381 protein-coding genes, 5 tRNA genes, 1 other RNA gene, 1 pseudogene and 1 riboswitch (1 of these 389 cut by a window edge) are annotated in these 399,626 nt (G+C 66.4%); of the genes and pseudogenes, 192 read left to right on the top strand and 196 right to left on the bottom strand.

The window, feature by feature from the left end; all coding sequences use genetic code 11:
- The 9 genes from ACI1V7_RS14695 to ACI1V7_RS14655 form a co-directional block, all read right to left on the bottom strand.
- Positions 1-578, bottom strand: a 578-nt coding sequence (locus tag ACI1V7_RS14695; RefSeq protein WP_404532502.1) for a hypothetical protein, incomplete at its 3' end; no start/stop codon positions are given.
- A 10-nt stretch (positions 579-588) separates the two neighbouring features.
- A complete protein-coding gene (locus tag ACI1V7_RS14690; RefSeq protein ID WP_404532501.1) occupies positions 589-984 on the bottom strand; it encodes a recombination protein NinB in 396 nt (131 codons plus the stop codon).
- 1 nt (position 985) lies between these two features.
- A complete protein-coding gene (locus ACI1V7_RS14685; protein WP_404532500.1) occupies positions 986-1,291 on the bottom strand; it encodes a hypothetical protein in 306 nt (101 codons plus the stop codon).
- Positions 1,288-2,166 (bottom strand): ATP-binding protein, encoded by an 879-nt coding sequence (locus ACI1V7_RS14680; protein WP_404532499.1) that lies wholly within the window; start codon positions 2,164-2,166, stop codon positions 1,288-1,290. The genes ACI1V7_RS14685 and ACI1V7_RS14680 overlap by 4 nt, the downstream gene beginning before the upstream one ends.
- 264 nt (positions 2,167-2,430) lie before the next feature.
- On the bottom strand, positions 2,431-2,886 hold the full coding sequence (locus tag ACI1V7_RS14675; protein ID WP_404532498.1) for an HNH endonuclease: 456 nt from the start codon (positions 2,884-2,886) through the stop codon (positions 2,431-2,433).
- Between the two features lie 112 nt (positions 2,887-2,998).
- Complete coding sequence (locus ACI1V7_RS14670) at positions 2,999-3,286, bottom strand: hypothetical protein (protein ID WP_404532497.1); 288 nt, start codon at positions 3,284-3,286, stop codon at positions 2,999-3,001.
- On the bottom strand, positions 3,283-3,486 hold the full coding sequence (locus tag ACI1V7_RS14665; RefSeq protein ID WP_404532496.1) for a hypothetical protein: 204 nt from the start codon (positions 3,484-3,486) through the stop codon (positions 3,283-3,285). Before ACI1V7_RS14665 ends, ACI1V7_RS14670 begins: the two co-directional genes overlap by 4 nt.
- Entirely contained in the window at positions 3,483-3,821 is a 339-nt protein-coding gene (locus tag ACI1V7_RS14660; RefSeq protein WP_404532495.1) for a hypothetical protein, read from the bottom strand. Before ACI1V7_RS14660 ends, ACI1V7_RS14665 begins: the two co-directional genes overlap by 4 nt.
- 42 nt (positions 3,822-3,863) lie before the next feature.
- On the bottom strand, positions 3,864-4,094 hold the full coding sequence (locus ACI1V7_RS14655; RefSeq protein WP_404532494.1) for a hypothetical protein: 231 nt from the start codon (positions 4,092-4,094) through the stop codon (positions 3,864-3,866).
- A 211-nt stretch (positions 4,095-4,305) separates the two neighbouring features.
- Between ACI1V7_RS14655 and ACI1V7_RS14650 the strand changes: the two genes are divergently transcribed.
- Positions 4,306-4,683 carry a hypothetical protein gene (locus tag ACI1V7_RS14650; protein WP_404532493.1) on the top strand — a complete coding sequence of 126 codons (378 nt, stop codon included), beginning with the start codon at positions 4,306-4,308 and terminating at the stop codon, positions 4,681-4,683.
- Between the two features lie 113 nt (positions 4,684-4,796).
- Here ACI1V7_RS14650 and ACI1V7_RS14645 read toward each other — a convergent pair whose 3' ends face one another.
- Both ACI1V7_RS14645 and ACI1V7_RS14640 read right to left on the bottom strand, forming a co-directional pair.
- A complete protein-coding gene (locus tag ACI1V7_RS14645) occupies positions 4,797-5,354 on the bottom strand; it encodes a hypothetical protein (RefSeq protein WP_404532492.1) in 558 nt (185 codons plus the stop codon).
- Positions 5,355-5,388: 34 nt separating this feature from the next.
- Positions 5,389-6,183 (bottom strand): XRE family transcriptional regulator, encoded by a 795-nt coding sequence (locus ACI1V7_RS14640; RefSeq protein WP_404532491.1) that lies wholly within the window; start codon positions 6,181-6,183, stop codon positions 5,389-5,391.
- On the opposite strand from ACI1V7_RS14640, the gene ACI1V7_RS14635 reads away from it, so the two are divergent.
- The 39 genes from ACI1V7_RS14635 (at position 6,176) to ACI1V7_RS14445 (ending at position 33,765) form a co-directional block, all read left to right on the top strand.
- On the top strand, positions 6,176-6,385 hold the full coding sequence (locus ACI1V7_RS14635) for a helix-turn-helix domain-containing protein (RefSeq protein WP_404532490.1): 210 nt from the start codon (positions 6,176-6,178) through the stop codon (positions 6,383-6,385). The genes ACI1V7_RS14640 and ACI1V7_RS14635 overlap by 8 nt on opposite strands.
- Positions 6,386-6,514: 129 nt before the next feature.
- The gene (locus ACI1V7_RS14630) at positions 6,515-6,766 is read left to right on the top strand and encodes a hypothetical protein (protein ID WP_404532489.1); all 252 of its coding nucleotides are present in this window, start codon (positions 6,515-6,517) and stop codon (positions 6,764-6,766) included.
- Between the two features lie 41 nt (positions 6,767-6,807).
- Positions 6,808-7,020, top strand: coding sequence for a hypothetical protein (locus ACI1V7_RS14625; protein ID WP_404532488.1), 213 nt, complete (start codon positions 6,808-6,810; stop codon positions 7,018-7,020).
- Complete coding sequence (locus tag ACI1V7_RS14620; RefSeq protein WP_404532487.1) at positions 7,017-7,406, top strand: hypothetical protein; 390 nt, start codon at positions 7,017-7,019, stop codon at positions 7,404-7,406. The genes ACI1V7_RS14625 and ACI1V7_RS14620 overlap by 4 nt, the downstream gene beginning before the upstream one ends.
- Positions 7,403-7,621, top strand: coding sequence for a hypothetical protein (locus tag ACI1V7_RS14615; RefSeq protein ID WP_404532485.1), 219 nt, complete (start codon positions 7,403-7,405; stop codon positions 7,619-7,621). Before ACI1V7_RS14620 ends, ACI1V7_RS14615 begins: the two co-directional genes overlap by 4 nt.
- Positions 7,622-7,623: 2 nt before the next feature.
- Positions 7,624-8,466 carry a DUF3824 domain-containing protein gene (locus ACI1V7_RS14610; protein WP_404532484.1) on the top strand — a complete coding sequence of 281 codons (843 nt, stop codon included), beginning with the start codon at positions 7,624-7,626 and terminating at the stop codon, positions 8,464-8,466.
- The gene (locus ACI1V7_RS14605) at positions 8,463-9,812 is read left to right on the top strand and encodes a replicative DNA helicase (RefSeq protein ID WP_404532483.1); all 1,350 of its coding nucleotides are present in this window, start codon (positions 8,463-8,465) and stop codon (positions 9,810-9,812) included. The genes ACI1V7_RS14610 and ACI1V7_RS14605 overlap by 4 nt, the downstream gene beginning before the upstream one ends.
- A 135-nt stretch (positions 9,813-9,947) precedes the next feature.
- Positions 9,948-10,526 (top strand): YdaE family protein, encoded by a 579-nt coding sequence (locus tag ACI1V7_RS14600; protein WP_404532482.1) that lies wholly within the window; start codon positions 9,948-9,950, stop codon positions 10,524-10,526.
- Between the two features lie 2 nt (positions 10,527-10,528).
- On the top strand, positions 10,529-11,128 hold the full coding sequence (locus ACI1V7_RS14595; protein WP_404532481.1) for a recombination protein NinG: 600 nt from the start codon (positions 10,529-10,531) through the stop codon (positions 11,126-11,128).
- Positions 11,125-11,340, top strand: a complete 216-nt coding sequence (locus ACI1V7_RS14590; RefSeq protein ID WP_404532479.1) for a DUF3310 domain-containing protein — start codon at positions 11,125-11,127, stop codon at positions 11,338-11,340. The genes ACI1V7_RS14595 and ACI1V7_RS14590 overlap by 4 nt, the downstream gene beginning before the upstream one ends.
- Entirely contained in the window at positions 11,337-11,768 is a 432-nt protein-coding gene (locus ACI1V7_RS14585; RefSeq protein ID WP_404532478.1) for a hypothetical protein, read from the top strand. The genes ACI1V7_RS14590 and ACI1V7_RS14585 overlap by 4 nt, the downstream gene beginning before the upstream one ends.
- Positions 11,765-12,007, top strand: a complete 243-nt coding sequence (locus tag ACI1V7_RS14580) for a hypothetical protein (protein ID WP_404532477.1) — start codon at positions 11,765-11,767, stop codon at positions 12,005-12,007. The genes ACI1V7_RS14585 and ACI1V7_RS14580 overlap by 4 nt, the downstream gene beginning before the upstream one ends.
- The gene (locus ACI1V7_RS14575) at positions 12,004-12,279 is read left to right on the top strand and encodes a hypothetical protein (RefSeq protein ID WP_404532476.1); all 276 of its coding nucleotides are present in this window, start codon (positions 12,004-12,006) and stop codon (positions 12,277-12,279) included. The genes ACI1V7_RS14580 and ACI1V7_RS14575 overlap by 4 nt, the downstream gene beginning before the upstream one ends.
- Positions 12,276-12,788: a hypothetical protein gene (locus ACI1V7_RS14570; protein ID WP_404532475.1), complete on the top strand. Its 513-nt coding sequence runs from the start codon at positions 12,276-12,278 to the stop codon at positions 12,786-12,788. Before ACI1V7_RS14575 ends, ACI1V7_RS14570 begins: the two co-directional genes overlap by 4 nt.
- Positions 12,785-13,291 (top strand): hypothetical protein, encoded by a 507-nt coding sequence (locus tag ACI1V7_RS14565; RefSeq protein ID WP_404532474.1) that lies wholly within the window; start codon positions 12,785-12,787, stop codon positions 13,289-13,291. Before ACI1V7_RS14570 ends, ACI1V7_RS14565 begins: the two co-directional genes overlap by 4 nt.
- Positions 13,288-13,689, top strand: coding sequence for a hypothetical protein (locus tag ACI1V7_RS14560; protein WP_404532473.1), 402 nt, complete (start codon positions 13,288-13,290; stop codon positions 13,687-13,689). Before ACI1V7_RS14565 ends, ACI1V7_RS14560 begins: the two co-directional genes overlap by 4 nt.
- Positions 13,686-13,901, top strand: coding sequence for a hypothetical protein (locus ACI1V7_RS14555; RefSeq protein WP_404532472.1), 216 nt, complete (start codon positions 13,686-13,688; stop codon positions 13,899-13,901). Before ACI1V7_RS14560 ends, ACI1V7_RS14555 begins: the two co-directional genes overlap by 4 nt.
- A gap of 153 nt (positions 13,902-14,054) precedes the next feature.
- Complete coding sequence (locus ACI1V7_RS14550; RefSeq protein WP_404532471.1) at positions 14,055-14,252, top strand: hypothetical protein; 198 nt, start codon at positions 14,055-14,057, stop codon at positions 14,250-14,252.
- A gap of 372 nt (positions 14,253-14,624) precedes the next feature.
- Positions 14,625-15,146 carry a terminase small subunit-like protein gene (locus tag ACI1V7_RS14545; RefSeq protein ID WP_404532470.1) on the top strand — a complete coding sequence of 174 codons (522 nt, stop codon included), beginning with the start codon at positions 14,625-14,627 and terminating at the stop codon, positions 15,144-15,146.
- On the top strand, positions 15,137-16,642 hold the full coding sequence (locus ACI1V7_RS14540; RefSeq protein ID WP_404532469.1) for a terminase large subunit domain-containing protein: 1,506 nt from the start codon (positions 15,137-15,139) through the stop codon (positions 16,640-16,642). Before ACI1V7_RS14545 ends, ACI1V7_RS14540 begins: the two co-directional genes overlap by 10 nt.
- 3 nt (positions 16,643-16,645) lie before the next feature.
- Positions 16,646-18,760, top strand: a complete 2,115-nt coding sequence (locus tag ACI1V7_RS14535; RefSeq protein ID WP_404532468.1) for a portal protein — start codon at positions 16,646-16,648, stop codon at positions 18,758-18,760.
- On the top strand, positions 18,757-19,689 hold the full coding sequence (locus ACI1V7_RS14530; protein ID WP_404532467.1) for a hypothetical protein: 933 nt from the start codon (positions 18,757-18,759) through the stop codon (positions 19,687-19,689). Before ACI1V7_RS14535 ends, ACI1V7_RS14530 begins: the two co-directional genes overlap by 4 nt.
- A gap of 26 nt (positions 19,690-19,715) precedes the next feature.
- Positions 19,716-20,597: a hypothetical protein gene (locus tag ACI1V7_RS14525; RefSeq protein WP_404532465.1), complete on the top strand. Its 882-nt coding sequence runs from the start codon at positions 19,716-19,718 to the stop codon at positions 20,595-20,597.
- Positions 20,598-20,662: 65 nt separating this feature from the next.
- Positions 20,663-21,847: a P22 phage major capsid protein family protein gene (locus ACI1V7_RS14520; protein WP_404532464.1), complete on the top strand. Its 1,185-nt coding sequence runs from the start codon at positions 20,663-20,665 to the stop codon at positions 21,845-21,847.
- A 61-nt stretch (positions 21,848-21,908) separates the two neighbouring features.
- Positions 21,909-22,091 (top strand): hypothetical protein, encoded by a 183-nt coding sequence (locus ACI1V7_RS14515; RefSeq protein WP_404532463.1) that lies wholly within the window; start codon positions 21,909-21,911, stop codon positions 22,089-22,091.
- 3 nt (positions 22,092-22,094) lie between these two features.
- Positions 22,095-22,733: a phage adaptor protein gene (locus ACI1V7_RS14510; RefSeq protein WP_404532462.1), complete on the top strand. Its 639-nt coding sequence runs from the start codon at positions 22,095-22,097 to the stop codon at positions 22,731-22,733.
- Positions 22,733-23,080 (top strand): hypothetical protein, encoded by a 348-nt coding sequence (locus ACI1V7_RS14505; RefSeq protein WP_404532461.1) that lies wholly within the window; start codon positions 22,733-22,735, stop codon positions 23,078-23,080. Before ACI1V7_RS14510 ends, ACI1V7_RS14505 begins: the two co-directional genes overlap by 1 nt.
- A gap of 2 nt (positions 23,081-23,082) precedes the next feature.
- A complete protein-coding gene (locus tag ACI1V7_RS14500) occupies positions 23,083-23,508 on the top strand; it encodes a hypothetical protein (RefSeq protein WP_404532460.1) in 426 nt (141 codons plus the stop codon).
- Between the two features lie 798 nt (positions 23,509-24,306).
- Entirely contained in the window at positions 24,307-24,894 is a 588-nt protein-coding gene (locus ACI1V7_RS14495) for a hypothetical protein (RefSeq protein ID WP_404532459.1), read from the top strand.
- Positions 24,895-26,460: a hypothetical protein gene (locus tag ACI1V7_RS14490; RefSeq protein ID WP_404532458.1), complete on the top strand. Its 1,566-nt coding sequence runs from the start codon at positions 24,895-24,897 to the stop codon at positions 26,458-26,460.
- Positions 26,457-26,750: a hypothetical protein gene (locus ACI1V7_RS14485; protein ID WP_404532457.1), complete on the top strand. Its 294-nt coding sequence runs from the start codon at positions 26,457-26,459 to the stop codon at positions 26,748-26,750. Before ACI1V7_RS14490 ends, ACI1V7_RS14485 begins: the two co-directional genes overlap by 4 nt.
- Positions 26,751-26,765: 15 nt before the next feature.
- On the top strand, positions 26,766-27,908 hold the full coding sequence (locus ACI1V7_RS14480) for a hypothetical protein (protein WP_404532456.1): 1,143 nt from the start codon (positions 26,766-26,768) through the stop codon (positions 27,906-27,908).
- Positions 27,909-27,920: 12 nt separating this feature from the next.
- Positions 27,921-29,549 carry a hypothetical protein gene (locus tag ACI1V7_RS14475; RefSeq protein WP_404532455.1) on the top strand — a complete coding sequence of 543 codons (1,629 nt, stop codon included), beginning with the start codon at positions 27,921-27,923 and terminating at the stop codon, positions 29,547-29,549.
- Between the two features lie 3 nt (positions 29,550-29,552).
- Positions 29,553-31,721, top strand: coding sequence for a hypothetical protein (locus tag ACI1V7_RS14470; RefSeq protein ID WP_404532454.1), 2,169 nt, complete (start codon positions 29,553-29,555; stop codon positions 31,719-31,721).
- 138 nt (positions 31,722-31,859) lie between these two features.
- Entirely contained in the window at positions 31,860-32,240 is a 381-nt protein-coding gene (locus ACI1V7_RS14465; protein WP_404532453.1) for a hypothetical protein, read from the top strand.
- Positions 32,240-32,698: a lysozyme gene (locus tag ACI1V7_RS14460; protein ID WP_404532452.1), complete on the top strand. Its 459-nt coding sequence runs from the start codon at positions 32,240-32,242 to the stop codon at positions 32,696-32,698. The genes ACI1V7_RS14465 and ACI1V7_RS14460 overlap by 1 nt, the downstream gene beginning before the upstream one ends.
- A complete protein-coding gene (locus ACI1V7_RS14455; protein WP_404532451.1) occupies positions 32,695-33,186 on the top strand; it encodes a hypothetical protein in 492 nt (163 codons plus the stop codon). Before ACI1V7_RS14460 ends, ACI1V7_RS14455 begins: the two co-directional genes overlap by 4 nt.
- Positions 33,186-33,326, top strand: coding sequence for a hypothetical protein (locus ACI1V7_RS14450; protein ID WP_404532450.1), 141 nt, complete (start codon positions 33,186-33,188; stop codon positions 33,324-33,326). Before ACI1V7_RS14455 ends, ACI1V7_RS14450 begins: the two co-directional genes overlap by 1 nt.
- A 202-nt stretch (positions 33,327-33,528) precedes the next feature.
- Positions 33,529-33,765 carry a hypothetical protein gene (locus ACI1V7_RS14445; protein ID WP_404532449.1) on the top strand — a complete coding sequence of 79 codons (237 nt, stop codon included), beginning with the start codon at positions 33,529-33,531 and terminating at the stop codon, positions 33,763-33,765.
- A 239-nt stretch (positions 33,766-34,004) separates the two neighbouring features.
- On the opposite strand, the gene ACI1V7_RS14440 is transcribed toward ACI1V7_RS14445, so the two are convergent.
- From ACI1V7_RS14440 to ACI1V7_RS14420, 5 genes are all read right to left on the bottom strand, one after another.
- Positions 34,005-34,081, bottom strand: a tRNA-Pro gene (locus ACI1V7_RS14440).
- A 79-nt stretch (positions 34,082-34,160) separates the two neighbouring features.
- Entirely contained in the window at positions 34,161-35,495 is a 1,335-nt protein-coding gene (gene glmM, locus ACI1V7_RS14435; protein ID WP_404532448.1) for a phosphoglucosamine mutase, read from the bottom strand.
- A gap of 11 nt (positions 35,496-35,506) precedes the next feature.
- Entirely contained in the window at positions 35,507-36,349 is an 843-nt protein-coding gene (gene folP, locus ACI1V7_RS14430) for a dihydropteroate synthase (RefSeq protein WP_404532447.1), read from the bottom strand.
- A gap of 91 nt (positions 36,350-36,440) precedes the next feature.
- A complete protein-coding gene (gene ftsH, locus ACI1V7_RS14425; protein ID WP_290415467.1) occupies positions 36,441-38,324 on the bottom strand; it encodes an ATP-dependent zinc metalloprotease FtsH in 1,884 nt (627 codons plus the stop codon).
- Between the two features lie 254 nt (positions 38,325-38,578).
- Positions 38,579-39,226, bottom strand: coding sequence for an RlmE family RNA methyltransferase (locus ACI1V7_RS14420; RefSeq protein WP_404532446.1), 648 nt, complete (start codon positions 39,224-39,226; stop codon positions 38,579-38,581).
- 46 nt (positions 39,227-39,272) lie between these two features.
- Here ACI1V7_RS14420 and yhbY point away from each other — a divergent pair, with 46 nt between their 5' ends.
- Positions 39,273-39,740: a ribosome assembly RNA-binding protein YhbY gene (gene yhbY / locus ACI1V7_RS14415; RefSeq protein WP_404532445.1), complete on the top strand. Its 468-nt coding sequence runs from the start codon at positions 39,273-39,275 to the stop codon at positions 39,738-39,740.
- Between the two features lie 167 nt (positions 39,741-39,907).
- Here yhbY and ACI1V7_RS14410 read toward each other — a convergent pair whose 3' ends face one another.
- The 16 genes from ACI1V7_RS14410 to alr form a co-directional block, all read right to left on the bottom strand.
- On the bottom strand, positions 39,908-40,348 hold the full coding sequence (locus ACI1V7_RS14410) for a DUF4149 domain-containing protein (protein ID WP_404532444.1): 441 nt from the start codon (positions 40,346-40,348) through the stop codon (positions 39,908-39,910).
- Between the two features lie 6 nt (positions 40,349-40,354).
- Positions 40,355-40,831: a transcription elongation factor GreA gene (greA, locus tag ACI1V7_RS14405; RefSeq protein ID WP_404532535.1), complete on the bottom strand. Its 477-nt coding sequence runs from the start codon at positions 40,829-40,831 to the stop codon at positions 40,355-40,357.
- Positions 40,832-40,946: 115 nt separating this feature from the next.
- Positions 40,947-44,177 (bottom strand): carbamoyl-phosphate synthase large subunit, encoded by a 3,231-nt coding sequence (gene carB / locus ACI1V7_RS14400; protein ID WP_404532443.1) that lies wholly within the window; start codon positions 44,175-44,177, stop codon positions 40,947-40,949.
- A 12-nt stretch (positions 44,178-44,189) separates the two neighbouring features.
- Positions 44,190-45,353 carry a glutamine-hydrolyzing carbamoyl-phosphate synthase small subunit gene (gene carA / locus ACI1V7_RS14395; RefSeq protein WP_404532442.1) on the bottom strand — a complete coding sequence of 388 codons (1,164 nt, stop codon included), beginning with the start codon at positions 45,351-45,353 and terminating at the stop codon, positions 44,190-44,192.
- Positions 45,354-45,627: 274 nt separating this feature from the next.
- On the bottom strand, positions 45,628-46,035 hold the full coding sequence (locus ACI1V7_RS14390; RefSeq protein WP_404532441.1) for a GlcG/HbpS family heme-binding protein: 408 nt from the start codon (positions 46,033-46,035) through the stop codon (positions 45,628-45,630).
- A 144-nt stretch (positions 46,036-46,179) separates the two neighbouring features.
- Entirely contained in the window at positions 46,180-47,109 is a 930-nt protein-coding gene (locus ACI1V7_RS14385) for a patatin-like phospholipase family protein (protein WP_404532440.1), read from the bottom strand.
- A gap of 170 nt (positions 47,110-47,279) precedes the next feature.
- Positions 47,280-48,572 carry a phosphate regulon sensor histidine kinase PhoR gene (gene phoR / locus ACI1V7_RS14380; protein ID WP_404532534.1) on the bottom strand — a complete coding sequence of 431 codons (1,293 nt, stop codon included), beginning with the start codon at positions 48,570-48,572 and terminating at the stop codon, positions 47,280-47,282.
- Positions 48,573-48,591: 19 nt separating this feature from the next.
- Positions 48,592-49,284, bottom strand: a complete 693-nt coding sequence (locus ACI1V7_RS14375; RefSeq protein WP_290415475.1) for a response regulator — start codon at positions 49,282-49,284, stop codon at positions 48,592-48,594.
- 3 nt (positions 49,285-49,287) lie between these two features.
- On the bottom strand, positions 49,288-49,989 hold the full coding sequence (phoU, locus tag ACI1V7_RS14370) for a phosphate signaling complex protein PhoU (protein ID WP_404532439.1): 702 nt from the start codon (positions 49,987-49,989) through the stop codon (positions 49,288-49,290).
- 37 nt (positions 49,990-50,026) lie between these two features.
- Positions 50,027-50,821, bottom strand: coding sequence for a phosphate ABC transporter ATP-binding protein PstB (gene pstB / locus ACI1V7_RS14365; RefSeq protein ID WP_404532533.1), 795 nt, complete (start codon positions 50,819-50,821; stop codon positions 50,027-50,029).
- 60 nt (positions 50,822-50,881) lie between these two features.
- On the bottom strand, positions 50,882-51,736 hold the full coding sequence (gene pstA / locus ACI1V7_RS14360) for a phosphate ABC transporter permease PstA (protein WP_404532438.1): 855 nt from the start codon (positions 51,734-51,736) through the stop codon (positions 50,882-50,884).
- Positions 51,736-52,668 carry a phosphate ABC transporter permease subunit PstC gene (gene pstC / locus ACI1V7_RS14355; protein WP_404532532.1) on the bottom strand — a complete coding sequence of 311 codons (933 nt, stop codon included), beginning with the start codon at positions 52,666-52,668 and terminating at the stop codon, positions 51,736-51,738. The genes pstA and pstC overlap by 1 nt, the downstream gene beginning before the upstream one ends.
- A 197-nt stretch (positions 52,669-52,865) precedes the next feature.
- Positions 52,866-53,909 (bottom strand): phosphate ABC transporter substrate-binding protein PstS, encoded by a 1,044-nt coding sequence (pstS, locus tag ACI1V7_RS14350; RefSeq protein WP_404532437.1) that lies wholly within the window; start codon positions 53,907-53,909, stop codon positions 52,866-52,868.
- A 509-nt stretch (positions 53,910-54,418) separates the two neighbouring features.
- Positions 54,419-54,736, bottom strand: coding sequence for a PilZ domain-containing protein (locus tag ACI1V7_RS14345; protein WP_404532436.1), 318 nt, complete (start codon positions 54,734-54,736; stop codon positions 54,419-54,421).
- 60 nt (positions 54,737-54,796) lie between these two features.
- A complete protein-coding gene (gene radA / locus ACI1V7_RS14340; protein WP_404532435.1) occupies positions 54,797-56,173 on the bottom strand; it encodes a DNA repair protein RadA in 1,377 nt (458 codons plus the stop codon).
- 112 nt (positions 56,174-56,285) lie between these two features.
- Positions 56,286-57,401 carry an alanine racemase gene (gene alr / locus ACI1V7_RS14335; RefSeq protein WP_404532434.1) on the bottom strand — a complete coding sequence of 372 codons (1,116 nt, stop codon included), beginning with the start codon at positions 57,399-57,401 and terminating at the stop codon, positions 56,286-56,288.
- A 141-nt stretch (positions 57,402-57,542) separates the two neighbouring features.
- Between alr and lplT the strand changes: the two genes are divergently transcribed.
- The gene (gene lplT, locus ACI1V7_RS14330; protein ID WP_404532433.1) at positions 57,543-58,802 is read left to right on the top strand and encodes a lysophospholipid transporter LplT; all 1,260 of its coding nucleotides are present in this window, start codon (positions 57,543-57,545) and stop codon (positions 58,800-58,802) included.
- A 251-nt stretch (positions 58,803-59,053) separates the two neighbouring features.
- Here the strand turns inward: lplT and ACI1V7_RS14325 are convergent, their stop codons facing one another.
- The 4 genes from ACI1V7_RS14325 to tsaB are packed head-to-tail and all read right to left on the bottom strand — an operon-like array spanning position 59,054 to position 62,208.
- Positions 59,054-60,010, bottom strand: a complete 957-nt coding sequence (locus ACI1V7_RS14325; protein ID WP_404532432.1) for a DUF1853 family protein — start codon at positions 60,008-60,010, stop codon at positions 59,054-59,056.
- Positions 59,991-61,001 carry a uracil-DNA glycosylase gene (locus ACI1V7_RS14320; RefSeq protein WP_404532431.1) on the bottom strand — a complete coding sequence of 337 codons (1,011 nt, stop codon included), beginning with the start codon at positions 60,999-61,001 and terminating at the stop codon, positions 59,991-59,993. The genes ACI1V7_RS14325 and ACI1V7_RS14320 overlap by 20 nt, the downstream gene beginning before the upstream one ends.
- Entirely contained in the window at positions 60,998-61,477 is a 480-nt protein-coding gene (gene rimI / locus ACI1V7_RS14315; RefSeq protein WP_404532430.1) for a ribosomal protein S18-alanine N-acetyltransferase, read from the bottom strand. Before rimI ends, ACI1V7_RS14320 begins: the two co-directional genes overlap by 4 nt.
- Positions 61,474-62,208: a tRNA (adenosine(37)-N6)-threonylcarbamoyltransferase complex dimerization subunit type 1 TsaB gene (gene tsaB / locus ACI1V7_RS14310; protein ID WP_404532429.1), complete on the bottom strand. Its 735-nt coding sequence runs from the start codon at positions 62,206-62,208 to the stop codon at positions 61,474-61,476. The genes rimI and tsaB overlap by 4 nt, the downstream gene beginning before the upstream one ends.
- A gap of 81 nt (positions 62,209-62,289) precedes the next feature.
- Between tsaB and ACI1V7_RS14305 the strand changes: the two genes are divergently transcribed.
- Positions 62,290-62,706 (top strand): thioredoxin family protein, encoded by a 417-nt coding sequence (locus ACI1V7_RS14305; RefSeq protein ID WP_404532428.1) that lies wholly within the window; start codon positions 62,290-62,292, stop codon positions 62,704-62,706.
- 48 nt (positions 62,707-62,754) lie between these two features.
- On the opposite strand, the gene ACI1V7_RS14300 is transcribed toward ACI1V7_RS14305, so the two are convergent.
- The gene (locus tag ACI1V7_RS14300; protein ID WP_404532427.1) at positions 62,755-65,943 is read right to left on the bottom strand and encodes an EAL domain-containing protein; all 3,189 of its coding nucleotides are present in this window, start codon (positions 65,941-65,943) and stop codon (positions 62,755-62,757) included.
- Positions 65,944-66,172: 229 nt separating this feature from the next.
- Between ACI1V7_RS14300 and ACI1V7_RS14295 the strand changes: the two genes are divergently transcribed.
- Positions 66,173-66,679: a DUF1993 domain-containing protein gene (locus ACI1V7_RS14295; protein ID WP_404532426.1), complete on the top strand. Its 507-nt coding sequence runs from the start codon at positions 66,173-66,175 to the stop codon at positions 66,677-66,679.
- A 17-nt stretch (positions 66,680-66,696) separates the two neighbouring features.
- Here the strand turns inward: ACI1V7_RS14295 and ACI1V7_RS14290 are convergent, their stop codons facing one another.
- Together ACI1V7_RS14290 and ACI1V7_RS14285 are read right to left on the bottom strand one after the other, a co-directional pair.
- Positions 66,697-67,980 (bottom strand): MFS transporter, encoded by a 1,284-nt coding sequence (locus ACI1V7_RS14290; protein WP_404532425.1) that lies wholly within the window; start codon positions 67,978-67,980, stop codon positions 66,697-66,699.
- A 147-nt stretch (positions 67,981-68,127) separates the two neighbouring features.
- Positions 68,128-69,345 (bottom strand): pyridoxal-phosphate-dependent aminotransferase family protein, encoded by a 1,218-nt coding sequence (locus ACI1V7_RS14285; RefSeq protein WP_404532424.1) that lies wholly within the window; start codon positions 69,343-69,345, stop codon positions 68,128-68,130.
- Between the two features lie 207 nt (positions 69,346-69,552).
- Here ACI1V7_RS14285 and ACI1V7_RS14280 point away from each other — a divergent pair, with 207 nt between their 5' ends.
- The gene (locus tag ACI1V7_RS14280) at positions 69,553-70,257 is read left to right on the top strand and encodes a GntR family transcriptional regulator (protein ID WP_404532423.1); all 705 of its coding nucleotides are present in this window, start codon (positions 69,553-69,555) and stop codon (positions 70,255-70,257) included.
- 88 nt (positions 70,258-70,345) lie between these two features.
- Here ACI1V7_RS14280 and ACI1V7_RS14275 read toward each other — a convergent pair whose 3' ends face one another.
- Both ACI1V7_RS14275 and ACI1V7_RS14270 read right to left on the bottom strand, forming a co-directional pair.
- Positions 70,346-70,561, bottom strand: a complete 216-nt coding sequence (locus ACI1V7_RS14275; protein WP_404532422.1) for a DUF1289 domain-containing protein — start codon at positions 70,559-70,561, stop codon at positions 70,346-70,348.
- A complete protein-coding gene (locus tag ACI1V7_RS14270) occupies positions 70,542-71,111 on the bottom strand; it encodes a DUF1415 domain-containing protein (protein ID WP_404532421.1) in 570 nt (189 codons plus the stop codon). Before ACI1V7_RS14270 ends, ACI1V7_RS14275 begins: the two co-directional genes overlap by 20 nt.
- Positions 71,112-71,549: 438 nt before the next feature.
- Between ACI1V7_RS14270 and ACI1V7_RS14265 the strand changes: the two genes are divergently transcribed.
- Both ACI1V7_RS14265 and ACI1V7_RS14260 read left to right on the top strand, forming a co-directional pair.
- On the top strand, positions 71,550-72,905 hold the full coding sequence (locus ACI1V7_RS14265; protein ID WP_404532420.1) for a transglycosylase SLT domain-containing protein: 1,356 nt from the start codon (positions 71,550-71,552) through the stop codon (positions 72,903-72,905).
- Positions 72,906-73,314: 409 nt separating this feature from the next.
- Positions 73,315-74,811, top strand: coding sequence for a DEAD/DEAH box helicase (locus ACI1V7_RS14260; protein ID WP_404532419.1), 1,497 nt, complete (start codon positions 73,315-73,317; stop codon positions 74,809-74,811).
- 121 nt (positions 74,812-74,932) lie between these two features.
- Here the strand turns inward: ACI1V7_RS14260 and senA are convergent, their stop codons facing one another.
- Positions 74,933-76,147, bottom strand: coding sequence for a selenoneine synthase SenA (gene senA, locus ACI1V7_RS14255; protein WP_404532418.1), 1,215 nt, complete (start codon positions 76,145-76,147; stop codon positions 74,933-74,935).
- Between the two features lie 41 nt (positions 76,148-76,188).
- On the opposite strand from senA, the gene senB reads away from it, so the two are divergent.
- Together senB and selD are read left to right on the top strand one after the other, a co-directional pair.
- Positions 76,189-77,205 carry a selenoneine biosynthesis selenosugar synthase SenB gene (gene senB, locus ACI1V7_RS14250; protein ID WP_404532417.1) on the top strand — a complete coding sequence of 339 codons (1,017 nt, stop codon included), beginning with the start codon at positions 76,189-76,191 and terminating at the stop codon, positions 77,203-77,205.
- On the top strand, positions 77,198-78,244 hold the full coding sequence (gene selD / locus ACI1V7_RS14245) for a selenide, water dikinase SelD (RefSeq protein ID WP_404532416.1): 1,047 nt from the start codon (positions 77,198-77,200) through the stop codon (positions 78,242-78,244). The genes senB and selD overlap by 8 nt, the downstream gene beginning before the upstream one ends.
- Positions 78,245-78,359: 115 nt before the next feature.
- Here the strand turns inward: selD and ACI1V7_RS14240 are convergent, their stop codons facing one another.
- Together ACI1V7_RS14240 and ACI1V7_RS14235 are read right to left on the bottom strand one after the other, a co-directional pair.
- The gene (locus ACI1V7_RS14240; RefSeq protein WP_404532415.1) at positions 78,360-78,803 is read right to left on the bottom strand and encodes a GNAT family N-acetyltransferase; all 444 of its coding nucleotides are present in this window, start codon (positions 78,801-78,803) and stop codon (positions 78,360-78,362) included.
- A 27-nt stretch (positions 78,804-78,830) separates the two neighbouring features.
- Positions 78,831-79,475: a DUF1906 domain-containing protein gene (locus tag ACI1V7_RS14235; RefSeq protein ID WP_404532414.1), complete on the bottom strand. Its 645-nt coding sequence runs from the start codon at positions 79,473-79,475 to the stop codon at positions 78,831-78,833.
- Positions 79,476-80,001: 526 nt separating this feature from the next.
- Here ACI1V7_RS14235 and leuA point away from each other — a divergent pair.
- A complete protein-coding gene (gene leuA / locus ACI1V7_RS14230; protein WP_404532413.1) occupies positions 80,002-81,693 on the top strand; it encodes a 2-isopropylmalate synthase in 1,692 nt (563 codons plus the stop codon).
- A 138-nt stretch (positions 81,694-81,831) separates the two neighbouring features.
- Here leuA and ACI1V7_RS14225 read toward each other — a convergent pair whose 3' ends face one another.
- The 13 genes from ACI1V7_RS14225 to ACI1V7_RS14165 form a co-directional block, all read right to left on the bottom strand.
- On the bottom strand, positions 81,832-82,779 hold the full coding sequence (locus tag ACI1V7_RS14225) for a type II secretion system F family protein (RefSeq protein WP_404532412.1): 948 nt from the start codon (positions 82,777-82,779) through the stop codon (positions 81,832-81,834).
- A gap of 9 nt (positions 82,780-82,788) precedes the next feature.
- A complete protein-coding gene (locus ACI1V7_RS14220) occupies positions 82,789-83,763 on the bottom strand; it encodes a type II secretion system F family protein (RefSeq protein WP_404532411.1) in 975 nt (324 codons plus the stop codon).
- 12 nt (positions 83,764-83,775) lie between these two features.
- On the bottom strand, positions 83,776-85,119 hold the full coding sequence (locus ACI1V7_RS14215) for a TadA family conjugal transfer-associated ATPase (protein ID WP_404532409.1): 1,344 nt from the start codon (positions 85,117-85,119) through the stop codon (positions 83,776-83,778).
- Positions 85,116-86,297 (bottom strand): CpaE/TadZ family protein, encoded by a 1,182-nt coding sequence (locus ACI1V7_RS14210; protein WP_404532408.1) that lies wholly within the window; start codon positions 86,295-86,297, stop codon positions 85,116-85,118. Before ACI1V7_RS14210 ends, ACI1V7_RS14215 begins: the two co-directional genes overlap by 4 nt.
- 9 nt (positions 86,298-86,306) lie before the next feature.
- Complete coding sequence (locus ACI1V7_RS14205) at positions 86,307-86,561, bottom strand: hypothetical protein (RefSeq protein ID WP_404532407.1); 255 nt, start codon at positions 86,559-86,561, stop codon at positions 86,307-86,309.
- A complete protein-coding gene (locus ACI1V7_RS14200) occupies positions 86,558-88,054 on the bottom strand; it encodes a type II and III secretion system protein family protein (RefSeq protein ID WP_404532406.1) in 1,497 nt (498 codons plus the stop codon). Before ACI1V7_RS14200 ends, ACI1V7_RS14205 begins: the two co-directional genes overlap by 4 nt.
- A complete protein-coding gene (gene cpaB / locus ACI1V7_RS14195) occupies positions 88,051-88,914 on the bottom strand; it encodes a Flp pilus assembly protein CpaB (protein ID WP_404532405.1) in 864 nt (287 codons plus the stop codon). Before cpaB ends, ACI1V7_RS14200 begins: the two co-directional genes overlap by 4 nt.
- Positions 88,890-90,275, bottom strand: a complete 1,386-nt coding sequence (locus ACI1V7_RS14190) for a DUF8689 domain-containing protein (RefSeq protein ID WP_404532404.1) — start codon at positions 90,273-90,275, stop codon at positions 88,890-88,892. The genes cpaB and ACI1V7_RS14190 overlap by 25 nt, the downstream gene beginning before the upstream one ends.
- The gene (locus ACI1V7_RS14185) at positions 90,263-90,817 is read right to left on the bottom strand and encodes an A24 family peptidase (protein WP_404532403.1); all 555 of its coding nucleotides are present in this window, start codon (positions 90,815-90,817) and stop codon (positions 90,263-90,265) included. Before ACI1V7_RS14185 ends, ACI1V7_RS14190 begins: the two co-directional genes overlap by 13 nt.
- 79 nt (positions 90,818-90,896) lie before the next feature.
- Entirely contained in the window at positions 90,897-91,070 is a 174-nt protein-coding gene (locus tag ACI1V7_RS14180; protein ID WP_404532402.1) for a Flp family type IVb pilin, read from the bottom strand.
- Positions 91,071-91,110: 40 nt separating this feature from the next.
- Entirely contained in the window at positions 91,111-91,245 is a 135-nt protein-coding gene (locus ACI1V7_RS14175) for a hypothetical protein (RefSeq protein WP_404532400.1), read from the bottom strand.
- A 281-nt stretch (positions 91,246-91,526) separates the two neighbouring features.
- Complete coding sequence (locus tag ACI1V7_RS14170) at positions 91,527-92,183, bottom strand: response regulator (RefSeq protein WP_404532399.1); 657 nt, start codon at positions 92,181-92,183, stop codon at positions 91,527-91,529.
- Positions 92,184-92,236: 53 nt separating this feature from the next.
- Complete coding sequence (locus ACI1V7_RS14165) at positions 92,237-93,949, bottom strand: sensor histidine kinase (RefSeq protein ID WP_404532398.1); 1,713 nt, start codon at positions 93,947-93,949, stop codon at positions 92,237-92,239.
- 114 nt (positions 93,950-94,063) lie between these two features.
- Between ACI1V7_RS14165 and ACI1V7_RS14160 the strand changes: the two genes are divergently transcribed.
- From ACI1V7_RS14160 to ACI1V7_RS14140, 5 genes are all read left to right on the top strand, one after another.
- Positions 94,064-94,534 carry a TadE/TadG family type IV pilus assembly protein gene (locus ACI1V7_RS14160; RefSeq protein WP_404532397.1) on the top strand — a complete coding sequence of 157 codons (471 nt, stop codon included), beginning with the start codon at positions 94,064-94,066 and terminating at the stop codon, positions 94,532-94,534.
- A gap of 2 nt (positions 94,535-94,536) precedes the next feature.
- Positions 94,537-95,142 (top strand): TadE/TadG family type IV pilus assembly protein, encoded by a 606-nt coding sequence (locus ACI1V7_RS14155; protein ID WP_404532396.1) that lies wholly within the window; start codon positions 94,537-94,539, stop codon positions 95,140-95,142.
- 1 nt (position 95,143) lies between these two features.
- Positions 95,144-96,529 carry a VWA domain-containing protein gene (locus ACI1V7_RS14150; RefSeq protein WP_404532395.1) on the top strand — a complete coding sequence of 462 codons (1,386 nt, stop codon included), beginning with the start codon at positions 95,144-95,146 and terminating at the stop codon, positions 96,527-96,529.
- Positions 96,530-96,643: 114 nt separating this feature from the next.
- Positions 96,644-97,219, top strand: a complete 576-nt coding sequence (locus ACI1V7_RS14145; RefSeq protein WP_404532394.1) for a PEP-CTERM sorting domain-containing protein — start codon at positions 96,644-96,646, stop codon at positions 97,217-97,219.
- A 71-nt stretch (positions 97,220-97,290) separates the two neighbouring features.
- On the top strand, positions 97,291-98,208 hold the full coding sequence (locus tag ACI1V7_RS14140) for a cupin-like domain-containing protein (RefSeq protein ID WP_404532393.1): 918 nt from the start codon (positions 97,291-97,293) through the stop codon (positions 98,206-98,208).
- Here the strand turns inward: ACI1V7_RS14140 and ACI1V7_RS14135 are convergent.
- From ACI1V7_RS14135 to egtD, 3 genes are read right to left on the bottom strand one after another with little or no spacing between them, the layout of a single operon-like run.
- The gene (locus ACI1V7_RS14135; protein ID WP_404532392.1) at positions 98,205-99,125 is read right to left on the bottom strand and encodes a YihY/virulence factor BrkB family protein; all 921 of its coding nucleotides are present in this window, start codon (positions 99,123-99,125) and stop codon (positions 98,205-98,207) included. The two genes, ACI1V7_RS14140 and ACI1V7_RS14135, sit on opposite strands and share 4 nt — an antisense overlap.
- Complete coding sequence (gene egtB / locus ACI1V7_RS14130; RefSeq protein ID WP_404532391.1) at positions 99,122-100,348, bottom strand: ergothioneine biosynthesis protein EgtB; 1,227 nt, start codon at positions 100,346-100,348, stop codon at positions 99,122-99,124. Before egtB ends, ACI1V7_RS14135 begins: the two co-directional genes overlap by 4 nt.
- A 17-nt stretch (positions 100,349-100,365) precedes the next feature.
- Complete coding sequence (gene egtD, locus ACI1V7_RS14125) at positions 100,366-101,331, bottom strand: L-histidine N(alpha)-methyltransferase (protein ID WP_404532389.1); 966 nt, start codon at positions 101,329-101,331, stop codon at positions 100,366-100,368.
- Positions 101,332-101,538: 207 nt separating this feature from the next.
- On the opposite strand from egtD, the gene ACI1V7_RS14120 reads away from it, so the two are divergent.
- Both ACI1V7_RS14120 and ACI1V7_RS14115 read left to right on the top strand, forming a co-directional pair.
- Positions 101,539-102,186, top strand: a complete 648-nt coding sequence (locus ACI1V7_RS14120) for an ABC transporter ATP-binding protein (RefSeq protein ID WP_404532388.1) — start codon at positions 101,539-101,541, stop codon at positions 102,184-102,186.
- A gap of 227 nt (positions 102,187-102,413) precedes the next feature.
- Positions 102,414-102,725 carry a hypothetical protein gene (locus tag ACI1V7_RS14115; protein WP_404532386.1) on the top strand — a complete coding sequence of 104 codons (312 nt, stop codon included), beginning with the start codon at positions 102,414-102,416 and terminating at the stop codon, positions 102,723-102,725.
- A 4-nt stretch (positions 102,726-102,729) separates the two neighbouring features.
- Here the strand turns inward: ACI1V7_RS14115 and ACI1V7_RS14110 are convergent, their stop codons facing one another.
- Complete coding sequence (locus tag ACI1V7_RS14110) at positions 102,730-103,332, bottom strand: hypothetical protein (RefSeq protein WP_404532384.1); 603 nt, start codon at positions 103,330-103,332, stop codon at positions 102,730-102,732.
- A gap of 157 nt (positions 103,333-103,489) precedes the next feature.
- On the opposite strand from ACI1V7_RS14110, the gene ACI1V7_RS14105 reads away from it, so the two are divergent.
- Positions 103,490-103,801: a PAAR domain-containing protein gene (locus tag ACI1V7_RS14105; RefSeq protein WP_404532383.1), complete on the top strand. Its 312-nt coding sequence runs from the start codon at positions 103,490-103,492 to the stop codon at positions 103,799-103,801.
- Positions 103,802-103,846: 45 nt separating this feature from the next.
- On the opposite strand, the gene ACI1V7_RS14100 is transcribed toward ACI1V7_RS14105, so the two are convergent.
- Positions 103,847-105,016: a GGDEF domain-containing protein gene (locus tag ACI1V7_RS14100; protein ID WP_404532381.1), complete on the bottom strand. Its 1,170-nt coding sequence runs from the start codon at positions 105,014-105,016 to the stop codon at positions 103,847-103,849.
- Positions 105,017-105,141: 125 nt separating this feature from the next.
- Here ACI1V7_RS14100 and ACI1V7_RS14095 point away from each other — a divergent pair, with 125 nt between their 5' ends.
- The 3 genes from ACI1V7_RS14095 (at position 105,142) to ACI1V7_RS14085 (ending at position 108,763) form a co-directional block, all read left to right on the top strand.
- On the top strand, positions 105,142-105,945 hold the full coding sequence (locus tag ACI1V7_RS14095) for a spermine/spermidine synthase domain-containing protein (protein ID WP_404532379.1): 804 nt from the start codon (positions 105,142-105,144) through the stop codon (positions 105,943-105,945).
- 122 nt (positions 105,946-106,067) lie between these two features.
- Complete coding sequence (locus ACI1V7_RS14090; protein WP_404532378.1) at positions 106,068-108,449, top strand: putative bifunctional diguanylate cyclase/phosphodiesterase; 2,382 nt, start codon at positions 106,068-106,070, stop codon at positions 108,447-108,449.
- 98 nt (positions 108,450-108,547) lie between these two features.
- Positions 108,548-108,763 (top strand): hypothetical protein, encoded by a 216-nt coding sequence (locus tag ACI1V7_RS14085; RefSeq protein ID WP_404532377.1) that lies wholly within the window; start codon positions 108,548-108,550, stop codon positions 108,761-108,763.
- A gap of 11 nt (positions 108,764-108,774) precedes the next feature.
- On the opposite strand, the gene ACI1V7_RS14080 is transcribed toward ACI1V7_RS14085, so the two are convergent.
- Together ACI1V7_RS14080 and ACI1V7_RS14075 are read right to left on the bottom strand one after the other, a co-directional pair.
- Positions 108,775-109,149, bottom strand: a complete 375-nt coding sequence (locus ACI1V7_RS14080) for a hypothetical protein (RefSeq protein ID WP_404532375.1) — start codon at positions 109,147-109,149, stop codon at positions 108,775-108,777.
- Positions 109,150-109,239: 90 nt separating this feature from the next.
- The gene (locus tag ACI1V7_RS14075) at positions 109,240-109,377 is read right to left on the bottom strand and encodes a hypothetical protein (RefSeq protein WP_290415105.1); all 138 of its coding nucleotides are present in this window, start codon (positions 109,375-109,377) and stop codon (positions 109,240-109,242) included.
- A gap of 203 nt (positions 109,378-109,580) precedes the next feature.
- On the opposite strand from ACI1V7_RS14075, the gene ACI1V7_RS14070 reads away from it, so the two are divergent.
- Positions 109,581-109,784: a hypothetical protein gene (locus ACI1V7_RS14070; RefSeq protein WP_404532374.1), complete on the top strand. Its 204-nt coding sequence runs from the start codon at positions 109,581-109,583 to the stop codon at positions 109,782-109,784.
- A 164-nt stretch (positions 109,785-109,948) separates the two neighbouring features.
- On the opposite strand, the gene ACI1V7_RS14065 is transcribed toward ACI1V7_RS14070, so the two are convergent.
- On the bottom strand, positions 109,949-110,116 hold the full coding sequence (locus tag ACI1V7_RS14065) for a hypothetical protein (RefSeq protein WP_404532373.1): 168 nt from the start codon (positions 110,114-110,116) through the stop codon (positions 109,949-109,951).
- Positions 110,117-110,158: 42 nt separating this feature from the next.
- Entirely contained in the window at positions 110,159-110,338 is a 180-nt protein-coding gene (locus ACI1V7_RS14060) for a hypothetical protein (protein WP_404532372.1), read from the bottom strand.
- A gap of 119 nt (positions 110,339-110,457) precedes the next feature.
- Between ACI1V7_RS14060 and ACI1V7_RS14055 the strand changes: the two genes are divergently transcribed.
- The gene (locus ACI1V7_RS14055) at positions 110,458-111,351 is read left to right on the top strand and encodes an alpha/beta hydrolase (protein WP_404532370.1); all 894 of its coding nucleotides are present in this window, start codon (positions 110,458-110,460) and stop codon (positions 111,349-111,351) included.
- Between the two features lie 24 nt (positions 111,352-111,375).
- Here the strand turns inward: ACI1V7_RS14055 and ACI1V7_RS14050 are convergent, their stop codons facing one another.
- Entirely contained in the window at positions 111,376-112,344 is a 969-nt protein-coding gene (locus ACI1V7_RS14050; RefSeq protein WP_404532369.1) for an IS1595 family transposase, read from the bottom strand.
- 159 nt (positions 112,345-112,503) lie between these two features.
- Positions 112,504-112,803 (bottom strand): 2Fe-2S iron-sulfur cluster-binding protein, encoded by a 300-nt coding sequence (locus tag ACI1V7_RS14045; protein WP_404532368.1) that lies wholly within the window; start codon positions 112,801-112,803, stop codon positions 112,504-112,506.
- Between the two features lie 142 nt (positions 112,804-112,945).
- Between ACI1V7_RS14045 and ACI1V7_RS14040 the strand changes: the two genes are divergently transcribed.
- The 4 genes from ACI1V7_RS14040 (at position 112,946) to ACI1V7_RS14025 (ending at position 115,981) form a co-directional block, all read left to right on the top strand.
- Entirely contained in the window at positions 112,946-113,977 is a 1,032-nt protein-coding gene (locus ACI1V7_RS14040) for a L,D-transpeptidase family protein (RefSeq protein ID WP_404532367.1), read from the top strand.
- 63 nt (positions 113,978-114,040) lie between these two features.
- A complete protein-coding gene (locus ACI1V7_RS14035) occupies positions 114,041-114,733 on the top strand; it encodes a M23 family metallopeptidase (RefSeq protein ID WP_404532366.1) in 693 nt (230 codons plus the stop codon).
- A 222-nt stretch (positions 114,734-114,955) separates the two neighbouring features.
- The gene (locus ACI1V7_RS14030; protein ID WP_404532365.1) at positions 114,956-115,459 is read left to right on the top strand and encodes a hypothetical protein; all 504 of its coding nucleotides are present in this window, start codon (positions 114,956-114,958) and stop codon (positions 115,457-115,459) included.
- Positions 115,460-115,618: 159 nt separating this feature from the next.
- Complete coding sequence (locus ACI1V7_RS14025; RefSeq protein WP_404532364.1) at positions 115,619-115,981, top strand: hypothetical protein; 363 nt, start codon at positions 115,619-115,621, stop codon at positions 115,979-115,981.
- A gap of 38 nt (positions 115,982-116,019) precedes the next feature.
- On the opposite strand, the gene ACI1V7_RS14020 is transcribed toward ACI1V7_RS14025, so the two are convergent.
- From ACI1V7_RS14020 to ACI1V7_RS14000, 5 genes are all read right to left on the bottom strand, one after another.
- Complete coding sequence (locus ACI1V7_RS14020) at positions 116,020-117,819, bottom strand: M4 family metallopeptidase (RefSeq protein WP_404532363.1); 1,800 nt, start codon at positions 117,817-117,819, stop codon at positions 116,020-116,022.
- Positions 117,820-117,953: 134 nt separating this feature from the next.
- Complete coding sequence (locus ACI1V7_RS14015) at positions 117,954-118,562, bottom strand: hypothetical protein (RefSeq protein ID WP_404532362.1); 609 nt, start codon at positions 118,560-118,562, stop codon at positions 117,954-117,956.
- A gap of 9 nt (positions 118,563-118,571) precedes the next feature.
- Positions 118,572-119,756 (bottom strand): zinc-dependent alcohol dehydrogenase, encoded by a 1,185-nt coding sequence (locus ACI1V7_RS14010; protein WP_404532361.1) that lies wholly within the window; start codon positions 119,754-119,756, stop codon positions 118,572-118,574.
- 255 nt (positions 119,757-120,011) lie between these two features.
- Complete coding sequence (gene ypfJ / locus ACI1V7_RS14005) at positions 120,012-120,890, bottom strand: KPN_02809 family neutral zinc metallopeptidase (RefSeq protein ID WP_404532360.1); 879 nt, start codon at positions 120,888-120,890, stop codon at positions 120,012-120,014.
- Positions 120,891-120,965: 75 nt separating this feature from the next.
- A complete protein-coding gene (locus ACI1V7_RS14000) occupies positions 120,966-121,145 on the bottom strand; it encodes a hypothetical protein (RefSeq protein WP_404532359.1) in 180 nt (59 codons plus the stop codon).
- A gap of 187 nt (positions 121,146-121,332) precedes the next feature.
- On the opposite strand from ACI1V7_RS14000, the gene ACI1V7_RS13995 reads away from it, so the two are divergent.
- The 3 genes from ACI1V7_RS13995 (at position 121,333) to poxB (ending at position 125,340) form a co-directional block, all read left to right on the top strand.
- Positions 121,333-122,289, top strand: a complete 957-nt coding sequence (locus ACI1V7_RS13995) for a methyltransferase (protein ID WP_404532358.1) — start codon at positions 121,333-121,335, stop codon at positions 122,287-122,289.
- Positions 122,290-122,444: 155 nt separating this feature from the next.
- On the top strand, positions 122,445-123,461 hold the full coding sequence (locus ACI1V7_RS13990) for an SLAC1 anion channel family protein (protein ID WP_404532357.1): 1,017 nt from the start codon (positions 122,445-122,447) through the stop codon (positions 123,459-123,461).
- A 157-nt stretch (positions 123,462-123,618) separates the two neighbouring features.
- Complete coding sequence (gene poxB, locus ACI1V7_RS13985) at positions 123,619-125,340, top strand: ubiquinone-dependent pyruvate dehydrogenase (protein WP_404532356.1); 1,722 nt, start codon at positions 123,619-123,621, stop codon at positions 125,338-125,340.
- Positions 125,341-125,890: 550 nt separating this feature from the next.
- Here the strand turns inward: poxB and ACI1V7_RS13980 are convergent.
- The 8 genes from ACI1V7_RS13980 to ACI1V7_RS13945 all read right to left on the bottom strand — a co-directional run bounded on the left by ACI1V7_RS13980 (position 125,891) and on the right by ACI1V7_RS13945 (position 133,792).
- Positions 125,891-125,980, bottom strand: a tRNA-Ser gene (locus ACI1V7_RS13980).
- A 131-nt stretch (positions 125,981-126,111) separates the two neighbouring features.
- Positions 126,112-126,690, bottom strand: coding sequence for a VOC family protein (locus ACI1V7_RS13975; protein WP_404532355.1), 579 nt, complete (start codon positions 126,688-126,690; stop codon positions 126,112-126,114).
- 18 nt (positions 126,691-126,708) lie between these two features.
- The gene (locus ACI1V7_RS13970) at positions 126,709-127,149 is read right to left on the bottom strand and encodes a nuclear transport factor 2-like protein (protein WP_404532354.1); all 441 of its coding nucleotides are present in this window, start codon (positions 127,147-127,149) and stop codon (positions 126,709-126,711) included.
- 337 nt (positions 127,150-127,486) lie between these two features.
- Positions 127,487-127,576, bottom strand: a tRNA-Ser gene (locus ACI1V7_RS13965).
- 68 nt (positions 127,577-127,644) lie between these two features.
- Positions 127,645-128,940, bottom strand: coding sequence for a serine--tRNA ligase (gene serS, locus ACI1V7_RS13960; RefSeq protein WP_404532353.1), 1,296 nt, complete (start codon positions 128,938-128,940; stop codon positions 127,645-127,647).
- Positions 128,941-129,027: 87 nt separating this feature from the next.
- The gene (locus ACI1V7_RS13955) at positions 129,028-130,344 is read right to left on the bottom strand and encodes a replication-associated recombination protein A (protein ID WP_404532351.1); all 1,317 of its coding nucleotides are present in this window, start codon (positions 130,342-130,344) and stop codon (positions 129,028-129,030) included.
- Between the two features lie 82 nt (positions 130,345-130,426).
- Positions 130,427-131,050 carry an outer membrane lipoprotein chaperone LolA gene (lolA, locus tag ACI1V7_RS13950; protein ID WP_404532349.1) on the bottom strand — a complete coding sequence of 208 codons (624 nt, stop codon included), beginning with the start codon at positions 131,048-131,050 and terminating at the stop codon, positions 130,427-130,429.
- 108 nt (positions 131,051-131,158) lie between these two features.
- A complete protein-coding gene (locus tag ACI1V7_RS13945; protein WP_404532348.1) occupies positions 131,159-133,792 on the bottom strand; it encodes a DNA translocase FtsK in 2,634 nt (877 codons plus the stop codon).
- A gap of 188 nt (positions 133,793-133,980) precedes the next feature.
- Between ACI1V7_RS13945 and trxB the strand changes: the two genes are divergently transcribed.
- From trxB to ACI1V7_RS13925, 4 genes are all read left to right on the top strand, one after another.
- Positions 133,981-134,934 carry a thioredoxin-disulfide reductase gene (trxB, locus tag ACI1V7_RS13940; protein ID WP_404532347.1) on the top strand — a complete coding sequence of 318 codons (954 nt, stop codon included), beginning with the start codon at positions 133,981-133,983 and terminating at the stop codon, positions 134,932-134,934.
- A 22-nt stretch (positions 134,935-134,956) separates the two neighbouring features.
- Positions 134,957-135,628, top strand: coding sequence for a Smr/MutS family protein (locus ACI1V7_RS13935; protein WP_404532346.1), 672 nt, complete (start codon positions 134,957-134,959; stop codon positions 135,626-135,628).
- Between the two features lie 154 nt (positions 135,629-135,782).
- Positions 135,783-137,999, top strand: a complete 2,217-nt coding sequence (locus tag ACI1V7_RS13930) for an ATP-binding protein (protein WP_404532345.1) — start codon at positions 135,783-135,785, stop codon at positions 137,997-137,999.
- Positions 138,000-138,088: 89 nt separating this feature from the next.
- Positions 138,089-138,694, top strand: coding sequence for a trimeric intracellular cation channel family protein (locus tag ACI1V7_RS13925; RefSeq protein WP_404532344.1), 606 nt, complete (start codon positions 138,089-138,091; stop codon positions 138,692-138,694).
- Positions 138,695-138,812: 118 nt separating this feature from the next.
- Here ACI1V7_RS13925 and ACI1V7_RS13920 read toward each other — a convergent pair whose 3' ends face one another.
- On the bottom strand, positions 138,813-139,151 hold the full coding sequence (locus tag ACI1V7_RS13920) for a P-II family nitrogen regulator (RefSeq protein ID WP_290411405.1): 339 nt from the start codon (positions 139,149-139,151) through the stop codon (positions 138,813-138,815).
- A 12-nt stretch (positions 139,152-139,163) separates the two neighbouring features.
- On the bottom strand, positions 139,164-141,248 hold the full coding sequence (locus ACI1V7_RS13915; protein WP_404532343.1) for an NAD(+) synthase: 2,085 nt from the start codon (positions 141,246-141,248) through the stop codon (positions 139,164-139,166).
- A gap of 32 nt (positions 141,249-141,280) precedes the next feature.
- Between ACI1V7_RS13915 and ACI1V7_RS13910 the strand changes: the two genes are divergently transcribed.
- On the top strand, positions 141,281-142,435 hold the full coding sequence (locus ACI1V7_RS13910; protein WP_404532342.1) for a GNAT family N-acetyltransferase: 1,155 nt from the start codon (positions 141,281-141,283) through the stop codon (positions 142,433-142,435).
- Positions 142,436-142,501: 66 nt separating this feature from the next.
- Here ACI1V7_RS13910 and ACI1V7_RS13905 read toward each other — a convergent pair whose 3' ends face one another.
- Entirely contained in the window at positions 142,502-143,422 is a 921-nt protein-coding gene (locus ACI1V7_RS13905; protein WP_404532341.1) for a LysR family transcriptional regulator, read from the bottom strand.
- 291 nt (positions 143,423-143,713) lie between these two features.
- On the opposite strand from ACI1V7_RS13905, the gene ACI1V7_RS13900 reads away from it, so the two are divergent.
- The 10 genes from ACI1V7_RS13900 (at position 143,714) to ACI1V7_RS13855 (ending at position 154,782) form a co-directional block, all read left to right on the top strand.
- Positions 143,714-146,029 (top strand): TonB-dependent receptor, encoded by a 2,316-nt coding sequence (locus ACI1V7_RS13900; protein WP_404532340.1) that lies wholly within the window; start codon positions 143,714-143,716, stop codon positions 146,027-146,029.
- 35 nt (positions 146,030-146,064) lie between these two features.
- A complete protein-coding gene (locus ACI1V7_RS13895; RefSeq protein ID WP_404532339.1) occupies positions 146,065-146,955 on the top strand; it encodes an alpha/beta fold hydrolase in 891 nt (296 codons plus the stop codon).
- A 39-nt stretch (positions 146,956-146,994) separates the two neighbouring features.
- Entirely contained in the window at positions 146,995-148,185 is a 1,191-nt protein-coding gene (locus ACI1V7_RS13890; protein WP_404532338.1) for a substrate-binding domain-containing protein, read from the top strand.
- Between the two features lies 1 nt (position 148,186).
- Positions 148,187-148,960, top strand: a complete 774-nt coding sequence (locus ACI1V7_RS13885; protein WP_404532337.1) for an ABC transporter ATP-binding protein — start codon at positions 148,187-148,189, stop codon at positions 148,958-148,960.
- Positions 148,961-148,991: 31 nt separating this feature from the next.
- Entirely contained in the window at positions 148,992-149,717 is a 726-nt protein-coding gene (locus ACI1V7_RS13880) for an ABC transporter ATP-binding protein (protein ID WP_404532336.1), read from the top strand.
- Positions 149,718-149,834: 117 nt separating this feature from the next.
- A complete protein-coding gene (locus ACI1V7_RS13875) occupies positions 149,835-150,863 on the top strand; it encodes a branched-chain amino acid ABC transporter permease (RefSeq protein ID WP_404532335.1) in 1,029 nt (342 codons plus the stop codon).
- 1 nt (position 150,864) lies between these two features.
- Positions 150,865-151,938 carry a branched-chain amino acid ABC transporter permease gene (locus ACI1V7_RS13870; protein WP_404532334.1) on the top strand — a complete coding sequence of 358 codons (1,074 nt, stop codon included), beginning with the start codon at positions 150,865-150,867 and terminating at the stop codon, positions 151,936-151,938.
- 288 nt (positions 151,939-152,226) lie between these two features.
- Positions 152,227-152,901, top strand: coding sequence for a choice-of-anchor J domain-containing protein (locus ACI1V7_RS13865; protein WP_404532333.1), 675 nt, complete (start codon positions 152,227-152,229; stop codon positions 152,899-152,901).
- Between the two features lie 14 nt (positions 152,902-152,915).
- Positions 152,916-153,338: a post-PEP-CTERM-1 domain-containing protein gene (locus ACI1V7_RS13860; protein ID WP_404532332.1), complete on the top strand. Its 423-nt coding sequence runs from the start codon at positions 152,916-152,918 to the stop codon at positions 153,336-153,338.
- Positions 153,325-154,782: a PA domain-containing protein gene (locus tag ACI1V7_RS13855; protein WP_404532331.1), complete on the top strand. Its 1,458-nt coding sequence runs from the start codon at positions 153,325-153,327 to the stop codon at positions 154,780-154,782. Before ACI1V7_RS13860 ends, ACI1V7_RS13855 begins: the two co-directional genes overlap by 14 nt.
- A gap of 180 nt (positions 154,783-154,962) precedes the next feature.
- Here the strand turns inward: ACI1V7_RS13855 and ppa are convergent, their stop codons facing one another.
- The 5 genes from ppa to hemC form a co-directional block, all read right to left on the bottom strand.
- Entirely contained in the window at positions 154,963-155,499 is a 537-nt protein-coding gene (gene ppa / locus ACI1V7_RS13850; RefSeq protein WP_404532330.1) for an inorganic diphosphatase, read from the bottom strand.
- A 240-nt stretch (positions 155,500-155,739) separates the two neighbouring features.
- Positions 155,740-156,936: a heme biosynthesis protein HemY gene (locus ACI1V7_RS13845; protein ID WP_404532329.1), complete on the bottom strand. Its 1,197-nt coding sequence runs from the start codon at positions 156,934-156,936 to the stop codon at positions 155,740-155,742.
- A gap of 3 nt (positions 156,937-156,939) precedes the next feature.
- Positions 156,940-158,127: a uroporphyrinogen-III C-methyltransferase gene (locus ACI1V7_RS13840; protein WP_404532328.1), complete on the bottom strand. Its 1,188-nt coding sequence runs from the start codon at positions 158,125-158,127 to the stop codon at positions 156,940-156,942.
- A gap of 2 nt (positions 158,128-158,129) precedes the next feature.
- Positions 158,130-158,894, bottom strand: coding sequence for a uroporphyrinogen-III synthase (locus ACI1V7_RS13835; RefSeq protein WP_404532327.1), 765 nt, complete (start codon positions 158,892-158,894; stop codon positions 158,130-158,132).
- Positions 158,887-159,954 carry a hydroxymethylbilane synthase gene (gene hemC, locus ACI1V7_RS13830; protein WP_404532326.1) on the bottom strand — a complete coding sequence of 356 codons (1,068 nt, stop codon included), beginning with the start codon at positions 159,952-159,954 and terminating at the stop codon, positions 158,887-158,889. Before hemC ends, ACI1V7_RS13835 begins: the two co-directional genes overlap by 8 nt.
- Before the next feature lie 105 nt (positions 159,955-160,059).
- Here hemC and ppc point away from each other — a divergent pair, with 105 nt between their 5' ends.
- Entirely contained in the window at positions 160,060-162,912 is a 2,853-nt protein-coding gene (gene ppc, locus ACI1V7_RS13825) for a phosphoenolpyruvate carboxylase (protein WP_404532325.1), read from the top strand.
- Positions 162,913-163,049: 137 nt separating this feature from the next.
- Here the strand turns inward: ppc and ACI1V7_RS13820 are convergent, their stop codons facing one another.
- The 5 genes from ACI1V7_RS13820 to rpoD all read right to left on the bottom strand — a co-directional run bounded on the left by ACI1V7_RS13820 (position 163,050) and on the right by rpoD (position 170,944).
- Positions 163,050-163,847 (bottom strand): transporter, encoded by a 798-nt coding sequence (locus tag ACI1V7_RS13820; protein ID WP_404532324.1) that lies wholly within the window; start codon positions 163,845-163,847, stop codon positions 163,050-163,052.
- Positions 163,848-163,957: 110 nt separating this feature from the next.
- Complete coding sequence (locus tag ACI1V7_RS13815; protein ID WP_404532323.1) at positions 163,958-165,328, bottom strand: c-type cytochrome; 1,371 nt, start codon at positions 165,326-165,328, stop codon at positions 163,958-163,960.
- An 18-nt stretch (positions 165,329-165,346) separates the two neighbouring features.
- Entirely contained in the window at positions 165,347-167,122 is a 1,776-nt protein-coding gene (locus tag ACI1V7_RS13810) for a GMC family oxidoreductase (RefSeq protein ID WP_404532321.1), read from the bottom strand.
- Between the two features lie 19 nt (positions 167,123-167,141).
- On the bottom strand, positions 167,142-167,870 hold the full coding sequence (locus ACI1V7_RS13805) for a gluconate 2-dehydrogenase subunit 3 family protein (protein ID WP_404532320.1): 729 nt from the start codon (positions 167,868-167,870) through the stop codon (positions 167,142-167,144).
- A gap of 344 nt (positions 167,871-168,214) precedes the next feature.
- Positions 168,215-170,944, bottom strand: coding sequence for an RNA polymerase sigma factor RpoD (gene rpoD, locus ACI1V7_RS13800; protein WP_404532319.1), 2,730 nt, complete (start codon positions 170,942-170,944; stop codon positions 168,215-168,217).
- Between the two features lie 626 nt (positions 170,945-171,570).
- Here rpoD and ACI1V7_RS13795 point away from each other — a divergent pair.
- The 5 genes from ACI1V7_RS13795 to ACI1V7_RS13775 all read left to right on the top strand — a co-directional run bounded on the left by ACI1V7_RS13795 (position 171,571) and on the right by ACI1V7_RS13775 (position 175,351).
- Complete coding sequence (locus ACI1V7_RS13795; RefSeq protein WP_404532318.1) at positions 171,571-172,131, top strand: ProQ/FINO family protein; 561 nt, start codon at positions 171,571-171,573, stop codon at positions 172,129-172,131.
- Positions 172,131-172,823: a 3'-5' exonuclease gene (locus ACI1V7_RS13790; protein WP_404532317.1), complete on the top strand. Its 693-nt coding sequence runs from the start codon at positions 172,131-172,133 to the stop codon at positions 172,821-172,823. Before ACI1V7_RS13795 ends, ACI1V7_RS13790 begins: the two co-directional genes overlap by 1 nt.
- A 31-nt stretch (positions 172,824-172,854) precedes the next feature.
- Positions 172,855-173,232, top strand: a complete 378-nt coding sequence (locus ACI1V7_RS13785; RefSeq protein WP_404532316.1) for a c-type cytochrome — start codon at positions 172,855-172,857, stop codon at positions 173,230-173,232.
- 152 nt (positions 173,233-173,384) lie between these two features.
- The gene (locus tag ACI1V7_RS13780) at positions 173,385-174,086 is read left to right on the top strand and encodes a c-type cytochrome (protein WP_404532315.1); all 702 of its coding nucleotides are present in this window, start codon (positions 173,385-173,387) and stop codon (positions 174,084-174,086) included.
- On the top strand, positions 174,083-175,351 hold the full coding sequence (locus ACI1V7_RS13775; RefSeq protein ID WP_404532314.1) for a c-type cytochrome: 1,269 nt from the start codon (positions 174,083-174,085) through the stop codon (positions 175,349-175,351). Before ACI1V7_RS13780 ends, ACI1V7_RS13775 begins: the two co-directional genes overlap by 4 nt.
- A 24-nt stretch (positions 175,352-175,375) precedes the next feature.
- On the opposite strand, the gene ACI1V7_RS13770 is transcribed toward ACI1V7_RS13775, so the two are convergent.
- The 7 genes from ACI1V7_RS13770 to ACI1V7_RS13740 form a co-directional block, all read right to left on the bottom strand.
- Positions 175,376-176,497 (bottom strand): type IV pilus twitching motility protein PilT, encoded by a 1,122-nt coding sequence (locus tag ACI1V7_RS13770; protein ID WP_404532313.1) that lies wholly within the window; start codon positions 176,495-176,497, stop codon positions 175,376-175,378.
- A gap of 82 nt (positions 176,498-176,579) precedes the next feature.
- Positions 176,580-177,053 (bottom strand): DMT family transporter, encoded by a 474-nt coding sequence (locus tag ACI1V7_RS13765; RefSeq protein WP_404532312.1) that lies wholly within the window; start codon positions 177,051-177,053, stop codon positions 176,580-176,582.
- Positions 177,054-177,155: 102 nt separating this feature from the next.
- The gene (locus tag ACI1V7_RS13760) at positions 177,156-177,647 is read right to left on the bottom strand and encodes a DUF302 domain-containing protein (RefSeq protein ID WP_404532311.1); all 492 of its coding nucleotides are present in this window, start codon (positions 177,645-177,647) and stop codon (positions 177,156-177,158) included.
- A gap of 97 nt (positions 177,648-177,744) precedes the next feature.
- A complete protein-coding gene (locus ACI1V7_RS13755) occupies positions 177,745-178,251 on the bottom strand; it encodes a YbaK/prolyl-tRNA synthetase associated domain-containing protein (RefSeq protein WP_404532310.1) in 507 nt (168 codons plus the stop codon).
- Positions 178,252-178,266: 15 nt separating this feature from the next.
- Entirely contained in the window at positions 178,267-178,911 is a 645-nt protein-coding gene (locus tag ACI1V7_RS13750; RefSeq protein ID WP_404532309.1) for an HAD family hydrolase, read from the bottom strand.
- A 19-nt stretch (positions 178,912-178,930) separates the two neighbouring features.
- Positions 178,931-179,899 carry a threo-3-hydroxy-L-aspartate ammonia-lyase gene (locus ACI1V7_RS13745; RefSeq protein WP_404532308.1) on the bottom strand — a complete coding sequence of 323 codons (969 nt, stop codon included), beginning with the start codon at positions 179,897-179,899 and terminating at the stop codon, positions 178,931-178,933.
- A 76-nt stretch (positions 179,900-179,975) separates the two neighbouring features.
- A complete protein-coding gene (locus ACI1V7_RS13740; RefSeq protein ID WP_404532307.1) occupies positions 179,976-180,302 on the bottom strand; it encodes a YciI family protein in 327 nt (108 codons plus the stop codon).
- A gap of 212 nt (positions 180,303-180,514) precedes the next feature.
- Here ACI1V7_RS13740 and ACI1V7_RS13735 point away from each other — a divergent pair, with 212 nt between their 5' ends.
- Positions 180,515-181,282, top strand: coding sequence for a head GIN domain-containing protein (locus ACI1V7_RS13735; RefSeq protein WP_404532306.1), 768 nt, complete (start codon positions 180,515-180,517; stop codon positions 181,280-181,282).
- Between the two features lie 57 nt (positions 181,283-181,339).
- Here the strand turns inward: ACI1V7_RS13735 and ACI1V7_RS13730 are convergent, their stop codons facing one another.
- The 3 genes from ACI1V7_RS13730 to purU form a co-directional block, all read right to left on the bottom strand.
- Positions 181,340-181,804 carry a copper chaperone PCu(A)C gene (locus ACI1V7_RS13730; protein ID WP_404532305.1) on the bottom strand — a complete coding sequence of 155 codons (465 nt, stop codon included), beginning with the start codon at positions 181,802-181,804 and terminating at the stop codon, positions 181,340-181,342.
- A gap of 133 nt (positions 181,805-181,937) precedes the next feature.
- Complete coding sequence (locus tag ACI1V7_RS13725) at positions 181,938-182,480, bottom strand: YaeQ family protein (RefSeq protein WP_404532304.1); 543 nt, start codon at positions 182,478-182,480, stop codon at positions 181,938-181,940.
- 28 nt (positions 182,481-182,508) lie between these two features.
- A complete protein-coding gene (gene purU / locus ACI1V7_RS13720; protein ID WP_404532303.1) occupies positions 182,509-183,378 on the bottom strand; it encodes a formyltetrahydrofolate deformylase in 870 nt (289 codons plus the stop codon).
- A 224-nt stretch (positions 183,379-183,602) separates the two neighbouring features.
- Between purU and ACI1V7_RS13715 the strand changes: the two genes are divergently transcribed.
- The 6 genes from ACI1V7_RS13715 to ACI1V7_RS13690 all read left to right on the top strand — a co-directional run bounded on the left by ACI1V7_RS13715 (position 183,603) and on the right by ACI1V7_RS13690 (position 190,275).
- The gene (locus tag ACI1V7_RS13715; protein WP_404532302.1) at positions 183,603-183,938 is read left to right on the top strand and encodes a KGG domain-containing protein; all 336 of its coding nucleotides are present in this window, start codon (positions 183,603-183,605) and stop codon (positions 183,936-183,938) included.
- Between the two features lie 72 nt (positions 183,939-184,010).
- Complete coding sequence (locus ACI1V7_RS13710; protein WP_404532301.1) at positions 184,011-184,529, top strand: M48 metallopeptidase family protein; 519 nt, start codon at positions 184,011-184,013, stop codon at positions 184,527-184,529.
- Positions 184,530-184,747: 218 nt separating this feature from the next.
- Positions 184,748-185,986 carry a hypothetical protein gene (locus tag ACI1V7_RS13705; RefSeq protein WP_404532300.1) on the top strand — a complete coding sequence of 413 codons (1,239 nt, stop codon included), beginning with the start codon at positions 184,748-184,750 and terminating at the stop codon, positions 185,984-185,986.
- A gap of 1 nt (position 185,987) precedes the next feature.
- Positions 185,988-186,437: a type 2 periplasmic-binding domain-containing protein gene (locus tag ACI1V7_RS13700; protein WP_404532299.1), complete on the top strand. Its 450-nt coding sequence runs from the start codon at positions 185,988-185,990 to the stop codon at positions 186,435-186,437.
- Positions 186,437-189,178 (top strand): bifunctional diguanylate cyclase/phosphodiesterase, encoded by a 2,742-nt coding sequence (locus ACI1V7_RS13695; RefSeq protein ID WP_404532298.1) that lies wholly within the window; start codon positions 186,437-186,439, stop codon positions 189,176-189,178. Before ACI1V7_RS13700 ends, ACI1V7_RS13695 begins: the two co-directional genes overlap by 1 nt.
- Positions 189,179-189,186: 8 nt before the next feature.
- Positions 189,187-190,275, top strand: coding sequence for a diguanylate cyclase (locus ACI1V7_RS13690; RefSeq protein ID WP_404532297.1), 1,089 nt, complete (start codon positions 189,187-189,189; stop codon positions 190,273-190,275).
- A gap of 1 nt (position 190,276) precedes the next feature.
- On the opposite strand, the gene ACI1V7_RS13685 is transcribed toward ACI1V7_RS13690, so the two are convergent.
- The 5 genes from ACI1V7_RS13685 to ACI1V7_RS13665 form a co-directional block, all read right to left on the bottom strand.
- Complete coding sequence (locus ACI1V7_RS13685; protein WP_404532296.1) at positions 190,277-190,831, bottom strand: LOG family protein; 555 nt, start codon at positions 190,829-190,831, stop codon at positions 190,277-190,279.
- 12 nt (positions 190,832-190,843) lie between these two features.
- A complete protein-coding gene (locus ACI1V7_RS13680) occupies positions 190,844-191,527 on the bottom strand; it encodes a TetR/AcrR family transcriptional regulator (protein ID WP_404532295.1) in 684 nt (227 codons plus the stop codon).
- 154 nt (positions 191,528-191,681) lie between these two features.
- Positions 191,682-192,443, bottom strand: a complete 762-nt coding sequence (locus ACI1V7_RS13675) for a response regulator (RefSeq protein WP_404532294.1) — start codon at positions 192,441-192,443, stop codon at positions 191,682-191,684.
- A 67-nt stretch (positions 192,444-192,510) separates the two neighbouring features.
- A complete protein-coding gene (locus ACI1V7_RS13670) occupies positions 192,511-193,473 on the bottom strand; it encodes an alpha/beta hydrolase (RefSeq protein ID WP_404532293.1) in 963 nt (320 codons plus the stop codon).
- Complete coding sequence (locus tag ACI1V7_RS13665) at positions 193,470-194,225, bottom strand: RNA methyltransferase (RefSeq protein ID WP_404532292.1); 756 nt, start codon at positions 194,223-194,225, stop codon at positions 193,470-193,472. The genes ACI1V7_RS13670 and ACI1V7_RS13665 overlap by 4 nt, the downstream gene beginning before the upstream one ends.
- Positions 194,226-194,407: 182 nt before the next feature.
- Between ACI1V7_RS13665 and ACI1V7_RS13660 the strand changes: the two genes are divergently transcribed.
- The 6 genes from ACI1V7_RS13660 to ACI1V7_RS13635 all read left to right on the top strand — a co-directional run bounded on the left by ACI1V7_RS13660 (position 194,408) and on the right by ACI1V7_RS13635 (position 200,097).
- The gene (locus ACI1V7_RS13660) at positions 194,408-195,187 is read left to right on the top strand and encodes an inositol monophosphatase family protein (protein WP_404532531.1); all 780 of its coding nucleotides are present in this window, start codon (positions 194,408-194,410) and stop codon (positions 195,185-195,187) included.
- 387 nt (positions 195,188-195,574) lie between these two features.
- Positions 195,575-197,056 (top strand): DEAD/DEAH box helicase, encoded by a 1,482-nt coding sequence (locus ACI1V7_RS13655; RefSeq protein WP_404532291.1) that lies wholly within the window; start codon positions 195,575-195,577, stop codon positions 197,054-197,056.
- 219 nt (positions 197,057-197,275) lie between these two features.
- Positions 197,276-197,752, top strand: a complete 477-nt coding sequence (locus ACI1V7_RS13650; RefSeq protein ID WP_404532290.1) for a MarR family winged helix-turn-helix transcriptional regulator — start codon at positions 197,276-197,278, stop codon at positions 197,750-197,752.
- Between the two features lie 99 nt (positions 197,753-197,851).
- Positions 197,852-198,640, top strand: a complete 789-nt coding sequence (otnI, locus tag ACI1V7_RS13645; protein WP_404532289.1) for a 2-oxo-tetronate isomerase — start codon at positions 197,852-197,854, stop codon at positions 198,638-198,640.
- Positions 198,641-198,720: 80 nt separating this feature from the next.
- Positions 198,721-199,572 carry a hypothetical protein gene (locus tag ACI1V7_RS13640; protein ID WP_404532288.1) on the top strand — a complete coding sequence of 284 codons (852 nt, stop codon included), beginning with the start codon at positions 198,721-198,723 and terminating at the stop codon, positions 199,570-199,572.
- A 15-nt stretch (positions 199,573-199,587) separates the two neighbouring features.
- Positions 199,588-200,097 (top strand): hypothetical protein, encoded by a 510-nt coding sequence (locus tag ACI1V7_RS13635; RefSeq protein ID WP_404532287.1) that lies wholly within the window; start codon positions 199,588-199,590, stop codon positions 200,095-200,097.
- Positions 200,098-200,224: 127 nt separating this feature from the next.
- Here the strand turns inward: ACI1V7_RS13635 and phbB are convergent, their stop codons facing one another.
- The 5 genes from phbB to ACI1V7_RS13610 form a co-directional block, all read right to left on the bottom strand.
- Positions 200,225-200,971 (bottom strand): acetoacetyl-CoA reductase, encoded by a 747-nt coding sequence (phbB, locus tag ACI1V7_RS13630; RefSeq protein ID WP_404532286.1) that lies wholly within the window; start codon positions 200,969-200,971, stop codon positions 200,225-200,227.
- A 152-nt stretch (positions 200,972-201,123) separates the two neighbouring features.
- On the bottom strand, positions 201,124-201,678 hold the full coding sequence (locus tag ACI1V7_RS13625; RefSeq protein ID WP_404532285.1) for a hypothetical protein: 555 nt from the start codon (positions 201,676-201,678) through the stop codon (positions 201,124-201,126).
- Between the two features lie 102 nt (positions 201,679-201,780).
- Complete coding sequence (locus ACI1V7_RS13620) at positions 201,781-202,647, bottom strand: M90 family metallopeptidase (protein ID WP_404532284.1); 867 nt, start codon at positions 202,645-202,647, stop codon at positions 201,781-201,783.
- Positions 202,648-202,675: 28 nt separating this feature from the next.
- The gene (locus tag ACI1V7_RS13615; RefSeq protein ID WP_404532283.1) at positions 202,676-203,425 is read right to left on the bottom strand and encodes a glutathione peroxidase; all 750 of its coding nucleotides are present in this window, start codon (positions 203,423-203,425) and stop codon (positions 202,676-202,678) included.
- Positions 203,426-203,601: 176 nt separating this feature from the next.
- Complete coding sequence (locus ACI1V7_RS13610; protein WP_404532282.1) at positions 203,602-204,207, bottom strand: winged helix-turn-helix domain-containing protein; 606 nt, start codon at positions 204,205-204,207, stop codon at positions 203,602-203,604.
- Positions 204,208-204,914: 707 nt separating this feature from the next.
- Between ACI1V7_RS13610 and ACI1V7_RS13605 the strand changes: the two genes are divergently transcribed.
- Positions 204,915-205,964, top strand: coding sequence for an OmpA family protein (locus ACI1V7_RS13605; protein WP_404532281.1), 1,050 nt, complete (start codon positions 204,915-204,917; stop codon positions 205,962-205,964).
- A 152-nt stretch (positions 205,965-206,116) separates the two neighbouring features.
- Positions 206,117-207,040, top strand: a complete 924-nt coding sequence (locus ACI1V7_RS13600) for a YihY/virulence factor BrkB family protein (protein WP_404532280.1) — start codon at positions 206,117-206,119, stop codon at positions 207,038-207,040.
- A gap of 84 nt (positions 207,041-207,124) precedes the next feature.
- Here ACI1V7_RS13600 and ACI1V7_RS13595 read toward each other — a convergent pair whose 3' ends face one another.
- The 3 genes from ACI1V7_RS13595 to ACI1V7_RS13585 form a co-directional block, all read right to left on the bottom strand.
- The gene (locus ACI1V7_RS13595; RefSeq protein ID WP_404532279.1) at positions 207,125-208,432 is read right to left on the bottom strand and encodes an AI-2E family transporter; all 1,308 of its coding nucleotides are present in this window, start codon (positions 208,430-208,432) and stop codon (positions 207,125-207,127) included.
- A gap of 141 nt (positions 208,433-208,573) precedes the next feature.
- Positions 208,574-208,888, bottom strand: a complete 315-nt coding sequence (locus tag ACI1V7_RS13590; protein ID WP_404532278.1) for a BON domain-containing protein — start codon at positions 208,886-208,888, stop codon at positions 208,574-208,576.
- 174 nt (positions 208,889-209,062) lie between these two features.
- Positions 209,063-209,611: a hypothetical protein gene (locus ACI1V7_RS13585; RefSeq protein WP_404532277.1), complete on the bottom strand. Its 549-nt coding sequence runs from the start codon at positions 209,609-209,611 to the stop codon at positions 209,063-209,065.
- Positions 209,612-209,800: 189 nt separating this feature from the next.
- Between ACI1V7_RS13585 and ACI1V7_RS13580 the strand changes: the two genes are divergently transcribed.
- Positions 209,801-210,265, top strand: a complete 465-nt coding sequence (locus ACI1V7_RS13580; protein ID WP_404532276.1) for an outer membrane lipoprotein — start codon at positions 209,801-209,803, stop codon at positions 210,263-210,265.
- Between the two features lie 333 nt (positions 210,266-210,598).
- Here the strand turns inward: ACI1V7_RS13580 and ACI1V7_RS13575 are convergent, their stop codons facing one another.
- The 6 genes from ACI1V7_RS13575 to ACI1V7_RS13550 all read right to left on the bottom strand — a co-directional run bounded on the left by ACI1V7_RS13575 (position 210,599) and on the right by ACI1V7_RS13550 (position 213,756).
- Positions 210,599-210,967 (bottom strand): hypothetical protein, encoded by a 369-nt coding sequence (locus tag ACI1V7_RS13575; protein WP_404532275.1) that lies wholly within the window; start codon positions 210,965-210,967, stop codon positions 210,599-210,601.
- Between the two features lie 19 nt (positions 210,968-210,986).
- Positions 210,987-211,373, bottom strand: a complete 387-nt coding sequence (locus ACI1V7_RS13570) for a phage holin family protein (RefSeq protein ID WP_404532273.1) — start codon at positions 211,371-211,373, stop codon at positions 210,987-210,989.
- Positions 211,374-211,393: 20 nt separating this feature from the next.
- Positions 211,394-211,753: an ElaB/YgaM/YqjD family protein gene (locus tag ACI1V7_RS13565; RefSeq protein WP_314546948.1), complete on the bottom strand. Its 360-nt coding sequence runs from the start codon at positions 211,751-211,753 to the stop codon at positions 211,394-211,396.
- 49 nt (positions 211,754-211,802) lie between these two features.
- Entirely contained in the window at positions 211,803-212,339 is a 537-nt protein-coding gene (locus ACI1V7_RS13560) for a ferritin-like domain-containing protein (protein ID WP_290411469.1), read from the bottom strand.
- Between the two features lie 37 nt (positions 212,340-212,376).
- Positions 212,377-213,291 carry an OmpA family protein gene (locus tag ACI1V7_RS13555; protein WP_404532272.1) on the bottom strand — a complete coding sequence of 305 codons (915 nt, stop codon included), beginning with the start codon at positions 213,289-213,291 and terminating at the stop codon, positions 212,377-212,379.
- A 75-nt stretch (positions 213,292-213,366) separates the two neighbouring features.
- Positions 213,367-213,756: a DUF4398 domain-containing protein gene (locus ACI1V7_RS13550; protein WP_404532271.1), complete on the bottom strand. Its 390-nt coding sequence runs from the start codon at positions 213,754-213,756 to the stop codon at positions 213,367-213,369.
- A gap of 207 nt (positions 213,757-213,963) precedes the next feature.
- Between ACI1V7_RS13550 and ACI1V7_RS13545 the strand changes: the two genes are divergently transcribed.
- From ACI1V7_RS13545 to ACI1V7_RS13535, 3 genes are all read left to right on the top strand, one after another.
- Complete coding sequence (locus ACI1V7_RS13545; RefSeq protein WP_404532270.1) at positions 213,964-216,021, top strand: AsmA family protein; 2,058 nt, start codon at positions 213,964-213,966, stop codon at positions 216,019-216,021.
- Positions 216,022-216,128: 107 nt separating this feature from the next.
- Positions 216,129-216,434, top strand: coding sequence for a BON domain-containing protein (locus ACI1V7_RS13540; protein ID WP_404532269.1), 306 nt, complete (start codon positions 216,129-216,131; stop codon positions 216,432-216,434).
- A gap of 33 nt (positions 216,435-216,467) precedes the next feature.
- Positions 216,468-216,689 carry a YMGG-like glycine zipper-containing protein gene (locus ACI1V7_RS13535; RefSeq protein ID WP_404532268.1) on the top strand — a complete coding sequence of 74 codons (222 nt, stop codon included), beginning with the start codon at positions 216,468-216,470 and terminating at the stop codon, positions 216,687-216,689.
- Positions 216,690-216,854: 165 nt separating this feature from the next.
- Here ACI1V7_RS13535 and ACI1V7_RS13530 read toward each other — a convergent pair whose 3' ends face one another.
- Positions 216,855-217,586, bottom strand: a complete 732-nt coding sequence (locus tag ACI1V7_RS13530; RefSeq protein WP_404532530.1) for a Crp/Fnr family transcriptional regulator — start codon at positions 217,584-217,586, stop codon at positions 216,855-216,857.
- 245 nt (positions 217,587-217,831) lie between these two features.
- Here ACI1V7_RS13530 and ACI1V7_RS13525 point away from each other — a divergent pair, with 245 nt between their 5' ends.
- From ACI1V7_RS13525 to cls, 9 genes are all read left to right on the top strand, one after another.
- Positions 217,832-218,635, top strand: a complete 804-nt coding sequence (locus ACI1V7_RS13525) for a glycine zipper 2TM domain-containing protein (protein WP_404532267.1) — start codon at positions 217,832-217,834, stop codon at positions 218,633-218,635.
- Positions 218,636-218,808: 173 nt separating this feature from the next.
- Positions 218,809-219,054, top strand: a complete 246-nt coding sequence (locus ACI1V7_RS13520) for a hypothetical protein (protein WP_404532266.1) — start codon at positions 218,809-218,811, stop codon at positions 219,052-219,054.
- A 107-nt stretch (positions 219,055-219,161) separates the two neighbouring features.
- Entirely contained in the window at positions 219,162-219,308 is a 147-nt protein-coding gene (locus ACI1V7_RS13515) for a lmo0937 family membrane protein (RefSeq protein ID WP_170205093.1), read from the top strand.
- Between the two features lie 108 nt (positions 219,309-219,416).
- On the top strand, positions 219,417-220,088 hold the full coding sequence (locus tag ACI1V7_RS13510; RefSeq protein WP_404532265.1) for a YiaD family glycine zipper/OmpA-like lipoprotein: 672 nt from the start codon (positions 219,417-219,419) through the stop codon (positions 220,086-220,088).
- A gap of 393 nt (positions 220,089-220,481) precedes the next feature.
- Positions 220,482-223,331, top strand: a complete 2,850-nt coding sequence (locus ACI1V7_RS13505) for a TonB-dependent receptor plug domain-containing protein (RefSeq protein WP_404532264.1) — start codon at positions 220,482-220,484, stop codon at positions 223,329-223,331.
- A 98-nt stretch (positions 223,332-223,429) separates the two neighbouring features.
- The gene (locus tag ACI1V7_RS13500) at positions 223,430-224,029 is read left to right on the top strand and encodes an NUDIX domain-containing protein (RefSeq protein ID WP_404532263.1); all 600 of its coding nucleotides are present in this window, start codon (positions 223,430-223,432) and stop codon (positions 224,027-224,029) included.
- Between the two features lie 16 nt (positions 224,030-224,045).
- Positions 224,046-224,615: a DUF3617 domain-containing protein gene (locus ACI1V7_RS13495; RefSeq protein ID WP_404532262.1), complete on the top strand. Its 570-nt coding sequence runs from the start codon at positions 224,046-224,048 to the stop codon at positions 224,613-224,615.
- A gap of 271 nt (positions 224,616-224,886) precedes the next feature.
- Positions 224,887-227,001 carry a site-specific recombinase gene (locus tag ACI1V7_RS13490; RefSeq protein WP_404532261.1) on the top strand — a complete coding sequence of 705 codons (2,115 nt, stop codon included), beginning with the start codon at positions 224,887-224,889 and terminating at the stop codon, positions 226,999-227,001.
- On the top strand, positions 226,998-228,428 hold the full coding sequence (gene cls, locus ACI1V7_RS13485; RefSeq protein WP_404532260.1) for a cardiolipin synthase: 1,431 nt from the start codon (positions 226,998-227,000) through the stop codon (positions 228,426-228,428). Before ACI1V7_RS13490 ends, cls begins: the two co-directional genes overlap by 4 nt.
- 191 nt (positions 228,429-228,619) lie before the next feature.
- Here cls and ACI1V7_RS13480 read toward each other — a convergent pair whose 3' ends face one another.
- From ACI1V7_RS13480 to ACI1V7_RS13470, 3 genes are read right to left on the bottom strand one after another with little or no spacing between them, the layout of a single operon-like run.
- The gene (locus ACI1V7_RS13480; protein WP_404532259.1) at positions 228,620-229,456 is read right to left on the bottom strand and encodes a metallophosphoesterase family protein; all 837 of its coding nucleotides are present in this window, start codon (positions 229,454-229,456) and stop codon (positions 228,620-228,622) included.
- A 37-nt stretch (positions 229,457-229,493) separates the two neighbouring features.
- Complete coding sequence (locus tag ACI1V7_RS13475; RefSeq protein ID WP_404532258.1) at positions 229,494-230,405, bottom strand: diacylglycerol/lipid kinase family protein; 912 nt, start codon at positions 230,403-230,405, stop codon at positions 229,494-229,496.
- Positions 230,402-231,169, bottom strand: a complete 768-nt coding sequence (locus ACI1V7_RS13470) for a phosphatase PAP2 family protein (protein ID WP_404532257.1) — start codon at positions 231,167-231,169, stop codon at positions 230,402-230,404. The genes ACI1V7_RS13475 and ACI1V7_RS13470 overlap by 4 nt, the downstream gene beginning before the upstream one ends.
- Before the next feature lie 152 nt (positions 231,170-231,321).
- On the opposite strand from ACI1V7_RS13470, the gene ACI1V7_RS13465 reads away from it, so the two are divergent.
- The 4 genes from ACI1V7_RS13465 to ACI1V7_RS13450 all read left to right on the top strand — a co-directional run bounded on the left by ACI1V7_RS13465 (position 231,322) and on the right by ACI1V7_RS13450 (position 235,050).
- Positions 231,322-231,534, top strand: a complete 213-nt coding sequence (locus tag ACI1V7_RS13465; protein WP_404532256.1) for a hypothetical protein — start codon at positions 231,322-231,324, stop codon at positions 231,532-231,534.
- A gap of 120 nt (positions 231,535-231,654) precedes the next feature.
- Positions 231,655-232,665, top strand: a complete 1,011-nt coding sequence (locus tag ACI1V7_RS13460; protein WP_404532255.1) for a sulfate ABC transporter substrate-binding protein — start codon at positions 231,655-231,657, stop codon at positions 232,663-232,665.
- A gap of 266 nt (positions 232,666-232,931) precedes the next feature.
- A complete protein-coding gene (locus ACI1V7_RS13455; protein WP_404532254.1) occupies positions 232,932-233,969 on the top strand; it encodes an SDR family oxidoreductase in 1,038 nt (345 codons plus the stop codon).
- Between the two features lie 43 nt (positions 233,970-234,012).
- On the top strand, positions 234,013-235,050 hold the full coding sequence (locus ACI1V7_RS13450) for an SDR family oxidoreductase (protein WP_404532253.1): 1,038 nt from the start codon (positions 234,013-234,015) through the stop codon (positions 235,048-235,050).
- A gap of 182 nt (positions 235,051-235,232) precedes the next feature.
- Here ACI1V7_RS13450 and ACI1V7_RS13445 read toward each other — a convergent pair whose 3' ends face one another.
- A complete protein-coding gene (locus ACI1V7_RS13445) occupies positions 235,233-235,670 on the bottom strand; it encodes a hypothetical protein (protein WP_404532252.1) in 438 nt (145 codons plus the stop codon).
- A 137-nt stretch (positions 235,671-235,807) separates the two neighbouring features.
- Entirely contained in the window at positions 235,808-236,827 is a 1,020-nt protein-coding gene (locus tag ACI1V7_RS13440) for a porin (RefSeq protein WP_404532251.1), read from the bottom strand.
- A gap of 274 nt (positions 236,828-237,101) precedes the next feature.
- Here ACI1V7_RS13440 and ACI1V7_RS13435 point away from each other — a divergent pair, with 274 nt between their 5' ends.
- From ACI1V7_RS13435 to ACI1V7_RS13425, 3 genes are all read left to right on the top strand, one after another.
- Positions 237,102-238,436 carry an alpha-amylase family glycosyl hydrolase gene (locus ACI1V7_RS13435; RefSeq protein ID WP_404532250.1) on the top strand — a complete coding sequence of 445 codons (1,335 nt, stop codon included), beginning with the start codon at positions 237,102-237,104 and terminating at the stop codon, positions 238,434-238,436.
- Between the two features lie 112 nt (positions 238,437-238,548).
- On the top strand, positions 238,549-240,675 hold the full coding sequence (locus ACI1V7_RS13430; RefSeq protein ID WP_404532249.1) for a TonB-dependent receptor plug domain-containing protein: 2,127 nt from the start codon (positions 238,549-238,551) through the stop codon (positions 240,673-240,675).
- Positions 240,676-240,721: 46 nt separating this feature from the next.
- On the top strand, positions 240,722-241,666 hold the full coding sequence (locus tag ACI1V7_RS13425; RefSeq protein WP_404532248.1) for an alpha/beta hydrolase: 945 nt from the start codon (positions 240,722-240,724) through the stop codon (positions 241,664-241,666).
- A 179-nt stretch (positions 241,667-241,845) separates the two neighbouring features.
- On the opposite strand, the gene ACI1V7_RS13420 is transcribed toward ACI1V7_RS13425, so the two are convergent.
- Entirely contained in the window at positions 241,846-242,577 is a 732-nt protein-coding gene (locus ACI1V7_RS13420; protein WP_404532247.1) for a transcriptional regulator, read from the bottom strand.
- Positions 242,578-242,696: 119 nt separating this feature from the next.
- Between ACI1V7_RS13420 and ACI1V7_RS13415 the strand changes: the two genes are divergently transcribed.
- Complete coding sequence (locus ACI1V7_RS13415; protein ID WP_404532246.1) at positions 242,697-244,202, top strand: amidase; 1,506 nt, start codon at positions 242,697-242,699, stop codon at positions 244,200-244,202.
- A gap of 79 nt (positions 244,203-244,281) precedes the next feature.
- Here the strand turns inward: ACI1V7_RS13415 and ACI1V7_RS13410 are convergent, their stop codons facing one another.
- Positions 244,282-244,932, bottom strand: coding sequence for a zinc ribbon domain-containing protein (locus ACI1V7_RS13410; RefSeq protein ID WP_404532245.1), 651 nt, complete (start codon positions 244,930-244,932; stop codon positions 244,282-244,284).
- A gap of 327 nt (positions 244,933-245,259) precedes the next feature.
- Here ACI1V7_RS13410 and ACI1V7_RS13405 point away from each other — a divergent pair, with 327 nt between their 5' ends.
- Positions 245,260-245,496 (top strand): hypothetical protein, encoded by a 237-nt coding sequence (locus ACI1V7_RS13405; RefSeq protein WP_404532244.1) that lies wholly within the window; start codon positions 245,260-245,262, stop codon positions 245,494-245,496.
- 360 nt (positions 245,497-245,856) lie between these two features.
- Here the strand turns inward: ACI1V7_RS13405 and ACI1V7_RS13400 are convergent, their stop codons facing one another.
- The 10 genes from ACI1V7_RS13400 to ACI1V7_RS13355 all read right to left on the bottom strand — a co-directional run bounded on the left by ACI1V7_RS13400 (position 245,857) and on the right by ACI1V7_RS13355 (position 257,848).
- Positions 245,857-246,699: a hypothetical protein gene (locus ACI1V7_RS13400; RefSeq protein WP_404532243.1), complete on the bottom strand. Its 843-nt coding sequence runs from the start codon at positions 246,697-246,699 to the stop codon at positions 245,857-245,859.
- A 512-nt stretch (positions 246,700-247,211) separates the two neighbouring features.
- Positions 247,212-247,685 carry a restriction endonuclease subunit S gene (locus ACI1V7_RS13395; RefSeq protein WP_404532242.1) on the bottom strand — a complete coding sequence of 158 codons (474 nt, stop codon included), beginning with the start codon at positions 247,683-247,685 and terminating at the stop codon, positions 247,212-247,214.
- Entirely contained in the window at positions 247,682-249,643 is a 1,962-nt protein-coding gene (locus ACI1V7_RS13390) for an HsdM family class I SAM-dependent methyltransferase (protein ID WP_404532241.1), read from the bottom strand. Before ACI1V7_RS13390 ends, ACI1V7_RS13395 begins: the two co-directional genes overlap by 4 nt.
- A gap of 342 nt (positions 249,644-249,985) precedes the next feature.
- Positions 249,986-250,501, bottom strand: a complete 516-nt coding sequence (locus tag ACI1V7_RS13385) for a helix-turn-helix domain-containing protein (RefSeq protein ID WP_404532240.1) — start codon at positions 250,499-250,501, stop codon at positions 249,986-249,988.
- 54 nt (positions 250,502-250,555) lie between these two features.
- Positions 250,556-252,280, bottom strand: a complete 1,725-nt coding sequence (locus ACI1V7_RS13380; RefSeq protein WP_404532238.1) for a DUF6538 domain-containing protein — start codon at positions 252,278-252,280, stop codon at positions 250,556-250,558.
- 101 nt (positions 252,281-252,381) lie between these two features.
- Positions 252,382-252,471 (bottom strand) — tRNA-Ser (locus ACI1V7_RS13375).
- Between the two features lie 67 nt (positions 252,472-252,538).
- Positions 252,539-254,575, bottom strand: coding sequence for a putative bifunctional diguanylate cyclase/phosphodiesterase (locus ACI1V7_RS13370; RefSeq protein ID WP_404532237.1), 2,037 nt, complete (start codon positions 254,573-254,575; stop codon positions 252,539-252,541).
- Positions 254,568-255,725, bottom strand: a complete 1,158-nt coding sequence (locus ACI1V7_RS13365) for an EAL and HDOD domain-containing protein (RefSeq protein WP_404532236.1) — start codon at positions 255,723-255,725, stop codon at positions 254,568-254,570. Before ACI1V7_RS13365 ends, ACI1V7_RS13370 begins: the two co-directional genes overlap by 8 nt.
- 101 nt (positions 255,726-255,826) lie before the next feature.
- Complete coding sequence (locus ACI1V7_RS13360; protein ID WP_404532235.1) at positions 255,827-256,480, bottom strand: response regulator; 654 nt, start codon at positions 256,478-256,480, stop codon at positions 255,827-255,829.
- A gap of 9 nt (positions 256,481-256,489) precedes the next feature.
- The gene (locus tag ACI1V7_RS13355) at positions 256,490-257,848 is read right to left on the bottom strand and encodes a cache domain-containing protein (RefSeq protein WP_404532234.1); all 1,359 of its coding nucleotides are present in this window, start codon (positions 257,846-257,848) and stop codon (positions 256,490-256,492) included.
- Positions 257,849-258,065: 217 nt separating this feature from the next.
- On the opposite strand from ACI1V7_RS13355, the gene ACI1V7_RS13350 reads away from it, so the two are divergent.
- The 4 genes from ACI1V7_RS13350 (at position 258,066) to ACI1V7_RS13335 (ending at position 265,685) form a co-directional block, all read left to right on the top strand.
- Complete coding sequence (locus ACI1V7_RS13350; RefSeq protein WP_404532233.1) at positions 258,066-260,138, top strand: carbon starvation CstA family protein; 2,073 nt, start codon at positions 258,066-258,068, stop codon at positions 260,136-260,138.
- A complete protein-coding gene (locus tag ACI1V7_RS13345; RefSeq protein ID WP_314545702.1) occupies positions 260,138-260,356 on the top strand; it encodes a YbdD/YjiX family protein in 219 nt (72 codons plus the stop codon). The genes ACI1V7_RS13350 and ACI1V7_RS13345 overlap by 1 nt, the downstream gene beginning before the upstream one ends.
- Before the next feature lie 306 nt (positions 260,357-260,662).
- Entirely contained in the window at positions 260,663-263,488 is a 2,826-nt protein-coding gene (locus ACI1V7_RS13340) for a hybrid sensor histidine kinase/response regulator (protein ID WP_404532529.1), read from the top strand.
- 1 nt (position 263,489) lies between these two features.
- Positions 263,490-265,685: a putative bifunctional diguanylate cyclase/phosphodiesterase gene (locus ACI1V7_RS13335; RefSeq protein ID WP_404532231.1), complete on the top strand. Its 2,196-nt coding sequence runs from the start codon at positions 263,490-263,492 to the stop codon at positions 265,683-265,685.
- Between the two features lie 129 nt (positions 265,686-265,814).
- On the opposite strand, the gene ACI1V7_RS13330 is transcribed toward ACI1V7_RS13335, so the two are convergent.
- A complete protein-coding gene (locus ACI1V7_RS13330; RefSeq protein WP_404532230.1) occupies positions 265,815-268,223 on the bottom strand; it encodes a penicillin acylase family protein in 2,409 nt (802 codons plus the stop codon).
- 196 nt (positions 268,224-268,419) lie between these two features.
- On the opposite strand from ACI1V7_RS13330, the gene ACI1V7_RS13325 reads away from it, so the two are divergent.
- Entirely contained in the window at positions 268,420-268,710 is a 291-nt protein-coding gene (locus ACI1V7_RS13325) for a hypothetical protein (protein ID WP_404532229.1), read from the top strand.
- Here ACI1V7_RS13325 and ACI1V7_RS13320 read toward each other — a convergent pair.
- The 7 genes from ACI1V7_RS13320 to ubiD all read right to left on the bottom strand — a co-directional run bounded on the left by ACI1V7_RS13320 (position 268,607) and on the right by ubiD (position 277,147).
- Positions 268,607-270,682, bottom strand: a complete 2,076-nt coding sequence (locus tag ACI1V7_RS13320) for a DUF2334 domain-containing protein (RefSeq protein ID WP_404532228.1) — start codon at positions 270,680-270,682, stop codon at positions 268,607-268,609. The genes ACI1V7_RS13325 and ACI1V7_RS13320 overlap by 104 nt on opposite strands.
- Positions 270,663-271,829, bottom strand: a complete 1,167-nt coding sequence (locus tag ACI1V7_RS13315; protein ID WP_404532227.1) for a glycosyltransferase — start codon at positions 271,827-271,829, stop codon at positions 270,663-270,665. Before ACI1V7_RS13315 ends, ACI1V7_RS13320 begins: the two co-directional genes overlap by 20 nt.
- Before the next feature lie 100 nt (positions 271,830-271,929).
- The gene (gene recR, locus ACI1V7_RS13310) at positions 271,930-272,520 is read right to left on the bottom strand and encodes a recombination mediator RecR (protein ID WP_404532226.1); all 591 of its coding nucleotides are present in this window, start codon (positions 272,518-272,520) and stop codon (positions 271,930-271,932) included.
- Between the two features lie 61 nt (positions 272,521-272,581).
- Positions 272,582-272,908 carry a YbaB/EbfC family nucleoid-associated protein gene (locus ACI1V7_RS13305; RefSeq protein ID WP_290411535.1) on the bottom strand — a complete coding sequence of 109 codons (327 nt, stop codon included), beginning with the start codon at positions 272,906-272,908 and terminating at the stop codon, positions 272,582-272,584.
- A 66-nt stretch (positions 272,909-272,974) separates the two neighbouring features.
- Entirely contained in the window at positions 272,975-275,251 is a 2,277-nt protein-coding gene (locus ACI1V7_RS13300; protein WP_404532225.1) for a DNA polymerase III subunit gamma/tau, read from the bottom strand.
- 139 nt (positions 275,252-275,390) lie between these two features.
- Positions 275,391-275,489: signal recognition particle sRNA small type (ffs, locus tag ACI1V7_RS13295), an RNA gene on the bottom strand.
- Positions 275,490-275,662: 173 nt separating this feature from the next.
- Positions 275,663-277,147, bottom strand: a complete 1,485-nt coding sequence (ubiD, locus tag ACI1V7_RS13290; protein ID WP_404532224.1) for a 4-hydroxy-3-polyprenylbenzoate decarboxylase — start codon at positions 277,145-277,147, stop codon at positions 275,663-275,665.
- A 590-nt stretch (positions 277,148-277,737) separates the two neighbouring features.
- Here ubiD and ACI1V7_RS13285 point away from each other — a divergent pair.
- A complete protein-coding gene (locus tag ACI1V7_RS13285) occupies positions 277,738-278,520 on the top strand; it encodes a transglycosylase SLT domain-containing protein (protein ID WP_404532223.1) in 783 nt (260 codons plus the stop codon).
- Positions 278,521-278,813: 293 nt separating this feature from the next.
- On the opposite strand, the gene nusB is transcribed toward ACI1V7_RS13285, so the two are convergent.
- From nusB to ribBA, 3 genes are all read right to left on the bottom strand, one after another.
- Positions 278,814-279,284: a transcription antitermination factor NusB gene (gene nusB / locus ACI1V7_RS13280; RefSeq protein ID WP_404532222.1), complete on the bottom strand. Its 471-nt coding sequence runs from the start codon at positions 279,282-279,284 to the stop codon at positions 278,814-278,816.
- Between the two features lie 17 nt (positions 279,285-279,301).
- On the bottom strand, positions 279,302-279,781 hold the full coding sequence (gene ribH, locus ACI1V7_RS13275; RefSeq protein WP_290411540.1) for a 6,7-dimethyl-8-ribityllumazine synthase: 480 nt from the start codon (positions 279,779-279,781) through the stop codon (positions 279,302-279,304).
- A gap of 91 nt (positions 279,782-279,872) precedes the next feature.
- Entirely contained in the window at positions 279,873-280,985 is a 1,113-nt protein-coding gene (ribBA, locus tag ACI1V7_RS13270; RefSeq protein WP_404532221.1) for a bifunctional 3,4-dihydroxy-2-butanone-4-phosphate synthase/GTP cyclohydrolase II, read from the bottom strand.
- A gap of 246 nt (positions 280,986-281,231) precedes the next feature.
- Between ribBA and ACI1V7_RS13265 the strand changes: the two genes are divergently transcribed.
- The gene (locus ACI1V7_RS13265; protein WP_404532220.1) at positions 281,232-284,117 is read left to right on the top strand and encodes a M16 family metallopeptidase; all 2,886 of its coding nucleotides are present in this window, start codon (positions 281,232-281,234) and stop codon (positions 284,115-284,117) included.
- Positions 284,118-284,182: 65 nt separating this feature from the next.
- Here ACI1V7_RS13265 and ACI1V7_RS13260 read toward each other — a convergent pair whose 3' ends face one another.
- Entirely contained in the window at positions 284,183-286,141 is a 1,959-nt protein-coding gene (locus ACI1V7_RS13260; protein WP_404532219.1) for a S9 family peptidase, read from the bottom strand.
- 156 nt (positions 286,142-286,297) lie between these two features.
- Complete coding sequence (locus ACI1V7_RS13255) at positions 286,298-287,221, bottom strand: LysR family transcriptional regulator (RefSeq protein ID WP_404532218.1); 924 nt, start codon at positions 287,219-287,221, stop codon at positions 286,298-286,300.
- 104 nt (positions 287,222-287,325) lie between these two features.
- Here ACI1V7_RS13255 and ACI1V7_RS13250 point away from each other — a divergent pair, with 104 nt between their 5' ends.
- Both ACI1V7_RS13250 and ACI1V7_RS13245 read left to right on the top strand, forming a co-directional pair.
- Positions 287,326-287,652 (top strand): nuclear transport factor 2 family protein, encoded by a 327-nt coding sequence (locus ACI1V7_RS13250; protein WP_404532217.1) that lies wholly within the window; start codon positions 287,326-287,328, stop codon positions 287,650-287,652.
- Positions 287,649-288,428 carry an SDR family oxidoreductase gene (locus tag ACI1V7_RS13245; protein ID WP_404532216.1) on the top strand — a complete coding sequence of 260 codons (780 nt, stop codon included), beginning with the start codon at positions 287,649-287,651 and terminating at the stop codon, positions 288,426-288,428. The genes ACI1V7_RS13250 and ACI1V7_RS13245 overlap by 4 nt, the downstream gene beginning before the upstream one ends.
- Positions 288,429-288,438: 10 nt before the next feature.
- Here ACI1V7_RS13245 and ACI1V7_RS13240 read toward each other — a convergent pair whose 3' ends face one another.
- The 9 genes from ACI1V7_RS13240 to glyA form a co-directional block, all read right to left on the bottom strand.
- Entirely contained in the window at positions 288,439-289,074 is a 636-nt protein-coding gene (locus tag ACI1V7_RS13240) for a riboflavin synthase (protein WP_404532215.1), read from the bottom strand.
- 23 nt (positions 289,075-289,097) lie between these two features.
- Positions 289,098-290,204, bottom strand: a complete 1,107-nt coding sequence (gene ribD / locus ACI1V7_RS13235) for a bifunctional diaminohydroxyphosphoribosylaminopyrimidine deaminase/5-amino-6-(5-phosphoribosylamino)uracil reductase RibD (protein ID WP_404532528.1) — start codon at positions 290,202-290,204, stop codon at positions 289,098-289,100.
- Positions 290,205-290,321: 117 nt separating this feature from the next.
- Complete coding sequence (locus tag ACI1V7_RS13230) at positions 290,322-290,894, bottom strand: GspH/FimT family pseudopilin (RefSeq protein WP_404532213.1); 573 nt, start codon at positions 290,892-290,894, stop codon at positions 290,322-290,324.
- The gene (locus ACI1V7_RS13225; RefSeq protein WP_404532212.1) at positions 290,891-291,382 is read right to left on the bottom strand and encodes a type IV pilin protein; all 492 of its coding nucleotides are present in this window, start codon (positions 291,380-291,382) and stop codon (positions 290,891-290,893) included. The genes ACI1V7_RS13230 and ACI1V7_RS13225 overlap by 4 nt, the downstream gene beginning before the upstream one ends.
- Positions 291,383-291,404: 22 nt before the next feature.
- Entirely contained in the window at positions 291,405-292,286 is an 882-nt protein-coding gene (locus ACI1V7_RS13220; protein WP_404532211.1) for a pilus assembly protein, read from the bottom strand.
- Positions 292,283-293,221 carry a PilW family protein gene (locus ACI1V7_RS13215; protein WP_404532210.1) on the bottom strand — a complete coding sequence of 313 codons (939 nt, stop codon included), beginning with the start codon at positions 293,219-293,221 and terminating at the stop codon, positions 292,283-292,285. Before ACI1V7_RS13215 ends, ACI1V7_RS13220 begins: the two co-directional genes overlap by 4 nt.
- Complete coding sequence (pilV, locus tag ACI1V7_RS13210; RefSeq protein WP_404532209.1) at positions 293,218-293,754, bottom strand: type IV pilus modification protein PilV; 537 nt, start codon at positions 293,752-293,754, stop codon at positions 293,218-293,220. The genes ACI1V7_RS13215 and pilV overlap by 4 nt, the downstream gene beginning before the upstream one ends.
- A gap of 144 nt (positions 293,755-293,898) precedes the next feature.
- Entirely contained in the window at positions 293,899-294,357 is a 459-nt protein-coding gene (gene nrdR / locus ACI1V7_RS13205; protein WP_314543649.1) for a transcriptional regulator NrdR, read from the bottom strand.
- A 131-nt stretch (positions 294,358-294,488) separates the two neighbouring features.
- Positions 294,489-295,736 carry a serine hydroxymethyltransferase gene (glyA, locus tag ACI1V7_RS13200; RefSeq protein ID WP_404532208.1) on the bottom strand — a complete coding sequence of 416 codons (1,248 nt, stop codon included), beginning with the start codon at positions 295,734-295,736 and terminating at the stop codon, positions 294,489-294,491.
- Positions 295,737-295,843: 107 nt separating this feature from the next.
- Positions 295,844-295,971: riboswitch (ZMP/ZTP riboswitch) on the bottom strand.
- A gap of 192 nt (positions 295,972-296,163) precedes the next feature.
- On the opposite strand from glyA, the gene ACI1V7_RS13195 reads away from it, so the two are divergent.
- From ACI1V7_RS13195 to ACI1V7_RS13155, 9 genes are all read left to right on the top strand, one after another.
- Positions 296,164-296,910 carry an SDR family oxidoreductase gene (locus tag ACI1V7_RS13195; RefSeq protein WP_404532207.1) on the top strand — a complete coding sequence of 249 codons (747 nt, stop codon included), beginning with the start codon at positions 296,164-296,166 and terminating at the stop codon, positions 296,908-296,910.
- A 240-nt stretch (positions 296,911-297,150) separates the two neighbouring features.
- A complete protein-coding gene (gene ybgC, locus ACI1V7_RS13190; protein WP_404532206.1) occupies positions 297,151-297,555 on the top strand; it encodes a tol-pal system-associated acyl-CoA thioesterase in 405 nt (134 codons plus the stop codon).
- 22 nt (positions 297,556-297,577) lie between these two features.
- A complete protein-coding gene (gene tolQ / locus ACI1V7_RS13185; protein WP_314543655.1) occupies positions 297,578-298,261 on the top strand; it encodes a protein TolQ in 684 nt (227 codons plus the stop codon).
- 21 nt (positions 298,262-298,282) lie between these two features.
- Positions 298,283-298,711: an ExbD/TolR family protein gene (locus ACI1V7_RS13180; protein WP_404532205.1), complete on the top strand. Its 429-nt coding sequence runs from the start codon at positions 298,283-298,285 to the stop codon at positions 298,709-298,711.
- 7 nt (positions 298,712-298,718) lie between these two features.
- The gene (gene tolA, locus ACI1V7_RS13175) at positions 298,719-299,780 is read left to right on the top strand and encodes a cell envelope integrity protein TolA (RefSeq protein WP_404532204.1); all 1,062 of its coding nucleotides are present in this window, start codon (positions 298,719-298,721) and stop codon (positions 299,778-299,780) included.
- A 51-nt stretch (positions 299,781-299,831) separates the two neighbouring features.
- On the top strand, positions 299,832-301,094 hold the full coding sequence (tolB, locus tag ACI1V7_RS13170; protein ID WP_404532202.1) for a Tol-Pal system beta propeller repeat protein TolB: 1,263 nt from the start codon (positions 299,832-299,834) through the stop codon (positions 301,092-301,094).
- A gap of 25 nt (positions 301,095-301,119) precedes the next feature.
- Positions 301,120-301,647: a peptidoglycan-associated lipoprotein Pal gene (gene pal, locus ACI1V7_RS13165; RefSeq protein WP_404532201.1), complete on the top strand. Its 528-nt coding sequence runs from the start codon at positions 301,120-301,122 to the stop codon at positions 301,645-301,647.
- A 104-nt stretch (positions 301,648-301,751) separates the two neighbouring features.
- On the top strand, positions 301,752-302,513 hold the full coding sequence (ybgF, locus tag ACI1V7_RS13160; protein WP_404532200.1) for a tol-pal system protein YbgF: 762 nt from the start codon (positions 301,752-301,754) through the stop codon (positions 302,511-302,513).
- Positions 302,514-302,574: 61 nt separating this feature from the next.
- Positions 302,575-302,650 (top strand) — tRNA-Lys (locus tag ACI1V7_RS13155).
- Between the two features lie 78 nt (positions 302,651-302,728).
- Here the strand turns inward: ACI1V7_RS13155 and ACI1V7_RS13150 are convergent.
- On the bottom strand, positions 302,729-303,931 hold the full coding sequence (locus ACI1V7_RS13150) for a DUF2325 domain-containing protein (RefSeq protein WP_404532199.1): 1,203 nt from the start codon (positions 303,929-303,931) through the stop codon (positions 302,729-302,731).
- A gap of 353 nt (positions 303,932-304,284) precedes the next feature.
- On the opposite strand from ACI1V7_RS13150, the gene ACI1V7_RS13145 reads away from it, so the two are divergent.
- The 5 genes from ACI1V7_RS13145 (at position 304,285) to ACI1V7_RS13125 (ending at position 309,471) form a co-directional block, all read left to right on the top strand.
- Positions 304,285-305,289 carry a 5'-nucleotidase gene (locus tag ACI1V7_RS13145; protein WP_404532198.1) on the top strand — a complete coding sequence of 335 codons (1,005 nt, stop codon included), beginning with the start codon at positions 304,285-304,287 and terminating at the stop codon, positions 305,287-305,289.
- Between the two features lie 153 nt (positions 305,290-305,442).
- Positions 305,443-306,843 carry an L-cystine transporter gene (locus ACI1V7_RS13140; protein WP_404532197.1) on the top strand — a complete coding sequence of 467 codons (1,401 nt, stop codon included), beginning with the start codon at positions 305,443-305,445 and terminating at the stop codon, positions 306,841-306,843.
- A 134-nt stretch (positions 306,844-306,977) separates the two neighbouring features.
- Positions 306,978-307,709, top strand: a complete 732-nt coding sequence (locus ACI1V7_RS13135; protein ID WP_404532196.1) for a histidine phosphatase family protein — start codon at positions 306,978-306,980, stop codon at positions 307,707-307,709.
- Positions 307,710-307,729: 20 nt separating this feature from the next.
- Entirely contained in the window at positions 307,730-308,710 is a 981-nt protein-coding gene (locus ACI1V7_RS13130; protein WP_404532195.1) for an NAD(P)H-hydrate dehydratase, read from the top strand.
- A 347-nt stretch (positions 308,711-309,057) separates the two neighbouring features.
- Positions 309,058-309,471, top strand: coding sequence for a hypothetical protein (locus ACI1V7_RS13125; RefSeq protein WP_404532194.1), 414 nt, complete (start codon positions 309,058-309,060; stop codon positions 309,469-309,471).
- A 290-nt stretch (positions 309,472-309,761) separates the two neighbouring features.
- On the opposite strand, the gene ACI1V7_RS13120 is transcribed toward ACI1V7_RS13125, so the two are convergent.
- The 3 genes from ACI1V7_RS13120 to ACI1V7_RS13110 all read right to left on the bottom strand — a co-directional run bounded on the left by ACI1V7_RS13120 (position 309,762) and on the right by ACI1V7_RS13110 (position 314,877).
- Entirely contained in the window at positions 309,762-312,968 is a 3,207-nt protein-coding gene (locus tag ACI1V7_RS13120; protein WP_404532193.1) for an efflux RND transporter permease subunit, read from the bottom strand.
- 12 nt (positions 312,969-312,980) lie between these two features.
- Entirely contained in the window at positions 312,981-314,141 is a 1,161-nt protein-coding gene (locus ACI1V7_RS13115; protein ID WP_404532192.1) for an efflux RND transporter periplasmic adaptor subunit, read from the bottom strand.
- Between the two features lie 316 nt (positions 314,142-314,457).
- Positions 314,458-314,877, bottom strand: a complete 420-nt coding sequence (locus tag ACI1V7_RS13110; protein WP_404532191.1) for a divergent PAP2 family protein — start codon at positions 314,875-314,877, stop codon at positions 314,458-314,460.
- Positions 314,878-315,031: 154 nt separating this feature from the next.
- Between ACI1V7_RS13110 and ACI1V7_RS13105 the strand changes: the two genes are divergently transcribed.
- From ACI1V7_RS13105 to ACI1V7_RS13090, 4 genes are all read left to right on the top strand, one after another.
- Positions 315,032-316,072: a DUF475 domain-containing protein gene (locus ACI1V7_RS13105; protein WP_404532190.1), complete on the top strand. Its 1,041-nt coding sequence runs from the start codon at positions 315,032-315,034 to the stop codon at positions 316,070-316,072.
- Positions 316,073-316,112: 40 nt separating this feature from the next.
- A complete protein-coding gene (locus ACI1V7_RS13100) occupies positions 316,113-316,688 on the top strand; it encodes a TerD family protein (RefSeq protein WP_290411579.1) in 576 nt (191 codons plus the stop codon).
- Between the two features lie 94 nt (positions 316,689-316,782).
- On the top strand, positions 316,783-317,190 hold the full coding sequence (locus ACI1V7_RS13095; protein WP_404532189.1) for a DUF8785 domain-containing protein: 408 nt from the start codon (positions 316,783-316,785) through the stop codon (positions 317,188-317,190).
- Positions 317,191-317,402: 212 nt separating this feature from the next.
- Positions 317,403-318,911: a tryptophan halogenase family protein gene (locus ACI1V7_RS13090; protein ID WP_404532188.1), complete on the top strand. Its 1,509-nt coding sequence runs from the start codon at positions 317,403-317,405 to the stop codon at positions 318,909-318,911.
- A 67-nt stretch (positions 318,912-318,978) separates the two neighbouring features.
- Here the strand turns inward: ACI1V7_RS13090 and ACI1V7_RS13085 are convergent, their stop codons facing one another.
- From ACI1V7_RS13085 to ACI1V7_RS13075, 3 genes are all read right to left on the bottom strand, one after another.
- Positions 318,979-320,601, bottom strand: coding sequence for a methyl-accepting chemotaxis protein (locus ACI1V7_RS13085; protein ID WP_404532187.1), 1,623 nt, complete (start codon positions 320,599-320,601; stop codon positions 318,979-318,981).
- Between the two features lie 181 nt (positions 320,602-320,782).
- Entirely contained in the window at positions 320,783-323,203 is a 2,421-nt protein-coding gene (locus tag ACI1V7_RS13080) for a hypothetical protein (protein WP_404532186.1), read from the bottom strand.
- Between the two features lie 140 nt (positions 323,204-323,343).
- Entirely contained in the window at positions 323,344-324,351 is a 1,008-nt protein-coding gene (locus ACI1V7_RS13075; RefSeq protein ID WP_404532184.1) for a serine/threonine protein kinase, read from the bottom strand.
- Between the two features lie 226 nt (positions 324,352-324,577).
- Here ACI1V7_RS13075 and ACI1V7_RS13070 point away from each other — a divergent pair, with 226 nt between their 5' ends.
- A complete protein-coding gene (locus ACI1V7_RS13070; protein WP_404532183.1) occupies positions 324,578-325,609 on the top strand; it encodes an alpha/beta hydrolase in 1,032 nt (343 codons plus the stop codon).
- 130 nt (positions 325,610-325,739) lie between these two features.
- The gene (locus ACI1V7_RS13065) at positions 325,740-326,429 is read left to right on the top strand and encodes a UPF0149 family protein (protein WP_404532182.1); all 690 of its coding nucleotides are present in this window, start codon (positions 325,740-325,742) and stop codon (positions 326,427-326,429) included.
- Between the two features lie 221 nt (positions 326,430-326,650).
- Here ACI1V7_RS13065 and ACI1V7_RS13060 read toward each other — a convergent pair whose 3' ends face one another.
- Positions 326,651-327,805 carry an HPP family protein gene (locus ACI1V7_RS13060; RefSeq protein WP_404532181.1) on the bottom strand — a complete coding sequence of 385 codons (1,155 nt, stop codon included), beginning with the start codon at positions 327,803-327,805 and terminating at the stop codon, positions 326,651-326,653.
- Positions 327,806-327,893: 88 nt separating this feature from the next.
- On the opposite strand from ACI1V7_RS13060, the gene ACI1V7_RS13055 reads away from it, so the two are divergent.
- The gene (locus ACI1V7_RS13055; RefSeq protein ID WP_404532180.1) at positions 327,894-328,328 is read left to right on the top strand and encodes a MarR family winged helix-turn-helix transcriptional regulator; all 435 of its coding nucleotides are present in this window, start codon (positions 327,894-327,896) and stop codon (positions 328,326-328,328) included.
- 96 nt (positions 328,329-328,424) lie between these two features.
- Entirely contained in the window at positions 328,425-329,381 is a 957-nt protein-coding gene (locus ACI1V7_RS13050) for an MBL fold metallo-hydrolase (protein ID WP_404532179.1), read from the top strand.
- 48 nt (positions 329,382-329,429) lie between these two features.
- Here the strand turns inward: ACI1V7_RS13050 and orn are convergent, their stop codons facing one another.
- The gene (orn, locus tag ACI1V7_RS13045) at positions 329,430-329,990 is read right to left on the bottom strand and encodes an oligoribonuclease (RefSeq protein WP_404532178.1); all 561 of its coding nucleotides are present in this window, start codon (positions 329,988-329,990) and stop codon (positions 329,430-329,432) included.
- Positions 329,991-330,118: 128 nt separating this feature from the next.
- On the opposite strand from orn, the gene ACI1V7_RS13040 reads away from it, so the two are divergent.
- From ACI1V7_RS13040 to ACI1V7_RS13020, 5 genes are all read left to right on the top strand, one after another.
- Positions 330,119-331,384, top strand: a complete 1,266-nt coding sequence (locus tag ACI1V7_RS13040) for a M48 family metallopeptidase (protein ID WP_404532177.1) — start codon at positions 330,119-330,121, stop codon at positions 331,382-331,384.
- Positions 331,381-331,725, top strand: coding sequence for a 4a-hydroxytetrahydrobiopterin dehydratase (locus ACI1V7_RS13035; protein WP_404532176.1), 345 nt, complete (start codon positions 331,381-331,383; stop codon positions 331,723-331,725). The genes ACI1V7_RS13040 and ACI1V7_RS13035 overlap by 4 nt, the downstream gene beginning before the upstream one ends.
- A complete protein-coding gene (gene rsgA / locus ACI1V7_RS13030; RefSeq protein ID WP_404532175.1) occupies positions 331,722-332,651 on the top strand; it encodes a ribosome small subunit-dependent GTPase A in 930 nt (309 codons plus the stop codon). The genes ACI1V7_RS13035 and rsgA overlap by 4 nt, the downstream gene beginning before the upstream one ends.
- A gap of 113 nt (positions 332,652-332,764) precedes the next feature.
- Complete coding sequence (gene argF / locus ACI1V7_RS13025; protein WP_404532174.1) at positions 332,765-333,688, top strand: ornithine carbamoyltransferase; 924 nt, start codon at positions 332,765-332,767, stop codon at positions 333,686-333,688.
- 121 nt (positions 333,689-333,809) lie between these two features.
- A complete protein-coding gene (locus ACI1V7_RS13020; protein WP_404532173.1) occupies positions 333,810-335,042 on the top strand; it encodes an argininosuccinate synthase in 1,233 nt (410 codons plus the stop codon).
- A gap of 67 nt (positions 335,043-335,109) precedes the next feature.
- Here the strand turns inward: ACI1V7_RS13020 and ACI1V7_RS13015 are convergent, their stop codons facing one another.
- Complete coding sequence (locus ACI1V7_RS13015; RefSeq protein WP_404532172.1) at positions 335,110-336,087, bottom strand: IS1595 family transposase; 978 nt, start codon at positions 336,085-336,087, stop codon at positions 335,110-335,112.
- 416 nt (positions 336,088-336,503) lie between these two features.
- Complete coding sequence (locus ACI1V7_RS13010; RefSeq protein ID WP_404532171.1) at positions 336,504-338,855, bottom strand: catecholate siderophore receptor Fiu; 2,352 nt, start codon at positions 338,853-338,855, stop codon at positions 336,504-336,506.
- Between the two features lie 196 nt (positions 338,856-339,051).
- On the opposite strand from ACI1V7_RS13010, the gene ACI1V7_RS13005 reads away from it, so the two are divergent.
- From ACI1V7_RS13005 to ACI1V7_RS12970, 8 genes are all read left to right on the top strand, one after another.
- On the top strand, positions 339,052-339,372 hold the full coding sequence (locus tag ACI1V7_RS13005; protein ID WP_404532170.1) for a YkgJ family cysteine cluster protein: 321 nt from the start codon (positions 339,052-339,054) through the stop codon (positions 339,370-339,372).
- 87 nt (positions 339,373-339,459) lie between these two features.
- A complete protein-coding gene (locus tag ACI1V7_RS13000; RefSeq protein ID WP_404532169.1) occupies positions 339,460-341,283 on the top strand; it encodes a methyl-accepting chemotaxis protein in 1,824 nt (607 codons plus the stop codon).
- A gap of 40 nt (positions 341,284-341,323) precedes the next feature.
- Positions 341,324-341,776 (top strand): chemotaxis protein CheW, encoded by a 453-nt coding sequence (locus ACI1V7_RS12995; protein ID WP_404532168.1) that lies wholly within the window; start codon positions 341,324-341,326, stop codon positions 341,774-341,776.
- Positions 341,773-342,981, top strand: coding sequence for a CheR family methyltransferase (locus ACI1V7_RS12990; RefSeq protein WP_404532167.1), 1,209 nt, complete (start codon positions 341,773-341,775; stop codon positions 342,979-342,981). The genes ACI1V7_RS12995 and ACI1V7_RS12990 overlap by 4 nt, the downstream gene beginning before the upstream one ends.
- Complete coding sequence (locus ACI1V7_RS12985) at positions 342,978-343,655, top strand: chemotaxis protein CheW (RefSeq protein ID WP_404532166.1); 678 nt, start codon at positions 342,978-342,980, stop codon at positions 343,653-343,655. The genes ACI1V7_RS12990 and ACI1V7_RS12985 overlap by 4 nt, the downstream gene beginning before the upstream one ends.
- Positions 343,652-345,967 (top strand): hybrid sensor histidine kinase/response regulator, encoded by a 2,316-nt coding sequence (locus ACI1V7_RS12980; protein ID WP_404532165.1) that lies wholly within the window; start codon positions 343,652-343,654, stop codon positions 345,965-345,967. The genes ACI1V7_RS12985 and ACI1V7_RS12980 overlap by 4 nt, the downstream gene beginning before the upstream one ends.
- Positions 345,964-346,953, top strand: coding sequence for a chemotaxis-specific protein-glutamate methyltransferase CheB (gene cheB / locus ACI1V7_RS12975; RefSeq protein ID WP_404532164.1), 990 nt, complete (start codon positions 345,964-345,966; stop codon positions 346,951-346,953). The genes ACI1V7_RS12980 and cheB overlap by 4 nt, the downstream gene beginning before the upstream one ends.
- A 36-nt stretch (positions 346,954-346,989) precedes the next feature.
- The gene (locus ACI1V7_RS12970; RefSeq protein ID WP_404532163.1) at positions 346,990-348,018 is read left to right on the top strand and encodes a diguanylate cyclase; all 1,029 of its coding nucleotides are present in this window, start codon (positions 346,990-346,992) and stop codon (positions 348,016-348,018) included.
- Positions 348,019-348,120: 102 nt separating this feature from the next.
- Here ACI1V7_RS12970 and murB read toward each other — a convergent pair whose 3' ends face one another.
- Positions 348,121-349,149: a UDP-N-acetylmuramate dehydrogenase gene (murB, locus tag ACI1V7_RS12965; protein WP_404532162.1), complete on the bottom strand. Its 1,029-nt coding sequence runs from the start codon at positions 349,147-349,149 to the stop codon at positions 348,121-348,123.
- 121 nt (positions 349,150-349,270) lie between these two features.
- Between murB and ACI1V7_RS12960 the strand changes: the two genes are divergently transcribed.
- From ACI1V7_RS12960 to ACI1V7_RS12950, 3 genes are all read left to right on the top strand, one after another.
- Positions 349,271-349,756: a YajQ family cyclic di-GMP-binding protein gene (locus tag ACI1V7_RS12960; protein WP_404532161.1), complete on the top strand. Its 486-nt coding sequence runs from the start codon at positions 349,271-349,273 to the stop codon at positions 349,754-349,756.
- Between the two features lie 185 nt (positions 349,757-349,941).
- Complete coding sequence (locus ACI1V7_RS12955; RefSeq protein ID WP_404532160.1) at positions 349,942-351,210, top strand: nitronate monooxygenase; 1,269 nt, start codon at positions 349,942-349,944, stop codon at positions 351,208-351,210.
- A 113-nt stretch (positions 351,211-351,323) separates the two neighbouring features.
- A complete protein-coding gene (locus ACI1V7_RS12950) occupies positions 351,324-353,723 on the top strand; it encodes a sensor domain-containing protein (protein ID WP_404532159.1) in 2,400 nt (799 codons plus the stop codon).
- Between the two features lie 9 nt (positions 353,724-353,732).
- On the opposite strand, the gene ACI1V7_RS12945 is transcribed toward ACI1V7_RS12950, so the two are convergent.
- Complete coding sequence (locus ACI1V7_RS12945) at positions 353,733-354,677, bottom strand: exopolyphosphatase (protein ID WP_404532527.1); 945 nt, start codon at positions 354,675-354,677, stop codon at positions 353,733-353,735.
- 289 nt (positions 354,678-354,966) lie between these two features.
- Between ACI1V7_RS12945 and ACI1V7_RS12940 the strand changes: the two genes are divergently transcribed.
- The 4 genes from ACI1V7_RS12940 (at position 354,967) to ACI1V7_RS12925 (ending at position 359,749) form a co-directional block, all read left to right on the top strand.
- Positions 354,967-356,403, top strand: a complete 1,437-nt coding sequence (locus tag ACI1V7_RS12940) for a sensor histidine kinase (RefSeq protein ID WP_404532158.1) — start codon at positions 354,967-354,969, stop codon at positions 356,401-356,403.
- Between the two features lie 70 nt (positions 356,404-356,473).
- Positions 356,474-357,253: a LytR/AlgR family response regulator transcription factor gene (locus ACI1V7_RS12935; RefSeq protein WP_404532157.1), complete on the top strand. Its 780-nt coding sequence runs from the start codon at positions 356,474-356,476 to the stop codon at positions 357,251-357,253.
- 178 nt (positions 357,254-357,431) lie between these two features.
- Positions 357,432-358,550, top strand: coding sequence for a PAS domain-containing sensor histidine kinase (locus ACI1V7_RS12930; protein WP_404532156.1), 1,119 nt, complete (start codon positions 357,432-357,434; stop codon positions 358,548-358,550).
- Positions 358,551-358,717: 167 nt separating this feature from the next.
- A complete protein-coding gene (locus ACI1V7_RS12925; RefSeq protein ID WP_404532155.1) occupies positions 358,718-359,749 on the top strand; it encodes a porin in 1,032 nt (343 codons plus the stop codon).
- Between the two features lie 159 nt (positions 359,750-359,908).
- On the opposite strand, the gene ACI1V7_RS12920 is transcribed toward ACI1V7_RS12925, so the two are convergent.
- Together ACI1V7_RS12920 and ACI1V7_RS12915 are read right to left on the bottom strand one after the other, a co-directional pair.
- Complete coding sequence (locus ACI1V7_RS12920; protein ID WP_404532154.1) at positions 359,909-360,592, bottom strand: class I SAM-dependent methyltransferase; 684 nt, start codon at positions 360,590-360,592, stop codon at positions 359,909-359,911.
- Between the two features lie 11 nt (positions 360,593-360,603).
- Positions 360,604-361,545: a CysB family HTH-type transcriptional regulator gene (locus tag ACI1V7_RS12915; protein WP_404532153.1), complete on the bottom strand. Its 942-nt coding sequence runs from the start codon at positions 361,543-361,545 to the stop codon at positions 360,604-360,606.
- Positions 361,546-361,716: 171 nt separating this feature from the next.
- Here ACI1V7_RS12915 and ACI1V7_RS12910 point away from each other — a divergent pair, with 171 nt between their 5' ends.
- From ACI1V7_RS12910 to cobA, 6 genes are read left to right on the top strand one after another with little or no spacing between them, the layout of a single operon-like run.
- A complete protein-coding gene (locus ACI1V7_RS12910; protein ID WP_404532152.1) occupies positions 361,717-363,405 on the top strand; it encodes a nitrite/sulfite reductase in 1,689 nt (562 codons plus the stop codon).
- Positions 363,398-363,949: a DUF934 domain-containing protein gene (locus tag ACI1V7_RS12905; protein ID WP_404532151.1), complete on the top strand. Its 552-nt coding sequence runs from the start codon at positions 363,398-363,400 to the stop codon at positions 363,947-363,949. Before ACI1V7_RS12910 ends, ACI1V7_RS12905 begins: the two co-directional genes overlap by 8 nt.
- Positions 363,946-364,662, top strand: a complete 717-nt coding sequence (locus tag ACI1V7_RS12900; protein WP_404532150.1) for a phosphoadenylyl-sulfate reductase — start codon at positions 363,946-363,948, stop codon at positions 364,660-364,662. Before ACI1V7_RS12905 ends, ACI1V7_RS12900 begins: the two co-directional genes overlap by 4 nt.
- A 28-nt stretch (positions 364,663-364,690) precedes the next feature.
- Positions 364,691-365,644 (top strand): sulfate adenylyltransferase subunit CysD, encoded by a 954-nt coding sequence (gene cysD, locus ACI1V7_RS12895; RefSeq protein WP_404532149.1) that lies wholly within the window; start codon positions 364,691-364,693, stop codon positions 365,642-365,644.
- Positions 365,644-366,972 (top strand): sulfate adenylyltransferase subunit 1, encoded by a 1,329-nt coding sequence (locus tag ACI1V7_RS12890; protein WP_404532148.1) that lies wholly within the window; start codon positions 365,644-365,646, stop codon positions 366,970-366,972. Before cysD ends, ACI1V7_RS12890 begins: the two co-directional genes overlap by 1 nt.
- 22 nt (positions 366,973-366,994) lie before the next feature.
- Entirely contained in the window at positions 366,995-367,717 is a 723-nt protein-coding gene (gene cobA, locus ACI1V7_RS12885) for a uroporphyrinogen-III C-methyltransferase (protein ID WP_404532147.1), read from the top strand.
- An 87-nt stretch (positions 367,718-367,804) separates the two neighbouring features.
- On the opposite strand, the gene ACI1V7_RS12880 is transcribed toward cobA, so the two are convergent.
- The 4 genes from ACI1V7_RS12880 to lptF form a co-directional block, all read right to left on the bottom strand.
- Positions 367,805-370,375 (bottom strand): DUF4214 domain-containing protein, encoded by a 2,571-nt coding sequence (locus tag ACI1V7_RS12880; RefSeq protein ID WP_404532526.1) that lies wholly within the window; start codon positions 370,373-370,375, stop codon positions 367,805-367,807.
- Positions 370,376-370,724: 349 nt separating this feature from the next.
- Positions 370,725-371,126 (bottom strand): sirohydrochlorin chelatase, encoded by a 402-nt coding sequence (locus ACI1V7_RS12875; protein ID WP_404532146.1) that lies wholly within the window; start codon positions 371,124-371,126, stop codon positions 370,725-370,727.
- Positions 371,127-371,137: 11 nt separating this feature from the next.
- Complete coding sequence (lptG, locus tag ACI1V7_RS12870) at positions 371,138-372,322, bottom strand: LPS export ABC transporter permease LptG (protein WP_404532145.1); 1,185 nt, start codon at positions 372,320-372,322, stop codon at positions 371,138-371,140.
- Positions 372,319-373,470 carry an LPS export ABC transporter permease LptF gene (gene lptF, locus ACI1V7_RS12865; RefSeq protein ID WP_404532144.1) on the bottom strand — a complete coding sequence of 384 codons (1,152 nt, stop codon included), beginning with the start codon at positions 373,468-373,470 and terminating at the stop codon, positions 372,319-372,321. Before lptF ends, lptG begins: the two co-directional genes overlap by 4 nt.
- Before the next feature lie 59 nt (positions 373,471-373,529).
- On the opposite strand from lptF, the gene ACI1V7_RS12860 reads away from it, so the two are divergent.
- Complete coding sequence (locus ACI1V7_RS12860) at positions 373,530-375,026, top strand: leucyl aminopeptidase (RefSeq protein ID WP_404532143.1); 1,497 nt, start codon at positions 373,530-373,532, stop codon at positions 375,024-375,026.
- A 95-nt stretch (positions 375,027-375,121) separates the two neighbouring features.
- Here ACI1V7_RS12860 and ACI1V7_RS12855 read toward each other — a convergent pair whose 3' ends face one another.
- The 3 genes from ACI1V7_RS12855 to ACI1V7_RS12845 form a co-directional block, all read right to left on the bottom strand.
- The gene (locus ACI1V7_RS12855; protein ID WP_404532142.1) at positions 375,122-375,577 is read right to left on the bottom strand and encodes a hypothetical protein; all 456 of its coding nucleotides are present in this window, start codon (positions 375,575-375,577) and stop codon (positions 375,122-375,124) included.
- 229 nt (positions 375,578-375,806) lie between these two features.
- Positions 375,807-376,007, bottom strand: a complete 201-nt coding sequence (locus tag ACI1V7_RS12850; protein WP_404532141.1) for a DUF1653 domain-containing protein — start codon at positions 376,005-376,007, stop codon at positions 375,807-375,809.
- Complete coding sequence (locus ACI1V7_RS12845; RefSeq protein ID WP_404532140.1) at positions 376,007-376,357, bottom strand: phiTE_015 family protein; 351 nt, start codon at positions 376,355-376,357, stop codon at positions 376,007-376,009. The genes ACI1V7_RS12850 and ACI1V7_RS12845 overlap by 1 nt, the downstream gene beginning before the upstream one ends.
- Before the next feature lie 466 nt (positions 376,358-376,823).
- On the opposite strand from ACI1V7_RS12845, the gene xth reads away from it, so the two are divergent.
- Positions 376,824-377,588, top strand: coding sequence for an exodeoxyribonuclease III (gene xth, locus ACI1V7_RS12840; protein ID WP_404532139.1), 765 nt, complete (start codon positions 376,824-376,826; stop codon positions 377,586-377,588).
- A 42-nt stretch (positions 377,589-377,630) separates the two neighbouring features.
- Here xth and ACI1V7_RS12835 read toward each other — a convergent pair whose 3' ends face one another.
- The 7 genes from ACI1V7_RS12835 to ACI1V7_RS12805 all read right to left on the bottom strand — a co-directional run bounded on the left by ACI1V7_RS12835 (position 377,631) and on the right by ACI1V7_RS12805 (position 388,632).
- Positions 377,631-380,168: a sensor domain-containing protein gene (locus tag ACI1V7_RS12835; RefSeq protein ID WP_404532138.1), complete on the bottom strand. Its 2,538-nt coding sequence runs from the start codon at positions 380,166-380,168 to the stop codon at positions 377,631-377,633.
- A gap of 128 nt (positions 380,169-380,296) precedes the next feature.
- The gene (gene prpF / locus ACI1V7_RS12830; RefSeq protein WP_404532137.1) at positions 380,297-381,484 is read right to left on the bottom strand and encodes a 2-methylaconitate cis-trans isomerase PrpF; all 1,188 of its coding nucleotides are present in this window, start codon (positions 381,482-381,484) and stop codon (positions 380,297-380,299) included.
- A 136-nt stretch (positions 381,485-381,620) separates the two neighbouring features.
- On the bottom strand, positions 381,621-384,221 hold the full coding sequence (gene acnD, locus ACI1V7_RS12825) for a Fe/S-dependent 2-methylisocitrate dehydratase AcnD (protein ID WP_404532136.1): 2,601 nt from the start codon (positions 384,219-384,221) through the stop codon (positions 381,621-381,623).
- 63 nt (positions 384,222-384,284) lie between these two features.
- On the bottom strand, positions 384,285-385,430 hold the full coding sequence (gene prpC / locus ACI1V7_RS12820; protein ID WP_404532135.1) for a bifunctional 2-methylcitrate synthase/citrate synthase: 1,146 nt from the start codon (positions 385,428-385,430) through the stop codon (positions 384,285-384,287).
- Between the two features lie 12 nt (positions 385,431-385,442).
- Complete coding sequence (prpB, locus tag ACI1V7_RS12815; protein WP_404532134.1) at positions 385,443-386,333, bottom strand: methylisocitrate lyase; 891 nt, start codon at positions 386,331-386,333, stop codon at positions 385,443-385,445.
- 293 nt (positions 386,334-386,626) lie between these two features.
- A complete protein-coding gene (locus ACI1V7_RS12810) occupies positions 386,627-388,288 on the bottom strand; it encodes a cation acetate symporter (RefSeq protein ID WP_404532133.1) in 1,662 nt (553 codons plus the stop codon).
- Positions 388,285-388,632 carry a DUF485 domain-containing protein gene (locus ACI1V7_RS12805; protein WP_404532132.1) on the bottom strand — a complete coding sequence of 116 codons (348 nt, stop codon included), beginning with the start codon at positions 388,630-388,632 and terminating at the stop codon, positions 388,285-388,287. The genes ACI1V7_RS12810 and ACI1V7_RS12805 overlap by 4 nt, the downstream gene beginning before the upstream one ends.
- 174 nt (positions 388,633-388,806) lie before the next feature.
- On the opposite strand from ACI1V7_RS12805, the gene prpR reads away from it, so the two are divergent.
- From prpR to ACI1V7_RS12785, 4 genes and pseudogenes are all read left to right on the top strand, one after another.
- Positions 388,807-390,450 (top strand): propionate catabolism operon regulatory protein PrpR, encoded by a 1,644-nt coding sequence (gene prpR, locus ACI1V7_RS12800; RefSeq protein WP_404532131.1) that lies wholly within the window; start codon positions 388,807-388,809, stop codon positions 390,448-390,450.
- Positions 390,451-390,614: 164 nt separating this feature from the next.
- A complete protein-coding gene (locus ACI1V7_RS12795; protein ID WP_404532130.1) occupies positions 390,615-391,655 on the top strand; it encodes a porin in 1,041 nt (346 codons plus the stop codon).
- A gap of 144 nt (positions 391,656-391,799) precedes the next feature.
- A pseudogene (locus ACI1V7_RS12790) lies at positions 391,800-393,176 on the top strand (pyridoxal-phosphate dependent enzyme).
- Complete coding sequence (locus tag ACI1V7_RS12785; protein ID WP_404532129.1) at positions 393,173-394,357, top strand: trans-sulfuration enzyme family protein; 1,185 nt, start codon at positions 393,173-393,175, stop codon at positions 394,355-394,357. Before ACI1V7_RS12790 ends, ACI1V7_RS12785 begins: the two are co-directional and overlap by 4 nt.
- A gap of 95 nt (positions 394,358-394,452) precedes the next feature.
- Here the strand turns inward: ACI1V7_RS12785 and ACI1V7_RS12780 are convergent, their stop codons facing one another.
- The 3 genes from ACI1V7_RS12780 to clpS form a co-directional block, all read right to left on the bottom strand.
- Positions 394,453-396,066, bottom strand: coding sequence for a methyl-accepting chemotaxis protein (locus ACI1V7_RS12780; protein ID WP_404532128.1), 1,614 nt, complete (start codon positions 396,064-396,066; stop codon positions 394,453-394,455).
- Between the two features lie 215 nt (positions 396,067-396,281).
- A complete protein-coding gene (gene clpA, locus ACI1V7_RS12775) occupies positions 396,282-398,582 on the bottom strand; it encodes an ATP-dependent Clp protease ATP-binding subunit ClpA (RefSeq protein WP_404532127.1) in 2,301 nt (766 codons plus the stop codon).
- Positions 398,579-398,881, bottom strand: a complete 303-nt coding sequence (gene clpS, locus ACI1V7_RS12770; protein ID WP_027864722.1) for an ATP-dependent Clp protease adapter ClpS — start codon at positions 398,879-398,881, stop codon at positions 398,579-398,581. Before clpS ends, clpA begins: the two co-directional genes overlap by 4 nt.
- 336 nt (positions 398,882-399,217) lie before the next feature.
- On the opposite strand from clpS, the gene ACI1V7_RS12765 reads away from it, so the two are divergent.
- Positions 399,218-399,421, top strand: a complete 204-nt coding sequence (locus ACI1V7_RS12765; RefSeq protein WP_290411651.1) for a cold-shock protein — start codon at positions 399,218-399,220, stop codon at positions 399,419-399,421.
- A 151-nt stretch (positions 399,422-399,572) separates the two neighbouring features.
- Here the strand turns inward: ACI1V7_RS12765 and icd are convergent, their stop codons facing one another.
- On the bottom strand, positions 399,573-399,626 hold the final stretch of the coding sequence (gene icd / locus ACI1V7_RS12760; RefSeq protein ID WP_404532126.1) for an NADP-dependent isocitrate dehydrogenase. The gene runs 1,209 nt beyond the window's last position; only the last 54 of its 1,263 coding nucleotides appear in the window; the start codon falls outside the window, past its right edge — the gene reads right to left on this strand; it ends in the stop codon at positions 399,573-399,575.

The following is a 399,626-nucleotide window of genomic DNA, read 5'->3' as shown; positions in this document are numbered from 1 at the left end:
TATACGTACCCAGTGCCGAACTTTCCTTGAATCAGGCTGGTGACGCGACCTTGCGCCCAGCTTTCGAAGAGTGCGCGCTCGTTACCGGCACCCGCCGTGCTCGGGTTATCTGCAGGTGCAGGAGCGGCGCGAGATGCTTCGCAGTCGCAGGTGCCGCGCCATTCGCCATCGATGCTTACGACGTCGCCAGTGCCGCCGCACGCTGAGCAAAGGGCTCGCATTTGCGCGCAGACGTCTGCCTTACTGGCATGGTAGAGAACAGCGGCTTCGATGGCCCTTGCAAAGCTGACGGGCCACGTCCCAGTCAAGAACGGGTTGTACGAGTGCTGTTCGTTGAGTAATTCGTTGATCTGCTCATCCGTCAGCACTGCTTTATTGGTGTTGCCGGCCGCTTCGCCGAGACTCCGCTGCGCCGTATGAGCGATGCCTGCGAGCGTGCCAACAGCCACATACAGCTTCGGCTCGCCAGTTACCGGCAGCAGCACGGTATCGGTGCCGGTCAGTTCGCGCAGCTCGGCGCCGGCGCGGGCGGTGCGGTCTGCCAGGTACTGCTTCATTGCTTCGGGATTCTTGTGCATACGATCTCTCTCAGTAGTCTTGTTTGAATTTCACTTTGTTCAGTGCTGCCCACGCATGGACGTATTCGATCAAGCTGGTCATGCGCGCTACGCTCATCTGTGCTGACGACTCCCGCACATTCACGAACTCGCCCTCGATGCCTGGTATCAGATCCGCCCCAATGCCTACTGCCACCGCATGGCCGCTGATCATCAGCGTCTTCCATTGGTTCAGCGTGAGCCGACGCCCCAGGTAGGTCGCCTTCTTTTCAAGCTCACCGAACATGGCATGGAGCTTCGCGTTCTGGTCAAGGCTTCGGGCGCGGGGCCCGGCCTTGATGTCGTAGCCTTCTGGCAGTCCAGCGACCTTTTCGGCCAAGTGCTGTCGATTCGCTGCGGTGATCGTCCCGATGCGCGTGTAGGCCATGTCAACGCCCCCAGGCCACCTGTTTCAGCCCGGATCGCTGCAAATCCAGCGCCTCGATATCCGCGACGCACGCCTCGATCTTGTCGAGCGTCTCGCGCCCCAGGGACAAAAGCCCGAGCACCGCGCCGATTTCTGGCGTGTCACCTTCGGGCGGCTGCATGTAGCGGAGGATCTGCGGGGCGATCGATAGAAATTGGCCGCACAGCATCTGAAGGCGCTTCTTCTCATCCTCGTGCGCCGCGCGGATCGTGGCGTACTGGCCGCGGGCGATGATGGTGTCTTGGTCGATGGTGGTCAGGTCGATCATGCTTGCTCCGCGAGTTGTTGGTTGCGTGCTGCCATTCGTGCCGACTTGACGGCCTCGTGGTGTTCGATGATCTGCTGGTCGCCTGTGGCCTCCCAGGCTTCGGTGGCGATTGCGGCCAGCTCCTTCGACGATTTGGCCTCATCCATCTTGGCGCACCAGTCGCTGACGGACAGCGCTTTCGGGGCTTCGGCGCCGGTTTCGAGCCATTCCTTCAGGCGGGCGCCGGTATCAACACTGATCGGGGTCGGGGTCAGGCCCGAGAACAGGCCGGTGCGGTCCTTCGTCGCGGTGGCGAAGTTCCCGTCATGGATCAGGTCCAGGACGACGGTCATTTCGTACTCGAAGCCATCTCGCTGCTCGGCCTTCATGCCCAGCTTGACGACCTTCTTGCGGCCGCCCTCTTCCGTCTGCGCCGTTTCGGTCTTGCTGCGCAGGGTGACGATGATGTGCATCGGGCTGTGCAGGATCGCGTCAAGCAGCGCACGGTGACGCGGCGTGACGTCGCTCCAGGCGCTCCACGAGTTGCCCTTGTACTTCGAACGGGCGATGAGATCAACCTCTTCCAGGCAGCCGCCGACGCCGCTCCACTCGTGCGTGATGCTGTCGATGATCAACGTATCGTAGCCAGCCGCTTCGGCCACTTTGATCGCCTCGATGTAGCGTTCCGGCGTGAACGGCGCCTCCAGGTTCAGCGCGTCGAAGTCGGCCAGGTGCGAGTACAGCGATGCGCTGTCACGCTCCGTGTCGATGACTGCGATCTTGCCGCCCAGGCCAACGCCCAGAAGCAGTGCGCCCCAAGTCTTGCCCGAACCGCTGGGCCCGGTCAGTGCGAGCCGTAGCCGTGCCTTCTGACGCGTAGCTTTCGTGAACTTCATGTCGATCTCCGTTAAAAAGGTAGGTTGTTCTCTCGTATGTACTGCTCGTGTTCCCTGCGCTGCTGCTCGGTCATCACCGGCCGCCAGGGCTCATGCTTCGCTGGCTTGCTCGGCATCGGCGGCCACTTTGGCGGCGGAGGCATCTGATTCGTCATTGCTGGCTCCATTCCTGTGCTGGTTCGTTCGCCTCTTCCGCCCTCTGCACTTCCGCTACGATTATCAGGAAGGCCATTACGAGGACTAAGGCGCGGGCTGTGTTGCGGATCATGCTGCTCGTACCTCCGGCATACTGTTTCCTCGCTTGTTGTTGCAGGGCTCGCAGGACAACTTGCGGTTGTTGTCGTTATCGAGGCCACCGCGGGACAGCGGGATAACGTGGTCGACGGTGGCTGTTTCTTCACTGAGGTTGCAGCCGCACCAGTGGCATGACTGGCTCTTTCGGAGCATCTTCAATTTGATGGCCTTGTAGCTCTTGCGCTTCACCTTCGTAATCGGCGGTGGCTCGCATGCCATCTTGATTGCAGCCTTCATGTCGACTTGCTGAAAGCTCTTCACCGTATTCGCGACGTAAGCGGTTCGCTTCGATGCGAACGGGTAGTAATTGACCAGCAGTGCTCCCTGAAGATGGAAGTGCCCTTCCGACTTCAAAGAGACCGTGACGCCCTTATCGGCTGCCAGGTTCTGCAATCGGGTCAGCATCTGTTTGTCGCGCGGGCTCACGGCATCACTCCTTCCAGCACGCCGGCCAGCACGACCATGGCGCCGAGGCAGGCCAGCATCAAAACGGGATGGTCGTCTGTGACCTCGATGCGGTACAGCAGGAGGAGGCGGATCATTTGGCATCCTCCGGCGGCTTCATGCCCTTGATGTTGCCGAGGCGGCCATTGGCAAGTTCCAATTCGCGACGAGCAGCCTTGACATGCGATTCAGCCAGTTTCATCAGGTATGCATGGGCTTCTTCCCAAGAGTCGTGGTAGTAATCCCAACTTGATTGCTTTGCCTCCCGGCGTTCACCTCCGCCGAAACGGGGCAAGTAGACGAATGAAGCGGTTTCGCGGATGACATCCACCTCTTGGATTGAGCTACTGTTTTCTGTTGTCTTGTACTTCGTGATGCTCATGCCGCCTCTCCTTGCAGTTCGTTGGTCAGTTTCTGGTGCAGACGCCACAGGGCGCCGTAGATGCCGTCTTTCTTGGTCTGGGCGATGTACCAGCGCTCAAGCTCGGTGCGCTTGGCAGCGATATCGCAGTGGCCGCAGTCCAGGTATCCGTCGAGCGACTTGGACAGGCTGCCGGTGTCGTTGCAGCGTTCGCAGTTCATTGCAGGACTCCGCGAGCCCACAGCCAGCGCTCGGCGCGCGCAGCGATCGATTCCTCTTCGCGGCGCTTCTCCATCTGCTCGACCGCCTTGATCGCTTCGCACTCGGCATCGGCAGCAATCACCTTGTCGCGCACCTGCTCGAACGTCACGGCGCCCATCACCAGCTTGTGCAGGTCGTCGTAGGCAAACGCCAGGTAATCCGTGACGCAGTTGCCGACCTCGCGGATGGTTGTCATCTCGCCCGAGGCGATCAGCGCTTTCGTGTAGTCGGTGTTCTTGGCGGTCAGCTCGGCGATCTTGGCTTCGCGGGCTTCTTCGGGTGACATGCGGTCCATGACTGCTCTCCAGGCTTGCCCGCAGCGGCGGGCGCGGGGTTATTAACGTGGCGCGATTGAGAAAAGACCGGTTTTGATGTGCTTACGCGCGATTGCGTTGATGTCGTACGGCTGGGTTGGAAGCTGCTTGCCGATGTGTCGCAGGTTGAAGAAGGTATCGGCATCGAAACCTTGCTTTTCCCAGTCCGAACGTACGCAGGAGACTTGGACCTTGCCAGTGCTGACTACAACCCAAGGTTTGCCGTTCAACTCAATTTGCTGACCAACTTTCATCTTTCAGTTCTCCAGTTCTCGCCGCGCCCAGTGCGCTTGCCGCTGCCCTGCTGGGCTCGGTTGCGATGGAGTGATTATCGGAGTTCCTATCTGCCGTGTCAATAGGTTTACCGATATTTTTGTGCGATAATTTATCGGCCAGATCAATTCAGGCGTGCCTGCCCGGCGTCAGGGCGTAAAAAAGCCCGCGAGTGCGGGCGTGGAGGATGGGATGTCGAAGAAGAACCGCGTGACCAAGACGGTCATCGTTCACCTAACGGAGAACGGCAGTTATAAGGTTGGCGTTATCCAAGGGGAGAAACGGAGGCAAATGCATGACTTGAACTGGAGCCAGGTCAGAGCTGCATTAGATGAGGTACGCCGCCCAGCAAGTGCGGCAGACGCAAAGTCTGAGGGTGATAAACACTTGGCTCTGATCAAGGCTGCGCTTTCAGCAACTCCAGCAGGGCTGTGGCAGTTTCATCAAACGCCCCAATCGAGTAATCCGACGCCAACGATGCAAGCAACGAAGAACGAATTTGTTCCAGCCCGTCTTGCAGCGCTGGTGTGGCTTCTTGATTCCCTCGGTACTGTGCCATCAAAAAGCTAAGCGCGCATGTCAATGCATGCTGAGCGCCTGCGATAGCATCAACTTTGTATTGAAGGCTAGCAAAATCGTTTTGATCCATCTATAGCTCCCTCCCCGCTTCGGCGGGGATTGTTTTATTGGGTGTTGAGCGGGCAGAGCTGAACGACGTTGATCGTGTTGACCACGCCATTGCTATATTTGCAGTAGCGAAGCGTGCCGTTCGTCGACTGATCCTGGAGGTACCCAACTATTCCTATACCGGGAGAGGCCACGCCCGCAGTCACGGGTGCCGGAGTTGCTGCGGCTACTGACCGCTGAGCATTGGCCTGTGCCGCCTGGGAGAACGCGAGCCAGCGGGCAGAGCGCTCGGCACTTGCCTGCGCTTCTTGCTGCTGTTCGACCTGGATCCCATCCGCCAGCAATCCGCGCTGCTGGTAGGCGAACGTATCTCGGTCAATCGCGCCACCCTCGTACTGCTTTGACAGGTAAATCAGCTTGTTGAGAACTGACAGACTTGAGCCAGGAGCGTTTGCTGCTACCGCTCGCGAATAGGCGCCCTCGTAATAGTCTGACCACCTCATGGAGACACCTGCTAGCGGCTTATTCGTCGCGATATACTGGCTCAGTTCGCGTTGAGCTGGTGACGCGCATCCGGCGAGCACCAATGCGCCGATCAAAATCAACTTTTTCATGACACCCCCGTCGGCATAGCGTGCCGCCTTGTTTTTATAATCTGCCAGTCAAAACCCGCGTCGGCTGAATGACCACGCGGCCCACGATGGTGCATTGCCCACTACGCACGTTCACGTCATGGTGATCCGGGTTCACCGAGTGCAGATACCATTGGCCGCCCCTGTAAAGAAGCTGCTTGATGCAGGCTTCGCCGTCGAAATTAACAGCATAGACTTCGCGGCTGATCGGCTTGTTGTCCGATTTGTCGATGATGACCACATCGTCTTCGAACATCATCGGCTCCATGCTAGTCCCGGTCACGCGCATGCCAATCAGATTAGCTGCGCTCAGGCCTAAGGTTGCCAAGATGTGGGCCGGGATCAGCTCGTCTCCATCGCCGTCCATATCCGGCTCAGTATCGAACTGCGCCACACCAGCCCGCAGTCGAAGCTTGACACGCGGGATGGCCACAGTTTCGACGTCCCCCACACGCACGCTTCGCGCACCAGGTATGTCACCAGGACCATCCACGAACGGCGATGCCAATTCGCCCGGCGTTGGCTGATCCGGCGCCATCGCGCCCTTCCCTGTCTCAAGCCATAGGGCGCTCACGCCCAAGGCCGCTGCCATCGATGGCAACAATGTTGAACTTTGCGACTCGCCTGTCTCCAGCTCCGACAGTGCTCCTTGAGTCATCCCTACTTTCGAGGCAAGCGCCTTCTGCGTGAGCTTGGCAGCCTTACGCGCCTCTCTGATGCGTGAACCTATAGACATACCGATATTGTCCGCGCACAACGGATTGGAATACCGATTGACAGATAAAATTGGAGTTCCTATACTGTTGGACATGAATATCCCTTTCCTCATTTCTGAGCTGCAGCGCGCCGGGCTCACACAGTCCCAGATCGCAACCGCGATTGGCCTCAAGCAGCCGACCGTGAGCGAAATGGCCGCCGGTAAGGCTGGTGTCAAACGCCCATCGTTTCAGGTCATCAACGGCCTGCAACGCTTGGCGAAGAAACACAAAGTCTGCACCGAACCCCCGAATTGATATTGACCTGGCCCTACACGGCCAGTTCGCGTGCCCAGAAAGTTGCACGCAGGCAGAAGCCCTAGAGCAACTGCAAGTAGTACCCGCCAGCGAAAGCTGTCCATCCAGGAACACTCATTGGAGCAATACATGAAAGACCGTACCCGCAACATCGTCATGAAGATTCGCTTGAACGAAGAAGAGGCGCCAGTCATCCGCAAGGCTTGCGCAAAGGTCGGCAAGACCTTCAGCGCATTCACCCGCGAGCTTCTCCTTCAGTCGGCAGCAGCGCCCGCGCATCGTATGCCGCGTGGACCGCAACGAGAAGGTGCCAAACGTGGCCCGGTTTCGATGCGCTTCCCGATGCACCGCGCAGGCGCCTGCCGTCCCATGCGTCTTTGAGGCTTTTGGCGGATTCACCATCCTCTCTAAAGGAGATCACCTTGATCAGCAAGGAACGCATTATTGACACAGCCAGGGAACTGCGGCGCGCACAGAAAGAGCGCATTGCCGCAGAAACCGGCGAGCCGAAGAAGCGCGCCAAGACGCACGAATACCAGGTCGCAAAGCGGCTTGGTTATGCCGTCGACACCTACGAGCAAGAGCTGGACGAAGCTGTCCGCAGCCGCTTCCCGGCAAGGAGCGCGCAGCCATGACGAAGCCTCGCAAATCCAACCAACCCCACCTGATCCCGCTGGCACAACTGCCGGCGGCGCTCCTCCGCACCATCCAGATCGCGCCGCGCACGGTCAAGGAACTGTCAGCCCTTGTCGGCTACTCCGAAGCCGAGCTGCGTCGCCAGCTGATCCTGCTGGAAGAAAGCGGCGACGCCCACCGCATCCTGACCGCGCATCGCACGCCCGGCGTCCGTTGCTGGATGTGGTACTTCGGTGCCGGCGAATCAACCCTGCCACGGAAGTACGCTCCCCGCACCATCAAGGCCGAGGCACCGCGCCGCAGGATCCGTAGCAACTACCCCGCAGTCGACCGCCGCGATCCGCTCGTGTCGGCTCTGTTCGGGTTCGCTGGGAGTGTCGCATGATCGCCTACGAAGCTATCGGCCCGACCTCCAACGGCGACTTCCTGATCGCTTACCCGACGCCTGGCGCACCGCACATCATGACTGCGGCCGGCAGCGCATCGAGCAAGCAGGCAGCCATCGACGAGTGCGCGCGCCGTAACGAAGCCCAGGTCATCGACCGTCGCGTCGCCATGGTCCGCAAGGCCAACATGATCGTTCTGGACCGGGAGCGCTGACTATGGCAAACGGTATCGACTGGTTCCGCTGGCATCACGGCAGCGTGAACGATCCCAAGTTCGGCTTGGTCGCCAAGAAGGCCGGCGCACGCGTTGGTGACGTCATCACTGTGTGGGCTCTCGTTCTCGAGACCGCCAGCGCAAACACTGAGCGCGGCCAGTTCGACGAGATCGACTGCGAAGCGACCGACTTCCTGCTCGGCGCCGACGATGGCACCACGGCCCGCATCCTGGCTGCGATGCAGGGCCGCGGCCTGATCAATGAAGGCAAAGTCACCCGCTGGGAAGATCGCCAGCCCAAGCGTGAGCGTGTCGACACGACTGCTGCTGAGCGCAAACGTGCGCAGCGTGAACGCGAACGTGACAGCGAACGTGACAATGGAGACGATGGTTCTGTGGATGATGTCACGCCAAGTCACGCCACGTCACACCAAGTCACGCCTAGAGAAGAGAAGAGTAGAGAAGAACCTAAAACCCCCCATACCCCCCAAGGGGGGCAAGACGGCGAGCAAGACGAGGAGCCAAAGCGTCGCACTGCAATCTCGCTTCGGACCTACCTCGACGACTGCAAGCGGACTGGAGCCAAGGCAATCCCTGAAGGCCACGCCGTGTTCGCTTACGCCGCCAAGGTTGGCTTGCCTGACGACTTCCTGCGCCTGCACTGGTTCGCGTTCAAGGACCGCTACACCATGCCGAACTCGAAGCGGTACAAGTCCTGGCCGACCGTATTCCACAAGTCCGTGCAAGGCAACTGGCTCAAGCTGTGGTACGCGGCGAATGACGGCTCCTATGCCCTGACGACTGCCGGCCTGCAGGCCCAGCGCAACCACCAGGAGGCCGCATGATCGAGCTCTTCAACCTGGAAGCCGAGCAAGCCGTCCTAGGCGCCATCCTGCGCGACAACGACGCTATGGACCGCATCCCCGAGCTGGGCGCCGAGCACTTCTACCGCGGCGACCACCGCGCAGTGTTTGCCGAAATCGTCGCTCAGATCGGCGCTGGCAAGCGCGTCGACGCCGTCACCCTGGCCGAGCGCCTGAACGACCAGGCTGGCGAGATGTTCGCTTACCTGGCCCGCCTGCACAGCACGGCGCCGAGCGGCGCGAAGGTCGAGTACCACGCCCGCATCGTCATCGAGAAGGCTGCCAAGCGTTCGCTGCTCGAGCTGTCGGCCGATCTGGCTGCCGATGCCGAGTCGGGCAAGGAAAGTGGCGAGTGCATCGCAGCTGCTGCCGCCAAGCTGGACGACATGGCCCAGCGCAAGACCGCCAAGGATCCGCGCCGCTTGGACGCCACGCTGGAGGAGTACATCACCCTTCTGCAAGACCGCCTCGACGGCAAGGTCCGCCCGATCCCGACCGGCTACAAGCACCTGGACGAGATGCTGGACGGCGGCTTCGAGCGCGGCACCCTGACGGTCATCGCTGGCCGCCCGGGTACTGGCAAGACCGCTGCGGGCCTGGGGATTTGCCGCAACGCGTCACGGAATTACTCGGCGCTGTTCCTGTCGATGGAGATGTCGGTCAACCAGGTCAACGACCGCAATATCGCTGCCCTGGCCGAAGTCGACATGAGCTGGCTGCGCAAGCCAGGCGAGTCGGCCGCGGACAAGGAGCGCTGGGACGACATCGTAGGCGCCTCGATCAGCGCCCGCCGTCTGAACCTGTTCATCGACGACCAGACCGGCCTGTCGATACCGGAAATCCGCGCCAAGGCCCGCAAGATCAAGCGACTGCACGGCCTGGACGTCCTTTGCATCGACCAGCTCTCGTTCATCACCGGCGCCAAGTCGGACAAGCTGCACGAGGCGATGGGTGAGTACACGCGCGGCCTGATCGCCTTGGGCAAGGAGTTGGACTGCGTCGTGATCCTGCTGGCCCAGCTGAACCGGGAGTGCGAGAAGCGCGGCGACAAGCGGCCGATCATGTCCGACCTGGGCGTGTCCGGCTACATCGAGCAGGACGCCGCCAACATCATCTTCCTGTACCGGGACGAGCTCTGGAACCCGGAGACGGAGGACAAGGGCATCTGCGAGTGGATCAGCGTCAAGCAGCGTCAAGGCTCGCCAGGCGTCGTAGGCATCCGCTACGTGGGCACGCAAACCCGGTTCGAGGACCTGCCCTATCGCTGGCACCGCAGGGCGCCGACACCTGGGCCCCGCCTGGCAGCCAGCCGCGGCGGATTCACCTGAGGGCCGACCGATGACCAAACAGCAAATCCACATCCAGCGCGCCGCATCGCTGCTGGCAACCCTGGCCCTGATGAGGGCTGGGTTGAAGGTGATCAATCAGCGCGCGAGCGCATAACTAGAACGAAGGCCTAAGCCATGAAAACCAATCGCGAAAAGTACGACCATATCTGCGGCCAAATCGCCGCCAAGGACCAAGCGGCCATCGCCGCACTGTTGCCAGACGGGGTGCCGATCCAGTTCCACACCATCGAGCAATACGAGGCGAGGCCCATTGATGTCACCAGTGTCCAGCGGCACCGTCGCGGCTTCTATATCAAGGCCGGCGATGCACGAGTCACGAGGCAGGATTTGCAAGAAGCAAACGCAGTCCTGGACAACTGGACTATGCCGGCGCTCGACGATCTTTTCGTCTTCTACAGCTACAAGCAAACCTACGGTATCGTCAGCGGCGCATACCCGTATCAGAAGATCGGCGGCGATGTGACGCTGGCGTGGGACGCCGATGCGCTGGCGCCCGAGATCGAGCGCCGCCGCGAGCTGTACGCGCCCCGCGAAGGTCACGAGCCCTGCGCCTACTGCCGCAAACAGACCCCTTCGGCCTCGACTGTCAGCGGCACGATCTACTACCGCGATCGCGGCGGCCTCGCACAAAAGACCTGCCGCTACTGCAGCCCGACCTGCCATGGTCACGACCAGATGGGCCACGAGGGCTGACCATGCTGCGCACCCCCCTCACCCGCCGCAAGCCGATCGGCCAGCGCGGCACCATCCTGAAGTCGACCGCACCGCGCGAACGCAAGTGCGCGACATGCGCCCAGCGCTTCAAGCCTGCACGCCAGATGCAGAAGGTGTGTTCACCAGCCTGCGCCGCCGTTCATGGACGCCGTGAGACCGAACGGCAGGAACGTGCCGAAACCCGTGAGCGCAAACAGGCCATGAAAACGCGCACCGACTGGCTCAGGGACGCGCAGACGGCATTCAACGCCTACGTGCGAGAGCGCGACAAGGATCTGCCGTGCATCTCTTGCGGCCGATTCCACCAGGGCGCCTACGACGCCGGCCATTACCGCTCTGTCGGCGCCCAGCCCGCCCTGCGCTTCCACGAGGACAACGTGCACCGCCAGTGTGTGCCCTGCAACCAGCACAAGAGCGGCAACGCCGTCGAGTACCGCCTGGGCTTGATCGCGCGCATCGGCGTCGAGCGCGTCGAGTTTCTGGAGCAAGAGCACACCCCGGCCAAGTTCACGATCGAGCAGGCCAAGATCATCCGCGACACCTACCGCGCCAAGCTGCGCGCACTGAAGGAGCAAGCATGACCGACGTCGTCAACCACCCGCCGCATTACACCAGCCATCCGTCCGGCGTCGAGTGCATCCAGATCACCGAACACATGTCCTTCAACCTGGGCAACGCGATCAAGTACCTGTGGCGCGCCGATGAGAAGGGAGCGCCGCTGCAGGATCTGAAAAAGGCTGTCTGGTACATCCAGCGAGAAATCGCGCGCCGCGAGAAGAAGGAGCAAGCATGACCAAGTGCAAAAAGGAGCAGGTATTCAAGGTACTGGCCACCGTCGAACAGGAAACCGCGAACCTGGCTGCCGGGGCTACGACCGGCACGCCGGAGCGGATCTTCCTCCAGACCGGCATGGGTCAAAGCGGCATCCGCAACAACCTCAAGAAGCTGAAGAAGGAAGGCCGCGCGCACATCATCGGCTGGACGAAGATCACGCCACGTGCTCCAGTGTGGGCCCAAGGCCCGGGCGAGGATGCCCCGAAGCCGCCGGCGCTGACGCCTCACGAGACCTACGCCCGCAAGCTGGCCCGTCGCAACGCGAACGCGAAGGCGCCCCGCGAGATCGAGCAGGAAGCCGGCCGCGCGTGGCGGATCACGGCCGAGACGATCGAGCGGGCCCGCCAGCAGCCGCAGACGTGGTTCTCGCAGCTGGAGGTGGCATGAACCGCCGCGACCGTGACGAGAAATGCGCCCTGTGCGACGAGTTCAGCGTCAAGCACGCCGAGCCTGAGTTCGCAGACCTGGGCATGGGCCGCTGCCAGAAGAACTACGAGCACGGCCACGGCCTGAACATCCACGTCGGCTGGAACTCGGTGCCCTGCGTGAGCTACCGGGTAGACCGAAAGAACCTCGCCGCGCGCCGGCAGTACGTAGCAATTCAACTGCAGAAGGAGAAAGCATGAGTACGACTGAGCGTGTCTATTGGCTGCTGGCTGCAGGCGTAGCAGTTTCGATGCTCTATTTGTTGTTGGTTCCGAGAGGGAAAGAGGCACATGAACCGGCCGTGACGTCATCTACCGAGTCTAACCCATACGACCAAGGTGTGGCGGCAGCGCAGGCTGGAGAGCCTTTATGGATGAACCCTTACTGCGCCCCGTCTGGCAGCACTCGAGCTCATGACCGCTGGTTCGCTGGATGGTCGTTTGGAATGCAAAAACAAGGAGATAAGGCATGACCGACCGTTACGTGATCGTCATCGAAGTCGACAACAAGCGTGCTCTGGCCGCTTACGACAAGGGCTTAGAAGATCTAAACGCGATATGGCCGGAGCTCATGGAATTCGCGCAAGCGAAGGATCGAAAGCGCACGGAAGAGCGTAAGGCCAAGGAAGCAGCGCGTGAGCTCGAGATGCAGCGCTATCAAAATGCCATTGACGAATATTGTCTGGCGAAGGCGGAGTTTCAACAATGGGAATCAACATCTCCGCTATGGCGAGGGGCTCGCCCGAAGGTGCCTCGTTACCCAGATTATCCGAGGCTCCATGCTTATGAGGGCATGTTTGCTTGTTACAGTGATGAGGGTTCCTATGATCAGATGCGCCGCAGTCTCCAGCGAAAGCGCGACTTGGCCGCTGCCGCGCTCGCGCCATTCAAAATGACAGAGAACGATGTTGCGTCGATGATCGATTGGGAAACTGGCCATACGGTGTCGCTGATCAAAGAGCGCATGGAGGGCAACCCTTGACCGACCGCCGCTCGACCATCACTCTGAACTGGCGCCCGGCAGGCCAGCCCGCCCGCCGCGTCGACGACTTCGCCGAGGTGCCGTACACGCCCAGGAACGCAACACGGCGCCAGGAGCGGCAGGACCACGCGTCCAGCCCGATCCACGAGCGCTTGCAGAACTGGGCACGCTGGGCCAACGCCAAGGAGCGCTTCATCGCCCGCAGCGCTACGGCCGCATTCTGCGACCGGCTGAAGAAGGAAGCAGGCTTGCTAGAGTCGTTCAGCGACGAGCGCCGCCGGATGGATGACGAGGATGCCTACCTGATCGAGCTGAGCTTATTCCACCTGCGCGGCACACAGAAAGCGATCCTGCGCATGCACTACGTCGAGGGCCGCGCATGGCAGCCGATCATGCGAGTGCTGCAGTTCCCGGTGCGCCGCGAACTGTTCGAAAGCCTGCTGCGGACCGCCCAGGCCGCGGTAGAATTGATGGTCGAAAAGAACACGGAGAGGCAGCGATGAATCTGGATGGGATTGACGAGGTCGACGAGTTCCCCGCCGCACCGCGCAAGGTCATCCCGCCCGCCGACCTGGAGCTACTGACCCTGGCCGCCCGCGCACTCGGCGCCAGGTTCGAAGAGGTCGAGGGCGAGGGATACGGCAACCTGCACTTCGAGGATAAGCCGGTCCAGCATGCGTGGAATCCGCTGCTGTTCAGCGGGGATGCGTTGGAGTTGGCAGTTAAGCTCGACCTATGGCTTGGCCCTGCTTTCGCGAACATCGAACGCACGAAGCTTATGTGCGCTCGCCACAGGAAACTAGACGTCGAAGTCTATGAGCCTGCTGAAGATGATGACATGTCCGCGGCCCGCCGCGCTGTCACCCGTGCTGCTGCCGAGATAGGGATGGCGAAGACATGACCACTCCCGCGCCTGATGGACAGAAAGGTCGCTACAAGCGCGATGTCGTTTTAGTGCTTATCGTGTCTGCCATCGTCATCTACTTCGGCATTATCGTTTTGGGAGGCGGAGACAGAGACGGGTATTTCATCCTCGCAGCTGGCTGCGTCGGCTTGTATTACGCCCTCTACCGAGTTGTGAAATACATAAAGGTCTACAAGGGGTGGCTGTAACGTCACACGCGAACAGTTCCCAGCTGAAATGTATTGACTCAAGGATATTGCTGAGTTAAATTCCATACTACAACTTAATTCCGTTCAGAAATTCTGACCGAGAGACGATACCCAGGTAGGGTGTTTTCGCTCGACTACAGCAAAGGCCGCTAGATGAGCGACGAGACACCCGGAATGACGAGCCGGTTCGACGGCATGTTAGGAAAGGTCATTCTGCTCGCGTACTGCTGCATGTTGGCAGGAATGGTGTCTGTTCCTCTCGTCTTGCTCGCTGGTCTTTCCCCTGCTCTGGTTGCTATTCTCGCCGCGACGGGCGTGACGATTGCCTTCACCAGCTTGACCCGCACCTAGACCGGAATTGCAGCCAAATTAAGCCCGCCCCGAAAGGTCAGCGGGCTTTTTGCGTTTACCCCGAAGCACAGCGGCTTGGCCCCGCTGTATTGTCCAACTGACAGACTGCTGGGAGCGGTAATCGCTGCCTTATGCGAACTTCGGCGCCTCACCCTCGTAAGGGGTGACCACATGCAGATCGGTTGCGGATGACAACCAAACGCCTAAGCCTAGTCAGCCCGGGCGGCAGCCGGTCTCCATGTGGTGAACGCCCGACCGCCCTTCCGCCGCCGAGTGCGGCCAACACGGTGCGTCTCACCACACCCTCTTTCTCCCCCTCCGCCTCTCCACGGAGTTTGCCAGCCTCGCGCTGGCTTTTTTACACCTACGCCCATGAGCGACACCAAACCCACCAAGGGCCAGAAGCCCAAGGCTGCGGCGCGTCCTCAGGGGCGCCCCAGCGACTTCACAGTAGATATGGCAGACCGCATCTGCGAGCGACTTGCAGAAGGTGAAAGCCTGCGATCCATCTGCCGTGACGACAGCATGCCGAACCGGGCAACCGTGTTCCGCTGGCTTGCCGCGAACAAGGAGTTCAGCGACCAGTACGCACACGCGTGCGAGGCTCGTGCCGAAGGCATGTTCGAAGACATGCTCGACATTGCGGATGAGACAACGTTCGACACGGTCATCGGCGAGAACGGTGATCGTGCGAATACGGAATGGATCAGCCGCTCGAAGCTGCGCGTAGACACGCGTAAGTGGATGCTGGCACGCATGCAGCCGAAAAAGTACGGCGACAAGATCACTCAAGAGCTGACCGGCGCCGACGGCGGTGCCATCCAAGTCCAATCCGCTGCCGCCCTGACCGACGACCAGCTCGCGGCCATCGCAGCAGGCAAACCATGCACCTGACACCGCAACAAGCTGCTGCCATCCTTCTGGAACGTCGCACGGCGCGCAATGACCTGGTCACCTTCGCCTCGCGTGTGCCGGTTCCTGGCTCTCCTTCCGAGGATGCCGATGAGGCGGCGCCGATCCCGCTGATCGAGAGCCAGCAGGCCGAGCACCACAAACTGATACTTCGCGAGCTACAGGCGTGCATGACGAAGCGGCACGGACGGTTGATGATCATGGCCCCGCCCGGCTCCGCCAAGAGCACCTACGCGACTGTCGTGGGACCGAGCTGGTTCTTGGGTCGAGAGGCAAACCGCCGCGTCATCCTGGCGAGCTATGGCTCGGACCTGGCTGGGCGTCATGGTCGACGCACTCGGCAACTGCTGCGCGCACCTGAAACGACCGGGATCCTGCAGTGTGAACTGAGCGCCGAATCCCGCTCGGCTACCGAATTCGCCCTGACAAACGGCAGCGAGTACATCGCCGGCGGCATGATGTCCGGCATGACCGGTAACCGCGCGCACGGCATCGTCATCGACGACCCGATCAAGGGCCGCGAGCAGGCGGACTCGCAGACGGTGCGGGACAAGACGTTCGCTGCCTACGAGGACGACCTGCTGACGCGTCTGATCCCTGGCGGCTGGGTCGTCATCATCAACACGCGATGGCACGAAGACGACCTGTGCGGCCGCATCCTGCCCGAGAACTGGTCAGGCGAGTCCGGCGACATCGAATGCCGAGACGGCAACGTTTGGCGCGTGCTGTGCCTGCAGGCTGAATGCCAGACGAACACCGACCCGCTCGGCCGCAAGCCTGGCGAAATGCTGTGGACGGAATGGTTCGACGCCAAGCACTGGGCGCAGTTCCGCCTGAACCGTCGCACTTGGTCGAGCCTTTACCAGCAGATCCCGGCGCCGGCCGAGGGCATCCTGTTCCGCAAGGACGACATGGGCACCTACGACAAGGTGCCGGACGGCCTGCGCATCATCGGGGGCAGCGACTATGCAGTAACGCCTGACGGCGGCGACTGGACTGAGCACGGAATCATGGGCATCGCACCTGATGGCACGTGGTACTTGCTGGATTGGTGGCGCGGCCAGGTCGGCCCCGAGGAATGGATCGAGCGGAAGATCGACATGATGGTCCGCTGGTCGCCTCTCGCATGGTTTGGCGAGGCAGGCCCGATCCGGCGCTCCACCGAGGGCCGCCTGCGCGCCAGGATGATCGATCGAGCCGCGAAATGCCGCATCGAGTGGCTGCCGTCGATCCAAGACAAGGCCACGCGTGCGCAGTCTGCCATCGCTCAGGCCGGCATGGGTCGCCTACTGTGGCCTCGCGCCGCCTGGGTGGCTGAATTGCAGCGACAGTGCCTCGTTTTCCCGGCTGGCTCACCCGACGACGGCGTCGACACGATATCGATCCTCGCCCGCGGCGCTGACACGCTGGGCAAAGCGACGAAACCAACCCCTCAACGACCGAGGCCGCACGCAGCCCCGGGCGGCTGGATGGGATAACCAATGGCTGACACGAAAGACAAAGACCTGCACGCCGAAGGCCTGCGCATCTACGACATCGCCATCGAGCGCGACAACGAGAACCGCGAGCGCTACTCGGATGACGTGCGTTTCGCGCGCCTGAGCGAGCAATGGCCGGAGAAGGTGCGGCAGCAGCGCGAGAAGGACGGGCGCCCTTGCCTGACCATCAACAAGCTGCCCGCCTTCATCCGCCAGGTCGTGAACGACGCGCGCCAGAACACGCCGCAGATCAAGTTTCACGCGGTTGGCGAAGGCTCGGACCAGTGGACCGCCAAGGTGCTGGACGGCCTGGTGCGCAACATCGAGGTGACGTCGAACGCTGACGTGGCTTACGACACGGCCATCGAGAACGCGGTGACCGGCGGCGTTGGCTACTGGCGCATCACCACCGACTACACCAGTGACGACGCGTTCGACCAGGACATTCGCATCGAGCCGATTCCGAACTCGCTGTCGGTCGTGCCGGACGCATATGACATGGGCGCCGACTCGGCCAACTGGAACGACGCGTTCGTCACCGAAACGTACTCGCTGGACGCGTTCAAGGCGAAATGGCCCAAGGCTGACACAGCAAGCTTTGAAGGCGACCGCCGCGGCGAATGCCATCCGGACTGGCTCGAAGGCGACGACATCATGGTCGCTGAGTGGTGGAAGCGCCGCGAGGTCGAGAAGACGCTGATCAAGCTGTCTGACGGCACGGTGATGTTCGAAGAGCAGCTCGCAGATCCGGTGCTGCAGGACGTGCTGAAGGTGCAAGGCATAACCGAAGTCGCCCGCCGGCCGGTGCGCTCGATGCAGGTCACGCAGCACATCATGAACGGCGTCGAGATCATCGAGACGAACGAATGGGCAGGTAAGTACATCCCGATCGTGCCCGTCTACGGCGACCAGGTCATCATCGACGGCAAGCGTCACCTGAAGTCGATGATCCATGACGCGAAGGATGCGCAGCGCAGCTTCAACTTCTGGCGAACCACTACGACTGAGGTGGCTTCACGCGCACCGCAATCGCCATGGGTCGGTCCGGTCGGCGCGTTCGCATCCGATACGAATTGGGCGACCTCGAACACGGTTGCGCATCCATACCTGGAGTACGACGGTGATGTCCCGCCCCAGCGAATTTTCGCCGGTGGCCCGGATGCGGCCTCGATGCAGGAGGCGATGAACGCGTCCGACGACATGAAGTCCGTCATGGGCCTGTATGACGCCTCGCTGGGCGCTCAGTCGAACGAGACGAGCGGCCGCGCGATCCTGGCACGCCAGCGTGAAGGCGACGTCTCGACGTTCAACTTCACCGACAACCAGAACCGCGGCATTCGCCACACCGGCCGCATCCTGGCCGATCTGATCCCGAAGACGTACACGGTCGAACGCATCATCAGGGTGATCCATGAAGACGGTACGAACGAGAACGTCAAGATCAACGCGCCGACGCAACCGATCCAAGCGCAGCAGCAGGCCGCCCAAGGCCAGCAGCAGCCAGCAACGCACGAGCAGATCGGCATCGAGCACGTCTATGACCTGACGAGCGGCAAGTACGACGTCACCTGCGAGAGCGGCCCGAGCTACACCACGCAGCGCGAGGAAGCAGCCCAACAGATGATGAACTTCATGCAGGCCTACCCTGCCGCCGCTCCGGTGATCGGCGACCTGTTCGCCAAGAACCTGGACTGGCCGGGTGCTGAAGAGATTGCCGAGCGTCTGAAAGCCATGCTGCCGCCGCAGATTCAGGGCCAGAACCCGCAATTGATGCAGGCACAGCAGGTCATCCAGCAACTTCAGCAGGCCATGGGGCAATTGCAGCAGCAGTTACAGGAAGCCGAGCGGGACAAGTCGCAAGACAACCGCAAGCTCGACATTGATGCGTTCAAGGCAGTCACCGAACGAATCGACAAGCTTGGCCTGACGATCACGCCTGAAGCTGCCGCCGCGCTGGGATTCCAGCTTTTGCAGCCGACCATGCAAGCGATCGATGGCCCGGACATCACGCCCGGCGGCCAGCAGCAGATTCCGGCGCCGGCGCCGCAAGAGCAACCGCAACCAGCGATGCCGCAGCCCATGCCAGGGCCTGCGCAACCACCTGAAGGAATAGCATGAAGAAACTGACTCTCGCGGCCGTCCTGTGGCTGCTCGCGCTGTGCAGCGGCACGGCTTACGCTGAAGGCAACTCGTTAATCATCACGCAGCGTAATAGCGCCGACACGGGAAACATCCTGCGCACGTTGCCGAACCCGCCGACCGATGGCCTGCTGATCTGGAACAAGTCCACGAATCTGCCGTCGTACCTGACGGTGGGCTCTGGCCTCGTCTCGAGCAACGGCGTGCTGTCCGCGCTGCCGACCACGCAGATCAATGCCGACTGGAACGCCACCAGCGGCGCCGCCCAGATCCTCAACAAGCCCGCACTCAAGACGGTGGCGATCACCGGCCAGGCTGCGGATCTGACCGGACTCGCGCCGGTGGCCACGTCGGGATCGTATTCTGACCTGTCGAACAAACCTGTTCTGTTCAGCGGCTCGTATGCTGACCTCAGTGGCAAGCCGACGCTGTTCAGTGGTGCCTACGCTGACCTGACGGGCAAGCCGGCATTCGCCGCGGTGGCGACAACTGGCAGCTACAACGACCTGACCGATAAGCCGACCATCCCGGCGCCGTACTCGTTCGACTTCGGCGAACCGGTGGCGCGCACTTTGGCCCTGTCGACCGCCTACCAGGCGTCGAACACTGCGAAGCCATCGATCATCACGATCAGCACGAGCTGCACCGCCTCGCTGACGCTGACCGCTGGCGGTACATGCACGCTGCAGGTTCGCACGTCGCCTACGTCCGGCCTGAACTGTTCGAATGGCACGCTGTACGCGGTCAACACGAACGCCAACACCGGCACGCTGGCTGTCGGCCTGGGCCTGAACCAGCGCATCGGCAGCACCGTCGACATCAAGCTGCGCGCCGGCGCCTTCTTCATCCTGTGCCCGGTGTCGGGCACGTTCACCGTCGACGCAGCCGTCGACCAAACCGCCGGCTGATCCGGCAAATTTAGGAGCATTTACGCATGGACGAACTGGAACAATCGGCAGAAATGTCGAATTCCGACGCCGCAGCCCAATCTGCCGCCGAGGAACATGAACAGGCGGCAGACCAACACGATGCCCAAGTCGACGCGGCCTCGCAAGAGCAACCCGAAGAGGACGAGGAAATCGAGATAGGCGGCAAGAAGGTCGCCATGCCCAAGAGCATCGCAGCCGAGATCAAGGCCGGCACGATGCGCAACGCCGACTACACGCAGAAGACTCAAGCAGTAGCGGCCGAACGCAAGGTTGTCGAGGCCGAGCGTGAGCAGGTCCGCCAGCAGGCGGCCCAGCATCAGCAGTACCTCGATGACGTCGCCGACGTGCGCGCCATCGATAAGCAGCTCAAGCAATTCGCCGAGTTCGACTGGTCCCGCATCATTCGCGAAGACCCGGTCCAGGCGATGGAGCTGCAGCAAGCCCAGCGTCAGCTCGAAGCAGAGCGCGGCGCGAAAGTGCAAAGCATCACGCAGAAACAGAACGAACAGGCACTGGCTGAGCAGCAGGCAACTGCCAAGCAAATCCAGGACGCGGAAGCGTATGTGCGGCGTGAAATCCCGAGCTGGTCGCCCGAACGGACGGCGCAGATCAACACTTTCGCCGAGTCTCAGGGCGTGAAGATGGATCCGGAAACGGCCCGCTTCCTGCTCAAGAACCCGGCGTTCTTCAAGATCATGCACAACGCCGAACTGTTCGACCAGCTCTCGAAGAAACAGGCGGCAGCAAAGCCCGCCACCCCGGCCGCGCCCCCTGCTCCGGTCACCCGCGTTGGCGCTGCCCGCGCAACCGCGGCAAAGGACCCGAGCAAGATGAGCACTTCCGAGTGGATGGAACATCGCAACAAGCAGTTGCGCAGCAAACGCTGACGCTACCCACGCAAACGTTACCCGACCCGCCTTGAGCGGGTTTTTTCATTTCTGGAGCCTTAAAAATGCCGAATACCCTGCTGACCCCGCAACAAATCACCCGTGAAGCACTGCGCGTGCTGCACCAGAAGGCCAACTTCATCGGTTCGATCAACCGCCAATACGACGACCGCTTCGCCAAGTCCGGCGCGAAGATCGGCTCGACCATCCAGGTCCGTCTGCCGAACGAATACGTCGTCCGTACCGGCGCCACGATGGTCCCGCAAGATACCGTCGAGAGCCAAGTGCCCCTGACGGTCAACACCCAGAAGGGTGTGGACCTGCAGTTCACCTCCGTCGACCTGACCATGTCGCTGGACGACTTCAGCTCACGCATCATCGAGCCGGCAATGTCGGTCCTGGCCGCAAACATCGAAGCCGACGCGCTGTCGATGGCCAACGACATCCACCAGGTCGTCAACAACATCGGTTCGACCCTGAACATGCGCCAGATGCTGCTGGCCAAGAAGGTGCTGACCGACGCGCTGGCCCCGAGCGGCAACCGCAACCTGCTGATGAACACCCAGGACACCGTCGACGCGATCGACAACCTGAAAGGTCTGTTCCAGGACTCGACCGCCATCGCCAAGCAGTACCGCGAGGGCGTGATGGGCACCACCGCCGGCTTCGGCGACATCATGGAAAACACCATCCTGGGCGGCACGACCACCGGCACCGCTCTCTCGGCGACCGGCTACACCGTCAGCGGCGCCGGTCAGACCGGTTCGTCCATCACCGTCGCAACCGGCTCGACCACGTTCAAGAAAGGCGACGTGATCACCCTGGGCATCAACCGCGTGCACCCGGAAACCAAGGTCGACACGGGCAACCTGCACATGTTCGTCGTGACCGCGGACTACGCGGGTGGCGCCGGCACGCTGCAGATCGCCCCGGCCATCGTCACCTCGGGTCCGCGCCAGAACGTGACCGCATCGCCGGCCAACGGCGCAGCAGTCACCAAGATCGGCGGCGCATCGCAGGTGTACCGCCCGTCGCTGGCCTACCACCAGGACGCGTTCACGTTCGCGACCGCCGACCTGGTCATGCCGGATGGCGTGGACTGGAAAGCCCGCGAAACCTTCGACGGCATCTCGATGCGCATGGTCCGTCAGTACAACATCAACAACGACACCTTCCCGTGCCGTCTGGATGTGCTGTACGGCTACGCGACCCTGCGCCGCCAACTGGCGGTCCGCATCCTGTCGAACTGATCGACGCCACCCATGAAGCCCTGCCCGCGAAAGCCGGCGGGGCTTTTTCATTGGAGTTCACATGGAATACCCGAAAGCCCTGTACCTGTCCGGCCAGCAGTTGGTCGTTGACGACGCGGAGCAGGAAGGCGCCGCGCGCGCTGATGGCTACGACGACTGGCACGCGGACCACGAGCGTACGAATGCGCCGGCCGAAGCTATCGAAGCGTCCGCACCGCGCAAGACCCGCACCACCAAAGGCTAAGCCATGCCATTCACCAACTACGCCGAGCTGCAAGCCGCGGTGAAGGGATGGCTGCACCGCTCCGACCTGACCGCGCAGATCCCCGACTTCATCGCCTTGGCTGAAGCGAGCATCAACCGCATCGCCCAGGTGCGCTCGATGGAAAACGAGGTGCCGCTCGCTGTAGCTGTGGGTGCGCGCGTCGTTGGCCTGCCGGCTGGCTTCATGTCGCCGCTCGCGGTGTGGATGGGACCGAATCGCCGCGAACTGGCGCCGGCCACGCCGGAAGAACTGCCGATCACCACGACGCCCGGACGCCCGACTTACTGGGCCATCGACGGCACGAACCTGGCGTTCGATTGCCCGAGCGACATCGCGCGCACGGCGACCCTGCGCTACCGCGGTGGCTTCAAGTTGTCCGTCGCCGCGCCCACCAACGCGCTGCTGACCAAGTACCCGGACATCTACCTGTACGGGGCGCTGCTCCAGGCTGCGCCCTGGCTGCGTGACAACGACTCGATACCGCTCTGGCAGGCCATGTACGGCCGGGCCGTCAACGAGATCAACGCGACTGAAAGCCGCTCGCGTGCTGTCGCTCCCCTGCGTACCGAGATCGCGCAGGTGCTCGGCTGCGGTGACTTCGACATCTATAGGGGGCACTAATGGCGCTCGAAACTGGCACCTACATCAGCGACTTCGTCATCACGAACCCGACTCCGGGCGACCCGAAGTCGCAAGGCGACGATCACCTCCGCCTCATCAAAACGGTTCTCAAGGCCTCGTTCCCAAACTTCAGCGGGCCGATGACAGTCGCGCACGACCGCGTGGCATCGATCGACTACGTGAACCAAACCGCGTTCTCGAGTGCTCTGCCAGGCCAGCCCGGTGGCGCGCTGACCTACGAGATCGTCTCGCAGAACGGAGCGGCTAACTGGCGCCGCAACGACATCAACAGCAGCAGTGAGCGCCTGGCCCAAGTGCAGGCCGCTGCCCTTTCCTTCGGAATCTGACCATGGCAAAAACTAACACCGCTGCCTTCGCGCAGACCCCGAAAACTGCGACTGCGGTAGCTACTGGTGCCGCAGCCAATATTGGCACGGATGCTCCGACCAACGTGGTGCAGCTGATGCAGGCAGGACCGGACGGTTGCATTGTCACGCGACTGACGGCAGAGCCCCGAGCAACGCTAACAGGACCTACGAGCCTAATCCTGCTGCTTGCCAAATCGGCAGACAGTTACGCCACGATGCGTCTAATCGACTCGGTGACAATGCCGACACAGACGCTGAGCACTGCGGCCGGTATCACCAAGACCTATTTCGGTGATTTTACGGAAACGACGCCTTTGCGACTCGAAGCCGGAGACCGTCTCTACTTCGGTTCGCAAGTTGCATTGGCGGGCGGCATCGTGTGCCGTGCTGAGTACACGGACTTCTAATCATGCCATATCCGTACGGTACAAACTCCGGCCCGACAGGGCGCTTAGCGGCTCCAGGTCTACCGCGCCGCGTCAATGGCGGAGCCGTAGCTGATCCACTTGGATTTCCGGCCAAATTTATCCTTGCCAGAACCGATCAGGCCATTCGAATTCCGGACTGGGTTCAGTATGTTCGGATGGGAGCGACAGGTAAAGGCGGGGACTCGGTCAATCGAAGTGCAACGCCTTACTACGGCGGGGCAGGAGGAGCCGGATTCGCTGGCACCGCGGTGGTCAGAGCCGTTCCTGGCGCTCTCATATACGTGCGCCTTGACCCGACAGGAATGATCGTCGAGGGGCTTGGCTACCGGTTGATCGGAGGGCGCGGCGCAGACGGGACAACGTCATCAGGCGGTACGGGCGGCCTCGGGTCAGGTGGCGATGTCAACTTTTCAGGCGGGAACGGTGCTGCGCCCACTGGCTCTACCAGCGGATCCGGAGGCTCGGCAGCTGGTCGTGGTGGAGCCGGAATCTCGGCGAGCACTGGTAGCACCCAAGGCCCTTCCGGCTCGCCAGGGAGTGGCTACTTATCCGGCGCCGCGCCAGGTGGCTCCTCAAACACTAGCCTTCCCGGTTTGGTTGGGTCCTCAGGAGCGCAAAGCGTGGGCTCCGCGCTAATCACTGTGGCAACACCCCAGCCCGCTGGAGTTTCTGACGGTGGAGATGGCGGCGGCGGCGCTGGAAGCAACATGAATACAAACGGCGCAAGCCTTGGTGGAGCGGCGTTCGCCCTGATCGAATTTTGGTGAAGGACAAATCATGATCGACTATCGCAACTGCGTGAAAGTAAAAGATGGCGTTGTTACCCGCGAGCCGGTTCCTGAGTTTCTAACTAATTCGCAGATTCCGATCGACCAGATTGCGGATTTGACGTGGCTGAACATTCCAGAATTCGCCGGCTACGGATGGTGGCCTGTAGTTAACCAATGGCCGGAACTGGGAAAGTACCAAAGCTACGACGGCGAAGAAGTGCTGACAATTGATGCTGCCAACACGGTCGTCATTTCAACGATTGCCGTGCGCGATTGGACTGCCGCTGAGATTAAGTCCTACAAGATGGCTCAGAACCGCCGCATCACTCCGACCGCGCTTCGCTACCGTTTTACCGACGACGAGAAGGTCGGCTTCGAACTAGCAATGCTGGACGATCCGACGTCGCCTGCAGGCCGACAAGCCGCGGCCACGATGCGCGCACTGCAAAAAGACCTGTTCGTCGGCGGCCAGGCAGACCTGAACAGCCCCGCCCTGCAAGCGCGCGTCCAGCAGCTAGAAACGCTGGGCGCGATCGCTGCAGGTCGCGCTGAAGAAATCATCTGGGGCGAGATCGAGCCCCGAGAGGTTCCATAAATGACGAAAGTGACCATCCCGAACTGCGGGTCGGTCGGGGTGGTCATGGACCTCTCCGCGCACGAACTGCCGCCGAACGCGTGGACGGACGCGCGCAACATGCGGTTCCTCGATGGATCTGCACGCCCGTTCTTCGGCCACGGTCCTGTGTACGGCTCGCCGGCCGTGATTCCGCTGCACGTTCTTCCGCTTAGAATCGGCCAGGCGCTGTATTGGCTGTACGCTGGCGACAAGAAGATCTACGCCACGACCGTAACGAACGGCACCGCGGTGCACACGAACCTGACGCGCCAGAGCGCAGGCGCCGACGTCGACTACAGCGGCGCGCCGAACACATGGACGAGCGCGACGCTTTCCGGTATCCCGATCCTGAACAACGGCATCGATCCCCCGCAGCGCTGGGATTTGTCCACGGCTACCCGCTTCCAGACGCTGGACAACTGGCCGGCGAATACGACGTGCAAGGCGATGCGCGCCTACCGCAACTTCCTGATCGCGCTCGACGTGACCAAGGCCGGCACTCGCTACCCGTTCATGGTCAAGTGGTCGTCGCCGGCTGACCCGGGCGGCGTGCCGATTACCTGGGATCCGAACGACGCGACGCAGGATGCCGGCGAGTTCGATCTGGCCGAAGGTGGCGACTACGTCATCGACGGCCTGCAGCTGCGCGATAGCTTCATGATCTACAAGCAGCAGAGCGTGTGGCGCATGGACTTCACTGGCGGCGCTTACGTGTTCAGCTTCCGCAAGGTGCTGGGCGTGTCCGGAGCGATGAACCGAAACTGCATCGTCGAACTGGACGGCTGGCACTTCGTGCTGACCGGCTCCGACGTCGTGATCCACGACGGCCAATCGTCTCAATCGGTGCTGGACAAGGTCGCGCGCCGGGCGCTGTTCCAGGACATGGACGTCGCCTACAACGATCGCTCGTTCGTCTTCAAGAACCCGTTCCTGAACGAAGTCTACGTCTGCTACGTGCCGATCGGCTCGACCATGCCGACGAAGGCTCTCGTGTGGAACTACGTCGACAAGACCGTCAGCTACCGCGACATGCCGTCCGTGCACCACGCGAACTATGGGCCCGTCGATAACACGCTGGGCGGCTCCTGGGCGGCCGACAACGACGCTTGGGATACCGACCTGACGGCCTGGAACGGTCCGGACTTCACGCCGTACCTCACGCGCGTGCTGATGGCGTCGAACGAGCAGCAGCTGTACATGCTCGACGCCTCGGCCACGTTCAACGGTGTGCAGCCGGTCGCGTATCTGGAGCGGCGCGGCCTGGGCTTTGCCGACGACGAGTACACAAAGCGTGTCACACGGGTTCTCGCGCGCATCACTGGCAACAAGGGGCAGACGGTTCTGATCAAGATCGGCGGCCACCAGACGGACCCGTACGCCGACCCCGAATGGACGATGGTGTTCGAGCACGTCATAGGCGAGTCGGTACGCGCCGACATGTTCGTCGACTACCGCTATGTCGCGATCCGGTTCGAGACAGGGACCGCGGCTCAATGGCGTCTCGACTCTTACGATCTTGATGTGCAAAGAGGGAGCCAATATTGAAACCAACACGAGGCGCAACAGCGCCCTACAAGCCCGGGCCGCCGCCAGCCGACTTGCCGGCCAGCGCACAGCGTTACCTGGACGACGAGTTGAACCGCATTGCCGGACTGCTCCAAAGCCAGATGTCGATGCTGTTCGGCGACTCCCTCGGCCTCTCGCCCATGTCGGCGCCGCCGGCAAATCCCAAGTCTCCGATGATCGTCTACACCGACGCCGTCACATGGGACCCGGGCACCGGCGAGGGCTACTACTACTTCAACTCGCACGGCGTATGGACGCCGCTCGGGTAACCTGAAAGGAATGACATGGGCTTCTTGAAACAGTTGGTGGGCCTGGAAGGCGCTTCGCAGACCGGCAATTCGACCTCGACGTCGAGCTCGACTACCAAGACAACCCTTGACCCGGCGATTCAAAGTCTGATCTTCGGGAATAATGGTAGCGGCGGTCTGCTGTCGCAGTTCTCTTCGTTGCTTAACAAACCGCAGGACGCGGGCCTGCAGCAGTACGGCAATGCCAACAACAATTTTCTCGGCACTTACGGCGGCCAGAACCTGAACTCGATCCAGCAGGCTGCACAAGGGCTGCTGGCTGGCACTGGCACGCCGACGGTGAGCGCTGCAGGCGCTTCCCTGCCCGCCTACGCCGTAGGCAACCAGATCAAGGCTCCTGCGCAAAATGGAATCGACCTTTCCGGCACGTTCAACACGCTGCTCGGCGGGGGCAACACTGATGCCCTGATGAAGTCGCTGCAGGCTGGTAACGCGCTGACGAACGAACAGTTGGCACAGAACCAAGGCAACACGATCAGCAACTTCCAGAAAACCGTTCTCCCGTCGATCCGTGGCGGCGCCATCGCCGCCGGCCAGTACGGCAGCTCGCGCCAGGGCATCGCAGAAGGAAACGCGATCGGCGACCTGACCAAGCAGCTCAACGACCAGTCCACGCAAGTCAGCCTGGCGAACAGCGCGAACAACGCGAACGCCCTGGCAGGTGCATACGAGAACGGCCAGAATCGTGCGCTATCGGCCGCACAAGGTCTGAGCGCGCAGCAGTACGGCGTCGCCGGCCAGAACGCGAACACGGCGAATCAGGCCGAGTTCATGAACGTTGGCAACTCGTTCGATGCCAGCAAGTACAACGCCGGCCTGCAGCAGCAAGCCAATCTGGCTAACCAGCAGGCGCAGTTCACAAACAACGCCCAGAACAACGGCGCCGCGGTGGCCGGGTCTGGTCTGCTGTCCGGGCTGATGGGCCAGGCGTATGGCGTCGGCAGCAACCAGAACAACTACCAGTTGGGCCAGTACGGCGCTATCAACAGCCTGTTGGCGCCATACCTGAACGCCAACGCTACGACAACGACGAACGGCACGAACTCGCAGCCGATCTACGAGAACCGCGGGCAAAGCTTCCTGTCGAGCGTCGGCAGCCTGGCATCACTGTTCGGCTAATTAGGAGGAAACATGGGATTGTTGACCAACCTGCTGGGCCTGAGCCCGGAGCAAACGCAGGGCTTGCTGGGCTTCAGCGCGGCACTCGCTCAGTCGTCCGGACCTAGCCGCTTCCCGACTTCCGGCGCCCAAGGCCTTGCCGCTGCGCTGCAGGGCTACCAGCAAGGCGTAAATGGCTACCAGGATCGCGAGCTGCAGAAGCAGGCGCAAGGGCTGCAGTCGCAACTGCTTGGCATCAAGCTGAAGGACGCCGAGAGCGATCTCGCGAACCAGCAGATGTTGCGTGAACGAGCACTGCGAATTGCGAAGCGGCTTTCCGGTGGGGGTGCTGAACTGCCATCGCAGGCAGATCAGCAGGCTCCGATGGCATCGGCCATGCCTGGCGGCGCGATGTCGCCGAAGGTCGGCGGCCCGGACTGGATGCAGGCGTACCAGCAGCAGGCTGGCGGTCAGATGCCGGCTGCAACGTCGGCGCCGGCAGCTCCCGCGTCGCGCGGGAATGCCACGCAAGATTTCTTTAACCGAGCAGCGACCGAAGCGCAAATCAGGAGCGAGGAAGGCGACATCGACGGCGCCAATAAGGCATGGGAGCGCGCAGCAAAGTTCCTTCCAGAGGTGCACAAGATCGAGGTCGCACTGGACGGTAACAACAAGCCCGTCAACGTGATCACCTACAAGGATGGCCGCCAGGAGGTGAGCCAATATGGGGCCAAGCCGGACATCACGGAGGTTCGCCTAGGCAACCGCGCGAAGTTCGTCGACAAGAACAGCGTCGCGCCTGGTACCGAATACCTGATCGGCCAGTCGCCAGATTCCGTCGCCGCTGACCGCCGCGCCGCTGCTGACCGTGCTGCTGGCGGCGCCGAGCCGTCTCTGAACGACGCGACGCTCGATTTTTTGGCTGACCAAGCTGTGCGCGGTGACACTTCTGTCTACCAGAACCTTGGCCGCGGGGCGCAAGGTGCAGCGAACCTCGTCGCGCTGCGTACGCGGGTGGCGCAGAAGGCACAGGGGCTAGGCCTGTCTGGCGCAGACCTGGCGTCGATTGGCGCCGACTACCAGGGTCAGAAGGCCGCGCTGCGCACGTCCGGCAACATCAGCGCGCGTGTGGAGAATGCGATCGCCGAGGCAGACCAGCTCGCGCCTCTGGCGGTAGCCGCCGGCCGCGACGTGTCGCGCTCCGGCTTCCTCCCGTTCGGCAAAGCGCAAGCGATGTTCAACACGCAGACCAACGACCCGGCGCTGAAGAAGTTCGCTACCGCGAACAACGGCCTGGTGTCGGCCTACGCCGGCGCGATGGCGCGCGGCCAGAAGCCGACCGTGTCGGACTACGACCACGCGCGCGAGATCCTGTCGGCTGCCCAGAGCCAGGAAGCGTACGAGGCCACGGTGCAGCAGATGCAGCTAGAGATGAAAGCAGCGTCGGCGGCGCCGAAGTCGGTCCGCCAGCACCTGCGCAACGAGATCAGCGGCCAGGGCAACGACCACGGTGCCGTTACGGTGCCGAACCCGGTCGCCTCGCCGGCGCCGCAGCAGAAGTTCGACATGCTGCCGCCGGCCGCGCAATACGACGGCAAGCGCATGCGCGCCGATAACGGAACTACCTACGTCTCGCGCGGCGGGAAGTGGGTCAAGGAGTAACACATGGGCTACACCCTGCTTGACGAGAACGACCAGCCCGTCAAGGGCCGCTACACGCTGCTACCGGACAATACGCCGGCGCCGAAAAAGAAAGGCTTCGGCGAGCAGCTTAACGACGCAATAAGCGATGCACCTCGCCAAGTCGGGCTGACCGCGCGCTATCTCCTCGAGGGTACTGGCGGAGCATTCGACGCGCTGATCGGCAATCCTCTGCGCACGCTTGCGCGCCCCGTACTTGGCAATAAGGCAACGGCGGACACGGGTGGTACGCTCGCCGACCTGGTGGGACTGCCTAAGCCGCAGACCGCTCAGGAGCGCATTGTCGCCGATGCCTCGCGCACTCTGGCCGGTGGTGCCGTTCCACTGGGGGCTGCTGGGGCCTTGGCAGGGCGCTCGAACGGCGCAACGCAGGCTGTCGCTCGAGCGCTGGCGGCAAATCCGGCGCAACAACTAGCATCGGCAGCAGCAGCCGGCGGCGCTGGCGGCTACACGCGCGAGACAGGAGGAAACGATGCGTCGCAACTCCTAGCGTCCTTGGCTGCCGGCGTGGCGGCACCTGCGGCATTGGTAGGAGGCCAACGTGTAGCCGGGGCTGTAGCTCGTCAGGCTGCAAAGCGTTCTGCACCGACACCGCAGCAGGCGGCGCAGATTGACATCACCATCAACAATGCGCTGCACGATTCCGGTCTGAAGTTGGACGATCTTCCGGCCCAGGTGGCACAAGGTATTCGAAACGACGTCGCCGCAGCGTTCCGCACTGACAATCTTGTATCTCCGGACGCTGTGCGCCGCTTGGCTGACTATCGTCTGACGGGTCTGACTCCAACCGCCGCCGGCCTGACCCTCGATCCAGCAGTCGTCACACAACAGAAGAACCTAGCCAAGCTTGGGATCAATAGCAAGGACCCCACCGCACAGTTCTTGGGGCAAACCGAAAATCGCAATAATCAGTTGCTCAAGGCTGGGTTAAACAACCTCGGCGCCAATACTAGCGACGACGCATATGCTGGGGCAACCCGAGTGATCGGCGCGCTCGAGCGGCGCGATGCACGTGCGCAGGATCTGATCGGTCTCCTCTACGATCGAGCTCGTGACAGTGCCGGCCGGAGTGCTGAGCTCGACAGCTTTTCATTCGCTAACCGAGCCGGCGACCTGCTGCATGACGCCAATGTTGAAAGCTTCCTGACGCCGGACATCCGCAACAAGCTGAACGGCTTCGCCGATGGTTCTATCCCCTTGACGGTCGAGATCGCAGAACAGTTCAAGACCGGACTTGGCCGCGTGCAGCGCAACAGCACAGACGGCAACGTGCGACATGCTCTCGGACTTGTGCGGCAGGCGCTGGATGATACTCCGTTGCGTAACCCTTCTGGTGCGGCACCGATCAACGGCGGCAACCAAGTCATGTCACTGGATGGCCAACTTGGCGCGCCCACGCAGAACTTAGGCCAGGAAGCCATCGACGCCTTCAATCGGGCGCGTCGAGTGAACCGTACCTACATGGGTATCGTCGAGCGTACGCCGGCACTTCAGGCAGTACGCGATGGTGTCGAACCAGACAAGTTCGTGCAGCAGTTCATCGTCGGCAATGGAAGCAAAGCGAGCGTTATGGACGTGGCGCAGCTCAAGAGTTCGATCAAAGCCAGTCCTGACGCCATGCAGGCGGTGCGCGACCAGATCGCGTCTTACCTGAAGTCGTCTGCGTTGAACGGGAAGCCTGACGAGATCGGCAATTTCAGCAGCTCAGGTTACACCAAGGCGCTAAATGCCATCGGAGATCGAAAGCTACGCCTGTTCTTTGAGCCGAACGAGATCGCGCAAATGAAGGCCATTGGCCGCGTAGCTGGCTATGAGCAGGCACAGCCAACTGGCAGCGCCGTGAACAATTCGAACACGGCGTCCGCCGGTGCGGCAATCGCCGAGCGCGTTCTGAAGAACCTACCGTTCGTAAGCCCGGTTTTGAAGAACTACCTCGCAGAGCCTATCCAGACGATCAAGATTGGCAACCAAGCTCAACAGATTCTCGATGTTCCAGCCGCCATTTCAGTGCCTGGACGGTCGGCCACGGCGCCGCTGCTGCGTGCAGGCCTGGGAGTTTCGCCTGCTGCTCTGTTTGGATTCGAGTCAGAGGAAGATCGGCAGCGTCGCTTACTTGCCGCGGCGGGACGCTAACCACGCGTTGATGACCATCGCGAGCATGGCGCCTAGCTTAATCGGGTCGTATTGCATGTGATTCTCCCTTGTTATCTCAACCATTATAGGCCACCCGTCGCGGTGGCCTTTTCTTTTCTACCTATGAAAGCACACCAAATGAGCGAACCAATTTCAGGCGCAGCCGCGGGCGTAGCAGGCTGGAAGATCATCGGCGGCCTGGCCGGCATGGGGGCGCTCGGCGCGGGCATCGCTGCCTTCGTCGTCATGGCCCTGACCAAACCCAAGGACGAGGCCGAGTGGCGCGTTGCCCTCGCTTGCACCCTGATGGGCTCGATCGGCGGCGGCGCTGCGCTGGTCCGTTACCTGGGCATCCAGCACTGGGCGCAAGACGAATTCGGCATGGTCGCGATGATGGCTCTGGCCTTCGCGTGCGGCCTGCCCGCCTGGGCGCTGGTACGCGCGCTGTTCGTGTTCCTGAACAAGCGCAAGGATGCCGGCCTGGACGAACTCGTCGCTGACGCCAAGAAGGTGCTGTGATGCCAGCCGCCACCGACCTGAAGCCATCCGGCGCCTGCCGCGCGCTGATCCGCGAGTTCGAGGGCATGCGTCTCGAAGCCTACCGCGACTCCAAAGGCATTCCGACCATCGGCGTCGGCCACACCAAGGGTGTGCGCATGGGCGACCGTTGCTCGATCCAGCAGGCCGACGTCTGGCTTTCGCAGGATCTGGAGGATGCCGTCGCCGGCGTGCAGATGCTGGTCAAGGCGCCGATCACGCAGAGCATGTTCGACGCGCTGGTGTCATTCACGTTCAACCTGGGCGCGTCGCACCTCGGCGAATCCACGCTGCTCATCCTCATCAACAAGCGCAACTACAAAGCGGCCGCGGAGCAGTTCAAGCGGTGGGTCTATGCCGGCAAAGAGCGACTGACTGGTCTGGAGCGGCGACGTGCTGCCGAGGCCGCGCTGTTCCTGGACGACGGGATTCCATCATGAGCGCGCTGGAACGCCTCTTAGCCGCCGTTCTGCTTGTGATCGTCGTCACATTCTGTGCGGTCCTTGGCCTGCGCTGGTACGGCGGAAGACAGTACGACGCGGGTCACGCCGCAGCCGTCGCCGAGCGGGCCCAAGCCGATGCCAAGGCAGTACTCAAGCGCGCCGACGACAACGCTGCCCTGGCCGCGCGCCAGGACGCCGCCAACACCACCATCACGAAAGCCAAAGATGACGAAATTGCTGATCTTCGCAAGCGCCTTGCTGCTGCTGGCCGGCTGCGCGTCGGCTCCGCAGTATGTCCCGACCGACCTACCGGCCCCGCCCAAGCCGAAAGCGCCACCGGCGGCGACGGCACCGATCCATCCGCCGGGCTGGTTTCAGCAGCGGCTGACCGAGATCTTAAGCAGCTGATCGCCGACGTCGAGACGGACTTGGCAACCGGCCGCTCCTGCCAGCGCTTCCTGCGGGACAACGGGCTGGTGCCGTGATGGACTTCCACGTCATTACCGCGCGCGAGCAGCAACTGGTCATGCAGACGGTGGCCGGCCAGGTGGTGAAGGTGCTGCCGGCGCCGCCCTCGTCGCTTCCTGCCGACGGCGCGCCGGCTCCCCCAGCACCCGGCAAATGAGTGCGAACCGGGCTCCCCTCGCTTCCAGGAAGTGCGCGGCGGCCCGGGCGTTGCCCATCGCCAGCGCCTCGTCGACGGCAGCGGCCAGTTCGGTATCGGTTCGGCTGGTCATGGCGCAGATCATACCCAGCGCGCGGCAACCCAGGGTTGCGTCTTGTCATCCGACATACTGGATGCTCATACAGTATTTTGCAGGTGCAACATGAACGACCGCCCAGCCCTCACTCGCGAAGACCTGAAGGCGATCCACGACCGCAACCGCGGCGACGAGGACGTTGTAGCGCTGCTGTGGGAGATCCATCGGCTTCGCGCCCTGGCGCTCCGATCGCACGATTTCTTCCGGCAGCCGCCAACGTCGACGACGGGCACTATCATGGCACAGTCGCTGTTCCGACTGCTGGAGGAAGAGCCGGTTGTGAAGGAGCAGCCGAAGCTGTAATTCGCTCCGCAATCGCGGAAGTCGCCCTGGATTTTCAAGCCTAAAACGAAGTCGATTGGCATGAATTGCGGAGCGTATTTCGCGTCGAAACCCGCATGAATCCTTGGTTTCTATATGAGCTTAGAAGGCTGATGCTCTATCCAACTGAGCTATGGGCAGTATGGTGATCCGGTCCCGCATGCACGGGACGGCGTCATGATATGAAAACGGGCCGTCGTGGACAGCCCGTCTGCAAACGGTGGTCGGAGTACAAGGATTCGAACCTTGGACCCCCTGCTCCCAAAGCAGGTGCGCTACCGGGCTGCGCTACACTCCGATTGCGGGGATCATACTCCGGCGCCGGGACAGCGTCAATGAAGCCGCCCGGCGTGCGCCATCCTGCGTGGAAGGCGGATTCAGCCTTCGAAGCGGGCGGCGATGCGCCTGGCCATGGACTCGGCCAGCTCGGCTTCCTTGGCCTCGACCATCACGCGCACCAGCGGCTCGGTGCCGGACGGGCGGATCAGCACGCGGCCCTTGTCGCCCAGCTCGCGCTCGACGGCTTCCTTCTCGGCAACGACGGCCTCGTTCTTCGTCCAGTCGAAGCCCGGCTGCACGCGCACGTTGATCAGGGTCTGGGGGAACAGCGTCAGTTCGCTGCAGCAATCGGCCAGGCTCTTGCCGGAGCGTTTAAGCGCCGTCAGGACCTGCAGCGCGGAGACGATGCCGTCGCCCGTCGTGTGCTTGTCCAGGGCCAGCAGGTGGCCGGAGCCCTCGCCGCCCAGGATCCAGCCCCGTTCCTGCATCAGTTCCAGCACGTAGCGGTCGCCGACCTTGGCACGGGCGAAGCCCACGCCCATGTCCTTGAACGCCACTTCGAGCGCCATATTCGTCATCAGCGTGCCGACGGCGCCGGCGACGGGGCCCGTCGCCAGGCGCGCGCGCACCATCACGTACAGCAGCTCGTCGCCGTTGTACAGGCGGCCGTTGGCGTCGCACATGATCAGGCGGTCGGCGTCGCCGTCCAGCGCGATGCCGAGGTCGGCCTTGTTCTCGACGACGGCGCGCGCCATCGCCTGCGGCGCCGTGGCGCCGACGCCCGCGTTGATGTTGAAGCCATCCGGCTTGGTGCCCAGCTCGATCACTTCCGCGCCCAGTTCATGGAACACGTGGGGGGCGATGTTGTAGGCGGCGCCGTGGGCGCAGTCGACGACGATCTTCAGGCCGCGCAGGTCCAGTTCGTTCGGGAAGGTGCTCTTGCAGAATTCGATGTAGCGGCCCTGGGCGTCGCGCAGGCGCGTCGCGCGGCCCAGCTTGTCCGAGGAAACGCAGCCCATCGGCTGGTCGACAGCGTCCTCGATCTCGCTCTCGACGGCGTCCGGCAGCTTGGTGCCGTGTTCCGAGAAGAACTTGATGCCGTTGTCCTGGAAAGGATTGTGCGAGGCCGAGATCACGACGCCGGCCTGCAGGCGCAGCGCACGCACGAGGTAGGCGATGGCCGGGGTCGGCATCGGGCCGGCCAGCATCGAATCCACGCCGGCGGCCGAGAAGCCCGCTTCCAGCGCGGCTTCCAGCATGTAGCCGGAGATGCGGGTGTCCTTGCCGATCAGGACCACGGGACGCTTGCCGGTGCTGCCCTTCGCCAGCACCTTGCCGGCGGCATAGCCGAGGCGCATCACGAACTCTGGGGTAATGGGGGCTTCGCCCACCAGGCCACGGACACCATCCGTACCGAAATATTTGCGTGCCATTCAGTCTTTCCTTAAGTATTCGTCGTCAGCGCTTGCCAGACCTTCAGTGCGTCCACCGTCTCCGCGACATCATGGACCCGCACGATCCGCGCTCCCTGCGCTACCGCAGCCAGTGCCGCGCCCACGCTGCCGGCCAGGCGTTCCTCGACGCCCTTGCCGCCGGTCAGCGCGCCGATCATCGTCTTGCGCGACACGCCTGCCAGCACGGGCAAACCGAGTTCCTCGCGCAGGCGCTTCATGCTGCGGAACAAGACCACATTATGCTCGACAGTCTTGCCAAAACCAAATCCCGGGTCAATCGTGACGCGCTCCCGTGCGACCCCGGCCGCCAGCAGCGCTTCGACCCGTTCGCGCAGGAAGGCGATCACCTCCGCCACCACGTCCTCGTAGTGCGGGTTCGCCTGCATGTTCTGCGGCGTGCCCTGCATGTGCATCACGCACAGGCCGCAGTCGGCATCCTTGACCGCCTCGATGGCGCCCGGCGCGCGAAAGCCGTTGATGTCGTTGATCAGGTCGGCGCCGGCGATGATCGCTTCGCGCATCACCTCGGGTTTGTAGGTGTCGATCGACACGGGCACGCCCAGCTCGCACAGGGCGTAGATGGCCGGCATCACCCGCGCCAGCTCGTCCTGCAGCGACACGGCCGGCGAGCCGGGGCGCGTCGATTCGCCGCCGATGTCGATGATGTCGACGCCGTCGCGGATCATGCGCTCGGCACGCTCGACGGCGAATTCGAGGCTCTGGTAGCGGCCACCGTCGGAAAAGGAATCGGGGGTGACGTTGAGGATGCCCATCACCAGCGCGCGCTGGTTCAGGTCGAAGCCGTAGCGGCCGCATTGGAAGTACTGACGCATGATAAAAAACCAATAAAAGGAACAAAAAAAAGACACCCCGCAGGGTGTCTTTTCATGGAGCATTACCGTGGCAACGCTCCGGGGATGGCGATCAAGCCGGTGCCGTCGCGTTCTGGGCGACGCCGCCGCTGTTGTCGGTCGGCGGGGTGCGCTTGGTCAGCTGCACCGACTTCGGCGGACGCGGTTCGCGGCCGGCCATGATGTCGTTGATCTGCTCGGCATCGATGGTTTCCCATTCCAGCAGGGCCTTGGTCATCATCTCGACCTTCTCGCGGTTTTCCTCGAGCAGGCGGCGGGCCAGCGCATACTGGGTGTCCAGGATGCTGCGGATCTCGGCATCGACCTTCTGCTGCGTGGCTTCCGAGATGGTCTTGACGGAGCCGCCGAAGAAGCCTTCGTTCTCGCTGTCCTCGTACACCATCACGCCCATGCTTTCCGACATGCCGAACTTAGTGACCATCGAGCGGGCCAGCTTCGTGGCACGCGAGAAGTCGTTCGAGGCGCCGGTCGACATCTGGCCGACGAAGATCTCCTCGGCGATACGGCCGCCGAACAGGATCGAGATCTCTTCCAGCATCTTGTCCTTGTAACCGGACAGGCTGTCGTGCTCCGGCAGCTGCCAGGTCAGGCCCAGCGCGTAGCCGCGCGGCATGATCGTGACCTTGTGCACCGGATCGGCCTTCGGCAGCAGCTTGGCGATCACCGCGTGGCCCGACTCGTGGTAGGCCGTGTTGCGGCGCTCTTCCTCGCGCATGACCATCGACTTGCGCTCCGGACCCATGTAGATCTTGTCCTTGGCGTCTTCGAAGTCGATCATCTCGACCAGGCGCTTGCTGCGGCGCGCGGCGAACAGGGCGGCTTCGTTGACCAGGTTGGCCAGGTCGGCGCCGGAGAAGCCCGGGGTGCCGCGGGCCAGGATGTCGGCCTTCACGTCGGTGCCGATGGGCACTTTACGCATGTGCACGTTCAGGATCTGTTCGCGGCCGCGGATGTCCGGCAGGCCCACCATCACCTGGCGGTCGAAACGGCCCGGACGCAGCAGCGCCTTGTCCAGCACGTCGGCACGGTTGGTCGCGGCGATCACGATGGTGCCCGAGGAAGCCTCGAAGCCGTCCATCTCGACCAGCAGCTGGTTCAGCGTCTGTTCGCGTTCGTCGTTGCCGCCGCCCATGCCGGCGCCGCGGTGGCGGCCGACGGCGTCGATCTCGTCGATGAAGATGATGCAGGGCGAGTGCTTCTTGGCGTTCTCGAACATGTCACGCACGCGGGACGCACCCACGCCGACGAACATCTCGACGAAGTCGGAACCCGAGATCGAGAAGAACGGCACTTTCGCTTCGCCGGCGATGGCGCGCGCCAGCAGGGTCTTGCCGGTACCCGGCGGACCGACCATCAGCACGCCGCGCGGGATACGGCCGCCCAGCTTCTGGAACTTGGTCGGGTCCTTCAGGAAGTCGACGATCTCGCCCACTTCTTCCTTCGCTTCGTCGCAACCGGCGACGTCGGCGAAGGTGACGGTGTTGTTGGTTTCGTCCATCATGCGCGCCTTCGACTTGCCGAACGAGAATGCCCCGCCCTTGCCGCCGCCTTGCATCTGGCGCATGAAGAATACCCAGACCCCGATCAGCAGCAGCATCGGGAACCAGGAGATGAATACTTGTTGCAGGAACGACGGCTCTTCCGGCGGCTTCACGTCGAAGCGCACGTTGTTGTCGCGCAGGTCGCCGATCAGGCCACGGTCGAGCATGGTCGCCGTGGTGCGGACCTTGCTGTCGTCGGTGAGGACCGCCGTGATGCTCGAGCCTTCGATCGTGACATCCTTGACCTTCTTCGCCTTCACGTTGTCGAGCAGCTCGGAATAGGCGATCGTCTTGGCGCCGCCCGACGTGCTGTGGTTGTCGAACTGCTTGAACAGCATGAACAACAGCAGCGCGACCACCACCCAGATGGCGGATTTGGAAAACATATTATTCACGAAGACTCCTCTGATGCGGACGCATCTTTTCCCATTTTTCAAAGGCGGATTTTACCGCAATCGGCGGACAGTACCGCGCGCACACCGGTTACGGGCTCTTTTTAGTGCCTGTACGCCACTATAACGGTTTTTGGTGTACTCCGTACGCCGCCTGCGTGGCTGTTTCGCGCCGAAGCACGAAACACACCGCTCCCGGCTGATGTGCGGTTGCGCAGGCAAATATCAAGAGCAATATTGCCGGCCGCCCGGGATTTTCAGGCCGCTGGATTCTTCAGACCGCGGCCCAGCAAAAAGATTTCCGAGGATTTGTCGCGGCTGGCCTTGGGTTTGATCTGCTTGACAACCTTGAACTCGGTACGGAACTTCTCAAGGATTTGCGTAAAGCCCATATCTTTGAAGCATTTCACCAACAATGCGCCGCCCGGCTTGAGGTGGGATTGCGAAAACTCAATGGCCAGGTCGATCAGGTCTTCCATGCGCGCCGCGTCCGCATGCGAGATGCCGGACAGGTTCGGCGCCATGTCGGACAGCACCAGGTCGGCCATGCGGCCTTCCAGCACCTCGGCCAGCCGGTCGAGGATCTCCTGCTCGCGGAAGTCGCCCTGGATGAAGTGCATGTCGGCGATGGGCTCCATCGGCAGGATGTCCAGGCCGATCATCGTGCCCTTGATGCCGCCGTCCTCGCCGCCGGACAGCTTGCGCCGCGTGTACTGGCCCCAACTGCCGGGGGTGCAGCCGAGGTCGACGATGACCTGGCCCGGCTTGATCAGCTTTTCGGCCTCGTCGATCTCCTTCAGCTTGTAGGCTGCACGCGCCCGGTAACCCTCTTTCTGTGCCAATTTGACATACGGGTCGTTAATGTGGTCGTGCACCCAGTTTTTGTTGAATTTGTTCTTGGCCATTAGCGTAAAATACTGCTTTTAATAGGTACCACAAAAAAATATTATTATGATCAAACTTACCCCGGCCGAGCGCTCTGCCCTGCGTGCGGAAGCCCATGGACTCAATCCCGTCGTCATGATCGGCGAAGCCGGCCTCACCGAATCCGTCCTGAAGGAAATCTCGTCCAGCCTGGACGCGCACGGCCTGATCAAGGTGCGCGTGTTCGGCGACGACCGCGAAGCGCGCATCGCCATGTACGAACAGATCTGCGCCGACCTCGACGCCGCCCCCGTGCAGCACATCGGCAAGCTGCTCGTGCTCTACCGTCCGAAGAAGGAAGCCGCCAAGGAACGTTCGACCAAGACCGGCAAGGGCCTGCGCGAAGTCACCATCGTCAAGCCGAGCCCGAGCGGCACCAAGAAGCCGTCCGTCACCAAGGTCCTGCTCAAGGGTAACGAACGCGTGACCCAGGGCGGCAACATCAAGCGCGCCAAGACGCGCCAGGCCAGCACCAAGAAGACTGCGCTGAAATAAGCGGCGCATCATCAAAAAATTAACCGGGCCCGTGCCCGGTTTTTTTTCGCTTGTTCGCGGCACGCGTGGTGGGCATGTGATGCCCACCCTACGGCGATGCGAACGTTTCATGCAAGCGCGGAGACATCCGTAGGGTGGGCACCCCGTGCCCACCATGCGCGACCGAATCAGCGGCTCTTGACGACGAGCACGGCGCCCAGAATGCTTTCGACCAGGTAGCACAGCTGCGACAACCCGTGCAGCGTGGCGAACGTCGTCCACTGCGGCGACGCCCTCACCCCGGCCGGACCGGCCGACGCGCGGATCGCCGCCATCACGGGCTGCAGCCCCAGGTAGACGATCATGCTGCACAGGAGCATCCCGCCGATGCACCACCACAGCCAGCGGCGGCGGCGCGCGTCCAGGTCCGGCGAACGCAGCAGCACGATGGCCAGCAGCAGCGCCAGCGCGATCGACAGCCAGGCTTCGCGCGTGAGCATCGTGGCCACCACGCTGCCGGCCGATGTGCTGTCGAGCACGGCGAACGCGCTCGGCGCGGCCAGGTAGCTCACGCCCCAGATGCTGCCGGCCCACAGGGCCGCCAGCAGCAGGCGGACATTCGCCATCATCGCGGATCAGACGTAGCGGACTTCGAGGATCTCGTATTCGCGCGGGCCGGACGGGGCCTGCACCTCGACCACGTCGCCGGCGTACTTGCCGATCAGCGCGCGGGCGATCGGCGAGGTCACCGACACCTTGTTCAGCTTGATGTCGGCTTCGTCGATGCCGACGATCTGGTAGGTAACCTTCTGGCCGTTCTCCAGGTCTTCCAGGTCGACGGTGGCGGCGAACACGACGCGGCCTTCCGCATCCAGCGTGGCCGGATCGATGACCTGGGCCGTCGACAGCTTCGCTTCCAGCTCGGCGATGCGGCCTTCGACGAAGGCCTGGCGCTCCTTAGCGGCATCGTATTCGGCGTTTTCGGACAGGTCGCCATGCGAACGCGCTTCGGCGATCGCATCGATCACGTTACGACGCTCCTTGGTCTTGAGCTGGTGCAGCTCTTCCTTCAGGAGTTCGGCGCCGTGTTTGGTCAAAGGAGTGTTCATGATCTCGTTTCTATGTATATGCGGCGTAGACACGCACGCAGGACAAAAAAAGTGAAAACCACAGAGTCGCACGGCGCACGCCGCGCGAACTCTGTGGTTTTGTTACTGCTTCTAACGCTTAGTTTAAGGTTTTATGCAGGCCTTGTAAATCGTACACATTGAGCTCATCCAGGTGGCGCATGCCCTGCACCGCGGCTTCCGCGCCGGCGATGGTCGTGTAGGTCACGACGCGCGCCTGCAGGGCCGAGGTACGGATGGTGCGCGAGTCGGCGATCGCATTGCGCTTTTCCTCGACCGTATTGACGACCATGGCGATCTCGTGGTTCTTGATCATGTCGACGATGTGCGGACGGCCCTCGACCACCTTGTTGACCGGCGAGACGGGGATGCCGGCGGCCGAGATCACGGCGGCCGTGCCCTTGGTCGCGACCAGCTTGAAGCCGAGGTCGACCAGTTCGCGCGCCAGCTTCACGGTGCGCGGCTTGTCCGAACCCTTCACCGACAGGAACACGTTGCCCGACGACGGCAGCGTGATGCTGGCCGCCAGCTGCGATTTCACGAAGGCTTCGCCGAAGGTCATGCCCACGCCCATCACTTCGCCCGTCGATTTCATCTCCGGGCCCAGGATGGTGTCGACGCCCGGGAACTTCACGAACGGGAACACGGCTTCCTTGACGCTGTAGAACGGCGGGATCACTTCCTTCGTGATGCCCTGCTGGGCCAGCGTCTGGCCGACCATGCAGCGCGCCGCGATCTTGGCCAGCTGCAGGCCCGTCGCCTTGGAGACGAACGGCACGGTACGCGAGGCGCGCGGGTTCACTTCCAGCACGTAGACGGTGTCCACGGTCTTGCCGTCGACGTCCGATTGCTGGATCGCGAACTGCACGTTCATCAGGCCGACCACGTTCAGGCCCTTGGCCATCAACGAGGTCTGGCGCTTCAGCTCGTCGATGGTGTCCTGCGACAGCGAGTACGGCGGCAGCGAGCAGGCCGAGTCGCCCGAGTGCACGCCGGCCTGTTCGATGTGTTCCATCACGCCGCCGATGAAGGTGGTCTCGCCGTCCGAGATGCAGTCGACGTCGACTTCGATGGCGTCGTTCAGGAAGCGGTCCAGCAGCACGGGCGAGTCGTTCGACACCTTGACCGCTTCGCGCATGTAGCGCTCCAGGTCGCGCTGCTCATGGACGATCTCCATCGCGCGGCCGCCCAGCACGTACGACGGACGCACGACCAGCGGGTAGCCGATTTCGGCTGCCAGGGCCAGCGCCTCGGCTTCGGTGCGCGCGGTGCGGTTCGGCGGCTGGCGCAGGCCCAGGTCCTGCAGCAGCTTCTGGAAGCGCTCGCGGTCTTCCGCCGCGTCGATCATGTCCGGCGAGGTGCCGATGATGGGCACGCCGTTGGCTTCCAGGTCCAGCGCCAGCTTCAGCGGGGTCTGGCCGCCGTACTGGACGATCACGCCGGCCGGCTTTTCCAGGTCGACGATCTCGAGCACGTCTTCCAGCGTCAGCGATTCGAAGTACAGGCGGTCCGAGGTATCGTAGTCGGTCGACACGGTCTCCGGATTGCAGTTGACCATGATGGTCTCGTAGCCGTCCTCGCGCATCGCGAGGGCCGCGTGCACGCAGCAGTAGTCGAACTCGATGCCCTGGCCGATGCGGTTCGGGCCACCGCCCAGCACCATGATCTTCTTCTTGTCGGTCGGGTTCGATTCGCACTCTTCGTCGTACGTCGAGTACATGTACGCCGTGTTGGTCGCGAATTCGGCCGCGCAGGTGTCGACGCGCTTGTACACCGGACGGATGCCCAGCGCATGGCGCTTCTCGCGCACGGCTTGCGCGGTGGTGCCCATCAGGAAGGCCAGGCGGCGGTCCGAGAAGCCCTTCTGCTTCAGCTTGTACAGCGTCGGCTTGTCCAGGCTTTCCAGCTTCTGGTGGTCGAGCCACAGTTCGATGTCGACGATTTCCTTGATCTGGATGAGGAACCAAGGATCGATCTTGGTAAGGTTGTGCACCTCTTCCATCGTGAAGCCCTGCGCGAACGCGTCGCCCACGTACCAGATGCGGTCCGGACCCGGCTCGCCCAGTTCTTCCTCGATCTTCTCGCGGTCGCGGGTCTTTTCGTTCAGGCCATCCACGCCCACTTCCAGGCCGCGCAGCGCCTTCTGGAACGATTCCTGGAACGTGCGGCCCATCGCCATCACCTCGCCCACCGATTTCATCTGGGTGGTCAGGTGCTTGTCGGCAGTCGGGAATTTCTCGAACGTGAAGCGCGGGATCTTGACGACGACGTAGTCGATCGACGGCTCGAACGAGGCCGGGGTCGCGCCGCCGGTGATCTCGTTGCGCAGCTCATCGAGCGTGTAGCCGACGGCCAGCTTGGCCGCCACCTTGGCGATCGGGAAGCCGGTGGCCTTCGATGCCAGCGCCGACGAACGCGACACGCGCGGGTTCATCTCGATGACGATCATGCGGCCGTCCTTCGGATTGATCGAGAACTGCACGTTCGATCCGCCCGTGTCGACGCCGATCTCGCGCAGCACGGCGATCGAGGCGTTGCGCATGATCTGGTATTCCTTGTCGGTCAGCGTCTGCGCCGGCGCGACGGTGATCGAGTCGCCCGTGTGGACGCCCATCGGATCCAGGTTCTCGATCGAGCAGATGATGATGCAGTTGTCGTTCTTGTCGCGCACGACCTCCATCTCGTACTCTTTCCAGCCCAGCAGCGACTCTTCGATCAGCAGCTCCGAGGTCGGCGAGGCTTCCAGGCCGCGCTTGCAGATGGCCTCGAACTCTTCCTCGTTGTAGGCGATGCCGCCGCCCGAGCCGCCCATCGTGAACGACGGACGGATGATGACGGGGAAGCCCAGCTCGCGCTGCACGGCGCGCGACTCGTCCATCGTGTGGGCGACGCCCGACTTGGCCGAGCCCAGGCCGATCTTGGTCATCGCATCCTTGAACTTGGAGCGGTCCTCGGCCTTGTCGATGGCTTCCGGCGTGGCGCCGATCAGCTCGACCTTGTACTTGTCCAGCACGCCGTGGCGGTGCAGGTCGAGCGCGCAGTTCAGCGCCGTCTGGCCGCCCATGGTCGGCAGGATCGCATCCGGACGTTCCTTGTCGATGATGCGCTCGACGGCCTTCCAGGTGATCGGCTCGATATAGGTGACGTCGGCCGTTTCCGGGTCCGTCATGATGGTGGCCGGGTTCGAGTTGACCAGGATGACCTTGTACCCTTCTTCGCGCAGGGCCTTGCAGGCCTGGGCGCCGGAGTAATCGAACTCCACGGCCTGGCCGATGACGATCGGGCCCGCGCCGATGATCAGGATGCTGTTGATATCACTACGTTTTGGCATTTATTTCTTCTCTCAGTTGGCTTTAGCGCTGTTCATCAGGCCAATGAAACGGTCGAACAGGTAGGCGACGTCGGTCGGGCCCGGCGAGGCTTCCGGGTGGCCCTGGAAGCAGAAGGCCGGCTTGTCCGTGCGCTCGAAGCCCTGCAGCGAACCGTCGAACAGGGACACGTGGGTGACGCGGCAGTTGGCCGGCAGCGTGTCGACGTCGACGGCGAAGCCGTGGTTCTGCGAGGTGATCAGCACCTGCCTGGAATCGAGGTCCTGCACCGGGTGGTTGGCGCCGTGGTGGCCGAACTTCATCTTGACGGTCTTCGCACCCGAGGCCAGCGCCATGATCTGGTGGCCGAGGCAGATGCCGAAGGTCGGGATGCCCTTCTCGATCAGCTCGCGCGACGCTTCGATCGCGTAGGTGCACGGTGCCGGATCGCCGGGGCCGTTGGCCAGGAAGATGCCGTCCGGGTTCAGCGCCAGCGCGTCGGCCGCCGTGGATTGCGCCGGCAGCACGGTGACCTTGCAGCCGCGCTCGGCAAGCATGCGCAGGATGTTGCGCTTGACGCCGTAGTCGAAGGCCACCACGTGGTATTGCGGATTGTCCTGCTTGCCGAAGCCCTCGCCCAGCTTCCACTCGGTCTCGGTGAACACGTACGGCTCCTTCACCGACACGACCTTGGCCAGGTCCATGCCCGACAGGCCGGGGAACGAGCGCGCCAGTTCCAGCGCCTGCGCTTCCGACGGCTCGACACCCTGGGTGCCGGTCAGGATGGCGCCGTTCTGGGCGCCCTTCTCGCGCAGGATGCGGGTCAGCTTGCGCGTGTCGATGCCGGCGATGGCGACCACGTTTTCCTGCTTCAGGTAGTCCGACAGCGATTGGGTGGAGCGGAAGTTCGACGCCAGCAGCGGCAGGTCGCGGATGATGAGGCCGGCGGCATGTACCTTGGTGGCCTCCACGTCGGCCGGGTTCACGCCCTGGTTGCCGATGTGCGGATACGTCAGCGTGACGATCTGACGCGAGTAGCTGGGGTCGGTAAGGATTTCCTGATAACCGGTGATGGCGGTATTGAAGACCACTTCACCGATCGTGTGACCGGCGGCGCCGATCGAATATCCTTTGAAAATGGTTCCGTCTGCCAGGGCCAGGATGGCTGGAACGGCTGGGCCAGAAAAAAATGGCGGCAAGGGCAACTCCCGATAAAGTTGCCGTAGCTGCGCCACGTCAGACCGGCCTGAACGCGTGTGAGCGATGGAGTCGCCCAGTATTGGAACAGGTCGCTAGAAGAAGGAATGGGTGGGTAGTCGCTACGGCAGATAATGTGATGGCTAAACCTCTGAATTATAGCGTAATTTCCGCCACCCGGCAATCGCCCTCTGGCCATTTATCCTGGCCCATTCCAACTGGAAAAAGGATTTGCCCGGCCGATAAGCCGGGCAAGCCTCGTTCCCGGCTATCGCATCAGAGGCCGAGCGCGGCGATGCCGGCCTTGGCGATCTGCGCATCCTCGGCCGACTTCACGCCCGAGACGCCGATCGCGCCGATGGTGCGGCCGTCGACGACGATGTTGACGCCGCCTTCCAGCATGCCTTCCAGCTGCGGCGCGCTCAGGAACGAGGTGCGGCCGTTGTTGATCAGTTCCTCGTACACGCGCGATTCGCGGCAGCCCAGCGCGGCGGTGCGCGCCTTCTGCGGGGCGATGTGGGACGAGATCGGCGCGGCGCCGTCCAGGCGCTGCAGCCACAGCGGATGGCCGCCGTCGTCGCAGATCGCGATCACGACCTTCCAGCCGTTGGCCACGGCTTCCGCCTCGGCGGCGGCGGCGATCTTCTTGACGTCTTCCAGGGTCAGGACAGCTTTCGTTTGCATCTTCTCTTTCCTTTTCTCGTGCGGGTGGATGATCGGGTGTTGCAATCCGGGTAGGGTGGGCACCATGTGCCCACCAGGCGCTGACGTGCTGCGGGCACTTGGTGGGCACATGGTGCCCACCCTACGCCTGCCGGAACCGGGTCATCAAGGCGCCTGCGTGAGCTGGCGCGCCTTGAGCTTGGCCTTCAGTTGCGGCATCACGGCGGCGGCGGCCTGCTCGCCCGCCAGCACGGCCAGGTTGCGGCCGTTGAAATCGGCGCTGCCCATGGCGCCCAGCGCCGGGGTGATGACGATGTCGGCATCCTTCAGTTCGAAATGGTTCAGGCGCTGGCCCATGATGGTGAAGGTCTGCATCAGCACATCGAGGTTGCTGACGGTGGCCTGGGTCTCGGTGGCGCTCGAGATGTTGACGGCGATGATGAATTCGGCGCCCATCTCTTTCGCGAAGCGCACCGGCACGGGTGCGACCAGGCCGCCGTCGACGTAGGTGACGCCGGCGATGGTCACGGGCTGGAACACGCCCGGCACGGCGGACGAGGCGCGCACGGCCATGCCCGTGTTCCCGCGCCGGAACAGGATCGGCTTGCCCGTCTTGAGGTCGGTGGCGACGGCGCCGAACGGGATCTTGAGTTTCTCGATGGGCTGGTTGCGCACGGCCTTGTTGACGTAGGCCTGCAGCGCATCGCCCTTGAGCACGCCCGTCGACTTGCCGAAGAAGGGAATGGCCCAGTCGGAAATCGTGGCCTCGTCCATCTCCAGCGCGATCTTCTGCAGCGCGAAGCCGTCGTAGCCGGATGCGTACAGGGCGCCCACGACGGAGCCGGCGCTGGTGCCGACGATGATGTCCGGACGGATGCCCTGCGCCTCCAGCGCCTTGATCACCCCGATGTGGGCAAAGCCGCGCGCGGCGCCGCCTCCCAGCGCCAGGGCGATCCTGACCTTGCGCGGCACGGGCGTGGGCGCGACGGGTGGCGCGACGGTCGCGGGTTCGGGTTGCTTGGGGGTGGAGCCGCAGCCGGCCAGCAGCGTGGCGGCGGCGAGCGTGGAGAGGATGGAACGGCGCGAGAAAGTCATCCGGGAGCGAGATTGCATGCAAAAAGGGGATTGTAACCCGTTCTCGGTGCTGTTATGGCAGCCGCTGTGCGCGCAATGCTTGGGTCCCTGCCTGCGCAGGGACGACGGTTTTACGGCTACGTACTCCAGATTCGTCGCCCCTGCGCAGGCAGGGGCCTAATCTCACGCGATCACCCCGGCAGCGACGTATTCGGCAACGACGCCGTAAACACGCTGCCCTTCCCCGCCACCGAGCGGATTGCCAGCTTGCCGCCATGGCGCAGCAGCACGTGCTTGACGATGGCCAGGCCCAGGCCCGTGCCCTGGGTCTCGCGCGAGCGGCTCTTGTCGACGCGGTAGAAGCGTTCGGTCAGGCGCGAAATGTGCTGCTCGTCGATGCCGATGCCGTCGTCGGCGACCTCGAAACGCAAATCGTTCGGCCCGCGCGTCCAGGACAGCTTGATGTTCCCGCCGGCCGGCGTGTAGCGCACGGCGTTGCTGGCCAGGTTGCCGAAGGCGCTGCGCAGCTCGTCCGCGTTGCCCATCACGTCCGGGCCGTCGACGGTGACCTCCACTTCGTGGCGGCCGTTCGACAGCGCCCGCGCATCGCTGGCGACCTGCTCGACGAGGGCGCGCATCTCGATGCGTTCGCGCTTGAGCGGATACTCGTCCGACTCCAGCCGCGACAGCGTCAGCATGTCCTCGATCAGGCGCTGCATGCGGCCGGCCTGCTCCGTCATCAGCTCCAGGTGGGCGGTGCGGGTCTTCTCGTCCAGGCCGGGGTCGGCCAGGGCGATTTCCAGGAAGCCGACGATGACCGTCAGCGGCGTGCGCAATTCGTGCGAGGCGTTGGCGATGAAGTCGCGGCGCATCGCCTCGATGCGTTCGGTTTCGGTGGCGTCGTGGGTCACGAGGATCTGGCGGCGGTTCTCGAAGGGGATGACCTGGACCACCAGCTTGCGCCCGCGGATCGCCAGCGTCAGCGGCTGCTCGTAGCGGCCCAGGATGATGTAGTCGATGAATTCCGGATGGCGGATCAGGTTCGTCACGCGGCGGCCCTTGTCGCGCTCCAGCGTCAGGCCCAGGTGGCGCTCGGCGGCCGGATTGCACCATTCCAGGAACAGCACGTCGTCCATGATCGCCACGCCTTCCGGCAGCAGCTGCATGGCCTGGCGGAACCTGGCCAGCCACTCGGCCAGCTCCTTCTGGTGCCGCTCGTCGTCGCGGCGCAGCCGGTACAGGCGCGCGAACACGTCGGTCCAGGCGCCCCAGCCGTCCGGCAGCTTGCCGCTCTGCGGATCGTCCAGCCATTCGCCCAGCTTGTGCAGGTACATCAGCTGGGAAGCCAGCAGGCCGATCGTGACCAGCAGCGCGAACGCCAGGCCCGTGACGGGACCGGACATCCACCAGAACACGGCGCCGCCCAGCAGCACCAGGCCCAGGCGCAGCGTGGCCGGAACCCAGAACACGAGCTTCGGATTCAGATTCGACATCGGGGCTTTCTTATTTCTCTTTCTCGGTCAGCATGTAGCCGACGCTGCGCACGGTGCGGATCAGCTTCTCCGCCTCCTTCAGGGCCTTGCGCAGGCGCAGCACGTGGACGTCGACCGTGCGTTCCTCGACGGCGGCGGCATCGCCCCACACCTTATCGAGCAGCTGGCTGCGCGAGAACACGCGCTCGCGGTGCGCCATCAGGAACTTCAGCAGGCGGTATTCCGCGTTGCCCATGTCGAGCTGGCGGCCGTTCAGCGTGACGGTGCAGCTGGCCGGGTCCAGCGTGACCTCGCCCGCCGACAGCGGCGCCTCGGCCAGGTGCGGGCTCTTGCGCCGCAGCAGCGCTTTCGAGCGCGCCAGCAGCTCGCGCGGCGAGAACGGCTTGGTGACGTAGTCGTCGGCGCCCGTGTTCAGGCCCGCGATCTTGTCCTCTTCCATGCTCTTCGCCGTCAGCATGATGACGGGAATGTCCTGGAAATCGCGGTCGCCGCGCAGGCGCGACAGCAGGCGCAGGCCGCTCTGGTCGGGCAGCATCCAGTCCAGCAGCAGCAGGTCGGGCCGGCCGTGCACGATCGAATCCCAGGCCGCCGCCACGTTGCCAGCGGTACGGATCTCCCAGCCCGTCTCGCGCAGCGAATAACTCACCAGTTCGACGATCGCCGGCTCATCCTCGACGATCAGTACGCTCGTGTTCGACGCCATCGATTACCCTTCGCTCCGCTCGCTCACCGCGGGTTTGCTATGGCGGATGTCCTTGCCCTCGACCACGTAGATGACGTATTCGGCGATGTTCTTGGCATGGTCGCCGATGCGCTCGATGGCCTTGGCCACCCACAGCGTGTCCAGCGCCGACGAGATCGTGCGCGGGTCTTCCATCATGAAGGTGATCGAGTTGCGCAGGATGGTGCGGAACTCGAAGTCGATCACGTCGTCCTGGGCGATGATCTGGACGGCCGCCTTGCCGTCCAGGCGCGCGAACGCGTCCAGCGCGTCGTGCAGCATGTCGGCAGTGGCGCGCGAGATGGTACGCACCACGTCGTAGTGGTTGAAGCTGACCATGCCGCGCTCGTGCAGGCCCTTGGCCGTGCGCGCGATCTTGGTGGCCTCGTCGCCGATGCGCTCGAGGTCGGTGATGACCTTGATCGTGGCCATCACGGTGCGCAGGTCGTTCGCGGCCGGCTGGCGGCGCACGATCAGGTGGCTGCAAGCGTCGTCGAGCTGCACCTCGAGCTGGTTGACGGCGTGGTCGTCCGCCATCACCTTGTCGGCCTGCTCGGCATTGTTGACGCGGAACGCCTCCAGCGCTTCCTCGAACTGGGTTTCCACCATGCCGCCCATCAGCAGCACTTTCGAACGGATACCTTCGAGCTCCTGGTCGTACTGCTTGGAAGAGTGATCGCCTACCATGTCTTCGTGTCCTGTCAGATATTGTTATGTTACCGCATCAACCGAAGCGGCCGGTAATGTAGTCCTGCGTCTCTTTACGGGCAGGGTTCATGAACAGCTGGTCCGTCTCGCCGAATTCGACCAGCTCGCCCAGGTACATATAGGCGGTGTAATCCGAGCAGCGCGCGGCCTGCTGCATGTTGTGGGTGACGATGGCGATCGTGTAGTCGCCCTTCAGTTCGCTGATCAGTTCCTCGATCTTCGACGTCGAGATCGGGTCCAGCGCCGAGGTCGGCTCGTCGAGCAGCAGCACGTCCGGCTTGACGGCGACGCCGCGGGCGATGCACAGGCGCTGCTGCTGGCCGCCGGACAGCGACAGGCCGCTCTTGTTCAGCTTGTCCTTGACCTCGGTCCACAGCGCGGCCTTCTTCAGCGCCCATTCCACGCGCTCGTCCATCTCGCCCTTGGACAGGTTTTCGTACAGGCGCACGCCGAAGGCGATGTTGTCGTAGACCGACATCGGGAACGGCGTCGGCTTCTGGAACACCATGCCGATCTTGGCGCGCAGCATGTTCACGTCGACGCCCGGGTCGAGGATGTTGCGGCCGCCGTAGACGATGGCGCCCTCGGCGCGCTGGCCCGGGTACAGGTCGTACATGCGGTTCAGCGTGCGCAGCAGCGTGGACTTGCCGCAGCCGGACGGGCCGATGAAGGCCGTCACCTGCTTGTCGTGGATGTCCAGGTTGACGTTCTTGAGGCCCTGGAATTTGCCGTAGTAGAAGTTCAGGCCCTGGATCTCGATGGTCTTGGCCTTCGGCTTGCCCTGGTTCGATGCGGAGGTCGCAGTGCTCATGGTGGCGGTCGGGATCGCGGTCTGGATGGTAGCGTTCATTGTCGTTGTCTTCGGTAGCGATTACTGCGGAGTCTTCTGGCGGAACGCGGTCCGCGACAGGATGTTCAGGGCCAGGACGCTGAAGGTGACGAGCAGCGCGCCGCCCCAGGCGATCGATTGCCAGTCTTCGTACGGGCTCATGGCGAAGCGGTAGATCACCACCGGCAGGTTGGCCATCGGCTGGTTCAGGTCGGTCGTGAAGAACTGGTTGTTCAGCGCGGTGAACAGCAGCGGCGCCGTTTCGCCGGCGATGCGGGCCACGGCCAGCAGCACGCCCGTGACGACGCCAGCTTTCACGGCGCGCAGGCGCACCATCAGCGACACCTTCCAGCGCGGCGCGCCCAGCGCGAACGCGGCTTCCAGCAGGCTGTTGGGCACCAGGTGCAGCATGTTGTCGGTGGTGCGCACGACCACGGGAATGGCGATCAGCGACAGCGCGATGGTGCCCGCGTAGCCGGAGAAGTGCTGCACGTTGGCCACGTACAGCGCGTAGACGAACAGGCCGATCACGATCGACGGGGCCGACAGCATGATGTCGGTGACGAAGCGCGTCAGCGCCGCGAACTTGTTGTTGGCGCCGTACTCGGCCAGGTAGATGCCGGCCAGGATGCCGATCGGGGTCGACACCAGCGTCGACAGGCCCACCATCAGCACGGTGCCGAAGATGGCGTTGCGCAGGCCGCCTTCGCTGCCCGGCGCCGGGGTGTCAAGCGAGAACAGGTTGCTCGACAGCGCGCCGAAGCCGTGCACGAGCAGGGTGAACAGGATCCAGGCCAGGAAGCCCAGGCCGATGGCCATGGCGACGATGGACAGCGTGATGCCGATGCGGTGGCCCAGCAGGCGGCGACGGTAGACAGGATTGACGGTGGTTTGCATTATTTTGCCCCTTCCTTGCGGGCCATACCCACGAGCATCAGTTTGGCGGCCGACAGCACGACGAAGGTGATCGCGAACAGGATCAGGCCCAGTGCGAACAGCGAGGACACGTGCAGCGGCGAGCTGGCTTCGGCGAATTCGTTGGCCAGCGTGGAGGAAATCGAGTTGCCCGCTTCGAACAGCGACAGCGAGATCTTGTTGGCGTTGCCGATCACGAAGGTGACGGCCATCGTTTCGCCGAGCGCGCGGCCCAGGCCCAGCATGACGCCGCCGACGACGCCCGTGCGGGTGTACGGCAGCACGATCTTGCGCACGACTTCCCACTTGGTGCAGCCGAGGCCGTACGCGGATTCCTTCAGCACGGCCGGCACGATCTCGAACACGTCGCGCATCACGGAAGCGATGAAGGGAATGATCATAATGGCCAGGATGATGCCGGCGGTCAGTACGCCCAGGCCCATCGTGGGGCCCTTGAACAGGGGGCCGATGAACGGCAGCACGCCGATGGTGTTCTTCAGCAGCGGCTGGACGTGGTCGCCGAAGAACGGCGCGAACACGAACAGGCCCCACATGCCGTAGATGATCGACGGCACGCCGGCCAGCAGTTCCACCGCCATGCCCATCGGGCGGCGCAGGAAGGCCGGGCAGATCTCGGTGAGGAACAGGGCGATGCCGAAGCTGACGGGAAAGGCGATGGCCAGGGCGATGAGCGAGGTCACCAGGGTGCCCGTGATGGCGATCAGCGCGCCGAACTTGTCGTTGATGGGATCCCACTCGCTGGTGGTGACGAAGCCGAGGCCGAATTCGCGGAACGCAGGCGCCGCGCCGATCGCCAGCGAGATGATGATGCCGACCAGCACCAGCAGCACCGATGCAGCGAACAACAGGGTGATCTTGTGGAAGAAGAAGTCCTGGATGCGCTGGGTGCGCATGGTGTTGCGCAGGGCAACGTTCCTGGCTTCTTCCTGCTGCGCGGCCTGGGCGGCGGCGTTATCGGCAGCGATCGCGGAGTGTGCGTTCATATGTTTGTTCAATTTATTACCCGGAAGCAAAAGCGCGCCGCCCCCACCTCCCCCGACCTCTCGCCGGGAAAGGTGGGAGCAGCGCTACCCACGGATGGGGATGTCGATTACCAGATCGCCTTGCCCGAAGCGTCCTTCAGGTTCGATTTCCAGGCGGCTTCCACCAGCTTGGTGACCGAATCCGGCATCGGCACGTAGTCGAGGTCGGTGGCTGCGGCATCGCCGTTCTTGAAGGCGTACTCGAAGAACTTCAGGACTTCCTTGCCCTTGGCGGCGTCGGCCTGCGACTTGTGCATCAGGATGTAGGAAGCGCTGGTCAGCGGCCAGGCGGTCTTGCCCGGCTGGTCGGTCAGGACCACGGCGAAGCCTGGTGCCTTGGCCCAGTCGGCGTTGGCGGCGGCGGCCTTGAAGGCGTCGTCGTCCGGCTGCAGGAAGGCGCCGTCCTTGTTCTTCAGCTGGGTGTGCGACATCTTGTTCTTCTTCGAGTACGCCCATTCGACGTAGCCGATCGAACCCTTGATGCGCTGGACGTTGGCGGCGACGCCGTCATTGCCCTTGCCGCCCACGCCGACGACCCACTTCACGGCGGTACCGGCGCCGATCTTGCTCTTGAAGTCCGGGCTGGTCTTGGACAGGTAGTCGGTGAAGATGAACGAGGTGCCCGAGCTGTCGGCGCGGTGCACGACGGTGATGTCTTCCGCCGGCAGCTTGACGCCCGGGTTCAGGGCGGCGATGGCCTGGTCGTTCCACTTGGTGATCTTGCCCAGGTAGATGTCGGCGACGACCGGACCGGTCAGCTTCAGCTGGCCCGGGGTGATGCCGTCCAGGTTGACGACGGTGACGACGCCGCCCATGATGGCCGGGAACTGCATCAGGCCGGCTTCATCCAGCTCGGCGGCCGCCAGCGGCATGTCCGATGCGCCGAAGTCGACAGTCTTGGCCTTGATCTGCTTGATGCCGGCACCCGAACCGACCGACTGGTAGTTCAGGCCGTTGCCCGATGCCTTCTTGTACATCTCGGCCCACTTGGCGTAGATCGGATACGGGAAGGTGGCGCCGGCGCCGGTGATATCGGCGGCCAGGGTCGCGGTGCTCGCGAAGGTGGCGGTGGTGCCGATGATGATGGTGGCCAGCAGTTGCTTCATGCGCATATCAAGTCCTTTGGTTAGGGTGTGAGACGTTTGATGCTGCGCAGTGTAGCCATTGAATATGACGGCTTTATGACAGGCGTGACATATTCATATGACGCCTCTTTTATCATGCACCAAGCCTGGAAAAGCGTGTCACACGCTTGCCGCCAGCATGTCACATTGATCCTTTCATGAGCAATTTCCCCCTATGACAGAGCATTCGCTGCGCATGAAAAAAGGCCTCTTGTAAATACATGGCCGTCTGCTACTGTGAAAGCGTGTCGGTCACCAAGGGAGGATGCGCTCAACGGCGTCGGAACGTCATGCTGGTCAGTCTATTCATTACAGGAGTGCTGGGGGGAATTGCCGGCCTGCTTCTCTGCGACGTCATCGGAGAGGCGCGCGGAAGCCGCGGCAAGCTGAGAGATCGCTATCACGAATAGCAGGTAGGGCCAGGAGCCCGATATGGAAAGCGGCGCCGCCCCGCGAAGGACGACGCCGCTTTTTCGTGGCCGCCGGGCGGTGACGGTTCAGCGCAGGAAGCGCGTGAGCTGGCTCATCGCAGCCAGGTCCAGGTGCAGGAACTGGAACCCGACCTTGAATTCCCCGTGGCTGAGGATGGAATACATGACCTTGCTGCGCGCTTGCAGGGGCACCGACTTGCCGTCGACCAGCAAATCGAAGCTGACGAGGCCCGCCTGCCCCGCCTGCAGCGGATTCGGAACGGTGATGCTGACGCCATTGGCGCCGATGTCGGTGGTATGGCCGAGCACGGGGGGCCGGCCCTCCATCGCGACGATGGCCTTGACCTTGAAGATCTTGCGGGCGGATTGCCTTTGTTCTGTCACTTTAATACCTTGGAGCAATTTTTAAACGAGGACAAAGTATAGGCCCAACAAGCCAATTCGTCAGTCGAGCTCGCGCAACTTGCTGAAGGCTTCGTCGATGCGTTCGACGGCGACGATCGTCATTCCTTCAATCTTTTGTTTTGGCGCATTCGCCTTCGGCACCATCGCAATCGAGAAGCCCAGCTTGGCGGCTTCGCGCAAGCGCTCCTGGCCGCGCGGCGCCGGCCGGATCTCGCCGGCCAGGCCGACCTCGCCGAACACGACCAGGCCACGGGGCAGCGGCTTGTTGCGCATCGATGAATTAATGGCAAGCAGCACGGCCAGGTCGGCCGCCGGTTCCGCGATCTTGACGCCGCCCACCGCGTTGATGAACACGTCCTGGTCGAAGGCGGCGATGCCCGCGTGGCGGTGCAGCACGGCCAGCAGCATGGCAAGGCGATTCTGCTCAAGCCCAACGGACAGGCGGCGCGCGTTCGGCAGGTGGCTGGCATCGACCAGCGCCTGCACCTCGACCAGCAGCGGACGCGTGCCCTCCTGCGTCACCATCACGCAGGAACCGGGCACCTGGTTGTCGTGCTGGGACAGGAACAGGGCCGACGGGTTCGACACCCCTTTCAAGCCTTTTTCCGTCATCGCGAACACGCCCAGCTCGTTGACGGCGCCGAAGCGGTTCTTGATGGCGCGCACCAGGCGGAAGCTGGACTGCGTGTCGCCCTCGAAGTACAGCACCGTGTCGACGATGTGTTCCAGCACGCGCGGCCCCGCCAGCGCGCCCTCCTTCGTCACGTGGCCGACCAGGATGATCGTCACGCCTGTCTGCTTGGCCACCCGCGTGAGCTGGGCCGCGCATTCGCGCACCTGGGACACGGAACCCGGCGCGGACGTCAGGGCATCCGAATACAGCGTCTGGATCGAGTCGATGACGGCCACTTCCGGCTTGACGTCGGCCAGCGTGCCGAGGATTTTTTCCAGCTGGATCTCGGCCTGCAATTTGAGGTCCTTCGCCTCGACCTGCAGGCGCTTGGCGCGCAGCGCGATCTGGGCGCCGGATTCCTCGCCGGACACGTACAGCGTGTTGCGGGTGGCGGCCAGGTTGGCCAGCGCCTGCAGCAGCAGCGTCGACTTGCCGATGCCGGGATCGCCGCCGATCAGCACGACGCCGCCCGCGACGAGGCCGCCGCCCAGCACGCGGTCGAATTCCTCGATGCCCGTGCCGAAGCGGGGGACGTCGATCGCCTCGATGTCGGACAGCGACAGCACGGGCGCCGTCTGCGCCAGCGCCTTGTGGTGGGTGGCCTGCGACATGCGGTTCAGGCCCTGGGACTCGACCTGCTCGGTCATCGTGTTCCAGGCCTTGCAATCGGTGCATTGGCCGGTCCAGCGGCTGGCGACGCTGCCGCAGTCGCTGCATACGAAACTGGTACGTGGTTTTGCCATGGTTCCTATTGAGATAATAGTGGGCACGTGGTGCCCACACTACGACATACGCTTGACCGCCAGGGTCTGATGCTTGCGTAGGGTGGGCACCACGTGCCCACCAGACGCGCGCTCAGTCGCAACCGAGGCGGTTTTCCGTGACACGCACGCGCGGGGCCAGCGCACACATCAATTCATAGCCGATCGTGCCGGCCGAATGGGCGACCTCGTCGATCGGCAGGCCATCGCCCCACAGCGTCACTTTGCAGCCGACGCCGGCATTCGGCACGGGGGTCAGGTCGACCGTCATCATGTCCATCGACACCCTGCCCACGAGCGTCGTGCGCACGCCGTTGACCAGCACGGGCGTGCCGTGCTCGGCATGGCGCGGATAGCCGTCGGCATAGCCGCAGGCGACCACGCCCACCGTCATCGGCCTGTCGGCCTGGAAACGGCTGCCATAGCCGACGCTGTCGCCGGCCTGGATGTGCTGGACGCCGATGATCTCGGACTTCAGCGTCATGGTCGGCAGCAGGCCGTAATCCTTGGCCGTGCGTCCGCCCGGCGTTCCGCCGTACAGCATGATGCCGGGACGCACCCAGTCGCTCTGCAGCTCGGCGTTCAGGCCGCCCAGCAGCCCGGCCTGGTGCAGCACGCCGCCGGAATTGGACAGGCTGCGCTCGCCTTCCAGGCCGTCCGCCCCCATCTGGAAGCGGCGCACCTGCTCGGCGATGCCCAGGCGCGGATGCTCCAGTTCGTCCGAGTTGGCGAAGTGGGTCATGTGCGTGATGCTGCGGATCCCCGGAATCGCGCGCAGACGCTTGTAAGCGGCGCGGTAGTCTTCCGGATCGAAGCCGAGGCGGTTCATGCCCGTGTTCATCTTGAGGTGCACGTCGATGGGGCGGTACAGCTGGGTGTATTCCAGCATCTTGATCTGCTCGATGCAGTGCACGGTGCTATTGATATTGTGCTCGGCCAGCAAGGGGATGTCCGATGCGTCGAAGATTCCCTCTAATAAAAGAATCGGCTTGATCCAGCCGAGCTCGCGCAAGCGCAGCGCGCCTTCGGTCTCGATCAGGGCCAGGCCGTCGGCCTGGGCGAAGCCGCGCATGCCGCGTTCGAGTCCGTGGCCGTAGGCATTGGCCTTGACCACGGCCCACAACCTGGACATCGGCGCGCACGCGCGCGCCTGGTTCAGGTTGTGTTGCATGGAGTCAAGATGGATGGTGGCTTGCAGGGGACGTGGCATGGGGAACAGATGGTGGCGCTGGGCCGTAAACGAAAGGACTATTTTACCTCCGGCAGTGAAACGCGGTATTGTCGATTCCTTGGGTGCAGCGTTCTTTCATGGTATAAAGCAACCCACACTTAGTTTTGTAGAACGTCTCGAATGAATCGTGGTTTTTATACCATCATGGCGGCGCAGTTCTTCTCGTCGCTCGCAGACAGCGCGCTATTGTTCGTCGCGATCGATCTGCTGGCGGCAATGCATGCGCCGCCATCGCTGATTCCGCTGCTGAAACTGTCGTTCGTCCTGTTCTACGTCCTGCTGGCCCCCTTCGTCGGTGCATTCGCCGATTCGATGCTGAAGGGCCGCGTGATGTTCATCGCCAACCTCATCAAGATCTTCGGCTGCGGCCTCGTGTTCGCCGGCATCCATCCGCTGATGGCCTATGCCGTCGTCGGCTTCGGCGCGGCCGTGTATTCGCCGGCCAAGTACGGCATCCTGACCGAGCTGCTGCCGCCGGAAAAACTCGTCGTCGCCAACGGCTGGATCGAAGGCCTGACCGTGCTGTCGATCATCCTCGGCACCGCGTTCGGCGGCGCCCTCGTCAGCCCGCTGGGCGGCGCCTGGCTGCTGGACCACGTGTCCGCGCTGCACAGCGTCATTTCCACGCCGAGCCAGGCTTCGCTGGCCGTGCTGATCGGCGTGTACGTGCTGGCCGCCCTGTTCAACCTGGGCATCCCGGACACCGGAGCCCGCTACGACCACCAGGAACGCAACCCGTCCAAGCTGATCGCTGACTTCGCCACCTGCTCGGCCACGCTGTGGAAGGACAAGCTGGGCCAGATCTCGCTGGCCGTCACCACGCTGTTCTGGGGCGCCGGCGCCACGCTGCAGCTCATCGTCATCAAGTGGGCCGAGCGCTCGCTGCAGCTGCCGCTGGACAAATCGACGAGCCTGATCGGCATCTTCGCGCTGGGCGTCGCCGCCGGCGCCGCGGCCGCCGCCAAGATCATCCCGCTGCGCAAGTCGCTGACCGTGATCCCGCTGGGCATCGTCATGGGCCTGGTCGTGACCAGCATGACCCTCGTGCACTCCGTGATGGTGGCGGTGCCGCTCCTGATGATCATCGGCTTGCTGTCCGGCTTCTTCGTCGTGCCGATGAACGCCCTGCTGCAGCACCGCGGCCACGTCCTGATGAGCGCCGGCCACTCGATCGCCGTCCAGAACTTCAACGAAAACCTGTCGATCCTGACCATGCTGGCCGTGTACGCCATCATGATCACGCTGAACCTGGACCTGAACATCATCATCGTCCTGTTCGGCATGTCGCTGGCCGGCATCATGTACCTGATCGGCCGCCGCCACGCGGCCAACCAGCGCGAGCACGATTCCCTCGCGCTGATCGGCGAGCACAAACACTAACCTGCTTCAAACCGGGGTCAGAGCCGGGGTCAGAGCCCGGTTTTTGGCAATTTCTTCAGCGCCAATTCGGGGTCAGAGCACTTTTTCGTGCAATGGATCCCGGCTCATGATGTGACGCTGGCCGCTTCGCGTCTCGGGCTACAGCGCGCACGGCCGATGCCGGACTTGCCATCAGAACCATTTCTTCAAAATGTGCTCTGACCCCGAATTTTCCGCGAAATGTGCTCTGACCCCGAATTTCGGGGGCGAATTCAAGGGTAGAGGCGTGCGCCGGCGCGTTCGCGCCAGTCGTCGGGGACGATGAAGCCGCGTTCGAATTCGACGATGCGGCCCGGCTGCTCGTCGACCAGCGCCACCAGCACCGGCGCATCGGTCGCCGCGAAATGGTCTTCCAGCGCGGCGCGCAACTGCGCCTTGTCCAGCATCCAGGTGGCCGACGCGGCGCAGAACGGCGGCAGCCATTGCAAGCGCGGCAGCACGAGGAAGCGCTCGGCGTCGAGGCGCTCCAGTTCGTCCAGCGCGCACCAGAAACCGCGGCAGTGCCCGGCCCCGATGCCGCGCGTCTCGATATACTGTCCCAGCGGATAGAACAGCCAGCCCTTGACGAGCGCCTGGGCCAGGCTGACGGGCCGCGGCAGCAGTTCCCGCGCGGCCGGATGGCTGCCCAGCTGCAGCTGGCGATCGAACACCTTGCGCATCTTGCGCCCCAGGCTGTCGGCCAGGTTGGGGCCGACGAAGGTGTCGAAGCTGGCGGCCAGGTCCCCGTGCACGCCGTCCTGCAGCAGGTAGAACTTGGTGGCGAACTCGATGTGCACGGCGCCCTCGCGGCCGTCGTCGAGCAGGAAGTCGAACTCGCCCACCGTGTCGTCGCGGGCGGCGCGCACCTGCAGGCCGTGCGCGAGCAGGCGGCCCTGCTCGGCGAAATAAAAGGCCATCAGCTTTTCCGCGTACAGCCCGAGCCGCGTGATCATCTTGGTGCCGAGGACGGCGTCCAGGCGCGACGGGTCGGCATCGACGGCGGCCAGCCAGCGCGCCGTGTTGGGCGACACGGGCCCCAGCGTGGCGATGCGCCCCTCCCAGTGCGGATCGTGGATGTCGAGCAGGTCGGGCGCGTCCAGCAGCCAGGCCAGCGCGCGCACCCGGGCGCGCCGCAGGTGGCCCCAGCGGCGCGCGAAGACGGCCTGGTAGTTATCGGGCCGGGCCCGCACCGCTTCCCTTTTGCGCGGCCCGCGCCCGGCACAGGTCGGCCCAGGCCTGGGCCTTGTCGCCGCCGCGGCGCAGCAGCTCGCCCGGGTGCAGCGTGGCGACCAGGCTCACCTGGCCCTGGCCCTCCACCTGGCCCTGGCCGTCGCCCGCGCCCCCTCCGATGGCGAGCGCATGCACGCTGCCGCGCGCGCTGGCGAGCGGTTCCTGCAGCGGCCGGCCCAGCAGCGTGTTCGCCGCGATCTGGCCGAGGGTCAGCACCGTGTGCGCACCCGTCAACTGCGCCTCGCGCTCCAGGTAGGGACGGCAGGCCGCCGCTTCCGCCGCAGTCGGCGCGCGCTCGCCGCCGTTCGGCGAGGCCGGACGGCACTTGATCAGGTTGGTGATGTAGACGTCGCGATCGCGCCCCATGCCCACCGCGGCCAGCATATTGTCGAGCAGCTTGCCCGGGTCGCCCGCCAGCGGCAGGCGCTCGCGGTCGTCGGCGGCCGTCGACGCGCCGGCGGCGACCAGCCAGCGTGCCCGCTTCGCCCCAGTCCCCGGCACCGGGGCGCGGCCGTCGCGGCAGGCGCTGCAGCGGCGGCAGGAAGCGATGGCGACGGCCAGCTGGTCCCAGTCCATGCGGGCGATTTCCTCGGGACTGGCGTCGGCCGGCAACGCGGCGTCGTCCCAGGCCGAATCGACGTCGGCGGGCGCTTCCGGCACGGGTTCCAGCGCGGAAGCCGACTGCGCCACGCGCTGCAGCGGACGCGGTCCCGGCGGCGGCGCCGGTGCCGGTGCCGAATCCGGCTCCGGCGCGGCCTCGGGAGCCGCAACGCGCGCCTCGGCTTCGGCAACCTCGGCCGCTTCGATCTCGGCCTCGGCCACAGCCACATCGCCATCGTCCTCGGCCACGGCAGGCGCCGCGGCCTGCCCCGCCGACGTGCGCAAGGTCCACAGCGGCCCCAGGCCCATCTCGTTCAGGAAGACGACATCGCGGTCGGAAAATCCATTCATAGCGCAATCCTCATCACGATCGCATCCTCGCGCCGGCCTTCGTGCGCCGGGTAATAGCCCTTGCGGCGCCCGATCTCCTGGTAGCCATAGCGCCGGTAGACGTGCAGCGCGCGCTCGTTCGACGGGCGCACCTCGAGCAGGATCGATTCCATGCCCTGGCCGCGGGCACGGGCCGAGATGCGGTCCAGCAGGTAGCGGCCCAGGCCCGTGCCGTGGCGGTCTCCGGCCACGGCCACGTCCAGCAGGTGCGCTTCGTCGAGCGCGTACATCAACAGGAAATAACCGGCCAGCGCGCCTTCGACATTGTCCTGCGCGGCCTCGCGCAGCACCCAGCAATCGTAGCCGCTGGAGAGCGAATCGACGAAGTTGGCGCGGCTCCACGGATGCGGGAACACGCTGCGTTCGAGCGCGTGCACGGCATCGATGTCGTCCACGACCATCGGCCGCAGCGCCAGGCCGGCGGCGACCGCGCTCATGGCTCGCCGGCCTTGGCCGCGTTGATCGCCTGGCGCTCGGCGCTGGTGTAGGCGACCTTGTTGCGCAGGTACAGGGGCTGGGCCTCGTCGGCCGGCACGGCGCGGCCCGCGGCCAGCGCGGCGGCGCCCAGCACGGCCAGCTCGCGCGCGTGCGGGAGGATGTCGGCGTGGGCGGCAGCGGCGAAAGCGCGGCCCGCGAAGGCCTCCGGATAGGCGGAGAAACCGTTGCCGCAGGCGGCCAGGCCGTCGACGGCCTCGGGCACCACGGCCTCCGGCGCGCCCAGCGCGGGCGCGCACACGGTTTCCCAGGCGCCGGTCCAGCGGTACTGGGCCCAGTACACCTCGTTCATGCGCGCATCGAGCACGGCCAGCACCTCGGTGGCGCCCGTGCGTGCGCGGCAGGCCTCGGCCATCGCTTCCAGCGTCACCAGCGGCAGCACGGGCAGGCGCGCGCCGAAGGCCAGGCCCTGGGCCACGCCGCAGGCCGTGCGCACGCCCGTGAACGAACCGGGACCGGCGCCGAAGGCGATGGCGTCGCAGTCGGCAAGCGCGATGCCGGCCTCGCACAGCAATTCCTGCACCATCGGCAGGACGGATTGCGAATGGGTGCGCACGCCGGAGGATTCGCGCGCGGTGACATGCGCAGTAACGTCGATATCGGTTCCAGAGGCGCGCAACAACGCGCAGGAGGCCAGCTCCGACGAGGTTTCGATGGCAAGAATGATAGGCATGGCGTATTTTAACCCGCCGGCGGCGCCGGCAAAAAGGCCGGGGAGGATGCCGGATCGGCCGGACCGTTGTAAAATCCGGCCATGTCCAGCATTACCCTCGAGCCCGATACCCGCGACCAGGTCGCCGCCGCCCTGGCCGGCGACCGCTGGATCGTCGCCTGCCTGTGCGCCGCCTGGTGCGGCACCTGCTCGTCCTACCGCGCCGGATTCGATGCCCTGGCCGCGCGCCATCCGGACAAGACCTTCGTCTGGATCGACATCGAGGACCAGGCCGCCACCGTGGGCGACCTCGACGTCGAGAACTTCCCCACCCTGCTGCTGCAGCGCGGCGACGACGTCGCCTTCCTCGGCACCATGGTGCCCGATCCGAACGTGGCCGACCGGCTGATCCAGGCCCAGGCGGCGCTGCCCGCCGAGGAGCTGGCGCGCCACGCCGCTGCCCAGCCGGAGCGGCAGGCGTCCAACCTGCGCATCCTGTTCGCCAACGCCGGCGAGTAGGCACGCGTTCGGTGGGCATGTGATGCCCACCGCGTGCGGCCCGCGACCTCAAGCCGTGCCGTAACCCCGCTCGTCCGCCGGCGCCCGCCCCCAGTCCTCCAGCACCTTGTCCGCCGCCACCGGCTTGCCGTACAAGTAACCCTGCGCCAGGTTGCAGCCGTGGCGCAGCAGGAAGGCGGCCTGCTCGCTCGTCTCCACGCCTTCCGCGATCACCGACAGGTTCATGCTCTTGCCCAGCTGGATGACGGCGATGGCGATCGCCTCGTCGTTGGCGTCGCTGTTGGCGCCGCCCGTGATGTCGCGGATGAAGCTGCGGTCGATCTTCAGCGTCTGCACGGGCAGCTGCTTCAGGTAGGCGAGCGAGGAGTAGCCGGTGCCGAAGTCGTCGATGGCCAGGCACACGCCGATCGCGTGCAGGTCGTTGATGTACTGGAGCGCGTCGCCCGTGTTCATGATGACCGACTCCGTCACCTCCAGCTGCAGCCGCGCTGGAGACAGGCCCGTGTCGGCCAGCACGCGCGCCACCTGCGGCGCCACGCTGCCGCGGTCGAACTGGCGGCCCGACAGGTTGACGGCCATCTTCGGCACCGACAGGCCGGCCCGTTCCCAGCGCACCATCTGGCGGCATGCCTGTTCCAGCACCCAGTCGCCGAGCTGGCCGATGAAGCCGATGTCCTCGGCCAGCGCCACGAAGCGCGACGGCGGCACCTGGCCCAGCTCCGGGCTGGTCCAGCGCACCAGCGCCTCGACGCCGATCAGGCGGCCGCTGTCGATCTCCACCTGCGGCTGGTAGGCCAGGCCGATCTCGTCCTTCTCGATCGCGCGGCGCAGCAACGCTTCCAGGCGCAGGCGCTCGACGCCCTCGCCTTCCATCGACGGCAGGTACAGCTGGTAGCCGTTGCGTCCGCGCGCCTTGGCCTGGTACATCGCCAGGTCGGCATTCCGGATCAGCATGTTCAGGTCGGTCGCATCCTGCGGGAACAGGCTGATGCCGACGCTGCCCGTCACGAACAGCTCGTAGTCCGAGACCAGGATCGGGCTCTCGAACAGGCGCATCAGCTTTTGCGCGACGAGGCCGGCGCCGTCGGCACCGTCGACGTCCTCGAGCAGCACGATGAATTCGTCGCCGCCTAGGCGCGCCAGCGTGTCGCCCTCGCGCAGGCAGCCGGCCAGCATGCCCGCCACCTGCTTGAGCAGCTCGTCGCCGACGTGGTGGCCGAGGGTGTCGTTGACGTTCTTGAAGCGGTCCAGGTCGATGAACATGACGGCCAGCTGCCGGTCCGCGCGCGCGGCGCGCGCCATCGCATGCTGCAGGCGGTCGTGGAACAGCAGGCGGTTCGGCAGGCCCGTGAGCGGGTCGTGGTGGGCCAGGTGGTCGAGCTGGGCCTGCGACTGGCGCACGCGGGTGATGTCGCTGAACACGCACACGTAATGGGTGACGGCATCGCGCTCGTCGCGCACGGCCGATACGGTCAGCGACTCGACGTAGGCCTCGCCGTCCTTGCGCAGGCTGCGCAGCTCGCCGCGCCAGAAGCCGCTCTCCTCGAGGTCGCGCCAGATCGCCTCGTAGGTGCCGTCGGCGTCGCCCTTGTCGCGGCCCTCGCCGTTGCGGGCCAGGCGCGACCAGCCGCCCACCTTGTCCGCTTCCGTGTAGCCGGTGATGCGGGTATAGGCCGGGTTGATGGCGACGATGCGTCCCTGCGGGTCGAGCACCATCGCGCCGTCGGCGATGTGCTCCAGCACCGTGGCCCACAGGCGCAGCTTCTCTTCCGCCGCGCGGCGCTCGCTGACGTCGGCGAACACCCAGATGCTGCCCGCGTCCGGCTGGTCGGGGTCGAGCATGCGTCCGCTGACCATGCACCAGAACAGGCTGCCGTCGCCGCGCCGGAACTGCAGTTCGCCCGTGAAGTCGCGGCCGGCCGTCAGCACGGGCATGCTGGCCGCCGCGCCGCGCTCGTAGTCTTCCACGGTGGGGAACAGCACGGCCAGCGAATCGCCGACCAGGTCGCCCTCGCGGTAGCCGAACAATTCGTCGAAGCGGCGGTTGGTCGAGACCACGTGGCGCTCGCGCACGTGCAGGATGCCGAACATGACGTTGTCCAGCACCGCGCCCTGCTCGGCCAGCAGGCCCTCGATGCGCATCTCGTTGTATTTGCGCTCGCTGATGTCGGAGATGATCCCGTCGATCCAGGAACCCTCCTCGCCCAGCGCCGGCCGGCCGCTCTCCAGCACCCAGCGCTCGATGCCGTGGGCATCGAGGATGCGGTATTCGATCGCATACGCGCATTGCGCCTGCACGGCTTCGCCCACCAGGCGCCAGTAGGTGCGCCGGTCCTCCGGGCAGATCAGGTCGACCCACCGTTCCGTGCTCTCGCCGATGAAGCGCCGCGCCGGGTAGCCGGCAATGGTTTCGATGGCGTCGCTGACGAAGTCGATGGCGCCGCCCGCGCGGGCGCGGAACACGGCGCCCGGCACCTGGGTCACGATCGAGCGGAAGCGCTCCTCGCGCCGGCCGATGTCCTGGAACAGTTCGCCGATGGCGATGCGCATGCGCTCCAGCTGGCGGCCCAGGCGCCCCAGCTCGTCCTGGGCGGTGAGCACCAGCGGCGCGTCGAACTTGCCGCGCGAGAGACGGTCCGAAAAACTCATCAGGCTGCGCAGCGGGGCCACCAGCCGGTGCTTGAACAGCAGGACGATCAGCAGCAGCGACACGGCCAGCTGCCCGGCCAGCACCATCGCGTAGCGCCACTGCTTGGTGCGCAGCGCCTCCCGGCTGCGGCTGTCGTCCAGTTCCACCAGCACGTGGCCGATGCGCTGGCCGCGCGCCACCACGTCGCGCCCGGCGCGCAGCACGCGGCCGGCCGGGGCCACGGGCGTGCGCTGGTCGATCACGACGGCGCCGTCCTGGGCCTGGACGGCCACGCGCAGCACGGCCGGATCGCGCATCAGCGAATCGACCAGCGGACGGGCGGCGTCCGGATTCATGTTCCACAGCGGTTCCTGCATGCCCAGCGCAAGGATTTCTGCGTCGCGCTGCAGCGTGTCGTCCAGCGTGCGCTCCGCTTCGCGCTGTTCCTGCACGCCGATCAGCAGGTAGCCGCCCACCAGCGCCGGCATGGCCAGGCCGGCGAACAGCATCAGCAGCAAGGCGCCGACCAGCGAGCGGCCGTACAAGCGTATGAGGCGCGACGGCAAGGCCCGCAGGGCAATCCGGGAAATGGCATCCTTGATGGGCATAGGCAGTAAAGTGTGCTTCCGGCGAACGAAATGTTGCCACAAATCAAATTTAATTGTTCGAAATCGGATTATGCACGTGATTATTGCCAATAGTCACCAAGTTCCCGTGACCGGCGCGGTATTCGCCGCGGAACGTGTCCGTCCAGCCACGCCCGCGGGCGGCCCGCCTGCCGGCAGGCTGCGCCAGGCCTTGCTATCATTGCCACCTTTTCTACACAGGAGTTGAACGATGACGATGTCCTTGTACGGTACCTCGGTGCCCGTGTTCCGCCAGATCCTGGGCAGCCTGGCCGCCATCCTGGCCAAGGCCGAGGCCCATGCGGACCTGAAGAAGATCGATCCGGACGCGCTGCTGCAGGCGCGCCTGTTCCCCGACATGCTGCCGCTGCTGCGCCAGGTGCAGCTGGCCACCGATTTCGCCAAGGGCGCGGCAGCCCGCCTGGGCGGCGTCGAGGTGCCGCGCTACGAGGACGTGGAAACGGACTTCGCCGGCCTGCAGGCGCGCCTCGAGAAGACCCTCGCCTTCCTCGACACCGTCCCGCGCGAGGCGATCGACGCGGGCGGCGAGCGCGACATCGTGATCGGCACGGGCGAGAACCAGCGCCGCTTCAAGGGCGCTGCCTACCTGGTGCACTATGCGCTGCCGAACTTCTACTTCCACGCCACCACCGCCTACGACCTGCTGCGCCACAACGGTCTGGAAATCGGCAAGCGCGACTTCATCGGAACGTATTGAACATCGCGCCGATGGCATCAGGCGTGGTGGTTCACCGCCGCGTCTTCCGGCATGGCCGGGATGTGCTGGAACTTGCTGTCCGGCTGCATGCGGAACGCCAGCACCACGCCGATGCCCATCAGGATCATGCTGCCGACGAAGGGCAGCTCCCAGCTGCCGGTCCGGTCGATCAGGTAGCCCGACACCACGGGCGAGAGGATCGCCGCCAGCGCCGACCCCGTGTTCATCATGCCGCTGGCCGTGCCGGCGCAGTCCGGCGCGATGTCCATCGGCAGCGCCCACATGGGGCCGATCGTCATCTCGGCGAAGAAGAAGCCGGCCGACAGGCTCAGGATCGACACGACGAGGTTGTGCGTCATCATCAGCGGGATCAGCGACAGCAGCGTCAGCAGCATGCAGATCGACACCATATAGCTGCGCGACTTCTTGAGGTTGCCCGTCTTCCTGAGGATGCGGTCGCTCACGATGCCGCCCAGCGTGTCGCCCACGACGCCGGCGAAGAACACGCTGGAAGCGAACAGCGCGGACTTCTTGATGTCCATGTCGTAGCTGTGCAGGAAGTACTGCGGAATCCAGCTCAGGAACAGCCACAGCGTCCAGCCGTAGCAGAAATACACGATGGTGACGGGCAGCATGCGCATGAACAGCGGCCCCCACGCAACCTTGAGGTTCTTCTTCTTGACGTGCGCTAGCGTCTCCAGTTCCTGCGCCGTGATGCGCGGGTGCCTGGCCGGATCTTCCGTGAACACGAAGGCCCAGCCGACGACCCAGGCCAGGCTGATCGCGCCGCAAATATAGAAGGACTCGCGCCAGCCGTGCGCCGCCATGATCCAGACGACGGCCGCCGGCGCCACCGCGTTGCCGATGCGCGAGAACGCGTGCGTGATGCCCTGGGCGAAGCCGCGGCTTTCCTTGGCGACCCAGCGCGACATGGCGGCGGTGGCCGCCGGGAAGGTGGCGCCTTCGCCGAAGCCCAGCAGCAGGCGCGCCAGCAGCAGCGAGACGAGGCCGCCGGCAAAGCCCGTGAGGATGGTGGCGACGGCCCACAGCAGGCCGCACCAGATCAGCGTGCGGCGCGCGCCGAAGCGGTCGCTGACCCAACCGCCGATGATCTGGAAGACGAGGTAGGGATAGGCGAAGGCGGAAAAGACGAGGCCGACTTCGGTCTTGGAGAGATTGAATTCCTTCCCGAATCCGACGGCCGCCGTGCTGACGTTGACGCGGTCCAGGTAAGTGATGAAGTACATCAGGCAGAGCATCAACAGGACGACGGTCGTCGCCCGCAAGCGGTGCACTCTCATTGCTGTCTCCTCTAGGGATGCCGGCCGGCATGCGCGGCGCGTTTTCTTTGAAACGCGGGCGCGGCATCGAAGCGTATCGATATGCCGGCGCCGGGTTGTGCCCGGGCCGGTTCGGTTCCTCCGTCCTGCTGCGGGGGTGCCCGCCCTTCAGGCCGCCTTCAGTGCCGGCTTCTGCTTCTGCGCGGCGAGCACGTCCATGGCAGCCTGCACGCCGCTGCCCGCCAGCGGCACGCCCGCCAGCTTCAGGCCCATCTCGCAACCGGCCAGCGTGGCCATCAGCGTGAGGTCGTTCGCTTCGCCCAGGTGGCCGATGCGGAACATCTTGCCCTTCAGCTTGCCGAGACCCGTCCCCAGCGACATGTCGAAGTTGTCGTAGATGATCTTGCGCACGGCATCGGCATCGACGCCCTCCGGCATCATGACGCCGGTCAGCACGGGCGAATACACGGCCTGCTCCTGGCAGGTGATCTCCAGGCCCCAGGCCGTCACGGCCTTGCGGCACGCCGCCGCCAGGCGCTGGTGGCGCGCGAAGGTGTTGTCCAGCCCTTCGCCGAGGATCATGTCGAGCGCCTCGGCCAGGCCATACAGCAGGTTCGTGTTGGGGGTGTACGGCCAGTAGCCGGTGGCGTTCATCTCGATGATCTCGTGCCAGCCCCAGAATGCCTTCGGCAGCCTGGCGGACTTGCTCGCCTCCAGCGCCTTCTTCGAGACGGCGTTGAAGCTGATCCCCGGCGGCAGCATCAGGCCTTTCTGCGAACCGGATACGGTAACGTCCACGCCCCACTCGTCATGGCGGTAGTCGGCCGAGGCCAGGCCGGAGATCGTGTCGACCAGCAGCAGGGCCGGGTGGCCGGCCGCGTCGATGGCCTTGCGCACAGCGGCGATGTTGGACGTCACGCCGGTCGAGGTCTCGTTGTGCACGACGCACACGGCCTTGATGCCGTGGCCGCTATCCTCGCGCAGGCGCGCCTCGATCATGTCGGCCTGGACGCCGCGGCGCCAGCCTTCGATGCCCGGCAGGCCCAGGAACTCGGGCTTCAGGCCCAGCGCCTCGGCCATCTTCTTCCACAGCGTGGCGAAGTGCCCCGTCTCGTACATCAGCACGTGGTCGCCGGGGCTCAGGGTATTGGTCAGCGCCGCTTCCCAGGCGCCGGTGCCCGATGCGGGATAGATGACGACCGGCTGCTCGGTCTTGAAGATCTTCTTGATGCCGGCCAGTACCTGCAGGCCGAGGGCGCCGAATTCGGGGCCGCGGTGGTCGATGGTCGGGTAGCTCATGGCCCGCAGGATGCGGTCCGGAACGGGGCTCGGGCCCGGGATCTGCAGGAAGTGGCGGCCGGCAGGGTGGAAATCCAGTTTCAGCATTGACTCCTCCATCGAGTGAATTTAAAGCATCGGAATATGAAGCAGCGTTCCTCGTTTTGTATTTTGCATTCAAAATTCAGTCTAGACTTCGGCGCTGGGGCCGTCAACGACTATTTCGCCGGTGACATTCACACCATGGATACACGGAATGCAGTGATAGAATTGGCGAGAAAGCATTGACTAAAAAGCGGTCAAAAAGGATTTTGCATGCAAGACTCAGTCGTCGAACTCGACAGCATTACGGATGCCGCCGCGCCAGCCCTGCCCCGGCTGGAGCGGCAGCACCTGCACGACACCGTCGTGGGCCACCTGCGCAACCTGATCGTCGAAGGGACGCTGGCGCCCGGCACAAAGCTCAACGAGCGCGAACTGTGCGAGACGATGGGGATTTCGCGCACGCCCCTGCGCGAGGCGTTCAAGGTGCTGGCCTTCGAGGGCCTGATCGAGATTTCGCCGAACCGGGGCGCGTCCGTGTGCAAGATGTCGCGCACGGAGATCCTGGAAACGTTCGAATTCATGAGCGGCCTGGAAGCACTGGCCGGGGAACTGGCGTGCGCGCGGATCGACGCGGCCGGATTGGCCGACATCAAGGCGCTGCACTACGAGATGCTGGCTTGCAAGGCCAGGAGCGACCTGCCCGGTTACTACGCCCGCAACCAGGCGATCCACAACCGGATTGCCGAGGCCGCCGGCAACTCGGTGCTGTACCAGACCTACCTGATGATGAACCGGCGCCTGCAGGCGCTGCGTTTCAAGTCGAACCACAAGCCGGCCAAGTGGGACAGCGCCGCGCGCGACCACGAGGAAATGATCGTGGCGCTGGAAGCGCGCGACGGCCAGCGCCTGGCGGCCATCCTGCGCCAGCACCTGCTGGACAAGCGCGACGCCATCATGGAAATGGCGCCGGCGTAAACGCATGGTGGGCATGTGCTGCCCACCCTACCCGACCATCCGGCAGGGCAAGCAGGTGTAGGGTGGGCACCATGTGCCCACCATCGCATCAGGTATTCCTGCGCGGGTAGCCCTGCGCCAGGATCCGCTGCCACACGGCTTCCTTCTGCTCGGGCGTCATCGACACCCAGTGCGCCACTTCGACGACGGTGCGGCCGCAGCCGCGGCAGACCTCGTCGAACGTGGTCGAGCACACGGCGACACAGGGCGTGTCCGGCCGGTCGGGCGCGGCCTGCCGGGCCGTATCAACGCGCAGGTCCGACATCGAGCTTGTCCCAGCCTTCGTGGCCCAGTTTTTCCATGGTCTCGATATTCTTCTCGAAGATGTCCTCGGCGTCGGGAATCGCTTCCACGGCGCGGTCGATGCTGTCCTCGCGCAGCAGCTGCAGGATCGGGTACGGCGCGCGGTTCGTGTAGTTCGAGATGTCGTTCGGGTCCGTATCGGCGAACTGGTAGTCAGGGTGGAAATTGGCTACTTGCAGTTCACCGTCGAGGTGCATGTCTTCGACGGCGGCATCCGCGACGTCCAGGAATTCATTGAAATCCAGGAAATCCTGCAGCACGAACGGATGGATCAGCAGCGTCGTATCGACCTTGGCCGGATCCGTATCGGACAGCAGCTGCAGCTCGTCCATCAGCGTTTCCAGCAGTTCTTCCGGGGTGCGCGCGGGCGAGACGACGTAGCGCACCTGCTCCTTCGTATACACCGCCTTGGCGAACGGACAAAGATTCAGGCCGATGACGGCGCGCTCGAGCCAGCGCCGGGTGGCAGCGACGATCGCCTCGTCGTCCGCATGGAGGTTGGCAGTGCTCATCTGGGGCTTTCCAAAAATACAAACAAATACCTGATGCAAAGCGGGCATTGTACGCGCATTTGCGTCCCCTCATGGCTTCTGCGGCCCGGCACGCCAGGATGGCAGGCATGTGCCCGGCATCTGGTATTACCTGCCGGGTCCGGCGGTCGGCGCCGCCACCTGGTCGAAACGTCAAGCCGCCACGCATGCGCTCGGCCTGGCGAATCTTGCTTACTCCCGGGGTGTATCGACTCTTCTGCACCGCCACGCCCCGGACGCAAGGGATTCTGCAGCGATACTCCCTCGATAAATATCACATCAAAACAAGGTGTTAGCAAAAAGAATAGACAAGGTTTTTTGTAACCGCGCCGACTTATTTCTTGACTGACTCGCGAAGTGGTCCGTACACTCCGTTTTTACTCGTCAGTCTGACGTTCCTGGACGCAACACTGGAAAGCCATGCACGAAACGACCCGCACCACGCAAGCCTTGGCCATCGCCCTCCTGCTGGCCCCGATTCTGGGCCACGCCGCCGAATCCGCATCGACCGTCCCCTCCCAGGCCAGCAGCAGCGCCACGCTGTCGCGCGCCACGCTGCCGAACGCCCTCGCCCCCACCAGGTCCGACGACTACAAGGATCCGGACATGTGGGCGCGCATCCGCAGCGGCTATGCGATTCCCGACGTCGACAATGCGCTCGTCGCCAAGCACGTGCAGTGGTACGCCAGCCGTCCGGACTACCTGACGCGCATGTCGAGCCGCGCCTCGCTGTACCTGTACCACGTCGTCAAGGAGCTGGAAAACCGCGGCATGCCGACCGAACTGGCGCTGTTGCCCGTGATCGAGTCCGCGTTCAACCCGCAGGCGCTGTCGACCGCCAACGCGGCCGGCATCTGGCAATTCATGCCGGACACCGGCAAGACTTTCAGCCTGCAGCAGAACATGTTCAAGGACGAGCGCCGCGGCGTGCTGGCCTCGACCGACGCCGCCCTGACTTACCTGCAGCGCCTGTACACCATGTTCGGCGACTGGCAGCTCGCGTTGGCCGCTTATAACTGGGGCGAAGGCAATGTCCAGAAGGCGATCCAGAAAAACCGTGCGCTGGGCAAGCCGACCGATTTCGAGAGCCTGGCCGACTTGATGCCGGCCGAGACGCGCAACTACGTGCCCAAGCTGCAGGCGGTCAAGAACATCATCGCCAACCCGGCCCAGTACGGCGTCGCCCTGCCCGCCATCGACAACACCCCGTATTTCACCACCATCGACAAGACCTCGGACATCGACATGGCCGTGGCGGCCCAGCTGGCCGAGATGTCGCTGGACGAATTCAAGGCGCTCAACCCGCAGTTCAAGAAGCCCGTCATCGCCGGCGACTCGAAGATCCTGCTGCCCAAGGAAAATGCCGAGAAATTCCACCTGAACCTGGCCTCGTGGAGCCAGGCGCTGTCCTCGTGGACGACGCACAAGATCACCTCGGCGAAGGAAAGCATCGCCTCGCTGGCCTCGAAATTCGGCACCACGCCGGAAGTCATCCGCCAGGCCAACAACATCCCGCCGCAGATGCGCCTGATGGCCGGTTCGACCATCCTGGTGCCCAAGACGGAAGCCACCGCCCACAACGACATCGCCGAAAACATCATCGAGAATGCCCAGGTGATGCTGGAAGCGGACCGCGCCAAGGGCCGCGGCGGCGACGGCAAGAAGCTGAGCGGGGTGCAGCGCATCAAGGCCACCGCGGCCCATGCCGTGGCGGAGATCAAGAGCCGCGTCTCGCGCAAGCCGGCCGTGAACGCCAACGGCCGCAAGCGCCGCTGATCCAGCGCCTCACAGTTGTCATGACGATACGCTCGCGTGCCCGTGCGGCACGCTTTTTGCGTTGTGCGTGCAGATTTGCCGGATTTGAGGTATAGTCTTGTTTGTGCGCTGCAAAACGCATCGGCAAGCGCCCGATGCCAGCAGTCGACCCAGCCCGGCAAGCAACCGGGTAGCAGTAGAAAAAATCAGCAGCTTCGCAAGCCCTGGCGTTTCCGAAAACGCCCTTTCATAAAGCCCCCCGCCCTGCGTGCCGCCATAGGCACCGTCCCGGCGCAAAGCTTTTGTGCCGAAATTTCTTTCGTTTTGAGTCATTTCGTTTGTTGGCTCGCGTTGCTATTTTGCGTTTCCGCGATTGTGCGTCATTGCCATGCGTAAGCGCCCACAGATCTATCGAAAGCAAAGTTAAACAATGAGTTTTGAAGCATTAGGCTTACACGCGTCCATCGTCAAGGCAGTCGAGCAGGCAGGCTACGAAAAGCCGACGCCGGTGCAGGAGCAGGCTATTCCGGCGGGTATCGCCGGCCGCGACCTGCTGGTGTCCTCGCAAACCGGTTCCGGCAAGACCGCCGCATTCATGCTGCCGGCGCTGAACCGCTTCGCCAATACCGAACCGGCGCCTGCCGGCCGTACCCCGGCCCAGGAAGCCCAGGCGGCACGCGCCAAAGGCGAACGTGTCCGTTTCAAGCCGGCCCAGCCGAAGATGCTGGTGCTGACCCCGACCCGCGAACTGGCCCTGCAGGTGACCAGCGCGACCGAGCAGTACACCGTCAACATGCGCCGCATCCGCGCCGTGTCGATCCTGGGCGGCATGCCCTACCCGAAACAGATGCAGCTGCTGGCCAAGAACCCGGAAATCCTGGTGGCGACGCCGGGCCGCCTGATCGACCACATGGAGTCCGGCAAGATCGACTTCTCCCAGCTGCAAGTGCTCGTGCTGGACGAAGCGGACCGCATGCTGGACATGGGCTTCATCGACGACATCGAGAAGATCGTCGCCGCCACCCCGTCGACCCGTCAGACCATGCTGTTCTCGGCAACGCTGGATGGCGTCGTCGGCAACATGGCGCGCCGCATCACCAAGGATCCGCAGACGATCCAGATCATGAGCGCGGCCAACCGCCACGAGAACATCACGCAGAAGGTGCACTTCGTCGACGACCTGTCGCACAAGAACCGCCTGCTCGACCACTTGCTGCGTGACGAAAGCATGGACCAGGCCGTCGTGTTCACCGCCACCAAGCGTGACGCCGACATGATCGCCGACCGCCTGAACATCGCCGGCTTCGCGGCTGCCGCGCTGCACGGCGACATGCACCAGGGCGCGCGTAACCGCACCCTGGACGGCATGCGCCGCGGCCAGGTGCGCGTGCTGGTGGCGACCGACGTCGCCGCGCGCGGCATCGACGTGCCGACCATCACGCACGTCGTGAACTACGATCTGCCAAAGTTCCCGGAAGACTATGTGCACCGCATCGGCCGTACCGGCCGTGCCGGCCGCAACGGCGTCGCCGTCTCGCTGGTCAACCATGCCGAGAACATGAACGTGCGTCGCATCGAACGCTTCACCAAGCAGACGATCCCCGTCGACGTCGTCGTGGGCTTCGAACCGAAACGCGCTCCGGCGCCCCGCTCCACCGCCCGTCCGGGCTGGAAGCCGGGTGACGGCCGCAATGCCGGCAAGCCGGGCCAGCGCAGCTTCCAGGGCAAGGAAGGCGGCTACCGTGGCAATGGCGAAGGCCAGCGTCGCGAAGGCGGTTTCCGCAGCGCCGAAGGCCAGGGCCAGCGCCGTGAAGGCGGCTTCCGTGGCGCCAGCGAAGGCCAGCGCCGCGAACGCAGCGCCGGCGGCTACGGCAACGCGCACCCGCGCTCGGCCGACGGCGCCCGCCGCAGCTTCGGCGATCGTTGATCGACCGCTGAGCTAAACAGTATTACCCCGTCGCCCCCGCGCAGGCGGGGCCCGATGTGCAGGCGTTGCGTTACCGCTTGCACAACTTGGGCCCCGCCTGCGCGGGGGCGACGTTTTTGGTCTACAGCGCGCAGGTCCGGAACCCGCAATAGATGTCGTCCCGCTCGGGCGTGAAGAAGTTGCGGAAACGGGGCGAGCGCAGGCGCGCCGGCGTCGCGAAGGAGGCGCCGCGCAGCGTGCGACGCGTGCCGAACCACGGCGCCGAATACTCGCGGTAGCGGTCGGCCGCGAAGCCCGCGAACGGCAGGAAGGGCGAGGCCGTCCATTCCCACAGCCGCCCCCAGGCAAAGCCTTCATGGCCCGACGTGGCGGCGAATTCCCATTCCGCTTCCGTCGGCAGGCGCCGTCCGGCCCAGGCGCAGTATGCCTCGGCTTCGTGGCAGTTCACGTGGCGCACCGGCTGCGCCGGATCGAGGGGCGTGGCATGGCCGAACACGCGCGTGCGCCAGACATCGTTTTCCCCATCGCGTTCCCAATACCGCGGCGCCGAACGCTCCTGCTCCATCAGCCAGGCACGTCCCGCCTCGCTCCACAACTCGGGGCGCTGGTAGCCGCCGTCGCGCACGAAGGCGGCGAAGGCGCCGTTGGTCACGAGTCCCGCATCGATGGCGAACGGCGCCACCTTGCACGCCCCCGCATCGCGCTCGTTGTCGAACACGAAGCCGCGCGACTGGTCGCCGCCGCGCACGAAGCTGCCGCCCGCGAAGGCGATCTCGCCGGCCACCGGCCCCTGGCGCTGCTCCGGCCTCACCTGGCGGAATGCGTCGGGGTCGACGGCGATGCCCAGCGTCTGGATCGTGTACAGCAGCGCTTCGCCGTGCATGTCCTCGTGCGCCAGCGCCAGGCGGTACGGGTACAGCGCCGCGTCGTCGTCCGGCTCCTGTCCCAGGCGCGCCAGGATGCGTTCCAGCACCTCGTTGCAATAGGTCTTGATGGCGCCCGTGGACGGCAGGTCCAGCGCCCAGCGCGTGCGGTGCGCCACGTTGCCCGAATCGAACCAGTCGTCGCCGCGCGCCAGCAGCGAGTGGCCGTCGGCTTCGCCCGGCTGGCTGCCGGTCGCGTCGCGCAGCACGAACCACTCGGCGAACCAGGCCGTGTGGCCCAGTTCCCACAAGGGCGGGTTCACGATGGACAGGCGCGGCACGTTGTGCGCGTCGTCGTAGCCGGCGTCCGCGAGTAAGTCGAACAGGGCCAGCGTATAATGCCGCGCATCCTGCAGCGCGGCGCCAAGGTCTTCCGGTCCCGCGGTGCGGAACGATGCATGCTTGTCACTCATCCCCGCATTGTACTACCGGCATACCCAGGCTTTCCAACCCCATGGCACGTCCTTCCATCTTCATCGCCAGCCCCGCCTCCGCGCGCGAGAACAACGGCAACTGGCAGACCGCGAGCCGCTGGCGCCGCTTCCTGCAGCGCCACCACCGCGTCGCCATCGGCGCCGGCTGGCAGCCGGGCGACGCCGTCCCCGACCTGCTGATCGCGCTGCATGCGCGGCGCTCGGCCGCGGCGCTGGCCGCGTTCAAGGCCGCGCATCCGGACCGTCCCGCGCTGCTGGTGCTGACGGGCACCGACCTGTACCGCGACATCCGCGTGGACGCCAGCGCGCGCGCCTCGCTGGAACTGGCCGACGCCATCGTCGTGCTGCAGCCCCGCGGCCTGGACGAACTCGATGCGGCCGCGCGCGCCAAGGCGCACGTGATCTACCAGTCGGCGCCGCGCCTGCGTCCCGCGCCAGCGCGCCGCGGCGCCACCCTGGACGTGGCGATGGTCGGCCACCTGCGCGAGGAAAAGGACCCGCTGACCTTCATGGCGGCGGCGCGCCTGCTGGCGCTGCCCGGCCTGCGCCTGCTGCACGTGGGCGGCGCGCTGGACGCGTCGCTGGGCGCGGCCGCGCGCGAGACGATGGCCCGCGCGCCCGTCTACCGCTGGCTCGGCGCCCTGCCCCATGCCCCCGCGCGCAGGCTGCTGCGGCGCTGCCACGCGATGGTGATCGCCTCGCGCATGGAAGGCGGCGCCAACGTGATCATCGAAGCCGTCACCTGCGGCGTGCCCGTGCTGGCCTCGGACATTCCCGGCAACCGCGGCATGCTGGGCGAAGGCTACGCGGGGTATTTCGCCCCCGGCGACGCGGCCGCGCTCGCGCGCCTCATCGAACGCAGCCGGCAGGACGCACGCTTCCATGCGCGCCTCGTGCGCCAGTGCGCGGCCCGCGCGCGGCTCTTTGCGCCGGGGCGGGAGCAAGCGCGCCTGCGCGACTTGGTGGATAATCTGCTATTGCCACGGGCCCGCACGGCGGCGCCCGCAACCTCACGAACGGAAGCCTCGCATGACTGACCAACCCCTGAAACTGACCTCGTTCTCCCACGGCGGCGGCTGCGGCTGCAAGATCGCGCCCGGCGTGCTGTCCGAAATCCTGCAGAAGTCGAGCGGCTTCCCCGTGCCCAAGGAGCTCATGGTCGGCATCGAGACGGCCGACGACGCCGCCGTCTACAAGCTCAACGACGAACAGGCGCTGATCGCCACCACCGATTTCTTCATGCCGATCGTCGACGATCCGTTCGACTTCGGCCGCATCGCCGCCACCAACGCCATCTCGGACGTGTACGCGATGGGCGGCACGCCGATCATGGCGCTGGCCCTCGTCGGCATGCCCGTCAACAAGCTGCCGCTCGAGACGATCGGCAAGATCATCCAGGGCGGCGAATCGATCTGCGCCGAAGCGGGCATTCCCATCGCCGGCGGCCACACCATCGATTCCGTCGAGCCGATCTACGGCCTGGTCGTGATGGGCCTCGTGCACCCGTCCAAGGTCAAGCGCAATGCGGACGCCAAGGCCGGCGATGTGCTGGTGCTGGGCAAGCCGCTCGGCGTGGGCGTGCTGTCGGCCGCCCTCAAGAAGGACCAGCTCGATGCGGACGGCTATGCGGCGATGATCGCCAACACCACCAAGCTCAACAAGCCGGGCAAGGCCCTGTCCGAACTGCCGGGCGTGCATGCGCTGACCGACGTCACGGGCTTCGGCCTGCTGGGCCACCTGCTGGAACTGGCGCGCGGCGCCAAGCTGACGGCGAAGCTGGAGATGGACAAGATCCCGTTGCTGCCGGGCGTCGAGGCGCTGGCCCACGCCGGCTTCTTCACGGGCGCGTCGGGCCGCAACTGGGATGCCTATGGCCAGGACGTCGAACTGGGCGCCACCGTCTCCGACACGGGCCGCGTGCTGCTGACCGACCCGCAGACCTCTGGCGGCCTGCTCGTGTCCTGCGACGCGGGCAGCGTCGACGAGGTGCTGGCGCTGTTCCGGCGCGAAGGCTTCGGCGATGCGGCCGTCATCGGCCACATGGAAGCGGGCGCGCCGCGCGTCGTGGTAGCGTAAAAAACGTCGTCCCTGCGCAGGCAGGGACCCAAGTTCTCATGCTGTATCGCAGTGCATGCAAAATTGGGTCCCTGCCTTCGCAGGGACGACGTGCTTCTTGCACGGGCAATAAGCGTCAAGCCCGCAACTCCGCCACCATCTCCCCCCGCTCGTCCACGCCCGTCTCCACGAACCCGAAGCCCGCATAGAACGCCTTCGCGCGCGCATTGCGCTCGTGGTAGCAGATGGTGATGCGGCGCATGTCGGGCCGCGCGCGCAGTTCCGCCAGCAGCAGTTCCATCGCGCGCCGCCCGATCCCGCGGCCCTGGCGCGGATGGTCGACCATGAAGCGGTAGATCGCGTAGTCGCCCTCGACGTCGTCGGCGCGGCGGTCGTACAGCAGGAACCCGGCCGGCGCGCCGTCGCAATAGACGGCGCGCGGGATGTAGTCCGGGTAGAAGCGCGATTGCGCGATCGAATAGGCATTGCTGGCCAACAGGTCGCGCTGGTGCTCGGGCAGCTCCATGGCCATGAAGTCTTCGAAATTCTCTTCCGTGATGTCCTGCAGGGTGACGTCCAAGTCCGGTCCTTTCGCAAAAGGCCGATGTTACACCCTGAACAAGCCCGCCTCATGCTCTGGATGGCTGGCGTCCGGATCGACGTGCAGCACGACGCCGTCCTCGCCCAGGATCCGCGCCGGCAGCATCTGGATCAGGTCGTAGCGCCGTTGCTCGGCGTATTGCCGGGAGCCGGCATAGCCCGTCGACTGCGATAGCCAGGACAGGCTCGCCATGCCGCGCTCGACCAGAGTGCCGCAGCACAGCCCGGAACCGTAGACCCCGACCCGGTACGAAGGCTGGCCCTCCGCGGCCACGTACAGGGCCGCGCGCACGCCCGTGAAGTAGTTGCTGATGGCGCCGTCGATGTCGGCCTGGGTCGGGTCGTAGTCGACGGCGAAATAGATCGCCGAGCCGTAGGGCTGGCCGATGACCTCGCGCGCCATCAGGAAGGCGGCCGCGCCGTCGGCCAGGCCCTGGCTGCGGTTGAAGAAGCTGGCGCGGGTGCCCGCCGTTTCCCACACGACGCCGATGCGCAGACCGGCCTCGGCCAGCGCGCGCGCCTCGCCCAGCGACAGGTTCTTGGCCGCGTTGTGGCTGTAGTAGCGCAGCACGAAATCGTAGCCCTGGCGGGCCAGCGCGCGCGCGTGGCGCGTCAGTTCCATCGTCGTGTCCAAACCCTTGAGTACGCCCATGGCTCTCCCCGGTCGATGCGTTCGTGTAACCGCCTGGCGCGGTGCAAGCGGCTACTCTGCCATTGCGGCCGCACTCGTATTTGACGGAGAACAATAATTTCTGACGGGAATCAATGTGGCGCGCGCAGAACCGCGTGCCACGAAACGCTTGACACGCCAAACAAAATTCACTTAGAGTGAAGAAATGTTCTCCCAACTGCCTCTGTCTACTTCCCTACCGCTCGCCGGCGCGCTATCGCCGGCCGGCCTGCTACTACGCGCCTGAGACGCGTTTCCCGCCCGGCCGATGTGCCGGATCCGTAGCCCAAGGAAAGTTGCACCGATGTTAGTGTCCACCCAATCCTCGTCCCCTTTCATCCCCGCCGGCGCGCTCCCGTCGTCCGGCGCACGCGCCCGTGTCTGCCTGCTGCTACGGCTAGCGATCGGTTGCCGGGCCTAGCGTCACCGTGGCCCGTCCGGCAGCCTCCGCCACACGAACACACGCACACGACACACGAAACGCACACGATTACCAGGAGCCAGCACCATGTTGACCAATCCCGCCGCCAAATACCGTCCCTTCCCCGCCGTCGACATCGCCGACCGCCAGTGGCCGAGCCGTACCATCACCCAGCCGCCGATCTGGATGAGCACCGACCTGCGCGACGGCAACCAGGCGCTGATCGAACCGATGAGCCCGGAAAAGAAGCTGCGTTTCTTCGAGAAGCTGGTCGAAGTGGGCATCAAGGAAATCGAAGTCGGCTTCCCCTCGGCCTCGCAGACGGACTTCGACTTCGTGCGCATGCTGGTCGAGGAAAAGCGCATCCCGGACGATGTCACCATCATCGTGCTGACCCAGGCGCGCGACGAGCTGATCCGCCGCACCGTGGAATCCTGCATCGGCGCCAAGCGCGCCATCGTGCACGTCTATAACTCGGTGGCGCCCGTGTTCCGCCGCGTCGTGTTCGGCATGGGCGAGGACGAGATCGTCCAGATCGCCGTCAAGGGCACGCAATTGATCAAGGAACTGGTGGCGCAGCATCCGGACACGCAATGGGGCCTGGAATACTCGCCGGAATCGTTCTCGACGACGGAGCTGGCCTTCTCCAAGCGCATCGTCGACGCCGTTGCCGCCGTGTGGCAGCCGACCCCGCAGAACAAGATGATCGTCAACCTGCCCTCGACGGTGGAAGCGGCCACGCCGAACGTGTACGCCGACCAGATCGAGTGGATGTGCCGCCACCTGAACGACCGCGACAGCCTCGTCATCAGCGTGCACCCGCACAACGACCGCGGCACGGCCGTCGCCGCCGCCGAGCTGGCGGTGATGGCCGGCGCCGACCGCGTCGAGGGCTGCCTGTTCGGCAACGGCGAGCGCACCGGCAACGTCGACCTCGTGACGCTGGCCCTGAACCTGTACACCCAGGGCGTGCATCCGGGCCTGGACTTCTCGGACATCGACAGCGTCCGCCAGCTGGTCGAGGAATGCAACCAGATCCCCGTGCACCCGCGCCACCCGTACGTGGGCGACCTCGTGTTCACCGCCTTCTCCGGCTCGCACCAGGATGCGATCAAGAAGGGCTTCGCCAAGCAGCAGGCCGACGCGATCTGGGAAGTGCCCTACCTGCCGATCGACCCGGCGGACCTCGGCCGCAGCTACGACGCCGTCATCCGCGTCAACAGCCAGTCCGGCAAGGGCGGCATGGCCTACCTGCTGGAGCAGGAATACGGCCTCGAACTGCCGCGCCGCCTGCAGATCGAATTCTCGCGCGTGGTGCAGAAGTTCGCCGACGCCAGCGGCCGCGAAGTGGCGGCGTCCGACATCCACGCCCTGTTCTCGCGCGAATACTTCGAACAGGACGGCGCCGCCTACCGCTACGTCTCGCACCGCATGGTCGAGAACAGCGAAGGCGGCGAAGAGCGCGTGCAGATCGAGACGGCCGTGCAGCGCGAGCGCGTGACGGAAACCCGCCACGGCAGCGGCAACGGCCCGATCGACGCCTTCGTGGCCGCGCTCGGCCTGGACATCCGCCTGATGGATTACCACGAGCACTCGATCGGCTCGGGCGCCGACGCGCGCGCCGCCTGCTACGTCGAGCTGCGCCTGGGCAGCGGCCCCACGCTGTTCGGCGCCGCGATCGACAGCAATATCGTCACCGCTTCGTTCAAGGCCGTGCTGTCGGCGGTGAACCGCCACATCGCGATGGGCACCGAGGCGCCGGCGGCACGCGCGGCCTGAGCAAACGCTACCACCCCGCCGTCGTCCCTGCGGAGGCAGGGACCCAATGTTGCCGGCATTCCGGCGACGCATGCAGAACTTGGGTCCCCGCCTGCGCAGGGACGACGCTAATCAGCCGCGCGTCCCTTGTGCGCGGCTTCAACCGCCATTCGCCCCCACCACCGGCGCCATCGACCGCGCGATCTGCAGCACCGCGGGCCCCAGCAGCACGACCAGCAGCGCCGGGAAGATGCAGAAGATCAGCGGGAACAGCAGCTTGGTGGCGATCTTCGCCGCCCTCTCCTCGACCAGCTGGCGACGGCGCGTGCGCAGCTGCTCCGACTGCACGCGCAGGGCCGTGCCGATGCTGGTGCCGAAGCGCTCGGCCTGGATCAGCATCTTGACCAGCGCATCGACGTCCTCGACGCCGGTGCGCAGCGCCAGGTTGCGCAAGGCCTTTTCCTTCGACACGCCGGCGCGCAGTTCCAGCGTCACCAGTTGCAGCTCCTCGGCCAGCACGGGGCTCTTCAGGCCGATCTCCGCGCCCACCCGGGCCAGCGCCGCATCCATGCCCAGGCCCGCTTCCACGCACACCGTCATCAGGTCGAGCGCATCGGGAAAGCTCTCGAAGATTTCGCGCTGGCGCACGGTCACCTTGCGCTTGAGGACGAAGTCCGGCAGGTAGTAGCCGGCGCCGGCGGCGATCACGAGCACGACGAAGGTCGTCGATCCCGCGTGGTTGCCGCCCTGGCGCAGCAGCAGCCAGGCGAGCAGCGGCAGGCCCAGCGTCAGCGCCGTCTTCCCGGCGTGGAACAGGCCGGGCGTCGAGGCGGCACGCCAGCCGGCGTTGATGAAGCGCAGCCGCATGGGCGAGGTTTCCCACCCTTCCGACGGCACCGACAGTTTCGCCAGCGGCTCGGCCAGGCGCGCCAGGCGCTCGCGCCAGCTCTTTCCCGGCTCGGCGCCGCGCTTGCCCGGGTCGCGTTCGTCCAGCGCGGCCAGGCGGTCCTTCATCGGGTCGCGCGTCAGCAGCAGCATGGCGACGATGGCCACGCCGAAGATCAGCACGAAGACGAGGGCCAGGAACAGGAGTTGCGATTTCTGCATGAGGATTCCTTACATGCGGATGCGGACGACCTTGCGGATCGCCAGCAGGCCGAACGCCATCATCACGAGCGCGCCGCCCAGCAGCTTGCGCCCGGCCGGGTCGGTGAACAGGATGCCCATCGTTTCCGGATTGGCGAAATACATCATGATGCCGGCGCCGAACGGCAGCAGGCACAATACCCAGGCCGACATGCGCCCTTCGGCCGACAGCACGCGCACCTGGCCGACGAGCTTCTGGCGCTCGCGGATGATGGCGCTGATCGAGGCCAGCAGCTCGGTCAGGTTGCCGCCGCTCTCGCGCTGGATCAGCACGGCGACGACGAAGTACTGCAGGTCCATGCTGGGCACGCGCACGGCCAGGTTGTTCAGCGCATCGGCCATCGACACGCCGAAGTTGACCTCGTCGAAGGCGCCCTTGAACTCCTCGCCCAGCGGCGCGGGGATCTCGTCGGTGACGAGCTTCAGCGCCGTGGGAAAGGCGTGGCCGGCGCGCATCGCGCGGCTCATCATGTCGAGCGCGTCGGGCAGCTGCTTCTCGAAGCGCTCCATGCGCTTGGCGCGCGCGCCCGTCAGGCGCAGCAGCGGCAGGCAGGCGGCGGCGAGCGCCAGCGGCAGCAGCGCCAGGCCCGGCACGCGCAGCCACAGCGCGAGCAGGAAGCCGGCCGCGAAGCAGGCCAGGCACATGCCCACCAGGGCCGAGACCAGGTAGCGGGCGCCGGCCTGCAGCAGCATCCGGTCCAGGCGGCGCGCGCCCGGCATGCGGCGCAGCATGGCATCCAGGTCCGGGCTGTCGGACAGGCGCCGGTCCTTGACGATGGTGACGTCCGCCTCGCGCACCTCGCCGCCGATCACGCCGCGCAGGCGCCGCGCGATGCGCTCGGCCTCCGGGTCGCGGTGCGCGCGCCAGCCGACGTACACGCCCCAGACCAGCAGCATGACGGCGGCGAACACCAGCACGACGAAGAGGATGAAGGTGATGTCCATGCGCGGCGGCCCTCAGCGCGGCTCGAAAACGTGGGCCGGCAGGTTCACGCCGTAGGCCTGCAGGCGCTCGGCGAAACGGGGACGCACGCCGGTCGCCGTCGAATGGCCCAGCACGGCGCCGTCGGGCGACACGCCGGTCTGGCGGAACGCGAAGATCTCCTGCATCGTGATGACGTCGCCTTCCATGCCGGTCACTTCCGAGATCGACATCACCTTGCGCTTGCCATCCGTCAGGCGCGCGACCTGCACCACCACGCCGACGGCGGCGCTGATCTGCTGGCGGATCGCCTTGGCCGGCAGCGTGCCGGCGGCCATGCTGACCATGTTTTCGAGGCGCGTGAGCGCGTCGCGCGGGGTGTTCGCGTGGATGGTGGCCATCGAGCCCTCGTGGCCCGTGTTCATCGCCCCCAGCATGTCCAGCGCTTCTCCGCCGCGCACCTCACCCAGGATGATGCGGTCGGGGCGCATCCGCAGCGCGTTGCGCACCAGCGCGCGCTGCGTCACCTCGCCCTTGCCTTCGATATTGGCCGGGCGGGTTTCCAGGCGCACCACGTGCGGCTGCTGCAACTGCAGCTCGGCCGCGTCTTCCACGGTGACGATGCGCTCGTTGTGGCTGATGAAGCTGGAGATCACGTTGAGCATGGTGGTCTTGCCGCTGCCCGTGCCGCCCGAGATCAGGATGTTGACCTCGGCCTTGCCCAGGCCCTGCAGCACCTCGGCCATCTCGGCCGTCATGCTGCCGTACGAGACCAGGTCGGCGATGCGCAGCGGATCGGCGGAAAAGCGCCGGATCGACATCACCGGACCGTCGATGGCCAGCGGCGGGATGATCGCGTTCACGCGCGAGCCGTCCGGCAGGCGCGCGTCGACCATCGGGCTCGATTCGTCGATGCGGCGGCCCACGCGCGAGACGATCTTGTCGATGATCTTCATCAGGTGGGCGTCGTCGTTGAACGTCACGTCGGTCAGCTCAAGGCGGCCGCGCCGTTCGACATACACCTGCTTGGCGCCGTTGACCAGGATGTCCGACACGGTCGGGTCTTCCAGCAGCGGCTCGAGCGGGCCGAAGCCCAGCATCTCGTTCTGGATGTCGCGCGTGAGGGTCTTGCGCTCGGCGTCGTTGATGACGACCATTTCCTCTTCGAGCAGGCGCTCGACCAGCAGGCGCAGCTCCTGGCGGATCTGGTCCTGGTTCAGGCGCTGCATGCTCTCCAGGTCGACGCGGTCGAGCAGCGCCTCGTGGATGCGGCTCTTGAGCTGGTGGTAGGCGCGGTTGTCGATCGGGCCGCGGGTCGCGGCCGGGCGCGCGCCGGCGCCGCCGAGGCGGTCGCGCAGGGAGACGGACGGGATGTTCATCGGGGTTTGCTCCTACGTTCGAACAGGCGTTTCATGAGGCCGCCGCCGGGCTGCACGGGCGCCGGCTCGCCGGTCAGGTCGCGCGCCATTTCCATCAGCATCAGCGACAGCAGGCTGTCGGGCACCAGGCGCGTGACGGGCACGCCCTGGTTGACCGACCTGGCGGCCGCGTCGTAGTGGTTCGGCACGGTGCGCATGCTCGCGCCGTCGAACGCCTCTTCCAGGTCCTTCATGCGGATGTCGCTGTTCTTGTCGTGGCGGTTGACGATCAGTTCGATGCGGTCCTTGCCGTAGTCCAGGTTGCGGAACACGGTCAGCAGGCGCTTGCCATCGCGGATGTACGGCAGCGTCATCTGCAGCACCGGATAGATGCGGTCGGCGTGGTCGAGGGCGCGGATGCTGACGGGGTCCAGGCTGCGGCCCACGTCCAGCACGATGAAGTCGTACTGGCGGCGCGCCAGCTTCAGGATGGCGTCCACGTGCTCCGGCTTGACGTCGCTGGCATGGGCCGGGTCGGACGGCGCGGCCAGCACGCTGAAGTTCGGCGTCACGGCGACCATGCTCGACGTCAGGAACGACGGGTCGAGGCGGTGGATCTGGGTGGCGACGTCGGACAGCGTGGCCAGCGGCTTGGTGTCCGAGACGAACAGCGAGGCGTCGCCGAACTGCAGGTTCATGTCGATCAGGCAGACCTTCTTGGTGCCGCCGGCCGACAGCGCATAGGCGAGATTGGTGGCCAGGAAGGTCGAGCCGCTGCCGCCCTTGCACGAGATGAAGGCGAGCACCTTGCCCTGGGCGGCGCCGGCGCTGCCGAGCTTTTCGGCGACGCGGTCCACGGCCTGCGTCAGCGCCGCTTCCGACGGCTGCACGGGCAGCACCTCGCGCACGCCCGCGCGCATGGCGCGCAGCAGGAAGTCCTGCGACTGGTCGGCGGTGATGACGATGAACGCGAGGCGCGGGAACAGGTGGCCGACGCGTTCGAGCTGGTCCAGCTCGCCCTCTTCCACGCGCGGCTGGTCGACGATCAGCACGTCGGGTACGGCGGCATCGTCCAGCGTGGACAGGCGCGCCGGCGTGCCGGAGATCATGTCGACTTCGTCCGAGCCCGGACGGTTGCGCAGCATGCGCGACAGCTCGATCAGGTGGCGGTCGTCGCGCGACAACACGGCGATTTTCATGGCTTCTCCTTACCGCTTGCCGACAAGGGCGCTATCGCCCTGCGGCGTCGGCTGCGCGTACGACTGCTTGTAGTTGGCGTAGGCCGCGGCGGCGGCGGCGCCGTCGGTGCCGGTGTCGGCATGCGGCTGCGGCGGAATGATCTGGCTCGCCATGATGGCGCGCACAGTGCTGCCGTTGCCGGCCGGGCCCTCGTAGGCGCAGCCGGCCAGGCCGGACAGCGCCGCCAGCGCGGCCAGCACGATCGGGAATCGGATGGTCATCATTGTTGCTCCTTCTTGGCGCCGTCCGGGCGCCAGCCTTCGTGCTGGCCGCCGATCAGGAAATCGACGCGGTTCGGCTGCACGTAATCGTCGGTGGGCAGGCGCGGCGGGGCCGCCAGCGGCTTGGCCAGGTGCGGCGTCACCAGGAACACCAGCTCGGTGCGGTCGTTCTGGAATTCGCTGCTGCGGAACAGCGTGCCCAGCACCGGGACGTCGCCCAGGAACGGGAAGCGCTTGATGTCGCTGGTGACGTTGTTGCGGATCAGCCCCCCGATCGCGAAGCTTTCGCCATCGCGCAGCTGCACGGTGGTGGCCGCGCGGCGCGTGGTGAAGGCCGGCAGGATCGCCGTGGCGTTCGAGCCGCCGGTGGCGTTGATGCCGATGCCGTCGCGGTTCAGCTCCGACACTTCCGGCGCCACGCGCAGATTGATCCGGCCGCCGGCCAGCACGGTCGGCAGGAACTTCACGGCCACGCCGTATTCCTTCTCCTCCAGCGTGATGCTGGTGGTGCCCGACGTGCCATTCTGCGCGACCGGGATGAAGATCTTGCCGCCGGCGAGGAAGCTGGCTTCCTGGCCGCTGATGGCCATCACGGTCGGCTCGGCCAGGATCTTGACCAGGCCGTCCTGCTTCTGGCCGTCGATCTGGAAGCTGCGCGCGGCGCCCTTGGCCAGGCCGATGCCGTTGCCTGTGCCCGCCAGCAGGCTCGAGGCGATGCCATAGGTCCAGCCGTTGGCCTTGCCGTAGGTCGCGGTGGCGCTGGCGCCGAGCTGGTCGACGAGGGATTTGGACACCTCGGCGATCTTTACTTCCAGCAGCACCTGCTGGGGCGCGGCGACGGACAGCATGTTCAGCACCTTGGCCGCGGAACCAGCGGCCGCGCCGGCGCCGGCGGCCACGGGCGCGGCGGGCGCGCCGACGCCGGCCGGCGACGGCGAACCGGCGGCGGCGCCGCCGCCCGTTCCCGCCTGCGCCGTGCCCTCCTGGAACGCGGTGGCGATTTCCACCAGCTGGCTGGCGACGGCCGAGTCGCTGACCATGCCCGACAGGACCAGCGTATTGCCGGCGCTGCCGATGCGGATGTCCTTCTCCTGCGGGAACAGCGTGTCGAACTGGGCCCGCAGCGCGGCCGTGTCGAGGCCGACGACGAGGTCCAGCACCGTCGAGCGCTGGTCGCGGCCGGAAACGATCAGGTTCGTCGTGCCCACGCTGCGCGCGACGATCACGACCTCGTTCGCGTTCGGCACCACCACGTTCGCCACTTCCGGCGCGCCCACGGTGACCTGGCTGGCCGGCGTGCAGAAGCGCTTGATGACGGACTTGCCGCGCACCAGGTCCAGGCGCTGCGGGCCGCTGCCGTGCAGGTCGATGCAGTCGGTAGCGGCGGCGCGCACGGGAGCCACGGTCGCGGCGTGGCCGGCGTTCCATGCCAGCGCGATCGCGCAGGCCAGCAGGGTCTTGGTGTCCAGGAGTTTCATCGCGTGCGTGCTTTTCATTGGGTTGCTTGCTGGGCGGCGTCCAGGCCGCGGATCACGAGGACGCCGTCGGTGCGCGGTGCGCTCTGGCGTACGGGGGCTGGCGCGGCGGGGCGCGGGGCCGGCTCGGCCGGCGGCGCCACCATGGCGGGCGCCGGGGCCGCGACGGGCTTCGGTTCGGGCAGGCCCAGCACCGATTCACGCGTGGCGCCGGCCGTGTTGGCCGGTTGCGGGTCGACCTGGTTGCGCAGCACCAGGGACAGCGAGCCGATGCTGCGCGCCAGGTCCAGCTTCTCGACCTGGTCCGGGGTCAGCTCCAGCGTCACGGCGTTCACGACGCGGGGCTTGCTGTCGTCGACGGCCGACTCCTGCGCCACGGCCAGCACCAGGATCCGCTCCAGCACGATCTTCGAGATCGAGCGCTGCGCGTTGAGGGCATCGCCGCCGGCCTGCAGGTTGACGAGGATGTCGACGTAGTTGCCCGGCAGCGCAAAACCGGCCACGCCGACCACGTCGTTGACGCGCACGGTCATCGCGCGCTTGCCGGCCGAGACGACGGCCGACAGGCCGCCCGTCGTGCCCGGGGGCGCCAGCTTCGATTCCAGCACCGGCTCGCCGCGTGCCACGTCGGCACGGGTGACGCGGCCTTCCAGCTGCTTCAGCTCGATGAAGGCGCCGGCCGGCAGCGAGCCCGACGGCCACTCCGTTAGCTGCAGGTTGGCGGCCGTCACGCGCGTGCCCTGCGGGATGTCGCCCACGGCCGTCACCACGAAGGTGCCGGCGGCGCCCTGCGCATTCATCCAGCGCGCGGCCACCACGACGGCGGCCAGCGCCAGGAACAGCGCCACGCCGATGATCAGGAGGGCTCTCGAATTTCGCATTGTTGTGTCTCCAACTTGCCGCGCTCGCGGCGATCCAGTTCCATGGCGCGGCCGCGCGGGGCGGCGGCGGCGAAATAGTTATCCCAGGCCCAGTCCAGCGTGCGGCTGGACAGCTCCGGCGCCCGGTCCTCGTAACGCGCCAGGTCGCTCAACTGGCGCAGCAGGTCGCGCGGATGGCAGGCCAGCAGCGGCACGTCGCGCTCGTGGTGCAGGCGCAGCAGGTAGTCGAACGCGGCGGCGTCGAAGGCCACGCCGGTGCGCGCGCAGGCCTGGCGGAACAGCTGTTCGTATTCGTCGCGCGAGGCCGGCGGCACCTCGATCTTGTAGCCCAGGCGGCGCAGGAAGGCGCCGTCGGACAGGCGCTGCGGCACGAAGTTCGACGAGAACACGACGATCACGTCGAACGGCACCTGGAACGTATGGCCCGTGTGCAGCGTCAGGTAGTCGACGTTGCGGTCCATCGGCACGATCCAGCGGTTCATCAGCGCTTCCGGGGTGCAGCGCTGGCGCCCCAGGTCATCGATGATGAAGATGCCGTTGTTCGACTTCAGGTGCGGCGGCGCCTGGTACAGGCGGGTGTGCGGGTCGAAGCGCAGGTCGAGCATCTCGAGCGTCAGTTCGCCGCCGGCCAGCGCGGCGGGGCGGCGCACGTCGCGCACCCAGCGCCCGTCGGGCGTGGCGCCGCGGTCGATGCCGGACGGCGCCAGAGCGCACACGCCGGCCGGCACGTGCTGCACGCCGTCGAAGAACGGGATCACCTCGCCGTCTACCATGAGGGCGTACGGCACGGCGATGGCGCCCGTGAGCAGGTCGCGCAGGCGCTCGGCCAGATAGGTCTTGCCGCTGCCGGCCATGCCGTACATGAACAGCGCGCGGCCCGAATTCATGCCGGCGCCCAGCTGGGCCAGCACCTGCGGATTGACGACGATGCCGCTGAAGGCGTCCGCCATGGCGGCGCGCGTGACGTGCACGTTGCCCACGCTCTGCGCCGCCACCTGGGCCGTGTAGGCGGCCAGGGTGACGGGCGCGGGGCCGGCATAGGCATTGCGCGCGAGCGCGGTGGCGGCGCGCGTGCGTCCCGCGTCGGTCAGCTGGTAGCACAGGTCGGCGTCGGTGCCGCTGCTGCCGACACGCGCCACCTCGCACAGCTTTTCCGCGCGCAGGAAGGTAATCAGGGGGTCGATGACGCCGACGCCGAGCTTGAGGTGCGATGCCAGTTCCGGCAAGCGCAGCTGGCCGCGCTGGTGCAGCACCTTGGCGACCAGTTCGACCAGGAACAGGAACGGCAGGCCGGTATCCTCGACGGTGCGCGGAGCGCGCGCGTCGGCCGGCGCAATCATTGTCTCGCTCACAGCGGCCATTCTCCAACCAGTTGCAACCATGCCAGGCAGGCGCCGGTGCCGGCCGCGATCGCCACCGCGTACGGCAGGCGGCCGCTGGCCGGGGCGGCCGGCGCCACGGCCGGCGTCATGAAACCGGCCAGCGCCGACATCCCCCCGTGCACCATCATCTGGCGCGTATTGCCGAGCAGGCGGCGCAGGCTGCCCTGCCATGCCGCGACCAGCAGGGCCAGCACGCCGCCGGCGATCAGCGTCGCCAGCGCCACGGCGACGATCTGCCCGGCGCCGACGAAGGCGCCGACCATCGCGAGCAGCTTGACGTCGCCCGCGCCCATCAGGCGCAGCACGTACATCGGCATCAGGATGGCCAGGCCGATGGCGAGGCCACCCAGCGCCGACGCGATCCCCAGCCCGCCCAGCGCGGCCGGCAGCAGCAGGTGCAGCGCCAGCGCGGCCAGCATACCGGGGAACACCACGGCATTCGGGATACGGCGTGCTGCCACATCATGCCAGACGGCCACGGCCAGCAGCGCACACAAGGGGATCAGGGGAATCGAGGTCAAGATGGCTCCGTAGAAAACAAAAGTCCGGAACGAGGGGGCGTTCCGGACTGGGATGCGCCGGTCCGGCGCGGGGGCGCGATTACGACGCCGGCATCACGATCTTGGCAGCGATACCGCTGAACACGTTCTTGATGTTGCCACCCAGGGTGGTCACGACGCCGACGATCACGGCGGCGATCAGGGCAGCGATCAGGGCGTATTCGATTGCGGTGACGCCGTCTTCTTCGCGGATGAAGTTCTTGATGAAGGTCATGATAGTTCCTTTGTGATAATTAACGAAATTGATTGTTTGGTTAGCTGCTCGTCCATGCGGCGAGTATTGCGATCAAACCGACAACAGCGACCAGCACGCCGAGAACCAGGTACGCGGTGGCGGGCGTTCCGCTCCTTTCGTACTGCAGCTCCGGGTTATCTTCCTTGTCGTACACGTTCGCTCCTGTCGTCAGCGCCGGACCGCATGTTTCGTTGCGCAGCGCATGAGTTGAACTATACGGATTTGCGGGTTTCGTCACATCCGGCAAATATCACTTTTTGACTGGGAGGTGTTGCCGTGGCGAGGCGGGACAAATGTACTAGGGGCGTGTCGGAGCGAGCCGACACCGGCAGTCGCACGCAAACCACCGTCGCCCCTGGGGAGGCAGGGGTTCGAGTTTCATGTGCAGGGGTGAGGCGCGCAATATGGGGTCCCTGCCTGGGCAGGGACGACGGCTCACGAGAGACCGTGCTTGGTGGCGTAGACGTAGAGCTCGAGGCGGTTGGCCACGCCCAGCTTCTGGTAGATGGTGGTGAGGTGGTTGCGCAGGGTGCGCTCGGAGATGAAGATGCGCTCGGCCAGGTCCTTGTTCATGGCGCCCTTGCCCTGCACGATCAGCGAGATCACCTCGCGCTCGCGCGCCGTCAGCGTGGCGATGCGCTGGGCTTCCGGGTCCGCCTTCGGCGCCGGCGCCACGATCTGGCCCAGGAGCGCCTGCATCAGCGACTGGTCCAGCCACAGCTCGCCGGCGTAGACCTTGCGGATCGCGGCGAGCACGTCCTCGGTGGGCGCCTCCTTGCTCACCACGCCGCGCGCGCCCAGCTTGACGGCCGAGGCCAGCGTGGCCTGGTCGCGGTTGGCGGACAGGATCACGACGCGCGTGCTGCCCTTCGCCACCAGCGCGGGCAGGAAATCGAGCGAGCTGCTGCCCTTGAGGTCGAGGTCGAGCACGACGATGTCGGGCGCCAGCTCCGTGCACAGGCGCGTGGCCTGGTCGCCGTCGCTGGCGCTGCCCACCAGTTCGAACGGCGCGCCTTCGGCCTGGATCAGGCGTTCCAGGCCCCACAGCATGGTCTTGTGGTCATCCACCAGCAGGATGCGGATCGTCGTCATGTCTCCCCCCTTTCCTTTTCTTTTCTTGTCTTGGCTTGTCTTTTCGCGTGCCGTCAGATCGGCACGCGGATGCGCAGCCGCGTGCCCTGCGCCGTGGCCTCGACGTCGAGCGTCCCGCCCAGGCCCTGCACGCGCTCGGCGATCGAGACGGGCACGAACGCGGCCGGCGCGCCGCCTTCGTCCGGCGGATTGGCGATGGCGATCGCCAGCTGGCCCTCGTCCTCGCTCATGGTCACCGTCGCCTGCTTGGCGCGCGTGTGCTTGCAGATGTTGTTGACACCCTCGGTGACGATCTGGAACACCTGGGCCGCCATGCGGTCGTTGATCGCCGGCGCGGCCTGCGCGTCGAGCTTCACGTCGACGTCGTAGAAGGTGCGCACCTTGTCGATCTGGCGCCGCAGCGCGACCTGCAGCTCCGGCTCCTGCTGGCGCCCGCTCTTGAACTGGTGGGCGAAGCGGCGCATGTCGGTCACGACGTCCGAGCACATGTCGACCAGGCGTTCCAGTTCCGGCGTTACGGGGTTGTCGGCGCCGGCCTGGTTGCGGATCGCCGCCACCGCATGGCGCAGGCCGATGTACGGCTGGATCGTGCTGTCGTGCAGGTCGCGCGCGATGGTCTGGCGCTCGCGGAACGCGGCCTCGGACGCCAGCCGGTCGAGCAGCTCGATCGTCTCGATGACGGGGAAGGCCTGCTGCACGATATGGTTCAGGAACGAGGCGTCGTTGCGGCGCAGGCGCTCGCTCGCCGTCACGAACAGGCGCCCGCTGCCCTTGCGCAGCGGCAGCGGCGCGGCGATGAAGGACCGCGCATCGAGCAGGTCGGCGATGGCGGCGCAGCCGGACGGATCGATGGCGCGCCACGCCGTGGCGCCGGACGCCAGCTGGACGGCCGGCGCGCGGTCCGGCCCGAACAGGCGCGCCGGACCGCGGTACAGCACGGCGGCGCCGCCCTCCAGGTCCAGCAGCGGCTCCACTGCCGCCGCGGCGACGCGGCTGCGCGTGATGGCGCCGCCCTGGTTGGGGTGCTGCACGGTGGTGAGCATCCAGTCGTCGCCGTCCTGGGTCAGCAGCACGCAGGTGGTGCCGCCATAGAAGCGCAGGATCTTTTCCATCAGCGAATCGAGCGTGTGCTGCACGCCGAAGCGCGGGTTCGACAGGCGGCTGACGTCGCGCAGCAGCGCAAGGCGGCGCCGCTGCTCCACCGCCAGCCCGCCCCAGAACGCGATCATGTAGCCCAGCGCCAGCACGAACGTGGCGCGCAGCAGCAGCAGGTGCAGCACGACTGCGCTGCGTCCGGCGAACACCGCGGCCGTGATGACGATGGCCGAGCCGAGCGTCAGTTTCGCGCCCGTGTCGAAACCGTGGCGGAACGAGGCCGCCAGGATCGCGAAGAAGATGAATGCGACGAACGGACTGGAAGCGCCGCCGCTGGCCCACACCATCAGGCCGTACCAGCCCAGGTCGACCCAGTACATGGCGGGACCGTGCCAGAAGCCGGCACGGTAATGGGCGATCACGAGCAGCGTCAGGCTGTGCAGCGTGTAGGCGGCGAAGATCAGCCACGACCAGCGTCCGGTGAGCACGACGCCCGAGCCGATGTACAGCGTGAGCAATGCGGAAACGGCGAGCAGCAGGCGCATGCCGAACACCATCCAGACTTCGGCGCCGGGCGGGGCAATACGGGTCGCGATGGCGCTGGGGCCGTCGGGGGAAGTAGCGGGCTTGTCAGGAGATACGGTCAAAACGATGCTGTCAATCCAACTCATGTTGTTCGGGGCAGACACTATCCATGGCACTTACTCAAGATTCGACCGGCGCGTAATTCTTGCCCTGTAGAATCAGCAAAATCTTACACCATATGCCGCATCAAAACGGTAAAGATGATAAACAAGACAAAATTTCGCCGTCAGTCCGGTGCGACAATCGTCGAAATGGCGATCGTCGCGCCCGTCGTGCTGCTCGTCCTGCTGTCGCTGCTCGAACTCAGCATCATCTTCTTCTCCACGCTGACGATGCAGTACGCCGTACGGGAAGGCGCGCGTTACGCCGTCACGGGACAGAGCAACCTCGATCCGGCCACTGCCAACCAGCAGCGCTATGCCGCGGTCATCCAGAAGATCCGCAGCAATTCGATGGGCTTCTACGACAAGCTCGGCACGACCATTTCCGTCAATGGCACGAAGTACGCCACGACGAACTACAGCAACGCCATGTTCGGCAGCGCCGGCAGCATCATCGTGCTCACCCTCGACTGCGACTGGAAGATCACGACGCCGTTGCTGTCCCCCTTCGTGACTGACGGGAAGTACCATTTCTCCGTCTCCACCGTCATGCGCAACGAGTTCTATTGATCATGTTTTATCATGTCCGCCAGCGCGGTGTCGCCGCCGTCGAATTTGCGCTGCTGCTACCGATCCTGCTGATCCTTGTCTTCGGCATGGTCGATGCGGGACGCGCACTGCAGGCCAATACCATCATGGTCAATATCGGCCGCGAAGGCGCCAACCTGGTTGCGCGCGGCAACGTCGACCTGGCCAGCAGCAGCCAGGACGTCATGTACGCCCTCATGGCCAGCGCCCCGCCGCTCAACGTCAAACAGCAGGGAATGATCTACATCACGCGCGTCATGGGCGTGGTCAGCAATGGCGTTTCCCGCAGCGTCGTGCTGGACCAGTACCGCTGGGACGACGCGGCCCGCAACCTCGGCTACCGGGCCAGCAAGTATGGCCCGGGCAGCAAGGTCTACAGCTGTGGCGCCTGGGCCAACGGCGCCTGCACCTCGATCAGCAGCGCGTCGCGCCCGGCCACGTCGATCATGAACGGCCAGCTGGACAACGGCGAGATCGTGTTCGTCGTCGAGACCTGGTACCGCTACGACATGCTGACGGCCGGCACGGCCACCAGTTTCTTCGGCCTGCCCGTATTCGGGCCCGACCTGTATTCGATGACGATCTTCTGACATGTTCCAGCGCTCCCCCACTCCCAGCAGGCAAGGCGGCGCCGTCGCCATCATGGTGGCCATCTCGATGGTCGTGCTGCTCGGCGCCGTCGGCCTCGTCGTCGACGCCGGCCTGGCCTACCTGGTCAAGGCGCGCCTGAACGCCGCCGTCGACTCGGCGGCCCTGGCGGGCGCCCGCGCCGTCACGGATGGCAGCACCCAGGCCGCGCAGATCGCCAGCGCGCAGGCTGCGGCCGCGACCTTCTTCGCGGCCAATATCCCGACGAGCTATATGTTCTCGAAGCCGAAGCTGCTCAGCACGAACGTCACATTCAATGGCGGCCGCGCCACCATCGACGTGACGGCGGAGGCGCCGCTGCCGGTCTCGTTCATGCAGGTGCTGGGCTTCACGAGCCTGAAGCCGGTGGCGTATGCGCAGACGGTCCGCAACGACTTAGACATGGCGCTGGTGGTCGACACCTCAGGTTCCTTGAAGAGTTCAGCCAGTGTCGTGCAAGCTTCCGCAAAGTCCTTTCTCAACAAGTTCAATGCCAGCCAAGACCGTGTCGCGCTGATCCATTTCGCCGGCGGCGCGGAGGTCGACAACGCAATGAGTAGCACGCGCGGATTTAACCGTGCATCAATGAACACGAACATCGACGCATTTCAATTCGGCAACGGAACGAATTCTTCCGAAGGCTTCTGGCACGCCCGCAACCAGCTGAATTCGATTCCTTCGGGTAGCCGCTCTGTCATGCGCGTAATCGTATTTTTCTCGGACGGCGTACCGACATCGTTCTCATCGTCCTTCACGTTCAATCCGGGCTACTACTGCACAAAGGTCGGCGCGATCGATAACTCGCCTCCTACAAATCTCGGTGGATATAGCGGTCTATTTCCTATCAACGACTCGAACGGCGCGCCCATGGCCGGGTGCGAGGCGACACGTGTAGAAAAGTACACCTATTATGGCTACACGTACCAGCAGCAAGCGGTCTCGAACATCAAGCGCATGCCCGATACGTACAATGCTCATCCTGACTCCGTCACGTATCCGCTATTGACCGATACGCCTCGTCAAGTGACGACGACCGACCTCACGAACCTCACCGTAGGCGCAATTAACATCGGCCGTGTCGCCCGCAACCTCCCCGAGGCAATGGCCGCCCAGTCGCGCGCGGAAGGCATCTACGTATTCACGCTGGGTCTGGGCAGCGACCTGAAAAAGACGATCGACGGCGAGGTCGGCGAGGATTTCCTCAAGTGCATGGCCAACGTGCCCGACGCGCCGTCGCGCTGCTACAAGCCGAACCAGCCCGTGGGCATGTACTGCTACGCAGCCACCGAAGCGGACCTGACGCCCTGCTTCTCGCGCCTTGCCACGGCCATCCTGCGCATCACGAAGTAAGAGGCATCGGCCTTACTGCCGAGTCGCATTCCCGTAACAGCGAACGCGTGCGTACTTACGTGCGCCGCGTCCGGTGCTAACCTGGCAGCTGGCCACCCTCACGGGAGATTCACGATGCGTACCATCCTGCCTGCCGTCCTGCTGGCTGCCGCCTGCACGGCCCATGCCGCGCCCACGACCTGGCAATTCGCCTATACCGGCTTTTACGCGACGGTCGATACGGACAACCTCTACGAGGGCAGCACGCATTGGGAGGGCTTCCTGCCCGAATACACGGTCTCCGGCAGCTTCACGGGCTCGGACCTGGACGGCGACGGCGCCATCGCGCTGAACGAGCTGACGGGCTTCGACGTCATGGGGCGCGACTACATGTCCTGCATGGCGTACCCGAGCCCCTACGGCCGCTGCACCATCTCCCGCTTCCGCTACGCCCTCACGGGCGACCTCGACTTTTCCGCCGGCTGGTACGGCTACGACGAGTATTTTTCGGGTTGGAGCGGCTCGGTGACGAGCGGCCGCGAAGCGACCAGCTACTCCTACGGTTACCAGAGCGCGGACGACCGCCATTACACCTGGACCGACGCGACCATGTTCGCCATCGTGCCGGCGCCGGTCCCCGAGCCGGCCACGGGCGCGATGGCCGCGGCCGGCCTGCTGCTGCTCGCCGTGGGGGCGCGCCGCCGCGCCTGAGCCGCCGCTTCCGGGCGCGGGTCCCTTCGCATACAATGCGTGCCGACCGACGATCGACGCACGCACAGACCATGTTCGAAGAAGACCCCCAGGCGCAGGATGCGCGCCGCCTGCCGCCGCTGGAAGCCTCGCGCCAGGCCGCGCCGCACGACGACGCCCTGCAGCAGGAGCGGGCCGAGCGCGACGCCCGCGCCCGCGGCGTCGTCTCCATGCAGGCCATGCGCGATGCCATCAAGGCGTCCGCAAGCACGCAGCCGCCGCTGCATGCGGTCCCGCGCGTCAAGCGTCCCGACGCCGCCGCGTTCCGCGCCCGCGCAGAGCAAGGCCTGCCCTTCCTCGTCGAAGGCGTGGCCAGCCGCTGGCCGCTCGCCGCCCTGCCCCCGTCCGTCCTGCGCGAGCGCTATGGCCACGTGCCCGTGCGGGCCCGCGTGGGCGACTACATCGGCACGGCGTTCGCGCCGGACCGCGCGATGCGCGACATGGCGATGCGCGACTACCTCGACCTGGCCGAGCATGACGGCCACGCGCTGCCGCCCTACGTCGGCAACCTGGAATTGCGCGAGCTGAACGCCCTGTGCCACTGGCCCGGCTGGTTCGAGAAGATGGGGCCGCCGCGCTTCTGGCTCGGCCCCGGGGGCACCGTCACGCCGCTGCACTGCGACTACGACGACAATATCTTCGCCCAGGTGTGGGGCAGCAAGCGCATCTTCCTGGCCCCGCCCCACCACGACGCGTTCCTGTACGTGAAGCCGGCGAACCCCGTGCTGTTCGGCTCCCCGTTCGACCCGGAACATCCCGATTTCGACCGCTATCCGCTGGCGCGCCAGGCGCGGCTGGTGGACGTGGTCGTGGGGCCGGGCGAGATGCTGTACGTGCCGGCGGGCTGGTACCACCAGGTGCGCGCGCTGTCATTCTCGCTGTCCTCGAACCGCTGGGCGCGCGCGCTGCCGCTGGCGCTGCGCGGCGATCCCGCGCTCCGGCGCGATTAAATCGGCTGGGGCGCCTCGCCCTCGCGCCCGCCCTGGCCCACGCGCTCGTATTCCGCGATCACCTGGGCGCCGAACAGCAGCAGCGCCGCCGCGATCTCCAGGCTGAACATGACGACGATGGCCGTGCTCATAGAGCCGTACACGAGGTTCACCTTGGACAGCGTGGAGAAGTACCAGACCAGCACGTGGCGCGCCACTTCCCACAGCAGCGCCGCCGTCACGCCGCCGACGAGCGCGTGCGACAGCGACAGGCGTCCGGCCGGCATCACGAGGTAGATCGAGGTCAGCACGAGGATCTCGCCGGCCAGGCCGAGCAGGTACAGCAGCGCGCCCGAGACGCCGTGCAGCGACCAGCTGTAGCCGAACAGGTCGACGCTCTCGGTGCCGATCACCTGCAGCGTGCCGGCGACGAGGGTCACGATCATCACGCCGAAGCCCAGCGCCAGGATGTAGCAGTACGGCAGCAGCGCGGAGACGAGGAAGTGGCGCCGGCGCACGGCCACGCGGTGCACGAAGATGACGCTCATGGCGTTTTCCAGCACCGTGAAGGCGAAGGAGCTGAAGAACAGCATGGTGGCTGCGAGGACCCAGGTGATCAGGTCGCGCGTGTCGAGGAAATGCGCGACCTCGGCGACGATCGAGCCGGACTGGCCCGGCACCAGCAATTCGAGATAGCGGCGCAGCGTCACCAGCAGCTCGCCCTGGTCGATGAAGTGGGACAGTGCCACCACGACCAGCATCAGGAACGGGACGATCGACAGCAGCGCGTAATAGGCGACGGCGCCGGCCAGCAGCAGGCCCTGGTTGGCGCGGAACGCCTTCAGTACCGCCAGCGTGAAGTCGAGCGGGTGGGCGACGATGTAGGCATTGGCGCGCCGGTTCAGGATCCGCAGGCGCAGGCCGCGCGCCCCTTTCATCGCGCCAGCCTGATGCCGGTGAACTGCCAGCGCGCGCCGGCCGGGAAGAAGTTGCGGTAGCTGGCGCGGGCATGGCCGTGCGGCGTGGCGCAGGACGAACCGCGCAGCACGTACTGGTTGACCATGAACTTGCCGTTGTATTCGCCCAGGGCGCCGGGCGCCGGCGCGAAGCCGGGATACGGTGCGTAGCTGCTGCTGGTCCACTGCCAGCATTCGCCGAACATCTGGGACAGGCCGGCGGCACCGGCCGCGCGCGGATGCATATCGCCGCAGGCGAGCGCCACGTCGCGCGCCGCGAATTCCCACTCGGCCTCGGTGGGCAGGCGCGCGCCGCGCCAGCGCGCGTAGGCGTCCGCTTCGTACATCGACACGTGCGTGACGGGACGCACCGGATCGAGCGGCTGCAGGCCGTGCAGCGTGAATTCGCGCCAGGCGCCGCCCTCGTCCTCGACCCAGTACAGCGGATGGCCCAGCTCGCCGCTGCAGACCTTGTCCCAGCCCTCGGCCAGCCACAGGTCCGGGTCGCGGTAGCCGCCGGCCTCGATGAATTCGCGATACTCGGCATTGGTGACGAGGCGCGAGGCCAGCGCGAACGGCGCCACGTACTGGCGGTGGCGCGGCAGCTCGTTGTCGAACGAGAAGCCGCGACCCTCGTGGCCGATCTCGGCCAGGCCGCCGTCGAAGGCGATCCAGGACAGCGGCTGCGCCGGGTGCGACGCCGCCAGCGGCGAGTCGTGGTAGGCGGGGTACAAGGGGTTCTGCGCCAGCAGGTGCTTGACGTCGGTGAGCAGCAGTTCCTGGTGCTGCTGTTCGTGCTGCAGGCCCAGCTGGATCAGCGCGGCCAGCTCGGCATCCTGGCCGTGCGCCGCCAGCAGGCGCATCACGCGCCGGTCGACGTCCTGGCGGTAGGCCAGCACGTCGGCCAGCGCGGGCCGCGTGAGCAGGCCGCGGCGCGGGCGCGGGTGCTTGTCGCCGACGGTGTTGTAGTACGAGTTGAACAGCACCCGGAACGCCGGGTGGAAGGGCTGGAAGTCCGGTTCGCGCGGTTCGAGGATGAAGGTCTCGAAGAACCAGGTGGTATGCGCCAGGTGCCACTTGACGGGGCTGGCGTCGGGCATCGACTGCGCGCAGCAGTCTTCCGGCGACAGCGGCTCGGCCAGGTGGGTCGAGCGCTGGCGCACGTGGGCGAATTCCAGTTCCGGGCGGTGTTCGTTGGCTCCCATGGCTTTCCCCAGTCGGATCAGTGCGACAGTGCGCGCGCGTGGATCACGGCGAACCAGCCCTGCGGGTCGGTCCAGACCTTGGTGGCGGCAAAGCCCGATTGCTCGAGCAGGCCGACGGCATCGCTCTGGCGGTACTTGTAGCTGTTCTCCGTATGGATCCACTCGCCGGCCTCGAAGCGGCGGCTGCCGCCGCGCCAGCTCACCAGCTGCGCGCTCTTCGCTTCCAGGTGCATCTCGACGCGGCGCGCGTCCGCGTTGTAGAAGCCGCGATGGCGCCACTGTCGGATGTCGAAGTCGGCGCCCAGCAGGCGGTTCACGTGGTTCAGCACATTCAGGTTGAACGCAGCCGTCACGCCCAGCGCGTCGTCGTAGGCCGCGTCCAGCACGGCGTGGTCCTTGGCCAGGTCGATGCCGATCAGCAGGCCGCCGTCGTGGCCGCACTGGGCATGCACGCGCTGCAGGAAGTCGCGCGCCTCGTCCGGGGTGAAATTGCCGATCGACGAGCCCGGATAGAAGAACAGGCGGCGTTCCGGGCGCACCGTGTCCGGCAGGTTCAGGGGGCCGGACAGGTCCATGCCCAGCGGATGCATCTCGATGTGGCGGAAGCGCTGCTGCAGGCGCGCGACGGCGTCCTGCAGGAACTCGGCCGAGATGTCGATCGGCACGTACTGGGCCGGGTGCAGCAGCGGGAACAGGCCGGCCGCCTTGGCGCAGTTGCCGGCGCCCAGGTCGATCAAGGTGCTGCCCGTGCCCACCGTGCGCGCGATCTCGCCGCCGAACGCGGCGAACACGCTCGCTTCCGTGCGCGTCGGGTAGTACTCGGGCAGTTCGCAGATCGCTTCGAACAGCTTCGATCCCAGCGGGTCGTACAGGAACTTGGGCGAGATCCAGGCCTGGCGCGCGCGCAGGCTGGCATCCAGCTCGGCGGGGACGTGCAGGCGCTCCTGCTCGGCGGTGGCATCGATCGAAGTGGGGTTCAGCATCGCGTATCCTTGGTGGCGCCGTGCCGCACCGTGCGGCATGGCTGTCAATGTTGCTGTTTTAATTATGATACGCGAATTGCGTATAAGCAGACGCCACCCATGTGTAAGGGTCGGCAGGATTCCCGGGAAGCCTCTTTCCGCGCCATCCGATCTGCTTACCTTGCAATTTCCGGTACGATACATGCTTCGACGTCGCCGGAAACACCCATGCTTGAACTCGTCAACCTGAGCAAATCCTATGGCGGCCGGACCGTGCTGGCCAGCCTCTCGCACCGCTTCGAGGCCGGCGAATTCGTCGCCGTGATGGGCGAATCCGGCGTCGGCAAGTCGACGCTGCTGAACCTGGTCGCGGGCCTCGACGCGCCCGACGCGGGGGACGTCATCGTCGACGGCACGCCCATGACGGCGCTGGACGACGATGCCGCCACGCGCCTGCGCCGCACCCGCATGGGTTTCATCTTCCAGGCCTTCCACGTGCTGCCGCACCTGACGCTGGCACAGAACGTGGCCCTGCCCCTGCTGCTGAACGGCCGGCCCGACCCCGAACGCGTCGCCCGGATGCTCGACGCCGTGGGCCTGGGCGGGCGCGACGGCGACTTCCCGCGCCAGTTGTCCGGCGGCGAGATGCAGCGCGTGGCCATCGCGCGCGCCCTCGTGCACCGCCCCGCCCTGCTGCTGGCCGACGAACCGACCGGCAACCTGGATCCGGAGACGGCCGACGGCATCCTGCACCTGCTGCGCGCCGAGATCAAGGCCAGCGGCGCCGGCGCCATCATGGTCACCCACTCGCATGCGGCGGCGGCGTTGGCGGACCGCACGGTCGTCCTGACACGTTCCGGATTGAAATTAACGTAAATTCCCAGCAGAAAGACCGACGTTATGAAGTTTTATTCATGAACAGTGCGTCAGGTTCGTCGAAACAGTAGTAGCATTCCAACAAAGCATACCGGCGTGGACAGAAACGCTGCCTCGTCGCTTGGCGCGACGTGTGCACGGACACATCCATACGGGGACAACACCAATCAGAGTTTCTCCAAAACAGTCGATCTGTCTTGAATGTTCACCCACTGTGGAGAAAATTCATGAGCGTACGGCAGAAAAAACAGGAGTTGCTCGAAGCGATGCATCGAGCGCGAGCGATGGAGCCATCGAGCTTCGTTCCCAATAAACTACTCGACACCTTGATCCAGCGCATGCAGCTGAAAAACGACGCGGAGCTGTGCCGCGTCCTCGAGGTCCAGCCTCCCATCATCAGCAAGATCCGGCACCGCAAGCTGAACGTCGGTGCCACCATCCTGCTGAGGATGCACGAAAAGTCGAACATCCCGATCCGCGAGCTGAAGGAGCTGACCGCGGAAGCGCGCAGCCAGCCGGTGCCGCCGACGCGGCACTAGCGCCTTACTCGGCCGGCGGGCGGCCTGTCCTGAGCTGGGGCAGGCCGTCGAGCACGGCGCGCAGGCCCTGCGTGTCGAGCTGGCCCAGCAGGGCCACGCCGATGCGCAGCAACTCGCTCTTCTTGATCTCGAAGCCGGCCTGCAGGCATGCCTGCTTGACGGCGCCGAGCACCGCATATTCCTGTTCCGGCATCGTGAAGCTGTCGCGCACCAGCACCGGACGCGCATCGGCTTCCGGACGGGGCTGCGCCTTCGTCCCTTTCGCGGTCGCGGCCAGGCCGCGCGCGGCCTCGCGGGCCAGCCGTGCCACCGGAGCGGCCTTCGTGCGCACAGCCTTGGCCGGCGCTCCTTGCGGGGCCCTGGCGGCTGCCTTCGGCGCTGCCTTGGCCGAGGCCTTCGGCGCTGCCTTGACCGGCGGCTTGGCGGCCCTGGCCGCGGGCTTGACAGCGGCCTTGGCGGTCCCCTTGAGGGCGGGCTTCGCCGCGGTCTTCGCCCCGGCCTTTGGCGCCTCCTTCGCGACCGGCCTGGTGGCCTGCGTGGCTTTCACAGCCTTCGCGGCCGGCTTCACGGGGGCCTTGGCGGCCTTGGCGGCACTGGTCCTCGCCATCGGATACTCCATCGTCAAACAAACCAAACAATATATATTATTCCGTGTTCGACCGAAAGAGCGGTTCGGCGGGTGACACGCATGCCTTCCCTATGATAAGGATCAAAGCTGGCGCTGGCGGCAAGCCTAGATTGACGGTTTTGTCTGGAGGAACGCCATGTATGTTACCGCGATCAAGAGCCGTCGTTACATCGTGCTGGGCGCCGCGACCGATGCGGGCGGCAAGGTGATCACGGCCAGCTCGCTGATGTCGCTCGACGGCGTGCCGCGCGCGCTGGAAGGGGACCTGGTGTCCTGCCCGGCGTGCGGTACCGAAGGCAGGATCGCCTGCGACGGCGCGCGGCTGGCGGTCAGCGAAAACGGCCGTCGTCCTGCGCTGGAAGACGACCTGTGCCTGTGCAACTGCTCGCCGGCGCCGCGCCTGATGGCCAGCCAGGAACGCTGGCGCCAGTGGGTGAATGCGACCTGAGCGCGACCTGAACGTGGCCCGAGCGCGACGTGACCGCGCCCCGGCTCACTCCTCCGGTACGCCGGCCGGCGGGGCCGCCAGCGCCACCCGGTTGCGCCCCCCTTCCTTGGCTGCGCGCAGCGCTTCGTCGGCGCGCGCCAGCAGGGTCACGGTGCTGTCGTCGGCGCGGATGTCCGTCACGCCGAAGCTGGCCGTCAGCGAGATCATCGCGCGTTCGGTCTTGACGCGCTGGACCTCGATGGCGGCGCGCATGCGCTCGGCCACCATGGCGGCATCCTGCAGGCTGGTGCGCGGCAGCAGGATGGCGAACTCGACGCCGACCACGCGGCCCAGCAGGTCGCTGTCGCGCAGCTGGCGCTTGCACGCCTCGACAAGGGCCGACAGCACGACGTCGCCAGCCGGATGGCCGTAGCTGTCGTTGATGCGCTTGAACCCGTCGAGGTCGAACACGACGAGCGCGGTCGGCTGGCCCGGACGGCGCGCCAGCGCCATCCACGGCGCCAGCGCCTGGAAGAAGCCGCGCCGGTTCGGCACGTCGGTAAGCGGGTCGACGACTTCCAGGCGCGCCAGCTCGTCCTGCAGGCGCTCGCGTCCCAGCAGCAGCCAGCCGAAGCCGCCCAGCAGCGCCAGCAGGTACAGCGCGCCGCCGTGCAGCTGGCGCAGCAGCTCGTTGCTCATCCAGCCCCAGCCCGCGGGCGACACCAGCACCAGCGCGCCGCGCGCGCCCACGACCAGCGCCAGCAAGGCGATGGCCACGGCCAGGAAGCGCTGCAGCATCGAGGCGCCGGCCCAGCCGCGCGCCAGTGCCGCTGCGGCCGCCAGGTACAGGATGCCCAGGATCAGCGAGGCGGCGATGGCGCGCAGGCCGACCTCGTCGATCCACCAGCACAGCAGGAAGGCGACGATGGCCAGCACCAGCAGCGGCACGAAGGCGCGGCGCCAGCGGCGCTTGCCGGCCCGTTCCCACAGCGCGCCGGCCTCCCAGGCCACGCCGGCGAACAGCAGCGCGTAGGCGACCGGCAGCGCCAGGCCCTCCGGCACCACCCCGCCGGCGGCGATCGCCAGCAGCAGCCAGGCCGCGGCCTGCACCTGGCGCGCCCAGCCCCACGGGGACAGGGCGGCCGGCCGGCCCTCGGCATGCTCGAAGAAGAACAGGGTGGCGCACAGGGCCAGGTTGCCCAGTGCCAGCGCCAATACCATGGTGGTAGAGTCCATCGGCCCTCGAAAGTCGTGGTCGTTCGCGCCAGTCGCGCCGACCGCGGCCAGCTTATCAGAAATTCATCCTGGGCAACAAGCCGGCCAGGCGGCCGCGCGGGCGGGCTTTGCCCTATACTCCGGCCATGCCCGGCCAACCCTACCGCCATGTCTACCAGGACGACGACCCCGCCCCGCTGGTGCGCACCGTGCGCGGCCGGCGCACGCTGGAATTCACGCCCGGCGACATCCAGAGCGAGATGCTGCTGTCGCGCCCGCACGCGCTGACGCTGGCCTACCTGCGCGCCATGATGTGCTTCGTGCTGTTCGTACCGCGTCCGCGCCATATCGTGATGGTGGGACTGGGCGGCGGCTCGCTCGCCAAGTTCTGCCGCCGCCACTTTCCCCGCACCCGCATCACCGTCATCGAGCTGCGCGCCGACGTGATCGCGCTGCGCGAGCAGTTCCACGTGCCGCCCGACGACGACCGCCTGTCCGTGGTCCACGCCGACGCCGCCGACTACCTGCCCCGCCTGGCGGGCCAGGCCGACGTGCTGCTGCTCGACGGCTTCGACGCCGCCGGCCTGCCGCCACGGCTGGCCGACGCCGCCTTCTATGCCGACTGCAGGCGCGCGCTGCGGCCCGGCGGCGTGCTGGTCGCCAACGTCTTTACCTACGATGCGCGCCACGATGCGGTGCTGGCCGCGCTCGGCGCCGCGTTCGATGGCCGCCTCTGCGCTCCCCGCGGCGTGGCCGGCAACAACCGCATCGTGTTCGCCGTGGCGGGCGACGCCAACCCGGCGGCCGCCATGCAGCGCCGCCTGGCCCGCCACGCGGGCCTGGGCGCGGGATGGCTGAACCGGCTGGGCGTGCGGCTGCTACTTGCATGGATCACATTCCGGACTGTCCTGCCCCTGCCACAGAGGGAGCCGGCCCGTCCCGGCAGGTGACGATTTGTTTGCGGAAACAGGGGGTTCTGTGACAAACTGGCGCCCGCATTTGCTGCTCTTGAGCAAGTTATTTTCCTGGGAACCGGCGGTCGCCGGCACTCCATAACCCATAGGAAGCCTGGATGTCGCGTCGCCGACTGCCGTTTTCGTTTACGCCCGCGGCTGCCCTCACGCTCGTGGGCGGCCTCGTCACGACCGCCGCCTTGACGGCGGCCGTCGTCCGTCTCGAATTCGACAAGGAGGCGCTCGCCTTCGCCCAGGACAGCGTCGTGCGCGTCGCCGCCCTGCAACAAGGCCTGGCGACGGCAGCCGGCGCGACCGTCCAGGCGCCGGAGGCACTGGCACGGGAGACGCTGGCGCGTGCCGGCCTCGGGGGCGGCGACCGCGTGCTGCTGCGCCTGTATGCGGCCCGCCAGGCCGTGCCCGCCCGGCTCGTCTACGCCAACGACGCCGTGGCAGGGGCGCCCTTGCTCGCCCCGCCCTCGCCGCACTGGTTGAACGGCGGCCGCGAAGGCCGCGCGCTGCACGGTTTTTCCGCGGGCGGCCAGGACTGGACCGTCGAGACGCAGGCGGCGCCGCACACCTGGACCGGCACCCACCTCGCCTCGACGCTGCTGCTCACGGGCGGCGTGCTGTCGACGCTGCTGCTGTGCGCCTTCGTGCAGGCCGCCGGCCAGCGCGCCCGCCGCGTGCAGGAACTGGTGCAGGAACGCACGGCCGACCTCAAGCGCACCAACCAGCGCCTGGTCGAGGATATGCTGGCCAGGAAGGAAACGGAGAAGGCGCTGCAGGAAAGCGAACAGCGCTTCCGCCAGCTGGTGGCCATGTCCTCGGACTGGTACTGGGAACAGGACGAGCAGTTCCGCTTCGTGTCGGTGACGGGCGACTTCACGGAAAAATCCGGGATCGGCATCGAACGCGTGCTCGGCAAGTCGCGCTGGGACTACGTGCCCGCGCTCGTGGATACCGAACTGGGCCGCGAGCACCGCGCCTGCCTGGAGGCGCACGCGCCATTCCGCAACCTCGAATACCGGGCCATCGACGACGACGGCCAGGAGCGCTGGTTCTGCATCAGCGGCCAGCCCGTGTTCGACGAGAATGGCCGCTTTGCCGGCTACCGCGGCACCGGCAGCGACATCACGGCGCGCAAGATGACGGAACAGCGCGTGCACCACGTGGCCCAGCACGACGTGCTGACGGGCCTGCCCAACCGCTCGCTGCTGCAGGACCGGCTCGGCCAGGCCGTCGCCTACGCCAACCGCAGCGGCCGTCCCGTGTGGGTGATGCTCATCGACCTGGACCGCTTCAAGTTCGTCAACGACAGCATGGGCCACAAGGCCGGCGACGTGCTGCTGATGACGGTCGCCGCGCGCCTGCGCGGGGCGCTGCGCGACAGCGACACGGTGGCGCGCCTGTCCGGCGACGAATTCGTGGCCATCCTGTCCGAACACCGCGACGAACCGCTCACCCCCGACATCGTGCAGCGCCTGATGGACGCGGTGGCGCAGCCCGTCATGCTGGGCACGCGCGAATTCTTCGTCACCTGCAGCATCGGCGTGGCCGTCTACCCGAGCGACGGCACCCCGTCCGACAGCCTGATCGAGCACGCCGACATCGCCATGTACCGCGCCAAGAAACTGGGCCGCAACAACTTCCAGTTCTATACGCCGGCCATGAACGAGGAGTCGCTGGAGCGCGTGCGCATCGAGAGCGCGCTGCGTAACGCGCTGGAACGCGACGAATTCGTGCTGCACTACCAGCCCCAGGTCGACCTCAAGACGGGCCAGATCGTCGGCATGGAAGCGCTGATCCGCTGGCAGCATCCGGAACTGGGCATGGTGCCGCCGGGCCGCTTCGTCGGCGTGGCCGAGGATACCGGCTTGATCGTCCCCATCGGCGCCTGGGTGATGCGGACGGCCGCCGCGCAGAACAAGGCCTGGCAGGATGCCGGCCTGGGCCGCCTGCGCGTGGCCGTGAACCTGTCGGCGCGCCAGTTCGCATCGAGCGACCTGCTGGCGGACATCGAATCGGTGCTGAACGACACGGGCCTGGATCCGGCCTGCCTCGAGCTGGAGCTGACGGAAAGCCTGTTCATGAGCGACGTGACGCCGGCCGTGGAACTGCTGCACCGCATGAAGTCGCTGGGCGTGAACTTGTCGATCGACGACTTCGGCACCGGCTACTCGAGCTTCTCCTACCTGTCACGCTTCCCCATCGACGTGCTCAAGATCGACCGCTCCTTCGTCAACGACATCACCCACGATGCCAACTACGCCGCGATCGTCGCCTCGATCATCGCGCTGGCGCACAACCTGCGCCTGTCCGTGATCGCCGAAGGCGTGGAGACGGCCGAGCAGCTCGACTACCTGCGCCACCAGGGCTGCGACGAAATGCAGGGTTATTACTTCTCGCGCCCGCTGCCGGCGCCGGAATTCGAGCAGCTGCTGCGCCAGCGCCGCGGCCTGGCGGTGCTGGACGACGGGCCGCGTGCCGCGGCGGCTTGATCGACTTGCAAGCTTACCATTTGGTCTATTTATTTGTAGCCCAAACGACATCGTTCTTCTACAATAGCCGCCAGCGCTCCAGCAACTTAGGCAAACCCATGAAGATGAACGAGATGAACAGCGCGACCGCCACCCCGGCCTCGCGTCGCCGCCCACGGACCGACATGCGCACCCGCGACCTGGTCAACCAGGCAGTGGCGTCGGTGCCGACACTGGGCCTGCAGCGCGCCGCCGAATTCCTGGCGGCGATGAACGTGCCGGCCGAGATCGCCGTGCGCACCCTGGTCTATCCGGACCGCCGGCGCGCCAGCTGAGCGCGGCCGGTTCAGCGCGGCTGCGGTTCCTGGGCGGCGATGTCGGCCAGCGATTCGCGGCCGCGGGCGGTGAGTTCGAATCCGCCCTCGGCCCGTTCGGCGATGTGCGATTTGCGGCTGAGGAACTGGACTACGTCGGCGTCGACTGGCGCCGCGGCATCGGCCTCGAGGGCGCGCAGGGCTTGCACGCAGCGGCGCAGGAACAGCAGTTCTGCGCCCTGCTCCGTCAGCGACAGGCTGCCGTTGCGCGCATACTGGACCAGCTTCAGGCCGGACAGGCGCTTGGCATTGCGGCCGACGCAGGCGTTGACGCGGTCGCTGGCAGCGCCGCGCCGGATGAATGCGAGGGCGTCGTATTCGTCGCCCGTCAGTTTCAGGTTTTTCATTACCGCTTTCGATAGGAACAAGCCCGCCATGGTAACGGCGGCGGGCCTGCCGGGCAACTCCCGCTGCCCTCCCGCTCCCTTCCGGCGCCGTCAGCGCATGGCGCGCATCGTGGCCCAGACCAGGCTCAGTCCGGTCAACACGCCCAGGGCCAGCGCGGCCTGCATGCGACGCGAGCCGAACATCGTGTTGCGGCCCAAATAAATCTTGTTGTGCAAGGTGGTGCTCATGGGGTCTCCTTTTTCAACGTCGTTCGACGGCTTGCAGCCATTATAGAAATTTTCCTCCCGCGCTAGTGCACACGCTTCGCATGCGCCGCAAGATGTATCTTTACGGCAACATTTCCCAGTGATCCACGGGGTCCTATCGAGCGCCGGCGCCACGTGCGGGCTGTTAGGATCGAGTCAACATTGACCACGCCTAGGAGCATGCCATGACACCATCGAAAGTGAAACCGGACCCTGCGGCATCCGGCCCGGCCAACCTGCACGAAGCCGATATCGGCAGCGGCGAGCGTACGCCCGCGCAGCAGGAAACCGACCAGATGATCAAGGAAATTCCGCCACGGGGACACGCGAACCGGCAGGATGCCGGCGATGCGGGCAGCCAGCAGAAGCAGGAACCGTCGAAGGGCTGAGTCTACCGGCCATCGTTCGAGACGTCGCCCCTGCGAAGGCAGGGGCCAATGTTTGCGCGCGGCAGGCGCAAGCGGATTTGGCCCCTGCCTTCGCAGGGGCGACGCGTTGGTTGGCGCTCGTTGGCGTCTGTCGGGGCTCGCCGTGCCGCTATGCCGCTATGCCGCTATGCCGCCTTGACCGGCGGCTGCGGCTGGTCCGGTTCTTCCACGGGCGCGCGGGCGGGCGCCGGCACGTCGTCGGGATCCGGACGCGGATCCGGCGGCGGCAGGTCCGGGTCCGGGGTCGTATGGGCGCGCAAGGGCGTGCGCGCTTCCTGGTCCGCCAAAGTCATGCTCGTTCCTCCATCGCGAATGTGCATCAGGTGCGCGGCCGCTCAGCGGCGGTGCTTCTGCTTGGCGCCGCCGCCGGCGCCCGTATCCTTGCCCGCCTTGACGTCGCTCTTGGCGTTGTGGCTGCTCTTTTCCGGCTTGCCGACGCGGCTCTTGGCCATTTCCTCTTCCGACATGGTGGCCGACTGCTTGTTCTGGTTACCGCTCGATTTCGACTGGCTCATGGCATGCTCCTTCACACAGTTGACGTTGGGTGCAGCCTAGCATGGAAGATCGGGCCCGGTTTTTCAATCGTGCGCAGGCTGCTATAGTGGCGCATTGCCATTTACCCATTCGCCGACCCATGCGCCGCCTGCTTCCCCTGCTGTTCGCCACCGCCGTCGCGTGCGCCGGCACCGTCCACGCCGCCCCCATGAAACTGTCCGACTACATGGCCCTGAGCGGCCCGGCGCCGAGCGCCACTTTCCACTACGGCAGCGCGCCGTCGCAATATGCCGAACTGTTCCTCCCCGAAGGCAAGGGACCGTTCCCCGTCGCCATCCTCGTGCATGGCGGCTGCTGGACCAAGGAGTTCGGCGGCATCGTCCAGCTGCGCAATATGGCGGGCGCGCTGGCGCGGCGCGGCATCGCGTCGTGGAACGTGGAGTACCGCCGCGTCGACGAGGCGGGCGGCGGCTATCCCGGCACCTACCAGGACATGAACGCGGCGCTGGACCTGCTGGCGCGCGAAGCGCAGCACCATCCACTGGACCTGCGGCGCCTGGCCGCGGTGGGCCACTCGGCCGGTGGGCAACTGGTGCAATGGCTGGCGGCACGCCCCCGCATTCCCGCGTCGAGCCCGCTGTACCATCCCGACGCCCTGCCCGTGCGCCAGGTCGTCAGCCTGGGCGGCCTGGCCGACCTGCGCCGCGAAGCGGCCCTGATCCAGACCAGCTGCGAGCGCAGCACCGAACAGCTGGCGGGCACGCCCAGCAAGGAACGGCCCGACGTCTTCTCCGATACCAATGCAGGCGACCTGATGCCGAACGGCAGCCGCACGATCCTCGTGACGGGCGAACTGGACACGATCTCGCCGCCGCGCGTGGCGCACGCGTTCGCGGCGCGCGCGCAGGCGGCCGGCGACGCCGCCGAGGTCGTCATCCTGCCGGGCGCCAGCCATTACGATGAAGTGGCGGCCACCTCGCCATCCTGGCCGCTGGTGCTGCAGGCGATCGAATCGGCTTTGTCCGGAAAATAAATGGCGCTGTTCGCGTTAGTTATGTCAGGCGCCGGCAGACCGGCGGCAACACAGCGCCGCGCGCAGCAGCAAGGCCGGCGTCGTCAGGCGAGCGTCATCCAGGATGCGCTGCCATCCGGAGTAATGGACGAGATAGCGGCTGGCCACGCCGCGAAAGCGCAACAACCACGTCTTGAAGCGGCTGTGCCATCCGTTCACATTCTGGATGTGGAGCGCACCGCGTGCGCGGATTCCCGCTTTCACGTTCACCGTTTCATGGCTTAACCCGGCCTTCGCCGCAAAGGTCCGGTAGGCGAGCGCCGCATCGGTGACAAGCAGCGCGTCGCGCGCCAGGACCGGCCCCAGGCACCGCGCCAGCTGGCTTGCCGTGACGGCGCCCCGGCCCGTATGAAAATCGAGCGTATGACCGCCACGGTCGCGCGCCACCAGCAGACAGTCGTGCTCGCGGTTGATCCCGCGACGGCGGGCCACGCCACCCCGTCTCCTCGGCGGGCGGTTCAGCTGGCGCGAGCCCTTCTGCGATTCGAGCAGGTACGTCTCATCCGCTTCGACGATGGCCGACAATTGCGCCGGACGCTCGTGCATGGCACCCGGCAGGAAGCGATGACGCCAGCGAAAGCTGGTCGAGCGATGCACGCCGGTGAGCGTAGCGGCATCGCGCACCGTGCACGACTCCAGTAGACACTGCAGATAAGGCACCCATTTTTCCTTCTTGCGCAGCCGCGAGAGGGGCGTCCCCGTCAAGGCGTTGTAGCTGCGGCGGCAACGGCAACAACGAAAGCGTTGCAAGCCGCTCGCCTGGCCGCAACGGTGCACGCGGGAGCTGGCACAATGCGGACATGGGGGCGTGCCGGCCATGCCTTCGATCATGGCCAGGCACTCGCCCGGATGGGCGACCGATGCCAGCCATTGGCGCAGCCGCGCCAGATCGTCGATCCCTAGCGGCAAGTTCGTCAGGACGGCGAACAGCTCATCGAACACCATGCTGCGCATTGCAGTCTCCCCATGAGTTACCTCGACCGTGGGTAAGACTGCGACGATGACGTCCGGTTCACATAATTAACGCGAACAGCGCCAAATAAATCCTGCGGTCGCTTGACGCGGGATATCGGCAAGCGCTCAATTGTCCCTCACATCTTCTGGAAAGCGCTGCTACGCTTCCCAGGCGATGCGCCTGGCAAGGCGCTGCTCGAGCACGACGTCGCCCTCGGCCAGCGCCACGCAGGGCAGGATGTAGCCTTCCCGTTTTTCGTCGAGCGACAGGCCCGGCCATTCGATCGTGTGGCGCACGGCGCCCGAGGGCGCGCGGCAGATGCAGGTGCGGCAGGTGCCGTTGCGGCAGGAGCTGGGCAGCTCGATGCCGGCCTGCTCGGCGGCCTGCAGGATCGTGACGCCCTCGTCGGCCGTGAACGACCAGCCGGACGGCTGGAGGGTGATGGTCGCTGTGCTCATGGCGGCGATTGTACCCGCTGCGGCTGCCGCCGTTGCATGCCGGCCGGCGCCAGCCATGCCGGCTGCATGGGTTCGTTCGCGCACAGACCCTGTATTTGCAGATAATTAATCTGGGCTCATGGAAGCAAGCAATAGGAAGCCCATGAAACAGCACAGCATCCCCCTACTCGCCGCCCTGCTGGGCGCCCTGGCCGTCGTGCCGGCCCAGGCCCACCAGGCGCAAGCCGCCGCGCCGCAGGCGCAGCAGACCCCACAACTCCAGCAGCCCCAGGCACCGCAACCGGCCGCGAACCAGGCGCAGGATCCCGTGGCCGCGCAAGCGCAGGCCGCCGAGTTCGAGCGCCTGCTGCGCGCCCAGGTATTGCTGGACCGCGCCCATTTCTCGCCCGGCGAGATCGACGGCGCCTACGGCTCGAACATGCGCCAGGCGCTGTCCGGCTTCCAGAAGGCGCGCAACCTGCCCGTCACCGGCAAGCTCGACGACGTCACCTGGAACGCCCTGAACGCGGACACGGCGCCCACGCTGCTGACCTATACGCTGGCCGACGGCGACGTCGCCGGCCCGTTCCAGCCGATCCCGAACGACATGATGGAGAAGGCCAAGCTGACCACGCTCGGCTACGCGACGCCCGTCGAGGGACTCGGCGAAAAATTCCACGCCAGCCCGGCGCTGCTGGAAAAGCTCAATCCGGGCAAGCCGCTGGGCCAGCTGGGCACGCAGATCCTGGTGCCCAACGTGGTCGGCACGGCCCCGCTGGCGCCCGCCGCGCGCGTCGTCGTGTCCAAGGATGCGCGCGTGCTGTGGCTGCAGGATGCCGCCGGCGCCACGCTGGCCCAGTACCCCGTCTCGACGGGCAGCGAGCACGATCCGCTGCCGATCGGCCAGTGGAAGATCGAGGGCGTGCACCGCAACCCGACCTACCACTACAACCCCAAGCTGTTCTGGGATGCCCAGCCGGGCGACAAGAAGGCCACCGTCGCCGCCGGCCCCAACAACCCCGTCGGCGTCGTCTGGATCGACCTGTCCAAGCCGCACTACGGCATCCACGGCAGCCCGGTGCCGTCGACGATCGGCAAGACGGAGTCGCACGGTTGCATCCGCCTGACCAACTGGAGCGCGGCGGAAGTCGCGGGACTGGTGCAGGCCGGCACCGAGGTGGTGCTGCAGGACTAACGCTTGCGATCCGGGCCGGCGCTGGCCGGCCATCATTGATCACCCAAACAAGAGGAGACGACGATGAAATGGCTGATGACTTTCCTGCTCGGCGTGCTGGTCGGCGCCGGCGGCCTGTTCGCGTGGCTGCGCCAGATGCCGCAAGACGACGCCGCGACGGCCCAGGTCGCCACCGGCGCCCTGCCCGCGCCGCCCGGCCCCAACCTGGAAGCCCAGCTGCCGCCGGCGCCGAAGGTCACGCCCGACCTGACGGAACTGGACCTGCCGCTGCGCCCGGCCAGCATGGATGCCCTGACGCCGTCCGCGACCGCGGTACCGGCCGCCGCGCCGGGCAAGCTGATGGTGCCCGTCGAGGGCATCGCCTTCAAGCAGCTGACCGACACCTACGACCAGCCGCGCGGCAACGAACGCCACCACGAGGCGCTGGACATCCTCGCGCCGAAGGGCACGAAAGTCTTCGCCACGGCGGACGGCAAGGTCGCCAAGCTGTTCACCAGCAAGCCGGGCGGCCTGACCGTCTACCAGTTCGATCCGACCGAGAAGTACGCCTACTATTACGCACACCTGGACCGCTATGCCGACGGCTTGCAGGAAGGCGCGACGCTCAAGCGCGGCGACCTGATCGGCTACGTGGGCACCACGGGCAACGCGGCGCCGGACACACCGCACCTGCACTTCGCCGTGTTCGAGCTGACGCCGGAAAAGCAATGGTGGAAAGGTACGCCCATCAATCCGTATCCGCTCATGGCGGAATAACGCTGCTTCGCGCGATATCGGGTCGCATGCTCGCTGTTCCCTTTTGGGCTTCCTCATCGAATTGTCACACCAGGCAATCCTGCTAGTTGACGTTTAGAAATATTTAAAAATAGAATATTTCTGACTCGCAAGGATTCAACTGGCGGTCGGCCTTGCGCCGTACGGCGTTTCAAAGGCCGACCAGACGATCTATCGGTGATTCTCATCCGGGAGCTGAGCAATATGGCCACGATCAATGCAAGCAGCGCATACCGCGTCCAGGGCACTGTCATGAACGTGTCGGAGATGGCGAAGCAGAAACCTGGCTTCGTCATGGCCGCCACGGCCGAGCAAGTCCAGGAACTTGCGCGGCACGATCAGCAGATGCAGCAGCGTGCAGCGGCCCAGCAGGCGCAACAACAGACCAGCAAGATTTTCGGCCAGGTCATCGTCAACGGCGAGGTGATCGCGACGGTCTACGATTCCGGCAGCGCGCAAACGCAACAGGATATCGCTGGACTGAAGCTCAGCGAGGAGGGAGAGGGATTGACGCTGGCGCAAACGCGCCTCGATGAAATCACCCGGGCCGTCAAGGGACAGGTCATCTATTCGAACTTCGTCCCGCCCAAGGGGCCCCGTACCGGCAGTGGTGCAGGAAACGGCCCTGCCCAAGGTGACGGCACGCAGTCTCAACCAAATGGCGCGGGAAATGGATTGGGCGCTGATGCGCTCGCGCATGATCAATGACACGACGGCATGACCGCGACGTATTCATGCATCAAAGCAACAATCAGCCGGGGATTAGGATACTGATTCCCGGCAAAATTTCCTAAGTGAATGTATACTGGCAGCTTCCTCGTCGTGCGCACGTTGAGCGCACAATGTCTTCTCTTGCCAGTTCGTTCAATGAAATTACGCCAACTTGTCGTCTTCCTCGGTGGCTACCTGATCACGGTGCTCGCCCTGGCCCGCCTTTACCACAGCTTCACGGGCATCGCTTCTGCTTCCGACATCGCCACCTGCCTGGCCGTCGCCCTGTTGATCGGCTTCGCAGCCGGCACGTCGGAGACGGCCGCGCGGCATGGCATCACGTTTGCTGTCGCCTCGTTCTGCGGCGCGTTGACGATCCTGCTGTCGTTCTGCCTGCGGAAGGCAGGCATGGCCGTCGTTGCCCTGCCCTACGTGTTCTTCTGGACCAATGCCGCCTGGATGGGCCTGCATGCGGCCCGCATGTGCCGCGTGACGCTGGCGACGCGCTCCGCTCAGTAAACCCGGTGCCAGGTGGGCACAGCGTGCCCACCTTCCCCTCATTGGCTTGATACGTCCGACTTGACCTCGTCGACGTCGGCCCCGACGTTGATGGCCGCATAGGCCCGCTGCACGGCGATCGCCTCGCGGCTGCCCTTGCCGTACAACTCCTCCGCCGACTCGATCATCTTCACCCGCGCCTCCGCATAATTGGTGCTGGACGTGAACTTGGTCGTGTTGGCCTCGAACCAGATGCGGTACGCCTTGTCGATGCCGATGCCCGTTATTGCCAGCGGGGTCTTGACCAGGTACTTGCTGAAGGCGTCGCCCGACTTGTCGATGCCGGAACCCTGCGCCAGGAAATAGAACATGCGGTTGTTCGGGCCGCTGCTGTAGTGCACGTCGAGGCGCTTGAGCGAGGTGCTCCAGGCGTCCGGGCTGTTGCCATCCTTGCTGGGCTTCGTCATCCAGCGCAGCGGCGTGCCGGTCTTGCTGATCTCGGCGCCCAGCACCCAGTCGTTGCCCGACGCGGGAATCGTGTCCCCCTTGCCGCCCGCGCGCGCGTAGGCTTCCACCACTTCGCCGTTGATGTCCGACGCGGATTCGTTCAGGCCGCCCGACTCGCCCGAATAGGTCAGGTTCGACGTCGCCGCCGTGACGCCGTGGCCCATCTCGTGGCCGATCACGTCGATCGAGCCCAGGCTGTTGAACTGGTTGCCGTCGCCGATGAACATGCAGCGGCAGGTGTCGCTGTAGTAGGCGTTGTCATAGGCCGTGTTGACGTGGGCGGCGATGTAGGTGGCCGTGTTGTGGCCGTCCAGCGACTGCCAGTTGAACACGTTCTTCAGCGCATCGTAGGTATTCATCAATCCCCACATGGCGTTCACGGCCGCCGTCTGGCCATTGGCGTTCGTGGTGGAGCCGCCCTTGACGTACTGCTTGCCGTCGCCCCAGGTATTGCTGTCGTTGACGTAGACCTGGCCGGCGCCCGTGCCGTGGTTGGCGTTGGTGATCGCCATCGCGCCGAAGGTGCCGCCCGTGCCGCGGCTGTCGTCGATCATCTTGTACTTCCCGTCCGCCTGCAGCGTGGTATTGATCGGCACCTCGCCGTTGTACTGGCTCTTGCCCACGCCGACCACGGTCTGCAGCATGCTCCACTGGTCGAGGATGCTGCCGTCGCGGGCGCTGACGACGGTATCGTGGTACACGGGCCGCGCCGACGCGTCGTCGCCGGCATGCAGGCGCGTGCGCACCAGATACGCCAGTTCGTAGCGCTCCACCACCTCCTGCACGTCGACGGCATTCAATTCCTGCTCCGGCTTGTCGCGCGCGCCGTCGGTGCGCTCGGTGCGCATCACGGGCCAGATGATCAGCTCGGCCGTCGGCGGCGTCACGTGGCGCAGTTCGCCCACCAGCGCGGTGCGCAGCGACGCCAGCGCCGCATCGATGGCGGCCGTGGACGAGATCGCCGGCGTCACGCCGAAGTCGGTGGCGGGCGCCGCCAGGCCCTTGCCTGCCAGTGCCTCGGCACGCTTCGACAACGATTCCGAGACGACCCGTCCCGCCCCGTCCAGCACGACGACGGACTCGGCGCCGAACACGCGCACGCCTTTCCACGTGTAGTCGACGCGCGCGACCTGGGTGCCCTGCGTGCCGGGATGCTGCGCCGCCAGCGCGAAGCCCAGCCGCGCATCGATGCCGCGCGCGGCGCGGCGCGACTCCAGCTGGGTCAGCAGCGCCGCACGCGCCTTCGCGTCGGCGGCCACGGGCGCGCTCACCGTCGCGGGGCCGGCGGCGGCCGGCTGCGCGACGATGAGGAAAATGGCGCCGAGCGGCGCCAGCAGGATGCGCTTGTTCATCTCATCTCCTTCGGTGATGCCCGTTGATGGGCGTCATCGAAGTGTGGATGAGCTCCTTGAAAAGGACTTGCTCAAGCGCAAGAAGCCCTGCAGCGGGATGGTTCCGCCACAGGGCTGCGAAAAACGGGCGCGGATCAGCGCTCGCGGCGGCGCGTCAGGTAGACGGCCAGGCCGACGACGGCGCCGGCCATGGCCGCCTTCTTGATCAGGCCGGCGCGGTTATGCTCCCACTCCGCCTTGATGCCCATCTCGCCCAGCACGTTCGGCACCTTGCCGTGCGCCAGGTCCTCGCCGATGCCTTCGACGACGTTCACGCGGTCGGCGGCCAGCAGCAGCAGCCAGTGGCGCATGTCGTTCTCGGACCACTTGAAGGCGAGGCGACGCAGCGCACCCGAGATGCCCTTCGGCGGCTGCGCGGTGCCGAAGATCGGCGTGATCTGGCCGAAGCGCTCGCTCGAGACGAGCACCTCGACGTTTTCTTCCTGCTGCGGCAGCTTGCCTTCGTGCTGGTGGATGAAACGGGGCGGCGTGCGTTCCATCGGCACGCCAGGCCGGTCCTTGCGGTCGAGGTCCGCGCCCCAGCCGTTGATGTGGGCCAGCTGCTCGCGGCTGGGGCGCCTGGGTACGTCCCGGAAGTCGCCCTGCAGCGCATGGTGGTGGATGTGGCCGTGATCGTGATCGTGATCGTGATCGTGACCGTGACCGTGGTCGTGGCCGTTGGGGCGTTGTTCGCGGTGTTCCATGTCGTCTCCTTAGTGCAGCGCGCTGGATTTGACGGCCTGGACTTCGCGCGCCGACGGCGGGATCAGGACGGTCTTGATGCATTCGTCGAGCTTGCTCGAGAAGATGTGGTAGGCGTCCGACACCTCTTCCAGCGGCACGCGGTGCGTGATGATTTCCTTGGGGTTGATGCGGCCCGCGCGGATATGCTCGATCAGGCGCGGCAGGTGGCGCCGCACGCTGGCCTGGTTCATGCGCAGCGTCAGGCCCTTGTTCAGCGCATTGCCGATCGGGACGGCGTTGAAGGTCGGACCGTAGACGCCGACGATGGACACGTTGCCGCCCTTGCGCACCGAGTTGATGGCCCAGTGCAGCACGGTCGAGGCGCCGGCCTGCATCTTCATCAGGCGGCCCGTCAGCGTCTGGGCGATGGAGCCGGCCGCGTCGCCGCCCACGCAATCGATGCAGACGTCGGCGCCCAGGCCGTCCGTCATCTTCTTGATGTGCTCCGCCATGTCGTTGACGCTGCGGAAGTTCAGCACTTCGCACTGGGCGTAGCGCTTGACGAACTCCAGGCGGTACTCCACTTCATCGACGACGATCACGCGCCCAGCCCCCATCAGCCAGGCCGACTTGGCGCAGAAGATGCCGACGGGACCGGCGCCGAACACGACGACCGTGTCGCCTTCCTGGATGTCGCCCATCTCGGCGGCCTGGTAGCCCGTGGGCAGCGCATCCGTCATCAGCACGGCGTCGTCGATGTGGATGTCGTCGGGGATGACCATCGGGCCCACGTCGGCCATCGGCACGCGCACGAACTCGGCCTGGCCGCCGTCGTAGCCGCCGGCCGTATGCGAGTAGCCGTAGATGCCGCCCACGGCCGTGGCCTGCGGATTCGTGTTGTGGCAATTGCCGAACAATTCGCGCTCGCAGAAGAAGCAGGAGCCGCAGAACAGGTTGAACGGCACCAGCACGCGGTCGCCGACCTTGAGGTTCTTGACGTCCGAGCCGACATCCTCGATGACGCCGACGAACTCGTGGCCGAAGGTATGGCCCACGCGGGTATCGGGCACCATGCCGTGGTACAGGTGCAGGTCGGAACCGCAGATGCAGCTCCGCAGCACGCGCACGATGGCGTCGCCCGGATGTTCGATGACGGGATCGGGTTTATGGTCGGCGCGGACGCGGTACGGCCCGCGGTAGTTCATTGCCAGCATGAATTCCTCCTGGAGTGGTTGTCCGTTCGCCATTTCTGGCGAGCTCTTGTTTCAACCATATGTCAAATTCGGGAGGAAGGCGATACGTGCACGGTAACGAACCGGACATTCCCGCGGTATTTTTGAACGCACGCTATCACATTGTTTTTAAATGGAAATTTACGTCAATACGTTTAATTCCACGTAGAATTCATTGCCCCCGAAATGTAAAACGGCCGCACTGGGCGGCCGTCTGTTCCGTAAGGCGGCAGTTGCTCAGAGTTGGCGCGCCTCGAAGGTATTGCACTGCTCCACCGAACCCGTCTCGATGCCGCGCTTGAACCAGCGCACGCGCTGGGCCGAGGAGCCGTGGGTGAAGGAATCGGGCACGACCTCGCCACGCGACTGGCGCTGCAGCGCGTCGTCGCCGATGGCGCTGGCAGCGTTCAGGGCCGATTCGATGTCGCCGCTCTCGATGATCTGCTTGGCCTGGTTCGTGTGGTAGGCCCAGACGCCGGCAAAGCAGTCGGCCTGCAGTTCCAGGCGCACGGACATCGCATTGGCTTCCGTTTCGGACGCGCGCTCGCGCATGCGGTCCACCTTGCCGGAAATGCCCAGCAGGTTCTGCACGTGGTGGCCGACCTCGTGGGCGATCACATAGGCCTGGGTGAATTCGCCGCCGACCTTGAAGCGCTGCTGCATCATGCGGAAGAAGGTCAGGTCGATGTAGACCTTGCGGTCGGCCGGGCAATAGAACGGACCGACGGCGCTCTGGCCCACGCCGCAGCCGCCCGTGCCGGTGCGGCCCGAGTACAGCACGAGCGTCGGCGGCGAATAGGTCGCGCCGCCGGCCTTGAAGATCTTGGTCCAGGTATCTTCCGTGTAGCCGAGCACGGTACGCACGAACTGCGTCTCGCGGTCGCTCGCGGGCGGATGCGACGGCGCCTGCTGCACCTGCTGGCTGCCGCCCCCGCCCGACAGCAGGCTGAGGATGGTGGTCGGCGAGACGCCGAAGAACCAGGAACCGAGCAGCGCGATGACGATCGTGCCGATACCGATGGTCCCGCCGCCGAAGCCGAACCCACCGCCGCCGCCACCGCCGTCACCGCGGCGGTCTTCCACATTGTCGCTCTGACGATCGCCTTCCCAACGCATGCACACTCCCCGGCGCGCTCCAGGCGCGCCTACGACGTGCCGGCGGCAGTCCGGCCGCCGGCGGATTATTCTTGGTCAGCGCCCGGACTGGCGCCTCAGATTGACTGCTCCCTCGTTCGCCCGCGCATCCTTGATGCGGTACTCCTCGTCGACCGCGAGGCCGGCACGCCATTCGTCGTTCATCAGGCGTTCGTGGCGCTCGCGCTCCACTTCGCGCTGCAGGCGGTCTTTCAGGGAATCGTTCAGCGGTTTCATGCTCATGTCCTTCAACGTACGAGGGGCAACCCGTTGCCGCCTCGAGCCCAGTATTGCTGGCGGCTGCGCGGCGGTCTGTTCGAACTTTCACATAATCATACATGGAAGGCCGTGGCGGACCCTGCGCACGTCGCCCTGTGTGCGCCAGCGAACGGAACTCGGCAGCGCAACCGTGCATCATGGCATCATGCCGCTCAGCTCAACCTCCACCATTGCCCTCGTCGAACTTGGCCACGCGCTGCGGCAGGCCGGCTACCGTTTCGTCACGATCACGCCCGCGACCCACCGGCGCGTCAACCGCCGTCCCGAGAACGCCTGGGCGAGCGACGTGCGCGGCGTGTTCGGCTGGAGCCGCCCGTTCCGCGCGGGCGTGCTGCCGCCCGAGGTCGAAGCCGCGGCGCGGCGCGCCGGCGTGCTGGTGCCGCACGACCAGGACGGCCAGCCGGGCTGGCGTTCGCTGGTGCGGGCATCCAGCGTCGGCGATTGCCTGTACTTCCATTCGGCCTGGCCGACCAGCGACGAGGACGCCGTCTTCTTCGGCCCCGATACCTACCGCTACATCGCCGCCATGCGCCGCTCGCTGGGCCGGCTGGGCCGCCCCGTGCAGCGCGCCGTCGACATCGGCGCCGGCAGCGGCGCGGGCGCCATCGAACTGGCGCTGCAGTTCCGCACGGCCACCGTGTACGGCGCCGACATCAACGACGCCGCCCTGAACCTCGTCGACGTCAATGCCGCGCTGAACGGCGCCGCCAACGTCATCCCCTGCCGCAGCGACCTGCTCGACGGCGTCGACGGCCACGTCGACCTCGTCATGTCGAACCCGCCTTACATCCTCGACGAGGACGAACTTGCCTACCGCCACGGCGGCGGCGAACACGGTGCCGCCCTGTCGATCGACATCGTGCGCTGCGCGCTCGAGCGCCTGCACGCGGGCGGCAGCCTGCTGCTGTACACGGGATCGGCGATCGTCGATGGCCAGGACCGCTTCCTGGACGCGATCCGCCCCGACCTCGACGGCCGCTGCAGCGGCTGGCAGTACGAGGAACTGGACCCGGACATCTTCGGCGGCCAGCTCGGCTGCGACGGCTACGAGAACGTCGAACGCATCGCCGCCGTCTGGCTGCATGCCGTCAAGGCCGCCTGACCCTCCATCCCGCCACCACTCCCTCCGGGTGGCGTCAACCCTGCGACGAACGAGCAAAATAGTGCGGCATCCAGGCATGTCCACGGGACCGGGCCGGATCGACAATACCGCCAAGGCGCCACCGAGACGCCACGCCCGATAACAGGAGGATTACCATGCAAGCCGCCGATTCCGTCGCCGCCCCCACGCCCGCACCCAAGCCAGCGCAAGCTCCGTCCACGACCCTGTCCTACCTGCCGGTGGGCATGTTCGGCTCCGTGATGGGCCTGACGGGCCTGTCGATCGCCTGGCACCTCGCCCACCAGCACTTCGGCCTGCCGGCCTGGATCGGCCAGGCCATCGGCGCCCTCGCCGTCCTCGATTTCATCGTGCTGGCCATCGCCTACGCCGTCAAGGCGGCCTCCGGCTTCGCGGCCGTGAAGGCGGAGTTCGCCAACCCCGTCGCCGGCAACCTGTTCGGCACGCCCCTGATCAGCCTGCTGCTACTGCCCTTCGTGCTGGTCGACGTCAGCCTCGAGCTGGCGCGCCTGTCCTGGGTGCTGGGTGCCGTGCTGATGACGGTGTTCGGCTGGGCCATCGTGATCCGCTGGATCACCGTCCGCCACACGGGCGCGCAGATCGCCCCGACGTGGATCGTGCCCGTGGTCGGCATGCTCGACGTGCCGCTGGCCGTGCCGCTGCTGCAATGGGACGGCCTGCACGGCGTCATGATGTTCGGCACGGCCGTGGGCCTGTTCTTCGCCCTGCCCCTGCTGACCATGCTGCTCATCCGCCTGGCGATGGAAGACCCGCTGCCGGCGCCGCTGCAACCGTCGCTGCTGATCGTGCTGGCCCCGTTCGCCGTCGGCTTCTCGGCCTACGTGACGACCACCGGCCAGATCGACGGCTTCGCCGAGGGCCTGTACATGGTGATGCTGTTCGTGCTGCCGATCCTGCTGGGCCGCCTGCGCCACCTGCCGCACTGCTCGCCGTTCCGCGTGTCGTGGTGGGCCGCCAGCTTCCCGCTGGCCGCCACGGCGGTGGCCGCGCTGAAGTATGCCGACCATGCCCGGCACCCGGTGACGGATGCGATCGCGGCGCTGATCCTGGCCATCGCGTCCCTGATCATTGCGGTGTTCGCCGTCCAGACGCTCGGCGGCGTCGCCCGCGGCAAGCTGCGCGACCTGAGCTGACCCGACCGGCACGCGCCCACGCCGAACCTGCCCTTCGGCAGGGTGGCCGCGCGTGCCGGCCTTCCGCTCCCGTAGAATTCTCGTCGTCACTGGACTCGCGGGCTCGCCACGCCGGCGGGCCCTTCGTCCACCATTGCTGTCATCGGGAGAGAGGACCATGAGCAAGACTGCGGCAGACTACCTGGCACGTACCCTGGCCCTGGCGGGCGTCGAGCGCGTCTACGGCGTCGTGGGCGATTCGCTGAACGGCTTCACGGACGCGCTGCGGCGCCAGGACGCCGTCGACTGGATCCACGTGCGGCACGAAGAAGGCGCGGCCTTCGCGGCCGGCGCCGAAGCGCACCTGACCGGCAAGCTGGCCGTCTGCGCCGGCAGCTGCGGCCCCGGCAACCTGCACCTCATCAACGGCCTGTTCGACTGCCAGCGCAGCGGCGTTCCCGTGCTGGCCATCGCCGCCCACATTCCCAGCACCGAAATCGGCATCGATTATTTCCAGGCCACGCATCCGGAGATCTTGTTCAAGGAATGCAGCCATTACGTGGAGCTCGTGTCCAGCGCCGACCTGCTGCCGCAGATCCTGCACCGCGCGATGCGCGTCGCCGTGGCGAGGAAGGGCGTGGCCGTCGTCGTCATGTCCGGTGACGTCGCCCTGCAGGCCCTCGACGCGACGCCGCCAGCCTGGCTGCTGCCCGCGCAGCCGACGATCGTGCCGCCCGCGGCCGACATCGACGCGCTGGCAGCCCTCCTCAACGGCGGCGAGCGCGTGGCGCTGTTCTGCGGCGCCGGCACGGCAGGCGCGCACCCCGAGATCATGCGCCTGGCCGAGACGCTGCAGGCGCCGATCGTGCATACGCTGCGCGGCAAGGAATACATGGAGTACGACAATCCCTACGACGTCGGCATGACGGGCCTCGTGGGCTTCGCATCCGGCTACAAGGCGATGAAGCGCTGCGACACGCTGCTGGTGCTGGGCGCCGACTTCCCCTATCGCCAGTTCTTCCCCGACGGGGCGAAGATCGCGCAGATCGACGTGCGTCCGGAAGCGCTCGGGAACCGCTGCCCGCTGGAACTGGGCGTGCTGGGCGACGTGAAGGCGACGCTCGCCGCGCTGCTGCCGAAGCTGACGCCAAAGACCGACGGCCGCTTCCTGGCCAGCGCGCTGGACGACTACCGCGCCGCGCGCGCCGACCTGGACAAGCTGGCCGCGATCGACGCCGGCACGCGCACGATCCATCCGCAGGCCGTCACCCGCGTCGTCAGCGAACTGGCGAGCGAGGATGCGATCTTCACGGCCGACGTCGGCACGCCGATCGCCTGGACGGCACGCTACCTGAAGGTCAACGGCAAGCGCCGCATCGTCGGCTCGTTCAACCACGGCTCGATGGCCAATGCGATGCTGCACGCCATCGGCGCCCAGGCCTCGCAGCCGGGCCGCCAGGTGATCTCGTTCTCGGGCGACGGCGGCTTTTCGATGATGATGGGCGAATTCCTGACGCTGGCGCAGGTGGGACTGCCGGTGAAAATCATCCTGCTCAACAACGGCACACTGGGCTTCGTGGAACTGGAGATGAAGGCCAACGGCTTCCTCGACACGGGCTGCGACCTGCGCAATCCGAACTTCGCGGCGATGGCGGAGGCGGTCGGCATCAAGGGCATCCGGGTCGAGGATCCGCAGCAGCTGGAGGACGCCGTGCGCGCGGCGCTGGCGCATGAGGGGCCGGTGCTGGTGGATGTCGTCAGTGCGCGTCAGGAGCTCGTGATGCCGCCGGCGACGACGCTGGAGGAGGCGCACAAGTTCGGGCTGTTCATGCTGAAAGCGGTGCTGGATGGGCGGGCGGGGGAGTTGATCGATCTGGCGAAGGTGAACATGCTGCGCTGAAGCACTGCGAAGGTGCATAGGCGGTGCGGTCGTGCAGGCATCGCGCGCCCTCGGCGCGCGGGGCTGTCTGCGTTGCAGACAGCAAAGTGGCGATTCGGGAGGGCTGGGCCTGGGCCCAGCCCTTCGAATCCCACCCTCTCCGCCACAAAACAGAAGGCTCCCGGTTGGAGTAATGCCGTTCAGTTGAGCGTTTGTTAGCTTAAAAGCCGTCGTCCCTGCGAAGGCAGGGACCCAATGACCGCATACGTCGTTACAGCGCTTGCAAGATTGGTTCCCTGCCTTCGCAGGGACGACGTTGCTAACTGAACGTTATTACTGCCGATGGGAGCTTTTGGGTTTTGAATCCAGGCTTGGCGAAGGTGAACGTGCTGCTGTAAAGAGATTCACTGGAGATGCTGGCATCGCGCGCCCTCGGCGCGCGGGGCTGTCCGCGTTGCGGACAGCAAAGTGGCGATTCGGGAGGGCTGGGCCTGGGCCCAGCCCTTCGAATCCCACCCTCTCCGCCACAAAAACAAAAGGCTCCCGATGGGAGCCTTTTGTTTTTGAATCCTGGCGGAGAGGGTGGGATTCGAACCCACGGTACGGTCACCCGTACGCCTGATTTCGAGTCAGGTACATTCGACCACTCTGCCACCTCTCCGTGTCACTGGTCGTTCGCGTGAGGCCGCATTATAGACGGCCGTTTGAAGATTCGCAAGACTGTGACGTGGGGATTCTGTTAGGCGGCTCCCTGCCCTACTCGCCGGGGACAGGAAGACCGCCCGCTCGGCTTCAGTTGGCCGGGTGCTTCGGGTTCCACAGCTTCAGCTTGGACTTCTTCTCGTAGCCCTTGCCGTTCGGGTAGCCCACCAGTTCCATGTCCGAACCCCAGGGCGATTCGAAGTGCACCCAGGTTTCGCCCTCGGTGTCGCCGCTCGTCATGGTCATCGGGCCACCCGTGATCTTGAGGCCTTTCGATTTCAGGTAGGCGATGCCGGCTTGCACGTCGTCCGTGTAGAACGCGATGTGGGAGGCGCCGATGTCTTCCATCTTCGGCATCGCCGTGCTGCCGGCCGATTGCTTGTACTCGAACAGTTCGATGTTGGCGCCGGTGCCGCAGCGGACCATTGCCAGCGTCACGCTCTCGGCATGGGGCTTCATCGGGAACGGGCCGATCTGGGTGACGGGCTGGCAGCCGAACGTGGTCACGAAGAATTCCTCGGCCTGCTTCAGGTTGGGCACGCTGATGCCGACGTGGTCGATGCCGGCCGACTTGATGGCGGGCGCGGCGGCAGGTGTGGCGGCCTGTGCGGCGCTGCCCAGGCCGAGGGCGAGGACGGCGGTGGCGAATACGGTAGCGATGGTGTTCATGGGGCGGTTCCTTGTCATTTATTGTTTGTCGATGAAGACGCGGGCGCTGGCCAGTTTGCCGTGCTCGATGGTGAAGATGTCCTCGCCGCGGATCTGGTTCGGCTTGTCCTTCGGACCGTAGCCCCAGGTGACGCGGCCGACCCCGTGGTTCCAGGTGATCGGTTCCGGGGTGAAGCGGAAGCCCGCGTTCTTCTTCTGCAGTTCGCCGATCTTGCGGTCGACGGCGGCATAGCCGGTTTCCTTGCCGGCATAGTCGGCGACGAAGAACTCGGACGTGTAGACGGCCGGGTACTTGGGCAGGCGGCTGGCGGCGTCGGTGTCGTTCCAGATCTCGAAGTGGCGGTCGATCAGCTTCTGGGCGACGGCGGCTTCCTGGTCGTTGGTGGGCATGGTGCGGACCTCCTGGGCGTGGGCCAGCGATGCGAGGAGCAAGGCGCTGGTGGCGATGATGGTTTTCATGTGGTTTTCCTTTCGGCGGACCGGTGTGTGACGGTCGGTGCGTAAGAAAGAGTGTATGTTGTCCATCGGGGCGTGTGAATCCGTCGATCGTGGAATGATTATCCATTCCCGTGGATAATTGGGCGATATGATTCCAGAAGCAGCTGGATTCGATCGGGATGTGGGTTGGGGTGGGTGGTGTGCGGGCATCGCGCGCCTGCGGCGCGCGGGGCTGTCTGCGTTGCAGACAGCAAAGTGGCGATTCGGGAGGGCTGGGCCTGGGCCCAGCCCTTCGAATCCCACCCTCTCCGCCACAAAAACAAAAGGCTCCCGATGGGAGCCTTTTGTTTTTGAATCCTGGCGGAGAGGGTGGGATTCGAACCCACGGTACGGTCACCCGTACGCCTGATTTCGAGTCAGGTACATTCGACCACTCTGCCACCTCTCCGTGTCACTGGTCGTTCGCGTGAGGCCGCATTATAGACGGCCACTGCGAAAAACGGAAGAGCTATTTGCTCAGGCCGCCGGGACCAGGCGTTCCAGCCCGCCCATGTACGGGCGCAGGACTTCCGGCACGATCACGCTGCCGTCGGCCTGCTGGTAGTTTTCCAGCACGGCGACCAGCGTGCGGCCGACCGCCAGGCCCGAGCCGTTCAGCGTGTGCAGCAGTTCCGGCTTGCCCTGGGCGTTGCGGAAGCGGGCCTGCATGCGGCGGGCCTGGAAGGCTTCCATGTTCGACAGCGACGAGATCTCGCGGTAGGTGTTCTGTGCCGGCAGCCAGACTTCCAGGTCGAAGGTCTTGGCGGCGCCGAAGCCCATGTCGCCCGTGCACAGCGCCATCACGCGGTACGGCAGGCCCAGGTTCTTCAGGATCGTCTCGGCCTGGCCGACCATCTCGTCGAGGGCGGCGTAGGACTGGTCCGGCTGCACGATCTGCACGAGCTCGACCTTGTCGAACTGGTGCTGGCGGATCATGCCGCGGGTGTCGCGGCCATAGCTGCCCGCTTCCGAGCGGAAGCACGGGGTGTGGGCCGTGATCTTGATCGGCAGGCTGTCCAGCGCCACGATCTCGTCGCGCACGGTGTTCGTCAGCGTCACTTCCGAGGTCGGGATCAAGTAGAAGTTCTCGCCCTCGCCTTCGATGCCACCCTTCTTGACGGCAAACAGGTCTTCGCCGAACTTGGGCAGCTGGCCGGTGCCGTACAGCGAATCGGCATTGACCATGTATGGGGTGTAGCACTCCGTGTAGCCGTGCTGGTCGGTGTGGGTGTCCAGCATGTACTGGGCCAGCGCGCGGTGCAGGCGCGCGATGGGGCCCTTCATGACGGAGAAGCGCGAACCGGTCAGCTTGGTCGCCGTGTCGAAGTCCAGGCCCAGCGGGGCGCCGACGTCGACGTGGTCCTTGACCTCGAAGTCGAACTGGCGCGGCGTGCCGACCTTGCGCACTTCCACGTTGCCCGACTCGTCGGTGCCGACGGGGACCGATTCGTGCGGCAGGTTCGGGATCACCTGCATGAAGGCAGCCATCTTGTCCTGCACGCTGGCCAGCGCGGCTTCGTTGGCCTTGAGCTCGTCGCCGATACCGGCCACTTCCGCCATCACGGCGCTCGTGTCTTCGCCCTTGCCCTTGAGCATGCCGATCTGCTTGGACAGCGAATTACGCTTGCCCTGCAGCTCCTCGGTGCGGGTCTGGATCTGCTTGCGCTCGGCTTCGAGGGCGTTGAAACCGGCCACGTCGAGCTGGTACTTGCGGCCGGCGAGGCGCGCGGCGACGGTGTCGATGTCCTTGCGGAGGAGTTGGATGTCTATCATTGTCGGGCCAGTGCCATGTTATGGATATCGAAAGCGCAATTGTACCAAGCCGACAGCGGTTTTCGGGCATTCGCCCTGCCCGTCGCTTCAGTCCCCGGCGCCGTCTGCGCCCGCCTCCGCATCCAGGCTGCGCAGCCATGCGAGCTTCTCGGCGATCTTCGATTCCACCCCGCGCGGCACCGGCTGGTACCAGCGCGGCTCGGGCATGCCGTCCGGCAGGTAGGTCTCGCCGGCCGCGTACGCATTCGGCTCGTCGTGGGCGTAGCGGTAGGCGTGGCCGTAGCCCAGTTCCTTCATCAACTTGGTCGGCGCATTGCGCAGGTGCACGGGCACCTCGCGCGACTTGTCCTTGCGCACGAAGGCCATGGCCGCGTTGAAGGCGTTGTAGCCCGCATTGCTCTTGGCCGCGATGGCCAGGTAGATGACGGCCTGGCCCAGCGCCAGTTCCCCTTCCGGCGTACCGAGGCGCTCGTAGGTTTCGACGGCATCGTTGGCCACCGTCAGCGCGCGCGGGTCGGCCAGGCCGATGTCTTCCCACGCCATGCGCACGATGCGCCGGCCCAGGTACTTCGGATCGGCGCCGCCGTCGATCATGCGGCAGAACCAGTACAACGCCGCGTCCGGATGCGAGCCGCGCACGGACTTGTGCAGGGCCGAGATCTGGTCGTAGAAATTGTCGCCGCCCTTGTCGAAGCGGCGCGCGTTCAGCGTCAGCGCGTTCTCGACGAACTCGCCCGTGATCTGCGCGACGCCGGACGTGTCGGCCGAGGTCTTGGTCTGCTCCAGCAGGTTCAGGAAGCGGCGCGCGTCGCCGTCGGCATACCCGACCAGCGTCTGCACGGCGACCTCGTCGAACTGCAGGTGGCCGAGCACGCGCTCCTGCGCGCGCTTGAGCAGCTGGCGCATCTCGTCGTCCGTCAGCGCCTTGAGCACATAGACCTGGGAGCGCGACAGCAGCGCCGAGTTCACCTCGAAGGAGGGGTTTTCCGTGGTGGCGCCGATGAGGGTGACGAGGCCCGACTCCACGAACGGCAGCAGCGCGTCCTGCTGCGATTTGTTGAAGCGGTGGATTTCGTCGATGAACAGGATCGTGTGCTTGCCGCCGGCCAGGTAGTGCTCGGCCTGTTCGATGGCGGCGCGGATGTCCTTCACCCCCGACAGCACGGCGGACAGCGCGATGAACTCGCAGTCGAAGGCATTCGCCGTCAGCCTTGCCAGCGTGGTCTTGCCCACGCCCGGCGGGCCCCACAGGATCATCGAATGGGGCTTGCCGGACTTGAACACGAGGTTCAGAGGCTTGCCCTCACCCAGCAAATGGCTCTGGCCGATCACTTCGCCGATGGTCTTCGGGCGCAGCGCCTCGGCCAGCGGGGCGGCGGGTTCGGTCTTGAAAAGGTCATCCATCTGGCTCATATGCGGCTGTTGCGTCGAAAGCGCAAGTGTAGCCGATGAGTGACCGTGCCCGTTACGCGTTGTCGCTAGGCGATTACTGGTTGACGACCTCGGCGCCCTTCGGCACGTCGAACTTGAACTGCTGGGCGCCCAGCGACGGATTGCGCTGGAAGCTGGTGAACTTCAGCACCGTGGTCTGGCCGAAGTTGTCCTTCAATTCCATCGCCTGCGGCACGCCGTCCTTCAGGCCGATGGCGATCTGCTCGAAAGTCGTGTCCTTCGCCTTCGGCGTGGCGTTCAGCCATTCCAGGCCGTCGCGCGCGCCCGCCTCGGACAGCGTGAAGTTCTTTTCCAGGTCGTTGGAGCCGAACAGGATCGCGGCCGGCGAGCTGCCCAGCGCATTGCCCAGCTTGCGGGTGGTGACCTGGTTCAGGTCCTTGTCGTAGATGTACAGCGTCTCGCCGTCGGCCTGCAGCAGCTGCTCGTAGGGCTTCTGGTAGGTCCAGACGAACTTGCCGGGACGGGCGAACACGAAGGTGCCGGACGAGGCCGGGGCGGCCTTGCCGGTCGCGGCCTTGCCGCGCACTTGCGTCTGGGTGAATTCGCCGCGGGCGGACTTGGTGCCGGTGACGAAGGACTTGAACTGGTCGAGGGCGGCGGCGGAGGCGGTATTGGTCAGCACCAGGGTGGCGATCAGGGTTGCGTAGACAGTCTTCAACTTGTTTTCCTTGTCGTAGGGTGGGCATTACATGCCCACCGTGCATGTGCGGCAACGCGGCGTGATGGTGGGCATGCGATGCCCACCCTACGGGCGCGCGCCGGGCGATTATTCCGCGTTGGCGGTCGGCACGAGGATGTCGCGGTTGCCGTTCGACTGCATCGGCGACACGACGCCGCTCTGCTCCATCTGCTCCAGCAGGCGGGCGGCGCGGTTGTAGCCGATGCGCAGGTGGCGCTGCACCAGCGAGATCGAGGCGCGGCGGTTCTTCAGCACGACGGCCACGGCCTGGTCGTACATGGCGTCTGACTCGCCGCCGCCCTCGCCGGCCGGGGCGCCGTCGGCACCGCCTTCCTCGGCGACGCCGCCTTCGAGGATGCCTTCAATGTAATTCGGCTCGCCCGTTTCCTGCAGATGTTTTACAACTCGATGCACTTCGTCGTCCGAGACGAAGGCGCCGTGCACGCGGATCGGCAGGCCCGTACCGGGCGGCATGTACAGCATGTCGCCCATGCCCAGCAGCGTTTCCGCGCCCATCTGGTCGAGGATGGTGCGCGAGTCGATCTTGGACGACACCTGGAACGCGATACGCGTCGGGATGTTCGCCTTGATCAGGCCCGTGATCACGTCCACGGACGGTCGCTGCGTCGCCAGGATCAGGTGGATGCCGGCCGCGCGCGCCTTCTGCGCGATACGGGCGATCAGCTCCTCGACCTTCTTGCCGACCACCATCATCAGGTCGGCCAGCTCGTCGATGATGATGACGATGGTCGGCAGCTTTTCCAGCGGCTCGGGATTGTCCGGCACGATCGAGAACGGATTCGGGATGTGTTCCTCGCGCTTGGCCGCTTCCGCGATCTTGCCGTTGTAGCCGGCCAGGTTGCGCACGCCCAGCTTGGACATCAGCTTGTAGCGGCGCTCCATCTCGTTCACGGCCCAGTTCAGCGCGTGGCCGGCCTGGCGCATGTCCGTCACGACGGGCGCCAGCAGGTGCGGGATGCCTTCGTAGACGGACATCTCCAGCATCTTCGGGTCGATCAGGATGAGGCGCACGTCGGCCGGATCGGCTTTATAGAGCAGCGACAGGATCGTCGCGTTGATGCCCACCGACTTGCCCGAACCCGTGGTACCCGCGACCAGCAGGTGCGGCATCTTGGCAAGGTCGGCCACCACCGGCTTGCCGGCGATGTCCTTGCCCAGGGCGACGGTGAGGCTGGAGGCGCTGTCGCCGTAGACCTTGGAACCGAGGATCTCGGTCAGGCGCACGATCTGGCGCTTCGGGTTCGGCAGCTCCAGCGCCATGTAGTTCTTGCCGGGGATGGTTTCCACGACGCGGATCGAGGTCAGCGACAGCGAACGTGCCAGGTCGCGCGCCAGGTTGACGATCTGGCTGCCCTTCACGCCGGTGGCCGGCTCGATCTCGTAGCGGGTCACGACCGGGCCCGGGTAGGCGGCGACGACCTTGGCTTCGACGCCGAAGTCTGACAGCTTCTTCTCGATCAGGCGGCTGGTGAATTCCAGCGTGTCGATGGCGACGGTTTCCTGGGTGGCCGGGGCGTCGTCCAGCAGCGCCAGCGGCGGCAGCGTCGAGTCGCCATGCACCTCGAACAGGTGCGACTGGCGCTCCTTCTCGGCACGCTCGGAACGGGGCACGCTCGTCATCGGCGGTTCGATCTTGATCGCGGGCACGGCGGCGGACGCCGACGGCAGCGGTGCCGGGGCCGTCGAGGCCATCGTGGCGACCGGCGACGCGCTCGCGCGCACGGGCGCCGAGAACGGCTCGTCGTCGGCGTCGAACGGCGCGCCATCGTCGACCGGCGCGACCTGTGGCTCCGCGCGCGGCGCATCGGCCTTGGCGCCCCGCTTCAGCTTGGCCTTGGCCTTGGCGAAAAAGCCGGGCGCGGTTTCTTCCTCGGTGGCCGGGGCGTCGCCCGCCATCTGCGGCTCGTGCTTCAGGATCGGCGCATTGCCGTGTTTTTCCACGAACTTGGCACGCTCCTGTACCAGCACTTCGTCGCGGTGATGCGCCGCGACTTCGCCCTGGCGGCGGTCTTCGCGGTCTTCGTAGCGCAGGCGGAACCAGTCGAAGCTGCGCTCGACGGATTCGCCGATGCGCTCGGCCACGGCCAGCCAGGACACCTGGAAGTACCACGAGAAGCCCAGGCCGAACATCAGCAGCAGCAGGAGCGTGGCGCCCGTGAAGCCGAAGGCGGAATTGGCGCCGCCGCCGATCAGCTGGCCCAGCACGCCGCCGGCGGAACGGGGCAGCTCGACCTTCATCGACCACAGGCGCAGGTATTCGAGGCCGACGCTGCCGGCCAGCATCAGCATGAAGCCGACCCAGCGCACCAGGATCTCGCCCTGGTGCTCGATCTCGGGTTCAGGCACCTCGCCGTCGATGAAGCGGCGGTGCAGGCGGCGGTAGCCTTTCCAGACGGCGCGCGAAAAGCAGACGCACAGCCACCAGGCGGAAAAACCGAAGATGAACAGCAACAGGTCGGCCAGCCAGGCGCCGGCGCGGCCGCCCAGGTTGGCGACGTGGGCGACGACGGTGTCGTGCGACCAGCCTGGATCGGCTTTGTTATAACTGAGCAGAATGAGGACGAAATACAACAACGCGACGGCCGTGACCAGCCAGCGCGCTTCCGACAACAGGCGTACCAGCCGGTTCGGCAAGGGCTGACGGGGCGGTCGCGGCTTGTGGGTATAGGTCGAACCGGTGGATGGACTTTGCTTGCTCATGCTGTTTGAAACTGTGCTGCCGGGGTGGAATGCCCCAAAGAGCCCATTTTAAGCGATATATGGCCGCGCAGGCCCACGATTCATGCTCTTGTGCATCATGGACTATAATCTGCGGTTCCCCTCCCCTTGATTCCGATGGTGATCGGCCCCACTTGCCCGACATCATCACTTCAATAAGAAGTAAAAACATGACTACTCGCAAACACGCCAAAGTTCTCATCCTCGGTTCGGGCCCGGCCGGCTACAGCGCCGCCGTCTATGCCGCGCGCGCCAACCTGAGCCCGATGCTGGTCACCGGCCTGGCCCAGGGCGGCCAGCTGATGACCACCACCGACGTGGAGAACTGGCCGGGCGACCCGCTGGGCGTCCAGGGCCCGGAGCTGATGCAGCGCCTGCTGCAGCACGCCGAGCGTTTCAATACCGAGATCGTGTTCGACCATATCCACACGACTTACCTGAACGAAAAACCGATCCGCCTGGTGGGCGATTCGCACGAATTCACCTGCGACACCCTGATCATCGCCACCGGCGCCTCCGCCCAGTACCTGGGCCTGGCCAGCGAGCAGGAATTCATGGGCCGCGGCGTGTCCGCCTGCGCCACCTGCGACGGCTTCTTCTACCGTAACCAGGAAGTCGCCGTCATCGGCGGCGGCAATACGGCCGTCGAGGAAGCGCTGTACCTGTCCAACATCGCCACCAAGGTCACGCTGGTGCACCGCCGCGACAAGTTCCGCGCCGAGCCCATCCTCATCGACCGCATGATGGCCAAGGTTGCCGAAGGCAAGATCGTGCTGGAAACCAACCGCACGCTGGACGAAGTGACGGGCGACCAGAGCGGCGTGACCGGCCTGCGCCTGAAGTCCACCGAAGACGGCTCGATCAAGGAGCTGAAGGTGCACGGCCTGTTCGTGGCGATCGGCCACAAGCCGAACACCGACATCTTCGAAGGCCAGCTCGAGATGCACAACGGCTACATCAAGACCCGCGGCGGCAGCGAGGGCATGGCCACGGCCACCAGCGTGCCGGGCGTGTTTGCCGCCGGCGACGTCCAGGACCACATCTACCGCCAGGCGATCACCTCGTCGGGTTCGGGCTGCATGGCCGCGCTGGATGCCCAGCGCTACCTCGAGGCCCTGGAATAATCCTCTCCCGGGCGGCATCTCGATGGCGATGAAAGACTTCGGCGACCTGAAATCCTTCCGCGACCGGCTGAAGGAAGAGGAGCGGCTGCGCGCCATCGAGAAGGCCGAGCGCGAACGGCGCGAACGCATCGAACGCGAGAACGCCGCCACGTTCCGCGGCGCCGTCAAGGACGTGGTCCAGATGCCGGAATCGGACCGCTACGTGTGGCGCCCGGCCCAGGAAGCGGAGCGCCTCGCCGCCCGCGCTCCTGCCCGCCCGCGCACGGCGGCCGAGGAAACGGCGGCCGTGCTGCGCGAATCGATGCTGTCGGACGGGTTCGACGTCGACGGCCTGCTGGCCGAGGAGCCGAGCCTGTCGTGGTCGGCGCCGGGCGTGGGGCCGGACGTCGTCAAGCGCCTGCGCAAGCGCTACTGGCCCGTCGAGGACGAACTCGACCTGCACGGCCTGAACCGCGACCTGGCCCGGCGCCAGGTCGACGCCTATTTGAGGAAATCGAGCAAGCGGGGGGTGCGCTGCGTGCGCATCATCCACGGGGTCGGCTACGGTTCGGCGGGCGGCGAACCGGTGTTGCGAGGCATGCTGCACAGCTGGCTGGTGCAGACGGCCGAGGTCGTCGCCTTCGTCGCGGCGGGTCGCACGGACGGGGGTCACGGGGCGCTCGTGGTGCTGTTACGTCCGGCTTTGGAAGATTAAATTCGTCAATTTGCGCCAAATACAACGATGCATGTGACCCTGCGGGGCGTTTTTTTATGTTGTACGGCAAATATGCACCTGCCAATTGACGAAAGCTGTAAGATACGGCTCCAGGCGTCATGGTGACGCCACCAGTGAAGGGATCGATCCAGTAATGTCCAGCACGCCAGTACAAATGGCCAGGCCGCAAGGCATCGACCTGCTCAATTGCGCGGATGAGCCCATCCACATTCCGGGATCGATTCAGCCGCATGGCGCCCTGGTCTTTCTGGACACTGCCGGCCGCGCGCAAGGCTGGAGCGCCAACATCGACCTGATCCTGCGAACCGTTCCCCAGCTCGGCGCGCCGTTCGACGCGCTCGGCTTTCCCGACAGCGTGAACGATCTGGTGCGCGAGTGCCTGGACAACGTCGAGAACGGCGAAGGCCCGGCCCTGTTCGGCGCGATCGACCTGCTCGATGCCGAGTACGACTGCGTCGTGCACGCCCACAAGGGCCGCGTGATCGTCGAGTTCGAGGCGCGCGACGTCAGTACCGACGAAGTCGCCCTGTTCGCCATCAAGGCCCACAATTCGATCGACCGCCTGCGTCGCCAGAAGACCATCGACGGCCTGCTCGAGGCGGCCGTGCGCCAGGTGCGCGATTTCACCGGCTTCGACCGCGTGATGGCCTACCGCTTCCGCAGCGACGACAGCGGCGACGTGGTCGCCGAGGCGCGCCGCGACGACCTCGTGCCCTATCTCGGCCAGCGCTACCCGGCCGGCGACATCCCGGCCCAGGCACGGCGCCTGTACACGCTGAACACCCTGCGCATGATCGCGGACATGACCTACCACGCCGTGCCGCTGATGGGCGCGTCGGATGCGGCGCCGCTCGACCTGAGCTTCGGCGTGCTGCGCAGCGTCTCGCCGATCCACGTCGAGTACCTGCAGAACATCGGCGTGGCCGCCTCGATGAGCGTGTCGATCGTCATCAACGGCCGCCTGTGGGGCCTGCTGGCCTGCCACCACGCGACGCCGAAGCGGGTGCCCTATTCCGTGCGCCTGGCCGCCGACGTGCTGGCCCAGGTGCTCGCCGCGACCGTGCAGAGTATCGAGTCGCGCGAGGACGCCCGCCTGGTCGAGCGCGCCGCCAAGGTGCGCACCACCCTCGTCGAATCGCTGCTGCTGGAAGACGATCCCCTCGAGGCCCTGATCGAGCACGGCGATGCCCTGCTCGAATCGGCCAATGCGCAGGGGCTCGTCGTCACCCAGTTCGGCCGCGTGGTCTGCCGCGGCATCGATCAGGAGGCCGGCGAAGCGATCGTCGCGTCCCTGCCCGCCCAGGCGCACGACGTGGTGCAGTACGAATGCCACAAGGAGTGGCCCATCCAGGTGCAGGCGCAACTGGGCAAGTGGGCTGGCATGCTGGGCCTGCCGTTCGACCTGCCCAGCGGCGGCTGGTGCCTGCTGCTGCGCACCGAACAGATCGAACACGTGCGCTGGGGCGGCCGCCCCGACAAGAGCGAGCAGACCGGTCCCCTCGGCGCGCGCCTGACGCCGCGCGGCTCCTTCGACGCCTGGCAGGAAACCGTGCGCGGGCGCGCCCATCCGTGGGAAGAAGGCATCCTGACCCATGCGCGCATGCTGCTGGGCGAACTGGTGCGCGTGTCGAATACCCGCCGCGCCCAGACCGAGACGATGCGCGCGCAGTTGCTGGCGATGCTGGGCCACGACCTGCGCGACCCGCTCAACTCCATCAACATGGCCGGCATGGTGCTGGAAAAGACGTCGAACAGCGACAACAAGGGCACGCTGGGCCGGCGCATCCAGTCGTCCAGCAACCGCATGCAGCGCATGATCGGCCAGGTGCTGGACATGAGCCGCATCGAGCGCGGCCTGGGCCTGGGCCTGGGCGCCGAACGCGTGGACCTGGCCGCGCTGGTCGAGGACATGGTCGAGGAAGCGCGCCTGGCCTACCCCACCATCGTCTACGACCTGCACACGGTCGGACCCGCCTTCGTGATGGCCGACGGGGGCCGCCTGGGCCAGGTGATCTCGAACCTGCTGTCCAACGCGCGCCACCATGGCGAGCCGAACCAGCCGATCCTGATCCGCCTGGCGCTCGCGCCCGGCCATGCCGTGCTGGACGTGTCGAACGCCGGCGCGCCGATCCCGGCGGACACGGAAGCGACGCTGTTCAATCCGTTCAAGCGCAGCTCGATGAACAACCCGCGCAACCGCACGGGCATGGGCCTGGGCCTGTACATCGCGCAGCAGATCGTGCGCGAGCACGACGGCGAGATCGGCTACCGCCACGAGGACGGACGCGTGGTGTTCAGCGTGCGCCTGCCGCTGGCGAGCGTGCAGCCGGCGCTGCCGCCGCAAGCGTAAATCCTCCGTTTTGCAGGGGGCCCTGATGCCCCCTTACACTGTCGGGTCCGGCATGTTAGGCTAGCAACACCGCCACAACCGACAGCTGCATGCACCTCATCACCTTCATCGAAATCACGGCGATCCTGGTGGGCGCGTTCTCGGGCTTCATCGAGGCCCGGCGCAAGCGCATGGACCTGGTCGGCGTCTTCACCGTCGCCTTCATTGCCGCATTCGGCGGCGGCACCCTGCGCGACATCCTGCTCGACAAGCGGCCCCTGTTCTGGGTGATCCACCAGGAGTACGCGATCCTGATCTTCGTGCTGGCCCTGATCGCCACGCCCCTCATGCGCACGCTGCGCCACGTGGTCTCCGAACGCCTGATCGTGATCGGCGACGCGGTCGGCCTGGGCCTGTTCTCGGTGGCGGGCGTGTCATCCGCGCTGGACGCCCACATGCCCCTGTTCGTGGCCGCCATGATGGGCGTGATCACGGGCATCTTCGGCGGCGTGCTGCGCGACATCGTCTGCAACGAGGTGCCGATGGTGTTCCGCGACGGGAAGCCGTACGCGATCTGCGCATTCGTGGGGAACTGGATTTTCCTGCTGATGGGGATCTACGGCTTCCCGCACGACTTCGCGCTGTGGTCGAGCGCCTTGTTCATCACGATGTCGCGGCTGCTGGCGTGGAAGTTCGATTTGAGGATGGGGCGCTAGAATTCACGACAGCTTTTGAGCCGTCATCCCCGCGCAGGCGGGGATCCAAGTTTGCACGCGTTGCGGCAGCGCTGGAAAAATTGGGTCCCTGCCTGCGCAGGGACGACGCATTGATGGATTAAACGGCGTCCGGCCCCGTCTCCCCCGTACGGATGCGGATGACCTGCTCCACCTCCTGCACGAAGATCTTTCCATCCCCGATCTTGCCCGTGCGCGCCGCCTTGATGATGGCGTCGACCACCGTCTCGGCCATGCCGTCGTCCACCACCACCTCGATCTTCACCTTGGGCAGGAAGTCGACCACGTACTCGGCGCCGCGGTACAGCTCCGTGTGGCCCTTCTGGCGGCCGAAGCCCTTCACTTCCGTGACCGTCAGGCCGGTGACGTTGACCTCGGCCAGCGCCTCGCGCACCTCGTCCAGCTTGAACGGCTTGATCACGCAGGTAATCTGTTTCATGGTTTTCTCCTTTCAGGTGTTTTTGTCTGTCGAATCCGGGATCTGCTTCAGCGCATCCATCCACACGACGGCTTCCGAGTCGCTCGGCGCGCGCCAGTCGCCGCGCGGGGACAACGAGCCGCCATTGCCCACCTTCGGGCCGTTCGGCACGCAGGAGCGCTTGAACTGGCTGGTCTTGAAGAAGCGCCACAGGAAGATCCCCAGGTTCTTCTTGATGGCCGCGAGGTCGTACTCGTTGCGCGCGGGGCTGCCGCCTTCCGGCCACGGGCCCACGTCGCGGTCGCGCCAGGCCGACCAGGCGAGGAACGCGACCTTGGGCGGCGCGAAGCCGTAGCGCAGCGTGTAGTACAGGTTGAAGTCCTGCAGCTCGTACGGGCCGATGAAGTTCTCCGTGACCTGGGCCGGCTTGCCCTCCTCCTTGCCCGTCCCCGTCTTGCCCGGCACCAGCTCGGGGCTGATCTCCGTCTCCAGCACGGCGATCAGGACGTCGGAACCGCCGTCGTCGCCCAGCTGCTTCGTGTCCGCGACCCAGCGCACCAGGTGCGAGATCAGCGTCTTGGGCACGCTCGCGTTGACGTTGTAGTGCGACATGTGGTCGCCCACGCCGTACGTGCACCAGCCCAGCGCCAGCTCGGACAGGTCGCCGGTGCCGATCACGATCGCGTGGTGGTGGTTCGCCAGGCGGAACAGGTGGCTCGTGCGCTCGCCCGCCTGCACGTTCTCGAACGTGACGTCGTACTCTTCCTTGCCCTCCGCGTACGGGTGGCCCAGGTCCTTCAGCATCTGGATGCAGCTCGGGCGGATGTCGATCTCGTGGGCCGTGCAGCCGACCACCTGCATCAGCTTCCGGGCCTGGTCGAGCGTGCGCTCGCTCGTCGCGAAGCCGGGCATCGTGTACGCGAGGATGTTCGTGCGCGGCAGGCCCAGGCGGTCCATCGCCTTGGCGCAGACGAGCAGCGCGTGGGTCGAATCGAGGCCGCCGGAAATGCCGATCACGACCTTCTGGTGGCCGGACGACTGCAGGCGCTGCAGCAGCGCCTGCACCTGGATGTTGTAGACCTCCGTGCAGCGCTCGTCGCGGCGGCGGCCGTCGGCCGGCACGTAGGGGAAGCGCTCGACGGTGCGCGCCAGCGGCAGGTCGCGCTCCAGCGGCAGGGGCAGCGCGAAGCGCTGGGTGCGGAACTTCGCCACCTCGTCAGCGTGGCGGCGCACCGATTGCGCGAAGGTGGTGGCGTGCATGCGCTCCGTCGACAGGCGCTCCAGGTCGACGTCGCCGTAGATGATGTGGGAATCGTCGCGGAAGCGTTCCGACTGCGCCAGCATGTCGCCCTTCTCGTAGATCAGCGACTGGCCGTCCCAGGCCATGTCCGTCGTCGATTCGCCCAGGCCGGCCGAGGTGTACAGGTAGGCCGCCAGGCAGCGCGCCGACTGCTGGCCCACGAGCTGGTGGCGGTAGCCGCTCTTGCCCACGACGACGTTCGACGCCGACAGGTTCACCAGCACCGTGGCGCCGGCCAGCGCGGCGAACGAGGACGGCGGAATCGGCACCCAGACGTCCTCGCAGATCTCGACGTGGAAGCGCAGCAGCGGCTGGTCTTCCAGCTGGAACAGCTGGTCCGGACCAAAGGGCACACGCTGCCCGAGCAGGTCGATTTCCGTGGCGGCCGTGTTCTCCGACGGGTTGAACTGCCGCATTTCGTAAAATTCGCCATAATTGGGGAGGAAGCTCTTCGGCACGGCGCCGAGGATGCGTCCGCCCGCGACGACCACGGCGCAGTTGAACAGCACGTGGTTCACGCGCAGCGGCATGCCGACGATCAGGGCCAGCGGCAGCGTCCTGGATTCCTCGACGATGGTGCCGAGCGCGGCGACGACGGCGTCCAGCAACGCGCGCTGGTGGAACAGGTCGTCGCAGGTATAGGCCGAGAGGCCCAGTTCGGGGAAGGCGGCCAGCACGGCGCCCTGTTCGGCCGCCTGCCTGGCCAGCTTGAGCGTCTCGCCCGCGTTGAAGGCCGGATCGGCCACGCGGCAGCGCGGGCTGGCCACGGCGACCCGCGCGAAGTCGTGAGAGTAGAGGTTAAAGAATTGCTTATCCATCGCGCCCACCAAGTTTTTGTACGGAAGTCATCTTGAATTATCGCACGCATATCGCTTCTTCCTTGTCCGATATCGGCCGGGAAGCCTGGGACGGCCTGGTCGCGCTGCAGGACCAGCCGAACCCCTTCCTGTCGTTCGCCTTCCTCGACGCCCTGCACGACTCGGGCAGCGCCGCGCCGGACAAGGGCTGGCAGCCGCAGTTCATCGTGCTGTACGAGGACGACCCGGACAGCCCGGGCGGGGAGCGCCTGGCCGCCGCCCTGCCCCTGTACGTCAAGGGCCACTCGTACGGCGAATACGTGTTCGACTGGGCCTGGGCCGACGCCTACCAGCGCAACGGCCTCGAGTACTATCCGAAGCTGCTGTCGGCGATCCCGTTCACGCCCGTGACGGGGCCGCGCCTGCTGGCGCGCGACGATGCGGCCCGGCAGGCGCTGGTCGACGTGCTGCGCTCCGTGCAGCAATCGTCGGACGTCTCGTCGACGCACGTCCTGTTCCCGCCGGGCGCGCAGGCGAAACAGCTGGAAGACGCCGGCTTCCTGCTGCGCAGCGGCGTACAGTTCCACTGGGAGAACGCGGGCTACGCCACGTTCGAGGACTTCCTCGCCTCGCTGGAACAGAAGAAGCGCAAGAACATCCGCGCCGAGCGGCGCAAGGTGCGCGAAGCGGGCGTGGTGCTGCGGCGCGTGCGCGGCGTCGATGCGACCGACGAGGACTGGCGCTTCTTCACGCGCTGCTACCGCCACACCTATGCCGAGCACTACTCGACGCCCTACCTGAACATCGACTTCTTCCGCCGTATCGGGCGCGACATGCCGGACAACTTGCTGCTGGTGATCGCGGAACGTGACGGCGCGCCGATCGCCGCCTCGCTCGTCGTGCACGACGACACCACGCTGTACGGCCGCTACTGGGGCGCGCTGGAACACGTGCCCTGCCTGCACTTCGAGACGGCCTACTACCAGCCCCTGGAATTCTGCATCGAGCAGAAGATCCGGGTGTTCGAAGGCGGCGCCCAGGGCGAGCACAAGATGGCGCGCGGCTTCCTGCCCACGCGCACCTGGTCGGCGCACTGGCTCAAGCATCCGTCGTTCGCGGATGCGGTCGAGAAGTTCCTGGAGCGCGAAGCGGGCGGCATCGACGATTACATCGACGAGCTGAACGACCGCAGTCCGTTCAAACGGTAGGGGTCGAAGTCCGGTGCTCAGCCACGACATCGGCCGTAGGGTGGGCATCCCATGCCCACCATGCGTTCACGCGGCCTCGTCGACATCCCCGTTGTGCCACCACAGCCGCGGATTGTTGTCCGCCAGCTCCCGCAGCATGTCCCACACGACCTTCACGCGGCGCAGCCGGTACAGGTCCGTCGGCGCCGCCAGCCAGAACGAACGCTCGGCGTAGAAGCCCGGCAGTACGGGCACCAGGCGTCCGTCGTCCGGCACCGCGTAGGGCGGCGCCATCATGAGGCCCATGCCCAGCGCCGCCGCCTCGATCTGTCCCGTCATCCCCGAGCAGCACAGGCGCCGCCGTGGCGTGAATCCCAGCTCGTTCAGGTAGGACAGCTCGCGGCTGGCCAGCCGGTCCTGCACGTAGTCGACGAAGTCGTGGCGTTCCAGGTCCGCATGGGTGCGGATGGGCGGATGCTTCGCGAGATAGACGGGAGAGGCGTACAGGTAGAAGCGGAACGAGGCCAGGCGCGTGACCATGTAGCGCCCCGTCGCGGGCGGGTCCAGCATCACGCCCAGGTCGGCCTCGCGGTTCGCGAGGTTGGCGAAGCTGGGCAGCGCCAGCAGGTCGATCGACAGGTCTGGATGCGCGTCGAACAGTTTCAGCAGCACGGGCGCGACGACGCGCACGCCGAACACTTCCGGCACGCCCAGGCGCACCACGCCGTGCGCCGCCACTTCCGCCCCGCCCAGCTGCTCGGCGGCGGCCAGCGCCGCCCCTTCCATCGCTTCCGCATGGGGCAGCAGCGCGCGGCCCATCTCGGTCAGCTCGTAGCCTTCGCGCGAGCGGTCGAACAGCGTCGTGCCGAGCTGCTGCTCGAGCCGGTCGATGCGGCGCGCGACGGTGGTGTGCTCGACGTCGAGGCGGCGCGAGGCGCCGGACAAGGTACCGGCCCGCGCCAGTTCCAGAAAGAAACGTAGATCGATCCATTCGGGCAGGCTGTTCATCCAGGGCACCGTTGTTCGATATCAAGATGACATATTGTGCACTGGTGCACAGTCGCGCTGCAACCTTTTCGTCACGACGCTTGTCCGCGCACGGCGGGCGGGCGCCGAACCCATCGCCGCCCCGCATACCCCGACTCTGCCTGCCCTGTTGTGGTGAGCCGGGATGTGCAAATTTGCACAATCGGGTGGGCGTGATGTTGTCTTTTCACCTTTTTTTATCCAAGGCACACTGCGCTTGCATGCGAAAAAAAAGACAAGCGCGTGACACCACAACAATATCTGGAGACATCGATGCGTGTTAGCAAGAAGAAACCGGCTCGCCTGAGCCCGCAGCTGTTCGGCCCGCAGTTTATCGGTCACTCTGCAGCCGCCCTCCTCGCCCTGTCCGGCACCGCCCTCGTTACCCTGGCACCCGTCGCCCACGCGCAGGACACGGGCGGCGCCGTCGCCGCGCCCGAGGAAAACATCGAGAAGGTCGTCGTGACCGCGCGCCGGCGCCAGGAGACGCTGCAGGACGTCCCGGTTTCCGTGACCGCGTTCACGTCCGACCAGCTCTCGAAGCAGGGCATTCCGGACGTGGTCGCGCTGACGACCTCCTTGCCCAATACCACGCTGAAGGCGTCGCGCGCCACCAACTCCACGCTGACCGCCTTCATCCGCGGCGTCGGCCAGGCCGACCCGCTGGCCGGCTTCGAGTCCGGCGTCGGCATCTACCTCGACGACATCTACCTGGCCCGCCCGCAGGGCGCCGTGGCCGACATCTACGACGTCGAGCGCATCGAGGTGCTGCGCGGACCCCAGGGCACGCTGTACGGCCGCAACACCATCGGCGGCGCCGTCAAGTACGTCACGCGCAAGCTGGCCCCGCAGACCGACGTGCGCATCAAGGGCACGCTCGGCAACTACAAGGAGCGCGACGGCGTGATCACCGCCAGCACGCCCGTCAACGAGCAGCTGCGCATCGGCGCCACCGTCGCCCGCTTCAAGCACGACGGCTACGGCACCAACCTGTTCAACGGCGCGCCCAACTACGACAAGGACCTGACCGCCGGCCGCGTCTCGGCCGAATGGCAGGCCACGCCGGACCTGTGGGTGCGCATTGCCGGCGACATCACGCAGGACGACTCGCATCCGAAGAACGGCCACCGCCTGATCGTGGGCCGCACCAGCGGCGCGCCGATCCTCGACAACGTCTACGATACCCAGGCCGAGATGATGACGGCGCTGGGCCACGAGCAGGAAGTGCGCCAGCACGGCGTCTCCGCCACCGTGGAATGGACGATCAGTCCGGAACTGGCGTTCAAGTCGATCACCGCCTCGCGCCGCGACAAGTCGTGGGCCCCGATCGACTTCGACGCCCTGCCCGTCGTCGACATGGAAGTGCCGGCGCTGTACACGAACAAGCAGTTCAGCCAGGAATTCAACCTGACCTACACCGGGCCCAAGATCCAGGGCGTGGCCGGCGTCTACTACATCGACGCCAACGCCTACAACAAGTTCGACACCGTGCTGGCCGGCCAGGTGCCGACCAGCACCTTCACCAGCGGCGACATCGACACCAAGGCCTGGGCCGTGTACGCGGACGGCAGCTACAACCTCACCGACGCGCTGCAACTGTCGGTGGGCGGCCGCTACACCTCGGACGAGCGCAAGGCCGACATCTTCCGCCAGATCTACCTGGGCCTGGCCGGCTCGCCCGGGATGGGCAACCCGAACGCGGTCCTGTTCCGCACCGATACGGACCTGCCCAACCTGGAACGCAAGGACAAGAAGTTCACGCCGCGCATCGCGCTGAACTACAAGGCCACGCCCGACCAGAACGTGTATGCCTCGTATTCGAAGGGCTTCAAGGGCGGGGGCTTCGACCCGCGCCTGAACGTGGTCGGCACCCGCATCTCGCAGGCCCAGGCGCGCGAAGGCTACAGGCCCGAGACCATCGGCACCTATGAACTGGGCCTGAAGTCCTCATTCAACGGCGGCCGCATCACCACCAACACGGCGCTGTTCTACAGCGACTACAAGGACGTGCAGATCCCCGGTTCGGTGGCGATCGACACCAACGGCGACGGCCGCGACGACAGCTTCGCCGGCCTGACGACGAATGCCGGCAAGGCCACGATCAAGGGTGCCGAGTTCGAGGCCGTGGCCCACATCACCAATAACTTCAGCCTGTCGGGCATGTACAGCTACATCGACGCCAAGTACGACGAATACATCGTCGCCGGCGTGAACGTCGCCGACCAGCGCGTGTTCCAGAACACGCCGAAGAACTCGGCGAACCTGCGCGCCACCTACGAGCTGCCACTGCCGCTGCTGGGCTACAACGGCCGCCTGTCGCTGATCGGCTCGGCCTCGTACCGGGGCGCCACGAACCAGTTCGAGACCGTGTCCGTGCTCGACCAGGAATCGTACAAATTGTACGACGCGTCCATCATCTGGACCCGGGCCGACGGCAGGATCCGCGCCGCCATCCACGGCAAGAACCTGTCCGACAAGCAGTACAAGACGGCCGGCTACCTGTTCCCCACGCTGGGCAACGAGGGCACGCTGACCGCCTTCTACGGCGCCCCGCGCACCGTGCAGGCGACCGTGGAGTACCGGTTCTGAGCCGAAGGACTACTGAAAGACAGGATATTCGCAGCGTGTCCCATTACTCATTGACCAGCACTACCAGCAGCGACGGCCTCACCCTGGTCGCGCGCGACTATCCGGCAGCGGCGGTGCCGGGCATGGCGGCCTCCCCGGCCCGCCTGCCCGTCATCTGCATCCATGGCCTGACCCGCAACGCCTCCGATTTCGACGAATTCGCACCCATCGTCGCCGGCCTCGGACGGCGCGTGCTGGCCCTCGACGTGCGCGGCCGCGGCGAGTCCGACCGCGACCCCGATCCGGACCACTACAACGCCCAGGTGTATGCGGACGACGTCGTCCGCTTCATGGACACCCTCGGCCTGCCGCAAGCGATCTTCGTCGGTACCTCGATGGGCGGCCTGATCACGATGACGCTGGCGGGCGAACGCATCGACCGCGTCGCCGCCGCCGTGCTGAACGACATCGGCCCCTGGATCTCGCACAAGGGCCTGGCGCGCATCGCCGGCTACGCGGGCAAGCGCGTGCTGCCCGCGTCCTGGGACGAGGCGGCGGCGTACCTGAAATCGCTGAACGCCGGCGCCTTTCCCGACAACACGGATGCCGAATGGGACAAGTGGGCGCGGCGCGCCTTCGCCCCGGACGGCAACGGCATGCTGGCGCCGCGCTACGATCCGGATATTGCCAAGGGCTTGCAGGAAGGTAGACTGAAGGGCACGTCGCCGGGATTGCGCAGGGGTTTCCGGCGCCTGGCGGGCACCCGCCCCACGCTCCTCGTGCGCGGCGCGCTGTCCGACCTGCTGGAAGACCGGCAATGCGCGTGGATGCGGCGCCAGGCCCCGGCCATGCGCTACGCGGAGGTGCCCGGCGTCGGCCATGCGCCGATGCTGACGGAACCTGCCGCGCTGGACGCCATCACGCGCTTCCTGGCCACGCTGCCCTAGGCGGCGAACACGATAACAATGGAAGTACAAGGAGACGACATGAAACGCATCACCACCCTGCAAGCGGCGCTGCTGCTTGCCTTTGCCGCCGGCGCCGGAACGGTCCACGCGGCGCCCGACGTCAAGGTCGCCCTCATCGCGGGCAAGACGGGCCAGCTCGAAGCCTATGCCAAGGAAACGGAAATCGGCTTCATGATGGGCCTGGAATACCTGACCGGCGGGAAGATGGAAATCAACGGCCGCAAGATCAAGGTCATCGTCAAGGACGACCAGGGCAAGCCGGACCTGGGCCGCACGCTGCTGGCCGAGGCCTACGGCGACGACAAGGTCGACCTGGCCGTCGGCACCACCTCGTCCGGCTCGGCGCTGGCGATGCTGCCGGTGGCGAAGGAATACAAGAAGGTGCTGATCGTCGAGCCGGCCGTCGCCGACGAGATCACGGGCGCCAAGTGGAACAAGTACATCTTCCGCACCGCGCGCAGCTCGATGCAGGATGCACTGGCCGCGGCGTCCACACTGAAGAGCGGCAGCGTCGCCTTCCTGGCTCAGGACTACGCGTTCGGCCGCGACGCCATCAAGGCCGGCAAGGAAGCGCTGGCCGCCACCGGCAGCAAGGTCAAGGTGGTGCACGAGGAGTACGCGCCGGCCGCGTCGACGGACTTCACGGCCCCGACCCAGCGCCTGTTCGACGCCCTGAAGGACAAGCCGCAGCCGCGCATCCTGTCCATCGTCTGGGCCGGGCCGAACCCGATGAACAAGATCGCCGACATGCAGCCGGGCCGCTACGGCATCGCGCTGGCGCCGGGCGGCAACCTGCTGCCCATCATGAAGACGTGGAAGGCCTATGCCGGTACCGAAGGCACGATCTATTACTACTACGGCTTCCCGAAGAACAAGATGAACGACTGGTTCGTCGCCGAGCACATGAAGCGCTACAAGGTGCCCCCCGACATGTTCACGGCCGGCGGCATGGCGGCCGCGGGCGCCGTCGTCGCCGCCTTGCAGAAGGTACCGTCGGCCAACAGCGAACAGCTGGTGACGGCGATGGAAGGCCTGTCCTTCGAGACGCCCAAGGGCACGATGACCTTCCGCAAGGAAGACCACCAGGCGCTGCAGCCGATGTACCACTTCCGCATCAAGAAGGACCAGAAAAGCGAGTGGGACCTGCTGGAACTGGTGCGCGAGATCCCGGCCACCGAGCTGCCGCTGCCCGTCAAGAACAAGCGCTGACATGGCCGGCACCGAACCCACGCCGGCCCTGTCGACGCGCGACCTGACGATCCGCTTCGGCGGCCACGTCGCCGTGAACGCGGTGACGGCCGACTTCTACCCCGGCACGCTGACCGTCATCGTCGGCCCCAACGGCGCCGGCAAGACGACGTATTTCAACCTCGTCTCCGGCCAGCTGGCGGCCACGTCCGGCCGCGTGCTGCTGCGCGGCGAGGACATCACGCGTGCCGGCCCGGCGCGCCGCACGCGCCTGGGCATCGGGCGCGCGTTCCAGCTGACGAACCTGTTCCCGCACCTGACGGTGGCCGAGAACGTGCGCCTGGCCGTGCAGAGCCGCGCCGGCATCGGCATGCGCATGCTGTCGCTGTGGTCCGGCCACCGCGAGGTCATCGCGCGCGCCGACCATTACCTGGAACGCGTGGCGCTGGCCCCGCGCCGCGGCAGCTACGTGGGCACGCTGTCGCATGGCGACCAGCGCAAGCTCGAGGTGGCCATCCTGCTGGCGCTGGAGCCGGACGTGCTGATGTTCGACGAGCCGACGGCAGGCATGAGCGTGGACGAGGTGCCCGTCGTGCTCGACCTGATCCACCAGGTCAAGGCCGAGCGCAAGCGCACCGTGCTGCTGGTCGAGCACAAGATGGACGTGGTGCGCGCCCTCGCCGACCGCATCGTCGTGCTGCACAACGGCACGCTGGTGGCCGACGGCCAGCCGGCCGAGGTGATGCGCTCGAAGATCGTGCAGGAGGCCTATCTTGGCAGCCCCGAAACCGTTTGACCTGGGAGCGATGTTACGAATGAGCGTGTCGATGAGCGAACCGATCCTGACGCTGTCCGGCGTCCACACCCACATCGGCCAGTACCACATCCTGCAAGGCGTGGACCTGGTGGTGCCGCGCGGCGGCCTGGCCGTCCTGCTGGGCCGCAACGGGGCCGGCAAGACGACCACGCTGCGCACCATCATGGGGCTGTGGAAGGCCAGCACCGGGTCCATCGTGTTCGACGGACGCGACATCACGGCGCTGTCCACGCCCGACATCGCGCGCGCCGGCATCGCCTACGTACCGGAAAGCATGGCCGTGTTCTCGGAACTGACGGTGCGCGAGAACTTGGTGCTCGCCGCCCGCAAGGGCCGCCTGGACACGGCGCGCGTCGACTGGATCTGCAGCTTCTTCCCGGCCTTGAAGAAGTTCTGGCACTACCCGGCGGGGAACCTGTCCGGCGGCCAGAAGCAGATGGTGGCGATCGCCCGCGCGATCGTCGAGCCGAGCAAGCTGCTGCTGGTGGACGAGCCGACCAAGGGCCTGGCCCCCGCCATCGTGCACAGCCTGACGCGCGCCTTCCGCGAGCTGAAGGACACCAGCACGACGATCCTGCTGGTCGAGCAGAACTTCAACGTCGTGCGCACCCTCGGCGACACCGTGTCCGTGATGGACGACGGACGCGTCGCGCATGCCGGCCTGATGCACGACCTGGCCGGCGACGAAGCGCTCCAGCAGCGCCTGCTGGGGCTGTCGCTCGATGCGCACCAATAACCCTTTCCTCGCAGGGTGGGCACCCCACCGGGCGTTGGCGTCATGCGCGCGCCCCGTGGGCACATGGTGCCTACGCCGGCCGCACCCACCCTGCGGGAACTCTCATCAAGACAGATCATGGAAAACGTGAGCGCCACCTTACCTCTCGCCCAGGCCGACGCCCCCCTGCCGGCGGCCCGGCGCGACATCCTGCCGCTGCTGCTGGTGCCGGCCGTCGCGCTGGCCGTGCTGCCCTTCGTCAGCCTGCCCGCCTGGGTCACGCTGACCGTCGCCGGCCTCGCCATGGGCATGATGATGTTCATCATGGCCAGCGGGCTGACCCTCGTGTTCGGCCTGATGAGCGTGCTGAACTTCGGCCACGGCGCCTTCGTGTCCGTCGGCGCGTACGCCGCCACCCTCGTGCTGGTGCCGATGCGCGGCTGGCTCGAGCTGGACTCGCTGGCCGCCAACCTCGGCGTGCTGGCGCTGGCCGTCACCGTCGCGATGCTCGTCACCGCCCTGCTGGGCTGGATGTTCGAGCGCGTCATCATCATGCCCGTCTACGGCCAGCACCTGAAACAGATCCTGATCACGATGGGCGGCATGATCGTGTCGGAGCAGCTGATCACCGTCGTCTGGGGCGCCGAGCAGATCGCGCTGCCGCTGCCGGCCGCGCTGCGCGGCGCCATCTTCCTGGGCGACGCCGCCGTCGAGAAATACCGGCTGCTGGCCGTCGTCGTGGGCCTGGTCGTGTTCGCCGTGCTGTTCCTCACGCTGAACCGCACCCGCATCGGCCTCTTGATCCGCGCCGGCGTCGAGAACGGCGAGATGGTCGAGGCGATGGGCTACCGCATCCGCCGCCTGTTCGTGGCCGTGTTCGCGGCCGGTTCCGCGCTGGCGGGCCTGGGCGGCACCATGTGGGGCCTGTACAAGGAAACCCTGGTGGCGCACATGGGCAGCGAGGTGATGGTGATGGTCTTCATCGTCATCATCATCGGCGGCCTCGGCTCGGTCGGCGGCTGCTTTATCGGCGCGCTGCTGATGGCGCTCGTCGCCAATTACGCCGGCTACCTGGCGCCCAAGTTCGCGCTCGTGTCGAACATCGTGCTGATGATCGCCATCCTGCTGTGGCGCCCGGCCGGCCTGTATGCGAAAGGACGCAACTGACATGCTGACCCAACTCCTTTCCGGCGACCTGCCGCGCAGCCGCATCCTGTCCACGGTGCTCGTCGCCATCGTGCTGGGCCTGCTGTTCGCGCCTTTCCTGTTTTCCGGCGCCCGCCCCCTGAACACGGCGGCCACGATCTGCATCTACGTCGTGCTGGTCGCGTCCTACGATTTATTGCTGGGCTATACGGGCATCGTCTCCTTCGCCCATACGATGTTCTACGGCATCGGCGCCTACGGCATCGGCATCGGGCTGGCCAGCGTCGACGAACCGACCTGGGGCGCGGCGCTGGCCGGCCTGGGCATCGCGCTGGCGCTGACGGTCGTGCTGGCCCTCGTCATCGGCCTGTTCGCCCTGCGCGTGCGCGCCATCTTCTATGCGATGATCACGCTGGCCGTGGCCGCCTCGTTCGCCGTGCTGGCCTCGCAATTGTCGGACCTGACGGGCGGCGAGGACGGCCGCACCTTCGGCGTGCCCGAACTGCTGTCGCCCGGCTTCAGCCTGATGGAGAACGAGGTGTTCGGGCGCGCCGTGGATGGCAAGCTCGTCACTTACTACATCGTGTTCTTCGGTTGCGCGCTGCTGTTCCTGTTCCTGCTGCGCCTCGTGAATTCGCCGTTCGGCCGCGTGCTGCAGGCGATCCGCGAGAACGAGTTCCGCGCCGAGGCGCTGGGCTACCGCACCGTCGTCTACCGCATCTGGGCCAATGTGCTGGCGGCCGTGGTGGCCGCGCTGGCCGGTGCCCTGATGGCCCTGTGGCTGCGCTACGTGGGACCCAAGACGATGCTCGGCTTCGAAGTCATGACGGACATCCTGCTGATCGTCGTCATCGGCGGCATGGGCACGATGTACGGGGCCGTGGTCGGCGCCACGCTGTTCATCCTGGCCCAGAACTACCTGAAGGAATTGATGGGGCAGGCCTCCGAACTGCTGTCCGGCGTGCCGCTGCTGGCGGCGGCCCTGCATCCGGACCGCTGGCTGCTGTGGCTCGGCGTGCTGTTCATCCTCTCCATTTATTTCTTCCCGATCGGGATCGTCGGCAAGCTGCGGCTGCGGCGCTTCCTGCGCGGCTGATCGTTCCGTGCACGGTGGGCACGTGGTGCCCACCCCACGATGTTTCGCGTCCGCCGATGCTGGGGCCTACCGTAGGGTGGGCACCACGTGCCACCATCAGCACATCTCGTCCCAAGCCCCCGTGCGTCCTGCCCGACGGTACTTCGCCTGTCTACCCCATCCATTAGCTAAAGATCAAGCCGGTCGCTTATGCGATTCCTATGATGAGTCATGCATGGCCTCGTCGACAGCCAGCGCGGGCCATCCCCCCTCCTACTGGCTTCCACTGAAAGGGCTTCCATGAAACCCGTGAGAACCTTGTTTGCGGCAGCGGCGCTAACGCTGGCCGCGCTGGGCGCCTCGGCCGCGCAGGCGGCCGGGATCGAAGTACTCAACGAAGGATTCGCCGACGTTGCAGGCGCGAGCGGATGGGTCCAGGTCAACAACAGCGTGCCGCCCGGCAGCAGCTGGTTCCAGGGAAATGCGGGCCTCTTCCCGGCCCAATCCGGCGCCGCCGACGCCTACGCGGCCGCCAGCTACCTGGGCGCGGCCAACGGCAGCGGCAGCGTCGACAACTGGCTGATCACGCCCACGCTCGACCTCTCCGGCATCACCTCGCTGAGCTTCCATACGCGGCGCGCCGACGAAACGGGCTTCAACGACGTGCTCGAGGTGCGCTTCTCGTCCGGCGCCGGCACCGACACGGCCGGCTTTTCGACCCTGCTCGCCACGGTGGGCGGCAGCGCCGACTATCCGCTCGACTGGCAACAATTTTCCGCGAGCATCGCCGAGACGGGCGGTGGACGATTCGCCTTCCGCTACGTGGGTCCCGCGGATACCCTGAGCTACATCGGCCTGGATAGCGTGAGCGTCGTCACCGCCGTGCCCGAACCGTCCAGCTGGCTGATGCTGGCCGTGGGCATCGCGCTGTTGCCGCTGCTGGGCCGCCACGTGCGTGCGCGCCACGACGAACGCGTCGGCTGAGAAAGGAGAACCCCATGTCCAAGCACACCGACTTCACGAGCGGCGCCCTCGCGCTATGCCTGCTGGCCGCGTTCTCCCAGCATGCGCATGCCGGGGCGCTGGATGCCAAACAGGATGGCAAACAGGACGGCATGGTGGTCGTGCGCGACGCCCAGACGGGCAAGCTGCGCGCGCCGACGCCGGACGAAGCGAAGGCCTTGCGCGCGCGCACCCCGGCCGCCGGGCTGGCGCCGCTGCGCGAACCGTCCGTCACGACGCGCCGCGACGGCGCGCGCGGCGTGCGCCTCGGCGAGAAGACCATGGTCTACGAAGTCGTCACGCGCAGCGCCGACGGCAGCCTGTCCAGCCAGTGCGTGCACGGCGACGGGGCCGCCCAGGATGCGCTGACCCGTCCCGCCCGGCAAGAGCACAAGGAGCACGACCATGAAACCCGCTGATCTCCTGCCCCGCCCGTTCCGCGACACGGCCGCCGCCGCCCTCGGCGCGCTGGCGCTGTCCCTGGCCTGCGCATCCGGTGGCGCCCAGGCCGCCGCCACCATCGTCATCGTCAACCAGAACGCGGCCGGGGTCGGTTTCAACGACCCCACGCCGGCGACACCGGTGGGCGGCAACCCCGGCACCACGCTGGGCCAGCAGCGCTTCTACGCCTTCCAGCGCGCGGCCGACATCTGGGGCGCCACGCTGACCAGCAACGTCACGATCCGCATCGGCGCCTCGTTCGTGCCGCTGTCCTGCACCGCCAGCAGCGCCGTGCTCGGCTCGGCCGGCGCCAACGAGATCTGGTCCGACTTCCCGAACGCGCCGCGCGCGAACACCTGGTACCCGTCCGCGCTGGCGAGCAAGCTGGCCGACGAGGATGTCGCCTCGCCGGGCGAGCCGCACATCATCGCCCGCTTCAATTCGCGCCTCGGCCTGTTCTCCGACTGCCTGCCGGGCGCCGGCTTCTACCTGGGCCTGGACCGCAACTTCGGCAGCGGCATCGACCTCGTCACCGTGCTGCTGCACGAATTCGCGCACGGGCTGGGCTTCCAGACCTTCACCGACGATGAAACGGGCGAGGAAATCCTCGGCATCCCGTCGATCTGGGATTACTACCTGGTCGACAACCGCAACAACCGCAGCTGGGTCGAGAGCACGCCGGCCCAGCGCGCGGCCTCGGCCGTCACCTGGCGCGGCCTGTCCTGGAACGGCCCCAACGTGACGGCGGCGGTGCCGCAGGTACTGACGGCCTCTCCGAACCTGGCGATCGGCGGATCGGCAGCCGGCGGCGCGGCCGGCAACTACAGCGTCGGCAACGCCACCTTCGGCCCCGCGCTGTCGGCCACGCCGGTGGGCGGCCAGCTGATGCCCGTGGTCGACCAGACGGACGGCACGGGCCTGGCCTGCCAGCCCCTGGACACACTGAACAGCCTGGCCGTGCGCGGCAATGTCGCCCTGGTCGACCGCGGCAGCTGCGATTTCGTCGCCAAGGCGCGCAACGTGCAGGCGGCGGGCGCGATCGGCATGGTGGTGGCCGACAACCAGCCCGGCGACGTGGCCAGCCTGGGCGGCAGCGATCCGGGCATCACGATCCCGGCGGTGCGGGTGACGCAGGCCGACGGCATCAAGCTCAAGGCCGCCCTGCAGCGCCGTTCGCGCACGCAATCCGGCGTGACGGCCGGCCTGGGCCTGGACACGAGCCGCCTGGCCGGCGCCGACGAGGCGGGACGCATCCTGATGTACACGCCCACGATCTATTCGCCCGGCTCGTCGGTGTCGCACTACACGACGGAAGCGAGTCCGAACCAGCTGATGGAGCCGTCGATCAACACCGACCTGACGCACGAGGTGACGCCGCCGCGCGACCTGACCTTCCCGCTGCTGCGCGACATCGGCTGGTAGGCGGAGCGCCAACGTCGACGGCGCGTCGATGGGCCGCCCACCCACGACGCGCGCCGACGCTGCCTAGACGCTGCCAAGCGTAACGCACGCATCGTGTCGGCAGCGATCCGCGCCATGCAAGCGCCAACAAAAAAGGCCGGCCGCCCGAAGGCGCCGGCCTTTTTTGCGAGCAGCGAAAAATTACTGCTGCTTGCTTTCGAACGCCTTCACGCCGTTCAGGATTTCTTCCTTGGCCGCGTCCGGACCGGCCCAGCCGTCGACCTTGACCCACTTGCCCTTTTCCAGGTCCTTGTAGTGCTCGAAGAAGTGCTGGATCTGGCGCAGGGTCAGCTCGGGCACGTCGTCCACGGTCTTCAGGTTGGCGTACAGCGGCAGCAGCTTCTCGACCGGCACGGCCAGGATCTTGGCGTCGCCGCCCGCTTCGTCGGTCATCTTCAGCACGCCCAGCACGCGGCAGCGCACGACCACGCCCGGCAGCAGCGGGAACGGGGTCAGCACCAGCACGTCGCACGGGTCGCCGTCGTCGGCGATGGTGTTCGGAACGTAGCCGTAGTTGCACGGGTAGTGCATGGCGGTGCCCATGAAGCGGTCGACGAAGATCGCGCCGGACTCCTTGTCCACTTCGTACTTGACCGGATCGCCGTTCATCGGGATTTCGATGACGACGTTGAAATCGTTCGGCACATCGCGGCCGGCGTTGACGTTGTTCAGGCTCATGGGGGTTCCTTGGTTTCTGAATCGATTGCAGGAGAAACAATAAAGATGGCAATTATAGCGAATCGTCCTCAGCTTGTGCGTCGCACAAGGTTTCACGGCAAGCAGGCGTTGCCCGTGCCCGCCGGAACACCGCGCGGCGGCATGACGGGGGCGATGGGCTCGTTCGCAGGTTCCTCTAAAGAAAAAAGCCTGAAAGATAGCGTCTTCCAGGCTTTCCGAGAAACGGCGATCACGCCCCGGCTACAGCACCGTTGCCAGCGCGCACTGCCGGTAATGGTGGTTCGCTTGCTCCTGCTGCCCCAGCGCCTCGTGCAACTGGGCCAGCTTCAAGTGGGCTTCGCGCACATTGTCCGGGCCCGTGGCGTCGGACAGCGCATCCTCCAGGTAGCGCTGGGCCTTGCCCCACAGTTTCTGGCGCAGGCACAGGGCGCCCAGCGTCAGCGCCAGCTCGGCGTCGCCCGGATGCGCGCGCAGCCAGCCTTCGCAGCGCTCGATCTGCGCCAGCAGCGTGGGCGAGCCTTCCGGGCCGGCGGCGTCGCGGTAGGCGCGCACCACGCGCTCGTCCCACTCGGCCTTGAGCGCATCCTCGACGATCACGCGCGCCTCGTCGTGCAGGCCGCGCGCATTGAAGGCGGCGGCGGCACGCGCGGCCACGGCCGGCTGCAGGCGGTCGCCGGCCGGCACCTCGGACCACAGGCGGCGGATCGATTCGGCATCGTGGCCGCCTTCGGACAGCAGCGCCTCATAGGCCATCTCGCGCAGGCGCGCGGACAGGGCCGGATGCAGCGCGTTGCGCTTGTCCAGCGTGCGCACGAGGCGCAGCACCTCGGGCCAGTTGCGCGCCTGCTGGTTGGCCTTCATGGCCCACTGCAGCGCATGGATGTGGCGCTGGCCGCTGGCGTTCAGCTCGGCGACGGCTTCCAGCGCGCCTTCCGGCTTGTGCTCGTCGACGAGCAGTTCGGTGACGGTCATCAGGCGCGCCGTCTTCATGGCGTTGTCGGAAGCGATGCCGGCCAGCCAGGCGTCGCGCCGTGCCGGCTCGCGCATGCGGTGGGCGGCGCGGGCGCCGATCAGGGCCGCGAGGCCCGCGTTGTCCGGCAGCTCGGCGGCGCGCCGGGCGGCCGACTCGGCGTGGCCGAAGCGGCCCTCGAACAAGGCCTTCAGGGCGTCGCGCAGGCCGCGGTTGGCTTCGCGCTCGCGCTTGCGCAGGCGGTATGCCGCCACCCGCTCGGGCATGCGCAAGGTGGCGCGCACGGCGCGCGCCAGGCCGTACAGGACGAGGAACAGCAGCGCGGCCAGCACCACGAACAAATTCAGCGACAGGTCGATCCGGTGCGGCGGATAGAAGAACACCACGTTGCCGGGGTTGAAGCGCGCGGTCACGGCAATGCCGATCGCCGCGGCCATCAGGGCGACTAACCAGAGGAGTAAACGCATCGTCTAGGGCTTCGATTTGTAGTTGCGCACGGCGTTCAGGCTCTCGGACAGGTCCGGCACGTCGATCGAGACGTTGTTCGCCTGTACCTGGCGCAGCAGGCCCTGCACGGCCACGGTCGAACGCGCCTTGGTGTCGAAGTACTTCACCAGGGTCTGCTGGGCGCTGTTGATGTCGTCGCGGAACGTGCCTTCGTTGCGCGACAGCAGCGCCAGGCGCGCATTCAGCAGGCGCAGCTTGAGGTTCTCGCGCACGAAATACGATTCGCTCGGCGACAGCATCAGCGCTTCCGGCGTGTCGACGGTGCGCACGCGGATCAGCTGGCGCATGTCGTCCCACATCTCGTGGCTCCAGTTGCGCCAGGTTGTCACGACGCGCTGGAACAGCGTCATTTCCGGCACCTCCGGCGCCGCCGCGGCGGAACCGGCAGCGCGGGCGGCCGCCGGCCCTGCGGGTGCCTTGGCCCTGGCCGGCGGATTCACGCGCGTGGGCGCGCTCGGCTCGGCCGGCTTTTCGTCGGACAGCAGCGGCAGCGTGTCGATCTGGGAGATCACGTTATCGAGGCGCAGCGCGATGCCGGCCTGGTCGACCGACGGCAGCGCCTTCAGGCGGTCGATGTCGCGCGCGATGGCGCGGCGGATCGTGATGAATTGCGGCTTGTCGGAACGCGACAGCGAACGGTCCGCGTTCTGCAGGGCGATCAGGGCGCCCTGCACGTTGCCGGCCAGCTGCAGCTGCTGGCTGGCGGTCGACAGCACCTGCTCGATCTCGGACAGCGCCCACTCGTCGCGGTTCTTCGACACGTCCTGGTACATCTGCTCGAGCGCGGCCTGCTGGCTCGCCGACTCGGCCTGGCGGCTTTCCAGCACGCCGACCTTGACCTGCAGTTCCTTCGCCGTGTCCTGGGTATCGCGCACCAGCTGGGCCGTCTCGGCGTTGGCCGCATTGTCCTTCTGGAGGGTGCGGGCGACGTCCTCGCGCAGCTTGTTGAAGCGGCTGTGGCTGGACCAGGTCTGCAGCGCCAGCAGCACGGCCAGCGCCAGGATGGCAATGTTCTGCGGTTTCTGGAACAGGCCCGAGGCCTCGGGCACGCGCGGCTCGCCCGGGTGCGCGGGCCCGGCCGGGGCCGGCAGCGGCGGCACGGCCGGGGCGCTCGCGTTCGGGTGTTCGGGATTATTGGGCAGTTCGTTCATGCTCATGATTGTAACGCGGCAAGCAGGCGCTCGTCGCCGGACCCGGTCAGCGTCAAATGGCCGAAACCCAGTCCCCGGGCCGTTTCCGCGATCCGGGCATGGGGCACGATCAGGCGCTGTTGTTGCAATCGCGCCACACCTGCGCCATCGCCCAGCCCTTCGACGAGGCCTACCAGGCCGCGCAGCGCTTCCGAGCTGGTGACGATCCAGTCGTGCGGCTGGGCCAGCAGCGTGCGCAGCGTGGCGGCGAGTTCGGGCGTAAGGGTGGGCACGGCGCGCCGGTAGGCGGCAACCGTTTCGACCCGGGCGCCGGCCGCGCGCAGCGCATCCGGCAGCAGTTCGCGGCCGCTCTCGCCGCGCACCACCAGCACGTGCCGGTCGCGCAGGGCATCCAGGTCGAGCGCCTGCAACAGGTGTTCGGAATCGCTGAAGGCGGGATCCTTCGGGCAGTGGATGGTGGCGCGGTCATCGGTCACGCCGTGGCGCGCCAGCGCCGCGCGGCTGCCCTCGCCCACCACGGCGATCGCCACGTCGTCCGGCCAGCGCGCCAGGTGGGCGAAGGCGGCATCGACGGCATTGGGGGAGACGAAGGCGACGAGCGCATAGCGCGCCAGGCCGTCCAGCACCGCCTTCAGCGCGGCCTGGTCGTCGATCGGGGATATGTCCAGCAGCGGCAGCAGCACCGGCGTGCGCCCGAGGGCGGCCACGGCGCGGGCCAGCGGCTCGGCCTGCTGGCGGGGTCGGGTGATGACGACCGGCTTAAGCATCGCCGGCAGCGGCGGCCGGAAGGCCTTCGCCAGCGGCCGCCTCGGCCTTGCACTCGGCCAGGATCGCGGCCGCGTCCTGCTGTTCGAGCAGCGCCGAGACCTGCTCGCCCAGCGTTTCCGGCAGCGCGGCCGGGCCCGAGCCTTCCGCATAGGCGGTACGCAGGCCGTCCGGCGTGGCGACCATGGCGCGCAGCGACAGCGTATCGCCCTCGACGACGGCGTGGGCCGCCAACGGGATCTGGCAGCTGGCGCCGAAGAAGCGCGACACCTGGCGCTCGGCGCGCACGGCGTGGGCCGTGTGCTCGTGGTTCAGGGGCGAGAGCAGCGCGCGCAGGTCGGCGCCGTCGGCGCGCGCGGCGCTGCCGATCTCGATCGCCATCGCGCCCTGGCCGGCGGCCGGCAGGCTGTCCTCGATGGACAGGTAGGCGCGGATGCGGCGCTCCAGGCCCAGGCGCTTGAGGCCGGCGGCGGCCAGGATGATGGCCGCGTAGTCGCCGCGGTCCAGCTTGCCCAGGCGCGTGTCGAGGTTGCCGCGCAGGGGCTTGATCACAAGGTGCGGATAGCGCGCGGCGATCAGGGCCTGGCGGCGCAGGCTGCTGGTGCCGACCACGCTGCCGGCCGGCAGGCCGCCCAGGCTGTCGTAATCGTTCGAGACGAAGGCGTCGCGCGGGTCTTCGCGTTCCAGGACGGCGGCCAGCTCGAACCCTTCCGGCAGTTCCATCGGCACGTCCTTGAGCGAGTGCACGGCCAGGTCGGCGCGGCCCTCGGCCATGGCGATTTCGAGCTCCTTCACGAACAGGCCCTTGCCGCCGACCTTGGACAGGGTCTTGTCCAGGATCTGGTCGCCGCGCGTCGTCATCCCGAGGATGTCGATTTGACACTGCGGATATAATGCCGCCAGCCGGTCGCGCACGTGCGTGGCCTGCCACATGGCCAGCCGGCTCTCGCGCGATGCGATAATCAGTTTCGCGGGAAGCGTGGGGGTCGTGTTGGAGTTCAAAACGGATTCTTTCACTGTCGTTGTGCCTGGATCGGCCGACGCCGGTGCGGCGCATGCCATCGATCACAAATTTTAGCATGCGCCCCTTCGGCCGGCCCCAAGCCCCCGCCGAAAGTTAGACAAGCTGCTCGGTAGTTGTTCCCAACAATTCAACCTGTGGTCGACATGGACAAACCTGCTGCACCAGAACTCACCGATGCCCGCGCCCAAGCCCAGGCGCTGGCCGCTCCCGCTTCCGCCGGCGCCGACCGCGACGCGCCCCTCAAGGAAGACATCCGCCTGCTCGGCCGCCTGCTCGGCGACGTCGTGCGCGACCAGGAAGGCGAAGAAGTCTTCGCCGTGGTCGAGACGATCCGCCAGACCGCCGTGCGCTTCCGCCGCGAAGACGATCCGGAAGCGGGCGTGGAACTGAAGGCCCTCCTGCGAACGCTCACACGCGCGCAGACCAACTCGGTCGTGCGCGCCTTTTCCTACTTCTCGCACCTGGCCAACATCGCCGAGGACCAGCACACCGTGCGGCGGCGCCGCGCCCACCTGCTGGCCGGCTCCAGGCCGCACCCCTCGTCGGTGCCGTATGCGCTGGAGCGCCTGAAGGATGCCGGCGTCGACCGCGCGACCGTGCAGTCCTTCCTGCGCGACGCGCTGATCGCGCCCGTGCTGACGGCGCACCCGACCGAAGTCCAGAGGAAGAGCATCCTGGACGCGGAGCACGACATCGCCCGCCTGCTGGCCGAGCGCGACCTGCCGCTCACGCCCAAGGAAAGCGCGCGCAACCTGCAGCTGCTGCAGGCGCGCATCGCCACGCTGTGGCAGACGCGCATGCTGCGCTACGAAAAGCTGACGGTGGCCGACGAGATCGAGAACGCCCTGTCCTACTACCGCAGCACCTTCCTGCGCGAACTGCCGGCGCTGTACGACGACGTCGAGGAAGAGATCGCGGCCAGCTTCGGCGGCGCGGCGGAAGACGCGGCGCACGCGCTGGACGGCGCCGCCTGGATGCAGATGGGCAGCTGGATCGGCGGCGACCGCGACGGCAATCCCAACGTCAACGCCGACACCATGCAGCGCGCCCTCGTGCGCCAGGCCACGACCATCTTCGACTTCTACCTCGACGAGGTCCACGCGCTGGGCGCCGAACTGTCGCCGTCGACGCTGCTGGTGCCGGCCAGCGAGGCGCTGCTGGCGCTGGCCGACGCCTCGCCCGACCACTCGCCGCACCGCAAGGACGAGCCCTACCGGCGCGCGCTGATCGGCATCTACGCGCGCCTGGCCGCGACGGCGCGCGAGCTGGGCGCCATGAGCAACCTGCGCAAGGAAGTGGGCCACGCCGCCCCGTACGGCGACCCGGCCGAATTCCACGCGGACCTGCAGGTGATCGCCACCTCGCTGGTGCAGAACCACGGCGCCATCCTGGCCACGCCGCGCCTGGCCGCGCTGCAGCGCGCCTCGATGGTGTTCGGCTTCCACCTCGCCTCGCTCGACATGCGCCAGAGTTCCGACATCCACGAGCGCATGCTGGCCGATTTGTTCGCGCGCGCCGGCGTCGAAGCCGACTACGCGGCGCTCGACGAAGACGCGAAGGTCAAGCTGCTGCTGGCCGAGCTGGCGCAGCCGAGGTTGCTGTACACCCCGTATGCCGAGTATGCGGAAGAAACGGCCAAGGAGCTGCAGGTGCTGCGCTGCGCGCGCGAGGTGCGCCGCCGCTACGGCACCCGCGCGATCCGCAACTACATCATCTCGCACACGGAGACCGTGTCGGACCTGCTCGAAGTGCTGCTGCTGCAGAAGGAAACGGGCCTGCTGCAGCCGGGCGAACAGAAGAGCGAGGTCATGGTGATCCCCCTGTTCGAGACGATTCCCGACCTGCAGCGCGCGGCAGGCATCATGGCCGAGTGGATGGCGCTGCCCATCGTCGCTCGGGTCATCGAGCACCAGGGCCGGCTGCAGGAAGTCATGCTGGGCTATTCGGACTCGAACAAGGACGGCGGCTTCCTCACCTCGAACTGGGAGCTGTACCAGGCCGAATTGAAACTGGTGCAGGTGTTCGCCGACGCGAACGTCAAGCTGCGCCTGTTCCACGGCCGCGGCGGCACCGTCGGCCGCGGCGGCGGCCCGAGCTACGACGCCATCCTGGCCCAGCCGCCGGGCACCGTGAACGGCCAGATCCGCCTGACCGAACAGGGCGAGATCATCTCGTCGAAGTTCAGCAATCCGGAAATCGGCCGGCGCAACCTGGAGCTGCTGGTGGCGGCGACGCTGGAAGCGGGCCTGATGCCGCACGGCGAAGACCGCGCCCAGGTCGAGCGCCTGCAGCGCTTCGAGGCCGCGATGGCGGACCTGTCGCAGCGCGCGTACACGGCCTACCGCGACCTGGTGTACGAGACCCCGGGCTTCACCGACTACTTCTTCGCCGCCACGCCGATCGCCGAGATCGCGGAACTGAACCTCGGTTCGCGCCCCGCCTCGCGCAAGTCGACGCGCCGCATCGAGGACCTGCGCGCCATCCCCTGGGGCTTCTCCTGGGGCCAGTGCCGCCTGCTGCTGACGGGCTGGTACGGCGTGGGCACGGCGATCGACGGCTGGCTCGCGGACGGCGGCGACCTGGAACTGCTGCGCGACATGGGCCGCCACTGGCCGTTCTTCGCCACGCTGCTGTCGAACATGGACATGGTGATGGCCAAGACCGACCTGGCGATCGCCTCGCGCTACGCCGAGCTGGTGCCGGACGCCGAACTGCGCGAGCGCATCTTCAAGCGCATCGCGGCGGAACACGCGCGCACGCTGCAGTGCCTGGAACGGATCACGGGCAACAGCGAACGGCTGGTGAACAACCCGCTGCTGGCGCGCTCGATCCAGAACCGCGTCGCCTACATCGACCCGCTCAACCACCTGCAGGTGGAACTCATCGGGCGCCACCGCGCGCTGGCCAACGATCCGGCCAAGGTGGACGAACGGGTGCACCGGGGGATCCACCTGTCGATCAACGGCGTGGCGGCGGGGTTGCGGAATACGGGCTGACCGAAAGCCACGTCGCCCCCGCGCAGGCGGGGGCCCAATTTTTGCGTGCCGTCCGACGGCGTTTGAAAAATTGGGTCCCTGCCTGCGCAGGGAGTCGTTTCCGGCAGTGCCGGAGACGACGTATCGGTGCGCCGGTACTAACGCCTGATCGACACGCCGAACGCAAGGCTCAGATCCGGCGTCCGGTGATTCAGGCCATGCACGACCGACAGGTCGAGCTGGCAGTCCTTCGACACTTTCAGCATGAAGCCGCCGTCGACCGCCGCCTGGGTGCCGCCATGCTCGCTCGAGGCGATCTGCGGCGCCGCCACCTCGACGTAGCCCTGCCAGCGCGCCGACAACTCCTTCGCCAGCGTCAGCGCCAGGAAGCCGTAGCGGTAGCGCGCTCCGCGCTCGTCGTTCTCCATCGCCACGCCGGGCTCGAACTGCACGCTCCAGCCGCGGTCGAAGTCCCAGCCCGCCGGCAGGTAGACGGCCGGGCGGGCGCCGCGGCCGCGCAGGTCGCGGCTGCCGCTGGGCAGCTCCACTTCGCCCAATAGCGCCAGCGACGGCCGCGCGCCCTGCTGGTCCGCCAGATGCCATTTGATGCCCAGCGCCGTGTCGGCATAACCGACCGTGGTCGTGCGTTCGCCGCTGGCCGGGTCGACGTCGTGGACGATGTCGCGGCCGTCCGTTTCCAGGCGCAGCTCGACCTTGTCGCTCACGCCGAAGCGCAGCAGCGTGGGCGTGGAGATGGTGCGTTCGTGCTCGTCGTCGTGGCGCTCGCGGTCCCACTGTACGCTCGTTTCGAGCTGGATGCGGCCCTTGCCGACGACGTCGGGGGCGTTCGCGAAACCGGGACGGTCCGGGCTGATGGCGTCGTCGCCGGGATCCGCATGGGCCGCGTTGGCCGCCAGGAGCAGGGCCGCACCCATGCAGGCGCGGTAGAGAGTCAAGTGTGCATTCATCTCATCAGTATGCCAAAGGTCGCACGCGCGCGTCGGCGCCATGAAAAAAGGCGGCGCCTCGCGGCGCCGCCTTCGGGTCCGGCAATGGACGGGATGGCTTACTTGGTGTTGGCCTGGTCCATGTCCTTGCCGCCGTCGTGCTCGATCGCCTTGCGTACCTTGGCGACATCGGCGGCGCTCACGCCGCCGGCGTGGTTGCCCCAGCTGCTGCGCACGAAGGTGGCCAGCTGCGCCGTCTCGTCGTCCGACAGGCGCCATGCGAAGCCCGGCATCGCCAGGTCCGACGGACGTTCCTTGGTCGACGGCAGGCGGCTGCCGGCCAGGATCACGCGCACCAGCGTGGTCGCATCGTCGGCCAGCACGGTCGGGTTGCCCGGCAGCGCCGGGAACGTGATCGCGTTGGACTTGCCGTCGGTGCGGTGGCAGGCGGCGCAGTTGTCCAGGTAGAGCTGGGCGCCGCGGTTGTCGCGGTCGTTGCCGGCCTTGAGCATGCGCGCCGTGTCCTCGCTGGCCGCGAACGTGGCCTTGCCGGCGCCATCAGCCGGCAGCGACTTCAGGTACAGCGCGATCGCGTGCAGGTCGCCGTCGTTCATCAGCTGGCCGCTGTGGGCGACGACGTCGTTCATCGGCTCGCCGACCACCGCGCTGTGGCGATTACGGCCGGTCTTGAGCGTGTCGACGATGTCCTGCTCGGTCCACGAACCCAGGCCGTCGACCTTGTCGCCGCGCAGGTTGACCGCGCGCCAGCCGTCGATCAGCGGGCCGCCGGCCAGGAAGGCCTTGCCCGACTCGTCCAGCGCCAGTTCCTGCATGGTCGCCGCGCGCGGCGTGTGGCAGGTACCGCAGTGGCCAGGACCCTGCACCAGGTAGGCACCGCGGGCCAGCTGCTCGTTCTGGTACTTCGAGACCTGGAACGGGGCGGGATCGCCCGGGCCGAACTGCTTGCGCCAGATCGCCAGCGGCCAGCGGATCGACAGCGGCCAGGCGATGTCGTTCTTGTGGTTGGCCTGGTTCACCGGTTCCACGCCGTGCATGAAGTAGGCGTACAGGGCGCGCAGGTCCTGGTCGCTCAGCTTCACGTACGACGGGTACGGCATCGCCGGATACAGCGAGTCGCCATCCTTGCGGATGCCGTGGCGGATCGCGCGGTCGAAGTCGTTCAGCGTGTAGTTGCCGATGCCGTTCGTCTTGTCGGGCGTGATGTTCGTGCTGTACATATTGCCGATCGGCGACTGGATCACGCGGCCGCCGGCATACGACTTGCCGCCCGGGGCCGTGTGGCAGGCCACGCAGTCCGCCGTGATCGCGACGTAGCGGCCCATCTCGACCAGCTTGGCCTGGTCGACGCCGGCGTCGGCCGGGGCGATGGCGCGGGTCTCGGTCGGCGTCAAGGCATAGGCCAGCGCGCCGGCGAAGACCACCGCGCCGATACCGACGACAGCGGCGATTGCTTTTTTAGTAGTACTCATCGTCATTGTCGTCTGTCCTTATGCTTGCACCAGCGGGCCCGGGGCCTTCAGGTATTGCTCGCGGATCGCCTTGGCGCACCAGTACGCCAGGCCACCCACCAGGCCGGTCGGGTTGTAGCCGTTGTTCTGCGGGAACGCGTTGGCGCCCGGCACGAACACGTTCGACACATCCCACGATTGCAGGTACTTGTTCAGGGCCGAGGTCTTCGGATCCTTGCCCATGATCGCGCCGCCGCAGGTGTGGGTCGACTGGTACTGGGTGATGTTGTAGTGCGAGCCGTCCTTCTTGGCATCGCCCTTCATCGCCACCGGGTTGAGGACTTTCGACATCTGCTGGGCCTTGTCGACCAGGTACTGCGAAGCCTTGATCTCGTTGTCGTGCCAGTCGAAGGTCATGCGCAGCATCGGACGGCCGAAGGCATCCTTGTAGTTCGGGTCCAGGCTCAGGTAGGCGTCGTCGTACGACATGCACGAACCCTGCACCTCGAAGTAGAACTGGTGGCGGAAGAACTTCTTGACGCCCGCCTTCCACTCGCTGCCCCAGTTCGGGACGCCCGGCGGCGTGGCGATGCCGCGGATCGGACCGGAGCCCGGCTGGCGCGCCCACACGATGCCGCCGCCGATGAAGCCGGACTTGGTCGGATCGTTCTGCTTGCCGTTCAGGTCGTCGAAGGTGGCGCCGGCGCCGCCGATGCCGATGAACGGGTTGGCGTGCACGTCTTCGTTGAAGAACAGGTTCACGCGGTTCAGGTTCTGGTACGAGTAGTTCTTGCCGATGGTGCCCGTCTTGGTGACCGGATCGTACGGGGTACCGATGCCCGACAGCAGCATCAGGTGCACGTTCATGTACGAGAAGGCGCACAGCAGGACGATGTCGGCCGGCTGCTCGCATTCGCGGCCCTGGGCATCCAGGTAGGTCACGCCGGTGGCCTTCTTCTTGTCGGCATCCAGGTTGACCTTCAGCACCTGGGCGTGGGTGCGCATCTCGAAGTTCTTGCGGCCGCGCACGACCGGCCAGACGTTGGCGTTCGGGCTCGCCTTCGAGTAGTTCAGGCAGCCGTAGTCCGAGCAGAAGCCGCAGGCATTGCACGGGCCCATCTGGCAGCCGTAGGGGTTGATGTACGGCTGCGAAGCGTTCGAGGCCGGGATCGGATAGGCGTGGTAGCCCATCTCGGCGGCGGCCTTGTAGAACATTTCCGCGCCCAGGTAGTTCGGGTTCGGCGGCAGCGGGTATTCGCGCTTGCGGGCGCCTTCGAACGGATTGCCGCCCTCGATGATCGTGCCGTTCAGGTTGCCGGCCTTGCCCGAGGTGCCGCACACGTATTCGAACATGTCCAGGCTTTCTTCCAGCTCGTCATAGGTGATCGGGAAGTCCTGGATGGTCATGTTGGCCGGGATCAGCTTCTTGCCGTAGCGCTGTTCCAGGCTGCTGCGTGCCGTGAAGTCTTCCGGCAGCGGACGGAAGTGCGCGCCCGACCAGTGGCTGCCCGCGCCGCCCACGCCGGTACCCGGCTTGAACGAGCCCATCTGGCGATACGGCACGGCGGTGTCGTTCACGCTATGGCGGATGGTCAGGGTTTCCTGCGACAGCGACTGCAGGTACTTGCGGTGCACGGAACCTTCCAGTTCGTCGACCACGCGCGGATACGCGAAATCGGGCACGGTGTCGCGGTCCGGGCCGCGCTCCAGGCAGACCACGGTCAGGCCCTGGTCCGTGAGTTCCTTCGCCAGGATCGAGCCGGTCCAGCCGGCGCCGACGATCACGGCGTCCACTTTGTTCTTTACGATTGCCATTGTCTGTTATTCCTCGCGTTTATCCACGGCGTCCGGCCAGGTCGACCGGGCCGATCGGATACGGCTTGTCGCGCACCTCGACCCAGTCGAGGTAGTCGCCGCGCATGCCCGGGTAGCCGATCATCTTCCACGAGCCCATGCCCTTGTTGCCGCCGTGTTTCGGGTCGGCGAAGTAGCCGTTGCGGGTCTCGGTCAGCAGGTTGGCGAAGAAAATCTTCGACGAGATGTTCTCGAATTTCAGCTTGCCGCCTTCGCAATCCTTCAGCAGCGCTTCCTGCTGGGCCTTGTCCAGGTCGGCGAACTTCTTGCCGCCGAAATTCTTGGCGGAGTAGCTGTCGAAATCCTTGATGCCGACGCGCAGGATGTCCTTCAGCGGCAGCTTGCCCTGGTAGCCGAACTCCCCCGGCGCTTCCAGGAACGGACCCTGCAGGTACCAGATGCTGCCGGCCGCGTACGGGGTCTGCATGTGGCGGTCGAGGAACTCCAGGGTCCCCAGCTCGATGGCACCCGGGCCGTGTTCGTCGTGCGGGATCAGGCGATCGACGGCGGCCGTCAGGAAACGCCACTCGTCCGCGGTGAAGAAGGCCGGGTTGTAGGCATCCGGCTTCCCTTCCGGAGCAGCGGTCGCCGCAGCATCCGCAGGTTTCAGGCCGGCATTCAGGACGCCCGCCGCGCCGACACCCATCGGCACGAACATCAGGCTCTTGATCAGGCGCCGACGCGAAGGAGATTGCTGGTCGTCAGACATGAACAATCTCTCTCTTATAAAAATAAAAAATGCCGTATGGAAACAGCACTCGAATTGTGCATTTTAACCTGCGTTCGTGCACGTAAATTCATTCGATACAATCGAGAAACATATTCGTTTTGTATAAATGCAACGGCTTCGTAGAAACACCTATTGACGGATTCTCTCCAAAAATCACGCATTGCACGGTTTTGGACAAAATACCCAAGTCCTTGTTATATAAGAAATTATTAGTGAGAATCATTCTCGCGACGGCGCAGTAGGGCACGCGCGGCTGGACGGCGCGAAAAAAAACTCCCCGGCCGTTTCCGGTCCGGGGAGTCGTCAATATCGGCGCTTTGCGCTTACTGGTTCTGCAGGAAGGTCTTGAGCTTGTCCGAACGCGAAGGCTGGCGCAGCTTGCTCATCGCCTTGGCTTCGATCTGGCGGATACGCTCGCGGGTCACGTCGAACTGCTTGCCCACTTCTTCCAGCGTGTGGTCGTTCGACATCTCGACGCCGTAGCGCATGCGCAGCACCTTGGCTTCGCGCGGGGTCAGCGAATCGAGCACTTCCTTGATCACGCCGCGCATCGAGGCGTGCATCGCCGCTTCCAGCGGTGCCAGGGTGGCGTTGTCCTCGATGAAGTCGCCCAGCTGCGAATCGCCGTCCTCGCCCATCGGGGTCTCCATGGAGATCGGCTCCTTGGCGATCTTCATGATCTCGCGCACTTTCGATTCCGGCATCTCCATCTTGGCCGCCAGCGTCGCCATGTCCGGCTCGCTGCCGGTTTCCTGCATGATCTGGCGCGAGATGCGATTCATCTTGTTGATGGTCTCGATCATGTGCACCGGCACGCGGATGGTACGGGCCATGTCGGCGATCGAACGGGTGATCGCCTGGCGGATCCACCAGGTCGCGTAGGTCGAGAATTTATAGCCGCGGCGGTACTCGAACTTGTCCACGGCCTTCAGCAGGCCGATATTGCCTTCCTGGATCAGGTCGAGGAATTGCAGGCCGCGGTTGATGTACTTCTTCGCGATGGAGATCACCAGGCGCAAATTGGCGACCGTCATTTCGCGCTTCGCGGTACGGGCACGCTTTTCGCCGGCAGCCATCTGCTTGTTGATCTTGCGCAGGTCGGCCAGCGGCAGCGCGACGCGTGCCTGCAGGTCGATCATGCGCTGCTGCAGTTCCTGGATCGCCGGCGCGTTACGGCCCAGCACGGCGCTGTACGGGTAGGCGCAATCGACTTCGCGCTGCACCCACTGCAGGTCCGTCTCGTTGCCCGGGAAGACCTTGATGAAGTGGGCGCGCGGCATGCCGCAACGGTTCACGCAGATGTCCAGCACGGCGCGCTCGATCGAGCGCACTTCGTCCATCTGGCCGCGCAGCGTGTCGCACAGCTTTTCCACGACCTTGGCCGTGAAGCGGATGCCCAGCAGCTCGTTCGAGATCACGGCCTGCGCGTCCTCGTAGGCCTCGGAGCCGTAGCCCTGGTTCTTGAAGGCGTGGCCCATCTTGTCGAACTGCTTTTCGATGACGGCGAATTTTTCCAGCGCATTCTTGCGCAGCGCGGCCAGCTGCTCGGCCGAGTAACCGGCGGCGGCGCTGCCGCCCGATTCGCCCTCTTCCTCTTCGTCCTCGACGTCTTCCTCGTCCTCGTCGTCATCCGACGCGGCGGCGGCGGGCGCCGGGGCGGCTTCGTTCAGGTCGACGAAGCCGTCGACCACGTCGTCGATCTTCAGTTCGTCGGACGCGATCTTGTGCGACAGCGCGATGATTTCCGAGATCGTCACCGGGCAGGCCGAGATCGCCTGCACCATGTCCTTGAGGCCTTCCTCGATGCGCTTGGCGATGGCGATCTCGCCTTCGCGCGTCAGCAGCGAGACGGCGCCCATCTCGCGCATGTACATGCGCACGGGGTCCGTGGTGCGGCCGAAGTCCGAGTCGACGGTCGACAGCGCGGTCGCGGCGGCGGCCTCGACCTCGTCCTCGGACGTCGGGGTGACGACGGCATCCGACAGCAGCATCATTTCCGCTTCCGGGGCGCGCTCGTAGACGGCGATGCCCATGTCGTTGAAGGTCGCGATGATGCCTTCGATCGCTTCCGGATCGATGATGTTTTCCGGCAGGTGGTCGTTGATCTCCGCATGGGTCAGGTAGCCGCGCTCCTTGCCCATGTTGATCAGGTTCTTCAGCTGCGTGCGGCGCTTTTCCAGTTCCTCGTTCGAGAAGCCCTCTTCGCCGCCCAGCATGGCCGGCGTACCCTTGGCCTTGCGCTCGCGCAGCTTCGACGCCGCCTTCAGTTCGGCGCGCTCGACGGCGTTCAGCGCCGCGATCTCGTCGTTCTCGGGCACGAATTCGCTCGGCTTGCGGCCGCGGCGGCCCGGCACCTTCACCTGCGGCAGCAGGTAGCCGGACGTGTCGATGGCGGCCAGTGCGGCCGCATCGGTGGTGGTGCTGACGGAACCGACGGCGGCCGGCACGGCTTGCGGCGCGTTCGCGCCCGGCTCCACGCGGCGCGCGGTGCGGGTGCGCACGACGCGCGGCGCCGGCGCGGCTTCCTCGGCCGGCTCGGCGGCGGGAGCGGCCGCCACTGCGGGGGCGGCGGCTGCCGGCGCGGCTTCCTCGGCCGCGGCCTTCAGCGCGGCCAGTTTCGAGACGCGCTTGCGCACGATCACCGGCGGCGCGCTCGGCGCGGCCGCGGTCGGGATGTAGCCGCCGTCGTCGCCCGCGTCGCCCGCGTCGGCCTCGGCCGCCACGGCGGCCGGCTCCACTGGCACGGCTGACAGCGCAGCCGCCGGTTCCGCCACGTCGGACGCGACCGCGGCGGCCACGGCTTCCGCCTCGACGGCGCCCGCAACGGCGGCGTTTTCGACGGCATCGGCCGGGAGCTGCTGCGCCTGCGCTTCTTCGGCCTGGGCCGCCTTCAGCGATGCCAGGCGCGAACGCGTCTTGACCACCGTGACCTTGGCCGCCGCTTCCGTTTCGAGGAAATACGAGGTCGCGGTTTTCGGCACCGACAGCTGCGCCGTGCCCGTGGCGGCCGGCTTCTTCGCTGTCAGAGTCAACGTCTTGGCGGTGTTTTTCATGTAGCTTTCTCCAGTCGAGGCGAGATGCGCGCCTGCGAAGTCAAAGATCCACCCGGCCTGCGTCGCAAGCCTGGAGGAAGTAATAAGGGAAGGGCCCTAACTAGGGGCGGACCTACCGGATATCAAGCATCCCTGCTAGCGCCGCTGTCCGGTCGGCGCTCGGCACGGCAGGCCGGACGATCCGGGGCGTGCACGCAACGGGACGGACAACAGGACGGCAAGGGTTCGATATCGCGGTTTAGCATGTCGGAACGAAAAAAAGCCCGTCAGACAACGGGCTTGAAATCTATTTTTCCAAGGGAGAAATAGAGGAGACAGGCACATTATGCACTAGGGAAAGATTTAGTGATAATTGAAATATTCGATAATGGATATATATTTCACGTATATCCGCCTGTCGTCCGACCCCTGGCCGGTCTGCGTCGGCGCAAGCCCGACGCAACAAAAGAGGCGGATCATACACGATTTCTTGCCTCCGCGCCGCCGCCCCGCACTTTTTGGGTGCGTGTCCGCTGCGCTCCGTCAAAGCGAAATCGCGCGGAAAAAACGATGCCCGACACCGCTCGGCGGCGCGCTATCCCCTCTGCCATGCTATCCTTCCGCTTCCTGCTCTTACCATGAAGTCAATGAACACGATTAGTACCGCCGCCGAACCTTCCCAGGCCACCGAAGACAGCACCGCCAACGCCGCTCCCGCACCCGTCGAGGGCGCGGCCGGCGCGGACCAGGCCGCAAGCGGCGACACGAGCGCGGACACCGCGTCCGCCCCCGCTGCCGGCGCGAGCGCCGACGCGCAGTCGCCGCGCGCCCTGCTCAAGCAGCTGCAGCAGCAATTCAAGGCCTTCCGCGATTGCCTGCCGCTGGCCATCGGCATCGACAAGCAGGTGCTGGCACGCATGCCGAACCTGAACCGCAAGGTGATGCGCGCCGCGCTGGGCATCCACACGGGCTCCATGCGCTACCTGCGCGCGATGGAAAAGGCCACCGTGCGCTTCGACCTGGACGGCAACCCGGGCGCCGAAGTCACCGACACCCACCGCCTGCACGCCAAGGAATTGCTGCAGCAGCGCTTCAAGAAGGAAGCCGAGCGCAAGAAGGCCGAGCGCGACGCCGCCGTCCAGGCCGAGGCCGACCGCAAGCGCCAGGAAAAGCTGCAGCAGCTCGCCTCCAAGTTCGCCAAGCGCTGATGGACGAGGCCGAGGACAACGCCCTCCCTCCCTACGCAGGCATCCAGCTGGCCGACGTGCGCCTCGTGCGCACGCGCCAGGACGCCGAGGCGGCCATGGCCGCCCTGAGCGCCGCGGACGCGGTCGGCTTCGACACCGAATCGAAGCCCACCTTCCAGAAAGGCGAAGTCTCGACCGGGCCGCACCTCGTTCAGCTCGCCACCGACGACCACGCCTACCTGTTCCAGATCGGCATGGCGCGCCACGCCCCTGCGGCCGAGGGCGCGCCGGATCCGCTGGCGGCCATTCCCGGCATCGACGTGCTGCGCGCCGTGCTGGAATCGCCCGCGATCCTGAAGGCGGGTTTCGGCCTGGGCGACGACCTGCGGCGCCTGCGCGCCAAGCTCGGCATCGAAACCGTGAACGTGGTCGACCTGGCCACGGCCCTGCGCCGCGGCGAGCGCAATGCCTGGGGCGCGAAGACGGCCGTCGAGCGCTTCTTCGGCCAGCGCCTGCAGAAGTCGCGCAAGATCACCACGACCAACTGGGCCTTGCCGCGCCTGTCCGAAAAACAGATCCTGTACGCGGCCGACGACGCCCACGTGGCCCTGCGCATCTATCGCCACTGGCGCGCCAACCCACCGCCACCGCTGCCGCCCCGTCACAACCCAGGCGGACCGCGGCGCGCGGCCCAGCCCAAAGCCCAGGGCTGAAGGCGGCACCCGCCCGGCCTATAATGCCGGGATGCGCGCTTTCCCCTCGTCCTTCCTGCTGGCCGCCGCGGTGGCCTTGCAGGGTTGTTCCCCATCCGGCCCCGTCGACGGCGCCACCGCCTTCCAGAAATGCGCGTCCTGCCATGCGGTGGGCCCGAACGCCCACGGCGGCTTCGGCCCGCAATTGAACGGCCTGTTCGGCCGCCGCGCCGGCACGACGCCCGACTATGCCTACTCCGACGCGATGAAGCGCTCGGACATCGTGTGGAACGATGCCACGCTGGCCGCCTTCCTGCGCGACCCGCACCAGGTAGTCCCCGGCACGAGGATGCGCTTCTGGGGCATCGGCAACGAACGCGAGATCGCCGCCCTGCTGGCCCACCTGCGCACCTTCCAGGACGTCCGCTAGCGCCCCCTCCCTTCGTCCCCTCCTTTTGCCCTGGCAAAGGATTGCGTAAAAGTCAAATCAACGGGGTATGATGCTGCGGTAAAGCTTTTCCTCCACCAGGGAATTCCATGCGCGCTTTGCCCCGCACTTTGCCCCGCACTTTGCCCCGCACTTTGCCACTCATCTGGCTGCTGCTGTCCGCCCCGGCCACTTGCGCCGTGCCCGACACCACGGCCCAGCGACTGGCCGCCTGCACGTCCTGCCACGGCAGCGGGAACGCCGACGGGGCCGCCGCCAATCCCGGCACGGGCGAGCGCCGCTACTACCCGCGCATCGCCGGCAAGCCGGCCGGCTACCTGTTCAACCAGCTCGTCAACTTCCGCGAGGGGCGGCGCCAGTATCCGCTGATGACGTGGATGGTGGACCACCTGTCGGACGACTACCTGCGCGAGATCGCGACGTATTTCTCCGGCCAGCACCTGCCGGCGCCCGTGCTGCCGCGCGCCAGCCTGCCGGCGGCGGAGCTGGAACGGGGACGCCAGCTCGTCACCGCCGGCGACCCGGCATTGAGAATCCCGGCATGCATCGCCTGCCACGGCGAACGCCTGACGGGCGCCCTGCCGGCGATCCCGGGCCTCGTCGGCCTGCCGCGCGACTATATCAACGCCCAGCTCGGCGCCTGGCGCAACGGCAGCCGCCGCGCCCATGCGCCGGACTGCATGGCGGCGATCGCGTCACGGCTGTCGCTGTCCGACGTGGCCGCCGTGTCGGGCTGGCTGGCGAGCGAACCGCTGCCAGGGGACCCGGCGCCGTCCGCCACGCCCGCGCGCCCGCTGCCGCTGGCCTGCGGCAGCGCGCCGGAGGGCCGGCCATGAAGCGCATCGGCCTCGCCTTGCTGGCCCTCGTGCTGCTCGTCACGGTCATCGTCGCCGCCGCCTGGCCGCGCGCCCAGTTCGTGCCGGCCGCCTCGCCCGACGCCTGGGCCCCGACGCCCGCCAACATCGCGCGCGGCGCCTACCTCGCCCGGGTCGGCGACTGCATGGCCTGCCACACGGCACGGGGCGGCGCGGCCTATGCCGGCGGCCGCGCGCTCGACACGCCGTTCGGCCGCGTGCTCTCGCCCAACATCACGCCCGATGCGGCGACGGGCATCGGCGCCTGGAGCGCGGACGACTTCTGGCAGGCGCTGCACAACGGCATCGGCCGCGGCGGCCGCCTGCTGTATCCGGCCTTCCCCTACCCCGACTACACGCGCGTCACGCGCGCCGACGCCGACGCGCTGTTCGCCTACCTGCGCAGCCTGCCCCCGGTGCGCCAGGCCAACCGCCCGCACGCACTGCGCTTCCCCTACGACCGCCAGCTCGCGCTGGCCGGCTGGCGCCTGCTGTACTTCCGTCCGGCCGTACACCAGCCCGACGGCAGGCGCCCGGCCGACTGGAACCGCGGCGCCTACCTGGTCGAGGGCCTGGGCCATTGCGGCGCCTGCCACAGCGCGCGCAATCGCATGGGCGCGAGCGGCAAGGACCTGGCCGGCGGACTGATTCCCACCATCGGCTGGTACGCGCCCTCGCTCACGTCGAACGCGGAAGCGGGCCTGGGACACTGGGAAACGGAGCACGTGGTGCAGCTGCTGCGCACGGGCGTGTCGCCGCGCGGCGCCGTGTTCGGGCCGATGGCCGACGTCGTGCAGCACAGCCTGCAGTACCTCACGCAGGAGGATGCGACGGCGATGGCCGTGTACCTGAAGTCGCTGCCGTCCGAAGTCCGGCCCAAGTCCGGCACTGCGGCGGCGCCGCCCGAATCCGTGACCAGGCTGGGACGGGCGCTGTACGAGAAGCACTGCGCCGATTGCCACGGCGCCGACGGCCGCGGCAATGGGCTCGCCTATCCGCCGCTGGCCGGCAACGGCGCCCTGACGATGGCCGAACCCGTCAACGCCATCCGCATCGTGCTCAACGGCGGCTTCGCGCCGGCCACCTCGGGCAATCCGCGCCCCTACGGCATGCCGCCGTACAGCCCCGTGTTGAGCGATGCCGAGGTGGCGGCCGTCGTCAGCTACGTGCGCAGCAGCTGGGGCAATGGGGCGGGCGTCGTGACGCCGGCGCAGGTGAACCGCTACCGTCCCGTGCCGCTGGACTGAGGCCGGACCGCGGCGGGCGCCGCGTCACACCATTTCGGCGAACCCGATCCGGTCCGTGGTCGCCGCGCGCGCTTCCTCGACGCCGACCTGGTGCGTCGCCAGCAGGTGTTCCAGCATGCTGTTCATCGTGTGGCAGCCCGGGTGGCTGCCCGTGTTCATGTGCGCGCGGATGGCGCCCAGGTCGCCCTGCTCGATCATCTCGGCCACGGCCGGGCTCAGGCTCAGGCACTCGGTGGCCAGGTGGTAGCGGTTGCCCTGCCGGGACGGCAGCAGCGCCTGGCACAGCACGCCGCGCAGCGCGTGCGCGAGGGCCTGGCCCTGGGCGTCGGAATTGCCGAGCAGGCGCAGCATCTTCTGCAGGCCCAGCTCGGTGGAGCGGGCGTGCAGCGTGGCCAGCACCAGCGGGCCCGATTCGGCCAGCGCCAGCGCTTCCTGCGCCGTCTGGGCATCGCGGATCTCGCCGATGACGATGACGTCCGGACGCTCGCGCAGCGCATCCAGCGCGCCCAGGTAATAGCTCTCGACGTCGCCGTCGACGCCCACTTCGCGCTGCGTGATGATGCACTTGCGCTGCGGGATCAGGGTCTCGACCGGGTCTTCGATGGTGATGATGTGGCCGGAGCGCTGCCTGTTGATCTCGTCGAGGATGGAGGCGATGGTGGTCGACTTGCCCTGGCAGGTGTCGCCGATGATCAGCACCAGGCCGCTCGTCAGGCGCGCGAATTCCTGCTCGTCCTGGTGCAGGCCCAGTTCGGACAGCGCCAGCGGCTCCTTCGGGAAGCGGCGGATCACGCAGCCGAGGCGCTTCCTGCCCTGGAAGTGGAAGCAGTTGGCGCGGATGCGCGCCGTGTGCAGGTCGATCGAGCGGTCGAAGGCGCGCTCGGCGATGCGCTCGGACCAGTTCGGCTCGATGACGTCGAAGAATTCTTCCAGCTCTTCCTTGGTGATCGGCGAATCCGTCACCGCCACCAGCCCCTTCGGCTGGCGCAGCATCAGGGGACTGTTCTGGTGGATGATGATGTCCGAGAACACCAGCTTCGAATTCAGCAGGTGCAGGATCTGCTCGACCAGGGTGCCGAACACCGGGTGGTCTTCGTTCTCGATGTACGAGAGGGTGGGAATCTGCGAGGACTGGTGGTATTCCATCGGTGGCGTCAATGCATGGACAACAATGCATTAATTATAAAACCACCTGCCATTAAAAATTCCAGTCGGAAATACTTTTTCTTCAGCGTTGCAACAGCTGGGCGACGCGGTCGCCGAACAGCGCCATGGCCACGCCGGCGATCATCACGACGGCCCCCGCCAGGCGCATCGGCGTCACCTTGCGCATCGCCACGTTGACGAGGCCGAAATGGTCGATCGCCATCGACGTCAGCAACTGCCCCGCGATCACCAGCACGACCATGTTCAGGATGCCGATGCGCGGCACCAGCACGACGGTGCAGAAGATGAAGGCGGCGCCCAGCAAGCCGCCGGAAAATTTCCACAGCGGCTGTTGCGGCAAGGCCGCGAGGGCGTCGGGCAAGCCACCGCGGGCGAACGCGATGACGGCCAGCACGCAGGTGCCGCACAGGAAGGACACGAGGGCCGCGACGACGGAATTGGCGCCGACGGCGGCCGCCATCTGGCTATTGATGGCGGCCTGGAAGGAAACGGCGATGCCGGCCGCGAAGGCGACGGCGAACAACAGGACATTCATGCGCTACGACACCGGCCCACGGCCGGGATTCACCAAAAGAGTGCGCGATTGTAGCAAACCGGTGCATGCGCGGCGACACCCCAGCCGTATCGGCGCCGTCCCTCAGGAAGCGGCAGCCTCCAGCGCATCGGCCAGGTCCTTGTCCAGCTGGCGCGCGACGGCGTCCACGCGCTCGTCGCCGAACTGGCCGAACACGGATACGGGGCGGTCGTACTCGAACACTGTCCCGCCCATGCCGTCGTCGCGCAGCAGCACGCGGATGGGCGCGTACAGCCCGGCGGACAGCTCGTGCCGCGTCATGCGCGAGGCCGTCAGCGGGTTGCCGATGTCGTACTGGATGGCGCGGCGCTGCTGGCCCACCGTGCCGAGCAGCGCGCCGTGGTCGCGCATGCCGAATACGGTCAGCGCCGGCAAGGCCTCCAGTTCGCGCAGCGCGCGGTCGTGCTCGCCGTAGCGCAGCAGCGTGAAAATGCCGTCGTCGATGCGCGGCACGGTGCGTTCGAGCTTGTCCTTGACGGACTCGAAGGGCCGGGAAGACCGGATCGTGACGTGCTCGACGGCGATGCGGTCGATGTGGCGGCTGGTGGTGCTCATGGCGGTGCTCCTTTCGTGGACGGGCAATGTTTTATGATGATCGTCATATTGATGGACATCGTAATACAAAACGCCGCGCCCCGCACCGCACCTTCGGTCAGCGCTGCCGGAGCGTCAGCAGCCGCGGCGCGGCGATGCGCAGGTAGTCCTGCGTATCGAGCACCATCGAGGCATCCAGCCGGCCCGCATTGAAGGCGATCTCGCCGTAGCGTTCGAACAATTCCGGATCAGCCGCCAGCACCAGGTCCGGGTGGAAGGAGAACGGCGGAATGGCGCCCAGCACGCAGCCCGTCAGTTCCATGATCTCGCCGGGGCTCATCAGGCTGGCCTTGCGTGCGCCGAAGGCGGCGGCCAGCGCGGCCAGGTCGAGCTGGCGGTCGGCCGCGAGCACGGCCAGCACGTGGAGCGCCGGCGCATCCGGCACCTTCAGCTTGCACGCCATGGCCTTGGCGCCCTGCCCGACCTCCGTGCCGCGGATGCGCGCGACTTCCTCGGACTTGCCGGCGGCCGCGTGTTCGATCACGCGGTAGCGCGCGCCTTCGCGCGCCAGCAGCGCGACCAGTTTTTCGTACGTGGGAGTGGGCAGGTTCGCGGTATCGTCCATGGTTCGTCGCAAGGTCTAGGTGGCGGCCAGCAGGCCGTCGAGTTCGCGCTCGAGCGCGTGGTGGGAATCGACGACGCGCCAGGCGCCGGTAAACGGGTAATCCTTCAACAGGTCGCTGCGCAGCGCGATGCAGCGCAGGCCGGCCGCGCTGGCCGCCGCCACGCCGCGCGGCGAGTCCTCGACGGCGATGCATTCGCCGGCATCAAGGCCGAGCCGGCGCAAGGCATGCAGGTAGGGATCCGGATGGGGCTTGGGCCGCATGCCCTCCTCGCGCGCGAACACCCGGCCGATATGGCGCAGCACGCCGCCATGGCGGTGCGCCAGCGCGATGTGCTCGGCGTACGAGGCGGTGACGATGCTCATCTCCACGCGCGGCGCCAGGCGCGCCAGCATCGCTTCCACGCCGGGAAAGCACAGCGGCGCCGTGGCTTGTTCCAGCAGTTGCGCGTAGCGGGCGTCGCGCGCGCGCCGGGCCGCGGGAACCTCGGCGGGCGGCAGCAGGTGCCAGGCGCCGCGCGCGTCTTCCAGGTACCAGGCGACGTAGTCCGCGTGCGACAGCACGATGCCGTGGTCCGCCAGCACGGCGCGGTTGGCGTCGAAGAACAGGCGCTCCGTATCGGACAGGACGCCGTCGTTATCCCACAGGATCGCCTTCAGCATGCCGGATCAGCGAGCCAACTCATCGGGCCAAATAAGCGGCGAACGCCGCCAGGTCGACGTTGCCGCCGCTGACGAGGATGCCGACCCGCTTGCCCTTCAGCTGGTCCCCCATGCGGCGCGCGGCGGCGAAGCCCAGGCAGCCGGTGGGCTCGACGACGATCTTCATGCGCTCGGCAAAGAAGCGCATGCAATCGACCAGCTCGTCGTCGCTGGCCGTCAGGATGTCGTCGACGTCGCGCCGGATGATCGGGAAGGTCAGCTGGCCCAGGTGCTGGGTCTGGGCGCCGTCGGCGATGGTCCTGGGCGTGTCGATGTGGACGATGGCGCCGGAGCGGAACGATTGCTGGCCGTCGTTGCCCGCTTCCGGCTCGACGCCGTACAGCTTCGTATGCGGCGACAGCGCGCGCGTGGCCAGCGCGGAGCCGGACAGCAGGCCGCCGCCGCCCAGGCAGACGAAGAAGGCGTCCAGCGGGCCGACCTCCTCGAACAATTCCTTGGCGGCCGTGCCCTGGCCGGCGATCACGTCCGGGTGGTCGTAGGGCGGGATCAGCGTGAGGCCGTGCTTCTCGGCCAGGTCGCGGCCGATCTGTTCGCGGTCTTCCGTGTAGCGGTCGTAGGTGACGACGTTGCCGCCATAGCCCCTGGTCGCGGCGACCTTGGCGGCCGGCGCGTCCTGCGGCATGACGATGGTGGCCGGCATGCCCAGCAGCCGGGCCGCCAGCGCGATCGCCTGCGCGTGGTTGCCGGACGAGAAGGCGACGACGCCGGCGCGGCGCTGCTCGGGGGTGAAGCGGGCCAGCGCATTGCAGGCGCCGCGGAACTTGAAGGCGCCCATGCGCTGCAGGTTCTCGCACTTGAAAAACAGCTCGGCGCCGAACAATGCGTTGGCGGTGCGCGAGGTCAGGACCGGGGTGCGGTTGGCGATGCCGGCGATGCGGTCCGCGGCGGCGGCGACGTCGGCATAGGTCGGCGGCTGGAGCGTGCTCATGGTGGTTCCTTCTGATGGCTGGCGACGAATCGTCGAGACAGCCATTTTAGCCGCGTCCGCTACCGGGAAGGAAGGCTCATGGGGGAGCGGCGCCGGGCTCCTCCGCCAGGCGCGCGATCTCGACCGAGCCGCCCTCGTCGAAGATGGGACAGGCCTCGGCCAGCGCGACGGCCGCGTTGAAATCCGCCGCCTGGACGACGGCATAGCCGGACAGCGAATTGGTCGATTCCTTCGGTCCCAGCAGCCGGCTCGGCACCTCGACGGCGGCCGCGGCCAGGCTGCCGCGGTCGACCACGGCATCGCCCAGGCGCGCGAACCAGTCGCGCCAGCGCTCGGGCGCGCGCGGCGGCGCATCCTTGGAACCGTCGGCGCCGCCACGGTAAACGATCAGGAACCGGTCCATGCTGCCCTCCGCGAGGATTGATCCGGAGGCCACCTTAGCAGAAGCGCGGCAGCGCCGCCGCACCGCTGGGCCCCGCCCCCGCTCGACCCGACTGCATGCATTCCAGCCCGCGCCCGCTGCAGTTCGTCGCAAAGCGCTCGCGGCGGCGCGGCGGCCTGGCTAGGATGCCACCATCGCATCCCGACAACCACAACCATACGGAGGATTACGCCATGACCGCCAACACCACCACCAGCCGCCGCCGCCTCCTGATCGGCGCCTGCGCCCTCGCCTGCGCCATCGCCACGCCGCAGGCCGACGCCTGGGGCTGGGGCAGCGAGACGGTGACGGGCAGCGGTCCGGTGACGCGCCAGGAACGCGCGCCCGGCCACTTCACGGGCCTGTCGATGTCGCTGGCCGGCGACGTCCAGGTACGTACGGGCAACACGGAAAGCGTGTCGATCGAGACCGAGGGCAACCTGCTGCCCCTGATCGAGACGGTGGTCGAGGACGGCACGCTGAAGATCCGCACGAAGCGCGACACCAACGTGCGCACGCGCCACCTGAAGATCGTCGTGCAGACGCGCGGCCTGGACCGCGTCACGCTGGGCGGCTCGGCCGACATCGACATCGACACCATGCGCGGCCAGCGCCTGCGCTTCGACATCGGCGGCTCCGGCGAGATCAAGGTCGGGCGCGTCGAGGGCGAGGACCTGTCCGTCAACCTGGGCGGCAGCGGCGAACTGGAGATCAGGGACGGCAGCGCGCGCAACCTGCGCGCTTCCATCGCCGGGTCGGGCGACGTCGACATGGCCCGCGTGCGCGTGGACAGCGCCAGCGTGTCGGTGGTCGGCTCCGGCGATACGAAATTGTGGGTGCGCGACGCGCTGCGCCTGTCCGTGGCCGGCTCGGGCGACGTCGAATACTACGGCGACCCGAAGGTCAGCACCTCGGTGGCCGGTTCGGGCAGCGCGCGCCGCATCGGGTCGGCGCCGAACTGACGATGCAGCACCAGGGTCAGGGCCCGTCGGCGAGCAATGCCGGCCCTGACGCCGACCTCAATGCGCCGCGCCGGCCGGCTTGTAGGTCAGCGGCTTGACGGGCACCTGCACCGCCACGCTCTCGCGCTTGCCGGCGGCATCCTGCACCGTCAGCGTGAGCGGCACCTGCTCCCCTTCCTTGAGCTGGCGCTGCAGGTCGAACATCATGATGTGGTAGCCGCCCGAGGCCAGGTCGACGGGGCGGCCGGCCGGCAGGTCGAGGCCGTCGATCGCGCGCATGCGCATGGTCTGGCCCTGCATCGCCATCTCGTGGATCTCGACGCGGCCCGCCACGGGGCTCTTGACCTCGACCAGGCGCGCGGCCTTGGCCGACTTGAGCTGCATGAACGCGCCCGTCGTCTTCTGGGTCGGGACGGTGGCGCGGATCCACGGTTCCGTTACGCTGACCTGGGCCAGCGCGGCACTGGAGACGAGGCTGGCGGCGGCCAGGGCGAGGAGGCGGGGCAGGAAGCGAGGGGTCATCGTGTTATCCGTCAAAAGAAATCACCGTCGCCCCTGCGCAGGCAGGGGCCCAATTTTGCACGCGTTGCGGCAGCGCTGGAAAAATTGGTCCCTGCCTTCGCAGGGACGACGCACATCTGCAGTATATCCCTTGTCAGGTCTGCCCCATCAGCACCTCGCGCTCGACCATGACGGTCTCGGTCCCGTCGGTCAGCCACACCTGGCCGTCCTGGATCGTGCACTGCAGCTGCATGCTGCGCTGGGCCAGTTTCTCCAGCTGGGCGCTGGTCGCGGCCGGGATGTTGATGACGCTGATCTTGCGGTTGCGGTCGATCTTGCTGGCCAGGCCCTTGAACCAGATGTCGCTGGTGGCGCTGTAGCTGTACACGATCACGCGCTCGGCGCGGCCGGCGGCCTTCAGCAGGCGGCGTTCGTCGGGCTGGCCGACCTCGATCCAGGTCTGGATGGCGCCGGTCAGGTCCTTCAGCCACAGGGCCGGCTCCTCGACGTCGAACAGGTCCTTGCCGAACGCGAGCGCCGGGTCGGCGTGCAGGGCGAAGGCGAGCAGGCGGATCATCACCCGCTCGTCCGTTTCCGAAGGGTGGCGCGCAATGGTGAGCGCGTGCTCCTGGTAGTAATTGCGGTCCATGTCCGCGATGTTCAGGTCTGCCTTGTAGATCGTTGCTTTCAGGGCCATCGGGTGCTGCCTACTTTCTTTGTCAGGTTCAGCTGAACACGACGGTCTTGTCGCCGTTCAGCAGGATGCGGTGTTCCACGAACCACTTGACCGCGCGCGCCAGCACGACGCTCTCGACGTCGCGCCCGATCGCCGTCAATTCCTCGGGGCGCATGGCGTGGTCGACGCGTTCGACGTCCTGCTCGATGATCGGGCCTTCGTCCAGGTCGCCGGTGACGAAATGGGCGGTGGCGCCGATCAGCTTGACCCCGCGCCGGTGGGCCTGGGCATACGGGCGCGCGCCCTTGAAGCTGGGCAGGAAGGAATGGTGGATGTTGATCGCCCTGCCCTTCAAGGCTTCGCACAGTCCCGGCGACAGGATCTGCATGTAGCGCGCCAGCACGACCAGGTCGATGCGGTGGGTGTCCAGCAAGTCGATGATGCGCGCCTCCTGGGCGAGCTTGGCCGATTCGCTGGCACCGGCCTCGAGCGGCAAGTGGTGGAAGGGGATATTGTAACTGGCCGCGAGCTGGTAGAAGTCCATGTGGTTCGACACGATGGCCGGAATCTCCACCGGCAGCAGGCCGCTCTTGTAGCGGAACAGCAGGTCGTTCAGGCAATGGCCGATCTTCGACACCATGATCATCACGCGCGGCTTGCGGCCCGCATCGTGCAACTGGCCGGACGCGCCCAGGTCGCCGCACAGGGAGCCGAAGCCGGCGCGCAGCAGTTCATCGGACACGGCGTCATCCTCCAGTGCGAAGTGCACGCGCATGAAGAACAGCTTCGACTCCGGATCGCCGAACTGCGCCGAGTCGATGATGTTGCAGCCGTGCTCGGCCAGGAAGCCCGAGACGCGCAGCACGATGCCGCGGTGGTCCAGGCAGGACAGGGTCAGGATATATTCTGGAGTCGTCATGCGCTCGATGGAGTGGTTGAAGAAGGACAGCCGGATCATTGTCGCACGATGTTGCAGTTTCGGCATTTCAACAACAGCCGCCGCACGGGGGCGCGGACGCGTTTTCGCACAGACGAAAATGTGCGCCGTCCCCGAACTATCGCTCTCCTCGCCTCTCTAAACCCACGAGCGCATCCATGGACGCTCGGTAGGGAAAGTTCACCGACAGGCACAAGGAGATCGATATGGCGACTAGCAAGGAAGGCGGCAAGGGGAACGCCGACTCCGGCGGCAGCGAGCAGAAAAGCCAGCCGGCCAAACGCGGTTTCGCTGCGATGGACCAGAACCAGCAGCGACAAATCGCCAGCAAGGGCGGCCAGGCCGCCCACCAGAAAGGCACGGCGCACGAATTCGATTCGGAGGAAGCGCGCCGCGCGGGCCAGAAAGGCGGCGAGGTGGTCAGCCGCAACCGGGCCCACATGGCCGACATCGGGCGCAAGGGCGGGGAAAGCCGGCAATCGGCCAACCGCGCGGCGGCCGCGGCGAAAGCCAACAACCGCCAGGGCGGCAAGGAGGGTTGACGGAGACAGGGCGCGCACCGGCATGCTACAGTGCGCGTCCTGTCGGCATGCTTTGCTTCCCTTTCCCGTTTCATGTCTTCTTCCCACGTCCAGCTGAAATACCTGAGCGCCTATCCCGCCCACCTGCTGTCCCAGGTCGAACGCCTGGTCGCCGAAGGACGCCTGGCCGACCACCTGCGCCAGCGCTATCCCGCTCCCCACGGGGTCCGCACCGACAAGGCACTGTATGCCTACGTGCAGGACCTGAAGACCGATTACCTGCGCAATGCTGAACCGGTCTCGAAGGTCGCCTACGACAGCAAGATCGGCATCGTCCAGCAGGCGCTGGGCCTGCACACCGCCATCTCGCGCGTCCAGGGCGGCAAGTTGAAGGCCAAGCACGAGATCCGCATCGGCAGCGTGTTCCGCGACGCGCCGCCGGAATTCTTGCGCATGATCGTCGTGCACGAACTGGCCCACCTGAAGGAAAAGGAACACGACAAGGCGTTCTACAAATTGTGCTGCTGGATGGAGCCGCAGTACCACCAGTTCGAGTTCGACGTGCGCCTGTACCTCACCCAGCTGGACATCGACGGCACCCACCTGTGGTAACGACGCCTCAATTGTGACAAGCAGCGTTGCCATCACGCAACAACTGCCAAATTCATCATATTTGTTTCCGTACGGACATCGACATTTGCCGAAACCAGCATTACAGTCGAGCTCCGCGCGATCGCGCACTCGGCCTGCATGATGCGCAGGTGATTTGTCCTGCCCTGCCGGTGTCCTTCCGGATACGGGCGCCACGGCTCGTCCACCAGGAAGCGAACATGCAGCAAACACTACGACGTCCCATTTTGTGTGCCTTCCTGCTCGCGCTCGGCGCGATGGGCGCCGCGCAGGCGCAGGAACGGCCCCTGTGGTCCGTGTCCGGCTTCGGCACGGTCGGCGCCGTCCATGCGAGCGAGCGCCATGCCGATTACACGTCCACGGTCCTGAGGAGCAAGGGCGCCGGCGTCTCGGGCAGCTGGAGCGCCGACGTCGACAGCCGCCTGGGCATGCAGCTCGACCTGAACCTGGACAAGCAGTGGTCGGCGGTGCTGCAGGTGGTCAGCGAACTGGGCCTGGACAACAGCTACAAACCTAAGGTCGAATGGTTCAACGTGAAATACCAGGTCACGCCCGAACTGGCCCTGCGCGCGGGCCGCGTGGCGCTGCCCGTGTTCCTGACGGCCGACTACCGCCGCGTGGGCTATGCCTATCCGTGGGTGCGGCCGCCGGTGGAAAGCTATGGCTTGATCCCGGTGACGAACAGCGACGGCGTCGACGCGACGCTGCACTGGGGCCTGGGCGGCGCGCGCAACACCTCGCAGCTGTTCTACGGCCACGACAACCCGAAGCTGGCAGGTTCGCTGACTGCCTACGCGCGCGGCATCGTCGGCGTCTCGCACGTCAGCGAATGGGGCGCCCTGAGCGTGCGCGCCAGCGCGATCGGGGCCGAGGTGAGCAGCAACCTGGGCGAGCAACTGTTCCGCGGGTTCGACAGTTTCGGCCCAGCCGGCCAGGCCATCAGCCGGCGCTGGGAGATGGACCACAAGCGCATGCGCGTGGCGAGCATCGGCATGAACTACGACCCGGGCGACTGGTTCGTGATGGCCGAGGCGGCACGCCTGAACACGGATTTCTTCTTCAGCTCGACGCGCAGCGGCTACGTGAGCGCCGGCTGGCGCTGGAATGCCTGGACGCCGTATGCCACGCTGGCGAGCGTGCGCGCCACCGGCGCCACGGCCGATCCCGGCCTGCCGCTGGGTGCCTTGCCGCCCCAGGCCGCGCCGCTGGCCGCGGCGCTGAACGGCGGCCTGAATACGCTGCTGTCCTCGATTCCGCAACAGGACACGGCCAGCGCCGGCGTGCGCTGGGACCTGATGCCGAATGCCGCGCTCAAGCTGCAGTACGACCGCGTCACGCCGCGCCATGGCTCGCGCGGCACCCTGATCAACCAGACGCCGGACTTCCGTTCGGACCGGACCGCCCACGTGGTCAGCGTCGCCTTCGACTTCGTGTACTGACATGCGCGCGCCCAAGTTACTCCACCACCTCGGCGCGGCCGTCCTGTGCGCCCTGCTGGCCAATACCGTCCAGGGCAGCGCCCGCGGCGCCGACCTCGTCGTGATCGTCTCGGCCAGGAGCCCCGTCACCGCGCTGCGCCCCGACCAAGTCGCCGCGATCTTCCTCGGCCAGTCGGTGCGCTTCCCCGACGGCATCGAGGCCGTGCCGCTCGACCAGCGCCTCGGCTCGCCGCTGCGCGACGAGTTCTACGCGCGCGTGGCCAACAAGACCCCGGCCCTGCTCAAGGCGCACTGGTCCAAGCTCGTGTTCACCGGGCGCGGCCAGCCGCCGGCCGAGGTGCCCGACAGCGCGGCCGTGCGGCGCCGGGTCGCCGACAACCCGGAGGCGATCGGCTACATCGACCGCAGCGCGCTCGATGCCAGCGTGCGCCCCGTGCTGGTGGTGCAGTGATGGCCGCCGCTCCCACGCCCGGGCAGCGCAGCCTGGCGCGCCGCTTCGGGCGCGCGCTCGAGACGTATATCGCGCTGCCCCTGTTCGCGCTGCTGCCGCTGGCGGCGCTGTGGCTGACCACGTTCCACGTCATCGACGCCGAGCGCCGCGCAGCGGTCGATGCCGCGCGCGACGCGGCGCGCGAACAGGTCGACACCTACGAAGCGCAGATGGCGCGCAACCTGAACGCGATCGACCAGACGCTCAAGGTGGTCAAGTACGCCGTCGAATTGAACGGCGCCCGGGCCGCCCTGCCCGCGCTGCGCGGCCAGGGCCTGCTGCCGCCGGGGCTGGTGTTCCAGGTCAGCGTCGCGGACCGCGACGGCAAGGTCGTCGACAGCAACCCGGCGTCCGGCATGGCCGACGTGGCCGCCGAATCCTGCTTCAAGGCGCAACAGCGCGAGGAAGGCGGCGACCCCTGCGTCAGCCAGACCCGCGGCGAGCCGGCCGCCGTGCAGGCCGGCCGTGCCGAAGCGCACCTGCGCTTCACGCGCCGCATCAACGACGGCTACGGCCGCTTTGCCGGGATCGCCATCGTCGAAGTCGATCCGGCCTATTTCACCAGTTCCTACGAGCGCTCGCGCGAAGGCGAGCTGGGCCTGCTGGCGCTGGTCGGCAGCGACGGCGTGGCGCGCGCGCTGCGCATCGGCGAGCAGGTCTCCTGGGGCCAGCGCATCGCGCTGACGAGCTTCGGCGAGCAGGTCACCCTGCCGCATCCGACCGCGCCGGACAACGTGGCGCGCTATGCCAGCGTGCGCCGCCTGCACGGTTTTCCCCTGAGCGTGGTGGTCGGCCTGGCCGAGCGCGAGCAGATGGCGCAGTACCAGCAGCACCGCCGCAACTACCTGGCGGCGGCATGGGCCGGCAGTGCCCTGCTGGTGGCGCTGGTGGCCATGATCAGCGCCTGGTCCTGGCAGCTGGCCAAGGCGCGCCGGCGCGAACGGCGCGCCCAGGAAACCTATGCGGCGGCGTCGGAAGCGAGCCTGGATGCCGTGTTCGTGCTGCGCACCGTGGCCGGCCCCGACGGCGCCATCGCCGACTTCCTCGTCGAGCACACCAACAGCCGCGCCGAGCAGCTCACCGGCATCGCCAAGAACGCGATGATCGGCCGCATGCTGGGCGCGCTGATGCCCTTCTACCGCACCAACGGCATGTTCGAGCAGCTGCTGCGGGTGGTCGCCGAGGGCAAGGTAATGGAAACCGAGTGGCAGGCCCAGACCGGTCCCGCGGCCGGCCACTGGCTGCAGCGCCAGTTCGTGCCGGTCGAGGGCGGCGCCGTGGCCATGGTGCGCGACATCACGGAGCGCAAGCGCACCGAGGAACGCATCCGCCACATGGCCCACCACGACGAATTGACGGGCCTGCCGAACCGCAGCCTGATCCGCGACCGCCTGGACGAGGCGATCCGCAACGCCCAGCGCGCCGACGGCCGCCTGGCGCTGGTATTCGTCGACCTGGACGGCTTCAAGCTCGTCAACGACGGCCTGGGCCACAACGCCGGCGACGAGCTGCTGCAGGTCGTGGGCGGACGGATGCAGGCCTGCCTGCGCCGCACCGACACGCTGGGCCGCATGGGCGGCGACGAATTCGTGATCCTGCTGCCCGACGTGCAGGACAACCCGCTGGCGCTCACGCCGCTGCTGGAAAAGATCCGCCAGGCCGTCACCGAGCCGGTGCAGATCGGCGAGCAGGCCGTGCGGGTCAGCTGCAGCATGGGCGTGGTGAGCTACCCGCGCGACGGCGCCGACCCCAAGACCCTCATGATGAACGCCGACGCGGCCATGTACCGCGCCAAGGAGCTGGGCAGCAACAACTTCCAGTTCTACACGCGCGAGATGAATGCCAGCGTGGAGGAAAAGCTGGTCCTGCTGGAAGGCATGCGCAAGGCGATGGAGGCGACGCTGCTGTATTCGGGCATGGCGCAGCCGCCCAGCACGCCGGCCGGCAGCTTCCACCTGCTGTACCAGCCCAAGGTGGACCTGCACACGGGCCGCCTGTTCGGCGTCGAGGCCCTGATCCGCTGGCGCCATCCGGAACACGGGCTGGTGCCGCCGCCGCGCTTCATCGGCCTGGCCGAGGAATCGGGCCTGATCGTCGCCCTGGGCGAATGGGTCGTGCGCACCGCCTGCCGCCAGGCCCAGGCCTGGGCCGCGGCCGGCCTCGATGCGCTGACGGTGTCCGTCAACGTGTCGGCGCGCCAGTTCGAGGAAGCGCGCCTGGTCGAACGCATCGCCGGCGCGCTGCACGATTCCGGCCTGCCGCCGTCGGCGCTCGAGCTGGAAGTGACGGAAAGCCTCCTGATGCGCGATTTGAGCGGGGCCGTCGATCGCATGCGCGAACTGAAGGCGATGGGCGTGTCGCTGTCGATCGACGACTTCGGCACCGGCTACTCGAGCCTGTCGGCCCTGAAGTCCTTCCCGATCGGCACCCTCAAGATCGACAAGTCCTTCGTGCGCGACCTGGCCCATGACGCGGACGACCAGGCCATCGCGCTGGCCGTGATCTCGCTGGGCCACCGCCTCGGCCTGCGCGTGATCGCCGAAGGCGTGGAGACCGAGGAGCAGCGCGACTTCCTGCGCGCGCACGGCTGCGACGAAATGCAGGGCTACCTGTTCAGCCCCCCGGTGCCGCCGGAACGCATCGCCGAGATGCTGAGCGCCCAGCGGCGCCAGCCGCGCGCCCACGCCGCGCTGGCGGAATGAGGCCTGCCATGCGCTTCGTCGACCTGGTCTTCGGCCTCGATCCGCGCATGCGCCGCATGCTGCGCTACTGGGTCGCCACCGCCTGCCTGTACGCCTTCTTCGCGCTATTGATGCTGCTGTACTCGACCACGGGCCTGGTGTCGCGCGACAGCCTGCTGCCGCTGGCCGCCTACACCGTCGCGACGGTGGTGGTGTCGTATGCGCTGATCCGCGGCAGCGCGCGCCTGGGGCTGGCCCCGACCACGCTCGCCACGCTCCAGGGCCTGCTGGGGATCGGCTGCAACGTCTGGGCGTATTCGATCGCCGGACCGCTGCGCGGCGCGACGCTGATGGGACTGATGGTGGTGGTCGTGTTCTGCACCTTCGCGCTGGGGCCCGGACAGACGCTGCGCCTGGCCGTCGTCGGCCTGGCCGGCCTGGGCGCCACCATGTACTGGCACCAGGCCCACGACCCGTGGCACTACCCGCCCGAAGTCGAGGCGGTGACCTTCGCCATCATGGCCGCCTGCTCGCTGGCGGTGACCTTCCTCACCGGCGAGATGAGCAAGCTGCGCGCGCGCCTGACGCACCAAAAGGCGGAGCTGGAAAAGGCGCTGGGCACGATCCGCACGCTCGCCACGGTCGACGACCTGACGGGCCTGGCCAACCGCCGCCACATGAACGAGGCGCTGGGACGCGAGCAGCGGCGCGCGCCGGGCGGGCGTCCGACCTGCGTCGCCCTGCTCGACATCGACCACTTCAAGCGCATCAACGACCTGCACGGCCATGCAGCCGGCGACGCCGTGCTGCGCCTGTTCGCGCGCACGGCGCGCGCGCGCCTGCGCGACACCGACATGCTGGCGCGCTGGGGCGGCGAGGAATTCCTGCTGATGCTGCCCGATACCGACCCGATCGACGCGGCCGCCCTGCTCGAGCGCATGCGCGCCGACGTCGCCGCCGTCACGCTGCCGGACATCGACCCGACGCTGCGCATCACCTTTTCCGCCGGCCTGGCCACGCGCCGCGGCAGCGAGGCGCTGACCGACACCGTCAACCGCGCCGACAAGGTGCTGTACCAGGCCAAGGCGGCCGGCCGCAACCGGGTGGTCGCGGCCTGACTCAGGCCTTCGCGTTCGTCCCCGCGCGCAGGCGCGCGATCAGCGCATCCGGGTCGGCATCCGTCTGCAGCAGCGCCGCATGGGCGGGACGCACGAAGCCCTGCTCCACCATGTGGCCGACGAAACTCACCAGGCCGTCATAGAAGCCGGCCACGTTGAGCAGGCCGATGGGCTTGGCGTGGATCCCCAGCTGGGCCCAGGTGACCATCTCGAACAGCTCTTCCAGCGTGCCCATCCCGCCAGGCATGGCGATGAAGCCTTCGGCCAGCTCCGCCATCATCGCCTTGCGCTCGTGCATGTCCTTCACGACGAACAGGCGCGTGAGGCCCGCGTGGCCCACCTCGCGTTCGACCAGCGCCTTCGGGATCACGCCGGTCGCTTCGCCGCCCAGGCGCAGCACTTCGTCCGCGATCACGCCCATCAGGCCCACCTTGCCGCCGCCGTAGACGAGGGCGATATTGTGTTCGACGAGGGCGCGCGCCAGCGCGCGGGCGGCGTCGGCATAGCGGGGATCGGCGCCGGGATTGGCGCCGCAGTAGACGGCGATCGATTTCATGGGGGTCCTTGCTTATTCCTGCCCGGCCTGGGCCGGCATTTTCTTGAGGTAGTCGTCCGACAGGCGCTCGAACAGCGCGTGTGTCTCGCCGCGCAGGTAGGGGCCCACCATCGACAGCACCTGGTAGCAGCCGCGCGCCAGCGCGTCGGCGATGGCCTGCTGCTCGCTGTACTTGCGCGGGTTGCGCACGTATTCGTAGGACAGCCAGTAGGTGGCGACGACCACCATGTTCGTGGCCATGGCGCCGATCTGGGCGTCGCTGGCTTCCAGCGACCCTTCGCTGCGCAGGTCTTCGCACAACTGGCGCGCCACCTTGATCTTGTGCGCCAGGATCGCCTTGAAGTGCAGTTCCAGCTTGCGGTTGCGCGACAGCAGGTCGTTCAGGTCGCGGTAGAAGAAGCGGTACTTCCAGATCAGTTCGAACATCAGGTGCAGATAGGTCCACACGTCCTGCATGTTCGAGCGGCGCCCGGCCGGCACCGTCAGGATGCGCTCGATCTCGGCCTCGAACTGCACGAAGATCGAATTGACGATGTCGTCCTTGTTGCGGAAGTGGTAATACAGGTTCCCCGGAGAGATGTTCATCTCTTCGGCGATCACCGTGGTGGTGATGTTCGGTTCGCCGAACTCGTTGAACAACCGGAGCGACAGCTCGAGGATGCGTTCGCGGGTCCGGCGCGGCGCTTTTTGTTGCATGGGTGGGTGCCTGGGTGGAGTCACCCGCAAGGATAACATCGACCGGCCCCCGCCACCACCTGGAGCGCCTGACAACACCCTCATGGCGGCGTTGCATCGTCTCGCCGTACAACGCGTGCTGTCTTCGACGATGCGCCTTGCCATGAGGGTGTTGTCAGGTGCTCCTCATGATGGCGCGCTGCCGCTGCAGCAGGAAGGCCTCGCGCACCGCGCCGCGCAGGGCCGCGGCGTCCCAGGGCTTGGCATAGGCGCGGTCGACCACGCCCGTGGCCTCGGCCTGCTCGATCGCCGCGCGGTCCGTCTCTCCCGACAGGATCAGGCGCGCGCAGGCCGGGTGCGCGGCCCGCACGCGCGCCAGCAGCGCCGTCCCCGCCAGGTCCGGCATGTTCTGGTCGGACAGCACCACGTCCATGCGCCGCCGCGCCAGCAGCGCCAGCGCCTCGCCCGCCGAACGCGCCGTCAGCAGGCGGTAGCGCGCATCGGCCAGCACGTCGGCGAGCACGTCCAGCATGAAGGCGTCGTCGTCGACCACCAGCAGGTTGCCGTCCGGGCCGGGCAGCACGGCCTCGATCTCGGCGCCGAAGCGCTCCGGATCGTCCGCTCCGCCGGCGCAGGCATCGAAGCCGGCGCGCAGCAGCGCCGCGCGTTCGCCCGGATGGCGGTCAGCGGCGCCGAGCGCCACCAGCGACATGTCGAGGCAGGCGCGGTCCGCGCGCAGCAGTAGCGCCAGCGCGCCGGCGCCCAGGTCCGGCAACCGCAGGCTGCAGGCGACCAGGTCGGGCCGGCGCGCGCTGGCAAGCTCCAGGCCGTCGATGCCGCCCGTGGCTTCGAGCACCTCGTGGCCGCGCGCGCGCAGCTGCCAGGCCATCAGCACGCGGCTGGGCGGGTGGTGGTCGACGAGGAGGATGCGTGCCATGCGGGTTCCGGGAACAGGAGTCTTCCCGGCCAACTGTAACATGACACACGAAAAGAAGTAACAATGTTTACACTGCTGTCGTGCTGGGCGCCGGCGCCCGCAGGGCCGCCAGTTCGCGCATCACCTCGCCCAGCACGCGCGGATTGCTGCCCAGCGCCACGTGGCCGATGCCGCCGAAGGCGATGTTGCGGGCGCCCGGCAGGACGCTCGAGGTCTGCGGCGCCACGATATTGTCGTGGTGCGTGTAGATGGAGGTGATCAGGGCGCGGGTCGCCGGGCTTTCGCTTGCCGCCAGCGCGCGCAGCCAGTCGCTGCCCTGCGCTTCCTCGTCGCCGGTGCCGCGACGCATCTGCAGCGCATTGATCCCCGGGCCCAGGTTCGCCAGCGCCGTGCCGTGGTGCGGCGTGCCCAGCGTGATGATCCGCGCCACCTTGCCGCTGCCGTGCGCGCGCACGTAGGCCCGCGCCACCAGTCCGCCCATGCTGTGGCCGACGATCGCCACGCGCGCCGCGCCCGTCGCCGCCAGCAGTTCGCGCACGCGCCGGTCGACGGACGGCACGTAGGCATCGATGTCGCCGCCGACGGGTTCCAGGTCGACGCCGGCATGGCTGATGCCGGCCGCGTCCAGCAGGGGCACCAAGTGCGCCCAGTAGCCCGCGTTGCAGCCGTAGCCGTGCACCAGCAGCACGGGCGGATGCGCGCCGCCGGCATGGATGCGCATGGCGGCGCGCCCGCGCGGCATGTGCCAGTGCGAGACCAGCATGCTGGCCCCGAATTCCTCGGCGAACAGGCGCAGCGCGCCGCGCGCGCCGAGGCGGTGCGCGTCCGGCGTGGCGCTGGCCGCGCGCGCCGCCATGCGGAAGTTGTTCAGGTTGATGAGGAGGCGCGCGAGCGCCACGGCGGCGATGCCGGCCGCCAGCGCCAGCCAGGCCGGCGCGCCGAGCGCCCACGCGATCGCGGCGACAGCGAGCGCCGCCAGCGCCTGCACCAGCAGGATCAGCTGCAGCAGGCGGCGCGCGCTGGCGATCATGGCCGTTCGCGCATCATCTGGCGCGCGATGCCGCGCAGGATGTTGACTTCTTCCGTCTCCAGCCCCGTGCGTGCGAACAGGCGCTTCAGGCGCGGCATCAGCTTCTTCGGATTGTCGGCATTCAGGAAGCCGATCGCCACCAGCGCCTCTTCCAGGTGTGCGTACATGCCCTCCACCTGCGCCATGCTGGCCGCTTCGCCATGGAAGCCGATGCCTTCCTGGGTGCGGTTCTCGCCCTGGGCCGCCAGGCGGCATTCGTAGGCCAGCACCTGGGCCGCCTGCGACAGGTTCAAGGACGCATACTCCGGATTGGCCGGGATGTTGATCAGCACGTTGCAGCCCTCGACGATGTCGTTCGGCAGGCCGACGCGCTCGTTGCCGAGGATGAGGGCCGGGCGCAGGTCCGCGTCCTGCGCCACGTGCGCCGAGAAACCGCGCGGCGCCCACACGGGCGGCGAGAATTCGCGCAGGCGGGCCGAGACGGCGGCGGCGAAATTGCAGCCGTCCAGCGCCTCGCCGATGGTCTGCACGATGCGCGCCCCCTGCAGCACGTCGATGGCGCCGCTGGCAAAGGCGACGGCCTCGGCATCCTGCAGCGGATCGGCGCAGCGTGGCGCCACCAGCACCAGGTCGGAAAAGCCCATCGTCTTCATGGCGCGCGCCACCGAACCGACATTGCCGGCGCGGCTGGTTTCAACTAACACAAAACGCAGGCGTTTGAAAAGAGACGTATCAAGTTCGTTCGGGTTCATTTACAATAGCGGCATCGCGCGGTGACGAGCGTTGAAATCGAGACAAGGCTACAGCAGCCAGGCTCGCGATTTTAACGGCTTCGGCACCGCTTTGCTCTTTATAATTTTCTCTCGTTCAGATCGTTCACGGCGCGTTGGCGCGGTGGGCGTCAGCATTTTTTACGGAAGCTTTCATGCACCCAATGCTCAATACGGCCATCAAGGCCGCCCGCCGCGCCGCGACCGTCATCAACCGTGCCTCGTTTGACCTCGATCGCATCACCATCAGCGAAAAGAGCCATAACAACTTCGTCACCGACATCGACCAGGCATCGGAACAGGCGATCATCGAGACGCTGCTGAAAGCCTACCCCGATCACGCGATCCTGGGCGAAGAAAATGGCGCTTCCAGCAACCTGAACGACGAGAGCGAGTACGTCTGGATCATCGATCCCATCGACGGCACCACCAACTTCCTGCACGGCTACCCCAACTACTGCATCTCGATCGCGCTGCAGCAGCGCGGCGTGATCACCCAGGCCGTCATCTACGACCCCGTCCGCAACGACCTGTTCACCGCCACCAAGGGCGGCGGCTCCTACCTGAACGACAAGCGCATCCGCGTGCGCAACCCGGACCGCATCAACAAGGCCCTGATCGGCTCCGGCCACGGCGCCGAGCCGCGCGACCTGGCCGAATACCTGCGCATGTACGAAGTCGTCGCGCCGCGCTGCCATGGCGTGCGCTCCGGTGGCTCGGCCGCGCTGGAACTGGCCAACGTCGCCGCCGGCCGCCTCGACGGCTTCTTCGAAAAGGGCTTGAAGGTGTGGGACATCGCCGCCGGCTCGCTGCTGGTCACGGAAGCGGGCGGCATCGTCGGCGAATTCAACGGCGAATCGCAATACCTGCACAAGGGCGACGTGATCGCCGCCGGCCCGAAGGTCTTCGCCGGCATGGTCAACCTGCTGTCCCCGTTCGCCTGAAACCGTCCCATCCCTGCCGAAGTGCCTGGTCCGCCGTTCGGCCGACGGCGGGGTTCGCGCCTTTCGCGTAGAATAGGTGTCCGTGTAAGGAAGGCCGCGGGCCTGCTCGGCCGCGCGGCCCTCCGCCGCAAGCCTCGTTCGAGCCCGCCACTGCCCCCAGGGCCATGTCTCTTCGCCGCACTAGCCTGTCCAATGATCACACAACGGGCATGGGCTGCGCTGTAATTTCCACAGCGAAACATTTTTAACTATAATGCCGCGTACCTGTGACATTCCGTCCGTGGTGCGTCTTGGCGTGCCGGCTCCAGTACCGGCCGCCCTGTGTTGTATAACCGATCGGCTGGACTGGCGCCCCCAGGGCGACGCGCCGATCCCAACAGAAAACTTATGTCATTCAATACTCTCGGTCTGTCCGACGCCATCGTGCGCGCCGTCACTGAAGCGGGCTATACCGCTCCGACCCCGATCCAGGCACAGGCCATCCCGGCCGTCCTCGGCGGTGGCGACCTGCTGGCCGGCGCCCAGACCGGCACCGGCAAGACCGCCGGCTTCACGCTGCCCGTGCTGCACCGCCTGTCGACCGACAAGGTGGGCGCGGCGCTGACCAACAAGACCTCCAAGCGCGCCATCCGCGCGCTGGTGCTGGCCCCGACCCGCGAACTCGCCGCCCAGGTCGAGGAAAACGTCCGCATCTATTCCAAGTACACGAACCTGAGCTCGGCCGTCATCTTCGGCGGCGTGGGCATCCACCCGCAGATCAAGCTGCTCGCCAACGGCGTCGACATCCTCGTCGCCACCCCGGGCCGCCTGCTCGACCACGTGTCCCAGGGCACCATCAAGCTCGACAAGGTCGAGATCCTGGTGCTGGACGAAGCCGACCGCATGCTGGACATGGGCTTCATCCACGACATCCGCAAAGTGCTGGCCGTGCTGCCGCCGAAGCGCCAGAACCTCCTGTTCTCGGCCACCTTCTCGGACGAGATCAAGGCCCTGGCCGACCGCCTGCTGGACAACCCGGCCATGATCGAAGTGGCGCGCCGCAACTCGACCGTCGAAGTCATCGCCCAGAAGATCCACCCGGTCGACCGCGACAAGAAGCACCCGATGCTGGCGCACCTGATCAAGACCAACGACTGGAAGCAGGTGCTGGTGTTCACCCGCACCAAGCACGGCGCCAACAAGCTCGTCGAACAGCTGGGCAAGGACGGCATCGGCGCGATGGCGATCCACGGCAACAAGAGCCAGTCGGCGCGCACCAAGGCGCTGGCCGAGTTCAAGGACGGCAGCCTGACGGCCCTGATCGCGACCGACATCGCGGCACGCGGCATCGACATCGACCAGCTGCCGCACGTGGTCAACTACGACCTGCCGAACGTGCCGGAAGACTATGTGCACCGCATCGGCCGTACGGGCCGCGCCGGCGCCACCGGCCAGGCCGTGTCGCTGGTCTGCGTCGACGAGCACCAGATGCTGAAGGACATCGAAAAGCTGATCAAGCAGACGCTGCCGCGTGAAGTGATCACGGGCTTCGAGCCGGATCCGACCGCCAAGGCGCAGCCGATCCAGCTGCGCAGCGGCGCGCCGAGCCATGGGAACGGCCGCGGCGGCCGTCCGGGCGGCGGTGGCCGTCCTGCCGGCGGCAACGGCGGCAACAAGCCGCGCACCCAGGCAGCCCCGGGCGGCCAGCGCAGCGGCGGTGGCGGCAATGGCGCCCGTACCGGTGGCAATGGCGGCGGCGCAGCCCTGCTGGGCGGCCGTCCGCAAGCTGCCGGCCGCGGCAATGGTGGCACTGGCGGCAACGGTGGCGGCAACCGCGGCCAGGGCCGCGGCCCGCGCCCGGCCGGCCAGCGTTCGGGTGGCGACCGCTAAGCCTCAGCTTCCTACCGGATACACCGTCGCCCCTGCGCAGGCAGGGGCCCAAGCTTGCATGCACCGTGACAGCGCTTGCAGACATTGGGCCCCTGCCTGCGCAGGGGCGACGTCGCTTTCTGGTTCGTCGATACAAATATTTGAGTACTCAAGCACTTTACAACGATTGTATCCGGATATATATTTGAGTACTCAATCATCTCTCAAAGGTAAGCTGCGATGAGTACCGACACCCTCACCACCGAATTCGCCCTGCGCATGTCGCGCGCCTGGGCCACGCTGCAGCGCCGCCTGGACAATGCGCTGGGCGGCCACCACGGCATCAGCTTCGCCGACTACCAGCTGCTGCTGCAATTGCAGCGCGCCCCGGGAGGACGCCTGCGCCGCGTCGACCTGGCCGAGAAGCTGGGCTTGACGGCCTCCGGCGTCACCCGCTCGTTGCTGCCGCTGGAAAAGATCGGCCTCGTCGCGCGCCAGAGCGATCCCCGCGACGCCCGCATCGGCTACGCCCTCGTCACGCCGGCCGGAAGCGAACTGGTCACGAACGCCACCGTCGTGGTCGACAACGTCAGCCGCGCCGTGCTGGGCGGACCGTCGCGGGCCCAGCTCGAGGCGACCTCGGCCCTGCTGGCGCAGATCGCCGGCGTGCAATCCACCGTATCGTCCCCAGTGTCACCGGCGCCGACAGGCAGTTGAGCACCGGTCCGACAGCGGCACGGGTGACACGCGGCTGCAGGAACACGGCGGATCGGATAGCATGTCGGCCTGTTTCCATTTAGTTAAGCAAAGACCGCCATGCCACGATTCGCCGCCAACCTGAGCCTGCTGTTTCCCGAACTGGGCTTCCTGGAACGTTTTGCCGCCGCGCGCGAGGCCGGCTTCGACGGCGTCGAGTTCCTGTTTCCCTACGCGTTCGAGCCGGAACAGATCGCCGGCCGCCTGCAGCGCTACGGGCAGGAACTCGTGCTGTTCAACCTGCCGGCCGGCGACTGGGTGGCTGGAGAACGGGGCATGGCCTGCGATCCGCGCCGCATCGGCGAATTCCAGGACAGCGTGGAGCTGGCGCTCGAATATGCCGTGGACCTGGGCGTCAAGCGCATGCACTGCCTCGCGGGCAAGCAGCACCCGGCCGTGTCGGCCGAGCGGGCCCATGCCACCTTCGTCGACAATCTGCGCTTCGCGGCAGGCAAGCTGGCGCCGCACGGCATCGAGCTGCTGATCGAGCCGATCAACGACCGCGACGTGCCCGGCTACTTCCTCACGCGCAGCAGCCAGGCCGCGGCCATCATCGCCGAGTGCGCCGTGCCCAACCTGTTCCTGCAGTACGACGTCTACCACATGCAGCGCATGGAAGGCGACCTGGCCAACACGCTGCGCACCCTGCTGCCGCTGATCCGCCACATCCAGATCGCCGACGTGCCGGGGCGCCACGAACCAGGCACGGGCGAGATCAACTATCCCTTCCTGTTCGACCTGCTCGACGAGCTGGGCTACGGGGGCTGGATCGGCTGCGAATACAACCCGCGCGGCGACACGGGCGCCGGCCTGGCCTGGCGCGATGCGCTCGGCACGCCTCGAACTTGACGCGCAGCAATATCCTCACAAAACGGGTTTGAAAGAATGGGGCTTTTCGGGCTCGGCCTTTTGCCGACCAGAAAGGACCCATGGACGTGCGCCGCATTCCCATCCTGTTTGTCCTCGGCGTCGCCCTGCTGCTGGGCGGCTGCGCGAGCACGGGCCAGGTCAGCCTGGCCGAAGTGCGCGAATTCGCCGACGCCTCGGCGCGGCTGGGCGGCTACGGCGAACTGTCGCGCCGCTACCGCGACACCTACGAGCGCGAGCAACCCTATTTGTCGCCGGCCGCCGACCGCATTGCCCGGGAAAACGATGCGCGCCGGCGCGCCGTCTACGACGACTTCGTCAGTATCCAGAAAAGCGTGGTGCTGTACATGCAGACGCTCAGCGTGCTGGCCGGCGACGTGCGCTACGACCTGTCCGACCGCATCGACGACCTCGGCAATGGCCTGAAGGCGAATGCGGAATCCGGCTTGCAGCAGCGCCAGATCGCCGCCTACACGGGCCTGACGCGCCTGCTCACGCGCGTGATCGCCTCCAACTACCAGAACCGCAGCGTGGAAACGATGGTGCGCGACGGCGATGCCGACGTGCAGGTGCTGCTGGACGCGATGATCGCCCTCACGCGCCTGTATGCCAAGACCAACGAGAACGAGAAGAAGACGGTGCTCGGCATCTTCGACGTCGAGATCCCGTTCTCGGCCAGGAACGCGGACCGCATGCTGGTGACGCTGGCCAAGGTCCACTACCTGAACAAGTCGACCGAATACCGCCTCGTCGACAAGCGCTACGCCGTCGCCCTGCAGGGACTGACCAAGGTCGCGCTGGGCCACCAGAAGATGCGCGAGCACCTGAACGATTTGCGCAGCGACGAGTTCCGCAAGCAGCTGGCGGCCTACGTCCGCGACCTGCGCAACCTGCGCGATGCCCTGTCCGAATGACCCGAGGAGCCCAGCATGACGAGCGATCCCTCCAAGCCGAAAGTGCCGACGCCGCCACCGGCTCCGCCTTCTCCCGGCGAAGCGATGGCCAGCGCGCGCCAGGTCGAGGAACTGGCCGACCGCCTGTCCGCCTGCGCCGACAGCATCCACGAGCGCGTGATGCGCGACATCCGCCGCCACGGCGGCGGCACCGTGCCCGACTCGGAACAGGCCGCCGCCCGCGCCCTGCTCGATGCCGAGATCGAGCTGCGCCAGCGCGCCAGCCGCCTGTATGCGGACGCCGCCGCCTGCATCGTTGCCGGGCTCGGCCGGCCGCAGGCCCAGCTCGTCAAGCTGACGGCGGACGCGGCTGTCAAGATCCGCCACATCACCCGCATCGGCGACGGCATCACGCTCGTCGCGCGCCTGCTGGGCCTGGCAGCGGCGGCGGCGTCGACCGATCCCGTGGCGATCCTGGCGGCGGTCGACCGGCTCAAGACCCACCTGGACACGGTGGCGGTGCACACGCCGCCGGCGTCGGCCTAATGCAATAGCTGAACGACGTCGCCCCTGCGAAGGCAGGGGCCCAATTTCTGCTTGCGTCGTCGATGCGCCAGCAAGATTGGGCCCCTGCCTGCGCAGGGGCGACGCGTTGATAGTTAAATCTGGCAATTCAGCACATATGCTGCCCGCCATTGATGGCCAGGTTGGCGCCGGTCATGAACCCGGCTTCCTCGGACGCCAGGTAGGCGACCAGGCCGGCGATCTCGTCCGGCTCGCCCAAGCGGCCCATCGGGATCTGCGGCAGGATCTTGTCGCGCATGACCTCGACCGGCACCGCCTCGACCATGCGCGTGCGCAGGTAGCCCGGCGACACCGTGTTCACGGTAATCCCGTGGCGCGCCATTTCCAGAGCCAGCGCCTTCGTGAAGCCATGCATGCCGGCCTTGGCGGCGGAGTAATTCGCCTGGCCGAAGGCGCCCTGCTGGCCGTTGACGGAAGAAATATTGATGACCCGGCCCCAGCGCTGCGCCATCATGGGCTCGATCGCCTGCTTGGTCATGTTGAAGACGCTGTCGAGGTTGGTGTTCAGCACGCCCTGCCAATCCTCGCGGCTCATCTTGCGCAGGCTGCGGTCGCGCGTGATGCCGGCGTTATTCACCAGCACGTCGAGCCGCCCCATGTCGGCCAGCAGTTTCTGCACCATCCATTCACAGTCGCCGTAGTCCGTCACGTCGACCTTGAAGGCGGTGAAGTGATAGCCGTCGTCGCGCTGGGCTGCCAGCCACGCTTCCGGCGTCGCATTGCCCGGCGAGTACGTCACCGCCACCTGGTAGCCCTCCGTCTCCAGGCGCCGGCAGATCGCCGTCCCCAATCCGCCCATTCCTCCAGTCACCAAAGCCACTTTGTCTGCGCACATAGCTCTTCGTCCCGTGTCATTCCGCCGCGCGGGCTGCGCAGCAGGAGACATCGAGTCTAGGAGCTCGGACAAAGCGGTTTTTGCGCAGAATCAAAATCCAGCCAGTCATTTTAGGCTGGCTGGATACGCGCTCTGGATGACGCGGTAACTGCTCAGTGGATAATGTCCGGAGCGGTGGACGGATCGAAATCGGCCCAGTCGCCATCGACGATATTGCCGCTGGCGCGCTCGATCTGGGTGGCGCCGAGGCCGCGCAGCACGTCGACCGCCCGCCCTTCCTGGCCCGCGTCGTCGAAGGCGACGGCGACCAGCATGCCGGCATGGCGGTTCTCGACGGGGGCGCGGCCGCCCTCTTCCCGCTCGCCGGCATCCTTCATCTTGGAAAAGCTGAACAGCGAGCCGACGTGGGCACCGACGAGGCCGCCGACCACGGGACCGATCGGGCCCGTGACGGGCGCCGTGGCCGCGCCGGCGACGGCGCCGACGGCAGCGCCCGCCGCCGCACCCTGGGCCACGCCCTCCGGCGATTCCTTGGCGCCGGGCGACGTGATGTGGTCGCCGCCGAGCGGCGTCATGTCGTGCTGGCCCGGCTGGCTCAGGTAGAACCCGCTGATGCGCTCGCTATCGAAACCGGCGTCGACGAGGGCGCGGCGCGCCCGCTCGACGTCATCCTGAAGCTGGAAGTGCCCTGCAATGATCCTGGACATGGCTGAACTCCTCGTGCACCCGATGAGCTGCATGATGCGCGTGCCCGCCCGCCGGGTCTGTACGCGGCCGCACGCAGCCCGCTCCCGCCGGCGTCAGGCGCGCTAATTCCATTGTCCGTAGACCGCGCCGTAGTGGACGGGTTCCGGCGCCGGGGCCGCGAACCAGTCGCGCGGGTCGACGCGGAAATAGGCCTGGAACTCGGCATACAGTTCCGGGTGGCGCGCCGCCAGCGCATGGGGCTGCTCGAAGAAGCTCTCGGTGGCGACGGCAAAGAACTCGGCCGGGTTGGTGGCGCCGTAGGGGTCGAGCACGTCGCGCTGGCCCCAGTAGGTGTCGCGACGCAAGAGGGCGAAGTCGCGCGACAGGGTTTCCGACCAGCGCCGGTAGCGCTCGGCGCTGCCGAGCAGGGGCGCGCCGTTGTTGCTGCCCGATTCGCTGTCGAGCTGGTGGGCGAATTCGTGCAGCACGACGTTGTGGGTGCCGTGCGCCGGCAGCCCGGCGCGGCGCACGTGTTCCCATGACAGGATCACGCGGCCGTCGCCCCAGGACTCGCCCAGCAAGTCCTGGCGCGTCTCCGTGACGACGCCGGCCTCGTCGGCCTCCTTGCGCGGCACCAGGAAGGCGCCCGGGTACACGAGCACGGCGTGCAGGCCCGGATAGACTTCCGTGCGGCGATTCAGCAGCAGCAGGCAGGCCTGGGCGGCGATCGTCACGCGCATTTGCTCGGTGACCTCGAGCCCGGCGCAGCCGACGAAGGTCTTCTGGTGCAGGAACTGCTTGACCAGGCGCTGCAGCTGCTGCCGCAGGGCGGGCGACATGCCGCGGTACTGGTCGACGTTGCGCTCGATGTAGCCGAGCTGGACCGCATCGAGCGGGCGGTCCAGCACCCGGCGCAGGCGCCAGCGCGGCAGCAGCCAGGCCAGCAACAGCGCGCCGGCGAGGGCGGCACAGACGAGAGCGGCTTCCATCGGGCCTCCCGGATCGTTGGTGCCGGGCTCAGGCGCCCGCGCGGCCGAAATGCGCTTCGACGTCGTCGGCGCTGCCGATCAGCCGGCCGCCGATGAACACTTGCGGCCAGGTCATCTGGCCGGACACGGCGCGCAGCACGCTGGTATTGATCTTGGCGTCCTGCGAAATATCGGTGAACACGATGCCATTCTCCTTGAGCACGGCCTTTGCGCGCGCGCAGTGTGGGCAACCCGGTTTGGAGAACATGACCACGGGTTCCGGCGCCTGGGCATCCGGATTGATATAGCGGAGCATCGTGTCGGCGTCGGAGACCTCGAACGGATCGCCCTCCTTGTCCGGCTCGATGAAGACCTTGTCGATGATGCCGTCCTTGACGAGCATCGAATAGCGCCAGGAGCGCTTGCCGAAGCCGAGGTCGCGCTTGTCGACCAGCAGGCCCATGCCTTCCGTGAAGTCGCCGTTGCCGTCCGGGATCATCGTGATGTTGCCCGCTTCCTGGCCGCCCTGCCAGGAATTCATGACGAAGGCATCGTTCACGGAGATGCACAGGATGTCGTCGACGCCGTTGTCGCGGAAGGCCGGCGCCAGTTCGTTATAGCGCGGCAGGTGGGCCGACGAACACGTCGGGGTGAAGGCGCCGGGAAGTGCGAACACGACCACGGTCTTGCCCTTGAACAGTTCGGCACTCGTCATGTCGCGCCATTGGTCGTTGGGCCGCGTCTTGAACGTTACGTCGGGGACCGGCTTTCCTTCCAGTGATTCGGCATTCGGTAACATGGATTCTCCTCATCGATCGCAGGGCGCAATGCGCCGCCTGCACGGCATATGCGTACCCTTGCTGAGTTTTCAATTGCTGATTTAGAAAAAAAATCGCCACCCGGCCGAAAGGCGGGGTGGCGCGGGATGGGGTGCGGCCTTGACCGGGCCGTCGTACGGGCCCGGGGGGCAAACCCTTATTTGCCGACCTGGCTCGGGGCCGGGCCGAACAGTGCGGCGACCAGCGGGTCGCGGCTGACCGGGCTGCGGTTCACGCGGATCGCGTAGTGGGTGTCGTCGGCCAGGATATGGAAGTGGCGGCCGGTGCCGGCCATGCTCTGCTCGCGCAGGCCCGGACGTTCCTTGCGCGGGGCGGCGCCTTCGCGCTTGGGCTGGCAGATCGCGCCCAGGAAGGCCTTGACGCGATCCGGGTCCGGCGAAATACGGTAGACGGCCTTGCCGAGGTAGGTCGCGGTGCCTTCGATATAGCGTGCCAGTTCGATCACGCCGGCCTCGCGCAGGTCGCGGATGTACTTGCGGGCGCCCGACGGCGAGAATTTCAGGAACCAGGCGATCTCGTCGGCCAGCATTTCGTGGGTCTGCAGCTCGCCAATCAGCTTCTGCATGTTCTCGATGCGGCGCTGGGTAGCCGAGGTCGAGCGGACGCGCTCGATCGGTGCCAGCGAAATCGGGGCGCGCTCGGTCGGCTGCGGTGGGACGCGCTCGATCAATGCAGAATTGCTGGAAGTGTGCACTGCGTTGAGGTCGCCTTGAACCGCATTGTGGTGAGTCGCTGCATGCATATTGGTTTACTCCGTATAAAAGACTGTGTTCTGGTGAGGCCCGGACCGTCTCGTGCTATGACCGTCTGTCAACAAGTCGGTTCCGCTTAACTAGGTACAAGATTGCCTGCCTCACCATTCCCGGTCTGTGCGCCATCCCACATTTCTAAAAATATCTGGAAGTAATTTTCTGGCATGGCGTATTGACACCGCTCTTCTGGAGAGCCTGCTTCCTCATGGTCGGTGCCCTGCGTTTGATCAGTGCCAGAAGTTGAACTCAGCGGATACGCTGCTATCCAACGAATGCCGGCGAGCGGCCGTGATGACAAAACGGCATCTGCGCATTCAATCGTGCGCGGGTTTGTTGTGGAGTTACAACAATATTTTTGGGGGCAAATTCGTGCGCAAAAACTGTGTCACCCTTCCCTACATGTGCTTTATGACATCCGTATTGCAGAGCCCATGCCGCCTATGGCACGCGTCATACCTATGTATAGCTGCAGCGGCCGCGATTTTCGGCGCTAATAGCAGCATGTACGACGTCATTCGTAACATTCTGAAACAAACGGCAATCATGGCAAAAAAAGCCATGTTGTAAGATAGCCACAACAGTCGGCGCTTAGTGCGCTAGCGCACTGACCCAAGAAAGCGCTGACTTGTAAGCTTGTCATCAACATCACTGCAAGGCATGCGATGTCAAGTACCTTTACAACTTATGGGAGTTACCTGTGAATAATACGAAGAAGATCGCCCTGGCCGTTGCCATCCTGTGCTCCGCCGCCGGTTCGGCGCTGGCTCAAGAATCCACGGCAGTCGTCAATCCGTCCTGGTATGTCGCACCGACCGTCGTCGGCATCAAGCCGGATGGCGATTTTGGCACCGACGATAAGGACTGGGGCGCCGGGTTGAAATTTGGCAAGGCAGTGCACCCGCTGTGGGACATCCAAGCTGGCGCCACCTGGGCCCGCTCGAAGGATGCCGGCAACGACTACCGCCAGGTCCTGGTAGGCGTTGACGCCCTGCTGATGCTGTCGCGCCAGAACTTCCGTCCGTTCCTGCTGGTCGGTGTCGGTGGCCAGCATGACCGCATGGGCCGTCCGGGCCGTGGTGTCGTCGACGGCTGGTCGCCGTACGCAACCGCCGGCCTGGGCTTCCAGGTTGGTATCAACGACCAGTGGTCGCTGCAGGCTGACGCCCGCGCCGTCAAGGGCTGGATCGACGACGAAGACAAGTTCGGCTTCGACAAGTCGCTCAACAAATACGTGTCGGTCAGCCTGAACTACGCCTTCAACCCGCCGCCGCGCCCGGCACCGGCACCGGCTCCGGCCCCGATCGCTGAAGCACCGGCACCGGCACCGGCTCCGGTCGCTCCGCCGCCGCCGCCGCCGGCACGTTTCGAGAAGGTCACCCTGGAAGCGACCAAGCTGTTCGCCTTCGACAGCGCGACCCTGAACCAGCCGATGCCCAAGCTGGATGAGATCGCCGCTGCCCTGCAGGCCGACCCGTCGATCACCGACGTCGAGATCAACGGCTACACCGACCGCCTGGGTTCGGACAAGTACAACCTGAAGCTGTCGGAGCGCCGCGCCAACGCCGTGCGCGACTACCTGGTCGCCAAGGGCATCGACGGCAACCGCCTGAAAGCCTACGGCAAGGGCAAGGCCAACCCGATCGTCACTGACTGCAACCAGAAGAAGAAGTCGGAGCTGATCGAGTGCCTGGCACCGAACCGCCGCGTGGAAGTCGAGCAGATCACCGTCGAACGCCGCGTCCAGTAATGCACGCATGACGGCAGGCTGCCGGCCCGGGTCCCCGGACCCTGCCGGCAGCCTGCCGCCGCGGCACCCGGTTTGCGGACCTTGGGTGCCGACCTGGGCACAGGCCCGTCCAACGCGCCTTCGGGCGCGTTGTTTTTTTTGGAGGACGTACGATGGCAGTACAAAACTGGGTTCCCTTCTCGCGCCAGCTCCTCCACGTGATGCGCTGCGCGATCACGGAATGGCTGGCGCACCGGGCTGCCAGCAAGGGTGCGGCCCTCGCCTATTACTCGCTGTTCTCGCTGGCGCCGATCCTCGTGCTGGTGATCGCGATCGCGGGCTTCTTCTATGGACAGGAAGCGGCGCAGGGTCAGCTGATCCATGAATTGCGCAATCTCGTCGGGCCACAGGGCGCGGAAACCATCCAGGCGATCCTGGCGGGCGCCCGCAACCACGAGAGCGGCCGGCTGGCGACGATCATCGCCTCGGTGCTGCTGGTGGTCGGCGCGACCAGCGCCTTTTCCGAACTGAAGGACAGCCTCGACGAGATCTGGGGCGTGCCACCGCCGGCCGACGCCAGCTGGTGGGATACGGTGCGCACGCGCCTGTTGTCCTTCGGCCTGATCCTGACGCTGGGCTTGCTGCTGATGACCTCGCTCGTGGTGTCGGCCGCGCTGACGATCGTCGAGACCTTCATCGGCAATATGTGGCAGTCGGCGACGATCGTGCTGGGCTGGGTGGCCTCCGCCTTCGGCTTCCTCGTGATCGCCGTCCTGTTCGGCGCCATCTACAAGCTGCTGCCGCGCATCAAGCTGTCCTGGCACGACGTGACGATCGGCGCCTTCGGCACTGCCGTCATGTTCACGCTGGGGAAGTATGCGATCGGCCTGTACATCGGCAACAGCAGCACGACGAGCAGCTTCGGCGCCGCCGGCTCGCTGATCGCCCTGCTGCTGTGGGTGTATTACTCGGCCCAGATCTTCTTCCTGGGCGCGGAGTTCGCCCGCCAGTATGCATTGCAGCTGGGCAGCCTGCGCAAGAAGGATGTGCCGGGTGCCAAGAAGCCGGATGAACGACGGGGCCCGAGCGCCGCCTGATCCGCCGTCCGCGGCACCAAACGACGAGGGCCGGACCGTTGCGAAACGGTCCGGCCCTTCTCTTTCTGGAAAGCGCCTGTGCGCTTACTCGCCCAGCAGCTCGGCGATGACTTCCATGCCCTCGACGCGCTCGGCCACGACCTTGATCACGACGACGACGGGTACGCCCAGCAGCAGGCCCCACATGCCCCACAGCCAGCCCCAGAACAGCAGGCTGACGAAGACGGCGGCCGGGTTCATCTTGGCGAACTTGCCCGTCATCCAGGTCGTCACGACCATGCCCACGAGGGTCGCGATCGCCAGCGAGGCACCCGCGACCAGCACCACCATCTGCAGCGACTCGAACTGCATGAAGGCGACCAGGCCCGTGACGGCGGTAATGAGGAGCGAACCGAAGTAAGGCATCACGTGGGTGACGCCGGCGAAGATCGCCCAGGCGCCCGCGTTCTCGATGCCGACGGCGCGCAGCACGCCCCACATCAGCAGCGCCAGCAGCGCATTGGTCACGAGCAGCATGAACATGTAGTTCTGGATCGAGGTGTTGATGTCCTCGAGGATGTGCACGGTCACCTTTTTCCTCGTCAGCGACGGTCCCGTCAGCTTGACGAGCTTGCGCTTGAACGTGTCGCCCGCCAGCAGCAGGAAGAACACGAGGAACACGACCATGGTGGCTTGGGAGATGAAGCTGGCCAGGCCCATCGAACCGGCCAGCAGCCAGTCCATCACGCGGAAATTGCTGGACCCCGGCGTCTGCGAGGGCGATACGGCGCCGGGCGGCGGCCCGCGCCGCGCCGGGGCATGGCGCGACGCGCCGGCGTTGGCGGCGGCCTGCTCGATCTCGGCGGCAGCGGCCTGCACCTGCTGGATCGTCGATGGCTGGCCGTCGGACGCCTGCATGATCATCTTGCTGACCTTGTGCGTGATGGATGGCAGCTCGTCGACGATATTGAAGATCTCGCCCTGCACGCGCTGGACGGTGAGCGCCAGGCCGGCCAGTATCAGCGCCGTGACGACGGAGGCGCCGATGGCGCGCTTGATGTGCCAGCGCTCGAGCCAGCGCACGATGGGACTCAGGGTATAGGCGATGAAGATGCCGAGCAGGAGCGGCACGAAGAAATTCTTGGCCCACTGGAGGCCGAACACGAAGGCGACGGTGGCGATCACGCCCAGCGTGAGGCCGCGTACGTTGACGTTGACGGGGAGGCGCAGGCTGCCGTGCTGGGCACCGAGCTCTTCGCCGGTGGGCGCGCCTGCGTCATTGACGAGGCCGGCTGCGCGGGCTGGGGAAGGACCTTCTTCCGCGGGGGTGGCGGATGCGTCCGCCGCAGCGGATACGGGGACAGCGGCGCCGCTTGCGTCGCTGGAAGAGATGCCGGATTTGGCGAGCTGCATAACGTCTTACCTGAGAATGAAACAGCCTGTGCAACCCGGCGCCGGCGGACAGGGCCGCGCTGTCCGCCTGCCTGAACGGCCGGCCGGCGCGCGCCCATCGAGGGGCAGCGCGCTACGGCCGTCGTCCGGACCGATCCGGGCTTATTTTACGCGGATGTCGTTCTTGACCGAGGTCACACCCTTCACGCCGCGTGCGATGTCGGCGGCTTTCTTCGCATCTTCAGGCTGGGCCACGAAGCCCGACAGCTGGACGTCGCCCTTGTAGGTCTCGACGTTGATCTCGGTCGACTTCAGGGTCGGCTCGTTGAAGATCGATGCCTTCACCTTGGCGGTGATGGCCGAATCGTCCAGGTATTCGCCGGTGCTTTCCTTGGTCGGCGACGACGAGCAGCCAACGATGGTGAAGGCGACGGTAGCGGTGAAGATGGCGGTGGCGACACGTTTGGTGATGTTCATGGTGAACTCCTTATTGTTGGTGATGTTGCAGGTTGTGCTCCGATGAGCGGGATGCGGTGGGAACCGCTTGTAAAGCAGGTTCCGGCATGGTCCTGGCCGGACGGGACGTACCCGCCATGGCCATGCCGGAACCGGCCTTCCGGCCGGCGCTGAGGCCAGCGTCCAGGCCGGCGTTCACTTAGCGAACTCCGTCTTCGCGCTGGCGACGCACTGGTCCTTCGCGGCGCCGGCAAAGGCGTCGCAGCGCTGCATCGCGACCTTGTAGGCGGCGTCCAGCTTGTCCTCGCGCGCTTCGTTGCGCGCCTCGATCTGCTTGCGGTCGGCCTTGGCATCCGCCTCGGCAGCCACCAGGCGGGCCTTGGCCTGCGCCTTGCACACGTCCTTCTCGTTGCCCGTCAGGCCGTCGCAACGGACCTTCTCGCGGTCGTACTCGGCCGAGGCGATGCGCATGCGCGCCCGGGTATAGGCCTTGAGCGTGTCCTCGTAGCGGGCGCGCGCCTCTTCCTCGGCGCGCACGCGCGCGGCCTTGGCGTCGGCCACGCACATGTCCTTCGGGTTGCCGGTGATGGCATCGCAGCGGGCACGCGCATTCTTGTAGTTCGCGGCGGCGGCGTCGCGCGCCTGCTGGTAGGCGGCTTTCGATTCCGGCGTCGCGGCACGCGCATGGCTGCCCGCCCACAACATGGCGGCGGCAAGCAACAGGATCACGTGTGGTGTTCTCATTTTTTTCTCCGTCTTCGGCACACAGTTGACGTTTTACTCTGCCGTAACGACATCTTCTGTACGCTGACGAACACAGGACACCGCTCACCCCGTATTCGCATCACGCCGGATGGAACGGGTGCGTCATCGCACAGACCAGCAAGGCGCGGCTGCCTAATCTGGCATCACATCTTTTCAGGAGGAAAAGTCATGAAAGCATCCCGCAGCATTGCCGCCCTGGTGGCGGCCGGCGCGATCCTCGGTGGCTGCGCCAGCAACGATTCCCGCCCCTATTACGCCAACGATGGCTACCGCGGCGGCTACGACAACACGGCCTCGATGGGTTACGGCACGATCGAATCGATCCAGGTGAGCAGCGGCGAAGGCCGTACCAGCGGCGCGGGCGCCATCGTCGGCGGCCTGGTGGGCGCACTGGCGGGCAACCAGGTCGGCAGCGGCGGCGGCCGCACGGCGGCCACGGTGGCCGGCGGCGTGGCCGGCGCGGCAATCGGCAACCACGTGGAAGCGAACCGCAATCCGGAAGGCCAGCAGATGTATTCGGTGAACGTGCGCCTGGACAATGGCGAATACCGCACCGTGGTCCAGGACAGCGTGTATGACCTGCGCGTGGGGAACCGCGTGCGCATCGTGGATGGGCGCGTGTATCGGTATTGAGGACGTGCGCGCAGATGGACGCGCGCTGAAACGCCGTCGTCCCTGCGCAGGCAGGGACCCAATTTTGCATGTGCAGTGATAGCACGAGCTACCTTGGGTCCCTGCCTGCGCAGGGCGTCGTTTCCGTCAATGCCGGGAACGACGCCCGTTGTTGCAGCTGGCAGCACAAAAAAAGACGGCGTCGAATCAGAGATTGCGACGCCGCTCAAGCCCCACCATATTCGTGAACGGCGTAAAGCGCATCTCGCAGCGAATTACACGGCGACCTTCGCTTCACGCCTGATGACTGCAGGAAACAGGCCATGCAGCCTGCTTCCGCCAATCGCATCGCTTTCAGTATGCCACGTCACGCGCACGTTTGCGCTGCAAATACCAGGCTGCCGCGCCGAGGACGGCAGCGACACCCAGGGCTGGCTTGCCGAGGCGACGCTTTCGGATAAAGCCTAACACGGTTAGGGCATAGGGGGCCAGCACTGATACGCTTGTCCCCGTCGGTTTCAGTAGCGCATCGGCGCGCGTGCGCAGTGCCCAGGTCGCATGATCGATGACCGAGTGAAACATCACCTCGGGCCGCGATGCAGTCCTGATCTGGGCGCGCGCGTGGGCGACGCCGGTACGGTAGAACTCGCCTTCACGCAGCAGCGCGCGCTTGCGTTCTTCATGGGAACCGTGGTGCCCGCTCGTATAGCTTCTCTTTTCCATGATATGAGCTCCCGTGTTCTTACATGAGCATGTCGCGGTCGTTGCGCAATTCCTTCATCGTTTCCGGGAAGGCCAGCTTGCCCTGCTTGAGCATCGACAGTCCCTTCATGACGAGGATGGCGGTCAGCACCGCGAACACGACGAACAGCACCAGCAGGATCTTCCATCCCATCTCGTCCCAGGCCAGGGCGACGATGGTGGCGGTGCCGTAGGCGAGTGCGAACCAGGTGAACAGGACGGCCGCGGCAAAGATCGCCAGCAGTTCGATCACGTGGTTGCGCACTTCCGTCAGCTCGAGCGCGGCAAGTTCGACGCGCGATACCACCAGGCCGAACGCGTTCCTTGCCAGGCCGGTGATGCCACCCAGGAGTCCGGGGCTTTGCACGTAGGTGTCGTTGTTGTCCATGGCTTTGCCCCCGACCGCGATTATTTACGGCCCAGGACGACACCCAGCAGCAGGCCGACGCCCGCAGCGACGGCGACGGTACGCCACGGGTTGTCCTTCACGTAGACATCGGTCGCGTGCGCCAGTTCCTTGCCCTTGACCACGGCCTGGTCCTGGACCTTGCCGGCCTTGCCGAGTGCGACGTCCAGCATCTGCATGCCGCGTTCGCGCAGTTCGTCGGCCTTGTTGCCGGTCAGGGCGGCGGCCGCGGTCAGCAGCGACTGGGCATCCTTGACCAGGGCCTTGACGTCGGCACCGGCGTCGTCCAGGGTGCTGTTGGCGGAGGCGGCGTTCAGGTTGGCGCGGGCGGCGTTGGCGTTGGCGCGGAGGGATTCCAGCATGATGTACTCCTTGTTCTTGGTGGGTAGGTAATGGAAAGGCTACGCCGTTTCAGGCGAGCAGGTCGCGCATATCGTCGGCGTGTTCCTCTTCGGTCGCGAGGATCTCGATCAACATGTTCTTGGTGGTCGGGTCCTTGTCGCCGATCGCCTGGATCATCTGGCGGTAGGACTCGATGGCCACGCGCTCGGCGATCAGGTCGGCGCGGATCATCGCCTGCACGTCCTCGGAATCGTCGTACTCCGCGTGGCTGCGCTGGGTCAGCGTGGCCGGGTTGAAGTTCGGCGAGCCGTTCAGCTGCACGATGCGTTCGGCGATGCGGTCGGCGTGGTCCTGTTCCTGCTGGGCGTGTTCCAGGAACTCGTCCTTGATGTGGCCCGTGTTCGGGCCGCTGACGGTGTAGTAGTGGCGCTTGTAGCGCAGCACGCACAGCAGTTCGGTGGCGAGCGCCGCGTTGAGCATGGCGATCACCGCCTCGCGGTCGGCCGCGTAGCCCTCGGTGACGGCGCCGTCTTCCAGGTTGGCCGCCGCGCGGCGGATTTCCTGGATGTCGAAGCCGTGGGCCAGGTTCGATGCGTTCTGTTCCATGATGAAGCTATCCTTACAGTGGGGGCAAAAAAACTGATCAGCGCTGGGCCGCGCGCGGCGGCACGGTGGCGCCCTCGTTCGACAGCACGATCTCGACGCGGCGGTTGAGCTGGCGGTTGGACGCGGTGTCGTTGGCCGCGACCGGGTACGCTTCGCCGTAGCCGCGCATGTCGACGCGCTGGCGCGGCACGCCCAGGCTGGTCAGGGCCTGGGCCACGGATTGCGCGCGGCGCTCGGACAGGTCCTTGTTGTGCGCGGAGCTGCCGGTGCTGTCGGTAAAGCCTTCGACCAGCACGGAGCGGTCCGGGTTCTGCATCATGACCTCGGCCAATTTGCGCACGGTCGCCATGCCGGCCGGCGTCAGCTCGGCGCGGTCGGTGCCGAACAGCACGTCGCCGATGGTGACGACCATGCCGCGCTCCGTCTTCTGCGCATGCAGTTCGACCAGCAGCGCTTCCAGGCGCGACGAGCGCTCGGCCAGCTGGGCGGCCTGCTGCTGTGCGGCCTGGGCCTGCATCTGGGCGTCGGCCGCCTGGGCCTGGGCGGCGGCGGCGTCGCGCTTGGCGCGCTCGGCTTCCGCGGTACGGGCTTCCAGCTGCACGCGGTCGCGTTCACGGCTGGCGTTGGCGATGTCGGCTTCGGCCGTCTTGGCCTTGGCCACTTCCTGGGCGGTGGCGATGCGCTGCTTGGCGACATAGGCCAGGCGGTCGATCGTGTTCAGGTCCTCGCGCTTGGCGGCGGCCTGGTTGGCGCGGTCCAGCGCCTCGCTGGCCTGGCGGAATTCGTTCGGCGCATACGAGGACACGGCCGGGTTGTTGTTGGCCGCGACGAAGTCGGCGCGCGCCTCGTCCAGCGTCGGCGTGGTGGTCGGGGTGCTGCTGCAGGCGGCCAGCGACAGCACGCCGGCCAGCGTCAGGGCCTGCACGAGGGATTTCGGGAACGATGTTTTCATATTGCTTCCTCTGTTCTTGTTGTTGAGGGATGGCTTGACCGCGCTCATCGGCGCGGCGTTTACCTGCTTATTTGCTTATTGGCCGGCGTTCGCGCGGTCCACTTCCTGGCGCAGCACGCGCAGGTCCTGGTTCAAGGCGTCGGCGGCGGCGGTGGCCTTGGCCGAGTTGGCCTTGCTCTGCGCCAGCTTGGCGTCGGCCTGGGCCTGCACGGCCAGTTCGCGCGCCGTCTTGTAGTCCTTGGCGGCCAGCGCCTGGTTGGCGCGCATCATCTTCTCGCGCGCCGCGTTGATTTCCTGCGGCGCCAGTTCGGGCGCGCCGGCCGAGACCGCGTTCTCGACGGCGTTGTGCGATACCGCGACGGCGGCGGTCGCCGGGGTCTTTTCCGGGCTGGCGCAAGCAACCAGCGCGAGGGCCACGGTCACCATGGCGGCATGCAGCGGCAGGTTGATCGATTTGATGTCCATGTTGTTCTCCGGTCTTGGTTCTAGGGATAGTGTTGGTAACGTTATAACCCTCGCGCCGGCCTTCATCGGTTCGGTGCCGCACATTGGCACTGCCCGGGGCGGCCTGCGGCCGAGCCACGGTGCGGCACCGCACATTGATCACCTGGCCTTTCCGTTAATCTGATACCAACACTCAGACCAACACCCAGCCCCCACCAGAGGAAGGCCATGACGACACACACCCCTACGGGCAGGCACATGCCGCGCCCCCTGAAGATCACGCTCGGCATCGTCGGCGTCCTGGTGGCGATCCTTGCCATCGCAATCATCATCCTGCTCACCTTCGACTGGAACCGCATCAAGCCGTGGCTCAACGAGAAGGTCAGCGACGCCATCGAGCGCCCGTTCGCCATCCGCGGCAACCTGGCCGTGCACTGGGAGCGTCCGGCCGCCAGCATGCCGGCCAACCAGCGCACCTGGCGCGACCACATTCCCTGGCCGCACCTGTACGCCGACGACACCCACGTCGGCAACCCGGCCGGCATGCCCGCCGGCGACACGGCCAGCGTGCGCCAGTTCTCGTTCTCGCTCGACCCGTTCGCCCTGCTCGGCCACCGCATCCACGTGCCGATCCTGCGCTTCGACGGTCCGCGCGTGGACCTGCTGCGCACCGATGCCACCCACTACAACTGGGCCTACCAGAAGAAGGACAAGGAATCGAAGTGGGAACTCGACCTCGAGCGCGTGGTGCTGAACCGCGGCACGATCCGCCTGCAGGACGCGCTCACCAAGGCCGACATCACGGCCGACGTGGCGACCATCGCCAATGACCCGACCTACGGCATCGGCTTCACCGTCAAGGGCGAGTACAACGGCGCCCCGGTCGGCGGCGGCGGCAAGACGGGCCAGGTGCTGTCGCTGAAGAACGAGGACGTGCCCTTCCCCGTCCAGCTCGACGTGCACTCGAAGGACACCCGCGTGGCCATCGAGGGCGTCGTCATGCGCCCGACCAAGCTCGAAGGCATCGACATCAAGCTGCGCCTGGCGGCGCCGTCGATGGCGCGCCTGTATCCGTTCACCGGCGTGCTGCTGCCCGAGACCCACGCCTTCGATACCCAGGGCCACCTGACCGGCACGCTGGAAGAAGGCAAGTCGCGCTGGGTGTACGACGACTTCAAGGGCAAGGTCGGCGAGTCCGACATTGCCGGCCGCTTCGAGTTCGTCACTGCCAAGCCGCGCAACAAGCTGACCGGCAACGTGCGCTCGCGCCAGCTGCGCTTCGCCGACCTGGGCCCCGTCGTGGGTGCCGACTCCAACGAGAGCAAGCGCCAGCGCGGCGTCGCCGCCGTGCAGCCGAAGGACAAGGCGCTGCCGGTCGAGAAGTTCAATACCGACAAATGGAAGACCATCGATGCCGACGTGCGCTTCGCCGCCGACCGCATCGTCAAGGATGCCGACCTGCCGATCAGCAAGCTGTCGACCCACATCATCATGAAGAACGGCGTGCTGACGCTGGACCCGATGAACTTCGTGCTGGCCGGCGGCAACGTCAAGTCGGACGTCAAGCTCGACGGCAGCGCCGGCGGCACCTCGCCCATCAAGGCGACGCTGAACGCCACCGCCAGCGGCGTCGAGATCAAGCAGCTGTTCCCGCAGATCGAGAAGATGCAGGCCACCGTCGGCAAGATCTATGCGCAGACCAAGCTGACCGCGACCGGCGACTCGGTCGGCGCCATGCTGGCCGGCGCCAATGGCGAAGTGAAGGGCCTCGTGAGCCAGGGCGTGGTCAGCAAGCTGCTGCTCGAGGAAGCGGGACTGAACGTCGGCAACGTCATCATCACCAAGCTGTTCGGCGACAAGCCCGTGCAGCTGAACTGCCTCGCCGCCGACCTCGGCGTGAAGGACGGCGTCGCGTCCACGCGCACCTTCGTGCTCGACACGGAAGAGGCGATCGTCGACATCAATGGCTGGGTCAATATGTCGAAGGAACAGATGGACCTGCGCGTCAAGCCCGAGACCAAAGCCGTGCGCATCTTCACGCTGCGCTCGCCGTTTTACGTGCGCGGCACGTTCAAGGATCCCGACCTGCAGCTCGACAAGAAGGTACTGGCGATGAAGGGCGGCGCCGCCGCCGCATTGGCCGCCATCGTGGCGCCGCCGGCCGCCCTGCTCGCGCTGATCAACACGGAACCGGGCGAGGACAGCCCCTGCAACGCCCTGCTGGCCAAGGCGGGCGCGAAGCCGAAGGCCCCGCCGCCGGGCAAGAGCAACGGTCCGAAGTCGTGAACGGCAATGGCAGGCTCGCCAGTGTTATTTGTCGTACAGAGCCGAGCGCGCGAGCGGCGTAATCTGCAGCCATACGGCATTAAGAAAAACGCAACAAGGAAGGTGAAATGAATCGATTGGGCACGACCGCGGCGCTGCTGGCAGCACTCCTGCTGGGCGCGACGGGATGCGCCAGCGAAGGCGGCGCTGCCGCCGAGCGCCGGGCCGACGACGCCTCGATCACGGCCGGCGTGAAGGCCGCCGTGGCCGCCGATGCGCGGCTCCAGGCCAACGAGATCGATGTCGACACCGACCAGGGAATCGTTCAGCTGAGCGGATTCGTCAGCTCGGCCGAGGATGTGGCGGCCGCCGCCGCGGCCGCACGCACGGTAAGAGGCGTGCTATCGGTCAGGAATGACCTGCGCCTGAAGTAAAAAAGCAAACAACCCCATCGTAAGGAGAGCATCATGAAAACCATCAAGTCCATCATCGTTACCGCTTCGCTCGCTACCGCCGCCCTGGGTCTGACCGGCTGCGCCGGCATGTCGCAACAGGACCGCAACACCGCCATCGGCGCGGGCGCCGGTGCCGTCATCGGCGGCGCCGTCTCGGGCGGCAGCGCCCTGGGCACCGTGGGCGGCGCAGCCGTCGGCGGCGTGATCGGCAACCAGGTCAAGACCACGCACTAAGCAGTACGCGCCTGTTCGGCGCAACAAATTACGTCGTCCCTGCGAAGGCAGGGACCCAATCTTGCCGGCGTCTCGACGACGCATGCGGACATTGGGTCCCTGCCTTCGCAGGGACGACGCGTTTGTGGGTACCGCGTTTGTTTTTTGGGTGCTTGGTCTGCAGCGTCAGGCAAGCACCGGCGCGGCCACGCCCGCCCCCGCCTCGCGCACGATCTCGTAGCAGGTGCAGGCCGCCGCGGCCAGGCCTTCGGGGTCGAGGATCTCGATGTTCCCGCGACTGTAGATGATCAGGCCCTGCTGCTGCAGCGCGCTGGCCGCCTTGGTGACGCCCACGCGGCGCACGCCCAGCGCGTGGGCGAGGAATTCGTGGGTCAGGTGGAATTTGTCGGACTGCAGGCGGTCGCGCGTGACCAACAGCGAGCGCGCCAGGCGCGCTTCCAGCACGTGGTAGCGGCTGCAGACGGCGATCTGGATCGCCTGGGCCAGCAGCGCATCGGTATAGCGGTACAGCACGCGTTGCAGCGAAGGGCTGCGCGCGAACTCGGCGCGCAGGCGCGCGGCATCGATGCGGCTGGCACTGCCCGCGCGCTGCACGACGGCCCGCACCTGCGTGGTGTCGTGGCCGAGCGCGACGGTGGCGCCCAGCATGCCTTCGCGTCCCACCTGGCCGACCTCGAGCGTCATGCGCGCTTCGGCCACGGCCATCAGCGAGATCAGGCAGTCGTGCGGAAAATAGATGTGGCGGATCGGGTCGCCCGGCTCGCACAGCACGTCGCCGATCGCCACCTGCACCTGGTCCAGCGCCGGCAGGATGCACGCCAGCTCCTCGCGGGGAAGCGCGGCCAACAACAGGTTGGCATTGTGCTCGGCGGCCAGCGGCGGTGCGGCGGAATTCATCGGTCCCTCACGGTTGGACTTCATCGGTTCAAGCTTGCGGACTGGATGGATTGAGGGGTGCTCGCATATCGAAACTTACATTTGCAAACAATTGAAGTCAGCATAACGGCCGTGCCGAGGCAGGTATGTACGGTGACGCACGGAATGCGGTGTTGTTGCTGGGGACAATGACGCCATACCGGCCCCGGCCGCAGCTCACCATCCCATGAAGCGCGCCGGCCCCAACGAATCGACGAGGACACACCATGGATACGCACCAGACGCCCGCCGCAAGGCCCCGCCAACACCCGCTCCTGATCGCCGCCGCCATCGCGGTGATCCTGTTCTGCGCCATCGGCACCGCCGCCATCATGGGCTGGCTGCCGTCGACCAAGGGCGGCAACCGCGACAACCTGACCGACGCCGACCGCGCCGCCCTGTCGGCCGGCCTGCAGCAGCCGGGCCAGCCGCTGGCCGCGACCGCGCCCGCGCCGGCCTTCCCCGCTGCCTCCGCCGCCTATCCGGCCACCGCGCCGGCACCGGCGCAGGCCTATGCGCCGAACGGCTATCCGGTCCAGCCCGAGGCGCAAGCCTATGCGCCGGGCGCCGCCTACGGTTCCGGCGTCGCCCAGGGCGCCACCGCGTCCGGCTATGCGGACCCGGCGCCCGAGAGCCATCCGAAGGCCAAGGCAGTGGCCGCCAATGACGTCGCCGTCAACGATGGCGCCGAACGCTGGTGCGCCAGCTGCGGCAACGTCGAATCGGTGCGCACGATCACGCACCGCGCCCAGGGCAGCGGCGTGGGCGCGGCCGGCGGCGCCATCCTCGGCGGCCTGCTGGGCAACCAGATCGGCGGCGGCCACGGGCGCCAGCTGGCGACGGTGGCGGGGGCCGTGGGCGGCGCCGTCGTCGGCAACCAGGTCGAAGGCAATATGAAGGCGTCCACCAGCTACGAGATCCGCGTGCGCCTGGACGACGGCACGCTGCGCACCTTCCACCAGAACAGCGCGCCGCGCTGGCGCAACGGCGACCGCGTGCGCATCGTGAAAGGCTCGCTGCGCGCCGCCTGAACCGCCACCGCAGCGCTGGCGTCATGCGCCGCGCATCGCTTCGAACCGGGCTGCATGCCCGGTTTTTGTTTAGGTTTTCGCAATGTGCGGCAGCGCACGGACCTTTACTGCTGAGCAGGTAAGAATAGTTCTACGCTGCAACAATAGCGGACCACTCAACGAAAGGAAGCCACATGAACAGCCTTGCATGGATCGGCATCATCTTCTGGGGACTTCTCGTAACGGGTTTCGGCCTGGCCAGCGTCACGCCGCCGCAGCACGTGCCGGTGGGCGACATGGCCGCGCAGGACATCATCTTCCTGATCGCGGGCGGCCTCCTGACCTGCCTGATCGGCGTCGCCGGCCTGATGGGCTTCATGGGCTGGATTCCCGGCCTGAACGGCGCGGGCATGCACGGCGCGGGATTGCGAAAAGAATAAAAAAAACGTTCTAATGTACGTCAACGAACGGAGCATGATGAGCAGAAAGTGGAAACTGGATTCACGGCAAACGGATCGCCGTTTCAGATAAAAGAGAGGACCCCATCATGCTCTACACCATCGCTGTCATTCTTATCATCCTGTGGCTGCTCGGCCTGGTCACTTCGTACACCATCGGTGGTTTCATCCACATCCTGCTGGTCGTCGCCGTCATCATGATCCTGGTGCGCCTGATCAGTGGCCGAGGCATCTAGCATCACACTCGTAGCGCGTAGTACCGACCGATCCGTTTCGCGGTCGCGCCCTGTAACATGACGGGCGTGACCACGAAACGGATATTTTTTTTCTGGAAGGAGACCACCATGAACACAACCCTGATCCGATCGACCCTGTGCGCCACCGCCCTCGCCGTGGCCGTCAGCGGCTGCGCCGACATGAACGCCACCCAGCGCGGCACCGCCACCGGCGCCGGCGTGGGCGCCGGCCTGGGCGCGATCCTCGGCGCCACGACGGGCGGCGGCGGTGGCGGCCGTGCGGCCGGCGGCGCCGTGCTGGGCGCGGCGGCCGGCGCGGTGGTCGGCAATATCTGGTCCAAGCGCATGGAGCAGCAGCGCCAGCAGATGGAAGCGGCCACGCGCGGCACCGGCGTGCAGGTCTCGCAGACGTCCGACAACCGCCTCAAGCTGGAAATCCCGAGCGACATCTCGTTCGACACCAACCGCTCCGACATCAAGCCGAATTTCCGTCCGATCCTGGACCGCTTCGCCACCACGCTGCAGGACAACCCGGCCACCTACGTGACCATCATCGGCCACACCGACAGCACCGGCGGCGACGGCATCAACCAGCCGCTGTCGCTGGACCGCGCCAGCCACGCGCGCGATTACCTGGCCAGCCGCGGCGTTGCCGCCAGCCGCATCACCGTCGAAGGCCGCGCCGCGCGCGAACCGATCGCCTCGAACGAGGACCCGGCCGGCCGCGCCCGCAACCGCCGCGTCGAGATCTTCGTGACCGAACCCGCGACCCAGGGCTGACCTCCCTCACACCGGGGTCAGAGCCGGGGTCAGAGCCCGGTTTTAGGCAATATCCCAAAAACAATTGGCCTCATGGAGCCGGCATTGGACATACGTCCGATGCCGGCTTTTTCTATTGAGCTGTTTCCAAAAATCGGGCTTTGACCCCGGCTCTGACCCCGGTTTGGTGCAACTCGTCTATACCGTCTCGAATCGCACCAAAGCAGTGCAGTCATTACGCTCATGTATACCCGTTGCATAAAACGTACATTTTTGCGGGGCTTATTTGACGGACATCCCTCATCGATGGTCAGATGCCGCCCTTCGGCCGTCTTGACGAACCGAAATAAAAAGGAGGAACCCGGCATTTCCGCTTCGGATGCGACGGTTCACTGCACAAGTATTGGAGAGATTTTGACTAAGCAATTCGCCGTAAAGCACAGCGTGCTCGCTGTCGCCCTCACCCTCGCTGCGCCCGCACTCGTCCTGGCGCAATCCCAGGAGCCGGTCCAGAAGGTCTACGTCACCGGTTCGAACATCAAGCGCGCCGCCAAGGAAGACTCGTCGCCGATCACCGTGATGTCGGCCAAGGAAATCGCCAGCACCGGCGCCAACACCGTCGCCGAACTGCTGCACTCGATCCCGGCGTTCGGCTCGGGCACGGCCAACGACAACTTCAACGACAACGGCTTCTCGAAGGGCGCCTCGACCGCGTCGCTGCGCAACCTGGGTTCCTCGTCGACGCTGGTGCTGCTGAACGGCCGCCGCATCGCCGCCGCCGCCTACGCCGACCCGAACCAGGGCAAGTCCACCGTCTATGACCTGAACAGCATCCCCGTATCGGCCATCGCCCGCGTCGAAGTGTTCAAGGATGGCGCCTCGGCCGTGTACGGCTCGGACGCGATCGCCGGCGTCATCAACTTCATCACCCGCGACGACTACCAGGGCGCCGAGATCTCGGCCTCGACCGCGGCCAACGATGACGGCGAATTCAACCGCAACAACGTGAACGGCATCGTCGGCTTCGGCGACCTGGAGAAGGACCGCTACAACGCCTTCATCAGCTTCGACCTGTCGAACCGCGGCCAGACCGGCATCAAGGAAGTCAAGGACATCGAGCGCGGCGTGCTGGCCGACGTCAACGCGCGCCTGAACCCGTACGCCAGCTACGTGTCGGGCTCGCCGTTCTTCTTCAAGGAACGCACCCCGGGCAGCAAGAGCTACTCGACCGCGTTCTCGAACAACGCCAACATCGTCAACCGCACCGCTGGCTGCCAGGGCAACCTGATCACCGGCAGCGCGGCAAACAACATCCTGCCGACCTCGATGCTGTACGGCCGCCAGTTCTGCAACTTCGACACCAACGACTACTACGAAGCGCAGAGCAAGGGCAACGACGCCAACCTGCTGTCGAAGATCACCTTCAAGCTGGGCGAGAACGTCACCTCGTTCAGCGAGATCGGCTACACCCGCGTGGAGCGCGAATACAAAGGCCTGCCGAAGACCGTCGCCTCGACCACCCCGACCACCGTGTTCCGCGTGGGCGGCCTGCCGTCCAGCTACCAGCTGCTGCTGCCGGCCGGCCATCCGGACAATCCGTTCGCGACCGGTAACACCGCCACCGCCTTCCGCATGGTCGGCACGGACGGCGGTTCGGAAAACGTCAACGAGACCTACCGCTTCCTGACGGGCCTGAAGGGCACCGTGGGCCGCTGGGACTGGGAAACCGCCTACCTGTACAACCGCACCGAGCGCGAAGACACGGGCCACGGCTACCTGTACCGTCCGGTGATCGACCGCATCGCGACCGAGAACCGCACCATCGCCGCGACTATCGCCGACCCGAACGCCGTGCGCGACGTCGTCAACACGGGCTTCTCGCAAGTCCAGCAGATCGACGCCAAGGCATCGACCAGCTTCGGCAAGCTGGGTGGCGGCGAGATCGGCCTGGCCTTCGGCGGCGAAGTGCGCCAGGAAAAGACCGGCCTGACCTCGGATCCGGAACTGGCCGCCGGTAACATCATCGGCCTGTCGAACTCCGTGCTGAACGGCCGCCGCATGGTCAAGTCGGCCTTCGTCGAACTGCGCACGCCGTTCACCAAGACCTTCGAGATGGACTTCGCGGGCCGCTACGACAAGTACCCGACCGCGCACAGCTTCGTGCCGAAGGTCGGCGCCAAGTGGGAGATGAACGACAAGGTCACCTTCCGCGCCAGCTACGCCGAAGGCTTCCGCGCACCGGCGCTGTCGCAGGTGTCCCCGGGCGGCGTGCAGACCTTCAACAACAACTTCGTCGACCCGATCCGCTGCCCGGACGGCGTCAACCCGGTCAACGGCGCCGACAAGCTGGACTGCGCACGCAGCATCTCGTCGGTCTCGACCCCGAACCCGGACCTGAAGAACGAAGAGTCGAAGAGCTGGTCGGTCGGCACCATCCTGGCGCCGACCCGCAACCTCGACATCCTGGTGGACTACTACAACATCCGCAAGGACAACGAGACGGCCCTGCTGTCGGCTGGCTACGTCGCCGAGCACCCGGAACTGTTCCCGGGCCTGGCGCTGCGTGACGCCAACAACCTGGTCGACGCGAACGGCAACGTGATCCCGAACTCGGGCCAGCTGCTGGCGATCAACCGCACCTTCGTCAACCAGGGCACGACCCAGACCTCGGGCCTGGACTTCGAAGTGGCGCACCGCCTGAACCTGGGCGACAAGGGCCGCGTGGCGACCCGCTTCAACTACAACTACACGCTGCGCTTCAAGCGCATCGAGCGTCCGGGCGAGATCGCGCACGACCTGACCGGCACCAACGGCGGCCTGTCCGACTGGGCGACCACCGTGAACGACATCCCGCGCCACCGCTTCAACCTGTCGAGCACCTGGTCGCGCGACGTGCACGCCGTCACCGTGTCGGCCGACTACGTGTCGTCCGTCTCGCTGCTGCGCCGCTACGACAACGACGTCACCTACCCGGTCCCGTACTGCCACTACGGCGTGGGCCAGCCGGCCGGTGCCTACCAGCTGGGCGGCCTGCCGAAGTTCAGCAACTACAGCAAGGACTGCAACGTCGACGAATGGCTGACCTTCAACGTGGGCTACACGTACACGGGCTTCAAGGACTGGACGCTGAGCGCCAACGTGCGCAACATCTTCGACACCGAAGCGCCGTACGATCCGCGTACCCCGAACGAAGGCTACAACACCCAGCTGCACAACGGCATGGGCCGCTACTTCCGCCTGACCGCATCGTACAAGTTCAAGTAATCACCTGAGCTGCCGTACCTGAAAGCCGCCCGGTTCGCGCCGGGCGGCTTTTTTCGTGGGCAAGAGGTATCCTGCTATACACTGACACAGGAGAACCCATGCCAGACGACGATCCCATCCGCATCGTCCGCGAAGACATCCTTGCGGACCATTACTACACGCTCAAGAACATCACGTACACGCAGCGCCGCCTGGACGGCGCCGTGCAGCAGCAATCGCGCGAAGTCTACGATTGCGCCAGCGGCGCCTCCGTGCTGCTGTACAACCGCGCGCGCCGCACCGTCGTGCTGACGCGCCAGTTCCGCCCCGGCGCCCGCCTGAACGGCCACGACGGCTTCCTGCTGGAAGCGGCGGCCGGCGTGCTGGACGGCGCCGACCCGGCCGAGCGCGCACGCCTGGAGGCGCTGGAAGAAACGGGCTACGCGATCGGCACGCCGCAGCCGGCCATGAGCCTGTTCGTCAGCCCCGGCAGCATCACCGAACGCAACCACCTGTTCGTCGCCGAATACGATCCGGACAACCGTCCCGGCGCCGGCGGCGGCCAGGCCGAGGAAGGCGAGGACATCGCCGTCGTCGAGATGGATGTCGACGACGCGCTGGCCCTCGTCGACAGTGGCGGCATCATCGACGCCAAGACCGTGCTCCTGCTGCTGCACCTGGAGCGCAAGGTGCTGGGCCGCCGTGGCGAAGCATCGTGAATCGAAAGGAAACCCCATGAAACCAGTCTTTACCGCCGGCGCCCTCGCCCGCACCCTCGCCTGTACCCTATTCGCGGCGAGCGCCCTGCCCGCTGCCGCGCAAACCATCAAGCCGGGCCTGTGGGACCTGTCCAGCCAGTTCAGCTCGCCGGACAAGCAGGTGCAATCGGCAATGAACGCGGCCCAGCAAACGATGCAGAACATGTCGCCCGAACAGCGCGCCCAGATGGCGAGCCTGCTGCGCCAGAACGGCGTGCAGCTCGACATCGGCAGCGGCGGCGCCGTGCGCACCAAGGTCTGCGTGACGCGCGAGATGGCCGAGCGCAAGGAATTCCCCATGCAGCGCGGCGACTGCACGCAGAAATACACCCAGCTGACCGGCACCACGGGCAGCATCGCGTTCTCCTGCACCAAGCCGAAAGTCAGCGGCCAGGGCGAGATCGCCATGGTCAGCGATACCAGCTACCGGGCAAACATGCGCGTGACCAGCGAGCAGGGGGGGCAGAGCCAGGTCGTCGACACCAACGTCACGGGGACGTGGGTGGGGGCCGATTGCGGGGGATTGAAACCGACGGGCGCGAAGTAGCGCCCGTCGCCCCTGCGAAGGCAGGGGCCTAATTTCGCATGCGTATCAAACCCCCGTCGCCCCTGCGAAGGCAGGGCCCAATGTCGCGCGGACGATACGCCCGCAGAATTAGGCCCCTGCCTTCGCAGGGGCGACGGGGGCATTGATATACCCGCCGCTTCGTGGCGCCACGCCACGGTGCGCCCCCATCCTTCCTGCTCAGTACGCTGCCGTACAATGCGCCGATGATTCCTCCGCTACACTTGTCTTGTCACGCTGTCAGCCTTCCCTCATGCTCTCGATTCTAGAACGCCTCGACCCCAACAGCGACCGCATCGACCTGCTGGTCGACCTGGTCGACCAGCTGCGCCCGCGCCGTCCCGGCGACGTCGCCTATGCGCGCGCCCAGGTGCGCACGCTGTGCCAGCTGCTCAAGGGGCATCCGGGCCAGGCCTGGGCCTTGCGCCGCTACCTCGTCACGCTCCTGGAAACGCGCCGCCACACGAGCCTGTATTCCGACGTGGGCATCCTGTCCAACGACGGCTTCTTCACGGAACTCAAGAAACGCATCGCCTACCGCGTGCTGCCGCCCGCGCTCGACGAACTGTACCTGTCCGATACCCTCGACCGCCTGCTGTGCCGCGACGACGACCACGCCTGGATCCGCGGCGTGCCGAACGCCGACTGGCTGGAACTGTTCGACGTCATCGCAGCGGCCGCGCCGCCCGGCGGCGGTGCCGACGACTCGCCCAAACGCGCCCGCAACATCATGCTGCGCGGCCTGCTCGACGCGATCCGCACGCTGTCCGCCCGCGTCTGCGCGCTGGGCCTGGAACCGCGCCTGATCCACGCGCGCCGCGAGACCGAGGAAGTCGACTCGCCCTTCCTGATGCAGAACATCGAAGCCAATGCCTACCTGGACGCCTACGCGCGCCTGCTGGCCGGCGAGATCGGCGAGATGGAAGACGCGCGCCACCTGCTCGTCATGCTCGACCAGTGCGAGGAAGTGGTCGGCAAGATCCGCCGCGGCGCGCTGGCGTCCGGCACCACGGTGGCCCTTACTTATTTGCTGGTGGCGCTGACGCAGAGCATCGACCGCCTGCGCAAGCTGCTGTTCCTCGTCGACGTCAGCGGCACGCTGCCGGCCGCGCCGGGCGTCGACCTGGCCAAGGTGACGGGCGATGCGCAAGACGCCGACCTGGAAGCGAGCCCGCGCCGCCGTGCGGCCATCGCGCTGGCGCACGAACTGGCCGAGGCGCACAACACCAAGTACGAGGTGCGCGGCCTGTTGCGCGACAATATCGACTTACTGGCTCGTAACGTCACCGAAAACGCCAGCCGCACGGGCGAGCACTACATCGCCGAGCGGCGCGCCGATCTGCGCGGCATGTTCGCCTCGGCGGCCGGCGCCGGCGTCATCATCGGCTTCATGGCCCTGGTCAAGATCCTGATCTCGTACATGCACCGCGCCCCGCTCATCGAGGCCCTGCTGTACAGCATGAACTATGCGATCGGCTTCATGCTCGTGCACGTGCTGCACTTCACCATCGCCACCAAGCAGCCGGCGATGACGGCCGCCCGCATCGCTGCCGCCCTGCACGAGAGCAGCCACGGCGGCTCGCGCAAGCAGGTCGACATCGACAGCATGGCGGCCCTCGTCAACAAGGTGTTCCGTAGCCAGATCGTGGCGGTGCTGGGCAATATTGCCACCGTAATCCCCATCGCCTACCTGCTCGCCGTCGGCTGGCACTGGGTGTTCGGCAGCCATCTGGTGAACGTGTTCAAGGCGCGCCACCTGATCGAGGACAGCCACCCGTGGGAATCGCTCGCGCTGCTGCACGCGGCCATCGCCGGCGTGTGGCTGTTCGTGTCCGGCCTCGTGTCCGGCTACTACGACAACAAGGCGCTGTACACGCGCATGGGCCGCCGCGTCGAGCAGCTGCGCTGGCTGCGCCGCCTGCTGGGGCGCGAGCGCCTGGCGCTGTTCGGCCGCTACATCGAGGACAACCTGGGCGGCCTGATGGGCAACCTGGTGTTCGGCATCCTGATGGGCATCACGGCCACCGTCGGCTTCCTGCTCGGCCTGCCGCTGGACATCCGCCACGTGACGTTCTCGTCGGCCAATGCCGCGATCGGCTTCGTCGGCCTGGAACAGAACGTCGACCTGGAGACGATCGGCATCACCTTCCTCGGCATCGCGCTGATCGGCATGGTCAACCTGCTGGTCAGCTTCGGGCTGGCCCTGTGGGTGGCGCTGCGTGCCCGCAAGATCCGTTTCCGCCACGGCTTCCGCCTGCTGCGTGCCCTCGGCCGCCGCCTGCGCACGGCGCCGCTGGATTTCTTCGTCGGTCCCCGCGACCTGGAAACGCTCGCGCCCGATCCGGTCCACCAGAGAGGACTCAAATGAACCTCCCGTCGCCGTTCCCCCAATTGCTGCACTGGATGCGGTCCCACCACGGTGCCCGTCCGCTCGCCGCCGTGCTCGCCGTCGGCCTGTGCGCCGCCATCGTCTCGTGCAAGACGCTGCCCGACGTCGAACCGGAGGCGCCGGCGAAGGGCGTGCCCACGATCGCCACGACCAAGGGCACGCTGCCGGCGCAGAAGGCCTCGGCCCTGGTCGCGCGGCGCTGGGCCAATGCGAACGGCGACCTGAAGGCGCTGGCCGTGATGGAGGAACAGGCGACGGGCGTGCCGCTCATCGCCGGCAACAAGGTGACGCTGCTGTTCGACGGCCCTGCGACGATGCGCGCGATGATCGCGGCCGCGCGCACGGCGAAGAGCTCGATCAACCTCGAAACGTATATCTTCGACCCCGACGAGATCGGCACCGAATTCGCTGACCTCCTCATCGAAAAACAAAAGAGCGGCGTGCAGGTCAACATCATGGTCGACGCGGTGGGCAACCTGACCACCCCGCCCGCCTTCTTCGACCGCATGCGCCAGGCCGGCATCCGCGTGCTGGTGTTCAACCCCGTCAACCCGGCCAAGGCCAGGGGCAAGTGGGAGGTCAACAACCGCAACCACCGCAAGCTGATGATCGTCGACGGCCGCGTCGCCTTCACGGGCGGCATCAACATCAGCAGCACCTACGCCAACAGCTCGCTGTTCCGCTCGAAGAACAAGGAAAAGCAGATCAACGGCGACAAGGTCGGCTGGCGCGACACCCACATCCGCATCGAAGGCCCCGCCGTCGCGCCGCTGCAATGGTCGTTCGTGAACCTATGGGTTAGCCAGGAAGGCGGCGAGCTGACGCAGGCGGACTACTTCCCCGCGCTGGCGCCCGCCGGAGACAAGTTCGTGCGCGTGCTGGCGGCGACGCCGGAGCGCGACTCGGAAATCTACAAGTCGCTCGTCACCGCCATCAACGAAGCCAAGGCCTCGATCCACCTGACGGCCGCCTACTTCGTGCCGGACCAGCAGATCGTCGACGCCCTCGTGGGCGCCGCCAAGCGCGGCGTGGACGTCAAGCTGATCCTGCCGGGCGTGTCGGACCACAGCCTGATCCGCTACGCGGGCCAGAACTTCTACGAGCCGCTGATGGCCGGCGGCGTGCGCATCTTCGAGCTGCAGATCGCCGTGCTGCATGCGAAGACGGCCGTGATCGACGGCGCCTGGTCGACGATCGGCTCGGCCAACATCGACCGGCGCAGCTTCATCCACAACTACGAATTGAACGTGGTCGTGATCGACCCGGCGTTCGGGCACGACATGGAGAGCGCGTTCTACGAGGACCTGCGCGATTCGAAGGAGGTGCAGCTGGAGCAGTGGCGGCACCGGCCGTGGATGGACCGGATCAAGGAAACGGTGGCGCGCTTGGGCGAGTACTGGATCTGATCCGGGTAGGCATGGTGGGCACGGGGTGCCCACCCTACGGCGGGATCTGAAAACCGTCGCCCCTGCGCAGGCAGGGGCCCAAGTTTGCATGCTGATCGATAACACGTGAAAATTGGGCCCCTGCCTACGCAGGGGCGACGGTGTGGTGGCTCATCAGGCCCCTGCCTGCGCAGGGGCGACGGCGTGATGGCTCAAATGCCGGCCGCGTACAACCCTTCCGCCTGCTCCGTCCACACATTCCCCGCCCGCATGAACTTTTCCGTCGCCATGACCTGGAACTGCTCGTGCACCGTATCCCACCCATAGCGGTCGACCTCGATGCGCTCGCGCTCGATGCGGATCACGTTGAAGGAATTGACCTCGCCGCGGCCGCGCGTGGACGTCGCCGTGCCGGCCTGGACGACCAGCGCCGCGTATTCGCTGATCTTGTAGCGCGCCTGCGTGTTGCCCGCGTGGCTCAGGTGCAGGTGGCCCGCCATCAGCAGGTCGACGCCCAGGTCCTTGAACACGTCCATCGCCATGCCGGCGCGGTCGACCAGGTCGCTCTCTTCCGAGCCCGCGGGCAGGTCGAACGGGTGGTGGGTGACGACGACGCGGGTCAGCTTCGGGTCCAGGCCCGACAGCGTTTCGCGGATCTTGGCGACCTGCTCCTTGTTGACGCGGCCGTCCTTGAAGGTCAGTGAGCGCGCCGTGTTCACGCCCAGCACGGCGATCTCGTCGTCGATATAGACGGGGTCGAGGTCGTCCGTGATGTAGCGCTTGTAGCGGTCCAGCGGCAGCACGAAGCGGCGGAATACGTTGTACAGCGAGATGTCGTGGTTGCCGGGCACGATGATCTGGGGCTCGGGCAGCGTGTCGAGCCAGGCGCGGGCCTGCTCGAATTCCTCGGACTTGGCGCGCTGGGTCAGGTCGCCGGAAACGACGACGGCCGTCGGGGCGATGCGGTGGACGAGGTCGCGCAGTGGATCGAGCAAGGCGGGATCGACGCGGCCGAAATGCAGGTCGGAAAGATGAACGAGTGTACGCATGGTCTTGGCTTTCGTTTCTGGTCTTGTGACGGATGATTCAGCTTGGTTCCGCCATTGTTGCCGCCGGCACCATCACCGTCAGTGCGCCAGGTCTCACCCGATAACGAAGAGGCGGCTTCATGACCGTCACCTCGCCGTCGGTGGCCACGCGCAGGCGCTGGCGGTGCGTGGCGATGTCCAGCTCGGGTGCGTGCAGCACGTCGAAGTCGTCGCGGTCGCCCAGCTTGCCGCGCAGCGCGTCGAACGCGAAGCGCAGCAGGCCCAGGCGGGTCGGGCTCTGCGCCACGTAGAGGCTCAGCAGGCCGTCGTCGATGCGTTCGCGCTCGCCGATCGCCAGCCCTTCCATCGTGTAGCGGTTGTTGCCGATGAAGACGAAGGGCGTGCGCCGCGCCAGCTGCTCGCCGCCCACCTGCAGGCGCATGGACAGGAAGGGATAGCGGCGCAGCGCCGCCAGCGTGGCCCACAGCGCCGCCGGCCACTTCCCACGGCCCAGGCGGCGCTGCTGGCGCTCGCGGTCGCGCACGATGTCCGGGTACAGGCCGAGGCTGGAATTGTTGAGGAAGATGCGGCCGTTGACCTCGCCCACGTCGACGCGCTTGGGGCGTCCGTCGGCCAGGTTGCGGACGGCCTCGTCCAGGTCGAGCGGGATGCCGAGGTCCTTGGCGAAATGGTTGAGCGTGCCCATCGGCAGCACGCCGAACACGACGTCGGTACCGGCCAGCACGGAGGCCACGGCGTTCATCGTGCCGTCGCCGCCGCCGGCCGCGACCAGGCGCACGCCGCCATCGACGGCGCGGCGGGCGGCCGCGATCATCTCGTCGCCGCTGCCGGCCAGCACCAGTTCGGCGTCGAGTCCGGCGTCGCGCAGGGCGGCGCGCAGGTAGGCCGCCGCTTCGTCGTCATGGCCGTTGCCGGCGCCGCCATTGACGATCACGAGCACGGGCTTCATGCGCCACCCCGCGCCTGGGCCCGCGCCCGTTCGCTCCACGAGGGCTTGCCGCGCGCCAGGCGGCGCCGGTGCAGCGTGGCCACGGCCGTCACGCACACGGACAGCCAGGCGGCCCCTTCGAGCATGGCGGCCAGCACGTCGGACAGGTAGTGGGCGCCCAGGTACATGCGCGACAGCGCCACCAGCGCCACCATCGCGCAGGCGCCCAGCACGACCAGGACGCGCAGCGCCCGTCCGTGCACGCGCCGCACCAGGTAGCAGGCCAGCAGGCCGTAGAACACGGTGGCGGCGGCCGTGTGACCGCTGGGGAAGCTGTAGGTGGCGAGCGTGAGCAGCGGATCGTCGAAGCTGGGCCGGGCGCGCTGGAACACGTGCTTCAGCGCGACGTTGAGCAGCATGCCGCCGGGGATCGCCGTGACGGCCACGAGCAGCCAGTAATGGGCGCCGCGGCGCCAGAACCACAGCGCCAGCAGCACGCCCATGATGCTGGAACCGACGATGCCGTTCCAGTGCGTGATGAAGAACATCACCTGGGTGAACACGGGGTGGGCGCGCTGGTGGAACCACTGGGCCAGCTGGGCGTCGATGACGGTGATGGTGTCGCCCTCGACGACATCCTCGGCGAGCTCGCCGAACACGAAGCCGGCGAACAGGATCAGGCAGATGCCGATGGTGAGGTGCAGGCCCATCTCCCCTTCGGGAGAGAAGCGCGCCGCCAGGAACGCGCGCAGGCGCTGGTGCAGGGTGGGTGATGTGATGGACATGGGCTCTACATGTGGCTTGCTGGCAAAAAAACCACAATTTCTTTTCTGGACTGTTTTTTTATACAGTAGCTGTGGATTTATACAGTAGTTGTGCTATTCTTTATTCACCTGAGCAACACATCAAAACACTCTACTCGTTGAAAGGGATCATCATGACCACTCTGAACAGCTCCTTCGGCCTGGAATATGCCCCTACGCCTTTCCTGGTGCGCATCGGCCGCCGCGAAATGCTCGTGACCCGCGATTTCCGCAAGCGCTTCTACCCGGTCAACCCGATCATCGAGTGCGATACCGGCGTCGAGCCGGGCCACGTGGAAGTCCTGCTGTTCAAGCGCTGGCTGCTGATCCTCTCGAAGGGGCGTTGAAAGTCGGACGCTGGTGGTCGCGGCTAATGTCGCGGACTGCATAAGGTTCATCGTTTTCATTCGTTTTCTTTCGCTCTGCAGGAACCTACTCTATGGGCTCCCCTTCCCCGAAAGAAAACGATGTTTCATAAAAAAATCACTGCCGCACTGGCCGCCGTCGTCCTCTTCGCACAGTCGGCCGCCTTTGCGGCCGACATCACGCTGCTGAACGTCTCCTACGACCCGACGCGCGAGCTGTACCAGGACTTCAACCAGGCCTTCGCACGCCAGTACAAGGCCAAGACGGGCGATAACGTCACCATCAAGCAATCGCACGGCGGATCGGGCAAGCAGGCGCGCTCCGTGATCGACGGCCTGCAGGCCGACGTCGTCACGCTGGCGTTGGCCTACGACATCGATGCTATCAGCGAACGTGGCCTGATTGCGCACAACTGGCAAGGGCGCCTGGCCCACCGCAGCACGCCGTACGCGTCGACCATCGTGTTCCTGGTCCGCAAGGGCAATCCGAAAGGCATCAAGGACTGGGCCGACCTCGTCAAGCCGGGCGTATCCGTGATCACGCCGAACCCGAAGACCTCCGGCGGTGCGCGCTGGAACCACCTGGCCGCCTGGGGCTACGCCCTGCGCCTGCCGGGCGGCAGCGAAGCGACGGCACGCGACTACCTGGCCAAGCTGTACAAGAACGTGCCGGTGCTGGACTCGGGCGCGCGCGGCGCCACCACCACCTTCGTCGAGCGCGGCATCGGCGACGTGCTGATCGCCTGGGAAAACGAGGCGCTGCTGGCCGTCAAGGAACTGGGCCCGGACAAGTTCGAAGTCGTCGCCCCGTCCGTCTCCATCCTGGCCGAGCCGCCGGTGGCCGTGGTCGACAAGGTCGTCGACAAGCGCGGCACCCGCGCCGTGGCCGAAGCCTACCTGCAATACCTGTACACGGCCGAAGGCCAGAAGATCGCCGCCAAGCATTATTATCGTCCGCTGGTCGAGCCGTTCAACAAGCAGTACGCGGCGCAGTTCCCGAACGTGAAGCTGTTCACCATCGACGAGGTGGCGGGCGGCTGGACGAAAGCGCAGAAGGCGCACTTTGCGGATGGGGGGCTGTTCGACCAGATCTATCAGCCGGGTCGCAAGTAATCGAGTCAGCCGTAGCACCGTCGCCCCTGCGCAGGCAGGGGCCTAATTTTGCTTAACGGTTGCGCGAGCGAAATTGGGCCCCTGCCTGCGCAGGGGCGACGTGCGTTTGACGATACCTTGTAAATCGCTACCAAAATCACCATCTTGTAAAAAATGACTTGAAATCCGCGGCTGGGCCACGATTGTCTAAACAATCAAGCCTGGCCGTTCGGATACGCATGCCGCGTGCCGCCGGCCGTCCTCCAACCCACGAGAAGGAGCAAGTCATGGCAGTGCAACTACGTAAGCTCGACGAACAAGTCGTCGTCATCACCGGTGCCACCAGCGGCATCGGCCTCACGACGGCGCGCCAGGCGGCCGAAGGCGGCGCCCGGCTGGTGCTGGCGGCCAGGAGCAGCGATGCGCTGGACCAGCTGGCCAGCGAGCTGCGCCGCACGGGCACCCAGGTCGCGACCGTCACGGCCGACGTCGGCAAGGCCGAGGACGTCGAGCGCATCGGCCAGGCGGCCATGCAGCGCTTCGGCCGCATCGACACCTGGATCAACAATGCCGGCGTCTCCATCTTCGGCCGCAACGAAGACATCCCCGTCGAAGACATGCAGCGCCTGTTCCAGACCAATTACTGGGGCGTGGTGCACGGCTCGCTCGAAGCCGTCAAGCACATGAAGACGCGCGGCGGCGGCGCCATCATCAACCTGGGCAGCGAACTCTCGGACCACTCCATTCCCCTGCAGGGCATCTATGCCGCGTCCAAGCACGCCGTCAAGGCGTTCACCGACTCGCTGCGCATGGAGCTGGAAAAGGACAAGGCGCCCATCTCCGTGACGCTGGTGAAGCCGGCCGGCATCGAGACCATGTTCGTGCCGCACGCGCGCAACTACATGGACAAGGAACCGGCGCTGCCGAAGCCCGTCTACGCGCCGGAGCTGGCGGCCAAGGCCATCCTGTACGCGGCCCAGCACCCGAAGCGCGACGTGTTCGTGGGCGGCGCCGCCAAGGCGCTGTCGAGCTCCAACTTCGCCATGCCCGGCGTGATGGAGCGCTTCCTGCGCGCCACCATGTTCTCCCAGCAAAAGTCGAAGCAGGCGAGCGCGCCGAACCGCCGCGACGCCCTGTACGAGCCGGATCCGCGCAGCGAATTGCGCCAGCGCCAGGATGCGTCGAAGCCCGTCATCGAAACCTGCGCCTACACGTCGGCCGCGCTGCGCACGCCCAAGCTGCTGCCGCTGCTGGTCGGCGGGGCCGCCCTGTTCGGCGCCTGGAAGCTGGCGCGCCGTCCGGGCGGGCTGCGCTCGGCGTTCTAGGACAGCGTGCCCACCGCCTCTCAAAGACAACGAAGGAACCATCATGGCCAAGAAGCTCAAGAAACTCGACCAGCAAGTGATCGTACTGACCGGCGCCACCAGCGGCATCGGCCTCGCCACCGCGCGCATGGCCGCCGAGGCGGGCGCGAAGCTCGTCCTCGTCGCCCGCGACGGCGACGCCCTCGACACCCTCGCCCACGAGATGCGCCAGCGCGGCGTGGAGGTGGCGACCGTGGCCGCCGACGTCGGCGAGACGGCGGACGTGGAACGCATCGGCAAGGAGGCCATCGCGCGCTACGGCCGCATCGACACCTGGATCAACAATGCCGGCGGCAGCGTCTACGGCACCAACGAGCAGGTGCCGCTGGCGGACATGGAACGCGTGATGCAGACCAATCTGTGGGGCTGCGTGAACGGGTCGCTGGAAGCCGTCAAGCGCATGAAGGCGAGCGGCGGCGGCGCCCTGATCAACGTGGGCAGCGAAGTGTCGGACCGCTCGATCCCCCTGCAGGGCACGTACGCGGCCTCCAAACATGCGATCAAGGCGTTCACGGAATCGCTGCGCATGGAACTGGACAAGGAAAACGCGCCGATCTCCGTCACGCTGGTCAAGCCGTCCGCCATCGCCACGCCGTTCGCCGAGCACGCGAAAAACTACATGGAGCACGAGCCGGCCCTGCCGCCGCCGAACTACGCCCCGGAAATCGTTGCGGAGGCGATCCTGCACGCGGCCGTCAAGCCGGAACGCGAGCTGTTCGCGGGCGGCCATGCGAAGGCGGCCTCCGTGCTGGGCGGCCTGCTGCCGCGCGGCATGGACCGCTTCATGCGCGGCACGATGTTCGACCAGCAGCAGTCGGACAAGCCGAGCCGTGCGGGCCGCAAGGATGCGCTGCACTCCCCCGATCCGGCGCAGGAACTGCGTTCGCGCAACCGTTCACCCGCGCATGTGAGCGAGTCGAGCCCGTACACGGCGTTCGAGCTGAAGCCGGCGTCGCTGAAGGCGGCGCTCGTCGGTGGCGTGCTGCTGGCGGGATGGGCGCTGGCCGGGCGGCCGGGGTTGCGCAAGACGTGGAAAGCGTGACGGGTTGATCTGGCGGTGGCCGGTGGGCACATGGTGCCCACCCTACGATTGCATCGGTCGGCCGATACGGATCGTGCCGCCTACGTAGCGTGGGCACCACGTGCCCACCATCACGTTCGCATGGATACAAAAAGGGCCGTCCGGCGCATGCCGAACGGCCCTTTCTGTTAGCGCATACCGGATTACTTGCCCGGCGCCGGACCGCGGGGCGGTTCGCTGCCGAGGAAGTCGACGTCCTCGTCCGTCAACGGCAGGTCCGGAATCGATTCGATGTGGTCGGTGTCGATGTCGGCGCCATCCTTGACGACCGTGTCGCGGCCGGCCGCGGCGCGCTCGCCCGTGCCGCCGTAGTCGCTGTCGCCGTCGAAGTTGGCGTCGCCGACGTCGGGGCCGGCGCTGTCGTGGGCATAGCTTTCCTCGTTGTCCGAGGTCGTGCCGCGGTCCAGGTCGAGGGTCTGGTCCTCGTCCAGGTTGGCGGCAAAGCCGGGGCCGCCGACGACGTCGCTGCCGGAATCGGAGATATCGCTCGGGCCGAGCGAGTCGATGCCGTGGCCTTTGCCGAGGCTACGGTCTGGTGCTTCCGGGAAGTTATCCGGATCAAGTGTGCTCGTGCCAGTCATGATGTTGTCCTCCATGGTGATGCCAAAAGAATACGAGTACAGGCTACCCGCTTTCGCGATTTCGCGGCGCAGCGCTGTTTCCCGAAGAAAGAAGATTGCCGGCGACCTTCCATTTGCCGGCGCCTTCGCGCGCCGGCTCAGAAAGCCCGGCGCATGCCGATGTTGACCGCCGAGCTGCCGTTCAGGCGCGACGCCCCGTCGATCGGGATGCCGGCGCTGTTGGTGTTGACGGTGTGCGAGAACGCGGCGTAGAAGTCCGTCTTGCGCGACACCACGTAGCTGGCGCCGATGGCGAACTGGTTGGCGTCGCGGTTGGCCAGGTCGCGGTCGTTCTTGTGGATAAACGAGGCGAGGAAGGTGACCTGGCGCGTCACCGGCACCGCCACGCCGGCCAGCGTGTCGCGGCTATCCGTCGACGAGGTGCTGGCCACGCCGGCGCTGTACGGATTGTCCGGGTTGTACAGCGGCGAGTTGCCCCAGCCGCGGTTGGCGGCATAGGCGGCGTAGGCCGTGCCCCAGCGCGTGCGCAGGTTGGCGGCGATGATGGAATTCTTGGCGGCCATCGTGTTGCCCACCAGGTTGTACAGCTGGACCTGGGCCACGTGGCGGTTCTGGTGCGCCGCGCGCAGCGACAGCGGGCCGAGGTCGTAGCCGACCGTCATGCCCCAGGCGCGGTTGGCGAGCGAATTGCCGCCCAGGCTGTCGACGGTCCAGGAAGCGTCCGTCGACACGCCGCTCATGCGGCTGCTGTAGTAGCGCACGTCGCTGTTGACGGGTGTGCCGCTGGGGTTGACGAGGTTGCTGGCCTGTCCTCCGGTCCCGGTGTGGAACAGGTCGCCGACGTCGGCCTGCGTGAGGTACTCGAGGTTGTACTGGCGTCCCAGCGTGAACTTGCCCGGACCGTCGCCGGGACCGAAGCCGCCCAGGCGTCCGTAGACACGGCGCGGCACCTGCTGCCCCGGCCAGTCGGCATGGGTGGCGGTGGCCGGCGTGCCGGTGAACACGGCGATGTCGTGCCCGCCCGGCGTCTCGCCGACATAGTGGAGTTCCCCGGCGTCGATGACGGCCGGGCTCGTGGTGTCCTGGGCGCAAGCGTGTCCACAAGCGAGCGTCGCATAGCCACCCAGCGCAACGCACGCAACGAAAGCCTTGTTCATGATGAGTTCCTCTTTAGGCTAACGTTATCCTCTCGTTTGGCGGTCTTATCTGTCCAATATCGCACAATTCGAGGGCATATTTACCTCGTGTTTTTGTCGGCTAATTCCGACGCGCCCGCCACAGCGACAGCGACAGCGACAGCGACATTCTTGCCGATTGCTCAGCAGTAAGCCCCTCTCCAAGAGCAGGCAAAACGCTTGCGTTCATGCAGCTCGCGTACCTAAACTACAGGCAGGGGAGGCAGTTCGATCGCCTTACTCAAGGAGACAAACGATGACGCGACGGTTCGGACGTACCCTGACTACAATTACCCTGGCGCTTGGGCTGGCTGCTACCAGCATCCTGTCCGCCCATGGCGCCGCCCCCGCCGCGGCCCCCATGCAGCACGTGGAATGGTCGCGCAGCGCCAACATCTACGAAGTGAATATCCGCCAGTACACGCCGGAAGGCACGTTCAAGGCCTTTGCGCAGCACCTGCCGCGCCTGAAGAAGATGGGCGTGGACATCCTGTGGCTGATGCCCGTGCAGCCGATCGGCGAAAAGAACCGCAAGGGCACGCTGGGCAGCTACTACGCCGTGCGCGACTACACGGCCGTCAACCCGGAATTCGGCACGCTGGCCGACCTGAAGGACCTGGTACGGCAGGCGCACGGCCTGGGCATGCGCGTCATCATCGACTGGGTGGCAAACCACACTGCCTTCGACAATCCCTGGACCGTCGCCCACAAGGACTGGTACCTGAAGAACGACAAGGGCGAGCTGTATCCCGTCACCTACACGGACGGCGCCGAACCGGAATACTGGACCGACGTGACGGGCCTGGACTGGCGCAACCGCGACCTGTGGAAGGGCATGACGGAAGCGATGCTGTTCTGGGTGCGCGAGACCGACATCGACGGCTTCCGCTGCGACGTCGCCGGCAAAGTGCCGACGCCGTTCTGGAACGAGGCGCGCGCCGCGCTGGAGCGCGTGAAGCCCGTCTTCATGCTGGCCGAGGCGGACAAGCCCGAGCTGCACGAGCACGCGTTCGACATGACCTATGGCTGGGACACGAAGGACATCTTCAAGGACATCGCCAAGGGCAAGGCCGACGCGCGCACCCTCGCCGCCTTCATCGCGCATCCGCCGAAAACCTTCCCGCCGGGCGCCTACCGCATGCGCTTCACCACCAACCACGACGAGAATTCCTGGTCCGGCAGCGACGTGGAGCTATACGGCCCCGCCTTCAAGGCGATGGCCGTGCTGGCCGCCACGCTGCCGGGCATGCCCCTCATCTACGGCGGCCAGGAGTCGGGCCTGGACAAGCGCATCCAGTTCTTCGAGAAGGATCCGATCGCCTGGAAGGACTACCGCTACGCACCGTTCTACGCCGAGCTGCTGAAGCTGAAGCACGACAACCCGGCCTTGTGGAACGGCCAGTACGGCGGCGCCGTGCAGGTGCTGGACACGGGCAACGACAAGGTCTTCGCGTTCCGCCGCCACCGCGACCACAACGTGGTGCAGGTGGTGGTGAACGTGTCGAACGCGGCGCAGCGCTACACGCTGCCGGGCGCGCCGGAACAGACGCTGGGGCCGTGGGAGTACGGGATCGGCAAGCAGACGCGCTGACGATTGCGCCGGCCGGTTCGTCACGGCGTCGGGAGCATTCGTCCCATCGATGTCCTGGCGCCGCGGCAGATGGTGAATAATCGCATGGTCCGCATTTCCCACGACCGCCTTTATGCGCAACGCCCGCTCCGCCGCCCTGCTCTTCCTCACGCCCGCCTGCCTGCACGCCCAGACGGCGCCGCAGCAGCAGGTCGTCATCAGCGCCAGCACCGACGTGCAGCGCGCGCAATCGACGACGACGTCCATCGTCGTGGGCCGCGACGAGCTGCTGCGCCACGGCGATGCCACGCTGTCCGACGTCCTGAAGCGCCAGCCCGGCATCACCGTGGACGCCAGCCCCGGCAAGCCGGCCGCGATCCGCATGCGCGGCATGGGCGGCGGCTACGTGGCGATCCTGCTGAACGGCTTGCCGGCGCCGGCCGGGTTCTCGCTGGAGTCGCTGAACCCGGATGCCATCGAACGCATCGAGATCGCCCGCGCGCCCACGGCCGAGACGAGCAGCCAGGCCGTGGCCGGCACCATCAACGTGATCCTGCGCCGCGCAGGGCCGGGCAAGGATGGTGCGGCGAACGAGATCAAGGTGGGCAGCGCCGTCGTCGACGGCTACGTGGCGCCGCAACTCATTGGACAGCACAGCGGCCGCGCCGGGACGCTGGCCTACACGCTGTCCGCGACGCTGCGGCGCATCGAAAATCCGGTCACGGCCGTCACGACGGAAACGGGACAGGATCCCTCCCTGCTGCGGCGCACCGCGTGGTTCGACCACCAGGTGGGAGACTTGCTGGAACTGGCGCCGCGCCTGTCCTGGACGCCGAACGCACGGGACACGGTGACGTCGCAAGCCTATGTGCGCAAGCGCCGGATCGACAACGCCAAGCGCGAAACGGAAACGACCCTCGTCGGCAGCCCCACCGCCTTCCCGCGCGCGAACCAGACCTACCAAGCGGATCCCGAGCAGGCCTATGCGGACGTCACGTGGGCGCGCAAGCTCGATGGCGGCGCGCGCCTGTCGACCAAGTTGTCCGGCTTCCGCACGCAGAGCGACGCCGACTTCGTCTACCGCGGATCGAGCCTGGCGGACGTGCTGCTGCAGACGAACCGCGTCGCCTCCGGCCCCACCGAGCGCGAATGGACGTTCAATGGCACCTGGCGCAAGCCACTGTGGCGGAATCACGCGCTGGCGGCGGGCTGGGAGGTCGGCCGCAAGCAGCGCACCGAATACCGCAACGAGCGCCAGGTCGACGCCGCCGGCAAGCTGCTGCTCGCCAGCGACGAGGACTACCGCGCCACCGTGGCAAGGACCGCCTTCTTCGTGCAGGACGAATGGGACATCGACGCCGCCTGGTCCGCCTATGTGGGCCTGCGCCGCGAAGACCTGCACACGACGGGCGAAGGCAATGCCCATGCGGCAGTGGACGTCGACGCCGGCGCCTGGAGCCCCATCCTGCAGGCGCTGTTCAAGCCGCAGCGTCCGGAAGGCGACACGGGCCCGCGCGACCAGTTCCGCTTCGCCGTCAGCCGCACCTATAAAGCGCCGAACATCGTGCAGCTGATGCCGCGCCGCTACACGGTCGACAACAACAACGGCCCGACGAACCCGGACCAGCAGGGCAACCCGAACCTGCGGCCGGAACTGGCGCTGGGCATCGACCTGGCGTGGGAACGGTATATCGGCAAGGACGGCATGGTCAGCGTCAGCCTGTTCCAGAAGCGCATCCACGACGTGACGCTGTACCGCACCTACGAGGACGCCGGCACGTGGATCTCCACGCCGGACAATACGGGCGGCGCCACCGTGCGCGGCGTCGAGTTCGAGGCGAAGGGCACGCGCGGCCCGCTGTCCGCGCGCATGAACCTGGCGCGCAACTGGTCGCACGTGGATGCGATACCGGGCCCCGACAACCGCATCGAGGGACAGGCGGCCTACAGCGGCAACGTGGGCATCGACTGGACGCCGAAAGGCAGCCGCGTCGATGCGGGCGGCACCTACACGTACCGCGGCCCCGTCATGAGCCGCCCGGGCGCCCTGTTCCTCAGCGACGACGGCATCAAGCGCCAGCTGGACCTGTACGCCGTGTGGAAGCGCGACGCGACGTCGCGCCTGCGCCTGTCCGCCTCCGACCTGCTGCACCAGGACTACCGCGAAAGCTATGCCTACCTGGGCGCCGGGCCCGTCACCCGCACGACGCTCTGTCGCACGCGCACGACGTGGCGGCTGGTGTGGGAACAGTCGCTGTAACGCTTACCGCCTCGAGGACCCGACGATGAAACGATGGATCTGCTTCGTGCTGCTCGCAATGGCCTTTACTGCCGGCGCACAGGAACTACGCAACCGCCAGGACAGGGCTTGGGAACCCGGCGGCGCTGCCGTCCAGGTGCCGGTGTGGCCGAAAGCGCCGCCAGCGCCCTCCCCGTTCGACGGCCACGAAACCTACGGGAACGAGGACAAAAGGATCGCCGGCCGGCCCTATACGATGGTCGACCACGTGTCGCACCCGACCATGAGCATTTTTCGCGCGCGCGGCAAGGACACGGGGACGACGATCGTCGTCTTCCCCGGCGGCGGCTACCGCCGGCTGGCCATCGACCTGGAAGGCACCGAGGTATGCGACTGGCTCACGGCAAAAGGCATCACCTGCGTGGTCCTGAAATACCGCGTGCCGGGTTCGGGCCCATACTGGTCGGACGACTGCAATTGCCGCCGCATTCCGGATGCGCCCTACGCGCTGCAGGATGCGCAGCGGGCGATCGGACTGCTGCGTGCGCGGGCCAGGGAATTCGGCATCGATCCGCACAGGATCGGCGTGATGGGCTTTTCGGCGGGCGGGCATATGGTGGCGGAGATCAGCAACCATGCCGAGCGCGCTCATCGTCCCGTCGATGCCGCCGACCAAGAGAGCAGCCGGCCGGACTTCGCCATTGCCGTCTATCCGGGGCATTTGTGGGAAGGGCCGGGATTGACGCTGAACCCGGCCGTCAAGGTCCGCGCCGATGCGCCGCCGACGCTGATCGTGGCGGCGAGCGACGATCCGGTGGACGACATCCGGCACTCGCTCGTGTATTACCTGGCGCTGCAGCAGGCAAAAGTGCCCGTGGAGATGCACGTGTATGCGCATGGGGGGCATGCGTTCGGGGTGCGTAGGACGGCAGAGATCAGCACGCACTGGCCGGACGTGGCGGAGAAGTGGATGGGATCGATCGGCATGATGCCCGTTGCGACGCTTCGATGACCTGGCGTGTTTCTGACTGGTCGAGAGAATGGCACGCAATTCATGCTGCACTACCAGCCCGTCGTCCCGGCGAAGGCCGGGACCCAATATTGCATGCGCAGTGACGCAACCAACTTGGGCCCCTGCCTGCGCAGGGGCGACGGTCTTACTGCCGACGACGTAACTTCGTCAGATACTGCCTAGCGCCGCAACGCCGCAAACGCCGCCGGCTCCCACTCCCTCAGCGCCAGCAGCAAGCCGCTTCCGCGCCGCTTCGGCAACGGCGACGCCAGGCTCTCCTCGTGCAGCTCCGCGAACCTTGCCCGCAACTGGCGCAGCTCCGCCTGCATCCTTGCCAGCGCGCTTTCCGTCAGCATGGCGTGCGTGAAGGTCAGCGTCTCGTCCTGGCGCTCGAAGCGGCTGCCGAGGAAATCGTCGAGGCCCTCGGTGCGGAAGTACTGGCGGATCGGGCCGTCCGGCAGCCAGTCGAAATCGCGCGCCACGTTCAGGCGGATGCGGTTGCCGGGCATGAGGGCGATCAGGTGCAGGCGGTCCAGGTGCAGCAGCTTCTGCAGCGCTTCCGCCTCGGTGAGCTGGTAGACGCCGACCATGTCGGCCAGCGTCCAGTGGTTCAGCGCGCACACGGCGACGACCATCAGCTTGGTGTCCGACACGAGCTCCTTTTCCTGGGCCGGCGTGAGCGTGCGCAGGCGCGATTCCGTCACCGCCGCTTCCTGCGCCAGCTCCGCGAGCGTGAAGCCGAGCATATTGCTGACCTGGACGAGGCGGTCGACGCCCAGCGTGTCCGACGTCAGCAGGCGCTTGACGCTCGCCTCGGACAGGCGCAAGGTCGCGGCCACGTCGCGGTAGGTCTTGCCCTGCAATTTCAGCTGGCGCTTGATCGTGACGAGCAGTTGGTTGACTTCGGACATGGGGCCTCGGACGTCGATACGGAACGCTACGGTGGGGATCGTAGCATGCCCAGCCTTGCCGCGGCAGAGCCGCTGTGCCAAGATGCCCGCCAAACAAGGACAAGAACAGGCGGAGACACATGCATCACCAGGAATACCTGCGCCACGACGCGACCGCGCTCGCGCAACTGGTCGCGCGCGGCGACGTGACGAGCGCCCAACTGCTGGACCTGGCGCTGGCGCAGCAGCGGCGCGTCCACGGCGACGTCAACGCCGTCGTGCGCCTGATGGAGACCGAAGCACGCAAGCGCACCGCCGCACCGCTGGCAGGCCCGCTGGCCGGCGTACCCTTCCTGATCAAGGACGGCGTGCAGGATTATGCGGGCGTGGCCACGACCTACGGCAGCCGCGCCATGCAGCATTACGTGCCCACGCAGCACGCCCACGTGGTGCGGCGCTACCTGGAGGCGGGCCTCGTCATCTTCGGCAAGACGAACCTGCCCGAATTCGCGATCCGCGCCGTCACCGACCCCGCGCTGTTCGGCCGCGCCAACAATCCATGGGACCCGTCACGTACGCCGGGCGGATCGAGCGGCGGCGCGGCGGCGGCCGTGGCCGCGGGCATCGTGCCGATGGCGGCGGGGAACGACGGCGGCGGCTCCATCCGCATCCCGGCCGCCTGCTGCGGCCTGTTCGGACTGCGGCCGTCGCGCGGACGCGTGTCGTCCGGACCGGGCATCGGCGAAGTGTGGTTCGGCGCATCGAGCGAAGGCGTGCTGTCGCGCAGCGTGCGCGACACGGCGCTGGCGCTCGACGTGCTGCAGGGTGCGGAACCGGGCGATCCGTTCGTCATCGCGCCGCCATCGGCACCGTATGCGGACCTGATGCGGCGCGATCCGGGCCGGCTGCGCATCGGCTTTTCCAGCGCCTCGCCGATCGGCACGCAGGTGCACACCGAGGCCGTGGCGGCCGTACGCCATGCCGCGACGCTGCTGGTCAAGCTGGGACACGACGTCGAGGAAGCCGCCCCGCAGATCGACGGCGACGCGCTGGCCCGCAGCTACCTGCACCTGTACTTCGGGCAGATCCCGGCCGCGGTGGAGCGGGCAAAGGCGCTGGGCGCGAAGGAAGGCGACCTGGAACTGATGAACCGCATCCTGGTGACGCTGGGAGAGCATGTCTCGGCGCGCCGGCTGACGACGGAACTGAACCGCTGGAACGACTTCGCCCGCGCGCTGGGTGCCTACCACCAACGCTACGACGTCTTCCTGACGCCGACACTGGCTGCCCCGCCTGTCATGCACGGTACGGGCGACCCGTCGTCGTTCGAACAGGGCATGCTGGGCTTCCTGCAAAGCACGGGCATCCTGGGCGTGCTGGCGCGTCTGGGCCTGCTGGACAAGACGGTCGACCGCATCGCCACCGACAACCTGCGCGCGGTACCGTTCACGCAGCTGTCGAACCTGACGGGCACGCCGTCGATGAGCGTGCCGCTGTACTGGACGCCGGACGGCCTGCCGTTGGGCGTGCAATTCGTCGGTTCGTTCGGCAGCGAGGACAAGCTGCTGCAGCTGGCGCACCAGCTGGAACAGGCGCAGCCCTGGTTCGACAAGTTGGCACCGATCGCCCGTGGGGTGGACGGCTAAATCGAAGACGCGTCAAAGAACCGCATGCACCGTAGGATGGGCACCACGTGCCCATCATCCCCGCCAACACACCATCGGCTCACGCCTGCCGGTGGCCGCATTCCGTACAAAACTTGGTCCCCGGCTCCAGCATGGTCGGACACGCCTGGCACTGCACCTGCTGCGCCATCTTGAACCCGCACTCCGGGCAGAACTTGGCGCCATGCGTCTCCGTCCGGCACTGCGGGCACACGAGCTGCATCTCCTTGCGTACGTCGTGCCGCTGTCCGCGGCTCTGCCCTTCGTCATTGGCTCGCTGCGACGCGCTATAGACCTCGCCCTGCGCCCGCGAGCGCGTGATCGCCACCTGGACATTCGGCGCACAATCGAAGCACAAGCCATTCGCGCCATCGAAGCACTGTGCGCACACGTAATCGTGGCAATTCCCGCAGCGATTGAAATGCCGCTTGCCCTCCTCGACCGCCTCCTTGAATGCCGTATCGCGCGCGCTGTGCCAGCCGGCTTCCGCCATGCTGTTCAACACCGACCCGGCATTGCCGAGGATGCCGCCGAACAGGCTGGCGCCCTTCTGCAACCAGCCGCCGGCCTGGGCACTGCGATAGGGTTTGAACGCGGTGCGCCACCGGTCGCGGCAGCGCTCGCAATAGAACTCGAACTGGAAGCCGGCGTCGACGCCGGTGGAATTGCTGAGGTCCTGGACGTTACTGGCGAACTTGGTTTCGGTCGACATGTTCTTATTTTCCCCCGAGGAATTGTCGCGGGATTAAATCACGGCTGTTAAAAAACTGGCGCGCGGTGTCACCATGTATCTTGGTCGATCTCGTCGTGTGGCCGAAATTGTGCAGTTACTATCCGCACCAACGTGGATGAACCGGGAGATTCACCGTCGTGAAAAACCTGGTCGTCATCGTATTTGCCTGCACCTCCCAACGGCTGACGACCCGCTTTTGACCCGGTCTTCGCCCCATTGTTACAGTGCGAGAGAATCTATCGTACCCATCACGCTTACCCTGAAACTGCCGAACGTCCGGCCGACAAAAAGATCAGGGAGCCAATATTGTCAACGCTAGAGCTATTACTCGCATTCCAGTTGCGCAGTCTGGCCGCCGATCTGCGCAGCGCGGCGCGCGCGAATTTCTATGCCGGGATTTTCGATAACAGTGATGAGGCACAACGCCGTGAAAAGCTCGCCGAGTGGGATCGCGAACATCCTATCAACCGGTTCGTGCCCATGGCCCTCCAGGAAGTCGAAGAGGTTGCCGACCATGTGCGCGACCTGCTGCGGGATTCGTGATTCCTTTCACGAGCCGCCAGTGAGCGGTGCGATGCAGAATTTCCCCCTGCAGTGCCAGCGAGGCGTATCCGCAGGCCCAACAAAAAAGCCCTTGATTTACAAGGGCTTCTAGAAAAACTCTGGCGGAAGCGGTGAGATTCGAACTCTACCCGGAGAAGTCGCTTTAAAATCAGATACTTATGGTGCGAAGGAAACTGTATTTTGGCACACCTACTTGGCACACACAAGAGGTAAGCCTAGAGTACTAAAGCCAAGGGGGCGGCCGATCCGGCCGCCCCCTTGGTCCTGTACAGGAAATCAGGTTGTTAATCGTGTCCAAAACTGCTGTGAACGATGTCCTACAAGGTATAGTAACTAAGTTTATATTTTCAGAGCGACAGGCGCGCTGCAATTCTCCCAACATGCGCGTGTGCCCAGCTGGACGCGGACGAACTGTACACGTCTACTAAGCTCTAAACGCTTTTCCGGCGAAATATTTGCCCAGAGCACTTTCGCTACGTTCTGAATCCGGCGCTCGTGATTAAAGCGCCCGTCACATATGAACACCACACCGAGCAGTTTCCTTTGTGTACCATGAAAAAGAGTTTTACTTAAGGTCGCAATGCGCAAACATCGCGCAATCTCTGCGGAAGACTTAGCAGCGGACTCTACTTCTCCCCACCACAGACCTTCACCAAGCGTCTCTCCAAAAAGCAAATCTGGCAGCTTTCCAAATTGCCGCCTCAAGCCTTCGCTCCGAAAAATTTCAAGTCCTCCAGAAATTTTGTGTTCGCCGTAAACGATTTGGCCAGCCAGAACCGCCTCTATTCCAAAACGCGTCGCAATGCTACGGTGAATAAAAGTAGCGCCACTAATTGAGCAAAGGTCTAGGCCATGTCGCGCGTTGTAACCCAAGGCTTCGACATGCGCTGCGCCTCGGCGTGTTAGCACATAACTTTGGGTACCGACCGCATTAGCGCGGGCCAAGACGTGCCCGGCAATTTCTAGCTTACGGATAGCCCTATAGGCGAGTTGCACTGAATACTTTGCAGAGGGCCAAATTGCCCTTGCAATCTCAGCTACACGCAGATGCCCCCATTCTCCCAAGACAACCAAAATCTGGTCATACTTATTAGCAGTAGTAGCCTTCCGATGCAGAATGGCCGCTTTTTTGGGTTTAACAAATAGCGCAGCGATGACATCGCTATTAAGACTAAGTTTCATAAACCACCTCCTTGTGGAGTATAGAAACAGTCTAATAAGCGTGACTATCCTCTAGTCTTGCGCTAGTTACATTCGACTAACACCGAAAATCAAAAGCTGGTGACGTATGCTCTTCGGCGCCTAGGGGCGCACGCATACTCTTCCGCTGGACGCGTAAGCACCATTGAGGGTGGCAAGCCACCCGAGGCGCGCTGCCCCTCTCCCTCGCCGTCGGCTCACTCAAGGGGCGGCCACCTAACAGCGGAGACCACTACGCTCATCACGATGAGCTGCGTTAGGGCTGGACGCCCTTCTGCGCCGTTAGGTGGCCGCCCCTACGGTGCAGCGCGCGGGGCGTAGCCCCCCAAAGCATCAATACGGCTGGGGCCGTACCGACGAAAGGTGAGAACGCAATGCGTTCTCATTCGCCTTTGACGCTTCGGCTCCCCCCGGCCATCGCCTGGGAGCGATGGCCCTTCGGCCCACTTGGGCCTCTAGTTGCCCGCAGAACGGGCAACAAAATTCGTATTTCACTATTTAACTAAACTTCCTAAATACCCACTCCACTCTTTTGCTACATTTTCGAATGACTTATGCACCCAGTCAGGAATTTCCGAGACCGCTGGGATAGGAATATCTTTAAGCGTTCTATTTGCCTGTCGCCCGTAGTTATATCGGTATTTGTTCGCTCTAATACACATGCAATAATAAAGTTTTTGTTCAAGCGACAAATCAATGAGAGGACGCAAGAAGTACAAGTCTCGGCCAGAGTAAAACGGCTCCATCTGGACAAAAGTCTCAAGAACGGAACCTCCACCTGCTACAGTTAGCACTCCAGCTTCAATTGGCTCAACCTCTTTAATTTTTTGTACTTTCCCAGTAACACCGTTGTTTTTTGCAGAGCGGGAAACAAAATTGATGCCTTGAGGGTCTGGGATGCATCTATTCAACTCTAGGTTGACTCCATACCGCACATCAAAAAGTTCTGAAATTGGCACTAATTTCATTCTTCGACTCCACCTAAATTCTCTTCACCTTCTATTGCTTCGTTGAGTAAGCGACTCAGGAGGAAACGCTTTACCGTATGTTCGTATGTACCACGGCCCAAATGTGCGTAATCGGTTTCCAAATACGCTTCGGCGCACCACTCATCGGCTGCAGTTACGTGTTTGAGAACACTAGCACCTACTTGCACCTCATTGTTTCTAAACATCTCGACCCATCTATCCCTGATATGTTCCCATCGTGAATCAGGGTCGATTCTCCCACGGTGTCGAACTAGCGAGTATCCGTCATCTTTCCAATATCCGAACCATGTTTTTGTTTTACTCTTGGCATGAGGAATATGGGCAATAAACACCATGATGCAGGTAATTGTTCCGACCGGATAAAATAAAGAGTCTGGCATAGACATTACCGCTCGTAGCGTATGATGCTTCAATAACTCAGCCTTAGCGGGATGCGGCACTATTCCACACGACATAGGCATAATGGCTATGCCCGTTGCCCCTTCTGTCAAACAGTCGAGCATATGTTTAGTAAAATAAAGTTCATGCAAACTCGCGTCGTTTTGGGAGAACGGCGGATTCAGCATTCCTGTATCGCAGCCATGTTTTTTTAAGGCTTTTGTGATAGCCGAATCAAAACAAGAGCCTTGGTACAAGTTTGCTTTACCATCACCGCGCAGAATCATATTGCTAGCGGCCAGCGCAAACATATTTGGCTGCTGCTCAACGCCAACGAGACCAGAACTTTTAATCTTTCGCCGCTCTTCATCTGTTTGAGCATCGCGCATCATATGATGCATAGCAGAAATAAGGAATCCTCCAGTTCCAGCGCAAATATCTAAAACCTTGCTGTCTTTATTTACATTAGCGAGCAGGGCAAATAGCTCGGTAATATGTCTAGGCGTGAGAACAATTCCAAGCGTGCGCTTGTCACCACTGGTGTACTTTAGAAATTCACCATAGAATTGTCCGACGACATCAAAATCGTGGTAAACGCTAATAAAAGGCCAAACTCTCTCATTAAGCACTTTGACTAGCTCGTGCAGAATACCCTTAGGAAAAGCCTTTGTAGCGCGCCCAAGCTCGGGATGAACAGCAATACTAGAATATGGCTGAACCATATTATCTTTTTTTGCCGCCGGGATTTCTGCCGAACCGATTTCATCCCGAATAACCCGCATCCACTCGCGCTGAAGGTTTTCCGGCGAATGAGCATGATAAGAAAGCGAAAAAGCCGTATTTCTTAACGCGATAAGTGTACCGCTGACTAACAGAGGCTTTTCGCTTTCTGTGAGCTTCGCGTGGTCCCTCATGAATTCATGAAGTTCCTGTGCAAAACTCATGAGCTCAGTAAATCTCAGCTTCTGAACAGCTGGATTAAAAGAAGCATGTTCAACATAGTCCAGCCAAGGGATTACCTTCGTTACCTTCGCACCGTCTTTAGTAACAAGATACGTAGGGGTTTTCATTCCCTTAGTGTGCAGAAATGTGGATATTTTCAAGCTGCTTTCGGTTTGACCACTCGCCGCAATTGCAACGACGTTAAAATCCTTAGACAAATGGCGTGCGTAATGCAAAACCCCATCTACTGCGTATTTTTGAATACGCTTAGAATCTTCGTCGAATTCGTCTTGCGGCTTTTCATTAGTGCTAAAAATCTCGTTCAGATACGGGCTAATGTGCTCGACAGTATCCGCCTTACATTCAACGACAATAATAATGTCAGTGTTGGCAATATCGCTTATGATAAATTCTGGTGCGCCAGAGCCACCCTTGCCCGACTTACTTGCAGCTTTTAGCAACTTACGGATAGGTTCACAATTACTTTTTTGCTGCTCTACAGCAACGCTATTATCGTCGTTGTAGTAGCCTAGCGCCTGCAAAGCATCACGTATAAGATTTTCAGTCTCTCTTTCATTTTTGGACTTGGGCTGTATTTTAAGCGAAGATTGCGACATTTATTGCTATTCTCTTTACTAGTGGAGCAAACAAAAGTTTATGAACGAATGGTAACACTTCTGCGGCATTCAGGCAGTAAGAGCCGTTCCGTCGAGACAACCGCGAAGCGATTGTCTCGACGGGAAGAGGAAAACGCTAACGGTCTCAAGACGAGTCAAAATACGGCTCATTACGATAGTCTCATGGCGATACCAAAAGAAAGTAATACTTAATAAGAAAGTTTTATCAGAACAAAAAATAGAGAAAGGGGAGAAGTCTCATCATGAGACAATGTACTTTCTCCCCTTTCGGCTTACCAAGGGCAGCATGCGCTGCCTGGCGCACTCACAAAATCAGCAGTCTTAGCACTCATCAAGTTCCAGCATTAGAATTGCAAGCTCGTCCTCTGACAAGCTGTTGACTTCGGGTTCATCGTAGTTTTCGTATTGCTCAGCCTGTGTGTCAGGCGTTTCTCTCAGATTTGAAGGAACCGGCGTTGCTTGGGATTTCAGTTCACCACTTTCCTTACTAATGCGTTTAGCTTGCGCAATCAGCAACTCGTAATTGACGACCTTACGCTTTTTCTGGTCGGCGTAATGAATTCGCAACCAGCCTTTATCTTGAAGCGCTTTGGTAGCGCGCGAAACGTTGTTAGGCGTCATACCTGTCATACGTTCAAGCGTTTCCCTGGTCGGATTAACGATACCCTTAGCACCTCTGAATCGACACAGAGCCACAAAGATACGAAACTCTGCATGGCTCATCCCTGTGTCCCCGCCATGCCCGAGGAAACCAAGTGCTTCCGCTGGGACCTTTGCGAAGAGCGAGGATGGATAGAAGGGGTCGTTGGTTCGTTGAGTAAAACTAGGTTTAGTCATAGATAGCTCTTTAGGTTGAAGGCGAAATTGCCTGTGACCTATAGAGCCGGGAGTTTAGCCTTCACCAATCCATTGTGCAAAAGCCGGTGGCAAAACGACCTCCGGATAGCGAATTTTTTCTATATATGAAACAATTTTTGTAGGGTTATAACCTAAACCATAGTCTACTTCGCTTCCTTGAAGGCGTAAAACTAATTTATCTGCGTCACGTGGCAACTTCCGGCCAGTATAAAACTGTGATAACCCGGGCGGCCAGAGCCCAGAAGTCAATTGGACGTCACGAATCACATCCTCTACTGTGTGGCGAAATGAATGGTTTCCATAACCGTGACCCAAGCCCAAATGGTCACGCACTTGACGCAAGAATGCCTGTTCATATGAGCGCCCCCATTTTGGGTCTTTATCATTAGTGTCTGGGATTGCAGATTGAAATAATGGGGAGCCGACAGGATGTCGCGTTGCTACATCTTTAAGAAAACTTGCGAACCCAAGCTCTAATAAAATAGGATGAACCGGCACCGTTCGCTTCGCCGGTTCATTTTTGAGAGAGCGGTCAGCGCTAGCACTGGAAGCAGTATCTTTTAAGTCAAGTTGGAATGTCATCAACAGCACGTCACTTTCAATCCTAAAATCGTGACTGTGTAGCTGTACTACCTCCCTTACTCTCATACCATGGAATAGAGATATTAGCGGCCCCCAATATCGCATTGCCAAGTCTTCTTTGAGCTTACCAGTAAATCTTTTCGACGATGGGTTGTACCATTCCGAGGAAAATATAGCATTAAGGTGATTTGTCGTGTAGGGGAAACGAGGTTTCTTGCGCGATTCTGCTTCTTTGGCATTAAGACGCGGATTGATTTCCATGCCTAACACTGGATTCGGTTCAGACGTTAATGACAATGTTCGTGCAAGACCAAATATCTTCTTTAGGGTAATTTTTGCTCTGCCAAGCGTATATTCTTCTGACCAAGGGTCATCTGCACTTTGCAGACGAGACTCTAAAAAGCGATATATATTTCCGGGCAAAACCGATGCCAACGCAACATCCCCATTAAACTTAACAAACCTGTTCCAAATGCTAATATTAGTGGTAAGGACTTTCCGGTTGACCTTGCCTTGGTCATGGTTAGTGTAATGACTTACCATGGATGAAAGCAACGGGCGCTCATCGACACTAGGAAAATCTACAAACTCGCCAGCATTACGCTGTTTTATTATTGTGGACGCTGCTCTCTCAGCCTGAGCGAACTTTCGAACAAGTTGAGGAAAAAGCGGGTCAGTCACTTCCAATGAATATCCTAAATCTTCTGACCACTCAAGAATTACCTGAACGACACTTTCCCAACTTAAAGAATGCCGCCCTTGTGCAAGTACACTGCGCATTGACGCATCTGTCATTGAACAAAACTGTTCAATTTGAACGAGTTCGCTCTCTTCAAGGCCTTCTTCGTAACGCTCAGCATTATCGGTAAATGCCCACGAAGCTAAGCGCGCACCCGCAATCTGTTCAATCAAAGATGTGGACAACGTAACGTGTCGAAGAGCAATGTCAAGCACTGGTGCTCTTGCATTCTCACGAAGTTCTTGCCATTTTTCGCGGAACTCAGCCAGCACCCTTGCGGCGACCACCATGGCTTTTTTCCGGTCAGGCGTTCCAGTGGAGCGCTTAATCTCCCGCTGCAAGGCCGGATGAAGAGCTTGAATATCAGAAGGTACAACCAGTCGGACCTGCCAGTTTTGGCTGCGGCCGTCAGTACGGAGAAAGAGGTATTTTGGCACGTCGTCGTTTCGCTTTTTGGCACACATTTTTGGCACACCAAGTGCATCGAAAGCCTTGAATATACAGGCATTTCTTTAAAAAACAACGACTTACTCACAAGTGGCGGAAGCGGTGAGATTCGAACTCACGAACGGGTTCCCCCGTCGGCAGTTTTCAAGACTGCTGCCTTCAACCACTCGGCCACGCTTCCTTGGGGAACCGCATTATACATAAATCATTGCCTGCCGGGCAGCCGAACGCGCACGGCCGAGCAATGATCAGGCCACCTGCAGCCAGTTCTCCCTCAGCGCCATCTCGAATTCGAGAGCCGGCAGCGGCTTCCCGTACAGGTAGCCCTGCACCTCGTCGCACCCCGCCTCGCGCAGGAATTCGATCTGGTCGACCGTCTCCACGCCCTCCGCGATCACGCGATGCCCCAGCCGCCGGCCCATGCTGATGATGGTGCTGGCGATCGCGCAATCGCTCGAGTCGCGCGGGATGCCCGTGGTGAAGGAGCGGTCGATCTTCAGCGTGTCGATCGGGAAGCGCTTCAGGTACGACAGGCTCGAATAGCCGGTGCCGAAGTCGTCCAGCGACAGCGCCACGCCCAGGCCGTTCACGCAGTCCATGATGTCGATCACCTGTTCGATGTCGTGCATCAGCGTGCTTTCCGTGATCTCCAGTTCCAGCCAGTACGGCGGCAGGCGGTAGCGGCGCAGCGTGCTGGCCACGCGGTCCGGCAGCGATGGGGTGAATTCGCGGGCGGAGACGTTCACGGCCAGGCGGAACGGCGGCAGGCCGGCCTGTTGCCAGATGGAGGCCTGGGCGCAGGCCTGTTCCAGCACCCACTCCCCTACCTGCACGATCAGGCCCGTGCTTTCGGCCAGGGGGATGAATTCGCTGGGCGGGACCATGCCGCGGGTCGGGTGCTTCCAGCGCACCAGGGCTTCGGCGCCGACCAGGCGGCCGCTCGCGATCTCGAATTTCGGCTGGTAGTGCAGCACCAGCTCGCCGTGGCCCAGCGCGTGGCGCAGGCCGGATTCGATCTTCATGCGCTGCTCCATCCCCTGGTTCATGTCCAGGCGGTAGAAGGCCACACTCTTGTCCGGGTTCTGGGCGTTTTCCTTGGCCCGCTCCATCGCGATGTCGGCCATGCGCAGCAGCGTCTCGGCATCCTGGCCGTCCTGCGGGTAGACGGCGATGCCGATGCTGGCGCCCACGCGCAGGTCGTGGCCTTCGATGCGGAACGGCGCTTCCAGCGCGGCCTGCAGTTTCTGGGCGACGGTGGTCGCTTCGAAGTGCTGGCGGACGTCGAACAGGCCGATGGCGAATTCGTCGGCGGCCAGGTGCGCTACCACGTCCTCGTCGCGCAGCGCGTTGCGGAAGCGCTGGGCGGCCTGGCGCAGCAGTTCGTCGCCGACGCGGCGGCCCAGCGTGCCGTTGATCAGGCGGAAGCGGTTGATGTCGACGTAGAGCACGCAGGCCGTCGTGTCGTTGCGCTGGGCTACCGTGAGGGACTGGTCGACCAGGCGGCCGAACAGGCGCCGGTTCGGCAGGCCGGTCAGCTCCTGGTAGTAGGCCAGGTGGTGCAGGCGTTCCTCGGCCAGCTTGCGTTCCGTGATGTCGGTCAGGTAGGCGATCAGGCCGACGGGATGGTCTTCCAGGTCGTTCAGCGGCGACAGCGACAGGCTGGCCCAGAACACTTCTCCCGACTTCTTCCGGCGCCGCACTTCCATCATGCGGCCGCCCTCTTCCGGGAAGGCGTCGAGCGGGGTCGGGTCTTCGTCGGCGTACAGGAACAGGATGTTGCGGCCGATGGCTTCCAGCGCCGTGTAGCCGAACAGCTGCTCCGCGCCCTTGTTCCAGCTGGTGATGTAGCCCATGCGGTCCATGGTCAGCACGGACTCGTGGATCTGGTCGAGGATCTGCGACTGGTGCGCGAGCTGCGCTTCCATGTGGGCGTAGGCGTGCGTCGTGCGCTGGGCCAGGCCGTGCATCTGCAGCAGCGTGCCGGTGAGCGCGGCCAGGCCTTCGAGCTGGCGCCAGTCGTCCAGCGTGTAGGCGCGGCCCGCCACTTCGTAGCGGCCCACGCAGTGGCCGTCCACGTGGACATCCTTTTCCAGGCGGCCGTCGCTGGACGGCTTGGCACCGGCGTCGCACATCAGGAACACGCCCTCCGGGCTGGCCAGCAGGCAGGCAGCGATACGGCCCAGTTCCGCGTGCAGCGCGTCGCCGCGCAATTTGAGGACGGCGTCGCAGACGGCAGTGCTGCTGCCGGCAAAATCGAATGGCGCGGCAGCAGGCAGCTTAGACATGGCGGGCTACCTGGATGGCCCAGTGGAAGGCCTGCAGCTGGCAGTTCCACCACGTTTCCGCATCGATGCCGGCGCCGGCCAGCGTGGACGCGTCGGCCTGCTGCGCTTCGGCCAGCAGCAGGCGCTGGCCCAGCACGCCTTCGCGGCGCAGCAGCGCGGCGCTCACCGGTTCCGGCAGGTTCAGTTCCTGCAGCAGTTCTGCCATCGGCGTGCGGAACAGGCGGTCCAGCAGCGAGAACACGCCGGCCATGAAGGCGGCGTCCTGCGCGTCGCGCTCGCCCCCTTCCTGCTTGCACAGCGCTTCCAGCGCGCCGCCGCGCATGGCGGCCAGAGGCAGCAGCAGGTTCGGCGGACCGTCCGGGTCCTGGCGCGCGTACAGCAGCAGTTGCAGCCAGCGCTGCAGCTGGCGGCGGCCGATGCGGTTGATGGCTTGTCCAAAACTCGTGATCGGCACGCCGGACGTGAACGCGGCCGAATTCACCAGCTTCAGCAGGTGGTACGACAGCGCCGGATCCTGCTTGAGCTGCTGTTCGAGTTCGTGCGAGTCGGCATCGCGCGCCAGCAGCGCCAGCATCGTCATCATGCGGCGGCGCGAGGTGCCGTCGTCGTCGGGCGCCACGCTGTCGAGGACGTAGTCGCCGGCGAACCAGGAGAAGCCCGCGTTTTCGCAAGCCTGGAAACGTTCCATGTCCGCCACGCCGTAGGCCAGGTGGGGTCCGAACAGCGCCGGCAGCGAAATGGCGCGCGGCGCGTCGGCGCTGCAGTCGCGCGCCACGGTGCGCAATGCCGACGGCGGCTGCACGCCTGGCGGCAGGTCGCCGTCGAGCAGCACGCGGTAGCCCGTCAATTGCAGCTGCGCCAGCGCCTTGCCGGCGCCTTCGCGCGCCAGCGCGGAGGCGCGCACGGCCAGCAGCACGCGGCTGGGCGGCAGCACATTCAGGACGGGTGGGGTCAGGATGGCCGGATCGTCGATGCGGACGACGCAATCCAGCGGCGCGATGGCCTCGAGCAGGTCGGGTGGGCCAAACAGCGCCTGCAGGCAGGCGCCGTCGGTCGGCTGTCCCGCGGCCTCCAGCAGCAGGGCAACCCATTCGTTTTGCTCGTTGGCGATGGAGCTCAATTCAACCAACGGGAACGATGCCGAAGCCATTAACGTTTATGCATTGATAGTAACGGGCTAATAGTAGAGCACCCGTTTTCGGAAAGCAACTGATTTTCTTGCAAATAAGACATGTTTGCAAGAATAAATACTCAGCTTGCCGTTCCGCCATATTTGGCATGCTGCACGGCGAACTTGATCAGCTCCGCCTGCCCTTCGATGCCCAACTTGCGCTTGATGTTCAGGCGGTGCGTTTCCACGGTGCGCACGGACAGGTCCAGGTCGCGCGCGATCTGCTTGTTCGACTCGCCGTTGGCGATGTGGCGCAGCACTTCCTGCTCGCGCGTGGTGAGCTGGTTGTCCTGGGCCTGTGCCGGCCGGGCCAGCTGGCGCGCCAGCGCGGCGCTGTAGTAGATGCCGCCGGCGATGACGGTGTCGATGGCGAGCACGATGTCCTTGCCCGGCGCATCCTTCAGCACGTAGCCGCGCGCGCCGGCCTGCATGGCTTGCGTCACGTATTCGAGCTTGTCGTGCATGGACAGCATCAGCACGGCGATGTCCGGGTGCTGCTCCGTGAACCGCGCGGTGGCTTCGATGCCGCTGCCGTCGCGCATGGTGATGTCCATCAGGACCAGGTCCACGTCCACCTTGTTCGCCAGCCCCAGGGCTTCCGGGCCGGAGTCGGCTTCCGCCACCACGCGGAAATGCGGCACGGCTTCCAGGCGCGCGCGCAGGCCGTCGCGCACCAGTGGGTGGTCGTCCACGAGCATGATGCGCACGACGTCTTGGGTGATCTCGGTATGCATGTCAGTCCTTCAGTCCTTCAGTTCCACGGTGGCGCGCACGGCGGTGCCGGCGTCCGATGAAGCGATGTCCAGGGTGCCGCCGATCGCATCCAGGCGCTCCAGCATATTGCGCAGGCCGATGCCGCGCTGCGGGTGCGTCTCGACGCCTTCCGGGTCGAAGCCGGCGCCGTCGTCGACGATGGCCAGTGTCACCCTTCCCCGCACCGCCTGCAGCGACAAATCGATGTGGCGCGCGCCCGCATGGCGCTCGATGTTCGTCAGCGCTTCCTGGGCGATGCGGAACAGCACCGTGCCGACGACGGGCGGCAGTTTATCCGTATTGCCCTTGGCCGAGAACGCGACCGGCGTGCCGCTGTGCTGGGCGAATTCCTGGGCCAGGTGGTCCAGCGCGGCGGCCAGGCCCAGGTCGTCCAGCAGCGTCGGGCGCAGGTTGTGCGAGATGCGGCGCACCTCGCCCAGCACGTCGTTCAATTCCCCGGCGGTGCGCTCGAAGCTGGCGAGGGCCTTGCCCTGCTGCTCGGCATTGCCCTGCAGGCGGATGATGCCGGCCTCGATCTGCAGCTCGATCGACACGAGCCACTGGCTGATGCCGTCGTGCAGGTCGCGCGACAGGCGCGCCCGCTCCTGCTCCTGCGAATCGACGACGCGCTGGGCCAGCGCCTTCAACTTGGCCTCGGCCACGCGCGATTCGCTGATGTTCAGCGCCAGGCCCAGCGTGGCGATGACGAGCGTCGCCAGGATCGCCAGGCCCATGATCCACAGCATGGTCGCATCGATGTTGCGCGACTGCTGGGCGTCCACCTGGGCCAGCGCGGCCTCGACGTCGTCCAGGTACAGGCCGCTGCCCATGATCCAGCCCCAGTCCTTGATGGCCACCACGTAGCCCAGCTTGGGGCCGGACTTGCGCGTGGACGGCTTGACCCAGTTGTAGCGCACCAGCCCTCCTCCCTCGCGCGCGACGGCGATCAGGTTCTGGATCGTGGGCACGCCGAACTGGTCGCGCATGTCCCACAGGTCGCGCCCCACCAGTTCGGGCTGGCGCGGGTGCATGAGGTTGCGGCCGTGCATGTCGTAGACGAAGAAATAGCCGTCGTCGCCGAAGCTGAGCGATTGCAGCACGCGCTTGGCCTCCTCCAGCGTGGCCGGGTCCTTGCGGCCGGATGCCGTCAGGTGGGCGATGGCGTGCGAGGCCAGCTCGACGTAGTGCTGGAGCTCGGCCTGCTTGCTGGCCAGGTAGGCCTGCTGGATGGTGGCGTGCTGCTGGCGCGCCAGCGTCACGGACTGCTGGCGCACGAACACGGCGATCGCGCACAGCGCTACGATCAGCGGCGCGATCGCCAGGAAGATGACTTTCTGCCGGAGCTTCATATTGAATGCGCGTGGCGCATGATTTCGTCGTAACATGAAATTGTACGACCGATCGGTGGATGGCGTGGATGCGGGGTCCCCTACGTAGGATTACGTAGATGGCTGCGTAATCATGCGCTTGTCCCCAGTCGACCCGTGCAAGATACTGAAAAAGAATGCTGCCATAAAATCAACCGGCAAGACCGGCGAGCAGTACGATCCATTCGGAGGAGTCACAATGAACAAACTTGCAAGCCGGCTCGGTTGGGCCGCGCTTTCGCTCGTGGGCGCAGGCGCCCTCGGCTACGTCGCCCTGAAACGGGGCGAATCGATCAACGCGGTCTGGGTCGTCATGGCCGCGGTCTGCGTCTACCTGATCGCCTACCGCTTCTACAGCCTGTACATCGCCGAGAAGGTGATGGGCCTGGATGCCAAGCGCCAGACCCCGGCCTACCGCTACAACGACGGCCTCGACTACGTCCCCACGAACCGCTACGTGCTGTTCGGCCATCACTTCGCCGCCATCGCCGGCGCCGGCCCGCTGGTCGGCCCCGTGCTGGCCGCGCAGATGGGCTATCTGCCCGGCATGATGTGGATCCTGGCCGGCGTCGTGTTCGCCGGCGCCGTGCAGGACTTCATGGTGCTGTTCATGTCGATGCGCCGCGACGGCCGCTCGCTCGGTGACCTCATCAAGTCCGAGATGGGCGAGGTCCCCGGCGTCATCGCCCTGTTCGGCACCTTCATGATCATGGTGATCATCCTGGCCGTGCTGGCGCTGATCGTCGTGAAGGCACTCACCGGCTCGCCATGGGGCACCTTCACCGTGATGGCGACCATCCCCATCGCGCTGTTCATGGGCATCTATTCGCGCTACATCCGCGTCGGCCGCATCGGCGAGATCTCGCTGATCGGCTTCGTGCTGCTGATGCTCGCCATCGTCGGCGGCCAGTGGGTGCACGATTCCCCGGTCCTGGGCCCGATGTTCACCTTCACGGGCACCCAGCTGACCTGGATGCTGATCGGCTACGGCTTCGTCGCCTCCGTCATCCCCGTGTGGCTGCTGCTGGCGCCGCGCGACTACCTGTCCACCTTCCTCAAGATCGGCACCATCGTCGCTCTGGCGCTGGGCATCGTGTTCGTCGCCCCGCACCTGCAGATGCCGGCGTTCACCCGCTTCATCGACGGCACCGGCCCGGCCTGGTCCGGCACGCTGTTCCCGTTCCTGTTCATCACCATCGCCTGCGGCGCCGTGTCCGGCTTCCACGCGCTGATCTCGTCGGGCACCACGCCGAAGATGATCGAGAACGAGAAGCACGCCCGCTTCATCGGCTACGGCGGCATGCTGATGGAATCGTTCGTCGCCATCATGGCCCTCGTCGCCGCCTCGACCATCGAGCCGGGCGTCTACTTCGCCATGAACAGCCCGGCCGCCGTGCTGGGCACCACGGCCGAATCGGCCGCCGCGGCCGTGTCGAACTGGGGCTTCGTGATCACCCCGGGCGAACTGACGCAGATGGCCGCCGACGTCGGCGAGCACACCATCATCTCGCGCGCCGGCGGCGCACCGACGCTGGCCGTCGGCATGGCGCACATCCTGTCGAACGCCGTGGGCGGCAAGGCCATGATGGCCTTCTGGTACCACTTCGCGATCCTGTTCGAGGCGCTGTTCATCCTCACCGCCGTCGACGCCGGCACCCGCGCGGGCCGCTTCATGCTGCAGGACCTGCTGGGCGCCTTCGTCCCGTCGTTCAAGAAGACCGATTCGCTGCCGGCGAACCTGATCGCCACCGCCCTGTGCGTGGCGGCCTGGGGCTACTTCCTGTACCAGGGCGTCGTCGATCCGCTGGGCGGCATCAACACGCTGTGGCCGCTGTTCGGCATCGCCAACCAGATGCTGGCCGGTATCGCGCTGACGCTCGGCACCGTCGTGCTGTTCAAGATGAAGCGCGGCAAGTACGCCTGGGTCACCATCGTGCCGACCATCTGGCTGCTGCTGTGCACGCTGACGGCTGGCTGGATGAAGATCTTCGATGACAACGTCAAGGTCGGCTTCCTGGCCCACGCCCGCAAGTTCCAGGCCGCGCACGACGCCGGCCAGGTCCTGGCCCCGGCCAAGACCGTCGACGAGATGAACCGCATCATCTTCAACGACTACCTCGACGCAGGCCTGTGCGGCTTCTTCATGATCGTGGTGCTGGCGGTGCTGCTGTACGGCTTCCGCACCATCCGCGCGGCCAACCGCGAGTCGCGCCCGTCGGTCAAGGAAACCCCGTACGTCCAGCAGGCGCCCGTCGCCGCCGAGGTGCACTGATGTTCGGCGCACTGGTCCAGGCGGGAGAATCGCTGGCCCAGGCGGGCCGCTACCTCGGGCAGAGCATGCGCCTGATGGTCGGCCTGCCCGAGTACGACACCTATGTCGCCCACATGGAACGGACCCATCCGGACCAGCCCGTGATGAGCTACGAGGAATTCTTCCGCGAACGCCAGGAAGCGCGGTATGGGGCGGGGCGGAACGGCAAGTGCTGTTGAGAACCGACTAAACGCTGACACACCGTCGTCCCCGCGCAGGCGGGGATCCAATTTTCAAGCGCTGACGCTGCGCTACGAACTTGGGTCCCCGCCTGCGCGGGGACGACGCATTTGTATCTACCCATCCCCCTTGCGGCACCGCAAAGTTACCTCCTAGGCCACATCCTATATTCCTTTCTTGCGGGAATTTGCATTTCCGCATGGTGAGCCCATTCCGCACCGGGCTCGTTCGTCGCGCCGACCGCCGGATGTGCCCCTGCCATGCATAGCCACGAGCGTTCAAGCCTCAACCGAAAACTATTGTCCATGTGCCTCGCCACGGCCGGCAGCGCCCTGCTGGTGGCCTGGCTCGCCTTTGCGCTGGCGACCGTCGTCGGCCAGCGCCACGCGGAGAGCATGCAGTCGGCCGCGCTGGCCGGCGTACTGGCGCGCAGCAGCGCGGACGCCCTGCAGGCGCGCAACCGGGACGCCGCCACGCGGATGCTGGACGCGCTGCGCGAGCGCGAGACCGTCACCGCGGCCGTGCTGTACGACCGCAAGGGCCAGCCCTTCGCCACCTGGACCGCGCCGGGACGCAGCGACGCCGGCCTGGACGTCCCGCTGCCCGACACCGACGCCGCCGCGCTGGGCACGTTGAACGAGGCCGGCAGCCGCCCGTGGATGCCGGTGCTGCGCACCTACCGCGCGCTGGGCACGCACGATGCCGCTGCGGACGACGCTGCGGACGACAATGCAGCGGACGATGTCCCCGCAGCGGGCGTCGTCATGATCGAGACCGACCTGCGTCCCATGTGGCGCGCGCTGGTGCGCGGCCTGGGCGTGACGGCCGGCGCGCTGCTGCTGTCGATGCTGGCCGCCCTGATGATGGCGCGGCGGCTGCGGCGCAGCGTGGCCGACCCCATCGCCAAGCTGATCAACGCGGCCCAGAAGGTCTCGGCCAGCCAGAACTACACGCTGCGCATCGCCCACAACCGCACCGACGAACTGGGCGCGCTGATCGACAGCTTCAACAACATGCTGGCGCAGGTGGAAGGCCGCGGCGCGGCGCTGGTCCACCACCGCGACGAGCTGGAACGCCAGGTCAGCGTGCGCACCGAGCAGCTGGAAAAGGCGAAGAACGCGGCGGAGGCGGCCAGCCGCGCCAAGAGCGCCTTCCTGGCCACGATGAGCCACGAGATCCGCACGCCGATGAACGGGGTGCTCGGCATGACGGAAATGCTGCTCGGGACGGAGCTCTCGGACACCCAGCGCAACTACACGCAACTCGTGAAGCAGTCGGGCGAGCACCTGCTCGTGATCATCAACGACATCCTCGACTTTTCCAAGATCGAGGCCGGCAAGCTGACCGTCGAGTACATCAACTTCAACCTGTGGGACCTGCTCGACGACATTCACACCGTCTACACGCCGCAGGCCGCCACCAAGGGCATCCAGCTGTACTTCGATATCGCCAACGACATCCCGGTGGCGATCTGCGGCGACCCGAACCGGCTGCGCCAGATCATGGCCAACCTGCTCGGCAACGCGCTCAAGTTCACGGACCAGGGCCGCATCCTGGCGCGGGTGCGCGTCGCCAGCGAGGACAGCCAGGCCGTGATGCTGCGCTTCGAGGTGCACGACACCGGCATCGGCATCTCGCGCGAGGCGCGCAGCCGCATCTTCGAGGCGTTCTCGCAGGCCGACGATTCCACCACGCGCAAGTACGGCGGCACGGGCCTGGGCCTGGCGATTTCCAAGCAGCTGGTCGAGCTGATGGGCGGCGCCATCGGCGTCGACAACGGCCCCACGCAGGGATCGATCTTCTGGTTCACGGTGTCGTTCGACAAGCGCCGCGTCGACCCCGATGCGCCGGGGGATCACCAGCATACGATCGACGGCCTGCGCGTGCTGCTGGTGGACGAGCAGGACCAGCGGCGCGCCGGCCTGGAACGGCACCTGGCCGCCTGGCGCGTCGACTGCGCGGGCACGTACGGCGCAGACCAGGCGCTGGACCTGCTGCACGAGGCGGCGCGCCAGGGCCGTGCCTTCGACGTCGCCATCCTCGACATGGAATTGTCCGGCACCAGCGGCCTGCTGCTGGCCGCCGGCATCAAGGCCGATCCGTCCACGCGCGCCACGCGCATCGTGCTGCTGAGCCCCGACCCGCTGGCGGCCGACCCCGTGCAGCGGCGCGAGGCGGGCGTGGCCTACCAGCTCATCAAGCCGGCGCGCGCCGCCGACCTGTTCGCCTGCCTGGCGACGCGCCCGCGCGGCCAGGTGGCGCCGGCGCCCCGCTTCGTGCCGCCGCGTCCCCTGCGCGCCGGCACCGGCCGCCCGGCGTCGCACCATGCGCGGCGCGTGCTGCTGGCCGAGGACAACCCGGTCAACATCGAAGTCGCGAAGGCCATGCTGGAAAGCCTGGACCTGCAGGTCGATTGCGCGCGCAACGGCGCCGAGGCCCTGGCCATGGTGCGCAGCGGCGCCTTCGACGCCGTGCTGATGGATTGCCAGATGCCCGTGATGGACGGCTTCGCCGCCACCTCCGCGATCCGACGCGAAGAGCGAGAGGCGGGACGAGGCCGCGTGCTGCCCATCATCGCCATCACGGCCAACGCGCTGCAGGGCGACCGCGAAGCCTGCCTGGCCGCCGGCATGGACGACTACCTCTCCAAGCCATTCACGCAGCAGGAACTGGCGGCCGTGATCGGCCGCTGGATGGCGCTGCCGCTGGCGGCCACCGTGCACCACGACGACGAGCCCCCGCGCCTGCCGCCGGAATCGGTGGAGGTGATCCGGCGCGACGTGATCAACCAGGCCGCCCTCGACAAGATCCGTGCGCTCTCGCGCGACCGCGGCGACGCCCTCGTGCAGAAGGTGATCTCCGCCTACGTCGACGACGTGCCTCAACAACTGCGCACCCTGCGCGACGCCATCGACGGCATGGATGCCGATGGCGTGCGCCGCATCGCCCACACGCTCAAGTCGGCCAGCGCCAATGTCGGCGCCGACGCCCTGGCCGCCATGTGCAAGGCCATGGAACAGCTGGGCCGCGCCGACACCACCGTCGGCGCCGATGCCATCCTGGTGGACATGGAACAGGAGTTCCAGGCCGTCCGCCGTTCGCTCACCGCCCAGCCCGAGAAGGAAACCTGACATGCCGGTACCCCACTCCAACCAGCGCGCTTCAGGGCCCGCCGTCGTCCTCGTCGCGGATGACGACCCGACGATGCGCATGCTGATGGTCGAGATGCTGGAAAGCGTCGGCCTGGCGGCGATCGAGGCGGCCGACGGCCGCGAAGCCGTGGCGCTGGCGGCCAGCCACTCGCCCAGCCTGATCCTGATGGACGTCGAGATGCCCAGGATGGACGGCTTCGCCGCCTGCCGCGCGATCCGCGACTCGGCCGGCGGCGCCATGGTGCCGATCGTGATGGTCACGGGCGGCGACGACCTCGAAGCCGTGACCAACGCCTACGAGGCCGGCGCCACCGACTTCGTCTCCAAGCCGATCAACTGGCCGATCCTGGGCCACCGCGTGCTGTACGTGCTGCGCGCCAGCGACGCCATCGTGCGCCTGCGCATCGCCGACGCCCAGAACCGCGCCGTGCTGGCCGCCATTCCCGACACCTTCTTCCGCATGTCGCGCGACGGCGTCTACCTCGACTATGAACCCGGGCGTACGGGCACCCGGCGGGAGAGCCCGGTGCGCGAAGCCGGCGGCCGCAACGCGCGCGGCCATGCGCTGCGCGAACCGGTGCCGGCCGAGCAGATCATCGGCCGCCACGTCACGGAGGTGCTGCCGCGCGACATCGCCGAAAGGCTGCTGGAACAGGTGGCGCTGGCGCTGCAGATGCGCCAGGTGCGCTCGGTGGAGTACGAGCTGCTGCACTTCGGCGAGGCGCAGCACTTCGAGGCGCGCCTCGTCGCTACCGGTCCGGCCGAGGTGCTGGGCCTCGTGCGCGATATCAGCGAACGCAAGCGCGCCGAGGAGCAGATCCGGCGCCTGGCGTACTGCGACAGCCTGACGGGCATCCCGAACCGCCAAGCCTTCCTGGAGATGCTGGAGCGCGAGCTGCAGCGCTCCAAGATCGGCAACAAGAAGTTCGCCGTGCTGTTCATGGACCTCGACGCCTTCAAACGCATCAACGACACGCTGGGCCACGACGTCGGCGACCAGCTGCTGATGCAGGTGTCCGAACGCCTGCGCGAGACGATCCGGCCCAGCGACCTGATCTCGCGCTCCCCCTCCGACCTCGAGACGCAGCAGGGCACCAACCTGGCGCGCCTGGGCGGCGACGAATTCACGATCCTGATCCCGGACCTGGAGCGCGTCGAGCATGCGCTGAACGTGGCCCACCGCGTGAAGGACGCGATGGGCCGCCCTTTCCTCATCGAGGGCAACGAGATCTTCGTCACGGCCAGCATCGGCATCTCGCTGTTCCCCGAGGACGGCGACGATTGCACCTCGCTGCTGAAGTTCGCGGACACGGCGATGTACCACGCCAAGAACTGCGGCAAGAACAACGCCAAGCTGTACTCGTCGTCGCTGACGATGCAGATCATGAGCCACGTGAAGCTCGAAGTCGGCCTGCGAAAGGCATTGCAGAACGACGAGCTGTACCTGCTGTACCAGCCGCAGCTCGACGTGCGCTCGTCCGAGATCGTCGGCGTCGAGGCGCTGGTGCGCTGGCGCCACGCGGAACGGGGCGTGATCCCGCCGACCGAATTCATCCCGCTGGCCGAGGAAACGGGCCTGATCGTGCCCATCGGCGAATGGGTGCTGCGCACCGCCTGCAACCAGGCGCGCCACTGGCAGCGCCTGGCGCGCCGTCCCGTGCGCATGGCGGTGAACCTGTCGGCCAAGCAGTTCAAGGACGAGAGCCTGAGCCAGATGGTGCTGTCCGCACTGAACGACACGGGGCTCGATCCGCGCCTGCTGGAACTGGAGCTCACCGAAAGCACGCTGATGGACGACGCCAGGGCGACCCTGCTGACGCTGGAACAGCTGCGCGGCATCGGCGTGTACCTGTCCATCGACGACTTCGGCACCGGCTACTCGTCGATGAACTACCTGAAGCGCTTCGACGTGCGCGCGCTGAAGATCGACCGCAGCTTCATCAGCGGCCTGCCGCAGGATTCCGAGAACGCGGCCATCACGCGCGCCATCATCGCAATGGCGCACGGCCTCAAGATGGTGGTGGTGGCGGAAGGCGTCGAGACGGGGGAACAGCTGGTGCTGCTGGAGGAATACGGCTGCGACATGGTGCAGGGCTTCTACCTGAGCCGGCCGGCGACGGCGGAGACGGTGACGGGGATGCTGCAGAAGCTGTGGGTGCCGGTGGGAGTCAAATAAGCTTTCCACGACGTCGTCCCTGCGCAGGCAGGGACCCAAGTACTGCACGCGGAAACGCGGCGCCGACAACATTGGGTCCCTGCCTGCGCAGGGACGACGGTATGCGTGCCCACCCTGCGTCCCGCAGCCTTATCTGGTGAACGTCAACGTGTACTTCGCCGCCCCCGGCAACAAGGCCTTCGGCTCCCCCCTCACCCACGCGGCGTGCCCGCGCAGGAAGAACGGCGACAGCGGGTGCCCGCTCTGCCCGCCCGGCATGTCGAACAGCCCTTCTTCCTCACGTCCCGGCGACACCACCATCCGTTCCGACTGCCCGAACTTCGGCCCCGCCACGCGCGGCATGTTGCCGTCGCCCGGCAGCTGGTCCGGCGGCGCGCCGAGCCAGCGCGCCAGCGCCGGCAGCGCCATCGCGATCGGATGCGTGATCGCCGCCGTGTTGCGCCGGCCCCAGGTGGCCTCGGCGAGCGGCGTGCCATCGCGCGTGACTTCAGCGATGGTGCGGTCGACGGCGGCCAGCTGCAGGTCCTGCCAGCTGGCGTAGCCGGACGGCAGCCAGGCGGACGGCTGTTCGTCCAGCAGGCGCGCGACGACGTCGGGCCAGCGCGTGGTCGCCGCCTGCACGGTCGCCTTCGGGTCGAGCGCGCGCAGCTGCACGTTGGCGCCGGCGAACAGCAGGTCGTGCAGCGACCAGCGGTATTGCTGCGCCAGGCGGTAGCCGACCGAGCCCACGCTCGCATGGCCATCCCAGCTTTGCCGCAGCAGCTGCCTGAACGCGGTGCGCTGCGGATGACCCGCGACGGCGCGGTCGTCGAGCACGGCCAGCAGGCGCGTGCGCCATTCGCCCACGTAGACCGCGCGGTCGTCCAGCGTGGCGCGGAAGGCCGCGCGCACGTCGGCACGGCCACCCTGCAGCGATTGCAAACCGTCGCCCAGCTGGCGCGTGCGCGCGCCGAGGTCGAAGCCGCCGTCGCCCAGCACCTCGGCATCCGGCCCCGCCAGCTGGCGGCTGTTCGCGGTGACCAGCTGCCCGCCCGGCGGATTCACCAGGCGCGGATGGCGCGCGGGCGGCAGCAGGCCGTCCCAGGTCGGCAGCTGGCCGTCGGCGGCGAGCGGATACGACACGGCGGTGCCGCCCTGGACGCGCTGCGGCAAGGCGCCGGCGATGGTCCAGCCGATATTGCCTCTGGCGTCGCCGATGACGATGTTCTGGGCCGGGATGCCGTCGGCCGCCGCCGCGTCCAGTGCCTCGTCCAGCGTGAGCGCGCTTTCGAGCTTCAGGTGGTTCAGGTTGATTGCTTGCGGCGCGTGGGCGACCCAGTGCACGGCGTAGGCGTCGGGGCCCACCAGGCGCACGGGGCCGAGGCTGGTCTCGCGCACGACCAGGCGCTCGGCCGGCGCGCCCTTCACGAGGATCGTCTCGGCGTGCTCGCGCGGCGTTTCCCAGCCGGCCTGGGTGCGCAGCATGCCCGGATGGGCGTCGTCGCGGTCCAGCCGGACGAGGTCGAGCGTGTCCGCATAGCTGTTGGTGAAGCCCCAGGCCACGTGGCCGTTGCTGCCCGCGATGACGAGCGGCGGCGCGCCCGGCAGGCTGACGCCGACGATGCGGCGCGCGCGTCCCTGCGCGTCCGTGTAGCGCAGCGCCAGCCGGTACCAGATGTTCGGCAGTTGCAGGCCAAGGTGCATGTCGTCCGAGACGATGGCCGCGCCGCTCGCGCTGCGGCTGCCGGCCAGCGCGAAGTTGTTGCTGCCCACGCCATCGGTGAACCCGACGCCGGCCACCTGGCGCGCCGCCACCGCGCCCAGGCTGCCCCACCACACGGGGGCGGACGGCGGCACGGGCGCTTCCTTCGGCGCCGTGATCGCCGGCGCGTCGAGCGGTGCATCCCACCTGCTCGACTCGGGCAGCAGGAAGGCGCGCTGGGCCGGATCGAGGTCGTTCGCCAGCCAGCCGCGCGCCAGCTCGCGCGCTTCCTGGTTGCCCTGCAGGTCGAAGTACATCGCCCACACGACGAGCAGCGAATCGGCGGCCGTCCAGGGCCGCGGCGCGATGCCGTTCAGCGCATACTCGAACGGCCTGGCGCCCAGCGCCTGCAGGCCGTCGTTGACGCCGGCCACGTAGCGCTCGAGGAAGGCGCGGTCGGCCGCATCCATACCCTGCAGTACCGAGGCGGCGCGGGCGCGGAAGCGGTGCAGGCGGTGCGTGCGGTCGAGCGGCAGCGCGCGCGGGCCGAACAGCTCGGCCAGTTCGCCGCCGGCGCTGCGGCGCAGCAGGTCCATCTGGAAGAAGCGCTCCTGGCCGTGCAGGAAGCCGGTGGCATAGGCGAGATCGGTCCGGTTGGGGCCGCTGATCGTGGGCACGCCGTCGGCATCACGCTCCACCGTCACCTTGCCCGACAGGAGCGGCGCGTGGCGCGTGCCGTCGAGCTGCGGCAGGCTGGCGCGCAGGGTCAGCCAGGCGGCCACCAGGGCCAGTACCACAAGCGCCACGAGCGTTGCCAGCAAACGTGTCGTCCAGGTCCACCACCGCCGTGCCCGCATGCGCTTTCTCCCCCGCAAAAAGCGCATCTTGCCAGAAAAACCATTGCCTCGCGAGTCCCTGACTTCCGGTACCCGATTCGGTTCCCGGTGCATCTTTGAGGCATACCGGTAGCGCTTTCAGGTGCCTGTCTAAGCTGGTGGCATGCGCGCATGACGCTTGCTACCGCAGTCGCGCTATCGAAGGAGATCATCCGCCATGCGTGCGCTCATGCTTCCGCTCGCGCTGGCATCGGTGCTGGCCCTGGCGGGCTGCACGACGCCCGAGCAGCGCGCCGCCCAGGCCCGCGCCGAGATCGAGCAGGCAATGGTCGTGTATGGGCCGGCCTGCGCGCGCCTGGGCTACGCCACGCAGTCCGACGCCTGGCGCAGCTGCGTCCTGCATCTCAGCGCGAAGGAGGACGCGGAACGCTACGGCCCTTATCCGCACTACTACGCCGGCTACGGCGTCGGTCGCTGGCCCGGCGGCTGGTGGGGTCCGTACTGGTGACGAAGGTCGGGACGATGGCCTGCCGGTTGCCGAAGTCCACACGCTCTTGTCGGCCCGGAGCGGCGTGGCTGCCGGATACCGATCCGGATCCTGAGCCCGATGCAGCGCCGGATGAAGATGCGGCAGCAGCCCGCTGCATCGCCACGCTCTCGTGGGCAGAGGTGCGGACGACGCGCTTCCCCGGTTTGTTGACGGGCCTGGTGCCGGGAACGGCAGGTTTGGGCATGACGGCCGCGTCGGCGCCGTATGTCTTCGCCACATGCTTCTTCATTGCATGCGCGTCCGCGATATGCCGATCGATCGCGCGCGCGTCGATGGCACGCGCGGTCGCGAGACGGACGTCTTCGATCTGCCGTGCCAGGGCATGCGTCGACGGAACCGGTGCCGGATCGCGTCCCCTTGCGTGCGACTGCGCCACATCGGCACGCGTATCGAGGCATGCATCGGCGTATTCATCGGCGCGTGCATCGTCCACGTGCGCAGCCTTCCTCCGTCCTGCCTCAGGCTTAGTTGCGTCAACCTGGGTTGCTTCAGCCTGGCTTGCCTCAGCCTGGGCTGCTTCACGCCGGGCGACCTCAGGCCGCGCCGCTTCAGGCTGCACGCCTTGTGGCTGCGTGATTGCGCTCGTCGCTGCCTCGGCCGTCGCTGCCTCGGCCGTCGCTGCCTCGGCCGTCGCTGCATCGGTTGCTGCTGCGTAGGTCGTCGCTGCCTCGGGCTTCTCTGCATCGGTTGCCGCTGCGTAGGTCGTCGCTGCCTCGGTCTTCTCCGCATCGGTCGCCGCTGCGTCGGCCATCGCTGCGCCGGTCTTCTCTGCATCGGTCGCCGCTGCGTCGGTCGCTGCTGCGTCGGTCGCCGCTGCATCGCTCATCGCAGCCTCGGCCGTCGCTGCCTCGGCCGTCGCTGCATCGGTCCTCACTGCACCGGCATCCTCATCGCCGAGCCGGGACTGCGCAGCGTGCGCATCTGCACGGATCTCCGCATCGGCCGGCTTGTCCGCGTCGGCAGGTGCTGCATCGACAGGTGCCGCATCGACGGGTGTCGCGCGAACCGGTGCAACGATGTCCTGCACGATCACGAGGTCCGCTGCAGCCGGACCGGCAGCGACGCGGGCGCTGCGGGCCTCGTAGGCCTGCACGAGCCGGCGCGCGCATTCTTCCTTCGTCACGGCTTCGCGCTGCACCAGCAGGCGCTCCAGGGTGCGCTGCATGTGCCCCACCAGGTCGGGATAGCGGCCGTCGGGCGGGTGCAGGCTGAAACGCAGGAGCGGCGATTTCTCCAGCATCTTCGCGGTGGCGTCGGCCACGCGGGGCGACAGCAGGCGTCCGCCGCGGTTGCGCGCCGCATAGACGAGCGATGGCGAGAGCACGCTGTGGCGGATCGGGTTGCCGTCGGCATCGCGCAGGCAGTGGAAGTGGCTGAAGGTGGTCGTGTAGGCGAAGGGGGAAGCGCGCAGCGCGTTCCACGAACCCTTGCCCAGCAGCCAGGCCGGCGGGACGAAGCCATGCGTCGGCCAGCCATGCTCCGCGAACCAGGCCAGGCCCAGCTCCAGGCGACGCCGCGCCTCGGCTTCCGCCAGCGCGGCGAACTCGCCCTCCTTGCGCGTGTACACGGTGCGCAGGAAGCGCTTGGCGAGGCCGCCGCCGTTGGCTTCCGTGTCCAGGTGGCTGTAGCCATGCAGCGCCAGTTCGTCGCCGCGTTCCACCACGACGTCCAGGCAGGCTTCCATGACGGGCGAACGCTCGGGACGGAAATGGTAGTGCGGCACCACCAGCCAGGTCAGCGGGATGTCGGCGACTTCGCGCACGGCCTGCACGAGGCGCAGGCAATCGGGCCAGGTAGCGGGGGCAACGTCGTGGATCGACACGCACAGCATCGGCTTCTGTATTGCGGGGGCCAAGGCGCCGGTATCGGCGGCAGCAGGGATGGGCGTTTGCCCGACGGTGGGTTCGATCTTAGTTTGAATCAGTGACACAAATACGCTCCGGTTCGCGCGGCGTGCGCGCATGGCGGCCCAGCAGGCCGTCATAGCGGCCCAGTACCTGGGGCAAAATCTCGTTCCAGTCATAACGCTCGACGGCCTTGCGGCGCGCCGCCATGCCCATGCGGGCCAGGTCGCGCTCGAAGATGGCGTCGATGGCGCCGGCGAGGCTGTCGACGCTGTCCGGTTCGGCCAGCAGGCCCGTGTCCTCGTCGACCAGTTCCGCCACGCCGCCGCCGTTGGCCGCGACGACCGGCAGGCCGCAGGCCATCGCTTCCAGCACGATCAGGCCGAAGGTCTCGCAATCGCCGGGGTGCACCAGCACGTCGCAGCTGGCCAGCAGGCGCGCGAGCTGGCGCTGGTCGCGCTTGTACGGCATGCGCGTCATGTTGAGGATGTCGGGCGGGCTGTCGATGCCGGCGCCCACCAGCACCAGGTGGTAGCGCGGTCCCAGCTTGCGCACCGCCTCGGCCAGCAGGCCGAGTTTCTTTTCCGGCGTGAAGCGGCCCGCGTAGACCAGCAGGCGCGTTTGCGGCGCGAGCCCGAGGCGCGCGCACAGCGCGTCGCGCGCGGCCTCGCGCTCGCGCGCCGGCAAGGGGCGGAACACGGCGCTGTCGATGCCGAGCGGCTGGTGCACGGCGCCATGCACGCCCATGGCTTCCAGCTGCTGCACCATCACGCGGCTGGGCGCCAGCACGAGGTCGAACTGGCGATACAGGCTGGCCAGGTACTTGCAGGTGCCGCTCGCGGCCCAGCTTCCCAGGCGCGGCCGCACGAGGCGCGGCAGGTCGGAATGGTAGAAGGCGACGGCCGGGATGCCGTGGCGGCGGCGCATGCGCAGCGCGGCCCAGGCGCAGTGGCCGGCGTCGCCCGCTTCGACGAGGTCGGGGTGCGCGGACGCCAGCAGGCGCGCGGGCCCCGCCACCGACAGCGGCATGCGGTAGCCGTGGAAGCCCGGCAGGCCGGCGGCCGGGATGCGCACGAGGGCCGGCACCTGCGCGCCGCAGGTCTCGACGTTGGGACTCATGATCGTGTGCCGCACGCTGCTGCGCCGTGCCAGCCAGTGCGCCTTGGCGTTCAGGTAGGTGCTGACGCCGCCTCCTTCGGCGGCGTAGAACATCGTGATATCGACGAGGTGCATGCTGGGGTCCGATCAAAGTAACCCCACGATAGCAGCGGACGGGCCGAGCCCATTTTGCGCATCGTCAAAGCGATGCCCGCTGCCTCACGGGAGGGACCGATTATGCACTGCGCCTGTCGAGCATGGCGCGCGCGATGGTGCCGGCGTCCACATACTCGAGTTCGCCTCCCACGGGAACGCCGCGCGCGAGGCGGCTGACCTTCAGGCCGCGCGCCTTGAGCATCTCGCTGATGTAGTGGGCGGTGGCCTCGCCCTCGTTGGTGAAATTGGTGGCCAGCACCACTTCCTTGACCTCGCCGTCGTTGGCGCGGTTGACCAGCTTTTCCAGGTGCAGGTCCTTGGGACCGATGCCGTCGAGCGGCGACAGGCGTCCCATCAGCACGAAGTACAGGCCCTTGTAGGTCAGGGTCTGCTCGATCATCATCTGGTCGGCCGGGGTCTCGACCACGCACAGCAGCGCGCGGTCGCGCTCCTCGTTCGCGCACAGGTCGCAGATCTCCGTTTCGGAGAAGGTATTGCACATCGCGCAGTGGTGCACCGAGTCGACCGCCTGGTACAGGGCGCGCGACAGCATGGCGGCGCCTTCGCGGTCGTGTTGCAGCAGGTGGAAGGCCATGCGCTGCGCCGACTTCGGCCCGACGCCCGGCAGGCGCCGCAAGGCCTCGGTCAGGAAGTCGAGCGATTTGGACATGAGGTTTCCGGTGGTGGAATCGATGGCGCGGGCGCGTTCGGCACGCCCGCGCCGGGGGACATCAGAACGGCATCTTGAAGCCCGGCGGGATCGGCAGGCCGGCGGTCAGGCCGGCCATCTTTTCCTGCGTGGTCGTCTCGGCCTTGCGGATCGCATCGTTGAACGCGGCCGCGACCAGGTCTTCCAGCATGTCGCGGTCGTCGCCCAGCAGCGACGGATCGATGGTGACGCGCTTGACGTCGTTCTTGCAGGTCATCACGACCTTGACCAGGCCGGCGCCCGACTGGCCTTCGACTTCGATGAGGGCCAGCTGGTCTTGCGCCTTCTTCATATTGTCCTGCATGGCCTGCACCTGCTTCATCATGCCTGCGAGCTGGTTCTTCATCATGGTGGGTTCTCCAATAGGTCGGGTAAAACAAAAAGGATACGTGAAAGGGTACGAAGGCGCGCCGCCTCAGGTGCCGAGCGGACGCACGGAGCCCGGCACGACGAAGGCGTCGAAGGTGCGCGCCATCTCCTGCACGAACGAATCGGCTTCGACGGTGGCCTCGGCTTCGCGCTGCAGCTGCTCGCGGCGCGCCTTCGCTTCGGCGCTGGCCGTGTACCACACGGGTGCGATCTCGGTGTCGACGTTCACGCGCAGCGACGGGAAGCATTCCTGCAACGCCGCGCACAGCTTCTCGCTGTTGCCGCTGGCGCGCAGCGTGTCGACCGGCACGCGCAGGCGGAAGGTCGCGCTGCCGCCATCGGCCACGCACTCGATCAATTCGGTCTGGAATGCCAGCTGCTGGGCCACGCCGCGCAGCGGCAGCGATGCGGCCAGCGCGGGCCAGTTGCCGTCCCAGCCGATGGCATCCACCGGCGTGACGACGTAGGGATACGGGGCCCTGGACGGCGCCGCGACGCGGGCCGGCGGCGGCGCCACGGCCGGTGCTTCGGTGGCCGGCGCAGCGACGGCCGTGTCGTCGGAAAACCCGGTGACCCAGGCCGGCACGTCGTCGTCCGCGACGGCCTGTTCCTGCGCACGCGCTTGTTGCTGGGTTGGCTGCGACATGTGCTGCGGCTGCTGGGCCACGGCGCCCGGCTGGGCACGGCCCATGGCCGGCTGCGGCTGGGCCATCGCCTGCGGGCGGGCCGCGGCGGCGGGCGCGGCACCGGCCGGCGCTGCATCCCACGGCGCGCCCGGACCCGGACGTGCCGGCGTCGCGCTGGACTGCGGGCCCAAAGCGGGGGCCGATGCAGGAGCCGATGCGGATGCGGGGGCCGGCGCGGATGCGGGAGCGGAAGGTGCCGGCGCTGCGGCAGCGGGCGCCTCGGCCGGACCGGCCGGCGCACGCTTGACCCCGGCGGCGCCCGGACGCGAGGCGGCGCGCGCCGCTTCCAGCGCGGCATTGATCGACGCGCGGGCCAGGCTCATGGCCGGGGCGGCGCCGCCGGCCGAGGGTGCTGCCGGGGCAGCCGGGGCGGCGGGTGCGGCGTGGCTGGCGGCGGCGGGACCGGGACCGGACGCAGGGCGTGCAGGCGCCTGCGCCGGCGCGGCCGCATGCGCCGCCGGACGCGCGGGCTGGGCCGGCGGCAGCGAACGCGCCAGCGCGGCCGGCGCCGGAGAGGCGGACTGCTCGGCGCCGCCCTGCCCCGGACGGAACGCGAGCATGCGCAGCAGCGTCATCGTGAAACCGGCGTACTCGTCCGGCGCGAGGCCGATCTCGTGCCGGCCGTGCACGGCGATCTGGTAATACAGCTGCACTTCCTGCGGATCGAAGGCGAGCGCCAGGCGCTGGATGTCAGCCAGTTCGGGCAGGTCCTGCGGCACGGCCGTCGGCACCGTCTGCGCCAGCGCGATGCGGTGCAGCAGCGTGCCCAGGTCCTGCAGCGCGCCGTTGTACGACAGGCTGCGGCTGGCCATCTCGTCGGCCACCGCCATCAGGTCGGCGCCGTTCTGTTCGGCCAGCGCGTCGAGCAGGCGCACCAGGTAGGATTGGTCGAGCGCGCCCAGCATGCCCTGCACGGCCTCGAGCGTCACGGCCCCGGCCGCATAGGCGATGGCCTGGTCGGTCAGCGACAGCGCGTCGCGCATCGAGCCGTGCGCGCCCTGCGCCAGCAGGCGCAGCGCGGGTTGTTCGAACTGCACGTCTTCCTGGCCCAGGATGTTTTCCAGGTGGCCGACGATGTGGCCCGGCGGCATCTGTTTCAGGTTGAACTGCAGGCAGCGCGACAGCACGGTCACGGGAATCTTCTGCGGGTCCGTCGTCGCCAGGATGAACTTGACGTGCTCGGGCGGCTCTTCCAGCGTCTTCAGCATGGCGTTGAAGGCGTGGTTCGTCAGCATGTGCACCTCGTCGATCATGTAGACCTTGAAGCGCGCATTGCTGGGGGCGTACACGGCCTGCTCGAGCAGTTGGGCCATCTCGTCGACGCCGCGGTTCGAGGCCGCGTCCATCTCGATGTAGTCGACGAAGCGGCCGGCATCGATGGCGCGGCAGGGTTCGCACTCACCGCAGGGTTCGGCCGTGATGCCGCCCTGCCCGTCCGGGCCGACGCAGTTGAGCGACTTGGCCAGGATGCGCGAGAGCGTCGTCTTGCCCACGCCGCGCGTGCCGGTGAACAGGTAGGCGTGGTGCAGCCGTCCGGACCGCAACGCATGGGTCAGCGCACGTACCACGTGCTCCTGGCCGACCAGCGTGTCGAAGTTCTTGGGACGGTATTTGCGGGCGAGGACTTGATAGGACATACCGCGATTTTACCGTAGACCGGGCTTGCCGGGCCAATATTGGACGACGATGCGACACCGGGTGCGATGTACAGACGAACAATATCCCCAAGCGCAGCGCGCCGGCGGTATCGATGAGATGGGGGAAAAGAAGAAGGTAAAAGGCGAGCCTGATCTGCGGCACTTGCGGTGAACGGCTTTGGCTGCTTCGTTCCCGACCTGACCAGGTAAACCATGCCACAATGCGCAGGGGCCCGCCGAGGTCCATTATACCTGACGGGGGAGCCGCAGGCAAACCGGCCTTTTCAGCAGCATATGCACTCTATATATAGAGCATGCGGCGCGGCAGAACAACGGGGTCGGAGTCCAACCATCAACACCGGACTCTGACCCCTAGTCGTAGGGTGGGCACCACGTGCCCACCATGCACGCCTACAACCCCAGCTGCTGCCAGATCCCGTCCACGCGCGCCTTCACTTCCGGCGTCATGACGATCGGCGTACCCCACTCGCGGTTGGTCTCGCCCGGCCACTTGTTGGTGGCGTCGATGCCCATCTTGCTGCCCAGGCCGCTGATGGGCGAGGCGAAGTCGAGGTAGTCGATCGGCGTATTGTCGACCAGGACCGTGTCGCGGGTCGGATCGACGCGGGTCGTGATGGCCCAGATCACTTCCTTCCAGTCGCGCACGTCGACGTCCTCGTCCACGACGACGATGAATTTCGTATACATGAACTGGCGCAGGAAGCTCCACACGCCGAACATCACGCGCTTGGCGTGGCCCGCGTACTGCTTCTTCATCTGCACGACGGCCATGCGGTAGCTGCAGCCTTCCGGCGGCAGGTAGAAATCCGTGATCTCGGTGAACTGTTTCTGCAGCAGGGGAATGAACACCTCGTTCAGCGCCACGCCCAGCACGGCCGGCTCGTCGGGCGGCTTGCCCGTGTAGGTCGAGTGGTAGATCGGGTCGCGCCGCATCGTGATGCGGTCGATGGTAAAGACGGGGAACCAGTCCTGCTCATTGTAATAGCCGGTGTGGTCGCCGTACGGCCCTTCCAGCGCATGCTCGAAGCCGCTCGGGTGGTTCTCGTCCGGGTAGATATGCCCTTCGAGCACGATCTCGGCCGATGCGGGCACGCGCAGCTCGCTGCCGATGGCCTTGGTGAGCGTCGTGCGCTGGCCGCGCAGCAGGCCGGCGAACTGGTATTCGGACAGCGTGTCCGGCACGGGCGTGACGGCGCCCAGGATCGTGGCCGGGTCCGCGCCCAGCGCCACGGCCACCGGATACGGCTGGCCCGGGTTGGCGATGCAGTGCTCGCGGAAATCGAGGGCGCCGCCGCGGTGCGCCAGCCAGCGCATGATGACCTTGTTCGGCCCCAGCACCTGCTGGCGGTAGATGCCCAGGTTCTGGCGCTTCTTGTTCGGCCCCTTCGTGATCACCAGGCCCCAGGTGATGAGCGGGGCGATGTCGCCCGGCCAGCAGTGCTGGATCGGCAGGCGCGACAGGTCCACGTCCTTGCCCTCCCAGACGATTTCCTGGCATGGCGCGCCCTTCACTTCTTTAGGCGCCATGTCCCACACGGCCTTGACCAGGGAACCCATGTCCATGATGTCCTTAAAGCCCTTGGGCGGCTCCGGTTCCTTCAGCCGTGCCAGCACGTGGCCGATGCGGCGCAGCTCGCCGACGTCGTCCGCGCCCATGCCCAGTGCCACCCGGCGCGGCGTACCGAACAGGTTGGCCAGCACGGGAATCGTGTGCCCCGTCGGTTTCTCGAACAGCAAGGCGGGGCCACCGGCGCGTAGGGTGCGGTCGCAGATCTCCGTCATTTCAAGATTTGGGGAAATAGGCACCGATACGCGCTTGAAGTCATCCATTTCTTGCAACTTAGCAAGGAAATCACGCAAATCTGAGTAGTTCATCGATTTATTAATGCTTTTTTACATCTTTTGAGTTTGGCTAACAATCGGCGGCAAGTGATTGATTTGCCAAAGAATTGATGAGCCCCGCGGCTAGATTTAGATCTAAAAGTAATAAAGAGCAGCCGTGCTAGTATTGACTTGGTATAAACCGGCACCTACAATCCGCCTACCAAGTGAGACAGGCCCGTCCAGGACGTGATTTTAGCCGGTCTCCTTCTTTCACGGGGTCGGGGCCCCAATGACATTTGTAAGGAGTGTTTCCCAGGGCGTCTGCCCTACCTTACCCCGAGACAGTTGTTAGCCACTGGGCGCCTCCATAGTCAGCGCGGCCCAGCTGTAGCAAGCAATGACGGCGTTAGTCGACCGCAGCGAGCGGCGACAGACGGTTTTCTGATGCACGGCATTAGTACATCTTCAGCAGCGCACTTGCGCCGCCGTGGGGACACTTTTTCCGCGACAAAGGAGAGACGATGATTCATCGCTTCATCGGTACGAGCGCAAGGCTCGTCCAACAAGCGGCCAGCCAGCCCATCACGTGGTCTTCCGTGATCAAAACGGCACGCGGTATCTTTACCACCGCAAAACATACGATGACCGTATTCGGTTTTTCCGCAGTGGCCATGATGGCGCTGCTGTACTACCGCCCCGATTTCGCGAAACGGGTGTCGGAACTGCTCAATCCGCAGCACGCAGCACCAGTGGCCGTCGCGGCCGCTCCCGTGCAGCCGAAGGCCGAGGCCGAACCGGTGCAGGTGGCCGAGGACAAGGCGAGCCCACGTACCACGCGCCAGCAGAAGTACGTGACGGACTGGCTGTCGCGCCGCTACCGCGTGGCCGGCGACGCCGCCAACATGCTGGTCTCCACCGCCTACAGCACGGCGCACGAGATCAAGCTGGATCCGCTGCTGATCCTGGCCGTGATGGCGATCGAATCGGGCCTGAACCCGTTCGCCGAGAGCCCGATGGGCGCGCAAGGCCTGATGCAGGTGATGTCGAAGGTACACAGCGACAAGTTCGAGGAAGTCGGCGGCAAGGAAGCCGCGCTGGATCCGGTAGCCAACATCCGTGTCGGCGCCCAGATCCTGAAGGATTACGTGACCCGCACCGGTTCCGTCGAAGGCGGCCTGAAGACCTACGTGGGCGCCGCCGCCTTCGAGGACGACTCGGGCTACGGCAACAAGGTGCTGGCCGAGTACCGCCGCCTGAAGCAGGTTGCCGGCGGCAAGAACGTGCCGATCTATAACACCCCGCCGGCCCCGACGGCGGTCCTGGTCCAGAAATCCGCCCCGGCCCCGGCCAAGGCAGACAGCGCCGCCGCGAGCGACAGCGCCCACGGCGCCAGCCAGAACGGCGAGACCGTCGCCGGCCTGTAAGCCACGTAACGATCCCTGGTCGAAAGCCACCGTTGGCGGAAGCCGCGGTGGCTTTCTTTTTTCCCATTCCAGTACCCAAGCAACGTCGTCGCTGCGCCAACCGACGTCGTCCCTTCGCCTACCCCACGTCGTCCCTGCGAAGGCAGGGACCCAAGCTCCGTTTGCGTATCTTCGGCGCATGAAAATTGGGTCCCTGCCTTCGCAGGGACGACGGGCCGCGGCCGCCACATAAAAAAAGCCGCCCCGGTCTCCCGGGGCGGCTTCTCTCTACTATATATAGAGGGTCGTCCGAATCAGCGCTTCGCGTCCGCCGCCACTTCGTCCGGACGCAGCTTGCCCACCAGGCGGTCGAGCACGCCGTTCACGTATTTGTGGCCGTCGATGCCGCCGAAGGACTTGGTCAGCTCGACCGCTTCGTTGATCACGACGCGGTACGGAATCTCGATCTGGTTCTTCAGCTCGTAGGCGCCGAGCAGCAGCACGGCGTGTTCGATCGGCGACAGCTCGGCGACGGGGCGGTCGATCGTCGGCTGCAGCATCTCGCGCAGCTCGACCGACTGGGCGATCGCGCCATGCAGCAGTTCCTTCACGTACTCGCTGTCGGCCTTCTCGAAGCCATGGGCGGTGCGGATGTTGGCGATGACCGTTGCGGCCGGCTCATTGTTCAGCAGCCATTGATACAGACCCTGGAGGCCGAACTCGCGGGCGCGGTGGCGCGGCGTGCGGTTCTTGTTCGGGTTGGCGTGCGTGGATTTGTCAGTCATGTTATACCTGTATTGCGTCAGTCTTCTTCGGCCTGCAGTTCTTCGAGGCCCAGCAGCAGATTGGCCATCTCGACGGCCACGCGAGCCGCGTCGGTGCCCTTCTCGGCCATGCGGACTTCCGCCTGCTCGTCGTTTTCCGTGGTCAGGATCGCGTTGGCGATCGGCATGCCATAGTCCAGGCCGACGCGGGTGATGCCGGCGCCGGATTCGTTCGAGACCAGCTCGAAGTGGTAGGTTTCGCCGCGGATCACGGCGCCCAGCGCGACCAGCGCGTCGAACTGCTGGGTCTCGGCCATCTTCTGCAGCGCCAGCGGGACTTCCAGGGCGCCCGGCACGGTCACGTGCAGGATGTCCTCGTCGGCCACGCCCAGGTGTTTCAGCTCGGCCAGGCAGGCCGACAGCAGGCCGTGGCCCACGTCCGCGTTGAAACGCGCCTGTACGATACCGATGCGCAGGCCTTCGCCCTGCAGATTGCTTTCAAAAGTTCCTACCGTCATGGCTGCCTCTTGTTCTGTTGATTCGTTGATGTGAATGGTAACGCGTAACGCCCGTGCGCAACGCGTCCCGTCGTTGTATAAATGGGCCGGATTACGCTTCCGGCTTGGCCAGGTAGCCGGTGACCTCGAGGTCGAAACCCGTCATCGAAGGCATCTTGCGCGGATTGGCCAGCAGCTTCATCTTGCGCACGCCCAGCTGGCGCAGGATCTGCGCGCCGATGCCGTAGGTACGCAGGTCCAGGTTGGCCGCGCGGCCGGCCGGGCGTGCGGCCGGCTTGTCCATCGTGCCGAAGCGCTCGAACAGCTCGGTCGCCGTCTCGCCGCAATTGAGCAGCACGATGACGCCGGCGTCGGACGCCTTGACGGCCTGCATCGCCGCCGCCAGGTTCCACGAGTGCGAGGTGCAGGCGGTGTCGAGCACGTCCAGGATGGAGACGGGCTGGTGCACGCGCACCAGCGATTCCTCTGCCTGCGCCGGTTCGCCGTGCACGAGCGCCAGGTGGGCCGAGCCGCTCGGCTGGTCGCGGAAGGCGATCAGCTGGAAGTCGCCGTGGGCCGTGCACAGCGTGCGCTCGGCCACGCGCTCGACGAGCGTCTCGTTCTGGCTGCGGTAGTGGATCAGGTCGGCGATCGTGCCGATCTTGATGCCGTGCTCCTTGCCGAATTCCAGCAGGTCCGGCAGGCGCGCCATGGTGCCGTCTTCCTTGATGATCTCGCAGATGACGGACGCCGGGGTCAAGCCCGCCATCTCCGTCAGGTCGCAGCCCGCCTCCGTATGGCCAGCGCGCATCAGCACGCCGCCCTTGACGGCGCGCAGCGGGAAGATGTGGCCGGGTTGCACCAGGTCTTCCGGCTTCGCGTCCTTGGCGACGGCGACCTGGATCGTGCGTGCGCGGTCGGCCGCCGAGATGCCCGTGGTGACGCCTTCGGCCGCTTCGATCGACACCGTGAAGTTGGTGCCGAACGAGGTGCCGTTACGGCTGGTCATCATCGGCAGTTCGAGGCGGTCGCAGATCTCCTCGGACAGCGTCAGGCACACGAGGCCGCGCGCGTGGCGGATCATGAAGTTGATCGCTTCCGGGGTGACGTGCTCGGCGGCGAGCACCAGGTCGCCCTCGTTCTCGCGGTCTTCCTCGTCGACGAGGATCACCATGCGCCCGGCGCGCAGTTCTTCGACGATTTCCTGGGTGGTGGAGATGGGCATGGGGTTTCCTCGCTTCGGGCGGCTGGTACGAAATCCGCTATTTTAAAGGATTCGGCACCATTTAACTGCCCTTCCCGGCCATTTCCTGCTGCCATGACTTCGTGAGCGATGCCGGCATGTTCATGTTCGTTGCACTATGACAACGATATGTCTGTCAATATGTGTCATACATCATGCCGTGTTGTAACTGTGCGGCGCCGCGCGCGGGTTAGAATGGGTTTCCAGCCCCAACCGGACACCCTCTGCATGATCTCCCGTTTCACCAGCCTCGTCCGTTTCACCCTCCTCCTGCTCGCCCTGGTCGCCACGGTGCCGGGCCCGGCGCTGGCCGCCACCGCCGCGGCGGCGCTGCCCGACCTGAACGCGCCGCTGCCGATCGGCCCGCAGGTCAAGGTCGGCAAGCTGGACAACGGACTGACCTACTACATCCAGCGCAACCGCAAGCCGGAGCACAAGCTCGAACTGCGCCTCGTCGTGAAAGCGGGCTCAATCCTCGAAGATGAAGACCAGCAGGGCCTGGCCCACTTCACCGAGCACATGGCGTTCAACGGCTCGACCCACTTCAAGAAGCACGAGCTGGTGTCCTACCTGCAGTCGATCGGCGTCAAGTTCGGCGCCGACCTGAACGCCTACACCTCGTTCGACGAGACCGTCTACGTGCTGCCGGTGCCGGCCGAGCAGCCGCAGGACCTCGACAAGGCCTTCCTCGTGCTGGAAGACTGGGCGCACGGCCTGACCCTGAATGCCGAGGACATCGACAAGGAACGCGACATCGTGCTCGAAGAACTGCGCCTGGGCAAAGGCGCGGGCGACCGCATGCAGAAGGTACTGATGCCGAAGATCTACAACGGCTCGCGCTACGCGGACCGCCTGCCGATCGGCCAGGAAACGATCCTGCGCAACTTCAAGCCGGACGCCATCCGCCGCTTCTACCGCGACTGGTACCGTCCCGACCTGATGGCCGTCGTCGCTGTCGGCGACGTCGACCCGGCGCAGATCGAGCAGCTCGTCAAGCGCCACTTCGCCGGCCTGAAGAATCCCGTGCCGGAGCGCAAGCGCGACTACGCGGCCATTCCCCCGCGCGCCGGCACGGAGGCGCTCGTGGTGACGGACAAGGAATCGGGGCCGGCCTCCGTGCTGATCCGCTATCCCGTGCAACCCTACCGCGAGCGCGCCACGCTGGCCGGCTACCGCGAGCAGCTGGTCGAGAGCCTGTTCTCCGGCATGCTGAACCAGCGCCTGGCGGAACTGGCGCAGACGGCGTCGCCGCCGTTCATGGGCGCCAGCAGCGCGCCGGGCCGCCTGACGCCGCGCTACCGCTCGTACAACGCGATGGCCGCGCTGGGCAAGAACGGTCCCACGCCCGCCATCGACGCGCTGGTGCAGGAAAACGAGCGGGCGCGCCAGTTCGGCTTCGGCGCGGCCGAGCTGGAACGCGTCAAGAAGACGCTGCTGCGCACCTACGAACTCGCCTGGAACGAGCGCGACAAGACCGACTCGGCCCAGTACGCGGCCGAATACATGCGCCACTTCCTCGAGGGCGAGGCGATCCCGGGCATCGACGCCGAGTACCGCTTCGTCAACGCGATGGTGCCCGGCATCACGCTGGACGAGATCAATGCCTACGCGCGCCGCACGATTCCCGCGGACTCGGGCAAGCTCGTGATCTACACGGGCCCCTCCGGCGAAGGCGCCGCCGTCCCGACGGGCGACCAGCTGCTGGCCGCCGTCGCCGCGGCCGAGCGGCGCGACGTCCAGAAGCTCGACGAGAAGGCCGTCGCCGCGCGCCTGATGGACAAGCCACCGGCGCCGGGCAGCATCGCGTCGGAAACAAAGGACGCGCGCCTGGGCCTGACGCGCCTGACGCTGTCGAACGGCGTCAAGGTCATCCTCAAGCCCACCACCTTCCGCAACGACCAGGTCCTGATGAGCGCGGCACGCTTCGGCGGCCAGAGCCTGTTCGACGAGCGCGACACCTTCAATGCGCGCTATGCCGACACCATCGTCGCCGCCATGGGCCTGAAGGATTTCACGCCCGTCGACATGCGCAAGATCCTGGCCGGCAAGGCCGCCGCCGTCAGCGCGGGCCTGGGCAGCAACACGGACGTGGTCGCGGGCACGGCCGGCGCCACCGACGTCGAGACGATGCTGCAGATGGTGTGGCTGAAGTTCGCCGGCGTGCGGCGCGACGAGGACCTGTACAAATCCTTCATCGGCAAGCAGATGGAACTGGCGCGCAACCGCCTGGGCCAGCCGGGCGCGCTGTTCGGCGACGCCGTGCTGGCCACGCTGTACGACAACAATCCGCGCGCGCCCCGCGCCCTGCGTCCCGAGGACATCTCGCGCATCGACCTGGACCGCGCCATCGCCATCTACCGCGAGCGCTTTTCCAGCGCCAAGGACCTGACCTTCATCTTCGTGGGCAGCTTCGACGTGGCCGCCATCAAGCCGCTGCTGGCCACCTACCTGGGCAGCCTGCCGACGCCCGACATCCCGACCACCTACCGCGACCTGGGCATCCGTCCCGTGAAAGGCGTCGTCAAGCGCGTCGTGAACAGCGGCTCGGAAGACCGCAGCACCGTGTCGCTGACCTTCACGGGTCCGGCCGACGTGACGGAAAAGGAAGAGCTGCGCCTGGGCGCCCTGACCGAGGTGATGAACCTGCGCATCATCGACGTGCTGCGCGAAAAGATGGGCCTGATCTACGGCGGCGGCATGGAAGGCTCGATGACGCGCCTGCCCTACAGCCACTACACGGTGGGCGTGACGCTGCCGACGGGCCCGCAGAACGTGGGCAAGGTCGTCGACACCACCTTCGCCGAGATCGAGCGCCTGCGCACGCGTGGGCCCGAGCAGTCGGAACTGGACAAGGTCAAGACCAACTGGCTGCAGTCCTACCGCAAGTCGCTGCAGGACAACGGCTACTGGCTGGCGACGCTGCAGACCTCGCTGACCGAGGGAACGGACCCGGCCAACATCCTGCGCTTCGACAAGGAAGTGACGGCCCTGAGCGTGGAGGACGTGAAGCAGGCGGCGCAGCGTTACCTGAACACGCAGAACTACGTGCAGGTCGTATTGAATCCGGAGAATCCGGCCACCGCCAAGCGGGAGCAGGCGGTGTCGCAACGTTGATGGCAGGGGTCAGAGCCCGGTGTTGCTTTTCAAGGGGCTCTGACCCCGGTGTTGAACGGAGCCGATTACTTCAAATACTTGGCGAACCACGCCAGCTGGCGCGCACGCAAGTCCTTCTGGTGCTCCGGCTTGCGCAGCGCGTGCCCCTCGTCCTCGTACACCACCAGCGCCGTCGGCGTGCCCATCGCCTTCAGGCCGTGCCAGAACTCGAACGACTGCGCCGGCGGGCACTCGACGTCGCGCTCGCCCACGTAGATCAGCGTCGGGGTCTTCGCCGCCTTGATCGACTCGATCGGCGAAGCGGCGCGGTACACGGCCGGGTCGTCGTACATGGTGGCGCCGAAGAACGGCACCATCCACTGGTCGATGCCGTTCTGGCCGTAGTAGCTGATCCAGTTGGCGATGCCGGCGCCGGCGACGGCCGCCTTGAAGCGCTGGCTGTGCGTCACGCCCCACATCGTCATGAAGCCGCCGTAGGAGTGGCCCATCAGGCCCAGGCGCTCGCCGTCGATCGGCGCCTGCTTGATGGCGGCGTCCACGCCGGCCAGGATGTCGCGCCAGTCGCCGCCGCCGAAGTCGCGCTTGTTGGCGCTGCCGAACGCGCTGCCCTGGCCATAGCTGCCGCGCGGGTTCGGCATGAACACGAAGTAGCCGGCCTTGACGAGGTCGCGCGCCAGCGGATTGCCGCTGTCGCCGGCCGCCACGTAGCGCGGCGTCACGGCGGCCGCCGGGCCGCCGTGCACCTGCACGATCATCGGGTACTTCTTGCCGGACTCGATCTTCGCCGGGCCGATCAGCCAGCCCTGCACGTCGAAGCCGTCGTTGGTCCAGGCGACGCTGCGCGCCGACACCTGGGCGGCGAAACCGTCGTTGTCGCGCGTGACGGGCGCCAGCGCCGGCAGCCGGCCGGCGACGATGCGCGGCGCGTGCTCGTAGTCCTCATGGACGGACGCGGCGATCGTGCCGTCGGCGCTGAACGCGAAGCGGCCGTCGCGGCCGGCCGCGGCGGTGACGGGACCCTTCCACAGGATGCGCGTGCTGCGCGCGGCCGGGTCGATCGCGGCCACGCCCGCATCCGACCCCGCCAGCACGGAGGCCAGCAACTCCTTGCCGCGCCAGGCGATGCCGTTGAAGGTGCCCTTGTAGTTGGGGGTGACATCGACCGGCTGGCCGCCGTCGATGGAGACCGTGTACACGTCGCCGCCGACGGAGCCGAAGTCGCTCATCAGGCCGCCGATGAAGGCGACCGTGCGGCCGTCCGGCGACACGTGCGGCATGTTCATCTGCATCTTCGGCGCCGCCAGCACGCGCAGCTTGCCGCTGGCCGCGTCGACGTGGCCGAGGGTCGCGACCCACCAGTTGTTGTCGCCGTTGCCCTTGGCGCTGGTGACGACGAAGCCCTTGCCGTCCGGCGTCCAGTCGTATTCGTAGACGAAGGTGTCGGCGGGCGAGACCAGGCGCACCTCGCCGCCCGTGGCCGGAATCACGGCGATGCGCTGCTCGTCCTCTTCCTGGGCCAGGCCGATCTCGCCGACCTGGCGCGCGCCCGCTTCCACAGCGCCCGTCAGTTTCTTCGCGCCGACGGTGGCAAGGAAGGCCAGCTGGCGGCCGTCCGGCGACCAGCGCACGGTGCTGGCCACGCCCTTCACGCTGGTCAGCGCGGACATCCTGCCGTCCTTGAGCAGGTAGACGGTGGCCGTGCCGGCCTTCGGATCGCTGCCGACGACGGCCAGCGCCGTGCCGTCCGGCGACCAGGCCGGGGCATCGAGACGGCAGCCCTGGCAGTCGGACTGGTAGGTAGTGGCGATCTTGCCGCCGGCGCGCTCGCGCACGACGACGCGCGGACCCGCCTTCGGCTCGCCGTCCACGCTCTCGATCGCGGCGATGCGCTCGCCCGCGCCGTCCAGCGCCAGCGCGCGGTAGGTCCGCATCCCATTCTGGTCGGCCGAGGCCAGTCCCGCTGCTGCCAGCAGCGCCAGCAGCGTCGCCGCCCGTGCCACCGTCTTCGTGTGCTTCTTGGTCATGTCGCGTCCTGATGTGTTGTCGTTGTAGAGAGTGACAATTCTCTCGTCAATACGGACGCGCGGATGTGGCGCCTACATTGCTGGAATTGCCAGCAGGCAGTCTACGCCAATTGCTTTTTGGAAGAAATATTTGTTTCGCGCCGGGCTCGGCCGGCGTCACGCCTGCACTGCGGCCGCGTCCAGCACGCCCTCGCCGGCCAGGATCGACGCCTGCTCGACCAGCGCCCGCATCTTCGGCTGGTTCTGGCTGCGCATCGGAAAATACAGGTACAAGCCCGACGTGTCCGGCACGCAGCCGGGGAGCAGGCGCACGAGACGGCCGTGGGCGACGTCGTCGCCGATCTCGATGTCCGGCAGGTAGGCGATGCCGAGTCCCTGGCGAGCGAGCTCGGCGATCATGCGCGTGTCGTTGACGCACAGGGCCGCCTGCGTATCGAGCTGGAACTCGCCGTCGCCGTCCCGCAGCCGCCACGGCGGCAGCGCGCCGGACGTCGAGAAACGGTAGCGGATGGTGCGATGCGCCAGCAGGTCGCGCGGCACGGCGGGGACGCCATGCTCCTCGACGTACCGGGGCGATGCCACGATGGACCACGACAGGGGCCGGCTGAGGCGGACGGCCACCATGTCCTGGGCGATCGCCTGCCCCAGCCGCACGCCCGCGTCGTAGCCGGCCGCCAGCAGGTCGACGAGGCCGTCGTCGAGCGAGAGGTCGAAGGTGATGTCGGGGTAGCGCGCCTGCATGCGCGGCACCAGGTGGCGCGCCAGCAGGAAGCCGAAGGCGCGCGGCGCCGTGACCCGCAGGTTGCCCGAGGGGCGCTGCTGGAACTGTGCCAGTTCCGCGAAGGCGTCGTCGATCTGGCCCACGGCGGGCCCGAGCGAGGCGAGGAGTGCCGCGCCCGCATCGGTCAGGGAAACGCGGCGGGTATTGCGCGTGAACAGCGTCACGCCATGCCGGCTTTCCAGCGCGCGCACACCCTTGCTGACTGCCGTCGGGCTCACCTCCAGCTTGCGGCCCGCCAGCGTGAAGCTGCGCAGTTCGGCGACGGCAAGGAACAAGCGTATCAATTCGAGGGAGCTCATCGTTTCAATTGTGAACCTGTGGTTCATGGAGCATAGCCGTTTCATGCCTTTTTCGCCATGTTGCACCGTCCTAGACTGTGCCCACACAACCAAGGAGAACCTTCATGATCCCATTACCTTCCCAGATTGCCGCCTACGTGGAGGCGAGCAACCAGCAGGATCCGGCGGGCGTCGCCCGCTGCTTCGTGGCGGACGCCATCGTCGACGACGACGGCACCGTGAAGCGCGGCCACGCCGAGATCCTCGCCTGGGCGCAGCAGAGTACCGAGCGCTACCGTGCCACGATGGATCCCGTGAGCCTCATGGACGTCGAGGGCCTGTGCGTGCTGCGTGCCAGTGTGCGCGGCAATTTCCCGGGCAGCCCCACGATGCTGGATTTCCGCTTCACGCTGCAACCCGACGGCATCGGCGCGCTGGAGGTCCTCGTATGAACGACCATTCCTTCCAAGGCAAGCACGTGCTGGTCACGGGCGGCACCAAAGGGATGGGCGAGGCGCTCGTCCACGTGCTGGCGCAACGCGGCGCGACCGTGATCAGCACGGCGCGCCACGCACCGGAGGCACCGTGCGCCGGCGTGCGCTACCTGCAAGCCGACGTCGGCACGGCCGCAGGCGCACTTCAGGTGGCCGAGGCCGTCCTGGGCGAGTTCGGCCCCCTCGACTTCCTGGTGAATAACGTCGGCGGCTCCGCGGCGCCCGGAGGGGGCGCGCTGGCGCTCGACGATGGGGAGTGGGATGCCGCGCTCCAGCAGAACCTGATGTCCGCCGTGCGGCTGGACCGCGCCTTCCTGCCCGGCATGCTGGAACGGGGCGCGGGCGCCATCGTCCACATCACGTCGATCCAGCGCCTGCTGCCCCTGCACGAATCCACCGTCGCCTATGCGGCTGCGAAAGCGGCGCTGCGCAACTACAGCAAGTCGCTGGCGAACGAATTCGGACCGCGCGGCATCCGGGTCAACTGCGTGGCGCCCGGCTTCATCGAGACGAAAGCGACACAGGACTTCATCCGGCGCCTGGCCACGCACCGGGAAAGCAGCATGGACGAGGCGCGGCAGGCCATCATGGATTCGCTCGGCGGCATTCCGATCGGCCGGCCGGGGCAGCCGCAGGAAGTCGCGGAACTGGTCGCCTTCCTGCTGTCGCCACTCGCGGCCTCGGTGCACGGCGCGGAGATCGTGATCGACGGCGGAACGATTCCCACCGTCTGACCGCGCGACCTCAGGCCTTGGTCGCGCTCAGCATGCGCTCGACGTAGCGCGCGATCAGGTCGATCTCGAGGTTGACCTTGGCGCCGGCATGCAGGTGCTTGAGCGTGGTGACGGCGATCGTGTGCGGGATCAGGTTGATCGAGAAACGGCAGCAGGCGGCGGCGCTGCCTTCCGCGTGGACGTCCAGGACCTCGTTGACGGTCAGCGAGACGCCGTTGACGACAATCGAGCCTTTATAGGCCAGGAACTTGCCCAGTTCCTGGGGCGCGTCGACGACCAGCTTGTACGACTCGCCAACCTTGTCGAAGCTGTGCACGGTGCCAAGGCCGTCGACGTGGCCGGACACGAGGTGACCGCCCAGGCGCTCGGCCAGCGTCAGCGCCTTTTCCAGGTTCACTTCGCCCGGCTGGTCCAGGCCCACGGTGCGGTTCAGGCTCTCGCGCGAGACGTCGACGGCGAAGGCGCTGTCGCTCTTCTCGACCACCGTCATGCAGGCGCCGTTGATCGAGATCGAGTCGCCCAGCGCGACGTCGGCCAGCGGCAGGCCGCCCGCGTCGATGTCCAGGCGCACGCCGGCGAACGAGCCGCCTTCGAGCGGCTTGACGGTCTTGATGCTGCCCACGGCAGCGACGATTCCAGTAAACATGGTGGTTCCTTCGTGTTGAATGCTTATGCGTGTTGATGTTCTGCGGGATGCCCGTCCCGGTCGAAGCGGGCGACGATGCGCAGGTCCGGCCCGACCTGGGCCACGCCGTGGAAGCGCAGCTGGCGCTTGTCGGCCAGGCGCGCCAGCGGCGGCAGCGCGAACATGCCCTGCCCCGGCCCGACCAGGCTGGGGGCCAGGTAGACGAGCAATTCGTCGACGCAGCCTTCGCGCACGAGAGAGGCGTTCAGCTTCGATCCGGCCTCGACGTGCAGCTCGTTGATCTCGCGCCGGCCCAGTTCCAGCATCAGCGCCGGCAGGTCGACCTTGCCCTCCGCGTTGGGCAGCATCAGGATTTCGTGGCCGCGCGCGCGCAGGGCCCCTTCCTTGGCGGCATCCGGTTGCGCGGCCACGATCCAGCACGGGTCGCCCTGCAGGATGCGCGCGTCCAGGTCGATGTCGAGGCGGCTGTCGACGATCACGCGGCGCGGGGCCACGGCATTGTCCGGCAGGTCGATGCCGCGCACGGTCAGCTGCGGATCGTCGGCCTTGACGGTGCCGATGCCGGTCAGGATCGCGCTCGCGCGCGCGCGCCAGGCATGGCCGTCGGTGCGCGCCTGCGGGCTGGTGATCCACTGGCTCTCGCCACTCTCCAGCGCCGTGGCGCCGTCCAGGCTGGCGGCCGTCTTCAGGCGCACCCATGGGCGGCCGTGGCGCATGCGCTGGAAGAATCCGATGTTCAGTTCGTAGGCCTGGTCGGCCAGCACGCCCGCGCTGACGTCGATGCCGGCCGCCTCCAGCTGCGCCAGGCCCCGTCCCGCCACCAGCGGGTTCGGATCGGTCATGGCGGCAACCACGCGTCCCAGCCCCGCTTGTACCAGCGCATTCGAGCACGGTGGCGTGCGGCCGTAGTGGCTGCACGGCTCCAGCGTCACGTAGGCGGTGGCGCCGCGCACGTCGTTGCCGCGCGCCTGGGCGTCGCGCAGGGCCTGGATCTCCGCATGGGCCTGGCCGGCCGGCTGCGTGTGGCCGGCGCCGATGACGGCGCCGTCCTTCACGATCACGCAGCCGATGCGCGGGTTGGGCGCCGTGATGCTCATGCCTTTCGCCGCCCATTCCAGGGCCAGCGCCATGCCGTCGATATCGCTCAGTATCTGCACCGTGTGTTCGTTCCTTGCTGTGCTTCGTTCGTGCCGCTTGCGTGCCGGGCGCCTGTCCCTGCAGGCGGGAGGCGCTACATCGCGGCGGCGTCAGGACGGCGGCGCCGCGGCGCCTTCGCAGGCATCGTCGCGTGTCGGATCGCAGGTGCGCGCCCGTCCCAGCATATTGATTTTAATACGGCGGATGCCGTCGCCATGGAACAGCGACAGCGTGCCCCAGCGTGCGGACGCCGGGTTGGTCGCGCTGCAGCTGCGCCCGGCGCCATTGTAGGCGATATAGAACGGCGGCGCTGGGCTCGTGAAGACGAAGTCGACGGCGACGCCCGGCGCCAGCGGCCCGTGCGCGGCGATGACGTCGTCGCCCGGGCCGGGCCGGCCGTCGCCGTCGTTGTCCTGGAACACGGTCCAGCCGCGGGCCCAGTCGACGCCCGCCGGATCGAGCGGCACCAGCGCCACCTGGCGGCCGCGCGCCAGCGCCTGGGCCCGCGCCAGGTTGATCGCACCGAACAGGTCGCCGGTGGCGGCCTTGAGCTGCTGGGTGCGCACCATGGCGGCCAGGTCGGGGGCGCCGAACGCCAGCGTGACGGCGCACACGGCCAGCACGATAGCCAGCTCGGCCAGCGAAAAGCCGCCGCTTGTCCCGCACCCGGCCCGCGCCTTCATGGCCAGCAGCGCGCGCCGTTCGCCGCCTGCGCGCCCTGGCGCCCCTGGCTGTCCAGCGTCAGCGCGCCGCAATCCGGATCGCGGAAACGCGCGTCGACGCGGACCGTGCCGGGACGCGCCCGCACCTCGACGCAATCGGCGATCTCCATGCCCGGACAAGCGTGCGCGTCGAGCTCGTAGTGGCTGGACGCGGCCGCCGCGCCGGACCACCAGCGGAACTCGCCGGCATCCTCGTCCGGCATCGCATCCGCGGCGAACGCCAGGTAGCCGTTGTGGCGCATCCGGTAGCGCTCCTGCGCCTGCATCGTCTCGATCAGCGCGAACTGCCCTTCCGTGCGCTTGGTGCGCACGATATAGCCCGCATAGTTCGGATAGGCGAGCGCACCCAGGATCGACAGGATGGCGAGCACGATCAGCATTTCGAGCAGGGTGAATCCTGCGGCCTGGCGGGACTGCGTCATCGGGAACCTCTCGGGTCGCGTGCTCATGTGGGGTGCTCGTCGGGTAAGGTCACTGTCGGGCGCGGGCGTGCAGCGCGGGCCAGTTGGCGATCTCGCGCCAGCCGATGCGGCCGGTGGGAAGCGGTGGCGGCGCGGGTGGGTCCGGTCCCGAAGGGGTGCCGGCTTCCTGTTCCGCATCGCGTTCTTCGTCCTGCGCTTCGTCCGGCGCTTCGTCCTGCCCCTCGCCCTGCTCTTCGTCCTGCGGCCGGGCGCCCTGGCCGTCCGCCGCGGGATCCGCCTCGGGATGCGCGCCAGCATCCGCGGCCGGCTTGCGGTACAGCGTTTGCAGGACCACCTGCGTCGACGCGCGCATGCCGAAGCCGATGGCCGTGATGCGGTAGAAGCTGCCATGCGCCGGACCGGCGCCCTCGGGTTCCAGTTTTTCGATGAGGTAGCCCGGCAGGCGCGCCGGCAGCGTGCCGGCCCCGAGCGGCAGCACGGCACCCGTGTAGCGGCCGTAGGGCACCAGCACGGTGGTATCCGGGTCGGCCAGGTCAACGTCCTGCCAGGCCGGCGGCGCCGCCACGCGGCACAGGCCGAGGTCGGCCGGGCCATGGCCGCAGCCGTCGGCGAATCCCGCCCCGTCCGGCTGCGCGATCACGGCTGCGCGCGCGGTGGCATCCGCATCGGCACCGGCACCGGCACCGGCATGGGCACCGGCAGCGGCACCGCCAGCGGCGCCGGCGAGATCACGCTCCGCATCCAGCAGCGCCGCCTCGGCCGCCAGCCGCGCCGTCACGCGGTCGCCTTCGTTGCGCGCGGACGCCAGCAGCGCGAAGGCGCCGCGCGCCACGGCCACGCCGATGACCATCGCCGCCGCCAGCAACAGCAGCACGCAGGCCAGCGCCAGGCCGCGCTGCAGAGCCGGGCGCGTCGACCGTGGTGCCGTCATGGCGCCGCCGCCGGCAGGGCGACCGTCATCGTGAACAGGCGCCGCTCGCGCAGGCGCAGCGCCGGCGTCATCGCGTCCTCGCGGAGCACGCTGCCTGCGTCGGTATCGCCGGCCGCACCGCCCTCGCCATCCCCGTACGCCGGGCCGAGCAGCGCATAGGCGGCGGCGCCGGGCCGGGTCCGCGTCGCCTTCGCACCGTGCAGCAGCAGGCCGATGCGCACGCTGACGACACGCTTCCACCAGGTGCGCCGGTGCAGCTCCCGCTCGTCCACTAGGCCCAGTGCCGCGTCGAGCGCGCGCACGGCATCGGCATTCACGTAGCGGTTCGGGGCGCCGTCGCGCGGCTCGTCGGTGTCGATGCCGTAGAGGAGCTGGAAACCGTCGACGCCGGACACGATGGCGTCGGCGCTCCAGTTGGCGTTGCCGCGGTACTTGCAGCGCAGTTCCGGCTCGCCCTGGCCGTTGCGCGCCACGTAGAAGATGCTCCACCCCTCCTCGCCATCGGCCACCGTGAAGCCGGCGCAGTCGACGCTGCTGCCGTCGCCGGCGGGCATGGGCCCGCTGCCGGGAAAGCGCACGGCCAGCACGTCGCTGCCGGCGACGGCATCCGCCGAGGGATCGTCGATGCCGGGTGTCGTCCGGCCCACGCTGCGGGCATCGAGTCCGGCAATGCGTGCAGCCGCGGAATCCGCATCGGCGGCGAGAAGGCTGTCGGGATCGGTTGCCGCGGCCTGGCGCAGCGCCCTAGCGACGAGCTCCAGCGCATAGCGCCCGCCATCGTCGATCGCAGCCGCTTCCATCTGGGCCACGTAGGCGCCATTGGCCAGGACGAGCAACTGCCCGGCGCCGAGCAGGACGGCAAGGCCGATGGCCAGCGCCACCAGCATCTCCGGCAGCGTCATGCCGCGGACACGTGCGGGACGCGGCGGCATCATGGCGCACCGCCCGGCAAGGGCATCTGCAGCCTGGGTGCGCCGACCCCGCCGCCGGCAGAGGATTCGCGCCAGCCCAGCTTGGCCACGAGCGGCGCGCCGGGCTCGGCTGAACACGCCCATGCGGATGCGTTGCCGGCATCGCGGCAGACGCGGATACGTCCGCCGGGAAAGCGCTCGGCCAGTATCCGGGCCACTTCGGCCAGGTCGCATTCGGCGAGGCGGGCGGCGTCGCAATCGCCGTCGGCAAAGCACGGCGCGGCCGCAACCGGTTCACCGGCACCGGCGTCGTAGTCGAATCGTGAATAGGGATTGCTGCTGTCGGGCCGGGACATGGCCGGCGGGTTGGCGCGCATGCGCTCGGCCAGCGTGGAGACCAGGCGCACGCCGTCGGCCAGGCGCGCCGCTTCCTGCTGCGAGCGCAGGGCCAGTGTCTGCAGCGCGCAGGCGCCGGCGACGCCGAGGGCGGCCACGAACAGGGCCACCAGCACTTCGACCAGAGTGAATCCGCCGCCACCGAATCTGCCGCCACCCATCGCCCACCTCCCCCATCCCGTTCGCATGAGATGCGAAGGTAGCAGCCGAGCCAGGGCCAGCGATGAGCTGCCTCAAGCGTGCGGATGCAACGGAATCGGTGGGTGCGGCTCTAAAGGATTACTTGCGTGGCTTATTTGCGTGGCTCATTTGCGCGGCTGCCCGACTTCCGCAATCGCTTCCTGGAACTCGGCCAGGTCCTCGAAGTTCTTGTAGACGGAGGCAAAGCGGATGTAGGCGATCTTGTCCAGGCGCTGGAGTTCCTGCATCACCAGTTCGCCCACGTGGACGGAGTCCACTTCGCGGCGGCCGCTGGTGAGCAGCTTTTCCTCGATCGTGGCGACGGCCCGGTCGATGGCGTCGGCGGCCACGGGACGCTTGCGCAACGCCAGCATCAGGCTGCCACGCAGCTTGGACGAGTCGTACTCGGTGCGGCTGCCGTTCTTCTTGACGATGAACGGCATCGACAGCTCGATGCGCTCGTAGGTGGTGAAACGCTTGTCGCACTGGACGCAGCGGCGCCGGCGCCGGATGGCATCGTCCACCTCGGATACGCGGGTATCGAGGACCTGGGTGTCGTCATGATGACAGAACGGACATTTCATGGGGCGCCGGTACTGCTGGTTGATGCATCGATGCTGCGTCGAAGCGAAGCTGGAACGTGGCGCTCCCGCCAAAGGAAGCGAGGGAGCGAGGAGCGCCGGTGACACGAGCGCCCGGAGGCGCTTGTCGAAGCTTACGCTTCGTAGACCGGATATTTGTCGGTCAGTTGCTTGACTTCGGCCTTCACGCGCTCGATGGTCGCGGCGTCGTGCGGGTTGTCCAGCACGTCGGCGATCAGGTGGCCGACCTTGGTCGCGTCCGCTTCCTTGAAGCCGCGCGTGGTGAAGGCCGGGCTGCCCAGGCGAATGCCCGAGGTCACGAACGGCTTCTGCGGGTCGTTCGGGATGCCGTTCTTGTTGCAGGTCATGTGCGCCTGGCCCAGGATCGCTTCCGCTTCCTTGCCCGTCAGGCCCTTCGAGCGCAGGTCGACCAGCATGACGTGCGATTCGGTGCCGCCCGAGACGATGCGCAGGCCGCGCTCGATCAGGGCTGCGGCCAGCGCCTTGGCGTTCTTGACCACTTGCTGCTGGTAAGCCTTGAATTCCGGCGACAGCGCTTCCTTGAACGCGACGGCCTTGCCGGCGATCACGTGCATCAGCGGACCGCCCTGGATGCCCGGGAAGATGGCCGAGTTGATGGCCTTCTCGTGCTCGGCCTTCATCAGGATGATGCCACCGCGCGGGCCGCGCAGCGATTTGTGCGTGGTCGAGGTGACGAAGTCGGCGTGCGGCACCGGGTTCGGGTATTCGCCGGCGGCGATCAGGCCAGCGTAGTGGGCCATGTCGACCATGAAGTAGGCGCCGACTTCCTTGGCCACGCGGGCGAAGCGCTCGAAGTCGATGCGCAGCGAGAAGGCGGAGGCGCCGGCGATGATCAGCTTCGGCTTGTGCTCGCGCGCCAGGCGTTCCATCGCCTCGTAGTCGATGTCTTCCTGCTCGGTCAGGCCGTAGGAGACCACGTTGAACCACTTGCCCGACATGTTCAGCGCCATGCCGTGGGTCAGGTGGCCGCCCTCGGCCAGCGACATGCCCATGATGGTGTCGCCCGGCTTGAGCATGGCGAAGAACACGCCTTGGTTCGCCTGCGAGCCCGAGTTCGGCTGCACGTTGGCGGCTTCGGCGCCGAACAGTTGCTTGACGCGGTCGATCGCCAGCTGCTCGGCGACGTCGACGTATTCGCACCCGCCGTAGTAGCGCTTGCCCGGATAGCCTTCGGCGTATTTGTTGGTCAGCTGCGAGCCCTGGGCCTGCATCACGGCCGGCGACGTGTAGTTCTCGGATGCGATCAGCTCGATGTGGTCCTGCTGGCGCTTGTTTTCCTTCTGGATGGCATCCCAGAGATCCGGGTCGACCTTGGCGAGCGTGTGATCTTTTGCAAACATGAAAAACTCCAATCGATAAGAGAACCCGGCAATGGGTAGCGCTGAAGGGGCGGGGCCGGCGGCAGGAGACAACCGCGCTTTTCACGCGACCAATCACGCGACCAATCAAGGGCTGCCCAGGCGAACGGCATATGGAAACCTCACGTTCCCCGGTGGATTCCCACCTTCGCCGCACGCCTGCCCGGTCTTCGACCGGCGCGGTATCGCGCAGCTTTCGCCAGTTACGTGAGATGTAATGGAACTCCCGATTGTACGGGAAGAGCCCACGGCGAAGCAAGAAACGGGGCAACCCCAGGGGCACCCCCGGGCGCAACCTCGGGATTACCCGGCAGGCGAGCGGCATGAACGGGTACTCAATATGGCCAATTCGGCTACAATCTCGCAATTCGACATTGCAGTTCACCCCGCAGTCCAACCGGAATCCATCATGATCGTTTTCATCACCGGCGCATCGGCCGGCTTTGGCGCCGCGATGGCGCGCACCTTCGTCAAGAACGGCCACCAGGTAGTGCTGGCCGCACGCCGCAAGGAACGCCTGGAGGCACTGGCCAAGGAACTGGGCGAGTCGGCCCTGCCGATCGCGATGGATGTCACCGACAAGGCCTCGATCGAGGAAGCGCTGTCGATGCTGCCGCAGTCCTGGCGCCAGATCGACGTGCTGATCAACAATGCCGGCCTGGCGCTGAACACCCGGCCGGCCCACGAAGTGCCGCTGGAAGACTGGGAAACCATGATCGACACGAACGTCAAGGGCCTGGTGACGATGACCCACGCGCTGCTGCCCTCGATGGTCGAGCGCGGCAGCGGCCTCGTCATCAACCTCGGCTCCGTGGCCGGCCACTACCCCTACCCGGGCGGCAACGTGTACGGCGCCACCAAGGCCTTCGTCGAACAGTTCACGCTGAACCTGCGCGCCGACCTCGTCGGCACCGGCGTGCGCGCCACGAACCTGGCGCCGGGCCTGTGCGGGGGCACCGAGTTTTCCAACGTGCGCTTCAAGGGCGACGACGCGGCCGCCGCCAAGGTCTACGAAGGCACGCAGCCGCTGACGGCCGAGGACATCGCCGAGACCGCGTACTGGATCGCCACCCTGCCCCCGCACGTCAACGTCAACCTGATCGAGCTGATGCCGACCTGCCAGGGCTTCTCGCCCTTCACCATCAAGCGCGGCTGAGTGCATATCGTCGGAATGGCGCCCGCGCAAATTTTTGCGATTTGTAACAGCGGCGCCAAATATGCATGAATCGATGATAAAGTTGCTGGCTTAGCACAAATGACGTTTAGCCAAAGCCGCTGAGTTTTTGATGTTTTGCCTTGCAATTACCGTCCATAGGTCAGGTATACGTGCCCTACCGTACATATGCACGGCAAAAATGGCGTAAAATGTTTCCCAATTTCATATACGGCAGCTGAAATGCCTTCCCTTTTCACCTGGACAGTCCGGGTCTATTACGAAGATACGGACGCGGGCGGCATCGTTTATTACGCCAACTACCTGAAGTTCTTCGAACGCGCGCGTACCGAATGGCTGCGTTCGCTCGACATCCACCAGCAAGACCTGCTCGCCCGGGAAGGCGTGGCATTCGTGGTGCGCAGCGCCGCCATCGACTACCTGGCCGCGGCGCGCCTGGACGACGACGTACGACTCACTCTGACGGTGGAAAAGCTGGGCCGCGCATCGGTCCAGTTCGCCCAGCAAGCCTGGCGCGGCGAGACCCTGCTGGCGCGCGCCGACGTGAAAGTCGGCTGCGTGGATGCCGCCACGATGCGTCCGCGCCCCCTTCCCGACCTTGCCGCTGCTAAAATGCGTGCCGCCTGAACAAACACTACTTCCTACGACGATGAGCGCAGCCCAAGACCTCTCCTTCATTGAACTGATCCGCCACGCACACGTACTGGTGCAACTGGTCCTGGTGCTGCTGATCGCCGTGTCGCTCACCAGCTGGACCTATATCTTCCGCAAGATGTTCGCGCTGCGCGCCGCGCGCCGCCAGACCGAGCAGTTCGAGCGCAGCTTCTGGGCCGGCGGCAACCTGCACACCCTGCACCAGAGCGCCAGCAGCCAGCGCGACCAGAGCGGCCCGCTGGCCCGCATCTTCGAAGCCGGCATGGGCGAGTTCATCAAGGGCAAGCAGGCCGCGCGCGATGCGCTCGACGGCGGCGCCGTGCTGGACGGCGCCCGCCGCGCCATGCGCGCCGCCTTCCAGCGCGAGCTGGACCATCTGGACACGCACCTGAACTTCCTGGCCTCGGTCGGCTCCGTGTCGCCGTACATCGGCCTGCTCGGCACCGTGTGGGGCATCATGAACGCCTTCCGCGGCCTGGCCAACGTCCAGCAGGCCACGCTGGCCGCCGTCGCGCCGGGCATCGCCGAGGCGCTGATCGCCACCGCCATCGGCCTATTCGCCGCGATTCCCGCCGTGATCGCGTACAACCGCTTCACGCACGACATCGACCGCCTGGCGATCCGCTTCGAGAGCTTCGTCGAGGAATTCTCGAACATCCTGCAGCGCCAGTCGCGCTGACCGACGCACGAGGACACCGACATGGCTTTCAACAGCAGCATGCGCAGCTCGCGCCGCAAGCTCAAGTCCGAGATCAACGTCGTGCCGTACATCGACGTGATGCTGGTGCTGCTCATCATCTTCATGGTGACGCCGCCGGCCCAGAACCCGAGCGAGATCAAGCTGCCGAGCGCCGAGCGTTCGACCCAGCCGCCGGACGACTACATCCAGATCGCCGTCAAGGACAAGGGCCAGCTGGCGATCGGCATCAACGGCAAGACCCCGCAGGGACTGGAAGACGTCTCGAACCGCCAGGCCCTGATCCAGCGCCTGGCCGCGATCCACGAAGAGCATCCGGATTACCCGGTCCTGATCGCGGGCGACCGCGAGAGCAAGTACGACGACGTGATCCAGCTGATCTCGGAAGCCAAGAAGATGGGCATCCAGCGCGTCGGCCTGGCCACGAAATAACACACTGATGGCAGCAGAGAAGCGCAACGACAACGACACGGCCGGCCCGCACTACCGGGTACCGCCGGAACCGAACCGCTGGCCCGCGATCGGCCTGGCGGTGGGCGTGCACGCCCTGCTGCTGGCCTTCCTCGTGATCGGCGTGAACTGGCAGAGCAATACCCCGGTGGCCGTCGAGGCCGAGATCTGGGACGTCGACACGAAGATCGCCGCCCCGCCCGCGCCGCCGCCTGAGCCCGAGCCGGAACCCGAACCCGAGACGCCGCCGCCGGAGCCGACCCCGCGCGCCGTCGAACCGCCGCCGCCCCCGGTCGAACAGCCGGCCCCGCCGAAGCAACCCGACATCGCCCTCGAACGCGAGAAGAAGCGCCAGGAAGACCTGAAGCGCAAGGAACAGGCACGCCTGGAACGCGAGCGCGAGGAACGCGAGAAGCAGCGCGAGCAGGAACGCGAGGAACAGAAACGCCTGGAGCAGCAGAAGCGCGAGGACGAGAAGAAGGCCAAGGCCCTGGCAGAGAAGAAGGAACGCGAGCTCGAGGCGAAGAAGGAGAAGGAAGCGCTTGAAAAGAAGGCACGCGAGGACGCGGCCAAGAAGGAAGCCGAACAGAAGAAGAAGGACGAGGCCGAGAAGAAGAAAAAGGCGGACGCGGAGAAGAAGAAGCAGGAAGCGGCCGACCAGAAGAAACGCGACGCCGCGCGCGCCGAGGAAATGCGCCGTATCACGGGCGCCGCCGGTTCCGGCGCGCCGAGCAGCACCGGCACCGCCGAGAAATCGAGCGCGCCGGGCCGCGACAAGGGCTATGTGGCGGCCATCACGGCCAAGGTGAAGGGCAATACCTCGTACGCGGGCGACCTGGACGAACCGGGCAATCCGACGGTGACGTTCATCGTCACCCAATTGCCGACCGGCGAGATCCTGTCGGTGCGCAAGACGAAGAGCAGCGGCGTGCCGGCATTCGACGACGCCGTCGAAAAGGGCATCCGTAAATCGGAACCGCTGCCGAAGAAGAAAGATGGTACGGTAGAGAGAACCCTCGAGATCAATTTCCGCATGAAAGATCTGCAGTAACGAGCGCGGAAATCTGGTCCCGAGCCACACCATTGCTGAGTTGAGAGATTTATGAAGAAACTACATACCCTGCTGTTTTCGGCCTCCTTGTTGATGGGCACGGCCGCACATGCCCAGCTGCGCGTGGAGATCGCCGGCGTGGGCAGCAACCAGATCCCGGTCGCCGTGGCGGCCTTCGCCGACGAGTCGGTGGCGCCGGAACAGGTGTCCGCCATCATCCGCGCCGACCTCGAGCGCAGCGGCGTGTTCAAGGTCATCGATGCGCGCCAGGCCATTTCGGACAGCGCCAGCGTCGACCTGGGCGCCTTCAAGGCCAGCGGCGCCGATGCCCTCGTGGTGGGCTCGGTGCAGAAGATGCCGGACGGCCGTTTCCAGGTCCGCTATAAACTGCTCGACACCGTCAAGCAGACGCCCCTGTCGCAGCTGTCGGATGCCGTCTCGGCCCGCAACACGCGCCTGGAAGCGCACCGCATCGCCGACGACATCTACGAAAAGCTGACCGGCGTGCGCGGCATCTTCTCGACCCGCCTGACCTATGTGCGCCAGGACGGCCCGCGCGACTACAAGCTGGTGGTGGCGGATGCCGACGGCGCCGGCGAGCAGGTCGCGGCGCACGGCAAGGAGCCGATCATCTCGCCGTCCTGGTCGCCGGACGGCACCAAGGTCGCCTACGTCTCGTTCGAACTGCGCAAGCCGGTGATCTACGTGCAGAACCTGGTCACGGGCCAGCGCACGGTCGTCGCCAACGAAAAGGGGAACAACTCGGCGCCCGCCTGGTCGCCGGACGGCACCAAGCTGGCGCTGGCCCTGTCGCGCACGGGCAATACCCAGGTCTTCATCGTCAATGCCGACGGCAGCGGCATGCGCCGCCTGACCACCAGCAACGGCATCGACACCGAGCCGCGCTTCTCGGCCGACGGCCAGAGCGTCTATTTCACCAGCGACCGCAGCGGCGGTCCGCAGATTTACAAGATGAGCGTGGGCGGCGGCCAGGCCACCCGTGTCACGTTCAAAGGCAACTACAATATCAGCCCTCGACTCTCCCCGGACGGCAAGACGCTGGCGTGGATTTCGCAACGCGATGGGGGTTTTTCTCTGTATGCGATGGACTTGGCCAGCGGCCAGGAACAACGCTTGGCCGACGGGGCCACCGAACCGAGTTTTTCGCCGAACGGCAAATACATCATGTATGCAACCAAGGGTGGCGGCCGTACCGCGCTGGCCGTGGTGTCGGTTGACGGGCGCATCAAGCAACGCTTGAGCACCCAGGCGGGAAACATTCGGGAGCCCAGCTGGGGCCCGTTCATGAAGTAAAAATTTTTTGACCAGGAGAAAAACCATGCGCAATCTGAAAACCGCAGCCTTCATCGCTACCGCCGCAGCCCTGCTGTCGGCGTGCTCGTCCACCAAACTGAACGACACCCCGGTCGTCGAAAAGGCACCGGTGGCCGAAGCCGCTCCGCCGGCCGACACCAGCCGCGACATCCGTCCGGTCGAAACCGGCAACGTCGATCCGCTGAACGATCCGAAAGGCGTGCTGGCCAACCGCAGCGTCTACTTCGACTTCGACAGCTACGCCGTGCGCGCCGATGGCAAGCCGGTCGTCGAGAACCACTCGGCTTACCTGACCAAGAACACCGGCCGCAAGGTCCTGATCCAGGGTAACACCGACGAGCGCGGCGGCACCGAATACAACCTGGCCCTGGGCCAGAAGCGCGCCGAAGCCGTGCGCAAGGCCATGACCGCCCTGGGCGTGTCGGACGGCCAGCTGGAAGCCGTTTCGCTGGGCAAGGAAAAGCCGAAGGCCGAAGGCCACGACGAAGCGGCCTGGGCTGAAAACCGCCGCGCCGACATCGTCTACCAATAATCTGGCGCTGTCGACACCGTTCGTGACGGTCGATTGACAGCGGGGCGGGAGGCAGTGCAGACTGCATCCCGCCCCGTTTCCATTTGGATTTAGAAAGCTTACAGATGATCAAACTGCCTCAGCTCCGACTTGCAGCCGTCGCCCTCGCCCTGGCCGCCTGGTTCCCCCTGCACGCGAGCGCCGGCCTGCTCGACGACGACGAAGCCCGCCGCGCGATCCTCGACCTGCGCGCGAAGCTCGAAGCGCTGACGCGCGACGTCAACGGCCGCCTCGACACCAAGGCCGACAAGAGCTCCACGCTCGACATGCTGAACCAGCACGAGCAGACGATGCAGGAAATCGCGCGCCTGCGCGGCCAGGTCGAGGTGCTGGCCAACCAGGTCGCCACCGCGCAAAAGAACCAGAAGGACCTGTACGCCGACCTCGACGCACGCATGCGCAAGCTCGAGCCGCGCCAGGAAGTCGTCGACGGCCAGGCCGCCGAAGTCCTGCCGAGCGAAAAAGCGTCGTACGACGCCGCCATGGAACAGTTCAAGTCCGGCGACTACAAGGGCGCCATCGGCTCGCTGCAGAGCTTCGTGCGCCAGTACCCGCAATCGGCCTACGCCGCCAACGCCCAGTACTGGCTCGGCAACGCCTACTACGCCCAGCGCGACTACAAGAATGCGATCGCGGCGCAGGAAGCCGTCGTCTCGAACTACGGCACCAGCGCCAAGGCGCCGGACGCCATGCTGAACATCGCCAGCAACTACGTCGAGCTGAAGGACAGCAAGAACGCCAAGAAGACCCTGCAGGCGCTGGTCAAGAAGTACCCGGACGCCGCGGCCGCCCAGACCGCCAAGGAACGTCTCGCCTCGCTGAAGTAAGCACGTTCTCTTGATGAGTATTTGACAGGGGTCAGGAAGCACCCTATAATCTTGCTTCTTCGGGTCGTTAGCTCAGTTGGTAGAGCAGCGGACTTTTAATCCGTTGGTCGCTGGTTCGAGCCCAGCACGGCCTACCAGAATTCAGCAGTAACAAAGAAGGCGTTGCGAGTGATCGTGACGCCTTTTTTGTTTTGCCGCCCCGTCGCAGCGGCCCTTCAAGCGGCCGACTGCGGTGCCGGCTCCACCACCTTCCTCAAGCACACGGACAGGCTCGACGTGCTCGGGTTGTCCACGAACAGGCAACGCTTGCCCGTGCGCTTGCAAAAGTCCTTCACACGCCAGTAGGCCTGGTGGCTGATGCAGCCGGTCTGGCAGATCACCAGGTCGGCGGCCGCCAGGCTCGTGTCGAGCAGTTCGCTGGCCTGCTCCAGGCCGCCGTCATGGTGCATGAAGCGGGCCCCTTCACGTTCCAGCAGTTCGCGGTAGTTCGGCACGTTGCTGCTGCGCCCGCCGACGCACAATACCGTCTTGTCGACCAGGGCCAGACGCGCGGCCGTCGTAACAGGCGGCGCGACCGGGACCGCAACGACGGCCGGGGACGAAGACGCCGCCGCTTCCTGGCGCTCGCGGACCAGGCGCTGGCGCAGCTGCGCCATCCTGTCGTTCAGCGCACGTTCGCGCGCCTCCAGTTCGTCCACGCGGCGCAGCAGGCGTTCGCGGTCGCGCATGTCGGGCAGCGCGGCCTGGATCGCCTCCAACTGGCGCTTGAGCGCCTCGATCGCGGCATCGCGCTGGGCCAGGTCGGCGCGCAACTGCACGTTCTGCTCGGCCAGGCGCCCCGTTTCCTTTGCCTTGACGTCGGCGGAGCGCGCGGCCTTGTCGCGGGTCTGCTCCAGTTCCGCCGCCAGCTGCGCGTTTTGCTTCTGCAATGCCGTGAAGCGGGCCACGTCGACGCGCACGCTGGCGCCGGCCTGGTGCTGGATCATGTGCATGTCGCGCACGATGGCTTCCGCCAGCCAGGCGTCGCAGCGCGCATGGGACAGCGCGGCCCAGAAGCTGCCGGCCGTGTCGCCGCTGTCGACGGCCTGGCGCCACAGCGCCATCAGGGCATCGCCGTCGCGGGCTTCCTTGAACTTGCGGATCACGCCGGCGAAGCGTTCGTCCAGCGTGCGTTGCAGCAGCTCGGCCATGCGACTGCGGTTCGCGCATTCGTGCACGGCCCAGACGTGCAGGTCGTAGTCGTCGCCCTCGACCGACATCGTGGCCACCTTTGCCACCAGCTTGCGCAGCAGCGCCAGCGGCAGGCATACGCCGATGATCGGGCAGTGGCAGTTGGCGGCCAGCTCCCACAGGCGGCGCCGGCGCGAGCCGGACGTCTCTTCCTGCGGGGCGAAACGGGGGCGGTCGTGATCGCACATGGTGGCCTCCTTCAGGACTCGGCGACGGGGATCGTCCCGCACGCGGGACAGGTGGCGCGCTGGCCGGCAGTGGCCAGGACGATGCGGCGGCAGGCGAAATCGGAAATGGTCATGGCATGCGGTAACGAGGAAAACAGGGCCAATGTAACCCAGCTTGCGCATCATGTAAATGAGAATCATTATCAAATGCATTGCGGTGTGCGACATCACCGTCTGTCGACGTTGCTGGGCGTCAAGTAACGGTTCGCTTTCTTCCCGAGCCATTTCTCGAAGGAATATTCTTATCCGCCGTGGTCTCCCGCTCATCCGGTACACTGTGCCGGTCGTCCGCAACCCATTCACCCGAGCTTGCCATGTCCTTCGACCTTTCAGATACCCTCGTGGTGGGCATTTCCGCCACCGCCCTGTTCGACCTGGCCGATGCCGATGCCGTCTACAAGGCGAAACATGCGAAGAATCCCCAGAACGCGCTGGAGGAATATCGCGCCTATATGCTGGAACGCGAGAACGAACCGCTGCGCGACGGCACCGGCATGGCGCTGGTGCGCGCCCTGCTCGGCCTGAACCGGCACGCGACCGACGGCAAGCCGCTGGTCGAGGTCGTCGTCATGTCGCGCAACAGCCCGGAGACGGGGGTGCGCGTGTTCAACAACATCCGCTCGCGCGGCCTGCCGATCGCGCGCCATGCGTTCACGGGCGGGGAATCCGTCGTCGACTACCTGGACGCGTTTGCCGTCGACCTGTTCCTGACCACGAATGTCGACGATGCCCAGCGCGTGATCGACGCCAAGGCCTGCGCGGCGGCCGTCCTGAAACCGCCGCCACTGTCCGGCGAAGCACCGCCGGAGGACCAGGTGCGCATCGCCTTCGACGGCGATGCCGTGCTGTTCGACGATGCAAGCGAACTGGTCTACAAGACGGAGGGCCTGGACCGCTTCCACACGGTGGAGGACGAAAAGCGCAACGAGCCGATGAACGACGGGCCCTATGCCATCCTGCTGCGCAAGCTCGCGCGCCTGCAGGAACGCCTGCCGTTCGGCGCGGACGTCTCGCCCGTGCGCATTGCCATCGTCACGGCGCGCAGCGCGCCGGCGGAGATGCGGGTCATCAATACGCTGCGCCACTGGGGCGTGTACGTGAACGAGATCTTCTTCCTCGGCGGCGTATCCAAGTCGAAGATCGTCAAGGCCTTCCGCGCCCACCTGTTCTTCGACGACCAGGACCTGCACCTGGACCCGGCCGCCAAGCATGTCCCGTCCGGCCGCGTTCCCTACCGTTCGGACTCGCCCCTGTTTGCGGCGCTGCCCGTGCTGGCCCCGGAGCCGCCACTGCTGGTCGAAAAAGTCGAGGCACCCTGAATCGATGCGCGTGCATATGCATGCCCATATAGCAAAATATTATGACGAGGAAATGTAGCTGACTCATGCACACCAGCATGATTGGTTATAGAATGCGGTTCTTATATTCCACGGATGCATAAAGATGTCCGGGAAGCACTGACCAAGGACCCCATGAGCCTCTTCCTGATCCTGAATCTGGCGATTGCCGTCGCCGCCTGTGCCCTGCTGTACTTCATGCAGCAGCGCCACGTTTCCTTCACCAAGCGGGTGTTCACGGCCCTCGGCCTCGGGGTCGTGCTCGGCGCCGCGTTCCAGGGCGTGTACGGCAACGGCGCCCAAGTCATCAAGGACACCAACGAGTACTTGGGCATCGTCGGCAGCGGCTACGTCAAGCTGCTGCAGATGATCGTCATGCCCCTCATCATGGTGTCGATCATCCAGGCCGTCCTCAAGCTGCGCAACGCTTCCTCGCTCGGCAAGATCAGCGCCCTGACGATCGGCACGCTGATGGCGACGACGGCCGTTGCCGCCACCATCGGCATCCTGATGGCCAAGCTGTACGGCCTGACGGCGGTGGGCCTCACGTCCAGCGCGGCCGAGGTCGCGCGCGGCGCCTACCTGGAAGGCAAGCTGGCCACGGCGCAGGAGATCTCGCTGCCGAAGATGATCCTGTCCTTCATCCCGGAAAATCCCTTCCTCGACATGACGGGCGTGCGCAATACCTCGACCATCGCCGTCGTGCTGTTTTCCATCTTCATCGGCGTCGCGGCCACCGGCATCGCGGGCAAGCAGCCGGACGTGTTCGAATCGTTCAGCCGCTTCGTCCACGTTGCCCACGCCATCGTGATGCGCATGGTCACGCTGGTGCTGCGACTGACCCCGTTCGGCGTGTTCGCCCTGATCACCCAAGTGCTGGCCAAGTCGAGCCTGCAGGACATCCTGAACCTGATCGGCTTCGTGGCCGCCTCGTACAGTGCCCTGATCCTGATGTTCGGCGTGCACCTGATCCTGATCGCGCTGGCCGGCCTCAACCCGGCCCGCTACGTGAAGAAGATCTTCCCCGTGCTGGCCTTCGCCTTCACCTCGCGCACCTCGGCCGGGTCGATCCCGATGAGCGTGCAGACCCAGACGGCACGCCTGGGCACGCCGGAAGGCATCGCCAACTTCGCCGCCAGCTTCGGCGCGACGATCGGCCAGAACGGCTGCGCCGGCATCTATCCGGCCATGCTGGCCGTCATGATCGCGCCGACCGTGGGCATCGACCCATTCACGAGCCACTTCCTGCTGACCCTGGTCGGCATCGTGACCATCGGCTCGGTGGGCGTGGCCGGCGTCGGCGGCGGCGCCACGTTCGCGGCGCTGATCGTGCTGTCGGCCATGAACCTGCCGGTGGCGCTCGCGGGCCTGCTGATCTCGATCGAACCGCTGATCGACATGGGCCGCACGGCGCTCAACGTCAGCGGCTCGATCACGGCCGGCACCCTCACCAGCCGCGTGCTGGGACAGACCGACATGAAGGTGTTCGAGAGCGACGCCGAGCTGAACCTCGACACCGACCAGCAGGTAGCATGAATTCCTGATTCTCTACGCACGTTTTCTCCCGGAATCGTGCGCAGACGTCCCGCCGAATCCGTCTATGATGATGTCATATCGTTATCGGATGCGGCTGGGTTATGGAACAAAAGTGGCCCCAAGAAATTTGGCTGGTGAGGCACGGCCAGAGTGCCGGCAACGTCGCACGTGACGAGGCCGAGGCTGCGGCCGGCCTGTCGATCGACATCGCCGAACGCGACGTCGACGTGCCGCTGTCCGAGCTGGGCGTGCGCCAGTCGCAGGCCTTGGCCAACTGGTTCGCGGCCATGCCGGCCGGCAGCCAGCCGAACGTGGTGCTGCACTCGCCCTATGTACGCGCCGCCGAGACGGCCAATATCCTGATGCAGCGCATGGACCGCGACGAACTCCTCGCGGTGCACGCCGACGAGCGCCTGCGCGAAAAGGAATTCGGCATCCTCGACCGTCTCACCACGCACGGCATCGCCCACAAGTATCCCGAACTGTACGAACAGCGCCGCCACGTGGGCAAGTTCTATTTCCGTCCGCCCGGCGGCGAAAGCTGGTGCGACGTGATCCTGCGCCTGCGCGGCGTGCTCGAGACCATCACCCGCGAATACCCGCGCGAACGCGTGCTGATCGTGGGCCACCAGGTCATCGTCAACTGCTTCCGCTACCTGCTGGAACGGCTGGACGAGGCCACGATCCTCGCGTACGACCGCGCCGGCGACGTGCCGAACTGCTCCGTCACTTCCTACTCCTTCGATCCGACCCTCGGCAAGCGCGGCAAGCTGGCGCCGCGCCTGGTCAATTTCGTCGCCCCCCTCGAAGCAACCGGCACGCCGGTCACCGCCGGCAAGGATGTGCCGGCCGGTGCCAAGGCCTGAGACCTTCATTTACCACGACCATGACGCTGCCTACTCACGCCCGCCCGCGCGACGTCGATATTAGCCTGCTGCGCAGCTGGGCGCTGCCCTTCCCGTCCGGCGAAGGCGACAAGGAAGAACGGGGCCACGTGCTGGTGCTGGGCGGCTCGCGCGAGATGCCGGGCGCCGTGATCCTGGCCGCCACGGCGGCCCTGCGCGCCGGCGCCGGCAAGCTCACCATCGCCACGGGGCGCAGCGTAGCCCAGCTGGTCGCGCTGGCGATTCCCGAGTCGCGCGTGCTGGGCCTGGCCGAGACGGAGGCCGGCGGCTTTGCCGTCGACGCCGTGGCCGCGCTCGACCCGCTCGCGGACAAGATCAGCGCCATCCTGATCGGTCCCGGCATGCAGGACGAACAAGCGACCGCGCGCCTCGTGCACGCGCTGCTGCCGCGCCTGGAAGGCGGCAACGTCAAGGTCCTGCTGGACGCCAACGCCATGGGCGCGCTGCTGTTCGCGCCGGCCGGTACGCCGGGGCCGTTCCGCTTCGGCACGCCGGTGCTGCTGACCCCGCACGCGGGCGAGATGGCGCACCTGACCGGCATCGCCAAGGAAGAGATCTGCCTGGCCCCCGACCGCCATGCCTGCGACGCGGCGGAGCGCTGGAATGCCGTGGTCACCCTCAAGGGCGCGCGCACCGTGATCGCCGCGCCGAGCGGCGAACGGTGGCAGCACGAAGGCGGCAACGTCGGCCTCGGCACTTCCGGCTCCGGCGACGTGCTGGCAGGCATCATCGTCGGCCTGGCGGCGCGCGGCGCCGACTTGGCCCAGGCGGCGGCCTGGGGCGTCGCGCTGCACGCCCGTGCGGGCGAGAAACTGGCGGAACGCCTGGGCACGCTGGGTTACCTGGCGCGGGAATTACCTGAAGAAATTCCTGCCCTGCTCGAACAGGCCGCCGGCGACAGCGTCGACGTGGCGGCACGAACTTCCGGCCATGCCGGACTCAATTCAAGGGTTGAAAGATGACACTTCGACTCTTATTTAATTCGCAAGCAGCATCGCGGATGCGGATCGGCGCTTGTCGGCAAGGAGATATGCCGGCCGGGGCGGGTTCGAAAAGCAAAGGTGTGCAATCCGGCGAACTGGCCCGCAACACGCGGGTCAAACATGCACGCCCGGATTCGTGCACCCACGGGGCCGCGTTTCTCGGTTCCGCATTGGTTTCTTGGCCCTACCGGCAGGGAACCCCATAGGCGCCTCCGATCCCTCCAGCGCCTCACCTGGAGCCGGCGGCACGTAATAGACGTGAACGAGGAGTAAAACAAATGAAAGCACTCAACAACGCATCGAAAATTCTGTTTGCCGCAGCCCTGATGGCAAGTCTGGCTGCCTGCAAGAAGAACGACACCACCAGCACCACCGGCACGGGTGACACGACGGCAACGTCGCCGAGCACCAGCACCGGCACGAGCGGCACCACCGGCGCGACCGGCACCGACACCACCACCGGCGCAACCGGCACCACGGGCACCACCGGTACCGACACCACCACCGGCGCAGGCGCAACGGGCACCGGCGCAACCGGTACCACGGGCACCACCGACACCACCGGCGGCGCAACCGGCGCGACCGGCACCACCGGCGGCACCTCGGGCACCGGCACCACCGGCACCGGCACCTCGGGCTCGTCGGGCACCTCGGGCATGTCGGGCACCTCGGGCAGCGGCGCGGGCAACGACACGTCGAACACCGGTTCGACCGGCAATACGTCCAACACCGGCCGTTAATCGGCATGGCAGGCAAGCAAAGGGCCGGTCCACGGTCCTTTGCCGGCTCGCTGTCGGCATGCCCCATTCCGGCATGCACTGTGACGGCATGCACTGTGGCCGCATGCACTGTGGCCGTATGCACCATAACTGCGGATACGGCTCCAGTGCAGGCCGCCTCACCGGCGCGGCGACGGCTTCGGCTGTCGTCGCGCCGCATTCTTTTCCACCCTCGCCGCCAACCACGGCGAAAAAAAGGCCCGCGATCGCGGGCCTTGTTACATGCGGCGCCGGTACGGGACCGGTCTACATCAGGCGGCAGGCGCCGGACGGCGTCCCAGGCCCAGCACGAAGCGCCCCGCCTTGACGATCATGCGGTAAGCGAAGCGCACGAGGGTCAGCGTGAGGATCGCTTCGACGAAGGTCATCACGAACGCCGGCAGCACGGTGAAGCGCGGGATGCGGCCGTTGAACTTGGCCGCCATGCGGTCGCGGGCGATCTCGATGCTGTCGTAGAAGGTCGGCACGACCAGCAGCGTCAGCAGCGTCGAGGTGATCGTGCCGCCGATGATGGCGATGGCGAGCGGCTGGTAGAACTCGCCCGAGTCGCCCAGGGCCAGCGCCACCGGCAGCATGCCGGCAATCAGCGCGAAGGTCGTCATCAGGATCGGACGCAGGCGGGCGCGGCCCGCTTCCATCAGCGCTTCCTCGCGGTCCATCCCTTCCGCTTCGCGGCTACGCGCCGCATCCAGCAGCAGGATCGCGTTCTTGGCCACCAGGCCCATCAGCATGATGATGCCGATGAAGCTCATCAGGTTGAGCGTGCCGCCCGTGAGCAGCAGCGCCACGACCACGCCGATCAGCGACAGCGGCAGCGACATCATGACGCCCAGCGGCGCCGTGAACGAGCCGAACTGCATCACCAGCACCAGGTACATGAGGCCGATGCCCGAGACGAGCGCGATGCCCATCTGGGTGAACAGTTCCTGCTGGTCCTTGCTCTGGCCACCCAGCGACAGGCCGTAGCCGGGCGGGAAGTCCATGGTCTTGGCCAGCTTGATGGCGTCGTTCATGACTTCGCCGTTCGAACGGCCCTGGGCGTTGGCGGAGACGCGCACGACGCGCTTGCCGTCCTTGTGTTCGATCGCGGACGGGCCCTTGCCCATCGTGATCTTGGCGATCTGGTCCAGCGGCACCATCATATTGCTGCCGCTGACGGCGATCGGCAGGCGCTCGATGTTCTCGGTGCCCACGCGGTCTTCCGGCGCCAGGCGCACGGCCACGTCGCGGGTCTCGCCGGTCGGGTCGACCCAGTCGCCGACCTCGATGCCGGCGAACGCGACGCGCAGCGCGGTGGCGGCGTCACCCACCGAGATGCCCATCATGTTCGACAGGCCGCGGTCCAGTTCGATCTGCAGCTCGTCCTTCGGATCCTGCTGCGACAGCGTGACGTCGACGGCGCCAGGCACTTCGCGCAGTTTTTCCATGTAGGCATTGGTCAGTTCCATCAGCTTGCGCGAATCCGGACCCGTGAATTCGATCTGGATCGGCTTGCCGTTGCCGTTCATGTCGTCCGTGACCGTGTATTCGGCGCCGACCAGGCGTGCGATCTTGGCGCGCAGCTCGACGGCGACGTCCGCGGCGCTGCGCTTGCGTTCGCTGCGCTTGCCGATGTCGACATAGACGCTGCCGCCGCTCGCCTTGATCGTGCTGTTGGTGTCCTTGGTTTCCGGCAGCGTGCGCGCCAGCGCGGCCGCCTCTTCCATCTTCTTCTGGGCGTAGTACACGGAGGCCGAGGCCGGGGTGCGCACTTCGATCTGCAGCTGGCCCGTGTCCATCTTCGGCAGGAACGAAGTGCCGCCGAAGAAGGCGTTCAACGTCAGCGCGGCGACCAGGCTGGCGACGGCGATGAAGGCCATCCAGCGGCGGTGGTGCAGGGCCCAGGCGATCACGCGGCCGTAGCGGTCGGCCTGGTGGTCGAACCAGGTATTGAAGTGGACCAGGTATTTTTCCAGGCCCTTGCGCGGCGCGTGGTGGTGGCCCGGCGGGTCGCCCCAGTAGGCCGACAGCATCGGGTCGAGCGTGAACGAGATCAGCAGCGACACGATCACCGAGCAGGTCACGGTCAGCGCGAACGGACGGAACCATTCGCCCGAGATGCCCGGCATGAAGGCGACGGGAATGAACACGGCCATGATCGAGAACGTCGTGGCGGCCACGGCCATGCCGATCTCGGCGGTGCCTTCGAGGGCGGCCGTGCGGCGGTCGGAACCGTTTTCCATGTGGCGCACGATGTTCTCGCGCACCACGATCGCATCGTCGATCAGCACGCCGATCGCGAGCGACAGGCCCAGCAGCGTCATGAAGTTCAGCGTGAAGCCGCACAGCCACACGGCGATGAAGGCGGCCAGCACGGACGTCGGCAGCGACAGCGCCGTGATGAGCGTCGAGCGCCACGAATTCAGGAAGGCGTACACGACGAAGATGGTCAGCACGGCGCCGAAGATCAGCGATTCGACCACGTTGTTGAGGCTATCCTGGGCGTCTTCGCCGCCGTCGTAGGAAATGTCGAGCTTGGTGCCGGCCGGCAGTTCCTTCTGGATCAGCTTGATTTCCTCGCGCACCTTCTTGGCGATCGACACGGTCGACGCTTCGCGCGAGCGGATGATCTGGATACTCACGTTCGGATGGCCATTCTTGCTCGACAGGCTTTCCACTTCGGCGAAGCCGTCGCGGATGTCGGCCACCTGGTTCAGGCGCACGATGGTGTCGCCGTTACGCTTGACGACGACCTGGGAAAAGTCTTCCGGACGCTCGATGCGGCCGACGAGGCGGATGCCCTTCTCGTCCAGCTCGCTCCTCACCTTGCCCACCGGCGCATTGGTGTTCTGGCGCGACAGCGCATTCGTGACGTCGCTGACGGAGACGTTGTACTCGCGCAGCTTTTCCGCATGCAGCAGCACGGACAGTTCGCGCCGCAGCGAGCCGTTGACGTTGACGTTGGCCACGCCGTCGATGGCGCGCAGGCGGTCGGCCAGCACGTCCTCGGCCAGGCGCGAGATTTCCGCATGGCTCTGGGTGCTGGACGACAGCGCGAGGTTCATGATCGGCTGCGAGGACGGGTCGACGCGGCGCAGCACGGGTTCGCGCATCTCGATCGGCAGCTTGTAGCGCACGGCGGCGATGGCGTTGCGCACGTCGTCGGACGCTTCGATCAGGTTGCGCTTGAAGTCGAAGCGCAGCACGATGGTCGCGCTGCCTTCGTTGGCATAGGAATTGACTTCGGTGACGCCGGTGATCGCCTGCATCTGCTTCTCGAGGCGCTCGATCAGTTCGCGCTCCGAGGTTTCCGGCGACGCGCCCGGATAGGGAATCGTCACCACGATGATGGGGATGTCGACGTCGGGGTTCTGGTTCACGCGCAGGTGGCTGAGCGCGAGCAGGCCCATGCACATCATCGCGATGATCAGCACGATCGTCGCGACGGGCTTCTTGACGCTGAAATTGGACAGGAACATGGAATTTTCCTTTTACTTGCCCTGGACGGCGCCGGAGCCGGCCGTGGCGACCTTGGCGGCCGCCATCTCGACCTTCTGGCCGTCCTTCAGGTTCGAGCTCGGATGGCGCAGCACGGTGTCGCCGATGGCCAGGCCCGACTTGATCTCGAAGTTGCCGGTGCGCTCGTCGCGCGCGCCCACGCCCAGGTCAACCTTGGCCAGCGCGCCGTTCCTGACTTTCCAGGCATAGGTCTTGTCGCCGTTGCGGACCATCGCGGATTCCGGCAGCGTCATGGCGTCGGACACGGCGGCGTCGATGCGGCCTTCCGCGTACAGGCCGGCCACGCGCGGCTGCTGCTCGCCCGTGAAATTGACCAGCACCTCGACCTGGCGCGTGATGTCGTTGGCCGACGGGTCGATGCGCTTGACGACGCCGGCGAACTGCTGCTGGCCGTAGCCGTTGACGCGGAACATGACCGCCTGGCCGACCTTGACGGAGGCGACCTTGTCGGCCGAGACGCGGCCTTCGAAACGCATGCTCTTGGGGTCGATCACTTTCAGGAGTTCCTTGCCGATCGACGCCGTGTCGCCCGGCGACACCTTGCGGTCGGACACGATGCCGTCGAACGGCGCGCGCACGATCGTGCGGTCGACCTGCTGGCGCGCGGCCACCAGGCGCGCCTTGGCGGCCGCCAGTTCGCTCTGGGCGCTGTTACGGCGCACTTCGGCGTCGTCCAGCGCCTGGGCCGACGTCATGCCGGACGCGCGCAGCGTCTTCAGGCGCTCCAGCGCGCGCTGCGACTGTTCCAGCGCCTGGTTGGCGGCGCGCTGCGATTCCTCGGCCGACATCAGGCTGTCCCGGATCGACGTCTCGTCGAGCTTGAGCAGCGCGTCGCCGCGCTTGACCGGCTCGCCGTTCTCCTTGAGCACCTGCAGCACGATGGCGGACACCTCGGCGCGCAGGTCGGCGCGCCGCTCCGGCTGGATCGAGCCCGTGATCACGGGGCCGGACGCCAGCGCGGCGCTCTGCACCGTCAGCACGTCTTCCGGCGATACCAGCAGCTGGACCGCCTTGGCGTCCTTCTTGCCGTCCGCCTGCGCGGCCGCGCTGTCGGGCTTGGGGGCATCCTTGCCTTTGCCGCAGGCGCTGAGGGCGGCGGCGATGGCAAGGACGAACAGGGTTTTGCGCAGCATGTCGTGGATCTCCCAGTGGACTCTGGATTTATTGGAATAAGAATGGAAAAAGCCAGCGCGCAGTATCGATTAGGCCGCCGGGCGCGTCAATCGGGGATCGGCGGAGTGCGGTTTTGGTGGGATGAACTGCGTATGGCGGGGATGAAATGCAGCTGGGGGAGTATGGAATGCACAACAAACCGGACGGCGCGGACAGGGGGCGGACGTCCGCGCTCAGTGCAGGCGACATGGGGCCCCTGCCTGCGCAGGGGCGACGGTGGTTTCCGAGGCCACGGCAGTCGATACGTCGTCCCTGCGCAGGCAGGGACTCAATTGCTTACTTGACCAGCACGTGATAGATCAGATTGCCCATCAGGATACCGGTGACGATCCCGCCCCCGATCTCCACCAGCGTATGCCCCATGCGCTCGCGCAGCACCTTGAAGCCGTCCCGGCCGGCCGCCAGCCGGTTGATGGCCGCCGCCTGGCGTCCCACGTGCTGGCGCAGGCTGTTGGCGTCGATCATGACGATGAAGCACAGCGTGACCGCCACGCCGAAGGCCGGGTGGCCCATGCCTTCGCGCAGCGCGATCAGCGTGGCCATGCTGGTGACGGTGGCGCTGTGGTTGCTGGGAAAACCGCCGTTGCCGACGAGGTTGAACGCCCAGCGGCGCTGGCGCGCGCTGTTGATCAGGAATTTGATCGGGCCGACGACCAGCCAGGTCAGTACGGGAGTGACCAGATAAGTGAAGTCCATGCGAGTCCTACGACGAGAGGGAAATACGAAGAATGGATTGTCGGCCGGCATTATCGCAGAAGCAACCCACAGCGGCTATCCGCTGCGCCCGAAATTCCGGCTTACAAGGTAATATGCGAAATTATTGTGGCATTTCAGTCAACGGAGGAGTTACATGCAACATTTCAGGCTGTCGTTCATCGTCACCATGGTCCTGCTGGGGCTGGCGGCATGGTGGGGATACGAGCACGGCGGCACCTCCGGACTGCTGCAGGCGCTGTGGATCGCGGCCGTGCTGGGCGTGCTCGAAGTGTCGCTGTCCTTCGACAATGCGGTCGTCAACGCGTCCGTGCTGCGCAACTGGAACGCCTTCTGGCGCAAGCTGTTCCTCACCGTCGGCATGCTGGTGGCCGTGTTCGGCATGCGCCTGCTGTTCCCCTTGCTGATCGTGTCCGTGGCGACGGGCCTGGGCCTCGTCGACGTCTGGCACATGGCCACCGCCAACCCGGACGAGTATGCGCGCCACCTGACCTCCAAGCACGCCGAGGTGGCGGCCTTCGGCGGCGCCTTCCTGTTGCTGGTCTTCCTCAACTTCCTGTTCGACGAGAAAAAGGAACTGCACTGGCTGGGCTGGATCGAAGAAAAACTGGGGCAGTACGGCAGCGAAGGCCTGGCCATCCTGCTGACCCTGCTCGCCGTGATGGGCTGCATGAGCCTGGAGCCGGAAGCGGCCAAGCTGCCCGTCCTGGTCGCCGGCGTCGTCGGCGTGCTCGTGTACGTGGGCGTGGACTGGTTCAGCGGCCTGCTCGAGGAAGAAGAAGAGGAGCCGGGCGTGGGCAAGATGATCTCGCAGGGCAGCATCGGCGGCTTCCTGTATCTCGAAGTGCTGGACGCCTCGTTCAGCTTCGACGGCGTGATCGGCGCCTTCGCCATCACCAAGGATGTCGTCATCATCATGCTGGGCCTGGCCATCGGCGCCATGTTCGTGCGGTCGCTGACCGTGTTCCTGGTGCACAAGGGCACGCTGGAGGAATTCGTCTTCCTCGAGCACGGCGCCCACTACGCGATCGGCATCCTGGCGCTGATCATGTTCGCCAGCGTCCAGTACCATATTCCCGAATGGTTCACGGGCCTGTCGGGCGTCGCATTCATCCTCGTGTCGCTGTGGTCCTCGGTGCGTTACAAGAAGCGCGAACAGCTGGGACACGCGGCCTGAGCTTTTTCATCCATCACTCCATCGGCGTAAAGGAAATCACATGGCAATCAGTCTGCAGAAAGGCGGCAACGTCAACCTGTCCAAGGAAGATCCGACCCTGCGCAAGGTCATCATCGGCCTGGGCTGGGATCCGCGCACGACCGACGGCGCCACCTTCGACCTCGACGGCAGCGCCTTCCTGCTGCGCGGCGACGGCAAGGTCCGCGGCGACAGCGATTTCATCTTCTACAACAACCTGAAGTCGACCGACGGCTCGGTCCAGCACACGGGCGACAACCGTACCGGCCAGGGCGAAGGCGACGACGAGCGCGTGCAGGTCGACCTGACCCGCGTGCCGGCCGACGTCGAAAAGATCGCGTTCGCCGTCACCATCCACGAAGCCGACCAGCGCCGCCAGAACTTCGGCCAGGTGGCGCGCGCCTTCATCCGCTGCCTGAACGCGGAAGGCGAGCGCGAGATCGCCCGCTACGACCTGTCGGAGGACAGCTCGACCGAGACGGCGATGATCTTCGGCGAACTGTACCGCTACGGCAGCGAATGGAAGTTCCGCGCCGTCGGCCAGGGCTACAACGGCGGCCTCGGCCCCCTGGCCCGCTCGTTCGGCGTCAACGTCTGACGTTTTGACAATCCGCGCGCCCATCGGCAGAATGGGCGCGCCTTGATTACCTGCTCATCGTGCCGACCCGGCTCAACCACTCACTCCGTCTCCCATGCCGACTACCTTCCCGCGCCGCGCCACTGCCATCCTGGCCTCCGTCATCGTCGTCGTTGCCGCCCTCTTCGCCCTGTACATCTGGGCCGCCCTGAACTGGTCGTATTCCGAAGGCGAACGCGCCGGCTACCTGCAGAAGCTGTCGCGCAAGGGCTGGCTGTGCAAGACCTGGGAAGGCGAGATCCTGCTGTCGAGCATGCCGGGCGCGATTCCCGAACGCTTCGCCTTCACCGTGCGCGACGAGAACGTCGTCCGGCAGCTGCAATCGGCCATGGGCCAGCGCGTGCAGCTGACCTATTCCCAGCACGCCGGCCTGCCCACCAGCTGCTTCGGCGAGACCTCGTACTTCATCGACAAGGCCATCGTCGGCGGCGCCAATCCCGTCTCGCCGAGCGGCGGCATGTAGGCTCGCTCCCGCGTCGAAGATCGGACGGCAGCCTCGCGCTGCCGTTTTTCTTTGGCGCCATTGCCAAAAACCGGACTCTGACCCCGGCTCTGACCCCGGTTTGATGGAAGCGCAATGTTCGACGCAAACATTGTCGTTGCGGCTGGCTGCGGCGTGCTCTACACTCCTGCGGATATTGACACCCGAAGACCGGGGACATGACAGGAGATACGATGCAGCACCATGCCACACGCGCCATCCGCAGGATCGTCATCGTCGGCGGCGGTACCGCCGGCTGGATGGCCGCCGCGCCGCTGGCGCGCCGCCTGGGCAAGCGCGCCGAGGTCACCGTGGTGGAATCGCCCGACATCGGCACCATCGGCGTGGGCGAGGCGACGCTGCCGACCATCCGCTTCTACAACGCGGCGCTGGGCCTGGACGAGGCCGACTTCGTGCGCAAGACCCAGGCCAGCTACAAGCTCGGCATCGAATTCCAGGACTGGGGCCACCTGGGCAACCGCTTCTTCCACGGCTTCGGTGGCTTCGGCCCCAGCGTGGACGGCCGCCCGCCGCACATGGCCTGGCTGCGCCTGGCGCAAACGTTCGACGCGATGCCGGACATCGCACACTGGTCGATCCCGACCGTGATGGCGCGCCAGCTGAAATTCACGCCGCCCGAGAACAGCCGGCCCGGCCTGACCGACGCCTATTCCTATGGTTTCCACTTCGACGCCGGCCTGTACGCCGCCTACCTGCGCGAGTACGCCGTCGGCCATGGTGCCCGGCGCGTCGAGGCGACGGTCGTCGGCGTCGACCAGCATCCGCACACGGGCTTCATCACGGCGCTGCGCCTGCGCGACGGCGGCCGCATCGAGGGTGACCTGTTCATCGACTGCTCGGGCTTTCGCGGCCTGCTGATCGAAGAGACCCTGAAGGCCGGCTACGAGGACTGGAGCGACTGGCTGCCCTGCAACAGCGCCCTCGCCGTCCCCAGCGCGCGCGTGCCCGGCCTGACCCCGTTCACCCGCTCCACCGCCAAGGGCGCCGGCTGGATCTGGCGCATCCCGCTGCAGCACCGCACGGGCAACGGCCACGTCTACAGCAACGCGTTCACGACGGACGAGCAGGCGCGCCGCGACCTCCTCGACGGCCTCGACGGCGAAGCGCTGGACACCCCGCGCCAGCTGCGCTTCGTTACGGGCCGGCGCCGCAAGTCCTGGGTCAAGAACTGCGTGGCGGTGGGCCTGTCGGCCGGCTTCGTCGAACCGCTGGAATCGACCAGCATCCACCTGATCGAGACGGCCGTGGGCAAGCTGATCGAGCTGTGGCCGGACGCGGACTTCCGCCCCGAGCTGGCCGAGGAATTCAACCGGGTGATGGGCATCCGCTACGAATCCGTGCGCGACTTCATCGTGCTGCACTACAAGCTCACGCGGCGCACCGACACGCCGTTCTGGCGCCATTGCGCGGCCATGGCGATCCCCGATTCGCTGCGCCACCAGATCGATCTGTTCCGCGAGACGGGGCGCGTGACGATCCTCGACCGCGACGGCTTCGCCGAGTCCTCGTTCGTCGCCATGCTGATGGGCCTGGGTGTCGTGCCCCAGCGCTACGATCCCTTCATGGACGACGTCGATCTGCGCCAGCTGCACGGCCACTTCGCCGGTCTGCGCGACCTGATCGCGCAGACCGTGGCGCGCATGCCGGACCACGGCGCCTGGCTGGCCCTGCGCGCAAAATAGGAACCTAAACAACGTCGTCCCCGCGCGGGCGCGGACGACGTATCGTTACTGCGCTATTCCTGCAGGTTCAGCCGCGGCCCGTCAGCGCGATCGCACCGGAGGGACGGCGCACGCCTGGCGCCGCCTGGGTGACCGCCGTGCCGGCCTGCTTCTTGAGGTGGAAGACGCCGACGGTGCGCGCCAGGCTTTCCGCTTCCTCGCGCAGCGCCTGGGCGGCGGCCGACGCCTCTTCGACCAGCGCCGCGTTCTGCTGCGTGGCCTGGTCCATCTGGGTGATGGCCTGGTTCACCTGCTCGATGCCGGCCGTCTGCTCCTGGCTCGCATTCATGATCTCGGTCATGATCGCCGTCACGCGGCTCACGCTCTGGACGATCTCGCTCATCGTCGCGCCGGCCTGGTCGACCAGCTCGGAACCGTGGCTCACCTTGTCGACGGACTCGTCGATCAGTGTCTTGATTTCCTTGGCGGCGGCGGCCGAGCGCTGCGCCAGGTGGCGCACCTCGCCGGCCACGACGGCGAAGCCGCGGCCCTGCTCGCCTGCCCGCGCCGCTTCCACGGCCGCGTTCAGCGCCAGGATATTGGTCTGGAAGGCGATGCCGTCGATGACGTTGATGATGTCGGCGATGCGCGTGGCCGAGCTGTTGATCTCGCCCATCGTGGACACGACTTCCGTCATCACGCTGCCGCCCTTCTCGGCCACGCTCGATGCGGACACGGCCAGCGTGTTCGCCTGGCGCGCGTTGTCGGCGTTCTGCTTGACGGTCGACGTCAGTTCTTCCATCGACGACGCCGTCTGTTCCAGCGCCGCCGCCTGCTGCTCGGTACGGCCCGACAGGTCCAGGTTGCCGGCCGCGATCTGGCTGGCCGTCGTGGCGATCGTGTCGGTGCCGCTGCGCACGCGGCCCACGATGCCGGCCAGGCCCGCGTTCATCTCGTCCAGCGAACGCATCAGGCGGCCCGTCTCGTCGTTGGCGCCCACCGAGATGTCCAGCGTCAGGTCGCCCGACGCCACGGCGCCCGCCACGCGCACGGCCTCGTCCAGCGGACGCACGATGCCGCGGATCAGCATGACGCCGACGAAACCGGCCAGCGCCAGGCCCAGCGCCATGCCGGTCAGGCACACGGCGCGCACCATTTCGTACGTCGACTGCGATTCCTTTCGCGCCTCGTCGGCCTGGCCCAGCTGGACCTGGATCAGGTCGTCGATGGCGTCGCGGGCCGGGGCGAACAGCGTGTTCATGGCGCCGTGCACGATGGCCGTGGCGGCGGCGGTGTCGCCGGCACGCAGCGCGGCCACGGCCGGCTGCTGGGCCTCGGCGACGAACTTGTCGCGCGCCTTGGCGAACACGGCGCCTTCCTCGTTTTCGTGCGCCGTCATCTCGGTCGCCCGGTAGGCCTTCCAGACCTGGTCGATGTCGCCGGTGTTGCGCTCGACCTCGTCGAGCAGCGCCTTGGCCTGCTCGGGCTGGGCAGTGAGCGCCTTGGCGATGTTCATCTGGTTCAGGTCGAGCTTGCGCACGATCTGGTCCAGCTGGCCGAGGCAGACGATGCTGTTGGCGTACAGCGACTGCAAACGGTCGTTCGCATGGTTCAGACTGATCAAGCCGATGGCGGCACCGACGATCAGTTCCACGCCGAGCAGCGCGATGACGAAAATGAGACGGGCTTTGATACTGATATTTTTAATCATGACAACACTTGGCCTGAAACCGACGGGAAACTTGCAGTATAGAAACCACACGGCCATCCGGGCGATAGTTCACAAAATATTGTCGTGATGTGACAGTTGCGCGTCGCCGCGCAGCAACACCTGGTGGCGAATCGCGGTGTCGGGAGCGTTTGCCGTCCCGGAGGCGGGACGGCGGAAGAAGTTATTCCAGTTCCTTGCGCTGGCGCGCAATGACTTCGGTGAGACGGGAGACGGCTTGGGCCTTGGACGGCTGCTGCGAGAAGCGGCCCAGCACCTCGCGCGCCAGGTCTTCCGACTCGGCGCGGTGCTTGGCCTCGGCCTGGCGCGTGTCGATCTGCTCGCGCAGCGCGGCCAGCTCGGCCACCTGCTCTTCCTGGCGTGCCGATTCCAGCTCGATCAGGCGGCGCCGCGCCTCGTCCATTTCCAGGGTCGCCTGGGCACTCTTGCGCTGCATTTCGGCGGCCTGCTGGGCGCTGTCGAGCAGCTTGCGCTGGGCGTCGCGCTTCTCGGCCGCGGCTTGGGCCGCTTCCAGCTCCGCCAGTTCGCGGGCGCGCGCCAGGCGGGTGCGCTCTTCCTCGGCGGCGGCACGGGCCTCGGCGGCGGCCATGGCGGCCCGCTCGGAGGCCAGCTTGGCGGCCGCGGCCTCGTTGGCGCGGGTGTCGGCGGCCGCCTGCTGGCGCTGCGCGGCCAGTTTCTGCTCCAGCAGCATCAGGGCATCGTGGGCGGCATCGATGGCGGCGCGTTCCGCCGCCAGCAATTCGTCGGCCAGCTGCTGCTGGCGCCGTTCGTGCTCGGCGCGTTCGGCCTGGGCCCGTGCCAGCTCGGCCGCCTTGCCGGCCTGGGCCTGGTGCACCGCGGCGATCTCCTGCTCGTGGGCGGCCTGCGCCTGCGCATGGCGGGTCGCTTCGGCCTGGGCGTCGAGGGCGGCCTGGCGCGCGGCCTCGCCGGCGCGCTCGGCGTCCAGCTGGGCCGCCAGCTGCGCGGTCTGTGCGCGTTGGTCCTCGCTGCGCGCCTCGGCGGCGCGGGCCAGGGCCTGCTCCGCCTCGATGCGCTGCTGCTGGGCAGCCAGCGCATCCTGTTCGGCTTGCACGCGCTGGCGCTGGGCCTCCAGCAGCTGCTGCGCTTCATGGGCGCGCCGCTCGGCCAGCGCCGCCGCCTGCTGCGCCGCCTCGGCCTGGGCGGCCACGGCGGCCTGGGCTTCCTGCTCGGCCGCGTTCTCGGCCGCGCGCGCATCCGCCGCGGCCTGGGACAGCGCCGCGCGTTCCTCGGCCAGCCGGCGTTCGCGGCGCTGCTCTTCCGCTTCGCGCAGGGCCGCTTCCCGCGCCAGCGCGTCGGCGCTGGCGCGCAGGCGCGACTGCTCGGCCGCTTCGCGTTCCGCGTCCAGGCGGGCCTGGGCGTGCTGGGCCTCGGCTTCCTCGGCGCCGGCGCGCTCCAGCGCCACGTCACGCAGCTTGCGGTCGGCCTCGATGCGCGCCTCGGTGGCGGCCAGGATGCGCGTCTCCGCCTCGCGCCGCGCCTCGGCGGCGGCGGCGGCCATCTGTTCCTGGCGTTCGCGGTGCACGGCGGCATCGCGCAATTCCTTCTCCGTCTGCAGGCGCAGGCGCAGCGACTGGGCCGCCGTGCGCTCGGACTCGGCCTGGGCCAGCGCGATCTGCTGGCGTTCCTGTTCGATGTGGGCCAGGGCGCGGGCTTCCTCGAGCGCGCGCGCCTCGGCGGCGGCGCGCGCGAACGCGGATTCCAGCGCCACCTGGTCGGCGCGCTCGCGCTGCAGCGCCAGCTCGAGCGCCTCGGCCTCGGCCTGGGCCAGCTTCTCGGCCGTCTGGCGCGCGGCCTTCTCGGCCCGTTCGCGCTCGCGCGCCAGGATCGCCACGCGGGCGTCGGCGCTGGCGCTGTGCTGCACTTCCTCGCGCGCCGCATGCACGGCGGCGACGCGCTCGGCCGCCTGCAGGCGCGCCTGTTCCGACTGCTGCGCCAGCTCGTCCACCTCGCGCTGGGCGCGTTCGGCGATCTCGGCATCGATGCGGGCCTGCTCCGCGGCGCGCTTGCGCGCCTCGACCTCGGCGCGGGCCCTGGCCTCGGCCGCCAGGCGGATCTGGGTGTCGGCCTCGACGCGGGCGCGCAGCTCGGCGGTTTCCTGGCGGATCGCCTCGAGGCGCTCGGCCGCGGCCTTGGCGGCGGCGCGCAGCGTCTCGATGCGGTCGCGGTTGGCCTCGATCGCTTCTTCCGATGCCTGGGTATTCGCCAGCGCGGCGGCGGCCGCCTGCGCATCGATCGCGGCGCGCTCCTCGGCCAGGCTGCGGGCGCGCGCCTCGGCGTGGGCACGGTTCTCGGCCGCCATCGCCGCCTTGGCTTCCGCCTCCACCCGCGCGATGCCTTCCTTGATCGCCCGGTGCTCCAGCTGCTCGCGCTGCGGCTCGGCTGCCGCCGCCGGCGCCGACACGGGAGCCGATGCAGGCGCGGATGCGCGCACCGATGCCGGCGCCGCGTGGTCCTGGGCGGCGGGCATCATGTCGATGGTGAAATCGGCGTCGTCGGCATGGGCACGCGGATCGGGCTGGCCGGACTGGTCGGGCTGGTCGGACGGATCGTGCTGGTCGGTCATGGCGGCTGTCTCGCGGGTTGTCGAGGCGTCAATCCAGCCTCGCGTCCATTATGACGCAAGCGCGGCCCGCTTGTCGCGTCGAGCAGGGGGCCGAACGCCGTTCTGTTCCCTGCATATTGACGCACCGCGTGGCGCCGCCGTCAGACGGGCCACAGCGGCGGCTCGTCCATCAATGCCACCTGCTCGCGCAATTCGAGGATCCGGTCCTGCCAGTAGCGCTGGGTATTAAACCAGGGAAAGGCCGCCGGGAAGGCCGGATCGTCCCAGCGCATCGCCAGCCAGCAGGAATAATGCACGAGGCGCAGCGTGCGCAAGGCTTCGACCAGGTACAGCTGGCGCGGATCGAACTCGCAGAAGTCCTCGTAGCCGGCCAGCACGTCGCCCAGCTGGCGCACCATGTCCTGGCGCTCGCCCGACAGCAGCATCCACAGGTCCTGGATGGCGGGGCCCATGCGGCTGTCGTCGAAGTCGACGAAGTGCGGGCCGTCGGCCGTCCACAGCACGTTGCCGGCGTGGCAGTCGCCGTGCAGGCGCAGTTGGGGCAGGCTGCCGGCGCGCGCGTAGCAGCGCGCCACGCCGTCCAGCGCCTGGTCCAGCACGCTGGTGTACGCGGCCAGCAATTCCGGCGGGATGAAGCCGTGGCCCAGCAGCCAGTCGCGCGGGGCGCGCCCGAACGTGTCGATGTCGATGGCGGGGCGCTCCATGAACGGCCGCGCCGCACCCACCGCGTGGATGCGGCCGATGAAGCGGCCGATCCACTCGAGCGTCTGCGGGTCGGACAGCTCGGGCGCCCGTCCGCCGCGGCTGGGGAAGACGGCGAAGCGGAAGCCCGCGTGCTCGTGCAGGCTGCGGCCCTGCAGTTCCAGCGCCGGCACCACCGGCACTTCCTGCGCCGCCAGTTCGGCGACGAAGGCGTGTTCCTCCAGGATGGCCGCGTCGCTCCAGCGCTGCGGGCGGTAGAACTTGACCACCACCGGCGGCCCCTCCTCGCAGCCGGCGCGGTAGACGCGGTTCTCGTAGCTGTTCAGCGCCAGCAGGCGGCCGTCGCCGTACAGGCCAACGCTGTCGAGGGCATCGAGGACCGTCGCGGGATCGAGACGGGAGAATGGGTGGACGGCGGCGCCCTCTTGGTCGTGCTGGATAGTCATGCCGCCATTGTAAGGCCGGCGGCGGCCCGGCGCACCTGCCCGCCGCTTTGCCGAATTTGTTTCCATCAGTGGATGAACACGGCCTGGAATGCGGTAATCTCGCCTTTTTCAGGGGCATAAACAACGGATTTGACGATGCAAGGTGCGTGAGCGCACGGAGCACACGGGCACCGCCGCGGTTTCATGGACACCCCGGCACCCGCTGCCCCCATCGGAGAACACGACAATGAAGAACAAAGCGCTTCCCCTGACCGCCCTCGCCGCCGCCATGCTGTGCGGCGCCGCCTTCGCCCAGGACGCGGCCCAGCCGCCCAAGGCCGATGCCGCCATGCAGAAGGTGCTGGACGCCCACAAGGCGCTCGGACCGAAACCCATCGAGACCCTGAGCCCGGAAGAAGCGCGCAAGCAGCCGACCGTGGCCGACGCCGTCAAGAAGGTCTTGTCGGACGCCGGCAAGAGCACGGCGCCGGAAGCGGGCGTGACGGTCAAGGACATGAGCGTCCCGGTGCAGGGCGGCAGCGTGCCGGTGCACATCTATACGCCGGAAGGCAAGGGTCCCTTCCCCGTGATGGTCTACTACCACGGCGGCGGCTTCGTCATCGCCGACACCAAGGTCTACGACGCCTCGCCACGCGCGCTGGCCAAGATGGCCAAGGCGATCATGGTCTCCGTCGACTACCGCCAGGCGCCGGAACACACATTCCCCACCGCACCCAATGACGCCTACGCGGCCTATATCTGGACCACCCAGCATGCGAAGGAATTCAACGGCGACCCGATGAAGGTCGCCGTGGGCGGCGAATCGGCGGGCGGCAACCTGGCCACCGTCGTGTCGATGATGGCGCGCGACAAGAAGGCGCAGATGCCCGTGCACCAGCTGCTGGTCTACCCCGTCGTCGACAACGACATGAACAACGCGTCCTACCAGCGCAACGCGAATGCCAAGCCGCTCAACAAGGCGATGATGGGATGGTTCTTCAAGCACTACGGCGCCGATCCGTCGAACCCATATGCGCTGCCGATGAAGGCCACCTCGCTCAAGGGCCTGCCGCCGGCGACCATCGTCGCGGCCGAGATCGACCCGCTGCTGTCCGAGGGCAAGGCCTATGCCGACAAGCTGAAAAAGGACGGCGTCAAGGTCGACTACAAGGAATACAGCGGCGTGACGCACGAATTCTTCGGCATGGGCGCCATCGTGCCGAAGGCCAAGGATGCGGAGCAGTATGCGGCCGACGCGCTGAAGAAGGCGTTCAAGTGATCGCTTGACCCCGAACGCCTGGCGCCGTGCGCGGACAGGCGACAGGCGCGGCCGTGGCCGCGCCTTTTTTTCGCCCGCCGGGAGGCGCAGGCGTTACACTGGCGCCTTCATGTGAAGGAACCACGTACCAATGCAACTCGAGCAACCCCTCTCCGACAAAGAATTCGACGACCTCGACGGCTTCCTGCTGTCCGAACGCTGCCCCGAAGGCGCGATGACGCTGGACACGCTGCACGGCTACCTGACCGCCATCGCGATCGGGCCGCAGACCATCATGCCGGCCGAGTGGCTGCCGCGCGTATGGGGCGAGGAAGGCGCCGTCCCCAACTGGAAGAACCCGAAGGAAGAACAGCGCATCGTCAACCTGATCATGCGCTTCATGAACGAAGTGCTGATCACCTTCGAAGTCGCGCCCAAGGAATTCGAACCCCTGTACGTCGAGCACGAGGTCGACGGCGAGACGCTGATCGATGCCGAAGCCTGGTGCTGGGGCTTCTGGGAAGGCATGGACCTGCGTCCCGGCTCCTGGGACGAGATCTGGGAATCCGAGGCGGGCCCGCTGATGCGCCCCCTGTACCTGCTGGGCGCCGACGAGATCGACGAGAGCGAACTGGCCGAGGTCGAGGACCCGCGCAAGGCGCACCGGCTGGCGCTGGAGATCGAGGCCAACCTGCCCGCCATCCACCGCTTCTGGCTGCCGCGCCGCAAGGGCGCCGTCGAGACGGTGCGCAACGAGGCGCCGAAGGTCGGCCGCAACGACGACTGCCCTTGCGGCAGCGGCAAGAAGTTCAAGAAGTGCTGCGGCGCCGAGCAGGCTTGATGAATTCGGGGTCAGAGCACATTGTTTCCTGAATTCGGGGTCAGAGCACATTTTCGATAAATTGCTCTGACGGCAAACTGTCCCGTGTCCTGCACGACTGCAGGCGCGTGGGCTGGCCATCCGAAGGAGGGAACTTTTCCCATGCACTATTGAGCGAAAAAGTGCTCTGACCCCGAATTTTCCGGAAATGGTGCTCTGACCCCGAATTTCTGACCCCGCGTTCAGGCCGGCTGCGTCAGCCGGCTTTCCACCAGTGCCGCCAGCAAGTCCGACTGGCCCACGATCCCCACGAATTTCCCCTCTCCGTCCACCACCGGCACGTGGTGCAGGCCCTCGTTGCTCATCAGCGGCACCAGGTGGGCGATGGTGTCGTCGGCGCGCACGCTGGCCACGTCCTTTTGCATCACGTCCGCCACCGCGGCCGGCTGCGGCGCGCGCACGCCCAGCAGGTGGCCCAGCAGCGCGCGCAGGCGTTCGCGCAGCGTCAGGTAGTCGTCCAGGCCGACGTGGCGCAGGAAATCGTCCTGGCCGATCATGCCGACCACGCGCCGCTGCTCGTCCAGCACCGGCAGCGCGCGCAGGCGGTGGCGGCGCAGCTGGCGCCAGGCATGCGGCAGGCCCATCGCGGGTCCGACGGTCACGGCATCGGTCGACATGATGTCGGCGCAGGTGACGGTGCCGAAGCGGCGCGCGTAGGCGCGCATCTCGGTCTCGAGCAGGATAGCTTCCAGGTCGTCGCGGCTGACGTCCAGCACCTGGCCGTAGCGCGCCAGCGCCGCGTCCAGGTCGGCCGTCGTGAAGCCCAGGCGCGCCGTCGGCACCGGGTCGCGCGTGGCGTGGACGTTGCGCAGCGCCGATTGCTGGGTATGCGGATAGCGCCGTCCCGTCAGGTTGTTGAACACGAGCGCCACCAGCACGATCAGCGCCGAATTCAATCCCACCGGCAGCAGGGCGAAGGTGAAGCCGGCCGCGTGCACGGCCGGCCCTCCCATCACGGCCGTCAATGCCACCGCCCCGCTGGGCGGGTGCAGGCAGCGCAGCATGAACATGACGAAGATGGCGACGGCGCCCGCCAGCGGCGCGGCCAGCAGCGGCTCGTGCACGATGCGCGCGCAGGCGATGCCGACCAGGGCCGAGATCGTATTGCCGCCGATGACCGACCACGGTTGCGCCAGGGGGCTGGCCGGCACGCAGAACAGCAGCACCGCCGACGCGCCCATCGGCGCCACCAGGGTCAGCGGCATGCTGCCGGCCCCCGCCATCTCGCTCAGGAGATAGGTGACGAACAGGCCGACCATGGCCCCGGCCACTGCGCGCAGCCGTTCGCCGCGCGATGCCGTCGTCGCCTGCGGCACGAAGGACCGCACCCATTCCATTCCCTTGTCCATTGTCGCCACAGAATTCTCTCCGAACAATTACATCACATCATGATATATTGAAAGTTCCAATGATGTCAGCCGCCGAATGAAACGAAAACCTGTTCCAGAACAAGACGCGCTACAACAATCCGACTTTGCCGCCCTGTCCGAATTTCGCTACCAGATGCGGCGCTACGAGCGCTTTTCCGAGCGCGCCGTGCAGGCCGAGGGCATCACGCCGCTGCAATACCTGCTGATGTTGCACATCAAGGGGTTCAAGGACCGCGAATGGGCGACGATCGGTGAGCTGGCCGAGCGCCTGCAGGCGCAGCAGCATGGCGTGGTGGCGCTGGTCAGCCGCTGCGAGGCGGCCGGCCTGGTCGAGCGGCGCGCCCATGCCGGAGACCGCCGCCGCGTCGAAGTGCACCTGCTGCCGGCCGGCGAAGCGATCCTCGCGCGCCTGGCCGCCGTCCACCGCGCCGAGCTGCGCGCCTTGCAGGGCGTGTTCACCGTGCCCCACTTGCCCGCGCATCTACCTTGAGATAGGGCAAATGGCCATAGCGTTCAATCAATGCACATGTGGGCTATATACGATATGAAACTACTTGCCTATCCAAGTACTTTCACCGAGGACACCATGATCACTGCACTCTCCCGCTCCCTGCTGGCCGCCGCCATCGCCACGGCCGCCATCCTCCCTGCGGCCCAGGCCGCCGCGCCGATGGTCAAGACGCCGGCACCCGGCTACGCCCGCGTCATGCTGGGCGACTTCGAGATCACGCCGCTGAGCGACGGCACGGCCGACCTGCCGATGGACCAGCTGCTCAAGCAGCCGGCCGACGCGACCCGGGCCACGCTGTCGAAGAACTTCCTGAAACTGCCGCTGGAAACGTCGACCAATGCCTTCCTCGTCAACACGGGCAGCAAGCTGGTGCTGGTCGACACGGGCTCCGGCGCCTACTTCGGCCCGACCCTGGGCAAGCTGCTGAACAACCTGAAGGCGGCCGGCTACCAGCCGGAACAGGTGGACGAGATCTACATCACGCACATGCACCCGGACCACGTGGGCGGCCTGGCGGCCGACGGCAAGCGCGTGTTCCCGAACGCCACGCTGCGCGCCGCCAAGGCGGATGCCGACTACTGGCTGAACAAGGCGAACGAAGCGAAGGCGCCGGCCGACAAGAAAGGCTTCTTCGGCCCCGCACAGGCATCCATCACGCCCTACATCCAGGCCGGCAAGTTCAAGCCCATCGAGGGCGACGGCGAACTGGTGCCGGGCATCACCGCGCTGGCAGCGCCGGGCCACACCCCGGGCCACACGATCTACCAGGTGCAGAGCCGCGGCCAGAAGCTGCTGCTGATCGGCGACCTGATCCACGTGTCGACGGTCCAGATGGACAATCCGCAAGTGACGATCGGCTTCGACAGCGACGAGAAGGCGGCCTATGCGGCGCGCAAGAAGAATTTCGACCAGGCGGCCAAGGAAGGCGAACTGGTCGGCGCCGGCCACCTGCAGTTCCCGGGGCTGGGACACCTGGTGGTCCAGGGCAAGGGCTACCGCTGGGTGCCGGTGAACTACACCCAGGTACGTTGAGACGGTAGCGCAGCAAGGCGGCGTGCCCCGGCGGGCACGCCGTTTCATTTACAGCTTGATGAAGTGCTCGCGGTAGTAGCGCAGCTCTTCGATCGATTCGATGATGTCCGCCAGCGCCGTGTGCTTCTGCGCCTTCTTGAAGCCCGAGGCCAGCTCCGGCTTCCAGCGGCGGCACAATTCCTTCAGCGTCGAGACGTCCAGGTTACGGTAGTGGAAGAACGCTTCCAGCTTGGGCATGCCGCGCGCCATGAAGCGGCGGTCCTGGCAGATCGAGTTGCCGCACATCGGCGACTTGTTCGCGGGCACCCATTGCTTGAGGAAGGCGATCAATTCCTGCTCGGCCTGGGCCTCGTCCACGGTCGACGCCTTGACGCGGTCGATCAGGCCGGACTTGCCGTGCGTGCCCTTGTTCCAGTTGTCCATCTTGTCCAGCGTCTCGTCGCTCTGGTGGATGGCGAGCACGGGGCCTTCGGCCAGCACGTTCAGGTCGGGGTCGGTGACGACGACGGCGACTTCGATGATGCGGTCGTTGTCCGGATCGAGGCCCGTCATTTCCATGTCGAGCCAGATCAGGTTGAACTCGTTGGGGCGTGGGGTGGCTTGTGACATAATTCTCTCTTTACGCTTTGATCAGTGGGGCTTTGAACCCCATATAGTCAGTTGGGGTCAGAGCACAAGCGTGTAAACCGTGCTCTGACCCCAAAAACAGAAGAATTGAATTTTCTCACAGGCACAGCATGCTTTCATCCGGGTTTTCGCTCGTTTTCGTATTTTTCCTCCTGCTGACGCTGGCCCTGCGCACCTGGCTGGCCACGCGCCACATCCGCCACGTGCTGCGCCACCGCGGCGCCGTGCCGGCCGAGTTCGCCCCGAAGATCCCCCTCGCCGCGCACCAGAAAGCGGCCGACTACACGGTCGCCAAGACCCGCCTGGGCCTGCTGGGCGCGCTGTGGGGCGGCGTCGTGCTGGTCGGCTTCACGCTGCTGGGCGGCCTGCAGGCGCTGTCCAGCGCCGTGCTGCAGTTCACCGGTCCCGGCATGCTGCACCAGATCCTGCTGGTGGTGGCGTTCGCCATCGTCTCCGGCGCGCTCGACCTGCCCTTCTCCTACTACCGCCAGTTCGTGCTCGAGCAGCGCTACGGCTTCAACAAGATGAGCGTCGGCCTGTGGATCGCCGACATGGTCAAGGGCGGCCTGGTCGGCGCCGTCATCGGCCTGCCGCTGCTGTGGGTCGTGCTGACGCTGATGGACAAGACGGGCGGCCTGTGGTGGCTGTACGCCTGGCTGGTCTGGACCGGCTTCCAGCTGCTGATGATGGTGCTGTACCCGACCGTCATCGCCCCCATGTTCAACAAGTTCACGCCGCTCGCCGACGAGTCGCTGAAGGCGCGCATCGAAGGCCTGATGGCGCGCGTGGGCTTCGCCTCCAAGGGCCTGTTCGTGATGGACGGCAGCAAGCGTTCGGCCCACGGCAACGCCTATTTCTCCGGCTTCGGCGCCAACAAGCGCATCGTGTTCTTCGACACCCTGCTCTCGCGCCTCGCCCCGCCCGAGATCGAGGCCGTGCTGGCCCACGAGCTGGGCCACTTCAAGCTCAAGCACATCGTCAAGCGCATGGTCGTGCTGTTCGCGCTGTCGCTGGCGTTCCTGGCCGTGCTCGGCTACCTGAAGGAGCAGGCCTGGTTCTACACGGGCCTGGGCGTCGAGCCCCTGCTGGGCGCGTCCAACGATGCGATGGCCCTGCTGCTGTTCATGCTGGTGCTGCCCGTGTTCACCTTCCCGTTCTCGCCGCTGTCCTCGTTCACCTCGCGCAAGCACGAATTCGAGGCCGATGCCTTCGCGGCCGCCAACAGCGATGCGCGCGACCTGGTCTCGGCCCTCGTCAAGATGTACGAGGACAATGCCTCGACGCTGACGCCGGACCCGATCCATTCCGCCTTCTACGACTCCCATCCGCCGGCGTGGGTGCGCGTGCGGCAGCTGCAGGCGTCGGGGGCCGTATGAGCGCGGCCGTCACGCTCATCGACCGCCATTGCGTCGAAGGCGCCGCGGCGCTGGACGCCGCCGCCCTCCCGGCCCTGCTCGCCCAAGTGCCCGGCTGGCAGGCCGCCGGCAACCGGCTCGAACGCCGCTTCGCGTTCCGCGACTTCCATGAAACCATGGAATTCGTGAACGCCCTGGCCTGGATCGTGCACCGCGAGAACCACCATCCCGAGCTGCAGGTATCCTACAAGCACTGCACGGTCGCCTTCACCACGCATTCGGCCGGCAACGCGCTGTCCGAGAACGACTTCATCTGCGCCGCCCGCATCGACGCGCTGCTGGCAGAACGGGGCCAGGCGTGAGCCGCGCCCACAAGCAGGCCCGGGCCGGGGGCGAAGACCTGGCCGGCACCGTCGTCGCGGCCCACGGCCGCCACTACGTCGTCGACGTCGACGGCCAGCTGATGCAGTGCGTCACGCGCGGCAAGAAGACCAACGTGGCCGTGGGCGACGTCGTCCACCTGCAGCGCACGTCGGCCGACCAGGCCGTCATCGAACGGATCGCCGAGCGCACCACGCTGCTGTACCGCTCCGACCAGTACAAGAGCAAGCTGCTGGCGGCAAACATCACGCGCCTGTTCATCGTCATCGCGACGGAACCGAGCTTTTCCGACGACCTCGTCTCGCGCGCCCTCGTCGCCTGCGAGGCGGCCGGCATCGAGGCCCACCTGATCCTGAACAAGGTCGACGTCGAGGAACCGCTGGCGCGCGCGCGCGAACGGGCGGCGCTGTACACGAACATGGGGTATCCGCTGCACGAGGTGTCGGCGCGGGCCCGGCCCGAGGAAGCGGTGGCGACCTTGATGCCGCTGCTGCAGGGACAGTCCTCGATCTTCATCGGCCAGTCCGGCATGGGCAAGTCCTCGCTGATCAATCTGCTGGTGCCGGATGCCGACATCGCCGTGCGCGAGATCTCGGAAGCGCTCGACACGGGCAAGCACACGACCACGTTCACGCGCCTGTACCGCCTGCCGGGTGACGGCGGCGGCAACATCATCGACTCCCCGGGCTTCCAGGAATTCGGCCTGTACCACCTGTCCGAAGGCATGCTGGAGCGCGCCTTCGTCGACTTCAAGCCCTACCTGGGCGGCTGCAAGTACTACAACTGCCGCCACCTGGCCGAGCCGCAATGCGCGATCCTGCAGGCGGTCGAGGAAGGCAAGATCGCGAAGCTGCGCCATGAACTGTATGCGCAGCTGCTGCACGAGTCGGCGCAGACGCTGTACTGATACCAATATCGGCGAAAATTCGCCGGAGCAAAATCGACTTGTCGGTCCATAATTTCTTGGAAGGCAAGCAAAACCGCTTATAATTCAAGAGATCACCGCATCCCAGGCATAACATGGCTGTCACTCCCATCAAGCACTTCCTGCAGATTTCCGACTTCACCCGCGACGAGTTCGAGTACCTGATCGAACGTGCCACGGTCATCAAGCGCAAGTTCAAGGCCTACGAGGTGTACCACCCGCTGGTCGACCGCACGCTGGTGATGGTGTTCGAAAAGAGCTCGACCCGTACCCGCCTGTCCTTCGAGGCCGGCATGCACCAGCTGGGCGGCGCGGCGATCTACCTGAACACGCGTGACAGCCAGCTGGGCCGCGGCGAACCCGTCGAGGACGCCGGCCAGGTCATGTCGCGCATGTGCGACATCATCATGGTGCGCACCTTCGGCCAGGACATCATCGAGCGCTTCGCCGCCCACTCGCGCGTGCCGGTGATCAATGGCCTGACCAACGAACACCACCCCTGCCAGGTGCTGGCCGACATCTTCACCTACTGGGAACACCGCGGCTCGATCGCCGGCAAGACGGTGGCCTGGATTGGCGACGCCAACAACATGCTGTACTCGTGGCTGCAGGCGGCCGAGGTGTTCGGCTTCCACCTGAACGTGTCGACCCCGAAGGGCTACGACATCGACCCGGCGCTGGTCGCCACGAAGAACTACACGGTATTCGAGAACCCGTCGGATGCCTGCGCGGGCGCCGACCTCGTCAACACGGACGTGTGGACCAGCATGGGCTACGAAAAGGAAAACGCCGAGCGCCTGAAGGCCTTCGACGGCTTCATCGTGGACGGCGCCAAGATGGCGCGCGCCAACAAGGACGCCCTGTTCATGCACTGCCTGCCGGCGCACCGCGGCGAGGAAGTCGCGGCCGAAGTCATCGACGGCCCGCAATCGGTCGTCTGGGACGAGGCCGAAAACCGCCTGCACGTGCAGAAAGCCTTGATCGAGTACCTGCTGCTCGGCCGTATCGAAGACAACTAAGTATCGATTTCATCACCCCCAAGCTTGATCGTCGGATCTGGACGACTTCCCGCCACGGCGGGAAGAAAGCCATGTCCGGCTGACCATCTCCCCCCTCCACGTTCATATCAACGGAACTTCCATGAGCGACATCAAAAAAGTAGTCCTCGCCTACTCCGGCGGCCTCGACACCTCCGTCATCCTGAAATGGCTGCAGGATCACTACCAGTGCGAAATCGTCACCTTCACCGCCGACCTCGGCCAGGGTGAAGAGCTGGAACCGGCGCGCGCCAAGGCCATCAAGTTCGGCATCAAGCCGGAAAACATCTATATCGACGACGTGCGCGAGGAATTCGTGCGCGACTTCGTGTTCCCGATGTTCCGCGCCAACACCGTCTACGAAGGCGAATACCTGCTGGGCACCTCGATCGCGCGTCCGCTGATCGCCAAGCGCCTGATCGAGATCGCCAACGAGACCGGCGCCGACGCCGTCTCGCACGGCGCCACGGGCAAGGGCAACGACCAGGTGCGCTTCGAACTGGGCGCCTATGCGCTCAAGCCGGACGTCAAGATCATCGCCCCGTGGCGCGAGTGGGACCTGCTGTCGCGCGAGAAGCTGCTGAAGTATGCGGAAGATGCCGGCATCGAGATCGACATGAAGCACAAGAACGGCGGCGCGCCCTACTCGATGGACGCGAACCTGCTGCACATCTCCTTCGAAGGCCGCCACCTGGAAAACCCGAGCGCGGAAGCCGAGGAATCGATGTGGCGCTGGACCGTGTCGCCGGAACAGGCGCCGAACGAAGCGGAATACCTCGACATCGAGTACGAACACGGCGACATCGTCGGTCTGAACGGCAAGAAGATGAGCCCGGCCGAAGTGCTGACCGAGCTGAACCGCCTGGGCGGCAAGCACGGCATCGGCCGCCTGGACCTGGTCGAGAACCGCTACGTCGGCATGAAGTCGCGCGGCTGCTACGAAACCCCGGGCGGCACCATCATGCTGCGCGCCCACCGCGCGATCGAATCGATCACGCTGGACCGCGAAGTGGCGCACCTGAAGGACGACCTGATGCCGCGCTATGCGTCGCTGATCTATAACGGCTACTGGTGGGCACCGGAACGCGTCGCGCTGCAGACGCTGATCGACCACACCCAGAAGAGCGTCAACGGCTGGGTCCGCGTAAAACTGTACAAGGGCAACGTGATCGTCGTGTCGCGCGACTCGAAGACCGATTCGCTGTTCGACATGAACATCGCCACCTTCGACGAGGACGGCGGCGCCTACAACCAGGCCGACGCGGGCGGCTTCATCAAGCTGAACGCGCTGCGCATGCGTATCGCGGCGAAGGCACGCGCCAAGCGCGGCCAGTAAGCCCCGACGCGGGACACGAAAAGCCGCCGGTCTGCAAGGACCGGCGGCTTTTTTGGCGTTGTTCGCGTTAGTTATGCGAGGTGCCGGCAGCCTGGCGGCAGCGCAGCGCCGCGCGCAGTAGCAAGGCCGGTGTCGTCAGGCACCTGTCGTCCAGGATGCGCTGCCATCCGGAGTAATGGACCAGATAGCGGCTGGCCACGCCACGAAAGCGCAGCAGCCACGTCTTGAAGCGGCTGTGCCATCCGTTCACGTTCTGGATGTGGAGCGCGCCGCGTGCGCGGACGCCCGCTTTCACGTTCACCGCTTCATGGCTCAATCCCGCCCTCGCCGCGAAGGTCCGGTAGGCCAGCGCCGCATCGCTGACGAGCAGCACATCCTGAGCCAGGACTGGTCCGAGGCACCGCGCCAGCTGGCTTGCCGTGACGGGGCCCCGGCCCGTATGAAAATCCAGCGTGTGGCCGCTGCGGTCGCGCGCCACCAGCAGGCAGTCGTGCTCGCGATTGATTCCGCGACGCCGGGCCACGCCACCCCGTCTCCTCGGCGGCCGAGTCAAGTGGCGCGAGCCCTTCTGCGATTCGAGCAGGTACGTTTCATCCGCTTCGACGATGGCCGACAATCGCGCGGGTCGCTCGTGCATGGCCGCCGGCAGAAAGCGATGACGCCAGCGAAAGCTGGTCGTACGGTGTACGCCGGTGACCGTGGCGGCATCGCGTACCGTGCGCGACTCCAGCAAGCACTGCAGATATGGCAGCCATTTCTCCTTCTTGCGTAGCCGCGCGAGCGGCGTTCCCGTCAAGGCGTTATAGCTGCGCCGGCAGCGGCAACAACGAAAGCGTTGCAAGCCGCTGGCGTGGCCGCAGCGGTGTACGCGGGGGCACGCGCAATGGGGACATGGGGGCGTGCCGGCCGCGCCCGCGATCACGGCCAGGCATTCGCCCGGATGCGCGATGGAGGCCAGCCAGTGGCGCAGCCGCGCCAGATCGTCGATACCTAGTGACAAGCGCTCCAGGGCAGCGAACAAGTCATCGAACGGCATGCTGCGCATTGCGGTCTCCCCATGAGTTACCTCGACCGTGGGTAAGACCGCAGAGATAGCGTCCGGTTCACATAATTAATGCGAACAGCGCCCTTTTTTTCGCCCTCGTCACCCCTGCGCAGGCAGGGACCCAAGCTCGGTTTCAGAAACCCGTACGTCGGAAAAGTCGCAACCTGTTTCGACGTCGCGATTCTTGACGCTCAACTTGGGCCTCTGCCTGCGCAGGGACGACGGGGTGGTAGGAACAACGTTCTTACATACCGGCGACAAAAAAAAACCGCCCTTCCCCCGTGAAGGGAAAGGGCGGCGAGGACCAACCCTGCCCGAAGCCGGAAGCGCCTCGTACTGCCCCCACAGCGTACGGGGCGCTTCCGGATCCGTGGGCGGCAGGGCCGCCTCGGTAAAACGCGAGAAACCCGGTCCCGTCAGAAGTGGAAGTTCGCGGTCAGGCTGGCCCAGCGCGGCGCGCCCGGCGTGTAGCGGTAGCCGCTCTTGTTGATCGCCGCGACGTATTCCTTGTCGCCCACGTTGTACACGTTCAGCTGCAGGTCGACGTAGCGGTTGATGCGGTAGGCCGCCATCAGGTCCACGACCGTGTAGTCGTCGGCGTAGGCCGGCGTGCCGACGGCGCCGTCGGTGCCGCGCAGCAGCTTGCCCTGGTAGCGCACGCCGCCGCCCACCTTCAGGCCGAACGGGAACTGGTACGTGGTCCAGCTGGTGAACGCGCTCTTGGGCGTGTAGGTCAGCGCATTGCCGCCACCGGCCGTGATCAGGCGGCCCGCCTCGATGCTCGTGTCCATGTAGGTGTAGCCGGCGTTGACGCTCCATTCGCGGGTGATCTCGCCCGTCACGCTCAGCTCGACGCCCTGCACGCGCTTCTTGCCCGTCTGGTAGTACTTCAGGTCCACCGGATCCTGCTCGACCTCGTTCTCGACGTCCGTGCGGTACAGCGCGGCGTTCAGGCCCAGCTTGCGGTTCATGAGCTCCATCTTGGCGCCGATCTCGGTCGTCTTGCTGACCTGCGGGACGAAGCTCGGGTTGGCCGCGCTGTTGGCGCTGCCGCTCAGCACCAGGTTCGAGCCCGGCGGCTGCTTCGAGTTGGCCCACAGCGCGTAGATGCTGCTGTTCTCGGTCGGCTTGTACATCGCCGACAGCTTGGCGCTGGCCACGTGGTCCGACAGTTCCAGGTGGGTCGGGATCTGGGTGCCCACCGGCAGCGTCGGGTTGGCCGTCGCCGTCGACAGCGTGACGGCGTCGTAGTCGACGTCGAAGTGGTCGACGCGGGCCGAGGCGCCGAACAGCCACTTGTCGCCCAGCTTGATCGTATCGAGCACGTAGAACGACTGGTTGGTCGACTGGCCCTGGGTACGGGCGCCGCTGCGCACGAGGTTCAGGCCGGTCGGCTGGATCGACGGATCCGGGCGGTACAGGTTGGCCGGCGCCAGCGCGCCGCCGCCCGTATAGCTGAAGTTCTTCTGCTTCTCGTCGGTCACGTCCAGGCCCGTCACCAGCGTGTGGTTCAGCTGGCCCGTCGCGAATTCGGTGGTCAGCGTGGTCTGGTTGGCCAGCACCGTGTTTTCCTGGTCCTTGATGGTACGGTTGGTGCGCGCCAGCGTCCAGCGCGACGGGTCGCCCGCCGAATCGATGTTGGCGGCCGTGCCCATGAAGGCGCTGAGCAGGTAGTCCTGCTGCGTCTTGCCGTAGCGCGTCGTGTTGCGCAGCTTCATGCTCGGGCCGAACTCGTGCTCGATGATCGCCGTCGCCATGTCGGCCTTGACGTTGTCGTAGTCGGACGTCGAGCCGTAGAAGTTGCGCGGATCGACGCGTCCCGCCGTGTTCAGCGCCGGGTCGGTCTTCGAATCCGGGCTGGTGTAGCCCGGCAGGCCGATGGTCGGCACGCCGCCGTCGGGCGTGTTGTCCTGCTTGACGTGCAGGTAGTTCAGGTACAGGTGGGTCGGGCCGTTCAGGCCGAAGGCCAGCGACGGCGCCACGCCCCAGCGCTTGTCGCGCACCACGTCGCGGCCCGGAATGCCGTTGTCCTGGTCGAGCAGGTTCAGGCGGAACGCGATGCCACGGGACGGGTCGATGACCTGGTTGATGTCGGCCGTGGCGCGGCGGCGGTGTTCCTCGCCGACGGTGACGCTGGCATTGGCCGAGCTCTTCATCAGCGGCTGCTTGGAATTCAGGTTGATCGAGCCGGTCGGCGCGCCGCGGCCCGTGTCGGTGCCGGCCGGGCCCTTGAGCACGTCGATCTGCTCGATGTTGAAGACGTCGCGCGAGATCGAGCCGATGTCGCGGATGCCGTCGACATACAGGCTGCCCGAGGTGTCGAAGCCGCGCATGTAGATCGCGTCGCCCGTGTTCGTGGTGCCGTTTTCGCCCAGGAAGAAGGTGCCCACGCCCGGGGTGTTGCGCAGCGCCTCGGTCAGCGTGGTGGCGCCCTGCTGCTCGAACAGCTCCTTCTTGATCACGATGACGGTCTGCGGCGTGTCGACCAGCTTCTCCGTGTACTTCGGCGATTGCGCGTGGTCGGCCTTGAAGTCGCTTTCCTTGTCGCCGCGGATGTGCACGCGGCGCGGATTGTCGCGGTCCTCGTCGCTGAGCGGACGGGCGTCGGCGCTTGCCGGCGCGCTAGCTGCGGCGGCAGCGGCGGCGGCGGCTGCGTCATCGGCGGCGTGGGCTGCCAGTGGCAGTACCAGCATGGACAGCGCCAGCTGGGCGGCGCCGGCCGGACGGCGCGAGGGAGTGGAATGCTTGCGGCTCTTGATTGCTCTCATGGTGGTCAGGACATTCAGCTTGGTATGTTTTTGTGAAATGTTTCTCTCAACGCAAATACTGTATCAAAGATTTCCCGATAAGTAAACGCGAATCATTCTCATTTGTTTTATCAATCTCGTGCAATCGTCGATCGGCTTGGCAGTCTGTGGCGTCCGCGCTACCATTTCCCACCCTGCATTCGTTGAGTCCTTGTCGATGAGCGAGACCGGTACCAACCCCTGCCTGGCCTGCGGCGCCTGCTGCATGAGCTACCGCGTGTCCTTCTATTGGGCCGAAGCGGACGGCCTGCCGCCGGCCATGACCGAACAGGTCACGCCCCATATCGCCTGCATGGCGGGCACGAACGCGTCCCAACCGCGTTGCGCGGCGCTGCGGACAGGCAGCGACGGCGCGGTCCTCTGCACCGTGTACGCGCAGCGCCCCTCGCCCTGCAGCGAGGTCGAGATCGGTGATGAAAAATGCAATAAGGCGCGTTTACGCCATGGCCTGGGGGCGCTGGCGGCGCTCGCCGTCTAGTTTCCTGAGGTTTTTTACTCTTCGGCTGCTCCGCTCATGCACGCGGGATGATAAATTCCCGCAAGATCCCCCAGATACGGAGTACGCATGTTCCAGCACTTGAGCATCAAGAACAAACTGATCGCCGGCTTCGCGACCATCGTCGCGATCATCCTGTTCCTGCTCATCCTCGCCTATAACAATTTCGCCAAGCTGTCCGAGGCCAACGGCTGGAACCGCCACACGCTGGAAGTGCTGCTGCAGACCGACCAGATCGCCACCTCGCTGCTGCAGGTCCAGGCGTCCACGCGCGGCTACCTGATCACGGGGAACGAGACCCTGGTCGCGCCCATCGCCACCGAATACGCCAACGCGCGCAAGCACCTCAAGCGCGCCGTCGAGCTGACCGCCGACAATCCCGCGCAACAGGCCCGCCTGTCCCAGCTGGACACGACGATGACGTCGTGGATCGAGCGCGCGATCAACGCCCAGATCGCCCTGCGCCGCAGCGCCGGCAATGGCGGCAACGGCGGCCTCGCGGCGATCGCCGCGCGCAACGAGGCGGCCGTGATGGCGGGCACCGCCACCGTGGCGACCATGCGCCAGCTGCTGGCCGACGTGGAGGGCGAGGAAAACCGCCTGCTGGCCCAGCGCCAGCACGACACGGCGGCGCTGCGCCAGTCGATGAACACCTTGATCACGAGCGGCGGCGTGGCCTGCGTCCTGCTGGCGATCCTCGTGTCGATGCTGCTGGTGCGCGCCATCTCGCGCCCGCTGGCCAGCCTGACGGAAGCCAGCCGCCAGATCGCGGCAGGCACTTCGGGCGCGCGCGCCGAGGTGATGTCGCGCGACGAGCTGGGCCAGGTGGCGATCGAATTCAACCGCATGGCCCAGGCCATCGAGGACAGCCAGGCCAAGGAGCTGGCCGTCTCGCGCGAGCTGCGCGCCAAGGTCGACGCGCTGCTGGGCACCGTGTCCAAGGCCGCGCGCGGCGACCTGACGGGCACCATCGACGTGCGCGGCGACGATGCCATCGGGCGCCTGGGCGAAGGCCTGGCCGCCATGTTCGGCAACCTGCGCAGCCTGCTCACCAACGTGCAACGCGCCGGCATCCAGGTGACGACGTCGGCGACCCAGATCGCCGCCTCCGCGCGCCAGCAGGAAGCGACGGGCATCGAACAGGCCCAGACCAGCGTCGAGGTGCTGTCGACCACGCGCGAGATCTCGGCCAACACCTCGCAGCTGCTGCGCACGATGGAGGAAGCGACGGAGGTCGCCGACTACACGACCACCGCCACCGCCGAGGCCCAGGACAACCTCAAGCGCATGGACCAGACCATGCAGCAGATGGTGGCGGCGACCGATTCCATCGGCGCCAAGCTGGCCGCGCTGTCCGAGAAGGCCAACAACATCACGGGCGTGCTGACCACCATCACCAAGGTCGCGGACCAGACCAACATCCTGTCGCTGAACGCGGCGATCGAGGCCGAAAAGGCCGGCGAGGCGGGCCGCGGCTTCTCCGTGGTCGCGAGCGAGATCCGGCGCCTGGCCGACCAGACCTCGGTGTCGACCTGGGACATCGAGCAGATGCTCAAGGAGATGCAGTCGGCGGTGTCGGCCAGCGTCATGGGCATGGACAAGTTTTCCGAGGAGATCCGCAGGAGCGTGGGAGAAGCGCGCCACGTGGCCGAGCAGCTGTCCGGCATGATGGACCAGGTGCGCAAGCTGGCGCCGCGCTTCGACCTGGTGCTGCAGGGGATGCAGTCGCAGGCCGTGGGTGCCTCGCAGATCTCGGAGACGATGATGCAGCTGTCCGACGCCAGCCAGCAGACCGTCGATTCGCTCAAGGCCACCAGCGAGGCCGTGCACCAGCTGCAGTACGCCGCCAGCGACCTGCAGCAGTCGGTCGCCACCTTCGCCGTGAACATGTGATGGCGGACGCGGGCGACGGCGAGGCCATGAGATGAAGGCGATGATGTTCCATATCGGGCGCGAACGCTATGCCCTGCCCCTGGCGGCGGTGCAGCGCGTGCTGCCGGTGGCGCGCCTGAAGGCGCTGCCGGGCGCGCCCCACTACGTGCCGGGCCTGCTGGACCTGCATGGCGAGCCGGTGCCCGTCATCGACCTGTCGCGCCTGGCCGGCACCCCGCCGGACGCGGTGCGCTACGACACCCGCTTCCTGCTCGTCGAGGTGCCGGCGCTGGGCCGCCTGCGCCGGCTCGGGCTGAAGGCCGAGCGCGTGACGGGCGTCGCCGACCTCGGCCCCGCGCTGGCCGACGGCGGCGTCGCCGCCGCGCCCTGGCTCGGCCCCGTCGCAGTGGGCAGCAGCGCCGGCGACGGCGCCGGCATGGTCCAGCTGCTCGATCCGCAGCGCCTGCTGGCCCCCGAGGTCGAACGGCTGCTGTTCGGGGAGCCGGCGCCATGAGCCTGCTGCGCACCATCGAGGAAGCCACGGGCCTGGTCCTCACCGAGGCCGACCTCGCGCGCGCCCTGCGCGAGCTGTTCCCGCACGATGCCGCCGCGCGCGCGGCCCATGCGCCGGCCCCGGGCACGCCCGCCTTCGACGCCCTGCTCGACCTGCTGGTGGTGCCGGAGTCGTGGATGTATCGCGATCCCGCCGTGTTCGAGGAAGCGCTGCGCTTCGTGCGCGCGCGCCTGGCGGCCCGTCCGGACGCCCGGCTGCGCATCCTGTCCCTGCCCTGCGCGGGCGGCGAGGAACCGTATTCGATGGCCATGTCGCTGATGCGCGCCGGGGTCGATCCGCGCCGCTGCCGCATCGACGCCTTCGATTTGTCGCATGCGGCGATCGCGCGCGCCAGGAGCGGCCGCTACACCCGCAACGCCTTCCGCGGCACCGACCTCGCCTTCCGCGAACGCCATTTCACGCACGCGGACGGACAGTGGACGGTGAACGCCGACGTGCGCGCCTACGTACGCTTCGCCCAGGCCAACCTGTTCGACCTGGACGCCGCGTCGATCGATGCCGCCGCGCTGGCCGGACGCTACGACGTGGTCTTCTGCCGCAACCTGCTGATCTATTTCGACGAGGACGCGACGCGGCGCGCCGCCGCCGTCCTGTCCGCGCTGCTGGCCGACGACGGCCTGCTGCTGTCCGGCTATGCGGAAGCGCCGGCGCTGTGCCGCAACGGTTTCACCTCGCAGGGATCGCGCCAGGTCTTCGCGCTGCGCAAGGAAGGCAACGCGCCGGCGGCGGCTCCGGCGCCGGCGGCGCGTCCGCCGGCGCGCCCCGCCCCGCCGGCGCCGCTGCCAACCGCGCCCGCGGCGGCCCCCGTGCGTGCGCGCGCCACGCCGCAGGACCAGCTGGCCCAGGCGCGGCGCCATGCCGATGCCGGCCGCATGGCGGAAGCGGAAACGCTGTGCCGCGGCCTGCTCGCGCGCCAGCCGGACCTGGCCGACGCCTGGTTCCTGCTCGGCGCCATCGACGAAGCGGCCGGCCGCACCCGCGCCGCCGAACGCTGCTGGCGCCGCTGCACCTATCTCGACCCGCAGCACTACGAAGCCTTGTGCAGCCTGGCGCTGCTGCACGAGCAGCTGGGCGATGCCGTGCGCGGCGCCAGCTTCCGCCGGCGCGCCGCCCAGGCCTATGAACGGCGCGGAGGCCCGGCATGAACGCGCACGTCCTGAACGATTGCTGGCGCCGCATCGGCGTGGCCGGCGACGCCAGCTGCGCCGAGCTGGCCGTGCACGTCCATTGCCGCAACTGCGGCAAGTATGCCGAGGCCGCGCAGCGCAGCCTGCAGCGCCCCGTCGACCCGGCCTACCGCGAGATGTGGGCGCGCGAACTGGCGCGCCCGGAACCGCCCGCGCAGGCGACCGACAGCGCCGCGATGGCGTTCCGCGTCGGCCACGAATGGCTCGCGGTGCCGCTGGTGCTGGCGCAGTCGGTCGCGCCGCTGGCGCCCGTGCACCGGCTGCCGCATCGCAGCAGTCCGGGTTCGGCGCTGCTGGGCATCGTCAACGTCGGCGGACGCCTGGTGCCGGCCGTGTCGCCGGCGCGCCTGCTGGGCATCGATACCGATGGCGTGCCGCCCCCGCTGGGCCGCCATGCGTTCGCCCGGCTGCTGGTGCTGGCGGCGGGCGCGCGCGCCCAGCCGTTCGCGCTGCCGGTCGATGAAGTGCATGGGGTGGTGCGCTACGCCGCCGCCGCCGTGCGCCCGGCCGCCGCCACCGTGGACCATGCGCCGCTGCCGCTGCTGGCCGGCGTGGTCGCCGACAGCGCCATCGAGGCGGGCCTGCTCGACGCCCCGCGCCTGGAGCGCCAACTGGAAGGATTGCTGCGATGAGCCTGGACGGTGACCTGAGCGGCTTTTCGATGACGGAGCTGTTCCGCCTGGAGGCGCAGGACCAGGCGCGCGCGTTGACCGACGGCCTGCTGCTGCTGGAACGGGGCGAGGCCGATGCGGCCACGCTGGAAGCGCTGATGCGCGCGGCCCACTCGATCAAGGGCGCGGCCGCCATCGTCGGCCTGGAGCCGGCCGTAAGGCTGGCGCACGCCCTGGAAGACGTGTTCGTCGCCGCCCAGCACGGCCGCCTGCGCCTGGGCGGGGCCGACATCGACACGCTGCTGGGCGCCGTCGACCTGATGCAGAAGCTGTCCGTCGAGGACGAAGGCGCGGGCGCCGCCGTCGACGCGACCGTGACGGCACTGGGCCGCCTGCGCGGACGCGGTCCCGCGGCTCCTGCCGCCGCACCGACGCCTGCACCGGCACCGGCACCCGCACCTGCACCGGCACCCGCACCTGTACCTGCGCCGGCCCCTACGCCCGTGCCGCCGCCCGCGCAAGCCGCACCCGCGCCGGCATCCACGTCCACGCCGCCCCCCGTCCCCGACGCGGCCGCTCCCGCCAGCGACGACCTGCTGACGCTGGCCGGCCAGGCGCGCCTGCAGGCCGGCCGGCTGCGCCCGTGGATCGATGCCCTGCAGCGCGACAAGCGCCAGCAGCGCATGCTGTCCGACACGCTGGAACAGCTGCACGACGCGGCGCTCGCGCACGGCGACACGCGCCTGCTGGACCTGGCGCGCCTGGCGCTGGACCGCATGCGCCCGCTGCGCGACGCCACCTGGCGCCACATCGCCGACGCCGAGCAGCACGAACGGCAGGCCGTGAACCTGTCCACGCGCATGCTCGACGAACTGCAGCTGCTGCGCATGTGCCGCTTCGGCGACGGCGTGCATGCGCTGCCGCGCATGGTGCGCGACCTGGCGCGCGGCCTGGGCAAGGACGTGCGCGTGGAGATCCGCGGCGCCGACGTCCTCGTCGACCGCGCCGTGCTGGACCGGATGGAAGCGCCGCTGAACCAGCTGCTGCGCAATGCCGTCGACCATGGCATGGAACTGCCGGCCGAACGCGTGGCGGCGGGCAAGCCGGCCCACGGCACCATCCGCCTCGAGGCGCGCCACCGCGGCGGCATGCTGGTGCTGGAAGTCGAGGACGACGGCCGCGGCATCGATCCCGAACGCATCCGCAGCGCCGCCGTGGCGCGCCGCCTGGCCGCGCCCGCGTTCGCGCCGGCCCTGTCGCAGGCGGAGCTGATGGAGTTCCTGTTCCTGCCCGGCTTTTCGCTGAAGGAGACGCCGAACGAGCTGTCCGGGCGCGGAGTCGGCATGGACATCGTGCACGCCGCCGTGCAGCGCCTGAATGGCAGCGTGCGCGCCGAGTCGCGCCCCGGCGCCGGCTTCGCCACCCTCGTCACGCTGCCGCTGACGCAATCGATCGTGCGCGCGCTCGTCGTCGACGTGCTGGGCGAAGCGTATGCGCTGCCGATCGCGCGCGTGGAGCGCGTGCTGCGCCTGCCGGCCGCGGAAGTGCGCACGCTGTCAGGCCGGGCCTTCCTGGAGCTGGACGGCGAGCACGTGGGCCTGGTGCCGGCCGGCCAGGTGCTCGACCTGGGCGAGACGGCGGGCGCCGACGAGCTGGCCGTCGTCGTGATCGGCGCCGCGCGCGAGCGCTACGGCCTCGTCGTCGACGCCGTGCACGGCGAACAGGGCCTGACGGTGCAGCCGCTCGAACCCGTGTTCGGCAAGCTGCGCGACGTGGCCGCGGCCGCCCTGCTCGACGACGGCGCCCCCGTGCTGATCCTGGACGTGCCCGACCTGCTGCTGTCGATCGCCCGCCTGCTCGGCGAAGGCGCGCGCCTGCAGCTGGGGGCGACGGGCGTGGGCCCGGCGGGCCTCGGCGCCGCCGCGCGGCGCGTGCTGGTGGTGGACGACTCGCTCACGGTGCGCGAGATGCAGCGCAAGCTGCTGGCCGCGCGCGGCTACCGGGTCGACGTGGCGCTGGACGGCATCGACGGCTGGAACCAGCTGCGCGCCGGCGACTACGACCTCGTCATCACGGACATCGACATGCCGCGCCTGGACGGCATCGGCCTCGTCGGACGCATCCGCAGCGACCCGCGCCTGCACCGCCTGCCCGTGATGATCGTGTCGTACAAGGACCGGCCGGAAGACCGCGCGCGCGGCCTGGAGGCCGGGGCCGACTGGTACCTGGCCAAGGGCGCCTTCCACGACGCCTCGCTGCTGGACGCCGTGCGCGACCTGGTCGGCGACGCGCACGGCCATGTGCAGGGCGAACGGCACGGAGGCGCGCCGTGAGGATCGCCATCGCCAACGACAGCCCGACCGCCGCCGAGGCGCTGCGGCGCGCGATCGCGGCGAGCGGCGAGCACCAGCTCGCGTGGATCGCGCGCAACGGCGTCGACGCCGTGCGCCTGTGCGCCGACCTGCCGCCCGACCTGGTGCTGATGGACCTGGCCATGCCGCTGCTGGACGGCGTCGAGGCCACCCGCCGCATCATGCGCGACAGCCCGTGCGCGATCCTCGTCGTGACGGCGCAGCCGCAGGACCACGTGCACCAGGTGTTCCGCGCGCTCGGCGCCGGTGCCCTCGACGTCACCGCCACGCCGGTGCTGCTGGGCCAGGGAGGCGAGGAAGCGCTGCTCGCGAAGATCCGCACCATCGGCAAGCTGGTCACGGGCGGCGCGCCGCCCGCGCCGACCGGCACGGCCGGCGTCAAGCGCCTGGTGGCGATCGGCGCCTCGACCGGCGGCCCGGTGGCGCTGGCGCGCCTGCTGAAGGCATGGCGGCCGCCGCCCGACACGGCCACGATCATCGTGCAGCACATCGATCCGGAATTCGCCGTGCACCTGGCGCGCTGGCTGGGCGAGCAATCGAAGACGAAGGTGCGCGCGATCGCCGGCGGCGACGTGCTCGAGGGCGGCGTCGTGCTGGTCGCCGCCAGCAACGACCACCTGCGCCTGGCCCCCGGCCACCGCCTGTGCTACGACGAGCACCCGCGCGACGAGATCTACCGGCCGTCGATCGACGTGTTCTTCCATTCCGTCGCGCGCCACTGGGAGCGCGGCGCCATCGGTGTCCTCCTGACCGGCATGGGCCGCGACGGCGCGGCGGGCCTGCTGGCCATGCGGGAGGCCGGCCACGCCACCATCGCCCAGGACGAAGCCAGCAGCGCCGTGTACGGCATGCCGCGCGCCGCCGCCGAGAACGGCGCCGCCGCACGGATACTGCCACTGGATGAGATCGCGCAAGCTTTACCAGTTAAAATGGTCGATCCGTCGTGACTACGGCGGCCATTTTCCGTTTTTACCGAATTTTCCATGTCTGACAGTTCCAGCACCGCCGCCCCTTCCGACGCCATCGACGACCAGATGCGTGTCCTCCTGGTCGACGACCAGCGCATCATCGCCGAGGCCGTGCGACGCATGCTGGCCGGCCATCCCGAGATCGCCTTCCACGCCGTGGCGACGGCGGCCGAGGCCTTGCCCGCCGCGCTCGCGTGGCGCCCGACCGTGATCCTGCAGGACCTGGTGATGCCGGACGCGGACGGCTTCGCGCTGATCCGCGCCTACCGCGCCGAGGAGCAGCTGCGCGACGTGCCCGTGATCGTGCTGTCGACCAAGGAGGAACCGAGCCTGAAGGCGCAGGGCTTCGAGCTGGGCGCCAACGACTACCTCGTCAAGCTGCCCGACCGCCTGGAACTGGTGGCGCGCATCCGCCACCACTCGGCGGGCTACATCCGCCTGCTGCAGCGCGACGCCGCCTACCGCTCGCTGCGCGCGAGCCAGGAAGCGCTGGCCAGGGCCAACGAGGAATTGCAGAAGCTGGCCGCGCTCGACGGCCTGACCGGCATCGCCAACCGCCGCCGCTTCGACGAGGCCGCGCGCTTCGAATGGCAGCGCGGCCGCCGGCGCGGTTCGCCGCTGGCGCTGCTGCTGTGCGACGTCGACAGCTTCAAGCTGTACAACGACCATTTCGGCCATCCGGCCGGCGACCTGTGCCTCAAGAAAGCGGCGGCCGTGCTGACGGCCCAGTTGAAGCGCCCGGCCGACCTGGCGGCGCGCTACGGCGGCGAGGAATTCGCCCTGCTGCTGCCGGACACGGACCTGGCCGGCGCGCTGCAGCTGGCCGAATCCTGCCGCGCCGAGCTGGAACGCCAGGTCATGCCGCACCCGCGCGCCGATTGCGGCATCGTCACGATGTCGGTCGGCGTGGCCTGCGCCGTGCCGGACGACGACGCGACGCTGGAAGACCTGATCGAGGCGGCGGATTCGGCGCTGTACGCGGCCAAGCGCGGCGGGAGAAACCGGGTGCAGGCCGCGCGCACCGATCAACTTTCACCCCGCTGATGATACGTCGCCCCGGCGCAGGCCGGGGTCCGATTCATGCGCCGGCGGCGGCACTTCGTACTTGGGCCCCGGCCTGCGCCGGGACGACGATGTCGCTGCCGACTACACCATCACCGGCTCGGGCTCCAGCAGCACGCCGAAGCGTTCCTGCACGTCGTGCTGGATCGCCCGCGCCAGCGCCAGCACTTCCGCGCCGTCGGCGCCGCCATTGTTCACCAGCACCAGCGCCTGCTTCGGGTACACGCCGGCACGTCCCAGCGACCTGCCCTTCCAGCCGCAGCGGTCGATCAGCCAGCCGGCCGCCAGCTTCTCGGTGCCGTCGGGCTGCACGTGGTGCACCAGGTCCGGCCACGCCGCCAGCAGCCGCGCGCAGTGCTCGGGGCCGACCACGGGATTCTTGAAGAAGCTGCCGGCATTGCCGATGACGGCCGGGTCGGGCAGCTTGCGGCGGCGCACGGCGATGACGGCGTCGGCCACCTGGCGCGGCGTGGGCGCGGCGATGCCGGCCTCCTGCAAGGCGTTGGCCAGCTCGGCGTAGCGCAGGTTCGGCCCCCAGGCGCGCGGCAGCGCGAAGGTGACGTCGAGCACCACCAGGTCGCGGCCCTCTTCGTGCTTGAACACGCTGTCGCGGTAGCCGAAGCGGCAGGCGGCGGCGTCCATCGCGCGCGTGGCGCCGGTGGCGAAGTCGAACACCGTCAGCGCATGGAAGCGGTCCTTCACCTCGGCGCCGTAGGCCCCGATGTTCTGGATCGGCGAGGCGCCCACGGTGCCCGGGATCAGCGCCATGTTCTCCAGCCCGCCCAGGCCCTGGGCGATGGTCCATTCGACGAAGCCGTGCCAGGATTCGCCGGCGCGGGCGCGCACCAGGATCGCATCGGCCGTCTCGCCGACGATCTCCTTGCCCATCAGGCCCATGTGCAGCACGAGGCGCTCGACGGTATCCGCCGTGATCAGGAGGTTGCTGCCGCCGCCCAACACGAGGCGCGGCAGTGCGGCCAGGGCCGGGTCGGCGGCGATGGCGGCGAGCTGGCCGGGATCGGTCACGCGCAGGTAATGGCGCGCGCGGGCGGGGATGCCGAAGGTGTTGAAGCTCTGGAGCTGGACGTCGGAGGAAAGCAGGTCGGCTTGCATGGCTGGGGCTGGAAGTTTGCCGAGATTATAAGGCGATCCCGCCCCGGGTAGGCTCACGGTGGCGTTGTCCGTTAAAATACTGCCATCCCCAAGGGCAAGCTACGAATAAAGGAATAACACGATGCCATCGTTTGATGTGGTCTGCGAAGCAGACATGGTCGAAGTCAAGAACGCCGTCGAGCAATCCAACAAGGAAATCGGCACCCGTTTCGACTTCAAGGGCAGCTCGGCCAAGGTCGAGCAGAAGGAACGCGAGATCACCCTGTTCGGCGACGCCGACTTCCAGCTGGGCCAGGTACGCGACGTCCTGCTGGGCAAGATGACCAAGCGCAAGGTCGACGTCCGCTTCCTGGACGAAGGCAAGATCGAGAAGATCGGCGGCGACAAGGTCAAGCAGGTGCTGAAGGTGCGCAACGGCATCGAGACCGAGGACGCCAAGAAGATCACCAAGATCATCAAGGAAAGCAAGATGAAGGTGCAGGCCTCGATCCAGGGCGAGACCGTGCGCGTGACGGGCAAGGACCGCGACACCCTGCAGGAAGCGATCGCCCTGCTGCGCAAGGATGTCAAGGACCTGCCGCTGGAATTCAACAATTTCCGCGACTGAGCGTCCGGCACCCTGCTCCAGTCCGGCACGGCGCGGCACGGCCTGTTTTCGCACGGTCGTGCTCGCTCGATGGGACAAAAAGCCCTCTCGGGCCACGCCTGCACTGAGGTAGAATGCGGGTTGCGCCGGCACGCCGGTTCCGGCGACGCGCGCCAGGTCGATAGTTCGGTAGTTTAAGGATAGCAATGAAACGTGTTGATGATTTCCGCCTGCGTATGGGCAACAAGGAATACGTGCCCATCATGATCGGCGGAATGGGCGTGGATATTTCGACGTCCGAGCTCGCCCTCGAAGCGGCCCGCCTCGGCGGCATCGGCCACATTTCCGACGCCATGGTGCCGGACGTGTCGGACCGCAAGTTCGATACCAGCTTCGTCAAGGAAAAGACCAAGCTCTACAAGGCCAACATCAACAACATGGACAAGTCGTCCGTGAAATTCGACCTCGACCGCCTGGCCGAGGCGACGCGCCTGCACGTGGGCGCGACCATGGCGGCGAAGAAGGGCGATGGCCTGATCTTCGTGAACTGCATGGAAAAGCTGACCATGAACGCGCCGAAGGAAACGCTGCGCACGCGCCTGTCGGCCGCGCTCGACGCGGGCATCGACGGCATCACCATGTCGGCCGGCCTGCACCTCGGTTCCTTCGAGCTGATCAAGGACCACCCGCGCTTCCGCGATGCCAAGCTGGGCACCATCGTCTCTTCCGTGCGCGCGCTGCAGCTGTTCCTGCGCAAGGTCTCGCGCCTGGACCGCCTGCCCGACTTCCTCGTCGTCGAAGGTCCGCTGGCCGGCGGCCACCTGGGCTTCGGCATCGACGACTGGCAGGACTACGACCTGCACACGATCGTCGACGAACTGCTGGCCTTCATGAAGGCCGAGCAGCTGGACATCCCCCTGATCGCCGCGGGCGGCATCTTCACGGGCAGCGACGCCGTCGGCTTCCTGGAAAAAGGCGTGGCCGGCGTGCAGGTGGCGACCCGCTTCACGATCACCCACGAATGCGGCCTGCCGGACGAGGTCAAGCAGGAATACATCCGTGCCACCGAGGACGACATCATCGTCAACGGCGTGTCGCCGACCGGCTATCCGATGCGCATGCTCAAGCAGACGCCGGCGATCGGCTCCGGCATCCGCCCCGGTTGCGAATCCTACGGCTACCTGCTGGACGCCACCGGCAACTGCGCCTACATCAATTCGTACAACCGCGAAGTGATGGCCAACCCCGGATCGAAGAACATCCAGGTCTTCGACAAGACCTGCCTGTGCACGCACATGCGCAACTTCAATTGCTGGACCTGCGGTTCGACCACCTACCGCCTGAAGGACACGACCCACAAGCTGGCCGACGGCAGCTACCAGATCCTGTCCGCCGAGCACGTGTTCAAGGATTACCAGTTCAGCGTCGACAACCAGATCGCCCTGCCCCCGCGCCAGGACGAAGCGGCGGCCTGAGCCAGGTCGCGGCGATGACGACGGCGTGCTGCGGCACGCCGTTGTTGTTTTCGGATGGAACGCGACGCCACCTTCTGCTGTCCAATGGCAGTTGACCCAGAGGGAGTGCGCGCATGTCCGAGACCGAACACCCGGCCCGGGTCGTCTTCATGACGGACGAGGCCGGCAACATCCTCACCTGGAATGCCGCCTGCGCCGCCCTGTTCGGCCTGGACGCCACCCGCATCCTCGGACGCACCGTCACCACCCTGTTTTCGCCCGCCGGCCGCGATGCCTGGAGCGTGGGCTGGGCCGCACTCATGCGCAACCGGGACGCGCACCGCGATGCCGAGGTCCGCGTCGACCTCGACTGCGCCGGACGGGCCGTGGCCGCCGTCCTGGTGCTGGCACCGCAGCTCGACCGCGACGGCAGCCTGCTCGGCTGGGCCGTGGCCGTCGCCACCGACGGCGACCGCGATGCGTCGGAGATCACGCGGGTGGCGCGCACGCCCCTCTCGTCCATCGTGCACATGTTTCCGGGCACGTTCTACGTCGTCGATCGGGAAGGCCGGCTGGTGTTGTGGAACCGCAATTTCGAGCGCGTGACGGAGCTGACACCGGACGAGCTCGCGGTGACGCGCGTGCCCCAGATGCTGGAACTGCCCCAGCGCCCCACCTGGGCCGATGCGATGCGCCGCGTGTTCGAGGACGGCGGCGAATTCAGTTTCGAACTCGACTACGTGTCCCGCAGCGGGCGCACGACGGCGCTGCTGCTGTCCGGCGCGCGCGTCGACGTCGACGGCAACGACTACCTGTTCGGCATGGGCATCAACATCGATGTGCGGCGCGCTCGCGAACAGCAGTTGCGCCTGCGCGAGCGGGCGCTGCACGCCGCCAGCAACGGCATCCTGATCACCCGCTGCGAAGGCCGGCGCAACCTCATCGAATACGTCAACCCGGCCTTCGAGCGCATCACCGGCTATGCCGCCGGCGACGTCCTCGGCCGCGACCCGCGCCTGATGGGCGCGCCCGGCATGGACGCCGCCGAGCGCGGCGCGCTGCGCGAGGCGATCGTCGCCCACCACAGCGCCCATGTGGTCATGCGCAACCTGCGCAAGAACGGGGAGCTGTACTGGACCGACCTGAGCATCACGCCCGTGCACGACGAGCATGGCGTCGTCACGCACTACATCGGCGTGCTGCTCGACGTCACGGCGACCAAGCTGCGCACGGCCCACCTGGAGCACGAGGTCAACCACGACCCGTTGACGGGACTGGCCAACCGCAACCTGCTGTGGGACCGGCTGGAACAGGCGCTGCACCTGGCCCAGCGCCAGAACGCGCTGGTAGCCACGGTGCTGATCGACCTCGACAAGTTCAAGCTGATCAACGACACCTATGGCCACGAGGCCGGCGACGTGGTGCTGAAGGTGGTGGCGCGGCGCCTGCAGGCCTCGGTGCGCGACAGCGACACGGTGGCGCGCATGTCGGGCGACGAATTCGTGCTGATTTTGGCCAACCAGCCGTCGCTGCGCTTCACGCTGCGCATGGTCGAGCGGCTGCGCCAGAGCTTCGTCATCCCCGTCTCGTTCAACGGCAGGGAGATCCCCGTCGGCGCCAGCGTTGGCGTCGCGCTGTACCCGCACGACGGCGCCACGGCGGCCGAGCTGGTGCGCTCGGCCGACCTGGCCATGTACCACGGCAAGGCCAACGGCCGCAACGACGTCCACTTCTTTTCCAGCGATATGAAGTCCAGCAACGAGGCCAAGCAGCGCATCGAAGTGGCGCTGCGCGAGGCGCTGGACAACGATGAAATGTTCCTGTTGTACCAGCCGCGCATGGCGGTCGCCACCGGCAAGGTCAGCGGCTTCGAGGCGCTGCTGCGCTGGCGCCATCCGGAACAGGGCGTGCTGGCGCCGGCGCGCTTCCTGTCCGAGGCCGAGGAAAGCGGAACCATCGTGCAGATCGGCCAGCAGGTGCTGGACCACGCCTGCGCCTTCGCCGCTTCGCTGCGCGACCAGGGCCATGGCGACGTGCCGGTGACGGTCAACGTATCCTACCGCGAGTACACCCAGCCGGGTTTCCTGGACGGGCTGGCGGAGCGGCTGGCGCGCTGGCAGCTGGCGCCGCACAGCCTGCAGCTGGACCTGCGCATCGACGAACTGATCCGCAACCCGGCGCTGGGGCGCGAGCTGGCCGAGCAGCTGCGCGGACTCGGCGTGGACGTGTCGGTGGATGGCTTCGGCGCCGGCCTGTGCGACCTGGGCTACCTGCAGCAGCTGTCCGCGAGCCAGGTCAAGCTGGCGCACGGCACCGTGCACGCGCTCGCCGACGGCGGCGCGGCGGTGGCCAAGAGCCTGATCGACATCGGGCACAACCTGGACATGGAAGTCGTCGGCGAAGCGGTCGAGACCGAGCCGCAGGCGGCCTTCCTGAAGTCGCACGGCTGCGACCAGGTGCAGGGCACCTGGTTCAGCCAGCCGCTCGAGGAGGAAGAAGCAAGAAAACTGTTGCGCGAACACCAGCCGGCGTAGGGCCGTCCCTCAACCCTCGCTGGTGATGCGCTTGACCAGCGCGCCCAGCACGTCCTCGGCCATGTCGTTCGAGACCTGGCAGGTGCCCGCATTCTCGTGGCCGCCGCCGCCGTATTCGAGCATCAGCGCGCCGATATGCGTGTTCGACGTGCGGTTCAGGATCGACTTGCCGGTCGCGAACACCGTGTTCTGCTGCTTCAGGCCCCACAGCACGTGGATCGAGATGTTCGTTTCCGGGAACAGCGCATAGATGATGAAGCGGTTGCCCGCATAGATCACGGGCTCCTCGCGCAGGTCGAGCACGACCAGGTTGCCGTGCACCCGGGCGCAGCGCCGGATCTGCTCCTTGCACAGCGCATCGTGCTCGAAGTACAGCTTGACCCGCTCCTGCACGTCCGGCAGCGCCATGATCTGGTCGATCGTGTAGTTGCGGCAGGCGTCGATGAGGCTCATCATGAGCTGGTAGTTCGAGATGCGGAAGTCGTGGAAACGTCCCAGGCCCGTGCGCGCATCCATCAGGAAATTGAGCAGGTTCCAGCCCTGCGGCTCGAGCACTTCCTCGCGCGAGAACCGCGCCGCGTCGCCCTTGTCGACGGCATCCATCATGTCGCGCCAGGCGGCCGGGAAGGCGCGCGTGGCGCCGTAGTAGTCGTAGACGACGCGCGCGGCGGACGGGGCGCGCGGATCGATCACGTGGTTCTCGCGGCTGTTGCCGGCGCCGGCGCGCAGGGTCTCGGACGCGTGGTGGTCGAAGGCCAGGTGGGCACCGGCCACGTAGGGCAGATTGGTCGTGATGTCGCCCGCATCAATCGCGATCTTTCCGTCCTGCATGTCCTTCGGATGGACGAACAGGATGTCGTCGATGAGGTCGAGATGCTTGAGCAGGACCGCGCAGACCAGGCCATCGAAGTCGCTGCGGGTGACTAGGCGGTAACGTTTCGGAACGGCAGACATCGGCATACCCCTTTCATGGCGAGAAACAAGGAACGATGGGCTGGCGCGGCCAGGACCTCATCCATCATACGCCGCAAAATTTCCAATTGACAGTCTTTCTATACGGCACTATTTTTTCCGTCCGATGCAGTCCAGGACGCGAATCCTGCAGGCTGTCGCATGGCGCTGGCACGACGGCGCGCACTGCACTAAAGTTGCAACATCCCAATGACAGCAATATGCTTGGGGGATGCGGGCATGCGGTTTCGCCCACCGATCACGCTCTCCACCACGCTCACGCCACCGCTTCATGCCGAACCGTCCCTCTTCCACCCAGCAAACGCTCAGCCACACGCTGTCCTCCGCCTATCGCGCGTTCGACGCCGTGGCGACGTGGGTGACGCAACTGTCCTGGTGGAAGTTTTTCCTGTTCGCCGCGCTGATGCTGATCGCCGGCCAGATCCTGCAGGACGAATTGTTCTCCAGCCACGATGACGACATGGCGCGCGTCGAGCACAATGCCCGCCGCAACGAGCCCAGCATCATCATCGACGACAACGGCATCCGCATCAGCCCGCGCAAGGGGCAGCGCCCCGTCACAATCGATCCCGATGCCGAGGCCGCCAAGGCCGAGCAGGCGGCCAAGGAGGCCGCAGGGCACGCGGCCGAGGTAGAAGGCGCCGTCGACCGCACCCAGGCCGCCCGCGATGCGGCCGAGGCCATGCGCGAGGAAGCGGCGAGCCGTGGGGACGGTGCCACGCCCGCCACCCCGGCCACCCCAGCGGCGCCAGCGACACCGGCCGCCCCGGCGACACCGGCGACACCGGCCACCCCGGCCCGGTCGGCCGACGGCCATCCGGTCGCCAAGACCGTGCGCGGTCCCAACGGCGGCGAAGTCCATATCGACCTGCCGCCGCAGATCGGCGAGGAACTGTCCGATGCGATCGAGGCCGCCGTCGACGATGCGGCCGAAGCCAAGGCGCGCAGCTACCACAAGCAGGCATCGACCTGGTTCACCAGCTTCGTCTGGCTGCTGGTGCTGGCACTGTTCGGCACCAAGGCGCTGGTGGGCGGCAAGAAGCGCGCCGAGGCGGAGATGCAGACGGCGACCGCCGCGGCCGAGCGCGAATCGATGCAGCGCCAGCTGTCCGAGGCGAAGATGCAGGCCATGCAGGCCCAGGTCGAGCCGCACTTCCTGTTCAATACGCTGGCCTCGGTCGAGCACCTGATCGAGACGGACCCGCCGCGCGCCTCGGCCATGCAGCGCACGCTGATCCAGTACCTGCGCGCCGTGATCCCGCAGATGCGCGACGCCAACCTCTCGACGAACCTGGGGCGCGAGCTCGACATGGTCAACGCCTACCTCGACCTGCTCAAGATGCGCATGGAGGAACGCCTGACCGTGACGCTGCGGGTGCCTGCCGGCCTGCGCAGCGCCGCCTTCCCGCCGATGATGCTGCAGTCGATGGTGGAAAACGCGATCAAGCACGGCCTCGAATGCAAGCCCGAGGGCGGCCACCTGGACGTGAATGCGGAGATCGTCGACAGCAAGCTGCGCGTCACCGTCACCGACGACGGCGTCGGTTTCGGCGTCATGCCCAGCAAGGGCACGGGCCTGGGCCTGTCGAACATCCGCGAGCGCCTGAAGCTGCTGCATGGCGAAGCCGGGCAATTGCACATCGCCGCGAACAGCCCCAGCGGCGTCATCGCCACCATCGAAGTCCCCTACCAGCTGGCGGACAAGTAAGCAGCCCGGGTATTGCCTGCCGGCGCATTTCATTGAATAATCGACATAATCCAACCCATCCGATCCGACCATGCCTACCGCAATCATTGCCGATGACGAAAGACTGATGCGCGACCTGCTGCGCACCCGACTGTCCCAGGTATGGCCGGAACTGCAGATCGTGGGCGAGGCCAAGAACGGCGACGAAGCCGTGCAGCTGGTGGCCGAGCTCAAGCCCGACCTCACCTTCCTCGACATCCGCATGCCGGGCAAGACGGGCATGGACGCGGCGCGCGACATCGGCGACGCCAGCCGGGTCGTGTTCGTCACCGCCTACGACGAGTACGCCGTCGAGGCGTTCGAGCGCGGCGCCATCGACTACGTGCTGAAGCCGCCCGAGCCCGAGCGCCTCAAGATCACCGTCGACCGCCTCAAGGAGCGCCTGGCCGCGCCGGCGGCGACCCAGGCGCAGGCGGCGAACGTCAACGACACGGTGACCGCCATGCTGAGCCAGCTGGCCGAGAAGATCGCCGCGCCCAAGCCGAAATACCTGCAGTGGATCCAGGCCAGCATCGGCCAGGACCTGCGCATGATCCCCGTCGAGGAAATCCTGTTCTTCCGGTCGGACGAAAAATATACCTGCGTCCAGACCGAGAAATTCGAAGCGCTGATCCGCAAGCCCGTGCGCGACCTGGCCGAGGAACTGGACCCGGCGCTGTTCTGGCAGATCCACCGCGCCACGCTGGTGAACGTGAATGCCATCGAAGGGGTGACGCGCGACATCCGCGGCCGCCACCTGGTCCTGGTCAAGGGCCGCTCGGAAAAACTCGAAGTCAGCCGCAGCTTCCTGCACCTGTTTAAGCAAATGTAAGTGGCTGCCGCGGCGCCCGGCACGATTGTCGGGCGTCAAGCCAGCCGTCCTGCGCAGCGCGTAAGGTAATGCCTGATCCCGACAGGGTCGCCTTCCCATGAACCGACCGCGCCGCCCCCGCTCCTCCGGCTGGCCCGCATCCCGCTCCCCAGCACCGCGCCGCCTGCCCCGCACGGCCATGCTCGCAACCGGTGTTGCCCTGGGATTCGCCGCCGGCCGCCTGCTGGGCCGGCGCCGACGCCAGGAGCCCCATACCGTGCCGGCCAGCCGCCAGTTCCTCAACCATGCCAGCGAAGCCATCATCTCGGCCGACCTGTCCAACATCATCGTCATGGCCAACCCGGCCGCCGCCCAGTTGTTCGACACCAGCGTCGAACAGATGGTCGGCAGTCCGCTGGGCCGCTATATCGAGGCGCCCGCCGACCTGATCCAGGAGCCGGCCGACTTCTTCCGCGCCGGCAGCGGCCGCGCGGGGCGCCGCTCCACCGACTATGCCGTCACCGGCAAGCGCAGCGACGGCCGCCGCTTCCCCATCGAAGGCTCCGTTTCGCGCGCCAACGAAGGGGCGCCGTTCTATACGGTGGTCATGCGCGACGTCTCGGAGCGGCGCCGCGTGCAGGACAAGCTGAGCCAGTCGCACGACCAGCTGCGCCAGCTCTCGGCCGCGCTGCAGACGATCCGCGAGGAGGAGCGCACGCACATCGCGCGCGAGCTGCACGACGACCTGGGCCAGCTGCTGGCCTCGCTGCGCATGGACCTGACGCTGCTGCAGCAATCGCCCGACGCCACCCCGGCCGGCCTGCGCCTGATGCAGGGCATGGAAGCGAACCTGCTCACCGCCATCACCTCGCTGCGCCGCATCGCCAGCAACCTGCGCCCGCGCGCCCTCGACGAGGGCGGCCTGTTCTTCGCGCTGCAGGGCCTGCGCGACGACTTCGTCGAGCGCCATGCGATTCCCTGCACGCTGCTGGCCGACGAGGCCGAGCTGCGCCTGGACGATGCCGCCAGCACGGCGATCTTCCGCATCGTCCAGGAAGCGCTGACCAACATCGCCCGCCACGCCGAGGCCACCAGCGTGACGATGAATTTGTTCCGGCTGAACGATGAACTCCTGATCACGATCCGCGACGATGGCCGCGGCATCCGCCCGGAAGACATGGAAAAGGCCGAGTCGCTGGGCCTGATCGGCATGCGCGAGCGGGTCTGGGCCATGCACGGCGATATCACCATCGGTGCCGACGAACCGGTCGGCACCCGGATCGACATCGTGCTGCCCGTGGCTGGTCACCTGGCATAAGGCGATGGCGCAAGCGGCAAAAAGACAATAGTATGTGGTGTAATAGCAACGTTTCGTTTTGTCATCAAAACGACATACTGCTCCGATAAGATGCCCCCCGATCACTGAGGTCGTTCCAAAAAGGAAAGACCCCCTGACTCGAACGACATCTAATTGGAGAATCCTGAATGCAAGCCAAACGCCTGGTTGCCGCCCTGGTAGCCGCTACCCCGCTGTTCGCCGCCGCCCAATCCAACGTGACCCTGTACGGTATCCTGGACGCTGCCATCTCGTCCCAGGACACCGGCGGTCCGGAAGGCCGCACCACCGTGGTCAACTCGGGCAACCAGTCGAGCAGCCGCTTCGGCTTCAAAGGCTCGGAAGACCTGGGCAATGGCCTGAAAGCCATCTTCAACCTGGAAGCCGGCGCCTCGATCGATACCGGCGCCGCCGACTCGAACCTGTTCCAGCGCCGCGCAGTGGTGGGCCTGGAAGGCGACTTCGGCGCCATCACCCTGGGCCGCGAATACTCGCCGATCGCCTCGGTCGCCGCTGCCACCGACGCCTTCGGCCAGGGCTTCTACGGCTCGAACCTGTCGGCGTTCACCACGAACCGCCTGACCCGCCGCATGAACAACTCGGTGAGCTACAAGAGCGCATCGTTCGGCGGCCTGAAGCTGCTGGCCGCCTACGCCGCCGGCGAAGCCAAGACCGCAACTACCCCGAACGTGCCGAACGGCGACCTGAAAGGCGTCGGCCTGGAATACACGCTGGGCGGCCTGTACGTTGGCGGTGCTTACCACACCATCAAGCGCCTGGCGACCGACGATGACAAGGAATCGACGATCGGCGCCGCCTACAAGTTCGACCAACTGGGCGGCTTCGAACTGAAAGGCAACTGGATGCAGGCCGACCGCGCCGGCACCCCGGCCAAGTACAAGCAGTACAACCTGGGCGGCTCGATGCCGTTCGGCATGCACCGCGTGTACGCCAACTTCCAGCAGCAGAAACAAGGCGACGCCAAGGGCAACACCTGGGCACTGGCCTACACCTACTCGCTGTCGAAGCGTACCAACCTGTACGCGTCGTACGCCGACCTGGACAACAACCGCATCAGCGTGTTCGGCCTGACCTCGTCGTCGGTCACCATCGCTCCGCCGGCCACCTCGCTGGGCGCGGATCCGAAAGTGCTGTCGCTGGGCGTCCGTCACACCTTCTAATCGGGTGACCATGTGGTGGGGTGATTGATGCCGGGGGCATCAATCACGATGCCCACCCTGCGAAAAACGGCGGTGAGGGAGCAATCCCCACCGCCGTTTTCAATTAACGCCTCACAATTCACGTAGGGTGGGCACCACGTGCCACCGATGCCACGCCCGCTATTTCAAGCGGCAGGTCAGCACCCACACCGTATCCCAGCGCGCCACGCGGATCTCGCGCGCCACGTTCGCCAGCCGCTTCTTGAGGCTGCTGTCGGTCGGGTAGTTCTTCGGCAGCTCGATGCGCTCGCCGTCCGGGGTGTTCACGATCTGCCAGGTATTGCCCTGGGCATCGGTGCGCGCCACGGGCAGGCTCATGCCTTCGATGTAGTTTTCGTCCAGTACGATCAGCAGCACGTCCTTGCCCAGGCGCTTGCGCAGCGTCGCCAGCAGCTGCTCCTGGTGCGCGCGCGTCAGGTGCGACCACCAGAAACCCGTGAACACGGCCTTCACGGGATCGACGCCGTCCGGCACCAGGTCGGCCGGCAGGTCCAGCGCGTCGGCCTGCACGAAAGTGACGAGGTCCTCGTCCAGGCCGCGCTCGCGGGCCTGTTCCAGCATCGCCGGCTCGCTGTCGACGGCGATCACGTGGCCGGCCACGTCGGCCAGGATCTCCGTGAAGCGGCCCGTGCCGCAGGCCAGTTCCAGCACCGTCATGCCTTCCACCAGGCCGGCGACGCCGTCGGCCACTTCCTCGATGTCTTCGCTGCGCTCCTCGTCTTCCTCGATGGCGTCGTAGTCCGCCGCGATGGCGGCGTAGTAGCGGGCGACGGCGTCGCGGTCCTTGTCGGTCGAATCAGTCATTGCTTGCTTCTTTATAGCTCATAGGTTTCGCTGCTGCCGCGCATCGCGGCCTCGACCATCTTGCGGTTGAGGGTCGGTGCCAGCAGCTCGATGAAGGTGTACACATAGCTGCGCAGGTAGGCGCCATGCTTGACGGCCACGCGCGAGACGTTCATGCCGAACAGCTGGCCCACGGGGATCGCGCGCAGGTTGCGGTCGCGCTCCGGGTCGAAGGCCATGCCGGCGATGATGCCGACGCCCATGCCCAGCTCCACATAGGTCTTGATGACGTCGGCGTCGATCGCTTCCAGCAGCACGTCCGGCTTCAGGTGGCGCAGCTCGAAGGCGTGATCCACCTTGCTGCGGCCGGCGAAGGCGGCATCGTACGTGATCAGCGGGTATTCCGCGATCTCTTCCAGCGAAATCGCCTTCGAACGGGTCAGCGGATGCTCGTGCGGCACCACCAGCACGTGCTCCCACTGGTAGCACGGCAGCGTGATCAGGCCGTCGACGGCGGCGATCGACTCGGTCGCGATGGCCAGGTCGGCCTGGTCGTTCTTGACCATGTCGGCGATCTGGCGCGGATTGCCCTGCAGCAGCGACAGGCGCACCTTGGGAAAGCGCTGCATGAAGCCCTGCACCACCTTCGGCAGCATGTAGCGCGCCTGCGTGTGGGTGGTGGCGATGGTGAAGCTGCCGCTGTCCTGGGCCGCGTATTCCTTGCCGATGCGCTTGAGGCTGTCGATCTCCTGCATGATCAGCTCGACCGAGTTCAGCACCAGGCGGCCCGGTTCCGTCAGTCCGCGGATGCGCTTGCCGTGGCGCGTGAAGATGTCGACGCCGAGCTCTTCCTCCAGCTCGATGATGGCCTTGGAGACGCCCGGTTGCGACGTGAACAGCGCCTTGGCGGCGTCGGTCAGGTTGAAATTCTGGCGGACCGCTTCACGTACGAAGCGTAATTGGTGAAGGTTCATTTTGTCTGGTTATCAATCCCTGACCAGCATTTTACAAGCTTGCTTATGCCGCAGGCTCATATAAGCAAATAAATTCTCGGTAGTTTGGAATAAAGCGTCATTTTATTAATATTCCAGGTAGTTTGGGTCAGGACTTGGCCCGCCCCCACAGGAACGCCCCCAGGAATCGCCATGTATCGCTACGACCAGTACGACCACCTCATCGTCCGCGAACGCATCGCCCAGTACCGTGACCAGGTACGGCGCCGCCTCGCCGACGAACTGACGGAAGAAGAATTCCTCCCGCTGCGCCTGCAGAACGGCCTGTACCTGCAGCGCCATGCCTACATGCTGCGCATCGCGGTGCCGTACGGCCTGCTGTCGACGGCGCAGATGCGCATGTTCGCCCACATCGCCCGCACCTACGACCGTGGCTACGGCCACTTCACCACGCGCCAGAACATCCAGTTCAACTGGATCGAACTGGAACAGACCCCGGACATCCTGACGGACCTGGCCTCCGTCGAGATGCATGCGATCCAGACTTCGGGCAATTGCATCCGCAACATCACGACCGACGAATACGCGGGCACCGCGGCCGACGAGCTCGTCGACCCGCGCCCGTTCGCCGAGATCCTGCGCCAGTGGAGCACCTTCCACCCCGAGTTCATCGCGCTGCCGCGCAAGTTCAAGATCGCCATCAACGGTGCCGTCGAGGACCGCGCCGCCATCGCCGTGCACGACATCGGCCTGACCGCCGTGCGCAATGCGGCGGGCGAAGTCGGCTTCAAGTTCATGGTCGGAGGCGGCATGGGCCGTACCCCGATCCTGGGCAGCGTCATCAACGAGTTCGTCCATTGGACCGACCTGCTGACCTACACGGAAGCCGTGATGCGCGTGTACAACCAGTTCGGCCGCCGCGACAACAAGTACAAGGCCCGCATCAAGATCCTCGTGAAGGCCGTGGGCGCCGAGGAATTCGCGCGCATGGTCGAGCAGGAGTTCGCCGACCTCAAGGGCGGCCCGGAAACGCTGACCAGGGAAGAACTGGACCGCGTGGCCGTCTGGTTCAATCCGAAGCCCTATCGAACGCTGGCCGCCGTCGATCCGCTGGCGGACCACGCGGGCGACCGCGCCTTCGCCAACTGGCTGCAGCGCAACGTCAAGCCGCACAAGGTGCCGGGCTATGCCTCGGTCGTGCTGTCGCTGAAGAAGACGGGCGTGCCGCCGGGCGATGCCTCGGCCGACCAGATGGACGTCGTCGCCGACCTGGCCGACCGCTACAGCTTCGGCGAACTGCGCGTGACGCACGAGCAGAACCTCGTGCTGGCCGACGTCGAGCAGTCGCAGCTGTACGAGGTGTGGCAGCAGGCCAGGGCGCACGGCATGGCCACGCCGAACATCGGCCTCTTGACCGACATCATTTCCTGCCCGGGCGGCGATTACTGCTCGCTGGCCAACGCGAAATCGATCCCGATCGCGGCCGCCATCGCCCAGCGCTTCGACGACCTCGACTACCAGCACGACATCGGCGACATCGAGCTGAACATCTCCGGCTGCATCAACGCCTGCGGCCACCACCACGTGGGCCACATCGGCATCCTCGGCGTCGACAAGGACGGTGCCGAGTGGTACCAGGTGTCGATCGGCGGCGCCCAGGGCAACCAGTCGGCCATCGGCAAGATCATCGGCCCCTCGTTCTCGGCGCCGCAGATGCCGGAAGTCGTGCAGCGCCTGCTCGACGTCTATGTGCGCGAACGCGTCGAGGGCGAGCGCTTCGTCGACGTGGCGCAGCGCCTGGGCATCGCGCCGTTCAAGGAACACGTGTACGCCACGCCGATCGTGGCCGCAGCAACCGCCGGAGAAGAGCAGCATGCTTAATCAGCACCCCCACATCATCAAGGGCCGCGACGTGGTCGCCGACGACTGGAGCGTCCTGACCCTCGACGAGGGCCAGGCGCCCGACACCGTCGACGTCCCGGCCGGCAAGATCATCGTTCCCCTCGCCGTGTGGCAAGCCCAGCGCGAGCAATTGCTGCAGCGCGCCGACATCGGCATCTGGTTCGCGCCGGACGAGCTGGCCCACACGGTCAAGGACGACCTCGGCCGCTTCGGCGTGGTCGCCGTCGACTTCCCGAAATTCACGGACGGCCGCGGCTATTCGATCGCCTACAACCTGCGGCGTCGTTTGGGGTATCAGGGCGAGCTGCGCGCCATCGGCGACGTGCTGCGCGACCAGCTGTTCCAGATGCAGCGCTGCGGCTTCGACGCCTACGCCACGCGCCCGGACCGCGACATCCACGAGGCACTCAAGGGCCTGACCGTGTTCTCGCAGACCTACCAGGCGTCCGTCGACACGCCGCTGCCCCTGTTCCGCCGGGCCCACCGCGGTGTCGGGCCGAGCGGCGCCCAGGACCAGCCATGAGCGACCTGAACGCGCGCGTGGCCGCGACCCGCGCCATCCTGGAACGCATCGCCGCCGAGTTCTCGCCCGCCACCTTCGCCTCCAGCCTGGCCGCCGAGGACATGGTCCTGACGGACCTGATCCTGAAGGCGGGCCTGCCGATCTCCATCTTTTCGCTGGAGACGGGCCGCCTGCACGCGGAAACGCTGGCCGTGCTGGACAAGGTCAAGGAACGCTACGGCCACGAGATCGCCCTGTACCGCCCGCAGGCGGCGCTGGTCGACGAGTACGTCGGCAAGAACGGCCTGAACGCCTTCTACGACAGCGTCGAGCTGCGCAAGGGCTGCTGCTACGTGCGCAAGGTCGAGCCTCTGGGCCGCGCCCTGGCGGGCAAGAAAGCCTGGATCACGGGCCAGCGCCGCGCCCAGTCGAGCACGCGCGCCGAGCTGGCCGTGCAGGAACACGACGCCGCCCACGGCATGGAGAAATTCAATCCGCTGGCCGACTGGTCCGAAGAAGACGTGTGGAACTACATCCGCGCCGAAGGCGTGCCCTACAACGCCCTGCACGACCGCGGCTATCCATCGATCGGCTGCGAGCCCTGCACCCGCGCGGTCCAGCCGGGCGAGGACGTGCGCGCCGGTCGCTGGTGGTGGGAAAACCCGGAATCGAAGGAATGCGGACTGCACCTCGTGGACGGCAAACTCATCCGTATCAAATCCGTGGCCGCCTGACGCGGCCGCACACAGACAGGCAAGCCCCATGACGACTATCACTGACAACCCGGATACGCTGCGCGACGACAAAATAAGCAAGGTCAACGCGCGCCACCTCGACGCCCTGGAATCGGAAGCGATCCACATCCTGCGCGAGGTGGCGGCCGAATGCACGAATCCGGCGCTGCTGTTCTCGGGCGGCAAGGACTCGGTGGTGCTGCTGCGCCTCGCCGAGAAGGCCTTCCGCCCCGGCAAATTCCCCTTTCCCCTCGTGCACATCGACACGGGCCACAACTTCGACGAAGTCATCGCCTTCCGCGACGCCCGCGTGGCCGAGCTGGGCGAGCGCCTGATCGTGGGCTCGGTCGAGGAATCGATCAAGAAGGGCACCGTACGCCTGCGCAATCCGCAGACGGACTCGCGCAATGCCGCGCAAGCCGTCACGCTGCTGGAGACCATCGCCGAGTACGGCTTCGACGCCTGCATCGGCGGCGCCCGCCGCGACGAGGAAAAGGCCCGCGCCAAGGAGCGCATCTTCTCGTTCCGCGACGAATTCGGCCAGTGGGACCCGAAGGCCCAGCGTCCCGAGCTGTGGGACTTGTATAACACCCGCGTGCACCCGGGCGAGAACATGCGCGTGTTCCCCATCTCGAACTGGACCGAGCTGGACGTGTGGCAGTACATCGCCCGCGAAAAGCTGGCCCTGCCCTCGATTTATTTCGCCCACCAGCGCGACGTCATCCCCCGCAACGGCCTGCTGGTGCCGCTGACCCCGCTGACCCCGGCGCGCGAGGGCGAGCAGGTCGAGACGCAGACCGTGCGCTTCCGTACCGTGGGCGACATCTCCTGCACCTGTCCGGTGGCCTCGGATGCATCGACCGTCGGCGCGATCATCGCCGAGACGGCGATCACGCAGGTGACGGAACGCGGCGCGACCCGGATGGACGACCAGACCTCGGAAGCGTCGATGGAAAAACGCAAGAAGCAAGGATATTTCTGATGAACGCACTGACCGAACAACTCGACGACCAGCACGACGGCCAGGCCGGCCTGCTGCGCTTCATCACCGCCGGTTCCGTCGACGACGGCAAGAGCACGCTGATCGGCCGCCTGCTGTACGACAGCAAGGGCATCTTCGCCGACCAGCTGGCCGCCGTGTCGCGCTCCAGGCACAAGCGCACCGTGGGCGACACCATCGACCTGTCGCTGCTGACGGACGGCCTGGAAGCGGAGCGCGAACAGGGCATCACGATCGACGTCGCCTACCGCTACTTCGCCACGCCCAAGCGCAAGTTCATCATCGCCGACACGCCGGGCCACGAGCAGTACACCCGCAACATGGTGACGGGCGCGTCGACGGCGGATGCCGTCATCATCCTCGTCGACGTGTCGAAAGTAAAACTGGGCGATGACGGCTCGGTGGAACTGCTGACGCAGACGAAACGCCACTCGACCATCGCCAGGCTGCTGCAGATCGAACACGTGATCGTGGCCGTCAACAAGATGGACCTGGTGAACTACGACCGCGGCGTGTACGACCGCATCGTGGCCGCCTACGGCGCCTTCGCGCAGAGCCTGGGCCTGAAGGACATCACGGCGATCCCGCTGTCGGCGCTGGCCGGCGACAACGTCGTCGAGCACGGCGGCAACATGCCCTGGTACGAAGGCCCGACGCTGATCGAACTGCTCGAAGGCCTGTCGGTCTACGACGAAGCCCATGCGGCCCCGTTCCGCTTCCCCGTGCAGCTGGTGGCGCGCCACAACGGCCACGAAGCCAACGACTTCCGCGGCTACATGGGCCGCGTGGAATCGGGCAAGGTCGCCGTCGGCGACAAGCTCGTCGTCCAGCCGTCGGGCCACGGCGCCACCGTCAAGGAGATCCTGACCTTCGACGGTCCGCTGCAGCAGGCCGTCGCCGGCCAGTCGATCACGCTGCTGCTGGACGAGTACGTGGACATCTCGCGCGGCGACGTGCTCGCGGGAGCGGCCCAGCCGGCCACGCTGCTCAAGCAGGTGGAGGCCGACGTGTGCTGGATGGCCGACGAGCCGCTCGACCTGCGCCGCAAGTACTGGATCAAGCACGGCACGCGCCAGACCATGGCCAAGGTGACGGGCGTCGACAGCATCCTGGACGTCAATACCCAGCAGCGCCGCGCGCCGGACAATGCGGCGGAAGGGCTCAAGCTGAACGACATCGCGCGCATCCGGCTCACCGTCCAGCAGCCGCTGGCGGCCGACGCCTACGACGCCATCCGCGCCACCGGGGCCTTCATCCTCATCGACGAAGTTACCCACCAGACCGTTGCAGCCGGTATGATTCGGCTTTGACGCAATCGAACGAAGGGGATGTATGTCGGCGCTGGGGAAAGTGTATTTGATCGGAGCCGGACCCGGCGCGGCTGACCTCATCACCGTACGCGGCGCGCGCCTGCTCGCCGAGGCCGAGGTCGTGCTGTACGACGCCCTCGTCACGCCCGAGATGCTGGCGCTGTGCCCGCAGGCCGAGCTGATCTCGGTGGGCAAGCGCTCCGGCCAGCGCTCGACGGCGCAGGCCGTCATCAACCAGCAGCTGGTCGATTGCGCGCGCCGCTACGCGCGCGTGGTGCGCCTGAAGGGCGGCGACCCGATGCTGTTCGGCCGCGCCGACGAGGAATTGCGCGCGCTGGAAGCGGAAGGCATCGCCGTCGACATCGTCCCCGGCATCACCACGGCCGTCGCCGCGGCGGCCGCCACCCGCCAGCCGCTCACCAAGCGCGGCGTGGCGCGCAGCGTCGCCTTCTTCACGTCCAGTACCGCGCCCGACCAGCCGGACCACCCTGCCCTGCCCGAAACCGACACCCTGGTGCAGTACATGGGCGGCCGCGAAGCCGCCGCCACCGCCGAGCGCCTGCTGGCCGAAGGCCGCCGCCCCGACCTGCCCGTCGTCGTGGTCGAGAACTGCAGCCGCCCGGACCAGCGCATCCTGCGCCTGACGCTGTCCACCCTGGCCCACGGCCTCGAGATGGCGCACGGCCCCGTGCTGGTGATGATCGGCGAAGCCTTGCAGCGACGGCCGCAACAGCTGTCGGATTGACCAGCCCAGCTGCGCAATCCGTCACCCCTGCGAAGGCAGGGGCCCAATTTCTTGCATGAGGCACCCTGCGCGGCGACGGCATCCGTATCACGCCCAGGGCGTGAACTCGATCCCGTTCTGGATGCTGCCGATCACCTGCGCCTGGTTCTCCGCACTTTCACTGAATTCGACGAGCACGTCGGCACGGCTGGCGCGGTGCATTGCGTCGACCCAGAAATCGTAGCCCGCCGCATCGGGAGTACGGTGCAGCACGTTCTGGTAGAGGGCGTCCACGAACTGCGCATCGCTCGCGTTCGCGCCGTACAAGCCGACGAATTCGGCGCTGGTGACGAAGGCCTGCGCCACCTGGTGCAGGTCGTTGCCCTTGTCGAGCGAATCGATCCAGTATCCCAGTCCCGCCTTGTCCGGCGTACGGTTGAAGGCGGCCTGGTACAGGCGATAGGCTTCGCCGGCATCGCCCTGAATGTCCAGCGCCACCGTCTTGTCGCTGAACTGGACGCGCTCGACATTGGTCAGCGTGGTCGTGGCGCTGCCGTCGAGGGCCTTGACCACGAAGCTGCCACCGCTCTTGCCGACCGTATAGGCCGAGGCCTTGCCGCCATAAACGACGGTGTCCAGGCCTTCCATGCCGTTCAGCGTCATGGTGCCCGTCGGCGCCGCCAGCTTGTCGGCGCCGACGGAACCGACGACCTTGGACGGCGACGTGCCGGCAGATGTGCTGGACCCGCTGCCGACGGGCGTGCTGGGTGTCGGCGTGCTGGGTGTCGGCGTGCTCGGTGCCGGGGTGCTGACCGCCGGCGCGGGCGCCGTCGTCACCGGGGTGCCGGGCGTGGCGACGGGCTTCGTTGCAACGGGCGCCGAGACGTCGCTCGTGCCGCCGCTCTGGCCGGCGCCGCCGGTTGCCGTGTTCGCGCTGCCGGGCAGCACGCGCACTTCGATGCTGGCATGGCCATCGTCACCCGTGTCGACCCACGCGGCCGCGAAGCCGCCGCCGGGCAGCGCCGTCACGTCCGGGCTGGTCTGCTCGCCGGCGCGCAGCTGGTTCAGCGAGAACTCTTCCAGGTCGATCGCGCTGCCGTCGGCGCCGAAGCGGCGGCCGTAGATGCCGTTGCCGGCGCCGTCGTCGCCCTGCCAGGCGACCAGGAAGCCGCCGTCGGACAGCGCCGTGACGGCGGCATCATAGCGGCCGCCGCCCGATGCCACGTTGGCCTGCACCATGCCGTCCAATGGACGGCCGGCGGCGTCGAAGCGCTGGAAGAAGATGTCGCTGATCGAGAAGCCGCGCTGGTCGTTGTAATAGCTGTCCCAGGCCACGACGAAGCCGCCGCCGGCCAGCACCGTCACGTGCGGCAGCGGGGCCACCGTGGTGTAGCTGGCCGCATAGCCGTCGCCGCTGGCCAGGAAGGCGGCGCCGCCCTTCAGCGCCGCGTATACGTTACCGTCGTTCATCTCGCCCCAGGACACGACCCAGCCGCCGTTCGGCAGCGCCGCGATGCTCGGGCTGTTGGCCGAGGCCAGCATGCCGATGTCCTGCTGCGCGCCGATGAGGGCGCCGTCACGGCCGACCTGCTGCACGTGCACGATGCCGCCGCTGCGCCAGGCCAGCGCGACGCTGCCGTCGGACAAGGCGGTCAGCGCCGGCATGGCGGCGTCGCCCGCCGCCCCGGCATCGACCACGCGCTCGGCGCCGGCCGTGCCGTTGGCTTCCACCACGCGGTAGGCGATCTTGTCCACGCCGCCGGTGGTCACCGCATAGGCCACGACGAAGCGGCCGCCCGCCAGCGCGGCCACGGCCGGCTGGCCCTCGATGCTGGCGTCGCCGTCCGGGGTCAGCGCGAAGGCGCTGCCCAGCGCCGTGCCGCCGGCATCGCGCAGCTGCGCCCACAGGCCGTAGCCGGCGCCGCCGGCCGCCTTGTCAACGCCCTGCCAGACGGCGACGAAGCCGCCCGTCGACAGGGTCGCCAGGGCCGGGCTGGCGCTGTAGCTGCCGCTCGCGGCGCCCAGCTTGGATTCGTTGGACAGGCCCGGGAGCGAATCCGTATTGCCGTCCTTGATCGTGTAGTTCAGCGTGCGCGTCACGCCGGACGTGCTGTTGAACGGCTTGCCGGTGGCGGCATCGATCTGGTAGCGGTCGTAGTAGTGGATGGTCACCGACGCGGCCAGGCCCGTCTCCGGGATCCGGGCCGGATCGGCCACCACGAGGCGCGCGCTGGTGTCGGTCAGGGGATCGTAGGCGATCGAGAACAGGCCGGACACGGACTGGCTGTCGATCACCCAGCGTCCGCCGACCTGGGAGCCCGTGTCGACCGGGGACAGCACGTCGACCACGTTGCCCGCCGCCATCGTCGAGAACACGGTGTCGTTCGCACCCTGCAGGCCGACCGGCTGGGTGTCGGGCACGACCGTGGCATCCTCCGCGACGATGCTGCCGTCGGCCAGCTTGTAGCGCGCCGTGAAGCCGTCCGGGGTCACCGAATCACCGCTCTGCTTGTCCTGGAAACGCCATAGCGTGCCGGCGGCGGCGACATAGGCGCCCTCGCCGTCGACGGGAATCGTGTACGTGGTCCAGGTCTTGCCGGCGTCGACACTGTATTGCAGGTCGCCGCGCGCGGTGTGCTGGCCCAGCAGGCTGGACGCGTCGAAGGCGACTTGGAGCACGTTCAAGTTCGCGCCGCCTGTCGCCATGGAAGTTCCGGCATAACTCCAGGCATAGCTGGTCGAGCCCGGACGGACGTAGAAGAGAGACGAAGGGGTAGGCATGGGATGGTCGTTCGCAAAGGCGCTGGCGGCGGCGCGGGCGCGCTGCCGCATGGATGAACACCATGATTCCCTACGGAAACTGCAAATGCAACAGAGAAATTACTTTTCGTACGGCAATATCACTAAAAACCAACGAAACATTTCTGCGAGTTCAACTGTATTGGCAACTAAAAATGCATCGGATGCAACACAGTTAATGAACAAAGCAGACGATCCGGCCAGCCCAGGGAGGGCTGGCCACGCGGGATCAGGCGGCAGCGGCGCTGCAGTAGGCGGCCATGGCGGCCAGCACGGAGGGGTCTTCGCCGACAGCGGGGACGGTGGTGAAACGGATGGCAGGATGGGTGGCGCGCAGCGCGTCGACCAGTTCCGGCAGGTCGCGCAGCAAATGCCCGCCCTGCCCCAGGAACACGGGCACGATGGTGACCTGGCGCACGCCGGCGGGAAGCTGCGCGACCACGTCGGGCAGGCTCGGCGTCATCAGTTCGAGGAAGGCCAGCGCGACGGTGCAATCGGGGCGCTGCGCGGCCGTCAGTTCGCGCAGGCGCTGGAACGGCGCCGCCCAGCCCGGCGCGCGGGCGCCGTGCGCGAACAGCACCAGCGCCTTGTCCTTGTCCTTGTCCTTGTCCTTGTCTTTGTTCTGGTCCATGGTGGTCTCCATCAATGCCGCTCCACCCATCGTAGCGCGCCGATCGCCAGCAGCAGGAACAGCAGGCTCGGCGCCACGGCCGTCAGGAAGGCCGGCCAGGTCGACAGCATGCCGATGTGCGAGAACAGCGCGTTGATGAGCAGGAAGCTCACGCCGATCATGATGCCGACGAAGATCTTGAGGCTGATCCCGCCGCTGCGCGTGTGCAGGTAGCCGAACGGCAGCGCCAGCGCCATCAGCACGAAGATCGACAGCGGGTCGACCAGCTTCTTCCAGAACGCGATCTTGAAGCGTTCCGTCTCCTGGCGGTTCTCGGCCAGGTGGCGCGTGTACACGGCCAGTTCGTTGGCCGACATGCGTTCCGGATCCGAGCGCGACACCGACAGGATCTTCGGCGTGATCTCCGAGACCAGGTCGAGGTAGGCCACCTTGCGGGTGGCGACGGCCGACGTGTCCTGGCCGAAGGTGTTCTGGATGCTCTGGCCGCGCGGGGCCGGCGCGCCCGGCACCGGCAGCGTGCGGCTGTTGGTGAACAGCGTCTCGGTGACGTCCTCCAGGCGCCAGGTGCCGTTGCCACTGAAGGTGGCGCCGGCCGCCGTGATCAGGGCGCGCATGCGCATATTGGTGTCGAACTCGTACAGGCGCACGTCGACCAGGCGGCCGTCCGGACGGATCTGGCGCGCGTTGAAGAAGCGCGATCCCGTCACGGGGCCGCGCGGGCCGCCGCTGTGCACGGTGTCCTTGGTCCACATGCCGGAACGGAATTCGGCCGACAGCGTGGCGCCCTTGGCGGACAGGCGCACGCGCTCGGCCAGCGGCGCCGTGCGCGGCGTGATCAGTTCGCCGAAGATGAAGGTGATGACGACGAACATGACGCCGATCTTCGCCAGCATGGCAGCCGCCATGCGGGTCGACATCGAGGACGCGCGCATGATCGTGAATTCCGAACTCTGGGCGAACTGCGCCAGCGTATAGATGGTGCCGATCAGCGCGGCCACCGGCATCACCTCGTACACGTGGCCGGGCACCAGCAGCAGCACGTACAGGACCGCGTGCTGCATCATGTAGCCGCCCTTGCCCACCGCGGGCAGCTCGCTGGTCAGGTCCATGAAGGCGATCAGGCCCAGCAGCGCGACCAGCACGAACACCACGGCCTGCGAGATATTGACCAGGAAATAGCGTTGCAGGATCTTCATTGCACGCCCTCCTGCACCGCGCCGCTGGACAGCAGGCGCCGGCGCTTGTAGGCGCTCCACAAGGTGGCCGGATGCCAGCGGTGGTTGACGTTCAGGCGCCACGCGAACAGCACGATCACGGTCACCAGGGCGAACAGGTGCAAGGGCCACCAGGCCATCGCCAACGACAGTTTTTCCTGCTTGACGCTGTTCTCGAACAGCTTGGTCAGGTTGTTATAGGTGAAGAAGATCAGCAAGGCGAGGATCAGGTTGGCGGAACTGCCGGCACGCGGGTTGACGAAGCCGAGCGGGATGGCGAGCAGCATCAGCACGACGCAGCTGAGGGGTGCCGAGACGCGGTAGACCAGTTCGGCGTCGGCGAAGCGGTTGTCCTTGGCGGCCAGCAGCAAGGCCGTCGGCATCGCGGCGGCGGGCGTATCGGCGTCCAGCGTCGCCGGCACCGAGCTGTTCACGCGCATGCGGTAGCGCTCGAATTCCATCGACTGGAAATCGGCCTGGCCGGGCTGGCCCAGGTAGCGCCGGCCATTGCTGAGGACCAGGTATTGCCCGCCCTTGCCGTCCGGCTCGATCACGCCTTCCTTGGCGACGACGACGGAATTGCCGTTCTGCTCGACGCTGTTGACGAACACGTTCTGCACGACGGTGGAACCGCCCGTGCTGCCCTCGACGAAGAACACGCGGTTGGCCGAGGTCGATTCGCGGAACTGGCCCGGCGCGACGCGCTTCAAGTCCTCGCGCTTCTCGAAACGCTGGATGTATTCCACGCTCTTGCTCTTGGCCCAGGGCGTGGCGTAGAACGTCAGCAGGCCGACTGCCACCACGACCGGCAGGCCGGCCGTCAGCACGGGCGCGATCCAGCGCGCCAGCGACTGGCCGGTGGCGAACCACACCACCATTTCCGAATCGCGGTAGCTGCGCGTGATGGTCGCGATCACGGCGATAAAGCTGGTCAGGATGAGGATGGTTGGCAGATAATTCAGCACGGAAAAACCGATCAGCGCCAGCACGTCGCTCGATGCGACCTTGCCGCCTGCGGCCTTGCCGAGGATGGAGATCAGGGTCCAGGTGACGAAGATCGAGAACAGGACGGTGAAGGTGGCGCCGGCCACGCTGGCCAATTCACGCTGTAGGGCGCGTCGGAAAATCATTCGATAGTTATAATTGCAGGTTAGGCAGTACGCGTCGCAAACACGAAACGGAGAATCAAATGGACTTTAGCATAAAAGCATTCGACACAAAAAACACGCTGGCCGCAGCCAAATCGGGCTGCGTCGCAGTCGCGGTGTACGAAAACAAGAAACTGTCGGAGGCAGCGAAAGCCCTCGATGCGAGCGGCGCGATTGCCGCCGCCGTCAAGTCGGGTGACATCTCCGGCAAACCCGGCTCGACCCTGCTGCTGCGCGGCGTGGCCGGCGTGAGCGCGGCGCGCGTGCTGCTGGTCGGCATGGGCGCCGATGACGTCGCGACCGAGAAAACCCTGTCCACTGCCGTGTCCGCTACGCTGAAGGTCTTCGCCTCGCTGGGCGCGCAGGATGCCATTATCGCATTCCCGCTGGAGAATGTGAAAGGCCGCGACGTGGCCTGGGGCGTGCGCGCCATCGTGGTCGCCGCCAACGAGGCCGAGTTCCGTACCGACGGCCAGAAGAGCAAGAAGGATCCCGTCGTCGCCGGCGTGCGCAAGCTGGCCATCGCCGTCTCCGTGTCGACGCCGCAGCTGAAGACCGCGCTGGCGCAGTCGATCGCCGTCGCCAACGGCATGAACCTGACCAAGGAACTGGGCAACCTGTCGCCGAACGTCTGCACCCCGACCTACCTCGCCAACACGGCCAAGAAGCTGGCCGCCGACTTCGGCTTCGACGTCGAAGTCCTGGAGCGCAAGCAGCTCGAGGCCCTGAAGATGGGCAGCTTCCTGTCGGTCACCCGCGGCAGCGAGGAACCGCCTAAGTTCATCGTCCTGAAGCACAACGGCGGCAAGAAGAACGACGCGCCCGTCGTCCTGGTCGGCAAGGGCATCACCTTCGACACGGGCGGCATCTCGCTCAAGCCGGGTCCCGGCATGGACGAGATGAAATACGATATGTGCGGCGCCGGCTCCGTGCTGGGCACCTTCCGCGCGATCGGCGAGATGGGCCTGAAGCTGAACGTGGTCGGCATCGTGGCCGCCTGCGAGAACATGCCGTCGGGCCGCGCCACCAAGCCGGGCGACATCGTCACGGCGATGAACGGCACCACCATCGAGATCCTGAATACGGACGCCGAAGGCCGCCTGATCCTGTGCGACGCGCTGACCTACGCCGAGCGCTTCAAGCCGGCCGCCGTCGTCGACATCGCCACGCTGACGGGCGCCGTCATCGTCTCGCTGGGCCACCACAACTCGGGCATCTTCACCCGCCACGACGACGCCCACGACGCGCTGGCCGAGGAACTCCTCGACGCCGGCAAGCAGGCGGGCGACACCGCCTGGCGCCTGCCGATCGGCGAGCAGTACAACGAGCAGCTGAAGTCGAACTTCGCCGACCTGGCCAATATCGGCACCCCGGGCGGCGCCTCGATCACGGCGGCCTGCTTCCTGGAGAACTTCACCCGCAACTACACCTGGGCCCACGTCGACATCGCCGGCACCGCCTGGAAGAGCGGCGCGGCCAAGGGCGCCACCGGCCGTCCGGTGCCCCTGCTGACCACGTTCCTGATGAATCGCGTGTAATCGCCCTGCCCCTACTTGCCCTGCCCTTTATCGAGGGCACGGCAACAAAAACGGACGCCGCGGCGTCCGTTTCTCGTTGGCGCTTGCAAACGGCGTCAGAACACGACGTTGCCCGGATTGGCCGGCGCGGCGGCCTCGCCGGTCGCGCCGTCGGACGGACGCATCAGCACGGTGAGGATGGCCGGATAGGAAAAGCCGGCGCCGGAGCGGCGGTCGACGTAGTAGCCGAGGCCGGCGCTGATGACGGTGTTGCCGATCAGCTTGTCGGTATCGAAGCGCGAACGCACCTCCTCGCGCGCGGCGACGCCCTGGCGCCGGCAATCGATGCGCAGCGGCTGGCTGCTGCGGTCGACCGTCACGCGTCCGGGCGCCACCACGAACCAGCGGCCGGCATCGTTTTCCAGCACGCAGCCGACACCGGCCAGCTCGCGGTTGTCGAGGATGGCGTGGACTTCCAGCTGCTGCTGGGGAGAATCGCTGAGCGTCGCGCAGCCGGCCGCCATGACGAGCAAGGCCGCCGTGCAGGCACTCCGAATTAGAATCTGGGACATGTCTCTCGGGAACTGTGAAGCGTTCCCCAGTTTACGGCAGGATCGCTGCGGACATGAGAGACGATTGCACAAGACGAACATCGCCAACCGATGCGTTGCCTCAAACCGGGGTCAGAGCCCGGCTCTGACCCCGGCTCTGACCCCGGTTTGAGGAAGCACAGATAAACCGAGTCCGCGCGGGCCGCCGGGATCGCCGGGGCCGCCGCACGGACGGGAATGGGGAAACGCTTCAGGCCTGGTCGGCCGGCGCAAAACGGGGGACTGGAATGCCGCCGCCCTCGGGCGCGACCATCTCGAAAAAGACGTCCCTGGGCCGGACCCAGGTCGTGCCGTCCTGCCCGCGATACACGATCACGGGCGTATGGTCCGCCTCGAGCATGGCTTCGCACACCAGCTCATAGATGCCGCCCTTGTAGTGGCGGTAGCGCATCAGACCTTTTCTTCGGTCGCGGCGCGGCTTTTCTTCTTCAGGCTCTGGATGACCTTGACGATGCCCTCGATGCCTGCGTTATCGTCGAGCTCGCTGAATGCGTCCAGCACCTCATTGAGCACGCGATTGCGCACGGCGGCTTCGTCCGCCAGCATCTTTTGCGGCTGGCCGTCGGCCTGGGCCGCTTTTTGCGGCGCTTCGGCGGCGGCCTTCTGGCCGTGGGCCAGCGCGGCTTGCCAGATCAGCCAGCGGCGCTGGGTTTCGAACACCAGATATTCTTCCGGCTTGTCTTCACGACGCCGGACAATGTGGCCATCGCGTGCGGCCCATGCTTCAAATGCTTGGCGCATTGTTGTCCTTTACTAAAGCTGGTGCAAATCCTGCTGCGGATCCGCGATCATTACACACTGCCACAGGCCAGTCGGCAGAGCCGGCCTGGGCAACCCATCGCAACCTGTTCCCAGGTTTATGCAAAGCAAGGAATCAAGGACGAATTCTTGATCCCAAGGAAATATGCCAATAGTACAAGCTAAGTTGGCCTACTGCAATTTTTTTCTACCGAGAAGGAAACAATACGTAAACGCCTATTGTATTGCTGCGAATGTTACATATTGTCACAGTTCGGGCCGATTGGCTAGTCTTCACTCACATTCTTTATTTGCAGAGCAATTATTTTACGACATCTTTGTTGCAATTAGAGCAAATTCTATGCAATCGTGCTGACATCGGGGTCGCGCGTCATGTTGCAGTAATCCCATACAGACGGGATACTGCACGCCGTTTGCCGGACGGTCCGGCACCTGAACGAACACGACCATGAAAATAGCCACCTGGAACGTCAACTCGCTGAAAGTGCGCCTGCCGCACCTGCTGCAGTGGTTGGACACCAATCCCGTCGATGTGCTCTGCATTCAAGAGACGAAGCTGACCGACGACAAATTCCCGCTTGCCGCCCTCCAGGCGGCCGGCTACGAGGTCGCATTCAGCGGCCAGAAGACCTACAACGGCGTGGCCATCCTGTCGCGCCTGCCGATCGCCGACGTCGTGCGCAACAATCCGCATTATCCGGACGAGCAGCAGCGCCTGCTGGCCGCCACCATCGGCGGCGTGCGCTTCATCTGCGCCTACGTGCCGAACGGGCAGGCGGTGGGCTCGGACAAGTATGCGTACAAGCTGGCCTGGCTGGCGGCACTGCAGGACTGGGTGCGCGCCGAGATGGCGGCCCACCCGCAGTTCGCGATCCTGGGCGACTACAATATCGCGCCGGAAGACCGCGACGTGCACGACCCGGCCGAATGGGCCGGCCAGATCCATTGCTCGGAGCCGGAGCGCGAGGCGCTGCGCGCGCTGTTCGGCCAGGGCCTGGCCGATGCGTTCCGCCTGTTCGAGCAGCCCGAGAAACAGTACAGCTGGTGGGATTACCGCCAGATGGCGTTCCGCCGCAACCGCGGCCTGCGCATCGACCACATCCTGCTGTCGCCGGCGCTGGCGCAGCGCTGCAAGGCGTGCACGATCGACCGCGAGACGCGCAAGTGGGAGCAACCGTCGGACCACGCGCCGGTCGTCGCCGTCATCGACTGAGCCCGCTGCACCGGAGGCGGGCGGCGCATGCCCGCGGCCGCGTCATCCGGCGCGGCCGCCGTCCGCCAGGAACGCGGGGACCCGTTCGCCATCCATCGGCCGCGCGAACAGGTAGCCCTGCGCATAGTGGCAGCCATGGGCGCGCAGCACGTCGAGTTGGCCCGCCGTCTCCACGCCTTCCGCCACCACCGCCATCTGCAAACTCCCCGCCAGCGCCATGATGGCCGCGACGATGGCCTGGTCCTCGCCGCTGGCCTCGAGGTCGCGCACGAAGGCGCGATCGATCTTGATCTTGCGCACCGGGAAGCGCTTCAGGTAGGCCAGGCTCGAATAGCCGGTGCCGAAATCGTCGATGGACAGGCGGATGCCCATGGCGTGGATCTGGCCCAGCGTATCCAGCGTGAGGCCGCCGTGCTGCATCAGCGTCGTCTCGGTGATCTCGAACTCCAGCAGCGCCGGGTCGATGCCCGTTTCGTCGACGATGCGGCGGATCGCCCCGACCAGGCCGCGGTGCATGAACTGGCGCGCCGACAGGTTGATCGCCAGCGGCAGCGCCCGCATGCCGGCACGCTGCCAGGCCACCGCCTGTTCGCAGGCGGCCCGGACCACCCACTCGCCCACCGGCACGATCAAGCCGTTTTCCTCGAGGATGGGAATGAACTCGTCGGGCGATACCATGCCCTGCTCGGCGTCGCGCCAGCGCAGCAGCACTTCCAGGCCCTGCACGCGGCCGTCGCCGGTCGCCACGATGGGCTGGTAGACGAGCTGGAACTCGCGGCGCAGCTGGGCGCCGCGCAAACGGGTCTCCAGCTCGAACCGGCGCTCGGCGGCGCTGTTCATGCGCTCGGCGTAGAACTGGTAGTTGTTGCGCCCGGCCGCCTTGGCCTGGTACATGGCGGTATCGGCCTTGCGCATCAGGCTGGCCACGTCGGCGCCGTGGTCCGGGTACAGGCAGATGCCGATCGACGGCGAGACGTGCAGGCCGCGGCCTTCGAACATGACGGGATCGGCCAGCACCTCGATGATCTTTTCGCCCAGCAGGCTGCACTGGTCGGTGCCGCCCACGCCCGGCACCAGCACGACGAACTCGTCGCCGCCCAGGCGCGCCACGGTGTCGGTCGCGCGCACCACGCGGCACAGGCGCCCGGCCACTTCCTTCAGCAGGTGGTCGCCGGCCAGGTGGCCGAGCGAATCGTTGATCGTCTTGAAGCGGTCCAGGTCGATGAACATCAGCGCCAGCTTGCGCCCATGGTCGCGCGCGTCGTGCAGCGCGCGCTCGATCCGTTCGCCCAGCAGCGCCCGGTTGGGCAATCCCGTCAGCGCATCGTGATAGGCCATGTGGTGCACGCGCGCCTCCGCCTGGCGCCGCTCGGCGATCTCGGCCTGCAGCTCAGCGGTGCGCTCCTGCACCCGCAACTCCAGCTCGTCGCGTGCGTAGCGCAGCGCGTCGGCCGCGTCGCGCTGGGCCGTGCGGTCCTCGACCATCCAGATGATGGTGCCCTGGCCGCGCTCGCCCGGATTGACCGCGTAGCCGATCATGCTGACCCACATGGGCCGGCCGTCGCTGCGCACCATCGTGGTCTCGGTCTTGAACGAGCGGCCCTCGCCGAGCGCGGCATAGGCCTTCAGGCCCAGCGCGCGGAACGCTTCCTCGCCCGCGTACAGCACGCGCGTGGACAAGCCGGCCGCCGCGCCCGGCGCATAGCCGAACATCGCGGAAAAGCAGCCGTTGTGGCGGCCGATCACGCGGCCGCGGGTGAAGAAGATGGCGATCGACGCGTTGGTCATGATGGCCTGCACCTCGATCGAGGCCTGGCGCGCCTCGGTCACGTCTTCCAGGATCCACACGGTACCCGCTTCGCGATTGCGGGTGTCGACGGCCTTGGCGCGGATGCGGCACCAGATCGTCGTGCCGTCGCGCCGGCGCAATGGCACTTCGGCCTTTTCGAACCGGCGGCCGGCCATGAGCTCGGGAATCGCCTCGGCCTTGAAGGCGTCGTAGTCGGCGCGCGAGACGAATACCTCGGACGGGCTGCGGCCGATCATTTCTCCCGGCGCCAGGCCCAGCATCTCGGCGATGCGCGGATTGCAGGACTTGACCAGGTCCGGCAGCGTGACGACGATGCCGACCGGCGCGTGCGCCAGCACGGCCGCATGCTCGAGCGCCGTCGCGAGCGTCGCCGCGGGCGCGGGCAGCACCTGGCCGGGGCAGGCCCTGGCGCAGGGATCGGGCGCGTCGTGAAACACGAAGGTGGCGCCCTGGATGCGCGCGGCGGCGGACAAGGGCCGGGCCCGCACTTCCACGGCCAGGTCCTGCCCGGCGCAGTCGAGCAGCGCATGCCAGCGCCGTTCTCCGGACAGCGAGCGGCGCATCTGGGCCGCCGCCGCGCCCGCCGTGCGGGCGGCGAACAGGGACAGCATCGGCCGCCCTTCGAGGCGGGCGCGGTCGACCCCGACCAGGCTTGCCAGCGCCGCATTGGCCGCCCACACCATGCCCTGCCCGTCGCAGGCGCAGGCCGGCGCCGCGATCAGCGCCAATGCCTCGGCCACGAAGGCCGGTTTGCTCCTTACGCCATCCATCCCTCGTCCCATTCAGGGGCTTCTGCAGAAGCCTTGTTCGTATGGAATAGATGATAACTTACATTCAGTTCAATTTATCAAAGTGAAAATAAACTTTCCTGGCCGACGCAAGACCACGACGCAGGGCGTCAGGCATCGCCCGGCACCCGCACCCAGCCTTCCATCAGCACGCGCGCGCTGCGGCTCATCGCGGCCTTGGTGACGATCCAGTCGCCCCCTTCCTGGCGCGCCTCCGCGCCCACGCGCAAGGTGCCGGAAGGATGGCCGAAACGCACCGCGTCGCGGGCGCGCCCGCCCGCCGCCAGGCTGACCAGCGTGCCGGGGATCGCCGCGGCGGTGCCGATCGCCACCGCCGCCGTGCCCATCATCGCGTGGTGCAGCTTGCCCATCGAGAGCGCGCGCACCAGCAGGTCGACGTCGCCCGCCTCGACCCGCTTGCCGCTCGACGCCGTATAGCCTGCCGGCGGCGCCACGAAGGCGACCTTGGGCGTGTGCTGGCGCCGCGCCGCCTCCTCGACGTGGGCGATCAGACCCATGCGCAGCGCGCCGTGGGCGCGGATCGCCTCGAACATCGCCAGCGCCTTCGGGTCGCCGTTGATGGCGTCCTGCAGCTCCGTGCCCGTGTAGCCGATGTCGGCCGCGTTGACGAAGATGGTCGGGATGCCGGCATTGATCAGGGTCGCCTTGAGCGTGCCGATGCCCGGCACCTCCAGGTCGTCGACCAGGTTCCCGGTCGGGAACATGGCGCCACCTCCCTCTCCTTCTTCCGCGGCCGGGTCCATGAATTCCAGCCGCACCTCGGCCGCCGGGAAGGTCACGCCGTCGAGCTCGAAGTCGCCCGTCTCCTGCACCTGCCCATCGGCGATCGGCACGTGGGCGACGATGGTCTTGCCGATGTTCGCCTGCCAGATGCGGATGGTGGCGGTGCCGTCGCGCGGGATGCGCTCGGGCGCAATGAACCCGGCGGCGATGGCGAACGGGCCGATGGCGGCCGACAGGTTGCCGCAATTGCCGCTCCAGTCGACAAAGGGCTTGTCGATGGCGACCTGGCCGAACAGGTAGTCGACGTCATGGCCCGCGCGCGTGCTCTGCGATGCGATCACGGTCTTGCTGGTGCTGGACGTGCCACCGCCCATGCCGTCGATCTGCTTGCCGTAGGGGTCGGGGCTGCCGATCACGCGCAGCAGGAGGCGGTCGCGCGCCTCGCCCGGCACCTGCGCGGCCTCGGGCAGGTCCTGCAGGCGGAAGAACACGCCCTTGCTGGTGCCGCCGCGCATATAGGTAGCGGGAATTTTAATCTGAGGTACGTAGGTCATAAGCGTTGGCTCCACCCGTCGTCCCTGCGCAGGCAGGGACCCAAGTTGCACGCAGGCCGACGGCGCACGCGACATTGGGTCCCTGCCTGCGCAGGGACGACGTTCAAAGGTTATCGTTTCAATCGCGCAGCGGTGGTCACGCGGCCGCCTTGTTCGACGCGAGGAAATCCTGCGCGAAGCGCTGCAGCACGCCGCCCGCTTCGTAGATCGACACCTCTTCCGCCGTGTCGAGCCGGCACGTCACCGGCACCTCGACCGTCTCGCCGCTCTTGCGGTGGATGACGAGCGTGAGCGTGGCGCGCGGCAGGCGTTCGCCCACCACGTCGAAGGTCTCGGTGCCGTCGATGCCCAGCGTGATGCGCGTGGTACCCGGCTGGAATTCCAGCGGCAGCACGCCCATGCCGACCAGGTTCGTCCGGTGGATGCGTTCGAAGCCCTCGGCCACGATCGCTTCCACGCCGGCCAGGCGCACACCCTTGGCGGCCCAGTCGCGCGAGGAACCCTGGCCGTAGTCGGCGCCGGCGATCACGATCAGCGGCTGCTTGCGCTCCATATACATCTCGATCGCTTCCCACATGCGGGTGACCTCGCCTTCCGGCTCGATGCGGGCCAGCGAACCGGCCAGCACGTGGCCGTCGGCGCCGCGCACCATCTCGTTCTTCAGCGTCGGGTTGGCGAACGTGGCGCGCTGCGCCGTCAGGTGGTCGCCGCGGTGCGTCGCATACGAATTGAAGTCTTCTTCCGGCAAGCCCATCCTGGCCAGGTATTCGCCGGCCGCGCTGTCGGGCAGGATGGCGTTCGATGGCGACAGGTGGTCGGTCGTGATGTTGTCGCCCAGTACCGCGAGCGGGCGCATGCCGGTCAGCGTGCAGGCGCTGGCCAGCGCGCCTTCCCAGTACGGCGGACGGCGGATGTAGGTGCTCTGGGGACGCCAGTCGTACAGCGGCGACACCGCCTCTTGCGCCTGTTCGCGGCGCGCGAACATGATGTCGTAGACCTTGCGGAACTGCTGCGGCTGGACGGCCCGCTCGACCACCGCGTCGATCTCCTCGTCGCTGGGCCAGAGGTCGGCCAGGCGCACCGGGTTGCCGGCGCCGTCCAGGCCCAGCACGTCCTTCTCGATGTCGAAGCGGATCGTGCCCGCGATGGCATAGGCCACCACCAGCGCAGGCGAGGCGAGGAAAGCCTGTTTCGCATACGGGTGGATGCGGCCGTCGAAGTTGCGGTTGCCGGACAGGACGGCCGTCGCATACAGGTCGCGCGCCACGATCTCCTGCTGGATCGCGGGGTCGAGCGCGCCCGACATGCCGTTGCAGGTGGTGCAGGCAAAGGCGACGATGCCGAAGCCCAGCTTGTCGAGTTCCTGCTGCAGGCCCGCCTCTTCCATGTACAGCGCCACGGCCTTGGAGCCGGGCGCCAGCGAGGACTTCACCCAGGGCTTGCGCAGCAGGCCCTTCTCGTTCGCCTTCTTGGCCAGCAGGCCGGCCGCGACCATATTGCGCGGATTGTTCGTATTGGTGCAGCTGGTGATGGCGGCGATGATGACGGCGCCGTCCGGCATGCGGCCCGGCTCGTTCTCGACGACGCCGGCGATGCCCTGCGCGGCCAGCTCGGACGTCGGCACGCGCCGGTGCGGATTCGAGGGGCCGGCGATGTTGCGCACCACGCTCGACAGGTCGAAGCGCAGCACGCGCTCGTACTCGGCGTGGTGCAGCGTGTCGGCCCACAGGCCCGCTTCCTTCGCGTACAGCTCCACCAGGCGCACCAGCTCGTCGTCGCGGCCCGTGAGCTTCAGGTACTTGATGGTCTGCTCGTCGATGGCGAACATGGCGGCGGTGGCGCCGTATTCCGGGGCCATGTTCGAGATCGTCGCGCGGTCGCCCAGCGTCAGGCTGGCGGCGCCCGCGCCGTAAAACTCCAGGTAGCTCGACACGACCTTGGACTTGCGCAGGAATTCCGTCAGCGCCAGCACGATGTCGGTGGCCGTGATGCCCGGCTGCGGCTTGCCCGTCAGCTCCACGCCGACGATGTCCGGCAGGCGCATCCAGGAAGCGCGGCCCAGCATCACGCTTTCCGCTTCCAGGCCGCCCACGCCGATGGCGATCACGCCCAGCGCGTCGACCATCGGCGTGTGCGAGTCGGTGCCCACCAGCGTGTCCGGGAAGGCGACGCCGTCCTGCACCTGCACGACGGGGCTCATGCGCTCCAGGTTGATCTGGTGCAGGATACCGTTCCCCGGCGGGATCACGTCGACGTTCTGGAACGCCTTCTTCGTCCAGTCGATGAAGTGGAAGCGGTCCTCGTTGCGGCGGTCCTCGATGGCGCGGTTCTTCGCGAACGCGTCCGGGTCGAAGCCGCCGCATTCGACGGCCAGCGAATGGTCGACCACGAGCTGGGTCGGCACGACGGGATTGACGAGGCGTGGGTCGCCGCCCTGGGCGGCGATGGCGTCGCGCAGGCCGGCCAGGTCGACGAGGGCAGTCTGGCCCAGGATGTCGTGGCACACGACGCGCGCGGGGAACCAGGGGAAGTCGAGGTCGCGCTTGCGCTCGACGAGCTGCCTGAGCGACGGCACCAGGGCCTGCGGCTCGCAGCGGCGCACGAGGTTCTCGGCCAGCACGCGCGAGGTATAGGGAAGCTTGTCCCAGGCGCCCGCCTCGATGTCCTCGACGGCGCTGCGCGCGTCGAAGTAGGCGAGATCGGTGCCCGGGAGAGGTTTGCGGTAGGCGATGTTCATGGTTGCTTGCTCCCCGTCGTCCCCGCCTGCGCGGGGGCGACGGTGTTTTAATATTCCGTGTGATTACTTCCGTTCCGCCAGCGGCACGAACGCGAGGTCTTCCGGCCCCACGTAGTTCGCGCTCGGGCGGATGATCTTGTTGTCGATGCGCTGCTCGATCACGTGCGCGGCCCAGCCGGAGGTACGCGAGATCACGAACAGCGGCGTGAACATGGCCGTCGGCACGCCCATCATGTGGTAGGAGACGGCCGAGAACCAGTCCAGGTTCGGGAACATCTTCTTCACTTCCCACATCACGGATTCCAGCCGCTCGGCGATGTCGAACATCTTCATCGAGCCACCCTGCTGGGACAGCGTGCGCGCCACTTCCTTGATCACCTTGTTGCGCGGGTCCGAGATCGTGTACACGGGGTGGCCGAAGCCGATCACGACTTCCTTGTTGGCCACGCGGTTGCGGATGTCGGCTTCCGCCTCGTCCGCGTTCTCGTAGCGCTTCTGGATGTCCAGCGCCACCTCGTTGGCGCCGCCGTGCTTCGGCCCGCGCAGCGCGCCGATCGCGCCCGTGATGGCCGAGTGCATGTCGGAGCCGGTGCCGGCGATCACGCGCGCCGTGAACGTCGAGGCATTGAACTCGTGCTCGGCGTACAGGATCAGCGAGGTGTGCATCGCCTTGACCCACTCCTGCTGCGGCGCGTGGCCGTGCAGCAGGTGCAGGAAATGGCCGCCGATCGAATCGTCGTCCGTCTCGACCTCGATGCGCTTGCCGTTGTGGCTGAAGTGGTACCAGTACAGCAGCATCGAGCCGAACGAGGCCATCAGGCGGTCGGCGATGTCGCGCGCGCCGGCCACGTTGTGGTCGTCCTTTTCCGGCAGCACGCAGCCGAGGGCGGAGACGCCCGTGCGCATCACGTCCATCGGGTGCGCGCCGGCCGGCAGCGCTTCCAGCGCGGCCTTGACGGCCTGCGGCAGTCCCCGCAGCGACTTCAGCTTGGCCTTGTAGCCGCGCAGCTCGCCGCTATTGGGCAGCTTGCCGTGCACGAGCAGGTAGGCGATCTCCTCGAATTCGCAGGCGTCGGCGATGTCCAGGATGTCGTAGCCCCGGTAGTGCAGATCGTTGCCGGAACGGCCCACCGAGCACAGGGCGGTATTGCCGGCGGCGACGCCGGACAGGGCCACCGATTTCTTCGGCTTGAAGGTTGCTTCGGTCATCGTTCGTCTCCTTTATTTGGCTTTGTTCTGGGCGAACAGCGCGTCGAGCTTCTGTTCGTAGCGGTGGTAGTCGATGCGATCGTACAGTTCGGCGCGCGTCTGCATGGTGTCGACGACGCCCTGCTGGGTGCCGTCGCGGCGGATCGCCCCGTACACGTGCTCCGCCGCCTTGTTCATGGCGCGGAAGGCGGACAGCGGGTACAGCACGATGTCGACGTCGGCGCCCTTCAGCTCCTCGACCGTGAACAGCGGCGTCGCGCCGAATTCCGTGATGTTGGCCAGGATCGGCACCTTGACGGCTTCCTTGAAGCGCTTGTACATGTCCAAGCTCGTGATCGCCTCCGGGAAGATCATGTCGGCGCCCGCCTCCACGCAGGCGACGGCGCGCTCGACGGCCTTGTCCAGGCCCTCGACCGCGAGCGCGTCGGTGCGCGCCATGATCACAAAGTCCTCGTCCGTGCGCGCATCGGCCGCGGCCTTGATGCGGTCGACCATCTCGTCCTGGCTGACGATCTCCTTGCCCGGACGGTGGCCGCAGCGCTTGGCGCCGACCTGGTCCTCGATGTGGCAGGCGCCGGCGCCGGCCTTGATCAGCGAACGCACGGTGCGCGCGACGTTGAAGGCGGAGGCGCCGAAGCCCGTGTCGACGTCGACCAGCAGCGGCAGGTCGCACACGTCGGTGATGCGGCGCACGTCGATCAGCACGTCTTCCAGGCCCGAGATGCCCAGGTCGGGCAGCCCCAGCGAACCGGCGGCGACGCCGCCGCCGGACAGGTAGATGGCACGGTAGCCGGCGCGCTGGGCGAGCAGCGCATGGTTGGCGTTGATGGCGCCGGGGACTTGCAGCGGATGTTCTTCCTGGACGGCGCGGCGGAAGGCGGCGCCAGCGGAGCGGATGGTCATGGTGTCCTTTCGTGGAACGCGGTTATGCACGGTACTTGACCATGACATCGCAAGTAGCGTGCCAACGCATGGGAACCAGGGATTTGGTGGATTTTCAAGCACTTGCGTGCCGAACGGGATGCGCTGGAACAGCGACGGCGTTTCAAATGCGTTTCAACGTGAAACACCAGGGATGATTGCAACCCCAAAAGCGTCGTCCCCGCGAAGGCGGGGACCCAATTTATGCAGGCATTGACGCTGCGCTCGCAAATTGGATCCCCGCCTGCGCGGGGACGACGTGGTGATGGTGCGATTTAGTGGGCCGATGCCGCCGACGCGCCGATGCCCGTTTCCGAACGCACTTCCTGCGCCTCGAAGCCGGCCTTGTCGATGGCCGCGCGCGGGCTCTTGTCGGTGACCGAGAACAGCCACACGCCCACGAAGCCGACGATCATCGAGAACAGCGCCGGCGAGGTGTACGGGAAGATCGCGGCGTCGTTGTGGAACACGTCGACCCACACGGACTTCGACAGCACGGTCAGGCCGACGGCGGTGGCCAGGCCCAGGAAGCCGCCGACGGTGGCGCCGCGGGTCGTGCACTTGCTCCACAGGACCGACATGAACAGCACCGGGAAGTTGGCCGACGCGGCGATGGCGAAGGCCAGCGACACCATGAAGGCGACGTTCTGCTTCTCGAACACGATACCGAGCAGCACGGCGATCACGCCCAGCACCATGGTGGTCATCTTCGACACGCGCAACTCGCTGCCCGGGGCCGGCTGGCCCTTCTTGATGACGGTGGCGTACAGGTCGTGCGACACGGCCGAGGCGCCCGACAGCGTCAGGCCGGCCACGACGGCCAGGATGGTCGCGAAGGCCACGGCCGAGATGAAGCCGAGGAAGATGTCGCCGCCCACGGCCTTGGCCAGGTGCACGGCCGCCATGTTGTCGCCGCCCAGCAGCTTGCCGGCCGCGTCCTTGAAGCCGGCATTGGTGCCGACCAGCACGATGGCGCCGAAGCCGATGATGAACACGAGCACGTAGAAGTAGCCGATCCAGGTAGTGGCCCACAGGACCGACTTGCGCGCTTCCTTGGCGCTCGGGACGGTGAAGAAGCGCATCAGGATGTGCGGCAGGCCAGCCGTGCCGAACATCAGCGCCATGCCGAACGAGATGCCGGATATCGGATCCTTGATGAAGCCCCCCGGACCCATGATGGCATCACCCTTGGCATGCACTTCGACGGCCTTGGCGAACAGCGCTTCCGGGCTGAAGTTGTACAGGGCCAGCACGGAGAAGGCCATGAAGGTGGTACCGGCCAGCAGCATGACGGCCTTGATGATCTGCACCCAGGTGGTGGCGGTCATGCCGCCGAACAGCACGTAGACCATCATCAGCACGCCCACCAGCACGACGGCGATCCAGTAGTCCAGGCCGAACAGCAGCTTGATCAGCTGGCCGGCGCCGACCATCTGGGCGATCAGGTAGAACAGCACGGTGACGAGGGTGCCGGAAGCGGCGAACATGCGCACCGGCTTCTGGGCGAAGCGGTAGGCGGCGACGTCGGCGAAGGTGAAGCGGCCCAGGTTGCGCAGGCGCTCGGCCATCAGGAACGTGAGCACGGGCCAGCCGACCAGGAAGCCGATCGCGTAGATCAGGCCGTCGAAGCCGTTGGCGAACACGGCCGCCGAGATGCCGAGGAAGGACGCGGCCGACATGAAGTCGCCGGCGATGGCCAGGCCGTTCTGGAAGCCGGAGATGCCGCCGCCGGCCGTGTAGAAGTCGGAAGCGGAACGGGTCTTGGCCGCGGCCCACTTGGTGATGAACAGGGTCAGCACCACGAACACGGCGAACATGATGATCGCGGTCCAGTTGGTGGCCTGCTTGGCGGACTGGCCGAGGTCCGGCGCGGCCAGGGCGAGGTTGCTGGCCGCGAGCAGCGCCAGCGGGGCGGCGTGTCGGAGGCGGGCCATCATGCGCGCACCTTGACCGGCTGGGCTGCCTGCGCCGGGACGGCGGCGACGTTGTTCTGGATCGCCTCGGTCAGCGCGTCGAATTCCCGATTGGCGCGGCGCACGTAGATGGCGGTGACGGCCACGGTGAACAGGATCACGAACAGGCCCAGGGGCACGCCCCAGGACATGACGCCGGAACCGATCTTGGAAGCCATGAACGGCTTGTCGAAGGCATTCAGGCAGGTGAAGCCGTAATACACGATCATCACGGCCCAGGTGAGCATCCAGCCGTAGCGGGAACGCGTCTCCTTGAGTTGTTGGTAATTGGGGTCGTTCTTGACCCGCTGAACGATGTCTTGGTCCACTTTGTCTCCAATCATTCTATCTATGTATGCCCAGCTGATGCCGATGGCTAAGGTCGATCCTAGTGGCGCCCCCTTACCCGATTCTTACGGCGGCCCGGAAAATGCCTAATTCACGTGTTTCACCCTGAAACGTGCTGAAACACGGCGGCGTGCCGATCGATTACACTGGCGCACATGAGCCCCCTCCCCCGCCTTCCCGCCGCGGCCGGCCAGGACGACGCCGGCAAGCCGGTGATCTGGACCGTCTCCGTCTCGCGCCTGTCCGAACTGTTCCGCCACATCACGCCCGAGTACGACCACCTGGCCCGCATCGAGGCCCTGCACCTGGGCTTCGACGAGGCCGCGCGCCATATCCGCGAACGCATGGCCAGCGAAGGCTGCGATGTGGTGATCGCGGCCGGTTCGAATGCCGCCTACCTGAAGGGCCGCGTGTCGGTACCACTGGTGGTCGCCCAGGCCAGCGGCTTCGACGTGATGCAGGCGCTGGCACGGGCGCGCCGGCTGTCGGCCAGGATCGGCGTCGTCAATTACCAGAAGCCGATGGCGGAACTGGCCGAGTTCGCCGCCACGTTCGGCCTCGTGATCGAGCAGCGCACCTACGTCACGGAAGAAGACGCGCGCGCCGCCGTGGCGGAGCTGAAGGCGTCCGGCATCGAGGTCGTGGTGGGGGCCGGCTTGATCACGGACCTGGCCGAGGAAGCGGGCCTGCAGGCCGTGTTCGTATACTCGGCCGAGTCGATCCGGCGCGCCTTCGACGATGCGCTCGAGATGGCGCGCCAGACGCGGCTGGAGGCGGGCCGGGGACGGGGCCGCCGCGCCGACGCCGCGGCGGGCGATGCGCGCCGCGCCCGCCGCGGCCTGAACGACCTGCGCGGCGATTCGGCGGCCATGGAAACGCTGCGCCAGGCCGTCGTGCTGTACGCGCGCTCGCCGGCGACGGTGCTGATCCAGGGCGAGACGGGCACCGGCAAGGAACTGGTGGCGCAGGCGATCCACCGCGAAAGCCCGCGCCGCGCGGCGAACCGCCCGTTCGTGGCCGTCAATTGCGGGGCGATCGCGGAATCGCTGCTGGAATCGGAGCTGTTCGGCCACGAGGAAGGCGCGTTCACGGGGGCGCGCCGCGGCGGCCATGCGGGCCTGTTCGAGGCGGCCGACGGCGGCACGCTGTTCCTCGACGAGATCGGGGAAATGCCGCTGGCCCTGCAGACGCGCCTGTTGCGCGTGCTCGAGGAGCGCGAAGTGATGCGCGTGGGCGGCACCCGGCCCGTGCCGGTCGACGTGCGCGTGGTCAGCGCCACCCACTGCGACCTGGAGGCGCGCGTGCGCGAGGGACGCTTTCGCGCCGACCTGTTCTACCGCCTGGCCGTGCTGCGCCTGGCGCTGCCGCCGCTGCGCGAGCGCGCCGAGGACATCCCGATGCTGGCGGAATGGGCGCTGAAGAATGCGCTGGCGGCGCTGAGCGCGCGGCCCCACCCGAACCTGGCGGCCGAGATCGCCGCCTGCGCCCCGCTGCTGCAGGGCTATGCCTGGCCCGGCAACGTGCGCGAGCTGCGCAACCTGGCCGAGCGCCTGGCGCTGTTCCTGGCCGCCGAGCCCCTGCAGGCGCTCACGCCGGCCTTCCTGGCGTCGCTGGCGCCGGAACTGGGCCGCGCCGTGACGCCGGCTGCGGCCACCGCAGCCGCAGCCGCTCCCGCGGCGGCGCATCCGGAAAGCCTGGCCGAGGTGCTGGCGCGCTTCGGCGGCCAGCGCGACGCCGCCGCGCGCCACCTGGGCATCAGCCGCACGACGCTGTGGCGCCGCCTGAAAGCGCAGGCCTGATCCACGGGCCGGGGTGTGGCGCCCGCGGCCCCTGCCAAGGGACCAGTGTTGCCCATATTTAATCGACTTTCCCCGACGGATAGGTAATATGGCCGGTTGTTCGGAGCGCGTCGCCCTCGCTGGCCCAACGCTCCGGCTCTCGTCGCCCTTACCGGAGAATCGTCATGCAATCCAAATACCTCGGGGCCGCCCTGGCCGCCACCCTGCTCGCTAGCCATCCATCGTTCGCCTCGGCCCAGACCGCCGTGACGATCTACGGCGTCCTGGACGCCGCCATTTCCTCGCGCGACACCGGGGGACCGGAAGGCCGCCAGACCGCCCTGAACTCGGGCGAGCAGACCGCCAGCCGCTTCGGCCTGCGCGGCACCGAGGACCTCGGCAATGGTCTGAAAGTCATTTTCAACCTCGAAGGCAATATGGGGATCGACACCGGCACGACCGATTCCGCCCTGTTCAGCCGCCGCTCCGTGGTCGGCCTGGAAGGCGATTTCGGCAGCCTGACGCTGGGCCGCGACTATTCGCCGATCGGCATCGTGTCGCTAGCCAGCGACGTCTCCGGCCAGGGCTTCTACGGCACCAACCTGACGGCGTTCTCCGCCAACCGCCTGACCCGGCGCCTGGCGAACTCGGTCAACTACAAGAGCGCCAGCTGGCATGGCCTGAACCTGCTGCTGGCCTATGGCGCCGGCGAGGGAGTCACGCCTGCCACCCCGAATGCGCCCTCCGGCGACACCCGCGCCGCCGGCCTGGAATTCCGCCACGACAACCTGTACCTGGGCGCGGCATTCCATGCGATCCGGCGCGTGGCGGCCGACGACGACAAGGAAAGCGCGGCCGGCGCCGGCTACACCTTCGACAGCCTGCACAAGCTGGAACTCAAGGGCAGCTGGATGCAAACCGATCGCGTCGGCTTCGACAAGTTCCGCCAGCTCAGCCTCGGCGGCGCCATGCCGTTCGGCCCGCACAAGGTGTACGTGAACCTGCAGCGTTTCGAACAGGGCGACGCCGCCGGCAATGCCTGGGGCCTGGCCTATACCTACACGATGTCCAAGCGCACCAACCTGTACGCGACCTACGGCGGCGTGGACAACAACCGCCTGGGCGTGTTCGGCATCGCCTCGTCCTCGAACACCGTGGCCCCCGCGGCCACCAACCGCGGCGCCGACGTCTCCGTGGTCTCGCTCGGCATGCGCCACATGTTCTGAGCCGGGAGCGAACGGCGCTGGACGCCGTGCAAACACGCCTCTCCGAAAAGCCGTATCATGTTTTTTCATCATGACCGGGCGCCCATCCGGCGTCCGGGGCACGCCTGCTGCGCCCATGAAGCGCAGCGCTTTTTCGGAGGCACCATGCAAGACTTGTCGCAAGCCGCATTGTTCTCGTTGATCGGCAATACCCCGCTGGTCGAGGTCACGCGCATGGACACCGGTCCCTGCCGCCTGTTCCTCAAGCTCGAATCCCAGAATCCCGGCGGCTCCATCAAGGACCGCGTCGGCCGCGCCATGATCGAGGCGGCCGAGCGTGATGGCCGCCTGCAGCCCGGCGGCACGGTGGTCGAAGCCACCGCGGGCAACACGGGCCTGGGCCTGGCCCTCATCGCCCGCATCAAGGGCTACCGCGTCGTGCTCGTCGTGCCGGACAAGATGGCGTCCGAAAAGATCCTGCACCTGAAGGCGCTGGGCGCCGAGATCCACCTGACCCGCTCGGACGTCGGCAAGGGCCACCCGGAGTACTACCAGGACCTGGCCGCCCGCCTCGTCAAGGAAATCCCCGGCGCCTGGTTCGCCGACCAGTTCAACAACCCGGCCAACCCGCAGGCCCACGAGACGACGACCGGCCCCGAGATCTGGGACCAGATGCGCCACGAGATCGATGCCATCGTCGTCGGCGTGGGCTCGTCCGGGACGCTCACCGGCCTGTCGCGCTTCTTCGCGCGGGTGCAGCCGGACCTGGAATTCGTGCTGGCCGACCCCCAGGGCTCGATCCTGGCCGACTACATCAAGACGGGCAAGGTGGCCGAGGTGTCCGGCTCCTGGGCCGTGGAAGGCATCGGCGAGGACTTCATTCCCGCCATCGCCGACCTGTCGCGCGTGAAGAGCGCCTATTCCATCAGCGACGAGGAAAGCTTCAACACGGCGCGCGAACTGCTGCGCCAGGAAGGCATCCTGGCCGGCTCCTCCACCGGCACGCTGCTGGCGGCCGCCCTCAAGTGGTGCCGCGCCTAGACCGAACCGAAGCGCGTCGTCACCTTCGTGTGCGATACGGGCACGCGCTACCTCACCAAGGTGTACAGCGACGGCTGGATGGTCGACCAGGGCCTGCTGCAGCGGCCGAAGACGGGCGATCTGCGCGACCTGATCGGGCGCCGTTTCGACGACGGCGAAGTCGTCACCGTGGCGCCGACGGACACGCTGCTGACCGCCTTCAACCGCATGCGCGCGGCCGACCTCGCGCAGCTGCCCGTGATCGACAAGGGGCGCCTCGTCGGCCTGATCGACGAGTCCGACATCCTGCTCCATGTGACGAGCGAACGCGAACGCTTCCAGACCCCGGTCGCGCACACGATGACATCCGACCTGCAGACGCTCGCGCCGTCCGCCGGCATGCAGCAGCTGCGCGACATCCTCGACCGCGGCCTGACCGCCGTCATCGCCGAGGGCGACCGCTTCTACGGCCTGATCACCCGCTTCGACCTTCTCAACCACCTGCGCAGGACTCTGACGTGACCGATTCCCGAGACACCACCAAGAAACACATCGCCACCCGCGTCATCCACGGCGGCCAGGCGCCAGATCCCAGCACGGGCGCCGTCATGCCGCCCATCTACGCGACCTCGACCTTCGTCCAGGACAGCCCGGGCGTGCACAAGGGCCTCGACTACGGCCGCTCGCACAACCCCACGCGCTGGGCACTGGAACGCTGCGTGGCCGACATCGAGGGCGGCAGCGCGGCCTTCGCCTTCGCCTCGGGCCTGGCGGCCATCGCGGCCGTGCTGGAACTGCTGCCGGCCGGCTCCCACATCGTGGCCGGCGACGACATGTACGGCGGCACCTACCGCCTGTTCGAGCGGGTGCGGCGCGCGAGCAGCGGCCACGAGTTCACCTATGTCGACCTGACCGACCCGCTGGCGCTGGCCGGCGCGCTGCGGCCGGAAACGAAGCTCGTGTGGATCGAGACGCCGACCAACCCGATGCTCAAGCTCGCCGACCTGCGCGCCATCGCCGCCCAGTGCCGCCTGCACGGCGCGCTCACCGTGTGCGACAACACCTTCGCCAGCCCCATCAACCAGCGGCCGCTCGAGCTGGGCGTCGACATCGTCGTGCACTCCACGACCAAGTACATGAACGGCCACTCGGACGTGATCGGCGGCGTGGCCGTCGTCGGCCGCGAAGACCGCCACCAGCCCCTGCGCGAGCGCCTGGGCTTCATCCAGAACGCGGTGGGCGCCATCCAGGGCCCGTTCGACAGCTTCCTCGTGCTACGCGGGATCAAGACCCTGGCGCTGCGCGTCGAGCGCAGCAACGCCAACGCCCTCGACCTGGCGGCCTGGCTCGAACGGCAGCCGAAGGTGAAGCGGGTGCACTACCCGGGCCTGGCCTCGCACCCGCAGCACGAACTGGCGCGGCGCCAGATGCACGGCTACGGCGGCATCATCTCCATCGACCTGGACACCGACCTGGCCGGCGCGCGCCGCTTCCTGGAACAGTGCGAGGTGTTCACGCTGGCCGAGAGCCTGGGCGGGGTGGAAAGCCTGATCGAGCATCCGGCCATCATGACGCATGCGACGATTCCGGCGGAGCAGCGGGCGGCGCTGGGGATCGGCGATGGCTTGATCCGGCTGTCGGTCGGCATCGAGCATGTGGAGGACCAGAGGGCGGATCTGATGCGCGCGTTGGACGCGATCTGAAAAGACCGTCGCCCCTGCGCAGGCAGGGGCCCAATGTTGCATGCGTCATGTCAGCGCTTGAACAATTGGGCCCCTGCCTGCGCAGGGGCGACGCGTTAGTTGAAGGCCAGCGCCGGCATCCTGTTCACCGCCGCGTCGTTCGCGACCATCTCCTCCGCCACGCCCTCCTTTACCTTGAACGTGGCCACCACGTCCGTCAGCTGCTCCGCCTGCATCCGCATCGCATCCGCCGACGCCGCCGCCTCTTCCACCATGGCGGCGTTGCGCTGGGTCGCGTGGTCCATCTCGTCGATCACGCGGCGCACCTGGGCGATGCCGGTGGCCTGCTCGGCGCTGGCCGCATGGATCTTCTGCAGCAGGTCGGCCACCTGCTGCACGCGCTCCAGGATCTGGCGCATGGTGCCGCCGGCCGCACCGGCGATGCCGGCGCCCGACTCGATGGCGCCCGTCGAGGCGCCGATCAGCGCCTTGATTTCCTTGGCCGCCGAGGCCGAGTGCTGGGCCAGGTTGCGCACCTCGTTGGCCACCACGGCGAAGCCGCGTCCTTCGGCGCCGGCGCGCGCCGCCTCCACCGCCGCGTTCAGCGCCAGGATATTGGTCTGGAAGGCGATCCCGTCGATCATCGACGTGATGTCGCCGATCCGCGCGGCCGATTCGCGGATGGTCTCCATCCGCTCGACCATCTGGGCCACGGCATCGGCCCCTTCGCGCGCCACGCTGGATGCGGCCAGCGCCAGCGCGTTGGCATCGCTGGCATTCGCGTGGTTCTGTTCGACGGCGTCGGTCAGCTCGACCATCGAGCGCACCGTCTCGTGCAGGCTGCTGGCCTGTTCCTCGGTGCGGTCGGACAGGTCGCGGTTGCCTTCGGCCATCTCGGCAGAGGCCTGGTCGATCATGCGCGCGCTGTCCAGCACGCGCACGACGGTGGCGGACATCCCGTGCGTCATGTGGTTCAGCGCATCGAACATGCGGCCGATCTCGTCGCCGCGGCGGTGCGCGATGGTCGCGCACAGGTCGCCCTCGGCCACCCGCTCGGCCAGGCGCACGGCTTCGCGCAGCGGCGTGACGATGCCGCGCGTGAGCAGCCAGGCGGCGCCGCAGCCGACCAGCAGCGCGGCCGCGCCGAACGCGAGCAGCACGTTGCGGCTGGTGACGAAGTCCTGCGCCGAGGCGTCGGCCAGCGCATGCGCCTGGCTGGTCTGGGAGGCCAGCAGCGCTTCCAGCGCGCCCGTGTAGGCATCGAAGGTCTTGGCCAGTTCGTTGGCGGCCAGTTGCTCGACTTCCTGGGTCTTGCCGAATTCCTTGGCCTGGAACACGCGCTTGCGCACGTCCAGGTAGGCGGCACGTGCCGCCGCCGCGCGCGCGGCCAGCTGCACTTCGCCGGGACCGGCGGGCAGTTTCGCCAGGCGCCCCTCGATGGCCGCGACGTCTTTTTCGCCCTGCGCGAGCTGGGCCTGGAAATAGTCGGACAGTTCGAGGCTGTCGCTGCGCGCGATGCTGACGGTGCGCACGCCGTTCAGGCGCGTCACGCCCAGCAGCTCCGACGTCGCCTGCTGGCGCGCCAGCTTGTTGTCGACCAGGTCGCGGGTGGTGCTGTCGGCCGCGCCCATGCGCCACAGGGACACGATGGAAATCAGGATGATGGCCAGGGAGACGACGGCGAAGGCGCCGAGGATCTTGGTGCCGGTACGGAGGTTGTCGAAACGCATGTTGCGCATGTTGAACAAGGTCTGGGTTCAAGGGATGTGCGCAGTATAGGAAGTCTTTGTGACGCCCTCATGAAGAAAATGTTATTTAGAAACAATAATTTACGACAAGACAACATCGCATTGCATGGACGAAAAAAAGCCCGCACGGGGCGGGCTTTCGTAGCGGCCTGGGGGCCGCGCGATCCGGAGATCGCGTGTTCTTGCATGAGCAGCGCTTACTCGATCTCGACCGTCTCGACCGGCTCCGGCGGCGGCGGCACGTCGCCTTCCGGGAACTCGAGGACGACGTCGTCCTTCTCGTTCAGGTCCACCGTGACGCGTCCGCCGTTGACCAGGCGGCCGAACAGCAGCTCGTCGGCCAGCGCCTTGCGGATCATGTCCTGGATCAGGCGCGACATCGGACGGGCACCCATCTGCGGATCGAAGCCCTTCGCGCCGAGGAACTTGCGCAGCTTCTCCGTGAAGACGGCTTCCACCTTCTTCTCGTGCAGCTGTTCTTCCAGCTGCATCAGGAACTTGTCCACGACGCGCAGGATGATCTCCTCGTCCAGCGCGCGGAAGCTGATGATCGCATCCAGGCGGTTGCGGAACTCCGGCGTGAACATGCGCTTGATGTCGGCCATCTCGTCGCCTGCCGCCTTCGAATCCACGAAGCCCACCGAGCGCTTGGTCAGGCTTTCGGCACCCGCATTCGTGGTCATGATGATGATCACGTTGCGGAAGTCCGCCTTGCGTCCGTTGTTGTCGGTCAGCGTGCCGTGGTCCATCACCTGCAGCAGGATGTTGAAGATGTCCGGATGGGCCTTTTCGATCTCATCCAGCAGCAACACCGCATGCGGCTTCTTGGTGATGGCTTCCGTCAGCAGGCCGCCCTGGTCGAAGCCCACGTAGCCCGGCGGCGCACCGATCAGGCGCGACACGGCATGGCGTTCCATGTACTCCGACATGTCGAAGCGCACCAGCTCGATGCCGAGGATGAAGGCCAGTTGCTTGGCCACCTCGGTCTTGCCGACACCGGTCGGACCGGAGAACAGGAAGGAGCCGATCGGCTTGTCCTGCTTGCCCAGGCCGGCGCGGGCCATCTTGATCGCGGACGCCAGCGCATCGATGGCCGGGTCTTGCCCGAACACGACGTTGCGCAGGTCGCGGTCGATGGTCTGCAGCTTGCTGCGGTCGTCCTGGTTGACGCTCTGCGGTGGAATCCGCGCGATCTTCGCGATGATGTCCTCGATCTCGGTCTTGCCGATGGTCTTCTTCTGCTTCGACTTCGGCAGCACGCGCTGGGCCGCACCGGCTTCGTCGATCACGTCGATCGCCTTGTCCGGCAGGTGACGGTCGTTGATGAAGCGGGCCGCCAGTTCGGCCGCCGTCGACAGCGCCGACGCCGAGTACTTCACGCCGTGGTGCTCTTCGAAGCGCGACTTCAGGCCGCGCAGGATCTGCACGGTCTGCTCGACCGACGGCTCGTTGACGTCGACCTTCTGGAAGCGGCGGGACAGTGCATGGTCCTTCTCGAACACGCCGCGGAATTCCGTGAACGTGGTCGCGCCGATGCACTTCAGCTGGCCGTTGGCCAGTGCCGGTTTCAGCAGGTTCGATGCGTCCAGGGTGCCGCCCGAGGCGGAACCGGCGCCGATGATCGTGTGGATCTCGTCGATGAACAGGATGCCGTTCGGGGTGTCCTTCAATTGCTTGAGGACGGCCTTCAGGCGCTGCTCGAAATCGCCGCGGTACTTGGTGCCGGCCAGCAGCGCGCCCATGTCCAGCGAATACACGACGGCATTCTGCAGGATCTCGGGGACGTCTTCCTGGACGATGCGCCATGCCAGGCCTTCGGCGATGGCGGTCTTGCCGACACCGGCCTCGCCCACCAGCAGCGGATTGTTCTTGCGGCGGCGGCACAGGATCTGGATGACGCGCTCGACTTCTTCCTCGCGCCCGATCAGCGGATCGATGCGGCCGTCGGCGGCAGCCTTGTTCAGGTTCTGCGTGAACTGGTCCAGCGGGCTTTCCTTCGTCTGGCCCTCGACCTGCGCTTCTTCCACGCCTTCCGACGCCTTCTGGCTGTCGATCTGCTGGTCCTTGCGCACGCCGTGCGAGATGAAATTGACCACGTCGAGGCGGGTCACGCCCTGCTGGTGCAGGTAGTAGACGGCGTGCGAATCCTTCTCGCCGAAGATCGCCACCAGCACGTTGGCGCCGGTAACTTCCTTCTTGCCGTTCGAGGCCGACTGCACGTGCATGATCGCGCGCTGGATCACGCGCTGGAAGCCGAGCGTCGGTTGGGTGTCGACCTCGCCGGTGCCCGGCACGGTCGGTGTGTTGTCGCCGATGAAATTCGTCAGGGTCTTGCGCAAGTCGTCGATATTGACCGCGCACGCACGCAGGACTTCAGCGGCCGACGGGTTGTCGAGCAGCGCCAGCAGCAGGTGTTCGACCGTGATGAACTCGTGCCGAGCCTGCCGCGCTTCGACAAAGGCCATGTGTAGAGATACTTCTAATTCCTGCGCAATCATACTTCCTCCATCACGCACTGCAGGGGGTGGCCTGCCTTGCGCGCATGCGTTAATACAAACTCCACCTTGGTACACGCGATATCTTTGGAAAACACACCGCACACACCCTTCCCATGGCGGTGTACGGAAAGCATGATCTGCGTGGCCGTCTCGCGATCCTTGTTGAAGTACTCCTGGATGATGGCGACCACAAACTCCATCGGCGTGTAGTCGTCATTCAGCAGCGCCACCTGGTACAGAGGGGGTGGCTTGACGGTCTGCCGCTCCAGCAGCTGTTCAGTATCGTGCTTGGTTGCCATAGGGGTATTCTAGAATGCTTTCAATCTTCGTGTGTGCGGAAACTAACGTTCAAGCCAATCCCATTTGTTTTCCATCTTACGCGTTTTCCGTTCTGTGCGCAGATGGCGGTGCGATTGCGAAAATCAAGACTTGTTTTCGAGACATTGAACACGCATGCCTGAGAATTTTTACAAGCCGCTCTCAAAAGCGCTTGACTTACAGGATTATTGCACCAACAATGCAGTTATTGACATGTACTTATGTGTTTGTTGATAAGAAGTGAGCAGGCTGAGGAGGGGGCAAAAGCTTCTTGCTTTTATGGCTCGTGTGATTTGTTTTCATTTGAAAGTTCTTTTATGGCAACAGGTACTGTGAAATGGTTCAATGATTCCAAAGGTTTTGGTTTCATCACGCCGGATGACGGCGGCGAAGATTTGTTCGCACACTTCTCCGCAATCAATATGCCCGGCTTCAAAACCCTCAAAGAAGGTCAAAAAGTCCAGTTCGAAGTCACGCAAGGCCCTAAAGGCAAGCAAGCTTCCAACATCGTCGGCGCCTAAATCCCGCCTCCGGAAGCTCCAACCCCGCTACGGCGGGGTTTTTCGTTTACTGCCCTCCCCTCCCAATAAAAAAGCCCCGTCACCTGCGCACGGGGCCTGCATGCGCGACGGTTGCGGACCGTCGCATGCGCGTCACTTCATGCGCGTTACTTCATGCGCTTTCCATATAGTCGATCATCGCATCGCCGAAGCCCGAGCACGATAC

Origin of the sequence: Massilia paldalensis, from assembly GCF_044901715.1 — a bacterium.
Lineage (GTDB): Bacteria > Pseudomonadota > Gammaproteobacteria > Burkholderiales > Burkholderiaceae_D > Telluria > Telluria paldalensis.
The sequence above is the reverse complement of the archived record's forward strand: the minus strand, read 5'-3'. Positions and strand labels throughout refer to the sequence as shown.

What these genes read in the sequence shown, in the direction of transcription:
- ACI1V7_RS14690 (WP_404532501.1), bottom strand. Translation starts at nt 984, where the DNA reads ATGGCCTACACGCGCATCGGGACGATCACCGCAGCGAATCGACAGCAC.
- ACI1V7_RS14685 (WP_404532500.1), bottom strand. Translation starts at nt 1,291, where the DNA reads ATGATCGACCTGACCACCATCGACCAAGACACCATCATCGCCCGCGGC.
- ACI1V7_RS14680 (WP_404532499.1), bottom strand. Translation starts at nt 2,166, where the DNA reads ATGAAGTTCACGAAAGCTACGCGTCAGAAGGCACGGCTACGGCTCGCA.
- ACI1V7_RS14670 (WP_404532497.1), bottom strand. Translation starts at nt 3,286, where the DNA reads ATGAGCATCACGAAGTACAAGACAACAGAAAACAGTAGCTCAATCCAA.
- ACI1V7_RS14665 (WP_404532496.1), bottom strand. Translation starts at nt 3,486, where the DNA reads ATGAACTGCGAACGCTGCAACGACACCGGCAGCCTGTCCAAGTCGCTC.
- ACI1V7_RS14660 (WP_404532495.1), bottom strand. Translation starts at nt 3,821, where the DNA reads ATGGACCGCATGTCACCCGAAGAAGCCCGCGAAGCCAAGATCGCCGAG.
- ACI1V7_RS14655 (WP_404532494.1), bottom strand. Translation starts at nt 4,094, where the DNA reads ATGAAAGTTGGTCAGCAAATTGAGTTGAACGGCAAACCTTGGGTTGTA.
- ACI1V7_RS14650 (WP_404532493.1), top strand. Translation starts at nt 4,306, where the DNA reads ATGTCGAAGAAGAACCGCGTGACCAAGACGGTCATCGTTCACCTAACG.
- ACI1V7_RS14645 (WP_404532492.1), bottom strand. Translation starts at nt 5,354, where the DNA reads ATGAAAAAGTTGATTTTGATCGGCGCATTGGTGCTCGCCGGATGCGCG.
- ACI1V7_RS14640 (WP_404532491.1), bottom strand. Translation starts at nt 6,183, where the DNA reads ATGTCCAACAGTATAGGAACTCCAATTTTATCTGTCAATCGGTATTCC.
- ACI1V7_RS14630 (WP_404532489.1), top strand. Translation starts at nt 6,515, where the DNA reads ATGAAAGACCGTACCCGCAACATCGTCATGAAGATTCGCTTGAACGAA.
- ACI1V7_RS14620 (WP_404532487.1), top strand. Translation starts at nt 7,017, where the DNA reads ATGACGAAGCCTCGCAAATCCAACCAACCCCACCTGATCCCGCTGGCA.
- ACI1V7_RS14615 (WP_404532485.1), top strand. Translation starts at nt 7,403, where the DNA reads ATGATCGCCTACGAAGCTATCGGCCCGACCTCCAACGGCGACTTCCTG.
- ACI1V7_RS14610 (WP_404532484.1), top strand. Translation starts at nt 7,624, where the DNA reads ATGGCAAACGGTATCGACTGGTTCCGCTGGCATCACGGCAGCGTGAAC.
- ACI1V7_RS14605 (WP_404532483.1), top strand. Translation starts at nt 8,463, where the DNA reads ATGATCGAGCTCTTCAACCTGGAAGCCGAGCAAGCCGTCCTAGGCGCC.
- ACI1V7_RS14600 (WP_404532482.1), top strand. Translation starts at nt 9,948, where the DNA reads ATGAAAACCAATCGCGAAAAGTACGACCATATCTGCGGCCAAATCGCC.
- ACI1V7_RS14595 (WP_404532481.1), top strand. Translation starts at nt 10,529, where the DNA reads ATGCTGCGCACCCCCCTCACCCGCCGCAAGCCGATCGGCCAGCGCGGC.
- ACI1V7_RS14590 (WP_404532479.1), top strand. Translation starts at nt 11,125, where the DNA reads ATGACCGACGTCGTCAACCACCCGCCGCATTACACCAGCCATCCGTCC.
- ACI1V7_RS14585 (WP_404532478.1), top strand. Translation starts at nt 11,337, where the DNA reads ATGACCAAGTGCAAAAAGGAGCAGGTATTCAAGGTACTGGCCACCGTC.
- ACI1V7_RS14580 (WP_404532477.1), top strand. Translation starts at nt 11,765, where the DNA reads ATGAACCGCCGCGACCGTGACGAGAAATGCGCCCTGTGCGACGAGTTC.
- ACI1V7_RS14575 (WP_404532476.1), top strand. Translation starts at nt 12,004, where the DNA reads ATGAGTACGACTGAGCGTGTCTATTGGCTGCTGGCTGCAGGCGTAGCA.
- ACI1V7_RS14570 (WP_404532475.1), top strand. Translation starts at nt 12,276, where the DNA reads ATGACCGACCGTTACGTGATCGTCATCGAAGTCGACAACAAGCGTGCT.
- ACI1V7_RS14560 (WP_404532473.1), top strand. Translation starts at nt 13,288, where the DNA reads ATGAATCTGGATGGGATTGACGAGGTCGACGAGTTCCCCGCCGCACCG.
- ACI1V7_RS14555 (WP_404532472.1), top strand. Translation starts at nt 13,686, where the DNA reads ATGACCACTCCCGCGCCTGATGGACAGAAAGGTCGCTACAAGCGCGAT.
- ACI1V7_RS14550 (WP_404532471.1), top strand. Translation starts at nt 14,055, where the DNA reads ATGAGCGACGAGACACCCGGAATGACGAGCCGGTTCGACGGCATGTTA.
- ACI1V7_RS14545 (WP_404532470.1), top strand. Translation starts at nt 14,625, where the DNA reads ATGAGCGACACCAAACCCACCAAGGGCCAGAAGCCCAAGGCTGCGGCG.
- ACI1V7_RS14540 (WP_404532469.1), top strand. Translation starts at nt 15,137, where the DNA reads ATGCACCTGACACCGCAACAAGCTGCTGCCATCCTTCTGGAACGTCGC.
- ACI1V7_RS14535 (WP_404532468.1), top strand. Translation starts at nt 16,646, where the DNA reads ATGGCTGACACGAAAGACAAAGACCTGCACGCCGAAGGCCTGCGCATC.
- ACI1V7_RS14530 (WP_404532467.1), top strand. Translation starts at nt 18,757, where the DNA reads ATGAAGAAACTGACTCTCGCGGCCGTCCTGTGGCTGCTCGCGCTGTGC.
- ACI1V7_RS14525 (WP_404532465.1), top strand. Translation starts at nt 19,716, where the DNA reads ATGGACGAACTGGAACAATCGGCAGAAATGTCGAATTCCGACGCCGCA.
- ACI1V7_RS14520 (WP_404532464.1), top strand. Translation starts at nt 20,663, where the DNA reads ATGCCGAATACCCTGCTGACCCCGCAACAAATCACCCGTGAAGCACTG.
- ACI1V7_RS14515 (WP_404532463.1), top strand. Translation starts at nt 21,909, where the DNA reads ATGGAATACCCGAAAGCCCTGTACCTGTCCGGCCAGCAGTTGGTCGTT.
- ACI1V7_RS14510 (WP_404532462.1), top strand. Translation starts at nt 22,095, where the DNA reads ATGCCATTCACCAACTACGCCGAGCTGCAAGCCGCGGTGAAGGGATGG.
- ACI1V7_RS14505 (WP_404532461.1), top strand. Translation starts at nt 22,733, where the DNA reads ATGGCGCTCGAAACTGGCACCTACATCAGCGACTTCGTCATCACGAAC.
- ACI1V7_RS14500 (WP_404532460.1), top strand. Translation starts at nt 23,083, where the DNA reads ATGGCAAAAACTAACACCGCTGCCTTCGCGCAGACCCCGAAAACTGCG.
- ACI1V7_RS14495 (WP_404532459.1), top strand. Translation starts at nt 24,307, where the DNA reads ATGATCGACTATCGCAACTGCGTGAAAGTAAAAGATGGCGTTGTTACC.
- ACI1V7_RS14490 (WP_404532458.1), top strand. Translation starts at nt 24,895, where the DNA reads ATGACGAAAGTGACCATCCCGAACTGCGGGTCGGTCGGGGTGGTCATG.
- ACI1V7_RS14480 (WP_404532456.1), top strand. Translation starts at nt 26,766, where the DNA reads ATGGGCTTCTTGAAACAGTTGGTGGGCCTGGAAGGCGCTTCGCAGACC.
- ACI1V7_RS14475 (WP_404532455.1), top strand. Translation starts at nt 27,921, where the DNA reads ATGGGATTGTTGACCAACCTGCTGGGCCTGAGCCCGGAGCAAACGCAG.
- ACI1V7_RS14470 (WP_404532454.1), top strand. Translation starts at nt 29,553, where the DNA reads ATGGGCTACACCCTGCTTGACGAGAACGACCAGCCCGTCAAGGGCCGC.
- ACI1V7_RS14465 (WP_404532453.1), top strand. Translation starts at nt 31,860, where the DNA reads ATGAGCGAACCAATTTCAGGCGCAGCCGCGGGCGTAGCAGGCTGGAAG.
- ACI1V7_RS14460 (WP_404532452.1), top strand. Translation starts at nt 32,240, where the DNA reads ATGCCAGCCGCCACCGACCTGAAGCCATCCGGCGCCTGCCGCGCGCTG.
- ACI1V7_RS14455 (WP_404532451.1), top strand. Translation starts at nt 32,695, where the DNA reads ATGAGCGCGCTGGAACGCCTCTTAGCCGCCGTTCTGCTTGTGATCGTC.
- ACI1V7_RS14450 (WP_404532450.1), top strand. Translation starts at nt 33,186, where the DNA reads ATGGACTTCCACGTCATTACCGCGCGCGAGCAGCAACTGGTCATGCAG.
- ACI1V7_RS14445 (WP_404532449.1), top strand. Translation starts at nt 33,529, where the DNA reads ATGAACGACCGCCCAGCCCTCACTCGCGAAGACCTGAAGGCGATCCAC.
- glmM (WP_404532448.1), bottom strand. Translation starts at nt 35,495, where the DNA reads ATGGCACGCAAATATTTCGGTACGGATGGTGTCCGTGGCCTGGTGGGC.
- folP (WP_404532447.1), bottom strand. Translation starts at nt 36,349, where the DNA reads ATGCGTCAGTACTTCCAATGCGGCCGCTACGGCTTCGACCTGAACCAG.
- ACI1V7_RS14420 (WP_404532446.1), bottom strand. Translation starts at nt 39,226, where the DNA reads ATGGCCAAGAACAAATTCAACAAAAACTGGGTGCACGACCACATTAAC.
- yhbY (WP_404532445.1), top strand. Translation starts at nt 39,273, where the DNA reads ATGATCAAACTTACCCCGGCCGAGCGCTCTGCCCTGCGTGCGGAAGCC.
- ACI1V7_RS14410 (WP_404532444.1), bottom strand. Translation starts at nt 40,348, where the DNA reads ATGATGGCGAATGTCCGCCTGCTGCTGGCGGCCCTGTGGGCCGGCAGC.
- carB (WP_404532443.1), bottom strand. Translation starts at nt 44,177, where the DNA reads ATGCCAAAACGTAGTGATATCAACAGCATCCTGATCATCGGCGCGGGC.
- ACI1V7_RS14390 (WP_404532441.1), bottom strand. Translation starts at nt 46,035, where the DNA reads ATGCAAACGAAAGCTGTCCTGACCCTGGAAGACGTCAAGAAGATCGCC.
- ACI1V7_RS14385 (WP_404532440.1), bottom strand. Translation starts at nt 47,109, where the DNA reads ATGACTTTCTCGCGCCGTTCCATCCTCTCCACGCTCGCCGCCGCCACG.
- ACI1V7_RS14375 (WP_290415475.1), bottom strand. Translation starts at nt 49,284, where the DNA reads ATGGCGTCGAACACGAGCGTACTGATCGTCGAGGATGAGCCGGCGATC.
- phoU (WP_404532439.1), bottom strand. Translation starts at nt 49,989, where the DNA reads ATGGTAGGCGATCACTCTTCCAAGCAGTACGACCAGGAGCTCGAAGGT.
- pstB (WP_404532533.1), bottom strand. Translation starts at nt 50,821, where the DNA reads ATGAGCACTGCGACCTCCGCATCGAACCAGGGCAAGCCGAAGGCCAAG.
- pstA (WP_404532438.1), bottom strand. Translation starts at nt 51,736, where the DNA reads ATGCAAACCACCGTCAATCCTGTCTACCGTCGCCGCCTGCTGGGCCAC.
- pstC (WP_404532532.1), bottom strand. Translation starts at nt 52,668, where the DNA reads ATGCGCACCCAGCGCATCCAGGACTTCTTCTTCCACAAGATCACCCTG.
- pstS (WP_404532437.1), bottom strand. Translation starts at nt 53,909, where the DNA reads ATGCGCATGAAGCAACTGCTGGCCACCATCATCATCGGCACCACCGCC.
- radA (WP_404532435.1), bottom strand. Translation starts at nt 56,173, where the DNA reads ATGGCAAAACCACGTACCAGTTTCGTATGCAGCGACTGCGGCAGCGTC.
- alr (WP_404532434.1), bottom strand. Translation starts at nt 57,401, where the DNA reads ATGCCACGTCCCCTGCAAGCCACCATCCATCTTGACTCCATGCAACAC.
- lplT (WP_404532433.1), top strand. Translation starts at nt 57,543, where the DNA reads ATGAATCGTGGTTTTTATACCATCATGGCGGCGCAGTTCTTCTCGTCG.
- ACI1V7_RS14320 (WP_404532431.1), bottom strand. Translation starts at nt 61,001, where the DNA reads ATGAATGGATTTTCCGACCGCGATGTCGTCTTCCTGAACGAGATGGGC.
- rimI (WP_404532430.1), bottom strand. Translation starts at nt 61,477, where the DNA reads ATGAGCGCGGTCGCCGCCGGCCTGGCGCTGCGGCCGATGGTCGTGGAC.
- tsaB (WP_404532429.1), bottom strand. Translation starts at nt 62,208, where the DNA reads ATGCCTATCATTCTTGCCATCGAAACCTCGTCGGAGCTGGCCTCCTGC.
- ACI1V7_RS14305 (WP_404532428.1), top strand. Translation starts at nt 62,290, where the DNA reads ATGTCCAGCATTACCCTCGAGCCCGATACCCGCGACCAGGTCGCCGCC.
- ACI1V7_RS14300 (WP_404532427.1), bottom strand. Translation starts at nt 65,943, where the DNA reads ATGCCCATCAAGGATGCCATTTCCCGGATTGCCCTGCGGGCCTTGCCG.
- ACI1V7_RS14295 (WP_404532426.1), top strand. Translation starts at nt 66,173, where the DNA reads ATGACGATGTCCTTGTACGGTACCTCGGTGCCCGTGTTCCGCCAGATC.
- ACI1V7_RS14290 (WP_404532425.1), bottom strand. Translation starts at nt 67,980, where the DNA reads ATGAGAGTGCACCGCTTGCGGGCGACGACCGTCGTCCTGTTGATGCTC.
- ACI1V7_RS14285 (WP_404532424.1), bottom strand. Translation starts at nt 69,345, where the DNA reads ATGCTGAAACTGGATTTCCACCCTGCCGGCCGCCACTTCCTGCAGATC.
- ACI1V7_RS14280 (WP_404532423.1), top strand. Translation starts at nt 69,553, where the DNA reads ATGCAAGACTCAGTCGTCGAACTCGACAGCATTACGGATGCCGCCGCG.
- ACI1V7_RS14275 (WP_404532422.1), bottom strand. Translation starts at nt 70,561, where the DNA reads ATGTCGGACCTGCGCGTTGATACGGCCCGGCAGGCCGCGCCCGACCGG.
- ACI1V7_RS14270 (WP_404532421.1), bottom strand. Translation starts at nt 71,111, where the DNA reads ATGAGCACTGCCAACCTCCATGCGGACGACGAGGCGATCGTCGCTGCC.
- ACI1V7_RS14265 (WP_404532420.1), top strand. Translation starts at nt 71,550, where the DNA reads ATGCACGAAACGACCCGCACCACGCAAGCCTTGGCCATCGCCCTCCTG.
- ACI1V7_RS14260 (WP_404532419.1), top strand. Translation starts at nt 73,315, where the DNA reads ATGAGTTTTGAAGCATTAGGCTTACACGCGTCCATCGTCAAGGCAGTC.
- senA (WP_404532418.1), bottom strand. Translation starts at nt 76,147, where the DNA reads ATGAGTGACAAGCATGCATCGTTCCGCACCGCGGGACCGGAAGACCTT.
- senB (WP_404532417.1), top strand. Translation starts at nt 76,189, where the DNA reads ATGGCACGTCCTTCCATCTTCATCGCCAGCCCCGCCTCCGCGCGCGAG.
- selD (WP_404532416.1), top strand. Translation starts at nt 77,198, where the DNA reads ATGACTGACCAACCCCTGAAACTGACCTCGTTCTCCCACGGCGGCGGC.
- ACI1V7_RS14235 (WP_404532414.1), bottom strand. Translation starts at nt 79,475, where the DNA reads ATGGGCGTACTCAAGGGTTTGGACACGACGATGGAACTGACGCGCCAC.
- leuA (WP_404532413.1), top strand. Translation starts at nt 80,002, where the DNA reads ATGTTGACCAATCCCGCCGCCAAATACCGTCCCTTCCCCGCCGTCGAC.
- ACI1V7_RS14225 (WP_404532412.1), bottom strand. Translation starts at nt 82,779, where the DNA reads ATGCAGAAATCGCAACTCCTGTTCCTGGCCCTCGTCTTCGTGCTGATC.
- ACI1V7_RS14220 (WP_404532411.1), bottom strand. Translation starts at nt 83,763, where the DNA reads ATGGACATCACCTTCATCCTCTTCGTCGTGCTGGTGTTCGCCGCCGTC.
- ACI1V7_RS14215 (WP_404532409.1), bottom strand. Translation starts at nt 85,119, where the DNA reads ATGAACATCCCGTCCGTCTCCCTGCGCGACCGCCTCGGCGGCGCCGGC.
- ACI1V7_RS14210 (WP_404532408.1), bottom strand. Translation starts at nt 86,297, where the DNA reads ATGAAAATCGCCGTGTTGTCGCGCGACGACCGCCACCTGATCGAGCTG.
- ACI1V7_RS14205 (WP_404532407.1), bottom strand. Translation starts at nt 86,561, where the DNA reads ATGATGACCATCCGATTCCCGATCGTGCTGGCCGCGCTGGCGGCGCTG.
- ACI1V7_RS14200 (WP_404532406.1), bottom strand. Translation starts at nt 88,054, where the DNA reads ATGAAAAGCACGCACGCGATGAAACTCCTGGACACCAAGACCCTGCTG.
- cpaB (WP_404532405.1), bottom strand. Translation starts at nt 88,914, where the DNA reads ATGCGAAATTCGAGAGCCCTCCTGATCATCGGCGTGGCGCTGTTCCTG.
- ACI1V7_RS14190 (WP_404532404.1), bottom strand. Translation starts at nt 90,275, where the DNA reads ATGGCCGCTGTGAGCGAGACAATGATTGCGCCGGCCGACGCGCGCGCT.
- ACI1V7_RS14180 (WP_404532402.1), bottom strand. Translation starts at nt 91,070, where the DNA reads ATGACCTTCATCAAGAACTTCATCCGCGAAGAAGACGGCGTCACCGCA.
- ACI1V7_RS14170 (WP_404532399.1), bottom strand. Translation starts at nt 92,183, where the DNA reads ATGACGACGATCCGCATCCTGCTGGTGGATGACCACAAGACCATGCTG.
- ACI1V7_RS14165 (WP_404532398.1), bottom strand. Translation starts at nt 93,949, where the DNA reads ATGAGTTGGATTGACAGCATCGTTTTGACCGTATCTCCTGACAAGCCC.
- ACI1V7_RS14160 (WP_404532397.1), top strand. Translation starts at nt 94,064, where the DNA reads ATGATAAACAAGACAAAATTTCGCCGTCAGTCCGGTGCGACAATCGTC.
- ACI1V7_RS14155 (WP_404532396.1), top strand. Translation starts at nt 94,537, where the DNA reads ATGTTTTATCATGTCCGCCAGCGCGGTGTCGCCGCCGTCGAATTTGCG.
- ACI1V7_RS14150 (WP_404532395.1), top strand. Translation starts at nt 95,144, where the DNA reads ATGTTCCAGCGCTCCCCCACTCCCAGCAGGCAAGGCGGCGCCGTCGCC.
- ACI1V7_RS14145 (WP_404532394.1), top strand. Translation starts at nt 96,644, where the DNA reads ATGCGTACCATCCTGCCTGCCGTCCTGCTGGCTGCCGCCTGCACGGCC.
- ACI1V7_RS14140 (WP_404532393.1), top strand. Translation starts at nt 97,291, where the DNA reads ATGTTCGAAGAAGACCCCCAGGCGCAGGATGCGCGCCGCCTGCCGCCG.
- ACI1V7_RS14135 (WP_404532392.1), bottom strand. Translation starts at nt 99,125, where the DNA reads ATGAAAGGGGCGCGCGGCCTGCGCCTGCGGATCCTGAACCGGCGCGCC.
- egtB (WP_404532391.1), bottom strand. Translation starts at nt 100,348, where the DNA reads ATGGGAGCCAACGAACACCGCCCGGAACTGGAATTCGCCCACGTGCGC.
- egtD (WP_404532389.1), bottom strand. Translation starts at nt 101,331, where the DNA reads ATGCTGAACCCCACTTCGATCGATGCCACCGCCGAGCAGGAGCGCCTG.
- ACI1V7_RS14120 (WP_404532388.1), top strand. Translation starts at nt 101,539, where the DNA reads ATGCTTGAACTCGTCAACCTGAGCAAATCCTATGGCGGCCGGACCGTG.
- ACI1V7_RS14115 (WP_404532386.1), top strand. Translation starts at nt 102,414, where the DNA reads ATGAGCGTACGGCAGAAAAAACAGGAGTTGCTCGAAGCGATGCATCGA.
- ACI1V7_RS14110 (WP_404532384.1), bottom strand. Translation starts at nt 103,332, where the DNA reads ATGGCGAGGACCAGTGCCGCCAAGGCCGCCAAGGCCCCCGTGAAGCCG.
- ACI1V7_RS14105 (WP_404532383.1), top strand. Translation starts at nt 103,490, where the DNA reads ATGTATGTTACCGCGATCAAGAGCCGTCGTTACATCGTGCTGGGCGCC.
- ACI1V7_RS14100 (WP_404532381.1), bottom strand. Translation starts at nt 105,016, where the DNA reads ATGGACTCTACCACCATGGTATTGGCGCTGGCACTGGGCAACCTGGCC.
- ACI1V7_RS14095 (WP_404532379.1), top strand. Translation starts at nt 105,142, where the DNA reads ATGCCCGGCCAACCCTACCGCCATGTCTACCAGGACGACGACCCCGCC.
- ACI1V7_RS14090 (WP_404532378.1), top strand. Translation starts at nt 106,068, where the DNA reads ATGTCGCGTCGCCGACTGCCGTTTTCGTTTACGCCCGCGGCTGCCCTC.
- ACI1V7_RS14085 (WP_404532377.1), top strand. Translation starts at nt 108,548, where the DNA reads ATGAAGATGAACGAGATGAACAGCGCGACCGCCACCCCGGCCTCGCGT.
- ACI1V7_RS14080 (WP_404532375.1), bottom strand. Translation starts at nt 109,149, where the DNA reads ATGAAAAACCTGAAACTGACGGGCGACGAATACGACGCCCTCGCATTC.
- ACI1V7_RS14075 (WP_290415105.1), bottom strand. Translation starts at nt 109,377, where the DNA reads ATGAGCACCACCTTGCACAACAAGATTTATTTGGGCCGCAACACGATG.
- ACI1V7_RS14070 (WP_404532374.1), top strand. Translation starts at nt 109,581, where the DNA reads ATGACACCATCGAAAGTGAAACCGGACCCTGCGGCATCCGGCCCGGCC.
- ACI1V7_RS14065 (WP_404532373.1), bottom strand. Translation starts at nt 110,116, where the DNA reads ATGACTTTGGCGGACCAGGAAGCGCGCACGCCCTTGCGCGCCCATACG.
- ACI1V7_RS14060 (WP_404532372.1), bottom strand. Translation starts at nt 110,338, where the DNA reads ATGAGCCAGTCGAAATCGAGCGGTAACCAGAACAAGCAGTCGGCCACC.
- ACI1V7_RS14055 (WP_404532370.1), top strand. Translation starts at nt 110,458, where the DNA reads ATGCGCCGCCTGCTTCCCCTGCTGTTCGCCACCGCCGTCGCGTGCGCC.
- ACI1V7_RS14050 (WP_404532369.1), bottom strand. Translation starts at nt 112,344, where the DNA reads ATGCGCAGCATGGTGTTCGATGAGCTGTTCGCCGTCCTGACGAACTTG.
- ACI1V7_RS14045 (WP_404532368.1), bottom strand. Translation starts at nt 112,803, where the DNA reads ATGAGCACAGCGACCATCACCCTCCAGCCGTCCGGCTGGTCGTTCACG.
- ACI1V7_RS14040 (WP_404532367.1), top strand. Translation starts at nt 112,946, where the DNA reads ATGAAACAGCACAGCATCCCCCTACTCGCCGCCCTGCTGGGCGCCCTG.
- ACI1V7_RS14035 (WP_404532366.1), top strand. Translation starts at nt 114,041, where the DNA reads ATGAAATGGCTGATGACTTTCCTGCTCGGCGTGCTGGTCGGCGCCGGC.
- ACI1V7_RS14030 (WP_404532365.1), top strand. Translation starts at nt 114,956, where the DNA reads ATGGCCACGATCAATGCAAGCAGCGCATACCGCGTCCAGGGCACTGTC.
- ACI1V7_RS14025 (WP_404532364.1), top strand. Translation starts at nt 115,619, where the DNA reads ATGAAATTACGCCAACTTGTCGTCTTCCTCGGTGGCTACCTGATCACG.
- ACI1V7_RS14020 (WP_404532363.1), bottom strand. Translation starts at nt 117,819, where the DNA reads ATGAACAAGCGCATCCTGCTGGCGCCGCTCGGCGCCATTTTCCTCATC.
- ACI1V7_RS14015 (WP_404532362.1), bottom strand. Translation starts at nt 118,562, where the DNA reads ATGGAACACCGCGAACAACGCCCCAACGGCCACGACCACGGTCACGGT.
- ACI1V7_RS14010 (WP_404532361.1), bottom strand. Translation starts at nt 119,756, where the DNA reads ATGCTGGCAATGAACTACCGCGGGCCGTACCGCGTCCGCGCCGACCAT.
- ypfJ (WP_404532360.1), bottom strand. Translation starts at nt 120,890, where the DNA reads ATGCGTTGGGAAGGCGATCGTCAGAGCGACAATGTGGAAGACCGCCGC.
- ACI1V7_RS14000 (WP_404532359.1), bottom strand. Translation starts at nt 121,145, where the DNA reads ATGAAACCGCTGAACGATTCCCTGAAAGACCGCCTGCAGCGCGAAGTG.
- ACI1V7_RS13995 (WP_404532358.1), top strand. Translation starts at nt 121,333, where the DNA reads ATGCCGCTCAGCTCAACCTCCACCATTGCCCTCGTCGAACTTGGCCAC.
- ACI1V7_RS13990 (WP_404532357.1), top strand. Translation starts at nt 122,445, where the DNA reads ATGCAAGCCGCCGATTCCGTCGCCGCCCCCACGCCCGCACCCAAGCCA.
- poxB (WP_404532356.1), top strand. Translation starts at nt 123,619, where the DNA reads ATGAGCAAGACTGCGGCAGACTACCTGGCACGTACCCTGGCCCTGGCG.
- ACI1V7_RS13975 (WP_404532355.1), bottom strand. Translation starts at nt 126,690, where the DNA reads ATGAACACCATCGCTACCGTATTCGCCACCGCCGTCCTCGCCCTCGGC.
- ACI1V7_RS13970 (WP_404532354.1), bottom strand. Translation starts at nt 127,149, where the DNA reads ATGAAAACCATCATCGCCACCAGCGCCTTGCTCCTCGCATCGCTGGCC.
- serS (WP_404532353.1), bottom strand. Translation starts at nt 128,940, where the DNA reads ATGATAGACATCCAACTCCTCCGCAAGGACATCGACACCGTCGCCGCG.
- ACI1V7_RS13955 (WP_404532351.1), bottom strand. Translation starts at nt 130,344, where the DNA reads ATGGATGACCTTTTCAAGACCGAACCCGCCGCCCCGCTGGCCGAGGCG.
- ACI1V7_RS13945 (WP_404532348.1), bottom strand. Translation starts at nt 133,792, where the DNA reads ATGAGCAAGCAAAGTCCATCCACCGGTTCGACCTATACCCACAAGCCG.
- trxB (WP_404532347.1), top strand. Translation starts at nt 133,981, where the DNA reads ATGACTACTCGCAAACACGCCAAAGTTCTCATCCTCGGTTCGGGCCCG.
- ACI1V7_RS13935 (WP_404532346.1), top strand. Translation starts at nt 134,957, where the DNA reads ATGGCGATGAAAGACTTCGGCGACCTGAAATCCTTCCGCGACCGGCTG.
- ACI1V7_RS13930 (WP_404532345.1), top strand. Translation starts at nt 135,783, where the DNA reads ATGTCCAGCACGCCAGTACAAATGGCCAGGCCGCAAGGCATCGACCTG.
- ACI1V7_RS13925 (WP_404532344.1), top strand. Translation starts at nt 138,089, where the DNA reads ATGCACCTCATCACCTTCATCGAAATCACGGCGATCCTGGTGGGCGCG.
- ACI1V7_RS13920 (WP_290411405.1), bottom strand. Translation starts at nt 139,151, where the DNA reads ATGAAACAGATTACCTGCGTGATCAAGCCGTTCAAGCTGGACGAGGTG.
- ACI1V7_RS13915 (WP_404532343.1), bottom strand. Translation starts at nt 141,248, where the DNA reads ATGGATAAGCAATTCTTTAACCTCTACTCTCACGACTTCGCGCGGGTC.
- ACI1V7_RS13905 (WP_404532341.1), bottom strand. Translation starts at nt 143,422, where the DNA reads ATGAACAGCCTGCCCGAATGGATCGATCTACGTTTCTTTCTGGAACTG.
- ACI1V7_RS13900 (WP_404532340.1), top strand. Translation starts at nt 143,714, where the DNA reads ATGCGTGTTAGCAAGAAGAAACCGGCTCGCCTGAGCCCGCAGCTGTTC.
- ACI1V7_RS13890 (WP_404532338.1), top strand. Translation starts at nt 146,995, where the DNA reads ATGAAACGCATCACCACCCTGCAAGCGGCGCTGCTGCTTGCCTTTGCC.
- ACI1V7_RS13885 (WP_404532337.1), top strand. Translation starts at nt 148,187, where the DNA reads ATGGCCGGCACCGAACCCACGCCGGCCCTGTCGACGCGCGACCTGACG.
- ACI1V7_RS13880 (WP_404532336.1), top strand. Translation starts at nt 148,992, where the DNA reads ATGAGCGAACCGATCCTGACGCTGTCCGGCGTCCACACCCACATCGGC.
- ACI1V7_RS13875 (WP_404532335.1), top strand. Translation starts at nt 149,835, where the DNA reads ATGGAAAACGTGAGCGCCACCTTACCTCTCGCCCAGGCCGACGCCCCC.
- ACI1V7_RS13870 (WP_404532334.1), top strand. Translation starts at nt 150,865, where the DNA reads ATGCTGACCCAACTCCTTTCCGGCGACCTGCCGCGCAGCCGCATCCTG.
- ACI1V7_RS13860 (WP_404532332.1), top strand. Translation starts at nt 152,916, where the DNA reads ATGTCCAAGCACACCGACTTCACGAGCGGCGCCCTCGCGCTATGCCTG.
- ACI1V7_RS13855 (WP_404532331.1), top strand. Translation starts at nt 153,325, where the DNA reads ATGAAACCCGCTGATCTCCTGCCCCGCCCGTTCCGCGACACGGCCGCC.
- ppa (WP_404532330.1), bottom strand. Translation starts at nt 155,499, where the DNA reads ATGAGCCTGAACAACGTCAACGCCGGCCGCGATGTGCCGAACGATTTC.
- ACI1V7_RS13845 (WP_404532329.1), bottom strand. Translation starts at nt 156,936, where the DNA reads ATGCGTTTACTCCTCTGGTTAGTCGCCCTGATGGCCGCGGCGATCGGC.
- ACI1V7_RS13840 (WP_404532328.1), bottom strand. Translation starts at nt 158,127, where the DNA reads ATGAACGAACTGCCCAATAATCCCGAACACCCGAACGCGAGCGCCCCG.
- ACI1V7_RS13835 (WP_404532327.1), bottom strand. Translation starts at nt 158,894, where the DNA reads ATGCTTAAGCCGGTCGTCATCACCCGACCCCGCCAGCAGGCCGAGCCG.
- hemC (WP_404532326.1), bottom strand. Translation starts at nt 159,954, where the DNA reads ATGGCATGCGCCGCACCGGCGTCGGCCGATCCAGGCACAACGACAGTG.
- ppc (WP_404532325.1), top strand. Translation starts at nt 160,060, where the DNA reads ATGGACAAACCTGCTGCACCAGAACTCACCGATGCCCGCGCCCAAGCC.
- ACI1V7_RS13815 (WP_404532323.1), bottom strand. Translation starts at nt 165,328, where the DNA reads ATGAGTACTACTAAAAAAGCAATCGCCGCTGTCGTCGGTATCGGCGCG.
- ACI1V7_RS13810 (WP_404532321.1), bottom strand. Translation starts at nt 167,122, where the DNA reads ATGGCAATCGTAAAGAACAAAGTGGACGCCGTGATCGTCGGCGCCGGC.
- ACI1V7_RS13805 (WP_404532320.1), bottom strand. Translation starts at nt 167,870, where the DNA reads ATGTCTGACGACCAGCAATCTCCTTCGCGTCGGCGCCTGATCAAGAGC.
- rpoD (WP_404532319.1), bottom strand. Translation starts at nt 170,944, where the DNA reads ATGAAAAACACCGCCAAGACGTTGACTCTGACAGCGAAGAAGCCGGCC.
- ACI1V7_RS13795 (WP_404532318.1), top strand. Translation starts at nt 171,571, where the DNA reads ATGAACACGATTAGTACCGCCGCCGAACCTTCCCAGGCCACCGAAGAC.
- ACI1V7_RS13790 (WP_404532317.1), top strand. Translation starts at nt 172,131, where the DNA reads ATGGACGAGGCCGAGGACAACGCCCTCCCTCCCTACGCAGGCATCCAG.
- ACI1V7_RS13785 (WP_404532316.1), top strand. Translation starts at nt 172,855, where the DNA reads ATGCGCGCTTTCCCCTCGTCCTTCCTGCTGGCCGCCGCGGTGGCCTTG.
- ACI1V7_RS13775 (WP_404532314.1), top strand. Translation starts at nt 174,083, where the DNA reads ATGAAGCGCATCGGCCTCGCCTTGCTGGCCCTCGTGCTGCTCGTCACG.
- ACI1V7_RS13770 (WP_404532313.1), bottom strand. Translation starts at nt 176,497, where the DNA reads ATGGAATACCACCAGTCCTCGCAGATTCCCACCCTCTCGTACATCGAG.
- ACI1V7_RS13765 (WP_404532312.1), bottom strand. Translation starts at nt 177,053, where the DNA reads ATGAATGTCCTGTTGTTCGCCGTCGCCTTCGCGGCCGGCATCGCCGTT.
- ACI1V7_RS13760 (WP_404532311.1), bottom strand. Translation starts at nt 177,647, where the DNA reads ATGAGCACCACCAGCCGCCACATCGACCGCATCGCCGTCGAGCACGTC.
- ACI1V7_RS13755 (WP_404532310.1), bottom strand. Translation starts at nt 178,251, where the DNA reads ATGGACGATACCGCGAACCTGCCCACTCCCACGTACGAAAAACTGGTC.
- ACI1V7_RS13750 (WP_404532309.1), bottom strand. Translation starts at nt 178,911, where the DNA reads ATGCTGAAGGCGATCCTGTGGGATAACGACGGCGTCCTGTCCGATACG.
- ACI1V7_RS13745 (WP_404532308.1), bottom strand. Translation starts at nt 179,899, where the DNA reads ATGAGCACGCTCCAGCCGCCGACCTATGCCGACGTCGCCGCCGCCGCG.
- ACI1V7_RS13740 (WP_404532307.1), bottom strand. Translation starts at nt 180,302, where the DNA reads ATGGACCGGTTCCTGATCGTTTACCGTGGCGGCGCCGACGGTTCCAAG.
- ACI1V7_RS13735 (WP_404532306.1), top strand. Translation starts at nt 180,515, where the DNA reads ATGACCGCCAACACCACCACCAGCCGCCGCCGCCTCCTGATCGGCGCC.
- ACI1V7_RS13730 (WP_404532305.1), bottom strand. Translation starts at nt 181,804, where the DNA reads ATGACCCCTCGCTTCCTGCCCCGCCTCCTCGCCCTGGCCGCCGCCAGC.
- ACI1V7_RS13725 (WP_404532304.1), bottom strand. Translation starts at nt 182,480, where the DNA reads ATGGCCCTGAAAGCAACGATCTACAAGGCAGACCTGAACATCGCGGAC.
- purU (WP_404532303.1), bottom strand. Translation starts at nt 183,378, where the DNA reads ATGACGACTCCAGAATATATCCTGACCCTGTCCTGCCTGGACCACCGC.
- ACI1V7_RS13715 (WP_404532302.1), top strand. Translation starts at nt 183,603, where the DNA reads ATGGCGACTAGCAAGGAAGGCGGCAAGGGGAACGCCGACTCCGGCGGC.
- ACI1V7_RS13710 (WP_404532301.1), top strand. Translation starts at nt 184,011, where the DNA reads ATGTCTTCTTCCCACGTCCAGCTGAAATACCTGAGCGCCTATCCCGCC.
- ACI1V7_RS13705 (WP_404532300.1), top strand. Translation starts at nt 184,748, where the DNA reads ATGCAGCAAACACTACGACGTCCCATTTTGTGTGCCTTCCTGCTCGCG.
- ACI1V7_RS13700 (WP_404532299.1), top strand. Translation starts at nt 185,988, where the DNA reads ATGCGCGCGCCCAAGTTACTCCACCACCTCGGCGCGGCCGTCCTGTGC.
- ACI1V7_RS13695 (WP_404532298.1), top strand. Translation starts at nt 186,437, where the DNA reads ATGGCCGCCGCTCCCACGCCCGGGCAGCGCAGCCTGGCGCGCCGCTTC.
- ACI1V7_RS13690 (WP_404532297.1), top strand. Translation starts at nt 189,187, where the DNA reads ATGCGCTTCGTCGACCTGGTCTTCGGCCTCGATCCGCGCATGCGCCGC.
- ACI1V7_RS13685 (WP_404532296.1), bottom strand. Translation starts at nt 190,831, where the DNA reads ATGAAATCGATCGCCGTCTACTGCGGCGCCAATCCCGGCGCCGATCCC.
- ACI1V7_RS13680 (WP_404532295.1), bottom strand. Translation starts at nt 191,527, where the DNA reads ATGCAACAAAAAGCGCCGCGCCGGACCCGCGAACGCATCCTCGAGCTG.
- ACI1V7_RS13675 (WP_404532294.1), bottom strand. Translation starts at nt 192,443, where the DNA reads ATGGCACGCATCCTCCTCGTCGACCACCACCCGCCCAGCCGCGTGCTG.
- ACI1V7_RS13670 (WP_404532293.1), bottom strand. Translation starts at nt 193,473, where the DNA reads ATGATCGCCAGCGCGCGCCGCCTGCTGCAGCTGATCCTGCTGGTGCAG.
- ACI1V7_RS13665 (WP_404532292.1), bottom strand. Translation starts at nt 194,225, where the DNA reads ATGAACCCGAACGAACTTGATACGTCTCTTTTCAAACGCCTGCGTTTT.
- ACI1V7_RS13660 (WP_404532531.1), top strand. Translation starts at nt 194,408, where the DNA reads ATGCTCAATACGGCCATCAAGGCCGCCCGCCGCGCCGCGACCGTCATC.
- ACI1V7_RS13655 (WP_404532291.1), top strand. Translation starts at nt 195,575, where the DNA reads ATGTCATTCAATACTCTCGGTCTGTCCGACGCCATCGTGCGCGCCGTC.
- ACI1V7_RS13650 (WP_404532290.1), top strand. Translation starts at nt 197,276, where the DNA reads ATGAGTACCGACACCCTCACCACCGAATTCGCCCTGCGCATGTCGCGC.
- otnI (WP_404532289.1), top strand. Translation starts at nt 197,852, where the DNA reads ATGCCACGATTCGCCGCCAACCTGAGCCTGCTGTTTCCCGAACTGGGC.
- ACI1V7_RS13640 (WP_404532288.1), top strand. Translation starts at nt 198,721, where the DNA reads ATGGACGTGCGCCGCATTCCCATCCTGTTTGTCCTCGGCGTCGCCCTG.
- ACI1V7_RS13635 (WP_404532287.1), top strand. Translation starts at nt 199,588, where the DNA reads ATGACGAGCGATCCCTCCAAGCCGAAAGTGCCGACGCCGCCACCGGCT.
- phbB (WP_404532286.1), bottom strand. Translation starts at nt 200,971, where the DNA reads ATGTGCGCAGACAAAGTGGCTTTGGTGACTGGAGGAATGGGCGGATTG.
- ACI1V7_RS13625 (WP_404532285.1), bottom strand. Translation starts at nt 201,678, where the DNA reads ATGTCCAGGATCATTGCAGGGCACTTCCAGCTTCAGGATGACGTCGAG.
- ACI1V7_RS13620 (WP_404532284.1), bottom strand. Translation starts at nt 202,647, where the DNA reads ATGGAAGCCGCTCTCGTCTGTGCCGCCCTCGCCGGCGCGCTGTTGCTG.
- ACI1V7_RS13615 (WP_404532283.1), bottom strand. Translation starts at nt 203,425, where the DNA reads ATGTTACCGAATGCCGAATCACTGGAAGGAAAGCCGGTCCCCGACGTA.
- ACI1V7_RS13610 (WP_404532282.1), bottom strand. Translation starts at nt 204,207, where the DNA reads ATGCATGCAGCGACTCACCACAATGCGGTTCAAGGCGACCTCAACGCA.
- ACI1V7_RS13600 (WP_404532280.1), top strand. Translation starts at nt 206,117, where the DNA reads ATGGCAGTACAAAACTGGGTTCCCTTCTCGCGCCAGCTCCTCCACGTG.
- ACI1V7_RS13595 (WP_404532279.1), bottom strand. Translation starts at nt 208,432, where the DNA reads ATGCAGCTCGCCAAATCCGGCATCTCTTCCAGCGACGCAAGCGGCGCC.
- ACI1V7_RS13590 (WP_404532278.1), bottom strand. Translation starts at nt 208,888, where the DNA reads ATGAACATCACCAAACGTGTCGCCACCGCCATCTTCACCGCTACCGTC.
- ACI1V7_RS13585 (WP_404532277.1), bottom strand. Translation starts at nt 209,611, where the DNA reads ATGAGAACACCACACGTGATCCTGTTGCTTGCCGCCGCCATGTTGTGG.
- ACI1V7_RS13580 (WP_404532276.1), top strand. Translation starts at nt 209,801, where the DNA reads ATGAAAGCATCCCGCAGCATTGCCGCCCTGGTGGCGGCCGGCGCGATC.
- ACI1V7_RS13575 (WP_404532275.1), bottom strand. Translation starts at nt 210,967, where the DNA reads ATGGAAAAGAGAAGCTATACGAGCGGGCACCACGGTTCCCATGAAGAA.
- ACI1V7_RS13570 (WP_404532273.1), bottom strand. Translation starts at nt 211,373, where the DNA reads ATGGACAACAACGACACCTACGTGCAAAGCCCCGGACTCCTGGGTGGC.
- ACI1V7_RS13565 (WP_314546948.1), bottom strand. Translation starts at nt 211,753, where the DNA reads ATGCTGGAATCCCTCCGCGCCAACGCCAACGCCGCCCGCGCCAACCTG.
- ACI1V7_RS13560 (WP_290411469.1), bottom strand. Translation starts at nt 212,339, where the DNA reads ATGGAACAGAACGCATCGAACCTGGCCCACGGCTTCGACATCCAGGAA.
- ACI1V7_RS13555 (WP_404532272.1), bottom strand. Translation starts at nt 213,291, where the DNA reads ATGAAAACATCGTTCCCGAAATCCCTCGTGCAGGCCCTGACGCTGGCC.
- ACI1V7_RS13550 (WP_404532271.1), bottom strand. Translation starts at nt 213,756, where the DNA reads ATGGACATCAAATCGATCAACCTGCCGCTGCATGCCGCCATGGTGACC.
- ACI1V7_RS13545 (WP_404532270.1), top strand. Translation starts at nt 213,964, where the DNA reads ATGACGACACACACCCCTACGGGCAGGCACATGCCGCGCCCCCTGAAG.
- ACI1V7_RS13540 (WP_404532269.1), top strand. Translation starts at nt 216,129, where the DNA reads ATGAATCGATTGGGCACGACCGCGGCGCTGCTGGCAGCACTCCTGCTG.
- ACI1V7_RS13535 (WP_404532268.1), top strand. Translation starts at nt 216,468, where the DNA reads ATGAAAACCATCAAGTCCATCATCGTTACCGCTTCGCTCGCTACCGCC.
- ACI1V7_RS13530 (WP_404532530.1), bottom strand. Translation starts at nt 217,586, where the DNA reads ATGAATTCCGCCGCACCGCCGCTGGCCGCCGAGCACAATGCCAACCTG.
- ACI1V7_RS13525 (WP_404532267.1), top strand. Translation starts at nt 217,832, where the DNA reads ATGGATACGCACCAGACGCCCGCCGCAAGGCCCCGCCAACACCCGCTC.
- ACI1V7_RS13520 (WP_404532266.1), top strand. Translation starts at nt 218,809, where the DNA reads ATGAACAGCCTTGCATGGATCGGCATCATCTTCTGGGGACTTCTCGTA.
- ACI1V7_RS13515 (WP_170205093.1), top strand. Translation starts at nt 219,162, where the DNA reads ATGCTCTACACCATCGCTGTCATTCTTATCATCCTGTGGCTGCTCGGC.
- ACI1V7_RS13510 (WP_404532265.1), top strand. Translation starts at nt 219,417, where the DNA reads ATGAACACAACCCTGATCCGATCGACCCTGTGCGCCACCGCCCTCGCC.
- ACI1V7_RS13500 (WP_404532263.1), top strand. Translation starts at nt 223,430, where the DNA reads ATGCCAGACGACGATCCCATCCGCATCGTCCGCGAAGACATCCTTGCG.
- ACI1V7_RS13495 (WP_404532262.1), top strand. Translation starts at nt 224,046, where the DNA reads ATGAAACCAGTCTTTACCGCCGGCGCCCTCGCCCGCACCCTCGCCTGT.
- ACI1V7_RS13490 (WP_404532261.1), top strand. Translation starts at nt 224,887, where the DNA reads ATGCTCTCGATTCTAGAACGCCTCGACCCCAACAGCGACCGCATCGAC.
- cls (WP_404532260.1), top strand. Translation starts at nt 226,998, where the DNA reads ATGAACCTCCCGTCGCCGTTCCCCCAATTGCTGCACTGGATGCGGTCC.
- ACI1V7_RS13480 (WP_404532259.1), bottom strand. Translation starts at nt 229,456, where the DNA reads ATGCGTACACTCGTTCATCTTTCCGACCTGCATTTCGGCCGCGTCGAT.
- ACI1V7_RS13475 (WP_404532258.1), bottom strand. Translation starts at nt 230,405, where the DNA reads ATGAAGCCCGTGCTCGTGATCGTCAATGGCGGCGCCGGCAACGGCCAT.
- ACI1V7_RS13470 (WP_404532257.1), bottom strand. Translation starts at nt 231,169, where the DNA reads ATGTCCATCACATCACCCACCCTGCACCAGCGCCTGCGCGCGTTCCTG.
- ACI1V7_RS13465 (WP_404532256.1), top strand. Translation starts at nt 231,322, where the DNA reads ATGACCACTCTGAACAGCTCCTTCGGCCTGGAATATGCCCCTACGCCT.
- ACI1V7_RS13460 (WP_404532255.1), top strand. Translation starts at nt 231,655, where the DNA reads ATGTTTCATAAAAAAATCACTGCCGCACTGGCCGCCGTCGTCCTCTTC.
- ACI1V7_RS13455 (WP_404532254.1), top strand. Translation starts at nt 232,932, where the DNA reads ATGGCAGTGCAACTACGTAAGCTCGACGAACAAGTCGTCGTCATCACC.
- ACI1V7_RS13450 (WP_404532253.1), top strand. Translation starts at nt 234,013, where the DNA reads ATGGCCAAGAAGCTCAAGAAACTCGACCAGCAAGTGATCGTACTGACC.
- ACI1V7_RS13445 (WP_404532252.1), bottom strand. Translation starts at nt 235,670, where the DNA reads ATGACTGGCACGAGCACACTTGATCCGGATAACTTCCCGGAAGCACCA.
- ACI1V7_RS13440 (WP_404532251.1), bottom strand. Translation starts at nt 236,827, where the DNA reads ATGAACAAGGCTTTCGTTGCGTGCGTTGCGCTGGGTGGCTATGCGACG.
- ACI1V7_RS13435 (WP_404532250.1), top strand. Translation starts at nt 237,102, where the DNA reads ATGACGCGACGGTTCGGACGTACCCTGACTACAATTACCCTGGCGCTT.
- ACI1V7_RS13430 (WP_404532249.1), top strand. Translation starts at nt 238,549, where the DNA reads ATGCGCAACGCCCGCTCCGCCGCCCTGCTCTTCCTCACGCCCGCCTGC.
- ACI1V7_RS13420 (WP_404532247.1), bottom strand. Translation starts at nt 242,577, where the DNA reads ATGTCCGAAGTCAACCAACTGCTCGTCACGATCAAGCGCCAGCTGAAA.
- ACI1V7_RS13415 (WP_404532246.1), top strand. Translation starts at nt 242,697, where the DNA reads ATGCATCACCAGGAATACCTGCGCCACGACGCGACCGCGCTCGCGCAA.
- ACI1V7_RS13410 (WP_404532245.1), bottom strand. Translation starts at nt 244,932, where the DNA reads ATGTCGACCGAAACCAAGTTCGCCAGTAACGTCCAGGACCTCAGCAAT.
- ACI1V7_RS13400 (WP_404532243.1), bottom strand. Translation starts at nt 246,699, where the DNA reads ATGAAACTTAGTCTTAATAGCGATGTCATCGCTGCGCTATTTGTTAAA.
- ACI1V7_RS13395 (WP_404532242.1), bottom strand. Translation starts at nt 247,685, where the DNA reads ATGAAATTAGTGCCAATTTCAGAACTTTTTGATGTGCGGTATGGAGTC.
- ACI1V7_RS13390 (WP_404532241.1), bottom strand. Translation starts at nt 249,643, where the DNA reads ATGTCGCAATCTTCGCTTAAAATACAGCCCAAGTCCAAAAATGAAAGA.
- ACI1V7_RS13385 (WP_404532240.1), bottom strand. Translation starts at nt 250,501, where the DNA reads ATGACTAAACCTAGTTTTACTCAACGAACCAACGACCCCTTCTATCCA.
- ACI1V7_RS13370 (WP_404532237.1), bottom strand. Translation starts at nt 254,575, where the DNA reads ATGTCTAAGCTGCCTGCTGCCGCGCCATTCGATTTTGCCGGCAGCAGC.
- ACI1V7_RS13365 (WP_404532236.1), bottom strand. Translation starts at nt 255,725, where the DNA reads ATGGCTTCGGCATCGTTCCCGTTGGTTGAATTGAGCTCCATCGCCAAC.
- ACI1V7_RS13360 (WP_404532235.1), bottom strand. Translation starts at nt 256,480, where the DNA reads ATGCATACCGAGATCACCCAAGACGTCGTGCGCATCATGCTCGTGGAC.
- ACI1V7_RS13355 (WP_404532234.1), bottom strand. Translation starts at nt 257,848, where the DNA reads ATGAAGCTCCGGCAGAAAGTCATCTTCCTGGCGATCGCGCCGCTGATC.
- ACI1V7_RS13350 (WP_404532233.1), top strand. Translation starts at nt 258,066, where the DNA reads ATGAACAAACTTGCAAGCCGGCTCGGTTGGGCCGCGCTTTCGCTCGTG.
- ACI1V7_RS13345 (WP_314545702.1), top strand. Translation starts at nt 260,138, where the DNA reads ATGTTCGGCGCACTGGTCCAGGCGGGAGAATCGCTGGCCCAGGCGGGC.
- ACI1V7_RS13340 (WP_404532529.1), top strand. Translation starts at nt 260,663, where the DNA reads ATGTGCCTCGCCACGGCCGGCAGCGCCCTGCTGGTGGCCTGGCTCGCC.
- ACI1V7_RS13335 (WP_404532231.1), top strand. Translation starts at nt 263,490, where the DNA reads ATGCCGGTACCCCACTCCAACCAGCGCGCTTCAGGGCCCGCCGTCGTC.
- ACI1V7_RS13330 (WP_404532230.1), bottom strand. Translation starts at nt 268,223, where the DNA reads ATGCGGGCACGGCGGTGGTGGACCTGGACGACACGTTTGCTGGCAACG.
- ACI1V7_RS13325 (WP_404532229.1), top strand. Translation starts at nt 268,420, where the DNA reads ATGCGTGCGCTCATGCTTCCGCTCGCGCTGGCATCGGTGCTGGCCCTG.
- ACI1V7_RS13315 (WP_404532227.1), bottom strand. Translation starts at nt 271,829, where the DNA reads ATGCACCTCGTCGATATCACGATGTTCTACGCCGCCGAAGGAGGCGGC.
- recR (WP_404532226.1), bottom strand. Translation starts at nt 272,520, where the DNA reads ATGTCCAAATCGCTCGACTTCCTGACCGAGGCCTTGCGGCGCCTGCCG.
- ACI1V7_RS13305 (WP_290411535.1), bottom strand. Translation starts at nt 272,908, where the DNA reads ATGATGAAGAACCAGCTCGCAGGCATGATGAAGCAGGTGCAGGCCATG.
- ACI1V7_RS13300 (WP_404532225.1), bottom strand. Translation starts at nt 275,251, where the DNA reads ATGTCCTATCAAGTCCTCGCCCGCAAATACCGTCCCAAGAACTTCGAC.
- ubiD (WP_404532224.1), bottom strand. Translation starts at nt 277,147, where the DNA reads ATGAACTACTCAGATTTGCGTGATTTCCTTGCTAAGTTGCAAGAAATG.
- ACI1V7_RS13285 (WP_404532223.1), top strand. Translation starts at nt 277,738, where the DNA reads ATGACCGTATTCGGTTTTTCCGCAGTGGCCATGATGGCGCTGCTGTAC.
- nusB (WP_404532222.1), bottom strand. Translation starts at nt 279,284, where the DNA reads ATGACTGACAAATCCACGCACGCCAACCCGAACAAGAACCGCACGCCG.
- ribH (WP_290411540.1), bottom strand. Translation starts at nt 279,781, where the DNA reads ATGACGGTAGGAACTTTTGAAAGCAATCTGCAGGGCGAAGGCCTGCGC.
- ribBA (WP_404532221.1), bottom strand. Translation starts at nt 280,985, where the DNA reads ATGCCCATCTCCACCACCCAGGAAATCGTCGAAGAACTGCGCGCCGGG.
- ACI1V7_RS13265 (WP_404532220.1), top strand. Translation starts at nt 281,232, where the DNA reads ATGATCTCCCGTTTCACCAGCCTCGTCCGTTTCACCCTCCTCCTGCTC.
- ACI1V7_RS13260 (WP_404532219.1), bottom strand. Translation starts at nt 286,141, where the DNA reads ATGACCAAGAAGCACACGAAGACGGTGGCACGGGCGGCGACGCTGCTG.
- ACI1V7_RS13255 (WP_404532218.1), bottom strand. Translation starts at nt 287,221, where the DNA reads ATGAGCTCCCTCGAATTGATACGCTTGTTCCTTGCCGTCGCCGAACTG.
- ACI1V7_RS13250 (WP_404532217.1), top strand. Translation starts at nt 287,326, where the DNA reads ATGATCCCATTACCTTCCCAGATTGCCGCCTACGTGGAGGCGAGCAAC.
- ACI1V7_RS13245 (WP_404532216.1), top strand. Translation starts at nt 287,649, where the DNA reads ATGAACGACCATTCCTTCCAAGGCAAGCACGTGCTGGTCACGGGCGGC.
- ACI1V7_RS13240 (WP_404532215.1), bottom strand. Translation starts at nt 289,074, where the DNA reads ATGTTTACTGGAATCGTCGCTGCCGTGGGCAGCATCAAGACCGTCAAG.
- ribD (WP_404532528.1), bottom strand. Translation starts at nt 290,204, where the DNA reads ATGGCGCTGGCCCTGGAATGGGCGGCGAAAGGCATGAGCATCACGGCG.
- ACI1V7_RS13230 (WP_404532213.1), bottom strand. Translation starts at nt 290,894, where the DNA reads ATGAAGGCGCGGGCCGGGTGCGGGACAAGCGGCGGCTTTTCGCTGGCC.
- ACI1V7_RS13225 (WP_404532212.1), bottom strand. Translation starts at nt 291,382, where the DNA reads ATGAGCACGCGACCCGAGAGGTTCCCGATGACGCAGTCCCGCCAGGCC.
- ACI1V7_RS13220 (WP_404532211.1), bottom strand. Translation starts at nt 292,286, where the DNA reads ATGACGGCACCACGGTCGACGCGCCCGGCTCTGCAGCGCGGCCTGGCG.
- ACI1V7_RS13215 (WP_404532210.1), bottom strand. Translation starts at nt 293,221, where the DNA reads ATGATGCCGCCGCGTCCCGCACGTGTCCGCGGCATGACGCTGCCGGAG.
- pilV (WP_404532209.1), bottom strand. Translation starts at nt 293,754, where the DNA reads ATGGGTGGCGGCAGATTCGGTGGCGGCGGATTCACTCTGGTCGAAGTG.
- nrdR (WP_314543649.1), bottom strand. Translation starts at nt 294,357, where the DNA reads ATGAAATGTCCGTTCTGTCATCATGACGACACCCAGGTCCTCGATACC.
- glyA (WP_404532208.1), bottom strand. Translation starts at nt 295,736, where the DNA reads ATGTTTGCAAAAGATCACACGCTCGCCAAGGTCGACCCGGATCTCTGG.
- ACI1V7_RS13195 (WP_404532207.1), top strand. Translation starts at nt 296,164, where the DNA reads ATGATCGTTTTCATCACCGGCGCATCGGCCGGCTTTGGCGCCGCGATG.
- ybgC (WP_404532206.1), top strand. Translation starts at nt 297,151, where the DNA reads ATGCCTTCCCTTTTCACCTGGACAGTCCGGGTCTATTACGAAGATACG.
- tolQ (WP_314543655.1), top strand. Translation starts at nt 297,578, where the DNA reads ATGAGCGCAGCCCAAGACCTCTCCTTCATTGAACTGATCCGCCACGCA.
- ACI1V7_RS13180 (WP_404532205.1), top strand. Translation starts at nt 298,283, where the DNA reads ATGGCTTTCAACAGCAGCATGCGCAGCTCGCGCCGCAAGCTCAAGTCC.
- tolA (WP_404532204.1), top strand. Translation starts at nt 298,719, where the DNA reads ATGGCAGCAGAGAAGCGCAACGACAACGACACGGCCGGCCCGCACTAC.
- tolB (WP_404532202.1), top strand. Translation starts at nt 299,832, where the DNA reads ATGAAGAAACTACATACCCTGCTGTTTTCGGCCTCCTTGTTGATGGGC.
- pal (WP_404532201.1), top strand. Translation starts at nt 301,120, where the DNA reads ATGCGCAATCTGAAAACCGCAGCCTTCATCGCTACCGCCGCAGCCCTG.
- ybgF (WP_404532200.1), top strand. Translation starts at nt 301,752, where the DNA reads ATGATCAAACTGCCTCAGCTCCGACTTGCAGCCGTCGCCCTCGCCCTG.
- ACI1V7_RS13150 (WP_404532199.1), bottom strand. Translation starts at nt 303,931, where the DNA reads ATGTGCGATCACGACCGCCCCCGTTTCGCCCCGCAGGAAGAGACGTCC.
- ACI1V7_RS13145 (WP_404532198.1), top strand. Translation starts at nt 304,285, where the DNA reads ATGTCCTTCGACCTTTCAGATACCCTCGTGGTGGGCATTTCCGCCACC.
- ACI1V7_RS13140 (WP_404532197.1), top strand. Translation starts at nt 305,443, where the DNA reads ATGAGCCTCTTCCTGATCCTGAATCTGGCGATTGCCGTCGCCGCCTGT.
- ACI1V7_RS13130 (WP_404532195.1), top strand. Translation starts at nt 307,730, where the DNA reads ATGACGCTGCCTACTCACGCCCGCCCGCGCGACGTCGATATTAGCCTG.
- ACI1V7_RS13125 (WP_404532194.1), top strand. Translation starts at nt 309,058, where the DNA reads ATGGCAAGTCTGGCTGCCTGCAAGAAGAACGACACCACCAGCACCACC.
- ACI1V7_RS13120 (WP_404532193.1), bottom strand. Translation starts at nt 312,968, where the DNA reads ATGTTCCTGTCCAATTTCAGCGTCAAGAAGCCCGTCGCGACGATCGTG.
- ACI1V7_RS13115 (WP_404532192.1), bottom strand. Translation starts at nt 314,141, where the DNA reads ATGCTGCGCAAAACCCTGTTCGTCCTTGCCATCGCCGCCGCCCTCAGC.
- ACI1V7_RS13110 (WP_404532191.1), bottom strand. Translation starts at nt 314,877, where the DNA reads ATGGACTTCACTTATCTGGTCACTCCCGTACTGACCTGGCTGGTCGTC.
- ACI1V7_RS13105 (WP_404532190.1), top strand. Translation starts at nt 315,032, where the DNA reads ATGCAACATTTCAGGCTGTCGTTCATCGTCACCATGGTCCTGCTGGGG.
- ACI1V7_RS13100 (WP_290411579.1), top strand. Translation starts at nt 316,113, where the DNA reads ATGGCAATCAGTCTGCAGAAAGGCGGCAACGTCAACCTGTCCAAGGAA.
- ACI1V7_RS13095 (WP_404532189.1), top strand. Translation starts at nt 316,783, where the DNA reads ATGCCGACTACCTTCCCGCGCCGCGCCACTGCCATCCTGGCCTCCGTC.
- ACI1V7_RS13090 (WP_404532188.1), top strand. Translation starts at nt 317,403, where the DNA reads ATGCAGCACCATGCCACACGCGCCATCCGCAGGATCGTCATCGTCGGC.
- ACI1V7_RS13085 (WP_404532187.1), bottom strand. Translation starts at nt 320,601, where the DNA reads ATGATTAAAAATATCAGTATCAAAGCCCGTCTCATTTTCGTCATCGCG.
- ACI1V7_RS13080 (WP_404532186.1), bottom strand. Translation starts at nt 323,203, where the DNA reads ATGACCGACCAGCACGATCCGTCCGACCAGCCCGACCAGTCCGGCCAG.
- ACI1V7_RS13075 (WP_404532184.1), bottom strand. Translation starts at nt 324,351, where the DNA reads ATGACTATCCAGCACGACCAAGAGGGCGCCGCCGTCCACCCATTCTCC.
- ACI1V7_RS13070 (WP_404532183.1), top strand. Translation starts at nt 324,578, where the DNA reads ATGAAGAACAAAGCGCTTCCCCTGACCGCCCTCGCCGCCGCCATGCTG.
- ACI1V7_RS13065 (WP_404532182.1), top strand. Translation starts at nt 325,740, where the DNA reads ATGCAACTCGAGCAACCCCTCTCCGACAAAGAATTCGACGACCTCGAC.
- ACI1V7_RS13060 (WP_404532181.1), bottom strand. Translation starts at nt 327,805, where the DNA reads ATGGAATGGGTGCGGTCCTTCGTGCCGCAGGCGACGACGGCATCGCGC.
- ACI1V7_RS13055 (WP_404532180.1), top strand. Translation starts at nt 327,894, where the DNA reads ATGAAACGAAAACCTGTTCCAGAACAAGACGCGCTACAACAATCCGAC.
- ACI1V7_RS13050 (WP_404532179.1), top strand. Translation starts at nt 328,425, where the DNA reads ATGATCACTGCACTCTCCCGCTCCCTGCTGGCCGCCGCCATCGCCACG.
- orn (WP_404532178.1), bottom strand. Translation starts at nt 329,990, where the DNA reads ATGTCACAAGCCACCCCACGCCCCAACGAGTTCAACCTGATCTGGCTC.
- ACI1V7_RS13040 (WP_404532177.1), top strand. Translation starts at nt 330,119, where the DNA reads ATGCTTTCATCCGGGTTTTCGCTCGTTTTCGTATTTTTCCTCCTGCTG.
- ACI1V7_RS13035 (WP_404532176.1), top strand. Translation starts at nt 331,381, where the DNA reads ATGAGCGCGGCCGTCACGCTCATCGACCGCCATTGCGTCGAAGGCGCC.
- argF (WP_404532174.1), top strand. Translation starts at nt 332,765, where the DNA reads ATGGCTGTCACTCCCATCAAGCACTTCCTGCAGATTTCCGACTTCACC.
- ACI1V7_RS13020 (WP_404532173.1), top strand. Translation starts at nt 333,810, where the DNA reads ATGAGCGACATCAAAAAAGTAGTCCTCGCCTACTCCGGCGGCCTCGAC.
- ACI1V7_RS13015 (WP_404532172.1), bottom strand. Translation starts at nt 336,087, where the DNA reads ATGCGCAGCATGCCGTTCGATGACTTGTTCGCTGCCCTGGAGCGCTTG.
- ACI1V7_RS13010 (WP_404532171.1), bottom strand. Translation starts at nt 338,855, where the DNA reads ATGAGAGCAATCAAGAGCCGCAAGCATTCCACTCCCTCGCGCCGTCCG.
- ACI1V7_RS13005 (WP_404532170.1), top strand. Translation starts at nt 339,052, where the DNA reads ATGAGCGAGACCGGTACCAACCCCTGCCTGGCCTGCGGCGCCTGCTGC.
- ACI1V7_RS13000 (WP_404532169.1), top strand. Translation starts at nt 339,460, where the DNA reads ATGTTCCAGCACTTGAGCATCAAGAACAAACTGATCGCCGGCTTCGCG.
- ACI1V7_RS12995 (WP_404532168.1), top strand. Translation starts at nt 341,324, where the DNA reads ATGATGTTCCATATCGGGCGCGAACGCTATGCCCTGCCCCTGGCGGCG.
- ACI1V7_RS12990 (WP_404532167.1), top strand. Translation starts at nt 341,773, where the DNA reads ATGAGCCTGCTGCGCACCATCGAGGAAGCCACGGGCCTGGTCCTCACC.
- ACI1V7_RS12985 (WP_404532166.1), top strand. Translation starts at nt 342,978, where the DNA reads ATGAACGCGCACGTCCTGAACGATTGCTGGCGCCGCATCGGCGTGGCC.
- ACI1V7_RS12980 (WP_404532165.1), top strand. Translation starts at nt 343,652, where the DNA reads ATGAGCCTGGACGGTGACCTGAGCGGCTTTTCGATGACGGAGCTGTTC.
- ACI1V7_RS12970 (WP_404532163.1), top strand. Translation starts at nt 346,990, where the DNA reads ATGTCTGACAGTTCCAGCACCGCCGCCCCTTCCGACGCCATCGACGAC.
- murB (WP_404532162.1), bottom strand. Translation starts at nt 349,149, where the DNA reads ATGCAAGCCGACCTGCTTTCCTCCGACGTCCAGCTCCAGAGCTTCAAC.
- ACI1V7_RS12960 (WP_404532161.1), top strand. Translation starts at nt 349,271, where the DNA reads ATGCCATCGTTTGATGTGGTCTGCGAAGCAGACATGGTCGAAGTCAAG.
- ACI1V7_RS12955 (WP_404532160.1), top strand. Translation starts at nt 349,942, where the DNA reads ATGAAACGTGTTGATGATTTCCGCCTGCGTATGGGCAACAAGGAATAC.
- ACI1V7_RS12950 (WP_404532159.1), top strand. Translation starts at nt 351,324, where the DNA reads ATGTCCGAGACCGAACACCCGGCCCGGGTCGTCTTCATGACGGACGAG.
- ACI1V7_RS12945 (WP_404532527.1), bottom strand. Translation starts at nt 354,677, where the DNA reads ATGTCTGCCGTTCCGAAACGTTACCGCCTAGTCACCCGCAGCGACTTC.
- ACI1V7_RS12940 (WP_404532158.1), top strand. Translation starts at nt 354,967, where the DNA reads ATGCCGAACCGTCCCTCTTCCACCCAGCAAACGCTCAGCCACACGCTG.
- ACI1V7_RS12935 (WP_404532157.1), top strand. Translation starts at nt 356,474, where the DNA reads ATGCCTACCGCAATCATTGCCGATGACGAAAGACTGATGCGCGACCTG.
- ACI1V7_RS12930 (WP_404532156.1), top strand. Translation starts at nt 357,432, where the DNA reads ATGCTCGCAACCGGTGTTGCCCTGGGATTCGCCGCCGGCCGCCTGCTG.
- ACI1V7_RS12925 (WP_404532155.1), top strand. Translation starts at nt 358,718, where the DNA reads ATGCAAGCCAAACGCCTGGTTGCCGCCCTGGTAGCCGCTACCCCGCTG.
- ACI1V7_RS12920 (WP_404532154.1), bottom strand. Translation starts at nt 360,592, where the DNA reads ATGACTGATTCGACCGACAAGGACCGCGACGCCGTCGCCCGCTACTAC.
- ACI1V7_RS12915 (WP_404532153.1), bottom strand. Translation starts at nt 361,545, where the DNA reads ATGAACCTTCACCAATTACGCTTCGTACGTGAAGCGGTCCGCCAGAAT.
- ACI1V7_RS12910 (WP_404532152.1), top strand. Translation starts at nt 361,717, where the DNA reads ATGTATCGCTACGACCAGTACGACCACCTCATCGTCCGCGAACGCATC.
- ACI1V7_RS12905 (WP_404532151.1), top strand. Translation starts at nt 363,398, where the DNA reads ATGCTTAATCAGCACCCCCACATCATCAAGGGCCGCGACGTGGTCGCC.
- ACI1V7_RS12900 (WP_404532150.1), top strand. Translation starts at nt 363,946, where the DNA reads ATGAGCGACCTGAACGCGCGCGTGGCCGCGACCCGCGCCATCCTGGAA.
- cysD (WP_404532149.1), top strand. Translation starts at nt 364,691, where the DNA reads ATGACGACTATCACTGACAACCCGGATACGCTGCGCGACGACAAAATA.
- ACI1V7_RS12890 (WP_404532148.1), top strand. Translation starts at nt 365,644, where the DNA reads ATGAACGCACTGACCGAACAACTCGACGACCAGCACGACGGCCAGGCC.
- cobA (WP_404532147.1), top strand. Translation starts at nt 366,995, where the DNA reads ATGTCGGCGCTGGGGAAAGTGTATTTGATCGGAGCCGGACCCGGCGCG.
- ACI1V7_RS12875 (WP_404532146.1), bottom strand. Translation starts at nt 371,126, where the DNA reads ATGGACCAGAACAAAGACAAGGACAAGGACAAGGACAAGGACAAGGCG.
- lptG (WP_404532145.1), bottom strand. Translation starts at nt 372,322, where the DNA reads ATGAAGATCCTGCAACGCTATTTCCTGGTCAATATCTCGCAGGCCGTG.
- lptF (WP_404532144.1), bottom strand. Translation starts at nt 373,470, where the DNA reads ATGATTTTCCGACGCGCCCTACAGCGTGAATTGGCCAGCGTGGCCGGC.
- ACI1V7_RS12860 (WP_404532143.1), top strand. Translation starts at nt 373,530, where the DNA reads ATGGACTTTAGCATAAAAGCATTCGACACAAAAAACACGCTGGCCGCA.
- ACI1V7_RS12855 (WP_404532142.1), bottom strand. Translation starts at nt 375,577, where the DNA reads ATGTCCCAGATTCTAATTCGGAGTGCCTGCACGGCGGCCTTGCTCGTC.
- ACI1V7_RS12850 (WP_404532141.1), bottom strand. Translation starts at nt 376,007, where the DNA reads ATGCGCTACCGCCACTACAAGGGCGGCATCTATGAGCTGGTGTGCGAA.
- ACI1V7_RS12845 (WP_404532140.1), bottom strand. Translation starts at nt 376,357, where the DNA reads ATGCGCCAAGCATTTGAAGCATGGGCCGCACGCGATGGCCACATTGTC.
- xth (WP_404532139.1), top strand. Translation starts at nt 376,824, where the DNA reads ATGAAAATAGCCACCTGGAACGTCAACTCGCTGAAAGTGCGCCTGCCG.
- ACI1V7_RS12835 (WP_404532138.1), bottom strand. Translation starts at nt 380,168, where the DNA reads ATGGATGGCGTAAGGAGCAAACCGGCCTTCGTGGCCGAGGCATTGGCG.
- prpF (WP_404532137.1), bottom strand. Translation starts at nt 381,484, where the DNA reads ATGACCTACGTACCTCAGATTAAAATTCCCGCTACCTATATGCGCGGC.
- acnD (WP_404532136.1), bottom strand. Translation starts at nt 384,221, where the DNA reads ATGAACATCGCCTACCGCAAACCTCTCCCGGGCACCGATCTCGCCTAC.
- prpC (WP_404532135.1), bottom strand. Translation starts at nt 385,430, where the DNA reads ATGACCGAAGCAACCTTCAAGCCGAAGAAATCGGTGGCCCTGTCCGGC.
- prpB (WP_404532134.1), bottom strand. Translation starts at nt 386,333, where the DNA reads ATGACCATCCGCTCCGCTGGCGCCGCCTTCCGCCGCGCCGTCCAGGAA.
- ACI1V7_RS12810 (WP_404532133.1), bottom strand. Translation starts at nt 388,288, where the DNA reads ATGATGGCCCGCCTCCGACACGCCGCCCCGCTGGCGCTGCTCGCGGCC.
- prpR (WP_404532131.1), top strand. Translation starts at nt 388,807, where the DNA reads ATGAGCCCCCTCCCCCGCCTTCCCGCCGCGGCCGGCCAGGACGACGCC.
- ACI1V7_RS12795 (WP_404532130.1), top strand. Translation starts at nt 390,615, where the DNA reads ATGCAATCCAAATACCTCGGGGCCGCCCTGGCCGCCACCCTGCTCGCT.
- ACI1V7_RS12780 (WP_404532128.1), bottom strand. Translation starts at nt 396,066, where the DNA reads ATGCGTTTCGACAACCTCCGTACCGGCACCAAGATCCTCGGCGCCTTC.
- clpA (WP_404532127.1), bottom strand. Translation starts at nt 398,582, where the DNA reads ATGATTGCGCAGGAATTAGAAGTATCTCTACACATGGCCTTTGTCGAA.
- clpS (WP_027864722.1), bottom strand. Translation starts at nt 398,881, where the DNA reads ATGGCAACCAAGCACGATACTGAACAGCTGCTGGAGCGGCAGACCGTC.
- ACI1V7_RS12765 (WP_290411651.1), top strand. Translation starts at nt 399,218, where the DNA reads ATGGCAACAGGTACTGTGAAATGGTTCAATGATTCCAAAGGTTTTGGT.